Origin of the sequence: Nodosilinea sp. AN01ver1 (assembly GCF_050565655.1) — a bacterium.
Classification (GTDB): Bacteria; Cyanobacteriota; Cyanobacteriia; order Phormidesmidales; family Phormidesmidaceae; genus Nodosilinea.
In genome coordinates, this window is record NZ_JBNXVS010000002.1 from 1 (window position 1) to 351,785 (window position 351,785).

The window sequence follows — 351,785 nt, forward strand, 5'->3', positions numbered from 1 at the left end:
GGTGGCGCTCGTCTGCGCTCAAGCGAACAACGTACTTCTTCTGCATGACAGTCGGGCTAACTTCATGCAGAACAGGGTACCTCAGACTTTCATCTAACCCTAATTCTTAGTCTTGACGCTGCACTAGACTCTGGCGCTTACTGCGTCACCAGCAGATCGCGCAGGGGTTTGGTCATCCAGTTCAGCCCCACCCGCACCTGGTGATTGAAGGTGGGCATGCGGTAGAGGTAAGCCAGGCGGCGAGCCACGTAGGCCAGCTCGCCATCGAGCTGAATGCCCAACCCGGTCAGGGTGGCGCGGCTGGTGCCCAGGGTGAGCATTTCGCCCAGGTGGCGGTAGCGGAAGGGCAGCTGGGGGCGATCGCTGAGGCTGGCCCAGATATTCCAGCCGACAAAATCGGCCTGCTGCAGCGCCACCTGGGCCGTGGTGGGCACCTGCTGACCCTCGGCATCGCGGCAGTCGGCGGCGTCGCCCAGGGCGTAAACACCAGGGCGATCGACCGACTCCAGCGTGGGCTGCACGACAATCTGCTGGCGATCGTTGTGCTTCAGGGGCAGGTCGGCCATGACTTCGTTGACGCGGGTACCCACGGTCCACAGCACCAGATCGACGGGCAAAATGTCGGTCTGCTCCCGAAAGGTGAGGCTAATGGTGTCGGCGGTGATGTTATCGACGGCGGTTTCAAGATCGACCCACACCCCCAGGTCAGAGAGCACCTTTTGGGCCACCTCGCGGTTGTACTCAGGCGAAGTGCGCAGAATCATATCGGTGCGCTCGATCAGCCGCACTCGACCGCGATCGCCCAGCTGTTCGGCCACCTTGCAAGCTAGCTCGACACCGCTGTAGCCGCCGCCCACCACCGCAACGCGAATTTTTTCGGCATCGGAGGCGGTCAGCAGGCGCAGGCGATCTTTGAGCTGGTAGGCGTCTTGTAGGGTGCGAAAGGCGAGGGCGTGCTCGGCGACGCCGGGGGCCATATCCATCGGGGTGGTGCCGCCCAGGGCCAGCACCAGGCGATCGTAGGGGAGCGTCATGCCGTCGCTGAGGCTGACGCGATGCTGGTCGAGGTCAATAGCGGTGACGCCCGCCTGGCGAAACTGTACGGCGGTACCGGCCAGCAGCTCGACGTAGGGCGGGGCGACCTCCCAGGCCTGTAGCTCATCGGTGACCAGTTCGTAGAGCAGCGGCAAAAACAAAAAGCGATCGTTGCAGTCAACCAGCGTAATGGTGGGTGGAGTGCCTTCCCACGGCAGCTGGCTCAGGCGCAAAGCCGTGTAGAGGCCACCAAAGCCACCGCCGAGAATACAAATTTGCTGGGGAGCGTCTGCCATGTCAAAAAGCTGTGATACCTCTTCTACCTTCTAACTCAAAATGGAAAGAGTCATCCTGCTTTGCGGAGATTTCTTTTGGCTACAGCATCAGACTTTGGCATGCGATCGCCTCGTCAAGAGGCGCTGGCCGGGGCGCGCGACATTATTCCCCTGGTGGTGGGGGCCATCCCCTTCGGCATTATCTTTGGCACCCTGGCCCAGGGCAGCGGCCTGTCCTTTGGAGCCACCCTGGGCATGTCGGCCTTTGTGTTTGCCGGGTCGTCGCAGTTTATTGCCCTGGGGCTGCTGGCGGCGGGCAGCACCCTGCCCCTGATTGTGCTCACTACGGTGGTGGTTAACCTGCGCCACATGCTCTATGCCGCCAGCCTGCTGCCCTACGTGCAGGGCGCGTCGCAGCGGTGGAAAGCGGTGATTGGCTTTTTCTTGACCGATGAAGCCTTTGCCGTGGCCATTCGCCGCTACGTGCAGCCCGACCCCAGCCCCCACAAGCACTGGTACTACCTGGGAGCCGCCGGAGCCATGTACAGCAACTGGATTTTTTGCACGCTGCTGGGGCTGACGGTGGGCCAGCTCATTCCTAACGCGGCGGCTTGGGGGCTGGACTTTGCCATGGTGGCGACGTTTATTGGCATGGTCGCACCCTACGCAACGACAAGACCGATGGTAGGGGCGATCGCCGTTGCAGGACTGGTGGCGGTGCTGGCGAATGGGCTACCCCACAAGCTGGGGCTGATGGTGGCGGCGATCGCAGGCGTCGCCGCCGGGTTCTGGCTCGAAACCCAGATCACCCCCAAGCCTAAGGCGAAAGGATAACGACTGCCTAGTTCAAGATTCAAAATTCGAAACTCAAAACTTTCTATGAACGACTGGCTTCTCGTCGCCGCTATGGCCCTGGTAACGTTTTCAATTCGCTACGTGCTGTTAGCTTTTAGCGGTCGCATTCAGCTATCGCCGACTCTGGTACGGGCGCTGGGCTACGTGCCCCCGGTGGTGCTAACCGCGATCGTGGTGCCTGCGGTGGTCTTCCCTGATGGCGAAACGCTGTGGCTGGGCTGGCAAAATGCGCGGCTGGTAGGGGCGATCGCCTGCGTCTTTCTCGCCCTCTGGCGCAAAAATCTGCTGCTCACCATCGCAGGCGGCATGGCTATGTTCTGGGGCTGGGGCTGGCTAGTGGGGCACCTGCGCTAAAATCGAGAGGGCTGGTAAAGCGCTCATTCATCAATCAGGAACGTCAACTATGACAACTCGACAGATCGTTATTGACATTCCTGAGACGGTCTTTTTGTCTGAAACTACTGATGAAGCTGCCTTTGCCCGCGAACTGCGAATGCTGGCTGCAGTCAAGCTGTACGAATTAGGTCGGCTATCCTCCAGCCAGGCAGCGGAACTGGCCGACATGTCGCGCGTTGAGTTCCTGTTAAGCCTCAAAAGCTATAGGGTTTTCCCGCTTGAGTCCGAATTAGTGGACTTAGAAGAAAGCCTTGCCTGAAGCTATTTCCAACACGTCGCCTTTGCTCTATTTGTATCGCATACAAGCCTTGAACTGGCTACCCCAGCTTTTTGATGACATTTGGATTCCAAGTGCAGTTGCGCTCGAACTCGCAGCCGGTCAGAAGCAAGGCTACGATGTGCCGAGACCAAAGCGCTATCCCTGGCTCAGAGTAGTAGAACCTGGCGTTACTTCGCTTGATTGGCAAGCCTTGGATTTAGGCCTAGGCGAAATTGCAGCAATGTCCCTAGCCCTTGAGCATCCTGCAAAAATTGTTCTCTTAGACGACATGCTGGCTAGGCAAGCCGCCCAAAGTGCTGGGCTTCGCGTTTGGGGAACGCTCAAAATTTTGCTGGAGGCAAAATCACAGGGTTTGACTACAGCCATCAAACCTCTGGTATACCGGCTTGACAATGCAGGGATGTGGTTATCTGAAGAGATTGTGCAACGAGTTTTGGCTTTAGCCGATGAAACTTAGCTTAAAGTCTGGCCTACGGCTGTTCAGGCACGATTGGGGTTGGTTTTCCTGGGAAATTCAGCCTTTCTGTAGACGACAACACCCCTGCCCGCTGCCTATGGTAAACACGTAAAACGATAGGCAGAGAAATTACTATGGCGTGGCAGTTTAAAGTACCAACCCTGGGCGATCAGACGTCGGAGCAGGAGCTAAAGAAACTCATTCTGACCTCTGAGCCGGATGCTAACGTTGACATCAATTCCCAGGCCAAAACGATCACTATTAGCTCTAAAGCTTCAGAAGAAACCTTTAAGGAACTGATCGTGGCCGCTGGTCACAACATCGCCCCTGCCTAAGGCGGCCTGGGATGGCAGGATGATTGGCCTGAGAGCCTACTGTTATAGCTCTGCGCTACTCTAGAGGGCGTTGGCCTTGGGGCCAAACTTAACGCTCGCCTTCTTGCTTGAGTATATGGCCACCTCCATCCCAGATTCAGGCCCAAATTCGGGCGTCCCAGATTCGAGGCCTTTGCCCCCCGGCAGCTTTGGTCTGCCCGTGGTGGGTGAAACCCTCAGCTTCTTGTTCGATCGCGAGTTTGCCCGCAAGCGCCAGGCCAGGTACGGAGCGATCTTCAAAACGCGCCTGCTGGGCCGCCCCACGGTGGTGATGATGGGGCCAGAGGCCAACCAGTTTGTGCTCTCTAGCCACATGGTTTGTTTCTCCTGGCGCGAGGGCTGGCCCGGCACCTTTAAAGAACTTTTAGGCGAATCCCTCTTTTTGCAGGAGGGCGAGGAGCACCGCCGCAACCGCAAGCTGCTCATGCCCGCCTTCCACGGCCCCGCCCTGGCTGGCTATGTCGATACCATGCAGACTCTCACCGATCGCTACGCCCAGCGGTGGGAGAACCTGGGCCAGTTCACCTGGTTTGACGAGCTGAAGCGGCTCACCTTTGACATTGCCAGCACGCTGCTGCTGGGCAGCGAACCCGGCGACCAGAGCGCCCAGATGTCGCAGTGGTTTGCCGATTTGACCAACGGCCTGTTTTCGCCGCCCATTCGCTGGGGCTGGACACCGTTTGGCAAAGCAATTAGAGCGCGCGATCGCCTGCTAGAGCACATCGAGCAAGTGGTTAAAGAGCGCCAGGCCCACCCCACCCACGATGCCCTGGGCCTGCTGGTGCAGAGCGAAGACGAAGACGGCAACCGCCTCAGCCTGGAAGAAATCAAGGCCCAGGCCCTGCTGATGCTGTTTGCGGGCCACGAAACGACGACCTCGATGCTGACCTCGCTGGTGATGTCGCTGGCGCAGCACCCCGACGTGTGGGAGCGAGCGCGGCAGGAGCAGGCGGCGCTAATGGCCAATAGCAACGCGATCGCCCTGGAGCAGATTCGGCAGATGCCCTACCTTGACCAGATCGTCAAAGAAGTGGAGCGGCTGTACCCGCCTGTGGCCGGAGGCTTTCGCGGCGTGATCAAGGCTTTTGAGTTCAACGGCTACCGCGTGCCCGAGGGCTGGATGGCGCTGTACAGAATTGATGCCGCCCACCGCGATCGCCGCATCTACACCGACCCCGAAACCTTCGACCCCGATCGCTTTGGCCCCGAGCGGGCCGAGCACAAGCGCTATGACTTTAGCCTGGTGGGCTTTGGCGGCGGCCCCCGCGTGTGCCTGGGCCTGGCCTTTGCCCAGCTCGAAATTAAGCTGGTGGCGGCTCACCTGCTGCGCCACTACACCTGGGAACTGCGGCCCGATCAAGATCTCACCATGAATCCTATCCCCACCCTCAGACCTAAATCAGGACTCAACGTCGTCTTCAAAAAACGTGACCATGCTCAAACCCAAACAGCTGCTTCGGGCTATTCGAGCCGTTCGTAGTCAAGAGGCGACCAAGCTGGGCGACTTCGCCATTCTCAAAGCCGATGCCCTGGGGGCCGGGGCCAACCCCGCCGTGATGCCCCAGCTTGAGCCGGTGGTGGGCTACTACCCCCCGATCGATCTGGAGGCCCTGAGCCGGCTGCCCAAGGGCACCTTTGGCTACGAGTACGCTCACCACATGCAGGCCAACCAGCTCAGCCCCTTCACCGTCAGCCCGGCGCTGGATGACGTGGCGCGGCGCAACGTGTTTGCCCTGCGCTACGCCATCACCCACGACATTTTTCACGTGCTGCTGGGCTTCGACACCAGCTACGCGGGCGAAATGGGGGTGCTGGCCTTTGCCGTCGCCCAAAACTACAGCCGATCGCAGCGGCTCGGGCTGTGGCTGGCCAGTGCGCTATACCCCCTTCTCGCCCCTGGGCAAACGCGAGACATCTTGGCCAACCGTCGCCTGGGGCTGGCCCTGGGGCAGCAGGCCCAGTGCTTGCTGGGCACCCGCTTTGAAGACATGTGGGACCGGCCCATCGATGCCGTGCGGCAGCAGCTAGGGCTGCCCAGCCCCAGCCCGACGGTGATGAGCGCTAGACAAGGCTGAATGATGGTGCGATCGCTGCTGCTGTTTGGGCTGGCTGGTCTGTGCGAGATTGGCGGCGGCTACCTGGTCTGGCTGGCCCTGCGGGAGGGCAAAAGCCCGTGGCTGGCGGTGCTGGGCGTAGCGATTTTGGGGATATACGGAGCAGTGCCCACGCTGCAACCGACCCACTTTGGCCGCGCCTATGCGGCCTACGGCGGCGTTTTCATTGTGCTGTCGATCGCCTGGGGCTGGCTGGTTGACCAGGTAAAACCCGATCGCTTTGATCTGCTCGGCGGCTGGATTATTTTGCTGGGCGTTCTAGTGATGATGTACGCCCCCAGACGCTAGAGGACCGATACAGTAAGTCTTGTTGGGTTCTGCTGGCGCGCCACCCAACCTACAAACTGTACCGATGCTCTAGGACGCTTTCAGCGATCGCCCCCGCCAGGTCCAGCCCCAGCCGGTTTTGGTCTTGACGATGGAGGTGAGCGCGATCGCCACCACAATTAGGCCGCCCACGCTGCTCAGCCACCAGTAGCGCAGAGGCACCCTCACCTGCTGGTAGCTCAGCCACCGCAGCAGCCCGTAGGCCGCCAGCGTCAGCGCCGTCAGTCCGTAGAGAGCCAGCGTAGGCCAGGAGAATTCAAGCTTGAGCAGAAGTGCAACTAGGCTGGCCAGTAGCCCCACCCAGGGCATGACAAACACCATGGCAATGGTGAAGGCCGACAGCAGCGTCAGCGGCAAATTTTCTTCGGTGCCCAGGTAGTAGTTCTTCGTCCACCCCTCCCACAGGCTGCCAAACGACGAATACATGCGCACGCCCAGCAGGTCAATGCCCAGCACGTAGCGCAGGGTCAACTCGTGCCGCCGAATCTGGCGGGCCAGCTCCACATCTTCCACGATCGCGGCGTGAATGGCGGCGTGGCCGCCGATCTGGTCGTAGGCGGCGCGGCGAAACAGCATAAACGGCCCGGCGGCAAAGGCATCGTCTACCGCCGTCGAGTCGTTGATGGCCTGAAAGTCGTAGGCGATCGCGATCGCGCTCATCATAATCGGCTGCACCAGCCACTCAGAGAAGCAGCTGATGATGATATTGGGCGCACAGCTGAGCAGGCCGGCCTCGTGGGTCTGGGCTTCGGCCAGAGCAGCGGCGATCGCCCCCGCCGACAGCCGCACATCGGCATCGATAAACAGCAGGTAGTCGCCCTTAGCAAACTGCACCGCGTGAGCACAGGCCCAGTTTTTGCCGTGCCAGACTTCCCCCACGGGGCGCGGCGGCACCAGCAAGTGGTGAACATGAGTGTGCTGCGCCGCCAGTTCGGCGGCGATTGACCCCGTGGCATCGGTGGATTGGTCATCGGCAATCCAAACCTCAAACCGCTTCGCCCCCGGCAGGGCAGTCGTCAGCACCGCATCCACACAGGCGCGAATATTCTCCGCCTCGTTATAGGCCGGAATAATCACGTCAATCGACGCTTCTAGCGGTGTAGTGTCAGCGGGTTCCAGGCGAGGGGCCGCCTTCAGCGACTGGGTGAGCTTCCAGGTAAAGGCCGCGATCGCCACCAGCGCGATCGCCAGCACCCCATCTAACCCCAGCATTACCGCTCTCCATCCCATGCGTTCACCCCGCTACCGTGCTATGGCCATTTATTCAAACGACAGGCCTAAGCAAAGGCGCTCACCCACCGTGTTCACAGTCTAATGCGGTTGATCAACGGGCCTAGCCTATTCTCAAAAGCATGGCGATGACAAAACGGTGGCGGTGATGTAGTCATCAGCAGAGGTGGCGCGACGGACATTGGTGACCATGACTGTGTCACCCCTCTGAATAGCTAGGCAACCCTTGATATTGCTATATCACCACCTGCTATTGGCCTATCACCGCCTGCTATTGGCCTATCACCGCCTGCTATTGGCCTATCACCGCCTGCTATTGGCCTATCACCGCCTGCTATTGGCATGTCATTGACTGGCATTGCTATGTCACAGGGTAGAATTCGCTTGTCAACACCTGGCATCGCCTTCTTATGGGGTGGCTTTGAGCTGTGACCGGGCCACACAGCGATCGCGCTAATAAGCTATGGGTGAACCGTTACACCCTGGCTCAGCGCCGGGCAACTCTCGCTACAATAAAAGCCACACAGAACATTACGGATCGCTTGTGCTATGAAACGGTTGCTTGTTGCTTTGGTCATGTGTTTGGCTCTGGTGGGGTTTCCGGCTCAGGCCAGCGCACACCAGGTCGAAACCTTCTACACCCTCGACAATCAGCTTGAGTTTCAGTCGCAGTTTAGTTCTGGCGAGCCGTTTGTGGGCGCAACGGTCAGCATTTACGCCCCCAACAACCCCGACGAACCCTGGATGACCACCACCACCGACAGCGAAGGTCGGTTTGCCTTTTTGCCCGACGAGTCGATTCCGGGTGATTGGGAAGTGGCGATCGAAGACGAGATGAAAAGCCACGCCGACTACTGGACGGTGCCCGTCGGCGATAAAGGCATTATCTACGACGGCATTAGCTTCGACTCGACCGAAGACGTGCACTACCGCGCTGCCGGAGCCTTCATGCCGCTGGTCTTTTCTATCGGTGGCGCGCTGGCCTGGCTCGGGTTTACCCGTCGCCGTCGCTAGTTGAGCTGAGCGGCTCGTCTTGAATCCTTCAAACCAAAACCTCCGGTAGCCCCACTGCGGGTCGCCGGAGGTTTTGGTTTGGCTGGGCACAGGGCTGAGCTAGGCGATTGGCCACGGCAAAGCACGGGCCGCAATCATCCTGACTGGTGAGAACGATCACCAAACCCATCCCGCAGCCATCCGTATTTTCCCTGTAGTTCTCCCTGCGTTCCCCCTAACGACCGAGGGAGAGTAACCCAGCGCTTCGCCCTGGTTTGCTCTCGGCCAAACGTTACACCCCCCTCCAGGAGAACCTTTCATGACTGCTCAAGCCCCCGTTTTAGAAAGCTTCATCAAGCGCTACAGCGATCGCAACTACAAGTACCCCGTGCTGGTGCGTCACCAGGGCGCAGTGATTGCGCTGGCTATGGATGACCAGCGCCGCATCTATTATTCCGTGCTCAACCTCAACGGTCAGGACAATTCTGTCGACGTGAATGGCTGGGCCGACCGCCCCTTAGAGCTAGAGTTTCCCAAAGAAATTGCCGAAGTGGGCTTTGGCGTGGCCGACCAGCTGCTGCTGCCAACGGTGAAGAAGGGCAGCCGCGACCCGGTCGGCCCCGGCGTGGTCGTGGCCGACAACGAAGAAGACAAGTTTTTGTCTAGAACTGCGCGCCTGACGGCGGATGCCCCCTTTCAGGCCATGTCAGACGGGCGGTTTGTGTACGTATTTCGCCAGGCGATCGCGGCGAATCACCCCGACCGCATTACGGTAGAAGGCCCCCAGCAGCAAGCGATTTCCATCGTTGACTCGACCCTGCTGGTCGATCGCTTTGTGCTGTCGGGGGCCTCGGGCGCAGCCCAGGCCGGCCAGGCCGCTCCGGTGCCGCAGCTCAAGCTCAATCTGGAGGTGCGCTTTCGCCGCAGCCGCAGCAAAACCCGGCCCCAGAGCACCAAAGACAGCCTGGGCGCGCGCGACATGCAGGATCAGCCCTTCTTTGAGCCCACCCAGGAACTGTCGTTCATTCGCAATTTGCAGGATGGTCGCTTTTCGATCGTGCTGCTGCCCACCAACATTGCTGAGGTAATGCGCTGGCAAATCTTTGCCTACAACGCCGTAACGGGTCTGATCGACGCCTACAACGTGGAGCGTTCGGCGGAGGGGCTGTTTAACACTCGCGGCACCCAGGCACCCGCAGCTACCGAGGCCGCCGAAACAGCGCTGGACTTCAGCCAGGCTGGCGATCATGTTGTCTTTGCCCCCGGAGTGCTGCTGGGTCAGGGCTTTAGCCAGGAAGCGTGGATTTTTCCTCGCGTCAGCGTGCCCGAGCGAGGCGTTGAGCTAGAGCAGGTGCTGCTGGGGGGCGACGACAAGACCGCCGATGCGCCGCCCTCGATCTGGATTGTCGAGAACCGACGGGTGCGGGTGGGCTTTGGCGATGGCACCGAGTTCCATTCGTTCATCACTGGAGAGGTGCTGCGATCGAACCAGTGGAACCATCTGGCAGTGGTGTTTCGCGACAGCGACGGCGGCTATCACATCTACGTCAACGGCCTTGCGGTCGAGGTGAAGGCCGAGGGCACGGGCAGCCTGGGCAAGCGATCGGTAAATGCCCCTGTTCGCCTGATTGGAGCCCCCAGCCGCAGCTTTTTTGGCCTGGTTGACGAGATTCGCCTGTGGAACCGCCCCCGCTCAGAGCGAGAAATTCGCAGCGATCGCGGCCTGCGCCTGACCGGCCACGAGCTGGGGCTGGCGGCCTACTGGCGGCTCGACGAAGGGCCAAGCCAGGGCGTGCTCGACCAGACCGGCAACCACGCCCCCGGTACGCTCAGCGCCGACTTTGCCAGCCGCGCCTGGGTGGTTTCTGAAGCGCCCATTGGCGAAAATGCTGGCCTTAGCCGCGACAGCTTTCAGGTGGAGGGCCGCACCATTGCATCGGGCCTGGCCTCGCTGCTCTACTTTCAGCAGGAAGCAGCCCGCACCGGCTACGACCAGCAGGCCAAGCCGCTGCGCCAGGGGGCGCGGGTGATGCTGGCGGTGGCCACCCAGAGCGCGGGCGGCCAGCACAACGAGATTGCCACCCTCGACTTTGGCGTCTCTGCCAACGGTCGATTGGCGAAGGTGCCCGACAACCTCGCCCTCAAGCCCGTGGCGGTAGAGCGCGACGGCGGCCCCGTTGATGTCAGCGCCGAACTGGCGCAGATTGCGGTTCTTCAGCAGGCGATCGACCAGACGCTCAGCGCCGACGATACCGCCGATGTCAGTGCCGATCTGGCCCAGATCAATGCCTTGCAGACCCTCATTGCCCAGAAGCAGCAGGCCGCCCGCACTGTCGATGTCAACGCCGAGCTAGCGCGGATTCAGGCCCTACAGGGGTCAATCACCCAAAAGACCCAGCGGGCCACCACCCTGAGCGCCGAGATCGACTATCTCAACCAGATGTTCGCGATCGTAGATGACGCGATCGCCGTAGGCGGGTCTCTGACCATCGCCGCAGCCGGTTCGATCGGCACCAACCGCCGCATTGCCAGCAGCGTGCCCTCGGGCAGCCTCAACGACCTCAACCTGCTGACTAAGCTCAACCGCCTGCGCGAGCTGCGCGACCTGCAGGCCAACGGCCAGCGCGACCTGCAGCAGCTCCAAGACTTTTTGAGCAATGCCCAGGTTACCCTCTACGAGCACGCCAACTTTGGCGGTCGGGCTGTGTCCTTTGGGCTCAATGCCGGTTCGCCGCGCTTTGTCGGCTATACCCAGCTCAACCAGCACAGCTTCAACGACCGGATCAGCAGCATCAGAATCTCGACCTTTGTGCGGGTCGATCGGGGGCGGCGGATGGCAATTCCGGCCCTGCAAGTGACGGCTTACCAGCACGCCAACCGCAACAGCGGCCAAGAAAAAGGGTTTGTGAAACTATTTAGCGAAACCACCGACTTTGTCGGTAGCGACTACAACGATCGCATCTCCAGCCTGGATATTGCCGAACACAAAGACTTCCGCATCCATCGCCAAACGCTGCAGGAATCGCTCGATTCTCTAGCTGCCGACCTCGCTACGCTGCTGGGCGAGCTGACCACCATTCGCGCCAATATCGACGAGCTGCGCGCCGAGCACGATCGCCAGCGGCGACAGCTAGAGCAGGCCATAACCAGCGATCGCACCGCCCTGGCTGCCCTGCAAACCCTGCTCAATAAAGGCTTTGCCGCCACCATGCCGGTGGTACACAGCGACGCCAGCGGCCTATCGATCGCGGGCGGGCTGCTCACCTTTGCCTGGTCTACCGATACCCCGCTGCTGTTTGACAGCGCCGTGGGCAACGTGGCGATGTACTTTCGCGGGGCCGACGACCAGTTCTTTGTCGCCTACTACAAAACCCTCACCCAGCGGGCTCGCTACACCCTCAACGACGCCCTGGGGGCAGAAGCCGTGGCTGGTTTTGCCCGCTCCACCGAGGCCGAGATGGACCGCCTTCGCGTAGATGTCGCTGACTCAGAAACCGCCTCTACCTGCACTGTCACCCTGGCGGTGAAAGCGGGCGATCAAACCATTGAGGAAACCTGGCGGCAGGTGCCGCGCCAGGCCCAGGGCTTTGCCAGGGTGCTGAACGGGCTGGCGGGCGATCGCACCTTTGTCGGTCGGGGCCACCTCGTCGTCACCAGTGGGCGAGCCGAAACCGTGGCGGTGGTCGGGGGTATGCAGCGATCGCTGCCCGCCGGGGCCACCCTGTTTGTTGGCGACCTCAAGGCTACTCTCACCGCTGGCGTCGACCAGGGCGCAACGGAGCTGAGCATTCGCGCCGCTGGCGTGGCCAGCCCCAGCCCCGATCCGCTGCCGATCTTCTTTTTGGAGTACGACTACGAGGTGCACGCCAGCACCACCCAGGCCGGGGCCGATCTGTCGTCGGGTTCGCGGCTGCTGGCCTTTATCGCCAAAGGGGCCGGGCAGGGCGTCAAAAACGGCACGGTTCGCAGCGGCGTTACCCTCACCAGTCGCTGGGTAGCCGAAGCGCCGGGCCACACCTACGCCTTCGATGGCAAAGACAGCTACGCTCAGCTCGAAGCCGATACCCCCGCCGCCTTTGACCAGCAGCTGCGCCAGCTCTCGCCCAAGGACGACCTCACCCTGGAGGCCTGGGTGCGCCCCAGCCAGATTACTGAAGCCAACCTGCGATCGCGGGTGCTGCACTACCAGCCCCAGCCCGGTACGTCCGACACCCCCTACCTGCTGGGTCTGAAGCGGGAAGAGCTGAGTACCGCGATCGCCCTCAACGGCAGCACCGATGTCGTTCGCATTCCCAGCGCCCCCCACCTCAACTTTGCCGGGGTGATCACGCTAGAGGCCTGGGTCAAACCCGCCCAGAACGAAAACAACGGCAACCTTCTCGTGCACGGCAACGCCGACGGCGACCAGGTCTACCTGCGGCTCAACAACGGTCGCTACGAGGCCGGTTGCCAAAGCACCGGCAGCGTTCACCAGGTTTCTGTGGTGATGCCCGCCGCCGATCGCACCGGGGTCGCCTGGGTGCACCTGGCCGGGGTCTACGACGGCAGCCACTGGCGGCTGTACCGCAACGGTATTGCCATTGGCGAGCAGGCCGCAGCGGTGGGGGCCATTCAGGTGGCGACGGATTGGGGGCTGGGGTCTCACCCCGCGATCAGCAGCCGCATTTTGAGCGGCGCGATCGCCGAAGCCCGAATCTGGAAGCGGGGCCGCAGCCAGAGCGACATCGCCACCGATATGGCTCGCGAGGTTATCGGCAACGAAACCGATCTGGTCGGCTGCTGGCGCTTCGACGATTTTGGCAACCGTCGCGCCACCGACCATTCCCGCTTTGGCCACCACGGCACCCTGGTGGGCAACCCCCAGGCGATCGAATCACCCATGCCCGCCTACTCGGTGTTTGCCGGGGTGGGCGAGCAGCTCGTGCAGGCCTCGCAAAAAATAGCAGCGGGCAGCTGGAACCACCTGGCCGTGGCGTTTAACCAGTCCTACGGGGTACAGCTCGACGGCCAGCCCACCACCTTCTTAGATGCAGGCACCGACCCCACCCTCGACCTCAACCGCGACCTCACCCTGGAGGTGGCCTTTAAGGTCAACGACCTCAGCCAGCCCCAGGCCCTGGTCAGCAAGGGCAAAATTAGCACCACTGAGGATCCTGATCAGCACGTGCCCTACGCCCTGTACCTCAACCCCGCCGGGCGCGCCGTCTTCGCCTTTGAAGATATCAAGGGCAACAAGCACCTGTTTGTCTCTGAGCCAATCGCCAACCCCACCGGGTTCCACCAGGTGACGGTGACCCGCAAGCGCCACAGCATCACCAGCCCGGTGCGCAACAACAGCGACCAGCAAACCGGCGTTGATATCGTTTCCTGGGATGTGATTCAGTTCTTTGTCGACGGTCAGGCCAACACCCCCGGTGGTCGCCCCTACGGCCTGTTTGAGTACAAAAAACCGGGCAGCGACACCAGCGGCCGCCCCCGGGTAGAAGACAGCCGCAATGAAGACAGCCCCAGCCCCGGCTTCAACGCCGGTCAGCCCCAGCAGCCGGTGGATATTGGCAGCAGCAACGCGCCCCTGGAGTTTGGCTCAGGCTTTGCCCTGGCCTCCCTGCGCCACAACGGCAGCGATCTGGACAGCATCAACGGAGTCGCGCTACCGTTCTCGGCTTTGCTGGTGAGCAACGGCAGGCTGTTTGCGTCCCAGCAGGCGGTTTTGATTGCCCATGCCGCCGGTATCGAGGCTACCGCTGCCGAGCTGGAGCGGGATAGTACCCTGCTGACCCAGGCCCGTCGGGTATTTGAAAACGGGCAGGCGATCGCGCCCCTGAACGGCACTCTGGCCGAAATTCGCCTGTGGAACGTGGCCCTGGAGACTGGCAGCATCAAGCCGACCATTCAGGGCGGCGAAAAGGGATTGCTCTCGTGGTGGCAGTTTGAAGAGGCGGAAGGGACCCTCGCCTTTGACGCCAAGGGCAGCAGCCACGCCCGCTTTAAAGGCGGCGTGCAGTGGGTCAAAGACCCCAACCCCAGCGGGTCGAAGCTGGTGCTGTACCGCAACGGGCAGCTGATGGCGAGCGAACTGGTGCCAGCGGGCAATCGCGCCGCCCTGCTTTCGCCCCAGGCCCAGTTCACCCTGGGTGGCCTGCAGCGCGGTGGCCAAATTCAAGAACACTTCCAGGGCGAGCTAGAAGAAGTGCGCATCTGGCGCACCGCCCGCACGCTAGAGCAGGTGCAGGACAATCTGTTCCGCCGCCTGCTGGGCGAAAACGAGCAGTTCCTCGACAACCGCGAAGACCTGATCGCCTACTACCCCTTCGACACCAACCAGCCTGATGTCCTGGCTGACTACTCCCTGCTAAACAACAAGCTGGTAACCCACCGCACCGAGTTCGTGCTCTCCACCGCCCCGATTGGCGAAGACACGCCCCAGGTGCGCAGCGCCCTGGCCGGGGTGAGAACGCCCTTTAGCGATCGCCTCCAGAGCCCCCCCGCCGTGCAGGAGTACGGCGACCTGCAAACCGATGTCGATGGCAACCTGTTCGGCATCTACAAGCGCTGCTACGGCCTGATTAAAGACGGCCAGTGGGAGCTCATCACCGGGTTTAAGGTGGGTGAACTGGTCACCGAGTGGGTCGGCCAGGTGCAGTTTGACCCGCAGCTAATCGGCTTTATCGAGGGGGCACCGCCGGTCCCCGGCGAAAACCTGACCAGTACTGGCGTAGTGCTGGGCGAATTTGCCGACTACAACGGAGCCAGCTCTGTGGAGCTGAAGCAGGCCAGCAAAACTAACTTCACCTTTTCTGCCGAGAAGGAGAACGGTTTTGACTCTACCTTTGACCTGACCGCCGGGCTGCTGACAAAAATCAATGTCAAAGCGGGCATCGGCCTGGTCATTGATACCGCCGATACCGACGGCTCCTTTGGCATCAAGGCCAAGTTTGAGCACTCCCTGGGCTGGCTCAGCGCTGGTAGCACCAGCCTGGAGCTGGCCAACAACCTCTCCAGCAAGCAGCAGCTCCAGGGCTATGTCGAACCCCCCGACGCCGTGGCCTTTGGCGATGTGGGGCGGCGGTTTGTGCCTGAAAACATGGGCTTCGCCCTGGTGCAGTCGCAAACTGCCGATGTATTTGCCCTCCGGCTCAAGCACAACAGCGCCCTGGTGTCGTACCAGATGCGGCCCAACCCCGATATTCCGCCCGATCGCAACATCATCAACTTTCCCCTCAACCCGCAGTACACCAAGCAGGGCACCCTCGACGGCAAAGTCGGCTTCACGCCCGACCCCGCCTACCCCAACGCCCTCACCTACAGCAACGACAGCAGCTTCTACAAGCCGGTCGAAGCCTTTGCCCTCAAGCAGCGCATTCAGCGCGAAGAGGAGCGGGTGCGGGCCTACTACGACCAGTACAATGCCGGAGCGGTGGGCCGTCGCCAAAACGTATTGTTTGACCAGGAGGGCGACCTGGGCAGCGAGGAAGTCCTCGACAATCTGCCTCGCTTAGAAAAGCGCAACCTGGCCAACACCTACGTCTGGACCGCTGATGGCGGCCTGTTCGCCGAAACCCAGGAAACTATGGATGTGCTGCAGGAGAGCTACGGTGGATCCTACGCCTTTAAAGGGTTGGCCGGGGCTTTTGCTGACCTCAGCGTGGCGATCGGCGGCGTTGGCTTCAAGTTCGGCTTTGAGGCGCTGTTTGGCGGTCGGCTGAATGTGCAGGCCAATAAGAGCGTGCAGTCTGAGAATGCTTTCTCGGTCGATGTCAGCGTCGACAACGTAGAGCGCGATGTCTTTCTGCGCGATGCGGCTGGGAATGTGCTGTTTGACAACAGCAATCCCCTTATTCCCAGAGCCCTGCGCCATCCGGGCCGGGTCGATGCCTACCGGTTCATGACCTTTTACCTGGAGCCCCAGGCCGACCACTTCGACCATTTCTTTAGCCAGGTGGTTGACCCGATCTGGCTGGAGCAAAGCACCGACGCCAACGCTCTGGCCCTGCGCGGCCTGCGCGACGCCAACAAAGGCCCCGGCACCAAGCCCCCCTGCTGGCGCATTTTTCACCGGGTCACCTTTGTCAGCCGGGTGCTGCCCCCGATCGGCAGCACCAAGCCCCTACCAGCGCTAGAGGCCAAGATGCGGGAGCTGAGCATCGACAGCAACTTTGAGCTGATCAAGCGGCTCGACCCCTTTGTGGCCGATAAGGTTGATGACTTTGGCGAATTTTCGCAGGCGATACACGACACCATTGCCACCTTCATGCCCGAGCTACAGCCCCACGCGGCCACCATCACCGAGTTCATGCGGCTGTTTTACGGCGTGGCCGAAGCCACCAGCCTGGCCGACAGCCCCGAACTCACCGCCCTGCTAGCGAGCGATCGCGCCCCCAACGCGCCCCCCGTAGTGCGAGTGGGCCGCAGCCAAACCCTGCACCTGGTCGATGATGTGGTGCAAACCACTCTACCCGGCTCGGTGGCCGACGATCGCCTCTCATCGGACGCCATCTTCGTCACCTGGGCGGTGGAATCGCTGCCCAGCGGGGCCACCGTCAGCTTTGACGATCGCCACAGCCCGGTTGCCGTCGCCAGCTTTAGCGACATTGGCCGCTACCGACTCAGCCTCACCGCCAGCGACGGCACTCTGTCTGCGACCGAAACCCTCGATATTCTCGTCAACCAGTCGCCCCTGGTGCGAGCAGGCGACGATCAGGAGATCGGCTTCGGCCAGCCCCTGGAGCTGGTGGGCGAGCTGGTGCGGGATGGCCGAGGCGAACCAACCACCCAGCCCCAGACTATCCGCTGGGAAGCGGTCAGCGGCCCCGGCATTGTCTCCTTCTACGATGAAAAAGCCCTGCGCACTGACGCCACCTTCACCGCCAGCGGCGTCTACCTGCTGCGCCTGACGGCAGAGACTATCACCGCTAGCGGTGTACTCAGCCACAGCGACGACCTCCAGGTGGTTGTAGGGGCGCGCATTAACCGCGGCCTGCTCAGCCTGTACAGCTTTGCTGACCCACTGGCCGCCAGCGGCACCGTGCGCGATGTGGCAGGCGTCGGAGCGCCCGCCGATCTCACCGTCACGGGCAACGCCGTGGCGCTAACCGCCCCTGGCAGCACCAAACCCTTTGCCCTGGCGCTCAAGGAACCCGCTCGCCTGACCAGCGCCAGCGCCAGCCGCCTGACTAGGGCAATCAAAGCCAGCGGCGAGTTTACTCTGGAGGCCTGGATCAACCCATCCCAGGCCAATCAGCCCGGTCTGGGGCGCATTCTCACTCTGTCGAGCGGAGCCAGCGCCCGCAACCTGATTTTGGGCCAAACGGGCAGTCAGCTCCACCTTGGGGTGCGCACTAGCGAGACCAACGCCAACGCCAGCGATCGCGCTCTGGCGGGCGGTACCCTTACCCCCGGCACCCTCACCCACGTGGTTTGCACCCGCGAGGCCAGCGGCCAAACTCGCCTTTACATAGACGGCAAGGTAGTGGCCCAGCGGGCGATCGCAGGCAGCCTGGCCAACTGGGACGACAGCTTTGCCCTGGCGCTGGGCCATGAGCTGGGCAGCAGCCTGAGCCAGGATCGTGCCTGGCTGGGCGACTTCCACCTGGTGGCCCTCTACAGCAGCGCCCTCACCGCCGCCGAAATTGCCACCAATTTTGAGGTGGGTGCCAATGCCAACCTGGCCCCGGTGCTCTCAGCCGGTGCCGACCAGGTGGTCACCTTCCCCGGCCCCCTCTCGCTCAGGGGCACTGTGATCGATGACCAGCTGCTCAACGGCGATCTCTCGGTGCTGTGGAGCCAGCCCGGCGGCCCCGCCCCGGTCATCTTTAGCGACCCGGCCAGCCTGGAGCCCACGGTTAGCTTTACCGCCCCCGGCACCAGCGATCACGACGGCAAGCCCTACACCGTAGCGGGCGTTTACACCCTGCGGCTGACCGTGGGCGACGAGGTCCAGGCGATCAGCGATGAGGTGCAGGTTATTCTTAACCACGCGCCAATGATTACCGCAGCCGACTCCCTCGTTGTGCAGTTGCCCAACCGGGCACAGCTTGCGACCGAGGTGCAGAGCGGTCTGGGCAACCCCCAGCAGGGACGCCTCACCCTGCTCTGGAGCCAGCTCAGCGGGCCGGGTACGGTTGACTTCGGCGATCGCACCCTGGCCAACACCACCGCTCAGTTTTCCGAAAGCGGCACCTACGTGCTGCGACTGACCGCCAACAACGGGCTGCTGACCACTGTGGCCGATATTACCGTTCACGCCAACAAAGCGCCCACCATCCGAGCCAGCGCTGAACCCCTGATCAACCTGCCCACCCCCGCGGCGCTCCAGGGTGAGGTAGTCGATACCGGGTTGGCCGATCCGGCGGGCACCTTAACCGCCAAGTGGAGCCAGGTCAGTGGCCCCAAACCGGTTGACTTTGGCGAGGAGGAGGCTCTCACCACTACCGCCACCTTCCACACCAGCGGCGAGTACATCCTGCGGCTAACCGTTAGCAACGGAGAACTCACCACCAGTCGCGAGGTGACCATCACCGCCAACCAGGCTCCGGTGGTCGAGGCCGGCCTCGACCAGAGCATCGATTTCCCGGCCCTGGCCGAACTCGACGGCACCGTCAGCGACGACGGCTTTCCCCTGCGGCCCGGTCGTGTGGCCCTGACCTGGAGCCGGGTCAGCGGCCCCGGCACGGTCACCTTTGCCGATGCCAACAGCGATATCACCACGGCCCGGTTCTCCCAGGGCGGTGAGTATGTGCTGCGGCTAACGGCCAACGACGGCGCGATCGCCGCCCACGACGAGGTCACCATTCGGGTTAACCAGCCCCCCGTAGTCGATGCCGGGGCCGACCAGGTGCTGAGTCTGCCCGTGACTACCGATGGCTCATCGCCCAGGGCGATCGCCACGCTGTCAGGCACTGTGCAAGACGACGGCCTTCCGGCTGGCAGTCCGACGCTGCTCTGGCAGCAGGTCAGCGGCCCTACTTCGGCGGTGCTCACGAATGTCAAGCAGGCTACCGCCCAGGCGGAGTTTTCCCAGGCGGGCACCTACGTGCTGGAGCTGAGCGCCAGCGACGGACGGCTGACCGGGCGCGACACCGTTCGAGTCGTTGTCTCCCAGCGGGTGGTGACCGGCATTCAGGCCCTTTACGATTTCCGGGAGGGCGCGGGCAACACCATTCGCGACCAGTCTGGGCTGCAGCCAGCGCTAGATCTAACGCTGGTGAATGGCGCGATCGCGCGGTTGCCCCAGGGCCAGGGCATCGCCCTGCGGCAGCCCAGCCTGCTGGCTACCAGCGGCCCGGCCACTCGACTCAGTCAGGCGATTAAGCGCAGCCAGTCACTGACGGTAGAGGCCTGGGTTAAACCGGCCCAGCTAACCTACAGTCAGCTGCCAGCGCGAATCGTCACCCTCTCAGTGGACACCGGCAACCGCAACGTCACCCTGGGGCAGGGCAATAACCGTTACGTGACTCGCCTGCGCACAACCACCACCGGCAGCAATGGCGACGCCAAGGTGCTGGAAGCAGGCCAGGTCAACCTCAACCAGCTCACCCACCTGGTCTACACCCGCGATCGCGCTGGCGTTGCCACCTTTTACATCAACGGGCAACCGCAGCAGAGCACTACCATCGACGGCGATCTGTCTAACTGGGATGCGGCCTTTCGCCTGGCTCTCGGTAACGAGCTGACCGGCGACCGCCCCTGGCTGGGTGAGTACCACCTGGTCGCCGTCTACAACCGCGCCCTGACTGGGGAGGAGGTCAGCCAAAACTTCGCTGCCATTCTTGGGTAGCGTCTAGCAACCGGGTTTTTGCGGGGGGTATTGCCCCTTGCAAAAACCCGGCTTTGATATGGCATTGGGTGCTATAAATCAACACTCGTTTTGCAGAAATTTTCGATAAAGCCCTTGACTCACTCAGTAAGCAAAACCGAGCATGATATGATTGTTAAGGAATTATAAGCGTCCCTATGGGCCAGTCTTTGCTCCATTAAGCTGTTTGCGGCGGTTATCTGAGTTTTTGAGTTAGTTCGGCTTGTTGATATCTCGATTTTGCAATCAAGCTTAGGCTCTGTTCGGTTCCCTTCGGGGTGAACAGATTTTTTTTGGGCAAAATAGTCCAGCCCCGATGTTCGCACGTTAACTTTTCTGGAGACTATTCCTTGACTGCAATTTTTGAGCCTTCCGCTAGAGCTGCGGATGCAAATCCGTATGGCGACCTGACTCTAAAGCAGGTTATTCAAACTATTCCTAAGGCCTATTTCCAAAAAGACTCCCGCAAGGCGTGGACTGCAGTGCTGCTCAGCGTCGGGGCGGTAGCCCTGGGTTACATTGCGATCGCGCTCTCCCCCTGGTTTCTGCTGCCGGTGGCCTGGTTTGTAACCGGCACGGCGCTAACCGGCTTTTTTGTCATTGGCCACGACTGCGGTCATCGCTCCTTTGCCAACCGCCGCTGGGTCAACAACTGGCTGGGGCACATCATGTTTCTGCCGCTTATCTATCCCTTCCACAGCTGGCGGCTGCTGCACGACATTCACCACCGCCACACCAACAACATGGAGATCGACAACGCCTGGGCCCCCTGGAGTAAGGAAGAATACTCCGGCGCTGGCGGCTTCTTGCAGGCGGTTTATCAGGCCATGCGGGGCTGGCTGTGGTGGCTGGCTTCGGTGGCCCACTGGGGGGCGCTGCACTTTGACCTGCGCAACTTTGAACCCCGCGACCACGCTAAAGTACTGCGCTCCATTGCGGCGGTTGTCATCTTTGCAGCGGTGTTTTTCCCTACCCTGTTCTACTTCACCGGCCCCTGGGGCGTAGTGAAATACTGGCTCATGCCCTGGCTGGGCTACCACTTCTGGATGAGCACCTTTACCCTGGTGCACCACACCATTCCCGAAATTCAGTTTCACTACGACGACACCTGGAATGAAGCTGAAGCGCAGCTCTCCGGCACCGTCCACTGCGACTATCCCAAGTGGATCGAAGTGCTGTGTCACGATATCAACGTCCATGTTCCCCACCATATCTCAGTCGGCATACCGTCCTACAACCTGCGGCCTGCCTACGCCGCGCTGAAAGAAAACTGGGCTCCGCTGATGAAAGAGACCAGGTTCTCCCTCGATCTGATGCGAACGATTACGGGGCGCTGTCATATCTATCACCCGGAGCGGGCCTACCAAACCTTCCGGGATATAAACCGCTAAAGCCGTGTCTGACGGTCTCTACTGGGGCGATTTAGCCCCCATTACCGGCCTGGTTTTCCTGGGCCGGTTTTGTCTTCGTTAAGGACAATTGGTAAACTGCGACACGTTACTTCGCGATCTGCCCTTGCCATCGCCACAATCGTGAGTAGCATTAGGAGTCTTGCCAGCCTTAGACCTCGTTTGCTACTCCACTCTTCACACCGCTTCACAACCGCTATGGCCCTGCTGTCTCGTCCACTGAACACGTTATTTACGACCGCTGCCGTGGTGCTAGCGGGGCTAGCTGCCGCCCCGATGGCCAGGGCACAGCAGTTTGAGCAACAGCCCATCGATCCCAGCCTGGCCGTGGCGATCGCGACGCCCGTGCGCGACGGGGCCTTCTACAACCTGATGATTTTGGAGCAGATTCCCAACCAGCGGCAGTGCTGGCAGGAGCAAAACCAGGGGAGTGGGCCAGTGGCCATCGACCCGCTGCTGCTCAACTTCGACTTTACCGGAGCCTGCGATCGCAAGACCGATGCCAACGGCTACTCGGTGCGCGTCAACGGCCAGGACCTGGGCGTGCAGTACCGACTGGAGATTTCTAACCGGCAGAATGATCTGGTGCTGTTTGCGCGGCCCACCCGCGATCGCAGCGCCCCGCCGATCGAAATTGGCCGCACCAATGGCCGCCCTCAGAGTGGCACTAGCGGCTTTCTCAAAATTCAGCTCAACCCCGGCTGGCAGATGGCCCGCCGCACCTACAACGGTCAGCCCCTCGGCCACATCTACCTCACCCACGACGCGCCGCTGGACGTACGCCTAGCCGCAGGAGCCGCGCCGCCCCTGTCGCAGGGCGCACCAGCCCCGGCGCTGCCCACCGTACCCAGCACCCCCATTGCCCAAACGCCGCCACCGCCACCCAGCGGCACCACACCCACGGGCAACCACTTTCGCGTCATCGTGCCGATTGTCAACAACAACACGCTACAGCAGGTGCGCGCCGTAGAGCCCGAAGCCTTTCGCACCAGCGTCGATGGCCAGGATGTCGTACAGGTGGGTCTGTTTCGCGATCGCCAGCGGGCCGATGAGGTCTACAACGCCCTGGTCGCCGCCAGTCTGCCCGCCAAGATTGTTTCTGCCTCGGCCCCAGCGGTGGCCTCAACCCCAGTCATTCCGCCTATCCCCCAGGGGGCGATCGCAGTAGTCATTGACCCCGGCCACGGCGGGCGCGACCCCGGTGCTGTCGGCATCGGTGGCCTGCAAGAAAAGCAGATCAACACCGCCATCTCTAACCGGGTGCAGCAGCAGCTTCAGGCCGCTGGCATTACCGTACTCATGACCCGCAGCAGCGATGTCTTTGTGGACCTTGACGCCCGCGCCCAGTACGCCAACCGGGCCGGGGCCAGCGTATTCGTCAGCATTCACGCCAACGCCATCAGCATGGACCGCCCCGACATCAACGGCCTGGAGACCTACTACTACTCCAGCGGTGAGCGGCTGGCCCGCAGCATTCACGCCAGCGTTTTAGGGAATACGGATATGCGCGATCGCGGCGTGCGCACCGCTCGCTTCTATGTGCTGCGCTACACCACCATGCCCTCGGTGCTGGTCGAAACCGGCTTTGTCACCGGGGCGCAAGACGCTGCTCGCTTCCGCGACCCCGCCGCCGTCAACCGCATCGCCGACGGCATCGCCCGAGGTATTTTGAACTATTTAGGTCGGTAAATGAAGGCGGGGAAAGCTAATTGGTTTTAGAGACAAACTGCCGGACTGCTTTGACCACGGTTAGATCAGTCCCAGTTTCTCGTAGCGCAACCCATGATTGCAGCTGCTCTACCAATACTCCAGGGAAGGCCAAACTGCTCTCCAATTCACGGATTTGCTCGCCGCGCAAGTCTAAGATCTTGACCCTGCCGTTGCTGTAAAGCCAGAGTTCGGGCACCCCAAGCACCTTGTAAATAACCAATTTCTGATTCGACGCACTGGCAGTATCTACTTCCACCGCCAGGTCTGGCGACAAATTTGGCGGAATTTCAGGATTCAACCCCTGCACCAACCCAGCATTTTGAATAAAAAAGCAGCTATCAGGTTCAATCCCTTTATCTAAGTCTTCGCGGTTCCAGGTGGTCGAGCCTAAGTCGACCATCTCTAGCCCCAATTCTTCTGCCAGCGTAAAAATAATCTTGCTCAACAGTCGATTAACAATCTCATGGAGCTTACTGGGCATGCGAATCTCTAAGCTCCCATCGCTGTAGGTGAGCCGGGTAGCTCGGCTATCCCCCAGTTCCGATAAAAACAGCTGGTAGTGCTGCCAGCTCAATCCCGACACGGTTATGGCACTGCCCGGAGACAGCACAATTTGACTCAAAGGGGTTGCCAAGGCAACGGACATAAATAGGTCAAAAACTACATCAGAATGATAACAAGCTGAGTCAGAAGCTACTGCGCTGTAAACCAGGTCTATCGAGGTGCTCTGCGCCAGCCCGCCGCGATCGCCTCAGCCTCGGTACAAAACCACCGCTCTCCCTTGTCGAGATGAATTTCTGTCCCTTCATAATCCTCCATGCCGGGAACATGGTAGAGCTTATTGCCGCTTGAAATCGAGATATTGCCTTTGACCATACAGGCAGGTTCTGTAACGGCTTCAATAGGCGAGAGCGGAGTCGTAGTGCTGGGCGGCGCAGTAGGCGAGAGCGGAGTCGTGGTGCTGGGCGGCGCAGCGGGTGAGGGTGGAGGTGTATTACTGGGCGGCGCAGCGGGTGAGGGCGAAATAGTGGTGTTGGGCGGCGCGGCGGGTGAGGGTGGAGGTGTATTACTGGGCTGTGCAGCAGGGGAGGGCGGAGTCGTCGTATTTGGCGGCGCAGCAGGGGAGGGCAGAAGACTCGCAACAGGCGATAGCAAGGAAATTCTATGGACAAACAACAAGGCGAACAGGGCAACAGTAGTAAGGCCTAAAATACCCACAAGAGCTTCGAGCCAGAAATCTTGTTTTGGTTGACGCCCAGTTGTCCGAGAGCGGGGCGTTGTGGCAATAGATTTAGCTGTCTGGGGACGAGGCGTTGTTGAGATAGGTGTAGTAGTTTTCAGTGGGTTGGGCATGATGCCTTGAATGGAGGCTTTAGCAGCACGTACCTTGCCATCAGGTTGAGTCACTTTCTCGTATAGGATCGTATCTCCAACCTGTGGACGGCGACAGTCTCTTGGCAAAGCGCTGATGTGTAAGAAAACATTTTTACCCCCACCTTCAGGTTTAATAAAGCCAAAGCCTCTGTCATCCTTCCAAGAAGTCAGTTGCCCTTTGTCAGGAACAGGTGCCATGCAATCGCCTCGTCAGGGTTCTCTAATTTGTAGGTTTCCCTAGGCAGGTGATTGGGCTGACAGCCCTAGGACCAGTTGAACTATAGCGCTCAGTTTGTAACATCTACATGCCTGTCTCTGTCGAGGAGAATAAGCGGCCTAACCGTTCAATTTATTGCAAGACGCCATGTTCTCTCAACCGACTCGTAAGCGCTTTGGCCAGCACTGGCTCACCGATGAGAAGGTGCTTCACCGCATGCTGGAGGCCGCCGCCGTTACCCGGCAAGATACGGTGCTGGAGATTGGCCCCGGCACTGGGGTGCTGACCCGCTGGCTGCTGCCTTTGGCCAACGCGGTGATTGCCGTCGAGATCGATCGCGATCTGGTCCGCAAACTCAACAATCAGTTCGCCAAACACGACAACTTTCGCCTGGTGCCGAGCGATATTCTTGAGCTAGACATCGCTGCCGCCTCGCGGGACAAACACTTTGACTATGGCCTGCCCAACAAAGTTGTCGCCAACATTCCCTACTACATTACCGGACCAATTTTAGAGAAGCTGCTGGGCACTCTGGCTGCGCCAAACCCAGAGCCCTACGATGCGATCGTGCTGCTGGTGCAGAAGGAAGTAGCCGAGCGGCTCTATGCCAAACCGGGGAAGAAAGCCTTTGGAGCGCTGTCGGTGCGGGTGCAGTATTTGGCCGACTGCGAGCTGGTCTGCCCGGTGCCCGCCCGCGCCTTTCAGCCGCCGCCCCAGGTCGATTCAGCGGTGGTGAAGATTACGCCGCGATCGCCCGCCACTCCCTCCAACGACCTGGCTGGGTTCGATCGCCTGGTCAAGCTGGGCTTTGGCAGCAAGCGCAAGATGCTGCGCAACAATCTCAAAGGCGTGATCGATCGCGACGATCTAGAAACCATCATGACATCCCTCGGCATTGAACCCACCGCTCGCGCTGAAGACCTCAGCGTTGAGCAGTGGGTAGCGCTGAGTAATACAATCCTGAAGCAGTCGTCAACGTTGGGTTAAAGGGCGCTGGTTCGCTGGCGCTAACCTTAATCTACAAGCGCTGATGAACGGCTGGTGGGCATCGCCCACCCTACGACAAACCCCGGCAAACCGAGCAGACAAAACGTCTGCCCTACGGACACTCGCCACTTCACCAAGGATCGCTCGATGCGTCTCTACTCCCTGCTGGCCGCCGCCAAAATCAACCTGTATCTCGAAATTGTGGGCAGCCGCCCCGACGGCTTTCACGAGCTGATCATGGTGATGCAGAGCATTAGCCTGTGCGATCGCATCACCGTGCGCAGCATTGGCGTCGATGAGATTCGGGTGCGCTGCGACCACCCGCTGGTGCCCGCCGATGAAACGAATTTGGCCTACAAGGCGGCGGCGCTGGTGAGCGATCGCTGTCCTGGGGTGATGGCCAAGCTGGGCGGCGTCGAAATTACCATTGAAAAGCAAATTCCAGTTGGGGCGGGGCTGGCGGGGGGGTCATCTAATGCCGCCGCCGTGCTGGTGGGGCTAGATCTGCTGTGGAATTTGGGGCTCACCCGCATTGAGCTGCAGGAACTGGGGGCTGAGCTGGGGTCAGACATCCCGTTTTGTGTGTCGGGGGGTACGGCGATCGCCACGGGCCGAGGCGAGCAGCTCGACCCCCTGCCCGGTATTGACAACCTGCACCTGGTGCTAGCCAAGTACGAGTCGGAGTTTGTCTCCACCCCCTGGGCCTATAAAACCTACCGGGCCGAGTACGGCGACACTTACCTAACCGATGCTCAGAGCTGGCAGCAGCGGCAGTCGCAGGTGCGATCGGGCGAGATGGTGCGATCGGTGGCCCAGCGCGATGCCAAGGCCCTCGGCCAGCATCTCTGCAACGACTTTGAGAAAATTGTGCTGCCCGCTCATCCCAAAACCGCTGCATTAAAAGAAACCATGACCAGCCTGGGTGGGCTGGGCACGCTGATGTCGGGCTCTGGCCCCTCAGTGTTTACCCTGGCCGAATCGGAGGCTGAGGCCGAATCGCTGGCTACTCGGCTGCGGGCGGCGCTGCCCGACCCCGATCTGGGCGTATGGACGGCGCAGTTTGTGTCGGGCGGCGTGCAGATGGGCGGCTAACCAAAAGGCTGAGAATACGCCGTGGTGAGGATACCCCACCGTGCAGGGCGAGAAGCAACGCTAGAATGAGTAAATTGTTCTTAACCTATCGGGTTTGTCTATGTCGGTTTTAGCTGCGATCGCGGTCATAGCCCTGCTGGTAGCCGTTCACGAGGCAGGGCACTTCATGGCCGCTCGGCTACAGGGCATTCACGTCAATCGCTTTGCCATCGGCTTTGGTCCTATCTTGTGGAAATTTCAGGGAGCCGAAACCGAATACTCCCTGCGGGCGATTCCCCTGGGCGGCTTTGTGGGCTTCCCCGATGACGACCCCGACAGCGACATCCCCACCAACGATCCTGACCTGCTCAAGAATCGCCCTATTCTCGATCGCGCCATTGTGATCAGCGCTGGGGTGATCGCCAACCTGGTGTTTGCCTACCTGGTGTTTGTGGCCCAGTTTGCCGCTGTCGGCATTCCCGAAACCTTCAACCCCCAGCCCGGCATTCTGGTGCCCCAGGTAATTTCTGAGAGTTCACCAGCGGGTCAGGCGGGCATTCGCCCCGGCGACGTGCTGGTCGCCGCCAACGGCGAACCGCTGGGAGCTGGGGAAGAGAGCATTCCCGCCTTCATTCAGCTGATTAAAGAAAGCGCTAACCAGCCCGTAGACCTGACCGTGCAGCGCGGCGATCGCCAGCTAGATGTTTCAGTCACGCCCGAAATTGGCAGCGACGGTTCGGCGGTCATTGGCGTACAGCTACAGCCCAACGGCGACTTTGGCTACCGCCGCCCCAAAAACCCCATAGAAGTCTTTACCCTGGCCGCCCAGCAGTTTCAAGACACCCTGGTGCGTACCGTGAAGGGCTTCGTCATGCTGATTACCAACTTTGGCGAAATGGCGAGTCAGGTGGCCGGGCCGGTCAAAATCGTGGAGCAGGGGGCAGGGTTGGCCAAATCGAGCGCTGCCATGCTGTTTCCCTTTACCGCCATCATCAGCATTAACCTGGCCATCATCAATATTTTGCCTCTGCCCGCCCTGGATGGCGGTCAGCTGGCGTTTCTTGCGATCGAGGCCCTGCGCGGCGGCAAGCCCCTGCCCGATCGCATTCAAGAAAACGTGATGCAGACCGGTCTGGTGCTGCTGCTCGGCCTGGGCGTCTTTCTGATCGTGCGCGACACCACCCAGCTCGAATTCTTCCAAAACCTCCGGTAGGGAATGTTGAGACCCCAAAATGGTGCATCGCTGCGCGGATGCACCCTACGATTTTCTGACCAATAGCGCCAGGTAATTCTTAGGCTACTACCAATCCACCCCTCACCTCTCCATGCCCAACCAGCGGCGAGCCTCTAAGAAACAGCGGGCGCTTGAGATTTTGATTCGCCTCAAGCGGCTTTACCCCGAAGCCCCCTGCTCCCTAGATTTTAAGAATCCGCTCCAGCTGATGATCGCCACCATGCTGGCGGCCCAGTGTACCGATGAGCGGGTGAATCTGGTCACGCCAGCCCTGTTTGCCGCCTACCCCGATGTCTACGCCTTCGCTGAAGCCGACATAGAAGACCTGGAGCGTCTGGTCAAATCCACCGGGTTCTACCGCAACAAAGCGAAGAATATTCGCGCCGCCTGCCAAAAAATCATCACCGACTTCAATGGCGAAGTTCCCGCCCGCATGGATGACCTGGTCACGCTGCCCGGCGTGGCGCGCAAAACCGCCAATGTGGTGCTGGCCCACGGTTTTGGCATCAACGGCGGCGTCACGGTCGATACGCATGTTAAGCGCATTACTAACCTGCTGGGGTTGACCAAACACGCCGACCCGGTCAAAATCGAGCGCGACTTGATGAAGCTATTGCCCCAGGCCGATTGGGAAAACTGGTCGATTCGTCTGGTGTACCACGGGCGGGCGGTGTGCAACGCCCGCAACCCCCAGTGCAGTCGATGTGATCTGGCGGATCTCTGTCCCTCGGCCAGGGTGGTTCCAGTCACTCAGGCATTGGCTAAAGTCTCAACCTCCAGCGATGCTGAGGTAGTTTGAGGGGCGATCGCACCATCCCATCATCATCCGTCTTTATCAATAGCTGACCCCTGGAGCTGTGGTTCAACAGCACCGTAGAGGGCCGCTACCGTGGCACCGTAACAGAAAACCGACAGCCAGACGGGGTGTCTGGCTGTCGGCGATATAGTTCAGCTTCTACTGCCGTCTTTTTTCGTGAATACTCTTCATGTGACGCTTGACGGTGTTCACACTGATAAAGAGTTGTTCAGCGATCGCGCTGTAGGAGCAGCCCTGCATAGCTAGCCGCCAAACGTCACTTTCTCGTGCCGTTAGCTGATAGCGATAGGTATCGAAGGCGGCGCGCTGGGCTGATACTTCCTGCCGATTTTCGATAGAAATCAACAGATAAGTGGGCTCAACTTCGCCCCAGTCAACCCAGTCACCGGTTAGGTGAACACAGCATTGACCCTCAATATCGATTTCATCGTGAAGCTGTAGGCGCTGATTGGGAAAGTCCTCCCGGCTTTCAATCATGGACTTGCAAAGCGTCCGAATTTGGGTGGGCAGTGACCAGAGATCACGCCATTCCACTCGGTCTGCCGGTGATGCAGGGCCAGCACCAGCCTGTAGAACCTGACAAAGTTCCCTAGCTTTAGGGCTACTCTGAATCACGTGGCCCAGCCGACTGACCAGCAGTAACCCTTGCGACGGGAACAGCTGATCCAGGATGGTCTCGAACAACATTGACAAAAAATCAATGGAAGCCACCTGACCCACCGGACGGACCGATCTGAGGGAGGGCGCTGGGCTGGAGGAAAGCTGCGGTAACGTAGCCTGACTTTGACCTTGGTTGGTAGTACTAAACACCCTTCTGACCTCACAGTGAAAAAGCATCAGCAGTGAATTGCAGGGAAGGGAATCTACAGGGACGATGAATTTGGGGGCTGCAACTCAATCTAAACACCACAATGCCGTCAAACCTGACCCCTGCCCAGGACCAGCAAGCAGGGCTCTAAAGTAGACGGTATAAGGGCTACAGGGTTCTGAACAGGGCCGAAGCAGCGTGAAGTAGGGTGAAGTTTTTTCACGCGATCGCCCCAGCAGCGTCACAATTTACTTCATAACAGCACCCATTTAGCAGCGTCCTGTACAGCCTTAATTGGGAGATGTTGATGCCTACCGCCAGCAAGGTCAATCAGTGGTTCCCACCAGATGTTGAGCGCCGCTACGTCGATCAGGTAACGGGGCAGTCTGGTCTGACCCGGCGGCAGGCGATCTGCTTTGTCCGGCTGTGGGCCTATGCCTGCTATCAACAGGCCCCCCAGCCCCACCCCCTGCGAGAGCTGAGTCCTGAGCATCATCAACTCATCTGCCCCCACAGCACCGCTGCCGATTTGTTCTATTCAGACCAGCCGCGCGGTAGCGAACGGGCGGCCGGTCTGATGATCAATCAGCTGGTGAAAAAGCACTGGGTGAAGCGAACGACCTGTGAAGGCTATCCCTCTCAGCTGAGCCTGCAAATTCCCCCTAGTTTTTTGCCCCAAACCGCCTCAGAAGGACTGGTTCAGGTGGAGGCTAATGCCTTCGATCCCCGGCGGGATGCTCCCCTGGTGGCGTCATTTATGGATGAAAGCTACAGCTGGGTTAGTCAGCGCACCGAGAATGCGTCGTTCAAAATTACCCGAGTCTTGAGGCGATGGGCGACCCAATATCCCCAGGGGCTGAGGGTGCTGAGGCAGGTTATAGACCAGTCGCCGGTGGCGGTTGCCGCGTTTTACCCCGCCCATCCCGATTCTGAGGCCATGTTCCACAGTCCGCCCAGTGCCAGTCTTCATCTGGTTACCCTGGACGATACCGACCCCATTCAGCTGGCATCGCCAGGCGATCCAGACTGCTACGTCGTGTTTGTGCGCGCCTGGCAGTTTAGGCCTGAGTTTTGGTGCTATGCCAACGTGTGCGAGTTTCTAGCCGATTCCCAGGCCACCTTAAGGGCGATGCAGCAGGAGTTTCCCAATCTATCCGATATCTACACCATCACGATTCACCCCAATTTAGAGGCCTTTGCCATGGCGCTGGGCTTTAAGCCGCTGAAAGCGGATCCAGCCTCGTCGATCCGCTGGTACTACATTGCTCTAGACGATTTTCTGGCCTTAGATGGGGATGAGACGCTGGTCGAATTTGACTTCAGTGCGCCCTATTTATCCGGCTAGCTGATCGGGCTCAGCCCCTGGCGGCTGTCTAGGCCGCCTTGGTAAAACTGAGCAGGCCGACGCTAACGGTGACCAGCAGCACCCCCAGCCCCTGCACCAGGGAAAGCTGCTCTTGCAGCACGCCCCAGGCCAGCACCGCCGTCAGAGCGGGGTTGGCCGCGCCCAGCATAGAGGCAGCGGTAGCCCCCACCACGCGAATGCCCAGGTTGTTGAGCACATGGCCAGTCAGGGTCGCGATCGCCGACAGCAGGCCTCCCATCCACAGCGCCGGCCACAGCAGCCCCGCCAAATTTCCCGGCCACAGCAGCAGGCACACCGCCGACAGCACCAGTGTTACCGCAAAGCTAATGCCCGTAAACGGCACCGGGTGAAAGGTTTCAAAGGCTTTTTGAGCCGCTACGGTGTAAAAGGCATAGACCACACCCGAGGCCAGGCCGAAGGCCACTCCCAGCCAACTTTCAATCGCCGCCCCCGTCATGGGAATCGTCAGCGCGCTGCCCAGCAAAATCAGCGCCAAAATAGCCCAGCGACTCGCGCTAGGCCGATGACCAAACCAGTACCAGTCCAGCAGGGCTGTGTAAACCGGAAAAGTGAAGAACAGGGTTAGCGCAATGCCAGCGGCGATGCGTCCCACCGACACATAGAGCAGCGCCAGGTACGAAAACATCAGCACTCCCCCCACCAGGGCCAGGTAGAGTTCGCGGCGATAGCTGGCCGAGCCTAAGCGGCGCAGGTCAGCCCACATAGCCGGGTATACCGGCGGCAGCAGCACCGCCATCAGCGGCACCCCCACCAGCATGCGCATAAACATCAGCAAAAATGAGTTGGGCAGGGTCGGTGCCACAAAGCCGCCGGTTTCTACCACGCCCAGCAGGTCAGAGGGCGTAAACAGCACCCGTGTAATCAGATTTTGGGCCCCAAAGCAAATGGTCGCCAGCAAGATTAAGACGTAGCCGAGCATGCATCCCCCTTTCTTTAGATTAGGGATGCCGTTTGTCTTGCGCCCCACTGCAAAGCATTCTACGGCAGACGGTAGCTGGCCACCCGCACGACTAAATCCCCCCCCTGGGGATCGTGGGTAAAGACAAAGCTGCCCGCCTTGGTCTCGTGGCCCGAGAGAAAGTCAATTTGCTGCTCGCCCGTCTCGTCGTCGGCCCCCTCAATGTTGAGTTCACCCGTTACCTGCACCATGCGGGCAATGCGACCGCCGGTATTGGTAATAGCAAAGGGCACGTAGTAGCGGCCATCCGTGACACGCACTGCCTCAGACACCGTTACCGCAAAAGCGGGGGGCTGGGTTTGGTTAGTTTGCCAGTCGAAAAGAATCAGCCCCACCAGCCCCAGCAAAATGAGCGAGGCCACAATAAACGTTACCCACTCGGCGGCAGAGCGCTGGGTGAAGCGTTTAGAGGCATCAGCCGAGGTTGGGCTGGGGGGGTTGGGCAAGTCCATTAGATCAGGATACGGCCTGCGGCTCCGCCAATGGAGGCTGGCAGCCCTAATACTAAGATATTGCTCAGCCATTCTGACCAGGGGTCGCTGGGGTTGAGCTGCTGAAACAGCACCAGCATGGCCAGCGAGGCCAGCAGCGCCACCAGGTAGGCCACCAGGGTTTCGGTGATGGGGCTAAACAGCAGGCCCCGCTGCCGCCGCTCGGCGCGATCGGCAAAGCCAGAGGCAAACACAACCGCATAGGAGAGGCCCAGGGAAGCCGCCATAATCAGCAGCAGCCACAGCGGCGGCAGGGAGGCGGCCAGTAGAGGCACTTCCTCGGTGGGGGCAATGCTAAAGGCAATTAGCACTGCGCCAATCAGGGCGGCGTCAAAGTCGACCAGGGCATCGCCCAGATTGCCTCGGGTAGGGAAGGTCAGCCGCCGCGATAGAGGAGCCGTCGTGCGGCGGTTAGCAGCGGGTTCAGCCTCCGACTCAGGGCTGGTTTCTGCCCTGACACGCCCCCGCTTACCCTGCAGAGTCGATCGCGCCAGGGCTACGCCCAGGGCAAAGGGCACGGCTTCAAACACCACTTTGCCCAGCACCTCCGCCAGGGGCGTAGCGAGGGTAATGCGGCGCAGCAGCACCAGGGCCAGAGCTGCGCACACTACCCCAATGGCAACCGCTTCAATGCTTTCGAGCAAGGTCTCTAAGGGGTGCAGGCTGAGGGTCTGGCGAAACCCTTCGACCTGGGTGAGCAGCCCTACGCCAACCAGGGTGGCCGCCAGCACCGCCAGCAGCCAGCGCGGGTCGGTAGCGGCCCCAATCGACCACACCTCCACGGTGTACAGCAGGGGAATGCCAAACAAAAAACCGCCCACCGCCCCTTGCAGAATGGCCTGAAACTCGCTTAGCCAGATGTTGGCCTCGGCTTGGGGCATGGGTTTGTCGATGGAGGTAGCCATCGTGGAGATCTCGGCTCTAAGACTGGGAGCAATGCTCTACCTACAGCATATCAAGGGGTTTAGCGATCGCGCAGGTTCACCCTCCGCCCCTTTTGCCCGGTACGCCCTGGCCCGAAACCTTAGGAAAATCTCTAGTATTGCCGGGGTGCGCCAAAATGCCCGCTAGCGTGAACAGGCAGCTTATATAACCACGCGAAAACCCTAGTGCACTGCAAGGATAGTTTTATGACCCAGGCTAAATCAGGCGACAGCGTTGCCATTCACTACACCGGCAGACTCGAAGACGGCACCGTATTTGACTCCTCGCGCGATCGCGACCCCCTAGAGTTTGCCATCGGCAGTGGCGAGGTGATTCCGGGTTTCGAGGCGGCGGTGGTAGGCATGACCCCCGGTGACGCCAAAACCGAGGTAATTCCAGCTGAAAAGGCCTACGGTCCTCATCGGGAGGAAATGGTTATGGTCGTTGAGCGCCACCACATTCCTGATGACATTCCGCTCGATGTCGGCCAGCAGCTGCAAATTCAAGGGCCTCAGGGCCAGATTGTGCCCGTGATGGTGACTGACCTCTCAGAGGCCGATGTCACCCTCGACGCCAATCACCCCTTAGCAGGAGAAACCCTGATTTTCGACATCGAACTGGTGTCAATTCAGGGCTGAATACTGGCCAAAGCCTGTCTAAAGGCCTATTTAAAGGGGCCGTTTATCCTATCCCCCTCCACCCCAGGGGGATAGTTTTTCATAGGCCAAGCGATTTATGATGCCCTCGGCCTTTACCCCCAGGAGCCCCATGGCCTACGAATTGCCCCCTCTGCCCTATGCCTACGATGCTCTGGATCCCTATATTTCTAAGAGCACGCTGGAGTTTCACCACGACAAGCACCACGCGGCCTACGTCAGCAAGTATAACGATGGCGTCAAAGGTACCGACTACGACAGTAAGCCCATTGAAGAGGTAATCAAAGCGATCGCCGGAGATAGCTCCAAGCAGGCTCTGTTCAACAACGGTGCCCAGGCCTGGAACCACACCTTCTACTGGAATTCGATGAAGCCCGGCGGTGGCGGTACGCCCTCGGGCGATCTGGCCAGCAAAATCGACGCCGACTTTGGCAGCTTTGACAAGTTTGCCGAGGAGTTTAAGACAGCTGGTGCCACTCAGTTCGGCAGCGGCTGGGCCTGGCTGGTGCTCGACAACGGCACCCTCAAGGTGACCAAAACCGCCAACGCCGATAACCCCCTCCCCGCCAATCAGGTGCCTCTGCTCACGATGGATGTCTGGGAGCACGCCTACTACCTCGACTACCAGAACAAGCGCCCCGACTACATCGATACCTTCCTTAAAAACGTTGTGAACTGGGATTTTGCCGCCAGCAACCTCGCCGCTGCATAGGTTGGCGACAGTCAACAGTCGTGCTCCGCGACTCACAGGGGCGGGCTCCGGCTCGCCTCTTTCTTGGTTTATACGAGGCCCCTCGAACCTCAAGCCTTGAACCTTACCCCCTCTCCCTATGCTGTTTGCCGACCCAGACTATCCCCACGTCGTGCTGTCGTTTACCTACCGGGGCTTTTTCCTGGAGCTGGATCAGAGCACCGAAGACGGGCTGCCGCTGTACGCCGTTTGGGCTACCCACGATCGCGGCTGTGCCGTAGCGGTACCCGGCGTCGTCAGCCGCACCGAGGCTATCTACAAGGCCAAGCGCTGGGTCGACCGCCGGCTTAAGCCACCGGGTGAGGCCGGTAGTAGGCGGTAGCCTGGGCCAGCCAGCTATCGACTTCGACGGCAGGCTGGGGACGGCCAAACCAGTAGCCCTGGCCGTAGTCGCAGCCGAGCCGCTTGAGGGCGCTGACCTGCTCCGAGGTTTCAATCCCTTCGGCGATCGCCCGAAAGCCCAGCTGCCGCCCCAGATTAATAATGGTGTGCACAATTTTTTCGTGGCTGAGGCTGGTCTCCATCTGGCTGACAAAGGAGCGATCGATCTTGAGGCTGGTGATGGGAAAGCGGTACAGGTAGCTGAGCGACGAGTAACCGGTGCCGAAGTCGTCAATGCTGAGGGCAATCCCCCGCTGGCGCAGGCCGTTGAGCACCGCGATCGTGTCGTCAATGTTGTCAATCAGCATGCTTTCGGTAATCTCTAGCACCAGACTGCGGGGCGAGAGACCGGCATTGTGCAGCGCCGCATCGACTCGCTCTAAAAGGCCCTGGCTGTGCAGCTGCAGCGCCGACAGGTTGACGCTAACCGTCAGCCCCAGCGCCTGGGAGTAAGTGCGCTGCCAGGTGGCCATCTGGCTACAGGCTAGCTCTAGCAGCCAGTAGCTGAGGGGCACAATCAGCCCAGTCTCTTCGGCTACCGAAATAAATTCCCCGGGCATCACCAGGCCCCGCTGGGGGTGCTGCCAGCGCACCAGCGCCTCAAACCCTCTGACCTCGACCGTTTGCAGGTCAATAATGGGCTGGTAGTAGAGCACAAACTCTTCGGGGTGGTTCAGCAGGGCGGAGCGCAGTTCGGTTTCAAGGGTGAGTCGGGCGATCGCGCGATCGTGCATACTGCTGTCAAAGACTTGATAGCCGTCGCGCCCCCCGGCTTTAGCCCGGTACATAGCCGTATCGGCATCGCGAATCAGGTCGGAGGCCGACTGGTAGTGAGCGCTGCCCATCACCAGCCCCAGGCTAACCGTAGCAAACATCTGGTGACTGCTGAGCTGAAAGGGCTGGCGCAGCATCTCCAAAATTTGCTCGGCCATAGTCTGGGCCTGATCAATGTTGTCGATATTTTCTAGCAGCACCATAAATTCATCGCCCCCCAGGCGCACCGCCAGGTCGGTCGACCGCAGCACGGCCATCAGCCGACTGGCTACCTCCATGAGCAGCTCATCGCCAATCAGGTGGCCCAGGCTGTCGTTGACCACCTTGAAGTGGTCAATATCTAAGAACAGCAGAGCAAAGCGGTAGCTGCTATCGGTTTGGGCCTGCCGCAGGGCGGTATCTAGCCGCTCTTGGAGCTGCTTGCGGTTGGGTAGCCCCGTCAGACTGTCGTGGCAGGCGTCGTGCTCAAGCTGGCGGCGCATTCTCACCTGGTCGGTGACATCGCGGGAGGCGGTCTGGAGCTGCACCACCGCACCTGTGGCATCGACAATGGGCCGTGTAAACGTCTCCAGCCAGATGTAGTAGCCCTGATGGTGGCGCATGCGGCAGACCACGGGCCGTAAGGTCAGGGGCTGGCCTGCGGCAGACGGATACAGGTATCGCTGACATTCCGAGAGGTCATCGGGGTGCACCAGGGTACAGGGATGTAGACCAATTAGCGATTCAGGGGTGTAGCCCAGCAGCCACTGCACCGAGGGGCTGACGTAGAGATAGGTCCCATCGAGGCTGTGCAGACAAACCAAATCGCTCATGTTTTCAGCCATCAGGCGAAACAGGGCCGCCTGCTGCTGAATTTCGGCGTTGGCCCGCTCAACATCGGCCTTAGAGCGCTGTAGGTCGCCAAACGATGACTCTAGCCGCGCGGCCATGCTGTTAAAGGCCTGGGCCAGCCCTTCCAGCTCCTGCATGCCCGTCGGACCAATCTCCTGGTTGAGATCGCCGTCGGCAATGGCCTGCGAGGCCGAGCTAAAGGCGCTCAGGGGTCGAGTAATCCAGCGGCTGGTGTAGAGACCCGAGGCGATCGCACCCACCAGCGCCAGAGCACACAGGGCGATCGTATTGCGGCGACTGGCCCGAATCTCAGCCATAAAGTCGTCTTCAGGCATGAGCACCACAATCAGCCAGTCAAGTCCGTAGTCGTCGCTAACGGTAGCTACCTGCATAAACTGGCGCTTGCGGTTGAGCGTAAACTCAGTCTGCTGGGGCTGAATGCGGCGACCGTCGCCCCCCGACTGGTTGAGCAGCAGTTGGGCACTGGCTCGAATCAGCGGGTCTGAGTTCGTCACCGCGTAGGATCGCCGCGGGCGACCGTCAACCACCTCGTAGGGGGCGACCGTGGAGGTGGCCACCAGCAGGCCCGATCGCTCCATGACGAACGCCTGCCCGTGCTCGCTAATCGGCATCTCCTGCAAAAAGCGGCTGATGTGGGAGAGAAAAAAGTTATTGCCCAGCACGCCAAGCAGTTTGCCGCTGTCGTCGTACACCGGCCTAGAGGCCGAAATCGCCAGCATGGGCAACGCGTGGTACGGGAAAATTTCGCCCCAAACCGGGCCTTTGGCCTGCACCGCTGCCCGGTACCAGGGGCGGGTTAGCGTATCCCAGTCGGGCGCTGACTGCACCAGTTCGGCGGGCTGCCCCGTGGCCACATCGATCTCTAAAAACTGAACGTGGTTATCCAGCGAAGGCCCACCGCGCATCAGCTGGTGAGCCTGCTGACCCAAAACAGTGTGGCCCACAAACTCGCCGTTAGCCTGTCCCCAAAAAATTGAGTCGATGTAGGGAAATCGCTGCGATTGCCGCATGAAGTGGCGAAACAGGTCTGCTTGATTGGCTGGATCGACCTGCCCCAGAGCAATGGCATCGTAATTGAGCTGGTTGACCAGGTGGGAAGTGGCCAAAAACGATTCCAGCTCGTGATCAATGTGGTGTGAGACCGCATCGCGCAGCTGGCTCGCCACCTGGTTCACCGCCCGCTGCCCCTGGCGCATCGAGAGCCACCCCGTTAGCCCTACCGCCACCGACACCTGTAGCACAAAGGGCACCACAATCAGCAGCCGCAGCGGAATATGACTCAACGCACCTCGGTTTGGCACGGCAGGAAAACGATGCCCCATGTAGCCGGTAATACCAACAACTCTATTAGTATTCCTACCTGAGGCTCAAACTAAGCCCCCGACATCACATTTAATGAAAGGAACACAATCGGGCCCTGCCCAACCCTCCTAGCGCTGGCCCAAACGCGCAGCTACAAACGCTTCCAGCCGATCCATACCCTCCAAGATAGTCTCCATGCCGGTAGCGTAGGAAATGCGGATAGTGCCCTCAGAGCCAAAGGCGATGCCGGGAATAGCCGCTACGTATTTTTCATCTAGCAGCTGGGTACAAAAGTCGAGGGAGGGTATACCTAGAGCGCTGACGTCAATGTAGAGATAGAACGCTCCTTCAGGTTCGCCGCAGCTAAGACCGCTGATGGCACGGCAGCGATCGATAATGGCCTGTCGACGATCGGCAAAGGCGTGGCCCATGGTAGTGATACAGTCTTGCGGGCCTTCGAGGGCGGCGATCGCCCCGTACTGGGCAAAGGTACACACATTAGAAGTGCTGTGGCTCTGAAGCGTGCCCACCGCTTTAATCAACTCCGCTGGCCCAGCCAGGTAGCCCACCCGCCAGCCGGTCATGGAGTAGGCTTTAGCAAAGCCGTTGCTAACAATAGTGTGCTCAAAGGCCTCGGGCGACACCGCCCCAATGCTCAGGTGGGTGGCCCCGTCGTAGAGAATTTTTTCGTAGATTTCGTCCGACACCACCCAAATATCGGCCTCAACCACCACCGCCGCCAGGGCCGCAATTTCGTCTGGAGAGTAGACCATCCCCGTGGGGTTGGAGGGGCTGTTGAGAATAAACAGCTTGGTCTTGGGGGTAATCGCCTGGCGCAGCTGCGCTGGGGTAATGCGGTAGTTTTGCTCAGCCGTGGTGGGCACCAGCACCGGCGTCCCCCCCGCCAGCTTGACCATTTCGGGGTAGCTCAGCCAGTAGGGAGCCGGAATAATCACCTCGTCGCCGGGTTCAATCAGGGCCATCATCAGGCCGTAGAGAGAGTGCTTGCCGCCGTTAGTGACAATGACATTCTCGGGGCCGTAGCAGAGGCCGTTGTCCTGCTGGAGCTTGTGGGCGATCGCCTGTTTTAGGGCCGGTTCCCCCGCCGCAGGGCCGTAGCGGGTTTTGCCCGCGTCGAGGGCCGCTTTGGCCGCCGCTTTAATGTGGTCGGGGGTATCAAAATCGGGCTCTCCGGCACTAAAGCTGCACACCGGCAAACCCTCGGCCTTCATGGCCTTGGCCCGGGCCGAAATCGCCAGGGTCATGGAAGGGGTTACGCAGGTTATCCGGTTTGCCAGGGCTAATGGGGGCACGACCACACCTCAACGAACATTGGCTACAGGCTGCCCCCTAACGGCGCGTCAGGAGACCATGCCTCATATCTAAACTCGGGCCTGCAAGGAGGTCTGAGCTCAGTTACACAAACATATTCCCCATAGATTAGATCGTTTAGTCGGTTATGACTATTGCAGCGAGAGGTTTTTCCGCGATCGCAGACATTTGCCTCAGCCGTGCCCAGTTTTCTCTATGAAGGTTTAGTAAACATTCTGCGATCGCCAGGGCGACTTTTAGCTCTCACTGGCGGCCTCAGCCCGGCTTAAAGTTCATCCTCAAGCCGCTGAAAACAGTGAACACAGCCATTTGAGCAAAACCCTCTTGTTAGGATAAATCCGTGACTGGGACTACTAAATTTTCAAAATCCGCAGATTTACTGATAAAGATTTTCCTGACTGACGGTGCACAGGTTTGTAACTAGGACTAGAAGCGCTAACAAGGCCACGTCCTATGCACCCTTCCTCCAACTGTTCCTTGATGACTCATCTGGCCTGCGCCGTTAGCCTGGGCCTTTTAATTGCGGCCACCCCCCTTGGGTTGTCTGCCGTACTGCAATCCTACGCTGAAGTCAGCCTCAGCGCCACTACTCGCACCGAGGACGATCGCGGCAGCGGTCGACTCAGCCGGGTGCCCGCACTTGCTTACGAACTCAGCTTTCGCGGCAGTGGTCGGGTTGATCCGACTCCCCCCACCTCTTCTGCGGCCCGGTCTGCCCACCTAGCCTACCGAGGCAGCGGCAGAATTGCTGAGCCAGGCACCACCAATGCCTAGCCAGCTGCGCCCCCAAAGGCGGTGGGCCGTTTAAGCCTGCTCTCCGACCGATTCCCTTGCCTAAATCAGCCTCTTGTATTGGTTGAAATGGCCGGTTTTTGCGTCACACTTAGTATTAATCAGGGAGATTCGCCAGGGCCGATCAACATCCAGTTATGTCTGGCCCCGGCCCTACGTCAGCAGAGCCAGATGCAAAGCTTTATAAACTCAAAGTATTTATCTTCAAGTTCATAAGCTTACGTATTCTTTTCTAGCTTTTAGACTAAGCTGTATTTGCGTATTTCTGGCGATTTTCAACGGTTTCGCACCCTTTGCAGCGTGGGCTGCGCTACCGCCTGTTGTTTTGAGTTTTCCCAAGTCCGATGGCTGAACCTCTTGTTTCTATGCCCTTGTCTTCCCTGGCGGTAGAAGACGAAGCGCTTATTCGCCGCCTCAGCCCTAGCGCCATCGACCAGATTTTGCTGTATATCGCCTTTAGCGCCATGCGCACTGGTGGCCACCGCCACGGTGCCTTTTTAGACGCGGCGGCCACCGCAGCCAAGTGCGCCATCTATATGACCTACCTGGAGCAGGGCGAAAACCTGCGCATGACGGGTCACTTACACCACATTGAGCCCAAGCGGGTCAAGGCCATTGTCGAAGAAATGCGCCAGGCCCTAACCGAGGGCAAACTGCTCAAAATGCTGGGTTCCCAGGAGCCCCGCTATCTGATTCAGTTTCCCTATATGTGGCTGCGGCGCTACCCGTGGCAGCCGGGGCAGTCACGGGTGGCGGGCACCTCGCTCACCGCCGAAGAGAAAACCATTTTGGAAGGCAAGCTGCCGACTCCCTGCCCCGATGCCCGCATTATCAATTCGTTTCAGTTTCTAGAGCTGATTGAGATTCTGCACGAAAAGTCGCAGGATGATCTGCCCGAGGATCACCGCGTACCGCTGAGTGAAGCGCTGGCCGAACACATTCGGCGGCGGCTGATTTACTCAGGCACCGTAGCTCGTATCGATGCCTCCTGGGGAGCGTCCTACTACGGGCTGGCCCGGGCCTCCTATGCGCCGGTCGATGACCAGGAGCGCATGTACGCCATGGTAGACGATACGGCCCAGTACTTTCGCATGATGCGCGAGTGGGCCAACGGCATTCCAGGCACCATGCGGGTGCTAGAAGAATTAGACATTCCCGCCGCCCATCGAGAAGCCGCCCTGCGAGAGCTAGACGAGGTGGTTCGCACCTGGGCCGATAAATATCACCAGCCCGGCGGTGAACCGACGCTACTGCAAATGGTCATTGGTCACCACTTTAAATAGCCGCGATGCCTGTCTCCCCCATCGGGGTAGACCGTTTCTAGGTTTACCCAAAAGCCGCTGACGGCCATACTCCTGCTCTAAGGGGCTGCGATCGCAGCCCCTTAGACTATTGTTCTGAGCCTACCGACGACGCACGGTACGCCCAAAGCTGGGCAGCTCCACCGCCGCGATTGTCTTGATCTTTTTCTGCGATCGCAGCGGGTAGACCAGGGGCGAAGGCGACGCCTTGCCGCTGGTGCTGAGGTAGGCCGGTAAAGCAGGTCCTGCAGTCGCCACTGAAGCCACCGGAGACGAGGCTGCCTTTGCCGTAGACATCGCTGTCGTTGGAGCCGCCGCCGGGGTCGCCGCGATCGGGGCTGCGGGAGGCTGATCAACGACGGGTACCGGCTCGACCGGCACGGGCTTAACAACTGGCTCTGGCTGTGCCACCGGAGCAATGGGCTCACCCCAGGGAGACGGTTCGGTAAAGAGAGAGGGTGTCGCGGCAGCCGGGGCCGCCACCTCGAGGGGCGAGGATGGCTCTAGCCACGGGTCGGGCGCAGCCGAGGCCGCAGGCGCAACTGGGGTCGGCTCAGGCTCGGGCTGGGACGACAGCTGAGCGGCCAGCGGAGGGAGCGGTTCAGCGCTATCGATCAATGGCGCTGGGGCCTCAGGCAAATCGCGCTGGGGCGCTGGCAAGTCGCGCTGGGGCGCTGGCACCGGACTCGGCCCCGCGCCCCGCAGGCCGCGCAGGAGATGCGTTAGGCTGGGGTTACTGGTTGAGGCTTCCGGTCCGGCTGACCAGGGCTGAATCTGCTGCGATCGCGGCATGGCAACCGGCTGCCCTGGGGTTTCTACGACAGAGGCTAAAAGCTGCCCCTGCACAGCGGCAGAGCTGGTTGCTGCGGCCCCAGGCGTCATATTCAAACACTTTTCTAAGGCGGCCTTGAACTGTAGCGTGTAGCGCTGCTGACGGTGCAGCCGAGCCTTGAGGTCGCGGCAGGTTTCTTCGGCCTGGTGCAGAGCGGTGTTTTTCTCGCTGAAACGCTGCTGAAGTAGGGTGCATTCGCGCTCAAGCTGGGCCACCCGCTGCTGACTTACCTCTAGCTCAGCCTGCAGGGTTTCGTTGTGGATCGTGGTGCGTCTGAGGCCGTCGTTGGCAATATCCAGCTCGCTGAGCAGCTGGGCGATCTGCTGCTGCACAGGGCCAGGGGTGGCGGCAACAGGCAGCGCGCCGGGGTGAGCCTGGTTGCGCTCAATTTCGGCCTGAAGAGCCACCTGCGATCGCTCCAGATCGTCTTCTAGCTCAGTCACGCGCAGCAGGAGCGCATCGTTGCACTGATTGAGGTCTTGAATGAGCTGCACCAGGTTTTCTGGGTCGGGTTCAACGGCCTCAGCCATAGTCTCAGCCTCAGCTTGAGCTACCGTCGGCACCAGTTCATGCTGCAAAACCGCAGAGATATCGTCAGCTTCGGCGGCGAACCCCGAGTCATCTGCCAGGGGCAACTGACCAGGCAAGGTTACCGTCTCCCAACCATCCCCTGACCGGGCTGGGGGGTAAATTATGACCTCCTCACCGCTATTTACCGAGCGGTTGCCTTGGGGCTCTGGGGAAGCACTTGAAGCCGTAGTGTCAGTCATAATGGTGCCTGATCCTGGTCGCGTAGTCTCACACTCAACACTCAACCACTAAGGGGGCTGCTGACCCCAAGAGTAGCTAATTTTGCCAATTTATTCACTTTTTTATTGATTGTTTGATTACAACATGTCTGCTTTATACCCTCAGTCTATCTTTTACCTCTTCTTTTTATTTACTTCTAAGGTCATAGGTGAGCCATTGACGAACGCGTCTGCTCTGTTTAGTCGGCCATACCGAGCTTCCAACATTGCGGTCACCACCAGCGAACTCCAGGGCAGCTTTAAAGTTTCCGGGAACCCGGCCCCCACCCTTGATAGACATAGGTGATAGATGAAGAAACTACCCGCCGCTGCCGCGATCGCCGCCGACCTCAGAGACACTTAAATTGTCTACTATAAGTGCGGGGGTGAAGCTGGCAGTACTGTCGTTTTGGGTTAAACAGCATTAGATAATGATCAGATCAGGGTTTCGCACCGCACTCCTAGTGGCTGCCGCTGGCATGGCCCTAGTTACCACCGTCACCTGTAGCCAATCGACCGATCTCGCCACCGCGCCGACCACTGCAACCGAGGTAGTAACCCCAGAGCGAGATCCGCAGACCCTGCGGTTGCTCTACAGCCGCTCTGCCGTTACCCTCAATCCTCACCTGGCCACCGGCTACCAAGATTTTGAAGCCGCCCGCATTGTCTATGAACCCCTGGCCAGCTACAACCAGGCCGGGGAACTCGTGCCCTTTTTGGCCGATGAAATTCCGTCTGCAGAAAATGGTGGCATCGCCGCCGACGGCACCGCCGTCACCTGGACTCTGCGCCCCGACGTGACCTGGTCCGATGGCGAACCGTTTACCGCCGACGACGTGGTATTTACGTTTGAGTTCATTCGCAACCCCGTGGTGGCAGCGGCTACGGCCCAGTACTACGAGGGGGTCAAGAGCGTCGAGGCGATCGACAAATACACCGTAAAAATCACCTTTGCCACCCCTACCCCAGCCTGGTCCGTGCCCTTTACGGGGCAAACTGGGCTAATTTTGCCCCGCCATATTTTTGAAGAACACAACGGCCCCAAGGCCCGAGACGCCCTGGCCAATCTTCAACCCGTGGGTACTGGCCCGTACCAGGCGGTAGGCTTCGAAAGCGGCACCGTTATCTATGAGCCCAACCCCAGCTACTGGGGCGGACGGCCCGCCTTTGAGCGCGTAGAACTCGTCGGCGGCCTGGCCCCCTACGCTGCCGCTCGCGAGGTGCTGCAAACCAACGAGGCCGATTTTGCCCACAATCTTCAGGTTGAGGCCGAAGCGCTCAACGAGCTGGAAACCGGCGCTAGCGGCCATATAACGCACCTGTTTGGCTCCCAGGTGGAGCGCATCATGCTCAATTTTGCCAACCCCTTTGCCCGCACGGAAGATGGAGAGCGCTCCAGCCCAACTATTCCGCACCCCTATTTCAGTGATTTGCGAGTGCGCGAGGCTGTTAATCTAGCGATCGATCGCGACACCATTGCCAAAGAACTCTACGGTACCGCTGGCAAGCCCACCGCCCAGCTGCTAGTAGCTCCCCTCGACTATCAATCTAAGTCGATAACCTATACCTACGACCTAGAGCGGGCCAAAGCCCTGCTGGATGAAGCCGGTTGGGTCGATACCAACGGCGACGGTTTGCGCGAAAAAGACGGAGTTGCCCTGGAGGTACTGTTTCAGGCGGCGGTGAACCCGGTGCGCCAAAAAACCCAGACTATTGTCAGCGACAGCCTTGCAGAACTGGGCGTCGATGTACAAATTTCGCGGGTGCGCCTCGACGAGTTTTTCTCCGCCGACCCCAAAGATACCCAGAGCCTCAACCACTTCTTTGCCGACATGCAGGTGTACTCAATTGGCAACGAAAACCCTGACCCCACTACCTATATGGGCTGGTGGACCTGCGCCAAAATTGCCTCTCAGGCCAACCAGTGGCAGCAGCCCAACAACGCCCGCTACTGCAACCCCGAGTACGATCGCCTCTGGCAAGAAGCTAAACAAGAACTCGACCCCAAGCGCCGAACTGAGCTATTTCAGCAAATGAACGAGCTACTGGCTGAGGATGTGGCAGTCATTCCGGTGGTGCATAGGGCGATGACCAACGCGGTCAGCGATCGCCTCACCGCTGTCGAGTTTACCCCCTGGGATGCCAGCACCTGGGCGATTAAAGACTGGAAACCTATCCCCAGCGATTCTAAATAGACGCGCTCCCTGCCTTGAAAACGACAGAGCACAGGTTGGGCCAGCCCCAATCTTTTGTAGCGATTTTGTGGTTTTCTGGACTAGCCAAGGCAGAATGGTTACTTGTAGCAAGTGACCAACTCTATGACTTCAGAACCCGCTGTTACCAGTCCGGTGGCGTCTCCCCTGGCCGCGATCGCCCTCAAGGTAGCTGGCGCGATCGCCATTCTGTCAGCCCTGCTAGACTTTCTCATTCTGCTCATTCCCCCCAATCCCACCAATGTGCAGTGGCAGCTAGCCACGACCACGCAACTGGTCGATCGGGGCATCGTGCCTCTCATTGGCATCGCCCTGCTGCTGGTTGGTCTATGGGTAGATAGCTCCGTTGGTCGTATGGCCCAGCGCAAGAGTTTAACCACCGATCTGCGTTTTTGGGCCTGTGCGTTGGCAAGCGTACTGGGGCTGGTCTATTTGCTACTCACCCTGCTGCACCTCAACGCCGTGCGCCTTTCCAGCCAAACCGCCTTAGCTCAGGTTGGCACCGAAGCCAGCCAGGCCGCCACTGAGCTTCAGCAGCGGCTCTCCACCGAGCTCAGCCAGCAGCAAAGCCAGCTGGGGGCAGTCCTGCAAAATGAAGAGCTCCTGAACCAGGCCATTCAAAGCGGTCAGCTACCGCCCGACATTGAGCAGTACCGCGACGACCCTGACGGCCTGACTCAGTTTTTGCAGCAGCGTGCCGACCAGGCCCAACAGCAGATTGAAGCCGAGATTGGCACCCGTCGCGCCGAGGCCGAGCGCCGAGTGAGGACAGAAGCGTGGCGATCCGCCATCCGTATTTCGGTCATTAGCCTGCTGCTAGCAGCAGGTTTCTCCATCATTGGCTGGCTAGGCCTGCGGCGGCTGCTGTCGCTGACCCGCTCAGCCTAGGGCCTGCATCATCGCCTGCTGAGCCGCTGCCTGGTAAATCTCCTTCAGGTGCCCCATCACCACAGGAGCGTCTTCTGGCGGCAGCGGTATGCGGCCCAGTACATCTAGCACCGTGGTTTCAGCCGGGGTGATCACAACCAGTTCTGGGTCTAACGATTCACCGTAGGCCCAAAACTGCTGTATATCAAGGCCGCTAGAGACAAATTTTGGTTCTGAGGTGTCGATGTCTTCGTCGACCAAGGGTATTTCTGACGAAACAGCGCTACTTTGTCGCCGCTGCCGCAGCGCATCCAAAATGCTGTCGCGACTGCGCCCCCGCAGCTGAAACAGCACAAATGGGTCTTCTCGAAAGAAATCGCCCAGCTGGTAATACACTGCCGCAATGTGCTTGCAGGGGTTTTTAGGGTCAGGGCAGCTGCACTTAGAATGCACCTCTGACAGGTTAAACGGGTACAGGCTCAGCCCATTGGCCGTGAAAACCGCCTCAATTTCAGCGGGCATTTCTCCAGCCAGTAGCTGCGCCGAATAAATGGCCTGCTCTGAAAGGGAATCAATGACGTAGTTCCAGTCTTCGTCGCTAAAAGCGTCGAGCCAGATGGAGAGTTTATAGGGTTCTTCGGCCGTACCCTGCACCAGGGCCGTCACCTTAGACCCCTTATACTCCAGGCTGAGAATGTGGCCTTCTCGGGCGTAAATACGACCGCGCTCCAGCCGCTTCTTAAACCGATAGGTATTGAGTAGCTCAACCCAGCGCTGCACCCACCAGGCTTCATCTTCGAGGGCGTAGGCAGGGCTAGAGGAAGCCTGATAGGAGGTCATAGCAAACAGACGCCAAAGGGGGATAGAGACTGTAAATTTGAGGTTATAAGGTTTTGTAGCGCTGGCCCGTGCAATTAAGACAAGACTAGACCACCTGTAGCCCAAACTCGGGCAGCGAACCGAGGTATTAAGTCATCGTCTCTCGGGTTGCAGTAATATATCCTGGCCTTCGTGGCGACGACTATAGCTTGCGCAGTGATGCGATCGCAGAGCCAGTAAACTAGCTCAATACACTGGCTCGTTACCTACAGTTTACAGCCCTGAGAAACGCTAAGGTTCCCCAGGGCTGAATCAATCGACGGCTTAGTCAGGACAACTAGCGACCAATACCGTGGTACTGGAATCCAGCCCGCACCAGCTTCTCTCGGTCGAGAACGTTGCGGCCATCAATCAAGATGGGGCTGTTCATCCGCTGCGCCATTTCGGCGTAGTCGAGGTCTTGAAACTGCTGCCAGTCGGTAACCAGCACCAGCGCGTCGCAGTGGTCAGCCAGATGGGTGGCGTCAGTCTCCACAATGACCCCGGTCAACCCGTGACGCAGCCCGCTTTGCGAAACAATTGGGTCATACGCTTTAACCTTGGCACCCAGCCGATTGAGCTGCTCAATTAGAATCAGCGAGGGCGCATCGCGCATGTCGTCGGTGTCGGGCTTAAAGGTGAGCCCCAGCAGCCCCACGGTTTTGCCCTTGAGAATCTTGAGCACCTGCTGAAGCTTTTCAAGGGTAATCTGGCGCTGGCGATTGTTCACATCCACAGCGGCCTTGAGCAGCTGAGCTTCGTAGCCGTAGTCGTCAGCGGTGTGAATCAGGGCCGCTACGTCTTTAGGAAAGCAGGAGCCGCCCCAGCCAATGCCCGCCTGCAAGAACTTTTTGCCGATGCGAGAGTCAAGGCCGATGCCCTGGGCCACCTGGGTGACATCAGCTCCCACGCGATCGCAAATGTTAGCGACTTCATTGATAAAGCTGATCTTGGTAGCCAAAAAGGCATTAGACGCGTACTTCACCATTTCTGCCGAGCTGAGGTCAGTCACCAGCACTGGCACGGAGGCAGCGCTGGTGTCTTCGGCAAAGCGCCGCTCGACAATGGGAGTATAGAGTTCTTTCATCATGGCGATGGCGCGAGGGCTGTTGCTACCCAGCACAATGCGATCGGGGTTAAAGGTGTCGTACACCGCCGAACCCTCCCGCAAAAACTCAGGGTTGCTGACCACGTCAAAATCAGCAGCCACCTCAGGATGAGTAGTTTCAGGAATACCACCAGCGGGTACGGAGGCCAACTGACGCTCTGCTACCCCATCTAGCACAATCATGCGCACCCAGTCGCCCGAACCAATCGGCACCGTAGACTTGTTGACGATGACCTTATAGCCCCCGTTAAGGTGAGTACCAATGCCCTTGGCCACGGCCTCAACATAGCGGGTATCGCTCTCGCCAGTGGGCAGCGCTGGCGTGCCCACCGCAATAAAGAGAACTTCACCATGCTCAACCCCCGCCTTCAAGTCAGTAGAAAACTGAAGGTGGCCCGCCGCCATTGATGACTTCATCAGTTCAGACAGACCCGGTTCAAAAATGGGCGACTGCCCAGACTGCATGAGCTTAACTTTTTCCTCGTTCACGTCAATACAGACAACATCGTGGCCCACATGGGCCAGGCACACACCGGTCACCAAACCCACATAGCCAGTGCCAATCACACATACGCGCATAGAAAAATACCCCTTACTTTATGTACTTTCGATAGTCCCTGGCAGGCTAGATAGCCCATACCTAATTACGGCTGGCCCCACAGCCGAGCAGCAGCGCGGTTGTGGGCAGCCTGCGGTCAACCTACTACAGAGTGTAGGGTCGACGGCAGTCCCGCAGTTGTTCCTTGCTGACTGAATCGATCGCGAAAATCGTCAATGGTGAGCTTTAGTCCCTCCTGTAGAGGTACCGTTGGGCTCCAGTCAAGGAAGGTTTTGGCGCGGGTAATGTCGGGCTTGCGCCGCTGGGGGTCATCTTGAGGCAGCGGCTTATAAACCAGCTCAGCATCAGGGTTGACCATCGACTGCACGGCCTGGGCCAGCTGCAAAATGGTGTACTCGTCGGGGTTACCCAGGTTGACCGGGCCAATATAATCACCGTTCATCAGCCGCATCAACCCCTCTACCAGGTCAGATACATAGCAAAAACTACGGGTCTGCGCGCCAGTGCCATAAACTGTGAGCGGGTTTCCCTGTAGTGCCTGCACCACAAAGTTGCTCACCACACGACCGTCGTTTTCAAGCATACGAGGACCGTACGTATTAAAAATACGGGCTACCCGAATATCTACATTGTTTTGGCGGTGATAATCGAAGGCTAGGGTTTCGGCAACACGTTTGCCTTCGTCGTAGCAGCTGCGAATACCAATGGGGTTAACGTTGCCTCGATAGTCTTCAGACTGGGGATGGACTTCGGGGTCGCCATAGACCTCAGAGGTAGAGGCCAACAAAAATCGAGCTTTTACCCGTTTGGCTAAGCCCAGCATGTTCAACGTGCCCATCACGTTGGTTTTAATAGTTTTTACCGGGTTGTACTGGTAATGCACGGGCGAGGCAGGGCAGGCCAGGTGGTAAATTTGGTCAACTTCAAGCCGAATGGGTTCCGTTACGTCATGGCGAATGACCTCAAAATAGGGGTGGTCAAGCCAGTGCAGCAGGTTGTGGCGGTGGCCGGTGTAAAAATTATCTAAACAGATAACTTCATTTCCGGCGGTCATCAGACGATCAATCAAATGGGAGCCAATAAACCCGGCTCCACCAGTGACTAGGATTCTCATGGGCAATCTCACCAGGGCAATAGTTACGGACAACGAGGCGCAGCTTTCTATTCAAGTTACTTTTCCCAGGGTAAAGTATCCGGAGATCACAAGCCGGTCGCTTTAGTTTTGATGAACTTGCTAATTCTCTATGAAGTTTCATTCATAGCATAGGAGCTCTTAGCAGGCTGCTTATTTGGCCCCAAAGTTTATGGACTACCTCTGCCCACTCTTTGTCTACGGCACTTTGAAGCCAGGAGAACGAGCATTTGCCGATTTCTGCGCACCGTACCTAGTGGCTAGCCAACCGGCCTTAGCGATGGGTCGGCTCTACCATCTACCGCTGGGCTATCCTGCCATGACGTTGGAAAGCGGCTGGGTGCAGGGGGTGCTGCTCACGTTTTCAAATTCTGACTGTCTACGCGCCATTGACGACTTTGAAGAGCACTATCCCGATCGCCCCGAGAGCAGCGAATATCAGCGCGATCGCCACCTGGTCTTCAATCTTCAGCGACAGCCCCTAGGCACAGCCTGGATTTATACCATGAGGCGCGATCGCATCACCGCATTGGGAGGGCAATGGCTACCCCAGGGCTACTGGAGCGAAACTACAGCCCCTTAAACTCAAACACTTGAATTCAAACAAAAAAGGCTCTGCCAAAACTGACAGAGCCTTAAATTGCTAGAGCAACCTAGCCAACTAAACCGTTGACTAAATCAACCTAGAAGCGGAAGGTGGCACGCAGAGCGCCCCAGAAACCAGTGTCATCTGCACCAGCCAGACCAGAGTTGACGTCACCGTAGATGACGGCAGGAGTGATGGTCAAGAACTCATTGAAGGGGATCTCGTAGTAGCCTTCAATGATGAAGGGGTTTTCGCCAACAGTGGTGGGCAGCTGACCACCATAGACGCCCAGCTGAGTGCCTTCAGCCAGGAAGTTGTTGAAGCCAACACCAGCGGTCCAGCTGAAGTCGTTACCACCAGTAAAGGTGGTATAAGCACCGTGACCAGCGACAAAGAAGCCACCGAAGTCAAGGTTCAACAAGCCGGCGAAGGTATCGGTGGAACCGGGAACCCCAGCCGCCACGCCATCGCTGTGCAGGTAAGCAATACCAGCATCCAGGAAGCCGTCGCTGAGGTAGCTCAGCTGAGCGATGTAGCTTTGGTTGTTAGCAGCGAAGATACCAACAGTGGGAGTAGTAGCACCACCGGGATTAGAGGCGGTGTAGCCAGCGTCAAGCACGATGCTGTCGGTTAGAGCAAAGCTCAGACCAACACCAGCGCCGTTGGAGGTGCTGCCACCGAAGTCATAGAACTGAGGACCACCAGCGTCAGCCACAGAGGGACCGTCGAAGGGCACGATGGTGCTGGTAACCCAGTCATCGCCCTGAAGACCACGGGCAGCAGCCGTTACAGTCAGACGATTGCCGACAGGGAAGCTGTAGTAGAAGTCGTCAATGGTGATGTCGTAGTCAGCACCACCAGCATTGGCTAGACCACCCAGAGGAACGATAGCGTTGCCATCGCCACCTTGGAGGCGAATACGCAAGCGGTCGTTACCGGTGAAGCTGGAATCGAAGTTGAGGCGAGCCCGACCGGCGAAGCTGGTGCTAGATTCGCCAGCAACGGTGTCAATGGGGGTAACCAGGTTAAAGTCAGCCTGACCACGCAGCTTGGTGGTGGTGGAGAACTGCTGGGCACGCAGGGTAGCGGTTTCAGCTTCGAGGGCGTCAACGCGACCGCGCAGGGTAGCCAGTTCAGCCTGGAACTCTTCTTGCAGACGACGAATGGTAGCCAGGTCGTCGGGGTTGATGCCCGACTGAGCGATCAGGGTAGCGATTACATCCAAGCAGGAGTTGAGACCAGCGGCGAACTCGTAGCGAGTTAGGCTGCGCTGACCGCGGAAGGTGCGGTCGGGGTAGCCCTGAATACAACCGTAGTTCTCAACCAGACTTTGCAGAGCCTGGAAGGCCCAGTCGGAAGGTAGAACGTCGGTCAGTTCGGAAACGCTGGTGATTTGAGCCAGTTGAACAGAGTCTTGATCAAAGCTGACCTGAGGGGTAGCAGCTTCAGCCGCGATCGCAGAGCCAGAGACGGCGACAGCCGCACCCAGAGCAGCGGGCACAGCCAGCAAAGATTGCCAAAATAACTTAGCCATTCGGTATTTTCTCCTCACACCTTATACAAGGCTTATCGTGTACCTCAAAGCAGGTTTGGCCTAAACCATCCCTATTTAACAGGTGCAGACCCGACCCCAAAATGAGGCAAGGTTGCTGAACCTCACGTACATCCAAAACCGATAGTAGCAGATATACTCTGTATCGGCTAGATCGGTTTGACCAAATAAGGTACAGACCGATATCTACCCAACCCAGACGCACTCTACTGGTGTAAGGTTCCCTATCTATAGACCAATGTGAACAGGAAGTTGGTAGCTCTCTGAAAAGGCGCGCCGCTGGACCTAAAACCGCTGGATCTGATCGTTTAGGCTGATCAGTGTAGGCTGACCATAAGACTATCTAAAACCCGAAGACGGCACGCAAAGCACCCCAGCAACCAGTCTGGCCAGCGACACTAGCCAAGCCAGTGTCACCGTAGGTTACCGCAGGGGTAATGGTTAGGTACTGATTGAAGAGGATCTCGTAATAACCCTCAACAAGAAGGGGGTGTCAGCATGACCATCTAGCTGAGGTAATTGACCGATGAAACACCCAGTTGAGCGTCTTCACCGAGGAAGTTAAGGCCGAGCGTTATTTTCGGTCAACTTAGAGCAGAAATTTTTTGGGCCATAGCAAAATCTTTCTCGGTTAGCCCGCCAGCGTCGTGGGTGGAGAGGCTAATGGTTACGCGGTTGTAGGAGATTTGCAGGTCGGGATGGTGCCCAGCGGCCTCGGCAGGTTCGACTAGCTGATTAACAAAGTCAATAGCGGCAACAAAGTCTTTAAAGGTGCGGGTACAGGTAATCGTCTTGCCGTCCAGGCTCCAGTCGGAGAGCTGACCGAGGTGAGTTTGAATGTCGCGATCGCTGAGAAGGGAGGCCATAGGTGTGAAGAGGTGGGCTGCCCTTCTATCTTAAGGGTGGAGCGCCAGCTAGGGCGGCGGTCGCTGTTTTAAGCCTTTGCAAGAACCATAAGCCTCTTTAAAAGCTATCCGCCCCTGCCAGGGGAAGACAAGCTTCCGAAGCAGGGGCGGTCTAGTTGGATCTTAGGTTGAACCTGACTGCCGGGAGGAACCCTGTTCAGCCAGCTTCGAAAGCTTAGCTAGTTGCCAAGGCAACTAACACTGAAGCTAGAGCACAGCCCCGGCGCACAGCCGGCTGATCTCAACCTGAAGACCCACACGTTTACTACTTTCTTGCATGGGCATCACCTCCTGAATCCTAAACGGTAAAATCTGTAGAGTTAGCTGCCGTAACAGCGGCATTACTCGTAAGTTAGCACAATAATTTCTAGCTGTGGCATAAATTGCGGTCTTAGTTAAGCGGCTTGGTCTGCGATCGCCAGCCGCAGCGCTATTCCAGTACCTTAAACACCTTACTGATGCCCCTCAATACCTCTGTACCGCTCGTTGAGAGCAGCCTGGATGAGTACCTACAAGCCTGGCTGCGTGAAGATGTGGGCCGCGGCGACTGGACCACAATCGGGCTAGGAAACCTGGCGCAGCAGCCGGGGTTGGCCCTGTGGGTGACCCGTGCCCCCGGCGTGATTGCTGGGCTGCCCTTTGCTCGCCGCCTGTTTCAGCAGCTTGATGGCGACCTCAGCTTTGAGCCCCTAGTCGATGAAGGCGACGCCTGTGGCGCAGATACGACTATTGCTAGAATGAGCGGCAATCTAGCGGCCCTGCTAACAGGCGAACGGGTAGCGCTAAACCTGGTCATGCGGCTGAGCGGCATTGCCACCGCTACCCGCCAGTACGTTGAACGGCTGGCCGACAGCCCGACCCAGCTGGTTGATACGCGCAAGACGACCCCCGGCCTGCGACAGCTGGAAAAGTATGCCAGCCGGGTTGGTGGGGCCATTAACCACCGCCTGGGCCTGGATGATGCGGTGATGATTAAAGACAACCACATTGCTGCCGCTGGGGGTATTCGGGCGGCGGTAGCTCAAATTCGGCCGGCCATTCCCTACCCGATGACGGTGGAGGTTGAAACCAGCAGTCTCGAACAGGTCGATGAGGCGATCGCCTGCCCAGTGGACATCATCATGCTCGACAACATGCCTCCAGAGCTGATGAAAACGGCGGTTGAGCGGATTCGGGCGCAAAAGCCAGCGGTCAAAATCGAGGCCTCTGGCAACGTTACACTAGAGACTCTCAAGCCCATTGCGGCGACGGGAGTAGATTTTATCTCCAGCAGCGCTCCCATTACACGGGCTCCGTGGCTAGATATTAGTATGCAGGTGAGTTCTAAAGCGGTTTAACCCGAGGCAACCCATGATCTTAACCACCGGACCTAACGTTGACGGTCGCCAGGTCATTGAATACTGCGGCCTGGTCAATGGCGAGGCCATTCTAGGGGCTAATATTTTCAAAGACTTCTTTGCGGGCATTCGCGATGTGGTCGGCGGGCGATCGGGGGCCTACGAGCAATCGCTGCGTCAGGCGCGCAACACGGCCATTAAAGAGATGATGCAGGCTGCCAAAGAACTGGGGGCCGACGCCATTATCGCCGTCGATATTGACTACGAGTCGCTGGAAATTAACAACGGCGGCAACATGCTGATGGTGGCCGCCAGCGGCACAGCGGTGCGGCTGGCGTGAGCGGTCTTTTGCCTAAGCCCCCGGTCCCTAGCCACGATCTAGGCTGATTCCAGAGGTTTAGCCGAGGGAGCGGGTGCCTGAGTTAGCGATCCAGGGCATGATTCTTTAAGTCGGCCAGCGCCACGTGCTCAATGGCGGCAGCGTGGGTGGCTTCGAGCATGACCGGGGGAGCAACCCCAGCCTCTAGGGCTTCTTGCCAGCGGGGGGCACACAGACACCAGCGATCGCCCGGCTTGAGCCCCGGAAACTGAAAGGCGGGCACCGGGGTAGACAGGTCGTTACCCTGGGCTTTGGTAAAAGCCAAAAACTCAGGCGTCATCTGGGCGCACACGACGTGAACCCCCATATCGCCTGCCCCCGTATTACAGCAGCCATCGCGGTAAAAACCGGTCATCGGCGAGGTGCAGCAGGGGGCAAGGGCAGTGCCCAGCACGTTGGTGGCAGTGGTCATAGGGAAGTCCTTTGGGACGGGGTAGAAAAACGGGGTAGAACGGTACGGATTCGCTTTCAATCTATCGCAAGACTCGGTCTGTCGCAGCGCGTTTAAAGCCGCCGAGTGCCCAGAGCCGAAATGCTAAGCTACGTAGGCAAAGATGACCGAAATACTCGGTTCTATGACCGTATCAACAACATTTAATCGCCGCCAATCGGGGGCTGCGGCAGTCATTGAGGTGCCGATCAGCATTGCGCCGATGATGGATCGCACCGATCGCCACTACCGCTACTTTATGCGGCAGATCACTCGACGCACTCTGCTTTACACCGAGATGGTGACCGCCCAGGCGATCGTGCACGGCGATCGCGACCACCTGCTGGGCTTTACCCCCAGCGAATCACCCCTGGTGCTGCAGGTGGGCGGCGACGACCCACAGATGTTGGCAACCTGCGCCCGCGTCGCCGCCGACTTTGGCTACGACGCCATCAATTTGAACGTAGGCTGCCCCAGCGATCGCGTCAGCAGCGGCAACTTTGGCGCTTGCCTGATGGCCCAGCCGGAGCGGGTAGCCGAGGGTGTGGCGGCGATGATGGCGGCCAGTTCGCTGCCGATCAGCGTTAAGCACCGAATTGGGATAGACGATCGCGATCGCTACGAAGATATGGCGAATTTTGTCGATACCGTGGCTCAAACCGGCTGCCGCCACTTTACCGTTCACGCCCGCAAGGCCTGGCTGCAAGGGCTGAGCCCCAAAGATAACCGCACCATTCCGCCCCTGCGCTACGGCGATGTACACCGCCTCAAGCAAGACTTCCCGCATCTTTGGATCGAAATCAATGGCGGCTTTACCCAGCTCGATCAGGTGAGCGAACAGCTCGATCGGGTAGACGGCGTGATGGTAGGGCGAGCTGCCTACGACCAGCCCTACCTATTCTCAGCGGTTGATCAACGGTTCTTTGCCGCAGACGAGCCTGCCCTCAGTCGTCAGCAGGTGGTTGAGGCGCTGTTGCCCTATGTTGACCAATGGGTCAGCCAGGGGCTAAAGCTCAACAAAATTACCCGCCACATGCTGATGCTGTTTGCCGGACAGCCCGGCAGTCGCCTGTGGAAGCAAATTTTAACCGAGGAATCATGTAAACCAGGGGCCGGAGTAGAGGTAGTGCAGCAGGCGATGGCTGCGGTACAGCGTCAGAGCGACATTCAAACCCAGCTAGGGGCTGCTGTCCACTAGCTGCTAATAGCCCATCCCTATGTTTTGGGGACCTGGTAAAGCTGGTGTCTCTAAGGATTTTGGCCAGAGCCAACGACAGGCTCTAGGGAGCCTCGGTCACCCCCTGGTTTTCTGTAGTTAGAGGCGCGGGGAGCCAGGCAAACGGGTAGACATACTCATCAGTACTGGTTAGGGAGGTCAGCTCGGTACCATCCGGGCGCACCTGATACAGCACCTGGGTGCCCATAGGGTCGTCGGGCGGAGTGGCGGTAAAGGCGACCCAGTCACCTGTGGGCGACCACTGGCTTTCTAAAACGTTTTGCAGGGGCTGGTCGGTAAGAGCCGTAAACTCCTGATCGACCAAATCGAGCCGAAATACGGTTTGCTGCCCCGCCTGTGGCCCCGAAGCCAGCACCAATTGCTGACTGTTGGGTGCCCAGCTAAGGGCATCGTAAAAGCCGGGCCGAGTCAGCACTCGGGTCTCAGCCGTATTGACATTGACCAGGGCAATGACTTCTTGATTGCTGAAGGGCGGATTAAACGGTTGGTAGAAGGCGATGTAGCGGCCGTCGGGCGACCACAGAACTCGACTACGATAGATCTGAAAGTTATCAGCGGGGGTAAGAACACGGCGATCGCCCCCGTCAGCTCCCACCACATTTAGCCGCTGAAATGGGTAGCTGCCTTCGTAAAAGGCCAGGCGCGTGCCATCGGGTGACCAGGCCAGAGGGCTACCGGCAGCGCCGTAGATACCAGGGGTTTGGGTCAACCGACGAGGACGGCTGCCGTCTAGAGCCGCGACAAAGATATGCTGGCCCGTCACGTAGGCTACCTGGCTACCATCGGGGGCTAGAAATAGGTCAGACTCCAAAGTTTCAGGCGAAATCTCCAGGGGAGTGAGCGCTCCGGCAGGGTTACTGAGAAACAGCCTGACCTGACCCGCCCCGCCAGCAATCGAGGCCGGACAACGCTCCAGAATGACCAAATCACCGTCGCTTTGCCAGGCGAGATCGAGGGTAGGGGGACGCTGGCAGTCGCTGGTAAACACCTGCTCTGGCTCGCTAGAGCCAGGCTCAAGCCGGTAAACTTCGCCATAGTTCTGGACCACCGCCAGCCGCTGCCCGTCGCTAGACCAGGCTAGGGCGTTAAAGGCGCGATCGCCCCCAGACAGCAGAGACTGGCGATCGCCGCCCCCGGTTTCCAGGCGAAACAGCCCCTCTGGGGTCGCAAACGATAGGTCAGCAGCCTGACCCGCCGCTACGGCAAAGGCCATGAGCCCAGTGGTAAGCACCGCCACAGAGGGTTTAATCACAGTTCCACGTTCCTTGAACATTCCATGTGTGATCATAGCTACGTCTCGGCTGCTAAGCCGATCGATTTGAGCCATGAGTTTGGGTGTCCTAACCAGCGGCGCCGTTCGGTTTTTGAGATGCTAAAAGCACTACGCTCTACATAACCGACAGTCTGCTGCCGATTTTGGCGGGCCTGCGATCGCGGCAAGCACGGTAGTCAGGGCGTTGGCATCGGTGCTGTATCTATTCCTCAGCTCATGACCATGATCAGCTTGTTTTTTATCTTTTTGATTTTTTCCTTCGTTCAGCCCGCTATTCAGCGCCGCCTGGTAGAGTCGCGCCGCGTCAACGCCATTCGCAATCTGGAGCAGCAGCGGGGCAGTCGGGTGATTCTGCTGATTCATCGCCAGGAGTCGATCAGCCTGCTGGGCATTCCCATCTCGCGATTTATCAATATCGAAGATTCGGAGCAGATCCTGCGGGCCATTCGCCTCACGCCGTCGAACGTACCCATTGACTTAATTTTGCACACCCCCGGCGGCCTGGTGCTGGCCACCGAGCAGATTGCCCGCGCGCTGCTGCGCCACAGTGCCAAGGTGACGGTGTTTGTGCCCCACTACGCCATGAGCGGCGGCACCATGCTGGCGATGGCCGCCGACGAAATTGTCATGGACGAAAACGCCGTTTTAGGGCCAGTGGATCCACAGTTGGGCAACGTGGCGGCAGCCAGCATTCTGGCGGTGCTGGAGGCCAAGCCCCCCGAAAAAATTGACGACCAAACCCTGGTTACAGCCGATTTAGCCCGCAAAGCGATCGCCCAGGTGCAGCGGTTTGTGCGCGCCCTGCTAGAAGATGCGGTTCCGCAGCAAAAGGTTGACCCGGCCAACATTGACAAAATTATCGATCGCCTGACCACTGGCCAGGTCACCCACGACTACCCGATCGCCGTGGAAGAGGCGACCGACATGGGCCTGCCGGTGACGGTGGGCCTACCGCTGGAGATCTACGGCCTGATGGATCTCTATCCGCAACCGATGATGGGGCGACCGACGGTGCAGTATATTCCGATGCCCTACCAGAATCCGCCAGCGCTGCCGGTGGGGCAGAGGCGAGCAGATTAGTAGATGGGTAGATGGGTAGATGGGTCAGTGGGTAAGTGGGTGGGTGAGGGAAATACTAAGTTACGCTGGCCAGGTAGTTAACGATCGCGGTGGCGATTTGCTCATTGCCATGTTTGGCGATCGCCTGTGTTCGGCGGGGCGGATGCAGGGGCTGGCGCAAAAACTCCCACTCGCCATTGAAGAATTCCTCTGGGGTCAGGACTCGGTGCCAGCTGTGGTCTTGCATACCGTTAACCAATACCGGGCCTTCGGCAAAGTCGTTGCGGGTGATGGTGATAATCGGTAGGTTGAGGCGACAGGCTTCGGAGAAGGTGCTAAACCCTGGCTTCGAAACCACCCGACTGCACAGGGGCATCACGTCTACGGGGCGAAACCCCTGCCGAGGCACCTTGAACAGGTTGGGCAATTCTGGCGCGTCGCGATCGAAGGTGAGAAACTGCCAGTCTGGAAACTGCGCCAGGTGATGGTAGGGAATGCTCTGCAAGCTCAGCCCGCCAAAGGTGAGCAGAACGGTGCGCGATTGAGGGGTCTGGAGCTGCCACTGGGTTTTGAGGTCGTCCGGTTCGTAGCGGGGGGTGCCGCCTGTGAGGCCCACATCTTCAACCGTGGGAAAGGCGGCCATCGGCTCGTGAAAGGGCAGCCGAAACAGGTGATCGCACTGGCCAAAGCAGTCGCCAATCCAGTCGGCGATCGCGGTGAACTCGGGGCCAAGGTCACGGTAGATAAAATCCCAGCCAAAGTTGCTCATCATCCAGCAGGGGATGTCGGCGGCATGGGCGATCGCGGTCGCCAGAGGCGGAATATCGGCCAGCACCAGATCTACCTCCCGCTGCTTGAGGTAAGCGGCTTCAGCGGCTACAGTCTCCGGCTGGTGAGCCTGAATATCCCGCAGCTTGGCCAGGGTAGCGGCCAAATCCATCCTCAAACTGTCGGGCTGAATAATCCCAATATCAAAGGCGACTGGCCGGTACTCGTACTCTATTGGTAAGTATTCATCGAGCAGCCACTGGGGGGCCGTCGTAGCCATTACCAGATCTACCTCCGGCCACTGGGCTTTGACCGCCGCCGCGACAGCAGCAGCCCGCGTCGCATGGCCAAAGCCGTGGTTGGTAACAGCGACATAAAGGGTAGGACGGGACATAGCGTTTATTTTAAAAGTCAAAAAGGCCCGCCTTACTCAGGCGAGCCCTAGGGGCTGTCATCAGTTAACGGCCGATAGCCAGAGAATCATCGGTTACAGCCCCTAGCCTGGTGTTTGAGTCGGGCGTGGCAACGCTAGTAAGCCCATGATTGTAGCCAGAGTTGATGGCACGCCCTAACAGCATCAGGGCAACACCCTACAGCTGGGGCACAAACTGCTGCTTGTCGGGCACCACCGTGTACTCAGAGACAATCTGGCGGAACTCGTCACCGTCGATGGTCTCGCGCTCGACCAGCAGATCGACCAGGCGATCGACCAGGGCACGATTTTCCTCCATGATGCGCTTGGCGTTGGAGTAGCAGTGCTCGACAATAGTGCGCACCTGACCATCAATACGCGACGACACCTCTTCAGAATACTCTGAGCGAGAGAGCCAGTCGCGGCCTAGGAATACCTCACCCTGGGAGCTTTCGAGCGATAGGGGGCCGAGGTCAGACATACCAAACCGGGTCACCATCTGCCGCGCCATGTTGCTGACCTGCTGCAGGTCGTTACCGGCTCCGGTGGTCACCTCTGCGTCGCCAAAGATCACGTCTTCAGCGGCACGTCCACCCAGAGCACCGGTAATGCGGGCCAGAATTTGGGCGCGAGAAATCAGCATCTGCTCTTCGCTGGGGGTAAACCAGGTCAAGCCCTGGGCCTGCCCACGGGGAATCAGGGTTACCTTTTGCACCGGGTCGTGGTCTTTAACCAGGGTGCCAATAATGGCGTGGCCAATTTCGTGGTAGGCAATTAGTCGTTTGCTCTTGCTGTCGACCAGAGGCGTGCCCTCCATGCCAGCAATCACGCGGTCGACGGCATCGTCGACCTCAGCCATAGTGATGGCCTCTTTGCGGCGGCGAGCGGTGAGAATAGCGGCCTCGTTGAGCAGGTTAGCCAAATCAGCGCCGGTAAAGCCAGGGGTGCGGCGGGCGATCGTCTCCAGGGAAATGTCTTCGGACAGTTTTTTGTTGCGGGCGTGAACGCCGAGAATTTCGACGCGACCCTTGATATCGGGCGGATCGACCATAACCTGGCGATCGAAGCGACCGGGTCGCAGCAGGGCCGAGTCGAGTACGTCGGCTCGGTTGGTGGCCGCGATGATGATAATGCCGGTGTTGCCCTCAAAGCCATCCATCTCGGTGAGCAGCTGGTTGAGGGTTTGCTCGCGCTCATCGTTGCCGCCGCCGATGCCTGCGCCCCGCTGTCGACCGACAGCATCAATCTCGTCGATGAAGATGATACAGGGAGCGTTTTCTTTAGCTTTTTTGAACAGGTCGCGGACGCGGGAGGCCCCTACGCCGACGAACATTTCCACAAACTCAGAGCCAGAGATACTGAAGAAGGGGACGCCCGCTTCGCCTGCGATCGCCTTGGCCAGAAGGGTTTTACCCGTTCCAGGAGGCCCGACCAGCAGCACTCCCTTAGGGATGCGCGCACCGATCGCTGTAAAGCGCTCGGGCTTTTTCAAAAAGGTGACCACTTCTTCGAGTTCTTCTTTAGCTTCGTCAATACCGGCCACATCGTCAAACATGATGCCGGTCTTGGCCTCCATCATGAAGCGAGCCTTAGATTTGCCGAAGTTCATCGCCTGACCGGGACCACCCATGCCACCGCTCGAGCGGCGGAACAAAAAGAACAGGCCCCCGATCAACAGCAGCGGAAACAGCAGATTGCCCAGGGCACCGACCAGAGCACCGTCGTTGCGCGGCGGGTGAGAGTCAAGGCTGATGTTGGCAGTGCGTAGACGGCTGACCAGGTCGGGAGAGTTACCGGGCAGGTCGACGCGCCAGCGCATGACCCGGTTGTCGAGGTCGGGGTCAACGGCTTCGACGATAGCGGTGCGGCCACCGTCATAGAGATCGACCGCCGTCACCCGCCCGGCATCGAGATAGTCAAGAAAGCGACCATAGGTAAGGCGGGTGTTGGCCGCATTTAGCCCCATGTCAGCGGGGGCTGACGAAAACGCTCCTTGCCACAAGAAAAACCCTATTACCAACAAGGGCAGGGTCCACAGTAAGGCTACTCGCCACGAAAATTTCATACCTATGGCCTCTATTGACTAACGTGCACAGTGTTAACGGAGCTTCGTTAACAGATCTTCAGTTAACGGTTTTTGACCGAGCTTGGCCCTACGTCTATGATGCCTGGAACAAGGTGTTACCGGGTATTAGCGTGGTAGAACCAAAAATCGGCGGGAAATTATGAGATAAATCTTTACTTAATGTAACGTAAGCTGGGGAACTCGGGCAAACCCATGCTGGAATTGGCGGCACCGGGTACTCACCCACAGGGATGTGCGTTTGCCTGGCTGCTCCTCTACTGTTTACTTTAGCGGGTTATCGGGCTTAGGTGCCTTCGCCTAAACCTGGCCGGGCTTTCACCGCAACAGAACTACCGCACTGAGTTCGTGCTCTTGACCAGGCCGTTTTGTCCAATGGAACCGTCTTAGAAACTTTATTGAGGCCCCAGGAGCCGCGACTAGATGCAACCTCGCCATTCCGAGACCGTTGGGGTAAAAGCGACGCTGCTGCTGGTCAGCACGCTGACCGTCATGGCTGGGGCCACGATCGCGCCCTCGCTGCCCGCCATGCGCCAGCACTTTGCCGAGGTGCCCAACGCTGACTACTGGGTGAGGCTGGTGCTGACGGTGCCAGCCCTATTCATTGCCCTGGGGGCACCGATCGCAGGCACCATTATCGATCGATTTGGGCGCAAGCGCTGGCTGGCGCTGTCGGTGTTTGCCTACGGTCTGGCCGGCAGCTCAGGCTTTTTTCTGAATGATATTGGCTGGATTTTGGTCGGGCGACTGGTGCTGGGCCTGAGCGTAGCGGGCATTATGACCACCGCGACTACTCTGGTGGCTGACTACTACCTGGGGGCGGCCCGAGCCCAGTTTTTGGGAGTGCAGGCGGCGTTTATGGGGCTGGGCGGCGTGCTGTTTCTCACCCTGGGGGGCTATTTGGCCGACCTTAGCTGGCGCTTTCCGTTTTTGATTTATGTGACGGCCTGGCTGCTGCTGCCGCTGGTGCTGCTGGTGCTGCCCGAGCCGGTGCGGGTCAGCCGTGCCGAGGCCCTGGCTATGTCTGCCGCCAACCCTGAACCCGTCCCGTGGGCCCTGCTGGGGGCAACGTTTGCGATCGCGCTGCTCACCCAAATCGTGTTCTATATGATTCCGGTGCAGATTCCGTTCTATTTGCAGCAGCTGAGTGGGGCTACGGGGTCGCAGAGCGGACTGGCGATCGCCCTGGCCACCCTGGCCGCTGCCAGCAGCTCGCTCAGCTACCAAAGACTCAGGGCACGGTTCACCTTTACCGCCATCTACGCCCTGGCCTTTGGGCTGATGGGGATAGGCTATGTGATCATCGGCCAGGCGTCGAGCTATGGAGGCGTGCTGGTGGGGCTGGCGATCGCAGGCCTGGGTCTGGGCCTCTTTACCCCCAACATGACCGTTTGCCTCACCTCAGCTACCCCAGCGGCCCTGCGGGGGCGCATTCTGGGCGGCCTCACCACCAGCTTTTTCTTGGGTCAGTTTATATCGCCGCTGGTGAGCCAGCCCCTCGGCCAGCAGCTGGGTTTAGCCGCCACCTACGGGTTGGCCGGAGGGCTCATGCTGCTGCTGGGGGCCATTACCTTGGGCGTAATGGCCCACTGGCGCAGGCTAGCTCAGCGTCAGCGCCTCCTTTAGGCGCGGTACATCAAACCCGCGCTGCCGCAAAATCAGCCACGACTCCATCAGGTCTGGCCCCTGCAGGGCACCCATCAGCGCCGCCCGCAGCGATTTCATCACCAGCCCTTTCTTGACGCCCTGGGCTTTGGTGACATCATTCACCAGCGCCTTGAGGTCGTCGATAGTGGCGGGAGATTGGGCGGTCAGACCGCTCAGAACACCCTCCAGCACGGGGAGAACGCCTTCGAGCTGCACCTGGGCTTTGGCATCGTCGGTAAAGCCAACGGTTTCGGTAAAGAAAAAGCGGCTTTGCTCTACCACATCGGTGAGCCGGGTCAGGCTGGGGGCCAGCATCGCCATCATGGGCAGCAGCCAGCTGTGGTCGGCGTCGGCATCAATAGGGTAGCCCGCCTCTTGCAGGTAGGGCAGCGCTAGCTCGAGCAGGGCGGCAGGCTCCATGGCGTGGAGGTACTGGCTGTTAAGCCAGTCGAGCTTGTCCCAGTCGAACTTGGCTCCAGCTTTATTGACGCGATCGAAGCTGAACTGCTTGGCGGCTTCTTCGAGGGTAAACTGCTCAGCGGCGTCCGGGGCCGACCAGCCCAGCAGGGTCATGTAGTTGGCCAGAGCCGGGGCGACAAAGCCCATTTTCTGAAAGTCAGAAATAGAGGTAACACCGTCGCGCTTAGAGAGCTTTTGGCCAGTCTGGTTCAAAATCAGCGGCGTGTGGGCAAAGGCGGGCACCGCCGCACCCAGGGCTTCGTAGAGCAAGATTTGCTTAGCGGTGTTGGCAATGTGGTCTTCACCGCGAATGACATGGGTGATAGCCATATCAATGTCGTCGACAACGACGGCCAGGTTGTAGAGGGGTTGGCCAATGGTCGTGCTGGAAGACGCTCGCGCGACCACCATATCGCCGCCCAGGTCGCTAGCCTGCCAGGTGACGGGACCGCGCACCATGTCGTTCCAGGTGATAGTGCGGCTGTCTTCGATTTTAAAGCGAATGACGGCGGGGCGGCCCTCGGCCTCAAAGGCGGCCTGCTGATCGGAGGTCAAATCGCGGTGGCGGTTGTCGTAGCGGGGGGCCTGGTTTTTAGCTTTTTGGGCCTCGCGCATGGCCTCTAGCTCTTCGGGCGTGTCGTAGGCGCGGTAGGCCAGACCTTTGTCCAGTAGGGTTTGAATGGCCTGACTGTAGAGGTCGAGGCGCTGCGACTGAAAGAATGGCCCTTCATCCCAATCCATACCGAGCCAGCGCAGTCCGGAGAGAATATTGTCGGTGAATTCTGGCTTGGAGCGCTCTTCGTCGGTGTCTTCAACACGGAGGATGAACTTTCCGCCTTCGTGGCGGGCAAAGAGCCAGTTAAACACACCTGTACGGGCGGTACCAATGTGCAGACTCCCGGTGGGGCTGGGGGCAAGACGAACGCGGACAGTCATGGGGTTACCTGCACTCTCGACAAACCCTTATTTTAGGGTGTGGGGGGGTGGCCCTCAAGGATAGTCTTTAGCGATCGCTCTGGGTATCAACGGCAGGAGAATGCTTTAGAGAAGTCTCCAAAACCTCAAGCAGTCACCACGGGCAGAGGGGGCTGTACCAGGCTGACCAAAATGCTCATGAGGGTTTCTAGCTGGTCAATATAGTAGTCTCGCCGGTCAACGTAGGCCGTCTGGTCGCTCAGTCGTAAAAACTTCCACTGGTTGCCGGTGGTTACAGCTCCGTATATTTGGGATAGGGGCTGGCCTTCTCGCTCGTTGAAAATGCGCGCTGCCACCATGGCCGCTAAACACTGGCCCAGGCCACCCTTTATATTTTCGTTCTTAGCTTCGAAGATAATCAGGGCTGGCGCACTAACGTAGAGCTGCTGCCGCGACAGACTGATAATAAAGTCGCAAAACCCTACCAGGTCTTGAGCTGGGTCTACCGAGAACTCGACCCCTGAGAAGAGACTGATTTGGTCATTCAGCAGCCGTTTTAGCTGCACCAGCATGGGCGCAATAACCATTTCTGAGCGGGCCTTTTCGGTGTTGATCGATAGGGCTAGGGGCACGCTGTAGTTGAGGTACGAGGTGAATTCTGGCGATAGCGGCAAGGGTTGGTTGATTCTGACAAAGAGTTCTTGGTTGCTCTCGATCGCAAGCCCAAATTGTTTTCTAACTTTTTCGAGGGTGAAGTCTTTGTAGGACATGGGCTGCTGCCTAATGAAGGGCTTCTGCACAAATTATAGAAAGCGTATGGAGGCGCTGGGTTCAGCAGTTTCAGTAGTCCTGTTTATAGGTACTGGTATAGGCGGCGCACAGTTGGGGTCGAAAGCCAAACCTACCGCTGGGGCCATTTCGCTGGCCCCAGACCCCCATCGACCAGGACGTTCCGTCGTCCTGGACCTCACGGAAAGGATTGGCTGATCATCGGTTTAAACCTCTGTTCTGCAAATAGGTTGGTAGGCAACATTCAACCCTGCGGTTCATAACCCCTGTCCATGTTTCCACCTCAAAAACTCTTCGTCACCTTCCTCATCTCCCCACCTTCCTCACGCCCTCACTTCTCCACCGCCTGCCGCACCCACATCTCCACCCCTTCCGCCAGGGTTTCGGCTAGTCTCGCCTGCTGTTGCGGGTCTACGATCCACTCAAATTCGGTGGGGTTGATCATGAAACCGAGTTCGAGCAGCACGGAGGGAGCGACGTGGGGGCGGGTGAGGGCGAGGTTGTTCCAGAAGACGCCGTAGGAGGGGCGATCGAGTTCGCTCACCAGGTAGTCGTGGAGAAATTGAGCGAGGCTGTGGGCCTGGGTGTGGAACCAGAAGGCTCCGATGCCGGCGGTATTCAGGGCATCGCCGCTATCGGGCAGGGCGTTGTAGTGAATGCTGAGGGCAAGGGTGGGTTCAACCTGGTTGATCTGGGCGGGGCGATCGTTAACGGCGACGGTGCTGTCGTCGGTGCGGGTCATGATGACGGTTGCCCCACGGGCTTCGAGGGCGGCTTTCAGCAGCAGAGCAACATTGAGGTTGGGGGCTTTCTCAGGGGTGCCGTCGGGGCCGCGTGAGCCTGGTTCGTCGCCGCCGTGGCCGGGGTCAATCAGGATGGTGGTGCCCGATAAGGGTTGATTCTCCTGAATTGAGGGGGGCTGCCGCAGGGAGAGCACCAGGGTGGTGCCCTCGTAGCGCAGCTTGTAGCCCCACTGCTGGTCGGGTTTCAGGTTGATGCGGTACTGTACCTGGTCGGGCAGTACGGGGTTCCAGTCGAAGCGATCGATCAGCCCGTCGTCGGTGACGTAGATGGTGTCGGTCTGGGGCACGGTGTTGTGCAGCGTCAGAGTCAAGGTGTCGGTGCCCTGCTGCACGTCAACCGGTACAGGAACTTGCAGGGGGAAGAGAATTTCGGTCCAGCCCGGCACCTGGCGGGAGGTAACGCCGCGAATCAGCGATCGCGGCAGTCCAGACCCAGCTACAGCCACCGTCTCGCTGGCCCGAATCCAACCGCCGTAGTCGAGGCGCAGCCAGTCTCCTTCGCGGGCGGTGACACGGGCGCGGGTGCCCTGGGGCAGGGGCGTCAGGCGTGAGTAGTCGGTGCTGGGGCCGGTGCGGGCGACGCCAGCGGCAGCGGTGACTTCGACGACCTCGATCGCATTAGGATCCAAAATACTCACAGAACCGGGGGCGGCATCCATCACTGTAGAGCCGCCCTGGGTGAGGCGGTAGACGGGCTGGCCCAAATTGCCCGGTTCTTCAGCCATGAAGCAGCTTTCGTAGCGGCTGGGGCCAGCGGTGGCGATAGGGCTAGTCTGGTCGGTGAGAACAGCCGAGTTGGGGGGCAAATCGGCGCGATCGCCCTGGGGCAGCAGGGTATAGGTCTGTCCTGCCAGGGCGGCGGTCACCGTAGCATTGGCTGGAGCCACGGCCCCCAGACAGACCCAGTCGCCGGGCTGGTGTGCAATATCGACCCCCGGCAGCAGCGAGCCTTCGGCAAAGCCCAAGGTTGTAGGCAGGGTTGGCCCGCTGGCCACCCGCGTCACCGTAATCGACAGGGTTTGGTCGCCCTGGGTGAGGGTAAAGGTGTTGGGGCCAGGGGCCAGGGGCCGCGAGGGGGCAAAGTGACCGGCCTCACTGCGATTCTCGATCGCTTCACCATTGAGCAACACCGGCTGGCCGGGGGCACCTGTACCGATGAAAAAAATCTGTGCTGCCGTAGTTTGATGGTCGTTAGGGGGGTATACCACCTGCAGAGATGTTTGAGCACTGGCCAGCGAGGGGATGCTGACTGTGCTGAGCCCGGCGAGGGCGGCTGCGCCCCAAACCCACTGCGCCATAGAGGTTCGTCCAATGCGATCGCTACCCAGCCAGTCTACGTCCTCCGGTAGCGTTCTCACATCATTAGCGCGTCAAAACCTCCTGAGAGCGACTGACTACAGCGACTCGCCTAAGCCCTGGTTCCAGTCTTGCCCTAGCTGAATGGTGATATCCGAGTTGAGAGCCCCGGTGCTTTCGACTCGGACTTCGCCAATGCCCAAGAATCGATGCACCATTTCAGCCGTGGCTCCGTCGCCGCGCTGGGCCACAATGCGGCTAATCGGCAGCGGCTCGTTGAGGGATTTATCGACAAACACGTTGGAATAGCCGCTGTCGCGCAGGGCATTGGTGAGGGCCTGCACCGCCACTGGGTTGTTGGTACTGTCTTGAATGGCCACCCGTACGCGGCTGGGGTCGCTAGTGGTGGTCACGGTTTGGGTGCCAAACCCAAAGTATTGATCAACCATGCCGTCAATATCGTTGTAGCTGGGCAGCCAGTAGCTGGCCTTGAAGTCTTGGGGACGACTAAAGGTGCCGGGCAGCATCAGCATTTGCACATTGGAGCGATTGATTTGTGCGCCATAGCCCACCAGGGCCAACAGCTCCTCGACGGTGAGGTTGGTATCGACATTGGACTGCACCACCGAAAGAATCTTGGGCAGGCGGGTGATCGTGGCTGGGTTGAGGGTCTGCTCGGCCAGGGCGCGCATAAACATTTGCTGGCGCTGAACGCGGCCAATATCGCCCTGGGAGTCGTAGCGGAAGCGCAAAAACTGGAGTGCTTTGTTGCCGTCAAGGGTTTGCTCGCCCGCCTTGAGGTTGATGTAGAGATGCTGGCTGTCGTCCTGGTACTTCATGTCCTGGGGCACGTTGACTGTGACCCCGCCCAGGGCATCAATTAGCTTTTCAACTCCCTGTACATTGATGCGCACGTAGCGATCGATCGCCACCCCGCCCAGCAGGTCACTCACCGACTCTGCCGCCAGAGCCGGGCCGCCGTCACGGTTGGCCTCGTTGAGCTTGGTCAGCCGACCGCGCACGTAGGTACGGGTATCTCTGGGCAGCGACAGCACCACCAGCTGCTCGGTTTGGGGGTTAAACCGCAGCAGCAGCATCGAATCTGACAGGCCATCAAAGGAGTTGACCAGCGCGTGATAACCCACATCCTGCAGTTCGGGCGGCACCTCGTTAACATCGGTCGTCAGCACCTTAACGCCCAACACCAGAATGTTGACGGGACGGGTCAGGCGCGGCAGACGCAGGTTGCCACTCGACGAAATGGGCGTCTCCTGGCTAAATGCCCCAGCTTCGTCAGCGCTGAGCTGCTGCTGCTGTAGCGGGGCCGCCGATAGGGAGACCGCCAAAAACGCGCCCGCTACGCCGGATACGGCAGCAACTCCGGCCAGGGCAATGCCGACCCCCAGCATACGTGGAATGCGCCGCCGCTTCTGAACCGGCATTTTCTGAGGATGACCCTGGGGTGGATGGGCTTTGAGATGCTGAGGGTTACGTTGAGACACCAGGGACCTCGAGGGGCAATAAAAGTGAACGCTGCATAACTTGCAGGCCCACCCAGTCGCTCAGTCGAGCAAGAGCCTGCAAAATTTTTAGCTGCATGTTAGCAGCAATTTAGACAACCGACCCACGTAATATACGTCAGCGCTGGAAAAATTACGTGAATACGCACGATTCTCTAGCGATCGCCCCAGGGTCGGCCTAAACCCAAAGCAAAGCTCGATCGGTAACTATTACCTAGGGCAACCGCCTGCTCAATCGACTGAAACCGGGCAAATTGACCGATTTTCCCTGGAGCAGACGCACCATGAGCACCAGGTTAGTGAGGGTATAGCCCGTAGTCACCAGGGTATTGGTAATCAAAAGCCGCAGCGACAGCCCTGGAGCCAGATGGCTGCCCGCGCTCAGCAAACCGTAGGTAACAACCCAGGTCAAAGCCAGGGTCACCACCAGCCGACTGACGGCCAGTTCTTGACGACTACCTTGTTTCTGCCACAGGCTGTAGGCCGCTGGCAACAGTCCAAAGATAGGTACCAGGTAGATCGTCAGCTTGAGGCGTTCTAGGGTTTCCCCCGAGGCGGGACTGGCTTGTTTCATAGACCTTAGCTTTGGGCAGAGGGATGGAAGCGGTAGCGGCACCGTATGCCCAGATTATGCCCCACACCATCCGCTCAAGTGTACTTGCCCTGGGCAGAATGCCAAGTTGACCACTGACCAAGTCAAACAGTTGATTGAATCGGCAGCGATACGGTCCAGGGGCGCTATAGGTAAACGCATGAGACCTGCGATCGCACCCAGCTCCGTTCTATCAGCCAGGCCAGAGCTAAGCGCATGGGCCACGCCACGCAACCCCAGGGCGAAATTAAACGGCCTTGGCAATAAAGGTGCGGTGGCGGGGGCTGTTAAAAGTCACCATCGGTCGCTCAAACCCGGCGGCGACAAAGGCAGCTTCAAGATCGAGGGTGAAGTAGTCGTCTAGGTAGGGCTCGGTGCTCTTCAACAGAGTAAAGACAAAGGGCGGCAGCTTTTGAATCGCCTCCGATCGCGGGTTCATATCCATAATCGCCAGGTGCCCGCCCGGGCGCAGCAGCCGACGCGCCTCCTGAATAATGGCTCTCGCCGCCGACTGGGGCAGCTCGTGAAAGATCAAACAGGCCGAAACCAGGTCGTAGGAAGCAGTCGGAAGCCCGGTGGCCTCACCTGCGGCATGGTGCCAGGTGATGGGGGTAGCCGGTGAGGGCTCGCCGTTCTCGCGCCGTTCGTGCTGCCGATACTGGGCAACAGCGAGAAAGTAGGGCGACAGATCGACCCCGGTCAGCCGGGCCTGGGAAAATGTCGCCTGAAACGCCTCGGTGCTCATGCCGATGCCGCAGCCGATATCGACAATGGCCTCTGGAGCCTCTGGCAGGTGAGCGAGCAGCACGTCGTGGTAGCTCTGGCGCAGGCGATCGTCGCCAGCGGCCCCGGCCTCGGGCCAAATTTTGGCATGTACAGCCTGGGCCGCCACCTCGACCTCCATCGCGGGCTGCCAGCCCAAGTTACCTTCGTCGTAGGCGTGAAAGCTGGTGGTGTAGTAGTCGGGGTAGACGAGGTGAGGGTTTTGCACCGAGTCCAGCTCAGCCTGCCAGAGGGGCGAGAGTTCCTCTACCCCAACCACAGATACCGCAGTATCGGAATTAGAGGCAATCTGGCGACTCCGCAGCGCCTGAACTCGCTCTCGCCAGGGCACGCCAATGGCCTCGGCCCGGGTGACCATCATGTGGCGGGCGCGTCTTTTGGCAAAATTCCACAGGGGCTTGATGGCGAGCACCTGGTTAACCACGCTAGAGAGCAGGTTAGGCGCAGGGGTGGCAGTCATAGCAACCAGCAGAGTTAGAACAGCCCCATTGTAGAGGTTCAGGGATAGCGGCATGAACAGGGTAGCCGCCCTAAAACTTGGCCTTCAGCAGAGCATCCCAGAGCTGGTGCGCCAGGGAAAGCTTGGTACAGGGGGGCATGACGAGCTTGTCGCCCAATTTGGTCAGCAAAACCGCCTGGTTGCGATCGCCCCCAAACCCGCTCCCGGCCACATCGATCGGGTTCGCCACGATCGCATCTAGCCCCTTGCGCTGGAGCTTGTCGAGGGCGGGCGGCACGATGTCGCCGGTCTGGGCCGCAAAGCCAATCAGGCGCTGGTGGGGCGATCGCCTCTGGGCCAGGTCGGCCACAATATCGGGCACCGGGGCCAGGGGCAGCAACTCTGGCAGATCGGCCTTGGCGAGCTTGGTCGTGGCCTGGGTGGCGGGCTTCACATCGGCCACCGCTGCGGCCATCACCACCCAGTCGGCCTGGGGCAGGTGGGTGAGCATGGCCCGGTGCATGTCCTCCGCCGTGGTGACGCCTACAGCCTGAATTCCGCCCAGGCGGGCTTTGAGGGAGTTGTCTAGGGGGCCGTGAACAAGGGTGACAGCCGCCCCTCGGTGCAGCGCCGCCTGGGCCAGGGCAATACCCATTTTGCCGCTGGCCGGGTTGCCGATAAAGCGCACCGGGTCGAGGTGTTCGCGGGTGCTGCCGGTGCTAATTAAAATGTGCTGGCCCGCCAGGTCGCGCTTGCCCCCACTGTGCAGCAGCGAGTGAATATGGGTAAGAATATCGTCGGGTTCGGCCATACGCCCGGTGCCAACGCGATCGCAGGCCAGTACCCCACGACCAGGGTCAATGGCGTGGTAGCGATCGTCCTGCAAAAGCTGGCGCCAGTTGCGCTGCACCGACCGCTGCTGCCACATGTCGGTATTCATAGCCGGGGCCAGCAGCACCGGACAGGTCGAGGCCAGGACAGTGTTGGTTAGCAAATTATCCGCCAGGCCGTGGGCCAGCTTGCCCAGCGTGTTGGCGCTCAGGGGCGCAATTACCAGCAGTTTAGCCCATTCGCCAAGCTCAATGTGCAGCGGGCGACCCTGGGTCGCCTGCCAAAACATTTCGTCGGTGTAGGCGGGGTGGCGCGACAGGGTGGCCACCGTCAGCGACGGGATGAAGGCCTGCCCCTGCTGAGTTAGCACCACCCGCACCGCCACGCCTGCCTTGGCGAGCGATGAGATCACCGAGCACACCTTGTAGGCAGCAATACCGCCGCTGATGCCCACCAGCACACGACGAGCTTCCCCAGTTGTAGACCTGTCCGTCATGCCCAATGTGAATGCGGAAACCTCGATTTAACCACAGGCAAGCCAGGGCGAACACCGTTCGTCCCTACCAATCGGGGATGTGCAGCTAGGATTTGGGGCGAAACCCGCTACGACTCATCGTAGGGTTCGAGGTCGAGCAGATAGACGTAAGATTCTACCAGCTCGGGTCGCTGAAACGCGATCGCCCGCAGCAAGTGCCAGTCTTGCAGCCCCTCAAAGGCGTTGTCGTAGGCATCGGTTTCAAGGCGACGAGCCAGCTCAGCCACCGTATCCGGTGTCATATCTGAGACAGCCTGCTGCGAAACATGTAGGCTTTGCATAGTCTTTTCCCCCTTAGCGACATCTGCCCTGCTGCTGCGCGATTTCCCCTTGGGGCCGGTCCTTGACCATCACAGTCTGGGGTCAGTTCACCTTCCTTTATCCTAAAGGGTTGGCCAGGGTATTCTCGCGGCCCTGCCTCAAATCTTCGCAAAACCCGGCAATTAAACCCATAACCTGGGGCGGGATTTCATGCCCCATCGCTAGTTCGTACCAGGTGACAGGCTGGCCTTGGGCCACCAGAGCCGCTTTAGCCTGCTCAGCCAGCGCGATCGGCACCACGGGGTCAAACGTGCCGTGAACCATTACTACCGGGCGGGGAGTGACGGGAACCTGAGCCGGGCTGTGAAGATAGCCGCTGAGCACAATCTGCCCCGCCAGGGGTAGCTGCGGCCCCACATCGAGCGTCATCGCACCCCCCTGGGAGAACCCGGCCAAAATGGTGCGTTCCAGGGGAATTTGGGTTGTTTTGGCCAGATTCAGCAGCCAGGTTTTGAGCCGCTCCTGGCTGGTTTTCAGATCGGCCTGAACCGTAAAATCGTGGGGACGGCGAAAGTCATACCCGGCCGGAAAGCCATACCACATGCGGCCTCCCGGCGCTTGGGAATGGGGCCAGGGCGCATCGGGAAAGACCATCATGACTCCATCCAGGCCCAGATAGGGCGCTAGCCCCACCAGATCGGCGGCATTGGCCCCCCAGCCGTGAAGCGCCACCAGGCACCAGTCGGCGGAGCCATCGGTGGGGCCGTAGGTGAGCGCTTGCAGAGATGAATGGGTGGGTGACATGGATTTTGGACTTGTAGTGAGCTTGTCGAACGATTGGCGATTTTGGATGGAGAAGGCTTTGACAGGCTTGGCGAGCAGGGCCAGGGCGGGTTAGGGCGCGTCATTAATTCTGGCTACAATCTTGATCTCACCAGCGCTGCCACGCCCGATCGCCAAAATAGGTTAGCGATGGCGCTGCCGGGCGGCTAGCCGCGATCGCTTCTCTGGGGTCAGCTCGCCGTAGCAGTGGGGGCAGGAAATGCCCGCCTCGTACTCGGGAGACGCCTGTTCGGCGGGGCTGACGGGATGGCCGCAGCCCAGGCAAAGCTCGTGGTCGGTGGGGTTGAGGTGGTGATCCACGGCAACGCGATCGTCAAAGACAAAGCAGTCGCCCTGCCACAGGCTGTCGGCTTCAGGCACGGTTTTGAGGTAGTTCAAAATGCCGCCTTGGAGGTGGTAGACCTGCTCAAAGCCCTGCGATCGCAGATAGGCAGTCGCTTTCTCGCAGCGAATGCCGCCGGTGCAAAACATCGCTACTTTTTTGTGCTGAGCCGGGTCGAGGCGGGTGGCTACGTAGTCGGGCAGTTCTCGAAACGAGTGAGTCTGAGGATTTTCTGCGCCCTTAAAGGTGCCTAGTTCCACCTCAAAGTCGTTGCGGGCGTCGATCAGCACAACCTCAGGATCGGCGATCACCCGGTTCCAGTCCTGGGGTTGGATATAGGTGCCGACCTCCTGCTGGGCCGGGTTAACCTCGGGCCGTCCCAGGGTGACAATTTCCCGCTTGAGCTTCACCTTCATGCGCTCGAAGGGAGCCTGCTCAGCAGTGGATTCTTGCTGGGTGAACGGCCCAATTTCAGGATGAGCGTGGAGCCAGGCTAGGAGCTGATCAATGCCCTGGCGATCGCCTGCCACCGTGGCATTCAGCCCCTCACTAGCCAGCAGGATTGTGCCCCGCAGCCCCCAGCCCAGGCAGCGCTCTAGCAGCTCGACCCGCAGCAGCGCTGGCTCGCTCAGGGGCACAAATTTGTAGAAGGTGGCGATCACCCAATTCATCGTTCGACCCAGCCGCAAAGCCTCAATTATAAGCCCTGTGCCTGGTATACCTCGGCAGCGGCCCGGTGGAGCAGCGAGTGGCGAAAGATCAGGTCATCCATCGATTTGCCGTAGCCGCCGCCAATGACGCAGGCGACGGGGTAGCCCGCCCTGACGCAGGTTTCTAGCACGTAGCGATCGCGCCCAAAAATTCCCGTATTGCTCAGCGCCAGCTTGCCCAGCAGGTCGTCTTTGTGGGGGTCGGCCCCGGCATCGTAGAGCACCAGGTCGGGCCGCACCTGGGCCAGCAGATCGGGAATGTACTGCGCTAGACAATCCAGGTAAGCCTCATCCTCCATGCCCAGGGCCAGGGGCACGTCTAGGTCGCTGGCCTGCTTGCGGGCGGGAAAATTTTCATGGCAGTGCATGGAGAAGGTGAACACAGTGGGGTCGTCGCGAAAGATCCAGGCAGTGCCATCCCCTTGATGAACGTCCAAATCGAGAATTAGCACCCGCCGCACTCGGCCCTGTTGTTGCAGCACGCGGGTGGCGATCGCCAGATCGTTAAAGATGCAAAAGCCAGAACCGTAGTCAGGGAAGGCGTGGTGGGTGCCCCCAGCGGTGTTGCAGGCCAGCCCCCGCTCCAGCGCCAGCTTGGCGGTGAGAATCGTGCCTCCCACCGCCGTACAGGTGCGTTTAACCAGGGCGCTACTCCAGGGCAAACCAATGCGGCGCTGGGCCTTGGCATCTAGAGTGCCCTGGCGGTAGGCGTTAACGTAGGCCGGGTGATGCACAAACTCCAGCCAGGCCGGGGGTGGTTCGCCGGGCTGATAGATTTGGTCGGCAGTAATGACGCCGTCGTGCAGCAGGCGATCGCGCAGCAGCCGGAACTTAGGCATCGGGAAACGATGCCCGTCGGGCAGGGGGGCCACATAGTCGGGGTGATAGATAACGGGAAGCTGACTCAAAGCCCCTACAGGAAAGCGCCTACATAAAGGATGACAGCGATCGCCGCTGGCGCACATCCAGAGCGTGGGCGACGCTGCCCTCTGGCCAGTCTAGAGCCAGGTCGGCCTCATCGGGCACCACCGACGGGTTGCGAGAGGGCAGCGCAGCCGCCTGAGGACTGGGCTGAGGCGAAGGGTTTGACCGTGACATCGCCCTGGGGACTGTCTGTAACCTGTTCGCCGTCAGCTGCTGCGCCGCCTGAGGAAGAGGTGCGCCCTGGGGCTGAGGCCGAACCCGCGAGCCAGGGAGCGCTACAGGGGCCGATAACGTGGGCGCTGGAGCCTCAATAATTCTATGCCCCGGTACAACCACCCCGTCGCGCTGGGGCGAGTAGGGAGCAAGGCGCTTGGGCTGGGGCGGTGGGGCAGGGGCCTTGACCACCGGGCGAGGACGAGGCTTTTTGCGCTTGGTCGGTCGGGCCGATGCCCGAATCTGCTGCGTCAGCACAAAACAGCCAAAGCCGCACAGCCCCACCAGGCTAAACAGCGCCCACAGTGTAATCGAGCCAGACTGCACTGGGCCAGCCCCGGAGACAGCGGCAGCAAGGGCAGCATCCTCGACGGGGGCAGCATCAGCTGAGGGTGTCGGTAGAGACTCTGGCAACGCTTCAACGACCGTGAGAGGCGCTTCACTGTAGACCGTCTCTTCAATCGGCTCGTTGAACATCAGGCCGTGGTAGGCGATCGCAGAGACACAGACCAGAGCCAGCCACAGCCCGCCCAGCAAAAACAGCGGGCGATAGGTGAGCAGCCGCGCCCAAAACAAGCCTGAGGTTAGAGTCGGGTCTTGGGCCTCAGAAAATGGTGCTGGAGGAGTACGCAAGGGCCGCTGAGAAAAATGCTGTGCCATAAAGCTTACCTAGGGCGTCCACCTGGGGCCACTGGTTCACATACCGATCGCTACCCGTGCCCTACTACGGCCAATTGTAGGCGGTCTTACCCGCTCGCGCCAGTATGCTAGCCCAGCCGTGGTGATCATACTGCCCAGACCGGCAGTCCCCCTAACGCAGCACCATAGCGGGCACAAAATCTTGGGGGTCTTGGGCCACCCAGCCCATCGTGGAGTTAAGCCGCACCTCAAAGAATACAAACGATTCATCCCTACCAGCCTGGGGGGCTACCGGACCCAGGCGATCGCCCTGGCGCACCGCCTGCCCGGCCCGCACCTCAAGGGTGTCTAAGTTGGCGTAGCGGGTTTGCAGGCCCTGGGGATGGTTGACAACAACTAAATTGCCGTAGACCGAGTCGCGGCCAGCAAAGGCTACCGTGCCGGGGCCAACCGCCAAAACCGGCGCACTGGCCGGGCTGGCCAGCGCCACTCCGGTGTTGAACACCAGCTTGCCCTGGGCCGGATCGGGCTGCCAGCCATAGTTGACAATCACCTGCGATCGCTGCGGCAGCGGATAACCCTGGAGCGGGCTTTGGCGTTCGACCGGAGTTGCTGCAGCCGTAGTCCGCACTCCCGGAAACCAGTTCACCCCCGGCACAAAAATCGCTGAGGGCACTGTGCCCACGCAGCCGTTGACCTCGAACAGCACATCGGCCCGACTGTTGTAGGTCTGGGCCACCTGCTCCCAGGTTTGCCCTGGGGTTACAGCCACGCGAATGCCGTTGTAGGGCGGAATCAGCAGCTCTTGTCCGGGGCTGACGGTGCCCCCCTGGGCAGAGGCATTGAGACCCATAATGGTGGCTGGCAGCAGGCTGTAGCGTTGAGCAATGGCCGCCAGGGTTTCACCTGGGGCGACCCGATGGCGAGTCAGCCGTGACAGCACCGGCTGGGAGCAGGCGGTCGAGCTGGTTTGAGCGATCGCCCGAGGCGACAGTCCTATCGGCATCAATCCAGTCATCGCTAGCCCGGCTATCAGGCCAGATACCCAGACTCTGCGCCCCGGGCTCAAGGGTAGACTATAGAGCCACGGGCGCGATCCCCAACTCGTACGTAAAACGTGCAACACCATATAAGTTCTGCGCTTTAGCCCCATCGAATGCTGGCCCTACAGGCGATCAAAAATCGTCCAGAGGGTACAGCCTCTATAATAGGCAAGACAGGCTAAATTGCTCAGAGGTAGGGGCCAGAGGTGTTGCTGGCCTGTAGTATCCAGAGCTACACCTAGAGTTAGCGCTAAAATTTTCTGGCTACTGGGGTCAGCTATGCCAGTTCTTTTTCGCTAAAGAATATTCGCTAGAGTATGATCACCCCCAAAAGTGGGTGATTTTGGCCACCGGGGGCCCAGGCTGGGTAAGCACAGGCATAGTAGTAGCAGAGGTCATCGGCATGGATTCGTTGCCAAAGCAGTTTTCTCAGCCAGTTGCGTGGGTAGCCGCAGCTCTGGTCGTGGGCGGCGGCGCAGGCTGGGCAGGCCACTACTACGTCTCTCAGGCGGGTTCAGAAGACTCTGCCGAGGCCACGGGCGAGGCCGTAGAAGAAATTCCCTCCACCCTAGCGACTGCGCTGACTCGGGCAGCCGAACCAGCACAAGGCTCGCCAGCGATCGGTCAGTTTGGAGGCGAAGACCAAAACTTCATCGCCCAGGCGGTCGAGCTGGTAGGGCCAGCAGTAGTGCGTATTGATGCCGAACGCACCGTGCCCAGCATTAGTCCCGATGCCTTTAATAACCCCTTCTTTCGCCGTTTCTTTGAAGAAGAAGGAGAGCTGCCCCCCTCTGAACTGCCCGATCGCCTGGAGCAGGGCACCGGCTCGGGGTTTATTCTCTCCAACGATGGGCGCATTATTACCAATGCCCATGTCGTTGAGGGCGCTAAAACCGTGCGGGTCACTCTGCGCGACGGGCGCGACTTCGAAGGCCAGGTAGTAGGGACAGACTCAGTTACCGATGTGGCCGTGATTAAGATTGACGCCGCCGATCTGCCCTCAGTGCAGTTGGGCAGCACTCAAGATTTGGCCCCTGGTCAGTGGGCGATCGCCATCGGCAACCCCCTCGGCCTCGACAACACCGTCACCGCAGGCATTATCAGCGCCCTGGGCCGCAGCAGCAACCAGGTGGGCATTCCCGACAAGCGGGTGCAGTTCATTCAAACCGATGCCGCTATCAACCCCGGCAACTCCGGTGGCCCCCTCCTTAACGACCGGGGCGAGGTAATTGGTATGAACACAGCTATTCGCGCCAACGCCCAGGGGCTCGGGTTCGCCATCCCCATCGAAACCGCCAAACGCATCGCCGACCAGCTGTTTGCCACGGGCGAAGTGCAGCACCCCTTTCTGGGCATTCAGATGGTAGAGCTGTCGGCGGAGATGGTGGAGCGCATCAACGAAGAGCAGCAGCTCAACCTCAAGCTAGACGACGATGAGCCCGGCGTGCTCATTGTCGGTGTACTGCCCGACAGTCCGGCTCAAGCCGCTGGCCTAGAGATTGGCGATGTTATCCGCTCCATCGAAGGTGACCCTGTCGAAAGTCCTCCGGATGTCCAGGCCAGGGTTGAGGCCAGCGCCATCGGCGACACCCTCAACCTTGAAATTCATCGCGACGGTCGCGATCAAACCATTGCCGTCAAGCCAGCCGCCCTCCCCAACGAGCTGCAATAGACTGGCAGGAACCCATCCCGTTTCTCCACCAGCTTGTTCATCTACTCGTCCCCTTTCTTCCTGCGGGAGACGCTAGCGCGTTGGCGAAGCCTGTCCACAGGACAAACGACTTCGCTCAGGGACTGCCGCCCACCTACGCTCCCCTCCCTTCGACTCTGCTCAGGGACCGCACCCACCTACTTGTCCATTCCCCTGCTACCCAGCCGTGCCCCGGTTCGTAAAATTTGCCCCGCCAGCACTGCGGCCCCAAAGCCGTTGTCGATATTGACGACGCCAATACCTGCCGCGCAGGAGTTGAGCATAGTCAGCAGGGCCGAAAGACCGTTGAAGCTAGCGCCGTAGCCTACGCTGGTGGGCACCGCCACAATCGGGCAGTCGGCTAGGCCTGCCACCACGCTGGGCAGCGCTCCCTCCATGCCAGCGACCACAATCAGCACATCCATATCGCGAATCAGGTGGCGGTGGTGCAGCAGGCGATGCAGCCCAGCCACCCCGACGTCCCACAGGCGCTTGACGGTAAACCCGCACAGCTCAGCGGTAATGGCGGCTTCTTCGGCCACGGGCAGGTCGGCGGTGCCCGCCGTCAGCACCCCAATCTTGCCGGGGTGCTGAGCAGCGCGGTTTAAGGGCACCAGGGCGCAGATGCGGGCCATTTCGTAGTACAGCACCCCTGGAATCTGCTGCTGCACCTGGGCATAGACCTCGGGTTCAATGCGGGTGGCCATCACCACCGGGTTACGCTGATGCAGGCTGCGCATAATCTGCACAATCTGGTGCACGGTTTTGCCCGGCCCCCAGATCACTTCAGGAAAGCCGGTGCGCAGGCTGCGGTGATGGTCGACCTTGGCAAAGTCGTCAATGGGCTCAAAGTCGAGATATTTGAGCTGACTAAAGGCGGCATCGGGGCTGAGCTGCCCCTGAGAGACAGCGTTGAGCAAAGCGCGCAGGGCATCGGGCTGAGTCACAGAGGCACAGGAGCAGGGTAAAGGACAGGGCCAGACGCTGGCTTGAGAAGATTAGCCTAGACTATTGGCGTTGAAAACGGGGATGACAAATGTCACAGCCTTGACATACCGAGGCTACCTCAGCGACATACTCCACCCGTACATTAATTATTAATCGTTCACTCCTCAACACCCCAAAGCGCCGAAGGCAAGCCTTCGGCGCTTTTTTTGCGTTTGGGCATCGCTAAGGCATCCGGAAACAGGGGTACCGCCTCGTATTACATAGATAGGCCGTGACGCAAAAGCCCGCCGCTGGCTGAGCCAGTGGCGGTGCGCCCTCAAGGGAAGCGGCTCTGTTGTGACGCTAAGTGTAATTTTTATGAAACGGCATCTATTGCATCGGTATCTCGGCGCGATCGCTCTAACCGGCCTAAGCCTGGTTGCCCTCACCCTGCCCGCGATCGCTCGTCCTGAAATTGCCAGCGGTGACCAGCTTTTAGAGACCGATGTGGAAGGCTGTCTCACCCGGGCCGATCGCCTGATTGAGACCCTGGGCGTTGAGTCTGACCAGGGCGGCATCGATCGCACCGGCTACTTCGAGGACGGCAGCTTTCGCATCCTGTGCTACGGGGCAGGCGACGCTAGCAGCCTGGCGATCGTCTTCGCTACCCACGACCAGTCGGCAGAGATTGCCTCTAACTTTATTCAAATGATGCTAAGCGAACTGACCCGAAGCGAAGCAGTATCTCAGCAATAAACGGGGTTTTGACCCGGTAACAGCAAAGGGGGCCTGACTGTGTCGAGCCCCCTTTTAGTCGCGGCATCAGTGAATCAGACGGGCAACACCGCTCGAACGAGCCGCAGCGATGGTCCAGTTTATCCAGTCCCTAGGCGTAGATGTTGGCGGCCTTCAGCATGTGGTAGGTAATCAGCAGCTGGGTCAGCGCCAGGGGATAGCTTTGCAGGGTTTCGCCTGTAGTGCCCACCACCTTGCCAATGTCGGTGTTGCCCTCAATGCTGCAAAACTGGCCCAGGTAAGGAATTTCGCTGCACAGGGTGCGCTCTAGCTCCTGCACGGGCTTTTCGGTGGCGTGGCCGTCGACTTCGAGCACGTCTACGGGCTTACCCATGTCGCGATCGAGGCCCATACGCACCGCATCGCTGAGGGAGCCGCCGTGTTTGTCTTCGAGCAGGTGGGTAAAGTCGGGGTGGGGAATGGTAGGTCGCATGACCAGCCGCACGTTAAGCAGCAGCTCATCCTCGCTCTTTTCGTTTTCGGGGGGGTAAAAGCTCACCACCACGTCGGCCCACTGGCGCTGGGGACGAATAAAGGCTTCAGAATCGTGTTCCCGCGCTTTAATCTGGTCGATTACTTCTTCGGGGGTGTAGCCACGCTTGCGGGTGTCGCGCTTGATCTTCCAGTTGGCGCGCAGATCTTCGGGCGGAGCCAGATAAACCTTGACATCGTAGGCATCGCGGCAGGCCCGAGTCGAGTAGCCCAGCAGCCCCTCAACGATGACAAAGCGCTGTGGCTCAATGTATTCGGGAGGGTCAAACTCGCCGCTGCTGTGGTTGTAGATGGGCTTGAGAATGGGCTGGCCGGTACGCAGCAGGCCCAGGTGCTGCTGAATAATGTCGATATAGTTGCAGTCGGGATGCAGGGCCGAGATGCCCATCTCTTTGCGCTGTTTGCGATCGTAGCGGTGGTAGTCGTCCGTGCAGATAATGGTGACCTGGTCTTCGCCGAGGATTTGGGCAATACCCCGGGTCAAGGTCGTTTTACCGGCGGCGCTATCGCCCACAATACCGAGGATGATCGGACGACTCATGAATTCCTCCAGGGTTTTAGAACCAGTGGTTAGTTTTCCCATTGTAGGAACTAGGGGGTGCTCTCACAAACATTTGCAACCTGCGTACAATGATTAATTCAGAGATTTTTCGCTGCGTTGCTGGCCCTTCGGTCAATCCTCCCGTTCTGGAAAACTGTGTAACGTTCTATGGCAACCCTAGACCACGCCAAAAGCACCGACGCCGCTGCGGCTGCGCCTTCGTTGCCTGAGCTGCTGGCCCCAGCCGGCAACTGGGACTGCGCCAAAGCAGCGGTAGAAAACGGGGCCGATGCCATTTACTTTGGCCTCGATCGCTTCAATGCCCGCATGCGAGCCGAAAACTTTACCGAGGCCGACCTGCCCGCTCTGATGGCGTTTTTGCACAGGCGGGGGGTGAAAGGCTACGTCACGCTCAACACGCTGGTATTCCCCACTGAGCTAGCCGAGGCCGAGCAGTACCTCAAAACCATGATTACGGCTGGGGTAGACGCCGTTATTGTGCAGGATATTGGCATTTGTCGGCTAATTCGCCATCTGTCGCCCGATTTTCCTATTCACGGCTCGACGCAGATGACGGTGACCAGCGCCGCCGGAGTAGAGTTTGCCAAGCACCTAGGCTGCCAGCTGGTGGTGCTGGCGCGAGAGTGCTCGATTAAAGACATCAGCAAAATTCAGGCCCAGCTGAGCGATCGCAACATTACCCTGCCGCTCGAAGTCTTCGTCCACGGAGCGCTGTGCGTAGCCTACTCGGGCCAGTGCCTGACCAGCGAGTCGCTAGGGGGCAGATCCGCCAACCGGGGCGAGTGTGCCCAGGCCTGCCGCATGCCCTACGACCTAATTGCTGACGGGGAACAGGTGGATCTGGGCGATCGCGCCTACCTGCTTAGCCCCCAAGACCTCTCCGGTCTCGACGTGCTGCCCGACCTCATCCAAACCGGGGTGAGCTGCTTGAAGATCGAGGGACGGCTAAAAGCCCCGGAATATGTGGCAAACGTAACGCGGGTGTATCGGCAGGCGCTGGATCGGATGGCGGCAAGGGCTGGGGAACGTGGGTCTGGAAATCGGTTGGCGGTTGAGGATAAGGGTTCGGCGCTGACCCACGCTACGGGGAGATCTAATTCACCCACCCACCCGTCTACCCATCCACTCTCCCACTCCTCCACCGACCGCTACCAGCTCGAAATGGCCTTCTCCCGCGGCCTCTACACCGGCTGGTTTGAAGGCATCGACAACCAGGCTCTCGTCCACGCCCGCTTTGGCAAAAAGCGGGGGGTGTATCTGGGCGAGGTAACTCGCGTTAAAGAAGATGCCGTTTTTCTCAAAGCCCAGGCCCCGATCAAAGCGGGCGATGGCGTGGTGTTCGACGACGGTCACCCCGCCGAGAAAGAGCAGGGGGGCCGCATTTACCAGGTAGATGCCGTTGGCAAAGAAACCCGGCTACAGTTTGGCCGCGATACCCTCAACCTGCGCCGCATTCACCCCGGCGACAAAATCTGGAAAACCAGCGACCCAGCCCTGGATAAGGAGATCCAGCAAACCTACAGCGGCGATCAGCCCCGGTTCACACGGCCCATCATGATTGAGGTACATGGATCTATAGACCAGCCAATGACGGCGATCGCCCGCGACGGTCAGGGTCACATCGCCCAGGCCACCTCTGCCATGCCGCTAGTAGAAGCTCACTCAAAACCGCTGACGGGCGATCGCCTAGCGCAACAGCTAGGCCGCCTCGGCAACACCCCCTTTCACCTCGGCTCCCTAAGTAACCACCTGGAGGGGAATGTCATGATCCCCGTCAGCGAGCTAAACCGACTGCGGCGGGAACTGGTAGAACGACTGGAAGAGGAGCGATCGCGCCCCCGCCCCTGGCACCTCAACGCCAATGCCTCCCTGTCCGACCTCTTGCTCAGCCCAAAGGCGTATGACGCCTCCCCACCCACGCACCCACGCACCCACGCACCCTCGCACCCTCGCCTCTCCACCCTCGTCCGCACCCGCCCCCAGCTGGTCGCCGCTACCCAGGCAGAGATCGAGACCATTTACTGCGAATTTGAGAATCCAGCGACGTATAAAGATGCGGTGGACTGGTTCCGAGCCAATCGTCCTCAGAATTCTCAAACTATCTGGGTTGCACCGCCGCGCATTACCAAACCGCTGGAGAACTACATTCTGGAGCAGGTGCGGCGATCTAACGCCGACGGTTACCTGGTGCGCAACTACGACCACCTGACCTACTTTGCCGACCAGCGCTGCGTAGGCGATTTTTCCCTCAACGTGGCCAATGTCCTGACCGCAAATTACCTGCTGGAGCGCTGCGGGCTAGAGCGCGTCACCGCCTCTTACGACCTCAACGCCGAGCAGCTGGTCGATCTACTGCGCTCGGCCCCGCCAGCGTGGTTCGAGATCACCCTGCACCAGCACATGCCCATGTTTCACATGGAGCACTGCGTCTTCTGCGCCTTTTTGTCAAACGGCAAAGACTTTCGCGACTGCGGTCGCCCCTGCGAGAGTAAGGAGGTCAAGCTGCGCGATCGCGTTGGCACCGAGCACATTCTCGTGGCCGATGCGGGCTGCCGCAACACGGTCTTTAACGGCGTCGCCCAAACCGGAGCCGAGTACGCCCAGCGGCTGATGCAGGCGGGGGCAAAGCACTTGCGGCTGGAGTTTTTGAATGAAAGCCCAGAGCAGGTGCAGCGGGCGATCGCTCAGTACCGCCAGCTATTAGCTGGCGATATCAGCGGGCAAACGCTCTGGCGCAGTCTGCAGGTGCAGAGCAAGCTCGGCGTTACGCGAGGCCCGCTAGATGCCAGATAATACGGCCAGACCTCAGCTAGCCCAGCCTATGCCGCGTTGTTAGCGTATTCGCTTAAGCTGTCGGTTGGCTTCTTCCAGATCAAACGCCTCTGAGTCAAACGGACCACCAACCCACTCCAGCATTGCCTCATGCTCCGAATGGTTGGGATCGCGAAGAATGTCTAGCAGATCGGCATAGCCCCAAACGCCACCGCAGTCTTCGGGAGGGCAAGCCCGTTTACCTTTGATACAGACCGGATAGCGCGTATCTGGGTCAGGGGCAAAAATTTTTTCCACCAGAACCTCATGATCCCAGCCATCGCCCATGTCGTATAGGTAGGAAAACTTAAACTTTTCCCCAGTCACAAACTGGTTGAGGCGAATGCGCTGCTCGTTGAGCACGTCCAGATCGTACTCTGGCATTGGCTGACCGTAGGTTTGACCTTGCACCTCAAACTCATGCAGGTGACAGTTGTACCAGCCCATCGCTAGCTGAATGATTTTGTGCAGCTTCGCCAGGGTAATATCGCTGGGTACCTGCACCCGTCGCCATATCGGCGGACGTGCACCCCTCAGAGTGATTTTGAGCTGATAGATAGGCTGATCGCTGGGTTTAACCATCGCTACAGGCGTTTTCTTAAGGCCTAGCCTACACCTAAATTTAGGGGCAAGACTGCGGTTCTCAGCTCCCGTTACAATGCAGGGAATACTGACCTTGACCCGTACTTTCGGTGGACAGCATGGCGATTAAACCCAACCAGTACGAAACGCTGCTCTCGGTCTGTACCGACCACGAGGGCGCATTAGAACTGCTCAAGCGCCATCGCCCCTACCTGGAAGCCGTACCCAGCATGCGGCGGCCCGAGGAAAGCTTGATCACGTTGCCCCTGCCCAACGTGCGGGTGCGTGACGGGGTGCACCTCAACCCCCACAGCGAGAGCATCGCTTCAGGCTCTGTGGTGACGCTGCCCTGCGACGTTGCCCTGCTGATGTGCGACCCCGAGTGGAAAATTAAAACGGGGGTCGAGATTTTTGTCTATATTCACCGCCCCCAGGAAGATTTTTCGGATTTGCTGATGCGCTGGCGGCACACGCAAATCTTGATCGATCGCGGCTACGAGTGGCTGCTGCCCCAAAAATACGAGCACCTGCTCAGCGATGGCACCGACAAGAGTCACCCACTATTTGTAGTGTTTCCTGAAACACCGGGCCATATCTTACAGGGGTTGCAGGGGGCGGGCCTGCCCACGGTCATTCTGCCCTTTGATGCCCAATTCGAGGAATCCGCTGAGCCCCCCAGCACGCTCGATATTGGCGACATTCCAGAGCTAGACGACATCGACACCAGCGCCTTAGAATCACCCGATGAGTAAACGTTGGGTTCTCTTTCAGTCTCCAGTTTGGCGCTGGGGACGCTGGTTTGTGCTGGGGTTTTTGGCCCTGCGCATCGGCTTTTGGCTGACGGCTTTTCCCAACCCCGACGAAGCCTACTACTGGCTCTGGGGGCAGCGTCCAGGCTTTTCCTACTACGACCACCCGCCCTTTCACGCCTGGGTGCAGGGGCTATTTTCCGTTTTTGGACGATCGGCTCTGGTGCTGCGGCTGCCCAACCTGATCAGCAGCGGCATTTTAGGGATTTCGTTCTACCGCATTTGCCGCTATCTCTACGGCGAGCAGGCGAGGGATCGCTTTTGGCTGGTCGTGCTGCTGGGCCTGTCGTCGCCGCTGTTTTTTTGGTACCTGGGTCTGGCCTGGCACGACCACTGGCTGGTTACCTTTGCGGTAATCAGCAGTTTTTTGTTGGTGCGCTACGTGGATGAGGCGATCGAAAATCCCGGTGGGGGCAGCCGAGACCTATACGGTGCCGCGCTATTTCTGGGGCTGGCTGGGCTGTGCAAGTACAACGCGCTCTTCGTGGGGCTGGGCTTTTTCGCCCTGCTTGTGACCGACAAAAACCGGCGACAGCTGCTGCGCGATCGCCGCCTCTACCTGGCCCTGGGGCTGCTGTTGCTGGTGCTCTCGCCCATTTTGATTTGGAATATTCAGCACGATTTTTTTTCGTTTCGCTTTTACCGCGATCGCACCGCGGGCGGCGGCCTCAGCCTCAACCTGCTCCAGCCCGTGGTCTTTCTGGCCCTGTGCGGCCTCATCCTCGGCCCTATCCAGAGCTGGAGCATCGGTCACCTGCTGAGAAAACAGGGTCAAACCAACCTCACGCGCACCTCCTGCTACCCAGCCCTGGCGCTGTGGATTTTTGGCCTTTCCACCGCCGCCTTTACAGCTCTATCGACCGTTTCGGTGGCTTTGTTTTACTGGAACATTTTGGCCTACCCGCTGCTGCTGCCGCTGCTGAGCGATCGGTTTTACCGCCAGGGAGCAAAGCTGGTTCGGACGGGTCAGCTCGCGATCGCTCAGGGTTTGGGGCTATTTGCCGCCACCGCCCTGGTTGGCTACTACACCGTGATTCCCTTCAGCACCTTTTTGGGTGCCGTCGATCCCGATGGCGCGGCGCTCTTTGGCTGGCCCCAGATAGCCCAGGAGGTCACGGCCCAAGCCCAAACCCTGGAGGATCCTCTCCTGCTGACGACCGACTACCGCTCGGCCTCGGCCCTGGCCTACCAGCTCAACAACCCCAGCGTACTGGCCATCTCGGGGCGGCTTGATCAGTTCGACTTTTGGTACGATGCCGCTGCCTTAGACGGCCGCGATGCCGTGCTGGTGGGCGAAACCTGGCACCCCATCTGCCCCACTCACCTGACCATGTTCGATCGCGTAGACCAGCCAAAAACCCTCGAAGTCCAGCGCTTTGGCCAACCCCTGCAAACCTACCAAATTGTGCGCGGCTACGGCTTTAGAGCAGGGCCAGCGGGGTATCCGCTCCGCCCAGACTATCCCCTGGCGTTTACCGGCAACGGTGAGCAGTGTGAGTAGTTCAGAGAGTACATTTCAAGCCGATCGCTAGCCCGCCTGCCCATTACCGCCACAATCCGCTAAAATGATGATGCTCAAGCCCTCCGGGTTTGGGCTCCTTTAGCAGCAATGTTTTGGGAGGTGGGTCGAGGCCCACTTTTTTATTGGCATTCTTTCATCGGTTAGATGGTACATCCCCTTATTCCCCAGGTGCTCGAGCTGGCGGCCCCCGTTGCCGAAGAGCTAGGGCTAGAAGTGGTTGAAGCAGTTTTTCACACCAACCAGTCTCCCCCGGTACTGCGCATTGACGTGCGCAGTTTAGAGAACGAAGACACCGGTCTCGACGACTGCGAAAAAATGAGCCAGGCCCTAGAGGCCGTACTCGACACCAGCGACATCATTCCTGACGCCTACGTGCTGGAGGTGTCAAGCCCTGGGGTATCTGCGGCCCTCGAAACCGATCGCGACTTTGTTGTGTTTAAGGGGTTTATGGTCGAAGTTGCCCTGAGCGAGGCCCACAAGGGCAAACAGATGTGGGTCGGTCAGCTGGTTCGCCGCGACGACGACGCAGTGGTGCTCAGCCAAAAAGGAAAATCCACGGCCCTACCTCGCCACCTGGTGAGCCGGGTGGAGTTGAGCGATCAAAGTCCTGATTAGAGAGCCCTGACTAGACGTTCTACCCGCGCCGCCGCGCTCGGTTTTTGAGATTGATTCGGTTTTATTGTATTGCCCCCAGTTTTGTTGCCTAAAGGTAAGTAGGTTATGTCGCTAGTCAATCTGCCAAATTTGCAGGAAATGATCGATGTCATTAGCCGCGAGCGCAATCTGCCCAAGCACGCGGTTGAGAACGCCCTGCGAGAGGCCCTGCTCAAAGGATACGAGCGCTACCGCCGCACCCGCGAAATCGACACCCACTTCGACGAAGAGTACTTCGACAACTTTGACATCGAGCTAGACGTCGACGACTACGACGACCAGGGCTTTCGGGTACTGGCCACTAAAACCATCGTCGACGAAGTCACCAGCCAAGACCACGAAATTGCCCTGTCTGAGGTGCGCGAAGTGGCCCCCGAAGCCCAGGCGGGCGACACCGTGGTGCTCGACGTTACCCCCGACCAGCGCGACTTTGGCCGCATGGCCGCCATTCAGACCAAGCAGGTGCTGGCTCAAAAACTGCGCGATCAGCAGCGCAAGCTCGTTCAAGAAGAGTTTCAAGACCTTGAAGGCAGCATTCTCTCAGCGCGGGTGCTGCGGTTTGAGCGCCAGTCGGTGATTATGGCCGTCAGCAGCGGTGTGGGCCAGCCCGAGGTCGAGGCCGAGTTGCTCAAGCGCGACCAGTTGCCCAACGACAACTATCGGGCCAACGCCACCTTCCGCGTAGCGCTCAAGAAAGTTTCTGAAGGCTCCCACCGCGGGCCCCAGCTGCTGGTATCGCGGGCCGACGCAGCCCTGGTGGTCGAGCTATTCACCAACGAAGTGCCCGAAATCGAGGACGAGATCGTTCGCATCGTAGCCGTGGCTCGCGAGGCTAATCCACCGTCTCGCTCCGTCGGCCCCCGCACCAAGATCGCTGTCGATACCCTAGAGCGCGATGTGGATCCGGTAGGGGCCTGCATTGGAGCACGGGGATCGCGCATTCAGGTGGTAGTCAACGAGCTGCGCGGCGAAAAAATCGACGTCATTCGCTGGTCGCCCGACCCAGCCACCTACATCTCGAACGCCCTCAGCCCCGCCCGCGTCGATGAGGTGCGGTTGGTCAACCCCGATGACCGGCAGGCCCACGTGCTGGTGCCTGAAGATCAGCTCAGTTTGGCGATCGGCAAGGAGGGGCAAAACGTTCGTCTGGCCGCCCGCCTGACCGGATGGAAAATCGACATCAAAGACTCCGGCAAGTACAATTATGAAGAAGAAGACCGCAAGATTGCCGATCTGATTGCGGCTAAAGAAGCCGCCGCCGCCGAAGCCGCCGAACTAGCCGCCGAGGAAGCTGAGGCAGCCGCCTGGAGAGCCGCCGCCGAAGCCGAACGGGCAGCCGCACAGGCCCGCGCAGCTGGGCTAGACGTCGACGAGGCCACTGCCGATGGCGAAGATTCAGATTTAGCAGAAGTTTCAGCTGACCCCGCAGCCCACTCGCTAGAGCCCACGGCCACAGCCGCTGATCTAGCTAATCCAGATGAAGACATGAATGCAGCTGAAGCAGTAGCCGAAGCACCTGACGAGCTTGAGGAGACAGATGACAAATCACCAGAATCGGTAGCCGAGGAAGAATAGCGCTCTGGAGCAGGCTACTGATGCAACCCAACTATCGACGCTGCATAAGCTGTCGACGAGTCGGCCCCAAGACCGATTTTTGGCGACTGGTGCGGGTCTACCCAGACCGCACCGTGCAGCTAGATGCTGGCATGGGACGCTCAGCCTATCTGTGCCCCCAGGCCGACTGCTTACGCCAGGCCCAAAAGAAAGGGCGCTTGGGGCGGGCGCTCAAGACCAACGTGCCAGAGGATCTATATCAAACCCTCTGGCAGCGCCTGGAGACAGCGATCGCAGACCCCAGAGCAGGGATGAGCTGACCCTTAACCCATTGGCTCTCAACAGAACCTATGATGGGAACAGGAGGCTTAACCAAAAATTTTTGCAACTGAATTGTTCCTGGGGACGATCCCTCTGAGATTCTGTTCATTGGGGAAGCAACTGATTACACTCATAGTATGGGTATCTGACTGACCCCTCTCGGCGTCAGTAAACTTGCTTAGGGTCCCATGTCCACCTAGCCTTGGTTTACAATGCCATGCTAGGGCTAACGTATCCGTCAGAATGGTTTGATGTCGTTTTGTTGGACGAAGCAGGTTGGATTATGTAACAAGCTTGACTAGCGTAGGGAGTTGTGGATGAACGGCAAAGTGAGAATTTACGAGTTGTCGAAGGAATTGAATTTGGATAACAAAGACATCTTGGCGATCGCAAGTCGCCTCGATATTGCCGTGAAGAGTCACAGCAGCACCATCGCTGAGTCAGAAGCCGATCAAATTCGCTCGGCGGCGCGCCAGGCGCGCACGAGCAGCGGCCCCAATCGGCCCGATCGGCCTCGCCCGGCAGCACCGATCAAAAACGGTGCTCGTCCTGAGCGCAAACAGCAAATTTTAGAAATTCGTCGGCACCGGGTTACCCCCAAGGCTGATACTGAAGCCACAGCCCCGTCTGCCCCCAGTGCTCCCGCCCCTGTAGCCCAGGATAAGCCCGCGCGGCCCAGCTCCGACAACCTCTCCAAGCCGCCGAGTCGGCCTGGGGTTGCTCCTTGCAGCAGCCAGCCTGAGAGCCAGCCTAAACCGCCGGTGTCGCCCAGTCGCCCGGTCGCCCCTGCGGCCCCTGCCGCCCCCCCCGTTGAGGCCAGCACTGAGGTTGAGCGACCAACAGTTCCTCCCGTGAAACCCAAGCCAGAGCTGGTTAGCCCTGTGTCGCGATCGCGGCCTGAGGTTGACGAGCGCCCGGCAGAGGCTCCTGAAGCGGTGCGCCCCCCGCGCCCCGTCATTCGCCGCGATCGCAGCGCGGCTCCCCCCGATCGCCCGACAGAGGGGGCAGCACGCCCCACCATTCCCATTCGCGAAATTGACGCCGACGAAGACGTTCCTCGGCTCAAGCCCAAACCCAAACTGCGGCGGCCCAACGCCGATGCCGAAACGGCCAGAGCCGAGACGGCCCGTACCGAGCCCGCCGCTGGCAGTGATTCTATCTCTGTAATTGGGGTTGGCGGTCTCGATGAGTCACAGCCTCGCCGCCCCTCGCCACCTCGCCACAAGCGCGAAGAGCGCGAAGACGAGGATGACGACCAAAAGATGCGGGAGAAAGCCAGCAAAGCTGGCAAAACCAAGCGTCGTGGCCAAGGCGTACTCGGTGAAGACGAAGAAGATCTCGATGTGCTGGTTGATGAGCTAGAGGGTGACGACGACCAAGTCACCGATGCTCAAAACCTGAGCATTTCGCTCGCTCGTCCGCCCAAGCCCAAGAGCGCAGGTGGAGCCAAGCCATCGTCGCCAACCGTAAAGAGCCACAAGCCCCAGCACCGCGACAGCAGCAGTGGCGGACGCTCTCGGCGCGGTCGCCGTGAAGCTCAACCTACCCAGGAACGGCCTGAATTCATCATTCTCTCTGAAGGGCTAACGGTACATGAGCTGGCCGAGCAGATTCTGGTGCCCGAAACCGAGCTGATTAAATCGCTCTTCTTTAAGGGCATTGCCGCCAACATCAACCAAACCCTCGACATAGAGACCGCCAAAATGGTGGCCGAAGAGTTTGAGGTCATGGTCGAAACCAGTCAGGTTGAGTCCGAGGCTAAGAAGGTCACTGAGATGATCGACGAAGCCGACCTTGAAAGCCTCCAGCGTCGTCCGCCCGTCGTGACCATCATGGGTCACGTTGACCACGGTAAAACCACCCTGCTCGACTCCATCCGCAAAACCAAGGTGGCCCAGGGAGAGGCCGGTGGCATCACTCAGCACATCGGTGCTTACCACGTCGACATCGACCACGCGGGCACATCCCATCAAATCGTCTTCCTAGATACCCCTGGTCACGAGGCCTTCACCGCCATGCGGGCACGGGGTACACGGGTTACAGACATCGCCATTTTGGTGGTGGCAGCCGACGACGGCGTCCGTCCCCAAACCATCGAGGCCATCAGCCACGCCAAGGCAGCTGAAGTACCGCTGATTGTCGCCATCAACAAGGTCGACAAAGAAACGGCCAACCCCGATCGCGTTAAGCAAGAGCTGATGGAGCACGGGCTGGTACCCGAGGAGTGGGGCGGCGACACCATTATGGTGCCGGTTAGCGCCCTGGCTGGCGACAACCTCGACAGCCTGCTGGAAATGATCGTGCTGGTGGCCGAGGTTGAAGATCTCCAGGCCAACCCCGATCGCCCTGCCCGCGGTACCGTCATTGAGGCCAACCTCGACAAGGCTCGTGGCCCTGTAGCCACTCTGCTGATTCAAAATGGCACCCTGCGGGTGGGCGACTCTCTGGTGGCCGGTCCTGTCCTGGGCAAGGTCAAGGCCATGCTCGACGATCGCCTACAGCGGGTGAAGGTTGCTGGTCCTTCCTTTGCTGTGGAGGTACTGGGCCTTAACGACGTGCCCGCGGCTGGTGACGAGTTTGAGGTCTACGCCGACGAGAAAACCGCTCGGGCGGTGGCCGACAAGCGCATGCTTGAGCAGCGCCAGTCTCGCCTACAGCAGGCTATGGCCTCCCGCCGCGTCACCCTCAACACGATTTCGGCTCAGGTGCAGGAGGGCGATCTCAAGGATCTCAACCTGCTGCTCAAGGCCGACGTGCAGGGGTCGATCGAAGCCATTCTGGCGGCGCTTCAGCAGCTGCCCCAGAACGAAGTGCAAATTCGGGTACTGCTGGCCGCCCCCGGCGAAATCAGCGAAACCGACGTCGACCTGGCCGCGGCCAGTGGTGCGGTCATCATCGGGTTCAACACCACGCTGGCACCTGGAGCACGGCAATCCGCCGATCGCCAGGGCGTCGATGTGCGCGACTACGAAGTGATCTACAACCTGCTCGACGATATCCAGGGAGCCATGGAGGGTCTGCTAGAGCCCGAAATGGTCGAAGAACCTCTGGGTCAGGTGGAAGTGCGGGCGGTATTCCCCGTGCGCAAGGGAGCAGTAGCTGGCTGCTATGTGCTCTCGGGCAAGGTGACCCGCAACTGCAACCTGCGGGTAGTACGCGGCGGCGAGGTAGTCTACACTGGCAAACTCGACTCGCTCAAGCGGATGAAGGAAGACGCCAAAGATGTAGCGGCCGGATTCGAGTGCGGCATCGGCATCGACAACTTCAGCGACTGGAAGGAAGGCGACATTATCGACGCCTACCGTCTGGTTACCAAGCGTCGCACCCTGGCTATGGCCTAGGCAACCCGACAACTGTGTACATAACAACGGAGTAAGCAATGGCACCCTGGCGCTACGATCCATACCTGTGGGTACATTTAGCTGGCCTAGCTACTGTCCCCCTTTGGATCGACCTGTGCCTGCTGGGTCTGGCGGTGGGAAACCCCACCCTGCCAGGGCTGGAATTGGGTGTCATTGGTGGGCTAGGGGTGCTGCCGGTGCTGATTATGCAGCTGTATCGCCCCTTTTACATCTTTAGCCTGCCGGGGATAGCCCTGCGCCCCGCCGCTCTCAGTGACGACCAGCGCCGCCTGCTGAGCCAGTTTCGTCGGTGGCGAGTGCGGTTAGGAGCGCTGCTGGTGCCTGTGCCTCTGGTGTGGCTGCTGGTAAAGCTTTACCCCCTGGCGTTTTTAGCCCGCGACATCACCCCTTTTGACGACTGGGGAAGACTGGGGGGGCTTGCGATCGCCCTGGTGAGCTTCTGCTTGGCCAATTTGTTTTTGCAGGTGCCCGTCGCTGTGCTCCAGGTGTTAGCCACTCCAGACCGCCGCATGGCAGCGGTTTCGTCCTACCCCATTGAGGCTATAGCTGCCAACTTTAGCTGGCTGGGCCTGCCAGTCAATAAGCTCTTACCCAACCTGGCTCCCCAGGATTTAATTCCTCAAGCCGAGCGGGATATCGAAGCCGATCAAGCCGAGCAGAACACTAAGGCTGACGAGAAAAATTTACGCCCAGAGCATCAAGACTTAGATCCCCAGGTCACGGCTTCAGAATCTTCAGGCTTAGACGTTCCTGTGGCAGATCACGCTGCGGATGCGCCAGCGATTCCGGAACAGATCGCCTTGCGAATCGCCCCCGTGACACCAGAGACGACCTCAGAGGATGTCACTGATCCCGAACTCACAGTCGAACCTTCCGAAGAGCTATCACAGCAGGATGATTTGCCAGCTGCTCACCCGATTTACGCAACCCCGGCAGTCAGTCATCACCAAGCAGCTGTGGTAGAACCTTTGGAAGAAGATGCTGGAGATAGGACAGATGACGAAGAAACAGACGATTACGCGGCGCTCAATCATCTCGATCACAACGGCTCAGCCCTGCGTCATCCTGAGGTTGACGACTCAGAAGAGGTATCTTCATCCCTAGACCTAGCGAGGCACCCAGAGTCTTGGCCTGCCGCGCCGATGCCTACCCCTGAGTTTAGCCGGGGAACGTCGCGGCATCCATAGAAATTCCTCAATTCTTTAGACTGTGGTTTTTGTCACAATCGCAGCGGAACGGTTGCGCTATGTTGTATTAGTGGTTGTTTAATCAGTCGGGGTTTTTGCTGGCTCGCCGGTTGATTGACCACCCCGAACGTTGATACGACCCTAGGGTTTAACGTTTATCTAGACTTTTTTTAGAGGCAGCTATGGCCGTAATTCGCTCTGCAAGCTCCACACCGCTTTCTGACCACGCCCGGATTTGGTACAGCCTGAAGTGCGCGATCGCCAGTAGCTCTGGCTTTAAGAGCTGGAAGGGCGAACTCCCCAGCGCTGAGGCAGAAGCCGCTCCGCTCGATCAGCTCGTGCGCCGCTACCTGCGCGAAACCCTGGAAACCCTGGCTTACTAAACCCCGTAGTATTCTCGATACCAGGCTACAAACCGCCCAATGCCCATCTCCAGCGGGGTGCTGGGCGCAAAGCCAACGTCGGCCATCAGGTCGCTGACGTCAGCATAGGTGGCGGGTACATCTCCCGGCTGCATTGGGCACATCACCGTCTGGGCTGTTTTACCCAAAGCCGATTCAATGATCTGAATGAAGCGCAGCAGCTCCACCGGCTGGTGGTTGCCAATGTTGTAGATTTTGTAAGGGGCCTGGCTATCGCTGCTGCTTTGAGCCCCCACTTTGGGGATGTGCGCCATCACGCGCACCACCCCTTCAACTACGTCATCTACATAAGTAAAGTCGCGCTTCATTTGGCCCTGGTTGAACACCTGAATGGGGCGATCGCGCAGAATAGACTCGACAAACTTAAAGTAGGCCATATCGGGCCGCCCCCAGGGGCCATACACGGTAAAAAACCGCAGCCCTGTCGTCGGAATTTGGTACAGGTTGCTGTAAGCATGGGCCATTAGCTCGTTGGCTTTTTTAGTGGCGGCGTATAGCGACACCGGATGATCGACTCGATCATCCACTGCAAACGGCACTTTGCGGTTAGCCCCATACACCGAGCTAGATGAGGCAAACACCAGGTGCTCGACCTCCATCAGACGGCAGCCCTCTAGCAGGTTGAGAAAGCCGGAGAGATTGCTGTCGGCGTAGGCAAACGGATTTTCAAGAGAGTAGCGCACCCCTGCCTGGGCTGCCAGGTGGACGACATACTGAAAGCGATGGTGGCGAAACAGCGCCAGCATGCCGTCGCGATCGAACAGGTCGAGCTGCTCAAAGGTAAAGCTCTCGTGGGGGGTGAGCCGAGCCAGGCGATCGCGCTTGAGGCCTACATCGTAGTAGTCGTTGAGGTTGTCAATGCCATAGACCTGCTGGCCGCTATCCAACAGCCGCCGAGCCACAAACGAGCCGATAAATCCTGCTACCCCAGTCACCAGTACAGCGATAACCGTAGCCTCCTAGGGCGAATCGTTTGCATTCAAAATTGCGCTCTGAATTTGCATCCAAAATAACCCAGACGCAGGCAGTTTCGGCCCTAAAATCTTAAGTCTTTTGCCTAATTTTGCCTCTGACGCCCCTTGCCATCAGCCATTGCCGTTATCGGTGCTAGGATCAGGCGAAAGAAACCAAAAAGAATGGTAAGAGAGAAAGGACGTAGTCGTACATGCAAGAATTTGAAAAAACAATATCCTTTGGTGGTCGCGATATTCACCTAAGGGGTGGACTGTTGGCTCCTCAAGCGGGGGGCGCAGTGCTCGTACAGTCGGGAGAAACAGCCGTTTTGGTAACGGCAACCCGCTCAGCAGGACGCCAAGGCATCGACTTTTTGCCCCTGCTGGTTGATTATGAAGAGCGCCTCTACGCCGCCGGACGCATCCCCGGCGGATTTTTGCGTCGAGAGGGTCGCCCCCCCGAGCGCGCCACCCTGATCTCTCGCCTGATTGACCGCCCCATGCGGCCCCTGTTTCCACAGTGGCTGCGCGATGACATTCAAATCGTCGCCACCACTTTGGCCATGGATGAACAGGTGCCCCCCGATGTGCTGGCCGCAACCGGCGCTTCGATCGCGGTGCTGCTGGCTAAAATTCCCTTCTACGGCCCGATGGCAGCGGTGCGCGTGGGCCTGGTGGGCGACGACTTTGTGATCAACCCCACCTATCGAGAAGTTGAAACCGGCGATTTAGACCTGGTGGTGGCGGGATCCCCCGACGGCGTGATTATGGTAGAAGCCGGGGCCAACCAGCTGCCCGAGGCCGACGTCATTGAAGCCATCGACTTTGGCTATGAGGTCGTGCAAGACCTAATCAAAGCCCAGCTAGAGCTGATCAAAGACCTGGGCATTGAGATTGTCACCGAGCCAGAACCCGAAACCGACCCCACCCTGTCGACCTTCATCGAAGAAAAAACTGCCGCCGCCATCAAAGAGGTGCTGAAGCAGTTTAGCCTCACCAAACCCGAGCGCGACGAAAAGCTAGACGCCATTAAGGATGAGCTAGCCGCCGCCATTGAAGCCCTGGAAGACGACAACCCGGTCAAGGTAGCGGTAGCCGAGAATGGCAAGGCTTTAGGCAACACCTACAAGTCAGTCACCAAAAAGCTGATGCGGCAGCAGATTCTCGACGAGAAGGTGCGGGTCGATGGCCGTCAGCTCGACGAGGTGCGCCCCATTTCGTGTCAGGTGGGGCTGTTGCCCAAGCGAGTGCACGGTACCGGACTATTTCGGCGCGGGCTGACCCAGGTGATGTCGGTGACTACCCTGGGCACCCCCGGCGATGCCCAGATGATGGATGACCTGCATCCCGATGAAGAGAAGCGCTACCTGCACCACTACAATTTTCCCCCCTACTCGGTGGGCGAAACTCGGCCCATGCGATCGCCCGGTCGCCGTGAAATTGGCCACGGTGCCCTAGCCGAGCGGGCGCTGGTGCCGGTGCTGCCGCCCAAAGAAGAGTTTCCTTACGTGATTCGCGTTGTGTCGGAGGTGCTGTCGTCTAACGGCTCTACGTCAATGGGGTCGGTGTGTGGCTCTACCCTATCGCTGATGGATGCCGGGGTGCCCATTACCAAGCCGGTCAGCGGGGCCGCAATGGGATTGATTAAAGAAGGCGACGAAGTGCGCATTCTCACCGATATCCAAGGCATTGAAGACTTCTTGGGCGATATGGACTTCAAAGTTGCCGGCACCGACAGCGGCATTACCGCCCTGCAGATGGATATGAAAATTACCGGCCTGCCCCTGAAGGTGATTGGCGACGCCATCAATCAGGCCAAGCCCGCCCGCCTGCACATTCTAGAGAAAATGCTGGCCACCATCGATACCCCCAGGACGGAGCTATCGCCCTACGCCCCCCGTCTGATCAGCTTTAAGATTGACCCTGAGCTAATCGGTATGGTGATTGGCCCCGGCGGCAAGAAGATCAAAGGGATTACCGAGCAGACAGGAGCCAAAGTCGACATCAACGACGACGGTACCGTCACCGTGTCCTCTATTGAAGGCGAAAAGGCTCTGCAGGCCAAAGCCCTGATCGAGGCCATTGTCTTCAAGCCCGCCGCAGGCGACGTGTTCGTGGGCAAGGTAACCCGCGTCATCCCGATTGGGGCCTTTGTCGAGTTTATGCCCGGCCAGGAAGGCATGATTCACATCTCGCAGCTAGCCGACTACCGGGTGGCCAAGGTTGAGGACGAGGTCAACGTCGGCGACGAAGTGATCGTCAAGGTGCGTGAAATTGACGGTCGCGGTCGTATTAACCTGACCCGCCTCAATATTCACCCCGATGAGGCGGCGGCGGCACGCGAGGCGGCAGCGCTGCGCTAGCGAGATGAGGAGGTGAGGAAGGTGAGGAGGGTGAGGAAGGTGAGGCGATCTTTCTAACCCCTCATCTTCTCCATCCCCTCATCCTCCCCATCCCCATCCTGCCCCCGAATCCAACGTTGCACGCTGCAATATTTGATTCGGGGGTTCTTTTCTTAGTACGATGCAAATCTGTATACCTAGCCTCTAACCTCAAAACATCGTGCGAAAAATTGTTATTGCCGGCAACTGGAAGATGTACAAGACCCAGGGCGAGACCCTGGATTTTTTGCGTCATTTTTTGGGGCAACTGACCGATACCCCCGACGGGCGTGAAATTGTGCTGTGTGCGCCATTTACAGCCCTGGGAGCCCTATCTAAGAGCCTGCACGGAGCCAGAATTAAAGTCGGTGCCCAAAATATTCACTGGATGCCCGAAGGTGCCTTTACCGGCGAGATCTCGGGGGATATGCTGCGAGAGCTGGGGGTGCGCTACGTAATTGTGGGCCACAGCGAGCGCCGCCAGTACTTTGCCGACACCGACGAAACGGTGAACATGCGCCTGCAGGCCGCTCAGAAGTGCGGCCTTACTCCAATTTTGTGCGTGGGCGAAACCAAAGAGCAGCGCGATGCGGGCGAGACTGAGTCGGTGATTGCCACTCAGATTGAAAAGGGCCTGGTGGATATTGACCAGAACAATCTGATTATTGCCTACGAACCCATTTGGGCGATCGGCACTGGCGACACCTGCGAGTCTACCGATGCCAACCAGGTCATTGGCGGCATTCGCAAGCTGCTCAAAAATCCCGATGTCACGATTCAGTATGGCGGCTCGGTCAAACCCAGCAATGTCGATGAGCTGATGGCTCAGCCTGAGATCGACGGTGCCCTGGTAGGAGGGGCCAGTCTTGACCCCGACAGCTTTGCTCGCATTGTCAACTTTCAGTGACCTGAGCACCTCGCTCTGCCCTACTTTCTAAAGTCATTCTGGCAAAACCAGGGCGCTGAAGCTTCAACCCCTAGAATTCAGTGGATGCTCAGCACTGGCCTCGGGCGCTAGTCTATTGCACTTGTAGACATTCAAGGGTTGACCATGAACGTACTGGTGGTCGATGTTGGCGGTAGCAACGTCAAGATTTTAGCGACGGGTCAAACTGAAGCCCGTAAGTTTCCCTCTGGCCCTACCATGACGCCAGAGGCTATGGTAGCCGGAGTCAAGGAACTGGCGGGTGACTGGGCGTACGACGTTGTGGCGATCGGCTATCCCGGACTGGTGCAGAAGGGGGTAATTACTAAAGAACCCCACAACCTGGCTCCCGGCTGGATTGGGTTTGGTTGGGAAGCGTCCTTTGGCTGCCCGGTACGCATTATCAACGATGCGGCCATGCAGGCCCTGGGCAGCTACGAGAGTGGTACCATGCTCTTTTTAGGCCTGGGCACCGGGCTGGGGTCAGCCATGGTGGTCGAGGGGGTAGTGGTGCCCCTGGAGCTGGCTCATCTGCCCTACAAGAAGGGCACCTACGAGCACTACCTGGGCAAGCGGGCTCTGGAGCGGCTGGGCAAGAAGAAGTGGCGAGAGTACGTAGAAACCTGTGTGGGGCAGCTGACGACAGCGCTACAGCTCGATGACGTCGTAATTGGCGGTGGTCAGATCAAGGTGCTAAAAGAACTACCCACAGGCTGCCGCCCCGGCCACAACAGCAACGCCTTTGTAGGCGGGTTTCGCCTCTGGGAACCCGGCCGAGAACGCTTCACCGCCACTGTCTAGCGATCTATCAACGTTTGCCATTGAGATTATGACGGCTTAAGCCAACTTGGTACAGCGCTAAGACGTCGGCTGATCGGCCACGCTTTCTATGCGAGTGGCATCGCAGCCCTGGGAGGGGTTAATCGGTTTCACATAGCCCTGGTTATAGGTGCTGCCATCGGGCATAGTGGCAAACTCTAGCCGTGCCCCGGTGAGATTAGCATTGGTGAGATCGGCTTCGTAGAGGTCTGCGTAGCGCAGGTCGGCCCCACGCAGATCGGCGTTAGACAGATCGGCCTGGCGCAAAACAGCGCCATAGAGGCTGGCCTCAGAGAGATTGGCCTGGCGCAGCTGAGCCGAGCACAGGGCGGCATCGCGCAGCTCGGCCTGGGTGAGCGAGGCGCTGGTCAGGTCAGCTTTTACCAGGCTGGTGTGGAGCATTTGGGCCTGGCTCAGGTCGGCCTGCACTAGGGTTGCCTCTGACAGGTCGGCTCCCTGGAGGTTGACCTGATGCAGGGTGGCCTGGGTGAGATCGGCCTGGTGCAGCACGGCGTTGATCAGCTGGGTGCCGTTCAGGTTGGCCTCGGCCAGATTGGCCGCTCGAAAATTTTGATTGCTGAGGTCTTGGCCGCTGAGGTCAGCTGCGGCCAGATCGCAGCGCTGGCAGCGGCGCTTGTCGACGGTTTCGTCACGCGAATCGGAGGATGCGATCGCCGATCGGGCGGCGGTAGCGACCGTTTCTGTAGCGACATCGGTAGCGGCATCGAGGGTTTGGTAACGGCTCAGCTGCTCGCGCGCCACCCGCAGCGCCGTCGGTGTCACAGCTGTTAACAGCACCAGCAGGCTGACTAAGATATTCCACCGCATAGGCCAGACCGGAGAGCCGGTTTAGAGAGGTTGCACTCCAATACTCAGAGATACTGGAACCGATCAGGACGGCCAGCATCAAGTTGCGATAGTGGTCGGCGGTTTTTTGTGAAGGAAGTCAAACCGTTCCTGAGTAGCGACGAAGTAGCACTGAGATAACCGTATAAATACGTAGACACATCCGAGGTTTCATCAAAGTATCACAGAGTACCCGTAGGGAATTCGCAGTTTCTTGCTGGTCTATTGCGTATTGTGAGGGAGATCCCCCCGAGGGTGGCCTGCTCTCCTCAGTATGTTCCCTGTTATGGATAATTCACCCTTTCGTCGTATTGTTTTGCCTGCCCTGCTTGCTTCTAGCGCTGGGTTTGCCGCCCTCACCTGGCCCATGGCCTCTGACCAGGCGGTCCAGCTCTCAGAACGGCTACCTGAGCCTTTGAGTGTCTGGGTTGACTCAGCCCTGATTACCCACCAGCACAAAGAGTTTTCGATTCGCTACATTGGCTTTGCCATTTTGTCGAGCGTCGCCATTGGCATTGGCACCGCTGAAGCCATGCGATCGCGCCAGGGACGATCGCAGCGCCACCAGAGCTTACTCAATGAGGTACTGGAGACGGTCAGCGATCGCCCGCTTGACCCCGCCGATATAGACTACGTCGTTGGCCTCAGTGCAGAAGCAGCCCCGCTAGCGGAGGCCGAGCGGCCTACCGTCGCCCTCGACTGGAGTAGTCTGCTGCAGGGCCCCGCCAAACCCGATCCTCAAGCTTCGACCTCAGCCGAGCCCAGGCTGCGCCCTACGGCCTTAGAAGACCACACTCTGTATCACATTCAAGGGGCCAACCAGCAGCAGTGCCTGGCCCTGGCCGTAGAAGGCGAATACTACCGCTACTACCGCAATCGCCCCGATGTGGACAAAGCCCAGAGGCTGGTACAGCAGCTACAGCAGCAGGGTAAAAAAGCGATCGCTACCTTAGACGACAGCGGCTACGTCGTGTGGGTGCAGGAGTCAGAGCCACCCCAGCAGGCGGTGCCGTGGCCCCATCTGGCGATCGCCCATCAGGGGTGATAGCCCGGTAGGCAAACGATCGCCGATCGCTGACGATATCCGTGCAATGTTGAGCAGTACAAAAGCATGAATCTCAAAACGCTAGAACATCTTTGGACAGCTTTTGTGGAGGGGGAGCGAGATTTTACCGGCATCAATCTAGCCGGGGCCGACCTCAACCACTGGAGCCTGGCCAGAGTTGATTTTTGGGGCGCTGACTTTAGTCGGGCTAACCTCACCCAGGCCAACTTTCGCCGCGCCAACCTCAAGCAGGCTCAGTTTAGCGATGCCAATCTATCGGGGGCCGATCTGCGCTGGGCCGACCTGAGGGAAGCGGTGCTCACCGGGGCAGACCTGGGTGGCGCTCGTCTAGAGGGCGCACTCTACAATGCTCGCACCCAGTTTCCCGCCGGGTTTAACCCTGAAGAAGCCCACATGTGGAGCCTGGAACCAGGGGCCACCCTAGCCACTAAAGACCTGCGAGAACGCGATCTGGGCGGCGCTGACCTGACCGCCGCCGATCTGAGCGGCGCACTGCTGGTCAACAGCCAGCTGTTTGGGGTTGTGCTAAAGCAGGCCAACCTGCTCAGCGCCCTGATGGGCGATAGCGACCTGCGCTACGCCGACCTGCGTCAGGCCACCCTGATGCTGGCCGACCTGCGCGGGGCCGACCTGCGCGGGGCCGACCTGCGCGGGGCCAACCTGATTGGCACTAACCTGCGGGGATGCCAGCTAGCCACCGCCAACCTAGAAGGAGCGCTCTACTCCGACAGCACTCAGTTTCCGCGTGGGTTTCAAGTGCCCAAAGCCCTGCACCGCCTGGCTCCAGGGGCATCGCTGTGGGGGGCCGACCTGAGCGGGGCCAGGCTCACCGGGGTAGACCTGAGCGGGGCCAACTTAGCGGGGGCCAACCTCATGCACGCCGATCTGTGGGGAGCCTGTTTGGCGAACGCCGACCTGTCTGGGGCCAACCTGCTGGGGGCTAACCTGCTGGGCACCGACCTATCTGGGGCCAACCTAAACCAGACCAACCTCATGCAGGCCATCATCGATTTGCCGGGGGAGAGAGCGGCGATGGTTGCGTTCAACGGGCAGACGGCCTCAGCGTGATGGGTGAGGCTGGACTGAGCCTTACTTAAAGACGACCTGCGATCGCCCCAGTCACGACAGCAGCGTCATCTGGCTGCCGTCGTCCGATAGCCCCTCGTCGTAGCCCAGGTGGCGGCGAGCAGCGGGGGTCACCATTCGCCCTCGGGGAGTACGCTGCAAATAGCCAATTTGCAGCAGGTAGGGTTCGTAGACCTCTTCAATGGTTTGCGGGTCTTCGCCGGTAGAGGCGGCCATGGTATCGAGGCCAACCGGGCCACCACCAAAGTTTTCAATCATCACCGAGAGCAGGCGGCGATCGGTCCAGTCGAGGCCGCAGGGGTCAACGTTAAACAGCTCCAGGGCTTCGGCCGCTAGAGTCGCCGTGATCGCCCCAGCTGCCTTGACCTCAACGTAGTCGCGCACCCGCCGCAGCAGACGGTTGGCAATGCGGGGCGTGCCGCGGGCGCGGCGGGCAATTTCTTCGGCCCCGGCGGGTTCGATGGGCGTTTTCAGCACGTCGGCGGTGCGCAGCACGATGGGAGTCAGCTCGTCGATTTCGTAAAACCGCAGCCGCTGAATCAGGCCAAAGCGATCGCGCAGCGGCGAGCTTAGCGCCCCCACCCGAGTCGTTGCCCCCACCAGCGTAAACGGGCACAGCGGAATGCTGCGGGTGCGGGCCGACTGCCCCTTACCGATAGTGATATCGAGGCGCGAGTCTTCCATAGCCGGGTACAAAATTTCTTCGGTGACCCGAGGCAGGCGGTGAATTTCGTCAATAAACAGCACATCGCCGGGCTTGAGGCTGACCAGCAGACCGGCAATATCGCGGGGACGCTCTAGGGCCGGGGCGGTCGTAATTTTGCAGGTCACCCCCATTTCTTCAGCCAAAATGAGGGCCATAGTGGTTTTGCCCAACCCCGGCGGCCCGTAGAGCAGCAGATGGTCGAGCGGCTCCTGGCGCGACTGAGCCGCCTGAATCGCAATGCCCAGCACCTCTTTTAACGCCGCCTGCCCAATGTAATCTTGCAGGCGCTGGGGACGCAGGCTGTCTTCTGGGGCCGTGGGTGTCGTGGCCCCTGCTGCCGCATCTGAGGGCTCAGCCTGGATATCTTCTGGCTGCACGTCGCCACCCTTGACCAACGAGAGCAGCGGCTGCAGGGCGGCTTCATCGCCAGACGCTGACGGCTTAGACTTAGCCGCCTTAGCCTTAGCCACCTTGGGCTTGGCCGAGTCGTCGGGAGTATGGGAAGAAACAATGGCCATAGGGGAGCCCAGGGGTCAGCCCCCCTATGATACTGTGGTGCATTTGCACTATCAAGCCATTGCCTAGCCCTACAGCAGAATGAGCAGCCCCAGGCCAAAGCCAGCCAGGCCCATGATCGCTGAGCCCAACCCAGCCTCTGGTGAGGCTGGAGGGACGCTGAGGTCTTTTTCAAAGCCGCACTTGAGGCAGTGATACACCGTGGGCTTGTACTCCACAATGCTGTGCCCACCGCATTCGGGACACTGCACGCTGGGCGGGATGAGGGTAGATACGGTCATAGCTACACACCAATGGTAGAGAGGCAACCGGGGAACCTCAACAGGGCTGAAGGATTGCTCCCACGAGTCAAGAGGTTCACTTCGCAGTGAAGTAAGATGTTCACTTCGCTCAACAGCAGAGAACACAGTTAACAGCATGGAATATGTGCCCAATCTGCACGAGGGGAAAAACTTCTGAAAAACTCTGATCTAAATTCAGGAATTCTTTGCTTAACCGATCAAACCGCTCCCGATAATGGGTTGCCCCAGCAGCTTTAGTTAAGCCACATTGATGAGCAAAATCTCTTGGCAGGGGCATTGTGGTGCTCTACTCGAACTTGGCTGTGTCAAGAAACCCTGGCAAATACTCCAGTTAAGCTTAGTCTGCAAGATCAAAACCTATTTTTGCCTATTAAAGTAAGGTCATGGAACTTGATGACCTTGATATCAAAACTCTGGCTCTACTCTGCCAGCGGGGGCGAATGACCTGGGCTGAGCTGGCGGGGCAGCTGGGGCTGTCGGCTCCGGCCACCGCCGATCGCGTCAAAAAACTCGAAGAGCGCGGCATTATCACTGGCTACAGCGCCCGACTCGATGCCGAAGCCCTGGGGCTAGATCTAACGGCGTTTATCTCGGTGACGCTCGACCAGCCCCGCCATCGACAGGGGTTCTTGGCGGCGGTGCAGGAGGCGACAGAAATTTTGGAGTGCCACCACGTTACGGGTGACGACGACTACCTGCTGAAGGTGCGCTGCCGCCACACTCGCGCCCTGGAGGCGCTGATTACCGATCGCCTAAAAGCGATCGCAGGCGTCGTCAAAACCCGCACCCTGATCGTGCTTTCGACGGTGAAAGAGACCCAGGTGCCATCGCTAGACCACTTGCGCGAGTCCTTGTAGAGAGTCTTGGGGAGGGGCTATGGAAGGCTGGGCGTTGCTCAAAGGCATGGGGCTGGGGCTGGCGATCGCGGCCCCGGTCGGCCCAATTGGCTTGCTCTGCATCCGCAGGTCGCTCACCCAGGGCCAGCTGATGGGGCTGGTGACGGGGCTGGGGGCGGCCACCGCCGATGGCCTCTACGGCTGCATTGCTGGGTTTGGGCTGACGGCGGTGGCGGATCTCCTCGTCAGCCACGCCCTGGCCATGCGGCTGATCGGCGGTCTATTCCTCTGTTATTTAGGCATCGGCACCCTGCGGGCCGACCCCGCCAGCGAGGCCACCAGGGTATCCAGCCGAGGGCTTTGGGGTGCCTACGCCTCCACCCTGGTCTTGACGTTGACCAACCCCGCGACTATTCTTTCCTTCATTGCGATTTTTGCCGGGCTGGGCCTGGTGGGCAGCAGCCAGTCGTGGGCTGCCTCAACGGCCCTAATTGCAGGGGTGTTTTTGGGGTCGGCTCTTTGGTGGCTCTGCCTGAGCTGGGGTGTAACGCTTTTTAGCCAAAGGCTGACACCGGCCCGACTAAAGTGGTTAAATCGGCTGGCCGGTGCGGCCATTTTTAGCTTTGGGGTATTGGCGATTGGCTCGACCATTCGTCTTTAGGGCGCGAGAACCAAAAGCGCGAAAATTGCCTTTACCCTCAGCGGCTAGCTCCCAACTCTCAACTCCGGGTACTGCCTGTGACCATGCTGCAACCTTACCGACTGTCTTCTGCCCCGACCAGGCGATCTACCTGGAGGCGTTGGCTAAGCGCGGCACTGGCCCTGGTGCTAGCGAGCTGGCTGGGGTTGACGGTCGTATCTAGAGCGCTAGCCGCCCCACCCGAACTGGTGGCCCAATCCATTCAAGACCTGCAAAATAAGCAAAAAACGCTCGAACAGCAGCGCAACCAGCTACAGCAGCAGCAGAACGAGATTCAAGATCGCCAGGCCGACTCAGAGTCAAATCTGCAAAACCTGGAAAAAAACATTGTCTATACCGCTAACCAAATTAGCGAAACCGAGTACCAGCTGAGCCAGGCCGAAAAAGAACTCAAGGATTTTGAGGCTCAGCTCAAAAAAGCGGAAGACGACTACGAAAACGTTCGCAGCGGCACCGTGGCCCGGCTACAGTACCTGCAGCGGCAGCAGGGCAGCGAGGGCTGGGCGGTGCTGCTACAGAGCCAAAACTTTAACGAATTTCTCGATCGCCAGTATCAGCTCAAGCGGGTCTATGCTGCCGATCGCCAGGTGCTGGCCGACCTCAAGGCCAAAGCCGAAGCCATTCAAAAGCAGAAAGCGGCGGTCGAAGAAAAGCGCAACCAGGTTGCCCTGCTGAGACAGCAACTGCTCTCTCAAAAGCAGCAGTACGAGGCCGAGGCCAGCGCCGAAAAGCAGCTGATCTCGCGGCTTAAAGATCAGCGCGGTGCCCTAGAAGCCGCCGAAGCTCAGCTTGCCCGCGACTCAGAGCAGATCGCCGGTCTGATTCGCCAAAAGATTGCGGCCAGCACCGGGGTCATTCGCGGCACCGGACGGTTTGTTTTCCCCGCCAACGCCAATATTTCTAGCGGGTTTGGCAACCGGGTTCACCCCATTCTCGGCTACAGCCGCTTCCACGCTGGGATAGACTTTTCGGCCACCTACGGCAGCACCATTCGTGCCGCCGACTCGGGTCGAGTCATTTTTTCGGGCTGGTACGGTGGCTACGGTCAGGCGGTCATTATTGACCACGGCGGCGGGCTGAGCACCCTCTATGCCCACGCCAGCCGCCTGCTGGTGAGCGAGGGGCAGGCGGTGCAGCAGGGGCAGGCGATCGCCGCCGTCGGCTCTACCGGTCTCTCAACCGGCCCTCACCTGCACTTTGAGGTGCGCCAGAATGGGAATCCGGTGAATCCGGTGGCTTATTTGTAGGCGGGTAAGTGAGTGGGCGCGTAGGTGCGTAGGAGGGCAGACAGGTTTTGGCTCAGATGAGGACGCTGCGCCTAGCTCTCACTCACTCACCCATGCACCCGTCTACCCATCCACACCTATCCCAGACTCTTCTTCACATGCTGCATAATCTTCGTCTTGCGGGGGTCTTCGCTTTTGGCGGGGGTCACGCCGCTGAAGTTGATTTTGCTGGTGAGCGCAAGGTGCTGCTTGATTTGATCTTTGCTGGCCACGGAGATACCTCGAATAGGAACGACAGGGACAACTCGAACTGATTGGGGTTTGCCCTTAACCAGTCAGGTTTGGAATAGCCTTCCAAATTTATTCTCCCTGTAGACAATTTAGTACATGTGCCCAGGGTTACTGCAAGTCCCTTCAATCAGTGGCTGTATAGCAATAGCTGGGGTAGGTGTTGCCGCCCTTGCTTGCACCGACCTGGAGAAACCTTGTGTTTAACCTGCGTACTGTTCTATTTGCCTTTGTGCTGCTGGCGCTGCTGCTGCTGCTGGGGCGCTACCTCAAGCATCAGATTCAGTGGTTTCAGCGGCTCTACCTGCCCGCCTCGATTGTGGCTGGGGCGCTGGCGCTGCTGCTGGGGCCAGAGGTGCTGGGGGCGATCGCAACCGCAATTTCTGGCCCCGACTCACTGCTGGCGGGCGGTCTGTTCGCCGAAGATATCCGTGGGGTGTGGGCCCAGGCCCCAGGGGTATTCATCAATGTTGTGTTTGCGGCCCTATTTTTAGGCGAAACGATTCCAGCCCCGCGCGAGATCTGGCGTAAAGCGGCCCCTCAGGTGGTCTTTGGCCAAACCCTGGCCTGGGGGCAGTATGTGGTGGGCTGCTTAGCCACCCTGCTGATCCTGATTCCGCTGTTTAACGTCAACCCCATTGCTGCGGCGCTGATTGAAATTGGCTTTGAGGGCGGGCACGGCACCGCTGGCGGCATGGCTGACACCCTCGTGGAGCTGGGCTTTGCCGACGGAGCCGACCTGGCTCTGGGTCTGGCGACGGTGGGCATTGTCTCAGGCATTATTTGCGGCACCGCCCTGGCCGACTGGGGCCGCCGCAAGGGCCATGTCGATGCCGTTACTCGTCAGGTGATCGAACCGTCAGAAATTCCTGACCTCAACGTCGTGAGCGAAACCCCAGAGGTGCGGCAGGAGCGGGCGCGGCTGCTGCGCAACCTGCTGGTTGACCCGCTGTCGATTAATTTTGCCATTGTCGGGCTGGCGATCGCGATTGGCTGGCTCATTCTCGAAGCCATGCAGTGGATCGAGTCGGTGACCTGGGGCGGCGAAGGCGGCTTTACGCTGTTTGAGTACGTGCCGCTGTTTCCGCTGGCGCTGATTGGCGGCATTATCACCCAGGCCATTCTCAATCGACTGGGGCTGGGGGCACTGGTGATTCGGCCCATGGTGCAGAACATTGCCGGGGTAGCGCTCGATGTAGTCGTTATTGCTGCGATCGCGACCATCTCTCTCAGCGTCATCGGCAGCAACCTGGGCGTTTTTCTCATTCTCAGCATCGTCGGCATTCTGTGGAACGTGCTGGTCTTTCTGTGGTGGGCACCGCGCATCTTTCCCAGCTACTGGTTTGAGAAAGGCATTGGCGACATGGGCCAGTCAATGGGCGTTACCGCCACAGGCATTTTGCTGCTGCGCATGGTCGATCCCGACAACAGCACGGGGGCTTTTGAGGGCTTTGCCTACAAGCAGCTTTTCTTTGAACCGATTGTGGGCGGTGGGCTATTCACAGCGGCGGCCCCGGCGCTAATTGCCCGTTTGGGCCTGCTGCCCATGCTGGCCATTACCGGCGGGCTGCTGATTTTCTGGCTGGCAATGGGCTACCTGCTAATCCAGCAGGAGCGTCGCCACCCCACGGCTAGCAGCGCCTAAAAGCCAGGAGGAATAGTTGTGACCCCCTAATCGGCCACTATTCCTCCCTTGCGTCCGGCCCGTTCTTTAAACGCGCCCCAGGAAAATCAATACTTGCTATAAGTATTTCTAATGCAAAGCATAGATAATTTATGAGCCAAATTTCCCTGAAGCCGAAGGTCTAAAGGTAGAATTTAGCTTGATTTTAGCTTTGGATGGCATTATGTATCATGGCAGACTCTGGAACTTCTCCGATTAGTGAAAACTTTGATTCTCTACCTCGTGAGGTTAGGGTTGACAACCTCCGCAACGTGCTTGAAACCTTGCAAATAGCTGACGAAATTGCTAAGCAGGGCTACTTGATCACCAGTTCAGAACTTGCCGATTTAATGGATGTGAACGCGAGTGCCGTTACGAGTCGGGGCGAGTTTTGGGCCTGGCGCAACTGGTCTGTATCGCGAGTGCGGCGAGAAGGCAACCAAATTCTTTGGCAGATCGAGCGCATTGACTAGCAATTTTGGCCTTGTAGTGAGCTTGTCGAACTATTGGCGATCTTGGATTTTGGCGGGTGATCTGCGATCGGTTGGATAAGTCTTGAACATCGATAAATCGCATCTTACTCTGGCTCTGAGCCCTGGCTAATTCTTCCTGATTTGTAAGGTTGAATACCGAATGAACCCCGGCATAGGTGCTGCTGCCCTGGTCGGGGTTCAGCCTTGTGGCCGCGCCCTTGTGCTGAGAATAAATTTTCCTGAGATCGATACCGCTATTCGGGCCATGCCACCTGACGCAGGCTAGATCGGTCTGGGCTAACCCGCAGTCGGGCTGCACCGTAAAGCGATCTGGCTGCGCCTGTGCCCCTGCGCCAACCGCCTATTCAGAACCGGGGTTACGCGGATCACTCCTCTATCGGTGCTCCGCCCCGCAGCCACTCCCGCAGCACCGGCAGCACCGGGCAGGGGTTGGCGGCCTGCACATTCTCGGGCTTACTCCAGGTAAAGGGGGCCTGCTGGGCGGCTGACATCCACAGCAGGCGTTTGGCGCGGGTCATGGCAACGTAGAGCAGGCGGTACTCTTCGGCGGCTTTGAGGTGCTTGGCCTGCTCCCAGGCAGTAATGATGTCGGGAATGTCGCCCTGAGCGGACTCAACCGCGTGGGCATAGGTGCGAATTTGCGCCCGCGCCACCTCCGCCAGGGTGAAGTCGCCCAAAAACTCGCCCTGGGGCGGTACCCACAGGGTGCCAGGAATGGTTTTGTCGTGCAGAAAAGGCAAAAACACCACGTCCCAGTCGAGCCCCTTGGCTTTGTGCATGGTGATCAGCGTCAGCTGGCCGGGGCGGGTGTAAAGCGAGTCGGTGTCTTCGGTATCGACGGCGGTAAAGCGTTCAGAGCCAACAATATCTTGCAGCACCGCGATCGCCGCCCCCAGCGTATTCTCATTGCGAATTTGCTGGCTGACGCGGGCGGCCAGCTTGTCGGCGGTGGCTAGCTCGCTCTGGTTGTAACCCAGCGTTAGCCCAATGAACGAGAACAGGCTGTAGGGGGGCAGTTCGAGGCGCGATCGCAACAGCCCCGCACAGTAGCGCCGCGCCGTCTGGGCTACCTCCGTATCGGGCGGGGCATCGAGCGGGCCGGGGTAGAGAAACTGCTCGGGGGCCTGGGCCAGGGCGTTGAGATCTTGAGTGGGAATGCGCTTGCGATCGACCAGCACCCGCAGCGCCCCCTTGAGGCGATCGGCGGAGTGGGGCCGCTCGATGAATTGCAGCATGGCCAGGGTTTCTTCAGGCACTTTGGTCTGGCGGTCTTGCTCGCCTACGTCGTAGAACTTCAGCCCCAGGGCGGCCAAATCGACCCCACCCACCTGGTCCGGGTCGCGCAACAGGCTGCCGACAAACTGGCTCTGGCGACCCTCCCGCACCAGAATGGCGAAGCTGAGATCGGGGTTCTCGGCGTAGAGGTCGCGCACCCGCTGAGCCATCAGCCGCACAGAGTCTTGCGTCGTGGGCGGCGAGAGAATGTCTAGGCCAACCCCCAGCGGGTCTGGGTTTGCCCCTGGCTGGGGGTCGTCGGGGGGCACAGGGGCGATCGCCTGGTCGCGAAAGGGCGTCTCTGGCCCCGCCACTCGCGCCTGGTTGACCCAGGCCAGCATGCGGTTGGCCGCCGCCATAATGATCGCGCTGCTGCGCCCCGCCTGATCCATTGTCACCAAACGATTTTGGCGGCGACAGTCATCACAAAACTGGTTGAAGAAAACCGGGTCTGCCGGGGTAAACGTCGAGTTGATGGCCTGGTTGGGGTCGCCCACCCGCACCAGATTGGGTTCGCCCTCAGGATGCTCAGGATCGCCCGCCAGCAGGGTCAGCAGCCGAGTCTGCAAAGGCGACGAGTCCTGGGCTTCGTCTTCAAACACGGCAAAGGTGCGTCCCTGCCAAAAGCGGCGACTGTCAGGATCGTCCAGAGTACGCAGGGCACCCAAAATCATGTCGTCGTAGTCGATCCAGCCCCGCTGGGAGAGCAGGGTTTGGTAGCGATCGTACAGGCCTGCCGCAATGGTCAGCACATCGTAGTCTTCCACATCCCCCGGCAGATTGTGGTTGACCTGGTGGGCCAGCTCCAGCAAATCAGCGGGCATCAGGCCCGAACTTTTGGCCTCGCGAATCACGGTGTGGGCTAGGCTGGGCAGCACCTCGGTACGCAGCACCGACTGCCGCCGGAGCTGCTCGGTTTCTTCGCCGTCGAACTGTCGGCCTTCGATCAGGTGGTGGTAGAGGTCGGGGTTGGCGACAATCCACTGCTCCACACAGGCCCGCAGCAGGCGGTTGTTCTGCGCCGGGGAAACCAGCGTCAGGGTGTCGAGGTTCAGGTTCGACAGCTCTGGGTTGCGAGTGGCAATGGTGAGCGCCAGCCCGTGCAGGGTAGAGACGGTAAAGCTGGTCTGGGGCAGGCCCAGGTTTTTCAAATGCCCCCGCACCTTGGCCTTGAGGTTGGCCGCCGCCGATCGCGTAAAGGTGACCAGCACCAGCTGTCGGTTCAGGTGCAGCTGGTGACGCGCGATCGCGATCGCCGCCGCCGCCGCCATCCCCGTCGATTTGCCCGACCCCGGCACCGCCGACACCGCCAGCCGCCCACGCTCCCAAGCGGCCAGCTCCTGCTGCCCTCGCCTGAGCCCGGCGCAAATTTCCCGTAGCGCCGCCTCGCGATCGACGGGTGTAGCTGCCACCATAGGTCTCACCAGGCCGTGGGTTGAAAGGTCGAGTTATTGGCAATCGTGACCGTATCGCCAGTTTGCTTGATTACAAACAGTCCCCGCTGATAGGCAAAGCGGTCAACCCCTTCATCAATTTCAATCCCGGCCACGGCCCCGTAAATTCGATAGTTGGCGTAGTGAGGAAATGACTGTTTGAACCGCTCCAGGCGTTCTAGAAAGTACTCCACATCTTGGCGTGACAATCGCGACTTGACCTCAACTGCAACGGCAGCATCACCATTGATGGCCAAGATATCAATTTCCATCTCCGCACCAGGGCGCTGCGACTTCACCCGGCGGGCCGTTTCTTGCACTTCAATGCCCCGCTCACGAAAGAGCCGCACCACTGAGGGTTCGACCAGGTTTTCAACAAACTTGCCCCAGCGAGTGGTAAGCCCATCTACAGCGCGGGTGGTGTTGTCAACGAGGCGTTTAAGCTCGGCCATTGAGCGGTCGGATTCTGCTTTAGATTCTGCTGCCCGACGATCAGCTTCAGCAAATCGGCGATCCGCCTCGGCCTGAGAGGTGCGGAACAGAGCGTAAATATCGTCAAGGGTGATTGGATCGGCCATACTTGCACCTTGCCGTTGCATAATCACCTCCATTATGCGCCAGTCTCAACCGCCGCTGAGTTCCACCCACCCATCCGCCCATCCACCCACCTACCCATCCACTCCCCTACCGCCTCACCCGCTCCCGAATCCGCGCCGCTAGCTGCTTCGTCTCAGGTATCGGCAGCAAGAATGCCCCAGTCGCAAAGATCAGCAGCCCCACGCCGCCAGGGATCAGCAGTTGCAGCACCAGCACTCCAATGCCCTCGGTGCCGAACTGGGTTTCTAGCCACCGCAGAGTGCCCCAGGCGGCGGTGCCAGCGATCGCGCTGAGGGCGGTCAGCAGGGCGATCGCGCCACCCCACTCCCCCAGCGGCAGCCCCCGCAGCCGCCGATGCAAAATCGCCGTCAGCGCCAGGGTCGAAAACACATTTACCCCCACCGTGGCCAGCACCAAACCCGGTGCCCCCAGCCAGCGAATGAAGAAAAAGTCGAGCACCCCGTTCAGCACAATGTTGATCAGGCTAATGCGAAAGGGGGTCTGCCCGTCACCCAGGGCATAAAACACCCGCACCAGCACGTCACGAGCCAGATAGACAAACATGCCAAAGCCGTAGACCATCAGCACCGAGGTCACCAAGTTCGACGCCTCCGCATCAAAGGCCCCGCGCTCGTAGATCACCCGCACAATGGGCTGGGCCAGCACCACAAACATCGCGCCCAAAGGCAGCATGGTCAGGGCCGTAAAGAGCAAACTCTGGCGAATGCGGGTCTTGAGTTCGGGCCAGTTTTCGGGGGCCGCCAGCCGGGCGAACAGCGGCAGAAACGGCACCAAAATCACGTTTGAGATAATGCCTAGTGGCGTCTGCACCAGCAAATTCGCGTAGCTCAGCGCCGCCGCCGTACCAGGAATAAACGAGGCAAAAAACAGGTCGGTAAACAGGTTAATTTGCAGCATTCCCGACGACAGGGTAGCGGGCACCAGCACCCGCATCACCTCGCGCACGCCCGGAATTGACCAGTCAAACCGCAGCCGCAGCCGCCCCAGCCCCGACTTCCACAGGGCCGGAATTTGCGCCAGCCACTGCAAAAACGCCCCACTGAGGGTGCTGGCCGCCAACACCGCTCCGCCCAGCATAAAAAATTCTGGGCTGGTAATGTCACGCCCGATCGCCCCGTAGAGCAGCCCCAGCCCCACCAGCACCGCCCCGCTAGAAAAAATCGGGCTAATCGACGGCAGCCAAAACTGGCTGTCGGCATTCAGCGCCCCAAAGCCAATGCCAATTAGCCCCGCCAGCAGCGCCATCGGCGACATAATTCGCAGCTGAAGCACGGCGATGTCGCGAGCGATGGTGTCAGTCTGGGAAAGACCGGGGGCAATGGTGTCGATAATTGGCCCCGCCAACGCAAACAGCAGCACCGACACCCCAATCAGGATCAATCCCACCAGGGTGTTGACCGCCTCGATCAGCTTGGCGGTGTCTTTGCGATCCTGCCGCGCCACCACGCTGACGATCGCGCTGTGAAACGGCCCGTTGATACCCCCCAGCAAAATTAGCAAAAAGCCGGGAATGATGTAGGCAAAGCTGTAGGCATCGGCCACCGGCCCCACCGCAAAGGCAGCTCCGATCGCCTGCTGCCGAAACAGCCCGGCAAACTTGCTGATAATCGTAGCTACAGCCACGATGCCCGCAATATTGGCAAGCGATCGAGAAGGTTTCGCGTCTGACACGGGGCCTCGCAGGGGGTGAACAGCGGAGCCACGGCGGGCATCCAGAACCATCCCCCATTTAACTGCATAATTGAGCTAGGTCATGGCTTATTGCAGGAACCACAACCATCCTCTGCGGCTGGATGGTGACGACGCAGTGCATGGCTGAGCCTCAGCTTTTTGTGGTGGCGCGATCGCTGGTGGTGCGAATATAGCGAGAGAGATGGTACGACGCGAGTTGCACACAGGGTTCGCCTGATACTTTTCGGTTGGCATGGGTAGTATGTCTCGATGGACCCACGCCTTTTCATCAATTCAAGATGCTACCTACCACCCAAAAGCCAAAACCAAAGAACCGTCGCCGTCTCCTAGTCGGCCTGATCATTGGCGGTGTGTTGGTAACAAGCTTTCCGTTTTTGGTGGTTGGCGGTCTGCTGGCTAAAACCAACTGGGATGAGTGGCAACACTGCCGGGGCTACACCCAGTTCAACTTCGCTAGGTGGAACGACCCTGCCCTCAGCGCCAGCCCCACCTACGTTCGTCTTTGTATGGTGGATGACCTAGTGGCAAAGTATATTTTGATGGGCAGATCCCGAGCTAGCGTGATTGAGCTGCTGGGCACCCCGGAACCTGAAAAAAGCTTCTCAGGCTACGATATGGTCTACGTTTTGGGGCCAGAGCGCAGCTTTATCAGCATTGATTATGAATGGTTGGTGATTAAGCTCGATGCCGCAGGCTACGTCAACGAAGCCAAAATCTTGACGGACTAGGTTCATAGCTAGACAGTAAAAGTCCTGGCTCAACTACCCCGAAGAACCAGGACTCTTGAGAAGCGGAGAGTCTCCATCCGTCTCAAGGTTGGGAGGTGGCAAAGAGCGATCGCAGAGAGCCCGTTTACCATCTCAAACTATTTTTTGAATTTCTTTTGTAGGGTGGGCACTGTCCACCAGAGACTATGGTTTTTACCAATAATATTGAGTTGACTAAAATTGCTTTTCTCTCTTAAGCAGAGAGTTTGGAGCATGGGGTGGGTTGCACCAGACTGGTAGAACCCACCCCTGCCCCTCCGAGGAGGGGATTTTGCTCTAGGGGTGTAAAGTGGGCGGTGCCCACCCTACGGGAAGAGGCGTTAGCCTGGCTAGCCAAAGCGGCTAGAAGTTGACGCAATCAGGAAGGCGGCGTAGGTGAGGATGTAGCCCACGGTAAAGTGAGCCAGACCCACAACCCGACCCTGGATGATCGACATGGCAACGGGCTTGTCCTTCCAGCGAACCAGGTTCGCCAGGGGAGTGCGCTCGTGGGCCCAGACTAGAGTTTCGATTAGCTCTTGCCAGTAGCCGCGCCAGGAGATCAAGAACATGAAGCCGGTGGCCCAGACCAGGTGTCCAAAGAGGAACATCCAGGCCCAAACGGCGAGGTTATTCATGCCGTAGGGGTTATAGCCGTTGATCAGCTGCGACGAGTTAAGCCACAGGTAATCTCGGAACCAGCCCATTAAATAAGTCGAGTTTTCATTGAACTGAGCGACGTTGCCCGACCACAGCGCCAGATGTTTCCAGTGCCAGTAGAAGGTCACCCAGCCAATGGTATTCAGCATCCAGAACATCGCCAGGTAGAACGAGTCCCACGCGGAGATGTCGCAGGTGCCGCCCCGGCCGGGGCCGTCGCAGGGGAAGCTGTAGCCGAAGTCTTTTTTATCGGGCATCAGCTTCGAGCCACGGGCATCCAGCGCACCCTTGACCAGGATCAAGGTGGTGGTGTGCAGACCCAGGGCGATCGCATGGTGAACCAAAAAGTCACCAGGGCCGATGTTCAAGAACAGCGAGTTGGTGCTGCTGTTGATGGCATCGAGCCAGCCGCCGAGCCACACGTTGCCGTGGTTAGGCCAGGCCGTCGTGGCAATGCTGTCGGGGTTGGATAGGAGAGTATCCATGCCGTAGAGCAGCTTGCCGTGGGCCGATTGCACCCACTGAGCAAACACGGGTTCGACCAGAATCTGCTTTTCGGGGGTGCCAAAGGCAGTCACCACATCGTTGTGTACGTACAGTCCCAGGGTATGAAAACCCAGGAACAGCGACACCCAGCTCAGGTGAGAGATGATCGCTTCCTTGTGCTCTAGCACGCGGTAGAGCACGTTGTTGTGGTTGGCCTTGGGGTCGTAGTCGCGCACCAGGAAGATCGCGCCGTGGGCAAAGGCCCCCACCATAATGAAGCCAGCAATGTACTGGTGGTGGGTATAGAGCGCCGCCTGGGTGGTGTAGTCCTTCGCGATGAAGGCGTAGGGCGGCAGCGAGTACATGTGCTGCGCCACCAGCGACGTGATCACCCCCAAACAGGCCAGGTGCCAACCGAGCTGGAAGTGCAGCGAGTTGTTGTAGGTGTCGTAAATGCCCTTGTGACCTTCACCGATCGCACCGCCAAAGGGAGTGCCCTCGGGGGGACGGTGGGCATTCAAGATTTCCTTGATGCTGTGGCCAATACCGAAGTTGGTGCGGTACATGTGCCCGGCAATGATGAAGATCACCGCGATCGCCAGGTGGTGGTGGGCCATATCCGTCAGCCACAGCGACTGAGTCTGGGGATGGAAGCCACCCAAAAAGGTGAGAATCGCATCGCCCGACCCGGTCGCCGTACCAAAGAGATGGTTAGGGGTATCTGGGTTTTGGGCGTAGACCCCCCACTGGCCGGTAAAGAACGGCTTTAACCCTTCCGGGTGAGGCCGCACCGACAGGAAGTTATCCCAGCCCACGTGCTGACCCCGCGCTTCGGGAATCGCCACGTGAATCAGGTGACCGGCCCAGGCCAGCGAGCTAACCCCAAACAGACCCGCCAGGTGGTGGTTGAGGCGAGACTCAGCATTCTTGAACCAGGCCAGGCTGGGGCGAAACTTGGGCTGCAGGTGCAGCCAGCCCGCGAACAGAAACACCGCAGACAGAATCAGCAGGAACAGCGCCCCGCTGTAGAGGTCGTTGTTGGTGCGCATGCCAATGGTGTACCACCACTGGTAGACCCCAGAGAACGAGATGTTAACCGGGTAGCTAGCCCCCGCCTGGGTGAAGGCATCCACGGCGGGTTGGCCAAATTGCGGATCCCAAATCGCATGGGCGATGGGACGAGTGCCCAGCGGGTCTTTTACCCACTGTTCAAAGTTGCCTTGCCAGGCGACGTGGAACAGGTTGCCCGACGTCCACAGAAAGATGATTGCCAGGTGGCCAAAGTGGGAGGCGAAAATCTTTTGGTAAAGATTTTCCTCCGTCATGCCGTCGTGGCTTTCAAAGTCGTGGGCGGTGGCAATCCCGTACCAGATCCGCCTAGTGGTCGGATCGGCAGCCAGGTCCTGGCTAAATTTAGGGAATTTAGTTGCCATGAATCAAAACAGGTTTGCTGTACGAATGGGTCAGAAAACACAATTCGTCGACATTCGGTGGTTTGGGTTGTGGTGCAGGGGCACAGCCTGCTGTACCCCTACGGAGATCCCATGACCAAACGGGTCATCCCACCGAGATGATTCTTGCCAAGAAGAAGGCCCAGGTCGTGGCAATACCGCCAAGGAGGTAGTGGGCCACACCCACAGCTCGACCCTGAGTGATGCTCAGCGCCCGAGGCTGAATGGCAGGAGCCACCTTCAGCTTGCTGTGCGCCCAGACGATGGACTCAATCAGCTCTTGCCAGTAGCCGCGACCGCTGAACAAGAACATCAGGCTAAAGGCCCAGACAAAGTGCGCACCCAAGAACATCAACCCGTAGGCCGACAGCGCCGAGCCGTAGGAGCCAATCACCTGCGAGGCCTGCGCCCAGAGGAAGTCGCGCAACCAGCCGTTAATCGTGATGGCACTGGCCGCAAAGTTGCCGCCCGTGATGTGACTCACCGTGCCATCGGGGCTGACCGTGCCCCAGATGTCTGACTGCATCTTCCAGCTGAAGTGGAAAATCACAATCGAGATCGAGTTGTACATCCAGAACAGGCCGAGGAACACGTGGTCCCAACCGGAAACCTGACAGGTGCCGCCCCGACCGGGACCGTCGCAGGGGAACCGGAAGCCCAGTTCGCCTTTGTCGGGAATCAGCCTGGAACTGCGGGCAAACAGCACGCCCTTGAGCAGGATCAGTGCCGTCACGTGGATGGTGAAGGCGTGGATGTGGTGCACCATGAAGTCGGCGGTGCCGAGGGCCATGGGCATCATCGCCACTTTGCCGGCCACCGCGACGCCAGCACCCCCGAAGACGGGGCTGACGCTAGCCAGCGCGTTGGGCGCGGTATTGCCAGCGGCAGCGGCGTGAAAGCCCTGCACCCACTGGGCAAAGATCGGCTGCAGCTGGATGGCCGTATCCGAGAACATGTCCTGGGGACGACCCAGGGCCCGCATGGTGTCGTTGTGGATGTACAGACCAAAGCTGTGGAAGCCCAGGAAGATACACACCCAGTTCAGGTGCGAGATGATCGCATCGCGCGAGCGAAGCATGCGGTCGAGAGCATTGTCTCTATTCACTGCCGGGTCGTAGTCACGCACCATGAAGATGGCGGCGTGGGCACCGGCCCCCACAATCAGGAAGCCGCCAATCCACATGTGGTGGGTAAACAGCGACAGCTGGGTGGGGTAATCGGTGGCGATGTACGGATAGGGCGGCATGGCGTACATGTGGTGCGCCACGATGATCGTGAGAGAGCCAAGGATGGCCAGGTTGACCGCCAGCTGGGCGTGCCAGGAGGTGGTCAGGTCTTCGAACAGGCCCTGGTGACCGCGGCCACCAAACAGCAGCGGGTCGCCCTGGTGGTTGTCCAGAATTTCCTTCATGCTGTGGCCGATGCCCCAGTTGGTGCGGTACATGTGACCGGCAACAATAAAGAGGACGGCGAGCGCCAGGTGGTGGTGGGCCGTATCCGACAGCCAGAGGCCGCCAGTCACGGGGTTGAGACCACCTTTGAAGGTCAAAAAGTCAGCGTACACGCCCCAGTTGAGCGTAAAGAAGGGCTTCAACCCCTCAGCAAAGCTGGGGTAGAGGTCTGCCATCAAGGCCTTATTGAGGATCCACTCGTGGGGCAACGGTATGGCCCCCACCGAGTCGATCACTCGACCACCCAGGGTCAAAGGTCGCCCGGCATCGATCGCATCCATGCAGGCGTTGATGGGCAACGACACGTGGATTTGCTGACCAGCGTAGCCCAGACAGCCCAGACCCAGCAGTCCGGCCAGGTGGTGGTTCATCATCGATTCCACGTTTTGGAACCACTCCAGCTTGGGTGCCCGCTTGTGGTAGTGGAACCAGCCGGCAAACAGCATCAGGCCAGCCATCACCAGCGCCCCAATGGCGGTGCAGTAGAGCTGGAAGCTGTTGGTAATGCCGTTGGCCCGCCACATCTGGAACAAACCAGACGTGATCTGAATGCCGTGGAAGCCACCGCCCACATCGCCATTCAGGATTTCCTGGCCAAAGATGGGCCAGACCACCTGGGCACTCGGCTTGATGCCCGTGGGGTTGGTGAGCCAAGCTTCGTAGTTCGAAAACTTAGCCCCGTGGAAATACATGCCACTGAGCCAAATAAAGATGACGGCTAAGTGACCAAAGTGAGCACTGAAGATTTTTCGGGAAATATCTTCTAGGTCACTGGTGTGACTGTCAAAGTCGTGGGCGTCGGCGTGAAGGTTCCAAATCCAGGTGGTGGTTTTGGGTCCCTTAGCCAACGTGCGGTCGAAGTGGCCCGGCTTGCCCCATCGCTCAAATGAGACTGGCACCGGGTCTTTATCAACCACGACCCTGACTTTTTGTCCCGGTTCAGGGGGACTTATGGTCATGGGACTCTCCTCTCTTCTACTCGAAAATACAGAGCGGATAAAGGCGCTTCCTACTGAATAGACGGATATAACCTGAGTCTATAGAAAGCTTAAATAGGCCGTTTAGGCATGACGAACTGACCTGAAACCCATTGCCTTTTCGCTGGAAGGCCAAAGAAAAGCATGAAATTAAAGGTTTCAGCGTTTAACAGCTAAGCTCACAGAGACTAAACTCGCCTGGAAACGATTTAGAACGCTCCAGAAAAGCCTGCGTATCCTTAGAGCCAAGACAGGTTAAGTAACAAACTACAGAATCACGGCCATCCTTGGTAAGCGAAATTTTCACAAGTTAATAACTCTGGGAAAATTAAATTAAGGGTTTTTCAGGCCGCCAAAAACATGAATCTGGCATGGCTTTATTCTTTGGCCAAGGGAATTTTAGGCATTAGGCATTAGCCAAAAAATAGCGGCTAGAGAATTATAAAGAAGAGTCTGCAGCGGGGGGCGAAACAATCTGCAAGGCCGCTGTTGCAGGCCTCGACGGTAGCGCGATCGCGCCCTGCCGCAGCAACCCCTCCCTACCAGCAGCCATAGAAATGGACACCAAGCAGCACCCCTGCCTGCGGAGCCGAGTTGCCCTAAGGGCTGCTCTGAGGGCAGAGGTGCTCTCAAGGGCGATCGCCCCAATAGATAGAGCGTAGATCCGCTGGCTTGCACCCAGGCCGCATCCTCTAGGGCGAGGGCACACAGACCTAGAGGGAACTTAGAGCATGGCTGCACAAGCGCCAGGTCTGCTGTTAAAGCCCGACCTCTCCAGCCAGGCGTAAGCTGCTGAGCTATTAGCCAGAAGCGTCAAACCCTACTGAATCTGCCTTGGCCGTCCCTGGTGGGTTGGGCAAACCCCGGTGGCCCCCACGTAAGCTGCCTGTATGAAATCGGCGCCGTGCGATTCGGATTTGCCCTGAAAATAGCCGTTCCCTTCGACTTCGCTCAGGGAACGGCTATGGCTGTTTTTATTGTTGGGGGTGCCGCGTCAGTGACATGGACGATTGGTATATGGCCTGTGGTCAAAGAGAAGGCGAGATCACAGGCGAGAGTCAATACTTTTTGCCGCCAACCAGTTGGCCAATCATTGACCAACTGGTCAGTCATCTACAAACTCCAACGAACACACAGGGCAGCAATCAATCCAGAAACCCGCATCGGACATGGCTCTGAACGCTTGATTGCTACTCCAAGAGTAGGCTTAAAAAAACAAAATACTCTCTACACAAAGAATGAGAGGCTTATCTATCGCTGGAGATATTGACAAGACGGCCACATCAATGCAGACCGCGCGAGGGCATTTGCCTGTCCGGCAGCGATCTAGGGCGCAACGCTTAGCTATCAGCTGATGCCCCAATGCCGGGGTAGTGCAATATTGGGCCCGCTCTGATCGAACCTAAGCTGACGTCTGGAACGCTAGGATCACGCCGGGATGATGGAGCTTGAGGTTGGGCCAGAGCTTCTGGTACTGGGCGAGCGGTTTACCCCCCATAGCGGTGCTGGCCCTGGGGAAAGCTGCCAAATCTCTGTGCTTGCGATCGCCCCATCTGGTGTACATTATGAGAAAATTGTGACAACTGTTTAAGTAAAACGTTTTAGGAGGGCATGCCCGATGGACTGGCGAGTCGTTGTTGTTTTACTGCCGATTGCTGTAGCCGCAAGCTGGGCTGTGTTTAACATTGGTCGGGCTGCTCTGGGGCAACTGCAAGATTTCCTTAACCGTGAGGCCTAGCCTGCCAATCTAGTCTGAAAGGGTTCCAGCTTGGCCCGAAAGAGCGATCGCCCTTTTGCGATCGCAGGTTAGAACGCAATCTTTAGCCCTGGAATGGCTCAGTCAACACTGGCTCACTCCAGGGCTAGTTTTTTGAGATCGGGCATCAGCTGGGCAAAAGCAATACCTCGATGGCTATTGGCGTCTTTTTGGGCGGGCGACATTTCAGCAAAGCTTTTACCCAGGGCGGGCAGGTAGAAGATCGGGTCATAGCCAAAGCCCCCTGTGCCCTGCGGCTCAAACAAGATTTCGCCGTGGCAGATGCCCTCAGTTTCAAGCACGATGTCGCCGCTGGGGTTGGCGAGAGCCAGGGCGCAAACAAACTGAGCGCTGCGATCCGTTCCGGAATCGCCCCTTTGGGTGGCTCCTTGAGCATCGCGTTCGCCCCCCTGGGCGGGGCCTTGCCCATCGCCCACTGCCGCCAGCTCCCGCAGCAGGCGATCGATTCTGGCCTGGTCGCTGTCGGCGTAGCGGGCTGAGTAGATGCCAGGGGCACCGCCGAGGGCGTGCACCTCAAGGCCAGAATCGTCGGCGATCGCCCACTGATTTAGCGCCTTGGCTACCCCCACCGCCTTCAGCCGCGCATTCTCTAGAAACGTGGATCCGGTTTCTTCAATATCAATCTCGTCGGGTTTGAGCTCAAGCTGCCAACCCAGCTCGTTTAGGTACACCTGCATTTCTTTGAGCTTGCCGGGGTTGCCGGTGGCGACAATAACGGTAGGCATTCGCAATCTATCCCTCAAACGTGGGCTACGGGTCGATTGTAGTGCCTTGCCTTTCAAGCTCAACCTGAGGACTTAAGTAGGAGACACAGCGGGGGGCACAAAATGGCACAGGGCCAAAGCAGATCGAGCCTAAACCTGGTAGCGTGGTTGAACAGTGATCGCGATCGCGAAGGTTTCCCTTGACCCCAAAGCGCCCCCCCCAAGGCTCCAACTACTGGACGCTTGCCCCCTACGTGCGGCGCGAGTGGCCTACTATCTTTCAGGCGCTGTTGGGCACCATCATTTTTGTCTCCTACTGGCCAATTTTGGCCTGGCTGTCGGGCAACATTCTGGCCCAGCTAGCAGACGGCAATGTGCGGTTGGTCATCCGATTTATCGCTATCACCATGGCCGGGTTTGCGATCCAAAAGATCGGTCAGTACATTCAAGATTCGCTGATGGCCAAGGCTGCCCTGGAGGTGGCCTTTAATTTGCGCCGCGATGTCTATACCCACATTCATCGGCTCAGTCTGACCTACTTTGAGCGCAGCCAAACCGGCGATCTCTCCTACCGCCTGACTGAAGATATCGATCGCATTGGTGAGGTGGTACAAAAGCTGTTCCACGACTTTCTGCCATCGGTCTTGCAGCTAGTGGTGGTGCTGGGCTACATGGTCTACCTCAACTGGCAGCTCACGTTGACGGCGGTAGTTTTGGTGCCCATATTAGCCGTGCTGGCGGGGTGGTTTGGCGAGCAAATGCTTAAGTTCTCGCGGCGCAGCCAAAACCTGGTGTCTGACCTGTCATCGCTGGTGACCGAAGTGTTTAGCGGCATTCGCCTGGTGCGAGCCTTTGCCGCCGAAGACTACGAAGTCGAGCGTTTTACCGTAGAGGCCGAGAAAAATCGTCAGGCCAAATACAAAGCCGCCTGGCTTCAAGCCGTGCAGTACCCGGTGGTGGGCTTTACCTACGCCGTGGTGGTGATGCTTATTTTGCTGGTGGGCACCTGGCAAATCGCCGAAGGCAACCTGACTGGCGCTTCCTTTGGCAGCTACGTGGTGGCCGCCCTGATGCTGATCGACCCGGTTAACCACGTCATTATTAACTACGGCGAGTTTAAGCAGGGCGAGGCGTCTGTGGATCGCGTCATTGAGCTGCTGGATCTTGAGCCAGCGGTACGCGAGTTGCCCACGGCGAAGGAGATGCCCCCAGTTACTGGCCGAGTTGAGTATCGCAACGTCACCTTTGGCTACGAGGCCGATGAGCCGGTGCTGCGGAACCTGGATCTGCTCGCCCTACCCGGCGAAAAAATTGCCCTGGTGGGCTCCTCGGGGGCGGGCAAATCGACCCTGGTCAACCTGCTGCCCCGCTTTTACGACCCTCAGTCGGGCCAAATCTTTATTGACGGTATCGATGTGGCCACGGTGACGCTGCGCAGCCTGCGGCGGCAGATCGGCATTGTGCCTCAAGAAACCACGCTGTTCTCGGGCACGATCGCCCAAAACATTGCCTTTGGCCAAAAAGACTTTGACATCGAAGCGGTCGAAGCAGCCGCCCGCATTGCCAACGCCCACGACTTTATCAGCCAGTTTTCCCAGGGCTACTACACCTGGATGGGCGAACGCGGCGTCAACCTGTCAGGTGGTCAGCGGCAGCGGGTGGCGATCGCCCGAGCCGTGCTGCTCAACCCCCGCATTCTAATTTTGGATGAGGCCACCTCAGCGCTGGATGCCGAGTCTGAGGCACTGGTGCAGGAGGCGCTGGAGCGGTTGATGAGCGATCGCACCGTATTCATCATTGCCCATCGCCTGGCCACCGTGCGCGACGCCGATCGCATTCTGGTGATGGAAAAGGGTCAGGTGATTGAAGCCGGTACCCACAGCGAGCTGCTGGCCAACCAGAGCCGCTACGCCCAATTTTACGCTCAGCAGTTTGCGGGCAGCGTCGAGGGCTAGTTCGGGCTTTACCCCTGCGGGGGCACTGTCACCGGGCCGGGGTAGGTACTACTCTAGGGTAAGTACTTATTCCTGGTTTGCTATGGCGTCGCCCCCGGCCACCGGTCTTGGCCCCACCTCAGAGAAAGCGGTTTACCAAGATGGTCTGGGCGATCGCCTGTTCATCTGGCTATTCAGCCGCAAAATGGCGAAGGCCGTGGGCAAAAACACCGCCCGCAGCGGCTACGACGGCTTTGTGGATTTGTCGAGCCAAATCATGCAGGGCCGCAACGCCCAGCAGCAGCAGGCCCTGGTGGCGGTGGTGCTCAAGTCTCTGGTGCCCGCCCAGGTTCTCTGGCTGATTCGAAACCTGTTTGCGCCCACCCGGCTGGTGTGCGAACTCAACGCCTGGTTTGCCACGCAGCTGTTTGAGTGGCTGGTTGGCCCCTGCGAGGTCAAAACCGTAGAATTCACCGACGCCCAGGGGCAGGTGCGCCAGCAGCGCAGCGGCGTCCACATTAAAAAATGCCGCTACCTCGACGAAAGCCGCTGCGTTGGCATGTGCGTCAACATGTGCAAGCTGCCCACCCAGCGCTTCTTTACCGAAGACTTCGGCATTCCCCTCACTATGGTGCCGAACTTTGAAGACTTCAGCTGCGAAATGATCTTTGGCCAGCCGCCGCCGCCACTAGAAACCGAGGATGCCTACAATCAGCCCTGTCTGGTCGATCACTGCTCCCTAGCCACCCGCGATCCTCAGCCCTGCCCTAAGGTCAGGAACTGAGCGCTTCGTCCAGGGTCTGCTCATACTCCTCCAGCGCTGCTAACACCGACTCCAGCTCTTGTTGGTTCGCCTCGCTAGGGTCTAGTTGATATCGGATTTTGGCTTGGCGGTAGCGTACTTCTTGTCGATCTCTAAGAGCCGTCTGTTGATCTCTTCGAGCTTCCTCTCTCTCGCGGCGAGCTTCGCGTTCTCTTGCTTCAGCCTCGCGGTCTCCTTCTCGATTTCGACGGTTCCACTCAACGCCGAAATTAGCCAGTGCAGCCAGGAGGGCTGCCACAGTGAGTCTGTTACTCCAGAGCTGGGGCTGGGCGACGATGCTGAGGAATCTAAAGTCTTGTTCGCCATAGAAGCGCAGAAATGCAATAGCGATTACGAGTACCGTGACTAGACTGCCAGGCAACAATCCCAGAAAGTTGATCCACACCTGACGCTTGAATAGGTCCATTGTAAGCGATCGCCTTTGGCCCAATGGACTTGGCCATTGTAGTCGAGAGTAGCGAGGGGGAGGGTGGATGGGTCGGTGGGTGGATGGGTCGGTGGATGGGTGACGGTCCCTGAGCGGAGTCGTTTGCCCTGTGGACAGGCTTCGCCAACGCGCTAGCGTCTCCCGTAGGGAGACAGGGGGGATGAGGAGCAGATTAGATTGGGCGACTTAAACGCAATGGGAGAAATAATCGCTACTGTAATCAGCAGTACAATATCCACTGGTTTGCTGGCGGTTCCTACATCCATGATTGAAGTTGAGCACCTGAGTAAGACTTACGGGTCTACCACGGCCATTCAAGACATCACCTTTGGGGCACAGCCGGGGGAGATTTTGGGCTTTTTGGGGCCAAACGGGGCGGGTAAAACCACCACCATGCGAATTTTGGCCGGATACCTGCCCGCCTCTGAGGGCACCGCCCGCGTAGCAGGCTACGACGTGCACACCGATTCGATGGCGGTGCGGCAGCGGATTGGCTACCTGCCCGAGTCGCCGCCGCTGTACCCGGACATGACGGTGCAGGGGTTTCTCAACTTTGTGGCCAAAATCAAGGGGGTGCCCGCCGATCTGCGCCAGCAGCGCGCCGATATTGCGATGGACCACTGCGGTCTGCTCGACAAGCGCAAGGTGCTGATTCGCAAGCTTTCCAAGGGCTATCGTCAGCGGGTGGGCATTGCCCAGGCGATCATCCACGACCCGCCGGTCATTATTTTGGATGAACCAACGGTAGGCTTGGATCCACGTCAGATTAATGAGGTGCGGCAGCTAATCAAGGGACTGGCGGGCAGCCACACCATCATTCTCTCCACCCACATTTTGCCGGAGGTGAGCATGACCTGCGATCGCGTCACCATCATCAACCGGGGCCAGGTGGTCGCTACCGATACCCCCGACAACCTCACCACCCGCCTCTCTGGCGAATCGGCCTACGAGCTTGAAATTAAAGGCGATGTGGATACTGCTCAACGCCTGCTGAGCGAGCTGGCCCCCGTCCGTCAGGTGGCGCTACTCGGCCTGGAGCACCTGCCGGAGTATCATCACCGGCTGCGAGTGAGCGCAGAAGCCGATCGGGGTCTGGGCGCTGTTATGTCTGCTGCCCTGGTCAACGCTGGCCTCGAACTCCACGAACTGCGTCGCCAACAGGCCACCCTCGAAGACGTCTTCCTCAACCTCACTACCACCGAACCCGCCACGGGAGCCACGGCACCGCCCGAAGCACTCACTCCCGAACTCTCTACAGCCCAACCAACGCCAGAACAATTCGAAGCCTAGCGATTTTGGGTTTTAGATTCTGGCTTTCCCCCTCATCCTCACCCCTTCGACTCCGCTCCCCTTCGACTCCGCTCAGGGACCGCCACCCATCCACCCACCTACCCGCCCACCCATCCACTCCACTCCCCATGACCCTTCTCTTCAAAAACATCCTCGCCATCTACCAGCGGGAGCTACAGAGCTACTTCGCGTCGCCGCTGCCTTACATCATCGCCGCCGTGTTCTGGCTGCTGGGGGGCTTCTTCTTAGTCGCCATTCTGCTGGGGCCGCAGGGGATTTTGGCCCAGGCGGCGATGGCGGATCAGGCAGTGCAGATGGGGCTGCCCACGCCGCCGCCCTTTGATGTGGCCTACGAGTTCAACAAGGCCTACGTGGGACTGTTGGGGTCGCTGTCGATGTTTGTGCTGCCTATGCTGTCGATGGGGCTTTACGCCGACGAACGCAAGCAGGGCACCCTGGAGCTGCTGGCGACCTCGCCCGTGACAAACTGGGCGGTGGCCCTGGGCAAGCTGCTGGCGGTGGTGAGCTTTTACATTGCGATGGTGCTGCCGCTGATGGTGTGCCAGTCGATCGCCCTGGGGGCTGCCGAACCGGCTACGGGGTCGGGGGTATTTTTGCTGTCGCACCTGGGTCTGGTGCTGATGGCCGCCAGCGTGCTGGCCCTGGGTATGTTCATTTCGTCGCTGACCGAGAGCACCGTGCTGGCGGCGATTATGACCTTTGCGCTGATTTTGCTGCTGTGGCTGGTGGATGCAGTGGCTCAGGGGCTGCCGGGGGTGGTGGGGCAGGCGATCGCGCATCTATCCCTACTCAAGCATTTCACCGACTTCACCGAAGGCATTTTTGACACGGGCGGGCTGGTGCTGTTTCTCTCCTTTATTGGCCTGGGGTTGTACTTGACGGCCCAGTCGATTGAAACCCTCCGGTTCCAGCGATCCTAGTGCTTTGTCAATCTAAAGAATTGGAGATCTTGTAGGTTGGGTGGAACGAAGTGAAACCCAACAGTCCAAACAGTTCATTGAACGTGCAGCAGGTTAGTAGTAGCGGTTATGGCGATGAAAGCGTTTGCGGGCTACCAAAAGTATTTGAAATATCTAGCCTTGCCGGGGCTGGCCCTGGTCACGGCGGGGCTGATTGCGGGCATTGTGGCGGGGTGGACTCTGCTGCCTGCGGGCCTGCTGATTGGGGGCATTGGCCTGCTGCTGCTGGGTCTGGTGCTGGGCAACCAGGGGCAGGGGCGGTTCTGGGCGCAGCGATCGACCGAAGCGGGGGCCAATGCACTGGTGTCGACCCTGGCGGTGCTAGCCATTTTGGCGCTGGTCAACTTTTTGGCGGTGCGCTACGCCAGCCGGGTTGACCTGACCGAGAACCAGCTGTTTACCCTCGCGCCTCAGTCGCAGGAGGTGGTGCGATCGCTCGAAAACCCCACCCGCGTTGTCGTCTTTGACCCATTGCCCAACCCCCAAGACCGGCAGCTGCTCGAAAGCTACCGCCAGGCCGGGCCGCAGTTTACCTTTGACTACGTCAACCCTTACAACGACCCGCGCCAGGCCCAGGAGTTTGGCGCTACCCAGACGGGCATGGTGTTCGTCGAAAGCGGCGAAACCCGCCGCTTTTTGCAGAATGTTGGCCCCAACGAGCGATTGTCGGAGCGAACGCTGACCAACGCGCTCGATCAGGTGGTGAGCGATCGCGCCCTCACCGTCTACTTCACTCAGGGTCATCAAGAGTTTGCCATTGACGGCAGCGACACCGGCTTTTTGCAGGCCGCCACCGCCCTTGAAGACAAAAGCGCCGTCGTTCAACCGCTGGATCTATCGCAGACAGGTGAAGTGCCCGACGACGCCAGTGTGGTGGTGGTGGCTGGCCCCGCCGCCGAGTTTTTTGATGCTGAAGTCGAGGCTCTGAAAACCTACCTAGACGGCGGCGGCAGCGTCATGCTGCTAATCGACCCGCGCACCAGCCCCGGTCTGGGCACCCTGCTCGACCCCTGGGGCGTTACCCTCGACGATCGTATCGTGCTCGACACCTCAGGCAGTGGCCAACTAGTCGGCCTTGGCCCCGCCGCGCCCCTGGTCACCGACTACGGCGATCACCCCATTACCCGCGACTTTGGCGGCGGGCGATCGTTCTTTCCCCTGGTGCGCCCGATCAATGTGGAAGAAGTACCGGGGGTGACGGCAACGCCCATTTTGCAGAGCAATCCCCAGAGTCGGGCCGAGTCTCTCTCGGCGGAGGGCGAGCTACAGTACGACGAAAACGCTCCCCCCTCTGGCCCCTATACCCTGGGCGTTGCCCTCAGCCGCCCGGTCGAAGGAGCCACCGCTGCCGAAGGCGAACCACCACCGGAGTCTCGCCTGGTGGTGATCGGCAACGCCACCTTTGCCACCGACGGGCTATTTGAGCAACAGCTAAACGGCGATGTCTTTCTCAATGCCATCAGCTGGCTGGGGCAGCAGACCGATGCCACTCTATCTATTCGTCCGCGCGAAGTTACCAACCGTCGCATTAGCCTCACGGTGCAGCAGCAGATTGGTCTGGGGGTCTTTGCCCTGCTGGTGCTGCCTGCGATAGGCCTGGGCCTGGCGGTACTGATGTGGCTACGGCGACGGTAGCTCCCGGTTGATACTGCAAACGTCCTGTCAGGTTAAGACAAACTTGACATAGGAGCATGCCGGATGACACTTGGCATGCCCCTGTGAAAGTCGTCGCTGTCAACGTCCTGTGTGCCCTTCACTAATCCACAGCTTTATCTATGCCTTTCGGTAGAGAAAATGTGGCACCTTAGAAAGGGCGCTTTTCACTGCTCTGTTGGGAGAGGATCATGGTTTCTACAATTCGCGGCTATCTACAGCCCATTGCCGACTTCTTTGCCGGGTTTGGCACCCCCGAGCCGATCGTTCACTGGGGTCACCCGCTGATGATGGGCATCGTTATCTTTGTCATGGGTAGTTTTACCGCCTACCTGGGTTGGAAGGGCCGCATCGGCGACGACGACCCCCAGAAAAAAGCCGAAAACCGCCACACTCACAAGCGCCTGGCCCTGTGGATGTTTACCTTCATTAGCCTGGGCTATACCGGCGGCGTGCTGTCGCTGGTGATGCAGGAGCAAGAGATTTTTCAAAGCCCCCACTTCTGGACGGGCAGCCTGGTGATTGCCCTACTGGGGCTGAATGGAGCGATCTCGTTTAGCAAGTTTGGCGGCGGCAAAGCATCCCTGCGTACCGCCCACGCCTACCTGGGCAGCGTGGCCCTGGCGGTGATGTTTGTCCACGCCTTTTTGGGGCTGCGCCTGGGCCTGTCGATTTAGTTATGCCGCCTGAATTCGGTTGAGCGCAATGGGGAGAAGGCCTGCATCAACAGCCGCTACCCTTGGTTACGATAAGGCATACGATGTTGCGCCGGAAGTATTGCGCCGGAAAGACTGGGCTATGACGTCTACTCCCCTTCGGACTCTGCCTATTGACGATCAGCGTTTGGTTTACGCGGGCATTAGCTGGCAGCAGTTCAAGCTCATTCAGGCCGGGTTTGCCCAGTCGCCAGGGGTGCGGCTGGGCTACTACCACAACACCATTGAGATTCTGATGCCAGGGCGCGACCACGAAATGTTTAGTCGGCTAATTGGTTTCTTGATTGGCCTGTTTTGTCTGGAGAACGCGATCGAATTTGAGCCCACTGGCTCTATGACCCAGGAAAAAGAAGGGGAAGTCTCTGCCCAGGCGGATGAATCCTACTGTTTTGGTGAGTCTAAACCAATCCCTGACCTGGCTATTGAAGTGGTTTTTACCAGCGGCGGCATGGGTAAGTTACAGCGCTATCAAGCGCTTGGGGTGCCCGAGGTGTGGTTTTGGGAAGATGGCGTGTTTAGCCTGCACCGACTACGAGGCGATGGGTACGAATCTATCGATCGCAGTGAAATTCCAGAACTGGCGACCCTGGATATAACGGTGCTGAGCCGCTGTGTGTTGCTAGCCCAAACGTCTCGCCTGGAAGCCGCTAACGAATTTCGCCAAGGATTGCGATCCTAAAGCCATCCCTTGAAGGCATCAGCCAAAACATATGGGAGCCCCCGCAGAAAGCTGTTTTCTGCGGGGGCTTTTAGCTACTCGCCTGCTGGGGCGTAGCGGCGAGTGTGGATGGCGAGATATTCGCCCTCGCGACCTGTGGGGATGAGCTTGGACCAGCGATCGGGGTCGGCATAGCCGATCGCCCCCAGCTGGTGAATGGTGTCGCGCACGGCCCCGTAGTCACCGATCGCGATCAGGCGCACCAGTTCTTGGTTGCGCACGGGCAACTGAAATTCGTAAGTCATGGGTGTTCACCTTCGGTAAAGAAAACGGGGAACCGCCTAGGGCATCCCGTCAGGGTGCCGTACCGAAGGCTTGACCTAAAATAGGTTCAGGCATTTCGGCTTAGTCACGATAAGTCCGGAATGATTAGGGTTGTGAGAGAGCTGGTACCTCTCGCACAACCCGCCTAAACCATTCCCCGCAAGAAACAATGTACTAGATATGTTCTGAAATCTCAACCATATTGATAGGAAGTTACAGTTAGCTTGCATGAATTACAAAATTCCCGTTCTACCTTTGCAAATCAGCTTAGCTCACTATATGAATTGAATTATTGATAGTATCTAAAGCAGATAAGGATTTTGATATTATTATTTTGCTAGAGAAACTTGGCCCCAATTAAAGTCTCGCCAAATTTTAAGTGGGTTTAATTTTTGATATAAGTTCAGCGAGTTAAAACTCAAAAAATGTAGGCTCAAACAATGTAGGTTCAACAAAGCCTCTCAAGCTCAATTTTCTTCATCTTAATAGCTTTATTGTACAGGCTAATACTACTAGGATATCTTTGCAGCACCTCGTCAAACAACTTACTACTAAGATGAAAAAGATACATTCCTATTAAATTCATGAATTGATTGCGGGAATCTATATCATCCTTCCTGATATCAGCCTTTAGAATTGCCTTGCCAATGTCATCCATAACATCCTTGTTCAAATTAAAATAAAACAAGTTATCTATATCATCACAAGCATATTTGCAATTATAATTAACATCATTACGGAGCGTAGAGAAGAAAGTTTTTCCATGACATCCGAACGCTTCAACTATTTTAAGAAGAACAGCCTTTTCCAATTGCTTTGGACTACTTCTAGATTGCATCCTGTAGAATTCAATGTATATTCTATGCCAAGTGCCTTCATGAACTTTTAGAGGAGATTTTTTGAATTCTAAAACAATTTCATCTCCATCTTTTTCCTTCAAATCAAAGGAGTAATTTCCCGAACTAAGCTGAACTGACTCTGAAAGTAGAATTGTAAATAATTCCGAAATTTTTTGAGCTTCTCGCGAATCCAAATAAGTAAACCCCTGATGCATCATTCGCAAAAGACAAGTGGCACAAAAAAAGTTAGCGTAGTAATTTGTCACCAGAAGCCAACTGCGATTAACAACATCCTCGATTTTCATGAGATCGTTGAATTGAAGGGATGCTCTTAAATAAAAAAGAATGATTTCATTCAGTAATGCTTTTTGAAAAATACCGCTTTCAAGACGAATTAAATAACTATTGTTCGAAATGTTTTCTACCTTCCTAACGTTTTGGTAAATTATATTTTTAATTCTAAAATAATCCCTGTCTATCTTTGATGGGTTATGCTGGATCAAGGGAATTATAAATTCGTTTTTTAATGACAAAAAATTGCTGGCAAAAATAGTCATTTTAATTTCAATCAAAAATATTATCCGGGAGATCCTTAGAAATCTTTCCGTATTCGAAGACTTCTCTTTTCATATCATTAATGACTTTTTGAAGGGTTGCTTTATTCGTTCCAGTGTATAAATCATATTCTAGTTTTGAAATTGGCTCTACAACTTTGTAAATAGATTCAACTTTTAGATTTCCATATTCTTTAAGCGACTTCTCTGTCACGTCATTAAAGAGCGATAAAACCGCTTTGAATATTGTTGCAGAAGTTAACTTTGCCCTCCTGCTATTGCTTTCTATTAAAGCTCTTTCAATAGCTTCAAGGTAGTTTTTTAATCCTTTATAAATTATATCAACGCTCTTGTCCTGGAAATAAACGTTCTCAAATATCGCATCTGTTGATGAATTAAAAGTAGTCCTAGAAATTTTTCCAACTCGACTCTTGTCTTTCGAAAATTGGCCTGCCAAACATGAATCTAAGTTAAGCCTATTAAGAAGGTCTCTTTGCTTTTCTTCTTTTTTCGTCTCTTTACCGCTTAAGTGCTTAATATCTAGAAGCAAAGTTGTTGGAACACCTTTTTGCGTAGTATTTATATCTATAAATAGAGAAACTTCGTCTGACGTTTTCAAGCTCTTAAAGATTATCACTGGAATATCATAATCATGTTCGGACGTAAATAATCCATACAACCGATGCTGGCCATCAATAGCCAAAAATCCATGCTGCAAAATATCGAAACTAATAGTTGAATCTTTTGTATTAAATTTAAAGTCTATATGATCTTGAGCACTTAAGATAACTGATGATGGTATTATGCCTCCAATTTTGTCGAGATATTGAGCAATATCTCTTGCTCGCGGTTTATTCAAAACTCTTTGAAAACCTTTCTCCGGGTCTTCATCTCGTCTAGAGACGTAGCATGTTTTTTCTAAGATAGAGCTATTAATAATTGTCAAATAAAAAGATTTTCCGTTTTGAACACACTCAAGTGCTTTGAGTTTTATAGATCTCTTTTCTTTTTCGTGGCTTTCCATTAACTTGCTTCTCTGCTTTTTACGTGCTTACAACGATTATGACTTTACTTTGTCGATAATTATAAAGACAATAATAGCAAAACAAGCAGAACAAGCGCTAGCAAGCGCTCAACCCCGCCGAGCGAGAAACGTTTCCGCCCATCTGCCCCGATTTTGTGGTTGAGCTACGCTCTCGCAGCGACAGGCTTCAGCCCCTACAGGCTAAAATGCAGGAGTATTTGGCCAGTGGCCTTCGCTTAGGCTGGTTGATCAACCCCCAAGATCAGCAGGTTGAGATTTATCGCCCCAACCAAGCCGTTGAGCTTGTGCAGCTGCCCGCAACTTTATCTGAAGAAGCCGTACTGCCGGGGCTTGAGCTGGCGTTGTAGGAAACATCTGCAACCATAGAGGTCGTCCAGATAGTTAGAGTAGACTTAGACTACAAGAGCTTACCTTTTCTCCTGCCAGGTCAATTTTGATATGGAAATTACTCTAAAGCCTGAGCAAGAACGCTTCGTTACTGCCAAGCTTCAGCAGGGCAAATACGAAAGCATTGACGAGATATTGGCGATCGCCTTTCGCCTACTAGAAGAAAACGAGCATCGAGAGCAAGCACTTTCAGAGCTGCGATCAAAAATCGCTGCCGGAACCGAACAGATCCGTCAGGGCAAAGTCGTAGATGGCGAAGCTGTCTTTCAACATCTTCAAGAAAAACTTGATCAAATGCCGCAAGAGCAATAATGGGCATCTACGTATTCTCGGAGTTGGCAGTTCAAGATATCAACGAAATTTGTGAATTTGTTGCTCAAAACAATGTACGGGCAGCCAGTCAGTTATTTGATGCCATTCGCCAAAAATGCAAGCTGGTGTTCAATTTCCCTAATATGGGCAAAGACTACTCTTGGATTGCCCCTGATCTAAAGGGGTTTATCTATGCCGATTACGTTATTTTTTACTATCCAAAAGAAGACGGAATTGAAATTGCTCGTATCGCCTACGGTCGTCGTGATTTAGCAGCGCTATTTGAAGAGTTCGAAGACGACACGCTGCTTTGACCTACGGTTTTCTAAGATTTTGCCGGGTCAAAAAGCGATCGAGCTGATTGGCAAAGGCTTCGGTATCGCGCTGGCTAAACGGTCGCGGCCCGCCAGTTTCTACCCCGCCGCTGCGGAGTTCATCTAAAAAATTTCGCATCGATAGGCGCTCGCGAATGTTGCCCTGGTCGTAAAATTCGCCGCGCGGGTTGAGGGCATAGGCTCCTTTTGCGATCGCATCTGCCGCCAAGGGAATATCTGCCGTAACTACCAGATCGCCGGGCTGTAGCTGCTGGGCAATGTAGTTGTCGGCCACATCCAACCCCGATCGCACCTGCACCGCCTCAATATAGTCAGACCCAGGAATCTGCAACTCCTGATTCGCCACCAGCGTAGTTTTCACCCCCACTCGCTTAGCGGCCCGAAACAGAATTTCCTTAATTACATTCGGGCAAGCATCGGCATCAACCCAGATCTGCATAATATATGTGCCCCTGAGAGCGGTACACAGCAATGCCGTATCCTGCGGCTAGTCCACATGATAGGTCGTGATGGCTATTTTGCCGTCTGGGCTATAAATTGCTTCAATTCGTCATTGGGTTAGATGGTTCCACCAGACTTTGATGCGTTTGCCCTGGGCTGGGGCAGAACCTGCGCGTTGGTAACCTTCCTGCATAAGCAACATTTCAAACTCCGCAACTGGCAATATTTTGGCCGTGATTTGCGGAATGCCATCGAGCTTGTGCTTATCGAGGGTCATGCTCACCCTGATAGGTACTGTAGATGCGATAGCCCGGCAACACTATCGCAACCCCTGCCTTACTGTGAATCGTGCCTGGATAGCCTGCTTCGGGCAAACTACCGCCAAGGCGTACCCGCATAGGCCCCAACCAGCAATAAAACCCAGGAATTAGGCAGTCGAGGCTGTAGGCGATCGCTTTTAGCCGTTGGTCAATAGCCTTTGATTTAGCGGAGGGTGTAGATTGAGAATCGTTAGTGAACATAGTGCTGCGGCCAAATCAAATGCCCTAATTGGCCACATTCTATCGAGCTGCTGCAGAGCTTGGCGTTAGCTATCCACAATAATTAAGGTGTCTACTAAGAGCCTCAATTACTCACCCTGCAAGATCTCTTGATAATCTTCGGCCTTGAGCTTGCGTTCCATCAGCGCTGCGACCGCTTCTTCAGCAGAAATATCGCCCTTGAGCAACAGGTACACCTGCTGCGAGATCGGCACCGAAATTTTCTCGCGCTGGGCAATATCGTGCAGCACGTAGGCGGTGTTGACCCCCTCAGCGGTGCTGCCCAGTTCCGCCAGAATCTGCTCTAGAGACTTGCCCTGGGCCAGGCCGTAGCCGACGCGGTAGTTGCGGCTGAGGGCGCTGGTGCAGGTAGCCAGCATATCGCCCAGGCCCGAGAGGCCCAAAAAGGTTTCGGGCTGGCCGCCCAGGTGGGTGCCGATGCGCATTACTTCTGGCAGGGCGCGGGTGATTAACGCCGATCGCGCGTTTGAGCCCAGTTCTAGCCCTTCGCACACCCCAACGGCGATCGCAATCACGTTCTTCAGCGTGCCGCCCAGCTCGGCCCCCAGCGGGTCGCTGCTGCGGTAGGTGCGAAAGTTTTCGCCCGCAAACACGTGCTGCACAGCCTCGGCGGCGGTTTCATTCTCGCAGGCGATCACCGTCGCAGCGGGCAGCCCCGCCTCGATCTCTTTGGAGAGGTTGGGGCCAGAGAGCACCGCCACCGCATGGTTCGGAAACGCCCGCTGAAAGATCGCTGACGGGGTCAGCGTGGTCTCAGGGTCGAGGCCCTTCGTCGCTGTCACCAGCACCGTTGTTTCGGGAATATTCAGCCCCTTCAGCCGATTTACCAGCTCCGGCACCCCCTTCATCGAGATCGCCGACAGAATTACCTCCGCTCCGTCAACGGCCTCTTCCAGCGACAGATCGCCGCTGCGCGACCAGAGCCGCACCGTGTGGTCGTTGGTGCTGGCAATGTGGGCCAGACCCTTCCCCCAGGCCCCAGCACCGAGAATGGCGAGGGTGACCTGGCGGTGCTTGTAGGTTTCGAAGACTGGGTCGGCGGCTTGGGTGGCGGTGAGCATGGTGGGTGGATGGGTGGGTGGATGGAGGGGTGAGGAAGATGAGGGAGATGAGGGGTTGAGGAAGATGGAGGGGTGAGGGAGAGGAGGCAATGAATTCAAAGTGCAAAATTCAAAGTGCAAAATTTTGAGCTTTGAACTTCCCCTTCCTCACCATCCTCATCCCCTCACCATCTTCACAGCTAGGCCGTTTGCAGCGAAGGACTCTCCTGACCCAGCGCGTAGTCGGGGATGCAGTTGTCGGCCATAAACTGGTGGTAGGCGCGAATGTTGCGATCGCACTCCTCTTCACTCCAGCCGCAGTACTCGCGCAGCACCTCGGCCACTACAGGTAGCGCGTCAAAGCCGTAGTTGTGGTGCATGGCGACCGTGGTGCGGCGGCGCAGAATATCGACAAAGGTATGGGCCATCTCGTCCTGCACCGCGAACACGATTTGAGCCTGAATATCGTAGGCATAGTCGACAATCGGCTCGGCCAGGGCGGGGTGCTCATCGACAATGGCGAGCAGATCGCCGGTACGAGCGCCGTAGATGCCGATCAAGTGGTCGAGCACCGGGGTAGCAATCCGGTGGCGGTAGCGATCGTGCCATTCGCCCACCCTGGGGTTGTCGAGCAGAATGGCACCGGGCAGCGATCGCTTGTGGGTGGGGCAGGCGGGCACCGCTTCACCCCGATGGCGAAAGACCGCATCCACAAATTCTTCGCCCACCTGACGATGGGTGGTGAGCTTGCCGCCAATCAGCGAGATCAGGTTTTCGGCTCCCTCTTTGCTGTGGTCGTGGAGAATGTGGGCACGGCTAATGCTGCCTGCTTTTTTGCCTTCGGCGTAGGGCAGAGGCCGCACCCCGGCATAGGTAAAGCGCACGTCCTGGCGAGTCAGGTGGGCGGCGGGCAGCACGGCGTTGGTTTCTTTGAGCAGGTAGTCAATTTCGGCATCGTCGGCTTTGATGTTGTCGAGGGGGCCGGTGTAGCGCTCGTCGGTGGTGCCAATCAGGTATTGGCCCAGCCAGGGAATGATGAAAAAGGGCCGCCCGTCCGATTTGGCCTCCACATAGAGAGCCGAGCCGGGCGCACCAGGAAAGGCATCGACAATAATGTGGCTACCCTTGGTGCCGCCAATTTTTTGCCCCTGGCTAATCGGCGATTCGCTGAGACCGCAGACCTCATCGACCCAGGGGCCAGAGGTATTGACCACCACAGTTTTGTCGTGGGTGGCGACCTCAAAGGTTTCATCACTCAGCACATCGCGGCAGGTCAGCCCGGTAATGCGCTGACAACTGAGGTGAATGTCGTCTACCTGGGCATAGTTCAGCGCGATCGCCCCGGCCTGCTGGGCATCCAAAATATTTTCTAAGCACAGGCGCTCAGCATGTTCTGATTGACCGTCGTAGTATTGGGCCGACCCGGCCAGTTCATCGGCATCCATGGCCCGAAACAGCTGCCGCGTCTTCTGACGAGACAGCATGCGGTGGTTGGGCAACGATTTGTCATAGCTCAGCACGTCGTACAGCACCATGCCCACCTGAATGATGCGGTAGCTGCGCGAGCCGCTGCGGTAGATTGGAATCGTCATTTGCAGGGGCTTGGCCAGGTGGGGCGCGTTGCGCAACAGCACCTCCCGCTCGTGCAGCGACTCGCGCACCAGGTGAAACTCAAAATATTCCAGATAGCGCAACCCGCCATGGATGAGGCGGCTCGACCAGCTGGTGGTGCCGCCGCCAAAGTCGCCCTTATCAATAATTAGAGTTCTCAGCCCCCGCAAGGCTCCATCCCGAGCCGTGGCCGCACCGTTGATGCCGCCGCCGATCACAATCAGGTCGAAGGGTTGGTTGGTGAGGGTTTGAAGATTACGCATGGGAGTTGGGGGGTCGGGGTTTACGGGGAGCGAGTAGGTGAATGGTTGGATAAAGCGCCAGCGAAACGTAATGGCTTGACAGCAGGCGTTCTTGTGCAGCCTAACGCATTGAGTTTGGGCATCAGGGCTAAACAGGCCACGCTCAGCCCTTAGATATATGGATTCTTTAAGTAGATAAGACTGCTTGAGATGAGATACAGCCTGCGTAGGGTGGGCATTGCCCACCAACCCACTGGGGCTATAGATATGCTGGGCTTGGTTGGGGAGAGGCGGCGATCGCCGCTGCCCCAGGTCCAAATTTTGGAAGGTAAAATCTTCTTATATAGATGCCTCCTCAATAGCGCAGGAGATCCCAGGTTTCTGCGACGGCCTAAGGCGGTGACAGATCAATTCAGGAAAAGACCCCTGGAATCTTGGCCTAGCGTTTTGGTTTTAGGCTTCAGGTGAGGTGGGCCGTGCCCACCCTACGGGTGCTAACTAAAAGGGTGCGTCAGGCTGGGCCATAACGCACCCTCCCTGGGGCTAGGCGAGTACGAGGTCTTTTTCGGGCTCGGGGGCGGTGACGGCAACCGCATTGGCTTCGCGGAACATGTGGTTGGCCCACTGCTGCACGTCGTACTGGGTGATGGCGTTGTGCATGGTGGTCATGCGCCGCTTTTGCTCCTCCAGGGGCATGTCGAGGGCAACGTCAATGCACTCGTCCATGTTCTTGTCGGAGTAGGGGTTGGTGAGCACCGCATCGGGCAGCTCTACCGCCGAACCCGTGAACTCGGAGAGCACCAGCACGCCGTTTTCGCCGCCGTGGGCCGCGATGTATTCTTTGGCCACCAGGTTGAGACCGTCGCGCAGGGGCGGAATCCAGGCGATGTCGGCGGTTTTGTACAGCGCCATCAGGTCGTCAAAGGGGATGGGCTCGGTAAAGAGCTGGATGGCGTTCCAGGTGAGGGTGGAATATTTGCCGTTGATCTGGCCAACCAGCTGCTCAATTTCGCTCTGGGCGGTTTTGTAGACCCGCATGCCAGCGGCGGCTTTAACAGCGGTCATAATCAAATTCACCTTGCCGCGCAGCTCGGGGCGACGCTCCAGCAGCCGCTCAAAGCAGAGCAGCATTTCTTTCGCGCCCTTCACGTAATCAACCCGGCCTGCCGAAACGATGATCTTGTTGTCGCCCAGGTCATTGCGAATTTCGGCCACGCGCTGCTGCACCGAGGGCTTATTGACCATCTCGTGAATGTAGCCGGGGTTGGTGCCCACCGGAAAAGCGTCCACATTCACCACGCGGCCCTTGTACTCCAGCTTGGCGGTCATCTCCGGTTCGGCCAGGGCGGTGCCGAAGGGGGTAAAGGCCTCGGGCACGGGCTTGCGCTCAACGATATTCACATCGCGCAGGCTGCGGGCGGCAGAGACAAAGTTTTCGACGTAGCGGGGAATGTGAAAGCCGCACAGGTCGCAGCACAGCAGGCTGTCGATAATCGCCTCGCGCCAGTGCAGAATGTTGAACACATCGGCGGCGGGGAAGGGGGTGTGGTGGAAGAAGGCAATCTTCACATTGGGCATTTTTTGCCGAATGTAGAAGGGCGTCAGCCACAGGTTGTAGTCGTGAATCCAGATCAGGGCGTCGTCGGCAGCCTCTTCGCAGGCGGCTTCGGCAAACAGCTTGTTGATGTACTGAAAGTTTTCCCAGTCAGAGCTTTCGTAGGTGAAGTGCTCGGGGAAGGAGTGGAGGATGGGCCAGATCGCCTCTTTGGCGGTGATGTAGTAAAAATCTTTGACCCGCTCAGCAGTGAGGGGAATGCGGCGGATGACGGCGCGATCGCTCCAGCCTTCCATCGTTACTCGGTCATCAAAGCTCTCCTGCTTGTCTTCGGCGACCTGCTTCCAGGCTACCCAGGTGCTGCTGTCAGCGTTGGCAAAAAAGCTTTTCAGGGTTGGCACAATGCCGTTGGGACTTTTTTTCTCGCGATAGACGGTTTTGCCGTTTTCAACGACCTCGTCGTAGGGTTCGCGGTGGTAAAGAATTACCAAAGAAGATTTCATCGTTTGTTGCTCCTGGCTTGTTTGCTTGTGGCAATGCGCGCGGGACGGCTGCTGTGTAAACTCCAACAGAGATCGTTACATTACGTAGCAATCGTATGTATACAGAGCTACGCTGGCATCTACCTGGGGGTATATCCCTATGCCTATAGATAGAGGCCATGACTGGATTCTATGATCTTTGTGAGGATTGCCCAAACCCCTAACGCCACCAAAGGTCGCAGGAGCCACAATTTGGGGTCGCTGCTCAAAACCCGTTCTATTTTCTACAGCCCCCAACCCCTGGGGCTTTGGGGCGTTGATGACTTACCTAGCGAGGGCCAGCAACGCAGCACAATAAGAGTTTTTTAGCTCACGCAGCAGATACCCACAGTTTGAGGCGGCTTGGTAGGCTAGATTTGCTGCTGCTTCTAGCGTTTCGCCCCATGCAAGTTCTTTCTACCCAACCGTCCGATCAAGTCACGGCATCAGAGCCGTCGCCGAGCCAAACCGTGGTGCTCAACATCAGCGGCATGAAGTGTGCCGGGTGCGTGCGAGCGGTCGAAACGAGCCTCAACCAGGTGGACGGGGTGCGATCGGCCACGGTCAACCTGGTGACGGAGGTGGCGGTCGTCGAAACCGAAACTGGCTCCGTTACCACCGAAGACCTGGTGGAGCAGGTATCTCAGGCGGGCTTTGCCGCCACCCCCCGCGCCACCGATGGCGATGGCGACGACCTCACCGCCTGGGTCGAAGCCAAGCGGGCCGAACAGCAGCAGCAGGGGCGGCGGCTGGGGGTGGCGATCGCCCTGCTCATTCTCTCCACCATTGGCCACCTGAACCACTTTGGCTGGCTAACCATCCCGGTGCTCAGCGACCTGTGGTTCCACGCCGTTTTGGCCACGGTGACGCTGGCGTTTCCGGCCCGCGAAATTCTCGTGGACGGGTGGGCCGGGCTGCGGCGGCTGGCCCCCAATATGAATACTCTGGTGGCCCTGGGCAGCGTTAGCGCCTACCTGGCTAGCGTAGTGGCGCTGGTGTTCCCCAGCCTGGGCTGGGAGTGCTTTTTTGAAGAGCCGGTGATGCTGCTGGCATTCATTTTGCTGGGCCGCACCCTGGAGCAGCGCGCCCGGTATCGGGCGGCGGATGCGCTGCGATCGCTGGTTGAACTCCAGCCCGCCGTGGCCCGGCTGATCTCTAACCCTGCCACCGCTGGGGTCGCCCAGACTGGGGTCGAAGTGCCCGCCCGCTGCCTTCAGGTGGGCGAGTGGGTTCAGGTGCTGCCCGGCGAAAAAATCTCCGCCGATGGCACCGTGGTTTCTGGCCAGAGCACCGTCGATGAGTCGATGCTGACGGGCGAGTCGATGCCGGTGCTGAAGCAGCCCGGCGATGGGGTGACGGCAGGGACTGTGAACCAGAGTGGGGCGATCGCCCTGCAAGTCACCAGCACTGGCCAGAATACCGTGCTGGCCCAGATGATTCGCCTGGTCGAAACTGCCCAGAGCCGCAAGGCCCCGATTCAGCGCCTGGCGGATGTGATCTCGGGCTACTTCACCTATGGGGTGATGTCTTTGGCCACGCTCACGTTTTTGTTCTGGTACTTCATCGGTCTGCACCAGTGGCCGGGGGTGATGCACTCAGCCCTGGGTATGGCCCACATGGGCCACACCATGACCTACACCTCGTCAACGCTGCTGGTGAGTCTAAAGCTGGCGATCGCGGTCATGGTGGTCGCCTGCCCCTGCGCCCTGGGCCTGGCCACCCCCACTGCCATTCTGGTCGGCTCGGGGCTGGGGGCCGAGCGGGGTCTGCTGCTGCGCGGCGGCGACAGCCTGGAGACCATCGCTCACCTCGATACGGTGGTCTTCGACAAAACCGGCACCCTCACCCTGGGCCAGCCCGCCGTCACCGAGGTGCAAGCTTTGACGAATGATCTGAGCGAGGCCGACATTTTGCAACTGGCCGCCACCGTCGAAAGCGGCACCCAGCACCCCCTGGCTAAAGCTATTCAGCAGGCCACTGCGGCGCGAGAACTGGATCTGCTGCCAGCCGATGAGTTTGATACTCAACCCGGCCTCGGCGTCGCCGCTCAAGTCACCTGGCAACACACCGTGCAACCCTGCGCCCTGGGCAACCAGCAGTGGATGATCGCGCGAGATATCGCGCTGGATGCCGATGTGCAGGATCGGGCCAAAACGCTGGCGGCAGCGGGGCAGACGGTGGTGTACGTGGCGCTAGGCGATCGCATGGTGGGCTTGGTTGCGATCGCAGACCAGCTGCGCCCCGACGCCGACGCCGTGGTGGATGCTCTGCAAAAACAGGGGCTCCAGGTGCGGGTGCTAACGGGCGATAGAAAAGAGGTGGCGGGGGCGATCGCCGCCCAGCTCAACCTCAATCCCAATCAAGTCACCGCCGAAGTTTCGCCCCAGGGCAAAGTGGACGCGATCCGCCAGCTCCAAGATAGTGGCCACACCGTAGCGCTGATGGGCGACGGCATTAACGATGCCCCCGCCCTGGCCCAGGCCGATGTCGGCATCAGCCTCCATTCCAGTACCGACATTGCCATGGAAACCGCCGACGTCATTCTCATGGGCGACCAACTCTCCGCCCTACTCGAAACCCTCACCCTCAGCCGCGCCACGTTCAACAAAATTCGCCAAAACCTGGCCTGGGCCTTTGCCTACAACCTGGTAGCGATTCCCCTCGCCGCTGGAGTACTGCTGCCCACCGTCGGAGTCAGCCTCAGCCCCGCCGCCGCAGGCGGCATGATGGCGTTTAGCTCAGTGGCAGTAGTGGTTAACTCGCTGCTTCTGCGCCGAAATCAAAGACTCAATGTTGAGAATGACTGAGACTGTTTACATAGAAACGAGTATTTTAGGCTATCTTACTGCTCGTCCTAGCAGAGATCTGGTAGTGGCTGCCAACATTGAGATTACCAGGGAGTGGTGGGAGACACGTCGAAATGATTTCCAGCTTTACTCATCGCAGGCAGTTGTAAAAGAAACCTCTAAAGGAGATATTCAAGTGGCATCTCAAAGACTTGAAATCATCCGCAGCTTTACATTGCTCGACTTAAATCAATCTGTGATCAGTTTAGCGGGGCAGTTTTTGGGACGCAGCAACCTACCTGCCAAAGCTGATATTGACGCTATTCATATTGCAGCCGCCACGATCCACAGTATGGACTACCTGCTGACGTGGAATTGCAAGCATATTGCCAATGCTCAAATCCAGAGAAAGCTGGCAGAAGTCAGTCTTGACTTTGGGTATGAGCTGCCAATTCTTTGTACACCCTACGAACTGTTAGGAGATTGAATTAATGTATAAAGATGAGATTGTCGAGGAAATTCATAGAATCCGTGAGGAATACTCTCGGTCATTCAACCATGACTTACAGGCTATCTTTGCCGACTTGCAAAGGCAGCAAGCTGAAAGCGGTAGAAAGTTTGTAAATCTTTCAAAAAAGCCAGGGTTAACAAGCCGATGGGCAAAGCAATCAAACGATCTTGACAATGAGGCAAAAAATACTGATCGTGATTCAGCTTAGCTACGCAACAGAGAATGCCGTGAGATCAGCGCTTCATCAACCATCGTCTTTAATTCACACGATTCAGCTTAAGAGAGTTGATGACTGGAACCTATTCAAATTCAGTAACTCCCTTCAACTACGAATGGAGTTACTGCTAGCAAAGAAAAAAGCTGATCAGCTTACGACCGATGAAATTGACGAGCTAGACTCAATTGGCGATTTAGATCGCATTTTGACCCATGCGAATGCTATGCTAGCGGCCCACGATTCCAATTATCTTAATAAATAGCTCATCTAAGAGAGTGTATTTCCAATTTCACAAAATTATCTTTCCACAATATCAAACATTCTTATTTAGGACATTTAGTTATGTCGATTGACCAACTGATGACTGAGGCGCTTGCTCTTCCTGATAATCTAAAAATTCAGCTTGTGGAGGAGCTGTTGGCAAGTTTAGAAGCTGTAGACGAGGCTATTCAAGCTGAATGGATTGCTGAGGCCCAGAGGCGGCGAGATGAAATTCTTAACGGAACTGTTCAATCTATTCCTGGTGATGAAGCACTTGCGCGAGCGAGAAGTTTACTGGGCTAATGAAATACGGTTTTCACCCAGAGGCACTGGCCGAGTATTCGCAAGCGATACAGTACTATGCCGAGCAGCGTGTTGATCTGGCACAGGCGTTTATTGATGCGCTTGAGAATGCCGTCTACCGCTTACGAGAAGCCCCAAGCCGTTATCCTGTAGTTGCTCCCGGCATTAGGCGATGTATAGTTCGCAAATTTCCGTATAGCATTCTGTACCTAGCTGAGGCAGATTCTATTTTGATCTTGGCAGTTACCCACGGCAAACAGAGGCCAGGATACTGGCGATCGCGCCTTAGCTCGAGTAGCTGAGTCTGCTCAATGCGATCGCCCCTAGGCAATCCCCGTCACTGGAAAGTTGCGGGTCTGGTTGCTTTCGGCTTCGGCGTTAACCGCTCGGCGGTAGGTATCGACAATGTGGTTGGGCAAAATGTCGCCCCCCTGGCTCAAGAAAGCCCATTCTTCGCCGATATGGACGAACTGCGCCCGCAGCTGGGTGGGAGGCATGGTAGGAATAGGGTCCGCCAGGTTGCTAATGCGAAAGCTATTGGGCAGCAGCCGGGCGTAGCTGCGCACAAACTCGGGGTTGCCCACCCGAGGGCTGGCGTACACGTAGACCTGCAGGCTGGACCGCAGCTTGGGCACGGCCAGGGCAATATCGAGGGCCAGCACCGTGGCCAGGGCCGCCCCCAGGCTGTGCCCCGACACATAGCAGGGTTTGCTGGGGTCAATCTGCCGTACCGCCTCCACCACCAGGGGGTTGATAATGCTGTCGGCAATGCGGCGAAAGCCGGTGTGAATGTTGCCGAGGCTCTCGCCCGTGTTGGGGTCGAGGTAGGGCTGCTGCACCGCGTAGATATTGCCCACCCACTCGGCGGTGCGCTGGGTGCCGCGAAACACCAAAATACTGTCGTCGTCAGACTCCAGCAAAAAGCCGTAGAACACCTCAATGCGGCGACCCACCCGCACCGCCGCCGTCACCCCGCTGCGAATGACATCTTCAGTGCTGGACAGGGTTTCTTCCAGGGCGGTGGGGTCATCCATCAGGGTGGGATCGTCAATTAGCGCCTGGGGCACCTGGACTTCGATGTTGTCATTGACCTGGCGCTCCTGGCCGCGAAAGTTGGCCACCAGGCGATACTTGTCTAGCTCGGGGGTGTAGTCGAGCAGTTGCGCCAGGTTGCCGTCGTAGCGGGGGTCGTTGCGCCCGGTGATGTACTGCTGGGTGGCCAGGCGGCTGAGCAAGATCAGCCGTTTGGAGATGGTGCGGTTGTAGGGGATCGGCGGTGGCGGAAAGGCAGCGGCGGCTTGAATCGCCTGAAATTCTTCGACCATACGAGTGTCGCCCGTCACCGCCGCCTGAATGATGTCTTCGGGGTCGTAAAATTCGGCGGCAAAGGCATCGATCGCGGCCTGACGGGCGGCAGCGCGATCGCGCTTCACATACTCGGTGCCCAGGGTTGCCGCCGTGCCAGCGGCCACGCCCCCCAGCAACAGCTGCCGTCGCTTGAATTTATCCATGCTGGTGCTCCTGGTCGGGGGTAGAAATTGCTGCGTCAGTGGGAATAGCCGCCCTCAGGCTGGGGAAGGCGCGCTGGAGGGCCGTGGGGTCGGGGCGCTTTTGGCTGGTGTAGAACTGGTTGGTCGATTGCCCCGCGATCCAGGTGGCGGTGGCGAATCCGGCGGCCCGCGAGAAGGCCCCGGCGTAGGGCACCACAACACCTAACCCCACCAGCGTTCCCCAGGCCAAAAACCCGCCCACCACCGCCGCCATAAAGCCAAACAGATTGCCCACGATCGCCAACCAATCCTGCCCCTGGGGTCGGCCCCAGAGGTTGCGAATATCCCAGATCATTTTGAGAATGAGGCCCAGCACCACCAGAAACTTGAACTCCAGAGTGCCGCCGCCGCGCAGGGGCACCAGACCCACGATCGCAGCCCCCAGGGCGTAGTCAAAAATCAGGCGGCGCACCTCGCCCTCACGACCAATCAGGGCCGCCATGCCCGCCAGTGCTGAGTTGATCGTGCCGCCCGACAGATTGGCGCGCAACGGCTGCCGGGCCAGGGTTTTGGCCAGCTCAGGCGAAAGCCCAAAGGCCGATCGCAGCTGGTGCAGCAGCGCAGCCTCCTGGGGGTCAATGCCCTTCGATCGCGCGATCGCACAGGCCCCCCGATACACCTGCTGCTGCCACTCGGGGGTTTGAATCTGGGGCAGCCAGTGATCCACCGGACGGGGATCGTGCAGCAGGCTTTCCGGCGTCACCCCCAGCGGCAGCGGCGCAAAGGTGTTTAGCGCCGCCAAAAAGGCCTCAAACTCGCGCGGCGTGGGGTCGCCCTTGAGCCTGGCCACACTGGCCAGGGTTTCGAGGCAGGCAGTTTTTTCGGCATCAGAGGGGGGCATGGGGAGGGGGAGGGGTGAGAGGGTGGATGAGTGGACGGTCCCTGAGCGGAGTCGAAGGGGACGGTCCCTGAGCGGAGTCGAAGGGGACGGTCCCTGAGCGGAGTCGAAGGGGGTGGACGGTCCCTGAGCGGAGTCGAAGGGGGAAAGGGGTTTAGGGGGTTAATTCAATTGGTTTTATCTCTGCTTTTGGCGAGGAAGGGCGCTGGCGGCGGCGGGTGTGGGGCAGGCGGGTTTTGCCGCCGAGGGCGTAGATCCACCCTAAGACTACTGCCCAGTGCAGGAACGCGCACAGCCAGAGGGAGCCAGTGATCCAGTACAGCCCGGTCAGAAATAGCCCTAGCCAGCCAGCCAAAATCAGAAAGCGGCGATCGCTGAGGGTGTCGTTGGCGGCTTTATACAGGGTTTTGCCCAGCACCAGGTGGTAGAGCACAAACAGAATCAGGCTGGCGATCGCCCACAGCAGCCACCGCCCACCGGGTATGCCCTCGTTGGGGTGGGGCAGCAGCATGACCCGAAAGACGATTTCCTCTAGCAGGGCGGGCATAAAAAACAGGCCCAGAGCGTGCAAGCCAAAGCGCACCGGGCTATCGATGGCATTTTGCCGCACCAAAAACCGATTCTGCAGCCCAAAGGGAACCGCCAGGGCAGCATAGAGGGCCAGGAGCAGGAGGGTGAGCAGCACGTCGCCCCAGGCGATCGGCGTGGTCAGGCCATCCACCAGGCGCTGCACTCCTCGCCCCAAAAAGGGAATGCCGCCCAGCAGGGTGGTGGGCGGCACTGGCTTCACCAGCGGGTCATGGCCGCCCACCATGTTGGTGCGCAAAAACCAGAGCTGGGCACCGTGGCGCAGAAACACCCGCGCCACCTCATCGTGAGCCCAGCGGGGCATCATGCTCTGCCAGCTCAGCGCCCCGCTCAGCAGCCCCGTATTGCTAACAAAGTCGCCTCTGGGTGCGATGCCGGCCAGCGATTCGGCGTTGTTGCGCCAGTCGGGCCGAATTACGCCGTAGGGCACGAGCATGGCTTCCAGATCGGCTCCCAGGGCCACAAACTGCCGGGCGCGCAGGGCCTCGGGGCTGTCGGGGTTTTGCCGAATCCACTCGACAATCTCTGGGTGGGTTTCAATCTGCCGCCGCACCTGCTGCATGGCGATAAACAGCGCCTGGTTCGAGTCCTGCACGCAGGAGGTGGCCGGGGTAACGCCCGCTACCCCCGTGCCATCGCCAGTGCGGTAGCGGGCGGCCAGCACCTGGGTCTGCATCAGCAGTTCGCGAAACAGCGAGATGCGCGTCTCCCCAAACTGAAAGGGCGCGACAAACGCGTCGAGCTTCACCACCACATCCGACACCGGGCGAATGCCCAGCCAGCCCCGCTGCATGTCGCCCATGTAGCCGCTCCAGTCCTGGGTGCCCGACAGCACCCCCGGCGAGTTGTGGGCATAGATCTGCTGGTACTGAATGTCAAACTGCAGCTCGTCTGCGATCGGTTCGCGCACCACCCGCGCCAGCCCGTAGGCAAAGTGGCCCGTCACCGTTCCCGCCGGAATGAATTCGCTATTTTCGCCGCCAATGCCGCCAAACAGGTGAATCACCAGGGCGTAGTCGCCCTCTTGCCAGCGATCGCGAGCCGCATCTGAACTACCGCCGTCGGGGCTGACCAGCACCCGCTGCAAAGTGCCCTGGCGCTGGGGAGTATCGCGCCAGTTTTGTCGGTCAATGTACTTAAACCCCGGCTCGCGGCCAATTACCACCCGGTCGGGCATCAGCTGCACCAGGCGGCGGGGCTTGAGCGCCTGCACAGTAAATACGCCATTCGCATCGCGCGCGCCGTAGATGTACCAGCCCGCCGCCCCTGCCGGAGAGGTGTCGAGCTCGCGCAGATTGGAGAAAAAGCGATCGCCATTTACCCTCGGCTGCTGGGGAATGCGAATCGTGCCCGTGGGGCCAGTAAAGTCTCGGGTTGCCCCATCGTAAAACTGCACCCGAAAAAACTCGGTGGGGCAGGGGGCCTCCCCAGGGCATTCGGTGGGTAGGGGCGCGTTGACGTTCGGATCTGGCCCCAAAATCTTCACCAGGCCGTACTCGCGCCCGGTAATTTGAATCGGCTCCAGTCTGGTTTGCAGCACCGGCTGACCAGCCTCAGTCACCAGCTCGCTTTCCGCCAGCCGCACGGTGACATCGTCGTTGGGTCGCGCCCCGGCCAAAGATTGCAGCGGGCCAACCTGGCTACGCCCGTTCAGCCGCACCGGCACCAGGTTGCCATTGGCCAAAAAGCGCTCGGCCTGGGGGCTAAAGGCAACGTCACGGGTAACGGTGTCGACATAGGTTTTAGCCAGGTCGCTGGGCTTCCAGGTCAGCTTAAGGGTCTGGCCCACCAGTTCCGGGGTCGGGCCGTGCCACACCTCAAACCAGGCCCAGTCGCCGGGGTCAGCCGCGTACTCTGCTGCGCTGGGTAAGATCAGCCGCCCGTTCCAGGCCCCGTTGGGCCGCAGGTTGGGGGAACTGGGCAGGGGCTGCACCGGATAGGTGGCGATTTGGTTGAAGGGTTGGGCCTGGGCCAGCTCGTAGGTTGACAGGCTGGCGATCGCGGCCACACTGCCCAGCAGCACAACCAAGGCTGTAGATAGAGCCAGGCTCAGCCCGCGCCATCCCCGGCTAAAGCGTGGGAGCAACCAGCGGCTGGGCGACAAGACTATCATGGCAAGCTCTCTTGAAAGATTAGCGATCGCAGCGGTGAACGGTCTTTTTCAGGCTTAACCTGGCCAATTTCTTCACACTCAGACATTGGGTCAGCACGCAACCCGCTTAGGGTAGGCTATGGCCTCTTTATAGGAAACTTGTAAGCTCCCAGGGCTAGGGCAGTGACCTGAGGTTAAGAAAACTTATGTTATCTCGTCGGTCAAAGTCAGCGAATAGGCTCTTGCCCGCAGGGCCATCCTGAATTGAGCCCCAGAATCGGCCTTGGTACTATGGTCGTGGCTGGCGAGCGCACTACAGACCCATGACCAAACCTTCAAAGGGATCCAGATTACAGCGCTACGGGAAAGGGATAGCTGTGGGATTGGCCTCTGCCCTGGGGCTAATCATCCTCGCTGGCGCTGGCACCTACGCCGCCTTTCGGCTCAGCCCCTGGCCCTCGGCGCTGCTCATTCGCCGGGCCTTTGATGCCGAGGCTGAACAGGTTTCTGAAGCGCTAGAACCCTACCTGCCCAAGGGTGTGGCAGCGGTGCTAGATGAGCGCTACGCCCCAGGCCGCGATGCCTACCTCGATGTCTACTTCCCCGACAGTTTGAGCGAGGGCGAGAGGCTGCCAACGGTGGTGTGGAGCCACGGGGGAGCATATATCTCCGGCGACAAAGACCAGATCGGCCACTACGCCCAGGTGCTGGCCGGTCAGGGGTTCACCGTGGTGAGCGTGAACTACTCCATTGCGCCAGGGGCCAAATTCCCCACGCCCATTCGCCAGGTCAACCAGGCGCTGGGCTACCTGGTCGAAAACAGCGATCGCCTGCGCGTTGACCCCAACCGCATTTTCTTAGCGGGCGACTCTGCCGGGTCGCACATTTCGGCTCAGCTGGCCGTGGCGATTAGCGAACCCGCCTACGCCCAGCAGCTCGGCCTCACCCCGGCGGTCACTCCCGACCAGATCGCCGGCATGCTGCTTTACTGCGGCCCCTACAACGTGCGATCGGTCAACCTCAGCGGCCCGTTTGGGCAGTTTATGACCACCGTGCTGTGGGCCTACAGCGGCGATCGCAACTTTGCCGAAAACGACTACTTTGCCCTGGCCAACCTGAGCGACTACGTCACCGCCGACTTTCCGCCCACGTTCATTTCGGCGGGCAATGCCGATCCGCTGCTGCCCCATTCGACCGCGCTGGCGGAGCAGCTGGAGCAGCTGGGCGTCCCGGTTGAAACGCTGTTTTTCCCCTCCGACCACGAGCCTGGGCTGGGCCACGAGTATCAATTTGTCTTGGCCAGCGAGGCCGGACAGCTCGCCCTGGAGCGATCGGTGCAGTTTATGCAAGAGCTTACAGCGCCCGCAAGTTCGCCTGACACCTCACCGCAATAGCTGGTCGATCATACGGTTGGCCTGCGACTCGTAGCTGCCGCCAAACAGGGTGAAGTGGTTGAGGATGTGGTAGAGGTTGTAGAGCGTTTTGCGGGTTTTGTAGCCAGCATCGAGCGGGTAGGCGGCGTTGTAGGCTTCGTAGAAGGCGGCGGGGAAGCGGCCAAACAGCTCGGTCATGGCGATGTCTACCTCGCGATCGCCGTAGTACGTCGCCGGATCCAAAATTACCGGTTCGCTGTCTTTCGTCACCGCCGCATTGCCCGACCACAGATCGCCATGCACCAGGGCTGGGGCCGGGTCGTGGCCCGCCAGTAAATCCGGCAGCGCCATCAGCAGCTCGTGCTGACGCGGAAACCGACCGCCGCGACGGCCCGCCAGGCGAAACTGGTGGCGCAGGCGGTGCTCACGGTAAAACTCCAGCCAGGTTGCCGTCCAGGGGTTGGGCTGGGGGGTTGCGCCAATGGTATTCGTCTGGTGCCAGCCAAAGCCTTTTTCGTGGGTCACCCGGTGCATTGCCGCCAGGTCCTTGCCCATGCGGCCCCAGGACTCGCTGCCGCCGCCCAGCTCCAGCCACTCCAGGGCAATGTAGGCCGAGCCATCCACCGTGCCCCAGCAGATGGGCTTGGGCACCCGAATGGTCTGGCTGTCGTACATATCCTTCAGCCCCAGGGCCTCGGCCTCAAACATCGCCACCTGCGAAGCCTGGTTGAGCTTGAGAAAATACGACTGGCTGCCGTCGCTGACCTGGTAGGCCTGGTTGATGCAGCCACCCCCCACCGAACGCCTATCGACAATGGTGAAGGCGGTGCCGGTTTTAGCCGCAATGTGCTGGGCGATCGCAGTCCACATATCGACCAATCCTAAGCCGCAGGCTGAAGAGCAACCACCCCGTAGGCCTCAGCCGAAAGGTAGCTCTGGGCCGCCTGCAGCACGTCCTCTACGCCCAGCTTTTGAATATAGGCCGGGTAGTTGAGGCCTTCGTCAATGTCACCGGTCAGCGTGTGGTAGTAGCCGTAGAGCCCGGCGCGATCGCTGGGGGTTTCGTTGGCAAAAATAAACCGATTGGCCACCTGGGTCTGCACCCGGCGCAGTTCGGCGGGGCTAACCGGCGCTTGGGTGATGGACTGGATGTGCTGGGCGATCGCGGCCTCCACCACCGCCAAATTCTCAGGTGGCAGCTGGGCCGACACCATAAACACCCCCTGGTGGGCCAGAGTCATATTGCTACAGCTAATGCTGGTCACCAGCTTGCGGTCTTCGCGCAGGTCGCGCACCAGGCGCGAGGTCAGCCCCCGACCCAAAATCGAGGCCACAATATCCAGGCCGTAGGTGTCGTCGAGCTGAGCCACACCTGGTACTCGCCAGGCCATCACCAGCCGCGCCTGGGCCAGGGCCGCGTCGTGGTGTACTGCTCGCCGCACCTCAGTAAAGGGCTCCTCCAGGTCACCAGGCAGCAGGGGCTTAAACCGCTCCATCGAGTTGGCGGCATCGAGAGCCCGGCGCTGGGCCATCGCTCGCTCAAACCCTTCGGCTACCGTGGCAATCAGGGTTTCTACCGGCAGGTTGCCCACCGCCACCGCCGTCATGCTCTGGGGCTGGTACCAGGTGCCGTGAAAGGTTCGCATCTGGGCCGGGGTCAGGTTTTCGACTACCGCCGTGGGGCCGAGCACAGGTCGGCGATAGGGCAGGCGGTCAAACACCAGCTCCATGGTGCGCGCGTAGGTGCGGCGGCGAGGGTTATCGTCGGCGCGGCGAATTTCTTCTAAGATTACCGGGCGCTCGCGCTCAAAGTCATCGTCGCTGAGGCGTGGGGCCATCACCATCTGAATTTGCAGCGGGGCCAGCGCCACAAAGTCTTGGGGAGCGGTGGTGATGTAGTACTTGGTATAGTCCTGGCTGGTGGCGGCGTTGGTAAAGGCTCCGCGCTCTTCTACCCGGCGCTCGAACTCGCCACACTGGAGCTGCTGGGTGCCCTTAAAAATCATGTGCTCTAGAAAGTGGGCCATGCCGTTGATGGCGTCACTTTCGACCGCCGAGCCCACCCGCAGCCAGAGGCTCAGATTGACCACCTCCAGAGGCATTTGCTCAGCAATCACCGTCAGGCCGTTGGGCAAGCGACGGATAGTGGGCGAAACCAGGCGAGAAGGCAGATCAGCGGTTGCTGAGAGCAAAGCCATAGCAAAAATTTGCAACCCGAAAAAACATTGAGCTTGGAGAAACGTGAACCTTTGAATAGTTTAACGACTGAACCGTCTGCCTGACACGTTCCTTGTCAATGCCCTAACTGTTACTCACCGATAGAAATAGATTGCAGATCATTAACCCAAGTTTACAGAGGCCAGTCCGCGGCGGCACTTTTTAGTCTGGGAGCCAAAACGGCGGAACTAAGTGTCCCATTCTGGCGAAAGTATTGTAAATTCCTGGTATGCCGCCTGTTCCGGGGAGATTCTATGGGCACCTGGATTAAAGAGACAGACATTGCAATTTATCTAATGCAGGGAGGCTACTGGATCTCCCGCATCACCAAGTATCCATCCAGCAACAATCCCAAAGAGCAGGTGGTGAACATTGGCAGCCTCAAGTCGTGGTTCACGCGCAGCGACTACCCCCGCGCGATGACGGTGTCTATTGGTACGGGTGCTCCAGAACCTCAGCCCATGCCGCCGCCGCCGCCGCCGCCGCCGCCGCCGGGCAACACCATCAATGCCGCTGGTTTAGAAATCGTCAAAGGGTTTGAAGGGCTGAGCCTGACTGCCTACCCCGATCCGGGTACCGGCGGTGAACCCTGGACGATTGGCTACGGCCATACCTCTGCCGCCGGGCCACCCCAGGTGTATAAGGGCCTTACCATTACTCGCGCCGAGGCCGAAGAGATTCTTAAACGCGACCTGGCTAAGTACGAGAAGGCCGTGGCCAACGCGGTTACTCGCACCCCCACCAGCGATCAGTTTTCGGCCCTGGTGTCGTTTACCTTCAACGTTGGTCCCGGCAATTTTCAGACCTCTACCCTGCTGCAAAAGCACAACGCGGGCGACTTCGCCGGAGCCTCAGAGGAGTTTGGCCGCTGGGTCTACGCCGGGGGCAACGTGATGCCCGGTTTGCAGCGGCGACGTCGAGCTGAGCGAGCCCTCTACCGCAGCGAAAACTGGCAGCAGTTTATGTAGATTTTTTATGTAGACTGCAGGGCTTAACCTGGGCGGTTGAAGCCGAATTTTGGCGCTGGCGCGATCGCGCCAGCGCCAAAATTCGTGTATGGGGCTGACATCAGCCCTCAGCTGCGGGCTGAGTTGGGTCAGCTACTATAGAGAGCATTAAGAGCTGTGAATCACGGCCTCAGTGATCGGTACCCAGTGGGGAAGAATAGGCTGAAGAGAACGCCTTGCCCCACCCTCAGGAACCTGTTGCCGCCCAGGCTGGCTGGGGCCGGTGGCAGCAAACACACCTAGCCGCGTTGATTACCCCGCTGCGAATACCGTTTAGGCGACATTACTGCTTTGCACGGAGACGTTTTTGAATGGAAAGCTGAAGCCACTTTTGCCCCTAAGAGCCTGATGTATGACCGGTGATGGGATATCAACTAAGCCCAACCATGGAACGCCTGACGGGCATGAGCAGCCTGTAGCAGCTGGCCAGCCCAGCCCGCTAGAGACCTCTGAGCAGCATTTTTGTGATGTCCTCAAAACGATGTCTCTGGCAGGACTGGTGGTCGATCCTCGGGGCTGCATTTTGTTCTGCAACGACTACTTGCTCTCCCTGACGGGCTGGCAGCGCCAGGAAGTTGTGGGCGGCAGCTGGGTTGAGCTGTTCATTCCGGCTGAGCAGCAGCAGTCGCATCGGAGCCTGTTTGAAGCGGCGATTGCCCAGGGGCAGTGCCCAACCCACCATGTCAACGAAATTTTGACTCGCAGCGGCGATCGCCGCCTGATCGCCTGGAATAACACCCTCTCTGTCAGTGCCGATGACCGCATCCAGCACATTACCAGCATCGGCCAAGACATTACCGATCAGCGCCAGAGCGATCAGCGCCTTAAAGAAAGCGAACGCCGTCTTCAAAAGGTAGCGGCGAACCTGCCTGGGGTGGCGCTGCGCTACGTGTTGGCCGCCTCGGGGGCAGAGACCATCACCTATGTTAGCCAGGGCTGCACTCAAGTTTGGGAGCTCGAGGCAGCCCAGATCCAGCAGCGGCCAGCCCTGCTGTGGCAGACCGTTCATCCGGGCGATCGCGAGGCGGTGTGGTATTTGATTCAGCACTCTAGCGAAACCCTGACGCCCTGGTTCTGCGAGTGGCGCACGGTAACCCCCTCCGGGCAGAGCAAGTGGCTACAGGGCATGGGCCGCCCGGAGCGTCTGGCCAATGGCGACACAGCCTGGGATGCGGTTGTGCTCGACATCAGCGATCGCAAGCAGACTGAGCAGGCACTAGTCGATGCCCACCAGCAGATGCAGGCTTTTATCGACAACACCCCAGCCCTGGTCAATTTATTCGATGCCAATGGGCGCTATCTGCGGGTCAACCAGGCCACCGCCGACCAGTTTGGCCTTAGCCCCCAAGATATCCAGGGCAAATTCTTTGCCGATCTGCTGCCGACTCCGGTGGTCAACACCTTCATGGCGCGAGTGCGGCAGCTGGCTACAACTCAGGCACCCCTCACCGTCGAAGACACCCTGCTGCTCAATAATGAGCAAAAAGTCTATCGTTCCGTGCTTTTTCCGATCAGGGGCAGCGGCGACGACGGCCCCACCTTCGGCTCGGTAGCGACCGACATTACGCCCCTGGTAGAGGCCCAGCAGGCCCTGCATCGTCAGGCCGAAGAAGAACGCCTGATTCGCACCATCACCCAGCACATTCATCAATCGCTGGATGTCGACCAGATTCTGCAAACCACCGTGACCGAGGTGAGGCAGTTTTTGCAGACCGATCGGGTGCTGATCTACCGCTTTAACCCCGATCTCAGCGGCACGATGGTGGTCGAGGCGGTGTTGCCACCCTGGCAGCCCACCCTGGGCCTGACCATACAAGACACCTGCTTTCTCACCACCCCAGAGCTGGTCGACCACTACCGCCAGGGCCACACTCACCATATCGACAACCTTAGTCAGGCCGATATTGACCCCTGCTACCGCAATTTTCTGGCTCGCTTTCAGGTGCAGGCCAATCTGGTTGTACCGATCAACTGCGGCAGCGAGCTGTGGGGGCTGCTGTGTGTGCACCACTGCCGCGCCCCGCGCCTGTGGCAGCCCAAAGAGAGTGCTCTGCTGGCTCAGCTCGCTGACCAGGTTGCGATTGCCCTACAGCAGAGCCAGCTACTGGCCCAAACCGCCGCCCTGGCCCGTCAGGAAAAGCTGCTCAACAACATCATTGGGGCCATTAGCGACAGCCTAGAGCTAAACACGCTGCTGCAGCGGGCCGCCACCGAAATGCTGCAGACGTTTCAAGCCAGCCGCAGCCTGGTGATTCTCTGTCAGGCCACTGATTCGTATCTGGTGCACACTAACGCGGCCAGCGTGCCCGGCTATGACAGTTTGCAGGGTCAGGTCATCCCGATTGAGGGCAACCCCCACGCCCAGCGGGTGCTCCATCAGGAGGATCCAGTAGTTGTCGACGATGTCACCCAGGAGCCCGCTCTCGCTGCCAACCTGGCCCTGGCGCTAGAGCTTAAGATCGGGGCTATTCTGGCTGTCTCCATCCGCTACCGGGGCGTGGTCAAAGGCATTTTGAGCGTCCACCAGTGCCCTGGTCCCCGCCACTGGAGCGAGGATGAAGTCAAACTGATCAAGCGGCTGGCCGACCACCTGGCGATCGCCATTCACCAGGCTGAGCTCTATGCCCAGGCCCAGAGCGAACTGGCCGAGCGCAAGCGGCTAGAGGCCCAGCTGCGCTACGATGCCTCCCACGATCGCCTCACCGGACTGCCCAACCGAGCGCTGTTTTTAGAGCAGCTGGCCCAGGCCCTCGACCAGCTGCACCACCATTGCCAGGCCCCGGCCGCCCCGGCCTGCCCAACGCCAGATGCCCCCTCAACCTCCTGCTGCGATTCCGGGACAGATACTCGTTCCGAGTCGGGTTCCATTGCTGAAATGCCGCAGGCTAGACGCTGTGCAAATCACCAGTTTGCCCTGCTGTTTCTCGACCTAGACCGCTTTAAGGTTATCAACGACAGCCTGGGTCACGCCATGGGCGATCACCTGCTGCAGATCGTGGCCCAGCGCCTGCAAGACTGCCTGCGCCCGGTCGATCTGGCTGCCCGCCTGGGGGGCGACGAGTTTGTGGTGCTGCTAAACGACCTCAGCGATGCCGCCGTCGCTATCAGCATGGCCCAGCGCATTCACGCTATGCTCGAAGCCCCGGTGCTGCTTGAGGGGCACGAGGTCTTTATCCACGCCAGCATTGGCATTGCGCTCAGCTCTAAGACCTATACCGACCCCAACCAGGTGCTGCGCGACGCCGATATCGCCATGTACAAAGCCAAGGGCAGCAACCGCGAGTACGCTATTTTTGACGCCCCCATGCACACCCTGGTCGTGCAGCAAATGCAGCTCGAAAACGACCTGCGTCGCGCGCTCGAGCATGGGGAACTGCGGCTGTATTACCAACCCATTGTCAATCTGTCCACGGGTGAAATTCAGGGGTTTGAGGCCCTGGTGCGGTGGCAGCACCCCCGGCGGGGGCTGGTGCCTCCCCTAGACTTTATTCCCATTGCCGAAAATACCGGACTGATTACCGGCCTTGACCTCTGGACCCTAAACGAAGCCTGTCGCCAGATTAGCGAGTGGCAACAGCAGTTTGCCATCAGCCAGCGGCTCACCGTCAGCGTCAACTTGTCGGGCAAACAGTTTGTACGCCCCGATCTGATTCAGCAGATCGACAACGCCCTCGATCGCAATAACCTACAAGGGCGACAGCTCAAGATTGAGATCACCGAGAGCGTGCTGATTCAAAATGCTCAGCTGGCCATTGATCTGCTCAAACAGCTGCGCCAGCGCCATATCCAGGTCTGTATGGATGACTTTGGCACCGGCTATTCGTCGTTGAGCTACCTGCATCGCTTTCCCATTGACGTGCTCAAAATCGACAAGTCGTTTGTGACCACCCTGCACGACCCAGCTCCCTGCCAGGGCGACTATGAAATTGTCAAAGCCATTATTAGCCTGGCCACCAACCTCAACCTGACGGTGGTGGCCGAGGGCATCGAAACGGCCAATCAAGCCCACTATCTCAAGGCCCACCAGTGCCAGGGCGGCCAGGGCTACTATTTCTCTAAACCCCTGCCGGTGGAGGCGGCCACGGCTCTGATAGAGCAGCTCAACGGCTCACCCGCCGCTAAAACGGAAACGGCTTATAGGGAATCCACTGGGCCCACAGCTTCGCCAGAGTGCCACTGACAATGAGCTGGTTGAGGGCCTGGTTGAGCGCCTCTAGCAGCTCGCGGTTGCCGGGCAATACGCCAATGCCAAAGGGGTGCTGGGTGGGCAGCTGAAAGGCAACTCGCAGGGTGTTGGTATCGGCTTCGGCAGTCAGCAACGGCAGGGCGTCGCCCACCAGGGCATCAATTTCGTGTTGGGCCAGGGCGCGCAGTAGAGCCGATCGGGTCTGGTCTGACACCGTAAATGGTACCCATTCCAGGTCGGGCAGAGCCTCAGCGAGCCCCAATGAGGTACCACCGGCCAGGGCCGCCAAACGCTTGCCCGCCAGGTCTGACACTGTATGGATAGGGCTGTCTTCGCGCACCAGCACGGCCTCGTCAAAGCGACCGTAGGGCCGGGTAAAGTCGGCCCAGGCGCGGCGGTCTTGGGTAATGGCTTGGCTAAACCACACCACGTCGTAGTTGCCCGTGCTCAGGGTCGGGTAAAACTTGGCGGGCTCAACATCAAACCACACCGGCTCTAGCCCTAGCACCTCACCTACCGCTCGCGCCACGGCGGGTTCATACCCCAGGCGATCGCCCTCCTGAATGAAGCTCATGGGGCGAGCGTCAAAATCGCTGGCAATAATTGCAAGTTGACCAGGGCGAACGGTGGTGAAATCCATAAACCAGGCAAAGACCTTATGTTGTAAACGTATTGTGACACCAAACCCGGACTCCCTAGGGGGGCTGTCTCCCCCCAGAGCGTAGATCATGGCCCCATCTTTCCCTTGAAATCCCCCTCCTTTCATGGAATGGTGAAGAGAGTACTGCAAGCATGCCCGAGAGCTGAATGACTGTTGGTAACCCTGCCTCTGATCCGGCCTTTGCCCCGCTGCGCGACTTTCGACCGCTGTTGCTCAAGGCCCACAAGATTTTGATGGATGCTGAGAAAGACCGCTACGAAGCCAGCCACGGCGCGATCGCGACCAAGGGCGACTACCTGCGGCTGGTGCTCAGCCACGAGCAGTTTAGCTGGCTGCGGCCTATTTCTCAGCTGATTGTCCAGATCGACGAAGTGCTGATGTCGAAGCAGCCCCAGCCCGTGGAGCGTGGCCCCGAGCTGCTCAACCAGGCCCGCCACCTGCTGCACGACACCGAAATTGGCCAGGTGTTTCAAGACCGCACTCAAACCCTTGCCCGCAGCAACCCAGAAATGGCCGCTATGGCCCAGCGCATGGACGAACTCATGCAGCCCTACGGCCCTCAGCCCGGAAACAGCCCCACCTAATTGAGCGCGCCCACGTGCAGGCGACCATCCTGTGCAAAGATAAGAGGGTTGCAAACAGCAAGTTCCCACCTGGATACCAGGCGCTAGGGAGGACTGAGTAAGAGCGAGTGTGTGTTATGAACGTTGGCGATCGCGTCCGAATCAAAGAATCCGTAATTTTTTATCACCACCCGCTGCACCGCAACGAAGCCTTCGATGCCAAGGGCCTAGAGGGTGTGATTATCAATATTCTTACCGACTACAAGGGCCGCCCCATCAGCCCCAACTTTCCTGTGCAGGTTGAGTTTGAGGTTGAGGGAGCCAAGCGCCCTATGCGCGCTCACCTCAAGCGCGACGAGCTAGAAAGCCTTTAAAAGTCAAAAATTTACCGTAGAGCGGCTGTCTCAACTATTTGAGCGAGACGCGGTTCTATGTTGCCTGTTCCCGGTCAAGCAGGAGTTGCTCAGGCCAGAGTTCTTATGCTAAGTCCGCTTTGTCTACAGCCATTTGGGCTGGGCAAATACCGTTTGCCCCTACATAGGGCATCGGTTTGGAACTGGAGCGATGCAATTCGGATTGGATATCAGACCGGGCGACGGTTAAATAACCTCAACAGGTTCAGCTCCGATCGCATCTGTTCAAGATCGCGCTGGTTTTCGGCAGCCACCTGGTAATACCACTGGCAGTACTCCTCCAGGCTGGCCCGGTGCTCTAGCTCCAGACGAAACTCCTGGGCCGCCTGATGCAGCTCCAGGTACTCAATCGCCTCCTGGGTCGTCGCCAGCGATCGCGGCCTTAGGTATTCAAACATAGCTAACTGGAGCGCTGTAGCTCATCATAGCTTGCAAGTAGGGGCAGGGGGTGGATGGGTAGTAGGTGGGTAAGCGGGTAGGTGGGTTCAAACCCATCCACTCATCCACTCATCCACATTGCAACGCACCCAAGCACCCACGCCCCTACTCACCCACTCCAACTAGAGCCGCCACCGCCAAACAACCCCAGCCCAGCATCAGCACGGCACCGCCAACCGGGGCTACCGCGCCCAATAGGTTTTGTCCGGTCAGGGCCAGGGCGTAGAGACTGCCTGAGAAAATAGCGGTACCGGCGACAAAAGCCCAGCCTGCGACTGTCAGCAGCCCCGGCGCACCGAGACCCTGAACCAGCACCAGGGCGACCAGCAGCAGGGCCAGGGCGTGGTACATCTGGTAGCGAGCGCCGGTTTCAAAAATGGTCAGCAGGCGATCGCTGAGCTGAGCCCTGAGGGCGTGGGTGGCAAAGGCCCCTGCCGCCACCGAGGTACCGCCTAGCAGGGCTGCGATCGCCACAAACAGTCGAGCCGTTGTCATGGTTGCCCTTTCATCTAGCTGGCTGAAGGTTCGCGCACCGCCTCTACCAGGCGCGAGAAGTAGAACTGGGTTTTGGTCATCGCCCGCCGCTCAATGTGCCAGCCGTCGGCTTCCAGCGCCTTGATGATATCGGCCTCCCGGTGCAGATAGGCCCGCGTAGCCTTGCTGGGGCCGGGGAAAAACTCGCCCACCTTCTTCAGCGCGCTGTAGAAAACCGTCTTGGGCGCAAAGCTCATGATCAGACGCGACTCCGCCAGCGAACTCAGGTGGCTAATCATGGCCTGCACCTTGTCCTGCGGGTAGTGAATCAGCACGTCCAGACAAATTACCGTGTGATAGCGCCCAGCTAGCTCCTCCAGGTCTTTGACCTCAAAGGTGGGCAGGTTTTTGCCCTCTAGCGCCACCTCGGCCCGCTGTCGCGCCTCTTCTACCATTTTGGCGGAGATGTCGCTGGCGTAGACCTGAGCCCCCGCCTGGGCCAGCGGGATGGAGAGACTGCCCACGCCACAGCCCGCGTCGCAGCAGGTGAGCCCGGCCAGGTTGCCATCGGCCTCTAGCCAGCCCATCAGGGTATCAACGGTGCGCTGATGGCCCTTGCGAATGTCGAGCTGTACTTTGTTGACCTCACCATCGCCGTAGATGCGCTGCCAGCGGTCAAACCCAGTGGCGTTGAAATACTCACGAACTACGGTCTTATCGTCGGTGGCAGTCATGGGTGGGCTTTAGAGATTGCTAACTTCTGTAAAATTCTATGATGTTTTGCTGCGTCAAACCGCTCCGCAACGAAACTCAATCTTCCCCATTGCCCTGGAGAAATTCTTTGGACGACCGTGGCCAGAACTCGCTGGTGGCATGATGGGAAAGCACTCTCTAACAGCATAGAAGACCATGGCTACTCCTCCGGTTGCTCCTGCCCCTGTTGCGCCTGAAGTTGGCATCATCATGGGCAGCGACTCAGACCTGCCGACCATGGCGGCTGCCATTGAGGTCTGCGCCGAGTTTGGGGTAGCCCATGAGGTGGCCATTGTGTCAGCCCATCGCACCCCAGAGCGCATGGTCACCTACGCGCAAACGGCCCGCGATCGCGGCCTCAAGGTTATCATCGCCGGCGCGGGCGGCGCGGCCCACTTACCGGGCATGGTCGCCGCCCTCACCCCCCTGCCGGTGATTGGCGTGCCCGTGGTCAGCCGCACCATGCAGGGGCTCGACTCGCTCTACTCCATTGTGCAAATGCCCGCAGGCATTCCGGTAGCTACGGTAGCGATTGGCAACGCCAAAAACGCCGGGCTGCTGGCGGTGCAAATTTTGGGCACCGGTCGCCCCGACTTACTGAACCAGGTCGCCCAGTATCGCCGCGACCTAGAAGCCTCGGTACTGGCTAAACAGCAAAAACTTGAGCACCTCGGTCCCCAACGCTATCTGCAAAATCAGGGCTAGGGATCGCCAGCACCGGCCAAAGACTATGTTCCTTTAAGAATTTTTTGGGCAGGAATTTAACTTATCGCTAAGTAACCCCATGTTTTAAGGGCGAGTCCCATGACGCTGGCGCGCCACTCCACACGCCACTCCACGCAATGAAAATGAGGTTTATTTTCAGGGCAATCCGGGGAATGTAGTGCCTTCACAGGGTGCTATGTATCGCCTGATACAGATTGACGGCCTCAGAATTGATGGAATCAATTTGTTCCGTTCTATAGGCGAATTCCTCTGCCTGACAAATGTTGAAAATATCCAGGCAGATTGGCGTAGGTTTCTAAGGGTGTTTTAGCTAAGGTTAGCCACCCGTAGAGACTTGCTGCTTTTGCGTATCGGTTCGCAGAAATTATCTTTTCTGTGGGCCTTAGCTCCCATACTGGTCTGTCTCGCCGCCCTGGGGCTGAGGGTTCAGGTCTAAAAACGGTAGGCCGTGTTCACTGTCTGATTGTGTTGAAGGAACGTCTGTTGAGATGTCTAATTTAGTGTTGCGTAATCGTTCGAGGTTCCGAAAGCGGTCAAAGGCCAGTTTTTGGAATACCAGCGTGCCGCCCTTCGATAAGGCGATTAAGCGTCTGTTTGGCCGCGTGGGCGGTTGGGCTTGGGTAGCCTGCATTCCTCTGACGCTAATTATTTTGGCTACCTGGGGAGTCGCTGCTCAGGCGCAAGAAGAGTTGACCGCAGCGGATGTGCAAGTCACCCTCAACAATATTTGGGTGATGGTTGCTGCGTTCCTAGTCATTTTCATGAATGCCGGTTTCGGCATGCTAGAAACGGGCTTCTGTAGGCAAAAGAATGCCGTCAACGTCCTGACCAAGAACCTGATTGTTTTTGCCCTGGCTACCCTAGCCTACTGGTTCATTGGCTTTTCCCTAATGTTTGGGGCTAATGGCAACGGTTGGGTAGGCTGGGGGAGCTTCTTCCTCGGTGGTGCCCCCGAGCTCTATGGTCTAGGCCCCGATGGGCTCAACCTATCGAAAGATACGTTCTTTCTGTTCCAAGTTGCCTTCGCTGGTACCGCTGCCACGATTGTGTCGGGAGCAGTGGCCGAGCGCATCAAGTTTGTTGACTTTCTCATCTTTAGCATTCTGCTGACGGCTATTGCCTATCCCATCACTGGCCACTGGCTGTGGGGCGGCGGTTGGCTGTTTGAGCTTGGCTTCCACGACTTCGCAGGCTCTACCATTGTGCACTCGGTTGGTGGCTGGGCTGCCCTCATGGGTGCCGCATTTCTTGGCCCCCGCATGGGCAAGTACACCTCCGAGGGACAGGTCAGCGCGCTGCCCGGTCACAACCTGAGCATTGCTACGCTGGGCTGTCTGATTCTCTGGCTGGGCTGGTTTGGCTTCAACCCCGGTTCTCAGCTGGCTGCCGATTTGGCTGTACCTTACATTGCAGTGACCACTAACCTGGGTGCTGCAGCTGGCGGTGTGGCCGCTACGTTTGTCTCTTGGGCATTGAGCGGCAAGCCGGATCTATCTATGACCATCAACGGTATCTTGGCTGGTCTAGTATCGGTTACTGCTGGCTGCTTTGTCTTTGGCTATGCCGGCGCATTCTGGGCCGGTTTGATTGGCGGCATCTTGGTGGTGTTTGCGGTCGGCTTCTTTGACAGCATCAAAATCGATGACCCCGTGGGCGCAACCTCCGTGCACCTGGTGTGCGGCGTATGGGGCACTCTCGCCGTCGGCTTGTTTGCCAACCCCAATAACTTTACCCAGGGTGGTGAAGGTATTGCTGGCCTGTTCTACGGTGGTGGTCTAGCTCAGCTGGGTGTTCAAATCTTGGGCATTTTGACCATTGGTTTGTTCACCGTAGTGCTGTCGTCCATTTTCTGGCTTATTCTCAAGGCAGTGTTGGGCCTGCGGGTCAGCGCTGAGGAAGAGATGAAAGGGCTGGATATTGGTGAGCACGGCATGGAAGCCTACAGCGGCTTTCTGAAGGACACCACCGACATGACCGGTGTGATGTAGCCAACCAATTTAGGTTGAGGGCAACCAACTTCAACTACAGGGCCTGCTTAGCCATTCTGTTTAGAAAAAGGTAGGCCTTACTAAGCGTCTGAGTGTAGTACTCAGGCGCTTGGTTTTTAGTGGTTATAAACCTCAGGCAAAGATTGCTCTAAAAAGCCGTCCCATCGACTTCGCTGAGGCCCATCGACTTCGCTCAGGAACCGGCTGGGGCTGTTGTTATCGCTGGGGTGTCGTGCTAAAGGCACGGACAATTGATATAACTCAGGCTGAATGCCGATTTTGGCAAATGGTTACAATCTGCTTTAGGCATAGGAGGCACCTGGTAGGCTATGTGAGAGTACCTGCTGCCGATGCCAACAGGTTCCCTTTAGGTTCATTCTTGAACACCTGTTCACCCCAAACACCTATAGAGAACCTGATCAATCGACGGTTCCGCATCCTGAACCATGAGCAATTCCACGTCTGTAGTGGAAGAATTGCTAAGCGCAATTCCTCAGCTGAGACCCAGTCTCTATTTCAAAACTTCGTTAACCGCGTTGTCCCACGCGATGGAAGATCACGTGTTGGCGGGGACAACGAAGTTTTTGGTGATTGCCAGCTTTCAGCAGGAGCGGTTTTATCTGCAAGAGGCCAACCGCTACCTACGCATTGCCGAACTCACCGATCAGATTTACGTGCTCTCGGCTATGGGCACCAGTTTTGTCAGCCGCTCAGAGAACTACGAGACGATCGCCTTTGAAGCGGACGATACCCTCACCCAGGAGTGGCACCTGGTGGTGGTTGGCAGCGACTACAGCGCCTGCTTAATCTGTCGGGAGCGATCGCCCGTACCGCCCACCGAGGGGCCGCCCCTCGACCAAACCCGTCGGTTTGAAGGCATTTGGACCCAAGATCGCTATGTCACCCAGACAGCAGCGGGGCTGCTGCTCGATCGCATCGTGGGGTATCGCCCCAATCTGGCTGACAAAGTTGCGATCGCTCGCCAGCGCTACCTTGACCCTACCCTCATCCCTTCTGAGCAACTAGGCGGCAGCGGCGGCCCCGACCCCTTTACCCAGCGTCTGGTGACCTACCTGCAGGCGGGGCAGTACAAACTGCTCAAGGCCTATAAAGCCATTACGGCCCAGGAGCGGCGCGAACGCTTGGTCAACTCGATTACCTCAGTCGTGCGCCAGTCGCTCAACGCCGACGAGATCTTTGCCAAAGCCGCCCAGGAGCTGGGCCAGGCGCTGCAGGTCTGCCGCTGCCTGATCTACCCCTGTAGCGCCACCGACGCCACGGTTGAGATCGCCCACCAGCACCTCAACAACACCGTAGACTCGCTGCTGGGCGAAACCTGGCCCCTGGCCACCAACCCGCTGTTTGACTACGTTCAAGACACCAAAGAAACCGTTGCCATTGCCGATACCCAGGCTCGCGACTCGCCCTTTCGTCAGGAGCTAGAGGCCATTCGACCGCTGCTCGAGCGGTGGCAGATTCGCGCCTGGCTAATTGTGCCGCTCACCTACCAGGGTCGACTGGTGGGGCTAATCGAGCTGCACCAGTGCCAGCCTGAGCCCTACGAGTGGAGCGAAGACGATACGGCGCTGGTGGATGCGATCGCGACCCAGCTCAGCGTGGCTGTCATTCAGGCTGAAGCCTACACCAACCTGCAAGACCTGAACCAGCAGCTAGCCGCGCTCGATCGCACCCGGGCCAACCTGATTGCCATTACCGGCCACGAGCTGCGCACGCCGCTATCCACCATTCAGGTCTGCCTCGAAAGCCTGGCCACCGAACCCGACATGCCCAATGAGCTGCGGCAAATTATGCTGCAATCGGCCCTCGAAGACGCCGAGCGCATGCGCAAGCTGGTGCAAGACTTTCTCACCCTGTCGCGGCTGGAGAGCGGTCGAGTTGAGTGGAATTTGGAATCGCTTTCGATTCAAGAATGCGTCGATCTAGCCCTCAGCAGCATCCACAGCAGCCAGGACAACGCCGAAACTCCCAGCATTACCGTCAAAATTCCCAAGCAGGTACCGCTGGTGCGGGCCGACGGCGAGTGGCTGGTAGAAGTACTGGCCAAGCTGCTCGACAATGCTCAAAAATTTACGCCCGCCAACGGCAAAATTACCATTCAGGTCACTCGCTCTAGCCCAACCCACCTACAGGTCACCGTGGCCGATACCGGACGTGGCATTGAGCCCAGTCGCCTAAATGTTGTGTTTGACCGCTTTTATCAAGAAGAGGGGGCGCTGCGCCGCACCACGGGCGGCACCGGCCTGGGCTTAGCCATGTGTCGTCAAATTGTGGAAGGGCTGGGCGGCACTATTTGGGCCGAGTCGGCTGGCAAAAACAAAGGTAGCCAGTTTCACTTTACAATCCCCATTGCCCAGGGCAAGCTCGACGGGCGCAGCAGCCGGTCTAGCCGAGCGACAACCAGGCAGCCCGTTACCCTACCCGGCAACCCCTCGGTGCTCGTCGACGACTAACCGACCCAGACTGACCCGCTGAGCAGCAGCAGCGCCGGGCGCTAGCATGAGGACATGGCATGATATGAGCCATAGTCGGTAAGCCACAGCAAAGGATGGGCATGGGCGATCGCCAACCACCACATCAGTCGTCGTGGGCTGCTCCGCTGACGGAAGCTTGGCAACAGCTGCGCGATCGCGCCAGCCAGCTGCGACCTACCCAACAGCTCAGCCGCTGGTTCAACGTTGACGATGACAGAGTAGCCGAAATTTTAGCGGCGGTGCGTGAGCAGTTGCCCACCACCGAGGCGCTGCTGATTGGCAAGCCCCAGGCGGGCAAAAGCTCGATTGTGCGAGGCCTAACCGGAATATCTGCTGACATTGTAGGCCAGGGTTTTAAGCCCCATACCCAGCATACCCAGCGCTACGCCTACCCCTCCGAAGACCTGCCCCTGCTGATTTTTACCGATACCGTGGGCCTGGGCGACATTGTTCAGGCCACCGATGCGATCGTGGCCGAGCTAGTCGAAGATCTCAACAGCAGCAGCAAGGCCCGCATTCTGATTCTGACCGTCAAAATTAATGACTTTGCTACCGATACGCTGCGACAGGTTGCGGCTGCCCTACGACAGCAGTTTCCAACTGTGCCCTGCCTGCTGGTCGTCACCTCGGCCCACGAAGTCTACCCGCCCAGCCAGACTGACCATCCTCCTTACCCCCCTGGCCTAGAAGCGGTTCAGCGCCCCTTCAACGCTATTCAGGCCAATTTTGAGGCCCTGGTCGATCGCACTGTGTTAATCGACTTCACCCTCGACGAAGATGGGTTTGAGCCGGTATTTTATGGCCTGGAGGCCCTGCGCGACGCCCTGGCCGATCTGCTGCCAGAGGCCGAAGCCCAGGCGTTGTACCAGCTGCTCGACGAGCAGGCCGAGGCTGCCGATCAGCTGGGCAACCTGTATCGTGACGTGGGACGACACTATATTTCTGCCTTCGCGGTGATGGCCGCCACCCTGGCCGCGGTGCCCCTGCCCTTTGCCACCATGCCCGTATTGACGGCGCTCCAGGTCTCGATGGTGGGGCTGCTGGGTAAGCTCTACGGCCAAACCCTCAGCCCCTCCCAGGCGGGCGGGCTGATCAGCGCGATCGCGGGCGGCTTCTTGGCCCAGGCCGTCGGGCGCGAGTTAGTCAAGTTTATTCCCGGCTTTGGCAGCGTGATTGCCGCCTCCTGGGCCGCCGCCTACACCTGGGCCCTGGGCGAAGGGGCCTGCGTCTACTTTGGCGACCTGATGGGCGGCAAAAAGCCCGATCCGCAAAAAATTCAGGCCGCGATGAGAGAAGCCTTTACTTTGGCCAAAGATCGCTTCAAGGGCGGTGCGAGTGAGACAGCAACCTCTAACAGCCACGGTCCTTAGCCGCTGTGGCTAAGGACCGTGGCTGTCATCATGACGCCGTTTGCGCAGTACCGCTACACCCATGCCCACCAGCCCAGGCAGCAGCACCGGAGTTGGGACAGGGGTAGGTTCATCTATCACCAAATCAATTCTGAAGTCCAGACCTCCCCGTGGAATTGAGGCTAAATCTTGTGCAAAACCTAGCCGGAAAATAACTTCTAGCTGATTACCTGCCAGTATGTTGACCAATGGATTCTGAAGAAAGGCAGAACTTCCCAGCGGCACGAGTTTATACCCGATCAAAGAGTTTTGGCCTAGAGCGCCAAAATCGGGTGCCAAGAAGCTATAAACATCATCCCCGGAGGTGACATTGTTAAACTGCACCTGATCGGTGAGGGTAAATCGAATGGAGGCTTCATCCAGGTCTATATCCCAAAGGCCGCCAAATTGAGTCAGCTCACGGCCTGCTCCAACCACCACATCGGTAGGACCACGATCAAAGATAACGTCCCCTGTATAGGGAATCTCGTTTGTGGTTCCAGGCTCTCTGAGGATATTCTCAACGCTTACGGCGCTGTTAAGGGAAAACGCTTGAGCAGAGTCTGTCCACATGACACCCAGAGCCAAGGCGGCACCGACCCCAAGGCCGACGCTTATGAATTTCTCCTTCATCTGCTTCTCCGAAACGGGGGCTTTAACTACTTACGAGAGGCAGATGCACAGTCCGGGTAACTCGCGGGCAAACTCGCAGCCAGGTGCGGTTCATACTCCGTCCATGTTCTAACAAAAAATACGTAAATTTAGCCAAGACATGGTTAGAAAGTTTACCAAGCCTTGACAAAACAATCAGGATTTGGAGGCGATCGCCTCTGGAATGAAACCAATCGCCTGAACCGCCGTCTAGAGGGCCTGAGCGGGATAGTTGGCGATAAAAGTACGCAGGCGTGTCAACGGATACAGAGTGTTGACCCGATTCAATTCACCCTATAGGCAGAGAAATGTCAGGAGACCTCGTGAGAGCTGCTCCCGCAGGCGTGGATAGCCCTAGCGTTAATTTGCCCAGCCAGGCCCGACTGCTGCTCGATTTGCAGCGGGTCAACAAAATCGCCCAGCGACTGTCGGGATGTCTTGAGGTCGAGACCATTGCCCGCATCGTTACCGATGGCCTGGTGCACCAGTTTGGCTGTGCCTTTGCCCGCATTTGGGTGGTCGAATCCGATACAACTATGCTGCGCCTGGTCGCATCGTCTGGGCTATACACCCACACTAATGGATCCTTTGCGAGGGTACCGATGGGAGCCTACAAGGTAGGTAAAATCGCTCAAAACCGGGTACCTTTTCTCAGCAATCGTCTGGCGGAAGAGGCCTGGGTCAAAGACCGCGACTGGGCGATCGCCAACAATATTCAAGGGTTTGCGGGCTATCCGCTGATGACGGGCGATCGCGTCATTGGCGTGCTGGCTACCTTTAGCCACGGCCCGATGGCCGCAGAATTTTTAGAAGTGCTGCAGGTGCTCTGCATGACGGCGACCATCGCCCTCGATGCCGCCCTTCAGATAGACGCTCGGCCAGCGGGGCGCAAAACCAGCCTAACCGCCCGCCCTACCCTATCTGACCAGCTGGCCCACCTGCTGACGACGACCACGATGGCCCTGGTCGGTACCGAAACGCCGCTGCTCGACTCGGTGAGCTACCTTTTTCTACGCCTCGGTGAGCTGCTCAATGAGTTTCACTGTGACTACGCCCGGCTGGTGTACGGAGCTACTGACGTTAGCCTGGAGGCGATCGTAGCCCTACCGGCTCAGGCGACTTTTGCCCAAGCTGGCTCTGTGGCGAGTCAGCCGCAAAATGCGGTCGGGCACTGGCGATCGCGCTGCCACCAGCTCCGATTTATGGCCACCTGCCTCGGGGGTAGCCTAGACACTGAACCCGGCCCTCAGCAGCAAATGGTGCAGCTCAGGCTGAAAGCACCCTACAGCAGCGAGGAGCCGGGCGACAACGTGAGCATTCAGTGCCGCGAAGCCCTGGTGCAGACAGCGCTTACCTGCCTGGCCTACCGCGCCGGGCTGACGGTGTGCGACCCCTCAGAGCCTGAGGCCGTCGTAATTACCGATAGCGAAACCGTGGCCAGGGTCGCCGATCGCGTGCTCTGGGTGCGGGTCACCGCCTCCAGCCCGCCTCCAGCCCAGGTTGCCGCCACTATTGACTGGGCCATCACCGCCGCCCAGCTGCGTCAGGTCGTGCGTCAGGTGCACACAGGGCAGCTAGTCGAGCCTGCCGTGGCCCCAGGCTCCCCTCGCCCCTCGGAGCGTGAGCGCGAAATTATGGCGCTATTGGCCCAGGGGCTGCGCGATCGCGACATTGCCACTCAGCTCTACATCAGCGAAAGTACAGTAAAATTCCACATCAATAACAGTCTTGCTAAGCTGCAAGCCAAGAATCGCTATCAGGCCGTCTACCAGGCTGCCGTTCATGGCTGGATTTAACCTTCCCGATGCGGTCGTTGTGTCTCAGCCCTCACCCACGATGGGTACAGTAAGCCTACAACCGCGCTCCATCGTCCTGTTAGGAATCTAAACCCAATGGATGATCTGACTAGCCTACTCATTCAAGTCTTAATTGCTCTGGCCTGCGCCTTTACAGCCAACCTGCTCATTCCTCGCCGGGTGCCCGGCAAACTCCTGGGCCTGGTGCTCATTGGCCTAGTGGGCGTGCTGGTGGGTCAGTGGGTCGCCAACTACTTGCTCCAGCAGTACAACTTCACCCTGCCCTTGCTCACCTGGAGTTTTCAGGGAGTGCCCCTGGTGCCGTCGATCATTGGCTCTGTCATTGTGCTTTACCTGGTAACGGCATTTCTTAGCTGGGGTCGCTACGGCAACCGCTAGGCCAACCAGGCACCGGCACTGGTTGACAGACCTATGACCCAGGGTTTCAGGTAGCGGGCTTGAGAAACCGTCGGCTACCTTATGTCACAGATTCATGCCATACCAATCGTCCATACCGCTAGCGCGGCCCCCCAAAAACAAGCACAGTCATAGCCGTCCCCTTCAACTTCGCTCAGGGAATGGCTATTTTTAGCCTAATTGTCCATGCCACATTCGCGATATAGACGATCAGGCTCAGGCCGTTCTAGCTGCTGTAGCGCTCTTCAGCCCAGGGCTCACCCCGATGATGGTAGCCGTTGCGCTCCCAAAAGCCGAGCGCAGGCTGCGCTAAAAACTCAATTCCATTAATCCACTTCGCGCTTTTCCAGGCGTAAAGGTGGGGCACGACCAGCCGCATGGGGCCACCGTGGTCGGGGGGCAGCGGCGCTCCCTCTAGGGTGTGGGCAAAGAAGTTTTCTGGTCGAGCGAAGTCGTCTAGGGCAAGGTTTGTGGTGTAGCCGCCATAGCAGTGCAGCATCACGTGGGTTGCAGCGGCATCAACCTCAAGCGGTGGCATCAGATCGGTAACGCGAATTCCCCGCCAGGTCACATCCAGCTTTGACCAGGTGGTAACGCAGTGAAAATCAGCGGTGAAGTCGGTTTGGGGCAGCGCCATCATATCGGCCCAGGTAAAGGTTTGAGGCGCAGCCAACCCGGTAATCGTCAAAGACCAGTCGGCCTGATCGACATGCGGGGTATCGCCGTAGGTCAGCACTGGAAAACCCTTGGCCAGGTGCTGCCCTGGTGGTACGCGATCGGCCAATTCTGGACCTGGTTTTTGAAAAAACTTACCGGCCATAAGGTACCTCGCGAGTTAGGGCAATCCTATTGTCGCTTAACTCCGTCTGGCCGAAAATGCCCATTGGGAAGGTTCAGAGCCTGATCCAACCGCTAGAACCCAATCAACCCCAAGTCATGAAACTCGGCACTGCTGAATAGAAGCATGAATTTGGGTCAGGGGAAATAGCCGTTTTCACCTGCACAATATATCGACTGCGCCTATTTCCATTGCTGATTCATGACAGTCTTAGGCAGCCAAATCGCGAATGAAGCGCTTGAGCCAGTGGCGCGATCGCACATCTACATAGGCTTTGCAGCGCGAGCATTGACGAATGCCTCGCACCCCAATGCGAAGCAGGTGTTGATTGTTGCAGTGAGGACATTGGTGGCGTTGAGTCATAGCTATTTCAGGAAAACCTGCACCGAAGCATTAAATACATAGCCTTAAGCGAGATCACCTCGGGGGTTGAGCCATCTCGATACGATCATTCTGGCGGGCTGTGCCCGCCTATCAAGAGTGCCCAGAGACAGTGTTTGAATTGTCTCTAAAGCCAGAACTATGCCCTTTAAAATAACTGCACTCTGACCGTGGTCAGAGTGCAGCAAATACCGGATGCACCAGCCTGTTTTGTTTAGTCGATCTCTGACCCAGCAGCAGTAGGCAGTTCAGCCACTGTCACCCGAGGAGCCACCATAATATGAGCGTAGAGCGGCGACGACTGCCCTGCGGCTAGCACGGTTGTTTGCACCTGGCTGGCAACCGCCACCGTTTTCGCATCGTAAACCTGAGTAGCCAGCTTAGGATACAGACCAATACCGATGATAGGCACTAGCAGACAGGCAGCTACAAAAGCTTCGCGAGGACGAATATCGAGAATGTTAGGTACCTTGGCGACGACCTGACCCGCATCGCCGTAGAAGATGCGGCGCAGCATGGAGAGCAGATAAATGGGCGACAGCACCACGCCAACCGCAGAGCCAATGATAATAACGGTCTTAAAGGCAGTGCTGTAAACGTCGCTGGTAGCCATGCCCAAGAACACCGCGATCTCGCTGACGAAGCCACTCATGCCGGGTAGAGCCAGCGAGCCCATAGATGCTGCCGTGAAAAAGGCAAAGGTGGTGGGCATTTTGCGCGCCATTCCGCCCATATCGTCCATATCGAGGGTGTGAGTGCGCTCGTAGGTCACCCCAGACAGGAAGAACATGACCGCCGCAATCAGGCCGTGGGAAATCATTTGCAGCATCGCGCCGCTCATGCCCAGGGTGGTGAAGGCCGAGCAGCCAATCAGCACAAAGCCCATGTGGGCTACCGACGAGTAGGCCATGCGACGCTTGAGGTTGTCTTGACCAAAGGCGGTCATAGAGGCGTAGATGACATTGACGACGCCCAGAATAGCCAGGAACGGCGCAAAGTAGAGATGGGCATCGGGCAGCATCTCAATGTTCATGCGGATGAGGCCATAGCCCGCCATCTTGAGCAGCACCCCAGCCAAAATCATCGATACAGCCGCAGGGGCTTCGCTGTGGGCATCGGGGAGCCAGGTGTGCAGCGGAAAGATAGGCAGCTTGACAGCAAAGGCGACCAAGAAAGCCGCGTACATGAGCAGCTGGAAGGGGAGGGAATAGTCTTTCTGAGCCAGTTCGGTCAGGTTGAAGGTGACGGTATCGCCATAGAAGGCCATCCCTAGGGCAGCAACCAGGATAAATATAGAGCCGATCGCGGTGTAGAGAATAAACTTAGTGGCGGCATAGTGGCGCTTTTGGCCACCCCAGATGGAGATCAGCAGGTACACAGGCACCAGCTCCAGCTCCCACATCAGGAAGAACATCACCAGATCCTGGGCCAAAAACACACCAACCTGAGCGCTGTACATGATCAGCAGCAGGCTGAAGTAAAGGCGAGGCCGACGAGTCACGTTCCACGAGGCCAGAATAGCCAGCGTTGTCACCAGACCACTCAATACAACCAGAGGCATGGCCAGGCCGTCGGCCCCCAGCGACCAGGTGAGGCCCACCTGGGGCACCCAGTTGTAGCGCTCAACCAGCTGTAACCCAGACTGGTTGAGGTCGTAGAAGTTAAAAAAGGTGTAGAGAATTAAAGAAAACTCGATGAAGCCAATCCCTAAGGCATACCAGCGCAGGGTTTGCCCATTGCGATCGGGCAGCACGGGTATAGGCAAGAGTGCCACTAGGGGCAGAATCACTAGGGTCGTCAGCCACGGAAATTGCTCGGTCAGCATGAGAATTCGCGTGAGTAATATTACAAAACAGCCAGTGCATGGGGTTCCGGTTTTGGCGTCTGACGTGAGGCGGACACACATCCCTTGGAGGGGCCATTCGTTGAGAAGGGCCTGCCTCTGCTGTTCGCGGCGGCCTGCCCAGGTCGGAGGACTTCAGCGAGCGAGTCGTTGCTTCAGAGACAAGACGAAGGAACCGGAGTGCAAGATTGATAGAGAGATATACCTATCTTTGCGCCCGTCCCCAGTATAGGAAACTTAATAAACATTTGATACGTAATTTCCGGCCAAAATCGCAAAAGATTGACATTAAAACGCCTGACATGAAGGCTGTGCAAGCGTTTGAGGTCGATCTCACCCTTTAATTAATTAAAGTGAGTACTCACATTTAGGTATGTCAATGCATCAAAATCTTAATTATTGCAACAGTCAGCCCACGCCCCCAGTATTTAGTGGCACGACTGCCGAGTGCCCTGGTTTTGGGCCTGTTTCTGCGATCGCGCCCGCCCCAAAACGACGCAGCTATGCGCCTCAGCCCTATCGGACAACCGAGTAGGAGCAAACAGTTGTTTGACCTCACGAGATACCTATCTCTGATTTGGGGATTTTGAATCTGGCTTCAGCGTCAAGATATCTGCAGACCGCCGCTGGCCTAGGCGGCTAGCGAGACGCTGGCTCCCTCTGTCTCTAGAGCCAGCACCTGAGCCGTTACCGACTGCCCGCTCTGTTGCCAGGCGGCGGCCATTGCATCACGTACCTGAACGGCAGCTTGAGCAGGGGCCAGGGCCAGCAGAGTAGGACCAGCGCCACTGATGACTAAACCATAGGCCCCGGCCTCGATCGCCGCTGTGGTTACGGTCTCATAACCAGAAATCAGGGTTTGACGATAGGGCTGGTGGATGCGATCGCCCATTGCAACCCGCAGCCAGTCACCCCGGCCCGTCTCCAGCCCCCGCAGCAGCAGCCCCAGGTGGGCGGTGTTAAAAATCGCGTCAGCGCGGCTGTAGGTGGCAGGCAGCACCTGGCGAGCCGCAGCGGTAGACAGTTCAAAATCTGGAATGGCAACGACAGGGGTAATCTCCTGATGCCAGGGGATAGGGCAGAGGGTGGAGGAACCGTCATCGTTGGCGACGGCGAGCTGACAGCCGCCTATCAGGGCCGGTACAACGTTGTCAGGGTGCCCTTCCAGGGCAATGGCCATCGCCACCAGGGCCGCCTGGTCGAGCGGCGACTCGCACAGCGCGTTGGCCCCCAGTAAACCACCGACAATGGCGGTTGACGAGCTGCCCAGGCCCCGCGCCAGGGGCACATCGAGGTCGATTGCGATCGCCACCGGCGGTACCGTCAATCCCCTCTGATCAAAGTAGCTGGCAAACGCCTTGTAGGCCAGGTTAGACCCATCGGTTGCGACCCGGTTGGCCTCTAGCCCCCGCACCTCGATTGCCACCTGCCCCGCGGCCGGGTCGAGCGTGAAGCGAAAGCGATTGTAGAGAGTGAGCGCTGCGCCTAAACAATCAAAGCCAGGGCCAATGTTGGCGGTGGTGGCAGGCACAGTCACAGACACAGATATAGGCACCGCAAAAGCCTCCGGCGGTTATTAAGACCATCAGGCCAAGGATAGTATCACTTTTTGAGGTTGACCTGGAGACACAACACAAGGCGACACACCTCAAGCGACATCTTCCTGCCCGTCTCTACAATGGGAGACAGGGAATAGTTTGAGAGACGTAGCATGACCCTTAAGTCACTGATTCGCGCTGCTTTAGGAATAGGTTTTGGAGCTGGGATGGGCGCGCTAGCAGCGATCGCCCCGGCCAGCGCCGAGCAAAATGCCGTCGATTCTACGGTTGAACCCGTTGCCCAGGAGCCCGTTGCCCAGGGGAACGAGGGCACGCTAGTGCTGCCCTTTACCGACGTATCGCCCGACCACTGGGCCTACGAAGCCTTGCTCAACCTGGCTGGCACCTACGGCTGCGTTAGCGGCTACCCCGACGGCACTTTTCGCGGCGAAACCGCCGTCACGCGCTACGAATTTGCCGCTGGTATGGATGCCTGCATGAGCGTAATCTCGAACCTGGCGCAGCAGCAACAGGCGGAACACGATCAGGCCGTACAGTCTCTGATCCAGTCTATGGAGCAATCCCTAGTCGAACTGCGGCAGCTTGAATCTGACCTGCCCGAAATACCCTAAAACGCAGGAGACCCCGATTTCTCTACCCGCCAGTCTCAAGAGACTATGTCGCAGGCAAGAAACCGGGGACCTGGGTACTTATCAGAAGTCTTCGCGGGCGGCGATCGCTCCAGCCACCCGTTCGATCACCTCAGTCACGGGCAGCGCCCCCAGTTCGCCCTGGGCACGGGTGCGAATGTTGAGAGCATTGGCCTCCAGCTCCTTCGCGCCGACCACGGCCATAATGGGCACCTTGGCCTTTTCGGCATTGCGCACCATCTTACCGAGGCGATCGCCGCTGGCATCTACCTCCACCCGTACGCCTTTGGCCAGCAGCTGATCGGCTACCAATTGAGCAAAACCCAGCTGCTCCTCAGTTACCGGCAGCAGGCGCATCTGCACCGGCGCTAGCCACAGCGGAAAGTCACCGGCATACTCCTCGATCAAAATGCCAATCAGCCGCTCCAGCGAACCAAACGGAGCGCGGTGAATCATCACCGGGCGCTGGCGCGAGCCGTCTTCGGCCACGTACTCCAGGTCAAAGCGCTCGGGCAGGTTGTAGTCAACCTGGACCGTGCCCAGCTGCCACTCGCGATCGAGGGCATCCCTAAAAATGAAGTCCAGCTTCGGCCCATAGAAAGCCGCCTCTCCCGGCGCTTCGAAATACTCCATGCCCAAGGTCTGCACGGCTCGCCGAATGGCCGTTTGAGACGCTTCCCAAACCTCATCACCGCCAATGTACTTGGTTGATTCAGGGTCTCGAAAGCTAAGCCGAGCCTTAAAGTTCTTGAGCTTCAGGCTGCGAAACACCGAGAGGATTAAATCCACCACTTTGAGAAACTCGTCGTCGAGCTGCTCAGGGCGCACAAACAGGTGAGAGTCATCCACCGTAAAGCCTCGCACCCGAGTCAGACCACCCAGCTCTCCCGACTGCTCGTAGCGATACACCGTACCAAACTCCGCCAGCCGCAGCGGCAGTTCTCGGTACGACCTGAGCTCGCTCTTATATATCTGGATATGAAAGGGGCAGTTCATGGGCTTCATGACAAAACCCTCCTCCAACCGGCGGGCCTCGTCATCGTCGGCCATCAGCGGAAACATGTCTTCCCGGTAGTTCTGCCAGTGGCCAGAGATCTTAAAGAGGTCTACGCGAGCGATGTGAGGGGTGACAACTCCCAGATAGCCCCGCTTGGTCTGCTCTTCTTTAAGAAATGTTTCTAACGTAGAGCGCAGTACCGTGCCCTTGGGCGTCCACAGCGGCAGGCCCGGTCCCACATCGTCAGCAAAAATAAACAGGCCCAGTTCCTTACCCAGCTTGCGGTGATCGCGGCGCTTGGCCTCTTCGCGGCGACGCTTGTACTCCTGCAGCTGCTCCGGCGTCTCCCAGGCGGTACCGTAAATGCGCTGGAGCTGGGCGCGGTTCTCGTCGCCGCGCCAGTAGGCCCCGGCCACACTCTCTAATTCAAACGCCTTGGGGTTGAGATCGGCGGTGCTGGCAACGTGGGGGCCAGCGCACAGGTCCCACCACTGGTCACCCAGGTGATAAAGAGTAATAGGATCCTTCAGATCCTGCAAAATTTCGAGCTTGTAGGGTTCTCCCAGGGCCTCAATGCGGCGCTGAGCCTCATCACGGCTAACGGTTTCCTCAACGACCGGCAGCCCCTTGTTGATGATTTTGATCATCTCCTTTTTAATCGCTTTCAGATCCTGCTCGGTGAAAGGCTCAGGGCTGTCGAAGTCGTAGTAGAAGCCATAGTCAATCGAGGGGCCAATGGTGACTTGGGCTTTAGGAAATAGAACCTGCACTGCCATCGCCATCACATGGGAGAAGGTGTGGCGAATACGCTTGAGGTCCTCTGACTCACTGGTGCGAGGTAGGGCAATGGGAGCGCTCGATTGAGGGGCAGACAAGTCAGTTTGAGCCATTGGTCAATGCTGAAGGCAAAATAAGGATTTGACCTCTAGTTTAGCGACTATTGGGTAAAGCCAAAGTCAAGCTAGCGATCGGGAGTACGGTTATCTACCCTTTGGCTAAGGAAATATCTGCCTCAACTGGCCGCTCGCTTAGGTACACTAAGGGAGTGATGACCCAGTGAATGATCCACAGCCATCACTTACAGGGCAAGTACAGTCTAGGATTGCGCCTTTGCATTCTTGTGCTATGCTGTGTTCCTGAATCCAGGGTTAATGCCTGCGCAAGTTTCAAGGGTGTGCAGATTCCCCCGGTTCAACGTTCTGAAGAGCTTTTTAAATCGAAAATATGACTGAAGCAATTGCCGACTTAGTTGTCGCTCACCCAATGGTGAAATTTCAGCGCCAAGTTGAGTCTTTAGTTAAGAAATCCAAAGTTGTAAGCCCCAGCGACCCCATTTGGAAAATCGCTTTCTTGTTTGGCGACGACTGGGCCCATTGGAAGCAAGAACTAGAAGAATTCGACTTTTCTACCCAAGATCCAATTCAAGAGCTGCTGGCGGTGCAGTCTTGGGAAGAGGATTAATTTAGAGGGTTACAGATGCTGGTTAGCTCAGCTCTAAACTCGCTTTAGCTAGCCAGCTCAAGCCCACCGTCGTGACTAGTCACCCTGTAACTAATCAACCATCGACGTCATGTCGGGCTGAAGCTTAATACGTACAAGAATGGTCGTGATATTGTCATGGCCATTTTTTTCGTTGGCCAAGTCAATAAGCTGGGCGGCACCGCTAGGCAGGTTAGCCTTAGAGCTCAGCAGATCGGCAATGTTGGAGTTGGCATGGCGCTCCAACAAGTCGTTATCGCTTAGCCCATCGGAACACAGCACTAGCAGGGTATCTTCGGTAATTTCGTGGTACGCAATGCTGGGTACCAAGTCTTCTTTACTCCTGGGCCCTAGGGCTTGAGTCAGCTGGTAGGCATCGGGACGGGCATAGGCCAGGGCTGGCTCTACACCCCGGTTGATTTCTCGCTGCCCCACCTCGTGATCGAGGGTCAGCTGCCGCAGACCTAGGCGTTTACTGTAGCTGTACAGGCGGCTGTCACCAACATGCACCACCGCCATGTCTAAGTTGTGTACCAGCACCATCACCAGGGTGGTGCCCATGCGACCGACCCCAGAGGTTGCGTTTGACTGGTTGATATCAAAAATGGCCTGGTTCGCAGCAACTACGGCCTGAGATAGGGTGTCTTGGTCGGGCAGACGATCGCCGCTCCAGTGCTGGGTTAAATACTCCCGCAGCGTGCGTACCGCTAGCTGGCTGGCCACTTCTCCCGAAGCGTGGCCGCCCATACCATCGCAAAGAATATAGAGCCCCTTAGCCCGCAGCACAGTGCCCTGGGGGCCGCCGACCTTGTGGAGCTGAGTTTGGGTAAAGAACCAGTCTTCGTTATGGCGGCGCTGCTGGCCCACGTGGCTTTGGCCGGCATCATCGAGGTGAGCCAGCTTCATGGGCAGTATCATCGTTGGGGCTTCGATCAGCCCGGTGCCATCGTCTTCCGGCAGTTCTTGGGTGTCAAAGGCTGTGTCAGGTTCTAGGTCACGGTCGTCGGCAACCGTTGGGCTGGCGATCGCCAGGTCAGACTCAGCAGCAGGGGCAAAACCATCCGCCTCAGCATCGTCAACCCACTGGGGAGCAGCACCTTCAAAGCCGGGCAGGGGGTAGTCTTGGGCAGCTTCGGCGAGGGTGTCTTGCACGTGCTTGATGTCGGTGACGGTGCCCTCTACCAAATCGTTGACCAGGGTTTGCACATTGAGAGGCAGCTCCTGTCCACGGCTGAGCATGGTTTGCCACATCTGCCCCAGCACCTGCAGCGGCAGGGGCGACTGACAACCAACGGCGTCGATTTGCGTGAGACAGAGCAGGCTGTTTTCATTCAGGGTTAACCGCGCGGGGTTAAGCAGGGTAGCCTGCCCCTGCCACGGAGCCAGAGCCTGCCACAGCAGCGTCGTTTCAAACAACCACTGAATATGCTGCAGCGGCTCATCGATCGCTATCCAGCCCATTGACAGAGGCAGCCAGATCGTTCGATCTTCAATCAGTAGGAGAGTGCGCTGGGGCGTTCGCCAGGCGTGGTGCAGCTCAGGAATGGCCGGAAAATAGTCGGCCTGCAGGGCCAGATAGGGATAGGCCTCAGGCGGCACCCCAGCCGCTAGAGGATGGGTGGTCGGATTGAGGGCAGGCGTTTCTAGCCAGGCCGACTGTAGTGACTGTAGCGGAGAGTTGGCCTCGGGCTGACAATCGATGACCATCAGGGGCGCGGCGCTGGCCGTCCCCAGCGGGGTAGGTGAGGCAATCAGCTGATAGCGGCGATCGCAGTCAAGGTAGCCGTCAAGGCCTAGCTCATCTGGGGCGATTGCCGTCATCCCTGGAGCAGGAATATCAATGACTCGCCAGCGCTGAAGTGTCTGGCCACACTGCTCGCAGGACCGCTGTGAATCGGGGTTTTCAAACTCACAAAAGGGGCAGGTTAGCATCCTAGCGGTGATCCAAAAGTAGTCCAGTCAGCCAGCATGTTGGGGCCATCACCCTAAGTAAGGTCAAAATTAAGCACTTCGCTGGAGGCTAAGACAGGCTTTTACACAACGGTTTGATCCACCCTACTGGTAAAACGGCGGGGGTATGGCATCTTTAAGTATGGCATGGGTAAACCCCAAAGCAGCCCTACCGCAAGCCCATGGTAGCCTACTGCCCCTGCCATAACATGCTTAAACCAGCGATTCTTGACTTAAACCAAAGCCAGCACTCAAAATCAGCTCACTGGGTAGCCGAGGGCATACCTTTTAAATTTGCAGTAGCCCCTGGCGTTCGTCGGCTGTAGCAGAACGCCACTGCCCCGGTTGTAGAGTACCCAGCTGCAGGTGAGCGATCGCCATCCGCACCAGCCGCAGGGTAGGGTGCCCCACCGCAGCCGTCATGCGCCGCACCTGACGGTTTTTGCCCTCCTGGAGGGTCATTTCTAGCCAGGCTGTTGGAATGCTCTGGCGAAAGCGAATGGGCGGGTCGCGCGGCGGCAGCTCCGGAGCGGTCGCGAGTTGTTTAACCTGGCAGGGCCGCGTGCGATAGCCCTTGATCGTCACCCCCTGGCGGAGCTGGGCCAGGGCGGCGGCAGACGGTACCTGCTCGACCTGCACCCAGTAGGTGCGGGGGTGGGCAAAGCGCGGGTCGCTGAGCCGATGCTGCACTCGACCGTGGTCGGTCAGCAGCATCAGCCCTTCGCTGTCGCGATCGAGACGCCCCACCGGGTAGACATCCGCCACCGGAACAAAGTCTTTGAGGGTAAGGCGAAGCTCAGTGGTAGAGGCGGGGGGCGTTTTGCCCTCGCTAAACTGGCTGAGTACGTTGTAGGGCTTGTAAAACAAGATGTACTGATACGCCATAGTGGCTACGGGTCACAGATAAGCAGGACGGGGTTGAAGCTGCCATCGCCCCACCGATCGCAGCTTCTGGAAATACAACTGCTGCGATCGCAGCATGAACCTCTGACTAAGCGCTGCAACATTTCATTGCAACTCTTGTGGAAATGTTGAGAAACTACAGCGGCCAGGGTCAGACCGATATGCTGAACTCTATAGGACTGATTGTGGCAGGACAACACCATGGAATTCGGGAATAAGTATCGCTTCGCTTGCACCCTCACCTTTGGCGACATCTATGGCCAAATTATTGCCTGGCTAGTGATTTTGTTTATTAGCCTAGCGGCATCTCTGGCCCTGATGGGTGCTCGACAGCCTGTGGTCGCCCTGGCTACCGTCGGGCTCATTTTGGTGCTGTCGCTGCCTTTTCTACTGTTTGCCTTTGTGACTACGTTGTTCAACCATATTGAGTTCGAGCCGGTAGAGTCTAGCCAGGCGGCCCCCAACCGCCCGGAGAGAACAGTGAGTTCTACCTCCCCGGCTCGCGCTTAAACGGCTCTATTCTGCCGCTTCGTCTGGGACAGGGGCTGGTTCTACGATGCCTGCATCCTCACCACTGGCCCCTGGCGCAGGCGCACCCTGGCTTGACATCTGCTCAATTTGATCTTTGAACTGAGCCGGAGCCAGCGCAGTGGCCTGCGTAAAGAGGGCCTGGGCGGTATCGGCGTCGCCCTGCTCTTGCAGGACCAGGGCCTTGGCCAGCACCGGACGAAAGTCTTCGGGAGCGGCTTCAATTGTCTCATCGTAAAGCGCAATGGCCTGGTCAGGATTATTGGCTTCCACATGCACCTGCGCCAGCAGCAGCTTTACGGACGTCGTGTCAATACCGGTTGCTGTTCCGTCTGACTGCAGCTGATCGGCGGTTTTAAGGGTATCTTGCAGCAGCCCAATGGCGGCCTGGGGACGTTCCTGCTGCACCAGCAGCACCGTTAACCCCTGTAGCGCGTTCATGTTGCCGGGCTGCTGGTCGAGCACCTGACGATAGGTTTGGGCCGCCCCTTCTAGGTCGCCCAGCTGCTGTTTGGTTTGAGCCAGCAGAACAGCGTAGTCGGGCACGCCTGGGTTGAGTTCGACCAGTTTTTCGAGGGGGCCAACCACCCCGTTAATATCGCCTAACTGAATGCGCGCATCGACCAGGCCCTGTAGGGCCGTTTGGTTTTCGGGCTCGCGCTCCAGCACCAGCTCATAGCCTCGGGCTTGAGCTTCTAGCTCGGCCTGCACGGCAGCGGGATCGGCGGTGGGGCTGGCATCGGGGGTGCTGCTGGCCCGGCGATTTTCATTGCTGCCCAAAATTGGCAGCAGCGACAGCGACAAAAAGGCCGCCAGAGCCAGGGTGAGAACAGTGCCAACCAGCCAGCGATTACGGTTTGCGGTCACGGGTTTACCTCATCAGGGAGCAGCGGAAATGCGATCCCCAAAGTCAGGGGCGATCGCAAACGTTATATAGTTTCAAACGAGTTGCAGGTAAATGATTCTAGCGCTTTGACCTGCGGCTAGAGCTGAGCCTCAGGGTCAGCCCCAGGATCCAGGGCTACAGTAGCAAAGAAGTTGGCAAAAAGCTCAGAAACAATACGGATTGCTAACCGTCAGCGATGGAAACTTAAGATAGCTGCTTTGGCCATTGGAGTAACTGCCTACAGGCTTTACTGCCCCAGATGTAAAGCTCTTGACAAGTTGCGTAAACCGCTTAAATATTTGCCCCGACCATGTATATGAGAAGGCGAATGTTACGCTAGGCTTACAGGCTAAGTCATGCGCGAAGTTACCGTTGCGCCAGGTGGCTAGTTCATGTTGAGAGGGAGATCGGTGGTGTCATGGGTTCTACAGAGCAAGACGCTTCTAAGAGCGACTTTAAAGCTGCTAAAGATGGCCTCGACCAGGGAACGGCACCTGCCGCCGAGCGGCCATCGCTAATGTCTCCTCCCCAGCGCCCGGTACGCCCGGTGCGCCCTGCTGCTGCCCCTGAGACTAAAACCAGCGTCACTAAGACGAGCGCAGCCAAAACGAGTGCGGTTGGTGTTAAGGCCGCGCCCAAAGCCTCAATGGCCGAGCCCGCTAGCCAAGCGGCCGTGGTCGAACCCCCTGCACCCGACCCTGCCGCCTATCGATATCAGCCCATTGCACCCCCCAGTGAACCCATGCAGTACCGGGCCATTGGTCTGGTACGAGGCACCTACGAACCCAGTGAAGCCGACCAGCTCAACCGGGGCAATCTCACCACCGAAGACGGTCACGTCATTGATTCGGTACTGCTGGGGCGCATTACCAGCCTAGTGAAAAAGCACATCGACCTGACTGTACCCCACCTGTGGGTGGTGTACCCTCGCACCCGCCGCGAACTGGATAACGACGACCAGGATTTGCACCTGCAAATTGTTGGCGTTTGGGAGCCTGAGACCTTAGGTTTGCCCGGAGAAGCACCCGGCAGCGAGGATAACGACACCGACGCAGCCGACGACACTCATAACGAGAAACCAGATCTTAAAGATCTGCCCCCCGTTGACGACAATTTCTTCTCGATTCGCGGCGAGGTGGTGAAGTATACGCCAGAAGATCAGTGTATTGCGGTCAAAATTTTGCAGGGGATAAAACGCACCCCAGGCTCGTCAAAGCCGTTTAAGCTGCTGCTGCACGGCACCATTGAGGGGCGTACGGTCGGTTATTTTTGGGACTTTAAAGTCAGGCGTGAAGCGAAAGTGTTGGTGCTGAGCGAGGCGACAATGGTGGGCATTGTACCGCCCAAAAAGCGCGCCAAGGGCAGCGGTGGCGGCAGCGGTCCGCGACGCGGCGGCAGGCCGAACATGCGCGGTGGTCCTGGCGGCAGCAGACCACCAATGCCCAGCCGTCGCCCTGCGGGAGTCAAAGGCAGCGATACGGATACTCGTTCTGAGTCGCCCGAGCGCCCTGCAAGTCGCCCCAAAAAGCGCGAGAGCAGCCCCGATTCATTCCCCGAATAGGCGAACCTCAACGGTCGGCTTAGCCGCCCAGCGCATCCTGGGGTAAAAACGCTCGGTCTTGGGGAAGAGGCGCTACGGGTGCCGCCAGCTCAAATTGCCCCCCCTCTATCCAGGCTTTAAGCTCATTGGCAACCTGGCGGGCTAAGAAAACGCTGGCCAGTGGTGCCGTGCGCACGGGCTGCCCTTCGATGACAATGCTGCCCGACTTGAGCTGAGCATAGCTAACCAGCCCGAAGGTGGGCCGCACCCGACGAGGAATGGAAAAATCCATCACCGGAGCCACAATATCGGCGTCCTGCACGGCGCAGTGAGCCGCCACCTGCTCGTTCAAAACGGGGATGGGTACGCCCACGCCCAGCATGAGAGATGGACCATAGCCTTTGAAATAACAGCCCCGCACCCACTCGGGGCGCATTTGTTTGGCGTCGCCGATTAGCGCCAGCGTCGCCGCCGGGCCAATGGGGGTGCGATTGGGCAACCGCCGCTGCAGCGGAAAGTGCTGGGTGCCTTCCCAGGCAATGTAGCCAACGCCGCCACCAAAGAAAATGCGGCTGCCGATGCCGATGGCCTCCAGATCGGGGTCATTCAGCAAGGGCGACAGCGCCCCCGGATTGGCGTAGACGGCATTGCCCAGGCGCGGCTGCAGCGGACCGAGGTAGGTGGAGAGGGTGCGATCGCCCCCATTCACCCCAACGATAAAGTTTTGATACAGTCCTCGGGGGCTGAACAGGTAGAACTGGTTGATCGTATCGCGGGTAATGGTGGTTTCGAGCGCGGTGCGGGGGTAGCAGTCGGTACCGTGCCCCGTTGCCTGTAGCGGCACGCTGCGCCCCGCAATCAGGTCGGCAATCACGTGGCCGCCACCGTGCTCGCGCACGGCTTCGGGGTCACCCAGGTCAGCACTGCGGCCGGCCACGGCGGGCTGGCTCGCCCCCAGGCACACATCCACCGCGCCAAAGCCAGCGTAGGCGGGTACCCCATCGAGGTAGCACTCTAGCAGCTTGATGGGCGGGTCGGTGTGGCCCAAGTTGAGCATCGCCCCCGACGACTCCATCGGCTCAAAGGTGCCTGTGACAACGACATCCACGGCAGCGGCGGCGGCGGCAACGCCCTGCTCTTTAGCGTGAGCTTTGAAGGCTTCGGCGGTTTGCACCACCGCTTTACCCTGGCGAATTTTGTCGTTAATGCCGTCGATGGTGCGCATGGGCTGAGCCTAGGAGTTATACCAAATCCTGAACGCACAGGCTGTAGGGGCGTAGCATGCTACGCCCCTACGGAGTTCCTGATTGTGAATCGGGTTCTACTAAATCGGATTTCGGATTAGAGCTGCGCCGCAGCCAGAATAGGCTGCCCATCAGCACCGAAGGGGCCAGCAGTAGGGCTATGACAACTGCCAGAGCCGAGCTATTTTGCCCTGGAGGAAAGTAGACCAGCAGCGGCGGCAGCGCATACTTAATGAAGGCCGCAATGCCCCCCGAGAGCGCAATGACTTTAGCCACAAAGCTGAGATTTGAGGAATCCATAGGCCTAGAGCTGTGATCCCTCCGGCGATCGCCGCACGTTGAGACAGCACCACTCCTGCCGTCGCCAGAGAGTGGCCACCACCCAGCCGTGCTGCTCTAGGGTATCGGCCACCAGCTTCGACTGATCGAGCAGAATGCCGCTGAGAATGCCCCAGCCGTCAGCGGTGACAATGGTGTGCATCTGAGGGATGAGGTCCATAATTACCTCGGCCAGAATGTTGCACACAATGCCATCGACCGGGGCATCGATCGCCTGGGCGATCGCATCCAGACTGCCGTGGATGAGCGGCAGCTGCTCCTCAGTCAGGCCGTTGAGGGCGCGGTTGCCTACGGCTGAGTGCACCGCCAAGTCGTCAACATCTGCCGCGTAGGCTTTTTTTGCCCCCAGCAGCAGCGCCCCAATCGAAAGAATGCCAGACCCGCAGCCAATGTCGGCAATGGTGACGTCGGTTTTTTCGTAGGTGAGCCGCATTTCCAGCGACTCCAGGCAGAGCTGAGTGGTGGGGTGGTTACCAGTGCCAAAGGCTACCCCTGGGTCGAGGCGCAGCACTAGCCGATCGTTGTCGGCGGGTGGCTCTAGCCAGGCGGGGGTGATCAAAAAGCGATCGCCAATCGGCTCGGGCTGCCAGTGGTCTTTCCAGCTTTTTGACCAGTCTTCTTCATCGATCAGATGCCAGCTAATGCGGGGCAGCACCAGGTCGCTGCACAACGCATCTTGCTTAATCAGCAGCGCCAGAGCCGATAAATCGAGTAGTTCTAGCCGATGCTGCGGAAAATAGGCCTGAACCACACAGGACGAGCCCCGCTGCTGGGTTGAGGTACCCTGGCTGCCAAAGCTGTCGAACCGCCAGAAGACCGTATCTTCTAGAGCCGGATCGCACAGTACTTTTACTTCCCACCAGGTGTTGACTACGGCCATCTAGGGGCTGCCTCGCAACGATTAAACTTAGGCTAACGCGCCATCTCTGCTCTCTGCGGTTCTGACCGTAATCCTGTAGGGTGGGCGCGGCCCACCATCGCTGTGCGGCAAAGGCCAAGCGCTGTTGCCGCACCCATCCTACAGAGTTCTTGAAACTAAAGGTTCACTGTATAGGCATCGCGAATGCCCGGCACCTTCAAGATCTCATCCAAAATGCCCTCTGGCAGAGGGTCATCGAGGCTGAGCGCCATCACCGCGTCACCGCGCACAATTTTGCGGCCCACCTGCATACTAGCGATGTTGACGTTAAAGCTGCCCAGCAGCGAGCCAATTTTGCCGATAATACCTGGCATGTCGCGGTGCAGGGTAAACAGCATATGCTGAGTCGGCGGCACGTTGATGGGAAACTCATCGATATCGGTGACGCGAATTTCGCTGCCCCCCAACAGCACCCCAGTCACCGAATGTTCGCCCAGGTTGCCTTTAGCAGAGAGATTCAGAGATCCGGTGTAGTCGCGAATGTCGGCATCGCGAGTTTCGATCACGTGGATGCCGCGCTCTTTGGCCTCAATGGAGGCATTGACGTAGTTGACCCGCTCCTGCAGCGCGTGGGAGAGCAAGCCCTTCAGCGCCGCCACCATGATCGGCTGCGTGTCGCCCCCGGCAATGTCGCCCTGCAGGCGCACGGTCAGCTCTTCGACTCGACCACCGGCTAGCTGCCCCACCAGGTTGCCCAGGGTCTCAGCCAGCTGTAGGTAGGGGCGCAGCTTTTGCATCACCTCGGGGCGCAGACCAGGAATATTCACCGCTGATCGCGCCGGTAGCCCCAGCAGCACGTCGCGAATTTGCTCCGCCACATCGATGGCCACATTCACCTGAGCTTCTTCGGTAGACGCACCCAGGTGCGGGGTGAGAATGACCGCCTTGTCCAGGTCGCACAGTTCTGACTCGCCTAACGGCTCAGATTCGTACACATCCAGCGCCGCGCCGCCAATGGTGCCCTCTCGCAGCGCCTTGGCCAGAGCCGCCTCATCAATGATGCCGCCGCGAGCGCAGTTGATAATGCGCACGGTGGGCTTCATCGTGGCCAGGGCTTTTTCGTCCACCAGGTGGGTGGTTTCGGGGGTTTTGGGCAGGTGCAGGGTGATGTAGTCGGCCTCCCGAAAGAGCAGGTCAAGATCGACCAGGCGACAGCCCAGCTGCTCGGCGCGATCGGCAGAGATAAAGGGGTCGTAGGCCAGCAGCTTCATGCCCATGGCCCGCGCCACGGTAGCCACATGGGAGCCAATTTTGCCCAGACCCACCACGCCCAGGGTTTTCTTGTAGATTTCGACCCCGGTAAAGTCTTTGCGCTTCCACTCACCCGATTTCACCGAGCGATCGGCGCTGGGAATGTAGCGCGACATCGCCATCATCATCGCCAGGGCATGCTCAGCCGCCGCAATGGTGTTGCCCTCGGGCGAGTTGACCACCACAATGCCGCGTCGGGTGGCTTCGGGTACATCAACGTTATCGACCCCAACCCCGGCCCGACCAATAATCTTCAGGTTCTGACCCGCCTGAATGACCTCCTTGGTGACCTTGGTGCCAGAGCGAATCATCAGCGCGTCGTATTCGCCGATGGCCGCCACGAGTTCCTCAGGCGACAGGCTGGTGTTGACATCGACCTGAGCAACCTGGGAGAGAATGTCGAGACCCGCTTGATCGATAGGGTCGGAAACGAGAACCTTGGGCATGGGTCAGCCATAAAAATGTCACAGGGATCTACTTTACTGCAAAGACGGAGCGGGGCATTAGTGTGGAGAGTACTCTTGCCAGTCTTCGATCGCCCGAAAGCAGTCAGACAGCACGACGTTCGAGAACAGAAATCCTTCGGGATCGCTGAGGCGCAGGCACTGGAGGGTATCCCAGGTGTCGCCTTCCAGGATGACCCAACCCTGGTCGATATGAGGGTTGAGGGCGGTGCGAAGGGTGGCCCAGGTGGCAGAATTGCAGAGCGATCGCACCTCATCCCCGCCGATCCCCTGCTTTAGCCGCAGCCCTACCATCAGCCGATCGAGCAGCTGCTCCATTGGGGGCGTCGGCGGCTCACGGTAGATTCCTTCGGTAGCCTGAAAGGCTTTTACCCATTCCGCGTAGGTCGCAAGCGTTCTGGGACGACCGACGCGCTGGTGCTGGGTGTAGCTGGTCGCCCCCAGGCCAAAGCCGTAGTAGGGCTGATTGCGCCAGTAAGTCAGGTTGTGCTGACATTGGTGCCCTGACTGGGCATAGTTTGAGACTTCGTAGTGGTCATACCCGTGGGTGGTGAGGAATTTTTGGGCGCGTCGGTACATGGCCGCCGTTTGCTCGTCGGTAGGCAGAGGCGCATCGCCGGGCTGGTAGCGCCTGGCGAAGACGGTTTGGGGTTCTACTGTCAGGTCGTAGACCGACAGGTGGTGGGGATGCAGCGCCACAGCTTTGTGCAGCCCGGTTTCCCAGCCGACCAGGGTTTGGTGGGGCAGCCCAGAGATTAGATCCAGGCTCCAGTTGGGCATAGCGACCTGGTGCAGCCAATCGACGGAACGCAACACATCGGCAACGCGGTGGTAGCGCCCGCTGCTTTCGAGTAGGGCATCGTCTAGCGCCTGCACGCCCAGGCTGATGCGGTTGATGCCAGCGGCTAGATAACCCTGTAAATGTTCCAGATCGAAGGTGCCTGGGTCCATCTCCATCGAGATTTCGGCTGTGGGGGCAATGCCGAAGTGGCGATCGAGCTGGGTGAGAATGTGCTCAAGCTGGGAAACGGCGAGCAAAGAGGGAGTACCGCCGCCAAAGAATACGGTTTGCAGCGGCTGCTCATTTAGCTTTGGGGTCGCTGCAATTTCTGCACAGAGCACGTCCACATAGCGCTCGACGGTACCTGAGGTCTCGCCCCGCCGCTGGTTGCCCAGTACCGAGATGGGGAAGTCGCAATAGAAGCAGCGGCGACGGCAGAAGGGGATGTGAACATAGGCGGAGGCGGGAGACTTGAGCTGTGTATGACTGCTTGTCATAGCCCGTACCTCGAAGCGAGAGGCCGGGATTTGCAGCCAGATCTACCGCTGGGGACATTTCGATTGTCCCCAGACCCCCTCGACCAGGGGCGTTCCGCCGCCCTGGACCCGACGGACGTATTAGGCTGTGGGCGGCATGTCGCGCTTCGCATCGGTCTCAGCTTGTAGGTGATCGGTGGAGACATACCCTATGTAGTGGTCCAGGCGTATATCAGATCACGCTAACACCATCTCCAACGTTGAGGCGTTTGCCCCCCTGACTAGCGATGTTGGTATTAACCGCCAGCTTGTAGAAGTGGTTAAATCGCTGGGGCGGTGCCCAGTCTGGCAACGCGGCTGTTCGCTGCTGGATAAAGGTCTTTTGAAAGCCAGGGGTAGCCTCTCCGGTGAGCGCATCGCGGGTAGGCACAATGCAGCGCTGGCAGGGGTTGATGCCCGCCAGCACCACATCGCCAATGGTGAATTGGACAGGGCTACCATCGGCGCTAAAGAGCTGATCTTCCCAGAAGGGGGGAACGCCATCGATCTCAAGGTTGGTGCGAAAGCGACGGCGGCTTTCCTCCAGGGTAATGTCGTACCAATCGGCGACAGCCTGCAATGAGGCGGTGCTGACCACCGTTGGCCCTACCGCTTGAGTATCGTCTGGAAAGCCCAACTCGCAGTTTTCTTGCAGGGTGATGGGCTGCTGAAAGTAGTCGGCTAGCCAGGTTTCGAGTTCTAGACGCTGCTGCTGGAGATGAAACGACGATGGAGAATCGTTGCCAGCGCTCGCCAGCGTGATCCACTCCCCATCCTTAGAAAAAGTCGATCGCAGCTGATGAATAACGGCATTGCGCTTGCCGTTGATGACGTGGCCCTGGCTATCGAAGAGAGCGTAGGTGCGATCGCCCGCCAGCGCTCCACTGCCCAGCACCGTTGCCTCAGCCACCGAAACCCCATCCAGCGACTTGACCGGAAAAATATCAATGCGAGCTAAATAAGGCCTCATTTGCCCCTGCAACCTCGCCAATCGATGCCTCAGCCATCATAATCGCCCAAAATCCAAAATCTAAATTCCAAAATTAGCCTCACCACCATTCCCTGTAGCAAAAAAAAAGACCCCCGAGTTAGCTATCCTCAGGGGTCCGAATCAGGGTGCATCTACCGTTCCCATCTCCTGAGACGGCAGCCAAATTCCGGGGAAATACCCAGGGTTCACGGATACTTGAAACAAAGTGGCTATGATCTGGGGGCTGTGTGAATTGTTGACATTTGCTCTATGGCTAGCCCTGTGACTTCCCCTAAAATCCAAGATTTTCCTGCGGGCACCTCCTCGCAGGTCGCGCCCCTGGCACCAGGGGTCTATATTGTTGGAGCCGGGCCGGGCGACCCAGAATTGTTGACCGTGAAAGCCCAGCGGTTGCTCAGTCAGGCGGATGTCATTCTCTACGCCAACTCTCTGGTACCCCAGCAAATTTTGGCCTGGGCTCGTCCCGATGCCGAGCGCATTGGCACCGCGACCATGACCCTGGAGAGCATTCTGCCGCTGATGATTGAGCGCGTACGGGCAGGGAAATCGGTCATTCGGCTACAGTCGGGCGATCCTAGCCTGTACAGCGCTATTCATGAGCAAATTCAGGCGCTGGCAGAGGCAGAGGTGCCCTTTGAGGTCGTTCCGGGGATCAGCGCCTACCAGGCAGCGGCGGCCAAGCTGAACGCCGAACTAACTATTCCGGGGCTGGTGCAGTCGATTATTCTCACCCGCATCAGCGGGCGCACCCAGGTGCCCGAGTCCGAGGACTTAGCTTCCCTTGCCGCCCACAAGACTAGCCTCTGCCTCTACCTCAGCGCCCGCCATGTAGAAGAATCCCAGGAACAGCTGTTAAAGCACTACGAGCCGGATACTCCGGTGGCGATTTGCTTTCGCGTCGGCTGGCCTGATGAGCAGATCGTTGTCGTCCCCCTGTCAGAGATAGCTAAGACCACCCGCGATCGCGACCTGATTCGCACCACGCTCTACGTCATCAGCCCGGCGCTGCGGGGGCAAAAGGTCAGGTCGCGCCTCTATAACCCCGAGCACACCCACCTGTTTCGGCCCCGTGGTTCTGCTGGCTTCGACTCCGCTCAGCCAACGGAACTCGACTCCGCTCAGGGAGCGGAGTCGAAGGGAGCCTCAACCACAGCTGGCAACAGAATTTGAATCTGCTCCGTGAGCGGAGTCAAAGGGAGCCTCAACCACGGCTGGCGAAAGAACCTGGCTCCGTTTTCTGAGCGTAGCTGAAGCAAGCCTTGACCAGAGCTGGTTCTAGGCTTAGAGTAGGCTAATTAAAAAATTTGAGCCTCTAGGGTTCCGGCTTGGCTGTAGGGCTAAGCGGCTGGTCCAAGAGAGGCAGGTTGGTGGTTGAAATCGCTAACTACACGGCGGGATAAAAGCCCGGGAGATCCAGAGAGGTTGAGGCTTCAACGTCTAGGTTTCCTGGGCTTTTCAGCTTCTTTGTTTAAGACTGCGATTTACTTGGCATACTGCACCCCTGCGAGGCTCGACCCATGACTGAATCTGCTAACGATCCCGTATTTCAAAGCCCTAACGGCCAATCTTCTGAGGCCCAGCGCGCCCTGGAGATGGAAGCCCGCCTGCCGATGACGGGCTGGCAGCAGGAGGTCTCCCAGGGGCTGGAGTACGGCCTGGAGGCGGCAGAGAGCATTCGCGATCGCACCATCCCGACCTTCTCTCGCGGCGAGCTGCCCCACTACGCGGGCATCAACACCTTTCTCAAAGCGCCCTACGTCGAAGACGTGCGCCGGGTAGGTGAGTACGATGTCGCGATCGTCGGCATTCCTCACGACAGCGGCACTACCTATCGCCCCGGCACTCGCTTTGGCCCCCAGGGCATTCGCCGCATTTCGGCCCTCTACACCCCCTACAACTTCGAGCTGGGGGTCGACCTACGCGAAAATATCACCCTCTGCGATGTCGGCGACGTGTTCACCATTCCAGCCAACAACGAGAAGTCGTTTGACCAAATTTCTAAAGGCGTGGCCCACGTATTTGCCTCCGGCGCATTCCCAATTCTGCTGGGCGGCGACCACTCCATCGGCTTCCCCACGGTGCGGGGCATCTGCCGCCACCTGGGCGACAAAAAAGTGGGCATCATCCACTTCGATCGCCACGTCGATACTCAGGAGACCGACCTGGATGAGCGCATGCACACCTGTCCCTGGTTCCACGCCACCAATATGGCCAACGCCCCGGCCAAAAACCTGGTGCAGCTGGGCATCGGCGGCTGGCAGGTGCCCCGCCAGGGGGTGAAGGTGTGCCGCGAGCGGGCCACTAACATTCTCACCGTCACCGACATCACCGAAATGGGGTTGGATGCAGCAGCCGACTTTGCGATCGCCCGCGCCACCGACGGCACCGACTGCGTCTGGATCAGCTTCGACATCGACTGCATCGACGCGGGCTTTGTACCCGGCACCGGCTGGCCCGAACCCGGCGGTCTGCTGCCCCGCGAAGCCCTCTACCTGCTCAAGCGCATCGTGCAAGAGACTACCGTCTGCGGCATTGAAGTGGTGGAAGTGTCGCCTCCCTACGATGTCAGCGACATGACGGCGCTGATGGCCACCCGCGTGATCTGCGACACTATGGCCCACTTGGTGAAATCGGGCCAGCTACCCCGCCGCGAGAAGCCGTCGTACATTCACGAAGAGGCGAACATGAATGTTGATGAGCCGTGGCAGTAGGTGAACTAACTCTAGCGTCAATGGTCCAGTAGGTAAGGAAGATGAGGTGCTGAGAATGGTGAGGTGACAGAAAGCAGCCCTATCCATCTTCCCCATTGCCTCATCTTCCCCGTCTCCTCACTCTTCACTTCCCTGTTATGCACGAAACTGACATGACTAAGGCGCTGATTCTCACCGTGCGCGACTGGTGGGAAGCTCAGCCGGGGCAGCCTGCGATTGAGAAAGTTCACCTGACCGTGGGTAAGTTTACCTGCGTAGAGCCGGTGGGCCTGCAGTTTGCCTTTGAGGTGCAGACCAAGGGCACGTTTTTGGACGGAGCCGAGCTGGTGATTAACGAAACGCCGCTGATTGCCTACTGCCACGACTGCCAGAGCGAGTATCGGCCCGAAATTGGCCTACAGTACGCCTGCCCCACCTGCAAGTCACCGATGGGCGACATTCGCTCAGGGCGCGAGCTGAAAATCGATCGGGTAGAGTATGCAGGAGCGATCGCCCAACCGTAGGGTGCATAGCGCTAAGGCGCGGCTTCGCCTACGCGCAGCAATGCACCGCCCGATGTCTGGACATAAAAGACCGAAACTCACGAAGAATTCTTTGGCAGTCCTCACCCTTAGCCCCTCTGTAGGCAAGGGAACTAAAGACCCTGAAGCTTCCTGCACACACACGCTGCCCCTCCAAAACCCAAAATCGCCAATTCACCTCCTCACCATGCACCAAACCTTTGACGCTGCTCTAGGAATCGATCTGCTCCACGTCAACCAGAGCGGGGCCGACCACAACCGCGCCCACTTCGACCGCTGGGGCATCACCTGCATGAACATCATGAGCAGCCCTGGGGCGGGCAAGACCGCGCTGCTAGAGCGCACCCTGGAGGGGCTGCACCAGGAGCTAGCGATCGCCATCATTGAAGGCGACATGACCACCGAACTCGACGCCGATCGCCTGCGCCAGTACGACGTGCCGGTTATTGCTATCAACACGGGGCGATCGTGCCATCTCGACGCCAAAATGGTGGCGGGGGGCCTCCATACCCTGGAGCATCAGCACGATCCAAATGCCATTGACTTGGTACTAGTTGAAAACGTGGGCAACCTGGTGTGCCCCGCCGAGTTTGAAGTGGGCGAACATGCCAAAGTCGCCCTGCTCAGCATCACCGAGGGCGAAGACAAACCCCTTAAGTACCCCATCATGTTTCAGGAGGCCGACTGCCTGCTGATTACCAAGGTAGATCTGGCCCCTTATCTGGATGTCAGTATCGAGCAAATTGCCGCCAACGTGCGGCAGATGAACCCCGACTGCACCATTATTCCGGTGTCGGCCAAAACCGGGGAAGGGCTGGAGGAGTGGTTTGGGTGGGTGCGCGATCGCAGCGTGTCCACAAATGAGTCGCGTATCCACGCCCATGCGTAGGGTGCATAGCGCCAGCAATGCACCGCTGAAATTCGTCCCTACGCCCCTACGACGGCCTCAAAAACCGCCGCACTACGCCACCAACGGCGCGCTTCATCTGCTGCTTGCGCCGCCAGTGCTCAAACTCTTTGCGGTAGGCATACTCGTTGGGGCGATAGATGCGCCAGGCATCCCAGCTCACCTGCAACGCCCAGGGGCCAAGGATGAGATAGATCAACCAATTCCAGAGCCAGCCACCGGTTACTAGCTGAAACACCAGCACAAAACCAGCGGTGATCAAAAACCTGGTCAACCCGTGCTGAAACTGATGTTGACGCTGGCTGTCGAACAGCTTTTGGTCGGCAATTTCGTACTTCTTAACGTCCCACTCGCGCTCGGCGGCGGCGATACTATCAGCGGAGATGCCCAGTTCGTCGGCAATTTCTAGCAGCTGGGCGCGGGAGAGTTCACCTGACTCGGTTTGACGGGCGATCGCCAGGCTCAGAATCTGCTGAGCGTCTTCCGCTGGGTACAAGTACTCGCCACTGTTGATGTAAGGATCCGTCCTTAGCTCAGCCATCGCCGCCCCTGCCAAAACTCTCTTTTTCCTTATAGACAAAATCTAAACGATCCTGGGGGTCGGTTGGGGTACGGAAAACCTATTGTCACAAGCTCTAAAGCTGAGGTGGTAAGGCCTGCGCTGATGCGGGCATTCTAGCTTGAAGGCAATGCATCTTAACCATTGGAGTGTGTACTTATGACCCAACTGGTTCCCATCCGTCTGGAGGATGGCACCGAGATCTATATGGAGGCCACCGAGGATGTGGTCACCCCAGTCTCGCCCCCAGTTCCCAGCCCCGACCTCTACAGTGAAACAACCCGCACCGCCAAGGGCTGGAGCGGCGCTAACCAGACCGTCCAAATCCAAGCTTCCCAGAGCTTTAAGGCCATCGAAGGCACCATTCGTACGTACACCAGCTACACCATGAATGCCTTCAAAGATATGGCTAACGCCAACGTCGAAAAAGTCACCCTGGAGTTCGGCCTGAAGGTCGGCGGAGAGGCAGGAGTTCCCTACGTTACTAAAGGCACCGCAGAGAGCAACCTGAAAATTACAGTCGAGTGCTCGTTTAAATAGCGCCCTCTAAGGGTCGAAACATCGTCGTCACATAACATCGTCACAACCGCCGGGTTGCTCAAGGGAAGTGTCGCTTAGGCGAGCAACCCTAATAGCGGCCCGGTTTTTTGCTGTGCTTGCAGCATTTTGACTAACGGTAGCGGCAGCGGCAGGCCGAGACGTAGCTCAGAAGTCGCTCAGTATAAAATAGGGCGATTAATTTCGGTTTGCAGCCCTTTAGTGAGCCGCTTACGACCCCAGCGGCAGCCTAAACGTATATTTGTTGTGCCAATTCTTGGCCAATGTATAATAATTTGATGATAAAGCTTGAAAAACAGGGGTTCCTACCGAATCTTGCTTACCATTTCCTAGATTCCAGCTCTTGATTTTCAGTTTTAGTTCTCCAACCGACCAACTAGTCTCTACCCCGTTCACGCTGGGGCTGCCTCTGCGGCATTTTTGGCCTCCTGGCCGAGTCACTACTCCTAGTCCGCTCTCGACAGTTCCTGAAAATCCAACGAACTATACCCATCACCACTACCAGGGAATGAGATTTTGCAGGGATTGACGAAGGACAAGCCTATCTTAATCACCTGTTTTGCCGCCGGGGGAGCGCTGGTCATTTTGACGATGCTGGTGCGATCGGGCCCCGGCAGCACCCCTTCGCTGCCGCCGCCGCCACCCAGCGCCGAAAGCTTGAATATTGAAACAGTGCCGGTGCCGCCGAGTATCAACCAGGTCACGCCTCAAGAGCGCCTAGAGCAAGATATGACCCGGCAAGAAGACCTGGTTAACGCCCTAAAAGACGAACTTGAGGCTCAAAAAGACCTGGCCGACGACCTCAAAGCCCAACTCGAACGACAGCAGGCCGAAACTGAGCAGGTGATGGCCCAGCTCGACACCTATCAAACGGCGGTCGAAGAAATGACCTCCCAGCAGGTGCGGCTGATCGAGTCTATCCCGCGCAACAACGAAACCCAAACCATGATTCTCTGGGGCATTTTGGGCCTGTTTCTCATGCTGATGCTGGGCGGCGGCACCGCCTTTGCCATCATTGCCCTGTGGCTAATGCACATCCAGAGGCGCACCCAACAGCCGCCGATGGTATACCCCATGCGGATGCCCCCTAGCCCCTACTACTACTATGAACGGCAGCCCCTGCCGCCCCCCGCGCAGCATCAGCCCTACGTGCAGTACGACATTAGGCCCTATCAGGACTAAGGCGAGCGGGTGGATGGGTAGGCGGGTAAGCGAGTGGGTGGATGAGTGGATGCGTAGGTGGGTGAAGGGTTGGATGGGCGCGATTGGAGCAAAGCCTGAATCCTTGAAGTGACCGTCTCGTCGAGGTCTGGATGGGGAAAATGACAGATTGCAGTCAAGGGTTAATGTGCAAGGTGTAAGGTTTAAGGCAGGTCTTTGATCCGCGTTTCTTCACTGTCTTTCTCTAGCTTTTGCAGTCGATGGCCATGACCCTCACCCAGGTTTGGGGTGCCTTTCTAATTTTTGTGCTGTCGCCCATCGTGGGCGGGCTGCCCCTGACGGGATGGTCGACACGGCTGCTGTCGGGGCAGCAGCTGCGGCGAGTGGGTACGGGCAACGTGGGCGTGTCGGCCGCGTTTTACCACGGCGGCAAGCTGACGGGTATTGTGGCGGTGCTGCTGGAGGCGGCCAAGGGCATTGGGGTGGTGCTGCTGGCTCGGTACTACTTTCCAACCGAGCCAGTGTGGGAGATTATTGCCCTGATTGGCCTGGTCATGGGGCGCTACTGGTTTGCCAAGGGGGCGGGCACCACCAACGTCGTGTGGGGCGTTGCGGTCTACGACTGGCCCACAGCGCTGCTGACGTTTTTCCTCAGCGGGCTGGGGTTTACCATTTTCCGCGAGCGGCGTCAGGGTCGGCTGCTGGCGCTGGTGCTGCTGCCGCTGATTACCGCCCTGCGGCATCAGGATGGGGCGCTGGTGTTGGCGATGACCTGCCTGAGCGGGCTGATTGCCTGGATCTATCAAAAACTGCCTGACGATTTGGATTTGCCCGACGACGAAGGACGATTGGAGTCTCGCACCATGTTTCGTTTTTTTCGCGGCGATCGCGGCCTAGTAGCCCTTGACCAACCCCTCGATGCCGCCAAGTTTGGCCACAAAGCCGCCACGCTGGGCCAGCTGCGGGCCTGGGGCTATCCGGTGCCGCGCGGTTACGTACTACCCGCCGGGGATGACCCGACGGCGCTGCTGGCGATCGCAGAGCCATCCCCCACACAGCCCCTAGCAGTACGCTCTTCGGCGATGGATGAAGACATGGGCACCGCTTCGGCGGCAGGAGTTTACCAGTCATTTCTGAATATCACTGACCAGGAGGGGCTGGCCGCCGCGATCGTGCGGGTGTTTTCGTCCTACAACGCCCCCAGAGCCAGGGAGTATCGGCAGAGCCAGGGGCTCCCCGAGCAGGGCTTGGCGGTGATTGTGCAACAGCAGGTGCAGGGGCAGTTTTCGGGGGTTGCCTTTAGCCGCGACCCGATCGCCCGCTGCGGCGACGCGGTGGTAATCGAAGCGCTACCCGGTGGGGCCGACCAGGTCGTGGGCGGCCAGGTAACACCCGAGCAGTATCGGGTGTTAGTGCAGCCTGACGATCTGCCGCCTCTGGCTGAGATCGCCGAGGCCGACTGGCACCTCTCCGAGGCGCTAACGCTAGCCGTGGAGGGCGAGGGCCAAACCCCGTCGCGGCTGTTGCAGCAGGTGGCCTACCTGGCTCGTCACCTGGAGAGCCGCTACCAGGGCGTGCCCCAGGATATTGAGTGGACCTACGACGGCGAAACGCTGTGGCTGTTGCAGAGCCGCCCCATCACCACGCTGCACCCGCTGTGGACGCGCAAAATTGCCGCCGAGGTGATTCCCGGCACCATTCGGCCCCTGACCTGGTCGATCAATCGGCCCCTGACCTGCGGCGTGTGGGGCGAGATTTTTACGGTGGTGCTGGGCGATCGCGCCCAGGGCCTCGACTTTGAAGAAACGGCCACCCTGCACCATGCCCACGCCTACTTCAACGCCACGCTGCTGGGCGATATTTTTAAGCGCATGGGCCTGCCGCCCGAGAGCCTGGAGTTTTTGACCCGAGGGGCAAAATTCAGTCGTCCGCCGCTAAAATCTACGTTGCGCAACCTGCCCGGCCTGCTGCGGCTGGTGGGCCGCGAACTGAAGCTAGAGCAGGAGTTTGCCCAGGAAAATAGCGATCGCTTTGCCCCCACCCTGCAGCTGCTGGCGGACAATCCCGCCAAGACCTTGAACCCAGCGGAACTGCTCGACCGCGTCGAGAGCATTCTCGAACTGCTGAAGCGCGTCACCTACTACAACATTCTCGGCCCGCTCAGCTTTGCCCTGCGCCGCGCCCTCTTCAAGGTGCCCGAGGAGAGCCTCAACCCAATGCAAAACGCCGAGATTGCGGCACTGGATGCCCTGCGGGCGATCGCTCACGACATTCACCAAACCCTCTCTACCCCCGAGCTAAACCGCATCACCGACAGCTCATCGCTGATGACCGCCCTGGCCGAAAGCACCGACGGCGAATCGCTGCTGAAGGAGATGGATCGCTTTCTCGACCAGTACGGCTACCTCAGCCCGGTCGGCACCGATATTGCCGTCGCCACCTGGAAAGAAAACCCTGGCCCCGTGCGCGAGCTGCTGGCCCAGTTTGTCAAGCAGCCGCCCTCCCCAAAAACGACCACCTCACCCCTGACTGGCAAAGCCGCGCTGGTGCAGCGACGGCTCGATCTCAAGGGGCAGGTCAACACCATCTACAACCGGCTCTTGGCCGAGCTGCGCTGGAGCATTCTGGCCCTGGCGACCCAGTGGCAAGAACAGCGCCATTTGCAGGAGGGCGACGACATTTTCTTTCTCACGCTGGACGAAATTCAAACCCTGGTGACAGGAGACACAACGCCTAACTGGGCGATGGTGCGGGGAAAACTTGGCGATCGCAAAGCTCAGTACGACCAGGACCGACACCTGCCCGCTGTGCCCTATCTGGTGTTTGGCAACGAGCCCCCCAGCCGCGATCTGCCGCTCATGCCAAGCGCGACAGTGCAGCAAAAGCTCTCGGGCATTGGGGCCAGTGCGGGCATCGTGGCGGGTCCGGTGCTGGTGATGACCCACCTGGAGACAGTCGCCACCGAGGGGCCGTTCATTCTCGTGGTGCCCTATACCGACGCAGGCTGGGCACCGTTGCTCGCCCGCGCTCAGGGATTGATTGCCGAAGTCGGCGGTCGCCTCTCCCACGGAGCGATCATTGCCAGGGAATACGGCATTCCAGCCGTCATGGATGTCACCAACGCCACCCAGCGCCTGCACAGCGGCCAGTGGGTGCGGCTCAACGGCGAAACCGGCGTCGTAGAGGTGCTAGACCCTGCCAATCATCAGCCCCCGGCCCTTGAAGCCAGCCAGGACTAATGCCGCCATTCGTACAGCGCCTGTACCAGAGTGCCTATACCGACCGAGCGATGTCAGCTTGAGGAGAAAGGCTTGGCAAATTAGTACAATTGCACTATTCTTAGTAGAGCAATTGCGCTGTTGCAGGTTTTAGCTCCCTAATTTTTGCGGCTATGAATGGTCACCAAGGCAGGGCGCAAGCCCTCAGCTGGATTGTTGCGTTGAGCGTGGGCGTCGGCATTATGGCAGAGTTGAGTCAATCTACCCCCCAGGTCATTGCCGAAGAACAGGCAGCGGTCGTAGAAGCCGCCCCGGCGAACCCCTGGGCCGGGGCTTCGTTTCCGCTCGAAAAATTTACGGCCTACACCTCGCCCTTTGGCTACCGGCAGCACCCGATGGGCGGGCACCGCTTTCACTACGGGCTAGATCTGGCTGCCCCGATGGGCAGCTACGTTCGCAGCTGGTGGGCCGGTAAAGTCATCCAGGTGTCAGACAACACCGCCTGCGGCACCTCAGCGATTATTCAATCGGGCAATTGGACCCACGTTTACTGCCACATGGTGGGCCATATGGTGATCGAGAAAGAAGGCGGGCGCGTGCTGGTCGATCGCGATGGCGGCATTGAGCTGCGTCAGGGGCAAATGGTGACCTCGGGCCAGCGCATTGGCCGCGTCGGCATGACCGGCAGCACCACCGGGCCACACCTGCACTGGGGCCTCAAGTACAACGGGGCCTGGGTAGACCCTGCCCTGGTGATCAAAGCAGGGTTCGACTATCAGCAGCTACAGACGGCGCAGGCCGTAAATTAGCCCCTGGCAGACCTGGGTGAGAAACGCTATGTCTAGGGTTTCTAGGGTGTCGGTGGGCTGGTGGTAGTGGGGATTGCGCAGATAGGCCGTGTCGGTAATCAAAATCGCAGGGTAGCCCAAATCCCAAAAGGGCACGTGGTCGCTGCGCCGCGTACCGGGCACGGCTTGGCCCTGGTTGACCACGGGCAGCCACTGGCTGGGCACCCCGGCGGCGCGAAAGCCTCGCCACAGCCGCACCATAGTAGGAACGCTCTGCCACGGCCCAATCTGGGCGATGTAGTCGCCGCGATCGCGATAAATTCGCTCTAGCCCGGCTGGGTAGGTCTGGGAGCGGGGCTGGCGACAGCAGTAGCCGAGCATTTCGAGCGACAGCATCAGCCCCAGGGGCTCGCCCTGATTGTGCAGGGCTTGGGCATAGTGGCGGCTGCCGACAAACCCCAATTCTTCGAGGTCAAAGGCGACCAGGCGCAGGGGCGACTTCCCCGGTTGCTGAGCAAAGGCGCGAGCTAGTTCCAGCAGTACGGCTACTCCGGTGGCGTTGTCATCAGCCCCAGGGGAACCGGGCACCGAGTCGTAGTGGGCACCAACCAGGATGGGTGGGCGGCAAGAAGTCTGCCCCGGCAGGTTCAAGATCCAGTTGGTGTAGGGCTGGCCCTGGAAGTCGAAGCTGTGGCTCGTCACTTTGCCCCAGCGGGAAAATTCCTGCTGGATGTACTGCTGCACAAAGAAGTGGTGGGCCGAGGCCAGGAAAGGATCGCGATCGCGCGCTACCTGCTTCAGATGAGCCATCAAGCGCGATTGCAGGGCGGTATCGCTCAAGGGATTCACCTAGGCGGGCTTTTGCAGACCTTTGGCGACCTCAGCCAGGTTTTTGCGGGGCAGCAGGCGAGTGGCCAGCGACAGCACTTTGTTGGTAGTGCCGTGCACAGCGGTGCGCTGCCCTTTTTCCATGGCGTTGTAGGCATAGAGGGCCACGTCGGCGGCGGTGGGCAGATTGCCCTCAAACAGCTTCACGTCTTTGACCTCAGCCCGCTCCTGAAATTCAGACTGGGTAGGGCCAGGGCAGAGGGCGGTGGCGGTTACGCCGGTACCCTCCAGTTCTGCTGCGATCGCATGGGTAAACGACAGCACGTAGGCTTTGCTAGCGTAGTACACCGCCATATACGGCCCCGGCAAAAACGCTGCCGTTGAGGCCACATTGAGAATGCGGCCCTGGCCCTGGGCAATCATTTTCGGCAGGTATAGCCGACTCAGGTGAGTGAGGGCCACGATATTGAGCTGGAGCATGGCGTTCTGCTTCTCCCAGCTCGAATCTACAAAGGAGGTTAAATCACCAAATCCGGCGTTGTTGATTAACCCGTAGGGAGTAACGCCCTTAAACTCGGTCCAGTCAAAAAACTGCTGGCGGGTATCGGCATCGGTGAGGTCGCCCCGGTAGGTCCATACCAGCACGCCGTGGGCCGCCTCTAGCTCGGCCTTTAGCTCTAGCAGGCGTTCTTCGCGGCGGGCAATTAGCACCAGATCGTGGTGCTGGGCAGCGCAAACCCTAGCCAGTTCATAGCCAATGCCGCTAGACGCACCGGTAATCAGAATTGGCTTTGCCATGGTTTGCCCCTGAATCAATTCGGCTTGATTCTAACGAATCGCGGCGGCGGCTGTGCGATCGCGCCGAGCCTGAAGCTCCAGGTACACCAGCAGAGCGTTGACGTCGGCAGGGTTGACGCCGCCAATGCGCGAGGCCTGACCAATGGTGAGCGGCCTGACCTGGGTGAGCTTTTCGCGCGCCTCTTTGGACAGGGTATCGATCGCCATGTAGTCGAGGGTGGCAGGCAGCTTGCGGCCTGTATTTTTGGCCACCTGGTCGATCTGGTTTTGCTGCCGCTGAATGTAGCCCGAGTACTTGATGTCGATTTCGGCCCCTTCCTTTTCTTCGCGCAGCAAGTCGGGATTATGCAGGCCGTAGCGCTCCAGATCGCCGTAGTGAAAGCCCGGACGGCGCAGTAGATCGGCCAGGGTAATTGAGCCTTTGATCCGCTGCTCGGTATCGGCGGCAATCCGCTGCCCCAGCTCGTCGTGCTCCTTGACGCGGGTTTCGCTCAGCCGCTCTTTTTCGGCGGCGATATTGGCATACTTGCGGGTGAAGAGATCCCAGCGGCGATCGTCAATCAGCCCAATCTCGCGGCCCAGCGGGGTCAGGCGCTGGTCGGCATTGTCCGATCGCAGCAGCAGCCGGTACTCCGATCGCGAGGTCAGCATTCGGTAGGGCTCCCGCAGATCCTTGGTACACAAGTCATCCAGCAGCGTGCCAATGTAGCTCTGCTCGCGGGGCAGCACCAGCATCTCCTGCCCCCGCACCAGCCGGGCCGCATTCACCCCAGCCACAAAGCCTTGGGCCGCCGCTTCTTCATAGCCGGTGGTGCCGTTGATCTGCCCGGCGCAAAACAGCCCCTCCACCCGCTTGGTCATCATGGTGGGATAGCACTGGGTGGCGGGCAGGTAGTCGTACTCCACGGCGTAGGCGGGCCGCAGCATGGCGCAGTGCTCTAGCCCTGGCAGGGTGCGCAGCATGGCTAGCTGCAGTGTCTCTGGCAGCCCGGTCGAAAACCCCTGCACGTAAATTTCGGGAATGTCGCGCCCCTCTGGCTCCAGAAAAATCTGGTGGCTGTCTTTGTCGGCAAAGCGAACGATTTTATCTTCGATGCTGGGGCAGTAGCGGGGGCCTTTGGAGTCAACCCAGCCACCGTAGATGGGCGACAGGTGCAGGTTGTCGCGAATCAGCTGGTGGGTGGCGGCGGTGGTGCGGGTGAGGTGGCAGGGCATCTGCTCACGCTCGACCCAGGCCTCGGGGTCAAAGCTAAACCAGCGCAGGTCTTCGTCGCCGGGCTGGGGTTCTAGCACATCAAAGTTGATCGAGCGGCGATCGACTCTGGCCGGGGTGCCCGTTTTGAGCCGCCCAGTTTCAAAGCCCAGCTGGTTGAGGGTGTCGGTCAGGCCGGTGGCGGCAAACTCTCCGGCCCGGCCCGCCGCCATCGATTTGTCGCCAATCCAGATGGTGCCGCCCAAAAAGGTGCCGGTGGTCAAAATCACCGCTCTGCACTTGAAGGCCGTGCCGAAGTAGGTGGTCACCCCTACCACTTCGTCGTTGGCACCCAGCACCAGGTCGGTCACCATGCCCTCGCGAATGGTCAGGTTTGGCTGATTCTCGACGATGGTTTTCATCACGGCGGCGTATTCGCGCTTGTCGGTCTGGGCCCGCAGCGCCCACACGGCGGGGCCGCGCGAGTTGTTGAGCACGCGCTTTTGCAGGTAGGTGCGATCGGCCATTTTGCCAATTTCACCGCCCAGGGCATCGACTTCGTGGGTGAGCTGCGACTTGGCCGGGCCGCCGACGGCGGGGTTGCAGGGCTGCCAGGCAATTTTGTCAAGGTTGAGGGTAATCATCAGCGTGCGGCAGCCCAGGCGCGCTGAAGCTAGGGCCGCCTCGCAGCCCGAGTGGCCGCCGCCAACCACAACCACATCGTATTCGTCGAGAAAATCAACAGAGCCTGAAACACTCATGCCAGCTGCACAACCACTACACCGCTCAACCTATCAATCTTAGCGGGCGATCAGGTCTAGCGGATTACCCGGAGGTTCTTAGGCGGCAAACCTGGGGATGGGCTACCAGCTATCGGCACCGCTGCCGGTCAGCCAGTCATCGAGGTCGTGGCTGGCTTTGGCCACGTTAAACAGGTGCAGGCCAAAGTCGCGGGAGAGGTTTTCGCACACCTTGATGCCCCGGTAGCTGTTGCCCTTGGCATCGAGCGGCGGCGAAAAGGTGCCAATGCCCAGCTTGCCAGGGGCCAGGGCGGTAATGCCGCCTCCCACGCCGCTCTTGGCAGGTAGACCCACCCGATACACCCACTCGCCAGAGTAGTCGTACATGCCGCAGGTGAGCATGACGCTGACCACATCCTGCACGTAGTGCTCGTCGAGCGCGCGCTCCCCCGTCACGGGGTTGACGCCGCCGTTAGCTAAAGTGGCCGCCATCATGGCCAGGTCTTTGGCGTTGACCATAATCGAGCACTGCTGAAAGTAGAGATCGAGGGTTTCGTCGACGCGATCGGTGACCATGCCAAAGTTGAGCATCAGGTAGGCGATCGCCCGGTTGCGAAACCCGGTGCCCTTTTCAGAGAGAAACACCGGCACGTTCACATCTAGCTCGCGCCCGGTGTAGCGCTTAAACATAGCCAGCATGCGCTTCAGCCGCTCGGTGGCGCTGTCGCCCTTGATCAGGTCAGCGGTGGCGATCGCCCCCGCGTTCACCATCGGGTTGTAGGGACGGTTCGTAACTTCGTCGAGCACAATGGCGTTGAAGGCTTCCCCCGTCGGCTCTACACTGACCTTGCTGTTGACGTAGTCGCGCCCGTGGTCTTCTAGCGCCAACCCGTAGACAAAGGCTTTGGAAATTGACTGAATGGTGAACAGCTGGTCGCAGTCGCCCACCTCAAACACCTGGCCGCCCTTGGTCACCACGCAGATGCCAAACCAGTTTGGGTCGGCCAGGGCCAGCTCAGGAATATAGTCAGCCACCGCCCCGTCCAGGGCACCCTGGTATCGCTCGTGCAGGTCGTTCAAATACTGGCGAAAGGGCGACGCCACCGCCTGAATCGAGCTGGCCAGGGCCGAAAAATCACCTTTGCTCATCGCTGCTTATCCCTCTGCCGTAATGTGAGCGGCAACCTTGCTAAACTCCTGACTGACCGGATGATCGGGAAACTTGGTGCAAAAAACACCCTCGCTGGCCAGCTGCACCACCTCCTCCGACAGCGGAAAAATACCGGCCACGGGTGCCCCGTAGGTTTCCTCTACCTTCTGCCTCAGGACATCGAAGTTCAGGGAACTGTAGGCTTTGTTGATGGCCAGCAGCATTTTGCGAACGTTGAGCTGGCGGGCGATATCGATGGTGACGGCGGTGCCCTGGTAGTCTTGCTTGTCGGGCCGCAAAATCAGAATCAGCACGTGAGAAATGGCAATGGAGAGAAAGGTCTCCTTTGACAAGCCGGGGTGGGTGTCGATAAACAGATAGTCAAGCTCCAGGGCCTTGACCAGCTTGCGAAAGCCGTCGTTGAGCAGCTTGACGTCGTAGCCATCTTTCAGCACTCGGGCAATGTCGTCGGCCTTGACGCTGGAGGGCACCAAAAACAGACGGTCCGCCTCGGCAATTCCCGCCGTACGGCCCACGTCGTAGGCCGCCTCTTCGATAGCGGCTTCACCCCAGAGGTAGCTGTTGAGGGTAACGGGTGCCTGCTCGGGTTCGAGGCTAAAAATGTTGTGAATGCCCGGCGAAGGCACGTCGGTATCCACTACGCCAACCCGGTGGCCCTGCATGGCCAGGGTAGTGGCCAGGTTAGCGGTAAAGTTCGACTTGCCAGTGCCACCCCGGTAGGAGTGAATTGAGACAACCTTAGGCATAGATACAGCGATCGCCGTCGAGGACGGCAGGCACAGCAACGACCCCTGGAGACTACCAAGCCTAAGCCGCCCGATTTTGTAGCCGCCCCCACCAATTTTGCCTCAGCTCACACTTTCTTCGTTAAGAATCATGGCGCTAGAACCCTGGTGCGAGATAGAGCCGGTCAAGCTAGCCTAGGCCTCGCTTGAGGGTAGCGGCGATCGCCGCCACCAGCTCATCTACCTCAGACTCCAGGGTCAGGTAGTGGGTGCAGGCGCGCACGCAGTTGGGCGCTTGCAGGGTGCGCAGGTAAACATGCTGAGTCTCTAGCTCATCGACCAGGCGCTTGTGCCAGGCCGGGGACGGCTGGCCCTGCTCTAAAACCCAAAACGACACTAGGCCAGAATCGGGCGGGCCCTGTCGCACAGTGCGAATCTGGGGCAGGTCTTGCAGCTGCGACCACAGCCGCTGAGCAAGTTCCACCAGTCGCTGATAGCGCTGGGGAACACTGCCCCACTCGGCCTGGTGGGCGATCGCGGCCCGCAATCCCGCCAGCAGCGGATAGTTTGAGGTTGCCACCTCGTAGCGCTGACCGTTGGGCTTCCAGCCGGTGGGGTTAGCGGCGGCATCGGTAGTAATGCCGCGCCAGCCAATGAAGGTGGGAGCCAGGTACTCTCTAGCTTCAGGACGCACGTACAGCCCGCCCAAACCCGCCGGACCGCACCACCACTTGTGGCCGGTAAAGGCGTAGAAATCGACCCCCAGCGCGGGCAGGTCGAGCGGCAGCGACCCGACCGACTGGGCCGCATCCACCAGCGTCAGCACCGGGCTGGGGCGATCGCGACAGACCTGCACAATCTGCTCCAGAGGCAGCACCTGGCCTGTATTCCAAAAAATATGGCTGATTACCAGCAGTCGTGTGTTGGGTTGTAGGTGCTCAGCCACCACCGTCGCCGCCTCATCCGGGTCATCGCTATTTACGGTTTCCAGCAGCGGGCAGAGGCTGTAGGTGACCCCAAAGCGACGGCAAATTTCCTGCACCGCCGCGATAATGCCAGGGTGCTCGCAGTCTGAGAGCAGCATGTGATCCCCAGTCTGCCAGTCAATGCCCCAGAGGGGAATGTTGCAGCCCACGGTGACATCTTCGGTGAGGGTAATCGTGTCAGCGGTAGTGCCCAGTTCAGCCGCGATCGCCGCGCGCGTTTGGGCCGCCTCAGCCGTTATCCACTGGTTGGCTGCCCCCGAAAATGGCCCCAGATCCTGCACCCGTAGGTGGGCCGCAAAGATGGCATCTAGAGGAGCCTGAGCCATCGGCCCCTGGCCGCCGTAGTTAAAGTACTGCTTGCCGACCAGCGCCGGAAACGCCTGACGATGGGTACTCAGACTATCGGTCACCGCAGAAGTCGAAGAATACATCACGTTGAAGAGAGAATAGGGAAACGTTTCTAACCCTAAACCACCCGCGCCCGGTTAGCTGGCCCGTTGGCGGTGGAGAGTGCGACTGCGCCGTCTAAACCCAAATTGTCATCCGCAAAAGCCCTGGGAGCAGCGTCACTCGCCCTTGCCCCTTCCCCGGAATACCCCAATAGGGTATAACATGCTAAGGGTGAGCATAGGTACTGTAAACCATCTTTTGGCTGTCCTATAGGCTTAACTCAGGCATGAACGGCAACCCGACACAGCACCACACCACCAGCGGTCAGCGACAAGGGTCGCCGGAGTCGGCTGCGAAAAATGTCATGCCTGGCCAGAACAACAGCACCATGTTACCTGTGCATCACCACCAGCCGCACTGTTTTCTGTTCTCTAGCACTCACCCCACAACTCACTTTGTCTGCTAGCTACCCCCTGCCATCGCGTTCGAGTTCGGGGGGTTGGCCGCAAAGCTCCCTGAGGTTGGCCGCTGAGTTAGAAACGCCCCATTCCCAACCCTCTATTCGCTGGCTCACCGATGACGTGCTGTTTCACTACCAGCGCTGTGGACGGCGAGCTTTTTTAGATCTTTATGGCGATCGCAGCCAGCAAGACCGCCCTTCCGACTACCTGCTCAAGCTGCGCCAGGACAGCCTGGCCCACCGCGAGCGAGTGCTCGAAGACTACTACCCCCTCTACCGGCCCGACTTTTCCTCCGGCGACTGGGCGGCTGGGGCCAAGGCGACCCGAGACCTTATGGCCGAGGGCGTCGAGGCCATTCGCCAGGGGGTGCTGGCCACGCCCTCAGCGGTCGATGGCGTGCAGCTGGTCAGCCAGCCCGATCTGCTGATCAGGCAGCCCGGCTGGTCCTGCTGGGGCGACTGGGTCTACGTCCCTGTCGATATCAAACTAGGCAAAAAACCCAAGCTCGACTATCAGGTGGTGGCCGCCTATCACGCCTATGTGCTGTCACGGGTACAGGGGGTTTGGCCCCAGGCCAGCTATTTAGCCCTGCGCGGTGGTCAAATGTACAGCATCGACCTGGCGCGGCTGGTGCCCAAGCTGCAAACCGTGCTCAACGACTGCCTGATCGAGCTGCGATCGCCGACCGCGCCAGAACTGTTTATCTCCCACAGTCGCTGCGATCTGTGCCACTGGTTTAACCACTGCTATGCCGAGGCCCAGGCTACCCGCCATCTGTCACTGCTGCCCGGCGTTACCCCCGCCCGCTATGAACTACTCAAACAGCAACACCTGACCACCGTTGCCGCGCTGGCCCAGGCTAGCCCCGCCCACCTGGCTCCCCTGCCGGGCTTTGGCGAACAGGTCGCCGAAAAGCTGGTGCACCAGGCCCAGGCACTAATTGACAACCGAGCGATTCCCCGCAGTGCTCCCCACGCCCCCCACGGCTTTCCGCTGTGGCCCGAAGATTTGCCCGAAGGCGAGTTCGAGCTGTACTTTGACATCGAAGCCGCCCCCGACCAAAACCTGATCTATCTGCACGGGGTGCTGGTGGTCAACCACCGTACCGGCGAGACCAACTTCCACGCCCTCCTAGCCGAAACCCAGCGCGAAGAGCGCCGCGCCTGGAATGATTTTCTCGACCTGGTGCATACCTATCCCGACGCTCCAGTCTATCATTTTTGCCCCTATGAGGCTCAGACCGTACGCAAATTGGGGCAGCTCTACGGCACCCCTCACCGCCAAACCGAGGCCCTGCTCGATCGCTTCTTTGACGTGCACAAATGCATCACCGACGGCGTTACCCTGCCAATCGAGAGCTATGCCCTCAAGCACATCGCTCGCTGGATGGGCTTTGACTGGCGCGACGAGGGGGCCAACGGAGCACAGTCGATCTGCTGGTACAACGCCTGGGTCGAAACCGGCGATCGCAGCTACCTAGACGCCATCCTGCGCTACAACGAAGACGACTGCCGCGCCACCTATCACATCAAAGACTGGCTGGTGAAATTTGCCGAGCCCTATTGGGATAGGCTTTACCAAAGTATTGGCTAAATGTCTGTCCCCCATACATGCCTACACACCTAAGACGGGCCTATGCAGAGCTTTGCAGGCGTTGCAAACGTCCGTGTGACAGGTTCGACGCAGAGGCCTTGCCGTGCAACGCCCCTGCCAGAGTATTCCGCTTGTCAGGTGTTCTAGCCCAATAACGGCTGCAGTAGCGCTATTGCGGCACCGGACTGTGAGCCCCCAAAATTTCGGCCAGACCAGGTACTGCCCCAGCCACATCCCCTTTGACCGACTGACGCAGCTTGTTGTAGGGCGATCGCACCAGCCCGTTGTCGGTTTTGGCAATTCGCTTGTCGGTCACACCCAAAATAACCTCGGCCGCCTGGGTTTGGTTGCGGCTCAGGTGAGCAACCGGGTCACCCGCCTGCAGGCCCTCAGCCCACATCGGCTCTAGAGCGCTCACCACCTCGGGCAAAATACGCTCAACGGCCCCTGGAATATAGCCTGGCCCAACCCCTTTTACAACACCATAAGCCGCTTTGAGCGCCATGCCGCCCAGCCCACCCTTGGTCGCCACCTGGCGATCGATCAGCAGGGCGCAGTCATTGACAACGCTAGCTTTAACAGCCTTATCGTTCAAAATATCGCTTAAACCCATAGCCATGCCTGTCTAAATAACAATTTTTGTACTGCACTAAATTTTCCACAGCCCGACAGCTAAATCAGCATTCCCCGGCGCAGGTTCGAGATTGCTTAACAAGACTATAAACTTTGCTGGAGCCAACCAAGTTTGAGCACCTGAGTTAAAGGCGTATTCACTAAAGTGCGGCAATGCCCCTGTGGCTAGCCTAGCTCGCTCAAATCGACGACCCAGGTTTGGCCATCGACCTCAACGCGATCGCCCGATACCAGCTTGCGCCCGCGCCGGGTTTCCACCTCGCCGTTCACATTCACCCCACCGTCTTGAATCATCAGCTTGGCTTGACCTCCCGTGCCCACCACCTGCATCTGCTTCAAAAATTGGTCAAGCTTAATGTAGTCAATACTGGGCATAGCGTTATCCGAGGAATACTTAGATGGGTGACAGAGCAATAGAAAGTCTTCAACTCTAGAGGCAGGTTCGCCCTTTAAACTCAAAGAAAGGGCACTCAGAGTCAGAAGGGTGTTCATAAACCAAATTCAAGTCCAGCAGTGGTATTCTACCTGTGGAAAAACTACAGATCCCGAGCTGGCCTTGGCATGTCACTGCTACCAGCGGAGGAGCACGATGTTGAGCAATCACCAACTCCTGCAAGAGCTTAGACAAAAGCAGGAGCAGCTAGAGCATTTTCGCCGTGCTGCTGGTCAACCGCTTCAGGCTCTGCTAGACCAGTACGATTGGGGCATCGTCACGGGCGCAGGGCACGGCGGTCTATCGCTGGTAACCCTGCGTTTTGATCACCGTATCGCCCTTGACAACCCCTTTTTGCTGGCCCTGGCCGAAGAAGCCGAGCGCACCTGGGGGCCTGTAGATTTTGCCCTCTTCTCCGGCGAATCGCAAGATCCGGTCCGGGTACTGAGCCGCACGCTGCTCGATCGGCGGTGGCGGTGGCGGCAGTCAAGCCGCTAGCCTCTTTTAATCCCAAGACCACCCAGAGACTTTTCCGCTGGGTTGTTAGTCACAGTGACTAATAACTCAGCTTGAGAGCGTTAACGGGTACTTCTTCCCAGGTTTCCACCGTGCGAATCTGGGCCACCCAACCCGCCGCCCTTTGCTCCTCGCTCAGGTTCTCTTCAAACGAGCGGTGGCACGCTTGAGCCTGAGCCTCGTCGATGCAGGCAATGCAGGAGTAGATAATTCCTGACGGATCAATTTGTTCGTTGACCCAAATCATGCGCGATCGCCTCTAGATAGTCTCAAGCCGACTCTAGCACTGTTGGTCACTTCAGGCTCAGGAGGCCGCCATTTGAGGTGCGCCCACGTTCACGACCGTTTGCCGCAGCTCCGCGATCGCCTGTAGCTGATAGTCGTTGACTTCCTGAAGTTTTGTCACGCCGCCAGCCAGGCCATCCAACGACTGCCGCAGCCCGTTCACGCTCTCCTGCGCTGGGTTGAGCAACTCTTCGCAAACCGCTAGCTTGCCCATCAAACCGGCCAAATCGCGCTGCTGCTGACGCAGGTCGTTCTCAAAAGCTTCTACCTCGGCGCGCTGGCTCGCCAATGCGGCCTCACTGGTTTCAATATCTCGCTTTAGCTGACCGATGCCGTCATGCAGCTGCTTTACCTCAGTCTCTAGCGCTTGAATCGTATCTGTGGTCTGCTGCCGCTGACCATCAATGGTGTTGAGCAGTGGCTCTAGATCAACGGCGCTGACCGGCGTTTCTTCTACCGTGAGGCCCTGTCGCCGCCGCAGCACAGCCTGATGCTGGCTCAGCACCTCCTCGCGCTCAAGCAGGTTGCGGCGCTGACCCACCAGGGTTTCGTTAAGCATCTGGGAACGGTCTTGCTCCTCTTCTAGCTCAGTTTCTAGCTGCAGTCGATCAAACTCACTGGCCTGCTCAATTCTGAGCTTGAGCTCATCGATCGCCTGCTGTTCTAGGGCAAGCTCTTCTTCCTGGTCAGAGACAAAACGCGACATTTTCTCCAGGTCTTTTTCCAGATCGCCCACCATCGCCTGCAGCTGTTCGAGATCCATGGCCTCTAGGGCCGCCACATCGACCTTTTTGCTCAGCCGTACTTTATCGGTGGTGTTGAGCAGGTCATAAATCTTTTGGTGCAGATTCGCCTGGGCCTGTAGCGTCTCTGACAAAGCCTGGATCTGGTCTTGATGGGCTTTCACCGTCTGCTGCCGCAGCTTCAGGTCTTCGCGTTTGGCCGTCAAACTGGTCTCGGCCTGACGCCAGTCGGCCCAGCGCTGCTCTAGCTGACTGGCCTGCTGGTCTAGCTCCTGCTGGCGCTGCTCTAGCCCCTGACGCTGGTTTTCGAGGGCCTGTCGGTAGTCGCCCAGCAGCCCCTGGTGATAGTTCAGTCCGTCGGTAGCATGGGTAAGAGGGTCGCGCAGAGCTTCTATGGGCATAACCGCTTCAGTGAGGCGGTTGAGCGCACCCTGTAGGGTCGCCACCTGTTCTGGGTCTAGGCCCGCAGCGCCACCGCCCTCAGCCCGCTGCTCTTCGAGACGGCGCATTTCGCCATTCAGGTGAGCCCAGGCCCCCTCTAGGTCCGTATTTTTACGGCTGAGCTCTTCCTGCTGCTGCTCCAGGCTCTGACGCAGCTGTTCCAGCTCCTGGCGCTGGGCATCGAGCTGTTCGAGGTCGGCTTCGGCCTGTTCAACCTGCTCTTGCCGGGCTTCTAGCTCCAGTTCACGACGGTTTAGCTCCTGGCTTTGAAACGTGAGCGATTGCTTCCACTGCTCAATCTCTTCTTCCTGAGTCTTAGACTTTTTGCTCAGGTTTGAAAAGTTTTGCAGAATACTGGTCAGGGTGCGCCCAGCTTCGTAGTGGCGCTGAATTTGCCGACTACCGCTGACTTCTATCATCACCAGCGCCCCAGCGTTGTACGAGGCGTCATCAGGAGCGGTTAGAGACTCTTCTCCAGTTACAGCACTCCAGTTGTGCTCGCTGCGCTGGCAGGCAAGCAGCTTAAACTCGGGCTTGCCGCTGCCAATAAACCCGGTCTTTTTCTGGACTTCTGCTAGGTACAGCACGCTGGTGGTCCTCGTGGCTTAGAACGTCGACTTTAAGAAAATAAATCTGATGCAGTAATTTTAAAGACTCGGTGGGAAGATGAGGGAAAATATAGAAGTCAGTTTGGGATGGAGAGCTGGGCTGCCTGTTTACGTGAACGCTTCAAGGCTCGATGTAATGTGTTGTAATACACCATTAACTCAGCCCAGGTCTGTTCGGAACTCTACCCAGAGATACTGCACCCCAACCTGCTACCCATCCTAGCCTTACTCTGAGGTTCTCAATGAATCTACCGTCACCCCCCTGTTGCCAAGAAGAGTCAGCGGCCTGGGCCGCAAACTAGAAAGGTAGCGTTGTTCCCAAAGCCGGGTCGTCCAAGCAGGGAGCCCCTCAAATTATCGTGAACGGCGATCGCCTACCTTTTTGCCCCCTTGTTTTGCCCCTGAGGCATACCCTGAGGAGTAGTCAGTGGGGATATCAGCGCTGCTGCCAAAGCTAACAGGAATCTTAGCTAATTTTAGGCCGGTAAAACCGCAAGTTCTGACAACCAACTCTAATCAAGCGGCACCCCTGACACAGATGTATCCCTAGAATGCCCAAAAATCCGGCAGATCAGCAGGTAGTGGGGAACCTTGTCGGTAGAATATCCCCAGCAAAGCGCCCTATACTAGGGAGCAAGATTGTGACCCATAGCCTCAGCCTGTGCTCTGCCCCTACGCTATGCCGACGCGCCTTAACCAGATGCGCCTCAATCCCTGAGTTTGCCCTCAATGTACCGCTCCTGGCTCTGTCGTTACAGGGTGCCAACGAAACTCGCAGGACTCAAAGGTACGAGCGAGCCTTTGATTAGGGCATGCTGAGTTCAAACTCACACACTATGACCTGGTCAACCAGGTGCCGTTCCCATCTTTGGGTTGCCTCATGCAGGGTTATCTGTCAGAAATTGATATTCGCAGCATTTTGCAGCTCATTGAGCTAGGACAGCGCACGGGCGAGCTGTACCTAGAAAGCTACGGTAGCGGCAGCAGTCAGCCCGGTCAGCCCTTTGATGGAGCCTTAACCACCCCCGACCAACCCTCCTGGCTGGTGTTTTTGGCCAATGGGCAGCTAGTTTACGCAGGCACCACCGACAACAAGCTCGATCGCCTGCGCGACCATCTGCACCGCTACGGCATTGATCACTCTCTGCCTGACCCCAGCACCACCGCCGCGATCGCCGCCTTCAACTCCCTGGAATACGGCACCCTGTGGGCGCTTCTAGAACAGCACGTCATTACTCCCGACCAGGGTCGCACTATTCTGAGCCACATGGTGCACGAAACGCTGTTTGACCTCCTCAGCCTGCACCACGGTGCCTTTGTATTTCAGCTCAGCTCAGCCCTCAGCCCCCAGCTCATGACCCATGCCATCAGCGATCTGGTAGCCGGCATAACGCAACAGATACAAACCTGGCATCAGCTGCACCCCCATCTACAATCGCCGGATCAGTGTCCGGTGCTGCTGGCCCCGGAGGCCTTTCGCGCCAGCGTATCCAATCAGGTCTATCAGCGCATGATCACCTGGATGGACGGCAAAACTTCAATTCGACGCATCGGCCGCTACCTGAATCGAGATCTGTTGAGTGTGGCCCGCAGCCTGGTTCCTGCCATTCAGCAGGGGCAAATCAGTCTGGTCTACAACCCCACTGCTGAGGCAGGCCCGGCTCTCAGCACCCAGCGCCCGGGGCGCGATCGCCTGCCCCGCATCGTCTGCGTAGACGATAGCGCCACCGTACGTCAGGCCGTGGAGCGCATTCTTGACGGTCAGGGCTACGAGGCCACCTCCATTGGCAACCCGCTTAAGGCACTGGGGTTATTGTTTCAGCTGCAGCCCAACCTGATTCTCTGCGACATTACTATGCCTGAGCTCGACGGCTACGAGCTGTGCGCGATGCTCAGGCACTCCAGCGCCTTTCGCCAAACCCCCATCGTCATGCTCACGGGCAAAGACGGCTTTTTAGATCGGGTTAAAGCCAGAATGGTAGGGGCTACCGACTATCTCACCAAACCCTTTGGCCCCGGGGAACTGCTGGCACTTGTCGAAAAGTATGTGGGCCCTGGCGACCTTAACCGCCCGCGCCCCGATATGCTGCTGGCCGAAGCGATCGAAGACGAATTTGACATCGACTTTAGCCAAGCCTCTCTGCCCCGGTGACTTTCCTCCAGTAATATTCCTTAGTCTGGACAGGGTTTTTGCATCACTTTCGATAAGATTCGCCATAATCTAAACAACTAGATTGATTAATTTATCTAAACCGACAGCATCCTTTGCGTTTGAGGGTACTTTAGAGTCACAGGTTTGGAGGGTTTAGAAGCTGCGTATAGCGCAGTCAGCCTTCACCCTAAGCCTCTGATGCCGGTAGTAGCTAAACCTCTAGCTATCGGTTTACCTCTGGCCCTTTCGCAGGCCTTTTGAACCAACCTATGAGCACAGTTCTGGTGGTAGAAGACAGCGTCCCTCAGCGGGAAATGATTACCGAACTCCTACGAGGCATTGGCCTCCAAGTCACCGTTGCCAACGACGGCATGGAAGCCCTAGAGCAAATGCAGAGCCACCGCCCTGACATGGTTGTACTCGATATTGTGATGCCCCGCATGAATGGCTATGAGCTGTGCCGTCGCATCAAGGCCGATCCCTCGACTCAAAATGTGCCCGTGGTGATGTGCTCCTCTAAGGGTGAAGAGTTCGATCGCTACTGGGGTATGAAACAGGGGGCAGACGCTTACATTGCCAAGCCGTTTCAGCCCACGGAACTGGTGGGCACGGTTAAACAGCTTCTCAGGGCATAGGGCAGCGGCTTACTCATCCTTAAATTTGGAGTACTTAGACGGCAGAGCATTAGACTACAGGGCGTTATGCCACGAGACAGGCCCTAAGAAAGACAACGTATTAATGGTGCTATGGTAGGCAATCCTGATTTTCTCACCCAGACTGGGCAAGACCAAGATCCAGAGCTTCAAGAGCTGGAAACACCCGATGGCGAGCTATTTTTGCGCTTTTTTGTCACCGCCGAAGACGAGTTTGCGCTACCCGCCACCGGCATTCGCCGCATCATTGAGCAGCCCCCCGATCGCATTACGCCCATTCCCAACGTGTCGCATCTGCTGCTGGGCACCCTGAACGAGCAGGGGCGGGTGGTGTGGGTAGCCGACCTGGGCCAGTTTCTGGGCTACTCATCGGTGTTGAACACCGATCGCCCCGAGATCTCGGTCATCGCCATTGAAGATCAGGGAACTATGTTAGGCTTGGCCGTTAACCGAATTGTCGGCACCCGCTGGCTCAACCCCGATAAAACCCAGGTTTCTGACAGCAGCCCGGATACGATGGCACCCTTTTTGCGCGGTGAATGGGTGATCGACACTGAGGAAAACAAAACCCTCAGGCTGCTCGACCACGTTGCGGTTATTCGTTCAGCTCGCTGGGCTACCTAGGCCTAGCTCATCCTTACCCCCTTAGGACAATTGCACCGGCAGGAGAAGACCATGGCTTCAGGCATTGATTACTCTCAAGCCTATCAAAAGGCAGAAAGAGCCTACGTACAGGGCAACTACCCCGAGGCTGCAGCCGTAATCGATCAGCTGGCGGCCGACTATCCCGAAGACCCCAGCGTGCTGCTGCTGCGGGGCCACATCTATTGCTATGGCCTACAGCGGTACGAGGTGGCAGCCGCCCAGTACAGCGCGGTGCTCGATCTGACCTTCGAGCCAGAGTACGTCGACTACGCCAGCAACGGCCTCGACTACGCCAACCAGTTTGCCTCCGAAGCTTCTGAAGCATCCGCAGGCTATGGCACTGACACTGGAGACACCTTCTTTGACGGAGCCGGGGCCTCTCTATCGATGGATTTAGAGAGCGGTCTTGGAGCCACGGGTGCAGGAGGTGTGCCAGACAGCCATCTCGATCTAGGGGACATGGGTCTAGAAGACGACCTGCCCGCCTCGATCGCAGCCGGAGCCCCAGGTGCCAGTGCCCTGGCCGACCCCTTCGCCACCGATCCCTTTAGCAGCGACGACCCCTTTGCGATCGCCCCCGGCGACACTGACCCTAGCTTTGGGGTTGACTCCAGGGGAAGCAGTTGGTCAGAGAACCACGATGACATCGACGACATTACCTTTGATGACGATGCCTCGTTTGATTCTTTAGAGGTGAGCGACGCCGACGACCCCTTTGGAGCGGCCCCTGAGAGCTATGGTGACCCCTACAGCAGCGTGGGCTTGGCCGCCGCCGAGCTAGACACAGGCTGGCCGCCAGCCGATGACGGCGGCGACGACATGACCGTGTTTGCCCCCGAACCCGATCTGCTCAACGACGACCTCGATACCGCTGGCGATAGCCTTGGGGGTGACTACGACAGCTATGTTGACAACGGCTACAGCCCAGAGCTAGAAGACAGCGCTCAACCCAGCAGCAATGTCGATTTTTTAGACGAATTTAGTGACTTTGACGACCTGGGCAATCTGCCCGATTTTGAGCTGTCTGACAGCTCGGCCGGGTTTACTACGCCTTCAGTAGGCAGCTCAGGGCTAACTTCAACCGACGACAACAACGGCTACAGCAGCGGTACCTCGGCCTTTGATTTGAGCGACATCAACGATCAGGCGATCATTAGCGATGACGATATTTTTAGTATTGCTGGGGCCGCCGACAGCCTGCCTGTCTTTACCCAAACCGACAGTCACGATGTTGAAGCAGTCTCTACCGAGCAAGACTGGCTAGGCTTTTTAGATAATGCTCCCCTACCGACTAAAGAGCTGATGGTGGCCGTGGCTGCCGGGGTGGCCTCAGCCTTAGCGGTGGGCGTGATCAACTTTGCGGCCTCTACGCTGCAACCGGGGCGATCTATGCCCAAGGTGGTGCACGCCGCTATGGCGCTGGCGGGAGGGGCCGCGGGGTTTGGTGCAGCCCTGGGAGCAGGGCATTTGGCCCATCGCCAAATCAGGCGCAGCGTCAACGATTTGCAGCACCAGTTTGACACCGTGATTCAGGGAAATTTAACGGCCCGAGCGACGGTGTTTACTGAAGACGAGTTTGGCCGTTTGGCCAGCAGCTTTAACAAAATGTCGCGGGTGATTTTAACCACCACCAGCGAAGCCCAGCGCAAAGCTCAGGAACAAGAGCAGGCCAAGGAAGACCTGCAGCGTCAGGTGATTCGTCTGCTTGACGATGTAGAAGGGGCGGCTCGGGGCGACTTGACCGTGCAGGCCGAGGTCACCGCCGACGTGCTGGGGGCGGTCGCCGACTCGTTTAACCTCACCATTCAAAACCTGCGGGAGATTGTGGAGCAGGTGAGCGTGGCGGCGCGGCAGGTCAGTAAGGGGTCGACCGAAAACGAGATTTTTGCCCGCAGCCTGTCGGCAGACGCGCTGCGCCAGGCCGAAGAACTGGCGGTGACGCTGAACTCGGTGCAGGTGATGACCGACTCGATTCAGCGGGTGGCCGAGAGCGCTCGCGAGGCCGAAGAGGTGGCGCGCACGGCGTCGTCGACCGCGCTCAAGGGGGGCGAATCGGTGGAGCGCACGGTGGCAGGCATTTTGGAGATTCGCGAAACGGTGGCAGAAACCACCCGCAAGGTGAAGCGTCTGGCCGAGTCTTCCCAGGAAATTTCCAAAATTGTGGCGTTAATTTCGCAGATTGCCTCCCGCACCAACCTGCTGGCCCTGAACGCTAGTATTGAGGCGGCTCGAGCTGGGGAGGCCGGTCGCGGCTTCGCCATTGTGGCTGACGAGGTGCGACAGCTGGCGGACAGGGCCGCCAAGGCCTCGAAGGAAATTGAGCAGATCGTGCTGCAGATTCAGAGTGAGACCGGCGGGGTGATGACCGCTATGGAAGAGGGCACTCAGCAGGTGATTGAGGGCACCCGCCTGGCCGAGCAGGCGAAGCGATCGCTGGAAGACATTATTCAGGTGTCGAACCGGATTGACGTACTGGTGCGATCGATTACTGCCGACACGGTAGAGCAAACCGAAACCTCCCGCGCGGTGGCTCAGGTGATGCAATCGGTAGAGCTAACCGCTCAGGAAACGTCTCAGGAGGCCCAGCGGGTGTCAGGGTCGCTGCAAAACCTGGTGGGGGTTGCTCGCGATCTGCTGACCTCGGTGGAGCGCTTTAAGGTAGAAAAATCAGATAGATAGGTGCAGTTCAGCCCAACGGGAGTGAGCCAGTCAAGCTAGAAAAGCATTCATAGGGGAATCGACATGCTGCCTGAAGATCAAAAACGAATCTTGGGGTACTTCATTGAAGAAGCCAAGGATCACCTCAATACTATCGAGCAGGGGTTGCTCAATCTGGCGGCCACCGTCGATGATTCCGAGATGATGAACGAGGTTTTTCGGGCGGCTCACTCGGTCAAGGGTGGAGCCGCCATGCTGGGGCTGAACAGCATTCAGCGCACCAGCCACCGCATGGAAGACTTCTTTAAGGTGATGAAAGAGTCGCCTGTGCGCCCCGATCGCGACCTCGAAACCATGCTGCTGCAAATCTTTGACGGGCTGCAAGAGCAGCTAGAGCAGCTGCAAAGCCCCTTTGGCCTCACCAATGACCAGGCCCAGGAAATCATGGCCCCGCTGGAGCCGATTTTTGTGCAGGCCGAAGCCCACCTGGATGCGCTAGTGGCGGCGGCACCGGCAGCGGCACCGGCAGCACCTGCTCCTCGCCCAGCCGTGGTGGCCGCCACGGCCCATCCCGAAACCAGCGCGCTACAGCTGGTGTTTCGCAGCGACATTCCAGCCCTGCTGCGCGATATGCTGGCTACCTTTAAGCAGCCGGACGGCAGCGCCTCGCGCCAGGAACTGGGTCGGCTCTGTCAGCGCCTGCACAGCATTGGCGAACAGTTTGAGCTGGCCCAGTGGTGTGCCCTCACCCAGGCGGTTGAGCGGGCGATCGCAAACCCCGAGCAAACCTACCGCACCCTGGCCCCGGTGGTGATTAAAGACCTGAAGCAAGCTCAAGACCGGGTGCTGGCCGGAACTATCGGCCAGGTGAGTGCCTCTGCGGCATTGACAGCCCTTCTACCCGTTGCAGTGGCTCCACCCGCCCCCCTCAGCGACGACTCTACGCTCGATGCCCTGCTGGCCGAAGCGCTCAACGACGACTCTAATGAGCCCGATCTAGCCGACCTGTTTGCCGCTGCCGAGGAGGTCAACAGCGATGACCTGGCCTTGGCCGACGCCGGTAACTGGCTTGACGACCTGGCTTTAGACCCCTCTGACAACGTGACTGAAACTGGTCTGGAGTCTGTTTTTGGGGCGATCGAGACGCCTCTACCGGCAGAACCAGCCGTATCCCGAACCGCAGCCGGAAACGCTGGCCCCGAAGTGGGAGCCGCAGAGCTCAACAGCCTGGCCGACCTGTTTGAAGGTGCCCCCGATAGCCTGGCCGACCTTTGGGAGGAAGACGAGTTAGGCGAGGTTTCTCTGGATGATCTCGACCTCGACAATGCCGATGCATCCAGCAGTTTAGATACGGAATTTGCCGATCTCCTCAGCGACGACGGTAGCGGTGAACCGGCTAATGACGCTACCGACCAGGCCCTCGACGACATGGCCAGCCTGTTTGGGTATGACCTCGATGCCGGGCCGACCACGGCAGAATCGGCTGCCCCAGAACGGGTTCTGGGGAACGAACCCGCGATCGCTGAGGAAAGCAGCCCAGATCTCTCGTTTGACGACGAGACCAGTGACGATGGTCTGAATGGCAGTGTTTTAAGTGATCTGGAGGACAACGACCCCTTTGCCGATCTGCTGGGCACCACCGTTGCTTCTGCCCCCAGCGCGGAGGCTACCGGCATCAGTACGACTGCCGTAGACGCAGCGGCCGACCCCCTAGCTGACTTTCTCGACGAGCCTGCGCCGCAGACCGCCAGTGCGATCGACACGTCTCTGGATAACTACGACTTTTTTGAGGTCAGCGAGTCAGACAGCCCCGCTGCTACTAGCGCCACCGACGAGACTGATAGCTTTTTCGACGACTTGACCGATGATGGCTTCATCGAGGATGACGATGCTCACACGATGCCTGAGCTAAACCTTGAACTCGATAGCGCGAGTAGCGTAGCCACCAACGACAATAACGGCCTGTTTGGGAATGCTGGTGCAGACCTGTCGTTCTCTGATAGCGCGGTGGCTAGCCCGGCAAACGCTGATTTTGGCAGCCTGTTTGGGGAAGCTGAGGCTGATTTAGACGATCCGTTCGATGACCCGTTTGGCGAGTTCAGCTTTGACGACAGCTTTGACAACAATGCCTCTGATTTTGCCGTCGATACCCCTGCCAGCCGTGGCCCGGAGCCAGAGGTAACGGCGACTCTGGCCGATACGAGTTTTGCTGCTCCCCTGGAGGAGGCAGACGACATCGCTGTAGATGGTGGAGCCTCTGAGTTTGCCGAGACCAGTTCAGCCAGTGACGAAGACAGCTTTGCCAACTTAGATAGCTTGCTGGACGACGAGGGCGCGGAAGACCCCTTTGGAACTTTGGCAGATGGTCTGGGAGAGGAGCTAGGAGGGCCTGGGGAAGGCCTCGATCTAGAACTAGAGCCCATCAGCGAGAGTCGCAACGGCGATATGCCCTCTGGCACAGCCCCTGTAACAGCCAGTCAGGGCTTTGATGACACCGATTTTGACGATCTGGAAGCGCTGCTGGGAGAAGAAACCCTAGATTACAGGGCTGACAGTAACAGCGCTAGCAGCAATGGACGGTCGGAGACCCAGCCCAGCCAGCCCGACCTGACGACTAGCGATCGCTCCTTTGATGACGGTGATGACGAGTTTGGCGATCTTGAGAAGCTTTTAGAGGAAACTGACCAGCTAGGTGGATCTGCCCCGGCTTTGGGCAGTCGTCGGGTTGCCTCGGTGCAGGCGGCGCGGCGATCGCCCCGGCGGGCGGCGGGTAGCACCGACCAAACCATGCGGGTTTCGGTGGGACACCTGGACAACCTCAGCAACCTGGTGGGCGAACTCGTAGTCAACCGCAACTCTTTGGAGCAAGACCAGGAGCGGCTGCGGCAGTTTCTCGACAACCTGCTGAATCAGGTGTCGCAGCTCAACGACGTGGGCCAGCGGATGCGCGACCTATACGAGCGATCGCTGCTGGAAAGCTCCCTGATTGCCAACCGTCAGGCCTTTGCGCTGGGGGTTTCATCTTCCGGCGGCGGCAGCAGCCACGCTACCGGGGCCACCTTCGACGCCCTGGAGATGGACCGCTTCACCGGCTTCCACACCCTCTCCCAGGAGATGATCGAGCTGATTGTGCGGGTGCGGGAAGCCTCCTCCGACATTGAGTTCACCATCGACTCAACCGACCAGATTGCCCGTCAGTTTCGTCAGGTGACCACCCAGCTGCAGGAGGGCCTCAACAAGGCTCGCATGGTGCCCTTTGGCCAAACCGCCGATCGCCTGCCCCGGGCGGTGCGCGATATTTCGCTCCAGTGCGGCAAGGAAGCTCAGCTGGTGGTCGAAGGCCGCGACACCTTGATCGACAAGATGATCCTGGAGCGGCTCTACGACCCCATGACCCACCTGGTCAACAACGCCATCACCCACGGCATTGAGTCACCTGAAGAGCGATTGGCCAACGGCAAAAGCCGGGAGGGCACGATCACCGTGCGCGCCTTCTACCAGGGTAATCAGACCGTAATTTACATCGCCGACAACGGCGGCGGCATCAACCCGACCGTGGTCAAGGCTAAGGCGCTCAAACAGGGGCTAATTACCCCCGCTGAGGCTCAGACCATGAGCGAAATTGAGGTCTACGATCTGCTGTTTTTGCCGGGCTTTAGCACCCGCGACCAGGCCGACGATTTCTCGGGGCGCGGCGTGGGTATGGACGTGGTGCGTACCGCCCTGGCCGATATTCGAGGCTCGATTACGATTGAGTCTGAGGTGGGCAAGGGCACTAGTTTTACCATTCGTCTACCTCTCACCCTCAGCATCACCAAGGCGCTCAGCTGCGTCAACAACCAGGCCCGCATTGCCTTCCCCATGGACGGGGTGGAAGACATGTTCGACGTGCCCAAGGAGCGGATTCAAACCGACGACCAGGGGCACTCCTGCATTCTCTGGCGCGATACGCTGCTGCCCTTCCGTCCGCTGGGCGAGCTGCTGCGCTTTAACCGCAGCCTGGGTCGGGGCCGGGTCTACGGCGGCCCCCAGGACGAAGATGTGGTCTCGATGGTGGTGCTGCGCAGCGCCAGCACGTTCATTGCCCTGCAGGTCGACCAGGTAATTGGCGAGCAGGAAATTGTAATCAAGCAGCTGGAAGGGCCGGTGCCTAAGCCCATCGGCATTGCCGGGGCCACGGTGCTGGGCGATGGGCGGGTCATGCCGATCGCCGACGTGCTGGAGCTGATCGACCTGGCCAGCGGTCGCCTGCGCCGCGACGCTTCGACCTCGCTGTGGACCCAGACGGCGGATGAAGAACCCGTTGAGGTGGTCGCTCACACCGATCCAACGGTGCTGATTGTGGATGACTCGATTACGGTGCGCGAGCTGCTGTCGATGAGCTTCAACAAGGTGGGCTACCGGGTCGAGCAGGCCCGCGACGGCCAGGAAGCTTGGGAAAAACTGCGCTCTGGCCTGCCTTGTGACCTGGTCTTCTGCGACATTGAAATGCCCCGGATGGACGGCCTAGAACTGCTCTCGCGCATGCAAAAGGACAGTGCCCTGAGCCAGATTCCAACAGCGATGCTGACCTCGCGGGGTGCCGATCGCCACCGGCAGATGGCGGTCGATCTGGGGGCCAAGGGCTACTTCACCAAGCCCTACCTGGAGGAAATGCTGCTGGATGCGGCCAGACGCATGCTAGAAGGGGAGAACATGATTCGGCACAGGGCCGAAGAACCCGCTTCCTAGGGGCTGTCATCAATTAGCTGCGAAACGTTCAAGAATCAAGGGTTACAGCCCCTAGCTTATCTTTTGGGTCGGGCGTGGCAAGGCTTGATATCCCGACCTTTTGGCCACAATTGATGGACACGCCCTAGCGCTTAGACGAGGTTGGCATAGTAAAAGCCAAAGGGCGGCAGCTCCAGAATATCGTGGTAGCTGCGATCGCTGACGCCCATCTCCTCCGTGGGTTCGCAGGGAGGAATTTCGGCGCGATCGCAGTAGACAGTGGCGGGGCTGAGATTAAACAGACACAGCAGCCGCTGTCGGTCGCAGGCGCGCACAAACCCCAGCAGTTCGTCCGACGATAGGTTCAGTAACTGCAAGTCACCCTGCCGGAGGGCGGGCTGCTCGTTGCGCCACCGAATTAGTCGCCGATACTTTTGCAGCAGCGAGGTCGGATTGGCCTCCTGCACATCGACGGCGTAGGCCTGGTGATCGGCCGGGATGGGCAACCAGGGCTCAGCAGCCTCGGTAAAGCCAGCGGCAGGGGCATCCTTGCGCCAGGGCATCGGGGTGCGCGACCCGTCACGGCCCAGCACGTGGGGGTATCCCTGTAACCCAAAGGGATCCTGCATTTTTTCGTAGGGGATTTCAGCCTGGGTCAGCCCCAGTTCATCGCCCTGGTAGAGGCAGCAGCAGCCCCGCAGGGAGGTGATCAGGGCGGCAAACATGTGGTCGAAAGCGTCCTGCAAAAAGGTTTCGCTAGGCTGGTACTTGCTCCACCGACTCTTAAGCCGGGGAAAATCGTGGGTGCCCGCCGTCCAGCAGATCACCCCATCGGTAAACAGCGACTCGACGCGCTGAATCAGCTCGGTTAATCGCTGCACCGTCAGGGGTTCATCGGTCATCAATGAGGAGTTATAGGCGGTGTGCAACCGGTCTGGGCCATTGACGTAGGCGCTGGAGGTAAGCAGAGCATCTTCGGTACTGCTGATTTCGGCCAGGGCGATCGCGCCATAGCGATCGAGCAGCTGCCGAATCGGCTTCAGCAGCTCCAGGGTAGAGGGCTGGTCGAGGTTGTGCAGGTTGACCTGAGCAAAAAATGGATCGGTCGACGACGCTCCCGCTGGCCGAGGCATTTCGGCGGGGCGCAGGGGGTTGTCGCGGAGGCTGCGATCGTAGGTAAAGAAATTGACCACATCCAGGCGAAAGCCATCAACGCCCAGGTCTAGCCAAAACTGGGCGGTGTCCAAAATAGCCTCAACTACCTCAGGGTTGTACCAGTTCAGATCGGGCTGACTGTCTAAAAAGTTGTGCAAAAAGTACTGCTGCCGCTGGGGTTCCCAAGCCCAGGCGCTACCGCCAAAGGTGGAGAGCCAGTTGTTGGGCGGCGTGCCGTCGGGTTTGGGGTCGGCCCAGACGTACCAGTCGGCCCTGGGGTTGTCGCGGCTGGTGCGGCTTTCTTCAAACCAGGGGTGCTGGTCAGAGGTATGGTTCCACACCTGGTCGATCAGTACGCGCAGATTGCGATCGTGGGCGGCCTTCAGCACCGCTTTAAAGTCATCCAGGGTGCCAAAAATAGGGTCTACCGCCCGGTAGTCGGAAATGTCGTAGCCGAAATCGCGCATGGGCGACTTAAAAAAGGGTGAAATCCATAGGGCATCGACGCTGAGGCTGGCGACATAGTCGATATGGTTCAAAATGCCGGGCAGGTCGCCAATGCCGTCACCGTTGCCGTCCGCAAAGCTGCGCGGGTAAATCTGGTAAATGACGGCACTGCGCCACCAGTCGGGCTGAGAAGGCATAGCATTAGAGCTCTAACAACAAAAACGTTCTAACAACAAAAACGGGTAAACCAGCAGCGAATTACGGAAAAACTAGGCCCATTGCAGCGAACAACGTCCCGACAATCTGCCTAGTTGGGGATCCAAAGCGGCTGGCAAACCTGGTTTTACACGGTTGACTTGAGCTGATCAGCACCGACCTGTCTCCCGTTACCCTCCAGCACGTCTTTGGCGGTGCTGCTGTTGGCAGGTGGAGTACTGGGCTGCAAGTTGCCGAAGAAATAGCCGTAGCCCCGCAGGCGCAGCATGTCGCCGTTGCGCTTGGCGGCCTCGTCAACGCCTGAAGTCGTCACACAGGGCAGCATTTCGTCGGGCAGGTTAAAGTGGGCCGTCTCTGGACTCAGGTTGAAGATACAGAGCAATCGCTGCTGCGGCGCTTCGCGAATGAAAGCGAACAGCGGAGCCTCGGTATTGAGAATACGGCAGTCACCCTGCATGAGCGCCGGTTGCTGCCGCCGCCAGTGCAGCAGTCGTCGCCAGGCGTTGAGCAAAGAGCTGGGGTCTTCGTTTTGGGCATCTACCGCCCTGGGTCGATGGCTGTCGGGAACGGGCAGCCAGGTTTCGGCGTGGCTAGAAAAGCCAGCACTCACGGCGGTGGCCTGCCAGGGCATGGGCGTGCGAGAGCCGTCGCGCCCCACTACATCGGGGTAGAGGGCCTTACCAAAGGGATCTTGAATTTGGCTTTCGGGAATGTCTTCAGGAATGCGGGCCTCGCTGAGGCCGAGTTCGTCGCCCTGGTAGAGGCAGAGGGCACCAGGCATGGCTACCAGCATAGCCGCCGTTTGATGGTAGAAGGTCTCAGGGTAGGGCGTACCCTCGCTATCGTGCCCAGCCCAGCGACTGCGCAGGCGACCGTAGTCGTGGTTGCCGACCATCCAGCAGTTGCCGCCGCCCTGAAAGTACTTTTCGACTTTTTCGAGGGTGGAGCGCATCAGGTCGGCGCTGATCGGTTCGTCGACCAGCAAGGCGCTGTTGTAGGCCAGGTGAGCCCGGTGTTTGCCCTTGACGTACTCACTCGACAGCTGAATTGAGTCTTCGCAGAGGGTGACCTCGGCCAGGGTAACGGTGCTGGGGTACTGGTCGACCAGTTCACGCACGGGTTTAAGCACATCCAGTGCCTCGGGGCGACAAAAGCTGTTCTCAAACATGAGTTTGGCCATTGGGTTTTTGGGGTCGATGCCGTCTGGGCGAGGCGAGTCTTCTGGGCGCACCCGCTCATCCCGCAGCTCGGGGTCGTGCAGAAAGAAATTGGGCGCGTCAATGCGAAAGCCGTCGACACCGCGATCGAGCCAAAACTTGCCCCGCTCTAAAATGGCTTCAACTACTTCAGGGTTGCTCCAGTTGAGCTTAGGCTGGCTGCGCAAAAAGTGGAAGAGGTAGTATTGCTCGCGCTTGGGTTCCCAGGCCCAGGCCGAGTCGCCGTTGAAGGCTGATAGCCAGTTGTTGGGCGGTGAGCCATCGGGTTTGGGATCGGCCCAGACGTACCAGTCGGCCTTGGGGTTATCGCGATCCTGGCTGCTTTCTAAAAACCAGAAGTGGCGATCTGAGGTGTGCCCCCAAACCTGGTCAACAATCATTCGCAACCCGCGTGCGTGGGTGAGGGCCAGCAGCTTGTCAAATACTTGCAGGTCACCGATTACCGGGTCGATATCGAGCATGTCGGTGATGTCGTAGCCCAGGTCATCCATGGGCGACTCGTAGATTGGGGTCAGCCAGATAGCGTCTACACCCAGAGCGGAGATGTAGTCGAGTTTGTCAATAATGCCGTTGAGGTTACCGCGGCCATCGCCATCGGTGTCTAAAAAGCTCCAGGGCACGATTTGATAGATAACGGCGTTCTGCCACCATTCGATGGTTTGCATAAGTAGAGTAATTCCTTGGCGTCTTGTGCGTGTAGGGTGCCGGAGGGACGCGACCTGAGAACGAATCGAAACTAGGATTGAATCGACATAAAAATAGAGCGCTGTGCCGTCAGCACGGGGTTTCTTTATTCTCAGCAGCGGGCTTTTGAAAAGTATCCGCCAGAGGATGGAAGAGAAATCTCTCTGACGAAGGGAATGACAGCAGGGTCAAGAATCGCCGATTGGAAAGGGTTGAGGCCGATCGCACCCCCAGCTCGCAACTGTTCAGGGTAGGATCGTAGGCATCTTAACCAGTGTGGGGCTATGACCGTAGCGGAGCGATCGCGCATTGACTGGGCACCAATTGTAAAGGCGTTTGTTGCGGCTCTGGGAAGCGATCGCGTGGTGCGGCGCAAAGAAGAAATTTTGGTGTACGAGTGCGACGGGCTGACCAGCTATCGCCAGCGGCCAGCGATGGTGGTGCTGCCCAAAACCACTGAGCAGGTGGCGGCGGCGGTCAAGATTTGCAACCAGTTTCAGGTGCCCTTTGTGGCGCGGGGGGCGGGCACGGGTCTCTCAGGCGGGGCGCTGCCGATCGCAGACTCGGTGCTGATCGTCACCGCCACGATGAATCAGATTCTGGCGGTCGATTTTGACAACCAGCGGGTGACCGTGCAGCCGGGGGTAATCAACAACTGGGTCACCCAGGCGGTCAGCGGCGCGGGCTTTTACTACGCCCCCGACCCCTCTAGCCAGTCGGTGTGCTCGGTGGGCGGCAACGTGGCGGAAAATTCGGGCGGGGTGCACTGTCTCAAGTACGGGGTGACCACTAACCACGTACTGGGCCTCAAAGTGGTGCTGCCTAGCGGCGAGGTTGTCGAGATCGGCGGCGAGGTGGCCGAAACCCCTGGCTACGACCTTTGCGGCCTGTTTGTGGGTTCGGAGGGCACCCTGGGCATCGCCACCGAAATTACCCTGCGCATTCTCAAAGCGCCCCAGTCGATTCAGGTGCTGCTGGCCGATTTTACCTCGGTGGAGGCGGCGGGAGAGGCCGTCTCGGCGATTACCAGCGCGGGCATTATTCCCGCCGGTATGGAGATGATGGACAACTTTAGCCTCAACGCCGTGGAAGACGTGGTGGCCACCAACTGCTACCCCCGCGACGCGGCGGCGATTTTGCTGATTGAGATCGATGGGCTACCGGCGGAGGTGGCGGCGACAGGCGATCGCATTGCCGAGCTGTGCCGCCAAAACGGGGCGCGCACGATTACTGTGGCTACCGACCCAGACGATCGCCTGCGCCTGTGGAAGGGCCGCAAAGCCGCCTTTGCCGCTATGGGCAAACTCAGCCCCGACTACTACGTGCAGGATGGGGTGATTCCGCGCACCCAGCTGCCCTACGTGCTGGCGGAGATCGAGCGGCTGGGCGATCAGCACGGCTACCGGGTGGCGAATGTTTTCCACGCTGGTGACGGCAACCTGCACCCGCTGATTCTCTACAACAACGCGGTTCCCGGTCAGCTCGAACAGGTGGAAGAACTGGGCGGCGACATTCTCAAGCTGTGCGTGCGGGTGGGCGGCAGCATCTCGGGCGAGCACGGCATTGGGGCCGACAAGCGCTGCTACATGCCCGACATGTTTTCGCCCACTGATTTAGAAACGATGGGCTGGGTGCGGCAGGCCTTTGACCCGGAGCGGTTGGCTAACCCGACCAAGCTCTTGCCCACCCCCCGCACCTGCGGCGAAGCAGCCCGCAGCGTAGCGGCAGCGACCCTGCCTGAGGTCGAGCGGTTTTAGGCACGATCCGGGTATAACGGCTCTCAATTCGGCAGATCGTTCAGATGGATAGTTTAAGGTTGCGGTTTACTTAGCACAAACTGTTCTAAATCGTGGTGTTTTCCTTTCCAAAAACCGCGTTCTTTAAGTACTCCCTGACTCTGAAACCCTAGTTTTTTGAGCAATTGCCTGGAGGCTGTATTGTCGAGAATAATTTCAGCCGTCACGCGCTCTAAATTTTGGACTTCAAAGCCATAGTTCAAAATGGCCGTCAGCGCTTCTGTCATAATGCCCTGCCGCCAAAATTTACTGGCCAGCTCATAGCCAACCTCGGCTTGATTTGACGCTCTATCCCAGGTAAAGCCGCAGGAGCCAATGGGCGTATTTTGGGCTTTGAGAGCGATCGCGGCATCCGCTGGGCGATCGCTCTCAAAGCCCATTTTGCGCCGCTCAATTACAGCTCTAGCCTGATCAAGGTGGGTGAAGGTATCGAGGTCATGAAACTGCGTGACTTGAGGATCTGAAAAGAGTTTAAAGATTGCTTCCGCATCGAATGCAGTGGCCTGACGCAGCCACAATCGCGAGGTTTCAAGCGTGGGGAAGGCCATGACTTAAAACCAATTCGTAATGTTCAACGGTAGGGAACGGGTCGTAAAAGTGGTGCAGCAGCGATCGCCAGGTTTGATACTCCGGCGACTGGCGAAAGCCAACCGTATGATCTTCCAGGGTTTGCCAGCGCACCAGCAGCAAGTACTGATTTTGAGTTTCAATACAGCGCTGCAATTCGTGGGAGCAGTATCCGGGCATCGCCGAAATAATTTCAGATGCCTCGGCAAAAGCGGTTTCAAAGGCGGCTTGAGCACCCGGCTTAATCGTTAGAACAGCAATTTCTAGGATCACAGCGATTCTCTACTTTAATAAAAAAGCCACTTGCGGGCTTTGGCATCGCTTTTTGAATACTTGAACAATTTTACTTTCCTCATCAGAAAATAAAAACTCGCCTCATCCTTCCAAAGTCATAGCAAAGGGCTCACTCTCAAGGTAGATACAAATCGATACAGTATCGCTCTAGGGTTGCTTTAGCGATGGCGAGTAAGCGAAGAAATTTTAGCCTGCTCGAATTTGCTGAATTAACTCTCGAATTATCTCTCAGTGGAGGTTTCAATGTCTAACCCCAGAGTCGAAAACGACAATTACGATCCCCATATCATTCCGGCAGAAACGGCGGCCCGCAAAGAGCGTGAGGGCGGAGACTACAAGCAGGTGCGAGACGAGTCTAGCAATTCTATCGACACCAGCGGTGGCCAAACCGTAGACAAAGAAGGTCTGGCCAACAACTACCCCATTGAGCCTGAAATGTACATCAACGAACCCGGCGACCTGCGTGAAGAAGAGGAAGCCAAAAAAGCGCAGCGGGAGGCTGAGCTACGCGAAATTAACCAAACCGACGAAACCGGCAAGGTGACCACAAAGTCGGATGAGCGCAGCAAGGGCGTTGGGCAGGTCTAGCCTGGCTTGAGAATGTAGCATTCTTGTAATGCTTGGTGCACTGCTGCGATCGCGGCGCGACAATGGGGGTAGGCGTAACAGCCACCCCCATTCTTTTTGGGGACTTATTTTTTTAGCGCTATTTTGAGGGCATTAGAGCAATGACCCCAGCTACTCTAAGAGAACTGATCGATCGCTCCTACCAGGCGGGCGCTCGCGACCTGCACGGGCTAGATTTACAGAGAATCGATTTGGCAGCGGCCCACCTGGCGGAGGCCGACCTGCGCCGCACCAACCTGACGCGGGCCAACCTGTATCAGGCCGACCTCACTCACATTGACGGCTACCAGATCACCCTGGCCCGCGCTGACCTGCGCGGGGCCTCTTTGGCCCATGCCACCCTGCGCGAGGCCGACCTGCGCCGAGCCAACTGTCACCGCGCCACACTCGTGAATGCCGACCTGCGCGACAGCTGTCTGGAGCGCACCGATCTCAGCCACGCCAATTTGGAAGGGGCCAACCTGACCCAGGCCGACCTCAGCCGCGCCAACCTCTACTGGGCCAACCTGCGCTACACCAATTTGACCGGGGCCAAGCTGACCAAAGCCCAGCTGATCGGCGCTAAATTTTGCCAGACCATCATGCCCGACGGCAGCATTCGCGATTCGGAATGCATTTTTGTCTAGGGCGTGTCATCAATTCCGGCTAAAGTCCTAATCCCCATCGGCATTGCCACGCCCGACCCAAAAAACAGGCTAATGCAGCATTTCTGCTGGCGTTAGAGGGGCGGTGGTTTGCCGCTCGTCGAGGGGAGTCAGGGTATAGGGCAGGGGTGGCTCGGGCACCAGCAGGTAGCGATCGCCCCAGCCGCCGTTAGTGCGTGCCACCAGATCGGCCGGGGGCGAGGTTTGACCGCTGGGTAGCCCGACCGCTAGAGCCTGGTCGGCCCACAAAAAAGGCTCTCCAGCGGGCGTGACGCGCAGCACCTGGCCCAGGCGCTGTGGCCCCGCTTCAGCAATCTTGCTGCTCAGAGCCGCGCCTAGGTGATGGGGTGCCAGCGCGATCGCAAACTGCACCGTATCGCTGGGCTGCACCGCCAGATTTAGCGCAGCGACCTCGGCCTGCCAGGCTTCTTGGTAGCGGCCATCGGCGGCGACCTGCCAGAGGTTAAGCTGGGTTGACCACTGGCCGTTGGCAACGGTAACCGGCCGATAGTCAAGCACTGAATAGAGCGGTTTACCGTCCGGGGTGCCCCGCTGAGGGTCGAGGTAGCGCAGGGCGATCGCGGTCAGCTGAGTGTTGTCCGGCAGGTTGGTGGTGCCGGTCAGGGCAAACTCGCCATCCTCCAGGGCTTTGGCCTCAAGGGTTAGGGTCGTCGCCTCTGCCGCAGGCGGAGATAGAGGCAGCAGGGTAGACTGGCACCCTGCACAGGCCACCAGCACCAGCACCAGCACCGCTTGCTTGAATCGTGAAATAGTCATTGCCGAAGGTTGGGGAAGATTGTTATACCCTATGCAACCACAGCCCAGAGCAACGACCAATAGCGAAAGAATGCCTTGAGCAACTCCACACAAAAGGCCACAGCCTCAAAACTTTTTTGTCATTTCATCCTGACGATGAGAAATATATCTGTAGGAGGAGGTAGCGCTATGCCTGAGCCTCAACCTTACCTGAGCTGAAATCGTCCTGACATCGTTACCGCATCACTAGATGCTTGCACTTGATTCTCAGCTTTCTTCATCTGAGCTATGAATACGTGAATTTAATTAGTTTTTTAGGCGTTTTGCTAAAGTCAGTACCTGAGCCATTTAATCTGATGCTCTAAGAGCTGGGCAACAGCATTACTCTTAAAGCATCAGCAGAATCTAGAACCTTTGATTGCTTTGTTCACGCGAATCAAGCCATTTGGTTTAGATAGACTTGGCACAACCAGTACAGGCAGCTTAACGCCACACTCAATTTATGTCTTTAAGTCTGGCTTTTTGGAAAGCCCGATTATAGCAAGCGTTGATTTTATTGAAACGCTTGTGCACCTGATAGCGCTCTAGTACTGCGCTTTTTAGGTATCAGCTGGTGACCTCAGCTACCGAGCCAGCGCCATCCAGAGCGGTGGCCAGTTCGCTGAGGACATCGGCAACTGTTGTTAGCAAAAACTTGGGCAGCGAACTGGCGTAAAGCCATCGATCCAGAAACTCTGGAATGCCCCAACCATGCTGGCGATGGCTATATCTTTCGCGCTTATTTTGACCCAACTATTTTGAGTATCTTATGAAGCATTCTATGGGTGCTTGGTTAGCGCTGCGATGTGCGCTAAATCCTGGCGCGGCAACGGGTATGGTGCTGGCAACGGCACTGTTTGGCATCGCCCCCCACGCCTGGGGTAGCGAGCCGCCTGGCGACCAGCTGGCGGCAGAAAATTTTGCTGCCAATGAGCTATTTCAAAGCGACTTACCTCAGGACGATGGAGCAGCTGGTGACCTAGCTAGATCCAGTCTGTCTGCAGAAGACTGGTCTATAGAAGACCAGGTTGTAAGTCCCAAAACCCAGTTAAAGACACAGCCTGGCTACCCACAGCTACCTCCCCCAGGAGCAGCGCCGATCGGTCTAGCCCCGGTGCTAGCCCAATCAATCCCCGTAGCACCGGCTGAGGAGAACGTTCCTGGGGAGACTGAAGCGGCTGAGCCAGAGACAATCTCTCCAGACTCTCTACCTGCCACCGATACGGCAGAACCTACGCTGCCTGCCCAAGACGTTGCCCAAACCTCCACGTCAGAGCCAGAAACAGCAGCCCCCGAAACCACCCTGGCCCCAGCGGAGCGCTCTGAGGTGTTTGTGCAGGCGGCCTATTTGCAGGAGGGCAGCGAAGGGTCAGCGCGGCTGCGGGCCGGGGGCATTTACGTGCTTAGCCCTTCGGTGTTTGCTGGGGCTACCGTTGACCTCAGCACCGGGCAGGCATTTTCGGACACTGACCAGACCGGCCTCAGCCTCAGCGAGCTGTACCTGACCGCCTCACCCGCCAACCTGAGCGAGCTGCGGTTCACGGTGGGGCTGATGGATTTGACCTCATACCTCGATCGCAACAGCTTTGCCAAAGACTCGCTGACCCATTTCTTTAACCCGGTGTTTCAAACCAACCCGGCCCTGAGCACGGTGAATGTGGCCTCGCGCCCCGGTGCCCTGGTGAACTGGACCCCCGTGGATGCGCTGTCGCTGACCGCCACGGCGTTTTCGTCGAGCCGCAGCCTGAGCGATTTTGCCATCGACTCGTTTGCGGGCGAAGTGGGGGTGCGGTTTGGCAACGCCATCGTGCGGGGCACCTACGTCACCTCGGTTGATGCGGGCCGTCGCGACGGGTTTAGCGAAATTTTTGCCATCGACCGGGGCAACGGCCAGTTTGGCCCCCTACCGGGCGATCGCGAGACGGGGTTTGGCCTCAACGCCGAAGCCTTTATCCCCAACCTCAAACTGGGCTTTTTTGGCCGCTACGGCTGGTACACCAACCAAACCCTGGGGGTCAGCGGCCAGACCTACAGCCTGGGCCTCAACGGACTGGATGTATTTATGCCGGGCGATCGCCTCGGGCTGGGCTACGGTCGCCAGCTCTCCAACAGCGAGCTGCGCCAGGCCAGCGGCGGCCCCGTACCCGACGTGTGGGAGCTGTTTTACGACGCCCAAATTATTGACAACCTGCGGGCCGGGGTAAGTGTGCAGCAGCGCAATGCGTTTAGCGAAACCTACCTGGGCTTTCGGGTGCGCTACGACCTGATCTGGAACCCCTTACGGAGGGCAGCGGAATGAAGTTGAATCGATTTCAGAACCCCTCTCACTCAGGGAGAGGGGCAGGGGTGAGGGTCTCAGGGTTGCTGGCGTTAGCCACCCTACTCCTTGGTGCAGAAGTCCTGACGACATCCCCCGCCCTAGCCCAGCGATCGCCCCAGACTAGCCAGGGCTACACCCTGCTCGATCGCGGCTGGGTGAACGATGCGATCGCGGCTTTTCAGGCGGCTCTGCGCCAGCGGCCCAACTCGGCTGAGGCCCGGCTGGGGTTGGCGATCGCCTACCAGCGGGCGGGCCGCGATGCCGATGCCTGGAATGCTTACCAGGCGGTGCTGCAAGTCAGCCCCGATAACGCTACCGCGCTGGCGGCTCTGGGGGAACTGGGCGGCTACCGACCCGAGTGGCAGCCCGGCGGCATTCAGGCTCTAACCCGGCTACTGGGCCAAAAACCCGACAATTCTGCGGCTCGCAGCCAGCGGGCGTTGCTCTATGGCTACCAGGGCCGCTTTACAGAATCCCTCGCCGATTATGACATCCTGCTAGGGCGCAACCCATCCCCTCAGACCCTGCTGGGGGCAGCGCAGATCTACACCTTTAGCGGTGACTATGCCGGTGCCCTGACTCTATTCAACCGCTACCGACAGACGGGGTCACTGCCCACCGAGGCGCTGACCGCCTACGCGCTGGCGCTACAGGAGACGGGAAATGCAGCCGGGGCGATCGCCCTGCTCGAACCCGCCCTCAGGGAGCCCAGCCGCACCGACGATCTTTCTCTCACCATTCGCACTGGCCTGGCTAATGCCTACGATGCCAGCGGCCAGACCGACCGCGCCCTGAAGCTAGTGGAGCCGCTGGTGGGCAGGGCTGAGGCTCGCCTGCCCCTGGCCCGCGCCTACAGCGCGATCGGTCGTCGCCAGCTCGACCCATCCCTGTTTGAGCAGGCCACGGTGCTGTACCAGCAGGCTCTGGATGCCACTACGGCCCCCAGCTACGGCCTGCGAATTGAGGTTGCCGACGTGCTGAGCGAGTGGCCCGACACCGAGCCTCTCGCCCTGACGATGTTTCAGCAGCTGGCGGTAGAAAACCCCAGCACCGCCAGCCTGAAGGTAAAGGCACACCTGCTGGCCTACAGCCTGGACATTGAGAGCGCCGCCACCGTCGCCGAGCAGCTTCTGTCCCTGCTGTCGCCCCCGCCCAGCTCTGCCCCAGAACAGCGGGCCATTACCACCGCCCTGGTGCGGCTAGACAACCCCGACCCGGCCCTGCTGCCCGTTTACCAAGCCGTAGCAGCGGCGGTGGATGCTCCCTTACTGACGTATCGAATGGCCCAAATTTATCTCAGCCAGGGCGATTTACAGGTGGCTCGCGATGCGCTGACCCGCTATCGCGACACCGACGCAGGCCAAAACGACTGGGGCACCGAGCTGCTGGTCGCCGACCTGGAACGCCAGCTAGGCGACCTGGAGGCCAGCGCCCGCCGCTATGAGAGCATTGTTGCGGCTCAGCCTAGCGATCAAGCTACCGCCGAGGCGCTGCGAGGTCTGGCGTTTGTGCGCACGTTGCAAGGTCAGCCCGAAGCGGCGCTGCCGGTGTATTTAGCAGCGATCGCAGCCAACCCCGACAACCCCGACTACCCCCTCGGCTACTCCCTGCTGGCCTATCGCACCGAGCAAATCACCGCCGCCGATGCCAGCCAAACCCTGACCACTTGGCTAGATTCCCAGCCGTTGGACGACCCGCCCGCAGAACTGTTTGAGCTGGCGGGGGCGCTCCCGGCTGAGGGCGATCGCGCCAGTCTCTACGAGACCCTGCTGGCCCAGCGCCCCGACGACCTGTGGCTGCGCTGGCGCACCATCGAGCTTTTAGCGCTGTCGGATCCGGAAGTGGCCCAGACTGAGCTAACAGCGTTAATTGCCGCTAACCCCGACGACCTGACCGTGTACTTCTTCCAGGGCGAGCTAGCCCAGCGCCAGGGCGACCTACCCCTGGCCGCTACCGCCTACCAACAGGTACTCACTCAAGAACCGGACAATCTCGGTGCCCTGGCGGCCCTAGCCGGGGTGCAGTTTCAGCAGGGCAACCTGCCCGCCGCCCGCACCCTCTACAACCAGGTGCTAGCGCTGGATCCTGACTACTGGGAGGCTCGATATGCGATCGCAGAACTCAACATCGCCGACGACCGCAAGCTCACGGCCCTAGACCAGCTCCGACAGCTCCCCCCCCAGGCCGCCCCCGTCAACCTTCAACAGCGCACCCAGGACGTGGAATTTGACCTGCTGCGCCGCCGAGGCTTTCAACCCGCCTGGGAGCGCTACTAACCCCAAATCCACCTCGCTAACCCCCCCAAGGAAGCTGGGCAAACACCGTTTGCCCCTACATAACCCACCCCCCTGAAATCAAGGCTAACCCGCCCCACCCGCCTACCCATCCACCCACCTACCCATCCACTCCCCCACGGTGACTACCATGTTGCGACCCTTCAACCTGCGGCGTTCCCAAACCCGCATGCTGCTGTCCATACTGCCCCTGGCCCTGGTGCTGATCGCCGCCGCGCCCAGCTGCACCATTCAAAGCGCTGCCTGCGCCTGCCTCAACACCGGAGAAGTAGCCCTAAACCTGCCCGTTGACAGCCCCCAAAACGACCTGCTGATCGAAAGTTGGCAGGCCTACCGCAGCCGATTTATTCAAGATGATGGCCGGGTGATTGACCGCGAAGACAGCGATCGCACCGTCTCCGAAGGGCAGGCCTACGCCATGCTGCGGGCCGTCGCCATCAACGACCCTGCCACCTTCGATCGCACCTACAGCTGGGCCAAAAACAACCTCGCTCGCCTGGATGCAGCGGGCGAGCCAACTGACCTGCTCTGGGCCTGGAAATGGGGCCAGCGCCCAGATAACTCCTGGGGCACCCTCGATGCCAACTTTGCCACCGATGCCGATATCGACGCCGCCACCGCGTTAATCTTGGCCGCTCGCCGCTGGTCGTGCCCGCAGTACCTCGAAGACGCCCGCGCTCTGCTGGCTGACATTTGGGAGCACGGCACAGTGGAATTTCCTGACGGCACTCGCCAGCTCATTCCTGGCCCCGCCGCCGCCTTTCGCCTGGAGTCCGACCAGGTGATTCTCAACCCGTCGTATTTTGCCCCCGCCAGCTTTCGCCTGTTTGCCGAGGTAGACCCCGACCACGACTGGAACAGCCTGATTGACAGCGGCTACACCATGCTCGACGACCTGGGTGAATTTTCGGCCACCGGACTACCCGCCGACTGGATCGCCTACAACCCGACCACCGACACCTACCGCCAGCTACCCCTTGATTACCCCCTGCAAAGCCGCTACAGCTTTGATGCCTTTCGTGTCTGGTGGCGGATCTCGCAAGATGCCGCCTGGTTCAACGCCCCCCGCGCCCAGGCCTACCTGGAGGCCCGCACCCCCGAACTGATTCGCCGCTGGCAGTACAACCGTCGCCTGCCCGCCCGCCTCACCCTCGATGGCAGTGCCGAAACCAGCTACGAAGCCACCGCCCACTACGCCATGGTTTACCTGGCCCTGACTCGGGTTGAGCCTGCGATCGCCGCCGACATTTTGCAGCAAAAAATTCAGCCCACCTACAAAGACGGCTTTTGGGATAACGACACCGCCTACTACACCCAAAACCTGGCCTGGTTTGGCCTGCTGCCCCTAGAGATTACCCCCTATCGCCTCAGCACCACAGGCGGCATCTGCAACCCCTAACAACCAGCAAATTGCTCCATCCTTCGACTCCGCTCAGGAACCAACTCTCCTTCGACTTCGCTCAGAAACCAACTCTCCTTCGACTCCGCTCAGAAACCGCCTCTCCTTCGACTTCGCTCAGGAGCCGCCTCTCCTTCGACTCCGCTCAGGAACCGCCTCTCCTCCCTTACCCACCTAACCCATCCACCCGCCTACCCGCCTACCCATCCACCCACCTACCCCTCCTATGCCCTTCCCCCCCTCTCTCCCCTCCCTCTCCCTCCTGGCCCGCCGCCGCCTGGCCCTCTACCTCACTACCCTGCTGCTGATCACCGGGCAACCCCTGCTAGCCCAGGATGCTGCTCCACCTGGCGAGACAGCTTCCGCCCTGGCAGAAATCTCCCTGCCGACGAGCCTGCCTGCGGCTCCGGTCATTGCCCCTGCCGAACCCGGCCAGTACGTGCTGGAATTTAACCGCAGCCCGGTGGTGGGCAACCGCCTGCGCTTTAGCGGCATTTATGACGAGCAGCGGCTGCACTTTACCCGCCCCCGCAACTGGACGGCTAAATCGGTCAAGGTGCTGCTGCGCTACCGCCACTCCGCCGCCCTCTACGCCACCCGCTCTAACCTGACGGTGCTCGTCAACGGCACCAGCATTGGCAGTCTGCCCCTCAACCAGCCCATGGGCGAAATTGGCGATGCGGTGCTAGAGGTACCCGCCGACCTGCTGCAAGACGACAACGAGCTGGTGCTGGCGGCTCTGCAAAACAACTCTCCCACCTGCACCCAGGATCCCTTCGACCCCTCCCTGTGGACCGAGGTGCTGCCCGACTCCAAGCTGGTGTTTGACTACCAGCCCCAGGCGGTAACCCCCGACTTTAGCCAGTTTCCGTACCCGCTGTTTGACACCCTGAGCCTGCAGCCCAACCGAGTGGCCTACCTGCAACCGACCAAAGCCGATAGCCCCTGGCTAACGGCCACGGCACGGCTGCAAACCTATCTGGGCCGCACCGCCCACTACCGCCCCCTCGACACCCGCCTGGTGAAAAACCTGGAGGATTTAGCCGCTGAAGAGCGGCTGGTGATTTTAGGCACGCCCGCCCAGCAGCCTGCCCTGGCCGATCTAACTCTGCCCTTTGCCCTCGAAGACGGCCAGTTTGTCGATGATGCGGGCAAGCCCGTGCCACCAGAGTCGGGCCTGCTGATGTGGGCGACGGCGGCAGACGACAGCTCGCCCGTGCTGGTGATTACCGGCAACGGCGAAGCGGGCGTGGCCAAAGCCCTACAGTACCTGGTGCAGCCCCAGGACCAGCAGATTGCTACCGGCCACGGCGTTGTGGTCAACCAGGCGGCAGAGCTGCCGCCGCTGCCGCCCCGCCAGTGGCCCGGCTATTTGCCCGAGGAGGATGACTTTTTACTCACCGACCTCACCGACCCCAATCGTCAGCCCCTCGATGAAATGACCGTGCGCGGCTCCCACTCGCCAGCCATGGAAATTGGCTTTAAGGCGCTGCCCGACGATCGCCTGCTGCGCGGTAGCAAAATGAAGCTTTCCTACAGCTACGGCCCCCAGATCAACCCCCTCACGTCGCTGGTGGATGTGGAGCTAGACGGCGTCTCGATTACAGGGGAACGGCTGACGGAAGTAAAAGGCGCGAACCGCCGCACCCTGGAGGTCGATCTGCCGGGCGATCGCATCACCCCCACCTCTAAGCTTCAGGTCAACTTCCGCCTTGACCCTCGCGAGCGGCGATCGTGCAGCCGGGTCACCGATCAGCAGCTCTGGGGCACCATCCACAGCGACACCAGCTTTAGCCTCAACCGCACGGCCATCACCAACCTGCCCGACCTGGATCTATTCAAAACCGGCTACCCCTTTACCGCTCCGCAGGATCTCTCCGCCACGGCGGTGGTGCTGCCCGACGCCCCCACCAATACCGATCTCACCGTACTGCTGGAGCTGGCCGAGCGCCTGGGCCGCCTGAGCGTGGCCGACTCGGTACAGCTCGCCGTCTATCGTCAGGGCGAGCTGCCTCAGGCCGATCGCGACGCAAAGAACCTGGTTGCGATCGGACCCCAGTCCCGCTTCCCGTTGCCAGAACTGCTCAGCGAAGACGGCTTTGCCCTGCGGGGCAGCGGCACTCGCCAGTGGGGCAGCACCCAGGTGCAGCCCCTGCCTGACGGCGAAGGGTTAATGAAATCGGTCATTTCGCCCTGGAACTCGCAGCGGGTGGTGCTGGCCCTCAGCGGCCGCGACGACACTGGCCTGGCCCAGGTCACCGACCTGCTGCGCCACGACCCCCTCTTCTACCAAATTGAGGGCGACACCGTACTGGTCAGCGCCCAGGTGCCCAACCCCGACCCCTACATCAGCGCCGACTACCGCCTGGCCACCCTGCGCCAGTCGCCCCAGGTGCAGCTCGCCACCACCACCCCCTACCCCTGGCTGTGGCAAGTCACCCGCCACAACTGGATGTTCATCGTGCCCGCCACTGTGGTCCTGGCCCTGCTGCTCTACGGAGCCGCGCAGTCGGCCATGCGACGCAGCAGCGGAGAGTGAGCAAACTTTTAAAAATTTTGCTCACTCTCTCACCCACTCACCCATCTACTCCCCATGCTCCACTCCCCCACCCCGCCCCTGCACCACTGGCTGACCAAAACCCTGCCCGATCGCGCCTACGGGCTGACCCGGCACCTGAGCCAGTGGCAGATGCTGCTGCTGCTGGGCTGCCTGGGGCTGTTGACCAAGCCGCTGCTGCTGGCCCATCCGGCGATTTGGCAGCAGGGCATTGTGGCGGCGCTGCTGATTGCCCTGGGCTACAGCATTCTGAGTTTGGAGGATGGCCACGCGCGCAGCAGCGGCGATCGCGAGCGCCTGCACCTGTTTATGGTCACCCTCAGCAGCCTGACCACCCTGCGCTACCTCTACTACCGCACCCGCTACACGCTCAACTTCGACACCCCGCTGGATGGCACTTTCTCACTGCTGCTCTACGGGGCTGAAATGTACGCGCTGGGGACGCTATTTTTGTCGTATTTTCAAACGCTGCGGCTGCGCGATCGCAGGCCCGTAGACCTGGCCGCGGTGCCCCAGGAAGATTGGCCAGCGGTCGATGTGTACATTCCCACCTACAACGAGGAGGTGGAGATCGTGCGCAAAACCGTGGTGGCCTCCGTCGCCATGGACTACCCCGCCGCCAAAAAGCGGGTCTACGTGCTCGACGATGGGCGCAAGTATCCCGAGCGGCGGGCCGAGCTACAGGCCATTTGCGATGAGCTGGGGGCCAAACTGCTGGTGCGCGACAACAACGACCACGCCAAGGCAGGCAACATTAACACGGCCCTGGAGCGCACCACGGGCGATCTGGTGCTGATTCTCGACTGCGACCACATTCCGGTGCGGGGCTTTTTGCAAGAAACCGTCGGCTTCTTTTTGGATGAAACCGTGGCCCTGGTGCAGACGCCCCACTGGTTCTACAACCCCGACCCCTTTGAGCGCAACTTGCTCACCCAGGGCCAGGTGCCCGTGGGCAACGAACTGTTCTACAAGGTGCTGCAAAAGGGCAACGACGCCTGGAATGCGGCTTTCTTTTGCGGCTCGGCGGCGGTGGTGCGGCGCAGTCACCTGCTAGAGGTAGGCGGCATTGCCACCGAAACCGTCACCGAAGACTGCCACACCTCCCTGCGGCTGCACTCGTTGGGCTACCGCACCATCTACTACGACAAAATTATGGTGGCGGGGCTAGCGCCCGAAAAATTTTCGGCCTACGTGGGTCAGCAGGTGCGGTGGGCGCGGGGTATGGCCCAGATTTTGCGGCTCGAAAACCCGCTGTTTAACCGCAGGCTCAAGCTGTCAGTGGCCCAGCGGGTCTGCTACTTTAGCGCCACCTCGCACTTTTTCTTTGGCTTTCCTCGGCTCATGTATGCCCTGGCTCCGACGCTGTTTTTGCTGTTTAGCATCAACTCGGTGAAGGGGCTGGGGATTGAGACGCTGTTCTACGCGCTGCCCCACATTGTGCTGTCGATGCAGACCAACCACATTCCCTACAAGCGGGTGCGGTTCTCGTTTTGGAATGAGATCTACGAGTTTGCCATGTCGTTTCAGGCGGGCATTGTGACGCTGCTGGCCCTGGTCAACCCCAAGCTGGGCAGCTTTAACGTCACGGCCAAGGGCCTGGTGGTTAACCAGCGCACCTTCGACGCCAACAGCGTGCGGTATCTGCTGATTTTGGGCCTGCTGACGGCGGCATCGCTGGTGGCGGTGCCCTTTTGGCTGCTGCTCAGCCCCGAAGACACCCAGGCCGTGCTGATCAATGCCCTGTGGTGCGGCTTTAACCTGGTGCTGGTGCTGGCCGCCTGCCTGGTGGCGCTGGAACAACCCCAGCTGCGCCGCGCCCACCGCCTGCCCCGACAGCTCACCGCGATTATCCACAGCGACGGCCAGAGCTGGACGGGCAAAACCATTGACGTCAGCGAAAGCGGTGCCCAGGTGATCCTCGACGAGTGGCCCAACGTGGCCGACCACGTGTGGGTAGAGCTGGTGGGCGACTACGACGGTCGCGCCCTGCTCGAAGCCCAGATTGTGCGGGCTACGGCCACCAGTCGCCTGGAAACGGAGCTGGCGATCGATTTTGTCAACCTCAGCCCCAGCCAGGCTGACGATCTCACCCTGGTGCTGTTTTCTGACGTCAAAGAATGGTACTCGCAGACCCGCCAGCAGGTGGATAAGCCGCTGCGATCGCTGCAGTTTATTGCCACCACCCTCTGGCGCGTATTCACGGACCTGCAGCCGGCCACCGGCCAAAAAATGCGCAAGCAGGTGCAGGCCCCGGTCGAGCTGGCCTGGGAGGGCTGGCACGGCGACAGCTACCCGGCCCGCGTGGTTGAAATGGGCAGCCAGGATCTGCGCCTGGAGGTGCAGAATGTCTCCGAACTCGATCGCGCCACCCTGCTCGAAACCCTGCCCACCGTGGGGCTGCTGTTTCCGGCTGGCCCTGAGCTGCCCAAAGCCCAAAGCCTGGTAGCCCAGGTCGATCAGGCGATCGAGCTGCCTACCCTCAACCGCACCCAGCCCCGCCTGGTGCTGGAGCTGAGCTTTCCCGCCCCGCTCGCCGCCCAGCAGCGCCGCAAAATTCAAACCCTGCTGCGATCGCTGACCTAGCGGCACCCCACCCCGCCAGTTCTTTTCGTGCGAGGTATATCAAATCGCATAAATTGACGCGTCAACTCAGCCTGAGATTGAATTTTACATTGACACAATGAATACAGGCCATTGACTCACGAACTTGGTTATTTTCGATTTCGACCAAACCAAAAAAGTGACATCAAAAACCTTCATATCCACTTTATGATGAGGCACAATATCATTTCCTATCATTCATTTGTTTTTTATATTTTCACTTCTTAGGTCTGTTATTATCAGATTACAAGGTAACGGTTTAGCGCTTCATTCCTGACTATCGATCATTTTTCAAATAACTTCTTATATTTCGAGCTTAATATCAGAGCTTTTCTGATTTATCTCCCTATCTAGCCCCCAGATCAGGCGAGAGCCCTAAGCTCCAAGCCATTCTCACTACCGCATCTACCGCTTCAAAACCAGCTGCCAAACCGCAGCTATTTGAGACTGGCTCCACCCTGGTTTAACTTCAGGGCTTTCTTCAAGTCTTCATTCACCGCCGTGTTACCTATCGCCACTGTCGAAGACCATGCTGGCCTTCGAGTCAGTACTGGGTTTTGATCTCAGGCGAGAGGTATTGGAGGCGATTTCCGCAGGGATACTCGTTTCGAGTCGGCTCCCGTTTCCGGGATGCCAGGGCTCGCGAATCGCCCAGATCTAGCGGCAGCTCGCTGGCCCAGCTGCCGAGCGGCACCCACAACGCATTCTGGCAGCACCCTATCTCCTATCTGCTGTCGTACTTCAAACAGGCCCGGCGAGGCGACGCTCCTTGAAGCAGCGCCCGCCTGAGCAACCCTGCTATCTACCCACCGCCGTGCATTTTCTTTCTGTAGTGAACCGCTATGCAACCATCGCTATTGAACACCGTTCCCATGGCATCACCATCTTCCCCCACCCCACTGCACCCCCTCAGCCTGCTCGCCCAGGTGAGTAGTCGGCAGGTGACTGGCTGTCTGCAGGTCATCACCCCCACCAACACCTGGCTGCTGTGCCTGGAGCAGGGACAAATCAACTATGTCTCCACGGCTGATCGGGCATTTGAGCGACTCGATAAACACCTCAGACGCCTGAGTGTACAGGTGCCAACGCTAGTCAGCGCCGTGCGCGTGCAGGTGCGGCTTTTGTTTGAACAGCAGGCGGCCACTAACCTGGCCGACTACCAGGCCATTTGCTGGCTGGTCGAGCAGCAGCATCTGCACCAAAACCAGGCTTCGACCCTGGTTGAAACCCTCTCTAAAGAAGTGCTCGAAGCCTTCTTAGAGGTGCGCCAGGGCAGCTACGAGCTGGTGGAAGGCAACAGCCTGGGCCATGCCCCCCGCTATTGCCAGCTCAACCTGCGCACTACAGTAGAAGAATGCTACGCCCGACTCAAGCAGCGTCGCACGAGCCTCAACCAGCTCAACGGCGGTTCCCAAAAACTGGGCACAGCCACCCTCACGGCTGCCCCCGCCGTGGCCGCCGTCGCCAACGGCGCTGGGGAGCCTGGCCTGGGGTCTAGCTCGGTCAAACTGGGAGCCAAAACTCACTACACCATTGCCTGTATCGACGATAGCCCCACCGTACTACAGGCCATCAACAGTTTTCTAGACGACAAGATTTTCTCGGTGATCATGATTGATGACCCGGTGAAGGCGCTGATGCAGGTGATTCGAAACAAGCCCGATTTGATCTTGCTCGATGTCACCATGCCCAGCCTGGATGGCTACGAGCTTTGCTCGCTGCTGCGTCGCCACCCCGACTTTAAGAATACCCCCATTATTATGGTGACGAGCAACACCGGATTTATCGATCGCGCCAAGGCCAAACTGGTGCGGGCTTCGGGCTATTTGACCAAGCCATTCAATCAATCTGATCTGCTCAAATTTATCTTTAAGTATTTGAACTAAACCAGTTTTGAGTTCAGAATTTGAGGTTTTTCGACAGAAGAACTCTTAAGTTTAACCCGGACTGGTTGTAGCCCAATAGACTGCCCGCCGAGCCATAAACTGGCTCAGTCGGCCTAAGTTTGATCCACCTAGTCTTGATGCTGCCTGGTGTTCTTCAGGCCGTGATGTCGGTGGATCTGGAGCACCGAGTAATGGCAAATTTTTCTAGCCTGAGCGGCGATTGTTGACGAAATGGTCTGAGCAGTCGTCGCCGCAGTGGCCTACCCCTTCTTTAGGTAAATGTATGATGCAAGCGACCCTAGCCGGCACCGTTTTGGTGGTTGAAGATACGCCTTCCGAAATGGAGCTGATGGTGCACTATCTGCGCGACAGCGGCTGCACAGTAGTCTGTGCCGTTACGGCCCAAGAAGCCCTCGACAAAGCCGCCCAGCACCTGCCCGATGTGATCATTACCGATGTGGTGATGCCTGGTATGAGCGGGTTTGAGCTCTGCCGCAACCTTAAAAAGCAGACCAGCACCGCCCACGTGCCGATTGTGCTGTGTACCTCTAAAAATCAAGACATTGACCGGCTGTGGGGCCTGCGCCAGGGGGCTGATGCCTACCTGACTAAGCCCTACACCCGCGACCAGCTGGTGCAGGCGGTAATGACCATGCTGAGGGTCAACCGATGAGCAATCTATCGATCGGCTCCACCCAAACCGCCGGGGCGGCCCTCGCCACCCAGTCGCTGGCCCCCTTAGCCCACAGCTATTTGCGCTTTAGCCTGGGGCATCAGCCCGCGCTGCTGTCGACGCGCCAGGTGCAGGAGGCGATCGCCACGCCTGCGGCCAGCATTACCCCCATGCCCAACATGCCCCCCGCCATGCTGGGACTGATCAATCGCCGCAGCCGGGTGCTGTGGGTGGTCGATTTAGCCCTGCTGCTGGGGCTGCCTACCGCCTACCCCAACTCCCAGCAGTACAACCTGGTGCTGCTCCAGGTGGGCGCGGTGACCCTGGGGCTGCGAGTGAGCCAAATCGACGGCATTCTCAGTCTGCCGCATCAGCATCTGCAGCCTGCCCCCACCCACGTGTCGCCGGGGCTGTTGCCCTTTCTGCGCGGCTGCGTGCTGCAAGAGGGGGAAGTGCTGCTGGGGTTAGATGGCGAAGCCCTGCTGCGCGCCCCGGCCCTACAGGCTCTCTAGGCCCAGACGGGCGCTAGACCCTAACTTTTGCCCCCAGGCCATAGCTTGTGCAGCGTTTGGCTGTGCCTCCTTACCATCAGCGATTTCTTCAGCATCTCTAACCCCCAGGCCGCTGGGGTTGTTAAGGCAGCGGCTCTTGTCCTACTTACGGCCGCTGATCTCATCCCATCCATCTAGCCCACCTCGTTAAGGTAGTTGACCCATGACCACAGACTTTCGACCCTATCCTCCCGCCGCCGCCGAAGAGCCAGACCCGACCTCACACAATGGGATGGGCAACGGTCAAAACGCTATGGCCGCCAGTGCCGGAGAAAACAATGCCAGTGGGCTGATCTACCGTGGGGTGGCCTACGGCCCAGAGGCAAAAACCACGATCAAAATTACAAAGTCGGCTCGGTGGGGCTGGATTCAGTGGTTTAGCAACCTCAGCGTGCGGCAAAAGCAGCTGGCGGGGTTGTTTACCTCCGAGCTGATCTCGGTGGTGGGCCTGATGGGGGCAGGGTCGCTTTTGATCGTGGCGGGCGGGCGCAGCCAGCTGCTCAACCAGGCCAAGTCTGAGCTGGCTGTCTCTGACATTGAGTACAACATCAAGATTGACCAGATGGGATTTGGCTTTCGGGGTCAGTCTGACAACCGCGCCATTGTGGAGGCGGCGGCGGCCTACGCTCGCGGTGAAGCCATTCCCGCCGGTTCGATCGCCGCAGTGCAGCAAATTTTAGAGAACGAAATTAAGGCCCGCAACATTGAGTACGCCACCCTGGTGGGCGACGATTTGAGAATTATTGCCAACGCCAACCGCGATCGCCGGGGTCAGCCGTTTGACCCCAACGGCCTGGTGGGCACGGTGCTGCAAAACCCGCGCCAGGTGAAAGCCAGCGCCATTGTCAGCTGGGAGGAGCTGCGCAATGAAGCACCGCCCCTGCCCGCTGGCTTTGCCGACCAGGATGCGCTGATTCGCTACACCATTACCCCCGTCAACGACCCGGCCTCGGGCCGAGTGGTGGGGGCGCTGGTCTCCGGTGACATTGTCAACGGCAAAGACACCATTCCGAAGCGAGCGATCGCGCCCTTTGGCAACGGCTACAGCGCCCTGTACCAGCGCAACAGCGAGGGCGAGTTTGACCTGGCCACCGCCCTCTACGCTGGCGACAACGCCGACCTCGAAGTCGCCCAGGTCAACGTGCCCCTCGATACGCCCACCCTAATCGAGCAGGCCGCTGAGCGGCCGGGCCAGGAGGTGACCCGCCGCGATCGCATCGACGGCGTCACCTACACTCTGGCCGCCCGCGCCATCGAAGACTTCAACGGCGTACCGATCGCGGTGATGGTGCGGGGTACCTCCGAAACCGGCCTCAACACACTGATTGGCAACAGCCTGCGCATACAACTGCTGATTGCCCTGGTAGCCCTGGCGGCCGATGTGGGCATTGCCGCCCTGCTGGGCCGATCGATTATGCGCCCGCTGAAAAACCTGCAGCAGGCCACCTGGCGCTTTGGCATGGGCGATCGCCAGGCCCGCGCCGACGTGTACGCCAGCGATGAGGTGGGTCAAGTCGCCCAGGCCTTTAACCAGCTGGCCACCAACGTCACCGAATCTGAAGACCTGCTGCGTCGCCAGGGCCAAAAAGAGCAGCTCTCCGCCGCTCGGGCCAACCTGCTGGCCGATCTAACCAGCCGCATTCGCCAGTCGCTCAACGAGCAAACTATTCTCAGCACCTCGGTAGAAGGTCTGCGAGACGTGCTGGAGGTAGATCGGGTGCTAATCTACCGTTTCCACCCCGACTTGAAGGGCGGCGACATTACCGCCGAGGCTACCGGGCGCGGCTGGAAGCGGGCCGTGGGTCAAACCATTGAAGATCCGCTCAGCCCCGAGGCCCTGGAGCGCTACTACGCCGGGCGAGTGACGACGATGGCCAACCGCCAGGAGGCCCAGCTCTCCGACTGCCACTGCGAGATTCTCGAAAAGCTGGAGGTGATGGCCAACATGGTGGCCCCGCTGCTGGCGGGCGACGAGCTGATTGGTCTGCTGTGCGTGCACCAGTGCGATCGCCCCCGCCACTGGACGGCTGAGGAAGTTGACCTACTTCAGCAGGTATCGCTCCAGATTGGCTACGCCCTCAGCCAGGCCCGTCTGCTACAGCAGCAAGAATTTACCGCCACCCGCGAGCGCCAGATCAACGAAATTGTCTCCCGCCTGCGCGAAAGCCTTAACGAAGAGCGCATCTTCCGCGCCGCCGTCACCGAAACGCGCCGGGTCTTGAACAGCGATCGCGTCGTCGTGTACCAGTTTGACGAAACCTGGAAAGGCACCTTTGTCGCCGAATCGGTCGCCCAGGGCTGGGCCACCGCCCTCGGCAACGACCTCTACGACCCCTGCTTTAAAGAAAAATACATCGAGCAGTACCGCCAGGGCCGGGTGCAGGCGGTGCCCAACCTGACCGAGGCCGGGCTGACCGAATGTCACCTGCGCCAGCTGCAGCAGTACAACGTCAAGGCCAACCTGGTGGCCCCGATCATCATCAACGAAGAACTGGTCGGTCTGCTGATCGCCCACCAGTGCAGCGCCCCCCGCTACTGGGAGCCGATGGAGATCAACTTCGTCCGTCAGATCGCCATACAGCTGGGCTTTGCCCTAGAGCAGGCCCGCCTCTACGCCCAGGCCGAAGCCCTCTCCGAGGAGCGTCGCCAAAAGCAAGAGGCCCTACAGATGCAGCTGGTCGAACTGCTCAGCGAAGTAGAAGGAGCGTCCCGAGGCGACCTCACCGTACGCGCCGACGTGACGGCGGGAGAAATTGGCACCGTTGCCGACTTCTTCAACTCGATTGTGGAAAGCCTGCGCCAGATTGTGACCAAGGTAAAAACCTCCGCCGAGCAGGTAAATGCCTCCCTGGGCGAAAACGAAGGGGCCATTCAAGCCCTGGCCACCGAAGCGCTGCGCCAGGCCGACGACGTCACCCAAACCCTGGCCTCGGTCGAAGCCATGACCGCCTCCATTCAGCAAGTGGCCCGCAGCGCTCAGCAGGCCGCCATCGTCGCCAACAGCGCCTCTACCACCGCCGAAACCAGCGGCCAGGCGATGGATCTCACCGTGCAAAACATTCTCACCCTGCGGGAAATCATTGGCGAAACCTCCAAAAAAGTGAAGCGCCTGGGCGAGTCGTCGCAGCAGATTTCTAAGGCGGTCTCGCTGATTAACCAGATTGCCATGCAGACCAACCTGCTGGCCATCAACGCCGGTATCGAGGCCGCCCGCGCTGGCGAAGAGGGCCAGGGCTTTGCGGTGGTGGCCGAAGAGGTGGGCGAGCTGGCCGCCCGCTCCGCCGAAGCCACTAAAGAAATTGAGCGCATCGTCGAAACCATTCAGCGCGAAACCGCCGAGGTGGTTGACGCTATGGACCAAAGCACCACCGAGGTCGTCGCCGGTACCCGCCTGGTCGAAGACGCCAAGCAAAACCTGGGCCGCATTCTCGATGTCTCTCAGCAGATTGACACCCTGGTGCGATCGATCTCTGAGGCCACGGTCTCCCAGGTCGAGATCTCGGAGTCGGTGACCCAGCTCATGCAGGCGATCGCCGCCGAGTCTACCCGCACCTCCCAGTCCTCCCAGAATATCTCTACCTCCCTGCGCGAGACGGTGGATGTAGCGCGATCGCTCCAGGCTACCGTTGGCACCTTTAAGACCGGCGAGGAGTAGATGGGTGGATGGGTGGATGAGTAGGCGGGTTAGGTGGGTAGGTGAGTCAGACCATACCCACGCACCCACGCACCCACCCGTCCACGCACCCACGCACCCACGCACACGCACCTACGCACCCACGTACCCACCCACTCTCTACCCACCATGTCCGACGCAAAGGAACTTGAAATTCGGCTTCAGTTTCTCGACGAAGCCCAGGAATATCTCGAAACCCTCGGCACCCACCTGATGGGGCTAACCCAAACCTTTGAGGCCAGCGCTATCAACGAGGCGCTGCGGGCCGCCCACTCGATCAAAGGGGGGGCGGCGCTGATGGGGTTTCAGCTGCTCAGCGACTTTGCCCACCGCCTCGAAGACAGCCTCAAAGTGCTGAAGGTGCAGCGGGGCAAGGTCGAGGTTGACGCTGGCCTAGAGCAGCTGCTGCTGGCGGCGGTCGACTGCCTGGGCCAGGTGATGGTGGGTCAGCGCCAGTGCCTCAGCCACGGCACCCCGCACCAGTCTCCCGTCGATGAGCATTGGGTTGAGCAGCACGCCAGCCCCATTTTTGAGCAGCTCCACGATCGCCTGGGCGACCCGGTCGATGAAGACGCCTACTCCATGCTCTCGCCGGAGGATGGCCAGGATATTATTCCGCTGCTGTTTCAAAGCGAGGTCGAGGGCTGTCTGAATCGGCTAGAGGAGGTACTGGCCGGGCCGTCGCCCTGCCTGCGCGAGGAGGCGCAGATTTTGGCCCAGGAGCTGGGCGGGCTGGGCGAAATGCTCCAGATTCAAAGCTTTGTCAGCCTCTGCCAGTCGGTGGCCGACCAGGTGACGATCGCCGCTGACGAGGCCCTGGTGCCCGTTGTGCAGGAGGCGCTGGCGGTCTGGCGACGGGCCCAGGCCCTGGTGCTGACGGGCCATCTGGCCGAACTGCCGACCCAGATGGCGATCGGTTCTGTGGCAACGGCGGCTGTTGCGCCTGAGGTAGCGCCTCAAGTAACCCCTGAAATGGCGACCGACTTGGCGATCGAAACGGCGATCGAGTCTCTGGGCGACACCATTCCCAGCCTGACCGACGGCGAGATTACCGCTCCCCTCTGGCCGTTTGCCGACGAGCCAGCCCTGCAGCCCGACTACCTGATCGACGACCTTGATGACCTGCCCGAGAGCGAATCGGCAGACCTGGTCGCAGCCGGTCACGTGATCGACGGCGAGCTAGACGGGGCAATTGATGAAGAGCTAAACGGGGCCGCCAGCTGGCCAGACGCCCCCGGCATAGATGAATTTGCCACCGTAGACTGGGGCGCAGGCCAGGGCGCTAGCTGGTCGACCAACGGCCAAACCCCCGCTGCCGACCCAGACGAGGCCGACAGCGACAGCACCGTGCGAGTGCCGGTCAAACAAATTAACCAGCTCAGCGACCTGTTTGGCGAACTGACTATTGAGCGCCACCGGCTAGAGCTAGAAGTCAGCCGCCTGCGGGGTCTGGTGGGCACCCTACAAACCCGCATGCGCACGCTCGATCAGGTCAATAGCGACCTGCGGGCCGCCTACGACACCGTCGCCACCCAGGATACTAGTCGCCCCCTGCTACCTGCGGCTCCAGCCCTGCAAACCGTCTCCGAAGGCTCTACAACAGCTGCGTTGACGGCTGAAAGTGCGCTGCGCCAGCAGTTTGACGTGCTCGAACTCGACCACTATCGCGACCTGCACCTGCCATTTCGCGAAATTATTGAAACCATTATTCAGCTCCAAGAGGTCGGAGCCGACATTGAACTCTCCCTCGACGGCACCGAGCAGACTACCCGCACGCTGCGCAAAACCTCGCGCCAGCTGCAAAAGAACCTCACCCAGCTGCGCATGCGGCCCCTGACCGATATTTTCAATCGCTACCCCCGCTCCCTGCGGCAGATGTCGCTGCAGTACAACAAGCCGGTCGAGCTCAAGCTCAAGGGCGATCGCACCCTGGTCGATCGCAACGTGCTAGAGGCCCTGCAAGAGCCGCTAATGCACATCATTCGCAACTGCTTTGACCACGGCATTGAAGACGCTGCCACCCGCCAGCAGCGCGGCAAGCCCGCCACGGGCACGATCGCGATTTCGGCCCAGCAGCACAACAGCCGCACCATCATCACCATTCGCGACGACGGCGGCGGCATTGCGGTAGAGAAAATCCGCGATCGCGCCCGCCGCATGGGCCTAGACGAGGGGTTACTCGCCGCCGCCAGCGATCAAGAGCTGCTGTCGCTGATTTTTGAGCCGGGCTTTAGCACCGCCAGCGAAGTCACCGACCTCTCGGGGCGCGGCATCGGCATGGATGTGGTGCGCAGCAAACTCAAAGAGATTCGCGGCGACATTCAGGTTGACACCCAGCCTGGGGCGGGCACCACCTTCACGATTTCTATCCCCTTCACCCTGTCGGTGACGCGGGTGCTCATCGTCGAAAGCCGGGGCATGCGGATGGCCTTTCCGGTCGATGCGATCGAAGAAATCTTTGCCCTACCCTCCGAGGCCGTTCTCACCACCGCTGGTCGCGACAGCTTTGAGTGGAACGGCGAGCTGGTGCAGCTGGTGCGCCTGGCCGACTGGCTCCACTTCAACTGCCCCGTGGTGATCGAGAGCCCCGAAACCGTCCCCGCTATTTCTGAACCCACGGTGCTGCTGGTGCAGGCCAACCAGCGCTGGGTGGGCCTGCAAATCGAGCGATCGTGGGGTGAACAGGAGGTCGCCCTGCGCCGAGTCGTGGGCAATTTGCCTATGCCAAAAGGCTTCAACAGCTGCACCATTATGGGCGACGGCCAGGTGGTGCCCCTGGTCAACACCACCGAGCTGCTCTACTGGATTGCCAGCTGCGAAGCCTCCGGGGCCAACACCCTCGACGAAACCGCCATTCCGGCCTTTTTGTCCGATAGCCCCCGCTACGAGACCAGCACCGCCATTCGCAAACCCACCGTGCTGCTGATCGACGACTCGATTAACGTGCGCCGCCTGCTGGCCCTCACCCTCGAAAAAGCCGGGTACCAGGTGGCCCAGGCCAAAGACGGCCAGGATGCCCTCGACAAACTGGTGGCCGGGCTGGCGGTCGAAGCCGTGATTTGCGATGTCGAAATGCCCCGGCTAGACGGCTACGGCTTTTTGGCCCGGCTCAAAGCCGAAACCGACCACGAAAACCTGCCTGTCGCCATGCTCACCTCTCGCGGCAGCAAAAAACACCGCCAGCTGGCCATGAGCCTGGGGGCTGCGGCCTACTTTACCAAACCCTACAACGAGCAAACCCTGCTGAAAACCCTCGAAGACCTGATTCAACCGGCCCTGGTGTCCTAGGGCGTGTCATCAATTCTGGCCAAAACCCTTTTAATATCAGCGGTGCCACGCCCGACCGAATCAACCAGGCTAGGGGCTGTAACCGTTGATGCTGGAGCCTTCAAAGGCTAATTGATGACAGCCCCTAGCGCAGGCTTGAGTTTTGAGTTGACGGCTTGAATTCAAAATTCAAGCTTTTTTCCCTTTACTTTCTTTTTGCCCATGACTGCCCTCGCCCGCTACCGTCGTCTGCCCGCCCCAGAACCCTCGCTGCGACTGATTGCGTTTCCGCTACGCCACAACTGGTTTTGCCTACCCCTGGCGATGGCGCGTCGGGTCATTCCTCCAGAAAGTCAGGCTCCGGGCTTGGGCATGGGGCTGACGCATCTTCACCAGGAGACCGTTCCCATTATGGATGTGGCCAATCGCATCTATCAGGCCGCACCGCTGCTGCCGGGGTATAGCGACCCAGCCGCAGACATCAGCGACCAGCCACCCCAGGCCATTTTGGTGGTTGACTCGCCGCGATTTGGCCTGCTCGGGCTCTTAATCGACGACATTCCCAGTCTCAAACGGGCGCGTCAGTCGGCCTTTAGCCCCATCCCCACCAGCTACTTAATGATGCACCATCTCCAGGGCGTTAATACCCTGGTCACCCTCAGCGACACCGAGCCTCCTCTATTTTTGCTGGATGTCGATGCGCTACTTCCCCAATAACTCCAGCCGGAAAATTTCCGCTAAAACAGCTCGATCTTAATACTTATAAAGAAACCTCTAAAATACTCAGATTATCAATTCTTTTGATTGATCTATACAACCACAACTGAGATGATTTATTTGTTGTTGCAAGAATATTAAAAATAAATTAACACCAGAACAATGGCACAAAAGCCACAGTATCTAACGCGTCAATACCTGTAGGGCGATCGAGAGAAGTATTTCTTCTTCCTGTTTTAATTCAGAATTAAAGAGTCTGTCGTCAGCCCCAAGAAACTGAGGATCGTGCTGGCGAACCTAGCAGCGTGTCCGCCTGAGGCAGAAACGCTATAGCGATCGCCGAACAGCTAATTTAGCTGCGTCAAAAAACAGTTTCGAGCAGAATTCAGATGAGCTGCTCCTAGACCAATCTAGTCTAACCGTCAAAATTTACTTCGCGTTGTGCCGATTCGATCAAGCCAGAAAATTGCAAACTGTTACCGAGTCAGGCTCTAACCATGAGTGGCAGATCAGCCCAGTATTCTAAACCTATTGCCAACTATTTACGCGTTAAGAAGCTGCAAATTTTTCCAGTTCTCAAGCGCTTAGATTTTAGCGGTAAGCTCACCTGGTCTGCTCCCGCAGGGCACCAATGGACTCTGTTTTTTAACCGGGGTCAGGTCATCTATGGTCACGGTGGGGTACACCCGATGCGGCAGTGGTATCGCCAGGCCCAGACCCGTTTGCCAGAAGCTGACCTCAGCTACCAGACCCTGCAAAAATCTCTCGTGACAAGCCCCACCGCCAGCTGGCTAGACGGCTGGGACTACCACCTGCTGCACAACTGGCTCAGTCAGGGGCATCTCTCGCAACAGGCGCTGCAAGACATTAGCACCAGTATTGTGGCCGACATTCTCTTTGATGTTGTGCAAACCGGTGAAACTCAGTATCAGCTGGCTCGGCAGCCTGCGCTTGACCCTAGCCATGTGCCCATTGCTATCGACGAAACCACGCTGCTGCCCTCGGTCACCGATCGCTGGGAGGCCTGGCTAGAGGGAGGGCTAGAGGCCTACTCACCCAACCTGGCCCCAGTCATTCAGCATCCAGAACCCATTCGGGCGCAGGTTTCGCCGGGGGTCTATGCCTCGCTGATGCAGCTGCTCGATGGCCAGCGCAGTCTGCGCGACCTGGCCGTCAAGCTGGGGCAAGACGTGCTCAACCTCACCCAGGCGCTACGGCCCTACATTCAGGCGGGCTGGCTCGACCTGGTCGAGGTGGCCGACTTTCCAGCCCTAGGGAAGGGAGATCCGCCGATCGCAGCTCACCAGCGTCCCCTCAAAATTGCCTGTGTTGACGACAGCCCCATGGTTTGCAAAGCGATGGGGCAGGTGATTCGGGCCGCAGGGTACGATTTTTTGTCGATTACCGAAGGGGCAAAGGCGATTCCGGCCCTGCTGGCTCAAAAGCCCGATCTGGTGTTTTTAGACCTGGTCATGCCCGATACAAATGGCTACGAAATTTGCAGCAGCCTGCGCAAAATGTCTCGCTTCAAAGATGTTCCCATCGTCATTCTCAGCGGCAACGACGGCCTGGTCGATCAGGTGCGGGCTCGCCTACTGGGAGCCACCGACTTTTTGAGCAAACCGATGGAGCCGATTGTGATTCTCTCCGTGATTCGCAAACACCTCGCCCCCGCCCCTACCTAGACCCACCCACTCATCCACTCACCCACTCTTCTCCCTACCCCAGGTGTAACCCATGAGCAAAGTTTTGATTGTTGAAGACAGCCTGACCGACAAAGAAATTCTGACGCTTTGTCTGCGCGATCGCGGCATTACCGTCCTCACCGCCAAAAGCGCCGCCGAAGCCTTTGAGCAGGTTAAAAGCCACCAGTTTGATCTGATCATTCTCGATGTCGTGCTGCCCGATCGCAGCGGTTTTGAGATCTGCCGCGAGCTCAAAGAAGACGCCAGCACCATGCAGGTACCCGTGATTATGTGCTCGACTAAAGGCACCGAGATGGATAAGTTTTGGGGCTTAAAACAGGGGGCCAATGCCTACTTAGCCAAGCCCATTGACCAGGACGAACTGCTCAAAGCCGTGAATCAACTGGTCAAAGTCTAGTCAGGTTTTAGTATCACACGCTGCCCCACCCAAGGATATTGAGCTATGGATGTTGACGCTGCGATCGCCGCCGAACACCCTACCCCCTCCACCCCCTCGCCACCGGCAGAAAACGCCCCGCCCGAGGCGGTAGACAATTCTGCCGAAGATCAGTTTTTGCAGGTGAGCGTGAATGGCGATTTGCCCCTGCTGCTGCCGGGGGTCAACCTGGTCGAGATTATGAAGCTGACCATTGGCCAGGTGGTGCCCATGTTTGATATGGCCCCCTGGGTAATGGGCATCTACAACTGGCGGGGCGACATGCTGTGGATCGCCGACCTAGGCCACTTTTTGGGGTTTGCACCCTGGTACCGCCAGGCCGAAGCCACCACCCGCCACACGGTAGTGGTCATCAAACCGCCCTACGACCGCGACCAGCCGGCCCACGCGCAACCCCCAACCCTGGGGCTGGTTGTCAGTGCCGTAGAGGCCATGGTGGCCTACCCCGCCAGTGCCATGCAGCCCCTGCTCGATGGGCAAAGCGCGATCGCAGCGCCTATTGAACCGGGTCTGCTGCCTTTTCTGCAGGGCTGCTACCCCGATAGCCAGGGGCGGCCCCAGCTGGTTTTAGACGGCACGGCGGTCTTAGCGGCCATGGCGCAGCCCTAGCCCTGTCACTAGAAGGTACAGCCCTGCTTTGGTCAGCGTTTTTGGTCGCCGACTTAGCCAACTTAACTGAACTTTTTAAGGTTACTCGCTATGACTCAGGTTCCTTCTTTATCTGACCCCCGCAGCCAGACTCCAACCGTGACGGCGACCGATTTGCTGGTGCAAAACCCCAGTGCCACTTCCCCCCATCGCTCAGCCAAAACCTCTACCGGCCGTAGCCTGCGCCAGCAGTTGCTGTCTACGGTGTTGCCCCTCAGCCTGGTGCCCCTGCTGATCGGTGGCCTGATTACCTATGCGCTGACCCAAAGCCGCACCCGCGCCACCATCAACCAGGCGCTGCAGGGGCAGGCGCTGCTAGCGAGTGAAACCGTCGGCGGCAACCTGAATGAGCAAATTGCCTTTGCCCAAATTTTTGCTCAAAACCCGCTGATTTTGGACAAAGTACGGCGCGATCGCGCCCTGACCACCCGCTTAAAGCTGCTGCAGGTACCCGAAGAAACCCTGGAGTCGCAGTTTATTTTGCGCAAGCAGCTAGCCACCAACCCCGCTTTTAACGACTATCTGGCTCAGACCGCCGCTGTCAAACAATTTGCTGAGATCATTGTCACCGAGGCCAACGGCCTCAACGTCGGCTACAGCAGCATTCCCTCCGATTTCGTCCAGGCGGGCGAAGACTGGTGGGAACGGGCCAGCAGCGACGGGTTCTGGTTTGGCCAGCCGGGCTACGACGCCTCTACCTTTCGAGTTGGCATCGACTTTGGCCAGGCCATTCGCGACCCCAGCAGCAACGAATTTTTGGGCGCGGTGAAGTTTTTCATGACCGCCCTTGAGTTTGAGCAGCTCAACGACTACCTGGCTAACGCCGGTATTCAGGGCTCTCAGCAGGTACAGCTCCTCGAGCCCAATTCTAACTATGTGCTGGCCAACTTCAACGCGCAGGGCCAAGAAGCAGCCCTCACCCCTCGCTCCCTCACCCTAGTCGGTGGCGAGGTAGTAGGTCAGCTGGCTAGCGCTGTCACCGAGGCGGCCCAGATCGGCACCGCCCCCAGCGACCTGCAACAGCAGCTCAACTCAGCCTTTCCGATTAGAAACCTGGAGGTTTCGACAGCGAGTGCCGCTGGCGGCACAGAAAGCCTGGTGACGACCTTCACCTACCAGGGCAAACAGTATTCGCTGGCGACAGTGCCCCGGCTCAACTGGGTGGCGATCGCATCGATGGATGTCGCCGAAATTCGCGCCGCTGGCCGCGAAAACCTGGTCACCCTGGGGCTGCTGGGTCTGGTGCTGGGTGGGGTGGCGGCCCTGTTGACCCGAACCATCGCCCAGCAAATTTCATCACCGCTCGGGGCCCTGGCCGACAAAGCGCAGGAAGTGTCGCGGGGTAACCTCGATGCCCAAGCCGACCTGGTCGGGTCATCTGAAGCCCAAACCCTGGCCCAGACCTTTAACGAACTGGTTGTGCAGGTGCGCGGCTTTTTGCGCGAGCAAACCCTCAACACCCGCCGGGCCAACCTGGCCGCCGCCATTACCGGTGCCAAAATCATTGACTCCGCCGATCTGCTGCCCCTCTACGAACGCCTGGTAACCGAGGCCCGCGACATTCTCGCCTCCGATCGGGTGGTCATCTACCAGTTCAACCCCGACTGGAGCGGCGAAATTGTGGCCGAATCGGTAGACACCCACTGGCCCAGCGCGTTAGAGCAACTGCTGAGCGAGCCCTGTATTCCCGCCGAAACCCGTCACAAGTACGAAACCGAAGGCATTTTGCTCGAAACCAACGTCGCCAATGCCGCCTTTCACCCCGAGCACCAGGCCCTACTGCAACAGCTCCAGGTCAAATCAATTTTGGGGGTGCCCATCCTCGGTCAGGGCAGTCTCTACGGCCTGCTGATTACCCACCACTGCCAGGCCGTACGCCCGTGGCAAGAAACCGAAATCAACTTTATCAAACAGCTGGGGCTACAGCTGGGTCTGGTGATTGACCGGGTCAAACTCATCGAGCGCACCCGCAACCTGGCCGAAGAACAGCGCCAAATTAAAGAAGGACTACAGCGCAGCGCCCTGCAATTACTCATGGATGTTGACCCCGTCAGCCAGGGCAACCTGACCGTGCGCGCCCAGGTCACCGAAGACGAAATTGGCACCCTGGCCGACTCCTACAACGCCACCATCGCCAACCTGCGCAAAATTGTAGTGCAGGTGCAGGAGGCCTCCCGTCAGGTGGCCGCCACCACCGACACCAGCCAAACCTCGGTGCGCACCCTGGCCGAGTCGGCCAATCAGCAGGCCGCCGACATTGTGGCCGCGATCGATCGCGTTCAGGAGATGGCGACCTCGGTGCAGCTGGTCGCCACCAACGCCGCCAAAGCCGAAGCCGCCGTGCTCGAAGCCGAGCAGACCGTAGCCCAGGGCGACGACGCTATGAACCGCACGGTAAACGGCATCATGGCCATTCGCGAAACCGTGGCCGACACCGCCAAAAAGGTCAAGCGCCTGGGTGAATCGTCCCAAAAGATCTCCAACGTGGTGAACCTGATCAGCGGCTTTGCAGCCCAAACCAACATGCTCGCCCTCAACGCCTCCATCGAGGCCTCCCGTGCCGGAGAAGGCGGCAAAGGCTTTGCGGTAGTGGCCGAAGAAGTGCGCGAACTGGCCCGCCAGTCAGCCGAAGCCACCACCGAAATCGAAACGCTCGTCGCCAGCATCCAGGCCGAGACCAACGCCGTAGTCACCGCTATGGAGACCGGCACCGAGCAGGTGGTCACCGGCACCCAGCTAGTCGATGAAACCCGCCAGAGCCTCAACCAGATCACCGCCGTCAGCCGCCAGATCAGCGCCCTGGTGGCCGCGATCGCCGACGCCACCGTCGTTCAGTCCCAGGTGTCTGAAGTGGTCAGCGAAACCATGACCAGCGTAGCCGCCACCGCCAGCGAAAACTCCAGCGCCGCCAACCAGGTCGCCGAGGCCTTTACCCAGCTGCGCTCCGTCGCCCAGGCGTTGCAGGAAGAAGTGGGGAGGTTCACCGTGCGCTAGCAGAACGGTGGGGAGATGAGGGGATGAGGGGATGAGGGGATGGTTGAATTCAAAATGCAAAATTAAGAATTCAAAATTTTGAACCTTGCATTTTGAACTTTGAACTTTACACCTCCACCATCATTATCTTCCTCACCTCCCCCCCCTCCCTATCCCCTCACCTTCCTCGCCCCCTCATTCCCCCCATCTTCCTCACCTTCCCCATCTCCCCACCCTTCTCATCTTCCCCGTCCCGCTATGGCAACTAACCCCCACATCCGCGATCAGGCCTACCAGTTCTTTCTAGAAGAGGCCCCGGAGCTGCTGCAAACCATTGAGTCGGGGCTGCTCAACCTGGGGCAGCAGCGCAATACTGCCGATATTCACCAGATTATGCGGGCGGCGCACTCGCTCAAGGGTGGGGCGGCTAGCGTTGGGCTGGAGGCAATTAAGGCGATCGCCCACCGGCTCGAAGCCCTATTCAAGGCGCTCTACAGTGACGCGATCGTGGTGGATAGCGAACTAGAAAGCCAGCTGCTGCGAGCCTACGACTGCCTGCGGCTACCCCTCACCCAGCAGCTCACCGAGGGCACCTTTGACGGTGACCAGGCCCTGGCTGCGGCAGAACCCGTTTTGCAGGAGCTAGAGCAGCACCTGGCTAGCGCTATGGCCGAAACCGAAAATTTCATCCCCAGCTCCTCAGATCTGGGGTTTGATATGGCCACCTCCATTTTTGAGGTTGACGTACAGCAGGGGCTAGACCACCTGGCCCGAGTGCTAGAAAACCCTCAGGTCCACGAAATCGCAGGAGAGCTGCGGGCCCAGGCCGAAATTTTTCTGGGCTTTGCCGAACTGCTCGATCTGGCCGGGTTTGCTCAAATTGCCGAGACGGCCCTCCAGGCCCTGGCAGCCAACCCAGACCAGGCGCTAGAAATTACTCGGCTGGCGATCGCAGATTTTCGCCAGGGCCGAGCAGAGGTTTTAAGCACCGAATCGTCTACTGGCGGAGCCCCCTCAGTAGCTCTGCAAGCCCTGGCCACAGCGCCCGAGACATCTTTAGAATTATCCCCAAAATTATCTCTAGCTCTCCCTCTAGACCTCCCCCTAGAGCCTGCCGCAGAGCAGTTCTTAGCCTCAGTGTTTGGCAACGACGATTTAGCCAACGCCACCTGGAATGAAGATCTTCTGCCAGCAGCCGATGACCTGACCTGGCTAGTTGAAACCCAGCCCCCAGCAGCCGATTTGGTTCCGTCAGACCCCGCACCCCTCAGCCCAAACCTCACTGAGGTTTTCTCCCCAACGCCCCCAGTACCCGACAGTGCCAGCCGCAATCCCCCTCTCCCAGGTTCGGCCATCGCCATCGAAGCCATTTTCACTGGAGAACCAATCGTCACCACCGCTGAAACCAACCCCGACCCCGACCCATCTCTCGCACCCTCACTCTCCTCACCTACCCTCCCCCCCGCCCTCACCACCCCTCTCCCCGCTGGCCTCACCGTCCGCGTTGACACCCAGCGGCTGGCCCGCCTCGAAAACCAGCTCGGTGAACTGACCATCAACCGCAACGGTCTGGCTTTGCAAACCAACCAAATTCGCCTGGGCCTAAAGGAACTGATCAGCCGCTTTGAGCGCGTGCGCGCCACCGTCGAGCAGCTGCAAGCGGTCTCAGACCAGATTTTGATCGCCCCCGATCGCCAGCGTCAGCCGATCGCCATCGGAGCAGGCACTCCGACTCCACCACCGACCACCCCTGGCTTTGACTCCCTGGAGATGGATACCTACACGGCCCTTTACACCCACACCCAAACTCTGCTCGAAGAGATGGTGCAGCTCGAAGAAGCCGCCGCCGACATCACGCTGTTTAATCGTCAGGCCGACCAGATGCTGGGGCAGCACCGCAAAATGCTCTCCCAGGTGCAAGACGATTTGATGTACGCCCGCATGGTGCCCCTGAGCCAGGTGCTCAACCGTTTCCCGCGAGTGCTGCGCGACCTGTCAAATACCTACGGCAAGCCCGCCGAGCTCAGCCTGGAAGGGACGGCTCTGCTAGTCGATAAGGCCGTGCTCGAAAAACTCTACGATCCGCTGCTGCACCTGCTTCGCAACGGCTTTGACCACGGTCTGGAACCCACCGAAGAGCGCGATCGCCAGGGTAAGCCCCCAGTTGGGCAGATCACCCTGCGGGCCTGCTACCGGGGCCGCCAGATCGACATTGAGGTCAGCGACGACGGTCGGGGCATCGACCTGGAGCGCGTGCGCCAGCGGCTGACGGATCTGGGCTGGCTATCGGCCGCAGAGCTGGCCACCGCCACCGCCGACCAACTCTATCGCTATCTCTTTGAGCCAGGCTTTTCGACCGCCCAGCAGGTCAGCGATCTGTCGGGGCGAGGGGTGGGCCTAGACGTGGTGCAAGACCAGCTACAGCGGCTCAAGGGCACCGTGACGGTGCAGTCGGTACCGGGCTCGGGCACCCGCTTTACCCTCTCGCTGCCCATGACTCTGAGCCTTGTTAACCTGCTAATTTGCTTTGTGGGCTCTACGCCGATCGCCTTTCGCAGCGACAGCATTACCGAAATTTTGGTGCCGCGATCGCATCAGCTCGACCAGCAGCCCGATCACACCTGGCTCGCCTGGCACGACCAGCAGGTGCCCGTCTATAGCCTCAGTGATTTGCTGTCCTACCGCTGTCTGCGGCCCGAACTTCCCCTCAGTCAGGTGCTGGCCGCGGTGCCCTCCCCCGCCGACTGGGAGTCGCCCGTGCTGATCTTAGACCGGGGCGATCGCCAGCTGGGCACGGCCTCAGACCAGCGCTACGTCGCCATCCAGGTCGATCGCCTGGTAACCGAGCAAGAGTCAGTGATTAAGCCCTTTGGCACCGCCCTTGGCCCGCCTCCCTACGCCTACGGCTGCACAGTACTGGGCGATGGCAGCGTTATTCCGGTCATCGACGGTCAGGCCTTTTTAGACCATCTGCTTCGCCACCCTCAGACCGCTGCACCAACCGGGCTAGAGCAGACCGACTCACCCACCGACCCCGCTCCCCAGATCGCGCTGCACGCCACTACTGTATTAGTAGTCGACGATGCCATTACCTCTCGTCGCACCCTGGCTCTTTCGCTTGAGCGGGCGGGCTACCGCGTCTTACAGGCTCGCGACGGCCAGGAGGCCCTAGAGCAGCTCGACCAAAACCCGGCAGTAGGGCTGGTCGTCTGCGATATCGAAATGCCCAACATGAACGGCTTTGAGTTTCTCACCGCCCGCCGCCAAAACCCTGCCCTGGCCGCTATTCCCACCCTGATGCTGACCTCTCGCAGCAACGACAAGCACCGCTGGCTGGCGATGCAGTTAGGGGCCACCGACTACTTCACCAAGCCCTACCTAGAGCAGGAGTTTTTGGGCGCAATCACCACTCATCTCCAGACCTCCAGGGCACCTCGTGCTTCCTAATCGCCTCAACGCGGGTGATGGAAATATGCCCACAGGGGGATAGTGCCGCTTCGATCTGCTTCAGTACCATTCCTTGACAGGCTGTCTTGGCTAAACCAGGCTCGATCGCCTTTGGCTAACCTGCTGGTTTTGTTAATGTTTATCCCCTAAGGGGGGATGTTAGCCTGTAGAGAACGACACTTCAAAAGAGCAGGACTATGGTTGCCACCCCCGACGTTATGCAAACGTCTGCATCTCACGCTCACCCCTCCCCCGCAGGCGATAGCCGGGTAGCGGTGCTGCTAATGGGCTACGGCGAAGTCGAAAGCTACGAAGACTTTGCCAACTACAATGAGCAGGCCCTCAATTTGCTCACCGCCAAGTTTGCCCCCGTTCCCACCTGGGTCTATCCCCCGCTGGCCAAGCTACTGGCCGCCTTTGACCTGCACGAGTGGAGCCACCAGCACGGCAACTTTATCTCCCCCCACAATGCCATTTTTGAGGCCCAGCGAGCGGGCATCGAAGCCAACTTAAAAGAGCGCTGGGGCGATCGCATTAAAGTCTTCAAAGCCTTCAACTTCTGCAAGCCCTTCCTCCCCGAGCAGGTACTAGAGCAGGTCAAGGCCGAAGGCTACGACAAGCTGCTGATCTACCCTCTACTGGTGGTCGACTCTATTTTTACCAGCGGCATTGCGATCGAGCAGGTCAACGACGCGCTCGCCAAACTCTCCGATGGCACCGAGCACTGGGTGCAGGGCATGCGCTACATCCCCTCCTTCTTTGACGCCCCCGACTATATTGATTACCTGGCCTCGATGGTCGAAGACAAGATCAAGAGCCATTTGGCCGTTGCCCACCTGCCGTCGCAAACCGGCATCGTGCTGATGAACCACGGCTGCCCCCACGAGGCCAAAGGCTTTACCTCCGGCATCGACGAAAGCCAAAAGCTCTACGACCAAGTGCGCGATAAGCTGATTTACAAATACCCGCTGATTTCCGTCGGCTGGCTCAACCACGACACCCCGCTGATCAAGTGGACCCAGCCCAACGCGGATCTCGCCGCCCGCAACCTGATCGACCTGGGGGCCACTGCCCTGGTGTTCATGCCGATTGGTTTCGCCACCGAAAACCACGAAACCCTGCTCGATGTCGAGCACATTATCGAAGGGCTGCGTCGCAAGCACCCCCACGTTACCTACGTGCAAATGCCCTGCGTTAACGACGACCCCGCCTTCTTGGCTATGGCCGCCACCTGGGCCGACAAGCACATCGCCGACCTGCTCGAAGAAGATGCCCTGGCCATCAACCCCTCGCTAGCCGCATCGCAGGCGGCGGCAGTACACAGCCACCACGGCCACACCCACGATCACCACCTGCACGGTCACAGCCACGATCATGGCCACAATCACGATCATGGCCACAGCCATGACCACGGCCATCATCACTAGCAGCGGCCATCCAAAGCCTGACTTTACTTAGCTCAGTTAGGCCTTAGATATCAGACCATGAACAAAAGCGGATGAGCACTGTTTGCTGATCCGCTTTTTCAGCATATTAGGGAGAGTGATGGGGCTGAGCACCACTGCCAGCCCCAGAAATACCCAGCTGCCCAACCGATACTTTGGCTGGGCTGGATCGCGTAAAAACGGACCAATAGCTAACAGAAAAACCGTCAGCGACGCTAGCAGATAAAGCTGTAGAACCATAGTAATTTGAGGTTGATTGCGCTACTTCTAGGCTGCCCAGAGACAATGGTTCTAATCTTGGTAATCATACTGAATATCGCTTGAGACTCAACGGGTGACAAGCCCCACCAAACCCGCTAAAATCAGCCATTAATACAGGCGTTCTAAGCGATGGATGGGTTATGCCAGTGAGTTCTAGCCAAATTAAAGCCCTGCTCGACCAAAAGCGAGATGCCTTTAGCGCTTTTAGCCGAGCTAAGTTTGAGCTATTGCACGCCTATAACCGAGCCTGGATTGAGTTTGCGGCTCTACCCCTGGCGCGACAGATGGCTCAACTCGAAGCTCACCCTGGGCCGGTAGGTGCCCGACCGCTAGAAAACCTTGCCGCTGACAAAGGCATTCTGCCCTTCTTTTTTGCTGAATCTGGCCCGGTCGGCGATCGCTGGACCAACCGCGAGCAAAGCGCCCAGTGGGTACAAACCGTCCTGACAGACATCACCACCTTCGCCGTTGACGGCTCCCAAATCTCCCCCGGCAAAGATATTTCCATCCCCATTGCGCTGCTGCAAATCGGCTGGTTTGAAAACCCCCACAGCGCCACTCGACCCTACAAAAAAGACGTGCGGGTCGATCTCATGACTCCGGCAGAACTGGGACCCAACCCCGCCCAGCCAGTCGAGCGCCGGGTTAATATTCGCCGCTTTCAAATGGAAGTAGCGCGCCTGGTGGAGTACATCAACGCCTGCACAGAGCCAGAGCGCACGCTGGTCTTTTTTGACGGGGCGCTGGTCGTCACCTTTGCCGAAGCCTTTGATCAGGAGAGCCAAACCGCCTACGTGCAGTCTATTTTGTCGCTGCTGGAGGCCAGCTGTCGCCGCCGCGTGCCCCTGGTGGGCTACGTCGATACCTCCTACGCCCACGATCTGACCGGCATGCTGCACCATGCTTACGGGTTGGAGGCCACCGAGGGCATCCACGACGCCCAGCTGCTGGCGCGACTGATGGAGTGGGGCGATCGCACGGCCGTATTTCAGTGCGATCGCGGCGGCGTTCTCGACCAGTACAGCGACTACGGCGACCAAATTGCCTTCACCTACCTCAAAACCACCCGCGACGGCTACCCCGTGCGGCTCGAAATGCCCCGCTGGATGTGGGAAAGCGGCCACATCACCCAGTACCTCAACTGGGTGCGCGGCGAGGTGATTATCGGCGGCGGCTACCCCTACAGCATCGAAACCGCCGACCAAACCGCCGTGCTACAGGGTCAAGACAAGCACATCTTTCTGCGGGTGCTGCAAGACTGGGCCGATCGCGAAGCCATCAACCTGCGCCTCTCGCGCAAAATGGTCAGCAAGCAGCGCCGCCGCTAAGCATCAACCATAAAGTCTCGGTAAACCAGGTCTAAGCTCCGTAATTTGACCTACACACTCGCTTACGCAGGGTGTTTAAGTAGAAAAGTACACCCGAAAATTTGTATCTGTCTCGGAGAGACCATCAGACGCAAACGCCCCCTTTCGTCTATGGCTACTGCCTACAGTGCCTATATAAGGAGGATTTGCCCTACATGAAAGTATTTATGGTTTTAAGCTCAGCGCTGGTGCTCGTTGGACTGCTCGGCTCAATGGCTCCCTCAGCTATGGCTAAGGCCGATAACAAAGGCAACAAAGGCAGCGGTAGTCAACCCACCCAGCCAGCCGCTTCCCTGACCTGTGCCAGCGGATCTGTCACCAGCAACCCCCTAGCTGGCGGGTCTTCCCTCAGCTACACCAGCTGTTTAGATCCAACCGCTGGTAACGACGTCACCAGCAGTATCAGCGCTCCTCTGACCGCCTTCCTCAACGAAACCCTGGGGGACTGGGGATTTGATGGCAAGTATGAAGGCGGCAAAAACTCGGCTGGGCCAAACGACCTGGGTTTTAGCTGGGTTCAAAATGGCAAGGGCACTGGCACCTGGAGCCTGGCTAAGACGATCGCAACGCCATTTGTGATTAGCCTCAAGGCGGGCAACGCCTACACCGCCTACTACTTCGACGGCAACACCCCCATCAACAGCGGTACCTGGGCCACCTTTGACCAGAAGGATCTATCCCACGCCTCGATCTTTGTAGGCAAGGGCAGTCTCACCCCTGAAGAGCCTAAAACTAGCGTTCCCGAGCCAGCCTCTACCGCCGCTCTGGCGCTGGTGGGCCTGAGCGCCGTAGGCCTGGTGCGCAAAAAGCAGGCCTAGCACCCTGCCCTTATTACCCGTTCCAACCTTTCAAAGCGACCAATAGCCCTGGAGACAGCAATTGTCTCCAGGGTTTTTTATGGGAATTTTTCAGCCGGAGGTTTAGCGCTGAACGACTGGCTTGTGGTTGAATCGGAGCATACGCTCTAGGGAACAGCACCATGGTCGATGCACTACCCACCCGTCAAGAAACCGACAGTATGGGAGAAATTGCCGTGCCCAGCGATCGCTACTGGGGGGCGCAAACCCAGCGATCGATTCGCTACTTTTCCATTGGTCAAGACAAAATGCCCCTGGAGGTGGTGCGGGCGATCGCAATCGCCAAAAAGGCCTCTGCTTTGGCCAATGCCGATTTGGGCAAACTGCCCCAGGAGAAAGCCGACCTCATTGTGCGGGCGGCGGATGAGATTATTGCTGGACAGCTCGACGATCACTTTCCCCTACACGTGTGGATGACGGGCAGCGGTACCCAGTGCAACATGAACGTCAACGAGGTAATTGCCAACCGCGCCATTGAGCTAGCGGGCGGCGTGATGGGCAGCAAAACCCCCATTCACCCCAACGACCACGTCAACATGTCGCAGTCCTCCAACGATGTTTTCCCCACGGCGATGCACATTGCGGCGGCCCAGGTGCTCACTCAGCGGCTGGTTCCTGCGGTCACCCAGCTCAGGGAGGCGCTGGCGGAAAAGGCCGAGGCCTGGAGCGACATCGTCAAAATTGGTCGTACTCACCTGCAAGACGCCGTCCCCCTCACCCTGGGCCAGGAGTTTTCGGGCTATGTGGGTATGCTCGACGACAACCTGGCTCGCCTCGACGGTGCCCTGCCAGGGCTGCACCAGCTCGCCATTGGGGGAACGGCTCTCGGCACCGGCCTCAATGCCGGACCGGGCTTTGCTGAGGCCGCCGCTCAGCACATTGCCCAGCTCACCGGGCTGCCCTTCGTCAGCGCCGCCAATAAGTTCACCGTGATGGGAGCCCACGATGCTGTGGTGATGGCTAGCGGCGTGCTTAAAACCCTAGCGGTATCGCTGTACAAAATTGCCAACGACATTCGCCTGCTGAGCTGTGGGCCAAGGGCAGGCTTTGCTGAGCTACACCTGCCTGAGAACGAGCCGGGGTCTTCGATTATGCCGGGCAAGGTCAACCCCACCCAGTGCGAGGCTTTGGCGATGGTGGCGGTGCAGGTGATGGGCTACGACGCAGCGGTAGCCTTTGCCGGGGCCAGCGGCTACCTCGACATGAATGTCTACAAACCAATGATGATCTTTAATCTGCTGCAGTCGGCGGGGCTGATGGCCGACAGCTGCCAAAATTTCACCGAGTTTTTGGTGCTGGGCATGACTCCCAATTACAAACAGATCGACCAGTACGTGCAGCAGTCGCTGATGCTGGTCACCGCCCTCAGCCCGGCCATCGGCTACGACAAGGCCTCTCAAATTGCCCACCACGCCTTTGAGCACGACCTCACCCTCAAACAGGCGGCTCTGGCCCTAGGCTACGTCTCTGAGGCGGAGTTTGACGCCCTGATCAACCCCCGTCGCATGACCCATCCCTAGGGTCAGCCGCCGCTGCGGCGTCCACACCTGTGGAATGTTAAGGACTATGTTGATTTGCTCCGGTGGCTCAGGTTCGAGGCAGCCGTTCCCGTATGATCATCCTTAAAGTTTGTAAATTTTCCTAAGATTCTGGAGATTCAAACGTGTCTCTTCCGTTACTAAACTATTCCCCGTCCAGCCAAAATCAGCGCGTTGCCAGTTATGAAATCGGTGGCGACGAACAGCCCAGATTTTTCTCTACCGACGACCTGTACGACACCAGCGATATGGATGCGCTGATTGAAGCAGCCTATCGGCAGATGTTCTTCCACGCCTTTAAGTGCGATCGCCAGCCTTTTCTGGAGTCGCAGCTGCGCAACGGCCAAATCACCGTGCGTGACTTTATCCGTGGCCTGGCGCTGTCGCCCACGTTCTACAACAGCTTCTACGAGAAAAACAGCAACTACAAGTTTGTAGAGCACTGTGTCCAGAAGATTCTGGGTCGCGACGTGTATAGCGATCGCGAAAAAATTGCCTGGTCTATTAAAGTGGCCAACAAAGGCATCCAGGGCCTGGTCGATGAGCTCCTCGACAGCGAAGAGTACCTCACCAGCTTTGGCTACAACACCGTGCCCTACCAAAAGCGCCGAGTGCTGCCCGGTCGAGAGGAAGGGGAGCGCCCCATCCACATCAAGAACCCCCGCTACGACGCCTACCACCGCAATCAGCTGGGCTTCCCTCAGATTGTGTGGCAGTCTCAGGTCAAGCGGTATGTACCCCAGGAGAAAAAGGTTACCGCAGGCAACCCTCAAATGTTCTTAGGTATGGCTCGCAGCATTGGGGCCAGCGGTGCCGCACCAGCCCGCGTGTCTACCAGCAACATTAACATCGCAACCGCCGTGCCCTACCGCAAGGTGTCAGCTGACTAGGCGCTAGCAACTTCGGTTAAGTTTCTAGAACTCCACTGGGATGTAGGTTGCGGCCTGCATCCCTTTTTGTTGGCGCTTGGGATTGGCACACCGCAGCAAGTAGGGGTACGGCCATCGCCTACGCGCTACTCAATGGCGATTGCAGCAGTAGCTAGGGCGCTTCAACAGCAGAATCCTCGGGCAGGGGCAGCGCAGCGTCTCTACGTCGAACGCATCCTGACCTCTGTGTCGACGGTCAACCCTCAGCGGGCGGACCGGCGCGCAGTATAGGCAAAAAAAATCCCCTGGCGATCGCCAGTGGGACTTTTCAGGGTGCATCTACCATTCACCTTTTCTGCCTAGACGCACCCCGATCCGGAAAAGTTGCTGACTTTTTTGAGATTAGTTTGAGTTGCCCGCTTCGCGCAGCACATCTATCTGCCCCCGCAGAGATTCAGCCCAGTCTGTAGAGCCGCTGGCTTCAAATAGAGTAGCCGCCTGTTCAAAGTCAGCAATCACGGCCTCGCGCGCCTCTAGAGGAATGTCCTCCGGCCCCTGAATGGCATCGCCCTGCTCAAGATACACCCGACCCAGAATGGCCTGGGCCCGACCTAAGTAAGCTGATGATTGCTCAGGGTCGATGTCAATCGCCTTGGTGTAAGCGTCAATAGCGCCAGGATAGTCTTCGGCTAGGACCAGGGCTTCGGCCTCGGCGTAGGCCTTCTCAAAGTCAGTAGAACCGCGAACAACGAGATCATAGTCGCCCCCCTGACCTGAAAATGACTTGGCAACTACGGTATAAGCGCCATCTTCAGGCAGTTCGATAATGATTTTGGAGTTTAAGGTACCACCAAAGTCATCGTTAGCGGCAATTTCGGTTTCGCCTGGCCCCAGGAGCGACAGCACCGGGTCGAAATCTTCGCTGTCTAAGGTAATCGTGATCGCCTGGCCGGTCGTACCTTCAAAGGTGTAGGTAGCCTGGGCTGGATAAATCGTGCCCGTCTCCTGCAAAACTGGGTCAGTTTGGGCAGACGAGGCCGCTGCGCCAGCCAGTAGCCCCGCCAGAGTTAAAGGCGCTACTGCCGCAGACAATAGCCTCCCCACCGAAAATAGCCGTAAATGAGCCATGCAACCTCCCCAGGGACAGAACACACAAATCTTGCCATGCAGCCTAGCACAGGCGGACCCGGCCTACGATAGAGTCCGACGGGGACGCAGCAGGCTATTGTAATACTGAAGCTAAGTCACTGAGCTTGTCTATGCCTCGTCTGCCTCTGCTACTGATTAAATCAGGACTGGTTGGATCAGGATTGATCGCCATCTTGAATGGCTCCGCTCTGGCCCTGCCTCCCCCCGATGAGATTCCCGAAGAAGTGTTGCGGACAGAGGTGATTACTGAGGCGCGATCGCCCATTGACGGCAAACCCATATCCGCAGCCGATTACGCTGCTCTGCAAGCTCGCCTGCGTGACCCCAACACCGATGCGATCGTTGACCCCGACATCGCTTCCCTGATTCAGCTGCTGCAGCTTAGACGGGTGCTCAAGCCCATACTTCCCTTTCTGCCTTAGCGGCGCTTTCGGCGAAATCCGCAAAAATTTCCCTGTGGAAATAGCTAAGTTTTGTTACTCTATTCCGCAGATAGTAAATTCGCATAGATCGTTTATAGCCCCCTGTGGACCTTTAATAACATGCCTGCAACCGTTGACGCTGAGCAGATTGACCGGATTGTCTGGAACCAGCACCACGACCCCTTTGAGATTCTTGGGCCCCACATGGTGCAGCAACAAGATGGACAAACCGTCTGGGCTGTAAGAGCCTACCTACCCCAAGCTGACAAAGCCTGGGTAGTGCTGCCACAGGAGCACAAGGAAGTGGCGATGGAGTCTAACCACAACCCCCACTTCTTTGAGTGCGTGCTGGAGGTTCAAGATCTGGCCAATTACCAGCTCAAGTACGCTAGCGGCGACCATGTTCAGGTTATTTACGACCCCTACGCCTTCAAGACGCGTACCATTACCGACTTCGATATACATCTATTTAGCGAAGGCAACCACCACCGCATCTACGAAAAGCTAGGTGCCCACTTCACCACCATTGAAGGGGTGGCTGGCGTGTACTTTGCGGTGTGGGCACCCAATGCTCGCAATGCCTCAGTGCTGGGCGACTTTAACTACTGGGATGGCCGCAAGCACCAGATGCGCCGTCTCTCTAACGGCATTTGGGATTTGTTTATTCCTGGACTGGAGGTCGGGGTCCACTATAAGTACGAAATTAAAAATCACGACGGCCACATTTACGAAAAATCTGATCCCTACGGGTTTCAGCAGGAAATTCGACCTAAAACGGCTTCTATTGTCACCGACTTAGATAGTTACGGTTGGCAAGACCACGATTGGATGGAAAAGCGACGTCAGACCGAGCCGCTGACCCAGCCGATATCTATTTACGAACTGCACCTGGGCTCGTGGCTACACGAGTCGTCGGCCAACCCGGCGCTGCGCCCTGATGGCACCAAAGAGCCCGTCGTCACCGTGGCCGAACTCAAGCCTGGAGCCCGCTTCCTAACCTATCGAGAGCTGGCCGATCGGCTCATTCCCTATATCAAAGAGCTGGGGTTTACCCACATTGAGCTACTGCCTGTTGCCGAGCACCCCTTCGATGGCTCCTGGGGCTACCAGGTGACGGGCTACTACGCCGTCACGTCTCGCTACGGTACTCCCGAAGACTTTATGTACTTCGTCGATCAGTGCCACCAAAACGACATCGGGGTCATTGTGGACTGGGTGCCGGGCCACTTTCCCAAAGATGGTCACGGGCTGGCTTTCTTTGACGGTACTCACCTCTACGAGCACGCCGACCCTCGCAAAGGCGAGCACAAGGAGTGGGGCACGCTGGTATTTAACTATGGCCGCAACGAGGTGCGCAACTTCCTGGTGGCCAATGCTGTGTTCTGGTTTGAGAAATACCACATCGACGGCATTCGGGTAGATGCGGTGGCCTCAATGCTCTACCTCAACTATTTCCGCAAAGATGGGGAGTGGGTGGCCAATGAGTACGGTGGCCACGAGCACATCGAAGCGGCAGATTTTCTGCGCCAGGTGAATCATGTGCTGTTCACCTACTTCCCAGGGGTGCTGTCGATTGCAGAAGAGTCGACCGCCTGGCCCATGGTGTCCTGGCCTACCTACGTGGGCGGCCTGGGGTTCAACCTCAAGTGGAACATGGGCTGGATGCACGACATGCTGGACTACTTCAACATGGACCCGTGGTTCCGGCAGTTTCACCAGAACAACGTCACGTTCAGCATCTGGTACGCCTTCACCGAAAACTTTATGCTGGCGCTGTCCCACGACGAGGTAGTGCACGGCAAGAGCAATATGCTGGGCAAAATGCCGGGCGATGAGTGGCAAAAGTTTGCCAACCTGCGCTGCCTCTACACCTACATGTTCATGCACCCAGGCAAGAAAACCCTGTTCATGAGCATGGAGTTTGGTCAGTGGAGCGAGTGGAACGTGTGGGGTGATCTGGAATGGCACCTGCTGCAGCACCAGCCCCACGCCAGCCTCAAGCACTTTATGGGCAAGCTCAACGAGTTCTATCGCAGCGAACCGGCCCTGTTCTCTCAAGACTTTGACCAGGCGGGCTTTGAGTGGATTGACTGTAGCGACAACCGCCACAGCGTGGTGTCGTTCATTCGCCGCGACAAAGATAGCGACGACTTTGTGGTGGTGGTCTGTAACTTTACGCCCCAGCCCCACAGTCACTACCGGGTGGGCGTGCCCGAGCCGGGCTACTACAAGGAGCTGTTTAACAGCGATGCCCGCGATTTTGGCGGCAGCAACATGGGCAACCTGGGCGGCAAATGGTCTGAGGACTGGGCCTTTCACAGTCGGCCCTACTCGCTCGACCTGACCCTGCCGCCCCTGGGGGTAATTGTGCTGAAGTGCGATCGCAAAGAGGCCTCCAACGCCCTACCAGCCCAGTAGCCGTAGGAATTTAAGGCAGGCTCACCTCTATGGGCACAACGCCCTACGACTGGCTAAACAACTCGTTAGTTGCGCTGCACCGTGCCCACCGCTACCGTGAGGTGCAGGCGGTTGACGGGACGGCAGGGGCCGTAGTGCAGCGTCAGGGACAAACCCTGATCAACTTTGCCAGCAACGACTACCTGGGGCTGGCAAGCGACCCCAGACTGGCCGAGGCGGCGATTGCGGCCATCCACACCTATGGCACCGGCAGCACGGGCTCGCGCCTGCTCAGCGGCCACCGCGAGCTGCACAGACAGCTAGAGCGGGCGATCGCGGCCCTCAAGGGCACCGACGACGCGATCGTGTTTAGCTCGGGGTATTTGGCCAATCTGGGGGCGATCGCGGCCCTGGTTGGCACCCCAGACCTGGTTTTAGGCGACGAGTACAACCACTCTAGCCTCAGAGCCGGAAGCAAAGTCAGCGGGGCGACAGCGATTGACTATCGCCACGGCGATGTGGCCCATCTGCGAGAGATGCTGGAGATTCACCGCGATCGCCACCGCCGCTGCCTGATCGCCACCGACAGCGTTTTCAGTATGGATGGCGACCTGTGCCCGCTGCCCGAGATTCTTGAGCTGGCAGACACCTACGACGCCATGGTGCTGGTGGATGAAGCCCACGGTACAGGCATCTTTGGTGCCCAGGGTTCTGGTGCCGTAGAACACCTTGGCTGTACTGGCCGACCTCTAATTACGGTTGGCACCTTGAGCAAAGCCTTAGGCAGTCTGGGCGGCTATGTAGCCGGGTCTCAGCCCCTAATCGAATTTCTGCGCAACCGTGCCCCCAGCTGGATCTACACCACAGGACTATCGCCCGCCGATGCAGCAGCGGCCCTGGCGGCGATTCACATTGTGCAGGGCGAACCCCAGCGCCGCACCGCGCTCTGGGGCCATGTCAGGCAGGTGATGGCGCAACTAGATGCGATATTAACCCAAGCAGAGACATCACACCCCATACGGCGACTGCCCTCAGAGTCTCCCATCATTTGTTTAGAAGTGTCTTCGGCGGCGACTGTTGTAGCCGCCAGCGAACAGCTCCAGTCCATGGGGCTGTGGGTGGCGGCCGTGCGACCGCCCACGGTGCCAACCAGTCGCCTGCGCATTACCCTGATGGCTACCCACCAGCAGACCCACCTAGATCAGCTGCTAGCTGGTTTACAGCGGGTACTGTAACCAGCGAAGAATTGCGTTGTTTTATCTGGCTAGATGTCGCTGCGATCGCCCTGCTGGTTGTACAGCCCTAGCTTAGGCAAGTGAGGGAGAGCCAATGGTCGCCTGAGACTGCTGCACCTGTTGCAAAGCTAGACGAGTCCACAGGGAGTTTACCTGCGCCGTTTTGCTCTCAAGGGTATACGGCAACTCCGGCAGAGCCTCCAAATCAAGACCACAGGGCTGCCCCAAGGCTTTGACAATCCAGGGTAGAGCAGCGGATAGTTCTGTTGATACCAGGGTGAGGTAAAACTGGCAGCTCCAGTTGTAGCGGCGGCGACCCCGCTCAGCGCTAGCACCCATAGCCAGCTCGGCCCCTAAATTGACCCCAACGCGAAGGATGGTTGGGCGATCGGGTACCAGCACATCAGGGGCAGAGTGAGCATACATGCAGAGGTAGTTCGAGCGACCCTGATCGTCTGTCCAAGACACCCGGGGCAGGGTACTAGAGTAAGACTTTTCTCTGGGAATATTGATATTAGAAATGCAGGCAGACGCATCTAGAGCATCGGCAAATGAGCGGTAAAACTGCGCACGCAGCTTTGAAACCTGCTGTGCTGACTCAGGTAGCATAAGCCGGTTTCCTATACGAGCAATGTTTAAAACTGAATTGAGCCGGTGGCTGTGGAAGCCAGCTCGGCTCTCTTACTAGCGCTTCGAACCCCAGCGGCGCTGCTTTTGACGCGCGATCGTCTTACGCTTGCGCTTTTCAATCGGGGTTTCAAAGTGGCGATTTTTTCGCATATCTGAAAAAATTCCTGCCCGAGCCACTTTTCGCTTAAATCGCCTCAAGGCCGATTCAATATTTTCGTCTTCTCCCAATACAACCTGGGCCATTAATTACTCCTAAGAAACTTCGCTAACGCTAGCTTAAACCTGTTGTCGACAGCGCCAGACCAAAACGGCTGGATATCGCGCTTGCGATACCCAGCTGGCAATCGATGCCTGTGTAACCGATGCTGCAGCGGGCTGCCGCAAAACCCTGACTGAGTCAGGCAACCTAGCGACGGTTGTTCCAACCGCCGCCGCCGCCACCACCGCCACCCCGCGATTCACGGGGACGAGCCTTGTTGACCTTGAGGTCACGGCCCATCCACTCGGCCCCGTCGAGGGCTTCAATGGCGGCATCTTCGTCGGCTTCGCTTTCCATTTCTACAAAGGCAAAGCCGCGAGGACGACCGGTTTCGCGGTCGGTGGGCATGCTCACCCGGCTAACGGCACCATATTCGGCAAAGACCTCGGTGAGCTGGTCTTGGGTGGCGCTAAAGGCCAGGTTGCCTACGTAAATCGACATGGACGCATCTCCAAGTAGAGAGAAAAAGCAGAAAGTTATAAGGAGATGTACTCAACTAAGGACGATGCCAAGCCGGTAATGCTACTAACAACTTGCTTGTCACACGATAGCACAGGCCTACCTGATGGCCATTATGGTGACAATCGTAGCGCTGCCTGATAGAACCGTCTAGTCCTCTGGTAGCACCCATTTGGGCGGTTGCGAAGCCCGCTCCATCATTTTGCGCCGCACCGCTTCATCAGCCATCTCGAGCATTTTATCGAGGGAGGTGTCAGAAATAAATTTTGAGGCTTCGGCGGTGTATTTTAAGTTGGGACAGTCGTTTCCCAGCACACAGCCGTCTTTACAATCTACTGCACAGTTAACCGCCATTGTTTCTGTTTAACCCCATAGTTCAGCGTTAGGGCACCTACATCTATTATGAAAAGCCCTTAAAAATTGTAACAACCCCAACCCTGTCCTTAAGCCCTGTCCTTAGGAAGGAAATTTAGTCTTGGGCCCGTTATGGTTCGACAGTAGAGTTGCACAGAATGAGCTAACACAAGGGTTGTCCCTAGCTGCACCAGGACGTTTCGCCTCCTCCGCACAACCGTTATGGTTAGAGCAGCCCCACTGACGACCAGAGCGACCTATGAGCTTACTTCCTAAAACCACGCCTCGCTGGCCCCTGTGGCTGCTAGCGAGTACGCTACTGCTGCTGTTGGTGCTGGCGGGCCTGTACTGGGTAGACCCCAGCTTGCTCGACCTGCTGCCCTCGGCTATGGCGACGCCCCTTTGACCATAGGTATCTAGCAATGCCGTTTGACAATTTAGGAACCGGCGGCCCTCTATTAGGTTGTATAGGGGTTTTTCCGATAGCATCAGGGCAATAACCGGAAGTTTGCCGCTAGAGACTATGGCCATTCGTCGTTTTTTCCTGGTTTTTGGGACTTCACTGTGGTTGACCGTGGGTGCCGGAGCCCTGGGGCCTGAGGCTAGGGCAGACATTGCTGCCGACTCGGTGTTGCAGGGGCTAAGCGGCTCTAGTTCGGCCATAGCCCAGAGTCTTCCCAGACGCCTGCTGAGGGCTCCTGTACGCGTGATAGGGGGGCTTTCTCCAGCCCTGCTGCTAGCCAGCCTAAGTCTGGCGGGCGGAGCGTTTATTGCCCTGACCTGGCTGCACCTATATCAGCAGCAGCGGCGCTGGCAGCGGGTCGAGCTGGCCCGCCAGGAGGTGAAGTCATTTCGCGAGCGCCCGGCTATCAAAAACGTGCTGGATATTCTCGACTACGAGGAATACCGGACGTTCTACATCAATCACCCCAAAGATGGCCGTCTAATTGACTTTGAGGCAACTGACTATCGGCTCAGGCGGGCGCTGCGATCGCACGATCAGATGGTCAAAATGCGCTGCGGTCTCGATGAAATCAAGCGTCTGGCCAGCCAAAATGCCGCCATTTCCCCCAAAACTCTGGAGCTGGTGCAGCAGTACGACAACGAAGAATTCATCATTGAAGTCACGCTGCGCGACTGGTTTGACTCGTTTTTGGGCGGGCTGGAGTACTTCGAGATCATGATCGAGTCGGGCCTGGTGACAGCTGAGGAGATTAAGCCCTTTATTATTTACTGGATTAATTTAATTGGCGATCGCCGCTACCGCCGCAAAGGCGGCTCGGGGTTCTACGACAAGCTGTTTCACTACATTCACTGGGCGGGCTACGGGCGAGTACAGAAGCTGTTTGAGCGCTTTGGCTTCAAAATTTTGCCGCCGCCCTACTCTACCCACGACTTCAGCGGCATTGATCTAGAAGAGGACAGCAAGTACGACACCTACCGGGCGCTGTGTTTGGCCAAGGCGGCCCACCTGGTCTACGAAGACCGCGACTACGTGACTGATATTTCGCGCCTGTGGCTGAGTGACGACATCGACAACCGCTGGAAGCGCATTTCAAACCGCCAGTACGTGGTAGAAGTGATCAAAGACTGGCTGCGCGAGGGTGAAGAAACCAGCGAACGCGATATTCGCAACAACTTCAAGTACCTCAACATGCTGATTACCGATACCCAGGCGTTTATGTTTCGCAAGGGCGACAACCTGATCTTGGTGTTTAAGGGCACGCAGCAGCTCAGCGACTGGAAGACCAACTTAAAAATTCGCCTCAAAGAGTTTACGGTGCTGGCCGATCAGGAGGCAGTGCCCCCCACCGGACGAGTCCACCGGGGCTTTTTAGATGCCTGGCAGAGCGTCGAAAAACAGGTCATCTACTACCTGCGCAAGTGGTGGACCCCAGAAACCAAGCTCTGGGTGACGGGCCACAGCCTGGGAGGCGCGCTGGCGGCGGTGGCGACCATTGCGCTGGAGACCCAGGGGTTTGAGGTCAGCGGGCTGTATACCTTTGGCCAGCCCCGCGTGGCCGACTGGAAGCTGGTCAACTATATGAACAGCCGCATGGGCGATCGCATCATTCGCTACGTCAACAATAACGACATCGTGCCGATGATTCCGCCGCAGATTATTCCCTGGGTGCCAACGCGGGTGTACGGCCACATGGGCCAGTTTCGCTACTTCAACGACTCTGGGCACCTGCGCCGCCAGTCGTTTATGACCCAGCGCTTTCCCGACCGGCTGTTGGGCATTATTCGCGCCATTGTCACCTCTGGCACCCCCGACGCGATCGATGACCACAAAATGGAGTTTTACGTGGCCAACCTGCAAAAGGCCCTCGATCGCGAGGAAGAAGAGGCGAAGCTCGAAATTGAGCAGGGCCTGATCGCTGGCGACTTTGTTGAGGGCATGAAAGAGCGCATGCGGGCGCGGCGCAGCAGCCTAGATGGCTAGTGGAGAGCTATCTGTTTAAGGGGTCTGAGAAATTTCGTAGTCTAGCAGCACACAGGGACCCAGCCACATTCTGCGCTCCTCAAAATTGACCGATAAAGTTAACCCTTCCTGCTCACCCTTACACACCGCTGGCGAGCCCTGGCCAGCACTAGATTCCTGATAGTCTAGTTGCCCACTCAGGCTCATTCCCTTGAGGTTGGCCTCCTTGCCGTAGCGGAAAGGTTCCCCAGGTTTGACTACCAGAAAGTTTAAGTTGACGCCGTCGCTACTGTCCTCGATCGCTTTACGAATGTCGTCGGTTGTTTTGATCCCAAGCGGAAAATACAGCAGCTTTTCAATTGTCACATTGGTACCGAAGGGAGGCTCTACCTTCGGTACAGAATCCACGTGTACAGAAAGAGTTGTTTCATCCACAATACGCCTCACCTCGCTGTCGGACATCAAGCTAGGGCTGGGGGAGTTGGGCCGGTAGAGCCCCACCTTCGTGTTTAGAGTCCAAGGGTTTAGGCTGTTCTTTGTGCTGCTGAGATAGCGATCGAGGAGATCGAGAGCAGAATCTATGTCTAGACTGCCGAGACTCTCTTCCGTTGAGTCAACAATTTGTTGATCAACTAAGAATTTTCTCAGTTTGGCCATTTCTACACCACTATTGATGGGAGCAATCACATTGCCAATCTGAGTCAATACAATCAGAGAGCTGAGAGCTAAGAGAATAATAAACGTGGCTGTTGGCCCCCTTGCCTTAAATTTGAGCCCAGGCAAAACCTTAATAACGTTCTCTCCCTCCGCCTCAATGGCTTCTGTGGGAGAAATTCTAAAAGCCAGTATTGAAATAACAATGGTTGCGATCAGAGGGATGAAAAGCCACAGGCAAAGCAGAGCTGCAATCAACCAAATGTTGCGTGAAGCTGTTGATGTGATGAGGCTTTCCGGCGGCCATTCCTGAGCAATAACGCTATGCCCCAGGGCGAGGGCAACGCCGCTAAAAACCAAGGGCACAACAAGCTTGGCTGTCCATCGAAAATCCCGATATTTCATAGTTCCTACCCGCCGTCGTACTGCGAAGTGCAATTATGCATTGGTCAATGAGCGCCTAGGGGCTACCATCAGTTAACTGCTAAACGTTCAAAAATCAAGGGTTACAGCCCCTAGCTTGTCTTTTGGGTCGGGCGTGGCAAGGCTTGATATCCCGAGCTTTTAGCCACAATTAATGACACGCCCTAGGGCAAGGGCACAAAGTCAAACCCGGTGCCCGAGCGGCTGCCCGGCTGTACTTTGACCAGCAGCACGGTGGTGTTGCGATCGCCTGACGGCAAGAAGCTAATCGCCCCTGTGGATCCATTAGCCGAGAATCCTTGGGTGGCCAGCGCCTGACCAATTGCAGTTCGCCCTGACAGACCACTGCCGGGAGCCACATTCCCCACTGTGCGGGCTGAACTCAACACCTGAAACGCATCGTAGCTGAGGGCGGTGCGCCAGTTCACATCGCCACCCCAGAGGCCAGAAGAGGTTTGGGCAAAGGGCGGCGTCGATTTAAGCGGGTGCCAGGGTACGGTAACAACGGTGCCGACCAGGCTAGCACCGCCCTTTTGCAGAGCATCAATGCGGTAGAAGGCATCACCCGCCAGTAGGGGGAGCTGGCCTTGGTTGGCCTGAGCAACGGCGATCGCCGCGTCAAAGGTGGCTGAGTCAGGCAGCAGCACCACGGCATCGGCCCCGCTGCCCTGCAGTTCCGCTGCTGGATTGCCCTGGGCCAGATCGACTAGCTTGACCACCTGCCCGCCCTCCAGACCCAGAGTGGTAGAGAAGGCATCTTGCAGCGACTTGCTGTAGGAGCTTTGGGAGTTGTAGAAGACGATGGGTTTGCTCTGGCCCTGGGACAGCATGTGGCGGGCCAGGGTGGTGCCAGTGAACTGGTCGCTGGGGATGACTCGAAAGATAAAGTTGCCGCCATTGCGGGCTAGCGTAGCCAGCTCGGTGGTAGTGCTGGTGGGGGCGATCATCGGTAGTTGCCCCTGCTGGTAAACGGGGGCTGCAGCCAGGGTAGTTGTGCTGGTGCCGTGGCCGATGACGCCGATGACATTGGGGTCTTGAACTAGAGCGTTGGCAATCGCGGCAGCCTGACCGGCATTGTTTTGGTCGTTGGCAATCAGTACCTTAAAGGGCGTCCCAGCTTTGATCGCCTCGTCCTGGGCCTGGGCCACCCCCCGCAGCAGCTCACGGGCGGTGTTGGGGCTATCGCCAATGGGTACCACAGCAGCAATGCCCAGGGCGGGGGCAGCGCCAAGCTTGGCATTGTTGAGATAGATCAGCGCCTCAGGGTCGTTGCGGACAGCCTTGCGGGCCGCCTCAAAGCGCGCCGCGGCGGTGGCGTAGTCGCCCGATGCGTAGGCGGCGGCCCCGGCCTGCATATCGGGGTTGGGGGCATCGGTAAACAGGACGCGATCGCCCCAGCTCAGAGCGTTCGCTACATCGGCGGGCTGACCTGCCGTCGTGGTGGGTGCAGCTGGGGCAGGATTCGCTCCAGCATTGGCGGCGTTGTCGATCGGCGCAGCCGGGGCCTGGGCTTGGGGAGCGGGTGCATCCTGTTTGAAAAAGGCGTTGTAGCCCGTGAACCCTAGCGCCCCTAAAAAGATAGCGGCTCCCACCCCCGCAATAACGGGAGCCATAGACTTGCTCTTTTTCAAGGGCTGGCCGCAAATCTCACACTTTTGCGCCGAGATGGAGTTTTCTTCGTAGCCGCATTTAGGGCAGGTGACGTGGTTAAAGCTATCGGTCATGGTTATTTTTTAGAGTTGATGGGGTGGTGAGGCGGGAAAGTTTTGAATTGTGAATTTTGAATTAAACAGCTGAGGCGATCGCATCTGCTCACCGTTCCTGGTAGGAAAAGGGCAATCCAAAATCGCCAAGCCACAATCCGAAATTCCTAGGGTCGGTTCATTTCGGCTCGCACGTTCTCTTCAATGGTGGCGACCTGTTCGTTGGTGAGGCCCAGTTCTTCCTGGAGGTCGAGCAGTTGGGCCTGCTCTTCGAGATCAATGTCGCCGTCGTTGTCGAGGAAGGCGCGGAACATGAGGGCGAACTCGGCAGCAGCTTGCTCGACGGTGTTTTGGGGTTGGAACTGGGCGGCGATCGCACTGGCCTGCTCTACCGAAACCCCATACTTCACCCGAAATTTTTCCAGCAGCTCCATTTCGGTGGGCGAAGGCGTACCGCGTCGATAGCAGGTTTCGACCAGCTTGGCGTATTTGCCCAGGTTCTCGGAGTCGAGGGCAGGGGGCGGGGGGGTGGCTGGGTGGCTGAGTGGCTGGGTGGCTGAGGGAGTAGCAGGTGAGGAAACGACGGGAGCCGGAATCGCGGCGGTGGCTGGTGGGTTTTCCCCGGGAATGAAGAGGCGGTGGGTGGTGACAAAGTTAGAAATAGCCGCCTGAATACGCTGGTACTCGGCACTGTCGGAGCCACCGGGCAGGGTTTGCTCTTGCTGTTGCAGGTAGGCCATCACCTGGTCGTAGAGAGCCTGCTTTTGGGGCTTGGTGGCGGCCTGCTCACCGATCGCGCGAATCGCGCCATCCAGGGTTTCGGCCAGGCGGCGGTTCTGGTCGGTGAGCAAAAAGTCCTCCGCCTCCTGCCAGGTGGTGCCCATCACCTCAGTTTGGTCGAAGCCGGTGAGCTTGTTGCGGTAGGTAAACTTAACCTCGGCAAAGCCCGTCACCCGGTTGTCTTCGCGGCGCACCAGGCCCAGGGCATTGGCCAGCATCAGGTTGTAGCGGGCCTGGCGTTCGTTGCTGGTTTCGGGCATCACGTCGCCAAACTGGCGGTGGTCCTGGTGAGTATGCAGGGGATTGTGGTCGGCTTGGCTGACGGCTCGATAGAGCGATCGCATCCGCTCCATGCCTTCAATCAGCCGCAGCGGAAAAGCCCCCGTCTCCTGTACAAAGTAGATGTGGTAGGGGTCATTGAGAGGGCGAATTTCTTTGTCGGTAACGGTGCTGGTTTTGCGAATCATCGGCAGCAGGCTAGATACCGCTGGGTCGGTGGGTTTGCTGCCGCCCTGGATGCCCACCAGCTTTTGGTACTTCTCTAGCTTGTCGTCCCAGCCCAGTTTCTTTTGCTCCTGGCTGAGGCGCAAAAAGGCCTCCGATTTCTCGAAGGTGGTTTTAATCTGGGCTTCCTGCATCTCGACGGTGGGGTACTGTTCGAGGAATTTGCGGGCGGTGGAAATATCGAGCTGGCTGCGGCGACGAAACACATCCATCGCCTGACCCAGCAGCCGCTCGTAGAGGTCTTTGGTTTTCAATACGTCGAACTGATAGATATCAAACAGGCGCAGGCGCAGTTCGTCGAGCACCTGCTGGGAGAGGGTTTGGCAGAGAGTTTCTGCCTGGTCGGCGACGGTATTGCGGTAGGCGGCGTCGATTTCCTTTTCGTCGTAGAGCAAAATGCCGTTGACGGTGAGGCCACCGGTTTCGCGGGTGTAGACGCGCTCTTTGTCTTTTAGCTCGGTTTGCACGCTAGTCAGTACGGTTTCAAAGGCGGTCAGATCGACCAGGAGCTGGTCAATTTCTTCGCGCAGACCGTCGAGCAGCATCACCCCCAGCGTGCGAGCTTTGACTTCCACCTTAGAGACGTAGACCTGCTCCAGCGCCTGCATAATGGCCTGAAAGTCGTCTTCGATCACTTTCTTGCGATTGAGCATCATCATCTGCTTGGCGTGATCGTCGATCTGCTTCAGCAGGGTTTGCAGGGCGTTTTGGGCCGATCGCTCGCGGGGCAGCCAGTATTTCTGCCGATCCTGGTCAAATTTACTGCGAAAGTCGGCAAAGACCTCGATTAAGACTTCTAAGAACTGGCGGGTGAACTTTGGCCCCCGGAAGCGGTCTTCCACCATTTGGTAGACCACGGCCCGCAGCTCCTTGCGCTTTTCGGGGATCAGCCAGCTCAGGTTATCCCACATTTTTTGGAAGTAGTCGCTCCAGCGTTTGGGGTCGGTGCCAGTGTCGTGGAAGTGGGGGGCGTATTTCTCCTGCTCGTTGGAGATGAACCGCTGCAGGTTTTCAAAGGGAATGTTGAGGTCGTTGCGGCGCTTGCGAATGCTGGCCACCCAGTCGGCCACTTCTTTGGCGTAGGGCTTTTTGTTGTCGCCCATGCTGATGCTGTCGATCACCTGGTGGTCGTGCTCCGATTCGGCCAAAAACAGGCCGGGCAAAATCTCGGTGCGAATCAGGTCGGACATGGCGGCGGGGGCCGGGGTGGGGTTGCTCCACCAGTCCACCAGGTTGGCGGCCAGGCGGGCCGAGCAGGCATTTAGCACTCGCTCCACCGGAAACTGAATGCTGGAGAGGCCAAAGCTCATGAAGTTTTGCGGGTAGCCCAGGGCGTCGGGGCTAGCCCAGTGCTTGCGCACGTTGTCGCGCACCAGCTTTTTGTACTGGCTAAAGCCGGAGCTAAAGTCGAGAAAGACGTTCTGGGCCACCATTTCGAGCACGTCGCCCAGGGTGGGGAAGGTAACTTTGTCATTGCTGTTGCCCACCAGGTAGGTGAAGTTAAAGGGCACATCCAGCCCGCTCTGGGCGGTGATGCGATCGCTCTGGCTGTCGCTGTACTGCACGTCGAAACGGGTATCGCTGCGGCTGTAGTGGTTGAGCTCCATCAAGGCGGCGTAGGCGTTGGCAATAACGCGATCGCCCAGCCCCGAAAACGCCCCTGGCAGCACGAGGAATGCGCTGGTCTGCGGTAGCTCTGACACCGGCACCCAGTCGCGCAGGTTGTAGGCCAGGTCCATCATCATGCCGGAGCCGGTGCCGCCCGAGAGCGAACACACCACAAAAATGTTGATGCCCTTGTCGAGCTGCACCTGCCAGCGATCGAGCATGAACTTCTCGTGGCCGACGATGCGTCCCTTAGCCTTGGTGAAGTAGTCCTTAATTAGGGGGTAGTTGAGGCTAAAGGCAAACCGCCCCAGAGCGCGGATCTGGCCCGCCCCCGACAAAATTGAGTCGGTACCCTTGAGCTCGCTGGGAAACCATTCATCCAGGTAGTGGTAGGCCGAGAGCTTGTTGAGAATCGCCTTGGCGTCTTCCACCTTGGCCCAAATCTGCTCGATGGGCCGCAGGGAGATATCCTGCTTCAGCACGGTCTGAGCTTCGGAGACACGGGCGTTCTGCTCGGTGTCAATATGCAGAAAGGAGACGATGGGCAGCGCGTCGAGGGAGCCGTACTGCTCCACAATCATGCGACGAATTTTGATCAAAATCTCTTTGCCGGTTCCCCCCAAACCAATGATTACCGTGGGGGTCATACCAGTGTATTCACTCATAGGGGCGCTACCGAAGGATGGCTGCTTGTAGGTTTCCCAGGTAACTTCCGCAGGATCCTGGCGATTTCGCAAGAGCGTATTAAAAGTTGACAATCGATCGCGAACGCCTCTGTTTAACTACTCATCTGGTCAACTGGAGGCGTGGGCTACTGCGACACGATCGCGAGGCGGCCGCCTGAATTGGTTGACAACTAGGTCTTTTGGCGCGATCGCCGTCCTAAAAAAAGGTTAAGCCTGGGGGAACGGGCGACTAGCCTGAAGGAGGAGGTCGCTAGACTTATAGGAGCAACGGCACCTCAGCCGCTACCGTCAACCATTGTCAGGTTCTGGACTGAAGTTCAATCTGCCCCTAACTGCTATACCTGTGACCTATTCCTCCACTAAATCGCTCCGCGCCCGTCGACTGCTGCCCTGGCTAGTGGCCCTGACGCTGCTGCTGGTGTTCTCGGGTGGCCTGGTGCATCTGCTCACCGAGTCGTGGTGGTTTGAGTCGGTGGGCTACGAGTCGGTATTTTGGCTGCGCTTCAGGTGGCAGCTGGGGCTGGGGCTGGGCAGTTTTGTCCTCTACGGCGGCGGGCTGTGGGCCAGCTACCAGATGGCGCTGCGGCTGACCCGCGATCGCGCCTACCGATTTTTGAGCCGCTACAGCGACCCAGCGCAGCGAGACCAGTTTGCGCGCCTGTTGCACCTGGGCATGGCGGGGCTGATTTTTGTGCTGGCGCTGGGGGTAGCCCTGCGATCGGCCACGGCCTGGCAAACCATGCTGCAATTTCTCAACCCCACCGCCTTTGACATTGCCGACCCAATCTTTCAGCGCGACATTGGGTTCTACGTGTTTAGGCTACCCCTGTGGCAGGGAATCCAGGAGAACCTGCTGGGCCTGCTGATCTGGGCCCTGCTAATCGCCGTTACGGTCTACACCCTGAAGGGTGAGGTGCGCCCCGAGCGCGGCTGGAAGTACTTTCTCACTGGCGAGGCCAAGGCCCACCTGTGCCTGCTGCTGGCGGCGATCGCGGTGGTGCTGGCGGTAGGCTTCTGGCTCGATCGCTTCTCGCTGCTGTACTCCGACAGCGGCGTCATCTTTGGGGCGGGCTATACCGATGTGCACGCCCGCCTACAGGCCTACTGGCTGATGGGGTTTGTCACCCTGGCGGTGGCGGGGCTGTTTATCGTCGCGCTGACCCGCAGCGGCTTTTCGCTGCCGATTTTTGGCATTGTGATCTACCTGGGCGTGCTGGTGCTGGTCAACGGCCTCTACCCCTGGTTTCAGCAAAATTTTGTGGTCGAGCCCAACGAGCTCAATATTGAGCGCCCCTATATCGAGCACAATATTGCGTTTACCCGGCAGGCCTACAGTCTCGACAGCGTTATCACAGAACCGTTTCCGGCCCAGAACACCCTCACCCGCGCGGTGATCGAAACCAACAGCCCCACGGTAGACAACATTCGCCTGTGGGACTACGCCCCCCTGCTGAGCACCTACAAGCAGCTGCAGGAAATTCGCCTCTACTACAACTTTGAGGATGTCGATATCGATCGCTATACCCTCAACGGCGACTACCGCCAGGTCACCCTTTCAGCGCGGGAACTGCCGGTGGAGCAGCTGCCCTCCGAAGCGCAAAACTGGATTAACCGCCAGCTCAAATTTACCCATGGTTTTGGCGCGGTGATGAGCCCGGTCAACCAGGTCACCCCCAACGGGCTGCCAGAGTTTTTCATTCGCAACGTGCCCCCCGACAGCACCGTCGATCTACCTCTAGATCAGCCCCGCATTTACTACGGCGAAAGCACTCGCAACTATATTTTTACCGGGGCCAACACCGATGAGTTTGACTACCCCGAGGGTGATACCAATGCCGCCTACCGCTACACCGGCAGCGGGGGCGTGCCGCTCAACTCCTGGCTGCGGCGACTGGTCTATGCCTACGACCTGGGCAATTTTCGCGTTTTAATTTCTAACTACTTCAGCCCCGAAACCCGCATTCACTACCACCGGCTGATTACCGATCGCGTCCGCCAGGTGGCTCCCTTTCTGACCTTTGATGGCGACCCCTACCCGGCCCTAATCGACGGGCGCATCAAGTGGATTTTGGATGGGTATACGAGCAGCGATCGCTACCCCTACTCCGAGCCGCTCAATCGCCGCACCGACATGGTCTCGCTCGTGGAGAACAACAACCCCCTGATGCGCAACGGCGTCAACTACATTCGCGATGCCGTCAAAGTTTTTATCGATGCCTACGACGGCACTATAGAACTCTACGCCCGCGACCCTGACGACCCGCTGCTGACTACCTACAGCCGCATCTTCCCCGACTTGTTTAAGCCGATCGACGATCTGCCCGCCAGCTACCGTGAGCACCTGCGCTACCCCCAGGATATTTTTACCGTGCAGGCCCAAATGTACCGGGCCTATCACATGGAAAACCCCGAAGTCTTCTACAACCGCGAAGACCTGTGGCGCTTTCCTGAGCACGGTGAAGAGGGTGCCGTGGAGGCCATGGAGCCGTACTACATCATCATGAAGCTGCCCCGGCTGGAGCGGGAAGAATTTTTGCAGATTCTGCCCTTTACCCCCGCCAACCGCGACAACATGATCGCCTGGATGGCGGGTGGCTCCGATGGCGATAATTATGGTCGCCTGCTGCTCTACGAATTTCCCAAGCAGGAGCTGGTGTTTGGCCCCACCCAGATCGAGGCCCGCATTAGCCAAACGCCCGAAATCTCTGAGCAGCTCACCCTCTGGAGCCAGCAGGGTTCAGGGGTAATTCGCGGCACCCTGCTGGTGATTCCGGTAGAGCAGTCGCTGCTGTACGTGCAGCCCATCTACCTGCGGGCCGATCAGGGCGAGCTACCCGAGCTGCGGCGAGTGATTGTCGCCTACAACGATCGCGTGGTGATGCGAGAAACCCTTGACCAGAGCCTGGATGCTATCTTTGGGGAAGCGAGCCCGCCCGCCCCGGCAACGCCAGAGGCAGCGCCCCCTCCCGGCACGACTCCTGGCACCACATCCGAACTCGTGCAGGCCGCCCTGGAGGCGTATCAAACCGGCCAGCTGGCGCTGCAGCAGGGCGATTGGCAGCGCTACGGCGAGGCCCAGCAGCAGTTAGAACGTATTTTGCAGCAGCTTAATCAACAGACTCCATAACATTTAGGGCCTGTAACATTCAGGGTGACATTACGCTAGGTTTACACGCTACCAAAGGTTGATTGTGCCAATATCAGCCACCACGGGCATACTATAGGGAATTCTCCGGCCCGTTCGCTGAATTCATCGAATTCAATAGACCTCTATGTCTACTACGCCTCCCAATGTTCTGCAATTGGCTCGCCAGGGTGACCCAGACGCGATCGCGGCCCTGATGAATCGCCACCTAGAAACCCAGGGCATTACCGCCCATGTGGTGCAGCAGGAAAATACGCTCCAGGTCAACCTAGAGGGCGCTCAAATTCCCAGTCAGGTTGATTTAGTCGCCTTTGTCAAAAAAGGCATCACCGGGCTGGAGCTGGCTACTATTCAGCGTTTGACCGTGAGTGGTAAACAGGCCGGAGCCACTGCTAGCGCCTGGAGTGAAGATCTGGTGCTGCAAACGGCAGCCAGCGACTTTGATCTCAATTTCGAAACCGCCCCTGGGGATGCGATCGCGACTGACACCCTCGGAAGCGACGACCTAGACCTCGACTTTGACCTCGACAGCACCGCCCTAGACAACACCGACCTTGGCGATCTAGATGCCGCCCTGGGCAACGACCTCAACGGGGCCGATCTAGACCTAGATTTAGGCCTGACCAACAGCGATCTTGGCCTTGAGGCTCCTGCAGACTTAGCGTTTACCGACAGCGACTTCGGCCTCGACCTCACCGATGCTGGCGCTGGGCCAGAGGTTGCCGACAGCTTTGACCTTGACCTCAGCGATGCTGGTTCTGAACCAGATTTCGCCGACGACCTTGACCTTGGCCTAAGTGACGACCTCGCCGCTGATCTCACCGCCGACAACGGCTTTGACCTTGACCTAGGGCTGTCTGAAGAAACCCCTGCGGACCCCAACAGCTTTGACCTTGACCTGGGGCTGTCCGACGAGCCCCCAGCCGAACCTATCGACCTCGATTTTGATTTGGGGCTGACCGAGGCTGGTGCCCAGCCGCCTACCAATACTGACCTCGACTTTGACCTGGGCCTTGCGGATGGGCCAGCCGACGGCGCTACACCCGCCGATTTAGACTTTGATATGGCTTTTGACGCTGAGCCAGCCGCCTCAGCCGACGATCTTGATTTTGATCTAGACTCTGGCGATCGCGCTACAGATGCCAGCGCTGATCTTGACTTAGGGTGGGTCGAAGAACCTGCTGCCGACAGCTTGGCTACCGATAGCTCAGAGGAGCTAGACCTCGACTTTGGCGCAGCCGCAGCACCTGAGGGCGATCTTTCCACTGCGGAGCTGGACTTCGATTTGGGTCTGCCTGAAACCCCAGCCGCAGCCAGTACCACCGATGACCTAGAGCTAGACACCGCTGATTTTGACTTAGGGTTCGCTCCCGAAGCGACTGGTAGCGAGGCCAGCCTGGAGGCTAGCGACGATCTCGATCTAGACTTCGACGCAGAGTTTGACCCCGAAGCAGGTGGTAGCGAGGCCAGCCTGGGGACTAGCGACGACCTCGATTTAGACTTTGGTACAGAGCTTGCCCCCGCAGGCGACCTCGACCTGACAAATGCCGATGCCGACTTCGAAGGCACCTTCGGGACCGAAGCGTTTGAGACAGAAGACTTCGGCACCGAAAACTTCGGCACCGAAAATCTTGAGCTAGAAGCGTTAGACACCGAACCTGCTGATGCTGCGTTTGGGGCAGAAGAGTTTGGGGCGATCGCCGAGGTTGACGACTTCAGAACCGACGGTTCAGCCTTCGATCTCAATGCTCCCCCGCCTCCAATAACCGCACCTGAGATCGAGGCTGACCTCGATGATTTGTGGGGCGATAGCGACACCAGTGCGATCGCACCTGAGCCCACGCCAGCCGACCTGTCTGCCATTGACGATCTGGCCGCCTTTGACACCGGCTTTGCCGATGACACCGCTAGCGCCGAGGTCGGCCTCGACGATTGGAGCGATTTGGGGGCCGTTCCTGAAGATTTAGGGGCAGCTGACGACCTCGATTTAGCGGGCGATCTAGATTTAACCGACGACTGGGCTACTGCCCCAGCCGATCCCTCCCTGGGCGAGGCTGATACCGATCTGGGTGACACAACCGACCTCGATCTGAGCGATTTTGGCCTGGCTGAAGACAGCCCTGCTGCAGTTTCAGATACGGCCCTTACTGATGTCCCCAACGACTTTGATCTGGCCGCAGCAGGCGAGCTTCCCGCCGATTTGCTGAGCGAAGAGGCCTTGGCTACCGACTGGAGTGCCGCTACCCCAGACCTGAGTGCTGACGTGGGCACAGATTTCGACGCCGACCTGGGCACAGACTTTAATACAGACTGGGCCGAACCGGCTGCCGAGCCAAGCACCGACTTCTCTACCCCACCCTGGGAAGAGCCTACGAGCGACTTTGACTCCGATCTAGGGCTAGACACCCCCGATAGTGACGATGCCTTTGGCGCTGAGTTTGACCCTGGTCTGGTGTTTGACCCACCGGCTGAAGCCGCTGATGCCACCTCTAACCCCTTCGCAGCCGAGCCGTTTTTGCCCGCAGACGATGACCCCTACGCTTTCGCTGCCCCTGACTTCGGAGCAGAAGCAGAGGGCCTAGAGGCCTTTACCTCAGACGCTACCCCTGGCTTTGAGCCGGAGTTTGCCCCAGAGGCCGACGCCGATCTACCCTTTTCGACTATGGAGCTCGATCAAACAGCGGCGGGCAACGTTGTCCCCGAGTTAACCCCAGACGACAGCCCCAGCGAGCTTGACGCCTACGACGATGCTGCCTTCTTCGCAGAACAGCCCGAGACCTACGCTGCCGACCCCACCCCCGTGCCTGTGGAGTTTGGCAACGACGCTGACGACGATTTAGCCTTTGAATCGGTCGAATTTGAAAGTGATAATTTGGGTAGCGCCGGGTTTGAAACCCCAGGATTCAGCGTCGGAGAGTTTAGCGGTGAACCAGATTTCGCTGCCCCAGCGTTCGAAGAAGAAGGGTTTAGCAACGAAGCCAGCTTTGGCAACGAAGGCTTTGAGGACGAGGGCTTCGGCAATGAGGGCTTCGGCAACGAAGACTTCGGCAACGAGGGCTTTGGGGCTGAAGGCTTTGGCGCTGACGTATTTAGCGACAGCCATGAAGATAGCAACGGCTTCATTCAAGACCGCAACGGTGCCGCCCTCATGGATGATGAGCCTGACGCCACCGACGACTTTATCCAAGAATTTGGCTCAGACCCCTCTACCCACGTGGCGCTCACCCCTGACCAGTTCAACGACGACGGCAGCGTGCGTCGCTCTGGCAGCTCTGGCCTACCGCTGCGGCTGATTGTAGGTCTGGGCCTGGGGGCCCTGGTGCTGGCGCTGGCGGGTTTGCTGCTCAACGGAGTGCTGAGTCGGCTGCGCGGCCCCGAGGGCGACCCTGCGGTTACCCAACCGGCTCCCAATCCTGACTCTCTGCCGACAGACCCGGCGGCGGTAGCTGAGGAAGACCTGTTCAGGCAGGCGGTTAATGCGGCTCAGACGGCGGCCAACCAGGCCCAAACAGCCAGCACGCCTGCCCAGTGGCAGGAAGTAGCCGACGCCTGGTCGCTGGCCATCAGTCTCATGCAGCGGGTGCCGGCTTCAGACCCCAACTACGCCACGGCCCAGCAAAAAGCCGTAGACTACCAACCCAACCTCAACTATGCCCAGCAAAATGCTGCGCAATGACGGTAGTTTCGCCGCGTTCTACTGGTATTTCTAGAAACCAAACGCATGGCCCTTCAGCAGGGGGGAGCCAGGGGCAGGCATAAAGTATAGTGCTTCGGTTCTCCATGGCTAAGGGCAGCCGGGTAGAATGGGACGGTTGTATTCAGACCAAAGCCTTGATTGAACGCTATACCCTGCCCGAAATGGGCAACCTCTGGACCGACGACTACAAATTTCAAACCTGGCTCCGGGTCGAAATCGCAGTATGCGAAGCTCAGGCTGAATTGGGCTACATTCCAAAAGAGGCGGTAGACGAGATCAAGGCTAAGGCTAAGTTTGACCCCAAGCGCATTCTTGAGATTGAAGCTGAGGTGCGCCACGACGTCATTGCCTTTCTCACCAACGTCAACGAGTACGTGGGCGATGCGGGTCGCTACATTCACCTGGGCATGACCAGCTCCGACATGCTGGACACAGCGCTATCGCTGCAGCTGATAGACAGCCTACAGGTGATCATGATCCATGTAGAAAACCTGATTCAGGCGATTCGCTACCGGGCTCAAGAGCACCGCGACACGGTCATGATTGGGCGATCGCACGGTATTCACGCCGAGCCGATTACCTTTGGCTTTAAGCTGGCGGGCTGGCTAGCCGAAATGCTGCGCCACCGCGAGCGGCTGACGCACCTGCAGGATGCGATCGCCGTCGGCAAAATTTCCGGTGCCGTGGGCACCTACGCCAATATTGACCCCAATATTGAGGCATTGGCTTGCCAAAACCTGGGCCTGCGCCCCGATACCGCCTCCACCCAGGTCATTTCCCGCGACATTCACGCCGAGTTTATGAACGCCCTGGCCCTGCTGGGGGCTTCGATTGAGCGGTTTGCGGTAGAAATTCGCAACCTCCAGCGCACCGATGTGCTCGAAGTAGAAGAATTTTTCTCGAAAAAGCAAAAAGGCTCCTCGGCCATGCCCCACAAGCGCAATCCGATTCGCTCCGAGCGCCTGACGGGGATGGCGCGACTGCTGCGGGGCAACGCCATGGCGGCCTTAGAAAATGTCGCGCTGTGGCACGAGCGGGATATTTCCCACAGTTCGGTAGAGCGAGTGGCTTTTCCCGACAGCTGCATTCTCACCCACTTCATGCTGGTCGAAACCACTGAGCTGATCAAAAACCTGCTGGTCTACCCCAATAATATGGCTCGCAACATGAATGTCTACGGTGGCGTGGTGTTTAGCCAGGGGGTGCTGCTGGCCCTGGTTGACAAGGGTCTGGCCCGCGAAGAGGCCTATGCGATCGTACAGGGTTGTGCCCATCAGGCATGGAATACCGACGACGGTAACTTTAGAAAGTTGATTGAAGCGGACGAGCGCGTGACCGCTCACCTATCGGCCGCAGAAATTGCCCACTGCTTTAGCCCCGAACGGCACCTGCGCAATCTCGATCAGGTCTATCAACGCCTGGGTATTTAAGCTTGGGCATCAGCTCTAGACCTATCGACCGGTAGCCCAGAGACCATGCGGGGCAACTTCTTTTTTGCCATAGTAAGGGCGGTCCCACGGTGTAGACTGCGATTCCAGTAGGCCAACCACACCCTGGTTAAGCAAATACCGTTTGCCTCTGCGGCAGCGGTCTGTTTTAACGAGGTTACTGAAGCTGGATTTGCTCTAAAGACAGCCGTTCCCACAACTTTGCTGAGGGAACGGCTATGGCTGATCATACAAATTAGAGCAGTTCGCTTGTATAGCCAAAGTCACCTAGGTTAGGACATCAACAAAAGCCCGAGAACGTTTGAACGTTCTCAGGGAAACTGTCCTCACCAAACTGTCTACAGCTATAACGGCCCAGGAGTCTATGTCACAACGTCCTCCTCACTAGGCGATCGCTATACCCATGAGGCTAGCCTGTTTTCGCGCCCTATCTTCCTTCAGGAGCAATCTATGGCTGCATTGACCGCAGATAGCGCCGCAACCGGGCTATTGAGCTTTTTACCCAGCAGCCCAATTACGGCTTTTACAGTGCTGCTGCTGGTTACGCTGATTATTCCGCCCATTTTTGAGCGGCTGCGGCTGCCGGGGCTGGTGGGGCTGCTGATGGCGGGGGTCATTTTGGGACCTAGCGTCCTGGGGCTGCTTGACCCAGCCGGGGAGGTAGAAACCCTGCTGTCTGACGTGGGCAAAATCTACCTCATGTTTGTGGCCGGGCTGGAGATTGACCTCAAAGACTTTAAGCGCACCCGCAATCGATCGCTGGGGTTTGGCTTTACGACCTTCGCGGTACCGCTCATAGCGGGCATCTTGCTCAGCCGGGCCTTTGGCTTCGACTGGATTGCAGCGGTGCTGATTGGCTCGCTGCTGGCCTCCCACACCCTGCTGGCCTACCCAATTGTGATGCGGCTGGGGGTCACCAAAGAACCCTCGATTACGGCAACCGTGGGGGCCACCATTTTTACCGACATTGGGGCGCTGCTGGTGCTGGCCATGTGCGTTTCCGCCCAGGCCGGCGAGTTTTCGGCCCGAACGGTAGTGGTACAACTGCTGCTGCTGGGAATTTTTGCCACGGCGGTACTGGTCGGCATCGACTGGGCCGGGAAACAGTACTTTCAGCGCAACGGCGATCGCGAGGGCAATCAGTTTTTGTTTGTGCTGGCCGCGGTCTTTTTAGCGGCGGTAGGGTCGCAGGTCATCAACGTCGACAAAATTGTAGGGGCGTTTCTAGCCGGGCTGGCGGTTAACGACGTCGTCGGCAACGGCCCAGTCAAAGAAAAAGTAGAGTTTGTCGGCGGGGTGCTGTTCATTCCCTTTTTCTTTGTGTGCATGGGGCTGCTGCTCGACCTGCAGGTGTTCAGGGAGTCAATGACCACAAACCTGGCCTTTACGCTGGCGCTGACGGGCACCCTGATTCTCAGCAAGTTTTTGGCGGCCCTGGCCACCAAGCCCTTTTACCGCTACAGCTGGACCCAAATTTTTACGATGTGGTCGCTGTCAATGCCCCAGGTAGCGGCTACCCTGGCTGCCGCCCTAGTCGGCCTACAGCAGAACATTATCTCAAGTCTGGAGTTCAACGCCGTCATCGTGATGATGCTGGTCACTTCAGTATCCGGCCCGCTGCTGACGGCTCGCTATGCGGGGCGGTTGGTCACCTCCAAACTTCCCCGCGCTGCCTCTGATTCGCTGTGGTTTGACTACGGAGCCGCGCCCGAAAGTCGCCAAGACTCGACCATTACCGGGCCGTTTACGGTAGTTGTGCCCATCTATAACCCGATCACCCAGCGCTACCTGATTGAAATGGCCGCCCTATTGGCGAGCCACGAGGGCGGCTACGTAATTCCGGTGACCGTAGCTCGGGCTCACGTCCATATGGATGACCCCAATTTGGTCAGCGCCGTCAGCCAGTGCCGCAAGCTGCTGCACAAGGCCGAAACCCTGAGCCAGGAGTTTAACGCCCAGGCCTACTCGGTGCTGCGCATTGACGACGATGTATCAGAAGGCATTACTCGCACGGCTCGCGAGCAAAATGCCAGCCTGATTTTGCTGGGCTGGAGCCGCCGAGGGTTTCGGGCCAAGCTGTTTGGCACTCTGGTCGATGAGGTGTTTTGGTCGAGCCACTGCCCGGTAGCGGTAGCCCGACTGCTGAGCGAACCGACCGAAATTCGCCGCATTTTGGTACCGATGAAGACAATAACGCCCCAGGCCGTGCGCACCGCCCGCTTTGCCCAGGTGTTTGCCGACACCCACCACGCCACGGTAACGCTGCTGCACGTTTGCGATCGCCACACCCTTGACAATCAGATCAAAGCCATAGAAACAGCCTTAACCAAAATGATGGCAGACGGCCCCCAGATCAGCTGGAACTTGCTCACCACGGTGGGCGACAGCCCCGCTGACGTCATTCTAGAAACCGCTCAAACCCACGACATGATTGTGCTGCGGTCGATGCGACGGCGAACGGCGGGCGGCCTCGCGGTCAGCGATGTCACCCACCAGGTTATCGACGAAGCCACCTGTTCTCTAGTGCTGTTTGGCGAGCCCCACACCTAGTCGGCACCAGCGCAGCAAAAAGCCCTCGACAGAGTTCTGCCGAGGGCTTGGGGTCAGACAAATCAGCACCTACAGACCCGACTTAGTCTCAGCTTTAGCTTCGTCAGATAGCTGAAAGACGGTCTCTAAAGAAGCCCGCTTGCCGTCGGTTTGCTGGCTCAGCATGCCGCCCAGCGCCTTGGTCAGCAGCGCGTCTACAGAAAAGCGACCGCCGCCATTGATCACAAAGAAAAGAAACGTCGCCGCGTACAGGGCAGACAGCTCCAGGTAGGGAATACTCAGACCCGCCACCTTAACGTGGTGATACATGGCCACTAGCATGGTAAAGACCAGGCCCAGAGCAGCCGGGCGGGTCAACAACCCCAGGGCCACAAGAGGAGCGCCAATTAGCTCAGTGAAGGCCGCCATATAGCTGAGGGTAATGGGGAAGGGCAGCCCCAGATAGGCCACATAGGCTTGAGCAAAGCTTTCGATGTTAGCCAGCTTGTCAAGACCGTTGTGAATCATAACGACACCGGCTACAACTCTCAGAATTGTCCAGGAAATCTGAAAGGCCGTGTTGGTTGACTGATTGGGCTGAAGCACAAGGCCGCCCAGGGATAGGATGCGCTGCTGAGCAATCATATGGATTAATAAAAATTAACTTCGCTATTAAATATCCTAACGAAGTTTTAAGAGAAGTAAAGGATCTGCTGATACCAATTTGCTTTCTCTACTAAAAAATAGAGCCTTCCTCTGTTGCAGCGTGAGAGCATTGGCAAGCCAGCGAGCGATCGCACCAAACTTTGGGCTACGCCTAACACCATGTCCGCCGTCCCTCGCCCCTGGCTGAGCACCTCTGCCTAGGCAGGCAGGAAGCAGCTGAGCACTAAACCTAACTCTCCTCTAATCGCATCTGCTACCCAGCAGGGTAGACGGAGCTCTGTAGGATGGCAGTATTGCGCCTAATGCCGGGAATGAGATTAGGCCTAGTCAGCGCTATCCCTGCTACGGCAGAGTTCAATCACGGCTGTAGCCGACTAGAACCTGAGAGCAAGCATTAACTTTTGTATCTAGTTACCCCTTCACCTTGTGATGAGGCGTAACGGAACTTGATAATTAACTTAGCAACGCAGATTCATCAAGGACATACCCATGGGTTTGATCAAGTCTATTTTTGGGGCAATCTTTGGGCTCATTGGCGGCATCTTCAAAACCGTTGGCGGACTGGTAGGCCTCGGCAAAAAGTCTGAATTTTTCATGGAACTGGACGAGGCCGATGACAGCAGCCAGCCTGCGATCGCCCCTAGCGCTCCCGCTCCAGCAGCTAAGGCTGAACCTGCGGCAGCGGCTAAGTCCCCTGCCAAGGCGGCGGCTAAAACAGAAACCAAGCCTGCTGCCAAGACTCAGACTAAACCCGCTGCCAAGAAGGAAACTAAAGCTCCAGCCCCGGCAGCCGCCCCAGCCGAGCCTGTACCGACTGGCTTTGCCTCTAACTACCTGACCAGTGTTGGTACATCTATGCCCCGCCGCCGTCGCCCCGGTCCCAGCCTATCTCCCTTTATGGATATGGCCAAGCAGGTAAAAGCGCGCTAGATCTTAGTCTAGGTTTAGCCATTCATCACTTGAGTCAGCCAGAGTTGCTAGCAGCTCTGGCTTTGTTTTATAGGCCTGTCGGTAGCTTAGACATTAGCGATCGCTGAAAAGCTTCCTAACGAAACGCTACCAACCGCGCAGCCGTCTTGATACAGCCAATGCTTATAGGTGTATAAGTGGCCCTAGGGAGCAGCGGCCAAAAACCGAAGGCTGCTGTAAAGGTGAAAGGCTCCATCCCAGGGGGAGGGCAGCGATCGCACCATATCTACATGGGCTTTAAACGGGGGCAGCAGCTCGATCAAATCGAGGGCACTTTCGCCGAAGCCGCTAAAGTCGGTGATGGGCTCTGGAACAATACAGTCTTCAAAGTAAGCCTTCATCGCCTTCCAGGCCGTAGCGGCAATTAACGGTGAGGGAAACGCCGCCGCCGGAGGCAAAGGAGCAGCATCGCGGTATTTATAGGTGCGATCGCAAAGCCTCAGAATGCACCCCCGCTGGTGCAGGTGCCAGTCGATCACCTCGCCGTAGTCTTGGGTGGTCTCTCTGCGTTTCAGCTTGCCCCGAACATCCAGGTCAACTACCGATTCATAGATGGGCAGCTGACCTATCACCCACTGGGTAACATCGCTCCAGGCCAGCTGAATGGTGCCCTGCTGCCCCGCATCATTTTGGCAAATGACCGTGAGCTGCGGCTCGACCGCCTGAATCGCCTGCACCCGGAAGACGGGCAATCCCTTGATTTGCTCTGCCGTGGCCCAGCAGGCTGGGGTACCCTCAGCCTGCAGTCGTTCGCAGAAGTACTGCAGTTCCCCCGCCCCTCCTACCCGCAACAGTCGCCAGTGCTTGCTGGGCAACCGGGTACGAGCCGTGTAGACATCGATCTGCATGACTCGGGCCAGGCTTTGGGCTGAGGCTTCTCGGCGATCGCCCGTAACTGGCTCCAGCACCAGCACCGCTGCCCCGGTCGCCCCCGGCTGCTGCTTGGCCGCGCTGAGGTCGTGCTCCCGGCGCTGGGCCAGGCGATCGCGCACCCGCTGCACCCCCTCGCGGGCGTTGAGCAGCACCTTAGTGTTAGCGGAGCTTTGCAGCAGGCGAGTATAGGTAATCTGGGCCTTTTCTAGCTCGGCTTTGGCCTCCCAATATTGCCCCATCGCCAGCTTGAGCCAGGGGTCTTGGGGGGTCTTTTGCTGCCACTGCTTAATCAGCTGAGCGGCCTGGGTCAGCTGCTGAGCCCCCAAGGCGGCAGAAACGAGGTCGTACATGGATGAAGCGATAGAAAGCTATGCCTGCTACGACTCTAACACCCGTCCCCAGCTAGCGGGAGTTCGTGTGGGAGAGGTCAACGCTGCCAAAGTTGAGGCTCAGGGCGATATTGATGTTCTCAAACATGTTGACCAGCCAGGCTACCGTCTCGCTAGAGGCGGTTTCGTAGTGGTTGAACAAAATCGAGAAGCGCCGCTCTAGAAACGGCCTTACCTTTTGACAAATCAGCAGAATTCGCAGCAGTAACCCTGTCGTTTGCAGAGGCCCCAGGTTGTTGATGAGGTCGAGAAAGACGTAGTGCTGTCGCCCAGCGGAGGGGTCAACCACCAGGAAGTTGAACAGGTTGCTACAGGTCCGCACCCTGAGGAAGTCATCGACGGGTCTACCGTCACTGTCGGCGAAGGTAGAGAGCAAATGGTCTTGCAGCATCGACTTGAACTGTCGCTGACTGTAGCCAGCATTCACATCGGCAATGATGTAGTCAAACAGGTCTTCTTTAAATTCACGAAACGAAGCCCCCTGGTTGTGGGTCAACAAAAAACGCTGGGCTCCATCGCGGTAGCTCTGACCGTGGTCACGACGACGCGCAAATTGTTTCAGCGACGACACCAGCTCCTGGTCGTTGAGCAGGGTTGGGTTGTGCACCACCCGCAGTTTGCCCAGGCAGTCGGTCTGGCCCTGCTGGTGTAGCCGCCTCTGGCGCACCCGATAGGTCACGTAGTGGGTCAGGTCAACCTCAAACTTGTGCTGGGCCTCAACCTGCATGTTGCGCACGTACTGCTGGTGCTGGAGGTCGCTGTCTTCGGTCACCAGGCAGTGCTCGTAGAGGTAAGGGTAGCGGTTAATCAGCGACCCCAAAGGCACGGCTTCGGCCTGGCGGTTGCGGGGCAGCGCCGAGTGACGCGCCTCAATGATGCAGGCCAGTCGCTTCAGGGCCAGGTATTGTTCGGTATCGCGAAAGCCTTCAGTCACCTGGCGCAAGCGGCGCACCGATCGCGATCGCGACAGTTCTGAAACCCGGGTCTGCCCACTCGGAACAGTCTCTAGCAGCTCCACCAAAATCGGAATGGCGGGCTGCAGCTGGGTATTGGTTTGCCAGCGATTGATTAGGATGTGGCAACAGCGATTGAGGATGAAGCGGAAGTAGTCCTCAATTTCCTGGTTGGCCAGCAGGCGATCGAGCGCAGCAACGACATCGCGATCGGGATAGCCGCACCCGTCTAAAAACAGCGCCTGAAACCGATCGATCATGGCATCGGGAGACTCTACCGCCACACAGGCAAGCAAGTGGCTATACAGACGCTGCTCGTCGGCGGTAGTAATTCGATTGTTATAGGTCGCTTTTGTCTTCACGGATTCACCGCCCTTGTCCCACCTACAGGCAGGCCTATGCGTCTAAGCCCCCACCGACTGTAGTGAGAAAATTTTTGGAACAAACCAACAGTTAGAATACGCAGCTGAAAGATGCACGGTTTTGATGGCAGTAACAGTCCTTAGATCTAATTAAAAGCCCTATGGACGTCTATCCGCGTCAGTTTTTACACTGGCATGCTGCTCGAATATCTTCAGATTACTGCGTGAATCTTCTAGTTTCTAAGATTATGTCAGGGGCGTTAACAAAATTCCGGTAAAGTTTGCTACCAGACCGTAAGGTAACCATAAACTCCAGCCCAGTTCGCATCGCCTAGCCGGTCAACCACCTCACTCCACCAATTCAGCACTTTAAACCCTAGACTAAAGCCGTAGTGCTGGGAAGAGGGCTCAGAGCCATCACCAGCCTTATAGCGCCATGAATAACGCTGCTGAACCGAAATCAAGGCTTAGAACAGCCTGTTTCGGGGCAGTCCTTTGAACAACCCCTGCCCGGGTACCCTTACAATCGAGTCACTTTGGGCCAGACTTTGGTAAAACCTGGTATGGTGCCATCTTGCTACAGCACAACAGGTAGAAGCTATGGTTTTTTCGTCGCTAGCTACCCTCGCAGCGGCCATTGAGGCTCCTCTGGATCAAGTCCCGCTATTATTACGGGGACAAGAGGTATCAAATATCACCACGGACACGCGAGGGCTCCGAGAAAATGCGCTGTTTGTGGCGCTTGTAGGCGAGCGCTTTGACGGCCACGGGTTTGTGGAGCAGGCGATCGCCAAGGGCGCGATCGCCGCTGTGGTAGAGCAGGGCAAACCACTGTCTCACCTACCCTGTTTGCCAGTGGCCGATACTCTGGCAGCCTATCAGGCTCTGGGGCACTGGTGGCGTACTCAACAGCCTGCCAAGATTGTAGCGATTACGGGCTCGGTCGGCAAAACAACGACAAAAGAGCTGATTGCCGCTGCTCTCGCTACCCAGGGGCGGGTACACAAAACCCAGGCCAACTACAACAACGACATTGGCGTTCCCAAAACGCTGCTTCAGATCCAGCCTGACCACAACTTTGCGGTGGTGGAAATGGGCATGCGAGGGCCGGAAGAAATTGCTCGCTTAGCCCGCATTGCCGTGCCCGATGTGGCAGTCATCACTAACGTAGGCACCGCCCACATCGGTCGTTTGGGCTCGGAGCAGGCCATTGCCAACGCCAAATGCGAACTCCTAGCAGAGCTACCCGCCTCAGGTATAGCGGTGCTCAACCACGACAATGCCCGGCTGATGGCCACTGCCAATACAGTGTGGGCCGGACGCACAATCACCTTTGGTCTGGAGGGTGGAGACATTCAGGGCCACCTGATCGACAGCGAGACCCTGGAGGTGCAGGGGGTAAACCTGCCCCTACCGCTGCCTGGACGCCACAATGCTCTCAACTTGCTGGCCGCGATCGCCGTTATGCAGGCCCTCAACCTCGACTGGCGCGGGCTGAGCGCAGGTCTTGAAGTCGAGTTGCCCAGCGGTCGTGCCCGGCGGGTGGTGCTGCCCAACGACGTGGTGCTGCTCGATGAGACCTACAACGCCGGGGTCGAGTCGATGACCGCCGCCCTGCATCTGCTGGCTGAGACTCCAGGCCAGCGGCGCATTGCCGTGCTGGGCACTATGAAGGAACTGGGGGAGCAATCTGTAGCGCTGCATCGACAGGTGGGCCGAGTCGTCAGCCAGCTAGGGCTAGATCGCCTGCTGATTTTGGCCGATCCTGAGGAGGCAGCGGCTCTAGCTGAAGCGGCTAATGGAGTTGAAGCCACGGCCTTTGATGACCACAGCAGTTTGGCCCAACACCTGCTAGCGGTACTGGAGCCGGGCGATCGCGTGTTGCTGAAGGCGTCGCGATCGGTTGCTCTAGATCGGGTTGTCGATCAGCTGGTTGCGGCCCTCGGAGTCTCTGGTCCGCAGCCTTTTTAGCACGCCTTAATCATCGGATTAGTAGTAGTCGGACTCAGCCACCGGATTCATGGGGTCAGGGGCAAAGGCCAGCCACAGCGGAAACTGCAGCAGCGCCAGGCTAATTACTGACTCGGCTTCGTCTACCACAATGAAGGGCAAGCCATTGTCGGCGGTAATGCGATCGGCTCGCTGCGCCAGAGGTTCTGGCGCGTCAAATAGCATTACCCCCTGGCCGGTGCCAAAGTCGGCCCGAGAGATGCCGAGGCAGTCTTGCAGGCCCCGTCGCCATTCGCCCAGACGCTCGGGGCTGTTAGAGAGCACCAGCGTGCGCAGGCGATTGCCGTAGAGAGCGTACAGAATCGACAGCGCCGCCGAGGCCACCAGCACATTCTGTAGGCGACTACCCATGCTCTTAACCGCGCCGCGACCGCCCTGGGCAAAAAACCAGTTCGAAACTCGCTCCGCGTGGATAGGTTCAAAGGTGCGGCGCAGCTGCCACAGAGGGCCGTAGTAGTCTGGTCGCATGCGGTACTGGTCGAGCAGGCTACGAATGCGCTCGGTTTGGTCTTGAAAAGCATTGGAGGCAAAGGCGGGCTGGGCGGAGGTAGATTCGGCAACAGCCCGACGGTCAGAGGACGGGCGATTGGTAGCGCGCTCCGCTCTGAAATCTCGACTTTCGCCCCTTTCTTCGCCCTCAGATACTGGTCTAGAACGCCTTGATGGAGCCAGTTCCAGCTGCTCTGCCGCGGCTGCCAGGTCTTGTAGGCTGCCCACCAGGTAGTCTTTGAAGCCCTGTACCCGCACGGCTAAATCTTGAGAAGACCCAGCAAAGGTAGTGCGCATCTCAGTCTGAATCCGCTCCTGACGGCGCTCCAGCGTTTCAATTTCCTTTTGCAGGGAGCGTTTGCGCTGCTCTAGGTCGGCTGTGCCCTGCTGCACCATGCGGCCAATATCGGTCTGAATCTTCTGAAACTGGTCCTGAGTGAGCCGATTGTAGGCCGATTGCAGATCGGCAATGCTGCGTTTCAGGTCAGCTTCCTGCTGGCGCAGGGCGTCAATTCGAGTGCTCCAGTCTGATTTAAGCCCGGCTGAGTCAGCCGATCCTAGACTCAAACCGGCATCGGGGCTACCGTTGCCGCCAGCGCTGTCTGGCCCCAAACTCGATTTTGATAGCTCCTCTGCGGTCATAAACGGCTCCCATAGACCCTGATGTCAGGGTATCAGATGAGCGTCAGGTTCGCCCTTAGCAGTCAACTACTGTGCTTCTTTAGCCACATCTTTAGCCCCTGCACAGTGGGTTTCTAAGCAGGCTCGTAGTTCTTTGGGGCTAAACAGCACCGGCAAAAAGTGGATGCTGTTGACCTCGCGAAAGTAAAACAGCACCGGCACCGGCTGCCAAAAAATCTCCCAGTGCTGCCAGTCAGCGTAGGGAAAGTGGCGAATGACCGTATCGCCCCGGTAGACATCAAGGGCGCTGTCAGTAAACCGCAGCGTTAGGGTGAGGGTCTGCACCAGCAAAAACAGGCCGAACAGACCCACTACTCCTCCCAGCCAGAGCCTGGCCAGCGCCAGCGGGATAGCCAACCCAATTAAAGCCAGAGGAATACGATAACTGCGGGACAATTCGGTGTAGGTTGTTGCGGAGGTAGACGTCACGGCAAACAGAAGCGATGGAACTACTTGTAGTATAGAAGGCCCAGCGGCTAGAACCAGAGCGAACGACATCAAACCCTTGGGCGGCGGCGATCGCTAAAAGCTATTGACCACAGCGCTACCAGTGCCCTGAAACATCAGCCAGGACAGAAAAAAGTTGCTGATAAAAATAGCCAGCAGCGCCGTTACTACCGCAGTAGTAGTCGATTGTCCCACCCCTTTAGCACCACCGGTCGTGGTTAGGCCCCAGCTGGTGCCGATGACGGCGATCAAAATGCCGAAGAAAAACGCCTTGATCAGCGAACTGACCAGATCCCAAATGGATAGAAAATTCTTGGCGGAGTCTAAAAAGACGTTGACCGGAATATCGTACTGGTTGGTAGCAATCAGCAGCCCGCCGGTCATGCCGGTAATAAACGACAGGACGTTGAGCAGTGGCAGCATGAGAGCGCAGGCAATGACCCGGGGAATGACCAGGTAGTCAATCGGGTCAGTTTTGAGAATTTGCAGGGCATCAATTTGCTCAGTGACGCGCATGGTGCCAATTTCGGCCGCAAAGGCTGACCCTACCCGCCCGGCAATGATGACGGCCGTTAGCACCGGGCCTAGTTCGCGCGCCAGGGTGAGAGCGAGCACACCACCTACCGCTGTGCCGGCTCCAAAGCTGAGAAATTCTCGGGTCACCTGAATTGTAAATACCATGCCGACAAAGGCAGCGGTAATCAGGGCAATTAGCAGGGACTCTGGCCCCACGGCTGCCATCTGCTCTAGGGTATTGCGACGATGTATGGGGCGAGAGATCAGATGAATAACGACCTGGCCCGATAAAAAGGTCGCCGCTAGAGCCCGTTGGCCCCACTGCCTCAAATTTGAGCCATCTATCGCCTGAGTCAAAGCCTGCTCCCTTTATGTGTCTGTAACACGGTGTATCTGTAACACGTAGTTGAGTAACGCCGATTTGATGGTGGCTGATAGTCTAGGCCAGACCTGGCCCAGCGGGCGCACTCTGCAAATACGTCGTGGCAGCTGGGAGAAGGGAAGACGCGATCGCTCCCGATTTCCCCCCTCTTCTGCAGGTGTTGTACCCACAGGATATTGCTTGCAAGTCTATAGACAAAGCTCTAAGGGAACTCTACCCAGGATTTGAGGCTTTGACAACTGTCCTGTGCTCGGTTGGGGCTGACGCCTTAGCCCCCTTAAGGCCTAGTGGTCATTGTCCATAAGACTCAACTATCCTGAAGGTCGAAGTTTAATTCATCTGGTCTAGTCCATTTGTTTGAGTGCAGCTTATGAATGCAAAACCGCCGACGGTTCGAGGGGTTGGTGCGGGGTTAAGTCGCCTGCGCCCAGCCCTAGTAGGCCTGGTAGCCTTGGTTAGCCTTTGGGTATGGTGGCCTTTGGCTCCAGCGGCGGCACGGGAGCCGATTCAAACCGCTCAGACCATTCAGCCCTACTTAGACCGGGTGGCCGAGGCGGTGACCGAGTTTACCCTCGACAACGGTATGAAATTTATTGTGCTAGAGCGACACCAGGCTCCAGTGGTGTCGTTTATGATTCATGCCAACGTGGGCGCGGTGGATGAAGCCGACGGCAAAACTGGCGTGGCCCACTACCTTGAGCACCTGGCTTTTAAGGGCACCAGCCGCATCGGCACTAAAAACTTTGCCTCCGAACAGGCGATATTCACTCAGCTGGATGAGGTATTCGAAGACTTTTTAGCCGCTCAAGCCGCAGGCAACACCGCTCAAGCCACTGAACTGGAGGCAAAGCTGGTCGCTTTGCAGCAGGAGGCGGCCAGCTTTGTCGAGCAAAACCAGTATGGTCAGATTGTTCAGCAGGCCGGAGGAGTGGGCCTTAACGCCACCACCTCCGCCGATGAAACCCGCTATTTCTACAGCCTGCCCGCTAACAAGCTAGAGCTGTGGATGTCGCTGGAGTCGGAGCGATTTCTAGACCCGGTGTTTCGAGAATTTTACGAAGAAAAAGATGTAATTCTAGAAGAACGCCGCATGCGGGTTGACAATTCGCCGATTGGCACCATGATTGAGCGTTTTTTAGAAGAGGCCTTTGTCAGTCACCCCTACCGTCGTCCGGTAATTGGCTACCAAGACGATCTGTTTGTCGCCACCCGTGACGATGTTCAAACGTTTTACGACACCTACTATGGCCCTGCCAACCTGACCGTCGCCGTGGTAGGCGATGTTGACCCCGCTGAGGTACAGCGGCTCGCCGAGGTTTACTTTGGCCGCTATACGGCTCGAGCGGTGCCGCCTGAGCCCACGATCAACGAGCCGCCGCAGACTGCTCCCAAGGAGTTTTCGCTGGCGCTACCCTCTGAGCCCTGGTATTTGGAGGGATACCACCGCCCTAGCCTGAATCATCCTGACCACGTTATCTACGGCATGATTGAGAGCCTGCTGGTGGGGGGCCGCACCTCCAGACTTTATGAGACGGTGGTAGACGACGCCCAGGTTGCTCTGGATATCGGCAGTTTGAATGGGTTTCCGGGCGATCGCTACGACAATATCTTTCTGGTTTATGGCCTGACCGCTCCCGGCCATACCCCCGAGGAGATCGGGGCGCTGTTTGCCCAGGAGCTAGAGCGACTGAAACAAGAGCCCGTTAGCCCGGAGGAACTCGATCGCGTTAAGACGCAGGCCCGCGCCGGGCTGCTGCAAAGCCTGGACTCCAATAGCGGGATGGCCTCGCTGCTGGCCGAGTACCAGGCCAAGACCGGCGACTGGCGCAATATATTCAACAACCTCAAGACTATTGAGGCGGTTTCGACGACAGATATTCAGCGCGTGGCCCAGAGCCTGTTTCGGGTTGAGAACCGCACCGTGGGCAAGCTGGTGCAGGCCCCATCGGCGCAGTAGCGGCTAAAAGCATTAGGGAATCGCTATTTATAGTCAACCGCTCGTAATCAACCGCCCTGATCAATTGCCAAGTAGACGAGCCGCCAGAACAGGCAGGGCCAGGACATTCACATTTCAGACCTACGGTATTGGAACGCACAGTGATGAACGCGATCAGCTGGTTTATGGGTACCCGTCGCAGCCTACGGCGCAAATTGATGCCGCTGTTGGCCCTGCTCGGATTGTTGGGGGTGCTGCTGCTGGCCTGGCAGCCGTCGGCCAGCGCCCTCACGCCGCGCCACTACGATGAGCTCGAGTTTCCGCCCCTGCGCGATATTGAGATTCCGGCCTATGAGCGCTACGAGTTGCCCAACGGCATGGTGGTGTACCTGCTCGAAGACCACGAGTTGCCCCTGGTTAGCGGTAGCGCCACCTTTCGCACCGGGGGCCGGTTTGAGCCTGCCGATAAAGTCGGGCTAGCCAGCCTAACCGGCGAAGCTATGCGCCTGGGAGGTACCACCGACCTGGATGCCGATGCCCTGAATCAAGCCCTGGAGCAGCGGGCTGCCTCGATTGAAACCAGCATTGACACCAGCGAGGGCAGCGCCAGCTTTAGCGCCCTGAGTGAGGATACCGCCGACGTCTTTGCGCTATTTGCCGATGTAGTGCAGCGCCCTGCCTTTGCGCAGGACAAGATTGATTTGCTCAAAAGCCAGTACAGCGGCAGCATTGCCCGCCGCAACGACGATCCTGACAGCATTACCAGCCGGGAGTTTCGCAAGCTGGTATACGGGGCCGACAGCCCCTACGCCCGCACGATAGAGTACGCTACTCTGGCCGCCATCGATCGGCAGGATATTGAGCAGTTTTACCAGGCCTCGATTCGTCCAGAGCAGACCATTTTGGGCATTGTGGGCGACTTTGACAGCGCCCAAATGAAGCAGTGGATTGCCGACTACTTTGGCGATTGGCAGGGAACTGGCACCGCTTTGAATACGACGCTGCCAACCGTAGAGCAGGCCAGGGCCGGTGTCTTTAGGGTGGCGCAGCCCCAGCTGACCCAGAGCTACATTCAGCTGGGCCACCTGGGCGGACAGCTCAACTACCCCGACCACGCTGCTCTAGCGGTGATGAACGAGGTGCTCAACGGCTTTAGCGGACGGTTGTTTAATGAGGTGCGATCGCGCCAGGGGTTAGCCTACTCGGTCTACGCCTTTTGGGCACCGCGCTACGATTACCCAGGCTTGTTCATTGGCGGTGGTCAGACCCGGTCTGAGGCCACAGTACCCTTTATTCAGTCAACGATGGCGGAAATTAACCGCATTCGCACCACATCCATCAGTGATCAGGAGCTGGCGCAGGCACAGGATGCCGTACTGAACAGCTTTGTGTTCAACTTCCAAAGCCCTGATCAAACCCTGGCTCGGCTGATTCGCTACGAGTACTACGACTACCCCCAAGACTTTGTATTTCAGTTCCAGGATCAGGTGCGTGAGACAACTGTGGCTCAAATACAGGCAGCCGCCCAGGCTCACCTAAACCCAGAGCAGATGGTGATTTTGGTGGTTGGCAATCCGGCAGAGATTCAGCCCGGTCTCGATACCCTGGCCCCCAATACCGCCGTTACGCCTATCGACATCACCATTCCTCAGCCTGAGGCCTAGGCACGGGCTGTCTACTTTTGAAAGTTGCAGCTGGGACCACATCCTGCTCGCTCAACCCCCAAGTCAAAAGAGCCTCGGAGGCGGCTATGCCGATGCCCCAAGGATTTGCCCTTTTGGCCACTGGAGCTATGGGACTTGGATTTACCCTGAACATAGCCGTTTCCATAGACTTCGCTCAGGGAACGGCTGTGGTTGCTGCTGGGGGTGCGGGGCTGAGGGTACGGGCGGATTGCCATCCTAGGAGTTAACTTCAGCACTGGCTAGGGTCAGACTCGCTGGAGGAGGCTTCTGAGGCTTCTTCGGCGGTGGCGAACCAGTCGCCCGGCAGCATCTGGGTGGAGTCTTCGCCAGCTTCAGGGTCGTCTAGATTGTCGGTGGCGATGCTATCGATCCACACTCCGTAGGGAACCGCTTCTCTGTCGGCGGAGCCGCTAGCATCTGTGGTGCCCTCGTTGGGGAGATGCGATCGCACCATCGCCTCAACCCGAGTCAAATCGGCCAGCACCTCCTCGGCCCGCTGATAGCGATCGGTAAAGTCGTAGAACACCAGGCGAGCCACAATATCGCCAAACTCAGGGTTGAGGTTAGGGGCCTCGTGCCGCCAAATTAGCTCGCCGTTGACATCGCGGCGAATCGCATAGGCCGGAATGCCGGTTAGCGCCTCAACAGCGGTGATGCCTAAGGCATAGAGATCGCTGCCAAACTTGGGCAGCCCCGCCGACTGCTCGCTGGGCATATAGCCCTGGGTGCCCACACCGATGGTGGAGGTAGAGGTGAGATTTACTCCGGTGTCGGCCAGTTTGTTAGAAATGAGCTTTACGGCCCCAAAGTCGATCAGCACCAGCTGCCCGTCTGACTGTCGCCGAATAATGTTGGAGGGTTTGATGTCGCGGTGAATAACGCCCTGATTGTGGACGAAGGCAACCACCGGCAGCAGCCCCAGCAGCAGATCGAGCACGTAGGCCTGAGGCATGGGGCGGCGGGAGGCCAGCTCATCCTTGAGCAGGCGGCCCTCAACCATTTCTTCAACCAGATAAAACGAGCTTTGGGCCTCAAAATAGGCCAAGAGCCGAGGAATCTGGGAATGATGGCCCAGTTTTTCTAAAGTTTCGGCCTCTCCTTGAAAGAAGCGCCTGCCCAGGCGGTGTGCCCTGGGGTCATTGCTGATGATGCGCAGCTGCTTGACAACGCAAACCGGCGAACCGGGACGCTGGGTATCTTCGGCCACGTAGGTTTCGCCAAAGCCCCCCGACCCCAACAGCCGCACAATGCGGTAGCGGTTGGCCAGCAGCAGGCCAATCACCTCCGCCTCCCGCAGCTTCAGCAGATCTTGCAGGTCATCTTGCTGGCTGATGATTTCCTGCACGATGGGCGAGGTGACGTACTGCTCCAGGGTTTGGCGCAGCCGCTGCTTGCGCAACTGCTCGGTGATGATATCGGCCACGATGTAGGTGCTGCCCAGCACCATCAGCCCGGCGATCGGTGCCCCGGTCGGCAGCAGCACGCCAGCCCCGGCAAACGCGCCATAGCTGAGCCAAAACCAGCCGCCATTGGCGGCGGCGGTCCAACCCAAGCGGGCGATCGGGCGGTTGAACCGGCGTAGCAGCAGCACAAACCCGGTGCCCCCAACCAGCACCAGCAGCCCCCGCAGCCAGGGACTGGGAAGGCCTGAGCGCAGACTGTTGCCGCTGCGCAGATTAGCAATATCAGTCGCTAAAATTTCGACCCCGGCCATTGCTTCGGGGTGCAGCAGGGTTTCTGAAAAAGGAGCCTGGTGAAAGTCCTGCAAAAACTTGGCGGTGCCCCCGACCAGCACAATTTTATCTTTGAAGTAGCGGCCGTTGTTGAGGTATTCGGCCCAGGGGTCGGGGTCGAGGATGTACCAGAACGGCACGTGACTAAAGCTGCGCGTTGGCCCATAAAAGTTGATGAAGTCACCCCGGTAGGGAGGGTAGTTGACGCCAGCGGCATCGAGGCTGGCCTCGGCAAAGGAGCGGGTGTCATCGACATCGCTTTCCAGGCTGCTGACCGCGTCAATTTCGGCCAAACTGGCTTCTAAACCATTGAGATAGGTACGGCCGTGGCGGTGAATGCGCCCGTCGGGTTCGATGGGGAAGTTGATGTTGCCCGTGTGAACGGGGGTGTTGAGCAGTTTAGGCAGGGGCTGGGTCGGGCGAATTAAGGCTCCCTGGCGCAGCTGGGCATCGTCAACGGAGGTGGCCAACACGACGCGATCGCCGTAGCGGGTCAGCACATCGGCCAGGGCCTGATCATCGGCAGGGCCGTAGCTGCTGTCAGAAAACATCAGGATATCCAGGACTACCGCTTTAGCTCCGGCCTCTAGCAACCGCTCGATCGCGATCGCGTGGGCCTGGCGCTTCCACGGGCTGCCCGCAATTGGGGCAAAATAGCTGTACTGCTCAGGATCGGCGCGATAGTACTCCGCCTGCCCAAACGATTCATCATCCATCGCTAGAATGACAATGTCGTTAGGGGTGACCACCGGGCCGCGAATTTCAAAGAAGAGAGTTTGCAGGCGTCGCTCCAGCAGCTGCGTTGGCACCGAGTCGGTGGCCACATGGGCCGCCACAAAGCTCAGCCACAGACCAGCCAGCGAGAGCTTGACCCAGTCTCGCTTAATCTGCCGCTGCACCCAGCCCTTCAGCCGATAGGTGGTAGAGAGGGCAGCGGTTTTAGTTTTAGACGACGAGAGCATGGGCAGGGCGCAGCGGGGGCAACCCCTAGCTTAATCACCAAACTGCTGCGCTGGGGAATGAGTTTACGGAATCTTAGCTACAGGGCGCGATCGCCTGTGCTACTGCCCCTGACCGATCGCCGCCTGCACCCGCAGCGCCAAAACATGCAGCAGCCCCGGCGACAACTGAGGGTGAGGCGCAGTGTCGGCAATAATCAGCGTAGCCAGCAGAGCTATCAACAAACGGTTCCACTTGAAATCTCGGTAAACGCGAGTTGCCATGGTCATATCCAAATATCGAGGAGGGCAGGCAGCCCCGCCAGGTGGGCCACACAATTAGGGGCGAGTAGGTCTATAGCCCGGTCGATCGCGCGATCGTCAAAGGCTTTATAAAACTGAAGCACCAGGTCTTGAGGTTCTGTCGTCTGCATAAGCCACCGCTGTTGCCTGGGATGAACTGCCGAAGGCTATAAAATTAAACTAAACGGTTTGGTAAAATTAGTCAATGCGCCGCTAAAATGAAGGTATAGCGCTATACACTACTGCTTTAGTTCCTGGGGCATGCTCCAGAGTGAGCGATCGCCCCAGTCAGGTACCCAGTTGAGTAAAAGACAGCACCTCAGACTACTGTGGCGCTTCATAGTCGAGTGCTATACATGAATCAATCGGTTAGGAAGGTATCAACGCGTGGTTCAAAGTCCATCAGTGCTCAATGACAAAGCTGTGCAGATTTTGCAGGGAGCGATGCAAGAGTTTCTGCAAAATGGCTACGCAGGCACCAGCATGGACAAAGTGGCCGCTACGGCTGGGGTTTCTAAACCCACGGTCTACAACTATTTCAAAGATAAAGAGGGGCTGTTTCGATCGCTAATTCAGTACGTGGCCCAGTCGCGCTGCCAGCAGGTGATGGGCGACGGCAACCTGGAAGGCCGCCCCGAAGTCGTAATTCGACGACTGGTGACTAACGCCATTGAGAGCGAGCTGCACGACCTGGACTACCAAAACTTTGTGCGGCTGGTAGCGGGCGAATCGGGGCGGTTTCCGCAGCTGGCCCAGGCCTTTGTCGAATACCTGACCAAGCCAGCCGCCGACCAGCTCACCGCCTACCTGAAAAGCTGCCCAGAACTCGACCTGCCCGACCCGGAAGCCACAGCGCGGGTGATATTGGGGGCGACGGTCTTCTTCATCATGACCCAGTGCGTGATGCACGGCGAGCACATCATGCCGATGGAGCCGCAGCGTCTGGTGGATAGTTTGGTGGATCTGGTGATGCGATCGCAGGCGGCCTAGCCTCTGTTATTCATGAAGTCGCCTGGTTTAGAGGTTCTGCAAACCAGTCAGCGAGGGCGCTTGCTTAATTCGTAAATCGATCTGGTGGGCAGTGCCCACCCTACGGGACTTGGGGCGGCTCGATTTCTTCACCGTCGGGGCCTTCGAGCACGAATCCGGCATCGCGAATCATGGCGTAGTCGGCCTGAGCGGCCTGGCCGGGGGTGGTGAGGTAGTCGCCCACAAAAATTGAGTTGGCGGCGTACAGCCCCAGAGGTTGAAGCTGGCGCAGCTGAACTTCTCGCCCTCCGGCAATGCGAATTTCTTGAGCGGGCAGCAGCAGCCGATACAGGCACAAAATGCGCAGACACTGGCGCGGGTTGAGATCCTGCCTGCCTGCCAGAGGCGTGCCGGGAATGGGAATTAAAAAGTTCAGCGGTACGCTGGTCACCTGCAGCCGCCGCAGGGCCAGGGCCATATCGATGATATCGTCGTCGGCTTCACCCAGGCCAAAAATGCCGCCCGAGCAGGTGGTCATTCCGGCGGATTGTACGGCCTCGATCGTAGCGATGCGATCGTCAAAGGTGTGGGTGGTGCAGATCTCGCCGTAGTTGTTTTCGCCCGTGTTGAGGTTGTGGTTAACCCGGTCTACCCCCGCCGCTGCCAGCTGCTGAGTCTGAGCCTCATCGAGCAGACCCAGGCAGGCGCAGATTTTCATCGGGTAGCGAGCTTTGACCTGGCGCACGGCATCGAGCACCTCACCAAAGACGCGATCGGAGGGCGATCGCCCCGAGATCACCATACAAAACGTACCAGCCTTGAGGCTGTCGGCCCGTTCCGCCGCCGCCAGAATTTTCTCCTGGGCCATAAACGGGTATTTCTCAATCTCAGCGGTAGAAATCTTTGACTGCGAGCAGTAGTGGCAGTCTTCGGGGCAGAGCCCGCTCTGGGCATTGAGCAAAAAGTGCAGCCGCACCCGGTTGCCCCAGTAGTGCCGCCGCACCCGGTAGGCCGCCGCCAGCTGATCGAGCAGTTCGGTATCGGGGGCCGCCAGCACGGCCTGGGCCTGCGATCGGCTCAGTACTTCCCCCGCTAAAGCCTGATCTGCCAAAGCTTGCCAGTCGACACGGGAGGGAGCAATAGAAGTGGCAGTCATAGCGGTGAGATCGGTAGGTTCAAGGTGATCGAGGTTTCTATTGTCTCAGATTAGCTCCCTCTAAAGGGCTGATTCTAAAGGCTCGGTCAGTTCTCGCTGGCGCTCTCGCTGGATGAGAAGCAGGGGCGATCGCCCCAAACGGCTGGTCTTTGGTCATAAAAGAAACCGCCTGCCCAACTCAGTCAAGTTTGGCAGGCGGCTTGAGCGACTTGGAATAGCTGATACTGGCCTAATCTTCTAGCACCCGCACATCGACGGCGCTGGTGTTGAAGTTGTAGAGGTCGCCATCTAGCTCAATCTGGGTGCCCACTTTGACTTTGCTGTTGCCAAATACCGGCCCAGTACTGGTAATTTGAGCATCGTCCTCAAGGGTAATCAGCATATCGAGGGTGTAGTTCAGCTCTGGGCGCGGGTCGGGCAGCGCGACGACCGTGCCATCGGGCTGGGGCACCGCCGTACTGCGGGGCAGCAGGCGAGCATCTTTGACTTTGACCTGGCCGTAGGGCTGGTTGCGAATAATGATGTTGGTGGTTTCTGAGTTTTTGATGGTCTCAAATAAACGCTCAGGGTCAGAGGAGGTGAGCCCTCGCACCATCACGTCCACTTCGACCGGCTTGGTGGTCGCCCCTACCTGCGCCACCGACCCTGAGGTGCCGGGGTAGAGAAAAATGCCAAACAGCACCATCAAAATAATTAGCGCTGCCGCCACATCTAAAATGCTGACTTTGCCGAACAGGCGACCTTTAGCGTCAAGTAGGGTCATAGCTGAGGTGCCCTCAATGGAGGGAAAGGATAGGTATGTTGAGAACAGCGGAATGATCGATACCATTGAAGCACAGGCGGGCTCTTTTGCGGCCATCCGCCAGCGATCGCTTCAGGCGCGGCAGACCAGATCTAGGTGAACTTCCCGCTGGGCAACGGGGCCAAATTTATTATTGGCCACTGACTGTGGCGGCGGTAGGCCGGGCGGGGCAAGATGGAAATAGTCATGACCCTCAGCAGCACGTGAGGCGCTTCTATGCTCTCTCCTCTCACCTACTTAAAGAAACATTCTTTCCTGCGCCGTGGCCTGTATGGCCTGATGGCAACCCTGATGGCCATCACCATTGGGCTCGCCACGCCTACCCCTTCCCACGCTGGCCTGTTTGACCTGATCTTTCAGGGCATTCGCTATGTTCAGCTGGGCAATATGTCTGAGCAGGATGAAGTTAACCTGGGCACCCAGATTGACCGCCAGCTCAAGGCCCAGGGAGTGCGAATTTATAACCGCAACTCCAGCATTAATGCCTATATCAACGAAATTGGCCAGCGCCTGGCGGCGAACAGCGATCGCCCCAACCTGCCCTACACCTTTCAGGTGGTAGACGACGACAGCGTTAACGCCTTTGCCACCGCTGGCGGCTTTGTCTACGTGCAGACTGGGCTAATCAAGGAGGCCGCTAACGAGGCCGAACTGGCCGGGGTGATGGCCCACGAAATTGGCCATATTACCGGGCGGCACGCCATCAACCAAATGCGGCAGCAGGCCCTGGCCAGCGGTGTTGCCGGTGCCTTGGAGGTGCGGCAAGATGCCCTGGTCAATATAGGGGTACAGCTGGCCCTACAGCTGCCCAACAGCCGCGAAGCCGAGTACGACGCCGATCGCCGTGGGTTTAACAACCTGGGCCGGGCGGGTTATGACACTCGCGGGTTTATTAGCTTTATGCAAAAGCTGGAAGGGGGATCTTCAGCCGAATTTCTCAGCACCCACCCCAACCCCGGCAACCGAGTGAGCAATCTGCAAAGCATGAACAGCGCAGGCACCTACGCCAACAACGGTGTCGGTACCGATGCCAACGCCTACAAAAACCGCATCAGAGGTCTGTAGCGGCTTCAGCGCCCCTGCCGACGGCAGACCCTCAGCCCCCAAAAACCCAGGTCTGGATCGTGGTTGATTCCTTGAGCCAGACCTGGGTTTTGTTTTGCGATTGCCCCGTAAATAGCCGCACCGTCGCCCCCGGTTAGCACCACGGCCCCAGCGGGCCAGTCGGCTCGCCAGGCGGCAATAAAGTCGCAAATGCCCGCCAGCTGAGTATGTAGAATGCCGCTGGCGATCGCCCCGGCGGTATCGGTAGCCCAGCGCTGGGGCCACTGGCTGAGGTCCAGTTCGAGCGCTGGCAGTTGGTCGGTGTGGGCATGGAGGGCGCGAAACTGCGATCGCAGCCCCGGCAAAATTGCGCCCCCAATCAGGCGCTGATCTACGCCAGCGGTGAAGGTCAGCGCCGTGCCGCAGTCAATCACCAGCACCGGCCAGCCCCAAACGTCCCCTGCCCCCACCAGCGCCAGGGCGCGATCGACCCCTAGGGTGGGGTAGGTATTGTTTAGCGGCACTTCAGCCAGGATGACCTGATACAGCGCCGCATAGTCAGCCATCCAAATCACCGGAGCCCTGACCACCGAAGCCAGCCATAGCTCAGGAGAATCTGGCCAGACCGCGGCTCCCTTGAGTAAAGCAGGCGACAGGGTGATTGGAGGGTCGAGCTGCGACCAGGCGCTAGGGGCGAAGTGATGCCGCTGTAGCGTTTGCACCTGGGCCTCAGACAGGGGAGCTGTATGCCAGCTTCCCAACCAGCGTTCGCCCCTCAGGGCGGGTTCTGAACCATCGCCCCTTGGAGCCAGGCCCGAATCATCGCTTTCAAAAGCGCCCCAGTGCCAGCGACTATTGCCAATAATTAAAGCCAGCCACAGCACCTGGTTACCCGAACTCATTGCCAGATTTCAGGAACGCGAGCAGGGGATGATTACTTAAATTAGAATCTAATATTCTTGGGTTTTGCACGTTTTATAAACAAGAAACTTGGGTCGAGATGGGGCGATCGCGCCTTAGCCCTTTAAACAACTGAAGAGTGACCATCGTGGCCACTCTCCGTTAAGTCTTTTGCGGTGCATGTGCCAGACAAAATTAGGATTGCCGTGGCTGGAATAGGCTGCTTAACCGAGTTAAACACCTCTTGAATGAACAAAGAATTCAACAGAATGGGCGAACTCTCTAAACTACAGTTACTTTTCACAACCCGTTGTCTGACCGACAGTTAGGATAGGGAAGGTCAAGCATGACCACCTCTGGGAGGGTTGTTGTAAAGCGTTTTGGGGTTTGTTGCTAACGAGAGCACCAGCTAATCAGGGCGTTAAAACCGATTTGGGCTGGCGAGTTATTCAGTTGTTCTCTATGTATCTAAACTATCACAGCCAGAGAGCAGTGGGAAGGCCATTGACCTCTTGTTACCGGCTGTTACAGGGGTTAGCAATGTTAACAACATTTCTCGCAAAAAATAGTTAACTGGATCCCTCATGCCCACACACTAAGCCAAATTGAGCGGATCGACGTCAATGGTGAGGCTCACCGATGCCGGGCAGTACGGCTTCAGATCCTGTAGGTTCGGCAGAGGGTGCTCTAGCGGCCCTTTAACCAGCAGATGCCACCGATACCGACGCGCCACCCGCGGTATAGGAGCGGGGGCTGGACCTAGCATTTGGTAGGGGGAGTCGTTTAGGCACTGGGCCAGTTGCCGCGCCAGGATTTCAGCCGTTTCCTGCACTGCTTTGGGGTCAGTGCTGCTCAGCCGCAGCAGAATCATTTGCCCGGCGGGAGGGTACTGCAACATCTGCCGCTGCGCCCATTCTGCGGCGATAAACCCCTCGTAGGCGTGCCGGGTCACGGCTTCAATAACCGGGTGGTCGGGGGTGTAGGTCTGCAAAAAGACCTGGCCTGGTTGGGTACCTCGCCCCGCCCGGCCTGCCACCTGAATCAGCATTTGCAATGCGCGTTCGCTGGCCCAGTAGTCATTCATATATAAGAGACCATCGGCGGCGATAATGCCGACCAGGGTGACCTGGGGGAGATCAATGCCTTTGGTCAGCATTTGGGTACCCACCAGCAGGTCGGCCTCCCCGGCAGCAAAGCGGGTGAGCAGGGCGCGGTGAGACCCTTTGGTGCGTGTGGTGTCGCTGTCAAACCGAATGCAGCTCAGCTCGGGAAAAGTTTCGGCCAGGGCGTTGACCACCCGCTGGGTACCGCTACCAAAGTGCTTCAGGTAGGGCGAACTGCAGGCGGGGCAGTGCTTGGGGTGGCCCTGGCTAAAGCCGCAGTAGTGGCAGCGCAGGGTCATGGCGCTGTTGGCTCCAGGCTGATGGTACGACAGCGATACGTCGCAGTGGGGGCACATCATCACGTGGCCACAGCTGCGGCACGAGACAAAACTGCTGTGACCGCGCCGATGGATGAACAGCAACCCCTGGTTGCCCTCGGCTTTCATGGCGGTGAGGGCCGCTTGCAGCGATCGGCTGAGAATGCTGCGGTTGCCCTCCTGCAGCTCGTCGCGCATATCGACCACGTTGACCGTGGGCAGGGGCTGGGCCTGTACTCGCTCGGGTAGCGAGAGGTAGGTCCAGGGGAGGGAGTCGGGAGGGAGGGAGTGGGGGGATGGGGGGATGGGGAGTGGGGGAGCCAGATGCTCTGAGTTGGGGGAACTTGGAGGGGCTAGGGACGTTGAGGCGAGGGGAGAATCAGCTTGGTGAGAGGGGATGGTGGGCAGTGCCCACCCTACGCTGTCGTTGGCGATCGCGGTTGTTTGAGATGTATCGCCGAGGCCGCGGCACTGCACCCAGGTATCGAGGGAGGGGGTGGCGGAACCGAGCACCAGGGGGCAGTTTTCTAGTTCGGCGCGCCAGCGGGCTACGGTGCGGGCGTGGTAGCAGGGAGGTACGTCTTGTTTGTAGCTGCTGTCGTGCTCTTCGTCGAGAATGATCAGCCCCAGACTGGGCAGGGGCATAAAAATAGCGGAACGGGTGCCCACAATCACCAGCGGTTTGGGGGGGTTGAGGCTCTGCCGCCAGGTGTCGTAGCGTTCGCCATCGGCCAGGCCGCTGTGGTAGACCAAAACCTGCGCCCCAAAGCGGCGGCGAAAGCGATCGGTGAGCTGGGGGGTGAGGCCAATTTCGGGCACCAGCACCAGGGCCGATTGCCCAGCGGCCAGACGAGGGGCGATCGCCTGCAAATACACCTCCGTTTTGCCCGACCCGGTGACGCCGTGCAGCAAAAATTGCCCTCCCTGCCGACATTTATTAATGGGATCGAGGGCCTGAGCTTGAAGGGGGGTGAGCGGCTTGGGCTGGTCGGGCGCAAGCGCTGGCCCTACTTCAGCCCGCAGCTGCTCGCGGGGCTCGATCACCAGACAGCCTGCCTGGGCTAAGCGCTTGAGGGTGGGGCTGGTGGTTTGACACAGCTGCAGCGCATCGCTGAGCCACAGATCGCCGCCCTGACGACGCAGGGTAGCCACAATTTCTTGCTGCCGAGGGGTTAGATCGGGAGGTAGGGTGTCGCCGCACACCAGGGTTACGGCCTGGCGCTGTTTGGCCTGGGGCGGCTGGGGTGGGGCCAGGTACGATTCGGCCCAGCCCAGCTGAATTAGCTGCTGCATGGCCCGATAGCTGTGTCCGCGCCGCTGCAGGTAGGGCCAGGTGTAGTCGCCCGTGGGCGATCGCTGCAAATCATCTAATAGATCCTTCAGCCCTGACGCCAGGGGATTAGATAGGGGATTGGTGGGGCGATCGCGCCGTAACCGCAATCTTCGCTGCGACTTGGCCAGCAGCCCCGGCGGCAGCGCCGTCTTGAGCACCTGCATAAGCGGCACCTGGTAGTGGTGGGCCACCCGCTGTAGCAGCGCCCAGTAGGCGGGAGCAAAAAACCGCTGTTCGACCACGCCTTCTACGGGGCGAATTTGAGCGGGTACCAGGTTGGCAGGTGGGGTAGTGGAGAGAGAAAGCGCGATCGCTCCAATGCTCTGGTGGCGAAAGGGCACTGTTAGAATGTCGCCCACCTGCACCGAAAGGTGAAGAGGCACCGCATAGGTATACTCTGCGGGCTGACCGCCGTAGTCCACCAAGACATTAACCCACTGCGGTTGGGGGTTGCTCTCACCAAGACCCACGCTTGCTACACCATGTATGTCACCTCTGCCAGTGTAAGAGCCAGCGCAGGCGGTTGATGGTTTGACCGCTCGAAACCCACAGGTTTTCCACAGCATTTTTTCTGTGGAAAACTTTTCCACCCTGTGGAAAACCTAACCCGGCGGCCTAACAAAAAAAGAAGCAGAGAGTTTTGCCGTCGCCAACAGCAACCGGCTGGAACCGAAGGACGTAAGCGATTATTCCTAGACTGCGATCAAGGCCTAGGCAAAGTATCTGAGGATAGCAAAAATCCGTCAGAGTTTTCCTTGTATTTTTAGTCCGTTTTTTGATTTGACTGCTACACTACGCAAGTTGCCAAAGAAATGTTACATTGCCTTGGAATTCACGAAAATATCCGTATTGTGGACTCACAAAATAAGTCCAAGATCCAACTCCGGGATCAAGCGTTTTGTAAGAGGTTGCCGTCGGCAGAGCAACCCGAATATACATGCCCCAAATCTGCATGCTTCGACCTGTAGGTATACAGTTCTATTTACCCCATGACTACTACATATAACTCTGACAGAGACAGTTCTATTGCTTGGCCCGACGAATCTATAGATGGGTTCGACACCGACCTGAATCGGATGGCTGAAAAAGTCTCCGCTGCGGATAGCCAAATCGCCCCTGACCTCACCGCCTGGGACGAAGATCGGGAGGTGCTGGCTAAGTTTTCTCAGTCAGAGGCGATGTCAGAAATGGGGCTGTCGGGCTATAGCAAGACTCTGACTGATGATGCCGTCGGCGCTTTCTTTAAAGAGATGGCCCGCTATCCGCTGCTAAAACCCAGCGAAGAAATTGAGCTGGCCCGGCAGGTGCGGTTCCTGTCTAAGGTCGAAACAGCCAGCGAAAAACTTCAGAAAGAGTTGGGGCGTAAACCCAGTCGGCAAGAACTGGTGGAGAAATTAAAGATCAGCGAGGCTGAGTTTACCCAAAAGCTGCACGAGGGCAGAACGGCCAAGCGCAGAATGATTCGATCTAATCTGCGGCTCGTGGTCTCGATCGCCAAGCGTTATTTAAACCGTGGGGTCCCTTTTCTCGATCTGATCCAGGAGGGGGCGCTGGGTCTGAACCGGGCCACCGAAAAATTTGATCCCGATAAGGGCTACAAGTTTTCGACCTACGCCTACTGGTGGATTCGTCAGGGCATTACTCGCACGATCGCCAACGATGCCCGCACCATTCGTCTGCCGATCCACATTGTGGAAAAGCTGAACAAGCTCAAGAAAGCCCACCGCGATCTGCGCCGCGATTTGCAGCGCAACCCCAGCGAGCAAGAGCTGGCCGATGCCCTCGATGTAACGGTCGATCAGCTGAGAAGTTTGCAGCAGGTGCGCAGGCGATCGCTCTCGCTCAACCACCGCGTTGGCAAGGGCGAAGACACCGAGCTCATGGAGCTGCTCGAAGACAGCAGCACCCAAACGCCGGAGTCTAAAATCAGCGAAAACATGATGCGCCAGGAAATTACCAGCGTGCTGGGCGAGGTGCTGACCGAACGCGAAAAAGACATTATTACCCTGCGCTATGGCCTAGCGACCGGCGAAACCCACACCCTAGAAGAAGTGGGCGGCATTTTCAACCTGTCGCGAGAGCGGGTGCGCCAAATTCAAACCAAGGCTATGCGCAAGCTGCGGCGGCCCCAGGTAGCGGCCCGCCTCAAGGGCTGGCTCAAGTAGGGGCAAACGGTTGTTTGCCCTATGGATGCCATACACCTCACTAACATTCGCGCCTACGGCTACACGGGGGCACTGCCCGAAGAAAATGTGCTGGGCCAGTGGTTTCAGGCCGATATTACTCTGTATTTAGATCTGACGGCGGCGACCCAGAGCGATCGCCTCGCCGACACCCACGACTACCGCACCGTGATCAACAGCACCCAGCAGATCATTCGTGAGGCCAAATTTGCGCTAATTGAGCGACTGGCGGGGGCGATCGCAACCTCAGCCCTAGACTCCGACTCCCGTCTCCAGCGAGTTACCGTCAAAGTAACCAAGCTCACCCCACCCATTCCTGACTACACGGGCCAGGTCGCAGTCGAGATTAGCCGCGATAGAATTCAGTAGGGGCAAACGGTTGTTTGCCTTGAGTTCGCAGAATAATTTCATTCTGTTGGTAGCCAAGAATTTGGTGGGCAGTGCCCACCCTACGGTGGTTCATGACTTCTTCTGCAACCAATTTGCGTCAGCAGCTTAGGGCCGAGCTAGAGCGCATGCCCGACTGGCTGCGCCGCCCCATTGGCACCGCCAGCGAAATTTCGGCGGTGCAGCGCATCGTCAAAGAACGGCAGATTCACACCATTTGCGAAGAGGGCCGCTGCCCCAACCGGGGCGAATGCTACGCCAACCGCACCGCCACCTTTTTGCTGATGGGGTCGGTATGCACCCGCGCCTGCTCATTTTGCCAGGTCGAAAAAGGCCATGCGCCGATGACCCTCGACCCCCACGAACCCGAGAAAGTGGCTGAGTCGGTGCGGCTGCTGGGTCTGCGCTACGTGGTGCTGACCTCAGTAGCGCGGGACGATTTACCCGATCACGGGGCCAGCTGGTTCGTTCGAGTCATGGACAAAATCCGAGCCAGCAGCCCTGATACTGAAATAGAGCTGTTGACCCCCGACTTTTGGGGCGGGCCGACCCGCGATGCTGGACAGGCCGATCGCGTTCGAACCGTAGTGGCCGCTAAACCTGCCTGCTACAACCACAACCTTGAAACCGTGCGGCGGCTGCAAGACCCCGTACGACGGGGGGCTAAGTACGATCGCTCCCTCCGCGTGCTTTCTTTAGTAAAAAAATTTGACCCCAGCACTCCTACCAAGTCGGGGCTGATGGTGGGACACGGCGAAACCGAGGCCGAGCTGGTTGAAGCCATGCAAGATTTGCGGGCGGTGGGGTGCGATCGCCTCACCATTGGCCAGTACATGCGCCCCTCCCTCGATCACCGCCCGGTCGATCGCTACTGGACGCCGGCAGAATTTGAGCGGCTGGGCGACATTGCTCGCGAACTGGGTTTTGAGCACGTGCGCTCTGGCCCTCTGGTGCGCAGCTCGTACCACGCCGGGGAGGCACCGTGAGCCAGCCCTGGCGGCTGATTCCGCCATTAGCAGCGCCCGGAGCGGTGCAGATGGCGATTGATACCTGGCTGCTCGACCAGCATCAGCACCACGGTCATCCGCCCACCCTGCGGTTCTACACCTGGAGCCCGGCGGCGATTTCGCTGGGTGTCAGCCAGCGGCGGCATATTCCTGACCACTGGCGCAACCTGAGCTGGCAGGGGCAGCCTGTGGATCTGGTGCAGCGACCAACCGGCGGGCGAGGGGTGCTGCACCAGGGCGATCTGACCTATGCCGTGATCACCTCGAATGTTGAGGGTAGCCGCAGTCAGGTCTATCGCTTCCTCTGTCAATTTTTGATTGCGGGTTGGGCCAAGCTGGGCATATCGCTAGAGTTTGGTCAACCCGATCGCGACTACAGTCGTTCATCCAACTGCTTTGCCCTGGCTACCAGCGCCGATCTAGTCGATTCTCAAGGTCACAAAGTCATTGGCAGCGCCCAGCTGCGGCGCGGTGCCTACCTGTTACAGCATGGATCTATAAGTCTCGCTCCCGACCCAGAGCTGTGGCAGCAGGTGTTTCTAACGCCGGGGCCGCTGCCCAACCAGGCTCAGCTAGCCATGCAGCATGGGCTAACCCTAGCTCAGGCGATCGCATCGTTCACCCAGACCGCCGCAGACTGTTTTAATGCTCAGCTCATGGCCCAACCGCTCAGCGATCGCGAGTGGATCGACATCTATGCCCTAGCCCAAAAAAATGGCCCGGAGTGCCAGTGCTCCGGGCCATCTGCCGTATCGTCTCGACGCTAGCTCATGGCTGCTGAGCCGCGATCGTATCCAGCGAAATCGTGGGGCATCTTGCCCTGAATATGGCTTTCGTAGTGGGCCGCGTCTTCTACAGGAATACCGACTTCAGCGGCTAGTCGCACCATCATGCCCTGTTCGCGCCGACGGCTGCGCTGATGCCGACGGATAAAGAGGTTTCTGGCCAAATCAGGAATATTAGTCGTCATGGGCGTACTGCTAACGACAGTTTCGGTAATGACTACGGTTTCGGTAACAACCGCTGGGGTAGCCAGGCTAGCTGCAACAGCAGGGATTTCGATCGGAGCGGCGGGGGCGACAGGCGCAGCCACACCGGTACGATAGGGCACCCCGCGCCAGGTCAGGTCAGCAGCAGGCTGGGCAGGAATTTCGGCCAGGGCCTTAAATACCACGGTCGCACCGCGATAGGTTCCTGTATCAATGGTTTTGCCCAGTTTAGGAGCGGGGTTAGGCGTAGCGTCGTAGCTGATACCGCGATAGGTGAGTTTCATAATGTCGCCTCCTAGAAGCGATGCGTAGTGAGGCGCGTTCCTTCGGGAGTGTCCCTACTTCCGTCTCCTTGCCAGAGTGCTGAGGGGCATGCACTTAATCAACAGGCAGCGAGATGAACGATTAACTTTACATCTGTATAATACGCTACGGTTTAGCGAGAACCTCAGCTTTTGACAATTCTACACAGAGGGCAAAACCCAGCAATGACTTCATGAAAGTTGTTCATGTCAGCCATGACAGAAAGTTTTTGTATTTTTTGCTACAGAATCTTATCTTATTGTTGTGGACGAAAAGCACCTATAACGCAACAGGAGATCTATTATGAATACTAGCTATTGGCCGATTCACGGTTTCAGCCCCAGGCACAGGCTGGCTACGCAACTCAAAGCCGCTTGGGAGACTTTGCTGACCCATCTGGACGCTACGACAGAACCTAAGGTCTGGAAATCTGCCGATGCCGCAGGCCAAACGCTGTGGAATGCCTACGATCCGATTACTCAAATGGCGATTGACCACGCCTCGGCCGACGAACTGCGCACCTGGCTGGAAGAGCTGCACTATCGCAACTAGCTGCACATTTATTTAATAGGCAAGCGCCAGACCTCTAACTATAGTCATAGCAACGTTGCGCTCCCCCCCAAAGGACTGCTGCAACCCGGCCAACTTGGCCAGCCGCTTCGCTCAGCCGTTTCTAGGGGCTTGCTATGACTTCGGTACTGATTCAGGGTGGTCGCATTGTCACCGCCGTAGACGATTACGTGGGCGACATTCTGGTGCAGGATGGCCGCATAGAGGCCATTGGCCGCCAGCTTTCGGTAGAGAATGCCGATCGCCATGATGCCACCGGGCTGCTCGTATTGCCCGGTGGCATTGATGCCCACGTACACATGGAAACCCCCATGGGCAATGATGTCTACACCTGCGACACGTTTGAAACGGGCACGCGGTCAGCAGCCTTTGGCGGCACCACCACGATCATTGACTTTGCTCAGCAATTCCACAACGACAGCCCCAAGGCCGCGCTGGATAGGCGCTTGGCGGCGGCAGAACCGCAGTGCTGCGTTGACTACGCCTTCCATGTTATTCTTACCGACGTCAATCCTGGCTCTCTGGCAGAGCTACCAGATCTGATCAACAACGACGGGGTTTCTAGCTTCAAGCTCTACATGGCTTACCCCGGCGTGCTGATGGTCGATGACGCGGCTATTTTTAAGACAATGCGGCGCACGGGCGATCATGGCGGCATGGTTAACCTGCACGCCGAGAACGGAGTCGTAATTCAGGCGCTGATTGAAGAAGCGCTGGAGCAGGGCAATACCTCGCCCAAGTACCACCAGCTCACCCGGCCCCGGCTGATGGAAGGGGAAGCGGCCCACCGGGTGATTCGGATTGCAGAGCTAGCGGAGGTGCCGGTGTACATTGTGCACCTGTCGGCCAAAGAAGCCCTGGAGGCGGTGGTAGAAGCGCGCGATCGCGGCATCCATGCCTTTGCCGAAACCTGCCCCCACTACCTATTTTTGGACGAGTCGGAGTACGACGCCCCTGGCTTTGAAGCCGCCAAGGCGGTGATGACGCCGCCTCTGCGCGACCACGACTGCCAGCACGCCCTCTGGCGCGGCCTGCGGTTCGACGATTTGCAGCTGGTGGCTACCGACCACTGCCCCTTCTGCATGAACGAGAATCCGCTGGGAATTTTGAAGTCAAAGCAGTTTGGGCGGGATAACTTCAACCGCATCCCCAATGGTGCGCCGGGGGTAGAGCTGCGCCTCACCCTGCTCTACGATGGCGGGGTGAGAGCGGGGCGCATCAACCTCAACCGCTTTGTGCAGCTGACCGCTACGGCCCCGGCCAAAATGTTTGGCCTGTTTCCGCGCAAGGGCACGACCGCCGTCGGCAGCGACGCCGACCTGGTGCTGTTTGACCCCAACGAAACTCACACCCTCAGCGCCAGCACCCACCACTCGCTGGTGGATTACTCGCTGTTTGAGGGGCGCGAGGTAACGGGCCGGGTAAAGAAGGTGTTTTTGCGCGGCCAATGTATTGTAGATGGGAATGAGTGGCTGGGCGAAGCTGGCATGGGCGAATACCTGCCGCGAAGGGCATCGGGGCGGGTACTGTAGCAGCTTGGCGATCGGGTTTTCTCCCTTCGAGAGACACTTCGTGAACGACTGCGCTCCGGCTTCGACTCCGCAGGCTGAGCGGAGTCGAAGCCGGAGCGCAGTCGAAACCGAAACCCACACTTAACCCTTTGGCCACTCACCACCTGGCCACTCTTCCTGAGCTTCGTCTTTGGTGTTGGTGCGGCGATCGGGGGTTTGGCGCTCAAAGGTCATGTGAATATTGCGGCTCTGCTCCCCGTCAGCAGCTACCGCCATGATCGGATACTCAATCGTGCCATCCTGGAAGGATGTCTGGAAGCGGAAGGTACCATCTTCACTCAGCTGAATTGGCGTACCCCCAATCGTCACCGTGGCATCAGGTTCCGTCGCGCCGTAGACGATTAGCTCAGCATCGGCCACCAGCCAAAACTTGCGGGGTCGGATCGGCGGAGCCGAGGCCGAGAAACCAGCCCCAGACATAGTGAGCCCCGCCACACCCGACATCGTTAACCCAGAAATACCTGACATGCTGAGGCCAGGGAACTCGGCCATCGGCCCAGGGAAGCCCGATAGGGTAAAGCCCGACACCCCAGACATGGTCGGCCCTGGCAGCATCGCCGCTGCCCCCAGACCCGCCCCAGAGGCAAAAGTATAGGAGCTGATGGGCGGTACCATTGACCCAGCCACATGCTGCATAGAGCCAAACAGAGAACCGTCGATTCGCAGGGCTTCGCCAGGGTGGGCCAGGGCGTAGAGCTGCTCATGCAGCCCGGCCTCTGCACCGGGCCATCGCGGATCGATCAGGGTCATGATCGTCTTGCCGCGCAGGTTTTCTTCCCAGGTAACGGTGAGGAAGTGCTCTTCTGTCCAGTCGGAGGGGTAGACGGGGGGAATGCGAACGGTGTTTGAACGGGCCAACACCAGCCAGCGGCCATCGCCCGTCAGGTAGCCGATTTCGACCTGGTAGTCGCGATCGCTGACCGGAATCTGCATATACCATTCCCGCGCCATCTCGTCGCAGCCAAACTGCTGCATGCTGTGGGGGGCCTGGTGGTCGAGGTTAATGCCGGTGACATCGTACAGGCGCAGGGCCAGGTGTTCGCCCCCCTGGTAGCGCAGGTCTTCTTTGTGGGTGTGGGGCGTATCCCAGTAGGCGTAGGCCCACTGCGGGTCGCGGGGCATGAGTACAATGCGGCTCTCGCCGTAGCCATCGGGCAGCGGCGGCAGACCGTCATCAATGGTCGAGAGATCGAGATCGCCTTCGGCAGGGCGACCCACCACGTTAAACTTGCTGGCTTCGATCGCCGACTGGTCTTCGGTACTGGCCAAAGACGCTGCCGCCCCCGCCGCCAGCCCAGCCATCCCCATCACAACCGGGTTCACCTCTGGCTGAGGCGCAGGTGGTTCTGCCACAGGGTCGGCGGACGGTGGCACCTCTTCTACCGTAACAATCTCCGGCTCTGGGGCAAGCAATACGGGTTCCGGCACCGTAGGCTCGGGCACCGTGGGTTCCGGCGCAGGCGGTTCGGGCACCACCGGTGCCGGGATTACAGGGTCGGGCGCAGGGGGTTCAGGCACGACGGGGTCGGGCGCAGGGGGTTCAGGCGCGGGGGGTGCGGGCATAGCGGCGGCCACTGGCTCATCGATCAGCAGCGGCGGCACAGCAGGGGTCGCCGCCACAGTTGGCTCAACAGCGGGGGGAACGGGATGTTCGGCGGTGGGAGGGGGGTCGATCGGTCCGGCACCGGGGGGAGGAATAACAGCTGTCTCAGCATCAGGAGACATACCGCCTCTGCTGCGACCGAGTAACCAGGCCAACCCGCCCAGGGCGGCCAGGGGCAGCAGCAGCCACCACCAGGCAAACCCGCCGTCGTTGTCGGCTACCGCCGGATCGGTTGCGGTCGGGGCTGGAGCCGCCGCCTCTGGGTCGGCATCGGCGGTCGCCACCGCTGGCGTTTCTTCTGCTACAGGGTCTTCTGGGGCTACTACGCCCTCAGTAACCTCCCCAACTTCGGCCACCTGAGCCGCCGTAAACGCAGCTAGACCGGCTGGGGAAGTCGCGTAGCCCAAAAAGGCCGCTACCGCAGGGCTAGGCTCACCGCGATAGACAAAATAGCGAGGCTGAGAGTAGGGGTAGCGCGGGTCGTCGGGCAGGGTCTGGTGCATGGGCACGATGGCGACCGCTGGCTGATCGATGACATGGGGCGCGATCGCATAGCTAATGCCGTCATTACTCAACGCCTGAATCACATCGGCGGTGTCGTCTTCGGCAACCGTTTCGGTAGTGGGTCCGGCCTCAAAGGGAGCACCGCGAAAGACTTCGTACTGGCTGAGCGATCGGCGGGTGTCGCTGTCTTCGGGGCGATCGACAAACCGAATCGGGCCGGGCTCACCGCCAACCTCTGACCAGTCAGTAATTTCGCCGCGAAACATACCGGCAAACTGCTCAAAGGTGAGATTGCCGTCGAAGGGGTTGTCGGGGCCAATGATAACCGCGATTTTGGCCCGTTCCAGGGCCACGGTATTCAAGTCCTGTGCCTGCTCTTCATCCGTAAGCGGACGCCCGATCGCCGCCAGGTCAACATCGCCGTCGATGAGGGCCGCGATCGCCTCATCGCTGTTGGTCACCTCTACCCCGACCTCAGTACCCGCGTAGGCCGCCTCAAATTCCTGCTTGAGCGCCTCGGCCGCAAAACCCAGGTTAGGGGAACTCTGGATTGACAGGGTAGTCCCTGAAGGCACAGTCTCAGGTAGCGAAAACTCTGGAGCCTGGGTAACCTGAGCCAGGGCAAAATCTCTCAGGGCAGGATGGGCTGCCGGACTAAGGGCAAACAGTAGAGCAACGAAAAGCTTGACTGAATACTGCATCGTCGTGACGGGGGAGGCAAAGAACTGAAGGCTAGGCAAATATACCAAGTCCACAGGCAAAACAGGAGTATGCTAACTCGCAAAACCCGTTGATTACCCCAGATTGGTGCGTACCCAAGAATTACGCTCAACTATTGCAGGATTCGCTAGGGGAGTCAACAAAAAAACCCTACAGGCAGCTAGGAGCCATTCTGCTCCTAAATGGCCAAATTTTTCTGCAAAAACAGGCCATTCTGCCGCTTTAAAACCGACTTGGGGCTCTCAGCCATTTCGTCGTTTGTTTAAAAGACACAGGTGAGTCATCGTTGCCACCTATGCCAGAGCACAGCCTCCCCAACCTTAGAAATTAGCCCGATCAAGGTTTGCCCGACCGACCTGCACAGGCAGACTTCAATTCGCACCCTCGATCTGCGCCATTGATCCGATGGCAGAGTTTCTCAACCGCAGCGAAAGACGGGCTAATCGCTCTGTGCGCAAGGCTTTTCATCCCAGGGGCTTCTACCCCTCGATAGACCAACCCGGCAGGTCCGCCCCTCCCCTACTTCAGCCAGCGGGTTATCATGGGAGAACCATTGACATTTCTTAACAAATCCGAGAGCGCTTAGATCAAAGACCGACTACCTAAAGACCAAACAGCAAGACCAAATACTTAGCAAGACTGATTTATTCATGACGGCTTCCTCCTCCTCAACCAGCGGCATCAAAGGCTTTGTGGAGAATCGCATTCTCCTGGGCCAGCCCCTGACGTCAGAACTGGCCGCCATTTTGCTGGTGTACTTTGTGCAGGGCATTTTGGGCCTGGCCCGGCTGGCCGTGAGCTTTTTTCTTAAGGATGATCTGGGGCTAACCCCGACAGAGGTAGCTGCCCTCAGCGGTATTGCCACGCTGCCCTGGACTATCAAGCCCGTATTTGGCCTCCTGTCGGATGGGCTGCCCGTGTTTGGCTATCGACGGCGACCCTACCTGATTTTGTCAGGGATCTTAGGGGCCGGGGCGTGGCTGGCGCTGGCTACGGTGGTGCAGTCGGGCTGGGCTGCGATCGCGGCCATCACCCTCAGCTCTCTGTCGGTCGCCGTCAGCGATGTCATCGTCGACTCTTTAGTCGTAGAACGCGCCCGCGGCGAATCGCTCGGCAACGCTGGCACCCTGCAATCGCTGGCCTGGGGCACCTCAGCGGTGGGGGGCGTGCTTACCGCCTACCTGGGCGGGGCGCTGCTTCAGCACATCAGCACTCGCGCCGTGTTTGGCATTACGGCTACCTTTCCGCTGGTTGTCTCCCTCGTTGCGGTGCTTATCACCGAAGACCCAGTCGATTCGCCCAGCTGGACGGTGGTGGGCAACCAGGTTAAGCAGCTGTGGCAGGCCATTCGGCAGCGAGCGATTTGGATGCCCGCCCTGTTTCTATTTCTGTGGCAGGCTACCCCCACCGCCGATGCCGCCTTCTTTTTCTTTACCACTAATGACCTGGGCTTTCAGCCTGAGTTTTTGGGCCGGGTGCGGCTGGTGACCAGTCTGGCGTCCCTGCTGGGCATCTGGGTGTTTCAACGGTTTCTGCGCACGGTGCCCTTTCGCACCATTTTTGCCTGGTCAACGGTGCTCTCTAGCCTGCTGGGCATGAGCATGCTGCTGCTGGTTACCCACGTCAACCGCACCCTGGGCATTGGCGATGAGTGGTTTAGCCTGGGCGACAGCCTGGTGCTCACCGTCATGGGCGAAATCGCCTTTATGCCGGTGCTGGTGCTATCGGCCCGCCTGTGCCCCCCCGGCGTCGAGGCCACCCTGTTTGCCCTGCTAATGTCGGTGGTGAATTTAGCCGGGCTGCTCTCCCACGAGCTGGGGGCGGTGCTCACCCACTGGCTCAGCGTCACCGAAACCAACTTTGACCACCTGTGGGAGCTGGTGTTAATCACCAACCTCACCACCCTGCTGCCCCTGCCGCTGCTGTTTCTGCTGCCCTCGTCATCGTCGCAGAGCGTTGGCGACAGTCACGCCGAAGAGCTGCCTCCGGCTGAAACCTCTGTGGTTTCAACCACTCTTTTTGCCGCTGTCTCAGCTGAGCACCCCGTTGCCGTGGGTGACCCCGATTAACTCAGGGCCAGCGATCGCGCCTGAAACAGGCAGGCCGACGGATGGCACCACCGCCTGGGGCTATGCACCCTGTCTTTAGTGATCCTTCTCTTATCTTTACCAATCGAGATGCCTACCTACCCCATCATCAACTCTCCTACCATGACCGCCGCTGAGGCCGGATCTGACGCCGCCTTTTCCGTCGAAGACTGGAGCAGCGGCTATCGCTCTCAACCCAACGAGTACAGCTACTGGGTCACCGACATTGAGGGCCAGATTCCGGCAGATCTCGAGGGCACTTTGTTTCGCAACGGCCCCGGCCTGCTCGATGTCCACGGCTACTCCGTCAAGCATCCCTTCGATGGGGACGGTATGATCAGCAGCCTTGCCATTCGGGATGGGAAAGCTTTTTTTCGCAACCGCTTTGTGCGCACCGAGGGCTATGTAGCCGAGCAGCAGGCTGATAAGCCCCTGTATCGCGGCGTGTTTGGCACCCAAAAGCCCGGCGGCCCCTTGGCCAACGCCTTTGACCTCAACCTCAAAAACATCGCCAACACCCACATCGTCTACTGGGCCGACAAGCTGCTGGCCCTGTGGGAAGCGGCTGAACCCCACCGTTTGGACCCCGCTACCCTAGAAACCCTGGGGCTAGACTACCTGAACGGGCTGATTGCCCCCGGCGGCTCCTTTACCGCCCATCCCAAAATCGATCCTGGCCACCACGGCGACCAGCGACTGGTAGGCTTTTCACTTAAAACTGGGCTGTCTAGCAAGATTACGCTCTACGAAATCGACGCCGAGGGCAATGCCCTTAGCCAGCACAGCCACTCAATTCCTGGCTTTGCCTTCATTCACGACTTTGCCCTCACCCCCAACTACGCCATCTTTTTCCAAAACCCCGTCAGTTTTGGCCCAATTCCCTTTTTGCTGGGGTTTAAGGGCGCGGCAGAATGCATTAGCTTTAACCCCAAAGAGCCGACCAAAATTTTGATTGTTCCCCGCAATGGCGACCCCATGCAGGTGATCGAAACGGACCCCTGCTTTGTGTTTCACCACGCCAACGCCTTTGAACAAGAGGGTCAGATCGTCATCGACTCTGTTTGTTACGGCAGTTTCCCGTCCCTGGACGGCAGCAGCGATTTCCGCGACGTCGACTTTGACAGCGTACCTGCGGGAGAACTGTGGCGCTTTAGCCTTGATGTAGAGGCGGGCACAGCTGCGGTCAGCAAACAGGTGACACGCTGTGTGGAGTTTCCCACGCTGCACCCCGACTACCTGGGGCGGCCCTACCGCTATCTATTTATCGGCACCGCCCACGCGCCCGAGGGCAACGCCCCGCTGCAGGCCCTGCTCAAGCTCGACACCCACACAGGCGAAACCCAGGTGTGGAGCGCTGCCCCACGCGGGTTTATGGGTGAGCCCTTATTTGTACCCCGCCCCCAGGGCCAGGGTGAAGACGACGGCTGGGTGCTGGTGCTGATGTATAACGCTGAGCGCCAGTGCTCTGACCTGGTCATTTTAGAGGGCAAGGATATCACCGCTGGCCCCGTGGCTCGCTTAAAGCTGCCCCACCATGTGCCCTACGGCCTGCACGGCAGTTTTGTGAGCCAGTACTTTGGGCCAGAGGCGGGCTCCCAGGAAGCTCAAGGTTAGAATTAATCTAACTAGAACTATACGGGCTGGTGCCTATGCCCTCTGCTTCATCCGTTCAGGCGGCTCAGGAGCCATTTATTCCGGTTATGCGGGAGCTGGCCCGCACGTACCAGGCGTTTTCGGCCTCTTCTGACGCCCATGTGCGGCAGTTTAACCTCACCCCCGCCCAGTTTGATGTGATCGCCACCCTGGGCAATACCCAGGGCATGACCATGGGCGACATTGGCGAAAAAACCCTGATTACCAAGGGCACGCTAACCGGGGTAGTCGATCGCCTGGTGCAGAAGCAGCTGGTGCAGCGCGAAACCCCCGCCGACAACCGTCGCAGCGTTGTGGTGCAGCTGACAACCGCCGGGCAAGCGGTGTTTGAGCAGGTGTTTCCTGCCCATATCGCCCATGTCAAGGAACGTTTTGAGCAACTAACTCCGGCAGAACTGGAAACCCTGCGGGATCTGCTGGCCCGTCTGCGCCAGGCCTTTTAAGGGCAGCTGGTGTCGGCCAATGTATTCAGCTGTTGGCCAGCGCAGGTGGCGATCGCGCCTGATCGCCACCTGCGCCTGTCGATATCCACCCGGCAGCATCAGGCTCTACCTATTGACAACGTTTTGCTCTCGCTCTAGGGGGATGGGAATAGGCAAAAAGCCGGAGAGGATGGACGATGACCACTCCTTTGTTTTTTGCCATGACGCTCACCGGACGCCACATCTCGTACTGGATTGACTCAACGCTGCCCTCTAGCTACCCAACCCTGAGTCAGGACGTCAGCGTGGATGTGGCGATCGTGGGGGCCGGGCTGGCGGGGGTGACCACCGCCAAGCTGCTGAAGCAGGCCGGCAAAACTGTGGCGCTAATCGAAGCCGACCGCATTGGCGCTGGCGTTTCGGGCCATACCACCGCTAAGGTCGCTGCTCTGCAACAGTTGATCTATGCCGATCTAATCAAACAGCACGGCCACGAGAAGGCGCGGCTGTTTGGCGAATCTAACCGGGCCGCGATCGCTCGCCTGGCCGACCTGGTTGCCGCCGAAAACATCGACTGCGACTTTGAGCGCAAGACTAACTACACCTTTGCCACCGATGCCGACGGGTTGACCAAGGTCAAAGACGAGGTCGAAGCCGCCCAGAGTCTGGGTCTGCCCGCCAGCTTTGTCCAGAGCGTTGACCTGCCCTTTGCGGTCACTGGGGCAATTATGATGCCTGATGAGGCCCAGTTTCACCCGCGCAAGTTTACGCTGGCGATCGCGGCTACCCTACCCGGCGACGGCAGCTACGTCTTTGAGCAAACCCGCGTCAAAACAGTCGAAGGCGATGGCCCCTGCCGCGTCATCACCCACAACGGCCCCACCGTTACCGCCCAGGATGTGGTGATTGCCACCAACCTGCCGATTTTGGATATTGGCCTGTACTTTGCCAAAACTTACCCGAAACGGTCTTACATTGTCGGCGGGCATGTTGACCCAGCTCAGGCCCCCAAAGACATGTACATTGGCGTCGGCGAAAACTACCGCTCGATTCGCTCTACCCCTACCGACGATGGCGGCACCGTGCTGATGGTGGGGGGCGAAGGCCACAAAGTCGGCAGCGAAGACCAGGCCACCGATGAGCGTTTTGAGCGCCTGGAGAGCTATCTGCGCAGTACCTTTGGGGTCGAGCCTGAGTACCGCTGGTCGACCCAGGACTACATTTCCTTTGACAAGCTGCCCTACATCGGCCAGCTTACCCCGGCCCACCAGCACACCTTTGTTGCCACCGGCTTCAGCCTCTGGGGCATGGCTAAGTCTATTCTCTCGGCGATGGTGCTGTCAGACCGCATTCTCGGCATTCAAAACCCCTGGGCCGATCTGTACGAGGCCACTCGCCCTACACCTTTTGTGACATCTACCTCCATTCAGCAAAACCTGGAAGTGGGCGCTCACTGGGTGGGCGATCGCCTCAAGGGCCTGTTTGACTCCGCCGATAGCGTTGAGCCAGGGGTTGGCAAACTTGTCACCCACAAGGGCAGCAAAATTGCCGCCTACCGCGACGACAGCGGCCAGCTGCACACCGTCTCAGCCGTGTGCCCTCACCTGGGCTGCATCGTCGCCTGGAACCAGGCCGAAAAGAGCTGGGATTGCCCCTGCCACGGCTCCCGCTTTAGCTGCGAGGGACACATTCTCCACGGCCCTGCCGTCAAGCCGCTGGAGCCGAAGGTTTGCGATTGAGGTGTGCGATTAATTGGCCCGTGCGACAATAGCGGCGTCTTTTAGCTCAACTTTTCCCATGAGTGGCGACACCATCTTTGGCAAAATCATTCGCAAAGAGATTCCGGCCAATATCGTCTACGAGGATGATCTCTGCCTGGCCTTTACCGATATTACGCCCCAGGCTCCAACCCACGTCCTGGTCATTCCCAAGCAGCCAATTCCCAAACTTTCAGACGCAACTGCGGATGATAAAGAACTGTTAGGGCATTTGTTACTAACCGTTAAGGAAATTGCTGACCAATTGGGGCTAACCGAAGACGGCTATCGAGTGGTGATCAATACTGGAGATAACGGCGGGCAAACGGTTTACCATTTGCACCTGCACCTGCTGGGTGGCCGAGGCCTGGGGTGGCCACCGGGCTAGCCAATTTACTTTTGTACAACGAAATAAACTTTCCTTTCTCACGGTTTGTTGTGGAAAAGAGAAACTTTACACTGCATATGGATGGGTAGAATCAACTTTGGGTCGAAAACCGAAGCTTTGCCTGCGGTAAACCTTCGTATCTGGACTCGGAAGGATTTCTAACCATTCATATCCATTTTTCGTTGTTATTCATTGGCACTCTTACCATGACTACTTCTCTTCGCGCCCGCGACAATGCGGGAGCTTGGGAGCGGTTTTGTCAGTGGGTGACCAGCACCGAAAACCGCCTTTATGTGGGCTGGTTTGGTGTTCTGATGATCCCCACCCTGCTGACCGCCACCATTTGCTTCATCATCGCGTTCATCGCCGCCCCTGCGGTTGATATTGACGGCATCCGTGAGCCCGTAGCTGGCTCGCTGATGTACGGCAACAACATCATCTCTGGTGCGGTTGTGCCCTCGTCGAATGCGATCGGTCTGCACTTCTACCCCATCTGGGAAGCCGCTTCCCTGGATGAGTGGCTGTACAACGGCGGCCCCTACCAGCTGATCGTGTTCCACTTCCTGATTGGCATTTTTGCCTACATGGGTCGTCAGTGGGAGCTGAGCTACCGCCTGGGCATGCGCCCCTGGATCTGCGTCGCCTACAGCGCTCCGCTATCTGCTGCTACTGCCGTATTCCTGATCTACCCCCTGGGCCAAGGTTCGTTCTCGGACGGCATGCCCCTGGGTATCTCGGGTACCTTCAACTTCATGCTGGTTTTCCAGGCAGAGCACAACATTCTGATGCACCCCTTCCACATGCTCGGTGTGGCCGGTGTGTTCGGTGGCTCCCTGTTCTCCGCCATGCACGGTTCTCTCGTTACCAGTTCTCTGGTGCGTGAGACCACCGAGAGCGAGTCGCAGAACTACGGCTACAAGTTTGGCCAAGAGGAAGAGACCTACAACATCGTTGCGGCCCACGGCTACTTCGGTCGTCTCATTTTCCAATACGCCAGCTTCAACAACAGCCGCTCGCTGCACTTCTTCCTGGGGGCGTGGCCTGTGATTGGCATCTGGTTCACGTCGCTGGGCATCAGCACGATGGCGTTCAACCTGAACGGGTTCAACTTCAACCAGTCGATCCTTGACTCTCAGGGTCGTGTGATTGGCACCTGGGCTGATGTGATCAACCGGGCGAACCTGGGTATGGAAGTGATGCACGAGCGCAATGCTCACAACTTCCCCCTCGACCTGGCTGCTGCCGGTGAGGCTACCCCCGTTGCCCTGCAGGCTCCTGTCATCAACGGTTAGGTTTGGAGGGGGCTGAGGCCTCATCCATTCTGTAAATAGGTCGAATGAAGGTAATCAACGCCCCAGACTTTGGGGCGTTTTTTTGTTTGCTTAGGGGCTGGGTAAAAAGGTTTCGTCGAGAATTTGAGTCAGGGTGTAGGGGCATTCGGCAGGGAAAGTATCGTAGTCAAGCTCATAAAGGCTAGCCATACGGGTTTCTCTAGCGCTTTATCCAGCGTATATCCCCTGCGATCGCTACTGTGGCCTTCAAGCTGCTCAGCGATGAGGGAAGTCAGCAGGATACATCCCTAACTACGCTGTAGTTGCAGCGTGAGCCTGCGGTGCTGGTGCTCCTGGGGTTGCAGCAGCGCCGCTGTGCCGTTGCGACAGGCTTCTTCTAAATCAGAGGGCAGATTTGTGCAAGGCTCTACCACCACCACATAGTGACCCTGCCAGCCGCCGTAGCTTTGAAACATCCAGACGTAGGGAAAGTCGGTGGTATCGAAGGTCATGAGCAGAGCCGACTGGCTGCGCTGGTGACGAATGCCGCAGAACCCCTGGGCTAGCTCAGAGGTGTAGTAAAACTCCTGTAGCTGAGACGAGGGCGGCGGCATCACCCGTAGATCAACGGCTTCGCCGCTGGCCCCGATCGCTTCAGGAAAGCGCGTTTTGCCGGGCTGGCCAATGATTTTGCTGAACTCTAAAAACGCTGGCTCTACCCAACAGTCGGGCAGTAGAATTTCATCGCCAGCTTCGATCGCGATCGCGGCGTGGTGCTTAAACAAAAATGGAATTTGCTGCTCAGACTGATTGTGAAATTCGTACAGCAGGCTGGCCTCGGGGCGATCGGTACTGAGCTGAATGGTCTTTTTGACCGCCACCGGCACCGTCTGGCACTGGTAGCCCAGCGTTAGGCTGAGGGGCGAGGTTTCTAAAACCTGCCACGGCTGCGACCACAGCTCGCCGTGGTCGGCCAGGTTTCGCCCCTGAAACTCACCAGCGGCATCGTTAGGAAACACCTCGTCCCAGCCGCCGGTCCAGTGATCGTCAAAGGAGGCACCCACGGCCAGCGATCGCGTCGTTTCAGGCACATAGTCAGCGGGATGCCAGAGCCAGAAATGTCCATTTCTCAAGTCTTCTAGCTGATCAATACGCCCGCCTAAGTCAGGCCGAATCGTCAACCTGATTTCAGTATTTTCTAGGGTTAAAACCTGGGCTTGCTCTACCGTTTCCAGCGCCATTCCTACCGTCATCCTCATTGGCTTGGTGCCATTTAAGGCTACAGGGCTGTCCCCCAGTCATTCACTACATCTAAAGAGGGATTTTAAGACGCTCAAGATTAAGGAACGTTGTCAACGAAATCGGGATCGCCATGACTGGGCACTTTTAAGAGCAGTTGAAGATTGATGATCTACTATTTCGCGCTACGGCTATTTAGCTGTCTCTAATACTTACTCTGATGTCACAGTTTCCGCCTCGAATTCATGTTTTGCTCGCCAGTCATGCCCCCGTTGGGCTAGTGATTCGCAGGGGGCCATCCAAACGCGTGGCTACTTTGCTCTGGGATCGCGATCGCGACCAGTTCCAGCTTGGGCAATGGCTCAAAGGCCGCATCTACGAACGCCGCAGCGATATATCGCCCGACGGCAAACACGCCATCTATTTCGCCATGAACGGCAAGTGGCAGTCGGAGGCGCGGGGGTCGTGGACGGCGATTTCGCGAGTGCCCTACCTGAAGGCGATCGCGCTTTTCCCCAAGGGTGACTGCTGGCACGGCGGGGGCTTATGGACTGGAAAGACGAAATACTGGCTAAACGACGGCTACGGCCACGCAGAATCACGCAACGCACCGACTCTGCAACGAGACACCCAGTACCAACCCCAGGGCGGCTGTGGCGGCGAGTGTTTGAGCGTGTATTACCCTCGTCTGCTCCGCGACGGCTGGACCTGGGTAGATCGCATCAAGATCCGCCAATGGCAGGACAAAGATAGTTTTGAGAAGCCCATTGGCCACGGCTGGACGCTGCGCAAAATTGCCCACGCCGAAGTGGGTGCTCCGGTGGGCAAAGGCTGCTACTGGGATGAGCACGAGCTGGTTGGGCCTAGCTCAGCAGCGCCCATCGCCTGCCCAACCTGGGAATGGGCTGAGCTGGATGGCAAGCGGCTGGTTTGGGCGGCAGCAGGCAAGCTCTGGGCTGCTCAAGTCAAGCCCAATGGATTGGCGGGCGAAACGGTTTTATTTGACTTCAACGATATAGCGTTTGAAGCGATCGAGGCCCCGTACTAAGGGGCCGGCTCAGACTCTGTGAATGGTGCATCGCTGCGCGGATGCACCCTACAACTGATGAACCTCGTTCCAATGCTCTGTATGGAACGCTGGTCGGAGACTCTGTCTCTTAAACTAAGCGGCAGAGCCGCAAAACAGGGTGCCCAGGCAGAGCTAGGGCACCAGGGTGAGGCTGATATTCTCAGACCACCAAACGCTAGGCCTGATCGCGCCCATGCACCACAGCGGGAGGCGTTGTCACCTCAACAGCGGTGAAGGGTTCCAAGATTTTATAGGTGTGAGACGCACCTTCGGGGACGACCCAGGAGTTGCCGGGTTCGAGCACCACCATTTGACCTTCGAGGTGCAGCTCGGCCCGCCCGCTAATGACGTAGCCGATCGCCTCGTAGGGCCGCTGAGCTTCTGGCTTGGCCTCACCGGGCTGCTCATTTTCCCACAGCCGCATCGCTAATTTTTTGCTCAGGGCCAGGTGCTTTTGCCCCATAGAGCCCGTGGGCGCGGCTTCGGAGGTGACTTTAATGATGGTGGTGTTGCTCATAATTGCGTAATTTTTGCCTTTACTCGCATCCTAAAGACCCTAAGGCAGGGCAACATCTTTCCAATGAGGGAGCATGGTGCTAGAGAGGTTGCGATCGCCCGCATCAGCGCCCCCTTGCTTTGCAGATTTCGCCAATCATGGCGACCAGGCGATACTCTTTAGCTCTCTCCGCAGGTAAAGCCTGACTTCACCTTCGGGTCGTTAGACTGCTGAGCAGAGCGCGCAGGGCCAGAGTTTTGGTAAGCCAACCAATTAACGCAGATTTGCAGCACAAGGCGATCGCCATTCACGATCGCCTCTGTGTCGAATATGGCTGCCCCATTCCTTATTTTCACAGCCTCGACCCGCTGAGTGAACTGGTGTCATCGCTGCTGTCGCACCGCACCAAAAACCGCGATTCGGGTCGCGCCTTTAAGCAACTGGTGGCGCAATTCCCAACCTGGGATGCGGTGCGAGATGCCCCTACGGCAGAGGTTGAGGCCGCGATCGCCCCCTGCACCTGGCCCGAGCAAAAAGCGCCCCGCATTCAGCAGGTGCTGCGATTAATTGGGGAGGCAACCAACGGCGAATGGTCGCTCGACTTTTTGAAGGATATGCCGACCAGGCAGGCTCGCGATTGGCTCGAAGCCTTACCTGGCGTTGGCCCCAAGACCAGCGCGGCGGTGCTGTGTTTTAGTCAATTGCGGGGGCGGGCGCTGCCGGTCGATAGCCACCACCATCGGGTTGCCCAGCGGCTGGGGCTAATTTCTAAGACCCTGGCGGTGGGGCCGTCTCACGCGGTGCTGGAAGCGCTCTTGCCCGAGGATTGGAATGCCCAGCAGGTCTACGACCACCACGAAGTGATGATGCTACACGGGCAGCGGTGCTGCTTCTACCAAAAACCGGCCTGCGATCGCTGCGTGGTCTTAAATTTGTGCCCCTACGGTCAGGCCCAATCAGCGCAGTCCTGAAGCCTTTCTTTTTGCCAGCGATTCGCTCTGAACGGGCAGCCTGAGTTTGGCGATGTATAGCCTCCGTTGATGCGTTTTGAGGGATGCGTTTTCAGCTCTCTATCTCCCGTCTAGTAGGCGCTCTGTCTGGATAGCGATGGCAACTAAGAACCCAATATTGCTGAATGAGTAGCATCCAAATGCCATCTATAACCTGTGAATTCAACCTTGATGTCGCTAGACAGCGGAGCCCAGAGGCCGCTGCGAGTTGTGGTTTACACCGATTCTCTGGGGCTGGGTGGGGCTGAGCTGAGCCTGGGCCATCTGGTTGCAGCCGTGTCAGATGAGATTGCCATCACCGTGGTGGGCGTTGCAGAGAGTGTGGTGGATGCGATCGCTGCCCAGCGGCCCAGCGCCGAAAAAATTGTCTTACCCCCAAGTGGTCTGCCCTCGCTAGCCGCGCACATGACCACGCTGCATCGCCTGCGGCCCGACATTGTGCATCTCAACCTGTGTACCCCCTGGGCGGGCGCGATTGGCCTGGCAGCGGCGCTGACGGTGCCCAAAGCGCGGGTGGTGCGGGTCGATCAGCTGCCGCTGCGAACCACCGATGCCCTGACGCTGTGGCGCACGCGATCGCTGTCGTTGCGGGTCGATGCCCATGTCGCGGTGGGCATCGCATCGGCCCGGCGCATGGAGGATTTCTATGCCCTAGGTCGCCACTCGGTGCTATCGGTGCCCAATGGGGTGCCTGACCGTGCATTTGAGCCAGCCCACACACCAGCCCGCAAAGATCACCGGCTGATGATTGGCACCGTAGGTCGTATGGACGCAGTAAAGGCCCACGACATTCTGCTGCGGGCAATCGCCCAGGTCGAGGATGCCTACCTCATCATCTGGGGCGATGGGGCAGAACGTGATGCCCTAGAGCAGCTGGTGCAGGATCTTCGCATTGGCGATCGCGTTTCGCTGCCGGGGTGGTCTAACACCCCCCGCGCCCACCTGCCCAATGTGGATATCTTCGCGCTGCCGTCGCGATCGGAGGGCTTTCCCCTGGCGATTGTCGAGGCCATGCTGGCGGCTCGCCCCGTAGTTGCAACGCGGGTGGGCAGCGTAGCCGAGGCCGTAATTGAGGGCGAAACCGGGCTTTTGGTGGAGAAAGACGACGTGATGGGTCTGGTCAAAGCCCTGCGCCGATTGCAGGGGGATGCCGCCCTGCGCGATCGCCTCGGTCAGCGGGGTCGAGCCCTGGCGGCGGCCCAGTTTACGGCCCCAACCATGGCCCAGCGCTACGAGCACATCTGGCAAAAGCTGGTAGCAATGCCGCGATCGCCCCGACTGCGAGTGCCGCGTCCCCGTGATTAACTGGCTGGGCTGGCGTTCTGTCAATAGACAGTTGGTCAAAGGACGCAGGGCAGGGTAGGGTGTTACTCTAAAAAACCCGCCTGCGCCCCTTTCTTCTGGAATGCTAGACCTGCTGCTCATCGCCAGCGTCGGATTTTTAGGCAGTTTTGGCCACTGCCTGGGCATGTGCGGACCCATTACCGTGGCCTTCTCGCTGTCTCAGTCCAGGGCAACGCCCAGTCGTTGGCAGCACATTTCGTTTCACCTGCTGCTCAACCTCGGTCGGCTGATGAGCTATACCCTGGTCGGCGTGGCGATCGGAGCGCTGGGGTCGGTGCTGGTGGCCAGTGGGCAAATGGCGGGCATCGGCAGTCCGCTGCGGCGGGGGGTTGCGATCGTCACCGGGCTGCTGCTGATCTGGTTTGGGCTGGCCCAAATTAGCCCCCAGCACATGCCCAAGGTGCCCTTCCTCAACCCGATGTCTGGCCTGCACGATCGCCTCAGCCGCGCCATGCAGGCCCTCTCGCTTAACCCCCAGCGCTGGACGCCGCTGCTGCTGGGGCTGGCCTGGGGGCTGATTCCCTGCGGCTTTTTGTATGCGGCTCAGCTCAAAGCGGCAGAAACCACCGACCCCTGGGCGGGTGGGGCTACCATGCTAGCCTTTGGTATCGGCACCCTGCCGATGATGCTGGGGGTCGGCGTTTCGACCGGATGGGTGAGCGGCGACCGGCGGGGCCAGCTCTTTCGCCTCGGCGGCTGGATTACGCTGGTGATTGGCCTGCTCACGGTCTTTCGGGGCAGCGGCAGCGTCGATTTAACCGGGCACGGGGCGCTGGTTTGTCTGTTTTTGGCCCTGATTGCCCGACCCGTTAGCCGCCTCTGGTCGCCGCTGCTGGTCTACCGCCGCGCCCTGGGGGTAGGGGCCTTTGTGCTCTCGATCGCCCACATTGGTCACATGGTCACTATGGGGTGGAACCCGCTGGCGCTGCCCTTTTTGCTGCCCCGGCTGCAGGTAGGCGGCTGGGCAGGCATCGTCGCTTTTGGGCTAATGACGCCCCTGGCCCTGACCAGCTTTGACCAGGCCCAGCGCTACCTGGGCCACCAGTGGCGACGGCTGCATTTGCTCAGCCTACCGATTTTTGTTCTGGTGGTGGCCCACACGCTGCTGCTGGGGTCGCACTACTGGGGCGGGTTTGAGCGCGCTACAGCAAACCAGATCGCGGCGATCGCCCTGCTTACCCTGGCCCTACTCGCCCTGCTGCTGCGCTGGCGCTGGGTTTGGTCGCTATTGTCTCTAGAGAAATACTATGTCTCGGCGAAGCGTTAGCCTGGTTGGCAGTCTATTCATTAGCGTGGGCAGCCTGACCGGGCTACCGGCCCAGGCTCACAAGACCGAGGTTTCAGGCGATGTCGCGGGTACCTGGCACCTAGAGCCCAACCACAGCGCCAAAGCCGGAGAACCAACTCGGGTTTGGGTAGCCCTCACGCAGCAGGGCGGCAGGGTAATTCCCCTGGATGAGTGTGACTGCAACCTGGCAGTCTACAGGGCTAACCAGAAGGCCTCTGCCCCCGTGATGCAGCCCGCGCTAACCGCGATGTCGCCCGAAAGCTTTGAAAACGTGCCTGGTGCCGAGATCACGTTTCCTGAGGTGGGCGAATACCGGATTGTGCTTACGGGTAGCCCCACCGCTGATGCAGCGTTCACGCCCTTTGAGCTGAGCTACACCACCGTGGTTGCCGCCGGTAGCGCCAGTGCCGTCAAGCCAACTCAGCCAGCGGTAAACGAGGGCCGTTCAGAACCAGTTCCTGCATCCAGCGATCGCGAGAGTGTAGCCGCCCCAGCCCAGGCTAGTTGGGTTTGGGGTATTGCGATCGCGGTAGGTGGGGTAGGGGTTGCGATCGCAGTCCTACTGCTGCTGCGTCGCCAAAAACTCCCGCACCCGCAGGACGATAGCCCAGAGCCGTAGGTCTAGAATCTACCAATGCTTGCAGCCTAAACAATGGGGCATTATAGAAGAAGAAACCCCAGAGGGTAGCGATGGTTCAGCTTGTCGATCGACCTACCGAGCAGCGGTTTATTCACGCAGGCGTAAGCTGGGACAACTTTAAAGCGATTCAGCAAGGGTTTGCCGATTCGCCAGGCATTCGTCTGTTTTATTTCGCTGGGGAGCTAGAGATTTTGTCCACGTCCCCAGAGCATGAGATTGTAAAGGGCAACCTCGGCTACCTGATCGAAGATTACCTGCTGGATCAGGGTGTAGAGTTTGTGGCTACCGGCTCTTTCTCTCAAGAACGGGAGGCGATCGCCTCGGTTCAGGCTGATGAATCGTACTGTTTTGGCACCAGCAAGTCTGTCCCAGACCTGGCGATTGAGGTTGTGTTTACCAGCGGTGGCCCCGACAAACTCCAACGCTACGCCGCCCTAGGTGTTGCCGAGGTCTGGTTTTGGCAAGCGCAGAGCATTAGCATTTATTGCCTGCGATCGGATGGGTATGAGCAAGCCAGCGAAAGTCAGTTTGTGCAGGGCATTGACCTCGATCGCCTGGCCCAGTGCGCCATTATTGAATCTCGTTCTCAATCCGTTAAAGCTTTTCGAGCTTGAAGCTGACATGCTTGAGCCAAAAGTAGCTTTATCAGCAGTCCCAGTAATCAATACACAAACAGCGGCTCATGATTCAATATCAGGCAACTTGTCTAATCTTTGCTGTTGGGCCTGGAAGCGTTGAATTCGCAGTTTGAGTTCGTTAGCGGTTTCTCGAATAGCCTCTATATCAGATGCTAAAAGATGAGGCTGTAGGATTTTGAAAATCGGCTCTAGCTCAGTCGGGTAGTTCATCATCAACTGAGTAATGTCGTTTTCATACAAGCTTGCCCGGTCGAAGTTGCCCTGTCGATAAAGCGAGGGCAGAGCATAGAGTTTGAGAATGATCAAGCCCTCAACCGTGACGCAGCGGATGGTGCGATCGCCAAACGTCTTTTTTATTGCATAACGCTGATTGATTAACTTAAACAGCTTGTTTTGCGTCAACAGTAAATCAACCTGAAGAGGCCCAAAATTTCCTCGAACGAAATCTCGATCTTCTTCGAGAATAACCAACTCTGACAGATCATCTAAGGCTCGTTTGGAAATAATAAAATCAATGTCCTGGGTGTTGCGACCCTCTACATAACTCAGCATTGCAATACCGCCCACTAGCAGGTACTCGATTTGGCGATCTTCCAGCGTGGCAAACAAAGACTCAACCGTAGCCAGCAGATCGCCGAACTCCATTGCGCTACCCCAATTTTTGACATCAAACGCCAGGCCGTTTTGGATGATTTCTGCGATCGCGCTAGTCATCGGTTCATCTTCTCCAATCTGAACCTCAACGAAATCTGGCAACCTATCCCCGAATCTGGATTGTTATATGTAGCACAACCGCTACAACCCTTGTAGCTCATGGGATTCACCTCGTAGACATATCTACAAAGTAGATACTTCAAATGAAATATTTATACAAATTTTTGTTTTGAGTGATAAAAAGATATCCGAGTTGTAGAGCCATCGTTACATTATAAATTAAATTCAGGGCATCCTTGACTTTATAGGTGTTTTAAGTATTACGCTGCTTCACTGCCCTTATGCGAACACCTGTACCTTATTCGTAAAGGTTACTTAGAATGACATTAGGCAGATCGTTGCAACTCTCTATCCTTGAAATTGATTCAACGTCAGAATATTTCAATACTGTTCTGCATTTAGCAGACGCTAACGCAGGGACACTTGGCTTTTTACCCTATGGTGCTTTTCGCAGGCTTGCTGATGAGGGCCTGATTCTTGCTTGTGTCTCCCCTGAAGCTGGTTGTATTGGTTATTTGTTGTATGACATCAGTGGCTACAAAGTAAAGCTAAGGCATCTTTGCATAGCTGAGCAATGGAGAGGCATAGGGGCTGCCAAAGAACTGCTTAAGTCATTAAGGAGCAAAACCTCTCACCTGCAGGGAGTGCAGGCATCATGCCGTAGAGACTATAACCTAAGGGATATGTGGGCATCTCTCGGATTTGTTGCGGTTCATGAACGACCAGGTCGACGAAAAGGAGGAAGCATTCTTACTGAATGGTGGTTAGACTATGGTCATCCAGATCTACTGACCGCTCTTACTCAGCAAGAGACTTCCTCAAAAATCTGTGCTGCTATAGATGCCAATATCTTCTATGACCTATCTGATGAAGAAACAAATGATGAAGATAGCAAAGAATCTAAAGCTTTACTTGCTGATTGGCTTGAACCCGAAGTAGAACTATGCCTTACCGACGAAATCAAGAACGAAATCGACAGAAATAAAGATAGTAGAAAAAGAGTAAAACTACGCCAATTGGCTACTCAGTTTACTCCCTTGTCTTGCACACAAGAGGTACTTGACGAAACTTCTAGAGCATTACGCAAGTACTTTCCATCAACTCTATCAGATAGCGACTCATCAGATTTGCGCCACTTAGCAAGGGTGATTGGTTGCGAATTAGATATTCAATTTTTCATAACCCGAGACAAAAGATTGCTTGAAGAAGCTGAAGAGGGAATTTATAAAGATTTTGATTTAATTATAATTCATCCTATTGATTTTATTCTAAGACTGGATGAATTGCGTAGATCCGCTGATTATCAACCTATTCGCTTAGCAGGAACTAGTATAAAGAGAAAACGGATTCAGAGCGGTGAACAAGAAAAACTAATAAGCTTGTTTTTAAGCTACGCTCAAGGTGAAAGTAAAATTGATTTTCAAAGAGGGCTTCGCCAGGTCTTATCAAACTCTGAACGTTTTGAGTGCTTCACAGTTGGACGTAGAGGCGAAGAACCTATTGCTTTGATAGCTTATGATCGCGAAAATATTAACGAACTCGTAGTCCCGATTTTCAGGTTTCGGAAAACTAAACTAACATCCACAATTCTCCGTCATTGCATTTTTGATTGTTTTTCAAAATCAGCAAAAGAAGGCAGGAACTTTACTACTATCACAGAAAAAAGACTGAGTTCTCAGACTATCACCGCACTCAATCAGGATTATTTCATAGAGACAAGTAGTGGATGGATTCGAGCAAATCCAAATATAGTTGGAAGCTCAGAACAAATTTCAATTCATCTCTCTCACCTATGCAATTCAAAAAATAGCAAATATGCCTGTTTCATGTCACTTGCACAACCTTTAACTGACAAAGATTATCTCAACAACTCAAATCTAGCAGCAAATATAGAACGCATTTTTTATCCTGCAAAGATATCTGACGTTGAAATTCCTAGTTTTATCATTCCCATCCAGTCTTGGTGGGCCAAAGATTTGTTTGACAAAGAACTAGCCGAAGAAATTCTATGGGGAGCAAAAGAGGATCTTGCTCTTAAAAGAGAAGTAGTATATTACCGGGCAAAGAAAGCCCCAAAAACACTAAAAGCACCTGGCCGAATACTATGGTACGTAAGTAAAACTGGCGGCGGTGGAAGCCAAGCCACATTAGGAGCAATAAGGGCATGCTCAAGGCTTGATGAAATCATTATTGGAAAGCCTATAGATCTACACAAGAAATACAGAAGGCTTGGAGTATATAACTTCAAAAATGTGTTGGAGACAGCTAGAAACAATTTCAACCGTGATATCATGGCCATGAAATTTAGTGATACTGAGCTATTTGATAAGCCAGTTGAGCTAGGAGAAATTGAAAATATATTGGGACGCAAGGTTGCAGTTAGAGCCCCATATAAATTAACGTCAGAAGAGTTCATTTCGTTGTATAATTATGGGATCTGTAAAGACATGGAGATATGAGTCTAATGTCACCAAACATACTCCTGCTTTCAATACACCACCAGTATGCAAATATGATATTTGAAGGGGATAAGCAGGTTGAACTTCGCCGCGTTCGCCCGCGTCATCTCCATAATGGGGACTTAATTTTAGTGTATGTTACGTCGCCCGAGCAGGCTCTAGTAGGTGTCATTGAAGTTGAAAAAGTTATTGAAATGTCTCCTGCAGACCTTTGGATGGTTGTCAAAAGAAAAGCCGGGATTACATACGAAGATTTTCATCAATACTATAAGAATTCTAAAACTGGTTTTGCAATCTTCTTGAAGAAAACATTTAGCTTTGATTGCCCGATTGGTTTGGAGCAATTAAGAAAAGAATGGTCTGACTTTCGACCACCCCAGTGCTATCACTATCTTAAAGAAAGAGAACTTAAAATAATTCAGTCAATGGCCGAAAAAGATATTTTGAGTTTGTCTGAAAAACCTAAGTTTTATCAATCTGAGTTAGCACTTAGATCCTAGTGCTCAATAGTTATTCATGTTTCACTGTTTTGCTTTAGATTATTGCTAAGATCCAGGATTGGATGGCGGTTAATCAATTCAGCAAATGGAAGCCATTCTTCTTCTACCGTAAGTATAAGGATCTTTCCACTTTGCTGAGTGCTAGCGACAACTAATCCTTGACTCTTTGCTAGAGGAAACCATTCATTAAACAAGTCTAAATCATTCTTTAAGTTAGCTTGAGTAGGATGGTTGTTTGGTTGCCAAGCATCTTCAATTGCTCGTTTAAGCCATCCAGCAGGATTCTTTATTTTTCCTAGGTCCAAAGCCTCTTTAAGAGCTGCAAGAGCTGTTAGTAATGATTCCTCTGGTGTATCTTCAATTAGTTTCTTCAGTGTGGAGTTAAGCTGAATTCCTAGGTTGGCAACCTCTAATTGAATTTGTTCGGCTTTGTCTTCGGTATTAGAAGCCCTTCGTTGGGATATGCTAGTAACATCGTTGGTACAAGGTTTCTCGCTTTGGAACTGATATTGTTTCAGGAGCTTCTTTAGCTCATTCCTCTCTGCTTTAACCGCTTCGACTTCCCGTTTATAGCGTTCTGCCTCCTCATCGGCGTACAGAGCACGTCCGTGTACCTCCTCAAGATGCTGACGTAAACCCTGATTCTCGGCCCGAAGTTTTTTGACCTCTTGTAGAAGCGTTTTTACCTTTGCAGCGTTAGAAGCATTAGAAGCTTTCTGCTGGGGAGGAACGGTCTTCTTGACTTGCCCTTGTCCCCGAAGCTGTTCAATTCGCTGCCGTAGCTCTGGTTGATTATAGAGCCACGCTCTTGACACCCCAGAAACCTCTTTGACAGTCTCGAAGTTAATCGGGCGACCCTCTTTAATCAACTGGCGAATACCGGCTTCTGCCCGCTCAAAGGTATGTTCACGCTTTCCCTGAGCATGAGACTTAAGCCCCTCTGTATTACGCTGATGCATCCTCTTCCTCCAGCTTGCTTATAATCCTATGAAGATTTTGGGCAACTCGCTCATTCATTTCGATTTGACGTTGCCAGCCATTCACTTTCGCTTTCTCCAACAATTCTTCGGTCTGCAGGAGCTGGGCCTTGTGCTGGTCAAGGAATTCTGTAGTTGTACGAAAATGAGAACAGGTCAAACAAGCATTTGCATGAGGGCACTCTTTTTGATGTACTGGCAAGGCACAAGAGCCATTAGATAAGGATTGGGCCTGGATGTTCCGCTTGAACCATTGATAATCGGAGGTGTCAACTTCTGAGTTTGGATCCAGTTCAATGACTTTGCCAGTAATGTCAACTATCTTTCCATGGAATTTAGCGATCTCTTTTTTAAGTGCGTATTTGCATAACTTCGGCACCTAGTTGCATCAACTTCGGCACCCCCTCGATTGGCGAGGGAAAAACAGCATAGCTGGGCAGGTCAGATTCATTATGCAGTCTGTGAATAGATCGTGAGAATAG

286 protein-coding genes, 3 pseudogenes and 2 riboswitches are annotated in these 351,785 nt (G+C 58.4%); of the genes and pseudogenes, 159 read left to right on the forward strand and 130 right to left on the reverse strand.

The window, feature by feature from the left end; translation table 11 throughout:
• Positions 1-137: 137 nt before the first annotated feature.
• Positions 138-1,331, reverse strand: coding sequence for an NAD(P)/FAD-dependent oxidoreductase (locus ACQ4N7_RS02550; RefSeq protein ID WP_430710066.1), 1,194 nt, complete (start codon positions 1,329-1,331; stop codon positions 138-140).
• Positions 1,332-1,430: 99 nt separating this feature from the next.
• Here ACQ4N7_RS02550 and ACQ4N7_RS02555 point away from each other — a divergent pair, with 99 nt between their 5' ends.
• From ACQ4N7_RS02555 to ACQ4N7_RS02590, 8 genes are all read left to right on the forward strand, one after another.
• Positions 1,431-2,144, forward strand: coding sequence for an AzlC family ABC transporter permease (locus tag ACQ4N7_RS02555; protein ID WP_430710331.1), 714 nt, complete (start codon positions 1,431-1,433; stop codon positions 2,142-2,144).
• Positions 2,145-2,189: 45 nt separating this feature from the next.
• Entirely contained in the window at positions 2,190-2,519 is a 330-nt protein-coding gene (locus ACQ4N7_RS02560; protein WP_430710067.1) for an AzlD domain-containing protein, read from the forward strand.
• Between the two features lie 49 nt (positions 2,520-2,568).
• On the forward strand, positions 2,569-2,820 hold the full coding sequence (locus ACQ4N7_RS02565) for a UPF0175 family protein (protein WP_430710068.1): 252 nt from the start codon (positions 2,569-2,571) through the stop codon (positions 2,818-2,820).
• Positions 2,813-3,298, forward strand: coding sequence for a DUF3368 domain-containing protein (locus ACQ4N7_RS02570; protein WP_430710069.1), 486 nt, complete (start codon positions 2,813-2,815; stop codon positions 3,296-3,298). The genes ACQ4N7_RS02565 and ACQ4N7_RS02570 overlap by 8 nt, the downstream gene beginning before the upstream one ends.
• A gap of 134 nt (positions 3,299-3,432) precedes the next feature.
• Positions 3,433-3,633 carry a heavy metal transport/detoxification protein gene (locus ACQ4N7_RS02575; RefSeq protein WP_430710070.1) on the forward strand — a complete coding sequence of 67 codons (201 nt, stop codon included), beginning with the start codon at positions 3,433-3,435 and terminating at the stop codon, positions 3,631-3,633.
• A gap of 115 nt (positions 3,634-3,748) precedes the next feature.
• Entirely contained in the window at positions 3,749-5,152 is a 1,404-nt protein-coding gene (locus ACQ4N7_RS02580; RefSeq protein WP_430710071.1) for a cytochrome P450, read from the forward strand.
• A complete protein-coding gene (locus tag ACQ4N7_RS02585) occupies positions 5,106-5,747 on the forward strand; it encodes a Coq4 family protein (RefSeq protein ID WP_430710072.1) in 642 nt (213 codons plus the stop codon). Before ACQ4N7_RS02580 ends, ACQ4N7_RS02585 begins: the two co-directional genes overlap by 47 nt.
• Before the next feature lie 3 nt (positions 5,748-5,750).
• Positions 5,751-6,074 (forward strand): YnfA family protein, encoded by a 324-nt coding sequence (locus ACQ4N7_RS02590; RefSeq protein ID WP_430710332.1) that lies wholly within the window; start codon positions 5,751-5,753, stop codon positions 6,072-6,074.
• 69 nt (positions 6,075-6,143) lie between these two features.
• Here the strand turns inward: ACQ4N7_RS02590 and ACQ4N7_RS02595 are convergent, their stop codons facing one another.
• Positions 6,144-7,343 (reverse strand): glycosyltransferase, encoded by a 1,200-nt coding sequence (locus ACQ4N7_RS02595; RefSeq protein ID WP_430710073.1) that lies wholly within the window; start codon positions 7,341-7,343, stop codon positions 6,144-6,146.
• Positions 7,344-7,892: 549 nt separating this feature from the next.
• Between ACQ4N7_RS02595 and ACQ4N7_RS02600 the strand changes: the two genes are divergently transcribed.
• The 4 genes from ACQ4N7_RS02600 (at position 7,893) to ACQ4N7_RS02615 (ending at position 23,228) form a co-directional block, all read left to right on the forward strand.
• Entirely contained in the window at positions 7,893-8,357 is a 465-nt protein-coding gene (locus ACQ4N7_RS02600; RefSeq protein WP_430710074.1) for a carboxypeptidase-like regulatory domain-containing protein, read from the forward strand.
• Between the two features lie 298 nt (positions 8,358-8,655).
• Positions 8,656-20,112, forward strand: a complete 11,457-nt coding sequence (locus tag ACQ4N7_RS02605) for a LamG-like jellyroll fold domain-containing protein (RefSeq protein ID WP_430710075.1) — start codon at positions 8,656-8,658, stop codon at positions 20,110-20,112.
• A gap of 368 nt (positions 20,113-20,480) precedes the next feature.
• Positions 20,481-21,521, forward strand: a complete 1,041-nt coding sequence (locus tag ACQ4N7_RS02610; RefSeq protein ID WP_430710076.1) for a fatty acid desaturase — start codon at positions 20,481-20,483, stop codon at positions 21,519-21,521.
• A gap of 216 nt (positions 21,522-21,737) precedes the next feature.
• On the forward strand, positions 21,738-23,228 hold the full coding sequence (locus ACQ4N7_RS02615; protein ID WP_430710077.1) for a DUF3747 domain-containing protein: 1,491 nt from the start codon (positions 21,738-21,740) through the stop codon (positions 23,226-23,228).
• Between the two features lie 16 nt (positions 23,229-23,244).
• On the opposite strand, the gene ACQ4N7_RS02620 is transcribed toward ACQ4N7_RS02615, so the two are convergent.
• The 3 genes and pseudogenes from ACQ4N7_RS02620 to ACQ4N7_RS02630 form a co-directional block, all read right to left on the reverse strand.
• The gene (locus tag ACQ4N7_RS02620) at positions 23,245-23,883 is read right to left on the reverse strand and encodes a Uma2 family endonuclease (protein WP_430710078.1); all 639 of its coding nucleotides are present in this window, start codon (positions 23,881-23,883) and stop codon (positions 23,245-23,247) included.
• 80 nt (positions 23,884-23,963) lie between these two features.
• Positions 23,964-24,404 (reverse strand): hypothetical protein, encoded by a 441-nt coding sequence (locus ACQ4N7_RS02625; RefSeq protein WP_430710333.1) that lies wholly within the window; start codon positions 24,402-24,404, stop codon positions 23,964-23,966.
• A gap of 276 nt (positions 24,405-24,680) precedes the next feature.
• Positions 24,681-24,821: pseudogene (locus ACQ4N7_RS02630) on the reverse strand (cold shock domain-containing protein); the annotation flags it as partial.
• 166 nt (positions 24,822-24,987) lie between these two features.
• Between ACQ4N7_RS02630 and rsmA the strand changes: the two are divergent.
• From rsmA to nth, 4 genes are all read left to right on the forward strand, one after another.
• Positions 24,988-25,827, forward strand: coding sequence for a 16S rRNA (adenine(1518)-N(6)/adenine(1519)-N(6))-dimethyltransferase RsmA (rsmA, locus tag ACQ4N7_RS02635; RefSeq protein ID WP_430710079.1), 840 nt, complete (start codon positions 24,988-24,990; stop codon positions 25,825-25,827).
• Positions 25,828-25,974: 147 nt separating this feature from the next.
• The gene (gene ispE / locus ACQ4N7_RS02640; RefSeq protein ID WP_430710080.1) at positions 25,975-26,919 is read left to right on the forward strand and encodes a 4-(cytidine 5'-diphospho)-2-C-methyl-D-erythritol kinase; all 945 of its coding nucleotides are present in this window, start codon (positions 25,975-25,977) and stop codon (positions 26,917-26,919) included.
• Positions 26,920-27,019: 100 nt separating this feature from the next.
• Positions 27,020-28,111, forward strand: coding sequence for an RIP metalloprotease RseP (gene rseP, locus ACQ4N7_RS02645; protein ID WP_430710081.1), 1,092 nt, complete (start codon positions 27,020-27,022; stop codon positions 28,109-28,111).
• A gap of 112 nt (positions 28,112-28,223) precedes the next feature.
• Positions 28,224-28,931: an endonuclease III gene (gene nth / locus ACQ4N7_RS02650; RefSeq protein ID WP_430710082.1), complete on the forward strand. Its 708-nt coding sequence runs from the start codon at positions 28,224-28,226 to the stop codon at positions 28,929-28,931.
• 156 nt (positions 28,932-29,087) lie between these two features.
• Here the strand turns inward: nth and ACQ4N7_RS02655 are convergent, their stop codons facing one another.
• Positions 29,088-29,636 carry a response regulator transcription factor gene (locus ACQ4N7_RS02655; protein WP_430710083.1) on the reverse strand — a complete coding sequence of 183 codons (549 nt, stop codon included), beginning with the start codon at positions 29,634-29,636 and terminating at the stop codon, positions 29,088-29,090.
• A 428-nt stretch (positions 29,637-30,064) separates the two neighbouring features.
• Between ACQ4N7_RS02655 and ACQ4N7_RS02660 the strand changes: the two genes are divergently transcribed.
• Positions 30,065-31,102, forward strand: a complete 1,038-nt coding sequence (locus ACQ4N7_RS02660) for a hypothetical protein (protein WP_430710084.1) — start codon at positions 30,065-30,067, stop codon at positions 31,100-31,102.
• Positions 31,103-31,130: 28 nt separating this feature from the next.
• Here the strand turns inward: ACQ4N7_RS02660 and ACQ4N7_RS02665 are convergent, their stop codons facing one another.
• The 3 genes from ACQ4N7_RS02665 to ACQ4N7_RS02675 are packed head-to-tail and all read right to left on the reverse strand — an operon-like array spanning position 31,131 to position 33,498.
• The gene (locus tag ACQ4N7_RS02665; RefSeq protein WP_430710085.1) at positions 31,131-32,063 is read right to left on the reverse strand and encodes a DMT family transporter; all 933 of its coding nucleotides are present in this window, start codon (positions 32,061-32,063) and stop codon (positions 31,131-31,133) included.
• Between the two features lie 59 nt (positions 32,064-32,122).
• Positions 32,123-32,554 carry a TIGR02588 family protein gene (locus ACQ4N7_RS02670; protein WP_430710086.1) on the reverse strand — a complete coding sequence of 144 codons (432 nt, stop codon included), beginning with the start codon at positions 32,552-32,554 and terminating at the stop codon, positions 32,123-32,125.
• Positions 32,554-33,498, reverse strand: coding sequence for a TIGR02587 family membrane protein (locus tag ACQ4N7_RS02675; RefSeq protein ID WP_430710087.1), 945 nt, complete (start codon positions 33,496-33,498; stop codon positions 32,554-32,556). Before ACQ4N7_RS02675 ends, ACQ4N7_RS02670 begins: the two co-directional genes overlap by 1 nt.
• A gap of 225 nt (positions 33,499-33,723) precedes the next feature.
• On the opposite strand from ACQ4N7_RS02675, the gene ACQ4N7_RS02680 reads away from it, so the two are divergent.
• The 3 genes from ACQ4N7_RS02680 to ACQ4N7_RS02690 all read left to right on the forward strand — a co-directional run bounded on the left by ACQ4N7_RS02680 (position 33,724) and on the right by ACQ4N7_RS02690 (position 35,246).
• Positions 33,724-34,155, forward strand: coding sequence for an FKBP-type peptidyl-prolyl cis-trans isomerase (locus ACQ4N7_RS02680; protein WP_106920719.1), 432 nt, complete (start codon positions 33,724-33,726; stop codon positions 34,153-34,155).
• Positions 34,156-34,285: 130 nt separating this feature from the next.
• A complete protein-coding gene (locus tag ACQ4N7_RS02685; protein ID WP_430710088.1) occupies positions 34,286-34,885 on the forward strand; it encodes a superoxide dismutase in 600 nt (199 codons plus the stop codon).
• Positions 34,886-35,003: 118 nt separating this feature from the next.
• The gene (locus tag ACQ4N7_RS02690; protein WP_106869797.1) at positions 35,004-35,246 is read left to right on the forward strand and encodes a hypothetical protein; all 243 of its coding nucleotides are present in this window, start codon (positions 35,004-35,006) and stop codon (positions 35,244-35,246) included.
• Here the strand turns inward: ACQ4N7_RS02690 and ACQ4N7_RS02695 are convergent.
• Complete coding sequence (locus tag ACQ4N7_RS02695; RefSeq protein ID WP_430710089.1) at positions 35,212-38,253, reverse strand: bifunctional diguanylate cyclase/phosphodiesterase; 3,042 nt, start codon at positions 38,251-38,253, stop codon at positions 35,212-35,214. The two genes, ACQ4N7_RS02690 and ACQ4N7_RS02695, sit on opposite strands and share 35 nt — an antisense overlap.
• A 108-nt stretch (positions 38,254-38,361) precedes the next feature.
• Positions 38,362-39,498 (reverse strand): pyridoxal phosphate-dependent aminotransferase, encoded by a 1,137-nt coding sequence (locus tag ACQ4N7_RS02700; RefSeq protein ID WP_430710090.1) that lies wholly within the window; start codon positions 39,496-39,498, stop codon positions 38,362-38,364.
• Positions 39,499-40,018: 520 nt separating this feature from the next.
• On the opposite strand from ACQ4N7_RS02700, the gene ACQ4N7_RS02705 reads away from it, so the two are divergent.
• Both ACQ4N7_RS02705 and hetR read left to right on the forward strand, forming a co-directional pair.
• Positions 40,019-40,339 carry a hypothetical protein gene (locus ACQ4N7_RS02705; protein ID WP_430710091.1) on the forward strand — a complete coding sequence of 107 codons (321 nt, stop codon included), beginning with the start codon at positions 40,019-40,021 and terminating at the stop codon, positions 40,337-40,339.
• A 383-nt stretch (positions 40,340-40,722) separates the two neighbouring features.
• A complete protein-coding gene (gene hetR, locus ACQ4N7_RS02710; protein WP_430710092.1) occupies positions 40,723-41,640 on the forward strand; it encodes a heterocyst differentiation master regulator HetR in 918 nt (305 codons plus the stop codon).
• Positions 41,641-41,760: 120 nt separating this feature from the next.
• On the opposite strand, the gene ACQ4N7_RS02715 is transcribed toward hetR, so the two are convergent.
• Complete coding sequence (locus ACQ4N7_RS02715; RefSeq protein WP_430710093.1) at positions 41,761-43,137, reverse strand: hypothetical protein; 1,377 nt, start codon at positions 43,135-43,137, stop codon at positions 41,761-41,763.
• 620 nt (positions 43,138-43,757) lie between these two features.
• Between ACQ4N7_RS02715 and ACQ4N7_RS02720 the strand changes: the two genes are divergently transcribed.
• Complete coding sequence (locus ACQ4N7_RS02720) at positions 43,758-45,473, forward strand: peptide ABC transporter substrate-binding protein (protein ID WP_430710094.1); 1,716 nt, start codon at positions 43,758-43,760, stop codon at positions 45,471-45,473.
• 123 nt (positions 45,474-45,596) lie between these two features.
• Positions 45,597-46,379: a hormogonium polysaccharide biosynthesis protein HpsJ gene (gene hpsJ-B / locus ACQ4N7_RS02725; RefSeq protein ID WP_430710095.1), complete on the forward strand. Its 783-nt coding sequence runs from the start codon at positions 45,597-45,599 to the stop codon at positions 46,377-46,379.
• Here the strand turns inward: hpsJ-B and ACQ4N7_RS02730 are convergent.
• The 3 genes from ACQ4N7_RS02730 to ACQ4N7_RS02740 all read right to left on the reverse strand — a co-directional run bounded on the left by ACQ4N7_RS02730 (position 46,371) and on the right by ACQ4N7_RS02740 (position 49,997).
• On the reverse strand, positions 46,371-47,198 hold the full coding sequence (locus ACQ4N7_RS02730) for an SWIM zinc finger family protein (protein ID WP_430710096.1): 828 nt from the start codon (positions 47,196-47,198) through the stop codon (positions 46,371-46,373). The genes hpsJ-B and ACQ4N7_RS02730 overlap by 9 nt on opposite strands.
• Before the next feature lie 316 nt (positions 47,199-47,514).
• Complete coding sequence (locus ACQ4N7_RS02735; RefSeq protein WP_430710097.1) at positions 47,515-48,903, reverse strand: UDP-glucose dehydrogenase family protein; 1,389 nt, start codon at positions 48,901-48,903, stop codon at positions 47,515-47,517.
• Between the two features lie 116 nt (positions 48,904-49,019).
• On the reverse strand, positions 49,020-49,997 hold the full coding sequence (locus tag ACQ4N7_RS02740) for a UDP-glucuronic acid decarboxylase family protein (protein WP_430710098.1): 978 nt from the start codon (positions 49,995-49,997) through the stop codon (positions 49,020-49,022).
• Positions 49,998-50,187: 190 nt separating this feature from the next.
• Between ACQ4N7_RS02740 and ACQ4N7_RS02745 the strand changes: the two genes are divergently transcribed.
• Positions 50,188-50,598, forward strand: a complete 411-nt coding sequence (locus tag ACQ4N7_RS02745; protein ID WP_430710099.1) for a gamma-glutamylcyclotransferase family protein — start codon at positions 50,188-50,190, stop codon at positions 50,596-50,598.
• A gap of 100 nt (positions 50,599-50,698) precedes the next feature.
• Here ACQ4N7_RS02745 and ACQ4N7_RS02750 read toward each other — a convergent pair whose 3' ends face one another.
• Positions 50,699-52,135, reverse strand: coding sequence for an iron uptake porin (locus tag ACQ4N7_RS02750; protein WP_430710100.1), 1,437 nt, complete (start codon positions 52,133-52,135; stop codon positions 50,699-50,701).
• Positions 52,136-52,737: 602 nt separating this feature from the next.
• Positions 52,738-53,019, reverse strand: coding sequence for a 4a-hydroxytetrahydrobiopterin dehydratase (locus ACQ4N7_RS02755; protein WP_430710101.1), 282 nt, complete (start codon positions 53,017-53,019; stop codon positions 52,738-52,740).
• A 497-nt stretch (positions 53,020-53,516) separates the two neighbouring features.
• Here ACQ4N7_RS02755 and nadC point away from each other — a divergent pair, with 497 nt between their 5' ends.
• Both nadC and ACQ4N7_RS02765 read left to right on the forward strand, forming a co-directional pair.
• Positions 53,517-54,395 (forward strand): carboxylating nicotinate-nucleotide diphosphorylase, encoded by an 879-nt coding sequence (nadC, locus tag ACQ4N7_RS02760; protein ID WP_430710102.1) that lies wholly within the window; start codon positions 53,517-53,519, stop codon positions 54,393-54,395.
• A gap of 13 nt (positions 54,396-54,408) precedes the next feature.
• Positions 54,409-54,735, forward strand: a complete 327-nt coding sequence (locus ACQ4N7_RS02765) for a heavy metal-binding domain-containing protein (protein ID WP_430710103.1) — start codon at positions 54,409-54,411, stop codon at positions 54,733-54,735.
• Between the two features lie 82 nt (positions 54,736-54,817).
• On the opposite strand, the gene ACQ4N7_RS02770 is transcribed toward ACQ4N7_RS02765, so the two are convergent.
• Positions 54,818-55,186 (reverse strand): DUF2237 family protein, encoded by a 369-nt coding sequence (locus tag ACQ4N7_RS02770; protein WP_430710104.1) that lies wholly within the window; start codon positions 55,184-55,186, stop codon positions 54,818-54,820.
• Between the two features lie 163 nt (positions 55,187-55,349).
• On the opposite strand from ACQ4N7_RS02770, the gene dusA reads away from it, so the two are divergent.
• Positions 55,350-56,402, forward strand: a complete 1,053-nt coding sequence (gene dusA, locus ACQ4N7_RS02775; RefSeq protein WP_430710105.1) for a tRNA dihydrouridine(20/20a) synthase DusA — start codon at positions 55,350-55,352, stop codon at positions 56,400-56,402.
• A gap of 82 nt (positions 56,403-56,484) precedes the next feature.
• On the opposite strand, the gene ACQ4N7_RS02780 is transcribed toward dusA, so the two are convergent.
• On the reverse strand, positions 56,485-57,693 hold the full coding sequence (locus ACQ4N7_RS02780; RefSeq protein WP_430710106.1) for a TolB family protein: 1,209 nt from the start codon (positions 57,691-57,693) through the stop codon (positions 56,485-56,487).
• Positions 57,694-57,936: 243 nt separating this feature from the next.
• On the opposite strand from ACQ4N7_RS02780, the gene ACQ4N7_RS02785 reads away from it, so the two are divergent.
• Positions 57,937-58,794, forward strand: coding sequence for an SDH family Clp fold serine proteinase (locus ACQ4N7_RS02785; RefSeq protein WP_430710107.1), 858 nt, complete (start codon positions 57,937-57,939; stop codon positions 58,792-58,794).
• A gap of 55 nt (positions 58,795-58,849) precedes the next feature.
• Here ACQ4N7_RS02785 and ACQ4N7_RS02790 read toward each other — a convergent pair whose 3' ends face one another.
• Entirely contained in the window at positions 58,850-59,935 is a 1,086-nt protein-coding gene (locus ACQ4N7_RS02790; protein ID WP_430710108.1) for a glycosyl transferase, read from the reverse strand.
• Between the two features lie 196 nt (positions 59,936-60,131).
• The gene (gene ftsH2, locus ACQ4N7_RS02795; protein ID WP_430710109.1) at positions 60,132-62,018 is read right to left on the reverse strand and encodes an ATP-dependent zinc metalloprotease FtsH2; all 1,887 of its coding nucleotides are present in this window, start codon (positions 62,016-62,018) and stop codon (positions 60,132-60,134) included.
• A 441-nt stretch (positions 62,019-62,459) separates the two neighbouring features.
• On the opposite strand from ftsH2, the gene ACQ4N7_RS02800 reads away from it, so the two are divergent.
• Positions 62,460-63,662: an MFS transporter gene (locus ACQ4N7_RS02800; protein ID WP_430710110.1), complete on the forward strand. Its 1,203-nt coding sequence runs from the start codon at positions 62,460-62,462 to the stop codon at positions 63,660-63,662.
• Here the strand turns inward: ACQ4N7_RS02800 and gltX are convergent.
• From gltX to ACQ4N7_RS02865, 13 genes are all read right to left on the reverse strand, one after another.
• Complete coding sequence (gene gltX, locus ACQ4N7_RS02805; RefSeq protein ID WP_430710111.1) at positions 63,636-65,078, reverse strand: glutamate--tRNA ligase; 1,443 nt, start codon at positions 65,076-65,078, stop codon at positions 63,636-63,638. The genes ACQ4N7_RS02800 and gltX overlap by 27 nt on opposite strands.
• Positions 65,079-65,203: 125 nt before the next feature.
• Positions 65,204-65,827 carry a hypothetical protein gene (locus ACQ4N7_RS02810; protein WP_430710112.1) on the reverse strand — a complete coding sequence of 208 codons (624 nt, stop codon included), beginning with the start codon at positions 65,825-65,827 and terminating at the stop codon, positions 65,204-65,206.
• Between the two features lie 350 nt (positions 65,828-66,177).
• On the reverse strand, positions 66,178-67,947 hold the full coding sequence (locus tag ACQ4N7_RS02815; protein WP_430710113.1) for an N-acetylmuramoyl-L-alanine amidase: 1,770 nt from the start codon (positions 67,945-67,947) through the stop codon (positions 66,178-66,180).
• A gap of 96 nt (positions 67,948-68,043) precedes the next feature.
• Positions 68,044-69,387, reverse strand: coding sequence for an LCP family protein (locus ACQ4N7_RS02820; RefSeq protein ID WP_430710334.1), 1,344 nt, complete (start codon positions 69,385-69,387; stop codon positions 68,044-68,046).
• A gap of 292 nt (positions 69,388-69,679) precedes the next feature.
• On the reverse strand, positions 69,680-70,039 hold the full coding sequence (locus ACQ4N7_RS02825; RefSeq protein ID WP_430710114.1) for a hypothetical protein: 360 nt from the start codon (positions 70,037-70,039) through the stop codon (positions 69,680-69,682).
• A 265-nt stretch (positions 70,040-70,304) separates the two neighbouring features.
• On the reverse strand, positions 70,305-71,300 hold the full coding sequence (locus ACQ4N7_RS02830; RefSeq protein ID WP_430710115.1) for a class I SAM-dependent methyltransferase: 996 nt from the start codon (positions 71,298-71,300) through the stop codon (positions 70,305-70,307).
• 70 nt (positions 71,301-71,370) lie between these two features.
• Entirely contained in the window at positions 71,371-72,606 is a 1,236-nt protein-coding gene (gene coaBC / locus ACQ4N7_RS02835) for a bifunctional phosphopantothenoylcysteine decarboxylase/phosphopantothenate--cysteine ligase CoaBC (RefSeq protein ID WP_430710116.1), read from the reverse strand.
• A 107-nt stretch (positions 72,607-72,713) separates the two neighbouring features.
• A complete protein-coding gene (gene isiD / locus ACQ4N7_RS02840) occupies positions 72,714-72,926 on the reverse strand; it encodes a protein IsiD (protein ID WP_430710117.1) in 213 nt (70 codons plus the stop codon).
• Between the two features lie 97 nt (positions 72,927-73,023).
• On the reverse strand, positions 73,024-73,710 hold the full coding sequence (locus ACQ4N7_RS02845) for an alpha/beta hydrolase (RefSeq protein ID WP_430710118.1): 687 nt from the start codon (positions 73,708-73,710) through the stop codon (positions 73,024-73,026).
• 162 nt (positions 73,711-73,872) lie between these two features.
• Positions 73,873-74,742 carry a rhodanese-related sulfurtransferase gene (locus tag ACQ4N7_RS02850; RefSeq protein WP_430710119.1) on the reverse strand — a complete coding sequence of 290 codons (870 nt, stop codon included), beginning with the start codon at positions 74,740-74,742 and terminating at the stop codon, positions 73,873-73,875.
• A gap of 26 nt (positions 74,743-74,768) precedes the next feature.
• Positions 74,769-75,620, reverse strand: coding sequence for a histone deacetylase family protein (locus ACQ4N7_RS02855; RefSeq protein ID WP_430710335.1), 852 nt, complete (start codon positions 75,618-75,620; stop codon positions 74,769-74,771).
• An 88-nt stretch (positions 75,621-75,708) separates the two neighbouring features.
• Positions 75,709-76,578 carry a hypothetical protein gene (locus ACQ4N7_RS02860; RefSeq protein ID WP_430710120.1) on the reverse strand — a complete coding sequence of 290 codons (870 nt, stop codon included), beginning with the start codon at positions 76,576-76,578 and terminating at the stop codon, positions 75,709-75,711.
• A gap of 151 nt (positions 76,579-76,729) precedes the next feature.
• Positions 76,730-77,575, reverse strand: a complete 846-nt coding sequence (locus ACQ4N7_RS02865) for a LysM peptidoglycan-binding domain-containing M23 family metallopeptidase (RefSeq protein ID WP_430710121.1) — start codon at positions 77,573-77,575, stop codon at positions 76,730-76,732.
• Positions 77,576-78,003: 428 nt separating this feature from the next.
• On the opposite strand from ACQ4N7_RS02865, the gene ACQ4N7_RS02870 reads away from it, so the two are divergent.
• The gene (locus tag ACQ4N7_RS02870; RefSeq protein ID WP_430710122.1) at positions 78,004-79,272 is read left to right on the forward strand and encodes an HhoA/HhoB/HtrA family serine endopeptidase; all 1,269 of its coding nucleotides are present in this window, start codon (positions 78,004-78,006) and stop codon (positions 79,270-79,272) included.
• A gap of 176 nt (positions 79,273-79,448) precedes the next feature.
• Here ACQ4N7_RS02870 and larB read toward each other — a convergent pair whose 3' ends face one another.
• Positions 79,449-80,237, reverse strand: a complete 789-nt coding sequence (gene larB / locus ACQ4N7_RS02875) for a nickel pincer cofactor biosynthesis protein LarB (protein ID WP_430710123.1) — start codon at positions 80,235-80,237, stop codon at positions 79,449-79,451.
• Between the two features lie 358 nt (positions 80,238-80,595).
• Between larB and ACQ4N7_RS02880 the strand changes: the two genes are divergently transcribed.
• A complete protein-coding gene (locus ACQ4N7_RS02880; RefSeq protein WP_430710124.1) occupies positions 80,596-80,973 on the forward strand; it encodes a hypothetical protein in 378 nt (125 codons plus the stop codon).
• 130 nt (positions 80,974-81,103) lie between these two features.
• On the opposite strand, the gene ACQ4N7_RS02885 is transcribed toward ACQ4N7_RS02880, so the two are convergent.
• A complete protein-coding gene (locus tag ACQ4N7_RS02885; RefSeq protein WP_430710125.1) occupies positions 81,104-82,045 on the reverse strand; it encodes a phosphoribulokinase in 942 nt (313 codons plus the stop codon).
• Between the two features lie 168 nt (positions 82,046-82,213).
• Here ACQ4N7_RS02885 and ACQ4N7_RS02890 point away from each other — a divergent pair, with 168 nt between their 5' ends.
• The gene (locus ACQ4N7_RS02890) at positions 82,214-84,859 is read left to right on the forward strand and encodes a DUF3656 domain-containing U32 family peptidase (protein ID WP_430710126.1); all 2,646 of its coding nucleotides are present in this window, start codon (positions 82,214-82,216) and stop codon (positions 84,857-84,859) included.
• A gap of 39 nt (positions 84,860-84,898) precedes the next feature.
• Here the strand turns inward: ACQ4N7_RS02890 and ACQ4N7_RS02895 are convergent, their stop codons facing one another.
• Positions 84,899-85,459: a plasmid pRiA4b ORF-3 family protein gene (locus ACQ4N7_RS02895; RefSeq protein ID WP_430710127.1), complete on the reverse strand. Its 561-nt coding sequence runs from the start codon at positions 85,457-85,459 to the stop codon at positions 84,899-84,901.
• A gap of 119 nt (positions 85,460-85,578) precedes the next feature.
• On the opposite strand from ACQ4N7_RS02895, the gene ACQ4N7_RS02900 reads away from it, so the two are divergent.
• The 8 genes from ACQ4N7_RS02900 (at position 85,579) to ACQ4N7_RS02935 (ending at position 95,251) form a co-directional block, all read left to right on the forward strand.
• Entirely contained in the window at positions 85,579-86,211 is a 633-nt protein-coding gene (locus ACQ4N7_RS02900) for a hypothetical protein (RefSeq protein WP_430710128.1), read from the forward strand.
• Positions 86,204-87,769, forward strand: a complete 1,566-nt coding sequence (locus ACQ4N7_RS02905; RefSeq protein ID WP_430710129.1) for an ArnT family glycosyltransferase — start codon at positions 86,204-86,206, stop codon at positions 87,767-87,769. Before ACQ4N7_RS02900 ends, ACQ4N7_RS02905 begins: the two co-directional genes overlap by 8 nt.
• Before the next feature lie 165 nt (positions 87,770-87,934).
• Positions 87,935-88,405, forward strand: coding sequence for a ribosome maturation factor RimP (gene rimP, locus ACQ4N7_RS02910; protein ID WP_430710130.1), 471 nt, complete (start codon positions 87,935-87,937; stop codon positions 88,403-88,405).
• Positions 88,406-88,510: 105 nt separating this feature from the next.
• Positions 88,511-90,019, forward strand: coding sequence for a transcription termination factor NusA (gene nusA / locus ACQ4N7_RS02915; RefSeq protein ID WP_430710131.1), 1,509 nt, complete (start codon positions 88,511-88,513; stop codon positions 90,017-90,019).
• A gap of 20 nt (positions 90,020-90,039) precedes the next feature.
• On the forward strand, positions 90,040-90,318 hold the full coding sequence (locus ACQ4N7_RS02920) for a YlxR family protein (protein WP_430710132.1): 279 nt from the start codon (positions 90,040-90,042) through the stop codon (positions 90,316-90,318).
• Between the two features lie 318 nt (positions 90,319-90,636).
• Complete coding sequence (gene infB, locus ACQ4N7_RS02925) at positions 90,637-93,660, forward strand: translation initiation factor IF-2 (RefSeq protein ID WP_430710133.1); 3,024 nt, start codon at positions 90,637-90,639, stop codon at positions 93,658-93,660.
• 38 nt (positions 93,661-93,698) lie between these two features.
• Complete coding sequence (locus ACQ4N7_RS02930; protein ID WP_430710134.1) at positions 93,699-94,868, forward strand: low-complexity tail membrane protein; 1,170 nt, start codon at positions 93,699-93,701, stop codon at positions 94,866-94,868.
• A 182-nt stretch (positions 94,869-95,050) separates the two neighbouring features.
• A complete protein-coding gene (locus tag ACQ4N7_RS02935) occupies positions 95,051-95,251 on the forward strand; it encodes a hypothetical protein (protein WP_106868287.1) in 201 nt (66 codons plus the stop codon).
• Here ACQ4N7_RS02935 and ACQ4N7_RS02940 read toward each other — a convergent pair.
• A complete protein-coding gene (locus ACQ4N7_RS02940; RefSeq protein WP_430710336.1) occupies positions 95,248-96,237 on the reverse strand; it encodes an NAD-dependent epimerase in 990 nt (329 codons plus the stop codon). The genes ACQ4N7_RS02935 and ACQ4N7_RS02940 overlap by 4 nt on opposite strands.
• Before the next feature lie 218 nt (positions 96,238-96,455).
• Between ACQ4N7_RS02940 and ACQ4N7_RS02945 the strand changes: the two genes are divergently transcribed.
• The 3 genes from ACQ4N7_RS02945 (at position 96,456) to ACQ4N7_RS02955 (ending at position 100,350) form a co-directional block, all read left to right on the forward strand.
• Entirely contained in the window at positions 96,456-98,606 is a 2,151-nt protein-coding gene (locus ACQ4N7_RS02945; protein ID WP_430710135.1) for a polyribonucleotide nucleotidyltransferase, read from the forward strand.
• A gap of 199 nt (positions 98,607-98,805) precedes the next feature.
• Positions 98,806-99,531: a triose-phosphate isomerase gene (tpiA, locus tag ACQ4N7_RS02950; protein WP_430710136.1), complete on the forward strand. Its 726-nt coding sequence runs from the start codon at positions 98,806-98,808 to the stop codon at positions 99,529-99,531.
• Positions 99,532-99,675: 144 nt separating this feature from the next.
• A complete protein-coding gene (locus ACQ4N7_RS02955) occupies positions 99,676-100,350 on the forward strand; it encodes an ROK family protein (RefSeq protein WP_430710137.1) in 675 nt (224 codons plus the stop codon).
• A 57-nt stretch (positions 100,351-100,407) separates the two neighbouring features.
• Here the strand turns inward: ACQ4N7_RS02955 and ACQ4N7_RS02960 are convergent, their stop codons facing one another.
• On the reverse strand, positions 100,408-101,196 hold the full coding sequence (locus ACQ4N7_RS02960; protein WP_430710138.1) for a pentapeptide repeat-containing protein: 789 nt from the start codon (positions 101,194-101,196) through the stop codon (positions 100,408-100,410).
• A 304-nt stretch (positions 101,197-101,500) separates the two neighbouring features.
• Between ACQ4N7_RS02960 and ACQ4N7_RS02965 the strand changes: the two genes are divergently transcribed.
• Positions 101,501-102,259, forward strand: a complete 759-nt coding sequence (locus ACQ4N7_RS02965; RefSeq protein WP_430710139.1) for a hypothetical protein — start codon at positions 101,501-101,503, stop codon at positions 102,257-102,259.
• Between the two features lie 66 nt (positions 102,260-102,325).
• Positions 102,326-103,348: a pentapeptide repeat-containing protein gene (locus tag ACQ4N7_RS02970; RefSeq protein ID WP_430710140.1), complete on the forward strand. Its 1,023-nt coding sequence runs from the start codon at positions 102,326-102,328 to the stop codon at positions 103,346-103,348.
• Between the two features lie 51 nt (positions 103,349-103,399).
• Here the strand turns inward: ACQ4N7_RS02970 and ruvB are convergent, their stop codons facing one another.
• A complete protein-coding gene (gene ruvB / locus ACQ4N7_RS02975) occupies positions 103,400-104,590 on the reverse strand; it encodes a Holliday junction branch migration DNA helicase RuvB (RefSeq protein ID WP_430710141.1) in 1,191 nt (396 codons plus the stop codon).
• Positions 104,591-104,659: 69 nt separating this feature from the next.
• Positions 104,660-104,869 (reverse strand): hypothetical protein, encoded by a 210-nt coding sequence (locus tag ACQ4N7_RS02980; protein WP_430710142.1) that lies wholly within the window; start codon positions 104,867-104,869, stop codon positions 104,660-104,662.
• A gap of 404 nt (positions 104,870-105,273) precedes the next feature.
• Here ACQ4N7_RS02980 and ACQ4N7_RS02985 point away from each other — a divergent pair, with 404 nt between their 5' ends.
• Together ACQ4N7_RS02985 and ACQ4N7_RS02990 are read left to right on the forward strand one after the other, a co-directional pair.
• A complete protein-coding gene (locus ACQ4N7_RS02985) occupies positions 105,274-105,747 on the forward strand; it encodes an Lrp/AsnC family transcriptional regulator (RefSeq protein WP_430710143.1) in 474 nt (157 codons plus the stop codon).
• A 19-nt stretch (positions 105,748-105,766) separates the two neighbouring features.
• Positions 105,767-106,387, forward strand: coding sequence for a LysE/ArgO family amino acid transporter (locus tag ACQ4N7_RS02990; RefSeq protein ID WP_430710144.1), 621 nt, complete (start codon positions 105,767-105,769; stop codon positions 106,385-106,387).
• 94 nt (positions 106,388-106,481) lie between these two features.
• On the opposite strand, the gene ACQ4N7_RS02995 is transcribed toward ACQ4N7_RS02990, so the two are convergent.
• Positions 106,482-106,628, reverse strand: coding sequence for a hypothetical protein (locus ACQ4N7_RS02995; RefSeq protein WP_430710145.1), 147 nt, complete (start codon positions 106,626-106,628; stop codon positions 106,482-106,484).
• On the opposite strand from ACQ4N7_RS02995, the gene ACQ4N7_RS03000 reads away from it, so the two are divergent.
• Positions 106,615-107,673 (forward strand): murein hydrolase activator EnvC family protein, encoded by a 1,059-nt coding sequence (locus tag ACQ4N7_RS03000; RefSeq protein WP_430710146.1) that lies wholly within the window; start codon positions 106,615-106,617, stop codon positions 107,671-107,673. The genes ACQ4N7_RS02995 and ACQ4N7_RS03000 overlap by 14 nt on opposite strands.
• 116 nt (positions 107,674-107,789) lie before the next feature.
• On the opposite strand, the gene ACQ4N7_RS03005 is transcribed toward ACQ4N7_RS03000, so the two are convergent.
• Positions 107,790-107,924, reverse strand: coding sequence for a hypothetical protein (locus ACQ4N7_RS03005; RefSeq protein WP_430710147.1), 135 nt, complete (start codon positions 107,922-107,924; stop codon positions 107,790-107,792).
• A 215-nt stretch (positions 107,925-108,139) separates the two neighbouring features.
• On the opposite strand from ACQ4N7_RS03005, the gene ACQ4N7_RS03010 reads away from it, so the two are divergent.
• A complete protein-coding gene (locus tag ACQ4N7_RS03010) occupies positions 108,140-109,585 on the forward strand; it encodes a sodium/glutamate symporter (RefSeq protein ID WP_430710148.1) in 1,446 nt (481 codons plus the stop codon).
• A 209-nt stretch (positions 109,586-109,794) separates the two neighbouring features.
• Positions 109,795-110,076 (forward strand): hypothetical protein, encoded by a 282-nt coding sequence (locus ACQ4N7_RS03015; protein ID WP_073610147.1) that lies wholly within the window; start codon positions 109,795-109,797, stop codon positions 110,074-110,076.
• A 386-nt stretch (positions 110,077-110,462) separates the two neighbouring features.
• Here ACQ4N7_RS03015 and ACQ4N7_RS03020 read toward each other — a convergent pair whose 3' ends face one another.
• From ACQ4N7_RS03020 to murJ, 3 genes are all read right to left on the reverse strand, one after another.
• Complete coding sequence (locus ACQ4N7_RS03020; protein ID WP_430710149.1) at positions 110,463-112,787, reverse strand: ATP-dependent helicase; 2,325 nt, start codon at positions 112,785-112,787, stop codon at positions 110,463-110,465.
• A gap of 5 nt (positions 112,788-112,792) precedes the next feature.
• Positions 112,793-113,383: a hypothetical protein gene (locus ACQ4N7_RS03025; protein ID WP_430710150.1), complete on the reverse strand. Its 591-nt coding sequence runs from the start codon at positions 113,381-113,383 to the stop codon at positions 112,793-112,795.
• A gap of 106 nt (positions 113,384-113,489) precedes the next feature.
• The gene (murJ, locus tag ACQ4N7_RS03030; protein ID WP_430710151.1) at positions 113,490-115,094 is read right to left on the reverse strand and encodes a murein biosynthesis integral membrane protein MurJ; all 1,605 of its coding nucleotides are present in this window, start codon (positions 115,092-115,094) and stop codon (positions 113,490-113,492) included.
• 299 nt (positions 115,095-115,393) lie between these two features.
• Here murJ and ACQ4N7_RS03035 point away from each other — a divergent pair, with 299 nt between their 5' ends.
• Positions 115,394-115,843, forward strand: a complete 450-nt coding sequence (locus ACQ4N7_RS03035; RefSeq protein WP_430710152.1) for a hypothetical protein — start codon at positions 115,394-115,396, stop codon at positions 115,841-115,843.
• 368 nt (positions 115,844-116,211) lie between these two features.
• Here ACQ4N7_RS03035 and psaB read toward each other — a convergent pair whose 3' ends face one another.
• Both psaB and psaA read right to left on the reverse strand, forming a co-directional pair.
• The gene (gene psaB, locus ACQ4N7_RS03040) at positions 116,212-118,440 is read right to left on the reverse strand and encodes a photosystem I core protein PsaB (protein WP_430710153.1); all 2,229 of its coding nucleotides are present in this window, start codon (positions 118,438-118,440) and stop codon (positions 116,212-116,214) included.
• A 124-nt stretch (positions 118,441-118,564) separates the two neighbouring features.
• Complete coding sequence (gene psaA / locus ACQ4N7_RS03045) at positions 118,565-120,868, reverse strand: photosystem I core protein PsaA (protein ID WP_430710154.1); 2,304 nt, start codon at positions 120,866-120,868, stop codon at positions 118,565-118,567.
• 982 nt (positions 120,869-121,850) lie between these two features.
• Here psaA and ACQ4N7_RS03050 point away from each other — a divergent pair.
• Positions 121,851-122,156, forward strand: coding sequence for a hypothetical protein (locus ACQ4N7_RS03050; RefSeq protein ID WP_430710155.1), 306 nt, complete (start codon positions 121,851-121,853; stop codon positions 122,154-122,156).
• Between the two features lie 348 nt (positions 122,157-122,504).
• On the forward strand, positions 122,505-122,624 hold the full coding sequence (locus ACQ4N7_RS03055; RefSeq protein ID WP_106871929.1) for a photosystem II protein Y: 120 nt from the start codon (positions 122,505-122,507) through the stop codon (positions 122,622-122,624).
• Positions 122,625-122,737: 113 nt separating this feature from the next.
• Here ACQ4N7_RS03055 and ACQ4N7_RS03060 read toward each other — a convergent pair whose 3' ends face one another.
• Positions 122,738-123,388 (reverse strand): non-canonical purine NTP pyrophosphatase, encoded by a 651-nt coding sequence (locus ACQ4N7_RS03060; protein WP_430710156.1) that lies wholly within the window; start codon positions 123,386-123,388, stop codon positions 122,738-122,740.
• Positions 123,389-123,567: 179 nt separating this feature from the next.
• Between ACQ4N7_RS03060 and ACQ4N7_RS03065 the strand changes: the two genes are divergently transcribed.
• Entirely contained in the window at positions 123,568-125,322 is a 1,755-nt protein-coding gene (locus tag ACQ4N7_RS03065; protein ID WP_430710157.1) for an ABC transporter ATP-binding protein, read from the forward strand.
• Between the two features lie 82 nt (positions 125,323-125,404).
• On the forward strand, positions 125,405-126,085 hold the full coding sequence (locus ACQ4N7_RS03070; RefSeq protein WP_430710158.1) for a DUF4033 domain-containing protein: 681 nt from the start codon (positions 125,405-125,407) through the stop codon (positions 126,083-126,085).
• Between the two features lie 81 nt (positions 126,086-126,166).
• Here ACQ4N7_RS03070 and ACQ4N7_RS03075 read toward each other — a convergent pair whose 3' ends face one another.
• Positions 126,167-126,430 (reverse strand): hypothetical protein, encoded by a 264-nt coding sequence (locus ACQ4N7_RS03075; protein ID WP_430710159.1) that lies wholly within the window; start codon positions 126,428-126,430, stop codon positions 126,167-126,169.
• 385 nt (positions 126,431-126,815) lie between these two features.
• Here ACQ4N7_RS03075 and ACQ4N7_RS03080 point away from each other — a divergent pair, with 385 nt between their 5' ends.
• The 5 genes from ACQ4N7_RS03080 to ACQ4N7_RS03100 all read left to right on the forward strand — a co-directional run bounded on the left by ACQ4N7_RS03080 (position 126,816) and on the right by ACQ4N7_RS03100 (position 131,869).
• Positions 126,816-127,841, forward strand: coding sequence for an ABC transporter ATP-binding protein (locus ACQ4N7_RS03080; RefSeq protein WP_430710160.1), 1,026 nt, complete (start codon positions 126,816-126,818; stop codon positions 127,839-127,841).
• Between the two features lie 128 nt (positions 127,842-127,969).
• Entirely contained in the window at positions 127,970-128,782 is an 813-nt protein-coding gene (locus ACQ4N7_RS03085) for an ABC transporter permease (protein ID WP_430710161.1), read from the forward strand.
• A gap of 108 nt (positions 128,783-128,890) precedes the next feature.
• Positions 128,891-130,456, forward strand: a complete 1,566-nt coding sequence (locus ACQ4N7_RS03090; RefSeq protein WP_430710162.1) for a GldG family protein — start codon at positions 128,891-128,893, stop codon at positions 130,454-130,456.
• Between the two features lie 209 nt (positions 130,457-130,665).
• Positions 130,666-131,151 (forward strand): DUF4079 domain-containing protein, encoded by a 486-nt coding sequence (locus ACQ4N7_RS03095; RefSeq protein WP_430710163.1) that lies wholly within the window; start codon positions 130,666-130,668, stop codon positions 131,149-131,151.
• A 121-nt stretch (positions 131,152-131,272) separates the two neighbouring features.
• Entirely contained in the window at positions 131,273-131,869 is a 597-nt protein-coding gene (locus ACQ4N7_RS03100) for a Uma2 family endonuclease (RefSeq protein WP_430710164.1), read from the forward strand.
• 74 nt (positions 131,870-131,943) lie between these two features.
• Here the strand turns inward: ACQ4N7_RS03100 and ACQ4N7_RS03105 are convergent, their stop codons facing one another.
• The 3 genes from ACQ4N7_RS03105 to ACQ4N7_RS03115 form a co-directional block, all read right to left on the reverse strand.
• Complete coding sequence (locus tag ACQ4N7_RS03105) at positions 131,944-132,153, reverse strand: hypothetical protein (RefSeq protein ID WP_430710165.1); 210 nt, start codon at positions 132,151-132,153, stop codon at positions 131,944-131,946.
• A gap of 467 nt (positions 132,154-132,620) precedes the next feature.
• Positions 132,621-133,568, reverse strand: a complete 948-nt coding sequence (locus ACQ4N7_RS03110) for a hypothetical protein (RefSeq protein WP_430710166.1) — start codon at positions 133,566-133,568, stop codon at positions 132,621-132,623.
• A 7-nt stretch (positions 133,569-133,575) separates the two neighbouring features.
• Positions 133,576-134,589 (reverse strand): DGQHR domain-containing protein, encoded by a 1,014-nt coding sequence (locus ACQ4N7_RS03115; RefSeq protein WP_430710167.1) that lies wholly within the window; start codon positions 134,587-134,589, stop codon positions 133,576-133,578.
• Between the two features lie 101 nt (positions 134,590-134,690).
• Between ACQ4N7_RS03115 and ACQ4N7_RS03120 the strand changes: the two are divergent.
• The 3 genes and pseudogenes from ACQ4N7_RS03120 to ACQ4N7_RS03130 all read left to right on the forward strand — a co-directional run.
• Positions 134,691-134,957: pseudogene (locus ACQ4N7_RS03120) on the forward strand (Uma2 family endonuclease); the annotation flags it as partial.
• Positions 134,958-135,048: 91 nt separating this feature from the next.
• Positions 135,049-135,309, forward strand: a complete 261-nt coding sequence (locus ACQ4N7_RS03125; RefSeq protein WP_430710168.1) for a type II toxin-antitoxin system ParD family antitoxin — start codon at positions 135,049-135,051, stop codon at positions 135,307-135,309.
• The gene (locus tag ACQ4N7_RS03130; protein WP_430710169.1) at positions 135,309-135,623 is read left to right on the forward strand and encodes a type II toxin-antitoxin system RelE/ParE family toxin; all 315 of its coding nucleotides are present in this window, start codon (positions 135,309-135,311) and stop codon (positions 135,621-135,623) included. Before ACQ4N7_RS03125 ends, ACQ4N7_RS03130 begins: the two co-directional genes overlap by 1 nt.
• A 1-nt stretch (position 135,624) precedes the next feature.
• Here ACQ4N7_RS03130 and ACQ4N7_RS03135 read toward each other — a convergent pair whose 3' ends face one another.
• The 6 genes from ACQ4N7_RS03135 to ggpS all read right to left on the reverse strand — a co-directional run bounded on the left by ACQ4N7_RS03135 (position 135,625) and on the right by ggpS (position 141,596).
• Positions 135,625-136,083 (reverse strand): YaiI/YqxD family protein, encoded by a 459-nt coding sequence (locus ACQ4N7_RS03135; RefSeq protein WP_430710170.1) that lies wholly within the window; start codon positions 136,081-136,083, stop codon positions 135,625-135,627.
• Between the two features lie 111 nt (positions 136,084-136,194).
• Positions 136,195-136,362 carry a hypothetical protein gene (locus ACQ4N7_RS03140; protein ID WP_430710171.1) on the reverse strand — a complete coding sequence of 56 codons (168 nt, stop codon included), beginning with the start codon at positions 136,360-136,362 and terminating at the stop codon, positions 136,195-136,197.
• A complete protein-coding gene (locus tag ACQ4N7_RS03145; protein ID WP_430710172.1) occupies positions 136,349-136,606 on the reverse strand; it encodes a hypothetical protein in 258 nt (85 codons plus the stop codon). Before ACQ4N7_RS03145 ends, ACQ4N7_RS03140 begins: the two co-directional genes overlap by 14 nt.
• Before the next feature lie 107 nt (positions 136,607-136,713).
• Positions 136,714-137,706: an NAD(P)H-dependent glycerol-3-phosphate dehydrogenase gene (locus ACQ4N7_RS03150; RefSeq protein WP_430710173.1), complete on the reverse strand. Its 993-nt coding sequence runs from the start codon at positions 137,704-137,706 to the stop codon at positions 136,714-136,716.
• 179 nt (positions 137,707-137,885) lie between these two features.
• Positions 137,886-139,559: a glycerol-3-phosphate dehydrogenase/oxidase gene (locus ACQ4N7_RS03155; RefSeq protein WP_430710174.1), complete on the reverse strand. Its 1,674-nt coding sequence runs from the start codon at positions 139,557-139,559 to the stop codon at positions 137,886-137,888.
• A 522-nt stretch (positions 139,560-140,081) separates the two neighbouring features.
• Entirely contained in the window at positions 140,082-141,596 is a 1,515-nt protein-coding gene (ggpS, locus tag ACQ4N7_RS03160) for a glucosylglycerol-phosphate synthase (RefSeq protein ID WP_430710175.1), read from the reverse strand.
• Positions 141,597-142,018: 422 nt separating this feature from the next.
• Between ggpS and ACQ4N7_RS03165 the strand changes: the two genes are divergently transcribed.
• From ACQ4N7_RS03165 to ACQ4N7_RS03190, 6 genes are all read left to right on the forward strand, one after another.
• Complete coding sequence (locus ACQ4N7_RS03165) at positions 142,019-144,421, forward strand: heavy metal translocating P-type ATPase (RefSeq protein ID WP_430710176.1); 2,403 nt, start codon at positions 142,019-142,021, stop codon at positions 144,419-144,421.
• Positions 144,414-144,887, forward strand: coding sequence for a type II toxin-antitoxin system VapC family toxin (locus ACQ4N7_RS03170; RefSeq protein ID WP_430710177.1), 474 nt, complete (start codon positions 144,414-144,416; stop codon positions 144,885-144,887). The genes ACQ4N7_RS03165 and ACQ4N7_RS03170 overlap by 8 nt, the downstream gene beginning before the upstream one ends.
• Positions 144,888-144,891: 4 nt before the next feature.
• Positions 144,892-145,119 (forward strand): hypothetical protein, encoded by a 228-nt coding sequence (locus ACQ4N7_RS03175; RefSeq protein WP_430710178.1) that lies wholly within the window; start codon positions 144,892-144,894, stop codon positions 145,117-145,119.
• Complete coding sequence (locus ACQ4N7_RS03180) at positions 145,085-145,390, forward strand: hypothetical protein (RefSeq protein ID WP_430710179.1); 306 nt, start codon at positions 145,085-145,087, stop codon at positions 145,388-145,390. Before ACQ4N7_RS03175 ends, ACQ4N7_RS03180 begins: the two co-directional genes overlap by 35 nt.
• A gap of 80 nt (positions 145,391-145,470) precedes the next feature.
• Positions 145,471-145,692 carry an addiction module protein gene (locus tag ACQ4N7_RS03185; protein ID WP_430710180.1) on the forward strand — a complete coding sequence of 74 codons (222 nt, stop codon included), beginning with the start codon at positions 145,471-145,473 and terminating at the stop codon, positions 145,690-145,692.
• Positions 145,692-145,994: a type II toxin-antitoxin system RelE/ParE family toxin gene (locus ACQ4N7_RS03190; RefSeq protein ID WP_430710181.1), complete on the forward strand. Its 303-nt coding sequence runs from the start codon at positions 145,692-145,694 to the stop codon at positions 145,992-145,994. Before ACQ4N7_RS03185 ends, ACQ4N7_RS03190 begins: the two co-directional genes overlap by 1 nt.
• Before the next feature lie 21 nt (positions 145,995-146,015).
• On the opposite strand, the gene ACQ4N7_RS03195 is transcribed toward ACQ4N7_RS03190, so the two are convergent.
• From ACQ4N7_RS03195 to ACQ4N7_RS03205, 3 genes are all read right to left on the reverse strand, one after another.
• Complete coding sequence (locus ACQ4N7_RS03195; RefSeq protein WP_430710182.1) at positions 146,016-147,203, reverse strand: lipase family protein; 1,188 nt, start codon at positions 147,201-147,203, stop codon at positions 146,016-146,018.
• Positions 147,196-148,083: a hypothetical protein gene (locus ACQ4N7_RS03200; protein ID WP_430710183.1), complete on the reverse strand. Its 888-nt coding sequence runs from the start codon at positions 148,081-148,083 to the stop codon at positions 147,196-147,198. Before ACQ4N7_RS03200 ends, ACQ4N7_RS03195 begins: the two co-directional genes overlap by 8 nt.
• Positions 148,084-148,234: 151 nt before the next feature.
• Positions 148,235-150,781, reverse strand: coding sequence for a CPBP family glutamic-type intramembrane protease (locus tag ACQ4N7_RS03205; RefSeq protein ID WP_430710184.1), 2,547 nt, complete (start codon positions 150,779-150,781; stop codon positions 148,235-148,237).
• Between the two features lie 302 nt (positions 150,782-151,083).
• On the opposite strand from ACQ4N7_RS03205, the gene ACQ4N7_RS03210 reads away from it, so the two are divergent.
• Positions 151,084-152,154 (forward strand): alpha/beta hydrolase, encoded by a 1,071-nt coding sequence (locus tag ACQ4N7_RS03210; protein WP_430710185.1) that lies wholly within the window; start codon positions 151,084-151,086, stop codon positions 152,152-152,154.
• On the opposite strand, the gene ACQ4N7_RS03215 is transcribed toward ACQ4N7_RS03210, so the two are convergent.
• Together ACQ4N7_RS03215 and ACQ4N7_RS03220 are read right to left on the reverse strand one after the other, a co-directional pair.
• Complete coding sequence (locus tag ACQ4N7_RS03215) at positions 152,143-153,003, reverse strand: fructosamine kinase family protein (protein ID WP_430710186.1); 861 nt, start codon at positions 153,001-153,003, stop codon at positions 152,143-152,145. The two genes, ACQ4N7_RS03210 and ACQ4N7_RS03215, sit on opposite strands and share 12 nt — an antisense overlap.
• A gap of 11 nt (positions 153,004-153,014) precedes the next feature.
• The gene (locus ACQ4N7_RS03220) at positions 153,015-154,331 is read right to left on the reverse strand and encodes a M16 family metallopeptidase (RefSeq protein ID WP_430710187.1); all 1,317 of its coding nucleotides are present in this window, start codon (positions 154,329-154,331) and stop codon (positions 153,015-153,017) included.
• Positions 154,332-154,604: 273 nt separating this feature from the next.
• Here ACQ4N7_RS03220 and ACQ4N7_RS03225 point away from each other — a divergent pair, with 273 nt between their 5' ends.
• Positions 154,605-155,318, forward strand: coding sequence for a lysozyme (locus tag ACQ4N7_RS03225; protein ID WP_430710188.1), 714 nt, complete (start codon positions 154,605-154,607; stop codon positions 155,316-155,318).
• A gap of 391 nt (positions 155,319-155,709) precedes the next feature.
• Positions 155,710-159,537: an EAL domain-containing protein gene (locus ACQ4N7_RS03230; RefSeq protein WP_430710189.1), complete on the forward strand. Its 3,828-nt coding sequence runs from the start codon at positions 155,710-155,712 to the stop codon at positions 159,535-159,537.
• On the opposite strand, the gene ACQ4N7_RS03235 is transcribed toward ACQ4N7_RS03230, so the two are convergent.
• Complete coding sequence (locus ACQ4N7_RS03235) at positions 159,476-160,183, reverse strand: substrate-binding periplasmic protein (RefSeq protein ID WP_430710190.1); 708 nt, start codon at positions 160,181-160,183, stop codon at positions 159,476-159,478. The two genes, ACQ4N7_RS03230 and ACQ4N7_RS03235, sit on opposite strands and share 62 nt — an antisense overlap.
• A gap of 167 nt (positions 160,184-160,350) precedes the next feature.
• On the opposite strand from ACQ4N7_RS03235, the gene ACQ4N7_RS03240 reads away from it, so the two are divergent.
• Together ACQ4N7_RS03240 and ACQ4N7_RS03245 are read left to right on the forward strand one after the other, a co-directional pair.
• Positions 160,351-160,788 carry a hypothetical protein gene (locus tag ACQ4N7_RS03240; protein WP_430710191.1) on the forward strand — a complete coding sequence of 146 codons (438 nt, stop codon included), beginning with the start codon at positions 160,351-160,353 and terminating at the stop codon, positions 160,786-160,788.
• 116 nt (positions 160,789-160,904) lie between these two features.
• Positions 160,905-161,141: a ferredoxin-thioredoxin reductase variable chain gene (locus ACQ4N7_RS03245; protein WP_430710192.1), complete on the forward strand. Its 237-nt coding sequence runs from the start codon at positions 160,905-160,907 to the stop codon at positions 161,139-161,141.
• A 209-nt stretch (positions 161,142-161,350) separates the two neighbouring features.
• Here the strand turns inward: ACQ4N7_RS03245 and ACQ4N7_RS03250 are convergent, their stop codons facing one another.
• The 3 genes from ACQ4N7_RS03250 to bchM form a co-directional block, all read right to left on the reverse strand.
• A complete protein-coding gene (locus tag ACQ4N7_RS03250; RefSeq protein ID WP_430710193.1) occupies positions 161,351-161,578 on the reverse strand; it encodes a hypothetical protein in 228 nt (75 codons plus the stop codon).
• 145 nt (positions 161,579-161,723) lie between these two features.
• Positions 161,724-162,113 (reverse strand): DUF423 domain-containing protein, encoded by a 390-nt coding sequence (locus ACQ4N7_RS03255; RefSeq protein WP_430710194.1) that lies wholly within the window; start codon positions 162,111-162,113, stop codon positions 161,724-161,726.
• A gap of 14 nt (positions 162,114-162,127) precedes the next feature.
• Positions 162,128-162,826 carry a magnesium protoporphyrin IX methyltransferase gene (gene bchM / locus ACQ4N7_RS03260; protein WP_106871838.1) on the reverse strand — a complete coding sequence of 233 codons (699 nt, stop codon included), beginning with the start codon at positions 162,824-162,826 and terminating at the stop codon, positions 162,128-162,130.
• A 175-nt stretch (positions 162,827-163,001) separates the two neighbouring features.
• Between bchM and purE the strand changes: the two genes are divergently transcribed.
• From purE to ACQ4N7_RS03280, 4 genes are all read left to right on the forward strand, one after another.
• Complete coding sequence (gene purE, locus ACQ4N7_RS03265; RefSeq protein ID WP_430710195.1) at positions 163,002-163,550, forward strand: 5-(carboxyamino)imidazole ribonucleotide mutase; 549 nt, start codon at positions 163,002-163,004, stop codon at positions 163,548-163,550.
• Positions 163,551-164,059: 509 nt separating this feature from the next.
• Positions 164,060-165,559: an ammonium transporter gene (locus tag ACQ4N7_RS03270; protein WP_430710196.1), complete on the forward strand. Its 1,500-nt coding sequence runs from the start codon at positions 164,060-164,062 to the stop codon at positions 165,557-165,559.
• A gap of 446 nt (positions 165,560-166,005) precedes the next feature.
• Positions 166,006-168,030: a DICT sensory domain-containing protein gene (locus ACQ4N7_RS03275; RefSeq protein ID WP_430710197.1), complete on the forward strand. Its 2,025-nt coding sequence runs from the start codon at positions 166,006-166,008 to the stop codon at positions 168,028-168,030.
• 101 nt (positions 168,031-168,131) lie between these two features.
• A complete protein-coding gene (locus tag ACQ4N7_RS03280; RefSeq protein WP_430710198.1) occupies positions 168,132-169,421 on the forward strand; it encodes a GTPase family protein in 1,290 nt (429 codons plus the stop codon).
• A 9-nt stretch (positions 169,422-169,430) separates the two neighbouring features.
• Here ACQ4N7_RS03280 and ACQ4N7_RS03285 read toward each other — a convergent pair whose 3' ends face one another.
• Positions 169,431-170,072 (reverse strand): PTPA-CTERM sorting domain-containing protein, encoded by a 642-nt coding sequence (locus ACQ4N7_RS03285; RefSeq protein WP_430710199.1) that lies wholly within the window; start codon positions 170,070-170,072, stop codon positions 169,431-169,433.
• A 341-nt stretch (positions 170,073-170,413) separates the two neighbouring features.
• Here ACQ4N7_RS03285 and ACQ4N7_RS03290 point away from each other — a divergent pair, with 341 nt between their 5' ends.
• Positions 170,414-171,886 carry a LuxR C-terminal-related transcriptional regulator gene (locus ACQ4N7_RS03290; protein ID WP_430710200.1) on the forward strand — a complete coding sequence of 491 codons (1,473 nt, stop codon included), beginning with the start codon at positions 170,414-170,416 and terminating at the stop codon, positions 171,884-171,886.
• Positions 171,887-171,982: 96 nt separating this feature from the next.
• Complete coding sequence (locus ACQ4N7_RS03295) at positions 171,983-172,285, forward strand: hypothetical protein (protein WP_430710201.1); 303 nt, start codon at positions 171,983-171,985, stop codon at positions 172,283-172,285.
• A 244-nt stretch (positions 172,286-172,529) separates the two neighbouring features.
• Here the strand turns inward: ACQ4N7_RS03295 and ACQ4N7_RS03300 are convergent, their stop codons facing one another.
• From ACQ4N7_RS03300 to thrB, 4 genes are all read right to left on the reverse strand, one after another.
• Complete coding sequence (locus ACQ4N7_RS03300) at positions 172,530-173,123, reverse strand: sulfite oxidase-like oxidoreductase (protein ID WP_430710202.1); 594 nt, start codon at positions 173,121-173,123, stop codon at positions 172,530-172,532.
• Between the two features lie 228 nt (positions 173,124-173,351).
• The gene (locus ACQ4N7_RS03305; RefSeq protein ID WP_430710203.1) at positions 173,352-173,504 is read right to left on the reverse strand and encodes a transposase; all 153 of its coding nucleotides are present in this window, start codon (positions 173,502-173,504) and stop codon (positions 173,352-173,354) included.
• 232 nt (positions 173,505-173,736) lie between these two features.
• Positions 173,737-175,347 (reverse strand): NAD(P)H-quinone oxidoreductase subunit 4, encoded by a 1,611-nt coding sequence (locus ACQ4N7_RS03310; RefSeq protein ID WP_430710204.1) that lies wholly within the window; start codon positions 175,345-175,347, stop codon positions 173,737-173,739.
• A 649-nt stretch (positions 175,348-175,996) separates the two neighbouring features.
• Positions 175,997-176,920 (reverse strand): homoserine kinase, encoded by a 924-nt coding sequence (thrB, locus tag ACQ4N7_RS03315; protein WP_430710205.1) that lies wholly within the window; start codon positions 176,918-176,920, stop codon positions 175,997-175,999.
• 210 nt (positions 176,921-177,130) lie between these two features.
• Between thrB and ACQ4N7_RS03320 the strand changes: the two genes are divergently transcribed.
• On the forward strand, positions 177,131-177,535 hold the full coding sequence (locus tag ACQ4N7_RS03320) for an S-layer homology domain-containing protein (protein WP_430710206.1): 405 nt from the start codon (positions 177,131-177,133) through the stop codon (positions 177,533-177,535).
• 81 nt (positions 177,536-177,616) lie between these two features.
• Here ACQ4N7_RS03320 and thrS read toward each other — a convergent pair whose 3' ends face one another.
• Positions 177,617-179,440 carry a threonine--tRNA ligase gene (gene thrS / locus ACQ4N7_RS03325; RefSeq protein WP_430710207.1) on the reverse strand — a complete coding sequence of 608 codons (1,824 nt, stop codon included), beginning with the start codon at positions 179,438-179,440 and terminating at the stop codon, positions 177,617-177,619.
• 334 nt (positions 179,441-179,774) lie between these two features.
• Here thrS and ACQ4N7_RS03330 point away from each other — a divergent pair, with 334 nt between their 5' ends.
• Positions 179,775-180,011 (forward strand): DUF4327 family protein, encoded by a 237-nt coding sequence (locus ACQ4N7_RS03330; RefSeq protein ID WP_194058840.1) that lies wholly within the window; start codon positions 179,775-179,777, stop codon positions 180,009-180,011.
• A 90-nt stretch (positions 180,012-180,101) separates the two neighbouring features.
• Here the strand turns inward: ACQ4N7_RS03330 and ACQ4N7_RS03335 are convergent, their stop codons facing one another.
• Together ACQ4N7_RS03335 and ACQ4N7_RS03340 are read right to left on the reverse strand one after the other, a co-directional pair.
• A complete protein-coding gene (locus ACQ4N7_RS03335) occupies positions 180,102-181,850 on the reverse strand; it encodes a serine/threonine phosphatase (RefSeq protein WP_430710208.1) in 1,749 nt (582 codons plus the stop codon).
• Positions 181,851-182,267: 417 nt separating this feature from the next.
• A complete protein-coding gene (locus tag ACQ4N7_RS03340) occupies positions 182,268-182,864 on the reverse strand; it encodes a pseudouridine synthase (protein ID WP_430710209.1) in 597 nt (198 codons plus the stop codon).
• 219 nt (positions 182,865-183,083) lie between these two features.
• Between ACQ4N7_RS03340 and ACQ4N7_RS03345 the strand changes: the two genes are divergently transcribed.
• A complete protein-coding gene (locus ACQ4N7_RS03345) occupies positions 183,084-183,392 on the forward strand; it encodes a hypothetical protein (RefSeq protein ID WP_194023891.1) in 309 nt (102 codons plus the stop codon).
• Positions 183,393-183,398: 6 nt separating this feature from the next.
• Here ACQ4N7_RS03345 and ACQ4N7_RS03350 read toward each other — a convergent pair whose 3' ends face one another.
• Positions 183,399-184,277 carry a tetratricopeptide repeat protein gene (locus ACQ4N7_RS03350; RefSeq protein ID WP_430710210.1) on the reverse strand — a complete coding sequence of 293 codons (879 nt, stop codon included), beginning with the start codon at positions 184,275-184,277 and terminating at the stop codon, positions 183,399-183,401.
• Between the two features lie 437 nt (positions 184,278-184,714).
• Between ACQ4N7_RS03350 and ACQ4N7_RS03355 the strand changes: the two genes are divergently transcribed.
• Positions 184,715-185,857, forward strand: a complete 1,143-nt coding sequence (locus tag ACQ4N7_RS03355) for a hypothetical protein (protein ID WP_430710211.1) — start codon at positions 184,715-184,717, stop codon at positions 185,855-185,857.
• A gap of 19 nt (positions 185,858-185,876) precedes the next feature.
• Here the strand turns inward: ACQ4N7_RS03355 and ACQ4N7_RS03360 are convergent, their stop codons facing one another.
• From ACQ4N7_RS03360 to ACQ4N7_RS03385, 6 genes are all read right to left on the reverse strand, one after another.
• Positions 185,877-187,061 (reverse strand): homocysteine biosynthesis protein, encoded by a 1,185-nt coding sequence (locus ACQ4N7_RS03360; RefSeq protein ID WP_430710212.1) that lies wholly within the window; start codon positions 187,059-187,061, stop codon positions 185,877-185,879.
• A 67-nt stretch (positions 187,062-187,128) separates the two neighbouring features.
• On the reverse strand, positions 187,129-187,380 hold the full coding sequence (locus ACQ4N7_RS03365) for a hypothetical protein (RefSeq protein WP_430710213.1): 252 nt from the start codon (positions 187,378-187,380) through the stop codon (positions 187,129-187,131).
• Between the two features lie 4 nt (positions 187,381-187,384).
• Entirely contained in the window at positions 187,385-188,299 is a 915-nt protein-coding gene (prmA, locus tag ACQ4N7_RS03370; protein ID WP_430710214.1) for a 50S ribosomal protein L11 methyltransferase, read from the reverse strand.
• 155 nt (positions 188,300-188,454) lie between these two features.
• A complete protein-coding gene (gene serA, locus ACQ4N7_RS03375; protein WP_430710215.1) occupies positions 188,455-190,035 on the reverse strand; it encodes a phosphoglycerate dehydrogenase in 1,581 nt (526 codons plus the stop codon).
• A 57-nt stretch (positions 190,036-190,092) separates the two neighbouring features.
• Entirely contained in the window at positions 190,093-191,331 is a 1,239-nt protein-coding gene (gene hemW / locus ACQ4N7_RS03380; RefSeq protein ID WP_430710216.1) for a radical SAM family heme chaperone HemW, read from the reverse strand.
• 211 nt (positions 191,332-191,542) lie between these two features.
• A complete protein-coding gene (locus ACQ4N7_RS03385) occupies positions 191,543-192,319 on the reverse strand; it encodes an MOSC domain-containing protein (RefSeq protein WP_430710217.1) in 777 nt (258 codons plus the stop codon).
• 270 nt (positions 192,320-192,589) lie between these two features.
• On the opposite strand from ACQ4N7_RS03385, the gene cobM reads away from it, so the two are divergent.
• From cobM to hypB, 4 genes are all read left to right on the forward strand, one after another.
• Positions 192,590-193,510, forward strand: a complete 921-nt coding sequence (cobM, locus tag ACQ4N7_RS03390; RefSeq protein WP_430710218.1) for a precorrin-4 C(11)-methyltransferase — start codon at positions 192,590-192,592, stop codon at positions 193,508-193,510.
• A 131-nt stretch (positions 193,511-193,641) separates the two neighbouring features.
• A riboswitch (guanidine-I (ykkC/yxkD leader) is annotated at positions 193,642-193,753 on the forward strand.
• 104 nt (positions 193,754-193,857) lie between these two features.
• On the forward strand, positions 193,858-195,051 hold the full coding sequence (speB, locus tag ACQ4N7_RS03395) for an agmatinase (protein WP_430710219.1): 1,194 nt from the start codon (positions 193,858-193,860) through the stop codon (positions 195,049-195,051).
• A 137-nt stretch (positions 195,052-195,188) separates the two neighbouring features.
• Complete coding sequence (gene hypA, locus ACQ4N7_RS03400) at positions 195,189-195,554, forward strand: hydrogenase maturation nickel metallochaperone HypA (protein ID WP_430710220.1); 366 nt, start codon at positions 195,189-195,191, stop codon at positions 195,552-195,554.
• 205 nt (positions 195,555-195,759) lie between these two features.
• Positions 195,760-196,461, forward strand: a complete 702-nt coding sequence (gene hypB, locus ACQ4N7_RS03405) for a hydrogenase nickel incorporation protein HypB (RefSeq protein WP_430710221.1) — start codon at positions 195,760-195,762, stop codon at positions 196,459-196,461.
• A gap of 46 nt (positions 196,462-196,507) precedes the next feature.
• On the opposite strand, the gene ACQ4N7_RS03410 is transcribed toward hypB, so the two are convergent.
• Positions 196,508-197,020: a 2TM domain-containing protein gene (locus ACQ4N7_RS03410; protein ID WP_430710222.1), complete on the reverse strand. Its 513-nt coding sequence runs from the start codon at positions 197,018-197,020 to the stop codon at positions 196,508-196,510.
• Positions 197,021-197,197: 177 nt separating this feature from the next.
• Between ACQ4N7_RS03410 and ACQ4N7_RS03415 the strand changes: the two genes are divergently transcribed.
• From ACQ4N7_RS03415 to ACQ4N7_RS03430, 4 genes are all read left to right on the forward strand, one after another.
• Complete coding sequence (locus ACQ4N7_RS03415) at positions 197,198-197,578, forward strand: CU044_2847 family protein (RefSeq protein ID WP_430710223.1); 381 nt, start codon at positions 197,198-197,200, stop codon at positions 197,576-197,578.
• 543 nt (positions 197,579-198,121) lie between these two features.
• Positions 198,122-198,778, forward strand: a complete 657-nt coding sequence (locus ACQ4N7_RS03420; RefSeq protein WP_430710224.1) for a hypothetical protein — start codon at positions 198,122-198,124, stop codon at positions 198,776-198,778.
• A gap of 245 nt (positions 198,779-199,023) precedes the next feature.
• Positions 199,024-201,996, forward strand: a complete 2,973-nt coding sequence (locus ACQ4N7_RS03425; RefSeq protein ID WP_430710225.1) for a glycerol-3-phosphate acyltransferase — start codon at positions 199,024-199,026, stop codon at positions 201,994-201,996.
• A gap of 152 nt (positions 201,997-202,148) precedes the next feature.
• Positions 202,149-202,784: a M23 family metallopeptidase gene (locus ACQ4N7_RS03430; RefSeq protein WP_430710226.1), complete on the forward strand. Its 636-nt coding sequence runs from the start codon at positions 202,149-202,151 to the stop codon at positions 202,782-202,784.
• Here the strand turns inward: ACQ4N7_RS03430 and ACQ4N7_RS03435 are convergent.
• The 6 genes from ACQ4N7_RS03435 to ACQ4N7_RS03460 all read right to left on the reverse strand — a co-directional run bounded on the left by ACQ4N7_RS03435 (position 202,758) and on the right by ACQ4N7_RS03460 (position 209,634).
• Positions 202,758-203,573 (reverse strand): M28 family peptidase, encoded by an 816-nt coding sequence (locus tag ACQ4N7_RS03435; RefSeq protein ID WP_430710337.1) that lies wholly within the window; start codon positions 203,571-203,573, stop codon positions 202,758-202,760. The genes ACQ4N7_RS03430 and ACQ4N7_RS03435 overlap by 27 nt on opposite strands.
• Before the next feature lie 39 nt (positions 203,574-203,612).
• On the reverse strand, positions 203,613-204,389 hold the full coding sequence (locus ACQ4N7_RS03440; protein WP_430710227.1) for an SDR family NAD(P)-dependent oxidoreductase: 777 nt from the start codon (positions 204,387-204,389) through the stop codon (positions 203,613-203,615).
• 30 nt (positions 204,390-204,419) lie between these two features.
• Positions 204,420-206,342, reverse strand: a complete 1,923-nt coding sequence (mnmG, locus tag ACQ4N7_RS03445) for a tRNA uridine-5-carboxymethylaminomethyl(34) synthesis enzyme MnmG (protein WP_430710228.1) — start codon at positions 206,340-206,342, stop codon at positions 204,420-204,422.
• A 102-nt stretch (positions 206,343-206,444) separates the two neighbouring features.
• Entirely contained in the window at positions 206,445-207,470 is a 1,026-nt protein-coding gene (gene glsA, locus ACQ4N7_RS03450) for a glutaminase A (RefSeq protein ID WP_430710229.1), read from the reverse strand.
• Positions 207,471-207,476: 6 nt separating this feature from the next.
• Positions 207,477-208,238 (reverse strand): MinD/ParA family ATP-binding protein, encoded by a 762-nt coding sequence (locus ACQ4N7_RS03455; protein ID WP_430710230.1) that lies wholly within the window; start codon positions 208,236-208,238, stop codon positions 207,477-207,479.
• A 169-nt stretch (positions 208,239-208,407) separates the two neighbouring features.
• A complete protein-coding gene (locus tag ACQ4N7_RS03460) occupies positions 208,408-209,634 on the reverse strand; it encodes an aminotransferase class V-fold PLP-dependent enzyme (RefSeq protein WP_430710231.1) in 1,227 nt (408 codons plus the stop codon).
• Between the two features lie 480 nt (positions 209,635-210,114).
• On the opposite strand from ACQ4N7_RS03460, the gene ACQ4N7_RS03465 reads away from it, so the two are divergent.
• Positions 210,115-211,647, forward strand: a complete 1,533-nt coding sequence (locus ACQ4N7_RS03465; RefSeq protein ID WP_430710232.1) for a TM0106 family RecB-like putative nuclease — start codon at positions 210,115-210,117, stop codon at positions 211,645-211,647.
• 169 nt (positions 211,648-211,816) lie between these two features.
• Here ACQ4N7_RS03465 and ACQ4N7_RS03470 read toward each other — a convergent pair whose 3' ends face one another.
• Positions 211,817-212,260, reverse strand: coding sequence for a DUF6918 family protein (locus tag ACQ4N7_RS03470; RefSeq protein WP_430710233.1), 444 nt, complete (start codon positions 212,258-212,260; stop codon positions 211,817-211,819).
• A 185-nt stretch (positions 212,261-212,445) separates the two neighbouring features.
• Entirely contained in the window at positions 212,446-212,655 is a 210-nt protein-coding gene (locus ACQ4N7_RS03475) for an RNA-binding S4 domain-containing protein (RefSeq protein WP_430710234.1), read from the reverse strand.
• A 217-nt stretch (positions 212,656-212,872) separates the two neighbouring features.
• Between ACQ4N7_RS03475 and ACQ4N7_RS03480 the strand changes: the two genes are divergently transcribed.
• Positions 212,873-213,211 (forward strand): hypothetical protein, encoded by a 339-nt coding sequence (locus ACQ4N7_RS03480; protein WP_430710235.1) that lies wholly within the window; start codon positions 212,873-212,875, stop codon positions 213,209-213,211.
• Between the two features lie 58 nt (positions 213,212-213,269).
• Here ACQ4N7_RS03480 and ACQ4N7_RS03485 read toward each other — a convergent pair whose 3' ends face one another.
• Both ACQ4N7_RS03485 and hmpF read right to left on the reverse strand, forming a co-directional pair.
• Positions 213,270-213,476 (reverse strand): glycogen debranching protein, encoded by a 207-nt coding sequence (locus ACQ4N7_RS03485; RefSeq protein WP_430710236.1) that lies wholly within the window; start codon positions 213,474-213,476, stop codon positions 213,270-213,272.
• Between the two features lie 57 nt (positions 213,477-213,533).
• Positions 213,534-215,285 carry a pilus motility taxis protein HmpF gene (hmpF, locus tag ACQ4N7_RS03490; RefSeq protein ID WP_430710237.1) on the reverse strand — a complete coding sequence of 584 codons (1,752 nt, stop codon included), beginning with the start codon at positions 215,283-215,285 and terminating at the stop codon, positions 213,534-213,536.
• 901 nt (positions 215,286-216,186) lie between these two features.
• Here hmpF and ACQ4N7_RS03495 point away from each other — a divergent pair.
• The 5 genes from ACQ4N7_RS03495 to ACQ4N7_RS03515 all read left to right on the forward strand — a co-directional run bounded on the left by ACQ4N7_RS03495 (position 216,187) and on the right by ACQ4N7_RS03515 (position 226,145).
• On the forward strand, positions 216,187-217,458 hold the full coding sequence (locus tag ACQ4N7_RS03495; protein WP_430710238.1) for a response regulator: 1,272 nt from the start codon (positions 216,187-216,189) through the stop codon (positions 217,456-217,458).
• A 269-nt stretch (positions 217,459-217,727) separates the two neighbouring features.
• Positions 217,728-218,093 (forward strand): response regulator transcription factor, encoded by a 366-nt coding sequence (locus ACQ4N7_RS03500; protein ID WP_430710239.1) that lies wholly within the window; start codon positions 217,728-217,730, stop codon positions 218,091-218,093.
• Positions 218,094-218,204: 111 nt separating this feature from the next.
• Positions 218,205-218,735, forward strand: coding sequence for a chemotaxis protein CheW (locus ACQ4N7_RS03505; protein ID WP_194057509.1), 531 nt, complete (start codon positions 218,205-218,207; stop codon positions 218,733-218,735).
• 51 nt (positions 218,736-218,786) lie between these two features.
• The gene (locus ACQ4N7_RS03510) at positions 218,787-221,435 is read left to right on the forward strand and encodes a methyl-accepting chemotaxis protein (protein WP_430710240.1); all 2,649 of its coding nucleotides are present in this window, start codon (positions 218,787-218,789) and stop codon (positions 221,433-221,435) included.
• A 63-nt stretch (positions 221,436-221,498) separates the two neighbouring features.
• Positions 221,499-226,145, forward strand: coding sequence for a response regulator (locus tag ACQ4N7_RS03515; RefSeq protein WP_430710241.1), 4,647 nt, complete (start codon positions 221,499-221,501; stop codon positions 226,143-226,145).
• A 131-nt stretch (positions 226,146-226,276) separates the two neighbouring features.
• Here ACQ4N7_RS03515 and ACQ4N7_RS03520 read toward each other — a convergent pair whose 3' ends face one another.
• Both ACQ4N7_RS03520 and ACQ4N7_RS03525 read right to left on the reverse strand, forming a co-directional pair.
• Positions 226,277-227,923, reverse strand: a complete 1,647-nt coding sequence (locus ACQ4N7_RS03520; RefSeq protein WP_430710242.1) for an alpha-glucosidase family protein — start codon at positions 227,921-227,923, stop codon at positions 226,277-226,279.
• 146 nt (positions 227,924-228,069) lie between these two features.
• A complete protein-coding gene (locus tag ACQ4N7_RS03525) occupies positions 228,070-229,824 on the reverse strand; it encodes an alpha-glucosidase (protein ID WP_430710243.1) in 1,755 nt (584 codons plus the stop codon).
• A gap of 303 nt (positions 229,825-230,127) precedes the next feature.
• On the opposite strand from ACQ4N7_RS03525, the gene glcD reads away from it, so the two are divergent.
• On the forward strand, positions 230,128-231,600 hold the full coding sequence (gene glcD, locus ACQ4N7_RS03530; protein WP_430710244.1) for a glycolate oxidase subunit GlcD: 1,473 nt from the start codon (positions 230,128-230,130) through the stop codon (positions 231,598-231,600).
• Between the two features lie 53 nt (positions 231,601-231,653).
• On the opposite strand, the gene ACQ4N7_RS03535 is transcribed toward glcD, so the two are convergent.
• Positions 231,654-232,187, reverse strand: coding sequence for a GNAT family N-acetyltransferase (locus ACQ4N7_RS03535; RefSeq protein ID WP_430710245.1), 534 nt, complete (start codon positions 232,185-232,187; stop codon positions 231,654-231,656).
• Positions 232,168-232,479 carry an antibiotic biosynthesis monooxygenase family protein gene (locus ACQ4N7_RS03540; RefSeq protein ID WP_430710246.1) on the reverse strand — a complete coding sequence of 104 codons (312 nt, stop codon included), beginning with the start codon at positions 232,477-232,479 and terminating at the stop codon, positions 232,168-232,170. The genes ACQ4N7_RS03535 and ACQ4N7_RS03540 overlap by 20 nt, the downstream gene beginning before the upstream one ends.
• A gap of 264 nt (positions 232,480-232,743) precedes the next feature.
• On the opposite strand from ACQ4N7_RS03540, the gene ACQ4N7_RS03545 reads away from it, so the two are divergent.
• Together ACQ4N7_RS03545 and ACQ4N7_RS03550 are read left to right on the forward strand one after the other, a co-directional pair.
• Positions 232,744-233,088 carry a hypothetical protein gene (locus ACQ4N7_RS03545; RefSeq protein WP_430710247.1) on the forward strand — a complete coding sequence of 115 codons (345 nt, stop codon included), beginning with the start codon at positions 232,744-232,746 and terminating at the stop codon, positions 233,086-233,088.
• Positions 233,089-233,228: 140 nt separating this feature from the next.
• A complete protein-coding gene (locus tag ACQ4N7_RS03550) occupies positions 233,229-233,753 on the forward strand; it encodes a pentapeptide repeat-containing protein (protein WP_430710248.1) in 525 nt (174 codons plus the stop codon).
• Positions 233,754-233,822: 69 nt separating this feature from the next.
• Here ACQ4N7_RS03550 and ACQ4N7_RS03555 read toward each other — a convergent pair whose 3' ends face one another.
• Together ACQ4N7_RS03555 and ACQ4N7_RS03560 are read right to left on the reverse strand one after the other, a co-directional pair.
• Positions 233,823-234,548 carry a hypothetical protein gene (locus tag ACQ4N7_RS03555; protein WP_430710249.1) on the reverse strand — a complete coding sequence of 242 codons (726 nt, stop codon included), beginning with the start codon at positions 234,546-234,548 and terminating at the stop codon, positions 233,823-233,825.
• Between the two features lie 585 nt (positions 234,549-235,133).
• Positions 235,134-235,319, reverse strand: coding sequence for a hypothetical protein (locus ACQ4N7_RS03560; RefSeq protein ID WP_430710250.1), 186 nt, complete (start codon positions 235,317-235,319; stop codon positions 235,134-235,136).
• 28 nt (positions 235,320-235,347) lie between these two features.
• On the opposite strand from ACQ4N7_RS03560, the gene ACQ4N7_RS03565 reads away from it, so the two are divergent.
• From ACQ4N7_RS03565 to ACQ4N7_RS03665, 21 genes are all read left to right on the forward strand, one after another.
• Positions 235,348-236,865 (forward strand): carbohydrate porin, encoded by a 1,518-nt coding sequence (locus tag ACQ4N7_RS03565; protein WP_430710251.1) that lies wholly within the window; start codon positions 235,348-235,350, stop codon positions 236,863-236,865.
• Positions 236,866-236,912: 47 nt separating this feature from the next.
• Positions 236,913-239,162 carry a tetratricopeptide repeat protein gene (locus ACQ4N7_RS03570; RefSeq protein ID WP_430710252.1) on the forward strand — a complete coding sequence of 750 codons (2,250 nt, stop codon included), beginning with the start codon at positions 236,913-236,915 and terminating at the stop codon, positions 239,160-239,162.
• A 148-nt stretch (positions 239,163-239,310) separates the two neighbouring features.
• The gene (locus tag ACQ4N7_RS03575; RefSeq protein ID WP_430710253.1) at positions 239,311-240,579 is read left to right on the forward strand and encodes a glycosyl hydrolase family 8; all 1,269 of its coding nucleotides are present in this window, start codon (positions 239,311-239,313) and stop codon (positions 240,577-240,579) included.
• 226 nt (positions 240,580-240,805) lie between these two features.
• A complete protein-coding gene (locus ACQ4N7_RS03580) occupies positions 240,806-243,118 on the forward strand; it encodes a cellulose biosynthesis cyclic di-GMP-binding regulatory protein BcsB (protein ID WP_430710254.1) in 2,313 nt (770 codons plus the stop codon).
• 54 nt (positions 243,119-243,172) lie between these two features.
• Positions 243,173-245,719: a UDP-forming cellulose synthase catalytic subunit gene (gene bcsA / locus ACQ4N7_RS03585; RefSeq protein WP_430710255.1), complete on the forward strand. Its 2,547-nt coding sequence runs from the start codon at positions 243,173-243,175 to the stop codon at positions 245,717-245,719.
• Positions 245,720-246,594: 875 nt separating this feature from the next.
• On the forward strand, positions 246,595-247,623 hold the full coding sequence (locus tag ACQ4N7_RS03590; protein WP_430710338.1) for a response regulator: 1,029 nt from the start codon (positions 246,595-246,597) through the stop codon (positions 247,621-247,623).
• Between the two features lie 286 nt (positions 247,624-247,909).
• Complete coding sequence (locus tag ACQ4N7_RS03595) at positions 247,910-248,296, forward strand: response regulator transcription factor (protein ID WP_430710339.1); 387 nt, start codon at positions 247,910-247,912, stop codon at positions 248,294-248,296.
• A complete protein-coding gene (locus tag ACQ4N7_RS03600) occupies positions 248,293-248,808 on the forward strand; it encodes a chemotaxis protein CheW (RefSeq protein WP_430710256.1) in 516 nt (171 codons plus the stop codon). The genes ACQ4N7_RS03595 and ACQ4N7_RS03600 overlap by 4 nt, the downstream gene beginning before the upstream one ends.
• A gap of 202 nt (positions 248,809-249,010) precedes the next feature.
• Positions 249,011-252,502 carry a GAF domain-containing protein gene (locus ACQ4N7_RS03605; RefSeq protein ID WP_430710257.1) on the forward strand — a complete coding sequence of 1,164 codons (3,492 nt, stop codon included), beginning with the start codon at positions 249,011-249,013 and terminating at the stop codon, positions 252,500-252,502.
• Positions 252,503-252,649: 147 nt separating this feature from the next.
• Positions 252,650-255,808 (forward strand): response regulator, encoded by a 3,159-nt coding sequence (locus ACQ4N7_RS03610; RefSeq protein WP_430710258.1) that lies wholly within the window; start codon positions 252,650-252,652, stop codon positions 255,806-255,808.
• A gap of 201 nt (positions 255,809-256,009) precedes the next feature.
• Positions 256,010-256,504, forward strand: a complete 495-nt coding sequence (locus tag ACQ4N7_RS03615) for a chemotaxis protein CheW (protein ID WP_430710259.1) — start codon at positions 256,010-256,012, stop codon at positions 256,502-256,504.
• Between the two features lie 497 nt (positions 256,505-257,001).
• Entirely contained in the window at positions 257,002-258,189 is a 1,188-nt protein-coding gene (locus ACQ4N7_RS03620; RefSeq protein ID WP_430710260.1) for a response regulator, read from the forward strand.
• Positions 258,190-258,241: 52 nt separating this feature from the next.
• Positions 258,242-258,607 (forward strand): response regulator transcription factor, encoded by a 366-nt coding sequence (locus tag ACQ4N7_RS03625; RefSeq protein ID WP_430710261.1) that lies wholly within the window; start codon positions 258,242-258,244, stop codon positions 258,605-258,607.
• A 45-nt stretch (positions 258,608-258,652) separates the two neighbouring features.
• Complete coding sequence (locus ACQ4N7_RS03630) at positions 258,653-259,255, forward strand: chemotaxis protein CheW (RefSeq protein ID WP_430710262.1); 603 nt, start codon at positions 258,653-258,655, stop codon at positions 259,253-259,255.
• A gap of 90 nt (positions 259,256-259,345) precedes the next feature.
• Complete coding sequence (locus ACQ4N7_RS03635; RefSeq protein WP_430710263.1) at positions 259,346-262,288, forward strand: methyl-accepting chemotaxis protein; 2,943 nt, start codon at positions 259,346-259,348, stop codon at positions 262,286-262,288.
• Between the two features lie 237 nt (positions 262,289-262,525).
• Positions 262,526-265,714 (forward strand): hybrid sensor histidine kinase/response regulator, encoded by a 3,189-nt coding sequence (locus ACQ4N7_RS03640; RefSeq protein WP_430710264.1) that lies wholly within the window; start codon positions 262,526-262,528, stop codon positions 265,712-265,714.
• A 197-nt stretch (positions 265,715-265,911) separates the two neighbouring features.
• Entirely contained in the window at positions 265,912-267,141 is a 1,230-nt protein-coding gene (locus tag ACQ4N7_RS03645; protein WP_430710265.1) for a ferrochelatase, read from the forward strand.
• Between the two features lie 419 nt (positions 267,142-267,560).
• Positions 267,561-268,748, forward strand: coding sequence for a DNA double-strand break repair nuclease NurA (locus ACQ4N7_RS03650; protein ID WP_430710266.1), 1,188 nt, complete (start codon positions 267,561-267,563; stop codon positions 268,746-268,748).
• A gap of 206 nt (positions 268,749-268,954) precedes the next feature.
• Complete coding sequence (locus ACQ4N7_RS03655; RefSeq protein WP_430710267.1) at positions 268,955-269,605, forward strand: PEP-CTERM sorting domain-containing protein; 651 nt, start codon at positions 268,955-268,957, stop codon at positions 269,603-269,605.
• A gap of 161 nt (positions 269,606-269,766) precedes the next feature.
• Entirely contained in the window at positions 269,767-271,164 is a 1,398-nt protein-coding gene (gene fumC / locus ACQ4N7_RS03660) for a class II fumarate hydratase (RefSeq protein ID WP_430710268.1), read from the forward strand.
• Positions 271,165-271,307: 143 nt separating this feature from the next.
• Positions 271,308-272,072, forward strand: a complete 765-nt coding sequence (locus ACQ4N7_RS03665; RefSeq protein WP_430710269.1) for a phycobilisome rod-core linker polypeptide — start codon at positions 271,308-271,310, stop codon at positions 272,070-272,072.
• A 381-nt stretch (positions 272,073-272,453) separates the two neighbouring features.
• Here ACQ4N7_RS03665 and ACQ4N7_RS03670 read toward each other — a convergent pair whose 3' ends face one another.
• Complete coding sequence (locus tag ACQ4N7_RS03670) at positions 272,454-273,179, reverse strand: pre-peptidase C-terminal domain-containing protein (RefSeq protein WP_430710270.1); 726 nt, start codon at positions 273,177-273,179, stop codon at positions 272,454-272,456.
• 131 nt (positions 273,180-273,310) lie between these two features.
• Between ACQ4N7_RS03670 and ACQ4N7_RS03675 the strand changes: the two genes are divergently transcribed.
• From ACQ4N7_RS03675 to bioF, 3 genes are all read left to right on the forward strand, one after another.
• Positions 273,311-273,622 carry a hypothetical protein gene (locus ACQ4N7_RS03675; protein WP_430710271.1) on the forward strand — a complete coding sequence of 104 codons (312 nt, stop codon included), beginning with the start codon at positions 273,311-273,313 and terminating at the stop codon, positions 273,620-273,622.
• 120 nt (positions 273,623-273,742) lie between these two features.
• Positions 273,743-276,040 (forward strand): 1,4-alpha-glucan branching enzyme, encoded by a 2,298-nt coding sequence (gene glgB / locus ACQ4N7_RS03680; RefSeq protein ID WP_430710272.1) that lies wholly within the window; start codon positions 273,743-273,745, stop codon positions 276,038-276,040.
• 29 nt (positions 276,041-276,069) lie between these two features.
• Positions 276,070-277,254 carry an 8-amino-7-oxononanoate synthase gene (bioF, locus tag ACQ4N7_RS03685; protein ID WP_430710273.1) on the forward strand — a complete coding sequence of 395 codons (1,185 nt, stop codon included), beginning with the start codon at positions 276,070-276,072 and terminating at the stop codon, positions 277,252-277,254.
• Between the two features lie 72 nt (positions 277,255-277,326).
• Here the strand turns inward: bioF and ACQ4N7_RS03690 are convergent, their stop codons facing one another.
• The 4 genes from ACQ4N7_RS03690 to ACQ4N7_RS03705 all read right to left on the reverse strand — a co-directional run bounded on the left by ACQ4N7_RS03690 (position 277,327) and on the right by ACQ4N7_RS03705 (position 278,956).
• The gene (locus tag ACQ4N7_RS03690; protein WP_430710274.1) at positions 277,327-277,863 is read right to left on the reverse strand and encodes a hypothetical protein; all 537 of its coding nucleotides are present in this window, start codon (positions 277,861-277,863) and stop codon (positions 277,327-277,329) included.
• A 75-nt stretch (positions 277,864-277,938) separates the two neighbouring features.
• Positions 277,939-278,127, reverse strand: a complete 189-nt coding sequence (gene rpsU / locus ACQ4N7_RS03695) for a 30S ribosomal protein S21 (RefSeq protein WP_017299199.1) — start codon at positions 278,125-278,127, stop codon at positions 277,939-277,941.
• A gap of 163 nt (positions 278,128-278,290) precedes the next feature.
• Positions 278,291-278,584 (reverse strand): RNA recognition motif domain-containing protein, encoded by a 294-nt coding sequence (locus ACQ4N7_RS03700; protein WP_430710275.1) that lies wholly within the window; start codon positions 278,582-278,584, stop codon positions 278,291-278,293.
• A gap of 168 nt (positions 278,585-278,752) precedes the next feature.
• Positions 278,753-278,956 (reverse strand): hypothetical protein, encoded by a 204-nt coding sequence (locus ACQ4N7_RS03705; RefSeq protein WP_430710276.1) that lies wholly within the window; start codon positions 278,954-278,956, stop codon positions 278,753-278,755.
• A 259-nt stretch (positions 278,957-279,215) separates the two neighbouring features.
• Between ACQ4N7_RS03705 and ACQ4N7_RS03710 the strand changes: the two genes are divergently transcribed.
• On the forward strand, positions 279,216-279,362 hold the full coding sequence (locus ACQ4N7_RS03710) for a hypothetical protein (RefSeq protein WP_430710277.1): 147 nt from the start codon (positions 279,216-279,218) through the stop codon (positions 279,360-279,362).
• 117 nt (positions 279,363-279,479) lie between these two features.
• On the forward strand, positions 279,480-281,402 hold the full coding sequence (locus ACQ4N7_RS03715) for a lipase family protein (protein WP_430710278.1): 1,923 nt from the start codon (positions 279,480-279,482) through the stop codon (positions 281,400-281,402).
• 15 nt (positions 281,403-281,417) lie between these two features.
• Here ACQ4N7_RS03715 and ACQ4N7_RS03720 read toward each other — a convergent pair whose 3' ends face one another.
• The 3 genes from ACQ4N7_RS03720 to ACQ4N7_RS03730 all read right to left on the reverse strand — a co-directional run bounded on the left by ACQ4N7_RS03720 (position 281,418) and on the right by ACQ4N7_RS03730 (position 287,718).
• On the reverse strand, positions 281,418-282,440 hold the full coding sequence (locus tag ACQ4N7_RS03720) for a hypothetical protein (protein WP_430710279.1): 1,023 nt from the start codon (positions 282,438-282,440) through the stop codon (positions 281,418-281,420).
• Positions 282,441-282,622: 182 nt separating this feature from the next.
• Positions 282,623-284,182, reverse strand: coding sequence for an ABC transporter substrate-binding protein (locus ACQ4N7_RS03725; RefSeq protein WP_430710280.1), 1,560 nt, complete (start codon positions 284,180-284,182; stop codon positions 282,623-282,625).
• 146 nt (positions 284,183-284,328) lie between these two features.
• Complete coding sequence (locus ACQ4N7_RS03730; RefSeq protein ID WP_430710281.1) at positions 284,329-287,718, reverse strand: tubulin-like doman-containing protein; 3,390 nt, start codon at positions 287,716-287,718, stop codon at positions 284,329-284,331.
• 364 nt (positions 287,719-288,082) lie between these two features.
• On the opposite strand from ACQ4N7_RS03730, the gene ACQ4N7_RS03735 reads away from it, so the two are divergent.
• The 4 genes from ACQ4N7_RS03735 to ACQ4N7_RS03750 all read left to right on the forward strand — a co-directional run bounded on the left by ACQ4N7_RS03735 (position 288,083) and on the right by ACQ4N7_RS03750 (position 298,579).
• The gene (locus ACQ4N7_RS03735; RefSeq protein ID WP_430710282.1) at positions 288,083-290,866 is read left to right on the forward strand and encodes a UPF0182 family protein; all 2,784 of its coding nucleotides are present in this window, start codon (positions 288,083-288,085) and stop codon (positions 290,864-290,866) included.
• A gap of 145 nt (positions 290,867-291,011) precedes the next feature.
• Positions 291,012-294,560, forward strand: a complete 3,549-nt coding sequence (locus ACQ4N7_RS03740; RefSeq protein WP_430710283.1) for a hypothetical protein — start codon at positions 291,012-291,014, stop codon at positions 294,558-294,560.
• Between the two features lie 155 nt (positions 294,561-294,715).
• On the forward strand, positions 294,716-296,011 hold the full coding sequence (gene purB / locus ACQ4N7_RS03745) for an adenylosuccinate lyase (RefSeq protein ID WP_430710284.1): 1,296 nt from the start codon (positions 294,716-294,718) through the stop codon (positions 296,009-296,011).
• Positions 296,012-296,479: 468 nt separating this feature from the next.
• Positions 296,480-298,579 carry a cation:proton antiporter gene (locus tag ACQ4N7_RS03750; protein ID WP_430710285.1) on the forward strand — a complete coding sequence of 700 codons (2,100 nt, stop codon included), beginning with the start codon at positions 296,480-296,482 and terminating at the stop codon, positions 298,577-298,579.
• 69 nt (positions 298,580-298,648) lie between these two features.
• Here ACQ4N7_RS03750 and ACQ4N7_RS03755 read toward each other — a convergent pair whose 3' ends face one another.
• Positions 298,649-299,203 carry a DoxX family protein gene (locus ACQ4N7_RS03755; RefSeq protein ID WP_430710286.1) on the reverse strand — a complete coding sequence of 185 codons (555 nt, stop codon included), beginning with the start codon at positions 299,201-299,203 and terminating at the stop codon, positions 298,649-298,651.
• A 510-nt stretch (positions 299,204-299,713) separates the two neighbouring features.
• Between ACQ4N7_RS03755 and ACQ4N7_RS03760 the strand changes: the two genes are divergently transcribed.
• On the forward strand, positions 299,714-300,154 hold the full coding sequence (locus tag ACQ4N7_RS03760) for a hypothetical protein (RefSeq protein WP_430710287.1): 441 nt from the start codon (positions 299,714-299,716) through the stop codon (positions 300,152-300,154).
• Between the two features lie 182 nt (positions 300,155-300,336).
• Here the strand turns inward: ACQ4N7_RS03760 and ACQ4N7_RS03765 are convergent, their stop codons facing one another.
• Both ACQ4N7_RS03765 and ACQ4N7_RS03770 read right to left on the reverse strand, forming a co-directional pair.
• Positions 300,337-301,416: a tetratricopeptide repeat protein gene (locus tag ACQ4N7_RS03765; RefSeq protein ID WP_430710288.1), complete on the reverse strand. Its 1,080-nt coding sequence runs from the start codon at positions 301,414-301,416 to the stop codon at positions 300,337-300,339.
• A 52-nt stretch (positions 301,417-301,468) separates the two neighbouring features.
• The gene (locus ACQ4N7_RS03770) at positions 301,469-302,770 is read right to left on the reverse strand and encodes a hypothetical protein (protein WP_430710289.1); all 1,302 of its coding nucleotides are present in this window, start codon (positions 302,768-302,770) and stop codon (positions 301,469-301,471) included.
• Positions 302,771-303,370: 600 nt separating this feature from the next.
• On the opposite strand from ACQ4N7_RS03770, the gene ACQ4N7_RS03775 reads away from it, so the two are divergent.
• Positions 303,371-304,741, forward strand: coding sequence for a UDP-N-acetylmuramoyl-tripeptide--D-alanyl-D-alanine ligase (locus tag ACQ4N7_RS03775; RefSeq protein ID WP_430710290.1), 1,371 nt, complete (start codon positions 303,371-303,373; stop codon positions 304,739-304,741).
• An 18-nt stretch (positions 304,742-304,759) separates the two neighbouring features.
• Here ACQ4N7_RS03775 and ACQ4N7_RS03780 read toward each other — a convergent pair whose 3' ends face one another.
• The 3 genes from ACQ4N7_RS03780 to ACQ4N7_RS03790 form a co-directional block, all read right to left on the reverse strand.
• On the reverse strand, positions 304,760-305,911 hold the full coding sequence (locus ACQ4N7_RS03780; RefSeq protein ID WP_430710291.1) for a DUF3086 domain-containing protein: 1,152 nt from the start codon (positions 305,909-305,911) through the stop codon (positions 304,760-304,762).
• A 66-nt stretch (positions 305,912-305,977) separates the two neighbouring features.
• A complete protein-coding gene (locus ACQ4N7_RS03785; RefSeq protein WP_430710292.1) occupies positions 305,978-306,379 on the reverse strand; it encodes a DUF3119 family protein in 402 nt (133 codons plus the stop codon).
• Positions 306,380-306,472: 93 nt separating this feature from the next.
• Positions 306,473-307,270, reverse strand: coding sequence for an MlaE family lipid ABC transporter permease subunit (locus ACQ4N7_RS03790; protein WP_430710293.1), 798 nt, complete (start codon positions 307,268-307,270; stop codon positions 306,473-306,475).
• Between the two features lie 395 nt (positions 307,271-307,665).
• Here ACQ4N7_RS03790 and ACQ4N7_RS03795 point away from each other — a divergent pair, with 395 nt between their 5' ends.
• Complete coding sequence (locus ACQ4N7_RS03795; protein ID WP_430710294.1) at positions 307,666-309,252, forward strand: M16 family metallopeptidase; 1,587 nt, start codon at positions 307,666-307,668, stop codon at positions 309,250-309,252.
• Between the two features lie 143 nt (positions 309,253-309,395).
• A complete protein-coding gene (locus ACQ4N7_RS03800; RefSeq protein ID WP_430710295.1) occupies positions 309,396-310,895 on the forward strand; it encodes a M16 family metallopeptidase in 1,500 nt (499 codons plus the stop codon).
• 250 nt (positions 310,896-311,145) lie between these two features.
• Here ACQ4N7_RS03800 and ACQ4N7_RS03805 read toward each other — a convergent pair whose 3' ends face one another.
• The 3 genes from ACQ4N7_RS03805 to ACQ4N7_RS03815 all read right to left on the reverse strand — a co-directional run bounded on the left by ACQ4N7_RS03805 (position 311,146) and on the right by ACQ4N7_RS03815 (position 314,021).
• Positions 311,146-313,611 (reverse strand): CHASE2 domain-containing protein, encoded by a 2,466-nt coding sequence (locus ACQ4N7_RS03805; RefSeq protein ID WP_430710296.1) that lies wholly within the window; start codon positions 313,609-313,611, stop codon positions 311,146-311,148.
• Between the two features lie 99 nt (positions 313,612-313,710).
• Positions 313,711-313,872 carry a hypothetical protein gene (locus ACQ4N7_RS03810; protein WP_430710297.1) on the reverse strand — a complete coding sequence of 54 codons (162 nt, stop codon included), beginning with the start codon at positions 313,870-313,872 and terminating at the stop codon, positions 313,711-313,713.
• 2 nt (positions 313,873-313,874) lie between these two features.
• Positions 313,875-314,021, reverse strand: a complete 147-nt coding sequence (locus ACQ4N7_RS03815; RefSeq protein ID WP_430710298.1) for a hypothetical protein — start codon at positions 314,019-314,021, stop codon at positions 313,875-313,877.
• Positions 314,022-314,277: 256 nt separating this feature from the next.
• Here ACQ4N7_RS03815 and ACQ4N7_RS03820 point away from each other — a divergent pair, with 256 nt between their 5' ends.
• On the forward strand, positions 314,278-314,880 hold the full coding sequence (locus ACQ4N7_RS03820) for a TetR/AcrR family transcriptional regulator (protein WP_430710299.1): 603 nt from the start codon (positions 314,278-314,280) through the stop codon (positions 314,878-314,880).
• A gap of 100 nt (positions 314,881-314,980) precedes the next feature.
• Here the strand turns inward: ACQ4N7_RS03820 and bioB are convergent, their stop codons facing one another.
• Complete coding sequence (bioB, locus tag ACQ4N7_RS03825) at positions 314,981-316,015, reverse strand: biotin synthase BioB (RefSeq protein WP_430710300.1); 1,035 nt, start codon at positions 316,013-316,015, stop codon at positions 314,981-314,983.
• Positions 316,016-316,244: 229 nt separating this feature from the next.
• The gene (locus ACQ4N7_RS03830) at positions 316,245-316,778 is read right to left on the reverse strand and encodes a DUF4330 domain-containing protein (RefSeq protein WP_430710301.1); all 534 of its coding nucleotides are present in this window, start codon (positions 316,776-316,778) and stop codon (positions 316,245-316,247) included.
• A 255-nt stretch (positions 316,779-317,033) separates the two neighbouring features.
• Here ACQ4N7_RS03830 and ACQ4N7_RS03835 point away from each other — a divergent pair, with 255 nt between their 5' ends.
• Entirely contained in the window at positions 317,034-317,882 is an 849-nt protein-coding gene (locus ACQ4N7_RS03835; protein WP_430710302.1) for a M48 family metallopeptidase, read from the forward strand.
• A 5-nt stretch (positions 317,883-317,887) separates the two neighbouring features.
• Here ACQ4N7_RS03835 and ACQ4N7_RS03840 read toward each other — a convergent pair whose 3' ends face one another.
• Both ACQ4N7_RS03840 and priA read right to left on the reverse strand, forming a co-directional pair.
• Positions 317,888-318,763 (reverse strand): type III pantothenate kinase, encoded by an 876-nt coding sequence (locus ACQ4N7_RS03840; protein ID WP_430710303.1) that lies wholly within the window; start codon positions 318,761-318,763, stop codon positions 317,888-317,890.
• Positions 318,764-319,356: 593 nt separating this feature from the next.
• Positions 319,357-321,984 carry a primosomal protein N' gene (priA, locus tag ACQ4N7_RS03845; protein ID WP_430710304.1) on the reverse strand — a complete coding sequence of 876 codons (2,628 nt, stop codon included), beginning with the start codon at positions 321,982-321,984 and terminating at the stop codon, positions 319,357-319,359.
• Positions 321,985-322,503: 519 nt separating this feature from the next.
• Between priA and ACQ4N7_RS03850 the strand changes: the two genes are divergently transcribed.
• The 4 genes from ACQ4N7_RS03850 (at position 322,504) to ACQ4N7_RS03865 (ending at position 325,858) form a co-directional block, all read left to right on the forward strand.
• A complete protein-coding gene (locus ACQ4N7_RS03850) occupies positions 322,504-323,679 on the forward strand; it encodes an RNA polymerase sigma factor, RpoD/SigA family (protein WP_430710305.1) in 1,176 nt (391 codons plus the stop codon).
• Between the two features lie 21 nt (positions 323,680-323,700).
• Positions 323,701-324,066, forward strand: a complete 366-nt coding sequence (folB, locus tag ACQ4N7_RS03855) for a dihydroneopterin aldolase (RefSeq protein WP_430710306.1) — start codon at positions 323,701-323,703, stop codon at positions 324,064-324,066.
• Positions 324,067-324,158: 92 nt separating this feature from the next.
• Positions 324,159-325,070 carry a lipoyl synthase gene (gene lipA / locus ACQ4N7_RS03860; RefSeq protein WP_430710307.1) on the forward strand — a complete coding sequence of 304 codons (912 nt, stop codon included), beginning with the start codon at positions 324,159-324,161 and terminating at the stop codon, positions 325,068-325,070.
• Positions 325,071-325,120: 50 nt separating this feature from the next.
• On the forward strand, positions 325,121-325,858 hold the full coding sequence (locus tag ACQ4N7_RS03865) for a lipoyl protein ligase domain-containing protein (protein WP_430710340.1): 738 nt from the start codon (positions 325,121-325,123) through the stop codon (positions 325,856-325,858).
• Here the strand turns inward: ACQ4N7_RS03865 and ACQ4N7_RS03870 are convergent.
• On the reverse strand, positions 325,855-326,364 hold the full coding sequence (locus ACQ4N7_RS03870; protein WP_430710308.1) for a DUF4278 domain-containing protein: 510 nt from the start codon (positions 326,362-326,364) through the stop codon (positions 325,855-325,857). The genes ACQ4N7_RS03865 and ACQ4N7_RS03870 overlap by 4 nt on opposite strands.
• Before the next feature lie 31 nt (positions 326,365-326,395).
• A riboswitch (Glutamine riboswitch) is annotated at positions 326,396-326,486 on the reverse strand.
• Between the two features lie 200 nt (positions 326,487-326,686).
• On the opposite strand from ACQ4N7_RS03870, the gene ACQ4N7_RS03875 reads away from it, so the two are divergent.
• A complete protein-coding gene (locus ACQ4N7_RS03875) occupies positions 326,687-326,935 on the forward strand; it encodes a hypothetical protein (protein ID WP_430710309.1) in 249 nt (82 codons plus the stop codon).
• A gap of 134 nt (positions 326,936-327,069) precedes the next feature.
• Positions 327,070-328,485 carry a dihydropyrimidinase gene (gene hydA, locus ACQ4N7_RS03880; protein WP_430710310.1) on the forward strand — a complete coding sequence of 472 codons (1,416 nt, stop codon included), beginning with the start codon at positions 327,070-327,072 and terminating at the stop codon, positions 328,483-328,485.
• A 120-nt stretch (positions 328,486-328,605) separates the two neighbouring features.
• Here the strand turns inward: hydA and ACQ4N7_RS03885 are convergent, their stop codons facing one another.
• Both ACQ4N7_RS03885 and ACQ4N7_RS03890 read right to left on the reverse strand, forming a co-directional pair.
• Positions 328,606-329,832: a DUF4912 domain-containing protein gene (locus ACQ4N7_RS03885; RefSeq protein ID WP_430710341.1), complete on the reverse strand. Its 1,227-nt coding sequence runs from the start codon at positions 329,830-329,832 to the stop codon at positions 328,606-328,608.
• A 693-nt stretch (positions 329,833-330,525) separates the two neighbouring features.
• Positions 330,526-331,332, reverse strand: a pseudogene (locus ACQ4N7_RS03890) (substrate-binding domain-containing protein); the annotation flags it as partial.
• A gap of 669 nt (positions 331,333-332,001) precedes the next feature.
• Here ACQ4N7_RS03890 and ACQ4N7_RS03895 point away from each other — a divergent pair.
• From ACQ4N7_RS03895 to psbA, 6 genes are all read left to right on the forward strand, one after another.
• Positions 332,002-333,420 (forward strand): folate/biopterin family MFS transporter, encoded by a 1,419-nt coding sequence (locus tag ACQ4N7_RS03895; RefSeq protein ID WP_430710311.1) that lies wholly within the window; start codon positions 332,002-332,004, stop codon positions 333,418-333,420.
• Between the two features lie 108 nt (positions 333,421-333,528).
• Positions 333,529-335,052 (forward strand): carotenoid oxygenase family protein, encoded by a 1,524-nt coding sequence (locus tag ACQ4N7_RS03900; RefSeq protein WP_430710312.1) that lies wholly within the window; start codon positions 333,529-333,531, stop codon positions 335,050-335,052.
• Positions 335,053-335,087: 35 nt separating this feature from the next.
• Complete coding sequence (locus tag ACQ4N7_RS03905) at positions 335,088-335,534, forward strand: MarR family winged helix-turn-helix transcriptional regulator (RefSeq protein WP_430710313.1); 447 nt, start codon at positions 335,088-335,090, stop codon at positions 335,532-335,534.
• 176 nt (positions 335,535-335,710) lie between these two features.
• Positions 335,711-337,252 (forward strand): FAD-dependent oxidoreductase, encoded by a 1,542-nt coding sequence (locus ACQ4N7_RS03910; protein ID WP_430710314.1) that lies wholly within the window; start codon positions 335,711-335,713, stop codon positions 337,250-337,252.
• Positions 337,253-337,310: 58 nt separating this feature from the next.
• Positions 337,311-337,658, forward strand: a complete 348-nt coding sequence (locus ACQ4N7_RS03915; protein ID WP_430710315.1) for a histidine triad nucleotide-binding protein — start codon at positions 337,311-337,313, stop codon at positions 337,656-337,658.
• A 206-nt stretch (positions 337,659-337,864) separates the two neighbouring features.
• Complete coding sequence (gene psbA, locus ACQ4N7_RS03920; RefSeq protein ID WP_430710316.1) at positions 337,865-338,950, forward strand: photosystem II q(b) protein; 1,086 nt, start codon at positions 337,865-337,867, stop codon at positions 338,948-338,950.
• A gap of 90 nt (positions 338,951-339,040) precedes the next feature.
• On the opposite strand, the gene ACQ4N7_RS03925 is transcribed toward psbA, so the two are convergent.
• Complete coding sequence (locus ACQ4N7_RS03925) at positions 339,041-339,139, reverse strand: DUF29 family protein (protein WP_430710317.1); 99 nt, start codon at positions 339,137-339,139, stop codon at positions 339,041-339,043.
• Positions 339,140-339,237: 98 nt separating this feature from the next.
• The gene (locus ACQ4N7_RS03930; protein WP_430710318.1) at positions 339,238-340,170 is read right to left on the reverse strand and encodes a DUF4432 family protein; all 933 of its coding nucleotides are present in this window, start codon (positions 340,168-340,170) and stop codon (positions 339,238-339,240) included.
• A 305-nt stretch (positions 340,171-340,475) separates the two neighbouring features.
• On the opposite strand from ACQ4N7_RS03930, the gene ACQ4N7_RS03935 reads away from it, so the two are divergent.
• Positions 340,476-341,216 carry a hypothetical protein gene (locus ACQ4N7_RS03935; RefSeq protein WP_430710319.1) on the forward strand — a complete coding sequence of 247 codons (741 nt, stop codon included), beginning with the start codon at positions 340,476-340,478 and terminating at the stop codon, positions 341,214-341,216.
• 196 nt (positions 341,217-341,412) lie between these two features.
• Here the strand turns inward: ACQ4N7_RS03935 and ACQ4N7_RS03940 are convergent, their stop codons facing one another.
• A complete protein-coding gene (locus ACQ4N7_RS03940) occupies positions 341,413-341,754 on the reverse strand; it encodes a cupin domain-containing protein (protein WP_430710320.1) in 342 nt (113 codons plus the stop codon).
• Between the two features lie 236 nt (positions 341,755-341,990).
• Here ACQ4N7_RS03940 and ACQ4N7_RS03945 point away from each other — a divergent pair, with 236 nt between their 5' ends.
• The 5 genes from ACQ4N7_RS03945 (at position 341,991) to ACQ4N7_RS03965 (ending at position 346,629) form a co-directional block, all read left to right on the forward strand.
• Positions 341,991-342,704 (forward strand): endonuclease III domain-containing protein, encoded by a 714-nt coding sequence (locus ACQ4N7_RS03945; protein WP_430710321.1) that lies wholly within the window; start codon positions 341,991-341,993, stop codon positions 342,702-342,704.
• A gap of 195 nt (positions 342,705-342,899) precedes the next feature.
• A complete protein-coding gene (locus ACQ4N7_RS03950) occupies positions 342,900-344,048 on the forward strand; it encodes a glycosyltransferase (RefSeq protein ID WP_430710322.1) in 1,149 nt (382 codons plus the stop codon).
• Between the two features lie 100 nt (positions 344,049-344,148).
• Positions 344,149-345,354, forward strand: coding sequence for a sulfite exporter TauE/SafE family protein (locus ACQ4N7_RS03955; RefSeq protein WP_430710323.1), 1,206 nt, complete (start codon positions 344,149-344,151; stop codon positions 345,352-345,354).
• Entirely contained in the window at positions 345,335-345,994 is a 660-nt protein-coding gene (locus ACQ4N7_RS03960; protein WP_430710324.1) for a hypothetical protein, read from the forward strand. Before ACQ4N7_RS03955 ends, ACQ4N7_RS03960 begins: the two co-directional genes overlap by 20 nt.
• A 71-nt stretch (positions 345,995-346,065) precedes the next feature.
• Positions 346,066-346,629, forward strand: a complete 564-nt coding sequence (locus ACQ4N7_RS03965; protein ID WP_430710325.1) for a Uma2 family endonuclease — start codon at positions 346,066-346,068, stop codon at positions 346,627-346,629.
• 66 nt (positions 346,630-346,695) lie between these two features.
• Here ACQ4N7_RS03965 and ACQ4N7_RS03970 read toward each other — a convergent pair whose 3' ends face one another.
• Entirely contained in the window at positions 346,696-347,367 is a 672-nt protein-coding gene (locus tag ACQ4N7_RS03970; RefSeq protein ID WP_430710326.1) for a hypothetical protein, read from the reverse strand.
• Between the two features lie 338 nt (positions 347,368-347,705).
• Between ACQ4N7_RS03970 and ACQ4N7_RS03975 the strand changes: the two genes are divergently transcribed.
• Both ACQ4N7_RS03975 and ACQ4N7_RS03980 read left to right on the forward strand, forming a co-directional pair.
• The gene (locus ACQ4N7_RS03975) at positions 347,706-349,826 is read left to right on the forward strand and encodes a GNAT family N-acetyltransferase (RefSeq protein ID WP_430710327.1); all 2,121 of its coding nucleotides are present in this window, start codon (positions 347,706-347,708) and stop codon (positions 349,824-349,826) included.
• A gap of 5 nt (positions 349,827-349,831) precedes the next feature.
• Positions 349,832-350,326, forward strand: coding sequence for an ASCH domain-containing protein (locus ACQ4N7_RS03980; RefSeq protein ID WP_430710328.1), 495 nt, complete (start codon positions 349,832-349,834; stop codon positions 350,324-350,326).
• 14 nt (positions 350,327-350,340) lie between these two features.
• Here the strand turns inward: ACQ4N7_RS03980 and ACQ4N7_RS03985 are convergent, their stop codons facing one another.
• Both ACQ4N7_RS03985 and ACQ4N7_RS03990 read right to left on the reverse strand, forming a co-directional pair.
• Complete coding sequence (locus ACQ4N7_RS03985; protein ID WP_430710329.1) at positions 350,341-351,285, reverse strand: DUF6262 family protein; 945 nt, start codon at positions 351,283-351,285, stop codon at positions 350,341-350,343.
• Positions 351,272-351,682, reverse strand: a complete 411-nt coding sequence (locus ACQ4N7_RS03990) for a hypothetical protein (RefSeq protein ID WP_430710330.1) — start codon at positions 351,680-351,682, stop codon at positions 351,272-351,274. Before ACQ4N7_RS03990 ends, ACQ4N7_RS03985 begins: the two co-directional genes overlap by 14 nt.
• Positions 351,683-351,785: the final 103 nt, after the last annotated feature.

What these genes read in the sequence shown, in the direction of transcription:
- ACQ4N7_RS02550 (WP_430710066.1), bottom strand. Translation starts at nt 1,331, where the DNA reads ATGGCAGACGCTCCCCAGCAAATTTGTATTCTCGGCGGTGGCTTTGGT.
- ACQ4N7_RS02555 (WP_430710331.1), top strand. Translation starts at nt 1,431, where the DNA reads ATGCGATCGCCTCGTCAAGAGGCGCTGGCCGGGGCGCGCGACATTATT.
- ACQ4N7_RS02560 (WP_430710067.1), top strand. Translation starts at nt 2,190, where the DNA reads ATGAACGACTGGCTTCTCGTCGCCGCTATGGCCCTGGTAACGTTTTCA.
- ACQ4N7_RS02565 (WP_430710068.1), top strand. Translation starts at nt 2,569, where the DNA reads ATGACAACTCGACAGATCGTTATTGACATTCCTGAGACGGTCTTTTTG.
- ACQ4N7_RS02575 (WP_430710070.1), top strand. Translation starts at nt 3,433, where the DNA reads ATGGCGTGGCAGTTTAAAGTACCAACCCTGGGCGATCAGACGTCGGAG.
- ACQ4N7_RS02580 (WP_430710071.1), top strand. Translation starts at nt 3,749, where the DNA reads ATGGCCACCTCCATCCCAGATTCAGGCCCAAATTCGGGCGTCCCAGAT.
- ACQ4N7_RS02585 (WP_430710072.1), top strand. Translation starts at nt 5,106, where the DNA reads ATGCTCAAACCCAAACAGCTGCTTCGGGCTATTCGAGCCGTTCGTAGT.
- ACQ4N7_RS02590 (WP_430710332.1), top strand. Translation starts at nt 5,751, where the DNA reads ATGGTGCGATCGCTGCTGCTGTTTGGGCTGGCTGGTCTGTGCGAGATT.
- ACQ4N7_RS02595 (WP_430710073.1), bottom strand. Translation starts at nt 7,343, where the DNA reads ATGGGATGGAGAGCGGTAATGCTGGGGTTAGATGGGGTGCTGGCGATC.
- ACQ4N7_RS02600 (WP_430710074.1), top strand. Translation starts at nt 7,893, where the DNA reads ATGAAACGGTTGCTTGTTGCTTTGGTCATGTGTTTGGCTCTGGTGGGG.
- ACQ4N7_RS02605 (WP_430710075.1), top strand. Translation starts at nt 8,656, where the DNA reads ATGACTGCTCAAGCCCCCGTTTTAGAAAGCTTCATCAAGCGCTACAGC.
- ACQ4N7_RS02615 (WP_430710077.1), top strand. Translation starts at nt 21,738, where the DNA reads ATGGCCCTGCTGTCTCGTCCACTGAACACGTTATTTACGACCGCTGCC.
- rsmA (WP_430710079.1), top strand. Translation starts at nt 24,988, where the DNA reads ATGTTCTCTCAACCGACTCGTAAGCGCTTTGGCCAGCACTGGCTCACC.
- ispE (WP_430710080.1), top strand. Translation starts at nt 25,975, where the DNA reads ATGCGTCTCTACTCCCTGCTGGCCGCCGCCAAAATCAACCTGTATCTC.
- rseP (WP_430710081.1), top strand. Translation starts at nt 27,020, where the DNA reads ATGTCGGTTTTAGCTGCGATCGCGGTCATAGCCCTGCTGGTAGCCGTT.
- nth (WP_430710082.1), top strand. Translation starts at nt 28,224, where the DNA reads ATGCCCAACCAGCGGCGAGCCTCTAAGAAACAGCGGGCGCTTGAGATT.
- ACQ4N7_RS02655 (WP_430710083.1), bottom strand. Translation starts at nt 29,636, where the DNA reads ATGTTGTTCGAGACCATCCTGGATCAGCTGTTCCCGTCGCAAGGGTTA.
- ACQ4N7_RS02660 (WP_430710084.1), top strand. Translation starts at nt 30,065, where the DNA reads ATGCCTACCGCCAGCAAGGTCAATCAGTGGTTCCCACCAGATGTTGAG.
- ACQ4N7_RS02665 (WP_430710085.1), bottom strand. Translation starts at nt 32,063, where the DNA reads ATGCTCGGCTACGTCTTAATCTTGCTGGCGACCATTTGCTTTGGGGCC.
- ACQ4N7_RS02670 (WP_430710086.1), bottom strand. Translation starts at nt 32,554, where the DNA reads ATGGACTTGCCCAACCCCCCCAGCCCAACCTCGGCTGATGCCTCTAAA.
- ACQ4N7_RS02675 (WP_430710087.1), bottom strand. Translation starts at nt 33,498, where the DNA reads ATGGCTACCTCCATCGACAAACCCATGCCCCAAGCCGAGGCCAACATC.
- ACQ4N7_RS02680 (WP_106920719.1), top strand. Translation starts at nt 33,724, where the DNA reads ATGACCCAGGCTAAATCAGGCGACAGCGTTGCCATTCACTACACCGGC.
- ACQ4N7_RS02685 (WP_430710088.1), top strand. Translation starts at nt 34,286, where the DNA reads ATGGCCTACGAATTGCCCCCTCTGCCCTATGCCTACGATGCTCTGGAT.
- ACQ4N7_RS02690 (WP_106869797.1), top strand. Translation starts at nt 35,004, where the DNA reads ATGCTGTTTGCCGACCCAGACTATCCCCACGTCGTGCTGTCGTTTACC.
- ACQ4N7_RS02695 (WP_430710089.1), bottom strand. Translation starts at nt 38,253, where the DNA reads ATGGGGCATCGTTTTCCTGCCGTGCCAAACCGAGGTGCGTTGAGTCAT.
- ACQ4N7_RS02700 (WP_430710090.1), bottom strand. Translation starts at nt 39,498, where the DNA reads ATGACCCTGGCGATTTCGGCCCGGGCCAAGGCCATGAAGGCCGAGGGT.
- ACQ4N7_RS02705 (WP_430710091.1), top strand. Translation starts at nt 40,019, where the DNA reads ATGCACCCTTCCTCCAACTGTTCCTTGATGACTCATCTGGCCTGCGCC.
- hetR (WP_430710092.1), top strand. Translation starts at nt 40,723, where the DNA reads ATGCCCTTGTCTTCCCTGGCGGTAGAAGACGAAGCGCTTATTCGCCGC.
- ACQ4N7_RS02720 (WP_430710094.1), top strand. Translation starts at nt 43,758, where the DNA reads ATGGCCCTAGTTACCACCGTCACCTGTAGCCAATCGACCGATCTCGCC.
- hpsJ-B (WP_430710095.1), top strand. Translation starts at nt 45,597, where the DNA reads ATGACTTCAGAACCCGCTGTTACCAGTCCGGTGGCGTCTCCCCTGGCC.
- ACQ4N7_RS02730 (WP_430710096.1), bottom strand. Translation starts at nt 47,198, where the DNA reads ATGACCTCCTATCAGGCTTCCTCTAGCCCTGCCTACGCCCTCGAAGAT.
- ACQ4N7_RS02735 (WP_430710097.1), bottom strand. Translation starts at nt 48,903, where the DNA reads ATGCGCGTATGTGTGATTGGCACTGGCTATGTGGGTTTGGTGACCGGT.
- ACQ4N7_RS02740 (WP_430710098.1), bottom strand. Translation starts at nt 49,997, where the DNA reads ATGAGAATCCTAGTCACTGGTGGAGCCGGGTTTATTGGCTCCCATTTG.
- ACQ4N7_RS02745 (WP_430710099.1), top strand. Translation starts at nt 50,188, where the DNA reads ATGGACTACCTCTGCCCACTCTTTGTCTACGGCACTTTGAAGCCAGGA.
- ACQ4N7_RS02750 (WP_430710100.1), bottom strand. Translation starts at nt 52,135, where the DNA reads ATGGCTAAGTTATTTTGGCAATCTTTGCTGGCTGTGCCCGCTGCTCTG.
- ACQ4N7_RS02755 (WP_430710101.1), bottom strand. Translation starts at nt 53,019, where the DNA reads ATGGCCTCCCTTCTCAGCGATCGCGACATTCAAACTCACCTCGGTCAG.
- nadC (WP_430710102.1), top strand. Translation starts at nt 53,517, where the DNA reads ATGCCCCTCAATACCTCTGTACCGCTCGTTGAGAGCAGCCTGGATGAG.
- ACQ4N7_RS02765 (WP_430710103.1), top strand. Translation starts at nt 54,409, where the DNA reads ATGATCTTAACCACCGGACCTAACGTTGACGGTCGCCAGGTCATTGAA.
- ACQ4N7_RS02770 (WP_430710104.1), bottom strand. Translation starts at nt 55,186, where the DNA reads ATGACCACTGCCACCAACGTGCTGGGCACTGCCCTTGCCCCCTGCTGC.
- dusA (WP_430710105.1), top strand. Translation starts at nt 55,350, where the DNA reads ATGACCGTATCAACAACATTTAATCGCCGCCAATCGGGGGCTGCGGCA.
- ACQ4N7_RS02785 (WP_430710107.1), top strand. Translation starts at nt 57,937, where the DNA reads ATGATCAGCTTGTTTTTTATCTTTTTGATTTTTTCCTTCGTTCAGCCC.
- ACQ4N7_RS02790 (WP_430710108.1), bottom strand. Translation starts at nt 59,935, where the DNA reads ATGTCCCGTCCTACCCTTTATGTCGCTGTTACCAACCACGGCTTTGGC.
- ftsH2 (WP_430710109.1), bottom strand. Translation starts at nt 62,018, where the DNA reads ATGAAATTTTCGTGGCGAGTAGCCTTACTGTGGACCCTGCCCTTGTTG.
- ACQ4N7_RS02800 (WP_430710110.1), top strand. Translation starts at nt 62,460, where the DNA reads ATGCAACCTCGCCATTCCGAGACCGTTGGGGTAAAAGCGACGCTGCTG.
- gltX (WP_430710111.1), bottom strand. Translation starts at nt 65,078, where the DNA reads ATGACTGTCCGCGTTCGTCTTGCCCCCAGCCCCACCGGGAGTCTGCAC.
- ACQ4N7_RS02810 (WP_430710112.1), bottom strand. Translation starts at nt 65,827, where the DNA reads ATGTCCTACAAAGACTTCACCCTCGAAAAAGTTAGAAAACAATTTGGG.
- ACQ4N7_RS02815 (WP_430710113.1), bottom strand. Translation starts at nt 67,947, where the DNA reads ATGGCGCAGTGGGTTTGGGGCGCAGCCGCCCTCGCCGGGCTCAGCACA.
- ACQ4N7_RS02820 (WP_430710334.1), bottom strand. Translation starts at nt 69,387, where the DNA reads ATGCCGGTTCAGAAGCGGCGGCGCATTCCACGTATGCTGGGGGTCGGC.
- ACQ4N7_RS02825 (WP_430710114.1), bottom strand. Translation starts at nt 70,039, where the DNA reads ATGAAACAAGCCAGTCCCGCCTCGGGGGAAACCCTAGAACGCCTCAAG.
- ACQ4N7_RS02830 (WP_430710115.1), bottom strand. Translation starts at nt 71,300, where the DNA reads ATGACTGCCACCCCTGCGCCTAACCTGCTCTCTAGCGTGGTTAACCAG.
- coaBC (WP_430710116.1), bottom strand. Translation starts at nt 72,606, where the DNA reads ATGACGGACAGGTCTACAACTGGGGAAGCTCGTCGTGTGCTGGTGGGC.
- isiD (WP_430710117.1), bottom strand. Translation starts at nt 72,926, where the DNA reads ATGCAAAGCCTACATGTTTCGCAGCAGGCTGTCTCAGATATGACACCG.
- ACQ4N7_RS02845 (WP_430710118.1), bottom strand. Translation starts at nt 73,710, where the DNA reads ATGTCACCCACCCATTCATCTCTGCAAGCGCTCACCTACGGCCCCACC.
- ACQ4N7_RS02850 (WP_430710119.1), bottom strand. Translation starts at nt 74,742, where the DNA reads ATGAATTGGGTGATCGCCACCTTCTACAAATTTGTGCCCCTGAGCGAG.
- ACQ4N7_RS02855 (WP_430710335.1), bottom strand. Translation starts at nt 75,620, where the DNA reads ATGCCTAAGTTCCGGCTGCTGCGCGATCGCCTGCTGCACGACGGCGTC.
- ACQ4N7_RS02860 (WP_430710120.1), bottom strand. Translation starts at nt 76,578, where the DNA reads ATGGCACAGCATTTTTCTCAGCGGCCCTTGCGTACTCCTCCAGCACCA.
- ACQ4N7_RS02865 (WP_430710121.1), bottom strand. Translation starts at nt 77,575, where the DNA reads ATGACTGGATTGATGCCGATAGGACTGTCGCCTCGGGCGATCGCTCAA.
- ACQ4N7_RS02870 (WP_430710122.1), top strand. Translation starts at nt 78,004, where the DNA reads ATGGATTCGTTGCCAAAGCAGTTTTCTCAGCCAGTTGCGTGGGTAGCC.
- ACQ4N7_RS02880 (WP_430710124.1), top strand. Translation starts at nt 80,596, where the DNA reads ATGAAACGGCATCTATTGCATCGGTATCTCGGCGCGATCGCTCTAACC.
- ACQ4N7_RS02885 (WP_430710125.1), bottom strand. Translation starts at nt 82,045, where the DNA reads ATGAGTCGTCCGATCATCCTCGGTATTGTGGGCGATAGCGCCGCCGGT.
- ACQ4N7_RS02890 (WP_430710126.1), top strand. Translation starts at nt 82,214, where the DNA reads ATGGCAACCCTAGACCACGCCAAAAGCACCGACGCCGCTGCGGCTGCG.
- ACQ4N7_RS02895 (WP_430710127.1), bottom strand. Translation starts at nt 85,459, where the DNA reads ATGGTTAAACCCAGCGATCAGCCTATCTATCAGCTCAAAATCACTCTG.
- ACQ4N7_RS02900 (WP_430710128.1), top strand. Translation starts at nt 85,579, where the DNA reads ATGGCGATTAAACCCAACCAGTACGAAACGCTGCTCTCGGTCTGTACC.
- ACQ4N7_RS02905 (WP_430710129.1), top strand. Translation starts at nt 86,204, where the DNA reads ATGAGTAAACGTTGGGTTCTCTTTCAGTCTCCAGTTTGGCGCTGGGGA.
- rimP (WP_430710130.1), top strand. Translation starts at nt 87,935, where the DNA reads ATGGTACATCCCCTTATTCCCCAGGTGCTCGAGCTGGCGGCCCCCGTT.
- nusA (WP_430710131.1), top strand. Translation starts at nt 88,511, where the DNA reads ATGTCGCTAGTCAATCTGCCAAATTTGCAGGAAATGATCGATGTCATT.
- ACQ4N7_RS02920 (WP_430710132.1), top strand. Translation starts at nt 90,040, where the DNA reads ATGCAACCCAACTATCGACGCTGCATAAGCTGTCGACGAGTCGGCCCC.
- infB (WP_430710133.1), top strand. Translation starts at nt 90,637, where the DNA reads ATGAACGGCAAAGTGAGAATTTACGAGTTGTCGAAGGAATTGAATTTG.
- ACQ4N7_RS02930 (WP_430710134.1), top strand. Translation starts at nt 93,699, where the DNA reads ATGGCACCCTGGCGCTACGATCCATACCTGTGGGTACATTTAGCTGGC.
- ACQ4N7_RS02935 (WP_106868287.1), top strand. Translation starts at nt 95,051, where the DNA reads ATGGCCGTAATTCGCTCTGCAAGCTCCACACCGCTTTCTGACCACGCC.
- ACQ4N7_RS02945 (WP_430710135.1), top strand. Translation starts at nt 96,456, where the DNA reads ATGCAAGAATTTGAAAAAACAATATCCTTTGGTGGTCGCGATATTCAC.
- ACQ4N7_RS02955 (WP_430710137.1), top strand. Translation starts at nt 99,676, where the DNA reads ATGAACGTACTGGTGGTCGATGTTGGCGGTAGCAACGTCAAGATTTTA.
- ACQ4N7_RS02960 (WP_430710138.1), bottom strand. Translation starts at nt 101,196, where the DNA reads ATGCGGTGGAATATCTTAGTCAGCCTGCTGGTGCTGTTAACAGCTGTG.
- ACQ4N7_RS02965 (WP_430710139.1), top strand. Translation starts at nt 101,501, where the DNA reads ATGGATAATTCACCCTTTCGTCGTATTGTTTTGCCTGCCCTGCTTGCT.
- ACQ4N7_RS02970 (WP_430710140.1), top strand. Translation starts at nt 102,326, where the DNA reads ATGAATCTCAAAACGCTAGAACATCTTTGGACAGCTTTTGTGGAGGGG.
- ruvB (WP_430710141.1), bottom strand. Translation starts at nt 104,590, where the DNA reads ATGGCCATTGTTTCTTCCCATACTCCCGACGACTCGGCCAAGCCCAAG.
- ACQ4N7_RS02980 (WP_430710142.1), bottom strand. Translation starts at nt 104,869, where the DNA reads ATGACCGTATCTACCCTCATCCCGCCCAGCGTGCAGTGTCCCGAATGC.
- ACQ4N7_RS02985 (WP_430710143.1), top strand. Translation starts at nt 105,274, where the DNA reads ATGGAACTTGATGACCTTGATATCAAAACTCTGGCTCTACTCTGCCAG.
- ACQ4N7_RS02990 (WP_430710144.1), top strand. Translation starts at nt 105,767, where the DNA reads ATGGAAGGCTGGGCGTTGCTCAAAGGCATGGGGCTGGGGCTGGCGATC.
- ACQ4N7_RS02995 (WP_430710145.1), bottom strand. Translation starts at nt 106,628, where the DNA reads ATGGATTGGGCCACCAGTTCGGGTGGGGCGGCTAGCGCTCTAGATACG.
- ACQ4N7_RS03015 (WP_073610147.1), top strand. Translation starts at nt 109,795, where the DNA reads ATGGCAGACTCTGGAACTTCTCCGATTAGTGAAAACTTTGATTCTCTA.
- ACQ4N7_RS03020 (WP_430710149.1), bottom strand. Translation starts at nt 112,787, where the DNA reads ATGGTGGCAGCTACACCCGTCGATCGCGAGGCGGCGCTACGGGAAATT.
- ACQ4N7_RS03025 (WP_430710150.1), bottom strand. Translation starts at nt 113,383, where the DNA reads ATGGCCGATCCAATCACCCTTGACGATATTTACGCTCTGTTCCGCACC.
- ACQ4N7_RS03035 (WP_430710152.1), top strand. Translation starts at nt 115,394, where the DNA reads ATGCTACCTACCACCCAAAAGCCAAAACCAAAGAACCGTCGCCGTCTC.
- psaB (WP_430710153.1), bottom strand. Translation starts at nt 118,440, where the DNA reads ATGGCAACTAAATTCCCTAAATTTAGCCAGGACCTGGCTGCCGATCCG.
- psaA (WP_430710154.1), bottom strand. Translation starts at nt 120,868, where the DNA reads ATGACCATAAGTCCCCCTGAACCGGGACAAAAAGTCAGGGTCGTGGTT.
- ACQ4N7_RS03050 (WP_430710155.1), top strand. Translation starts at nt 121,851, where the DNA reads ATGGCTGTTTTTATTGTTGGGGGTGCCGCGTCAGTGACATGGACGATT.
- ACQ4N7_RS03055 (WP_106871929.1), top strand. Translation starts at nt 122,505, where the DNA reads ATGGACTGGCGAGTCGTTGTTGTTTTACTGCCGATTGCTGTAGCCGCA.
- ACQ4N7_RS03060 (WP_430710156.1), bottom strand. Translation starts at nt 123,388, where the DNA reads ATGCCTACCGTTATTGTCGCCACCGGCAACCCCGGCAAGCTCAAAGAA.
- ACQ4N7_RS03070 (WP_430710158.1), top strand. Translation starts at nt 125,405, where the DNA reads ATGGCGTCGCCCCCGGCCACCGGTCTTGGCCCCACCTCAGAGAAAGCG.
- ACQ4N7_RS03075 (WP_430710159.1), bottom strand. Translation starts at nt 126,430, where the DNA reads ATGGCGAACAAGACTTTAGATTCCTCAGCATCGTCGCCCAGCCCCAGC.
- ACQ4N7_RS03080 (WP_430710160.1), top strand. Translation starts at nt 126,816, where the DNA reads ATGATTGAAGTTGAGCACCTGAGTAAGACTTACGGGTCTACCACGGCC.
- ACQ4N7_RS03085 (WP_430710161.1), top strand. Translation starts at nt 127,970, where the DNA reads ATGACCCTTCTCTTCAAAAACATCCTCGCCATCTACCAGCGGGAGCTA.
- ACQ4N7_RS03090 (WP_430710162.1), top strand. Translation starts at nt 128,891, where the DNA reads ATGGCGATGAAAGCGTTTGCGGGCTACCAAAAGTATTTGAAATATCTA.
- ACQ4N7_RS03095 (WP_430710163.1), top strand. Translation starts at nt 130,666, where the DNA reads ATGGTTTCTACAATTCGCGGCTATCTACAGCCCATTGCCGACTTCTTT.
- ACQ4N7_RS03100 (WP_430710164.1), top strand. Translation starts at nt 131,273, where the DNA reads ATGACGTCTACTCCCCTTCGGACTCTGCCTATTGACGATCAGCGTTTG.
- ACQ4N7_RS03105 (WP_430710165.1), bottom strand. Translation starts at nt 132,153, where the DNA reads ATGACTTACGAATTTCAGTTGCCCGTGCGCAACCAAGAACTGGTGCGC.
- ACQ4N7_RS03110 (WP_430710166.1), bottom strand. Translation starts at nt 133,568, where the DNA reads ATGACTATTTTTGCCAGCAATTTTTTGTCATTAAAAAACGAATTTATA.
- ACQ4N7_RS03115 (WP_430710167.1), bottom strand. Translation starts at nt 134,589, where the DNA reads ATGGAAAGCCACGAAAAAGAAAAGAGATCTATAAAACTCAAAGCACTT.
- ACQ4N7_RS03125 (WP_430710168.1), top strand. Translation starts at nt 135,049, where the DNA reads ATGGAAATTACTCTAAAGCCTGAGCAAGAACGCTTCGTTACTGCCAAG.
- ACQ4N7_RS03130 (WP_430710169.1), top strand. Translation starts at nt 135,309, where the DNA reads ATGGGCATCTACGTATTCTCGGAGTTGGCAGTTCAAGATATCAACGAA.
- ACQ4N7_RS03135 (WP_430710170.1), bottom strand. Translation starts at nt 136,083, where the DNA reads ATGCAGATCTGGGTTGATGCCGATGCTTGCCCGAATGTAATTAAGGAA.
- ACQ4N7_RS03140 (WP_430710171.1), bottom strand. Translation starts at nt 136,362, where the DNA reads ATGACCCTCGATAAGCACAAGCTCGATGGCATTCCGCAAATCACGGCC.
- ACQ4N7_RS03145 (WP_430710172.1), bottom strand. Translation starts at nt 136,606, where the DNA reads ATGTTCACTAACGATTCTCAATCTACACCCTCCGCTAAATCAAAGGCT.
- ACQ4N7_RS03150 (WP_430710173.1), bottom strand. Translation starts at nt 137,706, where the DNA reads ATGCTCACCGCCACCCAAGCCGCCGACCCAGTCTTCGAAACCTACAAG.
- ACQ4N7_RS03155 (WP_430710174.1), bottom strand. Translation starts at nt 139,559, where the DNA reads ATGCGTAATCTTCAAACCCTCACCAACCAACCCTTCGACCTGATTGTG.
- ggpS (WP_430710175.1), bottom strand. Translation starts at nt 141,596, where the DNA reads ATGAAATCTTCTTTGGTAATTCTTTACCACCGCGAACCCTACGACGAG.
- ACQ4N7_RS03165 (WP_430710176.1), top strand. Translation starts at nt 142,019, where the DNA reads ATGCAAGTTCTTTCTACCCAACCGTCCGATCAAGTCACGGCATCAGAG.
- ACQ4N7_RS03170 (WP_430710177.1), top strand. Translation starts at nt 144,414, where the DNA reads ATGACTGAGACTGTTTACATAGAAACGAGTATTTTAGGCTATCTTACT.
- ACQ4N7_RS03175 (WP_430710178.1), top strand. Translation starts at nt 144,892, where the DNA reads ATGTATAAAGATGAGATTGTCGAGGAAATTCATAGAATCCGTGAGGAA.
- ACQ4N7_RS03180 (WP_430710179.1), top strand. Translation starts at nt 145,085, where the DNA reads ATGAGGCAAAAAATACTGATCGTGATTCAGCTTAGCTACGCAACAGAG.
- ACQ4N7_RS03185 (WP_430710180.1), top strand. Translation starts at nt 145,471, where the DNA reads ATGTCGATTGACCAACTGATGACTGAGGCGCTTGCTCTTCCTGATAAT.
- ACQ4N7_RS03190 (WP_430710181.1), top strand. Translation starts at nt 145,692, where the DNA reads ATGAAATACGGTTTTCACCCAGAGGCACTGGCCGAGTATTCGCAAGCG.
- ACQ4N7_RS03195 (WP_430710182.1), bottom strand. Translation starts at nt 147,203, where the DNA reads ATGGATAAATTCAAGCGACGGCAGCTGTTGCTGGGGGGCGTGGCCGCT.
- ACQ4N7_RS03200 (WP_430710183.1), bottom strand. Translation starts at nt 148,083, where the DNA reads ATGCCCCCCTCTGATGCCGAAAAAACTGCCTGCCTCGAAACCCTGGCC.
- ACQ4N7_RS03205 (WP_430710184.1), bottom strand. Translation starts at nt 150,781, where the DNA reads ATGATAGTCTTGTCGCCCAGCCGCTGGTTGCTCCCACGCTTTAGCCGG.
- ACQ4N7_RS03210 (WP_430710185.1), top strand. Translation starts at nt 151,084, where the DNA reads ATGACCAAACCTTCAAAGGGATCCAGATTACAGCGCTACGGGAAAGGG.
- ACQ4N7_RS03215 (WP_430710186.1), bottom strand. Translation starts at nt 153,003, where the DNA reads ATGTGGACTGCGATCGCCCAGCACATTGCGGCTAAAACCGGCACCGCC.
- ACQ4N7_RS03220 (WP_430710187.1), bottom strand. Translation starts at nt 154,331, where the DNA reads ATGGCTTTGCTCTCAGCAACCGCTGATCTGCCTTCTCGCCTGGTTTCG.
- ACQ4N7_RS03225 (WP_430710188.1), top strand. Translation starts at nt 154,605, where the DNA reads ATGGGCACCTGGATTAAAGAGACAGACATTGCAATTTATCTAATGCAG.
- ACQ4N7_RS03230 (WP_430710189.1), top strand. Translation starts at nt 155,710, where the DNA reads ATGACCGGTGATGGGATATCAACTAAGCCCAACCATGGAACGCCTGAC.
- ACQ4N7_RS03235 (WP_430710190.1), bottom strand. Translation starts at nt 160,183, where the DNA reads ATGGATTTCACCACCGTTCGCCCTGGTCAACTTGCAATTATTGCCAGC.
- ACQ4N7_RS03240 (WP_430710191.1), top strand. Translation starts at nt 160,351, where the DNA reads ATGACTGTTGGTAACCCTGCCTCTGATCCGGCCTTTGCCCCGCTGCGC.
- ACQ4N7_RS03245 (WP_430710192.1), top strand. Translation starts at nt 160,905, where the DNA reads ATGAACGTTGGCGATCGCGTCCGAATCAAAGAATCCGTAATTTTTTAT.
- ACQ4N7_RS03250 (WP_430710193.1), bottom strand. Translation starts at nt 161,578, where the DNA reads ATGTTTGAATACCTAAGGCCGCGATCGCTGGCGACGACCCAGGAGGCG.
- ACQ4N7_RS03255 (WP_430710194.1), bottom strand. Translation starts at nt 162,113, where the DNA reads ATGACAACGGCTCGACTGTTTGTGGCGATCGCAGCCCTGCTAGGCGGT.
- bchM (WP_106871838.1), bottom strand. Translation starts at nt 162,826, where the DNA reads ATGACTGCCACCGACGATAAGACCGTAGTTCGTGAGTATTTCAACGCC.
- purE (WP_430710195.1), top strand. Translation starts at nt 163,002, where the DNA reads ATGGCTACTCCTCCGGTTGCTCCTGCCCCTGTTGCGCCTGAAGTTGGC.
- ACQ4N7_RS03270 (WP_430710196.1), top strand. Translation starts at nt 164,060, where the DNA reads ATGTCTAATTTAGTGTTGCGTAATCGTTCGAGGTTCCGAAAGCGGTCA.
- ACQ4N7_RS03275 (WP_430710197.1), top strand. Translation starts at nt 166,006, where the DNA reads ATGAGCAATTCCACGTCTGTAGTGGAAGAATTGCTAAGCGCAATTCCT.
- ACQ4N7_RS03280 (WP_430710198.1), top strand. Translation starts at nt 168,132, where the DNA reads ATGGGCGATCGCCAACCACCACATCAGTCGTCGTGGGCTGCTCCGCTG.
- ACQ4N7_RS03285 (WP_430710199.1), bottom strand. Translation starts at nt 170,072, where the DNA reads ATGAAGGAGAAATTCATAAGCGTCGGCCTTGGGGTCGGTGCCGCCTTG.
- ACQ4N7_RS03295 (WP_430710201.1), top strand. Translation starts at nt 171,983, where the DNA reads ATGGATGATCTGACTAGCCTACTCATTCAAGTCTTAATTGCTCTGGCC.
- ACQ4N7_RS03300 (WP_430710202.1), bottom strand. Translation starts at nt 173,123, where the DNA reads ATGGCCGGTAAGTTTTTTCAAAAACCAGGTCCAGAATTGGCCGATCGC.
- ACQ4N7_RS03305 (WP_430710203.1), bottom strand. Translation starts at nt 173,504, where the DNA reads ATGACTCAACGCCACCAATGTCCTCACTGCAACAATCAACACCTGCTT.
- ACQ4N7_RS03310 (WP_430710204.1), bottom strand. Translation starts at nt 175,347, where the DNA reads ATGCTGACCGAGCAATTTCCGTGGCTGACGACCCTAGTGATTCTGCCC.
- ACQ4N7_RS03320 (WP_430710206.1), top strand. Translation starts at nt 177,131, where the DNA reads ATGGGCGCGCTAGCAGCGATCGCCCCGGCCAGCGCCGAGCAAAATGCC.
- thrS (WP_430710207.1), bottom strand. Translation starts at nt 179,440, where the DNA reads ATGGCTCAAACTGACTTGTCTGCCCCTCAATCGAGCGCTCCCATTGCC.
- ACQ4N7_RS03330 (WP_194058840.1), top strand. Translation starts at nt 179,775, where the DNA reads ATGACTGAAGCAATTGCCGACTTAGTTGTCGCTCACCCAATGGTGAAA.
- ACQ4N7_RS03335 (WP_430710208.1), bottom strand. Translation starts at nt 181,850, where the DNA reads ATGACGGCAATCGCCCCAGATGAGCTAGGCCTTGACGGCTACCTTGAC.
- ACQ4N7_RS03340 (WP_430710209.1), bottom strand. Translation starts at nt 182,864, where the DNA reads ATGGCGTATCAGTACATCTTGTTTTACAAGCCCTACAACGTACTCAGC.
- ACQ4N7_RS03345 (WP_194023891.1), top strand. Translation starts at nt 183,084, where the DNA reads ATGGAATTCGGGAATAAGTATCGCTTCGCTTGCACCCTCACCTTTGGC.
- ACQ4N7_RS03355 (WP_430710211.1), top strand. Translation starts at nt 184,715, where the DNA reads ATGGGTTCTACAGAGCAAGACGCTTCTAAGAGCGACTTTAAAGCTGCT.
- ACQ4N7_RS03360 (WP_430710212.1), bottom strand. Translation starts at nt 187,061, where the DNA reads ATGCGCACCATCGACGGCATTAACGACAAAATTCGCCAGGGTAAAGCG.
- ACQ4N7_RS03365 (WP_430710213.1), bottom strand. Translation starts at nt 187,380, where the DNA reads ATGGATTCCTCAAATCTCAGCTTTGTGGCTAAAGTCATTGCGCTCTCG.
- prmA (WP_430710214.1), bottom strand. Translation starts at nt 188,299, where the DNA reads ATGGCCGTAGTCAACACCTGGTGGGAAGTAAAAGTACTGTGCGATCCG.
- serA (WP_430710215.1), bottom strand. Translation starts at nt 190,035, where the DNA reads ATGCCCAAGGTTCTCGTTTCCGACCCTATCGATCAAGCGGGTCTCGAC.
- hemW (WP_430710216.1), bottom strand. Translation starts at nt 191,331, where the DNA reads ATGACAAGCAGTCATACACAGCTCAAGTCTCCCGCCTCCGCCTATGTT.
- ACQ4N7_RS03385 (WP_430710217.1), bottom strand. Translation starts at nt 192,319, where the DNA reads ATGAGGCCTTATTTAGCTCGCATTGATATTTTTCCGGTCAAGTCGCTG.
- cobM (WP_430710218.1), top strand. Translation starts at nt 192,590, where the DNA reads ATGGCTAGCCCTGTGACTTCCCCTAAAATCCAAGATTTTCCTGCGGGC.
- speB (WP_430710219.1), top strand. Translation starts at nt 193,858, where the DNA reads ATGACTGAATCTGCTAACGATCCCGTATTTCAAAGCCCTAACGGCCAA.
- hypA (WP_430710220.1), top strand. Translation starts at nt 195,189, where the DNA reads ATGCACGAAACTGACATGACTAAGGCGCTGATTCTCACCGTGCGCGAC.
- hypB (WP_430710221.1), top strand. Translation starts at nt 195,760, where the DNA reads ATGCACCAAACCTTTGACGCTGCTCTAGGAATCGATCTGCTCCACGTC.
- ACQ4N7_RS03410 (WP_430710222.1), bottom strand. Translation starts at nt 197,020, where the DNA reads ATGGCTGAGCTAAGGACGGATCCTTACATCAACAGTGGCGAGTACTTG.
- ACQ4N7_RS03415 (WP_430710223.1), top strand. Translation starts at nt 197,198, where the DNA reads ATGACCCAACTGGTTCCCATCCGTCTGGAGGATGGCACCGAGATCTAT.
- ACQ4N7_RS03425 (WP_430710225.1), top strand. Translation starts at nt 199,024, where the DNA reads ATGACCCTCACCCAGGTTTGGGGTGCCTTTCTAATTTTTGTGCTGTCG.
- ACQ4N7_RS03430 (WP_430710226.1), top strand. Translation starts at nt 202,149, where the DNA reads ATGAATGGTCACCAAGGCAGGGCGCAAGCCCTCAGCTGGATTGTTGCG.
- ACQ4N7_RS03435 (WP_430710337.1), bottom strand. Translation starts at nt 203,573, where the DNA reads ATGGCTCATCTGAAGCAGGTAGCGCGCGATCGCGATCCTTTCCTGGCC.
- ACQ4N7_RS03440 (WP_430710227.1), bottom strand. Translation starts at nt 204,389, where the DNA reads ATGGCAAAGCCAATTCTGATTACCGGTGCGTCTAGCGGCATTGGCTAT.
- mnmG (WP_430710228.1), bottom strand. Translation starts at nt 206,342, where the DNA reads ATGAGTGTTTCAGGCTCTGTTGATTTTCTCGACGAATACGATGTGGTT.
- glsA (WP_430710229.1), bottom strand. Translation starts at nt 207,470, where the DNA reads ATGAGCAAAGGTGATTTTTCGGCCCTGGCCAGCTCGATTCAGGCGGTG.
- ACQ4N7_RS03455 (WP_430710230.1), bottom strand. Translation starts at nt 208,238, where the DNA reads ATGCCTAAGGTTGTCTCAATTCACTCCTACCGGGGTGGCACTGGCAAG.
- ACQ4N7_RS03460 (WP_430710231.1), bottom strand. Translation starts at nt 209,634, where the DNA reads ATGTATTCTTCGACTTCTGCGGTGACCGATAGTCTGAGTACCCATCGT.
- ACQ4N7_RS03470 (WP_430710233.1), bottom strand. Translation starts at nt 212,260, where the DNA reads ATGGGTTTAAGCGATATTTTGAACGATAAGGCTGTTAAAGCTAGCGTT.
- ACQ4N7_RS03475 (WP_430710234.1), bottom strand. Translation starts at nt 212,655, where the DNA reads ATGCCCAGTATTGACTACATTAAGCTTGACCAATTTTTGAAGCAGATG.
- ACQ4N7_RS03485 (WP_430710236.1), bottom strand. Translation starts at nt 213,476, where the DNA reads ATGATTTGGGTCAACGAACAAATTGATCCGTCAGGAATTATCTACTCC.
- ACQ4N7_RS03495 (WP_430710238.1), top strand. Translation starts at nt 216,187, where the DNA reads ATGCAGGGTTATCTGTCAGAAATTGATATTCGCAGCATTTTGCAGCTC.
- ACQ4N7_RS03500 (WP_430710239.1), top strand. Translation starts at nt 217,728, where the DNA reads ATGAGCACAGTTCTGGTGGTAGAAGACAGCGTCCCTCAGCGGGAAATG.
- ACQ4N7_RS03505 (WP_194057509.1), top strand. Translation starts at nt 218,205, where the DNA reads ATGGTAGGCAATCCTGATTTTCTCACCCAGACTGGGCAAGACCAAGAT.
- ACQ4N7_RS03510 (WP_430710240.1), top strand. Translation starts at nt 218,787, where the DNA reads ATGGCTTCAGGCATTGATTACTCTCAAGCCTATCAAAAGGCAGAAAGA.
- ACQ4N7_RS03515 (WP_430710241.1), top strand. Translation starts at nt 221,499, where the DNA reads ATGCTGCCTGAAGATCAAAAACGAATCTTGGGGTACTTCATTGAAGAA.
- ACQ4N7_RS03520 (WP_430710242.1), bottom strand. Translation starts at nt 227,923, where the DNA reads ATGCCTTCTCAGCCCGACTGGTGGCGCAGTGCCGTCATTTACCAGATT.
- ACQ4N7_RS03525 (WP_430710243.1), bottom strand. Translation starts at nt 229,824, where the DNA reads ATGCAAACCATCGAATGGTGGCAGAACGCCGTTATCTATCAAATCGTG.
- glcD (WP_430710244.1), top strand. Translation starts at nt 230,128, where the DNA reads ATGACCGTAGCGGAGCGATCGCGCATTGACTGGGCACCAATTGTAAAG.
- ACQ4N7_RS03535 (WP_430710245.1), bottom strand. Translation starts at nt 232,187, where the DNA reads ATGGCCTTCCCCACGCTTGAAACCTCGCGATTGTGGCTGCGTCAGGCC.
- ACQ4N7_RS03545 (WP_430710247.1), top strand. Translation starts at nt 232,744, where the DNA reads ATGTCTAACCCCAGAGTCGAAAACGACAATTACGATCCCCATATCATT.
- ACQ4N7_RS03550 (WP_430710248.1), top strand. Translation starts at nt 233,229, where the DNA reads ATGACCCCAGCTACTCTAAGAGAACTGATCGATCGCTCCTACCAGGCG.
- ACQ4N7_RS03555 (WP_430710249.1), bottom strand. Translation starts at nt 234,548, where the DNA reads ATGACTATTTCACGATTCAAGCAAGCGGTGCTGGTGCTGGTGCTGGTG.
- ACQ4N7_RS03565 (WP_430710251.1), top strand. Translation starts at nt 235,348, where the DNA reads ATGGGTGCTTGGTTAGCGCTGCGATGTGCGCTAAATCCTGGCGCGGCA.
- ACQ4N7_RS03575 (WP_430710253.1), top strand. Translation starts at nt 239,311, where the DNA reads ATGTTGCGACCCTTCAACCTGCGGCGTTCCCAAACCCGCATGCTGCTG.
- ACQ4N7_RS03580 (WP_430710254.1), top strand. Translation starts at nt 240,806, where the DNA reads ATGCCCTTCCCCCCCTCTCTCCCCTCCCTCTCCCTCCTGGCCCGCCGC.
- bcsA (WP_430710255.1), top strand. Translation starts at nt 243,173, where the DNA reads ATGCTCCACTCCCCCACCCCGCCCCTGCACCACTGGCTGACCAAAACC.
- ACQ4N7_RS03595 (WP_430710339.1), top strand. Translation starts at nt 247,910, where the DNA reads ATGCAAGCGACCCTAGCCGGCACCGTTTTGGTGGTTGAAGATACGCCT.
- ACQ4N7_RS03600 (WP_430710256.1), top strand. Translation starts at nt 248,293, where the DNA reads ATGAGCAATCTATCGATCGGCTCCACCCAAACCGCCGGGGCGGCCCTC.
- ACQ4N7_RS03605 (WP_430710257.1), top strand. Translation starts at nt 249,011, where the DNA reads ATGACCACAGACTTTCGACCCTATCCTCCCGCCGCCGCCGAAGAGCCA.
- ACQ4N7_RS03610 (WP_430710258.1), top strand. Translation starts at nt 252,650, where the DNA reads ATGTCCGACGCAAAGGAACTTGAAATTCGGCTTCAGTTTCTCGACGAA.
- ACQ4N7_RS03615 (WP_430710259.1), top strand. Translation starts at nt 256,010, where the DNA reads ATGACTGCCCTCGCCCGCTACCGTCGTCTGCCCGCCCCAGAACCCTCG.
- ACQ4N7_RS03620 (WP_430710260.1), top strand. Translation starts at nt 257,002, where the DNA reads ATGAGTGGCAGATCAGCCCAGTATTCTAAACCTATTGCCAACTATTTA.
- ACQ4N7_RS03625 (WP_430710261.1), top strand. Translation starts at nt 258,242, where the DNA reads ATGAGCAAAGTTTTGATTGTTGAAGACAGCCTGACCGACAAAGAAATT.
- ACQ4N7_RS03630 (WP_430710262.1), top strand. Translation starts at nt 258,653, where the DNA reads ATGGATGTTGACGCTGCGATCGCCGCCGAACACCCTACCCCCTCCACC.
- ACQ4N7_RS03635 (WP_430710263.1), top strand. Translation starts at nt 259,346, where the DNA reads ATGACTCAGGTTCCTTCTTTATCTGACCCCCGCAGCCAGACTCCAACC.
- ACQ4N7_RS03640 (WP_430710264.1), top strand. Translation starts at nt 262,526, where the DNA reads ATGGCAACTAACCCCCACATCCGCGATCAGGCCTACCAGTTCTTTCTA.
- ACQ4N7_RS03645 (WP_430710265.1), top strand. Translation starts at nt 265,912, where the DNA reads ATGGTTGCCACCCCCGACGTTATGCAAACGTCTGCATCTCACGCTCAC.
- ACQ4N7_RS03650 (WP_430710266.1), top strand. Translation starts at nt 267,561, where the DNA reads ATGCCAGTGAGTTCTAGCCAAATTAAAGCCCTGCTCGACCAAAAGCGA.
- ACQ4N7_RS03655 (WP_430710267.1), top strand. Translation starts at nt 268,955, where the DNA reads ATGGTTTTAAGCTCAGCGCTGGTGCTCGTTGGACTGCTCGGCTCAATG.
- fumC (WP_430710268.1), top strand. Translation starts at nt 269,767, where the DNA reads ATGGTCGATGCACTACCCACCCGTCAAGAAACCGACAGTATGGGAGAA.
- ACQ4N7_RS03670 (WP_430710270.1), bottom strand. Translation starts at nt 273,179, where the DNA reads ATGGCTCATTTACGGCTATTTTCGGTGGGGAGGCTATTGTCTGCGGCA.
- ACQ4N7_RS03675 (WP_430710271.1), top strand. Translation starts at nt 273,311, where the DNA reads ATGCCTCGTCTGCCTCTGCTACTGATTAAATCAGGACTGGTTGGATCA.
- glgB (WP_430710272.1), top strand. Translation starts at nt 273,743, where the DNA reads ATGCCTGCAACCGTTGACGCTGAGCAGATTGACCGGATTGTCTGGAAC.
- bioF (WP_430710273.1), top strand. Translation starts at nt 276,070, where the DNA reads ATGGGCACAACGCCCTACGACTGGCTAAACAACTCGTTAGTTGCGCTG.
- ACQ4N7_RS03690 (WP_430710274.1), bottom strand. Translation starts at nt 277,863, where the DNA reads ATGCTACCTGAGTCAGCACAGCAGGTTTCAAAGCTGCGTGCGCAGTTT.
- rpsU (WP_017299199.1), bottom strand. Translation starts at nt 278,127, where the DNA reads ATGGCCCAGGTTGTATTGGGAGAAGACGAAAATATTGAATCGGCCTTG.
- ACQ4N7_RS03700 (WP_430710275.1), bottom strand. Translation starts at nt 278,584, where the DNA reads ATGTCGATTTACGTAGGCAACCTGGCCTTTAGCGCCACCCAAGACCAG.
- ACQ4N7_RS03705 (WP_430710276.1), bottom strand. Translation starts at nt 278,956, where the DNA reads ATGGCGGTTAACTGTGCAGTAGATTGTAAAGACGGCTGTGTGCTGGGA.
- ACQ4N7_RS03710 (WP_430710277.1), top strand. Translation starts at nt 279,216, where the DNA reads ATGAGCTTACTTCCTAAAACCACGCCTCGCTGGCCCCTGTGGCTGCTA.
- ACQ4N7_RS03715 (WP_430710278.1), top strand. Translation starts at nt 279,480, where the DNA reads ATGGCCATTCGTCGTTTTTTCCTGGTTTTTGGGACTTCACTGTGGTTG.
- ACQ4N7_RS03720 (WP_430710279.1), bottom strand. Translation starts at nt 282,440, where the DNA reads ATGAAATATCGGGATTTTCGATGGACAGCCAAGCTTGTTGTGCCCTTG.
- ACQ4N7_RS03725 (WP_430710280.1), bottom strand. Translation starts at nt 284,182, where the DNA reads ATGACCGATAGCTTTAACCACGTCACCTGCCCTAAATGCGGCTACGAA.
- ACQ4N7_RS03730 (WP_430710281.1), bottom strand. Translation starts at nt 287,718, where the DNA reads ATGAGTGAATACACTGGTATGACCCCCACGGTAATCATTGGTTTGGGG.
- ACQ4N7_RS03740 (WP_430710283.1), top strand. Translation starts at nt 291,012, where the DNA reads ATGTCTACTACGCCTCCCAATGTTCTGCAATTGGCTCGCCAGGGTGAC.
- ACQ4N7_RS03750 (WP_430710285.1), top strand. Translation starts at nt 296,480, where the DNA reads ATGGCTGCATTGACCGCAGATAGCGCCGCAACCGGGCTATTGAGCTTT.
- ACQ4N7_RS03755 (WP_430710286.1), bottom strand. Translation starts at nt 299,203, where the DNA reads ATGATTGCTCAGCAGCGCATCCTATCCCTGGGCGGCCTTGTGCTTCAG.
- ACQ4N7_RS03760 (WP_430710287.1), top strand. Translation starts at nt 299,714, where the DNA reads ATGGGTTTGATCAAGTCTATTTTTGGGGCAATCTTTGGGCTCATTGGC.
- ACQ4N7_RS03765 (WP_430710288.1), bottom strand. Translation starts at nt 301,416, where the DNA reads ATGTACGACCTCGTTTCTGCCGCCTTGGGGGCTCAGCAGCTGACCCAG.
- ACQ4N7_RS03775 (WP_430710290.1), top strand. Translation starts at nt 303,371, where the DNA reads ATGGTTTTTTCGTCGCTAGCTACCCTCGCAGCGGCCATTGAGGCTCCT.
- ACQ4N7_RS03780 (WP_430710291.1), bottom strand. Translation starts at nt 305,911, where the DNA reads ATGACCGCAGAGGAGCTATCAAAATCGAGTTTGGGGCCAGACAGCGCT.
- ACQ4N7_RS03795 (WP_430710294.1), top strand. Translation starts at nt 307,666, where the DNA reads ATGAATGCAAAACCGCCGACGGTTCGAGGGGTTGGTGCGGGGTTAAGT.
- ACQ4N7_RS03800 (WP_430710295.1), top strand. Translation starts at nt 309,396, where the DNA reads ATGAACGCGATCAGCTGGTTTATGGGTACCCGTCGCAGCCTACGGCGC.
- ACQ4N7_RS03805 (WP_430710296.1), bottom strand. Translation starts at nt 313,611, where the DNA reads ATGCTCTCGTCGTCTAAAACTAAAACCGCTGCCCTCTCTACCACCTAT.
- ACQ4N7_RS03810 (WP_430710297.1), bottom strand. Translation starts at nt 313,872, where the DNA reads ATGGCAACTCGCGTTTACCGAGATTTCAAGTGGAACCGTTTGTTGATA.
- ACQ4N7_RS03815 (WP_430710298.1), bottom strand. Translation starts at nt 314,021, where the DNA reads ATGCAGACGACAGAACCTCAAGACCTGGTGCTTCAGTTTTATAAAGCC.
- bioB (WP_430710300.1), bottom strand. Translation starts at nt 316,015, where the DNA reads ATGACTGCCACTTCTATTGCTCCCTCCCGTGTCGACTGGCAAGCTTTG.
- ACQ4N7_RS03830 (WP_430710301.1), bottom strand. Translation starts at nt 316,778, where the DNA reads ATGACCCTACTTGACGCTAAAGGTCGCCTGTTCGGCAAAGTCAGCATT.
- ACQ4N7_RS03835 (WP_430710302.1), top strand. Translation starts at nt 317,034, where the DNA reads ATGCTCTCTCCTCTCACCTACTTAAAGAAACATTCTTTCCTGCGCCGT.
- ACQ4N7_RS03840 (WP_430710303.1), bottom strand. Translation starts at nt 318,763, where the DNA reads ATGAGTTCGGGTAACCAGGTGCTGTGGCTGGCTTTAATTATTGGCAAT.
- ACQ4N7_RS03850 (WP_430710305.1), top strand. Translation starts at nt 322,504, where the DNA reads ATGACTACTACATATAACTCTGACAGAGACAGTTCTATTGCTTGGCCC.
- folB (WP_430710306.1), top strand. Translation starts at nt 323,701, where the DNA reads ATGGATGCCATACACCTCACTAACATTCGCGCCTACGGCTACACGGGG.
- lipA (WP_430710307.1), top strand. Translation starts at nt 324,159, where the DNA reads ATGACTTCTTCTGCAACCAATTTGCGTCAGCAGCTTAGGGCCGAGCTA.
- ACQ4N7_RS03865 (WP_430710340.1), top strand. Translation starts at nt 325,121, where the DNA reads ATGGCGATTGATACCTGGCTGCTCGACCAGCATCAGCACCACGGTCAT.
- ACQ4N7_RS03870 (WP_430710308.1), bottom strand. Translation starts at nt 326,364, where the DNA reads ATGAAACTCACCTATCGCGGTATCAGCTACGACGCTACGCCTAACCCC.
- ACQ4N7_RS03875 (WP_430710309.1), top strand. Translation starts at nt 326,687, where the DNA reads ATGAATACTAGCTATTGGCCGATTCACGGTTTCAGCCCCAGGCACAGG.
- hydA (WP_430710310.1), top strand. Translation starts at nt 327,070, where the DNA reads ATGACTTCGGTACTGATTCAGGGTGGTCGCATTGTCACCGCCGTAGAC.
- ACQ4N7_RS03885 (WP_430710341.1), bottom strand. Translation starts at nt 329,832, where the DNA reads ATGGGGATGGCTGGGCTGGCGGCGGGGGCGGCAGCGTCTTTGGCCAGT.
- ACQ4N7_RS03895 (WP_430710311.1), top strand. Translation starts at nt 332,002, where the DNA reads ATGACGGCTTCCTCCTCCTCAACCAGCGGCATCAAAGGCTTTGTGGAG.
- ACQ4N7_RS03900 (WP_430710312.1), top strand. Translation starts at nt 333,529, where the DNA reads ATGCCTACCTACCCCATCATCAACTCTCCTACCATGACCGCCGCTGAG.
- ACQ4N7_RS03905 (WP_430710313.1), top strand. Translation starts at nt 335,088, where the DNA reads ATGCCCTCTGCTTCATCCGTTCAGGCGGCTCAGGAGCCATTTATTCCG.
- ACQ4N7_RS03910 (WP_430710314.1), top strand. Translation starts at nt 335,711, where the DNA reads ATGACCACTCCTTTGTTTTTTGCCATGACGCTCACCGGACGCCACATC.
- ACQ4N7_RS03915 (WP_430710315.1), top strand. Translation starts at nt 337,311, where the DNA reads ATGAGTGGCGACACCATCTTTGGCAAAATCATTCGCAAAGAGATTCCG.
- psbA (WP_430710316.1), top strand. Translation starts at nt 337,865, where the DNA reads ATGACTACTTCTCTTCGCGCCCGCGACAATGCGGGAGCTTGGGAGCGG.
- ACQ4N7_RS03925 (WP_430710317.1), bottom strand. Translation starts at nt 339,139, where the DNA reads ATGGCTAGCCTTTATGAGCTTGACTACGATACTTTCCCTGCCGAATGC.
- ACQ4N7_RS03930 (WP_430710318.1), bottom strand. Translation starts at nt 340,170, where the DNA reads ATGGCGCTGGAAACGGTAGAGCAAGCCCAGGTTTTAACCCTAGAAAAT.
- ACQ4N7_RS03940 (WP_430710320.1), bottom strand. Translation starts at nt 341,754, where the DNA reads ATGAGCAACACCACCATCATTAAAGTCACCTCCGAAGCCGCGCCCACG.
- ACQ4N7_RS03955 (WP_430710323.1), top strand. Translation starts at nt 344,149, where the DNA reads ATGCTAGACCTGCTGCTCATCGCCAGCGTCGGATTTTTAGGCAGTTTT.
- ACQ4N7_RS03960 (WP_430710324.1), top strand. Translation starts at nt 345,335, where the DNA reads ATGTCTCGGCGAAGCGTTAGCCTGGTTGGCAGTCTATTCATTAGCGTG.
- ACQ4N7_RS03965 (WP_430710325.1), top strand. Translation starts at nt 346,066, where the DNA reads ATGGTTCAGCTTGTCGATCGACCTACCGAGCAGCGGTTTATTCACGCA.
- ACQ4N7_RS03970 (WP_430710326.1), bottom strand. Translation starts at nt 347,367, where the DNA reads ATGACTAGCGCGATCGCAGAAATCATCCAAAACGGCCTGGCGTTTGAT.
- ACQ4N7_RS03980 (WP_430710328.1), top strand. Translation starts at nt 349,832, where the DNA reads ATGTCACCAAACATACTCCTGCTTTCAATACACCACCAGTATGCAAAT.
- ACQ4N7_RS03985 (WP_430710329.1), bottom strand. Translation starts at nt 351,285, where the DNA reads ATGCATCAGCGTAATACAGAGGGGCTTAAGTCTCATGCTCAGGGAAAG.